At 64.9% G+C, this 461,373-nt stretch carries 399 protein-coding genes, 5 tRNA genes, 3 rRNA genes, 1 other RNA gene, 3 pseudogenes and 1 riboswitch (2 of these 412 running past the window's edge); of the genes and pseudogenes, 291 read left to right on the plus strand and 120 right to left on the minus strand.

Going from position 1 to position 461,373, the window contains the following annotated elements; all coding sequences use genetic code 11:
- From GcLGCM259_RS04165 to GcLGCM259_RS04185, 5 genes are all read left to right on the plus strand, one after another.
- Window positions 1-209 carry the 3' end of a hypothetical protein gene (locus GcLGCM259_RS04165; RefSeq protein ID WP_138925864.1) on the plus strand. It extends 532 nt beyond the left edge of the window, so the window shows 209 of its 741 coding nt (coding positions 533-741); its start codon lies beyond the left edge, outside the window; its stop codon occupies window positions 207-209.
- A gap of 119 nt (window positions 210-328) precedes the next feature.
- Window positions 329-1,087 (plus strand): hypothetical protein, encoded by a 759-nt coding sequence (locus GcLGCM259_RS04170; protein WP_138925865.1) that lies wholly within the window; start codon window positions 329-331, stop codon window positions 1,085-1,087.
- Window positions 1,088-1,095: 8 nt separating this feature from the next.
- Window positions 1,096-1,416 carry a hypothetical protein gene (locus tag GcLGCM259_RS04175; protein WP_138925866.1) on the plus strand — a complete coding sequence of 107 codons (321 nt, stop codon included), beginning with the start codon at window positions 1,096-1,098 and terminating at the stop codon, window positions 1,414-1,416.
- A gap of 233 nt (window positions 1,417-1,649) precedes the next feature.
- On the plus strand, window positions 1,650-3,437 hold the full coding sequence (locus GcLGCM259_RS04180) for a proline--tRNA ligase (RefSeq protein ID WP_054820847.1): 1,788 nt from the start codon (window positions 1,650-1,652) through the stop codon (window positions 3,435-3,437).
- A 90-nt stretch (window positions 3,438-3,527) separates the two neighbouring features.
- A complete protein-coding gene (locus GcLGCM259_RS04185) occupies window positions 3,528-4,316 on the plus strand; it encodes a TSUP family transporter (protein WP_138927167.1) in 789 nt (262 codons plus the stop codon).
- 424 nt (window positions 4,317-4,740) lie between these two features.
- On the opposite strand, the gene GcLGCM259_RS04190 is transcribed toward GcLGCM259_RS04185, so the two are convergent.
- The 3 genes from GcLGCM259_RS04190 to GcLGCM259_RS04200 are packed head-to-tail and all read right to left on the minus strand — an operon-like array spanning window position 4,741 to window position 7,054.
- A complete protein-coding gene (locus GcLGCM259_RS04190; protein ID WP_138925867.1) occupies window positions 4,741-5,415 on the minus strand; it encodes a response regulator in 675 nt (224 codons plus the stop codon).
- A 2-nt stretch (window positions 5,416-5,417) separates the two neighbouring features.
- Window positions 5,418-6,659, minus strand: coding sequence for a sensor histidine kinase (locus GcLGCM259_RS04195; RefSeq protein WP_138925868.1), 1,242 nt, complete (start codon window positions 6,657-6,659; stop codon window positions 5,418-5,420).
- Window positions 6,653-7,054 carry a hypothetical protein gene (locus tag GcLGCM259_RS04200; protein WP_138925869.1) on the minus strand — a complete coding sequence of 134 codons (402 nt, stop codon included), beginning with the start codon at window positions 7,052-7,054 and terminating at the stop codon, window positions 6,653-6,655. Before GcLGCM259_RS04200 ends, GcLGCM259_RS04195 begins: the two co-directional genes overlap by 7 nt.
- Before the next feature lie 414 nt (window positions 7,055-7,468).
- Between GcLGCM259_RS04200 and GcLGCM259_RS04205 the strand changes: the two genes are divergently transcribed.
- The 5 genes from GcLGCM259_RS04205 to GcLGCM259_RS04225 all read left to right on the plus strand — a co-directional run bounded on the left by GcLGCM259_RS04205 (window position 7,469) and on the right by GcLGCM259_RS04225 (window position 12,237).
- Window positions 7,469-8,608: a YihY/virulence factor BrkB family protein gene (locus tag GcLGCM259_RS04205; protein ID WP_138925870.1), complete on the plus strand. Its 1,140-nt coding sequence runs from the start codon at window positions 7,469-7,471 to the stop codon at window positions 8,606-8,608.
- 348 nt (window positions 8,609-8,956) lie between these two features.
- Complete coding sequence (locus GcLGCM259_RS04210) at window positions 8,957-10,090, plus strand: YihY/virulence factor BrkB family protein (protein ID WP_138925871.1); 1,134 nt, start codon at window positions 8,957-8,959, stop codon at window positions 10,088-10,090.
- Between the two features lie 159 nt (window positions 10,091-10,249).
- Window positions 10,250-11,185: an ATP synthase F0 subunit B gene (locus tag GcLGCM259_RS04215; RefSeq protein WP_138925872.1), complete on the plus strand. Its 936-nt coding sequence runs from the start codon at window positions 10,250-10,252 to the stop codon at window positions 11,183-11,185.
- Between the two features lie 9 nt (window positions 11,186-11,194).
- Window positions 11,195-11,656, plus strand: a complete 462-nt coding sequence (locus tag GcLGCM259_RS04220; protein WP_138173321.1) for a phage holin family protein — start codon at window positions 11,195-11,197, stop codon at window positions 11,654-11,656.
- Window positions 11,653-12,237 (plus strand): DUF3618 domain-containing protein, encoded by a 585-nt coding sequence (locus tag GcLGCM259_RS04225; RefSeq protein WP_138173319.1) that lies wholly within the window; start codon window positions 11,653-11,655, stop codon window positions 12,235-12,237. The genes GcLGCM259_RS04220 and GcLGCM259_RS04225 overlap by 4 nt, the downstream gene beginning before the upstream one ends.
- Window positions 12,238-12,561: 324 nt before the next feature.
- Here the strand turns inward: GcLGCM259_RS04225 and GcLGCM259_RS04230 are convergent, their stop codons facing one another.
- Window positions 12,562-12,888 (minus strand): hypothetical protein, encoded by a 327-nt coding sequence (locus tag GcLGCM259_RS04230; RefSeq protein WP_175419320.1) that lies wholly within the window; start codon window positions 12,886-12,888, stop codon window positions 12,562-12,564.
- Between the two features lie 27 nt (window positions 12,889-12,915).
- On the opposite strand from GcLGCM259_RS04230, the gene GcLGCM259_RS15230 reads away from it, so the two are divergent.
- Window positions 12,916-13,083, plus strand: coding sequence for a hypothetical protein (locus GcLGCM259_RS15230; RefSeq protein WP_175419321.1), 168 nt, complete (start codon window positions 12,916-12,918; stop codon window positions 13,081-13,083).
- A gap of 573 nt (window positions 13,084-13,656) precedes the next feature.
- Here the strand turns inward: GcLGCM259_RS15230 and GcLGCM259_RS04235 are convergent.
- A complete protein-coding gene (locus GcLGCM259_RS04235) occupies window positions 13,657-14,724 on the minus strand; it encodes a hypothetical protein (protein ID WP_138925873.1) in 1,068 nt (355 codons plus the stop codon).
- 164 nt (window positions 14,725-14,888) lie between these two features.
- Here GcLGCM259_RS04235 and rimP point away from each other — a divergent pair, with 164 nt between their 5' ends.
- From rimP to rbfA, 5 genes are all read left to right on the plus strand, one after another.
- A complete protein-coding gene (gene rimP / locus GcLGCM259_RS04240) occupies window positions 14,889-15,455 on the plus strand; it encodes a ribosome maturation factor RimP (protein ID WP_138173312.1) in 567 nt (188 codons plus the stop codon).
- 2 nt (window positions 15,456-15,457) lie between these two features.
- Window positions 15,458-16,441, plus strand: coding sequence for a transcription termination factor NusA (nusA, locus tag GcLGCM259_RS04245; RefSeq protein ID WP_138173310.1), 984 nt, complete (start codon window positions 15,458-15,460; stop codon window positions 16,439-16,441).
- 122 nt (window positions 16,442-16,563) lie between these two features.
- Complete coding sequence (locus GcLGCM259_RS04250) at window positions 16,564-16,884, plus strand: YlxR family protein (RefSeq protein WP_138173308.1); 321 nt, start codon at window positions 16,564-16,566, stop codon at window positions 16,882-16,884.
- A gap of 165 nt (window positions 16,885-17,049) precedes the next feature.
- Window positions 17,050-19,884, plus strand: a complete 2,835-nt coding sequence (gene infB / locus GcLGCM259_RS04255) for a translation initiation factor IF-2 (protein WP_138925874.1) — start codon at window positions 17,050-17,052, stop codon at window positions 19,882-19,884.
- A 236-nt stretch (window positions 19,885-20,120) separates the two neighbouring features.
- Window positions 20,121-20,555, plus strand: coding sequence for a 30S ribosome-binding factor RbfA (gene rbfA, locus GcLGCM259_RS04260; RefSeq protein WP_138173304.1), 435 nt, complete (start codon window positions 20,121-20,123; stop codon window positions 20,553-20,555).
- 138 nt (window positions 20,556-20,693) lie between these two features.
- Here rbfA and GcLGCM259_RS04265 read toward each other — a convergent pair whose 3' ends face one another.
- A complete protein-coding gene (locus GcLGCM259_RS04265) occupies window positions 20,694-21,737 on the minus strand; it encodes a ScyD/ScyE family protein (protein ID WP_138925875.1) in 1,044 nt (347 codons plus the stop codon).
- 441 nt (window positions 21,738-22,178) lie between these two features.
- On the opposite strand from GcLGCM259_RS04265, the gene GcLGCM259_RS04270 reads away from it, so the two are divergent.
- The 13 genes from GcLGCM259_RS04270 (at window position 22,179) to GcLGCM259_RS04330 (ending at window position 30,744) form a co-directional block, all read left to right on the plus strand.
- Complete coding sequence (locus GcLGCM259_RS04270) at window positions 22,179-22,709, plus strand: GNAT family N-acetyltransferase (RefSeq protein ID WP_138925876.1); 531 nt, start codon at window positions 22,179-22,181, stop codon at window positions 22,707-22,709.
- A gap of 22 nt (window positions 22,710-22,731) precedes the next feature.
- Window positions 22,732-23,655 (plus strand): tRNA pseudouridine(55) synthase TruB, encoded by a 924-nt coding sequence (truB, locus tag GcLGCM259_RS04275; RefSeq protein ID WP_138925877.1) that lies wholly within the window; start codon window positions 22,732-22,734, stop codon window positions 23,653-23,655.
- A 75-nt stretch (window positions 23,656-23,730) separates the two neighbouring features.
- Window positions 23,731-24,108, plus strand: coding sequence for a hypothetical protein (locus GcLGCM259_RS04280; RefSeq protein WP_246049763.1), 378 nt, complete (start codon window positions 23,731-23,733; stop codon window positions 24,106-24,108).
- The gene (locus GcLGCM259_RS04285; RefSeq protein WP_171021084.1) at window positions 24,105-24,578 is read left to right on the plus strand and encodes a hypothetical protein; all 474 of its coding nucleotides are present in this window, start codon (window positions 24,105-24,107) and stop codon (window positions 24,576-24,578) included. Before GcLGCM259_RS04280 ends, GcLGCM259_RS04285 begins: the two co-directional genes overlap by 4 nt.
- 59 nt (window positions 24,579-24,637) lie before the next feature.
- A complete protein-coding gene (locus GcLGCM259_RS04290; RefSeq protein ID WP_138925878.1) occupies window positions 24,638-25,588 on the plus strand; it encodes a bifunctional riboflavin kinase/FAD synthetase in 951 nt (316 codons plus the stop codon).
- Window positions 25,589-25,611: 23 nt separating this feature from the next.
- The gene (locus GcLGCM259_RS04295; RefSeq protein ID WP_138925879.1) at window positions 25,612-26,397 is read left to right on the plus strand and encodes a class I SAM-dependent methyltransferase; all 786 of its coding nucleotides are present in this window, start codon (window positions 25,612-25,614) and stop codon (window positions 26,395-26,397) included.
- Window positions 26,398-26,505: 108 nt separating this feature from the next.
- Window positions 26,506-26,775 carry a 30S ribosomal protein S15 gene (rpsO, locus tag GcLGCM259_RS04300; protein WP_054820746.1) on the plus strand — a complete coding sequence of 90 codons (270 nt, stop codon included), beginning with the start codon at window positions 26,506-26,508 and terminating at the stop codon, window positions 26,773-26,775.
- 226 nt (window positions 26,776-27,001) lie between these two features.
- Window positions 27,002-27,934 carry a restriction endonuclease gene (locus GcLGCM259_RS04305; RefSeq protein ID WP_138925880.1) on the plus strand — a complete coding sequence of 311 codons (933 nt, stop codon included), beginning with the start codon at window positions 27,002-27,004 and terminating at the stop codon, window positions 27,932-27,934.
- A 182-nt stretch (window positions 27,935-28,116) separates the two neighbouring features.
- Entirely contained in the window at window positions 28,117-28,479 is a 363-nt protein-coding gene (locus tag GcLGCM259_RS04310) for a hypothetical protein (RefSeq protein WP_246049765.1), read from the plus strand.
- Between the two features lie 220 nt (window positions 28,480-28,699).
- Entirely contained in the window at window positions 28,700-28,996 is a 297-nt protein-coding gene (locus GcLGCM259_RS04315; RefSeq protein WP_175419322.1) for a hypothetical protein, read from the plus strand.
- A gap of 51 nt (window positions 28,997-29,047) precedes the next feature.
- Window positions 29,048-29,482, plus strand: a complete 435-nt coding sequence (locus GcLGCM259_RS04320; protein ID WP_138925882.1) for a helix-turn-helix transcriptional regulator — start codon at window positions 29,048-29,050, stop codon at window positions 29,480-29,482.
- Window positions 29,483-29,500: 18 nt separating this feature from the next.
- On the plus strand, window positions 29,501-29,908 hold the full coding sequence (locus GcLGCM259_RS04325; RefSeq protein WP_138173286.1) for a VOC family protein: 408 nt from the start codon (window positions 29,501-29,503) through the stop codon (window positions 29,906-29,908).
- A 47-nt stretch (window positions 29,909-29,955) separates the two neighbouring features.
- Window positions 29,956-30,744 (plus strand): VOC family protein, encoded by a 789-nt coding sequence (locus GcLGCM259_RS04330; RefSeq protein WP_138925883.1) that lies wholly within the window; start codon window positions 29,956-29,958, stop codon window positions 30,742-30,744.
- An 81-nt stretch (window positions 30,745-30,825) separates the two neighbouring features.
- Here the strand turns inward: GcLGCM259_RS04330 and GcLGCM259_RS04335 are convergent, their stop codons facing one another.
- The 5 genes from GcLGCM259_RS04335 to GcLGCM259_RS04355 form a co-directional block, all read right to left on the minus strand.
- Window positions 30,826-31,737, minus strand: coding sequence for an ROK family protein (locus GcLGCM259_RS04335; protein WP_217496552.1), 912 nt, complete (start codon window positions 31,735-31,737; stop codon window positions 30,826-30,828).
- Window positions 31,738-33,498 (minus strand): dipeptide ABC transporter ATP-binding protein, encoded by a 1,761-nt coding sequence (locus GcLGCM259_RS04340; protein WP_175419323.1) that lies wholly within the window; start codon window positions 33,496-33,498, stop codon window positions 31,738-31,740. It lies immediately after the preceding gene.
- The gene (locus tag GcLGCM259_RS04345; protein WP_138925884.1) at window positions 33,495-34,403 is read right to left on the minus strand and encodes an ABC transporter permease; all 909 of its coding nucleotides are present in this window, start codon (window positions 34,401-34,403) and stop codon (window positions 33,495-33,497) included. The genes GcLGCM259_RS04340 and GcLGCM259_RS04345 overlap by 4 nt, the downstream gene beginning before the upstream one ends.
- Entirely contained in the window at window positions 34,400-35,395 is a 996-nt protein-coding gene (locus GcLGCM259_RS04350) for an ABC transporter permease (RefSeq protein ID WP_138173280.1), read from the minus strand. The genes GcLGCM259_RS04345 and GcLGCM259_RS04350 overlap by 4 nt, the downstream gene beginning before the upstream one ends.
- Before the next feature lie 84 nt (window positions 35,396-35,479).
- Window positions 35,480-37,333, minus strand: coding sequence for a peptide ABC transporter substrate-binding protein (locus GcLGCM259_RS04355; protein WP_138925885.1), 1,854 nt, complete (start codon window positions 37,331-37,333; stop codon window positions 35,480-35,482).
- Window positions 37,334-37,529: 196 nt separating this feature from the next.
- Between GcLGCM259_RS04355 and GcLGCM259_RS04360 the strand changes: the two genes are divergently transcribed.
- The 4 genes from GcLGCM259_RS04360 (at window position 37,530) to GcLGCM259_RS04375 (ending at window position 41,798) form a co-directional block, all read left to right on the plus strand.
- The gene (locus GcLGCM259_RS04360) at window positions 37,530-38,690 is read left to right on the plus strand and encodes an ROK family transcriptional regulator (protein ID WP_138925886.1); all 1,161 of its coding nucleotides are present in this window, start codon (window positions 37,530-37,532) and stop codon (window positions 38,688-38,690) included.
- Window positions 38,691-38,741: 51 nt separating this feature from the next.
- On the plus strand, window positions 38,742-40,283 hold the full coding sequence (locus GcLGCM259_RS04365; protein WP_281283956.1) for a M81 family metallopeptidase: 1,542 nt from the start codon (window positions 38,742-38,744) through the stop codon (window positions 40,281-40,283).
- Between the two features lie 2 nt (window positions 40,284-40,285).
- Complete coding sequence (locus GcLGCM259_RS04370; protein ID WP_138925888.1) at window positions 40,286-41,014, plus strand: copper homeostasis protein CutC; 729 nt, start codon at window positions 40,286-40,288, stop codon at window positions 41,012-41,014.
- A gap of 364 nt (window positions 41,015-41,378) precedes the next feature.
- A complete protein-coding gene (locus GcLGCM259_RS04375) occupies window positions 41,379-41,798 on the plus strand; it encodes a DUF4282 domain-containing protein (protein ID WP_138925889.1) in 420 nt (139 codons plus the stop codon).
- Between the two features lie 99 nt (window positions 41,799-41,897).
- On the opposite strand, the gene GcLGCM259_RS04380 is transcribed toward GcLGCM259_RS04375, so the two are convergent.
- From GcLGCM259_RS04380 to GcLGCM259_RS04395, 4 genes are read right to left on the minus strand one after another with little or no spacing between them, the layout of a single operon-like run.
- Window positions 41,898-42,299 carry a universal stress protein gene (locus GcLGCM259_RS04380; RefSeq protein WP_138925890.1) on the minus strand — a complete coding sequence of 134 codons (402 nt, stop codon included), beginning with the start codon at window positions 42,297-42,299 and terminating at the stop codon, window positions 41,898-41,900.
- Window positions 42,296-43,933, minus strand: coding sequence for a tripartite tricarboxylate transporter permease (locus GcLGCM259_RS04385; RefSeq protein WP_246049768.1), 1,638 nt, complete (start codon window positions 43,931-43,933; stop codon window positions 42,296-42,298). Before GcLGCM259_RS04385 ends, GcLGCM259_RS04380 begins: the two co-directional genes overlap by 4 nt.
- A complete protein-coding gene (locus GcLGCM259_RS04390; protein ID WP_138173266.1) occupies window positions 43,934-44,437 on the minus strand; it encodes a tripartite tricarboxylate transporter TctB family protein in 504 nt (167 codons plus the stop codon). It lies immediately after the preceding gene.
- Window positions 44,434-45,447 (minus strand): Bug family tripartite tricarboxylate transporter substrate binding protein, encoded by a 1,014-nt coding sequence (locus GcLGCM259_RS04395; RefSeq protein ID WP_138925891.1) that lies wholly within the window; start codon window positions 45,445-45,447, stop codon window positions 44,434-44,436. Before GcLGCM259_RS04395 ends, GcLGCM259_RS04390 begins: the two co-directional genes overlap by 4 nt.
- A 203-nt stretch (window positions 45,448-45,650) precedes the next feature.
- Here GcLGCM259_RS04395 and GcLGCM259_RS04400 point away from each other — a divergent pair, with 203 nt between their 5' ends.
- The 3 genes from GcLGCM259_RS04400 (at window position 45,651) to GcLGCM259_RS04410 (ending at window position 49,927) form a co-directional block, all read left to right on the plus strand.
- Complete coding sequence (locus tag GcLGCM259_RS04400) at window positions 45,651-47,258, plus strand: sensor histidine kinase (RefSeq protein WP_246049770.1); 1,608 nt, start codon at window positions 45,651-45,653, stop codon at window positions 47,256-47,258.
- Between the two features lie 15 nt (window positions 47,259-47,273).
- Window positions 47,274-47,945, plus strand: a complete 672-nt coding sequence (locus GcLGCM259_RS04405; RefSeq protein WP_138925892.1) for a response regulator — start codon at window positions 47,274-47,276, stop codon at window positions 47,943-47,945.
- 296 nt (window positions 47,946-48,241) lie between these two features.
- Window positions 48,242-49,927: a formate--tetrahydrofolate ligase gene (locus GcLGCM259_RS04410; RefSeq protein ID WP_138925893.1), complete on the plus strand. Its 1,686-nt coding sequence runs from the start codon at window positions 48,242-48,244 to the stop codon at window positions 49,925-49,927.
- Window positions 49,928-49,998: 71 nt separating this feature from the next.
- Here GcLGCM259_RS04410 and GcLGCM259_RS04415 read toward each other — a convergent pair whose 3' ends face one another.
- On the minus strand, window positions 49,999-51,240 hold the full coding sequence (locus GcLGCM259_RS04415) for an McrC family protein (protein WP_138925894.1): 1,242 nt from the start codon (window positions 51,238-51,240) through the stop codon (window positions 49,999-50,001).
- Entirely contained in the window at window positions 51,237-52,949 is a 1,713-nt protein-coding gene (locus tag GcLGCM259_RS15765; RefSeq protein WP_342773587.1) for an McrB family protein, read from the minus strand. The genes GcLGCM259_RS04415 and GcLGCM259_RS15765 overlap by 4 nt, the downstream gene beginning before the upstream one ends.
- Before the next feature lie 447 nt (window positions 52,950-53,396).
- Here GcLGCM259_RS15765 and GcLGCM259_RS04425 point away from each other — a divergent pair, with 447 nt between their 5' ends.
- On the plus strand, window positions 53,397-53,699 hold the full coding sequence (locus GcLGCM259_RS04425) for a hypothetical protein (RefSeq protein ID WP_138925895.1): 303 nt from the start codon (window positions 53,397-53,399) through the stop codon (window positions 53,697-53,699).
- Between the two features lie 224 nt (window positions 53,700-53,923).
- Here the strand turns inward: GcLGCM259_RS04425 and GcLGCM259_RS04430 are convergent, their stop codons facing one another.
- The 4 genes from GcLGCM259_RS04430 to GcLGCM259_RS04445 all read right to left on the minus strand — a co-directional run bounded on the left by GcLGCM259_RS04430 (window position 53,924) and on the right by GcLGCM259_RS04445 (window position 59,312).
- Complete coding sequence (locus GcLGCM259_RS04430) at window positions 53,924-54,580, minus strand: cyclodeaminase/cyclohydrolase family protein (RefSeq protein ID WP_138925896.1); 657 nt, start codon at window positions 54,578-54,580, stop codon at window positions 53,924-53,926.
- Window positions 54,581-54,691: 111 nt separating this feature from the next.
- The gene (locus tag GcLGCM259_RS04435; protein WP_138925897.1) at window positions 54,692-55,711 is read right to left on the minus strand and encodes an NAD-dependent epimerase/dehydratase family protein; all 1,020 of its coding nucleotides are present in this window, start codon (window positions 55,709-55,711) and stop codon (window positions 54,692-54,694) included.
- Window positions 55,708-58,293: an alpha/beta fold hydrolase gene (locus GcLGCM259_RS04440; protein WP_138925898.1), complete on the minus strand. Its 2,586-nt coding sequence runs from the start codon at window positions 58,291-58,293 to the stop codon at window positions 55,708-55,710. Before GcLGCM259_RS04440 ends, GcLGCM259_RS04435 begins: the two co-directional genes overlap by 4 nt.
- The gene (locus tag GcLGCM259_RS04445) at window positions 58,287-59,312 is read right to left on the minus strand and encodes a 3-oxoacyl-ACP synthase III (protein ID WP_175419324.1); all 1,026 of its coding nucleotides are present in this window, start codon (window positions 59,310-59,312) and stop codon (window positions 58,287-58,289) included. The genes GcLGCM259_RS04440 and GcLGCM259_RS04445 overlap by 7 nt, the downstream gene beginning before the upstream one ends.
- A gap of 391 nt (window positions 59,313-59,703) precedes the next feature.
- Here GcLGCM259_RS04445 and GcLGCM259_RS04450 point away from each other — a divergent pair, with 391 nt between their 5' ends.
- On the plus strand, window positions 59,704-60,957 hold the full coding sequence (locus GcLGCM259_RS04450; protein ID WP_217496553.1) for a serine hydrolase domain-containing protein: 1,254 nt from the start codon (window positions 59,704-59,706) through the stop codon (window positions 60,955-60,957).
- A 51-nt stretch (window positions 60,958-61,008) separates the two neighbouring features.
- On the opposite strand, the gene GcLGCM259_RS04455 is transcribed toward GcLGCM259_RS04450, so the two are convergent.
- The gene (locus GcLGCM259_RS04455; protein WP_138925900.1) at window positions 61,009-61,857 is read right to left on the minus strand and encodes a hypothetical protein; all 849 of its coding nucleotides are present in this window, start codon (window positions 61,855-61,857) and stop codon (window positions 61,009-61,011) included.
- Between the two features lie 184 nt (window positions 61,858-62,041).
- On the opposite strand from GcLGCM259_RS04455, the gene GcLGCM259_RS04460 reads away from it, so the two are divergent.
- The 6 genes from GcLGCM259_RS04460 to GcLGCM259_RS04485 all read left to right on the plus strand — a co-directional run bounded on the left by GcLGCM259_RS04460 (window position 62,042) and on the right by GcLGCM259_RS04485 (window position 70,015).
- On the plus strand, window positions 62,042-62,383 hold the full coding sequence (locus tag GcLGCM259_RS04460; RefSeq protein ID WP_138925901.1) for a hypothetical protein: 342 nt from the start codon (window positions 62,042-62,044) through the stop codon (window positions 62,381-62,383).
- Window positions 62,376-63,977, plus strand: coding sequence for a sensor histidine kinase (locus GcLGCM259_RS04465; RefSeq protein ID WP_175419325.1), 1,602 nt, complete (start codon window positions 62,376-62,378; stop codon window positions 63,975-63,977). Before GcLGCM259_RS04460 ends, GcLGCM259_RS04465 begins: the two co-directional genes overlap by 8 nt.
- Entirely contained in the window at window positions 63,974-65,530 is a 1,557-nt protein-coding gene (locus GcLGCM259_RS04470; RefSeq protein ID WP_138925903.1) for an SLC13 family permease, read from the plus strand. The genes GcLGCM259_RS04465 and GcLGCM259_RS04470 overlap by 4 nt, the downstream gene beginning before the upstream one ends.
- Before the next feature lie 87 nt (window positions 65,531-65,617).
- Window positions 65,618-66,844, plus strand: a complete 1,227-nt coding sequence (locus GcLGCM259_RS04475; RefSeq protein ID WP_138925904.1) for a glycerate kinase family protein — start codon at window positions 65,618-65,620, stop codon at window positions 66,842-66,844.
- 461 nt (window positions 66,845-67,305) lie between these two features.
- Window positions 67,306-69,531, plus strand: coding sequence for a polyribonucleotide nucleotidyltransferase (locus tag GcLGCM259_RS04480; protein WP_138925905.1), 2,226 nt, complete (start codon window positions 67,306-67,308; stop codon window positions 69,529-69,531).
- 94 nt (window positions 69,532-69,625) lie between these two features.
- The gene (locus GcLGCM259_RS04485) at window positions 69,626-70,015 is read left to right on the plus strand and encodes a hypothetical protein (RefSeq protein WP_138925906.1); all 390 of its coding nucleotides are present in this window, start codon (window positions 69,626-69,628) and stop codon (window positions 70,013-70,015) included.
- A 46-nt stretch (window positions 70,016-70,061) separates the two neighbouring features.
- Here GcLGCM259_RS04485 and GcLGCM259_RS04490 read toward each other — a convergent pair whose 3' ends face one another.
- Complete coding sequence (locus tag GcLGCM259_RS04490; protein WP_138925907.1) at window positions 70,062-70,232, minus strand: DUF4236 domain-containing protein; 171 nt, start codon at window positions 70,230-70,232, stop codon at window positions 70,062-70,064.
- A gap of 102 nt (window positions 70,233-70,334) precedes the next feature.
- Window positions 70,335-70,910 carry a phosphorylase family protein gene (locus tag GcLGCM259_RS04495; RefSeq protein ID WP_138927173.1) on the minus strand — a complete coding sequence of 192 codons (576 nt, stop codon included), beginning with the start codon at window positions 70,908-70,910 and terminating at the stop codon, window positions 70,335-70,337.
- Between the two features lie 184 nt (window positions 70,911-71,094).
- On the opposite strand from GcLGCM259_RS04495, the gene GcLGCM259_RS04500 reads away from it, so the two are divergent.
- The 3 genes from GcLGCM259_RS04500 to GcLGCM259_RS04510 all read left to right on the plus strand — a co-directional run bounded on the left by GcLGCM259_RS04500 (window position 71,095) and on the right by GcLGCM259_RS04510 (window position 76,578).
- The gene (locus tag GcLGCM259_RS04500; protein ID WP_138925908.1) at window positions 71,095-72,516 is read left to right on the plus strand and encodes a 3' terminal RNA ribose 2'-O-methyltransferase Hen1; all 1,422 of its coding nucleotides are present in this window, start codon (window positions 71,095-71,097) and stop codon (window positions 72,514-72,516) included.
- A complete protein-coding gene (locus tag GcLGCM259_RS04505; protein WP_138925909.1) occupies window positions 72,513-75,035 on the plus strand; it encodes a polynucleotide kinase-phosphatase in 2,523 nt (840 codons plus the stop codon). Before GcLGCM259_RS04500 ends, GcLGCM259_RS04505 begins: the two co-directional genes overlap by 4 nt.
- A gap of 172 nt (window positions 75,036-75,207) precedes the next feature.
- On the plus strand, window positions 75,208-76,578 hold the full coding sequence (locus GcLGCM259_RS04510; protein ID WP_396278146.1) for a M16 family metallopeptidase: 1,371 nt from the start codon (window positions 75,208-75,210) through the stop codon (window positions 76,576-76,578).
- Between the two features lie 48 nt (window positions 76,579-76,626).
- Here GcLGCM259_RS04510 and GcLGCM259_RS04515 read toward each other — a convergent pair whose 3' ends face one another.
- The gene (locus GcLGCM259_RS04515; protein WP_138925910.1) at window positions 76,627-77,046 is read right to left on the minus strand and encodes a hypothetical protein; all 420 of its coding nucleotides are present in this window, start codon (window positions 77,044-77,046) and stop codon (window positions 76,627-76,629) included.
- Between the two features lie 194 nt (window positions 77,047-77,240).
- Here GcLGCM259_RS04515 and dapB point away from each other — a divergent pair, with 194 nt between their 5' ends.
- Together dapB and GcLGCM259_RS04525 are read left to right on the plus strand one after the other, a co-directional pair.
- Window positions 77,241-77,999 (plus strand): 4-hydroxy-tetrahydrodipicolinate reductase, encoded by a 759-nt coding sequence (gene dapB / locus GcLGCM259_RS04520; RefSeq protein ID WP_138925911.1) that lies wholly within the window; start codon window positions 77,241-77,243, stop codon window positions 77,997-77,999.
- The gene (locus GcLGCM259_RS04525; RefSeq protein WP_138925912.1) at window positions 77,996-78,448 is read left to right on the plus strand and encodes a hypothetical protein; all 453 of its coding nucleotides are present in this window, start codon (window positions 77,996-77,998) and stop codon (window positions 78,446-78,448) included. Before dapB ends, GcLGCM259_RS04525 begins: the two co-directional genes overlap by 4 nt.
- A gap of 75 nt (window positions 78,449-78,523) precedes the next feature.
- Here GcLGCM259_RS04525 and GcLGCM259_RS04530 read toward each other — a convergent pair whose 3' ends face one another.
- Entirely contained in the window at window positions 78,524-79,675 is a 1,152-nt protein-coding gene (locus tag GcLGCM259_RS04530) for a heparan-alpha-glucosaminide N-acetyltransferase domain-containing protein (protein WP_175419326.1), read from the minus strand.
- 67 nt (window positions 79,676-79,742) lie between these two features.
- Here GcLGCM259_RS04530 and dapA point away from each other — a divergent pair, with 67 nt between their 5' ends.
- Both dapA and GcLGCM259_RS04540 read left to right on the plus strand, forming a co-directional pair.
- Window positions 79,743-80,654, plus strand: coding sequence for a 4-hydroxy-tetrahydrodipicolinate synthase (gene dapA / locus GcLGCM259_RS04535; RefSeq protein WP_054820581.1), 912 nt, complete (start codon window positions 79,743-79,745; stop codon window positions 80,652-80,654).
- Window positions 80,655-80,674: 20 nt separating this feature from the next.
- Window positions 80,675-82,381, plus strand: a complete 1,707-nt coding sequence (locus GcLGCM259_RS04540) for a ribonuclease J (RefSeq protein WP_054820580.1) — start codon at window positions 80,675-80,677, stop codon at window positions 82,379-82,381.
- A 70-nt stretch (window positions 82,382-82,451) separates the two neighbouring features.
- Here GcLGCM259_RS04540 and GcLGCM259_RS04545 read toward each other — a convergent pair whose 3' ends face one another.
- The gene (locus GcLGCM259_RS04545) at window positions 82,452-82,748 is read right to left on the minus strand and encodes a formylglycine-generating enzyme family protein (protein ID WP_138925914.1); all 297 of its coding nucleotides are present in this window, start codon (window positions 82,746-82,748) and stop codon (window positions 82,452-82,454) included.
- Between GcLGCM259_RS04545 and GcLGCM259_RS04550 the strand changes: the two genes are divergently transcribed.
- The 11 genes from GcLGCM259_RS04550 (at window position 82,747) to dapF (ending at window position 94,048) form a co-directional block, all read left to right on the plus strand.
- Entirely contained in the window at window positions 82,747-83,232 is a 486-nt protein-coding gene (locus GcLGCM259_RS04550) for a hypothetical protein (RefSeq protein ID WP_138925915.1), read from the plus strand. The genes GcLGCM259_RS04545 and GcLGCM259_RS04550 overlap by 2 nt on opposite strands.
- A 141-nt stretch (window positions 83,233-83,373) precedes the next feature.
- Window positions 83,374-86,259: an FtsK/SpoIIIE family DNA translocase gene (locus GcLGCM259_RS04555; RefSeq protein ID WP_138925916.1), complete on the plus strand. Its 2,886-nt coding sequence runs from the start codon at window positions 83,374-83,376 to the stop codon at window positions 86,257-86,259.
- 3 nt (window positions 86,260-86,262) lie between these two features.
- Window positions 86,263-86,859, plus strand: a complete 597-nt coding sequence (gene pgsA / locus GcLGCM259_RS04560) for a CDP-diacylglycerol--glycerol-3-phosphate 3-phosphatidyltransferase (RefSeq protein ID WP_138173218.1) — start codon at window positions 86,263-86,265, stop codon at window positions 86,857-86,859.
- 84 nt (window positions 86,860-86,943) lie between these two features.
- Window positions 86,944-87,441, plus strand: a complete 498-nt coding sequence (locus tag GcLGCM259_RS04565; protein WP_138173216.1) for a CinA family protein — start codon at window positions 86,944-86,946, stop codon at window positions 87,439-87,441.
- Window positions 87,442-87,634: 193 nt separating this feature from the next.
- A complete protein-coding gene (locus tag GcLGCM259_RS04570) occupies window positions 87,635-88,063 on the plus strand; it encodes a helix-turn-helix domain-containing protein (protein WP_054821044.1) in 429 nt (142 codons plus the stop codon).
- A 91-nt stretch (window positions 88,064-88,154) separates the two neighbouring features.
- Entirely contained in the window at window positions 88,155-88,376 is a 222-nt protein-coding gene (locus GcLGCM259_RS04575) for a DUF3046 domain-containing protein (RefSeq protein WP_138173214.1), read from the plus strand.
- A 215-nt stretch (window positions 88,377-88,591) separates the two neighbouring features.
- Window positions 88,592-89,644: a recombinase RecA gene (gene recA / locus GcLGCM259_RS04580; protein WP_138173212.1), complete on the plus strand. Its 1,053-nt coding sequence runs from the start codon at window positions 88,592-88,594 to the stop codon at window positions 89,642-89,644.
- Between the two features lie 6 nt (window positions 89,645-89,650).
- Complete coding sequence (locus GcLGCM259_RS04585; protein WP_246049776.1) at window positions 89,651-90,517, plus strand: regulatory protein RecX; 867 nt, start codon at window positions 89,651-89,653, stop codon at window positions 90,515-90,517.
- A gap of 195 nt (window positions 90,518-90,712) precedes the next feature.
- Entirely contained in the window at window positions 90,713-92,161 is a 1,449-nt protein-coding gene (gene miaB / locus GcLGCM259_RS04590; protein ID WP_246049860.1) for a tRNA (N6-isopentenyl adenosine(37)-C2)-methylthiotransferase MiaB, read from the plus strand.
- A 7-nt stretch (window positions 92,162-92,168) separates the two neighbouring features.
- Window positions 92,169-93,089, plus strand: coding sequence for a tRNA (adenosine(37)-N6)-dimethylallyltransferase MiaA (gene miaA, locus GcLGCM259_RS04595; RefSeq protein ID WP_138173208.1), 921 nt, complete (start codon window positions 92,169-92,171; stop codon window positions 93,087-93,089).
- A gap of 29 nt (window positions 93,090-93,118) precedes the next feature.
- Window positions 93,119-94,048, plus strand: coding sequence for a diaminopimelate epimerase (dapF, locus tag GcLGCM259_RS04600; protein WP_138173206.1), 930 nt, complete (start codon window positions 93,119-93,121; stop codon window positions 94,046-94,048).
- A gap of 64 nt (window positions 94,049-94,112) precedes the next feature.
- On the opposite strand, the gene GcLGCM259_RS04605 is transcribed toward dapF, so the two are convergent.
- On the minus strand, window positions 94,113-94,718 hold the full coding sequence (locus tag GcLGCM259_RS04605) for a class I SAM-dependent methyltransferase (RefSeq protein WP_138174301.1): 606 nt from the start codon (window positions 94,716-94,718) through the stop codon (window positions 94,113-94,115).
- Between the two features lie 430 nt (window positions 94,719-95,148).
- Here GcLGCM259_RS04605 and hflX point away from each other — a divergent pair, with 430 nt between their 5' ends.
- Window positions 95,149-96,717, plus strand: coding sequence for a GTPase HflX (gene hflX, locus GcLGCM259_RS04610; protein WP_138174303.1), 1,569 nt, complete (start codon window positions 95,149-95,151; stop codon window positions 96,715-96,717).
- Window positions 96,710-98,701 (plus strand): ATP-dependent DNA helicase, encoded by a 1,992-nt coding sequence (locus GcLGCM259_RS04615; RefSeq protein ID WP_138174305.1) that lies wholly within the window; start codon window positions 96,710-96,712, stop codon window positions 98,699-98,701. The genes hflX and GcLGCM259_RS04615 overlap by 8 nt, the downstream gene beginning before the upstream one ends.
- 25 nt (window positions 98,702-98,726) lie before the next feature.
- Here the strand turns inward: GcLGCM259_RS04615 and GcLGCM259_RS04620 are convergent, their stop codons facing one another.
- Window positions 98,727-99,710 carry an NADPH:quinone reductase gene (locus tag GcLGCM259_RS04620; protein WP_138925917.1) on the minus strand — a complete coding sequence of 328 codons (984 nt, stop codon included), beginning with the start codon at window positions 99,708-99,710 and terminating at the stop codon, window positions 98,727-98,729.
- A 141-nt stretch (window positions 99,711-99,851) separates the two neighbouring features.
- Between GcLGCM259_RS04620 and GcLGCM259_RS04625 the strand changes: the two genes are divergently transcribed.
- Window positions 99,852-100,925 (plus strand): glycoside hydrolase family 76 protein, encoded by a 1,074-nt coding sequence (locus tag GcLGCM259_RS04625; protein WP_138925918.1) that lies wholly within the window; start codon window positions 99,852-99,854, stop codon window positions 100,923-100,925.
- Complete coding sequence (locus GcLGCM259_RS04630; RefSeq protein ID WP_138925919.1) at window positions 100,922-101,395, plus strand: NUDIX domain-containing protein; 474 nt, start codon at window positions 100,922-100,924, stop codon at window positions 101,393-101,395. The genes GcLGCM259_RS04625 and GcLGCM259_RS04630 overlap by 4 nt, the downstream gene beginning before the upstream one ends.
- Before the next feature lie 126 nt (window positions 101,396-101,521).
- Here the strand turns inward: GcLGCM259_RS04630 and lexA are convergent, their stop codons facing one another.
- Entirely contained in the window at window positions 101,522-102,241 is a 720-nt protein-coding gene (gene lexA / locus GcLGCM259_RS04635; protein ID WP_138174313.1) for a transcriptional repressor LexA, read from the minus strand.
- A gap of 260 nt (window positions 102,242-102,501) precedes the next feature.
- Here lexA and GcLGCM259_RS04640 point away from each other — a divergent pair, with 260 nt between their 5' ends.
- The 11 genes from GcLGCM259_RS04640 to GcLGCM259_RS04685 all read left to right on the plus strand — a co-directional run bounded on the left by GcLGCM259_RS04640 (window position 102,502) and on the right by GcLGCM259_RS04685 (window position 111,181).
- On the plus strand, window positions 102,502-102,858 hold the full coding sequence (locus tag GcLGCM259_RS04640; protein WP_175419327.1) for a LysM peptidoglycan-binding domain-containing protein: 357 nt from the start codon (window positions 102,502-102,504) through the stop codon (window positions 102,856-102,858).
- A gap of 73 nt (window positions 102,859-102,931) precedes the next feature.
- Window positions 102,932-104,056, plus strand: a complete 1,125-nt coding sequence (locus GcLGCM259_RS04645; RefSeq protein ID WP_138174317.1) for a histidinol-phosphate transaminase — start codon at window positions 102,932-102,934, stop codon at window positions 104,054-104,056.
- Window positions 104,057-104,068: 12 nt separating this feature from the next.
- Window positions 104,069-104,689, plus strand: coding sequence for an imidazoleglycerol-phosphate dehydratase HisB (gene hisB / locus GcLGCM259_RS04650; protein ID WP_138174319.1), 621 nt, complete (start codon window positions 104,069-104,071; stop codon window positions 104,687-104,689).
- On the plus strand, window positions 104,690-105,325 hold the full coding sequence (gene hisH / locus GcLGCM259_RS04655; RefSeq protein ID WP_138174321.1) for an imidazole glycerol phosphate synthase subunit HisH: 636 nt from the start codon (window positions 104,690-104,692) through the stop codon (window positions 105,323-105,325).
- 2 nt (window positions 105,326-105,327) lie between these two features.
- The gene (locus tag GcLGCM259_RS15235; RefSeq protein WP_171021122.1) at window positions 105,328-105,477 is read left to right on the plus strand and encodes a CG2302 family histidine operon protein; all 150 of its coding nucleotides are present in this window, start codon (window positions 105,328-105,330) and stop codon (window positions 105,475-105,477) included.
- 33 nt (window positions 105,478-105,510) lie between these two features.
- On the plus strand, window positions 105,511-106,251 hold the full coding sequence (gene priA, locus GcLGCM259_RS04660; RefSeq protein ID WP_138174323.1) for a bifunctional 1-(5-phosphoribosyl)-5-((5-phosphoribosylamino)methylideneamino)imidazole-4-carboxamide isomerase/phosphoribosylanthranilate isomerase PriA: 741 nt from the start codon (window positions 105,511-105,513) through the stop codon (window positions 106,249-106,251).
- 475 nt (window positions 106,252-106,726) lie between these two features.
- Window positions 106,727-107,665: an excalibur calcium-binding domain-containing protein gene (locus GcLGCM259_RS15555; RefSeq protein ID WP_246049777.1), complete on the plus strand. Its 939-nt coding sequence runs from the start codon at window positions 106,727-106,729 to the stop codon at window positions 107,663-107,665.
- A 107-nt stretch (window positions 107,666-107,772) separates the two neighbouring features.
- Window positions 107,773-108,498 (plus strand): HNH endonuclease family protein, encoded by a 726-nt coding sequence (locus tag GcLGCM259_RS04670; protein ID WP_246049778.1) that lies wholly within the window; start codon window positions 107,773-107,775, stop codon window positions 108,496-108,498.
- A 77-nt stretch (window positions 108,499-108,575) separates the two neighbouring features.
- Window positions 108,576-108,746: a DUF4236 domain-containing protein gene (locus tag GcLGCM259_RS04675; protein WP_138174325.1), complete on the plus strand. Its 171-nt coding sequence runs from the start codon at window positions 108,576-108,578 to the stop codon at window positions 108,744-108,746.
- 169 nt (window positions 108,747-108,915) lie between these two features.
- A complete protein-coding gene (locus GcLGCM259_RS04680; RefSeq protein ID WP_138174327.1) occupies window positions 108,916-109,800 on the plus strand; it encodes an SseB family protein in 885 nt (294 codons plus the stop codon).
- A 37-nt stretch (window positions 109,801-109,837) separates the two neighbouring features.
- Window positions 109,838-111,181 (plus strand): MFS transporter, encoded by a 1,344-nt coding sequence (locus tag GcLGCM259_RS04685; RefSeq protein WP_425459792.1) that lies wholly within the window; start codon window positions 109,838-109,840, stop codon window positions 111,179-111,181.
- A gap of 108 nt (window positions 111,182-111,289) precedes the next feature.
- Here GcLGCM259_RS04685 and GcLGCM259_RS04690 read toward each other — a convergent pair whose 3' ends face one another.
- Window positions 111,290-111,655 carry a DUF1844 domain-containing protein gene (locus tag GcLGCM259_RS04690; RefSeq protein WP_138174329.1) on the minus strand — a complete coding sequence of 122 codons (366 nt, stop codon included), beginning with the start codon at window positions 111,653-111,655 and terminating at the stop codon, window positions 111,290-111,292.
- Window positions 111,656-111,946: 291 nt separating this feature from the next.
- Here GcLGCM259_RS04690 and infC point away from each other — a divergent pair, with 291 nt between their 5' ends.
- The 11 genes from infC to GcLGCM259_RS04745 all read left to right on the plus strand — a co-directional run bounded on the left by infC (window position 111,947) and on the right by GcLGCM259_RS04745 (window position 126,358).
- The gene (infC, locus tag GcLGCM259_RS04695) at window positions 111,947-112,627 is read left to right on the plus strand and encodes a translation initiation factor IF-3 (RefSeq protein ID WP_138174331.1); all 681 of its coding nucleotides are present in this window, start codon (window positions 111,947-111,949) and stop codon (window positions 112,625-112,627) included.
- A 179-nt stretch (window positions 112,628-112,806) separates the two neighbouring features.
- Window positions 112,807-113,001, plus strand: a complete 195-nt coding sequence (gene rpmI / locus GcLGCM259_RS04700; RefSeq protein WP_138174333.1) for a 50S ribosomal protein L35 — start codon at window positions 112,807-112,809, stop codon at window positions 112,999-113,001.
- A gap of 112 nt (window positions 113,002-113,113) precedes the next feature.
- Window positions 113,114-113,812: a 50S ribosomal protein L20, sunset domain variant gene (gene rplT / locus GcLGCM259_RS04705; protein ID WP_138174335.1), complete on the plus strand. Its 699-nt coding sequence runs from the start codon at window positions 113,114-113,116 to the stop codon at window positions 113,810-113,812.
- Window positions 113,813-113,955: 143 nt separating this feature from the next.
- The gene (locus tag GcLGCM259_RS04710) at window positions 113,956-114,837 is read left to right on the plus strand and encodes a TrmH family RNA methyltransferase (RefSeq protein ID WP_138174337.1); all 882 of its coding nucleotides are present in this window, start codon (window positions 113,956-113,958) and stop codon (window positions 114,835-114,837) included.
- Between the two features lie 91 nt (window positions 114,838-114,928).
- The gene (locus GcLGCM259_RS04715; protein WP_138174339.1) at window positions 114,929-115,921 is read left to right on the plus strand and encodes a cation diffusion facilitator family transporter; all 993 of its coding nucleotides are present in this window, start codon (window positions 114,929-114,931) and stop codon (window positions 115,919-115,921) included.
- A 25-nt stretch (window positions 115,922-115,946) separates the two neighbouring features.
- On the plus strand, window positions 115,947-116,381 hold the full coding sequence (locus GcLGCM259_RS04720) for a (deoxy)nucleoside triphosphate pyrophosphohydrolase (RefSeq protein WP_138174341.1): 435 nt from the start codon (window positions 115,947-115,949) through the stop codon (window positions 116,379-116,381).
- A gap of 181 nt (window positions 116,382-116,562) precedes the next feature.
- Window positions 116,563-117,213: an LppM family (lipo)protein gene (locus tag GcLGCM259_RS04725; protein ID WP_138174343.1), complete on the plus strand. Its 651-nt coding sequence runs from the start codon at window positions 116,563-116,565 to the stop codon at window positions 117,211-117,213.
- A gap of 110 nt (window positions 117,214-117,323) precedes the next feature.
- On the plus strand, window positions 117,324-118,403 hold the full coding sequence (pheS, locus tag GcLGCM259_RS04730) for a phenylalanine--tRNA ligase subunit alpha (protein ID WP_171021123.1): 1,080 nt from the start codon (window positions 117,324-117,326) through the stop codon (window positions 118,401-118,403).
- 4 nt (window positions 118,404-118,407) lie between these two features.
- Window positions 118,408-120,948 carry a phenylalanine--tRNA ligase subunit beta gene (gene pheT, locus GcLGCM259_RS04735; protein WP_138925921.1) on the plus strand — a complete coding sequence of 847 codons (2,541 nt, stop codon included), beginning with the start codon at window positions 118,408-118,410 and terminating at the stop codon, window positions 120,946-120,948.
- 757 nt (window positions 120,949-121,705) lie between these two features.
- Window positions 121,706-124,396, plus strand: coding sequence for a M14 family zinc carboxypeptidase (locus tag GcLGCM259_RS04740; protein ID WP_138174347.1), 2,691 nt, complete (start codon window positions 121,706-121,708; stop codon window positions 124,394-124,396).
- A 441-nt stretch (window positions 124,397-124,837) separates the two neighbouring features.
- On the plus strand, window positions 124,838-126,358 hold the full coding sequence (locus tag GcLGCM259_RS04745) for a DUF5129 domain-containing protein (RefSeq protein WP_138174349.1): 1,521 nt from the start codon (window positions 124,838-124,840) through the stop codon (window positions 126,356-126,358).
- A 31-nt stretch (window positions 126,359-126,389) separates the two neighbouring features.
- Here the strand turns inward: GcLGCM259_RS04745 and GcLGCM259_RS04750 are convergent, their stop codons facing one another.
- Entirely contained in the window at window positions 126,390-127,436 is a 1,047-nt protein-coding gene (locus tag GcLGCM259_RS04750; RefSeq protein WP_138174351.1) for an alcohol dehydrogenase catalytic domain-containing protein, read from the minus strand.
- Between the two features lie 69 nt (window positions 127,437-127,505).
- Window positions 127,506-128,738, minus strand: coding sequence for an MFS transporter (locus GcLGCM259_RS04755; protein ID WP_138174353.1), 1,233 nt, complete (start codon window positions 128,736-128,738; stop codon window positions 127,506-127,508).
- A gap of 134 nt (window positions 128,739-128,872) precedes the next feature.
- On the opposite strand from GcLGCM259_RS04755, the gene GcLGCM259_RS04760 reads away from it, so the two are divergent.
- On the plus strand, window positions 128,873-129,787 hold the full coding sequence (locus GcLGCM259_RS04760; RefSeq protein WP_138174355.1) for a helix-turn-helix transcriptional regulator: 915 nt from the start codon (window positions 128,873-128,875) through the stop codon (window positions 129,785-129,787).
- A gap of 119 nt (window positions 129,788-129,906) precedes the next feature.
- Here the strand turns inward: GcLGCM259_RS04760 and GcLGCM259_RS04765 are convergent, their stop codons facing one another.
- The 5 genes from GcLGCM259_RS04765 to GcLGCM259_RS04785 form a co-directional block, all read right to left on the minus strand.
- Window positions 129,907-130,422, minus strand: a complete 516-nt coding sequence (locus GcLGCM259_RS04765) for a phosphoribosyltransferase (RefSeq protein WP_138174357.1) — start codon at window positions 130,420-130,422, stop codon at window positions 129,907-129,909.
- A 166-nt stretch (window positions 130,423-130,588) separates the two neighbouring features.
- Window positions 130,589-130,963 (minus strand): PH domain-containing protein, encoded by a 375-nt coding sequence (locus GcLGCM259_RS04770; protein WP_054821355.1) that lies wholly within the window; start codon window positions 130,961-130,963, stop codon window positions 130,589-130,591.
- Between the two features lie 67 nt (window positions 130,964-131,030).
- Window positions 131,031-131,663, minus strand: a complete 633-nt coding sequence (locus GcLGCM259_RS04775) for a rhomboid family intramembrane serine protease (RefSeq protein ID WP_138174359.1) — start codon at window positions 131,661-131,663, stop codon at window positions 131,031-131,033.
- A gap of 94 nt (window positions 131,664-131,757) precedes the next feature.
- Window positions 131,758-132,276, minus strand: a complete 519-nt coding sequence (locus GcLGCM259_RS04780; protein ID WP_138174361.1) for a GNAT family N-acetyltransferase — start codon at window positions 132,274-132,276, stop codon at window positions 131,758-131,760.
- A 111-nt stretch (window positions 132,277-132,387) separates the two neighbouring features.
- A complete protein-coding gene (locus GcLGCM259_RS04785; protein ID WP_138174363.1) occupies window positions 132,388-133,359 on the minus strand; it encodes a quinone oxidoreductase family protein in 972 nt (323 codons plus the stop codon).
- Window positions 133,360-133,582: 223 nt separating this feature from the next.
- On the opposite strand from GcLGCM259_RS04785, the gene argC reads away from it, so the two are divergent.
- From argC to GcLGCM259_RS04815, 6 genes are all read left to right on the plus strand, one after another.
- Complete coding sequence (gene argC / locus GcLGCM259_RS04790; protein WP_138174365.1) at window positions 133,583-134,614, plus strand: N-acetyl-gamma-glutamyl-phosphate reductase; 1,032 nt, start codon at window positions 133,583-133,585, stop codon at window positions 134,612-134,614.
- Window positions 134,615-134,661: 47 nt separating this feature from the next.
- Entirely contained in the window at window positions 134,662-135,861 is a 1,200-nt protein-coding gene (gene argJ, locus GcLGCM259_RS04795) for a bifunctional glutamate N-acetyltransferase/amino-acid acetyltransferase ArgJ (RefSeq protein WP_138925922.1), read from the plus strand.
- A gap of 88 nt (window positions 135,862-135,949) precedes the next feature.
- Window positions 135,950-136,867 carry an acetylglutamate kinase gene (gene argB / locus GcLGCM259_RS04800; RefSeq protein WP_138174399.1) on the plus strand — a complete coding sequence of 306 codons (918 nt, stop codon included), beginning with the start codon at window positions 135,950-135,952 and terminating at the stop codon, window positions 136,865-136,867.
- Complete coding sequence (locus GcLGCM259_RS04805; protein WP_138174369.1) at window positions 136,864-138,117, plus strand: acetylornithine transaminase; 1,254 nt, start codon at window positions 136,864-136,866, stop codon at window positions 138,115-138,117. Before argB ends, GcLGCM259_RS04805 begins: the two co-directional genes overlap by 4 nt.
- Window positions 138,118-138,120: 3 nt before the next feature.
- Window positions 138,121-139,080, plus strand: a complete 960-nt coding sequence (argF, locus tag GcLGCM259_RS04810; protein ID WP_138174371.1) for an ornithine carbamoyltransferase — start codon at window positions 138,121-138,123, stop codon at window positions 139,078-139,080.
- Window position 139,081: 1 nt separating this feature from the next.
- Window positions 139,082-139,585 (plus strand): arginine repressor, encoded by a 504-nt coding sequence (locus tag GcLGCM259_RS04815; RefSeq protein WP_054821945.1) that lies wholly within the window; start codon window positions 139,082-139,084, stop codon window positions 139,583-139,585.
- 445 nt (window positions 139,586-140,030) lie between these two features.
- Here the strand turns inward: GcLGCM259_RS04815 and GcLGCM259_RS04820 are convergent, their stop codons facing one another.
- On the minus strand, window positions 140,031-140,582 hold the full coding sequence (locus tag GcLGCM259_RS04820; protein ID WP_138925923.1) for an O-acetyl-ADP-ribose deacetylase: 552 nt from the start codon (window positions 140,580-140,582) through the stop codon (window positions 140,031-140,033).
- A 173-nt stretch (window positions 140,583-140,755) separates the two neighbouring features.
- Window positions 140,756-141,166: an ankyrin repeat domain-containing protein gene (locus GcLGCM259_RS04825; RefSeq protein ID WP_138925924.1), complete on the minus strand. Its 411-nt coding sequence runs from the start codon at window positions 141,164-141,166 to the stop codon at window positions 140,756-140,758.
- Window positions 141,167-141,355: 189 nt separating this feature from the next.
- Between GcLGCM259_RS04825 and argH the strand changes: the two genes are divergently transcribed.
- The 8 genes from argH to rrf all read left to right on the plus strand — a co-directional run bounded on the left by argH (window position 141,356) and on the right by rrf (window position 153,675).
- Window positions 141,356-142,774 carry an argininosuccinate lyase gene (argH, locus tag GcLGCM259_RS04830; protein WP_138925925.1) on the plus strand — a complete coding sequence of 473 codons (1,419 nt, stop codon included), beginning with the start codon at window positions 141,356-141,358 and terminating at the stop codon, window positions 142,772-142,774.
- A 136-nt stretch (window positions 142,775-142,910) separates the two neighbouring features.
- Window positions 142,911-143,651, plus strand: a complete 741-nt coding sequence (locus GcLGCM259_RS04835; RefSeq protein WP_138925926.1) for a maleylpyruvate isomerase family mycothiol-dependent enzyme — start codon at window positions 142,911-142,913, stop codon at window positions 143,649-143,651.
- 151 nt (window positions 143,652-143,802) lie between these two features.
- Window positions 143,803-144,336 (plus strand): adenine phosphoribosyltransferase, encoded by a 534-nt coding sequence (locus GcLGCM259_RS04840; protein ID WP_246049779.1) that lies wholly within the window; start codon window positions 143,803-143,805, stop codon window positions 144,334-144,336.
- 106 nt (window positions 144,337-144,442) lie between these two features.
- Window positions 144,443-146,749: a HelD family protein gene (locus GcLGCM259_RS04845; RefSeq protein ID WP_246049780.1), complete on the plus strand. Its 2,307-nt coding sequence runs from the start codon at window positions 144,443-144,445 to the stop codon at window positions 146,747-146,749.
- A gap of 128 nt (window positions 146,750-146,877) precedes the next feature.
- Complete coding sequence (gene tyrS / locus GcLGCM259_RS04850) at window positions 146,878-148,188, plus strand: tyrosine--tRNA ligase (RefSeq protein ID WP_138925927.1); 1,311 nt, start codon at window positions 146,878-146,880, stop codon at window positions 148,186-148,188.
- A 426-nt stretch (window positions 148,189-148,614) separates the two neighbouring features.
- Window positions 148,615-150,151: ribosomal RNA gene (locus tag GcLGCM259_RS04855) — 16S ribosomal RNA — on the plus strand.
- Between the two features lie 260 nt (window positions 150,152-150,411).
- Window positions 150,412-153,549, plus strand: a 23S ribosomal RNA gene (locus GcLGCM259_RS04860).
- Window positions 153,550-153,557: 8 nt separating this feature from the next.
- Window positions 153,558-153,675, plus strand: a 5S ribosomal RNA gene (rrf, locus tag GcLGCM259_RS04865).
- Together the 16S, 23S and 5S rRNA genes form the textbook arrangement of a ribosomal RNA operon.
- Window positions 153,676-153,813: 138 nt before the next feature.
- Here the strand turns inward: rrf and GcLGCM259_RS15240 are convergent.
- Window positions 153,814-155,298, minus strand: a complete 1,485-nt coding sequence (locus GcLGCM259_RS15240; protein ID WP_175419328.1) for a hypothetical protein — start codon at window positions 155,296-155,298, stop codon at window positions 153,814-153,816.
- 90 nt (window positions 155,299-155,388) lie between these two features.
- Between GcLGCM259_RS15240 and GcLGCM259_RS15245 the strand changes: the two genes are divergently transcribed.
- From GcLGCM259_RS15245 to GcLGCM259_RS04915, 10 genes and pseudogenes are all read left to right on the plus strand, one after another.
- Complete coding sequence (locus tag GcLGCM259_RS15245) at window positions 155,389-156,291, plus strand: hypothetical protein (protein WP_175419329.1); 903 nt, start codon at window positions 155,389-155,391, stop codon at window positions 156,289-156,291.
- Window positions 156,292-156,322: 31 nt separating this feature from the next.
- Window positions 156,323-157,333, plus strand: coding sequence for an HAD-IIA family hydrolase (locus GcLGCM259_RS04875; RefSeq protein WP_138178437.1), 1,011 nt, complete (start codon window positions 156,323-156,325; stop codon window positions 157,331-157,333).
- Between the two features lie 3 nt (window positions 157,334-157,336).
- Window positions 157,337-157,525 carry a hypothetical protein gene (locus GcLGCM259_RS04880; RefSeq protein ID WP_138178438.1) on the plus strand — a complete coding sequence of 63 codons (189 nt, stop codon included), beginning with the start codon at window positions 157,337-157,339 and terminating at the stop codon, window positions 157,523-157,525.
- A complete protein-coding gene (locus tag GcLGCM259_RS04885; protein WP_138925928.1) occupies window positions 157,522-158,316 on the plus strand; it encodes a TlyA family RNA methyltransferase in 795 nt (264 codons plus the stop codon). Before GcLGCM259_RS04880 ends, GcLGCM259_RS04885 begins: the two co-directional genes overlap by 4 nt.
- A gap of 100 nt (window positions 158,317-158,416) precedes the next feature.
- A complete protein-coding gene (locus GcLGCM259_RS04890; RefSeq protein WP_138178460.1) occupies window positions 158,417-159,457 on the plus strand; it encodes an NAD kinase in 1,041 nt (346 codons plus the stop codon).
- Window positions 159,458-159,806: 349 nt separating this feature from the next.
- Window positions 159,807-161,567: a DNA repair protein RecN gene (gene recN, locus GcLGCM259_RS04895; protein ID WP_138925929.1), complete on the plus strand. Its 1,761-nt coding sequence runs from the start codon at window positions 159,807-159,809 to the stop codon at window positions 161,565-161,567.
- An 87-nt stretch (window positions 161,568-161,654) separates the two neighbouring features.
- Window positions 161,655-163,337 carry a CTP synthase gene (locus GcLGCM259_RS04900; RefSeq protein WP_138925930.1) on the plus strand — a complete coding sequence of 561 codons (1,683 nt, stop codon included), beginning with the start codon at window positions 161,655-161,657 and terminating at the stop codon, window positions 163,335-163,337.
- A 163-nt stretch (window positions 163,338-163,500) separates the two neighbouring features.
- The gene (locus GcLGCM259_RS04905; RefSeq protein WP_138925931.1) at window positions 163,501-164,148 is read left to right on the plus strand and encodes an NUDIX domain-containing protein; all 648 of its coding nucleotides are present in this window, start codon (window positions 163,501-163,503) and stop codon (window positions 164,146-164,148) included.
- A 3-nt stretch (window positions 164,149-164,151) separates the two neighbouring features.
- Window positions 164,152-165,219, plus strand: coding sequence for a site-specific tyrosine recombinase XerD (locus GcLGCM259_RS04910; protein WP_138925932.1), 1,068 nt, complete (start codon window positions 164,152-164,154; stop codon window positions 165,217-165,219).
- A 54-nt stretch (window positions 165,220-165,273) separates the two neighbouring features.
- Window positions 165,274-165,642 (plus strand): annotated as a pseudogene (locus GcLGCM259_RS04915) (8-oxo-dGTP diphosphatase); the annotation flags it as partial.
- A gap of 276 nt (window positions 165,643-165,918) precedes the next feature.
- On the opposite strand, the gene GcLGCM259_RS04920 reads toward GcLGCM259_RS04915, so the two are convergent.
- The 6 genes from GcLGCM259_RS04920 to GcLGCM259_RS04945 all read right to left on the minus strand — a co-directional run bounded on the left by GcLGCM259_RS04920 (window position 165,919) and on the right by GcLGCM259_RS04945 (window position 171,300).
- Window positions 165,919-166,185: a helix-turn-helix domain-containing protein gene (locus GcLGCM259_RS04920; protein ID WP_138178445.1), complete on the minus strand. Its 267-nt coding sequence runs from the start codon at window positions 166,183-166,185 to the stop codon at window positions 165,919-165,921.
- Complete coding sequence (locus GcLGCM259_RS04925) at window positions 166,186-166,683, minus strand: DUF2975 domain-containing protein (protein ID WP_138178446.1); 498 nt, start codon at window positions 166,681-166,683, stop codon at window positions 166,186-166,188.
- A gap of 316 nt (window positions 166,684-166,999) precedes the next feature.
- Window positions 167,000-168,139 carry a bifunctional 2-methylcitrate synthase/citrate synthase gene (locus tag GcLGCM259_RS04930; RefSeq protein ID WP_138178447.1) on the minus strand — a complete coding sequence of 380 codons (1,140 nt, stop codon included), beginning with the start codon at window positions 168,137-168,139 and terminating at the stop codon, window positions 167,000-167,002.
- A gap of 44 nt (window positions 168,140-168,183) precedes the next feature.
- Window positions 168,184-169,113 (minus strand): methylisocitrate lyase, encoded by a 930-nt coding sequence (prpB, locus tag GcLGCM259_RS04935; protein ID WP_054821374.1) that lies wholly within the window; start codon window positions 169,111-169,113, stop codon window positions 168,184-168,186.
- Window positions 169,113-170,630 (minus strand): MmgE/PrpD family protein, encoded by a 1,518-nt coding sequence (locus GcLGCM259_RS04940; RefSeq protein ID WP_138925934.1) that lies wholly within the window; start codon window positions 170,628-170,630, stop codon window positions 169,113-169,115. The genes prpB and GcLGCM259_RS04940 overlap by 1 nt, the downstream gene beginning before the upstream one ends.
- Window positions 170,623-171,300, minus strand: a complete 678-nt coding sequence (locus GcLGCM259_RS04945; protein WP_138925935.1) for a GntR family transcriptional regulator — start codon at window positions 171,298-171,300, stop codon at window positions 170,623-170,625. Before GcLGCM259_RS04945 ends, GcLGCM259_RS04940 begins: the two co-directional genes overlap by 8 nt.
- A 386-nt stretch (window positions 171,301-171,686) precedes the next feature.
- On the opposite strand from GcLGCM259_RS04945, the gene GcLGCM259_RS04955 reads away from it, so the two are divergent.
- Window positions 171,687-173,594 (plus strand): AMP-binding protein, encoded by a 1,908-nt coding sequence (locus GcLGCM259_RS04955; RefSeq protein WP_138178450.1) that lies wholly within the window; start codon window positions 171,687-171,689, stop codon window positions 173,592-173,594.
- Window positions 173,595-173,598: 4 nt separating this feature from the next.
- Here the strand turns inward: GcLGCM259_RS04955 and GcLGCM259_RS04960 are convergent, their stop codons facing one another.
- Both GcLGCM259_RS04960 and GcLGCM259_RS04965 read right to left on the minus strand, forming a co-directional pair.
- The gene (locus GcLGCM259_RS04960) at window positions 173,599-174,327 is read right to left on the minus strand and encodes a response regulator (protein WP_138178451.1); all 729 of its coding nucleotides are present in this window, start codon (window positions 174,325-174,327) and stop codon (window positions 173,599-173,601) included.
- Window positions 174,324-176,063 (minus strand): sensor histidine kinase, encoded by a 1,740-nt coding sequence (locus GcLGCM259_RS04965; protein ID WP_138178452.1) that lies wholly within the window; start codon window positions 176,061-176,063, stop codon window positions 174,324-174,326. The genes GcLGCM259_RS04960 and GcLGCM259_RS04965 overlap by 4 nt, the downstream gene beginning before the upstream one ends.
- A gap of 333 nt (window positions 176,064-176,396) precedes the next feature.
- Here GcLGCM259_RS04965 and GcLGCM259_RS04970 point away from each other — a divergent pair, with 333 nt between their 5' ends.
- The 9 genes from GcLGCM259_RS04970 to GcLGCM259_RS05010 all read left to right on the plus strand — a co-directional run bounded on the left by GcLGCM259_RS04970 (window position 176,397) and on the right by GcLGCM259_RS05010 (window position 185,476).
- Window positions 176,397-177,692, plus strand: a complete 1,296-nt coding sequence (locus GcLGCM259_RS04970; protein ID WP_171021281.1) for a cation:dicarboxylate symporter family transporter — start codon at window positions 176,397-176,399, stop codon at window positions 177,690-177,692.
- A 396-nt stretch (window positions 177,693-178,088) separates the two neighbouring features.
- Window positions 178,089-178,982 carry a ParA family protein gene (locus GcLGCM259_RS04975; RefSeq protein ID WP_138178453.1) on the plus strand — a complete coding sequence of 298 codons (894 nt, stop codon included), beginning with the start codon at window positions 178,089-178,091 and terminating at the stop codon, window positions 178,980-178,982.
- Window positions 178,982-179,983: a segregation and condensation protein A gene (locus tag GcLGCM259_RS04980; protein ID WP_138178454.1), complete on the plus strand. Its 1,002-nt coding sequence runs from the start codon at window positions 178,982-178,984 to the stop codon at window positions 179,981-179,983. The genes GcLGCM259_RS04975 and GcLGCM259_RS04980 overlap by 1 nt, the downstream gene beginning before the upstream one ends.
- The gene (scpB, locus tag GcLGCM259_RS04985; protein WP_138178455.1) at window positions 179,976-180,566 is read left to right on the plus strand and encodes an SMC-Scp complex subunit ScpB; all 591 of its coding nucleotides are present in this window, start codon (window positions 179,976-179,978) and stop codon (window positions 180,564-180,566) included. Before GcLGCM259_RS04980 ends, scpB begins: the two co-directional genes overlap by 8 nt.
- A gap of 95 nt (window positions 180,567-180,661) precedes the next feature.
- The gene (locus tag GcLGCM259_RS04990) at window positions 180,662-181,735 is read left to right on the plus strand and encodes a pseudouridine synthase (protein WP_138178456.1); all 1,074 of its coding nucleotides are present in this window, start codon (window positions 180,662-180,664) and stop codon (window positions 181,733-181,735) included.
- An 81-nt stretch (window positions 181,736-181,816) separates the two neighbouring features.
- A complete protein-coding gene (locus tag GcLGCM259_RS04995) occupies window positions 181,817-182,920 on the plus strand; it encodes a prephenate dehydrogenase (protein ID WP_138178457.1) in 1,104 nt (367 codons plus the stop codon).
- Window positions 182,902-183,591: a (d)CMP kinase gene (gene cmk, locus GcLGCM259_RS05000; RefSeq protein WP_138178458.1), complete on the plus strand. Its 690-nt coding sequence runs from the start codon at window positions 182,902-182,904 to the stop codon at window positions 183,589-183,591. Before GcLGCM259_RS04995 ends, cmk begins: the two co-directional genes overlap by 19 nt.
- A gap of 169 nt (window positions 183,592-183,760) precedes the next feature.
- On the plus strand, window positions 183,761-185,290 hold the full coding sequence (der, locus tag GcLGCM259_RS05005; RefSeq protein ID WP_138178459.1) for a ribosome biogenesis GTPase Der: 1,530 nt from the start codon (window positions 183,761-183,763) through the stop codon (window positions 185,288-185,290).
- Between the two features lie 109 nt (window positions 185,291-185,399).
- A tRNA-Pro gene (locus tag GcLGCM259_RS05010) sits at window positions 185,400-185,476 on the plus strand.
- 158 nt (window positions 185,477-185,634) lie between these two features.
- Here the strand turns inward: GcLGCM259_RS05010 and GcLGCM259_RS05015 are convergent.
- The 3 genes from GcLGCM259_RS05015 to GcLGCM259_RS05025 all read right to left on the minus strand — a co-directional run bounded on the left by GcLGCM259_RS05015 (window position 185,635) and on the right by GcLGCM259_RS05025 (window position 186,770).
- On the minus strand, window positions 185,635-185,796 hold the full coding sequence (locus GcLGCM259_RS05015; protein WP_175419272.1) for a hypothetical protein: 162 nt from the start codon (window positions 185,794-185,796) through the stop codon (window positions 185,635-185,637).
- Window positions 185,797-185,952: 156 nt separating this feature from the next.
- On the minus strand, window positions 185,953-186,561 hold the full coding sequence (locus GcLGCM259_RS05020; protein WP_171021068.1) for a DinB family protein: 609 nt from the start codon (window positions 186,559-186,561) through the stop codon (window positions 185,953-185,955).
- Window positions 186,546-186,770: a pentapeptide repeat-containing protein gene (locus tag GcLGCM259_RS05025; protein ID WP_217496554.1), complete on the minus strand. Its 225-nt coding sequence runs from the start codon at window positions 186,768-186,770 to the stop codon at window positions 186,546-186,548. The genes GcLGCM259_RS05020 and GcLGCM259_RS05025 overlap by 16 nt, the downstream gene beginning before the upstream one ends.
- Window positions 186,771-186,975: 205 nt before the next feature.
- Between GcLGCM259_RS05025 and GcLGCM259_RS05030 the strand changes: the two genes are divergently transcribed.
- The 3 genes from GcLGCM259_RS05030 (at window position 186,976) to GcLGCM259_RS15250 (ending at window position 190,579) form a co-directional block, all read left to right on the plus strand.
- The gene (locus tag GcLGCM259_RS05030; RefSeq protein ID WP_138925937.1) at window positions 186,976-187,632 is read left to right on the plus strand and encodes an alpha/beta fold hydrolase; all 657 of its coding nucleotides are present in this window, start codon (window positions 186,976-186,978) and stop codon (window positions 187,630-187,632) included.
- Between the two features lie 649 nt (window positions 187,633-188,281).
- Window positions 188,282-190,186: an FAD-binding monooxygenase gene (locus tag GcLGCM259_RS05035; RefSeq protein ID WP_138925938.1), complete on the plus strand. Its 1,905-nt coding sequence runs from the start codon at window positions 188,282-188,284 to the stop codon at window positions 190,184-190,186.
- A 249-nt stretch (window positions 190,187-190,435) separates the two neighbouring features.
- A complete protein-coding gene (locus GcLGCM259_RS15250; protein ID WP_175419330.1) occupies window positions 190,436-190,579 on the plus strand; it encodes a hypothetical protein in 144 nt (47 codons plus the stop codon).
- Here GcLGCM259_RS15250 and GcLGCM259_RS05040 read toward each other — a convergent pair.
- On the minus strand, window positions 190,576-190,932 hold the full coding sequence (locus GcLGCM259_RS05040) for a DUF488 domain-containing protein (protein WP_138172901.1): 357 nt from the start codon (window positions 190,930-190,932) through the stop codon (window positions 190,576-190,578). The genes GcLGCM259_RS15250 and GcLGCM259_RS05040 overlap by 4 nt on opposite strands.
- A gap of 26 nt (window positions 190,933-190,958) precedes the next feature.
- On the minus strand, window positions 190,959-191,624 hold the full coding sequence (locus GcLGCM259_RS05045) for a hypothetical protein (RefSeq protein WP_138925939.1): 666 nt from the start codon (window positions 191,622-191,624) through the stop codon (window positions 190,959-190,961).
- Between the two features lie 179 nt (window positions 191,625-191,803).
- Here GcLGCM259_RS05045 and GcLGCM259_RS05050 point away from each other — a divergent pair, with 179 nt between their 5' ends.
- The 4 genes from GcLGCM259_RS05050 (at window position 191,804) to GcLGCM259_RS05065 (ending at window position 194,402) form a co-directional block, all read left to right on the plus strand.
- Window positions 191,804-192,253, plus strand: coding sequence for an FHA domain-containing protein (locus tag GcLGCM259_RS05050; protein ID WP_054821366.1), 450 nt, complete (start codon window positions 191,804-191,806; stop codon window positions 192,251-192,253).
- Between the two features lie 80 nt (window positions 192,254-192,333).
- Entirely contained in the window at window positions 192,334-193,083 is a 750-nt protein-coding gene (gene ftsR, locus GcLGCM259_RS05055) for a transcriptional regulator FtsR (RefSeq protein WP_138925940.1), read from the plus strand.
- A 46-nt stretch (window positions 193,084-193,129) separates the two neighbouring features.
- Window positions 193,130-193,606 carry a bifunctional nuclease family protein gene (locus GcLGCM259_RS05060; RefSeq protein WP_054821365.1) on the plus strand — a complete coding sequence of 159 codons (477 nt, stop codon included), beginning with the start codon at window positions 193,130-193,132 and terminating at the stop codon, window positions 193,604-193,606.
- A gap of 202 nt (window positions 193,607-193,808) precedes the next feature.
- A complete protein-coding gene (locus GcLGCM259_RS05065; protein ID WP_138172909.1) occupies window positions 193,809-194,402 on the plus strand; it encodes a MerR family transcriptional regulator in 594 nt (197 codons plus the stop codon).
- Window positions 194,403-194,642: 240 nt separating this feature from the next.
- Here the strand turns inward: GcLGCM259_RS05065 and GcLGCM259_RS05070 are convergent, their stop codons facing one another.
- Window positions 194,643-195,461 (minus strand): ParA family protein, encoded by an 819-nt coding sequence (locus GcLGCM259_RS05070; RefSeq protein ID WP_138172911.1) that lies wholly within the window; start codon window positions 195,459-195,461, stop codon window positions 194,643-194,645.
- Window positions 195,462-195,809: 348 nt separating this feature from the next.
- Between GcLGCM259_RS05070 and GcLGCM259_RS05075 the strand changes: the two genes are divergently transcribed.
- Together GcLGCM259_RS05075 and GcLGCM259_RS05080 are read left to right on the plus strand one after the other, a co-directional pair.
- A complete protein-coding gene (locus GcLGCM259_RS05075) occupies window positions 195,810-199,262 on the plus strand; it encodes a pyruvate carboxylase (RefSeq protein WP_138925941.1) in 3,453 nt (1,150 codons plus the stop codon).
- Window positions 199,263-199,479: 217 nt separating this feature from the next.
- Window positions 199,480-200,076 carry a hypothetical protein gene (locus tag GcLGCM259_RS05080; RefSeq protein WP_138925942.1) on the plus strand — a complete coding sequence of 199 codons (597 nt, stop codon included), beginning with the start codon at window positions 199,480-199,482 and terminating at the stop codon, window positions 200,074-200,076.
- Here the strand turns inward: GcLGCM259_RS05080 and GcLGCM259_RS05085 are convergent.
- The 3 genes from GcLGCM259_RS05085 to GcLGCM259_RS05095 form a co-directional block, all read right to left on the minus strand.
- Entirely contained in the window at window positions 200,055-201,860 is a 1,806-nt protein-coding gene (locus GcLGCM259_RS05085) for an AMP-dependent synthetase/ligase (protein WP_138925943.1), read from the minus strand. The two genes, GcLGCM259_RS05080 and GcLGCM259_RS05085, sit on opposite strands and share 22 nt — an antisense overlap.
- A gap of 105 nt (window positions 201,861-201,965) precedes the next feature.
- Window positions 201,966-202,661: a hypothetical protein gene (locus GcLGCM259_RS05090; protein WP_138925944.1), complete on the minus strand. Its 696-nt coding sequence runs from the start codon at window positions 202,659-202,661 to the stop codon at window positions 201,966-201,968.
- A gap of 11 nt (window positions 202,662-202,672) precedes the next feature.
- Window positions 202,673-203,566: an alpha/beta fold hydrolase gene (locus GcLGCM259_RS05095; protein ID WP_138925945.1), complete on the minus strand. Its 894-nt coding sequence runs from the start codon at window positions 203,564-203,566 to the stop codon at window positions 202,673-202,675.
- Window positions 203,567-203,702: 136 nt separating this feature from the next.
- On the opposite strand from GcLGCM259_RS05095, the gene GcLGCM259_RS05100 reads away from it, so the two are divergent.
- Both GcLGCM259_RS05100 and GcLGCM259_RS05105 read left to right on the plus strand, forming a co-directional pair.
- Window positions 203,703-204,368 carry a lysophospholipid acyltransferase family protein gene (locus GcLGCM259_RS05100; RefSeq protein ID WP_138925946.1) on the plus strand — a complete coding sequence of 222 codons (666 nt, stop codon included), beginning with the start codon at window positions 203,703-203,705 and terminating at the stop codon, window positions 204,366-204,368.
- 148 nt (window positions 204,369-204,516) lie between these two features.
- A complete protein-coding gene (locus tag GcLGCM259_RS05105; RefSeq protein ID WP_138172924.1) occupies window positions 204,517-205,911 on the plus strand; it encodes a class II 3-deoxy-7-phosphoheptulonate synthase in 1,395 nt (464 codons plus the stop codon).
- A 190-nt stretch (window positions 205,912-206,101) separates the two neighbouring features.
- On the opposite strand, the gene GcLGCM259_RS05110 is transcribed toward GcLGCM259_RS05105, so the two are convergent.
- A complete protein-coding gene (locus GcLGCM259_RS05110; RefSeq protein WP_171021071.1) occupies window positions 206,102-208,438 on the minus strand; it encodes a Stk1 family PASTA domain-containing Ser/Thr kinase in 2,337 nt (778 codons plus the stop codon).
- Window positions 208,439-208,707: 269 nt separating this feature from the next.
- Window positions 208,708-208,956, minus strand: a complete 249-nt coding sequence (locus GcLGCM259_RS05115) for a WhiB family transcriptional regulator (protein ID WP_138172928.1) — start codon at window positions 208,954-208,956, stop codon at window positions 208,708-208,710.
- 371 nt (window positions 208,957-209,327) lie between these two features.
- On the opposite strand from GcLGCM259_RS05115, the gene GcLGCM259_RS05120 reads away from it, so the two are divergent.
- Window positions 209,328-209,732: a hypothetical protein gene (locus tag GcLGCM259_RS05120; protein WP_138172930.1), complete on the plus strand. Its 405-nt coding sequence runs from the start codon at window positions 209,328-209,330 to the stop codon at window positions 209,730-209,732.
- A gap of 75 nt (window positions 209,733-209,807) precedes the next feature.
- Here GcLGCM259_RS05120 and GcLGCM259_RS05125 read toward each other — a convergent pair whose 3' ends face one another.
- Window positions 209,808-213,602, minus strand: a complete 3,795-nt coding sequence (locus GcLGCM259_RS05125; RefSeq protein WP_175419331.1) for an FtsK/SpoIIIE domain-containing protein — start codon at window positions 213,600-213,602, stop codon at window positions 209,808-209,810.
- 334 nt (window positions 213,603-213,936) lie between these two features.
- Between GcLGCM259_RS05125 and GcLGCM259_RS05130 the strand changes: the two genes are divergently transcribed.
- The 19 genes from GcLGCM259_RS05130 to GcLGCM259_RS05215 all read left to right on the plus strand — a co-directional run bounded on the left by GcLGCM259_RS05130 (window position 213,937) and on the right by GcLGCM259_RS05215 (window position 230,217).
- Window positions 213,937-215,163, plus strand: a complete 1,227-nt coding sequence (locus GcLGCM259_RS05130; protein WP_138172934.1) for a TadA family conjugal transfer-associated ATPase — start codon at window positions 213,937-213,939, stop codon at window positions 215,161-215,163.
- Complete coding sequence (locus GcLGCM259_RS05135) at window positions 215,160-216,011, plus strand: type II secretion system F family protein (protein WP_138172936.1); 852 nt, start codon at window positions 215,160-215,162, stop codon at window positions 216,009-216,011. The genes GcLGCM259_RS05130 and GcLGCM259_RS05135 overlap by 4 nt, the downstream gene beginning before the upstream one ends.
- Entirely contained in the window at window positions 216,008-217,024 is a 1,017-nt protein-coding gene (locus GcLGCM259_RS05140; protein ID WP_246049782.1) for a type II secretion system F family protein, read from the plus strand. Before GcLGCM259_RS05135 ends, GcLGCM259_RS05140 begins: the two co-directional genes overlap by 4 nt.
- Before the next feature lie 162 nt (window positions 217,025-217,186).
- A complete protein-coding gene (locus GcLGCM259_RS05145; protein WP_138173078.1) occupies window positions 217,187-217,381 on the plus strand; it encodes a hypothetical protein in 195 nt (64 codons plus the stop codon).
- A 13-nt stretch (window positions 217,382-217,394) separates the two neighbouring features.
- Window positions 217,395-217,811 carry a TadE family protein gene (locus GcLGCM259_RS05150; RefSeq protein ID WP_138172938.1) on the plus strand — a complete coding sequence of 139 codons (417 nt, stop codon included), beginning with the start codon at window positions 217,395-217,397 and terminating at the stop codon, window positions 217,809-217,811.
- Window positions 217,804-218,316 carry a hypothetical protein gene (locus GcLGCM259_RS05155; RefSeq protein WP_138172940.1) on the plus strand — a complete coding sequence of 171 codons (513 nt, stop codon included), beginning with the start codon at window positions 217,804-217,806 and terminating at the stop codon, window positions 218,314-218,316. The genes GcLGCM259_RS05150 and GcLGCM259_RS05155 overlap by 8 nt, the downstream gene beginning before the upstream one ends.
- On the plus strand, window positions 218,300-218,812 hold the full coding sequence (locus GcLGCM259_RS05160; protein WP_171021073.1) for a hypothetical protein: 513 nt from the start codon (window positions 218,300-218,302) through the stop codon (window positions 218,810-218,812). The genes GcLGCM259_RS05155 and GcLGCM259_RS05160 overlap by 17 nt, the downstream gene beginning before the upstream one ends.
- 69 nt (window positions 218,813-218,881) lie before the next feature.
- Window positions 218,882-219,997 carry a peptide chain release factor 2 gene (prfB, locus tag GcLGCM259_RS05165; protein WP_138172944.1) on the plus strand — a complete coding sequence of 372 codons (1,116 nt, stop codon included), beginning with the start codon at window positions 218,882-218,884 and terminating at the stop codon, window positions 219,995-219,997.
- 1,027 nt (window positions 219,998-221,024) lie between these two features.
- A complete protein-coding gene (locus GcLGCM259_RS05170) occupies window positions 221,025-222,779 on the plus strand; it encodes a sodium:solute symporter family protein (RefSeq protein WP_138172946.1) in 1,755 nt (584 codons plus the stop codon).
- Complete coding sequence (locus tag GcLGCM259_RS15345; RefSeq protein WP_212743845.1) at window positions 222,780-222,911, plus strand: putative transporter small subunit; 132 nt, start codon at window positions 222,780-222,782, stop codon at window positions 222,909-222,911.
- 166 nt (window positions 222,912-223,077) lie between these two features.
- Window positions 223,078-223,845 carry a CoA transferase subunit A gene (locus tag GcLGCM259_RS05175; RefSeq protein WP_138172948.1) on the plus strand — a complete coding sequence of 256 codons (768 nt, stop codon included), beginning with the start codon at window positions 223,078-223,080 and terminating at the stop codon, window positions 223,843-223,845.
- A gap of 15 nt (window positions 223,846-223,860) precedes the next feature.
- Window positions 223,861-224,490 (plus strand): CoA transferase subunit B, encoded by a 630-nt coding sequence (locus GcLGCM259_RS05180; protein WP_138172950.1) that lies wholly within the window; start codon window positions 223,861-223,863, stop codon window positions 224,488-224,490.
- A 270-nt stretch (window positions 224,491-224,760) separates the two neighbouring features.
- The gene (gene ftsE, locus GcLGCM259_RS05185; RefSeq protein ID WP_138172952.1) at window positions 224,761-225,576 is read left to right on the plus strand and encodes a cell division ATP-binding protein FtsE; all 816 of its coding nucleotides are present in this window, start codon (window positions 224,761-224,763) and stop codon (window positions 225,574-225,576) included.
- On the plus strand, window positions 225,573-226,487 hold the full coding sequence (ftsX, locus tag GcLGCM259_RS05190; protein ID WP_054821112.1) for a permease-like cell division protein FtsX: 915 nt from the start codon (window positions 225,573-225,575) through the stop codon (window positions 226,485-226,487). Before ftsE ends, ftsX begins: the two co-directional genes overlap by 4 nt.
- A gap of 135 nt (window positions 226,488-226,622) precedes the next feature.
- Window positions 226,623-227,987 carry a M23 family metallopeptidase gene (locus tag GcLGCM259_RS05195; RefSeq protein WP_246049784.1) on the plus strand — a complete coding sequence of 455 codons (1,365 nt, stop codon included), beginning with the start codon at window positions 226,623-226,625 and terminating at the stop codon, window positions 227,985-227,987.
- 54 nt (window positions 227,988-228,041) lie between these two features.
- A complete protein-coding gene (smpB, locus tag GcLGCM259_RS05200) occupies window positions 228,042-228,521 on the plus strand; it encodes an SsrA-binding protein SmpB (protein WP_054821108.1) in 480 nt (159 codons plus the stop codon).
- Between the two features lie 118 nt (window positions 228,522-228,639).
- Window positions 228,640-229,009: a transfer-messenger RNA gene (gene ssrA / locus GcLGCM259_RS05205) on the plus strand.
- A gap of 100 nt (window positions 229,010-229,109) precedes the next feature.
- The gene (locus tag GcLGCM259_RS05210; RefSeq protein WP_138172956.1) at window positions 229,110-229,604 is read left to right on the plus strand and encodes a hypothetical protein; all 495 of its coding nucleotides are present in this window, start codon (window positions 229,110-229,112) and stop codon (window positions 229,602-229,604) included.
- Window positions 229,605-229,797: 193 nt separating this feature from the next.
- Window positions 229,798-230,217 carry a DUF2568 domain-containing protein gene (locus GcLGCM259_RS05215; protein ID WP_175419332.1) on the plus strand — a complete coding sequence of 140 codons (420 nt, stop codon included), beginning with the start codon at window positions 229,798-229,800 and terminating at the stop codon, window positions 230,215-230,217.
- 132 nt (window positions 230,218-230,349) lie between these two features.
- Here GcLGCM259_RS05215 and GcLGCM259_RS05220 read toward each other — a convergent pair whose 3' ends face one another.
- The 4 genes from GcLGCM259_RS05220 to aroA are packed head-to-tail and all read right to left on the minus strand — an operon-like array spanning window position 230,350 to window position 234,294.
- Window positions 230,350-230,991 (minus strand): metal-dependent transcriptional regulator, encoded by a 642-nt coding sequence (locus GcLGCM259_RS05220; RefSeq protein WP_138172960.1) that lies wholly within the window; start codon window positions 230,989-230,991, stop codon window positions 230,350-230,352.
- A gap of 1 nt (window position 230,992) precedes the next feature.
- Window positions 230,993-231,781, minus strand: a complete 789-nt coding sequence (locus GcLGCM259_RS05225; RefSeq protein ID WP_138925948.1) for an inositol monophosphatase family protein — start codon at window positions 231,779-231,781, stop codon at window positions 230,993-230,995.
- Between the two features lie 12 nt (window positions 231,782-231,793).
- The gene (gene rsgA / locus GcLGCM259_RS05230; RefSeq protein ID WP_138172964.1) at window positions 231,794-232,888 is read right to left on the minus strand and encodes a ribosome small subunit-dependent GTPase A; all 1,095 of its coding nucleotides are present in this window, start codon (window positions 232,886-232,888) and stop codon (window positions 231,794-231,796) included.
- On the minus strand, window positions 232,885-234,294 hold the full coding sequence (gene aroA, locus GcLGCM259_RS05235) for a 3-phosphoshikimate 1-carboxyvinyltransferase (protein ID WP_246049785.1): 1,410 nt from the start codon (window positions 234,292-234,294) through the stop codon (window positions 232,885-232,887). The genes rsgA and aroA overlap by 4 nt, the downstream gene beginning before the upstream one ends.
- A gap of 213 nt (window positions 234,295-234,507) precedes the next feature.
- Here aroA and GcLGCM259_RS05240 point away from each other — a divergent pair, with 213 nt between their 5' ends.
- Window positions 234,508-235,155, plus strand: a complete 648-nt coding sequence (locus tag GcLGCM259_RS05240) for a sigma-70 family RNA polymerase sigma factor (RefSeq protein WP_175419477.1) — start codon at window positions 234,508-234,510, stop codon at window positions 235,153-235,155.
- A gap of 2 nt (window positions 235,156-235,157) precedes the next feature.
- Window positions 235,158-235,418, plus strand: a complete 261-nt coding sequence (gene rsrA, locus GcLGCM259_RS05245; RefSeq protein WP_054821692.1) for a mycothiol system anti-sigma-R factor — start codon at window positions 235,158-235,160, stop codon at window positions 235,416-235,418.
- A 341-nt stretch (window positions 235,419-235,759) separates the two neighbouring features.
- On the opposite strand, the gene GcLGCM259_RS15825 is transcribed toward rsrA, so the two are convergent.
- From GcLGCM259_RS15825 to GcLGCM259_RS05255, 3 genes are all read right to left on the minus strand, one after another.
- Window positions 235,760-235,834 (minus strand): 50S ribosomal protein bL37, encoded by a 75-nt coding sequence (locus tag GcLGCM259_RS15825; protein WP_374700303.1) that lies wholly within the window; start codon window positions 235,832-235,834, stop codon window positions 235,760-235,762.
- A 217-nt stretch (window positions 235,835-236,051) separates the two neighbouring features.
- Complete coding sequence (locus GcLGCM259_RS05250) at window positions 236,052-236,657, minus strand: GDSL-type esterase/lipase family protein (RefSeq protein ID WP_138172968.1); 606 nt, start codon at window positions 236,655-236,657, stop codon at window positions 236,052-236,054.
- A gap of 176 nt (window positions 236,658-236,833) precedes the next feature.
- Window positions 236,834-240,592 (minus strand): multifunctional oxoglutarate decarboxylase/oxoglutarate dehydrogenase thiamine pyrophosphate-binding subunit/dihydrolipoyllysine-residue succinyltransferase subunit, encoded by a 3,759-nt coding sequence (locus GcLGCM259_RS05255; RefSeq protein WP_138172970.1) that lies wholly within the window; start codon window positions 240,590-240,592, stop codon window positions 236,834-236,836.
- A gap of 429 nt (window positions 240,593-241,021) precedes the next feature.
- Between GcLGCM259_RS05255 and GcLGCM259_RS05260 the strand changes: the two genes are divergently transcribed.
- The 4 genes from GcLGCM259_RS05260 to GcLGCM259_RS05275 all read left to right on the plus strand — a co-directional run bounded on the left by GcLGCM259_RS05260 (window position 241,022) and on the right by GcLGCM259_RS05275 (window position 245,330).
- Window positions 241,022-242,344, plus strand: coding sequence for a hemolysin family protein (locus GcLGCM259_RS05260; RefSeq protein ID WP_138172972.1), 1,323 nt, complete (start codon window positions 241,022-241,024; stop codon window positions 242,342-242,344).
- Entirely contained in the window at window positions 242,337-243,431 is a 1,095-nt protein-coding gene (locus GcLGCM259_RS05265) for a hemolysin family protein (protein ID WP_138925950.1), read from the plus strand. The genes GcLGCM259_RS05260 and GcLGCM259_RS05265 overlap by 8 nt, the downstream gene beginning before the upstream one ends.
- 148 nt (window positions 243,432-243,579) lie before the next feature.
- Window positions 243,580-244,470 (plus strand): metal ABC transporter ATP-binding protein, encoded by an 891-nt coding sequence (locus GcLGCM259_RS05270; protein WP_138925951.1) that lies wholly within the window; start codon window positions 243,580-243,582, stop codon window positions 244,468-244,470.
- 2 nt (window positions 244,471-244,472) lie between these two features.
- The gene (locus GcLGCM259_RS05275; RefSeq protein ID WP_138925952.1) at window positions 244,473-245,330 is read left to right on the plus strand and encodes a metal ABC transporter permease; all 858 of its coding nucleotides are present in this window, start codon (window positions 244,473-244,475) and stop codon (window positions 245,328-245,330) included.
- A gap of 64 nt (window positions 245,331-245,394) precedes the next feature.
- Here GcLGCM259_RS05275 and GcLGCM259_RS05280 read toward each other — a convergent pair whose 3' ends face one another.
- Window positions 245,395-245,844 carry a Fur family transcriptional regulator gene (locus GcLGCM259_RS05280; protein WP_138172978.1) on the minus strand — a complete coding sequence of 150 codons (450 nt, stop codon included), beginning with the start codon at window positions 245,842-245,844 and terminating at the stop codon, window positions 245,395-245,397.
- A 136-nt stretch (window positions 245,845-245,980) separates the two neighbouring features.
- On the opposite strand from GcLGCM259_RS05280, the gene GcLGCM259_RS05285 reads away from it, so the two are divergent.
- The 3 genes from GcLGCM259_RS05285 (at window position 245,981) to GcLGCM259_RS05295 (ending at window position 248,007) form a co-directional block, all read left to right on the plus strand.
- Window positions 245,981-246,670, plus strand: coding sequence for an MBL fold metallo-hydrolase (locus GcLGCM259_RS05285; RefSeq protein WP_138172980.1), 690 nt, complete (start codon window positions 245,981-245,983; stop codon window positions 246,668-246,670).
- On the plus strand, window positions 246,667-247,506 hold the full coding sequence (locus GcLGCM259_RS05290; RefSeq protein WP_138172982.1) for a sulfurtransferase: 840 nt from the start codon (window positions 246,667-246,669) through the stop codon (window positions 247,504-247,506). Before GcLGCM259_RS05285 ends, GcLGCM259_RS05290 begins: the two co-directional genes overlap by 4 nt.
- A gap of 75 nt (window positions 247,507-247,581) precedes the next feature.
- Window positions 247,582-248,007, plus strand: a complete 426-nt coding sequence (locus GcLGCM259_RS05295) for an HIT family protein (protein WP_138172984.1) — start codon at window positions 247,582-247,584, stop codon at window positions 248,005-248,007.
- Between the two features lie 193 nt (window positions 248,008-248,200).
- Here GcLGCM259_RS05295 and GcLGCM259_RS05300 read toward each other — a convergent pair whose 3' ends face one another.
- The 3 genes from GcLGCM259_RS05300 to hrpA form a co-directional block, all read right to left on the minus strand.
- The gene (locus GcLGCM259_RS05300; RefSeq protein ID WP_246049786.1) at window positions 248,201-248,854 is read right to left on the minus strand and encodes a class I SAM-dependent methyltransferase; all 654 of its coding nucleotides are present in this window, start codon (window positions 248,852-248,854) and stop codon (window positions 248,201-248,203) included.
- 15 nt (window positions 248,855-248,869) lie between these two features.
- A complete protein-coding gene (locus tag GcLGCM259_RS05305) occupies window positions 248,870-251,131 on the minus strand; it encodes an HNH endonuclease signature motif containing protein (RefSeq protein WP_138172986.1) in 2,262 nt (753 codons plus the stop codon).
- A gap of 225 nt (window positions 251,132-251,356) precedes the next feature.
- Complete coding sequence (hrpA, locus tag GcLGCM259_RS05310; protein ID WP_138925953.1) at window positions 251,357-255,316, minus strand: ATP-dependent RNA helicase HrpA; 3,960 nt, start codon at window positions 255,314-255,316, stop codon at window positions 251,357-251,359.
- A 421-nt stretch (window positions 255,317-255,737) separates the two neighbouring features.
- On the opposite strand from hrpA, the gene GcLGCM259_RS05315 reads away from it, so the two are divergent.
- The 3 genes from GcLGCM259_RS05315 to GcLGCM259_RS05325 all read left to right on the plus strand — a co-directional run bounded on the left by GcLGCM259_RS05315 (window position 255,738) and on the right by GcLGCM259_RS05325 (window position 258,543).
- Window positions 255,738-256,736 carry an ABC transporter substrate-binding protein gene (locus GcLGCM259_RS05315; RefSeq protein ID WP_138925954.1) on the plus strand — a complete coding sequence of 333 codons (999 nt, stop codon included), beginning with the start codon at window positions 255,738-255,740 and terminating at the stop codon, window positions 256,734-256,736.
- A 93-nt stretch (window positions 256,737-256,829) separates the two neighbouring features.
- Window positions 256,830-257,759 carry an ABC transporter permease gene (locus GcLGCM259_RS05320; protein WP_138172992.1) on the plus strand — a complete coding sequence of 310 codons (930 nt, stop codon included), beginning with the start codon at window positions 256,830-256,832 and terminating at the stop codon, window positions 257,757-257,759.
- Window positions 257,752-258,543 (plus strand): ABC transporter ATP-binding protein, encoded by a 792-nt coding sequence (locus tag GcLGCM259_RS05325; protein WP_138925955.1) that lies wholly within the window; start codon window positions 257,752-257,754, stop codon window positions 258,541-258,543. The genes GcLGCM259_RS05320 and GcLGCM259_RS05325 overlap by 8 nt, the downstream gene beginning before the upstream one ends.
- A 212-nt stretch (window positions 258,544-258,755) precedes the next feature.
- Here the strand turns inward: GcLGCM259_RS05325 and GcLGCM259_RS15770 are convergent.
- Together GcLGCM259_RS15770 and GcLGCM259_RS05335 are read right to left on the minus strand one after the other, a co-directional pair.
- Window positions 258,756-259,103, minus strand: a pseudogene (locus tag GcLGCM259_RS15770) (LbetaH domain-containing protein); the annotation flags it as partial.
- 131 nt (window positions 259,104-259,234) lie between these two features.
- Window positions 259,235-259,310, minus strand: a tRNA-Arg gene (locus GcLGCM259_RS05335).
- Window positions 259,311-259,469: 159 nt separating this feature from the next.
- Between GcLGCM259_RS05335 and argS the strand changes: the two genes are divergently transcribed.
- The 20 genes from argS to GcLGCM259_RS05435 all read left to right on the plus strand — a co-directional run bounded on the left by argS (window position 259,470) and on the right by GcLGCM259_RS05435 (window position 281,207).
- Window positions 259,470-261,116, plus strand: a complete 1,647-nt coding sequence (gene argS / locus GcLGCM259_RS05340) for an arginine--tRNA ligase (RefSeq protein WP_138172996.1) — start codon at window positions 259,470-259,472, stop codon at window positions 261,114-261,116.
- 2 nt (window positions 261,117-261,118) lie between these two features.
- On the plus strand, window positions 261,119-262,540 hold the full coding sequence (lysA, locus tag GcLGCM259_RS05345; RefSeq protein WP_138925956.1) for a diaminopimelate decarboxylase: 1,422 nt from the start codon (window positions 261,119-261,121) through the stop codon (window positions 262,538-262,540).
- A 72-nt stretch (window positions 262,541-262,612) separates the two neighbouring features.
- On the plus strand, window positions 262,613-263,881 hold the full coding sequence (locus GcLGCM259_RS05350) for a homoserine dehydrogenase (RefSeq protein WP_246049866.1): 1,269 nt from the start codon (window positions 262,613-262,615) through the stop codon (window positions 263,879-263,881).
- 1 nt (window position 263,882) lies between these two features.
- Window positions 263,883-264,983 (plus strand): threonine synthase, encoded by a 1,101-nt coding sequence (gene thrC / locus GcLGCM259_RS05355; RefSeq protein WP_138173002.1) that lies wholly within the window; start codon window positions 263,883-263,885, stop codon window positions 264,981-264,983.
- Window positions 264,984-265,114: 131 nt separating this feature from the next.
- Window positions 265,115-266,047 carry a homoserine kinase gene (thrB, locus tag GcLGCM259_RS05360; RefSeq protein WP_138173004.1) on the plus strand — a complete coding sequence of 311 codons (933 nt, stop codon included), beginning with the start codon at window positions 265,115-265,117 and terminating at the stop codon, window positions 266,045-266,047.
- A gap of 345 nt (window positions 266,048-266,392) precedes the next feature.
- Window positions 266,393-268,966, plus strand: a complete 2,574-nt coding sequence (gene rho / locus GcLGCM259_RS05365; protein ID WP_246049787.1) for a transcription termination factor Rho — start codon at window positions 266,393-266,395, stop codon at window positions 268,964-268,966.
- Between the two features lie 143 nt (window positions 268,967-269,109).
- Window positions 269,110-270,186: a peptide chain release factor 1 gene (gene prfA / locus GcLGCM259_RS05370; RefSeq protein ID WP_138173008.1), complete on the plus strand. Its 1,077-nt coding sequence runs from the start codon at window positions 269,110-269,112 to the stop codon at window positions 270,184-270,186.
- A 4-nt stretch (window positions 270,187-270,190) separates the two neighbouring features.
- Complete coding sequence (gene prmC, locus GcLGCM259_RS05375) at window positions 270,191-271,048, plus strand: peptide chain release factor N(5)-glutamine methyltransferase (RefSeq protein ID WP_138173010.1); 858 nt, start codon at window positions 270,191-270,193, stop codon at window positions 271,046-271,048.
- A 23-nt stretch (window positions 271,049-271,071) separates the two neighbouring features.
- Window positions 271,072-271,752 (plus strand): L-threonylcarbamoyladenylate synthase, encoded by a 681-nt coding sequence (locus tag GcLGCM259_RS05380; protein WP_138173012.1) that lies wholly within the window; start codon window positions 271,072-271,074, stop codon window positions 271,750-271,752.
- Window positions 271,749-272,870, plus strand: coding sequence for an MraY family glycosyltransferase (locus GcLGCM259_RS05385; protein ID WP_054821304.1), 1,122 nt, complete (start codon window positions 271,749-271,751; stop codon window positions 272,868-272,870). Before GcLGCM259_RS05380 ends, GcLGCM259_RS05385 begins: the two co-directional genes overlap by 4 nt.
- Before the next feature lie 155 nt (window positions 272,871-273,025).
- Window positions 273,026-273,466, plus strand: coding sequence for a hypothetical protein (locus GcLGCM259_RS05390; protein ID WP_138173014.1), 441 nt, complete (start codon window positions 273,026-273,028; stop codon window positions 273,464-273,466).
- A 268-nt stretch (window positions 273,467-273,734) separates the two neighbouring features.
- Window positions 273,735-274,547: a F0F1 ATP synthase subunit A gene (gene atpB / locus GcLGCM259_RS05395; protein ID WP_054821306.1), complete on the plus strand. Its 813-nt coding sequence runs from the start codon at window positions 273,735-273,737 to the stop codon at window positions 274,545-274,547.
- Window positions 274,548-274,647: 100 nt separating this feature from the next.
- Complete coding sequence (locus GcLGCM259_RS05400) at window positions 274,648-274,857, plus strand: ATP synthase subunit C-like protein (protein ID WP_054821307.1); 210 nt, start codon at window positions 274,648-274,650, stop codon at window positions 274,855-274,857.
- Between the two features lie 81 nt (window positions 274,858-274,938).
- The gene (locus GcLGCM259_RS05405) at window positions 274,939-275,493 is read left to right on the plus strand and encodes a F0F1 ATP synthase subunit B (protein WP_138173018.1); all 555 of its coding nucleotides are present in this window, start codon (window positions 274,939-274,941) and stop codon (window positions 275,491-275,493) included.
- Window positions 275,493-276,305, plus strand: a complete 813-nt coding sequence (locus tag GcLGCM259_RS05410; RefSeq protein ID WP_138925958.1) for a F0F1 ATP synthase subunit delta — start codon at window positions 275,493-275,495, stop codon at window positions 276,303-276,305. Before GcLGCM259_RS05405 ends, GcLGCM259_RS05410 begins: the two co-directional genes overlap by 1 nt.
- A 109-nt stretch (window positions 276,306-276,414) precedes the next feature.
- Complete coding sequence (atpA, locus tag GcLGCM259_RS05415) at window positions 276,415-278,052, plus strand: F0F1 ATP synthase subunit alpha (RefSeq protein ID WP_138925959.1); 1,638 nt, start codon at window positions 276,415-276,417, stop codon at window positions 278,050-278,052.
- 73 nt (window positions 278,053-278,125) lie between these two features.
- Window positions 278,126-279,019, plus strand: a complete 894-nt coding sequence (locus GcLGCM259_RS05420) for a F0F1 ATP synthase subunit gamma (RefSeq protein WP_054821356.1) — start codon at window positions 278,126-278,128, stop codon at window positions 279,017-279,019.
- Between the two features lie 36 nt (window positions 279,020-279,055).
- Window positions 279,056-280,504 carry a F0F1 ATP synthase subunit beta gene (atpD, locus tag GcLGCM259_RS05425; RefSeq protein ID WP_138925960.1) on the plus strand — a complete coding sequence of 483 codons (1,449 nt, stop codon included), beginning with the start codon at window positions 279,056-279,058 and terminating at the stop codon, window positions 280,502-280,504.
- 1 nt (window position 280,505) lies between these two features.
- Window positions 280,506-280,772 carry a F0F1 ATP synthase subunit epsilon gene (locus GcLGCM259_RS05430; protein ID WP_054821357.1) on the plus strand — a complete coding sequence of 89 codons (267 nt, stop codon included), beginning with the start codon at window positions 280,506-280,508 and terminating at the stop codon, window positions 280,770-280,772.
- A 6-nt stretch (window positions 280,773-280,778) separates the two neighbouring features.
- The gene (locus GcLGCM259_RS05435) at window positions 280,779-281,207 is read left to right on the plus strand and encodes a DUF2550 domain-containing protein (RefSeq protein ID WP_138925961.1); all 429 of its coding nucleotides are present in this window, start codon (window positions 280,779-280,781) and stop codon (window positions 281,205-281,207) included.
- Window positions 281,208-281,320: 113 nt separating this feature from the next.
- Here GcLGCM259_RS05435 and GcLGCM259_RS05440 read toward each other — a convergent pair whose 3' ends face one another.
- Window positions 281,321-282,541 (minus strand): N-acetylglucosamine-6-phosphate deacetylase, encoded by a 1,221-nt coding sequence (locus tag GcLGCM259_RS05440; RefSeq protein WP_138925962.1) that lies wholly within the window; start codon window positions 282,539-282,541, stop codon window positions 281,321-281,323.
- A gap of 269 nt (window positions 282,542-282,810) precedes the next feature.
- Between GcLGCM259_RS05440 and GcLGCM259_RS05445 the strand changes: the two genes are divergently transcribed.
- Window positions 282,811-283,143, plus strand: a complete 333-nt coding sequence (locus tag GcLGCM259_RS05445; protein ID WP_138925963.1) for a hypothetical protein — start codon at window positions 282,811-282,813, stop codon at window positions 283,141-283,143.
- A gap of 18 nt (window positions 283,144-283,161) precedes the next feature.
- Here GcLGCM259_RS05445 and nucS read toward each other — a convergent pair whose 3' ends face one another.
- Window positions 283,162-283,857, minus strand: a complete 696-nt coding sequence (nucS, locus tag GcLGCM259_RS05450; protein ID WP_138173032.1) for an endonuclease NucS — start codon at window positions 283,855-283,857, stop codon at window positions 283,162-283,164.
- A 126-nt stretch (window positions 283,858-283,983) separates the two neighbouring features.
- On the opposite strand from nucS, the gene GcLGCM259_RS05455 reads away from it, so the two are divergent.
- The 3 genes from GcLGCM259_RS05455 to crcB all read left to right on the plus strand — a co-directional run bounded on the left by GcLGCM259_RS05455 (window position 283,984) and on the right by crcB (window position 285,462).
- On the plus strand, window positions 283,984-284,325 hold the full coding sequence (locus GcLGCM259_RS05455; RefSeq protein ID WP_138925964.1) for an Rv1322 family protein: 342 nt from the start codon (window positions 283,984-283,986) through the stop codon (window positions 284,323-284,325).
- A 317-nt stretch (window positions 284,326-284,642) separates the two neighbouring features.
- Window positions 284,643-285,083, plus strand: coding sequence for a fluoride efflux transporter FluC (locus GcLGCM259_RS05460; protein ID WP_246049788.1), 441 nt, complete (start codon window positions 284,643-284,645; stop codon window positions 285,081-285,083).
- 1 nt (window position 285,084) lies between these two features.
- A complete protein-coding gene (gene crcB, locus GcLGCM259_RS05465; protein WP_138925966.1) occupies window positions 285,085-285,462 on the plus strand; it encodes a fluoride efflux transporter CrcB in 378 nt (125 codons plus the stop codon).
- A gap of 5 nt (window positions 285,463-285,467) precedes the next feature.
- On the opposite strand, the gene GcLGCM259_RS05470 is transcribed toward crcB, so the two are convergent.
- Entirely contained in the window at window positions 285,468-286,709 is a 1,242-nt protein-coding gene (locus GcLGCM259_RS05470) for an AI-2E family transporter (protein WP_138925967.1), read from the minus strand.
- A gap of 152 nt (window positions 286,710-286,861) precedes the next feature.
- Here GcLGCM259_RS05470 and GcLGCM259_RS05475 point away from each other — a divergent pair, with 152 nt between their 5' ends.
- The 6 genes from GcLGCM259_RS05475 (at window position 286,862) to GcLGCM259_RS05500 (ending at window position 294,283) form a co-directional block, all read left to right on the plus strand.
- A complete protein-coding gene (locus GcLGCM259_RS05475; RefSeq protein ID WP_217496555.1) occupies window positions 286,862-288,580 on the plus strand; it encodes a DUF8094 domain-containing protein in 1,719 nt (572 codons plus the stop codon).
- Window positions 288,580-289,488 (plus strand): tetratricopeptide repeat protein, encoded by a 909-nt coding sequence (locus GcLGCM259_RS05480; protein ID WP_138925969.1) that lies wholly within the window; start codon window positions 288,580-288,582, stop codon window positions 289,486-289,488. The genes GcLGCM259_RS05475 and GcLGCM259_RS05480 overlap by 1 nt, the downstream gene beginning before the upstream one ends.
- Before the next feature lie 135 nt (window positions 289,489-289,623).
- Window positions 289,624-290,388 (plus strand): ABC transporter ATP-binding protein, encoded by a 765-nt coding sequence (locus GcLGCM259_RS05485; RefSeq protein ID WP_138173052.1) that lies wholly within the window; start codon window positions 289,624-289,626, stop codon window positions 290,386-290,388.
- The gene (locus GcLGCM259_RS05490) at window positions 290,364-291,926 is read left to right on the plus strand and encodes a transporter (protein WP_138925970.1); all 1,563 of its coding nucleotides are present in this window, start codon (window positions 290,364-290,366) and stop codon (window positions 291,924-291,926) included. Before GcLGCM259_RS05485 ends, GcLGCM259_RS05490 begins: the two co-directional genes overlap by 25 nt.
- A 261-nt stretch (window positions 291,927-292,187) precedes the next feature.
- On the plus strand, window positions 292,188-292,442 hold the full coding sequence (locus GcLGCM259_RS05495) for a DUF3039 domain-containing protein (RefSeq protein ID WP_054821750.1): 255 nt from the start codon (window positions 292,188-292,190) through the stop codon (window positions 292,440-292,442).
- 74 nt (window positions 292,443-292,516) lie between these two features.
- Complete coding sequence (locus tag GcLGCM259_RS05500; protein ID WP_138925971.1) at window positions 292,517-294,283, plus strand: DEAD/DEAH box helicase; 1,767 nt, start codon at window positions 292,517-292,519, stop codon at window positions 294,281-294,283.
- Window positions 294,284-294,396: 113 nt separating this feature from the next.
- On the opposite strand, the gene GcLGCM259_RS05505 is transcribed toward GcLGCM259_RS05500, so the two are convergent.
- Window positions 294,397-294,990, minus strand: coding sequence for an isochorismatase family protein (locus tag GcLGCM259_RS05505; protein WP_138925972.1), 594 nt, complete (start codon window positions 294,988-294,990; stop codon window positions 294,397-294,399).
- Window positions 294,991-294,998: 8 nt separating this feature from the next.
- Complete coding sequence (locus GcLGCM259_RS05510) at window positions 294,999-296,297, minus strand: nicotinate phosphoribosyltransferase (RefSeq protein WP_138173088.1); 1,299 nt, start codon at window positions 296,295-296,297, stop codon at window positions 294,999-295,001.
- Between the two features lie 440 nt (window positions 296,298-296,737).
- Between GcLGCM259_RS05510 and GcLGCM259_RS05515 the strand changes: the two genes are divergently transcribed.
- The 10 genes from GcLGCM259_RS05515 to rdgB all read left to right on the plus strand — a co-directional run bounded on the left by GcLGCM259_RS05515 (window position 296,738) and on the right by rdgB (window position 303,703).
- Complete coding sequence (locus GcLGCM259_RS05515) at window positions 296,738-297,757, plus strand: sensor domain-containing diguanylate cyclase (RefSeq protein WP_175419333.1); 1,020 nt, start codon at window positions 296,738-296,740, stop codon at window positions 297,755-297,757.
- A 111-nt stretch (window positions 297,758-297,868) separates the two neighbouring features.
- On the plus strand, window positions 297,869-298,144 hold the full coding sequence (clpS, locus tag GcLGCM259_RS05520) for an ATP-dependent Clp protease adapter ClpS (RefSeq protein WP_425459798.1): 276 nt from the start codon (window positions 297,869-297,871) through the stop codon (window positions 298,142-298,144).
- 4 nt (window positions 298,145-298,148) lie between these two features.
- Window positions 298,149-298,733: a DUF2017 domain-containing protein gene (locus tag GcLGCM259_RS05525; RefSeq protein WP_138173062.1), complete on the plus strand. Its 585-nt coding sequence runs from the start codon at window positions 298,149-298,151 to the stop codon at window positions 298,731-298,733.
- Window positions 298,734-298,738: 5 nt separating this feature from the next.
- Window positions 298,739-299,656: a glutamate racemase gene (gene murI, locus GcLGCM259_RS05530; RefSeq protein WP_138925975.1), complete on the plus strand. Its 918-nt coding sequence runs from the start codon at window positions 298,739-298,741 to the stop codon at window positions 299,654-299,656.
- Between the two features lie 3 nt (window positions 299,657-299,659).
- Window positions 299,660-300,568 (plus strand): MBL fold metallo-hydrolase, encoded by a 909-nt coding sequence (locus GcLGCM259_RS05535; protein ID WP_138925976.1) that lies wholly within the window; start codon window positions 299,660-299,662, stop codon window positions 300,566-300,568.
- 46 nt (window positions 300,569-300,614) lie between these two features.
- Window positions 300,615-301,052 (plus strand): carboxymuconolactone decarboxylase family protein, encoded by a 438-nt coding sequence (locus GcLGCM259_RS05540; RefSeq protein ID WP_138925977.1) that lies wholly within the window; start codon window positions 300,615-300,617, stop codon window positions 301,050-301,052.
- Between the two features lie 140 nt (window positions 301,053-301,192).
- The gene (locus GcLGCM259_RS05545; protein WP_246049789.1) at window positions 301,193-301,828 is read left to right on the plus strand and encodes a hypothetical protein; all 636 of its coding nucleotides are present in this window, start codon (window positions 301,193-301,195) and stop codon (window positions 301,826-301,828) included.
- An 18-nt stretch (window positions 301,829-301,846) separates the two neighbouring features.
- Window positions 301,847-302,179 carry an MGMT family protein gene (locus GcLGCM259_RS05550; protein ID WP_138925978.1) on the plus strand — a complete coding sequence of 111 codons (333 nt, stop codon included), beginning with the start codon at window positions 301,847-301,849 and terminating at the stop codon, window positions 302,177-302,179.
- A 157-nt stretch (window positions 302,180-302,336) separates the two neighbouring features.
- Window positions 302,337-303,071, plus strand: a complete 735-nt coding sequence (gene rph, locus GcLGCM259_RS05555) for a ribonuclease PH (protein WP_138925979.1) — start codon at window positions 302,337-302,339, stop codon at window positions 303,069-303,071.
- Window positions 303,068-303,703: an RdgB/HAM1 family non-canonical purine NTP pyrophosphatase gene (gene rdgB / locus GcLGCM259_RS05560; RefSeq protein WP_138925980.1), complete on the plus strand. Its 636-nt coding sequence runs from the start codon at window positions 303,068-303,070 to the stop codon at window positions 303,701-303,703. The genes rph and rdgB overlap by 4 nt, the downstream gene beginning before the upstream one ends.
- 194 nt (window positions 303,704-303,897) lie before the next feature.
- Here rdgB and GcLGCM259_RS05565 read toward each other — a convergent pair whose 3' ends face one another.
- Window positions 303,898-304,176: a hypothetical protein gene (locus tag GcLGCM259_RS05565; protein WP_138925981.1), complete on the minus strand. Its 279-nt coding sequence runs from the start codon at window positions 304,174-304,176 to the stop codon at window positions 303,898-303,900.
- Between the two features lie 430 nt (window positions 304,177-304,606).
- On the opposite strand from GcLGCM259_RS05565, the gene GcLGCM259_RS05570 reads away from it, so the two are divergent.
- From GcLGCM259_RS05570 to GcLGCM259_RS05605, 8 genes are all read left to right on the plus strand, one after another.
- Window positions 304,607-304,984, plus strand: a complete 378-nt coding sequence (locus GcLGCM259_RS05570; RefSeq protein ID WP_138925982.1) for a GntR family transcriptional regulator — start codon at window positions 304,607-304,609, stop codon at window positions 304,982-304,984.
- Between the two features lie 3 nt (window positions 304,985-304,987).
- A complete protein-coding gene (locus tag GcLGCM259_RS05575; RefSeq protein ID WP_138925983.1) occupies window positions 304,988-305,905 on the plus strand; it encodes an ABC transporter ATP-binding protein in 918 nt (305 codons plus the stop codon).
- On the plus strand, window positions 305,902-306,600 hold the full coding sequence (locus tag GcLGCM259_RS05580; protein WP_138925984.1) for a hypothetical protein: 699 nt from the start codon (window positions 305,902-305,904) through the stop codon (window positions 306,598-306,600). Before GcLGCM259_RS05575 ends, GcLGCM259_RS05580 begins: the two co-directional genes overlap by 4 nt.
- Window positions 306,601-306,905: 305 nt before the next feature.
- Window positions 306,906-307,904: a 3'-5' exonuclease gene (locus tag GcLGCM259_RS05585; protein WP_138178198.1), complete on the plus strand. Its 999-nt coding sequence runs from the start codon at window positions 306,906-306,908 to the stop codon at window positions 307,902-307,904.
- Between the two features lie 74 nt (window positions 307,905-307,978).
- Window positions 307,979-309,352, plus strand: coding sequence for a plasmid pRiA4b ORF-3 family protein (locus tag GcLGCM259_RS05590; protein ID WP_138925985.1), 1,374 nt, complete (start codon window positions 307,979-307,981; stop codon window positions 309,350-309,352).
- A gap of 274 nt (window positions 309,353-309,626) precedes the next feature.
- Window positions 309,627-309,716: riboswitch (SAM riboswitch) on the plus strand.
- Between the two features lie 74 nt (window positions 309,717-309,790).
- Entirely contained in the window at window positions 309,791-310,600 is an 810-nt protein-coding gene (locus tag GcLGCM259_RS05595; RefSeq protein WP_138925986.1) for a methionine ABC transporter ATP-binding protein, read from the plus strand.
- An 8-nt stretch (window positions 310,601-310,608) separates the two neighbouring features.
- A complete protein-coding gene (locus GcLGCM259_RS05600) occupies window positions 310,609-311,328 on the plus strand; it encodes a methionine ABC transporter permease (RefSeq protein ID WP_246049790.1) in 720 nt (239 codons plus the stop codon).
- 42 nt (window positions 311,329-311,370) lie between these two features.
- Window positions 311,371-312,246, plus strand: coding sequence for a MetQ/NlpA family ABC transporter substrate-binding protein (locus GcLGCM259_RS05605; protein WP_138925987.1), 876 nt, complete (start codon window positions 311,371-311,373; stop codon window positions 312,244-312,246).
- 169 nt (window positions 312,247-312,415) lie between these two features.
- On the opposite strand, the gene GcLGCM259_RS05610 is transcribed toward GcLGCM259_RS05605, so the two are convergent.
- Window positions 312,416-313,324, minus strand: a complete 909-nt coding sequence (locus GcLGCM259_RS05610) for an ADP-ribosylglycohydrolase family protein (protein ID WP_138925988.1) — start codon at window positions 313,322-313,324, stop codon at window positions 312,416-312,418.
- Window positions 313,325-313,385: 61 nt separating this feature from the next.
- The gene (locus GcLGCM259_RS05615; protein WP_138925989.1) at window positions 313,386-314,309 is read right to left on the minus strand and encodes a LysR family transcriptional regulator; all 924 of its coding nucleotides are present in this window, start codon (window positions 314,307-314,309) and stop codon (window positions 313,386-313,388) included.
- Window positions 314,310-314,380: 71 nt separating this feature from the next.
- Here GcLGCM259_RS05615 and GcLGCM259_RS05620 point away from each other — a divergent pair, with 71 nt between their 5' ends.
- The 4 genes from GcLGCM259_RS05620 to GcLGCM259_RS05635 all read left to right on the plus strand — a co-directional run bounded on the left by GcLGCM259_RS05620 (window position 314,381) and on the right by GcLGCM259_RS05635 (window position 321,178).
- Window positions 314,381-315,430 carry a YeiH family protein gene (locus tag GcLGCM259_RS05620; RefSeq protein ID WP_138925990.1) on the plus strand — a complete coding sequence of 350 codons (1,050 nt, stop codon included), beginning with the start codon at window positions 314,381-314,383 and terminating at the stop codon, window positions 315,428-315,430.
- A gap of 165 nt (window positions 315,431-315,595) precedes the next feature.
- Complete coding sequence (locus GcLGCM259_RS05625) at window positions 315,596-316,762, plus strand: exonuclease SbcCD subunit D (protein WP_138925991.1); 1,167 nt, start codon at window positions 315,596-315,598, stop codon at window positions 316,760-316,762.
- Window positions 316,759-319,800: an AAA family ATPase gene (locus GcLGCM259_RS05630; protein ID WP_138925992.1), complete on the plus strand. Its 3,042-nt coding sequence runs from the start codon at window positions 316,759-316,761 to the stop codon at window positions 319,798-319,800. Before GcLGCM259_RS05625 ends, GcLGCM259_RS05630 begins: the two co-directional genes overlap by 4 nt.
- A gap of 256 nt (window positions 319,801-320,056) precedes the next feature.
- Window positions 320,057-321,178, plus strand: coding sequence for an MFS transporter (locus GcLGCM259_RS05635; RefSeq protein WP_246049792.1), 1,122 nt, complete (start codon window positions 320,057-320,059; stop codon window positions 321,176-321,178).
- Window positions 321,179-321,280: 102 nt separating this feature from the next.
- Here GcLGCM259_RS05635 and GcLGCM259_RS05640 read toward each other — a convergent pair whose 3' ends face one another.
- Window positions 321,281-321,994 carry a VIT1/CCC1 transporter family protein gene (locus GcLGCM259_RS05640; protein WP_054820730.1) on the minus strand — a complete coding sequence of 238 codons (714 nt, stop codon included), beginning with the start codon at window positions 321,992-321,994 and terminating at the stop codon, window positions 321,281-321,283.
- Window positions 321,995-322,207: 213 nt separating this feature from the next.
- Entirely contained in the window at window positions 322,208-322,900 is a 693-nt protein-coding gene (locus GcLGCM259_RS05645; protein ID WP_138925994.1) for an IclR family transcriptional regulator, read from the minus strand.
- A 215-nt stretch (window positions 322,901-323,115) separates the two neighbouring features.
- Here GcLGCM259_RS05645 and GcLGCM259_RS05650 point away from each other — a divergent pair, with 215 nt between their 5' ends.
- The 5 genes from GcLGCM259_RS05650 (at window position 323,116) to GcLGCM259_RS05670 (ending at window position 329,659) form a co-directional block, all read left to right on the plus strand.
- Complete coding sequence (locus GcLGCM259_RS05650) at window positions 323,116-323,718, plus strand: SRPBCC family protein (protein WP_217496556.1); 603 nt, start codon at window positions 323,116-323,118, stop codon at window positions 323,716-323,718.
- 155 nt (window positions 323,719-323,873) lie between these two features.
- Window positions 323,874-325,220 (plus strand): MFS transporter, encoded by a 1,347-nt coding sequence (locus GcLGCM259_RS05655; RefSeq protein ID WP_138925996.1) that lies wholly within the window; start codon window positions 323,874-323,876, stop codon window positions 325,218-325,220.
- A gap of 185 nt (window positions 325,221-325,405) precedes the next feature.
- A complete protein-coding gene (locus GcLGCM259_RS05660) occupies window positions 325,406-326,395 on the plus strand; it encodes an HAAS signaling domain-containing protein (RefSeq protein ID WP_138925997.1) in 990 nt (329 codons plus the stop codon).
- A gap of 313 nt (window positions 326,396-326,708) precedes the next feature.
- A complete protein-coding gene (locus GcLGCM259_RS05665) occupies window positions 326,709-327,842 on the plus strand; it encodes a ferrochelatase (RefSeq protein ID WP_138925998.1) in 1,134 nt (377 codons plus the stop codon).
- Window positions 327,843-328,156: 314 nt separating this feature from the next.
- Window positions 328,157-329,659, plus strand: coding sequence for an MFS transporter (locus tag GcLGCM259_RS05670; RefSeq protein WP_217496557.1), 1,503 nt, complete (start codon window positions 328,157-328,159; stop codon window positions 329,657-329,659).
- 54 nt (window positions 329,660-329,713) lie between these two features.
- Here the strand turns inward: GcLGCM259_RS05670 and GcLGCM259_RS05675 are convergent, their stop codons facing one another.
- Both GcLGCM259_RS05675 and GcLGCM259_RS05680 read right to left on the minus strand, forming a co-directional pair.
- On the minus strand, window positions 329,714-330,310 hold the full coding sequence (locus GcLGCM259_RS05675; protein ID WP_175419334.1) for a phosphoribosyltransferase: 597 nt from the start codon (window positions 330,308-330,310) through the stop codon (window positions 329,714-329,716).
- Between the two features lie 273 nt (window positions 330,311-330,583).
- Window positions 330,584-331,690: a fatty acid desaturase family protein gene (locus GcLGCM259_RS05680; RefSeq protein ID WP_246049793.1), complete on the minus strand. Its 1,107-nt coding sequence runs from the start codon at window positions 331,688-331,690 to the stop codon at window positions 330,584-330,586.
- Between the two features lie 342 nt (window positions 331,691-332,032).
- Between GcLGCM259_RS05680 and GcLGCM259_RS05685 the strand changes: the two genes are divergently transcribed.
- From GcLGCM259_RS05685 to GcLGCM259_RS15255, 5 genes are all read left to right on the plus strand, one after another.
- Window positions 332,033-332,266 (plus strand): hypothetical protein, encoded by a 234-nt coding sequence (locus GcLGCM259_RS05685; RefSeq protein WP_138178170.1) that lies wholly within the window; start codon window positions 332,033-332,035, stop codon window positions 332,264-332,266.
- A 428-nt stretch (window positions 332,267-332,694) separates the two neighbouring features.
- On the plus strand, window positions 332,695-332,898 hold the full coding sequence (locus tag GcLGCM259_RS05690) for a cold-shock protein (protein ID WP_138178168.1): 204 nt from the start codon (window positions 332,695-332,697) through the stop codon (window positions 332,896-332,898).
- 241 nt (window positions 332,899-333,139) lie between these two features.
- The gene (locus GcLGCM259_RS05695; protein ID WP_138926000.1) at window positions 333,140-334,588 is read left to right on the plus strand and encodes an IS1380 family transposase; all 1,449 of its coding nucleotides are present in this window, start codon (window positions 333,140-333,142) and stop codon (window positions 334,586-334,588) included.
- Between the two features lie 362 nt (window positions 334,589-334,950).
- Complete coding sequence (locus tag GcLGCM259_RS05700; RefSeq protein ID WP_138926001.1) at window positions 334,951-335,172, plus strand: META domain-containing protein; 222 nt, start codon at window positions 334,951-334,953, stop codon at window positions 335,170-335,172.
- Between the two features lie 33 nt (window positions 335,173-335,205).
- Entirely contained in the window at window positions 335,206-335,346 is a 141-nt protein-coding gene (locus tag GcLGCM259_RS15255) for a hypothetical protein (protein ID WP_175419335.1), read from the plus strand.
- A 1-nt stretch (window position 335,347) separates the two neighbouring features.
- On the opposite strand, the gene GcLGCM259_RS05705 is transcribed toward GcLGCM259_RS15255, so the two are convergent.
- On the minus strand, window positions 335,348-336,361 hold the full coding sequence (locus GcLGCM259_RS05705) for a LacI family DNA-binding transcriptional regulator (protein ID WP_138926002.1): 1,014 nt from the start codon (window positions 336,359-336,361) through the stop codon (window positions 335,348-335,350).
- Between the two features lie 112 nt (window positions 336,362-336,473).
- Complete coding sequence (locus GcLGCM259_RS05710; RefSeq protein ID WP_175419336.1) at window positions 336,474-338,153, minus strand: glycoside hydrolase family 13 protein; 1,680 nt, start codon at window positions 338,151-338,153, stop codon at window positions 336,474-336,476.
- A gap of 266 nt (window positions 338,154-338,419) precedes the next feature.
- On the opposite strand from GcLGCM259_RS05710, the gene GcLGCM259_RS05715 reads away from it, so the two are divergent.
- The 3 genes from GcLGCM259_RS05715 to GcLGCM259_RS05725 all read left to right on the plus strand — a co-directional run bounded on the left by GcLGCM259_RS05715 (window position 338,420) and on the right by GcLGCM259_RS05725 (window position 342,306).
- Complete coding sequence (locus GcLGCM259_RS05715) at window positions 338,420-339,682, plus strand: sugar ABC transporter substrate-binding protein (RefSeq protein WP_138926004.1); 1,263 nt, start codon at window positions 338,420-338,422, stop codon at window positions 339,680-339,682.
- A gap of 138 nt (window positions 339,683-339,820) precedes the next feature.
- Window positions 339,821-341,416: an ABC transporter permease subunit gene (locus GcLGCM259_RS05720; protein ID WP_138926005.1), complete on the plus strand. Its 1,596-nt coding sequence runs from the start codon at window positions 339,821-339,823 to the stop codon at window positions 341,414-341,416.
- Window positions 341,416-342,306, plus strand: a complete 891-nt coding sequence (locus GcLGCM259_RS05725; RefSeq protein ID WP_138178158.1) for a sugar ABC transporter permease — start codon at window positions 341,416-341,418, stop codon at window positions 342,304-342,306. Before GcLGCM259_RS05720 ends, GcLGCM259_RS05725 begins: the two co-directional genes overlap by 1 nt.
- A 192-nt stretch (window positions 342,307-342,498) precedes the next feature.
- Here GcLGCM259_RS05725 and hpaD read toward each other — a convergent pair whose 3' ends face one another.
- From hpaD to GcLGCM259_RS15830, 5 genes are all read right to left on the minus strand, one after another.
- The gene (gene hpaD, locus GcLGCM259_RS05730) at window positions 342,499-343,596 is read right to left on the minus strand and encodes a 3,4-dihydroxyphenylacetate 2,3-dioxygenase (protein ID WP_138926006.1); all 1,098 of its coding nucleotides are present in this window, start codon (window positions 343,594-343,596) and stop codon (window positions 342,499-342,501) included.
- A gap of 33 nt (window positions 343,597-343,629) precedes the next feature.
- Window positions 343,630-345,159 (minus strand): 5-carboxymethyl-2-hydroxymuconate semialdehyde dehydrogenase, encoded by a 1,530-nt coding sequence (hpaE, locus tag GcLGCM259_RS05735; protein WP_138926007.1) that lies wholly within the window; start codon window positions 345,157-345,159, stop codon window positions 343,630-343,632.
- Between the two features lie 77 nt (window positions 345,160-345,236).
- Window positions 345,237-345,896 carry a GntR family transcriptional regulator gene (locus GcLGCM259_RS05740; RefSeq protein WP_138926008.1) on the minus strand — a complete coding sequence of 220 codons (660 nt, stop codon included), beginning with the start codon at window positions 345,894-345,896 and terminating at the stop codon, window positions 345,237-345,239.
- A 2-nt stretch (window positions 345,897-345,898) separates the two neighbouring features.
- Window positions 345,899-347,401, minus strand: coding sequence for a fumarylacetoacetate hydrolase family protein (locus GcLGCM259_RS05745; RefSeq protein ID WP_138178150.1), 1,503 nt, complete (start codon window positions 347,399-347,401; stop codon window positions 345,899-345,901).
- A gap of 135 nt (window positions 347,402-347,536) precedes the next feature.
- Complete coding sequence (locus GcLGCM259_RS15830) at window positions 347,537-348,538, minus strand: Lrp/AsnC family transcriptional regulator (RefSeq protein ID WP_138178148.1); 1,002 nt, start codon at window positions 348,536-348,538, stop codon at window positions 347,537-347,539.
- 124 nt (window positions 348,539-348,662) lie between these two features.
- Between GcLGCM259_RS15830 and GcLGCM259_RS05755 the strand changes: the two genes are divergently transcribed.
- Both GcLGCM259_RS05755 and GcLGCM259_RS05760 read left to right on the plus strand, forming a co-directional pair.
- Window positions 348,663-349,997: an MFS transporter gene (locus GcLGCM259_RS05755; RefSeq protein WP_138926009.1), complete on the plus strand. Its 1,335-nt coding sequence runs from the start codon at window positions 348,663-348,665 to the stop codon at window positions 349,995-349,997.
- Window positions 349,994-351,502: a M81 family metallopeptidase gene (locus tag GcLGCM259_RS05760; RefSeq protein ID WP_138178144.1), complete on the plus strand. Its 1,509-nt coding sequence runs from the start codon at window positions 349,994-349,996 to the stop codon at window positions 351,500-351,502. Before GcLGCM259_RS05755 ends, GcLGCM259_RS05760 begins: the two co-directional genes overlap by 4 nt.
- Before the next feature lie 629 nt (window positions 351,503-352,131).
- Here GcLGCM259_RS05760 and GcLGCM259_RS05765 read toward each other — a convergent pair.
- Complete coding sequence (locus tag GcLGCM259_RS05765; protein WP_138178142.1) at window positions 352,132-352,878, minus strand: alpha/beta fold hydrolase; 747 nt, start codon at window positions 352,876-352,878, stop codon at window positions 352,132-352,134.
- A 140-nt stretch (window positions 352,879-353,018) separates the two neighbouring features.
- On the opposite strand from GcLGCM259_RS05765, the gene GcLGCM259_RS05770 reads away from it, so the two are divergent.
- The 5 genes from GcLGCM259_RS05770 to GcLGCM259_RS05790 are packed head-to-tail and all read left to right on the plus strand — an operon-like array spanning window position 353,019 to window position 358,590.
- Window positions 353,019-353,741, plus strand: a complete 723-nt coding sequence (locus GcLGCM259_RS05770) for an NUDIX hydrolase (protein ID WP_138926010.1) — start codon at window positions 353,019-353,021, stop codon at window positions 353,739-353,741.
- Window positions 353,734-354,996 (plus strand): quinolinate synthase NadA, encoded by a 1,263-nt coding sequence (gene nadA, locus GcLGCM259_RS05775; protein WP_138926011.1) that lies wholly within the window; start codon window positions 353,734-353,736, stop codon window positions 354,994-354,996. The genes GcLGCM259_RS05770 and nadA overlap by 8 nt, the downstream gene beginning before the upstream one ends.
- Window positions 354,993-356,582: an L-aspartate oxidase gene (locus tag GcLGCM259_RS05780; RefSeq protein ID WP_138926012.1), complete on the plus strand. Its 1,590-nt coding sequence runs from the start codon at window positions 354,993-354,995 to the stop codon at window positions 356,580-356,582. Before nadA ends, GcLGCM259_RS05780 begins: the two co-directional genes overlap by 4 nt.
- Window positions 356,582-357,445, plus strand: coding sequence for a carboxylating nicotinate-nucleotide diphosphorylase (gene nadC, locus GcLGCM259_RS05785; protein ID WP_138926013.1), 864 nt, complete (start codon window positions 356,582-356,584; stop codon window positions 357,443-357,445). Before GcLGCM259_RS05780 ends, nadC begins: the two co-directional genes overlap by 1 nt.
- Window positions 357,442-358,590 (plus strand): cysteine desulfurase family protein, encoded by a 1,149-nt coding sequence (locus tag GcLGCM259_RS05790; RefSeq protein ID WP_138926014.1) that lies wholly within the window; start codon window positions 357,442-357,444, stop codon window positions 358,588-358,590. Before nadC ends, GcLGCM259_RS05790 begins: the two co-directional genes overlap by 4 nt.
- Before the next feature lie 138 nt (window positions 358,591-358,728).
- Here GcLGCM259_RS05790 and GcLGCM259_RS05795 read toward each other — a convergent pair whose 3' ends face one another.
- A complete protein-coding gene (locus GcLGCM259_RS05795) occupies window positions 358,729-359,937 on the minus strand; it encodes a D-alanyl-D-alanine carboxypeptidase family protein (RefSeq protein ID WP_138926015.1) in 1,209 nt (402 codons plus the stop codon).
- A 280-nt stretch (window positions 359,938-360,217) separates the two neighbouring features.
- Here GcLGCM259_RS05795 and GcLGCM259_RS05800 point away from each other — a divergent pair, with 280 nt between their 5' ends.
- The 6 genes from GcLGCM259_RS05800 (at window position 360,218) to GcLGCM259_RS05825 (ending at window position 365,459) form a co-directional block, all read left to right on the plus strand.
- The gene (locus tag GcLGCM259_RS05800) at window positions 360,218-360,730 is read left to right on the plus strand and encodes a GNAT family N-acetyltransferase (RefSeq protein WP_138926016.1); all 513 of its coding nucleotides are present in this window, start codon (window positions 360,218-360,220) and stop codon (window positions 360,728-360,730) included.
- Window positions 360,731-360,806: 76 nt separating this feature from the next.
- Window positions 360,807-361,610: an alpha/beta fold hydrolase gene (locus GcLGCM259_RS05805; protein ID WP_138926017.1), complete on the plus strand. Its 804-nt coding sequence runs from the start codon at window positions 360,807-360,809 to the stop codon at window positions 361,608-361,610.
- Between the two features lie 116 nt (window positions 361,611-361,726).
- Window positions 361,727-362,203: an SRPBCC family protein gene (locus GcLGCM259_RS05810; protein WP_138926018.1), complete on the plus strand. Its 477-nt coding sequence runs from the start codon at window positions 361,727-361,729 to the stop codon at window positions 362,201-362,203.
- Window positions 362,204-362,314: 111 nt separating this feature from the next.
- Complete coding sequence (locus GcLGCM259_RS05815) at window positions 362,315-363,322, plus strand: SDR family NAD(P)-dependent oxidoreductase (protein ID WP_138926019.1); 1,008 nt, start codon at window positions 362,315-362,317, stop codon at window positions 363,320-363,322.
- A 343-nt stretch (window positions 363,323-363,665) separates the two neighbouring features.
- Window positions 363,666-364,607: a PRC and DUF2382 domain-containing protein gene (locus GcLGCM259_RS05820; protein WP_138926020.1), complete on the plus strand. Its 942-nt coding sequence runs from the start codon at window positions 363,666-363,668 to the stop codon at window positions 364,605-364,607.
- Between the two features lie 57 nt (window positions 364,608-364,664).
- Window positions 364,665-365,459, plus strand: a complete 795-nt coding sequence (locus GcLGCM259_RS05825) for a YrzE family protein (protein WP_246049794.1) — start codon at window positions 364,665-364,667, stop codon at window positions 365,457-365,459.
- A 125-nt stretch (window positions 365,460-365,584) separates the two neighbouring features.
- Here the strand turns inward: GcLGCM259_RS05825 and GcLGCM259_RS05830 are convergent, their stop codons facing one another.
- Window positions 365,585-366,067: a MarR family winged helix-turn-helix transcriptional regulator gene (locus tag GcLGCM259_RS05830; protein ID WP_246049796.1), complete on the minus strand. Its 483-nt coding sequence runs from the start codon at window positions 366,065-366,067 to the stop codon at window positions 365,585-365,587.
- Between the two features lie 59 nt (window positions 366,068-366,126).
- Window positions 366,127-367,248 (minus strand): LLM class flavin-dependent oxidoreductase, encoded by a 1,122-nt coding sequence (locus GcLGCM259_RS05835; RefSeq protein ID WP_138926021.1) that lies wholly within the window; start codon window positions 367,246-367,248, stop codon window positions 366,127-366,129.
- A gap of 188 nt (window positions 367,249-367,436) precedes the next feature.
- On the opposite strand from GcLGCM259_RS05835, the gene GcLGCM259_RS05840 reads away from it, so the two are divergent.
- The gene (locus GcLGCM259_RS05840) at window positions 367,437-368,180 is read left to right on the plus strand and encodes an ABC transporter permease (protein ID WP_138926022.1); all 744 of its coding nucleotides are present in this window, start codon (window positions 367,437-367,439) and stop codon (window positions 368,178-368,180) included.
- Between the two features lie 57 nt (window positions 368,181-368,237).
- Here the strand turns inward: GcLGCM259_RS05840 and GcLGCM259_RS05845 are convergent, their stop codons facing one another.
- Window positions 368,238-370,163: an ATP-dependent nuclease gene (locus GcLGCM259_RS05845; RefSeq protein WP_138926023.1), complete on the minus strand. Its 1,926-nt coding sequence runs from the start codon at window positions 370,161-370,163 to the stop codon at window positions 368,238-368,240.
- Window positions 370,164-370,654: 491 nt separating this feature from the next.
- Window positions 370,655-373,984, minus strand: a complete 3,330-nt coding sequence (locus tag GcLGCM259_RS05850; protein WP_138926024.1) for an efflux RND transporter permease subunit — start codon at window positions 373,982-373,984, stop codon at window positions 370,655-370,657.
- A gap of 382 nt (window positions 373,985-374,366) precedes the next feature.
- Between GcLGCM259_RS05850 and GcLGCM259_RS05855 the strand changes: the two genes are divergently transcribed.
- Window positions 374,367-375,164: a hypothetical protein gene (locus GcLGCM259_RS05855; protein ID WP_138926025.1), complete on the plus strand. Its 798-nt coding sequence runs from the start codon at window positions 374,367-374,369 to the stop codon at window positions 375,162-375,164.
- Window positions 375,165-375,386: 222 nt separating this feature from the next.
- On the opposite strand, the gene GcLGCM259_RS05860 is transcribed toward GcLGCM259_RS05855, so the two are convergent.
- The 3 genes from GcLGCM259_RS05860 to GcLGCM259_RS05870 form a co-directional block, all read right to left on the minus strand.
- The gene (locus GcLGCM259_RS05860; protein WP_425459793.1) at window positions 375,387-376,880 is read right to left on the minus strand and encodes a malate:quinone oxidoreductase; all 1,494 of its coding nucleotides are present in this window, start codon (window positions 376,878-376,880) and stop codon (window positions 375,387-375,389) included.
- 60 nt (window positions 376,881-376,940) lie between these two features.
- Window positions 376,941-378,761, minus strand: coding sequence for an ABC transporter substrate-binding protein (locus tag GcLGCM259_RS05865; protein ID WP_175419337.1), 1,821 nt, complete (start codon window positions 378,759-378,761; stop codon window positions 376,941-376,943).
- Between the two features lie 209 nt (window positions 378,762-378,970).
- Window positions 378,971-379,912 carry a 2-hydroxyacid dehydrogenase gene (locus GcLGCM259_RS05870; protein WP_138926028.1) on the minus strand — a complete coding sequence of 314 codons (942 nt, stop codon included), beginning with the start codon at window positions 379,910-379,912 and terminating at the stop codon, window positions 378,971-378,973.
- A gap of 170 nt (window positions 379,913-380,082) precedes the next feature.
- On the opposite strand from GcLGCM259_RS05870, the gene GcLGCM259_RS05875 reads away from it, so the two are divergent.
- A tRNA-Lys gene (locus GcLGCM259_RS05875) sits at window positions 380,083-380,157 on the plus strand.
- Between the two features lie 60 nt (window positions 380,158-380,217).
- Here the strand turns inward: GcLGCM259_RS05875 and GcLGCM259_RS05880 are convergent.
- Window positions 380,218-381,048 (minus strand): alpha/beta fold hydrolase, encoded by an 831-nt coding sequence (locus GcLGCM259_RS05880; protein WP_138926029.1) that lies wholly within the window; start codon window positions 381,046-381,048, stop codon window positions 380,218-380,220.
- Window positions 381,049-381,376: 328 nt separating this feature from the next.
- Here GcLGCM259_RS05880 and GcLGCM259_RS05885 point away from each other — a divergent pair.
- From GcLGCM259_RS05885 to GcLGCM259_RS05905, 5 genes are all read left to right on the plus strand, one after another.
- Window positions 381,377-381,448: transfer RNA gene (locus GcLGCM259_RS05885), tRNA-Lys, on the plus strand.
- Window positions 381,449-381,516: 68 nt separating this feature from the next.
- Window positions 381,517-382,008 (plus strand): thioredoxin-dependent thiol peroxidase, encoded by a 492-nt coding sequence (bcp, locus tag GcLGCM259_RS05890; RefSeq protein ID WP_054820703.1) that lies wholly within the window; start codon window positions 381,517-381,519, stop codon window positions 382,006-382,008.
- 87 nt (window positions 382,009-382,095) lie between these two features.
- Window positions 382,096-382,180 (plus strand) — tRNA-Leu (locus GcLGCM259_RS05895).
- Between the two features lie 133 nt (window positions 382,181-382,313).
- Window positions 382,314-382,886, plus strand: a complete 573-nt coding sequence (locus GcLGCM259_RS05900; protein WP_138178406.1) for a MarR family winged helix-turn-helix transcriptional regulator — start codon at window positions 382,314-382,316, stop codon at window positions 382,884-382,886.
- Window positions 382,887-382,934: 48 nt separating this feature from the next.
- Window positions 382,935-384,353, plus strand: a complete 1,419-nt coding sequence (locus GcLGCM259_RS05905) for a cryptochrome/photolyase family protein (protein ID WP_138926030.1) — start codon at window positions 382,935-382,937, stop codon at window positions 384,351-384,353.
- A 35-nt stretch (window positions 384,354-384,388) separates the two neighbouring features.
- Here the strand turns inward: GcLGCM259_RS05905 and GcLGCM259_RS05910 are convergent, their stop codons facing one another.
- Both GcLGCM259_RS05910 and GcLGCM259_RS05915 read right to left on the minus strand, forming a co-directional pair.
- The gene (locus tag GcLGCM259_RS05910; RefSeq protein WP_138926031.1) at window positions 384,389-385,900 is read right to left on the minus strand and encodes an SDR family oxidoreductase; all 1,512 of its coding nucleotides are present in this window, start codon (window positions 385,898-385,900) and stop codon (window positions 384,389-384,391) included.
- A complete protein-coding gene (locus GcLGCM259_RS05915; RefSeq protein ID WP_138926032.1) occupies window positions 385,897-386,727 on the minus strand; it encodes a TspO-related membrane protein in 831 nt (276 codons plus the stop codon). Before GcLGCM259_RS05915 ends, GcLGCM259_RS05910 begins: the two co-directional genes overlap by 4 nt.
- 115 nt (window positions 386,728-386,842) lie before the next feature.
- Between GcLGCM259_RS05915 and GcLGCM259_RS05920 the strand changes: the two genes are divergently transcribed.
- From GcLGCM259_RS05920 to GcLGCM259_RS05965, 10 genes and pseudogenes are all read left to right on the plus strand, one after another.
- The gene (locus GcLGCM259_RS05920; protein WP_138926033.1) at window positions 386,843-387,328 is read left to right on the plus strand and encodes a MarR family transcriptional regulator; all 486 of its coding nucleotides are present in this window, start codon (window positions 386,843-386,845) and stop codon (window positions 387,326-387,328) included.
- Entirely contained in the window at window positions 387,325-388,416 is a 1,092-nt protein-coding gene (locus tag GcLGCM259_RS05925) for a polyprenyl synthetase family protein (RefSeq protein WP_138926034.1), read from the plus strand. Before GcLGCM259_RS05920 ends, GcLGCM259_RS05925 begins: the two co-directional genes overlap by 4 nt.
- Entirely contained in the window at window positions 388,416-389,318 is a 903-nt protein-coding gene (locus GcLGCM259_RS05930) for a phytoene/squalene synthase family protein (RefSeq protein WP_138926035.1), read from the plus strand. Before GcLGCM259_RS05925 ends, GcLGCM259_RS05930 begins: the two co-directional genes overlap by 1 nt.
- Window positions 389,315-390,907, plus strand: a complete 1,593-nt coding sequence (gene crtI / locus GcLGCM259_RS05935; protein ID WP_138926036.1) for a phytoene desaturase family protein — start codon at window positions 389,315-389,317, stop codon at window positions 390,905-390,907. Before GcLGCM259_RS05930 ends, crtI begins: the two co-directional genes overlap by 4 nt.
- The gene (locus GcLGCM259_RS05940; protein WP_138926037.1) at window positions 390,907-391,260 is read left to right on the plus strand and encodes a lycopene cyclase domain-containing protein; all 354 of its coding nucleotides are present in this window, start codon (window positions 390,907-390,909) and stop codon (window positions 391,258-391,260) included. The genes crtI and GcLGCM259_RS05940 overlap by 1 nt, the downstream gene beginning before the upstream one ends.
- Window positions 391,257-391,607 carry a lycopene cyclase domain-containing protein gene (locus tag GcLGCM259_RS05945; protein WP_138926038.1) on the plus strand — a complete coding sequence of 117 codons (351 nt, stop codon included), beginning with the start codon at window positions 391,257-391,259 and terminating at the stop codon, window positions 391,605-391,607. The genes GcLGCM259_RS05940 and GcLGCM259_RS05945 overlap by 4 nt, the downstream gene beginning before the upstream one ends.
- Window positions 391,604-392,587 (plus strand): prenyltransferase, encoded by a 984-nt coding sequence (locus tag GcLGCM259_RS05950; RefSeq protein WP_138926039.1) that lies wholly within the window; start codon window positions 391,604-391,606, stop codon window positions 392,585-392,587. Before GcLGCM259_RS05945 ends, GcLGCM259_RS05950 begins: the two co-directional genes overlap by 4 nt.
- A 103-nt stretch (window positions 392,588-392,690) precedes the next feature.
- The gene (gene idi, locus GcLGCM259_RS05955; protein WP_246049800.1) at window positions 392,691-393,218 is read left to right on the plus strand and encodes an isopentenyl-diphosphate Delta-isomerase; all 528 of its coding nucleotides are present in this window, start codon (window positions 392,691-392,693) and stop codon (window positions 393,216-393,218) included.
- A gap of 688 nt (window positions 393,219-393,906) precedes the next feature.
- A complete protein-coding gene (gene pelF, locus GcLGCM259_RS05960) occupies window positions 393,907-395,442 on the plus strand; it encodes a GT4 family glycosyltransferase PelF (protein WP_175419338.1) in 1,536 nt (511 codons plus the stop codon).
- Window positions 395,443-395,610: 168 nt separating this feature from the next.
- A pseudogene (locus GcLGCM259_RS05965) lies at window positions 395,611-396,045 on the plus strand (integrase core domain-containing protein); the annotation flags it as partial.
- Between the two features lie 64 nt (window positions 396,046-396,109).
- Here the strand turns inward: GcLGCM259_RS05965 and GcLGCM259_RS05970 are convergent.
- Window positions 396,110-398,434, minus strand: coding sequence for a glycosyltransferase family 2 protein (locus GcLGCM259_RS05970; RefSeq protein WP_138926041.1), 2,325 nt, complete (start codon window positions 398,432-398,434; stop codon window positions 396,110-396,112).
- A 262-nt stretch (window positions 398,435-398,696) separates the two neighbouring features.
- Here GcLGCM259_RS05970 and GcLGCM259_RS05975 point away from each other — a divergent pair, with 262 nt between their 5' ends.
- Window positions 398,697-400,325: a chitinase gene (locus GcLGCM259_RS05975; protein ID WP_138926042.1), complete on the plus strand. Its 1,629-nt coding sequence runs from the start codon at window positions 398,697-398,699 to the stop codon at window positions 400,323-400,325.
- Between the two features lie 43 nt (window positions 400,326-400,368).
- Here GcLGCM259_RS05975 and GcLGCM259_RS05980 read toward each other — a convergent pair whose 3' ends face one another.
- From GcLGCM259_RS05980 to GcLGCM259_RS05990, 3 genes are all read right to left on the minus strand, one after another.
- The gene (locus GcLGCM259_RS05980; RefSeq protein ID WP_138178393.1) at window positions 400,369-400,752 is read right to left on the minus strand and encodes a hypothetical protein; all 384 of its coding nucleotides are present in this window, start codon (window positions 400,750-400,752) and stop codon (window positions 400,369-400,371) included.
- A 140-nt stretch (window positions 400,753-400,892) separates the two neighbouring features.
- Window positions 400,893-402,389, minus strand: a complete 1,497-nt coding sequence (locus GcLGCM259_RS05985; RefSeq protein ID WP_138926043.1) for a putative bifunctional diguanylate cyclase/phosphodiesterase — start codon at window positions 402,387-402,389, stop codon at window positions 400,893-400,895.
- Entirely contained in the window at window positions 402,386-403,363 is a 978-nt protein-coding gene (locus GcLGCM259_RS05990) for a hypothetical protein (protein ID WP_138926044.1), read from the minus strand. Before GcLGCM259_RS05990 ends, GcLGCM259_RS05985 begins: the two co-directional genes overlap by 4 nt.
- A gap of 140 nt (window positions 403,364-403,503) precedes the next feature.
- Here GcLGCM259_RS05990 and GcLGCM259_RS15260 point away from each other — a divergent pair, with 140 nt between their 5' ends.
- Entirely contained in the window at window positions 403,504-403,665 is a 162-nt protein-coding gene (locus GcLGCM259_RS15260) for a hypothetical protein (protein ID WP_171021268.1), read from the plus strand.
- 357 nt (window positions 403,666-404,022) lie between these two features.
- On the opposite strand, the gene GcLGCM259_RS05995 is transcribed toward GcLGCM259_RS15260, so the two are convergent.
- Window positions 404,023-404,484 carry a hypothetical protein gene (locus tag GcLGCM259_RS05995; protein WP_054821021.1) on the minus strand — a complete coding sequence of 154 codons (462 nt, stop codon included), beginning with the start codon at window positions 404,482-404,484 and terminating at the stop codon, window positions 404,023-404,025.
- A gap of 117 nt (window positions 404,485-404,601) precedes the next feature.
- On the opposite strand from GcLGCM259_RS05995, the gene ilvD reads away from it, so the two are divergent.
- The 4 genes from ilvD to ilvC all read left to right on the plus strand — a co-directional run bounded on the left by ilvD (window position 404,602) and on the right by ilvC (window position 410,145).
- Window positions 404,602-406,305, plus strand: coding sequence for a dihydroxy-acid dehydratase (gene ilvD / locus GcLGCM259_RS06000; RefSeq protein WP_138926045.1), 1,704 nt, complete (start codon window positions 404,602-404,604; stop codon window positions 406,303-406,305).
- Between the two features lie 290 nt (window positions 406,306-406,595).
- Window positions 406,596-408,476, plus strand: coding sequence for an acetolactate synthase large subunit (locus GcLGCM259_RS06005; protein WP_138926046.1), 1,881 nt, complete (start codon window positions 406,596-406,598; stop codon window positions 408,474-408,476).
- A 5-nt stretch (window positions 408,477-408,481) separates the two neighbouring features.
- Complete coding sequence (gene ilvN / locus GcLGCM259_RS06010) at window positions 408,482-409,000, plus strand: acetolactate synthase small subunit (RefSeq protein WP_138926047.1); 519 nt, start codon at window positions 408,482-408,484, stop codon at window positions 408,998-409,000.
- 119 nt (window positions 409,001-409,119) lie between these two features.
- Window positions 409,120-410,145 (plus strand): ketol-acid reductoisomerase, encoded by a 1,026-nt coding sequence (gene ilvC / locus GcLGCM259_RS06015; RefSeq protein ID WP_138926048.1) that lies wholly within the window; start codon window positions 409,120-409,122, stop codon window positions 410,143-410,145.
- 96 nt (window positions 410,146-410,241) lie between these two features.
- Here ilvC and GcLGCM259_RS06020 read toward each other — a convergent pair whose 3' ends face one another.
- Window positions 410,242-411,045, minus strand: coding sequence for a LysR family transcriptional regulator (locus GcLGCM259_RS06020; protein ID WP_246049803.1), 804 nt, complete (start codon window positions 411,043-411,045; stop codon window positions 410,242-410,244).
- A gap of 162 nt (window positions 411,046-411,207) precedes the next feature.
- Here GcLGCM259_RS06020 and GcLGCM259_RS06025 point away from each other — a divergent pair, with 162 nt between their 5' ends.
- Together GcLGCM259_RS06025 and GcLGCM259_RS06030 are read left to right on the plus strand one after the other, a co-directional pair.
- Complete coding sequence (locus GcLGCM259_RS06025) at window positions 411,208-412,239, plus strand: YeiH family protein (protein WP_138926049.1); 1,032 nt, start codon at window positions 411,208-411,210, stop codon at window positions 412,237-412,239.
- Between the two features lie 157 nt (window positions 412,240-412,396).
- Window positions 412,397-413,071: a DsbA family protein gene (locus GcLGCM259_RS06030; RefSeq protein WP_175419339.1), complete on the plus strand. Its 675-nt coding sequence runs from the start codon at window positions 412,397-412,399 to the stop codon at window positions 413,069-413,071.
- Between the two features lie 119 nt (window positions 413,072-413,190).
- Here GcLGCM259_RS06030 and GcLGCM259_RS06035 read toward each other — a convergent pair whose 3' ends face one another.
- Both GcLGCM259_RS06035 and GcLGCM259_RS06040 read right to left on the minus strand, forming a co-directional pair.
- Entirely contained in the window at window positions 413,191-413,877 is a 687-nt protein-coding gene (locus GcLGCM259_RS06035; protein WP_246049804.1) for a sunset domain-containing protein, read from the minus strand.
- A 34-nt stretch (window positions 413,878-413,911) separates the two neighbouring features.
- Complete coding sequence (locus tag GcLGCM259_RS06040) at window positions 413,912-415,051, minus strand: acyltransferase family protein (RefSeq protein ID WP_138926051.1); 1,140 nt, start codon at window positions 415,049-415,051, stop codon at window positions 413,912-413,914.
- A gap of 356 nt (window positions 415,052-415,407) precedes the next feature.
- Between GcLGCM259_RS06040 and GcLGCM259_RS06045 the strand changes: the two genes are divergently transcribed.
- The 3 genes from GcLGCM259_RS06045 to GcLGCM259_RS06055 all read left to right on the plus strand — a co-directional run bounded on the left by GcLGCM259_RS06045 (window position 415,408) and on the right by GcLGCM259_RS06055 (window position 422,431).
- Window positions 415,408-417,825 (plus strand): helix-turn-helix transcriptional regulator, encoded by a 2,418-nt coding sequence (locus GcLGCM259_RS06045; protein ID WP_175419340.1) that lies wholly within the window; start codon window positions 415,408-415,410, stop codon window positions 417,823-417,825.
- Window positions 417,826-417,827: 2 nt separating this feature from the next.
- Window positions 417,828-420,374, plus strand: coding sequence for a LuxR C-terminal-related transcriptional regulator (locus tag GcLGCM259_RS06050; RefSeq protein ID WP_138926053.1), 2,547 nt, complete (start codon window positions 417,828-417,830; stop codon window positions 420,372-420,374).
- A gap of 704 nt (window positions 420,375-421,078) precedes the next feature.
- Window positions 421,079-422,431, plus strand: a complete 1,353-nt coding sequence (locus GcLGCM259_RS06055; protein ID WP_246049805.1) for a sugar transferase — start codon at window positions 421,079-421,081, stop codon at window positions 422,429-422,431.
- A gap of 712 nt (window positions 422,432-423,143) precedes the next feature.
- On the opposite strand, the gene GcLGCM259_RS06060 is transcribed toward GcLGCM259_RS06055, so the two are convergent.
- Window positions 423,144-424,202, minus strand: coding sequence for a sulfotransferase (locus tag GcLGCM259_RS06060; protein WP_138926054.1), 1,059 nt, complete (start codon window positions 424,200-424,202; stop codon window positions 423,144-423,146).
- Between the two features lie 314 nt (window positions 424,203-424,516).
- On the opposite strand from GcLGCM259_RS06060, the gene GcLGCM259_RS06065 reads away from it, so the two are divergent.
- The 7 genes from GcLGCM259_RS06065 to GcLGCM259_RS06095 all read left to right on the plus strand — a co-directional run bounded on the left by GcLGCM259_RS06065 (window position 424,517) and on the right by GcLGCM259_RS06095 (window position 432,564).
- Entirely contained in the window at window positions 424,517-425,992 is a 1,476-nt protein-coding gene (locus GcLGCM259_RS06065) for a hypothetical protein (protein ID WP_217496559.1), read from the plus strand.
- Complete coding sequence (locus tag GcLGCM259_RS06070) at window positions 425,979-427,511, plus strand: oligosaccharide flippase family protein (protein ID WP_175419342.1); 1,533 nt, start codon at window positions 425,979-425,981, stop codon at window positions 427,509-427,511. The genes GcLGCM259_RS06065 and GcLGCM259_RS06070 overlap by 14 nt, the downstream gene beginning before the upstream one ends.
- Window positions 427,512-427,732: 221 nt before the next feature.
- The gene (locus tag GcLGCM259_RS06075) at window positions 427,733-429,304 is read left to right on the plus strand and encodes a CBM96 family carbohydrate-binding protein (protein WP_171021271.1); all 1,572 of its coding nucleotides are present in this window, start codon (window positions 427,733-427,735) and stop codon (window positions 429,302-429,304) included.
- Between the two features lie 233 nt (window positions 429,305-429,537).
- Window positions 429,538-430,188, plus strand: a complete 651-nt coding sequence (locus GcLGCM259_RS06080; protein WP_138926057.1) for a hypothetical protein — start codon at window positions 429,538-429,540, stop codon at window positions 430,186-430,188.
- Window positions 430,189-430,297: 109 nt separating this feature from the next.
- A complete protein-coding gene (pssD, locus tag GcLGCM259_RS06085; protein WP_138178249.1) occupies window positions 430,298-430,747 on the plus strand; it encodes a PssD/Cps14F family polysaccharide biosynthesis glycosyltransferase in 450 nt (149 codons plus the stop codon).
- Window positions 430,744-431,319, plus strand: coding sequence for a glycosyltransferase (locus GcLGCM259_RS06090; protein WP_138926058.1), 576 nt, complete (start codon window positions 430,744-430,746; stop codon window positions 431,317-431,319). The genes pssD and GcLGCM259_RS06090 overlap by 4 nt, the downstream gene beginning before the upstream one ends.
- 201 nt (window positions 431,320-431,520) lie before the next feature.
- Entirely contained in the window at window positions 431,521-432,564 is a 1,044-nt protein-coding gene (locus GcLGCM259_RS06095) for an acyltransferase family protein (RefSeq protein WP_175419343.1), read from the plus strand.
- 125 nt (window positions 432,565-432,689) lie between these two features.
- On the opposite strand, the gene GcLGCM259_RS06100 is transcribed toward GcLGCM259_RS06095, so the two are convergent.
- The 5 genes from GcLGCM259_RS06100 to GcLGCM259_RS06120 are packed head-to-tail and all read right to left on the minus strand — an operon-like array spanning window position 432,690 to window position 437,967.
- Window positions 432,690-433,628 (minus strand): glycosyltransferase family 2 protein, encoded by a 939-nt coding sequence (locus GcLGCM259_RS06100; protein WP_138926060.1) that lies wholly within the window; start codon window positions 433,626-433,628, stop codon window positions 432,690-432,692.
- Window positions 433,621-434,478, minus strand: coding sequence for a GumC domain-containing protein (locus GcLGCM259_RS06105; protein WP_138926061.1), 858 nt, complete (start codon window positions 434,476-434,478; stop codon window positions 433,621-433,623). Before GcLGCM259_RS06105 ends, GcLGCM259_RS06100 begins: the two co-directional genes overlap by 8 nt.
- The gene (locus tag GcLGCM259_RS06110; protein WP_138926062.1) at window positions 434,475-435,344 is read right to left on the minus strand and encodes a sulfotransferase family protein; all 870 of its coding nucleotides are present in this window, start codon (window positions 435,342-435,344) and stop codon (window positions 434,475-434,477) included. The genes GcLGCM259_RS06105 and GcLGCM259_RS06110 overlap by 4 nt, the downstream gene beginning before the upstream one ends.
- 3 nt (window positions 435,345-435,347) lie before the next feature.
- Complete coding sequence (locus tag GcLGCM259_RS06115; RefSeq protein WP_138926063.1) at window positions 435,348-436,568, minus strand: phosphotransferase; 1,221 nt, start codon at window positions 436,566-436,568, stop codon at window positions 435,348-435,350.
- Window positions 436,549-437,967: an O-antigen ligase family protein gene (locus GcLGCM259_RS06120; RefSeq protein ID WP_138926064.1), complete on the minus strand. Its 1,419-nt coding sequence runs from the start codon at window positions 437,965-437,967 to the stop codon at window positions 436,549-436,551. The genes GcLGCM259_RS06115 and GcLGCM259_RS06120 overlap by 20 nt, the downstream gene beginning before the upstream one ends.
- A 330-nt stretch (window positions 437,968-438,297) precedes the next feature.
- Here GcLGCM259_RS06120 and GcLGCM259_RS15565 point away from each other — a divergent pair, with 330 nt between their 5' ends.
- Both GcLGCM259_RS15565 and GcLGCM259_RS06130 read left to right on the plus strand, forming a co-directional pair.
- On the plus strand, window positions 438,298-443,367 hold the full coding sequence (locus tag GcLGCM259_RS15565; protein ID WP_138926065.1) for a PKD domain-containing protein: 5,070 nt from the start codon (window positions 438,298-438,300) through the stop codon (window positions 443,365-443,367).
- Window positions 443,368-443,683: 316 nt separating this feature from the next.
- Window positions 443,684-445,447, plus strand: coding sequence for an SLC13 family permease (locus GcLGCM259_RS06130; protein WP_138178270.1), 1,764 nt, complete (start codon window positions 443,684-443,686; stop codon window positions 445,445-445,447).
- 71 nt (window positions 445,448-445,518) lie between these two features.
- On the opposite strand, the gene cysC is transcribed toward GcLGCM259_RS06130, so the two are convergent.
- Window positions 445,519-446,721 carry an adenylyl-sulfate kinase gene (gene cysC, locus GcLGCM259_RS06135; protein ID WP_217496560.1) on the minus strand — a complete coding sequence of 401 codons (1,203 nt, stop codon included), beginning with the start codon at window positions 446,719-446,721 and terminating at the stop codon, window positions 445,519-445,521.
- 131 nt (window positions 446,722-446,852) lie between these two features.
- Between cysC and GcLGCM259_RS06140 the strand changes: the two genes are divergently transcribed.
- From GcLGCM259_RS06140 to GcLGCM259_RS06180, 9 genes are all read left to right on the plus strand, one after another.
- Complete coding sequence (locus GcLGCM259_RS06140) at window positions 446,853-447,647, plus strand: 3'(2'),5'-bisphosphate nucleotidase CysQ (RefSeq protein ID WP_281283959.1); 795 nt, start codon at window positions 446,853-446,855, stop codon at window positions 447,645-447,647.
- Window positions 447,648-447,692: 45 nt separating this feature from the next.
- Window positions 447,693-448,616: a sulfate adenylyltransferase subunit CysD gene (gene cysD / locus GcLGCM259_RS06145; RefSeq protein ID WP_138926067.1), complete on the plus strand. Its 924-nt coding sequence runs from the start codon at window positions 447,693-447,695 to the stop codon at window positions 448,614-448,616.
- A 2-nt stretch (window positions 448,617-448,618) separates the two neighbouring features.
- Window positions 448,619-449,869, plus strand: coding sequence for a sulfate adenylyltransferase subunit CysN (cysN, locus tag GcLGCM259_RS06150; RefSeq protein WP_138926068.1), 1,251 nt, complete (start codon window positions 448,619-448,621; stop codon window positions 449,867-449,869).
- Window positions 449,870-450,219: 350 nt separating this feature from the next.
- Window positions 450,220-451,815 (plus strand): phosphoglycerate dehydrogenase, encoded by a 1,596-nt coding sequence (gene serA, locus GcLGCM259_RS06155; protein WP_138926069.1) that lies wholly within the window; start codon window positions 450,220-450,222, stop codon window positions 451,813-451,815.
- Between the two features lie 474 nt (window positions 451,816-452,289).
- Window positions 452,290-454,362, plus strand: a complete 2,073-nt coding sequence (locus GcLGCM259_RS06160) for a CgeB family protein (protein ID WP_175419344.1) — start codon at window positions 452,290-452,292, stop codon at window positions 454,360-454,362.
- Between the two features lie 11 nt (window positions 454,363-454,373).
- On the plus strand, window positions 454,374-456,320 hold the full coding sequence (locus GcLGCM259_RS06165) for a glycosyltransferase (RefSeq protein WP_138926071.1): 1,947 nt from the start codon (window positions 454,374-454,376) through the stop codon (window positions 456,318-456,320).
- Window positions 456,321-456,356: 36 nt separating this feature from the next.
- Window positions 456,357-457,973 carry a heparinase II/III domain-containing protein gene (locus GcLGCM259_RS06170; RefSeq protein WP_138926072.1) on the plus strand — a complete coding sequence of 539 codons (1,617 nt, stop codon included), beginning with the start codon at window positions 456,357-456,359 and terminating at the stop codon, window positions 457,971-457,973.
- 615 nt (window positions 457,974-458,588) lie between these two features.
- Window positions 458,589-460,127, plus strand: a complete 1,539-nt coding sequence (locus tag GcLGCM259_RS06175; RefSeq protein ID WP_138926073.1) for a hypothetical protein — start codon at window positions 458,589-458,591, stop codon at window positions 460,125-460,127.
- A 232-nt stretch (window positions 460,128-460,359) separates the two neighbouring features.
- Window positions 460,360-461,373 carry the 5' portion of a glycosyltransferase family protein gene (locus tag GcLGCM259_RS06180; RefSeq protein ID WP_342773592.1) on the plus strand. 930 nt of this gene lie beyond the right edge of the window, so the window shows 1,014 of its 1,944 coding nt (coding positions 1-1,014); it begins with the start codon at window positions 460,360-460,362; the stop codon falls past the right edge of the window.

The following is a 461,373-nucleotide window of genomic DNA, read 5'->3' on the forward strand; positions in this document are numbered from 1 at the left end:
CGGACGCAGAGCTGACCGTGGTGACCAAGACCAATGTCGCCATGGACGGAGTGGACGTGCCGATGAACAGCATCAGCGTCCAGGCCCTGGATGGGCGCACCGCCATCTCGGCCAGCGCCTCGGGCGACGTGAAGGACAGCCAGGACCTGATCGACTCCCTGATCAAGGACGTCAACAAGGGATTGGCGGAGGCCAAGAACGTCAAGTAACCTAGTGCAGCCGGATTTCGAGTCGTTCAACGACAAGGAATCCGGCTGACCACCCGGCTTCACGCTGTTCGCGGCGTGCCCGGCCCGGGCAGGAAAATCAACCACCCAAGGAGTTCGCAGTGCAGAAGCGCTCAATGATGATCCTGCCCCTGGCCACAGCGTTCGTGCTGGCAGGCTGCAGCGGTACCGTGGAATACGGCAGCGGTGTCGCGCCCACGGCCAGCACAACCCAGTCCCCGGCGCCCGTCTCATCGGAAAATTCGATTCTGAGCGATGAGCAGGCCATGAAGGTCGTTGAACAGTTGCTCGGGGACGCCGAAGGCGCCCACATCCTGACCACCGAGGAACTTAGGGCCCAGTCCCAGGCCATGAAGCAGCAGTTCGACGGGGTGCAGATTGAGCCGGCCAAGTGCCGTCAGGTCCTGACCGGCTCCTCGCTTAGCGACCTGGGTGCCTCCACCCAAGTCGTTGGCACCTCCCAAACCGCTTCCTCCAGCCGCACCTATCAAGTGATCTCACTGGATGACACCAAGCTGGACACCGTGCGGCAGCTGCTGCAACCCGACAGCTTCGACGGGTGTGAACAGGTCACCGAACACGTCAAGGGGCAGGACATCGAACGGCAGATCAAAACGCTGCAGACCAACCTCGCTGCCGACCAGGCATCCGCCTTCCAGCTCACCACCACCGGTCCGCAGGGCAGCAACACCACCGCCGTTGCGGTATCCGTCCAGGGGCTGCACGGCAACGAGTACGTTTCGGTCACCGATGTCGTCATGAGCACCCATGGTGGTGAGGAAGTCGACGTTCAACAGGTGCTTTCCTCACTGACCAAGAACGCCAACAAGGCTTTCGCGGCGCTTGAGTCCATGCGCTAGGACCCGCGGTGGCTCCGGCGCACATCCAAGTCAAGACCCACTGGCTCAACGGGTGGTTCATCGGTCTCTTCGCCCGTCCGTTCGTGGTGGTTGACCATATGGAATACGAGACAGCCTGGGGCAGTTCGCTGCGCGTTACCATCCCGTCCGGTACGGTCTGCATCGGCGCCGGGATTCGGTACACCCGTCCGGGCCAACTGCTTGGCCGTGTGCCGCAACAACGGACCGTAACCCCCACGCACCAGGAATCGGCACAGCTGCAGATCATCTTTCGCAACGGATCCTGGAACCATTCCCCCTTCGCCGTTGCCCGGTGGCAGCAGCGCTAGGGAAAGAACCCCGGAAGCAATGCGCCAAGCCGTTTCGCAGCTCGGAACAGCGGCCGAAAGCGCGGTACCGGGCCCGTCATGCCCAACAAGGCAATGTGTTTGGGGCCGGTGTGACCGGCTAAGATTGTTGGTGGCCGTCAAATCGGCCAAACCCACAAGATTTGCATTGCTAAGTTCATGGCCCACCGGTCACTCCGGTCGAGGTGTGCAACTTACGGAAAAGGATACGACGCGTGGTTTTGAAGCTTTCCACCATGTTCCTGCGCACCCTGCGCGAAGATCCGGTTGACGCCGAGGTTGCCAGCCACAAGCTGCTGGTGCGTGCCGGTTACATCCGCCGTGCCGCCCCGGGAATCTACACCTGGCTGCCGCTGGGCCTGAAGGTGCTGGGCAAGGTCGAAAACATCATCCGCGAGGAAATGAACGCCATCGGTGGGCAGGAAGTGCACTTCCCGGCGCTGCTGCCGCGCGAACCCTACGAGCAGACCGGGCGCTGGACCGAATACGGGGAGGCGCTCTTCCGGCTCAAGGACCGCAAGGACGCGGACTACCTGCTGGCCCCGACCCACGAGGAAATGTTCACCCTGCTGGTCAAGGACCTGTACTCCTCGTACAAGGACCTGCCGGTGTACCTCTACCAGATCCAGCACAAGTACCGTGATGAGGCCCGCCCGCGGGCCGGCCTGCTGCGTGGGCGCGAGTTCATCATGAAGGACTCCTATTCCTTCAACATCGACGACGAGGGCCTGGACGAGGCGTACGCCGCACACCGCGCCGCCTACCTGAAGATCTTCGAGCGCCTGGGCCTGGAAGTCGTTCCGGTCTATGCCCAGGCCGGAGCCATGGGCGGGTCGAAGTCCGAGGAATTCCTGCACCCCACCGAGATCGGCGAGGACACCTTCGTGCGCTCCCCGGGTGGCTACGCCGCCAACGTGGAGGCCGTGACCACCGTGGTGCCCGAGTCCATCGACTACGCGAACGCCGAACCCTTCGAGGTGCTGGACACCCCGGACACCCCGACCATCGAAACCCTGGTTGCCGCAGCGAACCAGCTGCGTCCGCGTGCCGAACGCGAATGGGAAGCCAAGGACACCCTGAAAAACGTGGTGCTGGCGATCGTGGACCCCGAGGGCGAACGCCACCTGGTCGTCCTGGGCGTGCCCGGGGACCGGCAGGTCGATGAAAAGCGCGTGGAAGCCACCATCGGCGCGGCGCTGGGCATCAACGGAGAGGTGCAGGTCGAACAGGCCAGCGCCGAGGACCTGAAGAAGCACCCGGAAATCGTCACCGGCTACCTGGGCCCCGGCCTGGGCCGCGACCAGCAGCTGCTGGGCGCCGAAACCAGTGGGAAGATCACCTACCTGGTTGACCCGCGCGTGGTTCCCGGCAGCGCCTGGATCACCGGGGCCAACGAACACGGCAAGCACGTGTTCAACCTGGTTGCCGAGCGCGACTTCACCTGGGACGGCACCATCGAGGCCGTCAACGTGCTGGACGGGGACCCGGCTCCGGACGGCTCCGGGCCGCTGAGCACCGAACGCGGCATCGAAATGGGCCACATCTTCCAGCTGGGCCGCAAGTACGCCGAGTCCCTGGACTTGAAGGTGCTGGACTCCAATGGCAAGCTGCAGGTGGTCACCATGGGCTCCTATGGTGTGGGCGTCACCCGCGCGGTCGCCGCCCTGGCCGAGTCCTACCACGACGAGAACGGGCTGACCTGGCCCCGGCAGATCGCCCCGGCCGACATCCACTTGGTGGTCACCGGCAAGGGAGCCGAACTGATGCAGGCCGGCGCGAAGCTGGCCGAGGAATTTGAGGCGGCCGGGCTGGATGTTATCTTCGATGACCGTCCCAAGCTCTCGGCCGGCGTGAAGTTCTCCGACGCCGAGCTGATCGGCGTGCCGACCATCGTGGTGGTCGGTCGCGGCCTGGCCGACGGGCTGGTGGAGGTCAAGGACCGGGCCACCGGCGAACGGCGCGACGTGAAGCTTGATGAGGTCGTCGCCGAACTGAGCAAGTAGCGTTGCCACCCCGGCGGGAAGGCACCCGCCGGGGTTAATTCGATAGCAACTTCGGTAAGGAAGCAGCGCGTGCAAGAGCTCCTTGATTTCCTGTCGGTCAACTCCGAACCGGTCGCCGCCTGGCCGCTGGCCCTGCTGCTCCTGGCAGGGTTCGCCGCCGGGTGGGTCGACGCGGTGGTCGGCGGCGGGGGACTGATCCAGCTGCCCGCGCTGCTGCTGTTTCCGGGCATCACCCCCGTCCAGGCGCTGGCCACCAACAAGCTCGGCTCCATCTTCGGGACCACCACCAGCGCCATCACCTACTACCGGCGCACCAGCCCGGATCTGAAGACCGCCATCCCCATGGCCCTGTGCGCGCTGGTTGGCGCGTTCGGCGGGGCCGGGATCGCGGTGATCCTGCCCACCGAACTGATCGAACCGATCATCATCGCCGCGCTGGTGGCGGTGCTGATCTTCACCATCGCCAAGCCACGGGCTGGGGAGCTGTCCCAGCTGAAGTACACCGGAAGCGCCCACTACCTGCGGGCGGTGCTGATCGGGGTGGTGATCGGGGCCTATGACGGGATGATCGGCCCGGGTACCGGTTCGTTTTTGATCATCGCGATGGTCACCGTGCTCGGCTACAGTTTCCTGGAGGCCTCGGCGAAGGCCAAGATCGTGAACCTGGCCACCAACCTGGGGGCGCTGCTGCTGTTCCTGCCCGGCGGGCACGTACTGGTGGGCCTGGGCCTGGCCATGGGCGTGATGAACATGCTCGGCGGCTACTTGGGCGCGCGGATGGCCATCTCCAAGGGCAGCAAGTTCATCCGGGTGATCTTCGTGATCGTGGTGGCCGCGCTGATCATCAAGCTCGGTTCGGATCTCATCCTCGGAAAATAGGGCGCCGGGTCACCAGACCATGCGGCCGCGGGCAAACCCAGCATGGGGGCAGTAGCCGCTTAAAGAGGTGGACCCATTGTCCTCCCGCATGAAGCGGCGGGATGACAATGGGCCAAGGCTTCCTCCCCCAAAGAAGCCCGATCCGGTTCGTGGCGTACTGCTGCGATGCACCCGTGAAGGGCGCCCGTCTGAGCGGTGAAGACCTGCCAAGTGAACCCGATCCTCATTGGGCAACCAGGCGAAGGATCTGACCTGGCCGCCGAAATGGTGCCGGGAACGCCCCATACCGATCCCGGTGTTTGATCATTTCCCTTTCAGCTTGACTGATTCACAAGCATTTTTCGTCATACCAGGACGGTATCTTTCCCTTCCCGGGTTGCAGAGGCCACCGGGCAGGGGGACAGGCCAGGTCAACGGGCCACTGCTAGGCAGGCACCGGGTCGTCGGGGTGCACGAACCCCGAACGGTAGGCCAGTGCCACCACCGCGGCCCGGTCCCGGGCCCCGGTCTTGAACAGGATCCGGGCCACATGGGTTTTTACGGTGGCCTCGCTGAGCACCAGGGTGTCGCGGATTTCCTGGTTGGACAGCCCGGCCGCGACCAGGCGCAGTACTTCCTGTTCCCGTGGGGTGAGCACCTCGGTGATGTCGGTGGGCTCCGCCGAGGAGGCGCGCAGCCGCTGCACCAGCCGTGTGGCCGCGGTGGCATCCAGCCAGGTGTCCCCGGCGGCCACCCGGCGGATCGCATCGGCGATCTCGGTGGGGGAGGCGTGCTTGAGCAGGTAGCCGCTGGCCCCGGCCTGCAGCGCCTGGACCACCACGTCCTCATCGTCAAAGGTGGTCATGATCAGCACCCGAATTAGCCGGTCCGGGTTCCCCTTCGATTCGCGCACCAGTTCCCGGGTGGCGGCCACCCCGTCCATGCCCGGCATCCGCACGTCCATGAGCACTACATCCGGGCACGAGCTGCGCGCCAGCTGCAGGGCCTGCTGTCCGGAACCAGCCTCCCCGATGACCCGAATGTCATCCTCGGCCATCAACAGCATGCTGATTCCGGCGCGCACCAGCGGCTGGTCATCGACAATCAACACATCGATCATGCTCACTCCTCCTCGCTTCCCGGCACTCCGTCCGGCTGCAGCCCCGGCGCCCGTCCCTGCCCGTTAAGCCCCGTCTGCTGCGGCGCTCCGGAGCCGGACAGCTCGCCCTGCCCGGTGACCGGCAGGGTGGCCTTGAGCAGGTAGCCGTTGCTGGTCGCTCCGTGGTCCAGGGTGCCGCCCGAGACGCTGATGCGTTCGCGCAGTCCCAGCAGCCCGTACCCGCCGGAGACCCCGGGCTTCTTAATCAGTCCTGAGATCGAACGCACCGTGAGCACCAGCTCGCTGCTGCTCCAGTCGATGCCCAACTCCACCTTCGCCCCGGTGCCGGCGTGTTTCATCGCGTTGGACAGGCCCTCCTGCACCACCCGGTAGGCGGCGTGGCTGATGCTGGGGTCCAGTGGCCGTTCCCGGCCGGTGACGTGTTCCTCCACCTCCAGTCCGGAGGCGCGGGCCGAGGCGACCAGTTCGGCCACATCCGCGATGCTGTGCGGCCGGTCGGAGGAGCCGTTGTGCTCGGCGCTGCGCAGCATGCCCAGCAACCGGTGCAGTTCGCGCATGCTTTGCTCGGCGGTGGATTGCACGTCCTCCAGCACCTTGTCCACGTCCACCCCGTCCTTCCCGCTCTTGAGCACGGTGCGCACCCCGGCGACCTGCAGCACAATGGCGGTCATCGAGTGGGCGACCGAGTCATGCAGGTCCCGGCTGATGCGCAGCCGCTCGGTGGCGGTGGCCTCATCCAGCGCCTCTTCGGCCCAGCGGCGCTCGGTGACCAGCTGGTGGTCATTGTTCAGCAGGGCCCGCCCGGCACTCCAGGCGGCCAGGCTCAGCAGCGTCCATAGTCCCACCACGATGAACGTGGTCACCAGGGACACCGGGCCGTCATAGGTCAAGGCGTTAAAGGAAATGACGCCAATCGGGTAGACCGAGCCAGCCAGCGCATACACCGACCTGCGCCCAGGCACGTTGCGGGCCACCAGGAACAGCGCCATCAGGTAGCCGCCCATGTATTCGAAGGTCTCCACGCCCAGGGCCACGCTGGCCATCAGCATCATCGCGATGTAGCCGTACCAGGGGGAGCGGCCCAGCAGGAGCCAGGCGTAGGCGATCACGCAGAGGCTGAACAGCAGCCAATACGGCACCTGGAAGCTGCCGATCATTGGCGGCACCGTGCTCCAGATCGCCAGGTCGATGCCGAAGACCAGGAGCGTGGCGACGGTGCGCATCAGGCGGGGTCGTTTCAGCATCGCGGCAACCAGGGGAAGTAGTGGCACCAACCCGGCTGGCGCACCGGGTCACCCGGCGGGCGGGGCGGTTCCAGCCCGGGCGGGAAGGCATCCCCGCTCAGCTCCAGGGTGCCGGCGGGCAGCAGCAGGGCGCTGAGCGGCTCCCAGTTCCCCTTTCCGGTGGTGCTTTCATGGACCTTGAGCACCCCATGGTCCCGGCCGTTGACCGTGACGGTGGCCGATTCATCCAGCCCGGATGCGCGTACCAGCACGGCGTCATCCCGGATGGCCCAGCCGGTCAGCAGCAGCCGGCCCCAGTGCACCGGGATCGTTGCCGCGCGCGGCCATCCGGGCGTGCCGTGGGCAGCGCTGCTTGGCGGCCGGTCACCTGGTTCCGGACCGGACGGATGGGACATGGTGTTCTCCTCATGAAGGGTGCAAGTGATGCTGATCGGTGCGAGTGACAGTATCGTGACACATTTAGTGGCCCACGGGCATCATCCGTGAACGGTACATGCGTTGATCATCCCAGTTCAGCCCCGGGTGCCTGGTCGCCCCGGCACGGGTTGTGGAGCGGCTTCGGCCGGTGCGGGCAGCCGGGTGCGGCAAGGACGCCGGCCACCCCGATGTTACGGGACCGCTCAGGCCACCGCTGCTGCCGCCCGTGCAGGGCGGAAGCGGCGGGCCGGTGAGCGCGCCCGAAGTCTTGAACGTGGCGATTCGTCCGCCGTTGCGTTGAATGAACCTATTTCGCCTGATTGAATAACGGTACGTGGACAGCTGTCCCCAACGAGGAAAGTGTCCTCATCAAGACTGTGCAGGGGTGGAACATGGCCAAAGACCAGGAAGTGAACCATGAAGCCGGAAGCGTGGGTGACACGGTACAGAAGGCGGCTGAGGCGCCGCCGGCGGATCACGCCTCAAAGCCCAAGCTTCCCACGGAGCTGAAGCTGCGTTCCTGGCGCTACATCTTCAAACGCTCGATCAACGAATTCACGGGCAAGAAGTGCACGGACCTGGCCGCAGCCCTGACCTACTTCACGATGCTATCGATCTTCCCGGCGCTGCTGGCGATGGTTTCGTTGCTCGGTGTGGTGGGCCAGGCGGAGAAGACCACGCAGAATCTGCTGCAGCTGCTGGGTGAGGTGGCCAGCGACCAGGTGGTGCAAACCCTGAAGCAGCCGATCGAGCAGTTGACGAACGCGCCGTCCGCGGGATTCGCGTTGGTTGCCGGTCTGCTCGGTGCGCTGTGGAGCGCCTCGGGCTATGTGGGTGCCTTCGGTCGAGCGGTGAACAAGATTTATGACGTGCAAGAAGGCCGCCCGTTCTACAAGCTCAAGCCGATCCTGCTGCTGATTACCCTTGTGCTGCTGGTGGCAGCCTCGCTCATGGCAATCCTGCTGGTCGTCTCCGGACCCATCGCCCAGGGTATTGGCCAGGCACTGGGACTGGGGGAAAGCGGCATCCAGGTCTGGAACATCGCCAAGTGGCCGGTCATCGTGATCTTCGCGGTGATGCTTGTGGCCATCCTGTACTACGGGACCCCCAACGTGAAGCAGCCCAAGTTCCGCTGGATCAGCGTCGGCTCGGGCATCGCGCTGTTGGTGCTGGCCCTGGCCACCGTCGGCTTCTTCTTCTACGTATCGAACTTCGGCAACTACAACAAGACCTACGGCGCCATCGGTGGCGTGATCGTGCTGCTGCTGTGGATCTGGATCGCCAACAACGCCCTGCTCTTCGGTGCGGTCTTTGACGCGGAGATGGAACGCGGGCGCGAGCTGCAGGCCGGAATTGAGGCCGAGGAATCCATCCAGCTGCCGCCACGAGACACCTCGGCGGCGCAGAAGAAGGAGGAGAAGGAAGAAAAGGTGATCCGCCAGGGGGAGGAGCTGCGCTACTCCAGCGAGCTGGCAGCTGAGGAACAGCGTGAAGCCGCCGCACGGGAAGCAGAAAAGCCCCGCGACACCTAGACCCACTTCTCTGGCACCATGGGTGTCTACGACCCACAAGGACCGCGAGCTCCGGAGAGCTGTTGAGGAACACTGTCCGGTCTCGCGGTCTCTTTTATGGTCCCACGGGCTGCGCAGCCTTTTGGCGATACGCGTTCAGTTTGTCCCACGGGGAAGCCGGACCATCAGGCAATAAATGGCCTGACTATACCCGCCTCGGCTGGGGTTGCAAGCAAGGTTGGTGCACTGATGGGAGAAATCTGAGGGTTCCATCAACGTCGTTGCCCCACCCCGGTCCCGCTGTTTGAATATCGGCAAGTGGACCAGGGGTCCTACGCCGAACGCTTGCGGAGGTGGAACGTGGGCAGCATGCAGGAAAGCCATCGGGCAGGGAGAAGTGCGCAGACGGCCCATAAGGCCGAGCACGCCCCGGCCCCTGACGACAACAGGAAACCGGACCTGCCGACCGATCTGAAGTCGCGGTCCTGGAAGTATGTGTTCAAGCGCTCGATCGGCGAGTTCACACGCAAGAAGTGCACCGACCAGGCAGCGGCCCTGACCTACTTCACCATGCTGTCGCTGTTCCCGGCACTGTTGGCCATGGTTTCGCTGCTGGGCCTGGTAGGCCAGGCGGAGAAGACCACGCAGAACATGCTGCAGCTGCTGGGTGAGGTGGCCAGTGACCAGGTGGTGCAAACCCTGGAACAGCCGATTCAGCAGCTGACCAACGCGCCGTCGGCGGGATTCGCGTTCGCCGCCGGTTTGCTCGGTGCGCTGTGGAGTGCCTCCGGCTACGTGGGGGCGTTCGGTCGGGCCATCAACCACATCTATGACGTGCAAGAAGGCCGCCCGTTCTACAAGCTCAAGCCGATCCTGCTGCTGATTACCCTGGTGCTTTTGGTCGCCGCAGCAGTGATGGCGGTGCTGCTGGTGGTCTCCGGGCCACTGGTGCAGGGCATTGGACAGGCCCTGGGGCTGGGTGAAACCGGCATCATGGTCTGGAACATCGCCAAGTGGCCGGTCATCGTGATCTTCGCCGTGATCCTGGTGGCGATCCTGTACTACGGCACCCCCAACGTGAAGCAGCCCAAGTTCCACTGGATCAGCATGGGCTCGGCCATCGCGCTGATCGTGCTGGCCATCGCCACCGTCGGCTTCTTCTTCTACGTATCGAACTTCAGCAACTACAACAAGACCTACGGCGCCATCGGTGGCGTGATCGTGCTCTTGCTGTGGATCTGGATCGCCAACAACGCCCTGCTTTTCGGCGCAGTCTTTGACGCTGAGATGGAACGTGGACGGGAACTGCAGGCCGGAATTGAGGCCGAGGAATCCATCCAGCTGCCGCCGCGGGAAACCAAGGCCAGCGACAAGCTGGCGGCGAAGGCTGAAAAGGACATCCGCCAGGGTGAACAGCTGCGCAAGGACAGCGAACTGGCGGCGCAAGACCACACCGGGGATGACTCCCCGGCAGGTGAAACCAAGCGGAGGAGGGAGGACTGACTTCTGCGGGCACCTGAACCCGCTGCATCGATTCGCGCGGCCCCTGCCAGCCAAGCAGGGAGCTGACCGACACCAAGAAGGCGCTCGCCGGAGCCACCGGCAACGAAATACGTGCCCGAGAACAGAACTATCGAGCAATGGAGTAACAGGAGGGCAACAATGAGCAGCAACGATTACACCACTCCGGAACCCAACCGCAACATTCCACCGACGCAGGTGCCAGATCCGCTGGCCGGCGTGAACGACCCGATCGTTCCGCCGGGTGAAGGGGCCCCGCTCAGCGAGCCGGTTCCACCCGCCGAGCCGGTGGACACCGAACTGACCGGCTTGGGCACCGGAACCGGTGTGGGAACCGGCACCGACGACACCGACCAGTCCAAGGCGCAGGAGGCTGCCTCCGAGGCCAAGGACCTGGCGCAAGAGGGCAAGCAGTCCGCCGCCCATGTCATGGACAGTGCCAAGCAGGAGGCCTCGATGGTCGCCGAGCAGGCCCGCGACAAGGCCAGCAACCTGCTTGATGAGCTGGGTTCGGATGTTCGTGAGCAGGCCTCGGCGCAGCAGCAGAAGATCTCCGCGAACCTGCGAGACATCAGCGAGGAATTCCGCAACATGCTGGACAACTCGCAGGCCTCGGGCACCGCGTCCAGCCTCGTGGATCAGGCCGCCCACCACAGCGGCAAGGTCGCCGACTGGCTGGAGCAGCGTGAGCCGGGGGACCTGGTCGAGGAAATCAAGGGCTTTGCCCGCCGCCGCCCAGGCGCCTTCCTGGGGCTGGCACTGGGTGCCGGCCTACTGGCAGGCCGCCTGACCCGCAACGCCAGCGGTCCGGATAAGGACTCGGACCGGGACACGCGGCGCGACGCGCTGCCGCGGCACGCCACCCAGGGCTCCCAGGACCAGTACCGGGATGTGTCCACCGATGACGTGCCGCCGGGCATGACCCGCGGCCAGGTGCCGCCCGAGGTGACCTCGCAGCCCACCACCCAGCCGCGGACCGTGGGAATGCCGGAAACCGGAACCCCGGGAGTCCTTCCGGGGGAGCCGGAACCGGGAAGCACCTACCCGCCGACCCCACGGCGGACGGACTTCGAGTAGGAGGCTGCGATGAGCGAGCACACAAATGACTACGGAACGCCGGGGCCCGGCGCGGTCCCAGCCGGTGGCGGGTCACACGCGGCCGAGGAGGAGCAGACCACCCTGGGCGGACTGTTTAGCGACCTGACGCAGAACGTGTCGGTGCTGGTTCGCCAGGAAGTGGAACTGGCCAAGACCGAGCTGAAGGAGTCAGCAGCCTCGGCAGGCAAGGGCGCCGGCATGTACGCCGGTGCGGGCATCGCGGCACACTTCGTGCTGATGTTCCTGTCCCTGGCCGCAGTGTTCGGCCTGGCCACCCTCATCGGCTACGGCTGGTCGGCCCTGATTGTGGCCGGTGTCTGGGCCATCATCGCCGCCATTCTGGCCATGGTTGCCAAGAAGAAAATGGAGCAGGTCAAGGGGCTGCCCAAGACCTCCTCAACCGTGAAGAAGATTCCGTCGGCTTTCAAACCTCAGGAGGAAACGCGATGAGCAGGGATTCCGAAGAACTCAGGCAGGACATTGCCCAGACCCGACAGGAGCTGAGCGATGACGTGGACGCGATCGTGGACCGGGTTAGCCCGTCGCAGATCGCCCACCGGCAGAGCGAGAAGATCAAGGGAACGTTCCACCGAGCGAAGGATGCAGTGATGGGAAGCGGTGAATCAGCCAGCGACCAGGCCCACGATGCCATGGAAAGCGCCAAGGAGGGAATGAACCGGGCCCCACAGCGGGTCGTGGAGCAGACCCGCGGCAACCCGCTGGCCGCCGGGCTGATTGCGTTCGGCGCAGGCCTATTGGCCTCCTCGCTTCTGCCCGCCACCGACCGAGAAGGGGAAATGGCGCAGAAGCTCAAGGAGAAGGCCGAACCGCTGACTCATGAGCTGACCGAGAGCGCGAAGCAGGTGGCCGAGGACATGAAGGAACCGGTCAAGAATGCTGCTGAGGAGTTGAAGGACTCCGCGCAATCCTCAGTGGAAAGCGTCAAGGAAGAAGCCAGCGGTGAAGTCGATGACCTGCAATCGCAGGCCAAGGACAAGGCCCAAGGCCTTTCCGATAACGACAACCGCTAACGGTTGACGCTCACGCCTCACGGCTGGAAGGGCACGACAGGCACGGTGGCCGAAACCTGGTACGGAATCGGCCACCGTTGCCTTGCCCGGCAGCTACTGCTTCAGGCAGAGCGCAGAAGCGTTATGGTTCCGCGACGGATGTTCGTCCAGAAACCCGGACGGTGAAAACTGAATAGTGTCGAGGGTGCTGGGAGGATTCCCGGGCATGAGGGGAACACGCCGCACACAACAGTGGCTGCGCCGTTCTTGCGAACAGCACAGCCACTGGTATTACCGATGCCGCGGCGCGGGTTGATGCTGATTCCGCGGCATTACCGATTGTCGTTACTGCATCGGGGTTCCCAACCGACCGAATGAGCGGAAGCTCTTGTCCGGTGCGTGCATGGGCGGCAGCGCATGTGCCACTGCACTGCAGGAGAGCTGATTAATCCGGAACATCAGGAAGGAATCAGTCTCCAGTGCCTCGGAGTACAAATCGCTGATGGTGTCGGTTGAACCCCGCGGGTCCACGACTTCCAGCGCGTCGCCGCCCAGGGCGACGTAGGTGAAGCACAAACGGGACTCGTTATCCATGGTCGCAACCAAGACTGGTGGCTGGTGCACGGAGACCAGCGCCATGACTTCGGCGAGTTTCTCGTGCGGCTGAGCCATCACGATGGGCATTCCTTGTGCCCATCCATGCTGTTCGAGGAGTTCTCGTCCCTGACGGGAACCAATGACGTCAGCGACGAGCTCGGCGATCTTGGAGCGAACGAAGCGGCCTGGCATTTTTCTACCTCCATTTTCAAGCAACTTAGCGAGCGAGTGTTCCCCATAGTTCTGCATGGTGGTGTTTTCAATACCTGAATTAACCGGTATTGAAATTGTGTTCTGTCTGGAACTGCAATTCCACACTAACCCGCTTCTGAAGAAACCTCGAGCACCTTATGGGTGTGTGAAACAATCCGCCATACTTGCTTCTTGCGTCAAAAATTTGCTACTTGACTAGCTATTTTATGGAATGAACGGCTCTGGGGGAGTCCGTTCAAGCTGAGCTTGGAGTGTGATCTCTGAGATGTTTCTCAGGATCAATAGAGTCATCCTGAAATCTACCTGAAAGTATTTATGCCGACTCCACAGTCCGTGGGTTATCTGCTAGGGATAATGGTATCTGGCGCGCAAGTTTATTTGATTTTACTGCCGCATAAATGGGGCATAAATACGAAGTTAATGTATTTGAATGCATGTAATGGCGCGTTCCCGGTGCGAAGTGTAACTGCTCAGTGCGCGCGAGCGGGTTAACGCGGCATCCTCGTGGCGTTGCCCGCCGGTGGGGTGCGGCCGAGGATCCAGGGCAGCCGACATGCCTTGCGCACGAGCCGAAGCAAAGGGGCAAGAGCAAGACACGACCCGTTCCCGCCCGCGGGATGGATCGAAGGGCTATCGCTTGGCAGGTGCCAGGAGCTGAGCTGGCTTCCCAGCGTCCTGCTGCTCGGTGGTGACGTTCCAGACGAGGTCACCCAGAACCTGGCGTGTCTGGTCCTCTGCAGCGCCCACGGCTAGCAGCAGCTCGGTGGTGAATTCCTGTTGCAGCGAGCTGGCCAGGGAGGGCAATTTCTCCAGGCCGCCGTCCGGCAAATCGTAGGCCGTGAGGCGAAGGTCGGGACAGTCTGCGGGAACGGTTGCTCGCAGGTCCTGTAGGTGCTCGGCCAGTTGCTGGCGGTGCTGCTCGATGGTCGCGGCCTGCTTGGCACCACTACGGGCGGCCTGCACCTGCAGTACATAGTCCAGTGCGTAACCGCGATCCAATGCCCGGGCCGCATGCAGGGCGACCAGGTCGGTGTCCTCCGGGAGTGCGGTCTGCTGATCCAACAATTGCCGGTCGGTAAGGCATGCCACTGCGCCGGTCTCGGGCTGCGCCGGAGCGTCACCCGCACCCTCTGTGCTGCCCAGCGGTGCCGGGACTTGCCGTGCGTCATCTTCTTGCACGGCATGCAGCACGCTGCGCGCATCCAGGCTCACCTCGAAGGCAATGCGGGCCAGCAGCGCGCCGCCAGCCTCATCCTCGGCCTCATTCACCGGCACGCTCTGACCTGCCTGCAGCACTTCATTGGCCAGCCTCGTAGCCGCCTCGGCGGAATAACTGGTCGCCAGCTCGGTCGGCTGCTCGTCCTCGTAGTGCAGTTCGCCAAGCAGTGCACTGGCCTGAGACAGTGAGTCATGCAGGGCCTGCAGCGTTGGCGCCGTTTCCTGCTTTGCCTCCTTGGCCAGGGCGGCCAGGGTTTCGCTCCGCTGGCCCAGCTGCTTCAGCTGTGCGCCGTACTCCCATTCGCGCAGCTGTTCATTGCTCGATCCGCGAATTTCCTCGGGCAGCCCCCGGTCTTCCAGTGCCCCGCGGAACACGGTGACGCCCAGGGCCCACATTAGGGCCAGGACCAAAACCACGGCCAGCAGGGGTGCCAGCCAGCTGGGGGCTTTGCGGGAAGATGAGGAAGCAGCGTCTTTCATATCCCCTTGATCATCCCATGATCTCCTCCGGAGCCGGTTCCGGGGTGCCGGTCCGGCGGGATTCCGCGTGAGTTCCTTCACCTGCAGGGCTAAACTCGTATCCAGCCGTGCCCCCTTCGCGCTACGCTTGGATGTACAACATCGAATAACGTGGGAGGATATCCATGACCGGCAAGCCGGCCGATACCGAACAGGAAGCAAAGCGGTTGATGACCGTGCTGCAAAAGGAAGTTGAATCCCACGGGCTGGTTCTCGAAGACATCACCCTTCGGCCAGCGGGCAAGCAGCAGCTGATGCAGATTACCGTAGACCTTCCCGAGGGCACCGACTCGGTCAACCTCGATCAGCTGGGCGAAGTCACCGACACCATCTCCAAGGCACTGGACGCCGATTCCGTGTACGCCAATGCCGCTCCCTATGAGCTTGAGGTCAGCTCCCCGGGTCTGTCCCGTCCGTTGACCGTTCCCCGCCATTGGGCGCGCGCCGTGGGGCGAATGGTCAACATCACCCTGACTGACGGCAGCAAGCTGCACGGCCGGATCTGTGAGGTGGGCGAGGATGAGGTGCAGCTTGCCGTGCACCACGCCCCGGCCAAGAAGGGCATGAAGGAGAAGGTGGATGACCCGCGTCCCTTCGCCCTGGCTGAGATTCGCAAAGCCGTCGTTGATGTGGAATTCAACCGCACCGACGAGCACCTGGACATCATCGACGTAGAAGACCCGGAGGCCTGAGCATGGACATCGATATGGATGCACTGCGCACCTTGGAAAAGACCCGAGACATCCCCATGGATGTCTTGATCACCACCATCGAGTCGGCCCTGCTGCTGGCCTACAACAAGACCGAGGGCGCCATGCCCAACGCCCGCGCCGTCATCGAGCGCGGCAACGGGCACGTGGCGATCATGGTTGAGGACTATGACGAGCACGGTGTGCTGCTGGGCGAGTTCGACGACACCCCACTGGGCTTCGGCCGCATCGCCGCCTCCACCGCCCGCCAGGTGATCATGCAGCGTCTGCGAGAGGCGGAGGATGACCAGGTGGTCGGCGAATACCGCTCGCGCGTGGGCGGACTGATCTCCGGCACCATCCAGCAGGGCACCAGCGCCCACATGGTGCAGGTCAACGTCGGAGACGTCGAAGCGGTGCTGCCCCCGCCGGAGCAGGTTCCCGGTGAACGCTACAAGCACGGCGAGCGGCTGCGCGCCTTCGTGGTGTCCGTGGAGCGCGGCACCAAGGGACCGGCCATCACCCTGTCCCGCTCGCACCCGTCCCTGGTGCGCCAGCTCTTTGAAATGGAAGTCCCGGAAATCGCCGACGGCGTCGTGGTCATCGAGGCGCTGGCCCGCGAAGCCGGGCACCGCACCAAGATTGCGGTGCGCGCCACCGAGGCCGGCGTGAACGCCAAGGGCGCCTGCATCGGTGAAATGGGCACCCGCGTGCGTGCGGTGATGAACGAGCTGAACGACGAGAAGATCGACATCGTGGACTACAACGAGGACCCGGCCAAGTTCATTGCCGCGGCCCTGTCGCCCTCGAAGGTCAACTCCGTGGAAATCCTAGACGAGGCCGAACGCCGCGCCCGCGTCATCGTGCCGGACGGGCAGCTGTCCCTGGCGATCGGCAAGGAAGGGCAGAACGCCCGCCTGGCCGCCAAGCTCACCGGCTGGCGCATTGACATCCTGGCCGCTTCCGGCGGGAAGGAACCGCGCTACTAGCTGCGACGGGAAGCCCCGGTCGGGTACGTGATAGTTACCTCACACGCGCACCGGGGCATAAACGCGCTAGACTATTAGTTGGCTCATTTAAAGAATAAGTGGAAGTGGGAAGTCCCAAGGGCATGAAGCTGCATCAGCAACGCACCTGTCTGGGATGCCGCACCACCACGAACATGGATGAGCTCATCCGTTGGGTACTGCACCCTGGCACCCCGCAACCGCGGGCGCGGCTGGCCGTGCTGAGCCCGGCGCCCGGACGTGGCGCCTGGACGCACCCGACACCAAAGTGTGTGCAGCAAGCCGTACACCGCAAGGGATTTGCCCGTGCCTTTCGCGCGCAGGTGGATGCCGGGTCGGTGCTGGAGGATTTTGCTGCATACGAAGCTCGACTGGCACCCCGCCAGCGAACTGGCAGAGATAAGGAAAGCGGGTCAGAAATCTGATGGCTACCCGATGAGTCCGCAACGATGAGCGCCAAACGATGACAAATCAGTTTCGCGTATTCCACCGTGCGGCGGAAGACCAAGACGAACTAATCCACTGATCTGCCGAAACCCATTTCCCCTGTGGTGTGGAGTGACGGCCGATCACACTGATACAGGAGAGATGTGGCTAAACTCCGCGTTCACGAGCTCGCCAAAGAGCTCGGAATCACCTCTAAAGACGCATTGAATAAATTACAGGAAATGGGCGAATTCGTTCGCTCCGCTTCCTCCACCGTCGAGCCCCCGGTCGTGCGCAAGCTGCGCGCCGCCTTTGGTGGTTCGGCCCCCGCTGCCAACAAGCCCGCCGCTGCCCGTCCGGCAGCCCCGAAGGCCCCGGCAGCACCGAAGTCCAACGCACCCAAGCCTGGCGGCAGCGCCCCCAAGCCCGGTGCCGCACCGAAGCCGGCCCAGAAGCCGGCCCCGGAGGCCAGCAGCGAACCGGCCAAGCCGGCTGCTGCTGCCCCGACCCCCGGTGGCCCGAAGCCAGGACCCAAGCCGGCCCCGAAGCCGGCCGGTCCGCGCCCGGGCAACAACCCGTTCGCTTCCCAGCAGGGCATGCGCTCGACCGACGCCCCGGCACCGCGCCCCGGTGGCGGTCGTGGCCCGCGTCCGGGTGGTCCGCGCCCGGGCAACAACCCGTTTGCCTCCCAGCAGGGCATGCGCGGTGAGGGCGGCCCGCGTCCCGGTGGCGGCCGTGGTCCGCGCCCGGGTGGCGCCCCGCGTCCCGGTCAGGGCGGCCAGGGTGGTCCGCGTCCGCAGCGTCCGGCAGGTCAGGGCGGTCCCCGTCCGGCGGCCGGCCAGGGCGGACCGCGCCCGGCAGCTGGCCAGGGCGGCCCGCGTCCCTCGGCCCCGCGCACCCCAACCGGTGCCAAGGCCACCCCGGGCATCATGCCCAACCGCACTGAGCGTCCGGCTCCGGCCGGCGGCGGCCGCCCCGGTGGCGGCGGTCCGGGCCGTGGTCGTCCCGGTGGCGGCAGCGGTGGCGGCGGTTTCCGTCCCGGTGCCCCGCGTGGCCGCGGCGGCGTAGGCGGCGCGTTCGGCCGCGGTGGCGGCGGACGCGGCAAGCAGCGCAAGTCCAAGCGCGCCAAGCGCCAGGAATTGGAGCAGATGAGCGCACCGTCGCTGGGCGGCGTGAATGTGCCGCGCGGCAACGGTTCGACCGAGATCCGGCTGCGCCGCGGTGCGACCATCACCGATTTCGCCGACAAGATCGGCGCGAACCCGGCAGCCCTGGTCACCGTGCTGTTCCACCTGGGCGAAATGGCCACCGCGACCCAGTCGCTGGATGAGGCCACCTTCGAGGTGCTCGGCGAGGAGCTGGGCTACAAGGTGCTGGTGGTCTCCCCGGAGGACGAGGACCGCGAACTGCTCGAAGGCTTCGGGCTGGACCTGGATGCCGAGCTGGAAGCCGAAACCGAGGACATGCTCGAAGAGCGTGCCCCGGTGGTGACCATCATGGGCCACGTCGACCACGGTAAGACCCGTCTGCTCGATGCCATCCGCAAGTCCAACGTGATCGAGGGCGAGCACGGCGGCATCACCCAGCACATCGGTGCGTACCAGATCGTGCACGAGCACGAGGGCCGCGAACGTCCGATGACCTTCATCGACACCCCGGGCCACGAGGCGTTCACCGCCATGCGTGCCCGCGGTGCCAAGGTCACCGACCTGGCCGTGCTGGTGGTGGCCGCGGACGACGGCGTCATGCCGCAGACCGTGGAGGCGCTGAACCACGCCCAGTCGGCCGGGGTGCCGATCATCGTGGCGGTCAACAAGGTTGACAAGCCCGAGGCGAACCCGGACAAGGTCATGGGCCAGCTCACCGAGTACGGCCTGGTGCCCGAGGAATACGGCGGCGAGACCATGTTCGTGAAGGTCTCGGCGCTGCAGAAGCTGGGCATCGACGACCTGCTGGACGCCCTGCTGCTCACCGCCGACGCCAGCCTGGAACTGCAGGCGAACCCGGACAAGTCCGCCCGCGGTGTGGCCATCGAAGCGAACCTGGACAAGGGTCGCGGCGCCGTGGCCACCGTCCTGGTGCAGTCCGGCACCCTGTGCGTGGGCGACACCATCGTGGCCGGCACCGCGCACGGACGTGTGCGTGCCATGTTCAACGAGAACGGGGAGAACCTGGACGTGGCCCTGCCGTCGCGTCCGGTCCAGGTGTTGGGCCTGTCCAGCGTCCCGCGCGCCGGCGACAGCTTCCTGGTCACCGAGGATGAGCGCACCGCCCGCCAGATCGCGGACAAGCGTGAGGCTGCCGAGCGCAACGCCCAGCTGGCCAAGCGTCGCAAGCGCATCACCCTGGAGGACTTCGACCAGGCCGTGGCCGAGGGCAAGATCGACACCCTGAACCTGATCCTCAAGGGCGACGTCTCCGGTGCCGTGGAGGCCCTGGAAGACTCGCTGATGAAGATCGACGTGGGCGACGAGGTGCAGCTGCGCGTCATCCACCGTGGCGTGGGTGCCATCACCCAGAACGACGTGAACCTGGCGACCGTGGACAACGCGATCATCATCGGCTTCAACGTCCGCCCGGCCGAGCGCGTCACCGAGATGGCCGACAAGGAAGGCGTGGACATGCGCTTCTACTCGGTCATCTACGCCGCGATCGACGACATCGAGTCCGCCCTGAAGGGCATGCTCAAGCCGATCTACGAAGAGGTCGCACTGGGCACCGCGGAAGTCCGCCAGGTGTTCCGCTCCTCGAAGTTCGGCAACATCGCCGGTTCGATCATCCGTTCGGGAACCATCAAGCGCAACAGCAAGGCGCGCCTGGTGCGTGATGGCAACGTCATCGCCGAGAACCTGTCGATCGATTCGCTGCGTCGCGAGAAGGACGATGTCACCGAGGTCCGCGAGGGCTTCGAGTGCGGTATCGGCCTGGGCTCGTTCAACGACATCAAGGAAGGCGACCTCATCGAGACCTTCGAGATGCGAGAGAAGCCGCGCGACTAAGACCGCGTCAGGCAATCTGCGTGGGCGCGCACCGGAGCAGCGTTCCGGTGTGCGCCCACGCGCCTTTCAGGCTGGGAATCCGCAGCCAACTCGGGCCGTGGCGCTTGGCAAAACCAGGCCGCCCGGTCCTAAGCTGGGGGAACCACCGCTTGGGAAACTGAAGCTTGAAGCCGCAGCAGGGCTGCCAGGGCAACCTGGGACCGCTGCTGGGGCTTGAACCGTGAAGGAGTAAGAAGATGGCTGACTCAGCCCGTGCCGCCCGCCTGGCCCAGCGCGTGAAGGTGCTCATGGCGCAGTCGCTGCGCAATGTCATCAAGGACGAGCGGATCGACAACGTGACCGTCACCGACGCCCGGGTCACCAACGACCTGCAGCACGCCACCGTGTACTACACGGTGCTCGGGGAGGCCGAATTGAAGGCCGAGGTCGCGGAGCTGTTGGTGCAGAAGACCGGTGCGCTGCGCAAGGAATTGGGCCGGAACCTGACCATCCGGTTGACCCCGACCGTCGAGTTCGTGCCCGATGAGATCCCGGAAAGCGCCTCGCACCTGGAGGAGCTGCTGGCCAAGGCCCGCGAGAAGGACGCCGAACTGGCCGCGCTGCGTGAAGGCAAGACCTTCGCCGGCGGCGAGGACCCGTACAAGAAGGAGTCGGAGGAGGACGAGGAGTAGTCCTCGACCATCAAACCGCTCATCCGCCGCGGCGGATGCCACAAGGATCCCCAGGGTGGGGGCTCAATGCGAGCCTGCCGCCCTGGGGATCCCTTGTTGTGGCCGAACCGCTGTTCACGGTTGCGGCAGGGGCAGTGGTTACTGCACCCGGGCGCGCAGCACCTTCCCCTCCGTGCCCAGTGCATCGGTGCTGGCGATCAGCTGGTGCCCGGAGACCTCCACGTCCGCGGACATTGCCGCCGGCAGCACGGTCACCGCCTTGCCCCGCACCACCTTGGCCACCCCGCCGCCGAACAGTTCGGAGACGTACACCCCGCCGCGGTGATCCACGGCCACGCCGGTCGGTGCGTTCAGGCCGCTGGCCACCGTGTAGGTCTTCTTGGTGTGCAGGTTCATCTTGTAGACCTTGCCGGTGGCCAGGGACTCACCCGGGGCGCCGGGAAGCACCGTGTAGTACATCCAGTTGCCCTTCACCGTGATGTCGGTGGGTACCGGCTGGGCCCAGTAGGTCAGGCCCAGCATGCAGTCCGGGATCTGGATTCCGGACTCCGAGGCCAGCTGGCGCACGGCCTCGGTGATCTTGATGGGCTCGGCCGGCAGGGCCTTGACCAGCCGGGTCTTGCCGCGGCGGTCCACGTGCAGGATCGCGTTGGCCCCGGCGTCCCCAACGTACACGCCGCTGCGCACCGGCGCGCTGGAGTAGGGGTGGGAGTAGAGCTCGCCCTTGGAACGCAGTGCCGGTGCCTGGGCCAGGCAGGCCTTGGAGACCTTGCGTACCCCGTACACGGTCTTGCCGTCCGGGTCGTGCTTGCGCTCGAAGGCCGCCAGGTCCGCGATGGTGCGCACCTTGCCCCGGTGGTCAATGGACTTGAGCAACGCCGGGTCCTTGGGGCTTGGCGGTGCCTGGTCACTGCCGACCAGATTGTCGAAATAGTAGGCGGTGTGCCGGGCGTAGGAGACCCCGACGATTTCCCGGCCCGGAGCGTTGACCAGGGTCCGCTTCTTGCCGTGGGCGCTGATGGAGGTCAGCTGCCCGGACATGGACTCCGCAACAAGAATCGAGCCATGGTCTCCAAAAGCGATCCGCAGTGGGCCGACGAGATTGATGGCGACGGTCTTGACGTTGCTGATCCCGGTGGGCGGCCGGTGGTGGTCTTGCTGATGGGCCTGGGCGGGGGGCAAGGCTGAGCGTGACCGCCAATGCGGACGCGGCGGCCCCGGCCGCTATGTGTCGAAGCTTCATGATGATTCCTCGTCAAAGGGTGCCGCGCTCCAAAAAGGACCGCAGCAGCTGCAGTTGGTCCGCATGGTTCCCGGGGCATCGCTGGAAAAGGTGGCAGGCTGATCGTGGAGGAGAGGGAGCGTTTCGTAGCAAGAACTGAAGGCAGTGAGCGATGGGGAACGTTTGCGGGTGACACCGTGGAAACGGGATGCGCGCGGTGCCCCAGCTACACCGTGCTCAACGGTGGCGACATGTGCCGTCACGAGTAGCCACGACTTTATGAACTGCTGTGTGCGCCGGTCAATGGCAACCGTGAAAAGCACGTACTTCATGGGCCGAAAGCGGGTAGCGGATGGACTGCTGTCCGCACCGGCAGACGGTTGGAACCTAGGTTGGACACCATGAGCGAGCCATCTGCAGGGTACCGGATCCGCCGCGCGCGGCCCGAAGACGAGGCGGGGGTGGCGAGGTTGTGCCAACGCAGCGGACAGCTCGGCTGGGACCGCGAAGCACTGCGGAAGACCGCATCACGGGTCAGTCTCGTGGCCACCCAGGACGATACCGTCATTGGCGTTGCCAAGACCCATTGGCATGCTGAGCCGGACCGTGCCGCGCCGGCAGGGCATTACCTGGGCGGGATTGTCATCGACCCGCGGTGGCGCAGACACGGGGTGGGCCGGGCGCTGACAGCGGCACGCCTTGCCTGGATCGCCCCTCGCGCCGACGTCGTCTACTACTTCACGAACGAGAACAACACGGCCTCGATTAAGCTGCATGAGAGTTTCGGTTTTCAGCTGTTGTTTGCCGCCGGAAGCCTCCATTCAGTATCGGCAGATGACGGCAGGTCCAAGCTCCTGCTTTTTGCGCTGCACCGGTTGGCCAACTCTGTGTCACCGCTCACCCTTGATGATAAGGACAGGCTAAATAGTTGATACCACGCCTATACTGGAGGGCGTGAGTAAAGCCGGACAGCCCCAGGAAACGCAAGCATCAGGTCTGGTGCTGGTCGACAAGGACCAAGCAATGACCTCCCATGATGTCGTCGCCCGTGTGAGGCGGCTGGCCGGCACCCGAAAAGTAGGCCACGCCGGCACCCTGGATCCCATGGCCACCGGAGTCCTGGTGGTCGGCGTGAACAAGGCGACTCGTCTGCTGACCTACATCGTGGGCCATGACAAGACCTACACGGCGACAATTCGTCTGGGGCAGTCCACCGTCACCGATGACGCCGAAGGCGAGGTCCTCTCCGAGCGCATCGCCGCGGCGGTCACGGAGGAAGACATTGAACGCGAGGTGTCCAAGCTGCGTGGGGACATCGAACAGGTGCCCAGCCAGGTTTCCGCCATCAAAGTGGACGGCAAGCGTTCCTACGCTCGCGTGCGCGAAGGCCAGCAGGTGGAGCTGAAGGCCCGTCCCGTCACGATCAGCCGCTTCGACATCCTCGAGGTGCGCCGCGAACACGGCGGGAAGATCATCGATGTGGACGTGATCGTGTCCTGCTCCTCCGGCACCTACATCCGCGCCCTGGCCCGCGACGTGGGGGAGGCCCTGAACGTTGGGGGACACCTCACTGCCCTGCGCCGCACCGAGGTCGGCCCCTACAAGATTTCCCAGACCAAGCGGCTGGCCGAACTGGCAGAGGAATTCGAGATGCTGCCCCTGGACGAGGCGGCCGCAGCACTCTTCCCGAACCGGACCGTGAGCGTGGATGAGGCCGTGGAGCTGTCCTTCGGCCGCACGATCGCCGCCTCCAGCAGCGTCATGGACGTTACGAAGGACGAGATCGTGGCGGCCTTCGCCCCGAACGGCACCCTCGTGGCGTTGCTCAAGGACCAGGGAGCCAAGGCGCGCACCCAGCTGGTCTTCACCGCCAAATAGCGGTGTGCGGCCGGTGGGGGAACACCGGTGGAGAAAAGCACGACACCTGCACAAGTATCGAAAGGGCACAAGCCTGTGATCATCGTTGACGGCTTCTTTATTGCCGGCGCCATCATTTGTGGCCTGGCCGTGCTGCTGGGACTGGTCGCCACCATCATCCGCACCTACCCGGATGACTACGCGTTGATCGCCACGGCACTGACCGAAGTCTTCCTGGTTGTCTATGGCATCTCCGCCGCGATCCGCCAGCTGGGCGGACAGCCGATCACCGGGGAAGTCTGGGAATTCTGGGGCTATCTGATCACCGCCCTGCTGATTCCGCCGATTGCCTTCTTCTGGGCCGTCAGCGACAAGAGCCGCTGGGCCAACGCGGTACTGACCGCCAACGGGCTAATAGTTTTCGTCATGTTGTTCCGCATGGAACAGATTTGGGATGCAGGAGCATTGGTATGAGTGAAAAGGCGCGCAACTCGCGCATCGTCGACGCCGCAGCGGCACGCAAGGGCGAGCAGCGCGCGCCCAAGCCGGCACGATCCACGGGCCTGGGTCGAATCATCATCGCGGTGTACGGCGTGCTGGCACTCTCGGCAACGATCCGGGCGCTGTACCAAATGTTCTTCCGGGACTTCTCCGAGGCCCCGGTGGCCTACACCCTGTCACTGATTTCGGGGCTGGTGTACATCCTGGCCACCGTGACCCTGGCCTCCTCCAAGCCGAAGGCCTGGTTCACCGCCCTCTACGCGGTGTCCTTCGAACTGGTGGGCGTGCTGGTGGTGGGCATCCTGTCCTTCACCCACCCCGAGCTTTTCGGCCACGATTCGGTGTGGAGCTTCTTCGGCAAGGGATACGGCTACGTCCCGCTGGTTCTGCCGTTCGTGGGCCTGTGGTGGCTGTACCGCAACCGCGATGAGCGCCGCGCCTAACAGACATGTAAGAATTGCTTGGGCAGGTTTGCTGCCCTCCACCACACCTAAGGAGCAACGTGCACTATTGGAAGGGTCTTGAAGCGGTTCCGGCAGCTGTCGGTCCCACGGTGGTGACCATTGGCAACTTTGACGGGGTTCACCTCGGGCACTGCCAGGTGCTGGACCGCGTGGTCCAGCAGGCCAAGCAGCGGGACGCCAAGTCGGTCGCGATCACCTTCGACCCGCATCCGGCCCTGGTGCACCGTCCCGAATCGGCGCCCGAACTGATCATGGGCCTGGCCGACCGCATCGACACCCTGGATGCCGTGGGGTTGGATGCGGTCCTGATGATCCACTACACCCTGCAGTTCGCGCAGAACTCCGCCGAGGACTTTGTGCGTGAGGTGTTCGTGGACAAGCTCGGTGCCGTTGCCGTGGTGGTGGGCCACGACGTGCGCTTCGGCAAGGACAATGCCGGGGACTTCGCGTACATGTGCGAGCTGGGCGAAAAGTACGGTTTCGACGTCATCGGCGTGCAGGACGTGGGGGACAAGCGCCGCCTGTCATCCACCTGGGTGCGTGAGGAACTTTCCGCGGGCAACGTTGAGGGCGCCGCCGAGATCCTGGGCCGCCCCCACCGGATGCGCGGGGAGGTGGTTCACGGCGCCAAGCGCGGACGTGAACTGGGTTTCCCGACCGCCAATCTTTCCAGCGACGCCAGCGGCATCATCCCGGCCGACGGCGTCTATGCCGGATGGCTCGTGGATGAGGCCGACATGCGTTGGCCGGCCGCGATTTCCGTGGGCTCCAACCCGACCTTCGACGGCGTTTCGCGTGTGGTCGAGGCCCACGTCATTGACCGGCCTTCCGAGGACTTCGGGGACTTTGACCTCTACGGCCAACAAATCGTGGTGGAATTCGTCAGGCACCTGCGCCCGATGGTCGCCTACCGCGGCATCGAGGCCCTGATCGAGCAGATGAACGAAGACGTCGAGCAGGCCCGCTCGGTGCTCTCCCAGCAGGCGTAGCCGGGCACGGGCTTTGACGGATTATGGCTGAGATTCCCTCGCTGCCGCAGCGCGCCTTCATCCTGCCGGAGCAGAAGCGGGCCGCGATGGCCGCCGCCTACCAGCATGGCGCCAAGAGCTATGACCGGATCCGACCCCCGTACCCGCAGGCCGCACTGGACTTCACCCTGGAGGGGCCGGTCAAACAGGTGGCCGACATCGGGTGCGGCTCGGGGATCTTTACCGAACAGCTGGCCTCGCGGGGTGTCGAGGTGTGGGCCGTTGATCCTTCCCAGGACATGCTCGAAGTTCTCAATTCCCGTTTGCACTGTGCGCATACCGTCCTCGCGCCGGGGGAGCAGACCGGGCTTGCCGAGTCCAGCGTGGACGTGGTCAGCTACGCCCAAGCCTGGCACTGGGTTGATCCCGAGCAGGCCAGCGCCGAGGCAGCCCGGCTGCTGCGCGAAGAGGGCAGGCTGGTGTTGCTGTGGAACCAGCTGGATGTCTCGGTGCCCTGGGTGCACCGGCTGACCCGGATCATGCATGCCGGGGACGTTCACCGACCGGAACTCATTCCGCCCTTCGGGCCCCAGTTCGCGGCCCCTGAATCAGGGATCTGGCACTGGTCCATGGCACTAACGCTTCAGGAGGTCATTGAACTGACCCGTTCGCGCAGCTACTACCGCCGCGCGAACGAAGCAACCAGAAACAAGGTTGAGTCCAACCTGCGTTGGTACTGGTACGAGCACCTTGGCCATGACGCCGCCGAACGGGTTGACGTGCCATATCTCACCCATGCCTGGAGGGCGCGAAAACGCCGGGGTCGGTGATAGCATTAACGCTGGCCTACGCTGCAGTCCGCGGTTGCGTAGGCTTCGCACTGGGAGTCAAAACCCGGAGCACTACCTTGTAAGCGCGGTCCAACTCTAGGAGTTTGTATGGCACTGGATGCCGCAGTCAAGCAGGAAATCATCAAGGCTTACGCCACCCACGAAGGCGACACCGGTTCGCCTGAGGTGCAGATCGCTGTGATGTCGCGCCGGATCTCGGACCTGACCGAGCACCTGAAGCAGCACAAGCACGATCACCACACCCGCCGTGGTCTGATGGCTCTGGTCGGTCGTCGTCGTCGTATGCTCGGCTACCTGAAGAACACCAACATCGAGCGCTACCGCTCGCTGATCGAGCGTCTGGGTCTGCGTAAGTAGTACCCCCTCGCAAATTTGAAATCCCCGGCGCTGCCGTGGGCAAGTCGACGAAAGTCGGATGAGCTCATTGCGGTGTCGGGGATTTCTGTATCCTTGATGACTTGGCAAAGTACGGTAGAGGCAACTGTGTTGTGGAATGTATGTTGTTAGCTGCGCCTTCTTGTGATCCCACCTGTGACATGACCAGAATGTAGAACCTCACCCCTGCGGATCCCAAGGACAAGCAATGAGCGAACCAGTCCCAGAACAAGGACAATCCGAGGTGCCGGTCTGGCCGAAGTTCATTTTGCCTGTGCTGACGGTACTCGAAGATGGAAGTATCGTGCACCGCCGGGATCTGATTCACCGATCCATTGAAGCAGCTGGCCTCTCAAAATCTGCCCGAGAAGAGACCCTCAACTCCGGTGGTTTGCGTGCCGAACAGCGACTGGGCTGGGCCTTCAGCCACCTGACCAAGGCCGGATGGATAGAACGGCCAACGCGTGGCAACTACCGGATTACCGAAGCCGGCCGCAGATGGGCAGCAGAGCATCCCAATGGATTGGACTCACTCTCGGAAGCCAACAAGATCTTCGAACCATTTTGGCCCCAGGGAAAGAAAACGGCGCTGCCCAAGGATGAAGCCGTCTTGGTACAGGTAGTGGATGATCCCATCGAACAGATCGAATTCGGGATTAACAGAATCGCCAAAGATGTGGGGGAACACCTGCTGACGCGCTTACGCGACAGCCACCCCGATTTCTTTGAAGAGGCCGTCGTCAAGCTGTTGCTGGCCATGGGCTATGGAGGGGCCGAGCAGCGTGGGCGACGTATAGGCGGTACCGGTGACGGGGGAGTCGCTGGCGTCATTGACCAGGACGCCTTGGGCCTGGAACGAATCTACGTCCAGGCAAAGCGGTACAAGGAAGGCAACAGCGTCGGGCGCGAAACAATCCAGGCATTCATCGGTGCACTGCACGGATTTGGCGCGAGCCGCGGAGTCTTCATCACCACCAGCACATTTACCCAGCACGCTCGTGACTACGCATCCGGGATCCAGTCGCGGGTCATCCTGATAGACGGGAAGAGACTGGTTTCCTTGATGATTAAGTACCGGGTCGGTGTTCAAGTAAAGCAGACATACGACGTCGTTGAAGTGGACGAGGATTTCTTCGACTAGCAGGGCTGAGGCACAGAGCTAACTTCCACCCGGCCGCGGGGACAGCAGAGGAAAGCATCGGGCCGACGCTCAGCGTTCGCTAAAGCGAGCCAAGCTGGTTATCGTGGTTGGCACGTACCTCCACGGCTGGAGCGTGGTTTTCCTGCACGGCAGGCTCCAGCCAGTAACGAAGGGTTGAATCCATGCCGGAAACTGCAATGTTCGGAATGTCTTCTCGTCTCAAGGTCTTCGTTGCGGCCTGCTTGGCGACCGGTTCGATCTTTACCGGAGCGAACGGACTGACCATCGTCCCCCTGTTAGCAGCGGCGGCGATGCTGGCCGTGGGGATTGCGGCCACGTCGGAATCCGGGCGGGATGCTCAACTTGTCGTCCCTGTCCTAGGGATTATGGCCAGTACTTTCTCCGTCATGGGCACCGCGTTTGTTCTGACCTCGAACTCGATACTTCCCTTTGGCGCCACCGCTGTCATCGCTGCTGTTCCGGTTCTCGCATGGATTTCTCTTGGCCTGACAATGGGCAGGCCTGGGGCCACCGCCACCGCATAAACCTGGCAACCGTCAGCAGACGGCTCGAAGCGCGCAAACCGGCCGGCCCCTGCGCATAGGGCAATGCAGAACCGGAATGAGCCTTCGACTTTGAAATTCCTGCCCGGTTTCTTGGACTGCGGCGGGGTACTGTTTCCTACCTTATGTTGCGTACGGCAATCTGGCGCTGCTCCTGTGTGGGGTACGCTCAAAGTTGACGATGACTGTGGAGGTCAATGCGATGAGCGCAGTACAAACCACCGAATCCATCCGGTCGCAGCCGTTGAACAAGATTTCTGTTTTTGCATTCGTCATCGCACTTCTAAGCGTTTTCGCCCTTTGGTTCTTCGACCTGGCAACCGTGGCGATCTTCGCCGTCGGTGCAGGCCACGTGGCCCTGCACCAGCTGAAGACCACCCCGGGCAGGGGAGCGCTGCTGGCCCGCTCCGCACTTTTTATCGGGTACACGGTTGCGGCGATATCGCTGTTTTCCTTCCTGATGATGCTTCCGGTCATCATTCAGCGCCTCACGCTCTAGACGCTGCCTTGTCACCGAAACCCCTTCAACAGGACGTGAAAGAATAGCGGCATGGGCGCCTCGAAAGCCGAAGGGCACAAACTCCAAAGCATCGTGCTGATCCGCCGGGTACGCGACCGGATCGACCGGGAGTATGCCCAGCCACTGAACCTTGAGGCGTTGGCGCGCGACGCGCATATCTCCAGCGGCCACCTGAGCCGGGAGTTCCGGCGCATCTATGGGGACTCCCCATACTCGTATTTGATGACCCGGCGAATCGAACGTGCGATGACCCTGCTGCGCCGCGGAGATGTCAGCGTCACCGACGCCTGCTTCATGGTGGGCTTTTCCTCATTGGGGACATTTAGCACCCGCTTCACCGAGCTGGTAGGAGTCGCGCCCAGCGTGTACCGGCATGAGCATTCGCCCAGCAGCCCGGGGATCCCTCCCTGCCAGTCACGGCAGGTCACCAGACCGGTCAGGAATCAAGAAGCCGCCGCGAAATAGCGCTGGTAGCTTTTAGGCATGGACATCAAAATCAACTACGCATTTCTGCCGCACACCGACGGCGAAGCCGCCCTGGGGTTCTACCGCGATGCCCTGGGATTCGAGGTTCGCAAGGATGTCGGATACCAGGACATGCGCTGGATTACGGTTGGTCCGGTGGGCCAGCCGGAAACCTCCATCGTGCTGCATCCGCCGGCAGTGGACCCGGGTATCAACGAGGAAGAACGCGCCACCATCCTGCAGCTGATCGCCAAGGGCGCCTATACGGCGCTGACCCTTTCCAGCGATGACCTTGATGGGCTGTTTTCACGGCTCGAGGCCGCGGGCGCCGACGTGGTTCAGGAGCCCATGGATCAGGATTATGGGGTGCGGGACTGCGCCTTCCGTGATCCGGCAGGCAACCTCATCCGCATCAACCAGGCGTAGGCGCCCCAGCGTCACCGAAAGCCGCCGAACTTCGACAAGGAACCAAAATGCCGCTTCGCCTGGATATGGTTCGGCTCAGATCCTCCGACCCTGTCGCCAGCCACTCCTTTTACCGCCAAGCCTTCGCGCTCAATGACGCCAATGCCACTGATGCCGCCGATACACCGCTGAATATCCACGGTAAGGGTCAGCTGCACATTGTCCCGGGGGAGGGAACACCCCCGGCAAGCCCGGCCTTTGACGGGTATGTCCTCGGTGTCATTCTCCAGCAGCCCACTGATGTGGACCAGCTGCTGGGCGCGGCGAACCAGCAGGGGGCACGGATGATCAAACCGGCCAAGAAACAGTTCTTCGGGGACTACTCCGCCTCCTTCCACGCCCCGCAGGGAGCGATCTGGAAAGTCTCCGCGGCCACCAAGAAGAACTCCGCCACCGGGCAGGCCTCGCCCAAGCCGAATGAGCTGCTGGTCCTGTTGGGGGTTGAGCAGCCCCAGCAGACCGCCACCTTCTACCAGCAGCTGGGAATGCTTACCCGCCACGATTACGGGGACAAGTTCATTGACTTCCAGCTCACCGAGGGCGGTTTCCGGCTGGGGCTGCTGCCGCGCAAGGGGCTGGCCAAGGACGTCGGGGTCAACGACGAGGGCACGGGCCATGACGGTGCCCTGACCCTCTGCCATCATGCGGCGTCCCGCAACGCACTGCAGGCACTGCTGGATACGGCACGAGCCGCGGGAGCCGGGAACGTTCTGGAACCGCACCAGCAGGACGGCCAGTGGCATGCCGGCTTTACCGACCCGGCCGGGTACGGCTGGAAGCTCACCAGCCCGGTGTAGGCAAACCCGCCGGAACACGAAAGTGGCGGCGACTGCGTCCCGATGAGGGAGGAGTCGCCGCCACTGACATGCTGCCGCTTGCTAGGCGGCCACGCTCTCGGCCTGCGCCGGGAACAGGGCCGCGCCGATGGCGACCGCCTCACTGCCCAACTCGCTGGGCAGGATCTGCACCGGATGCCCGGAAATGGGCGGGATCTCCTCCAGCGTGGCGCCGATAACCGGTTCCAGCAGATCCCAGGAACGGGCCAGCCCGCCACCGATCACGAAGGCGGACAGATCCAGCAGCCCTGAAACCACCAGGGCCGCCTGGGCCAGCCCCTCGCCGGCCTCCTGGAAAATATGCTGCGCCGCGCCATCGCCCTGCCGGGCGGCCTGGGCCACCTGCTGGGCGGTCAGCGGAGAACCGGTCATCTCGTAGTAGCGTGCCGCCACCGAGCGGCCCGAGGCCAGGGTCTCCAAGTGGCCGAGCCGGCCACAGGTGCACAGGCGCTCGCCGAAGCCGGGAATGTGCCCGATTTCCGCGGCCGCGCCGTGCTCCCCGGTGAACAGCCGCCCGCCGAGCACCAGTCCGCCGCCGACCCCGGTGCCCAGCGTGATGCCGAAGAAGTTGGGGTGCCCGTACCCGGCCCCGTAGAACTGTTCGGCCAGCACGAATGCGGCCACGTCGTTGCCGATGCTCACCGGCATGGACAGCGCCCGCTGCAGGTTGGCCCCCAGGTGGTAGCCCTGCCAGCCGCTAAACGAGTCGCTGGCCACCCTGACCACGCCGTGCGCGTCAATCACCCCGGCGGCACCGACCCCGGCGCTGATCGGGGTGGCCCCGGACTGGGCGATTGCCTCGACACTGACCCGGCGCACGGCCTGCACCATGGCGTCCCCGCCCTCGGAGGCCGGGGAGGGGGTGGCACACTTGGCCAGCACCTGACCGGCCGGATCCAGCATCACCGCCGAGATCCCGGTGCCGCCGATGTCTATTCCTAGTCGTGCCTTCAACTATTTCCCTTCACTTCCAAGTGCGAGCAGTTCCCGGCGGGCCTGGCGGCGCAGCGCCTGGGCTTCTGGATCCGGGGAGGGGACCGAGGCCAGCAGCTGCCGGGTGTAGTCCTGCTGCGGGTCGGTGAGCACCCGGGCCGCCGGACCGGACTCCAGGACCTGGCCCTGGCGCATCACGCTGACCGAGTCGCACACCGAATGCACCACCGCCAGGTCGTGGCTGATGAACAGGCAGCCGAAGCCGTGCTCCTGCTGCAGCTCCAGCAGCAGGGTGAGCACCTCGTCCTGCACCGAGACGTCCAGGGCGCTGGTCGGCTCGTCGGCGATCAGCAGCTTCGGGGCCAGGGCCAGCGCCCGGGCCAGGCCGATGCGCTGGCGCTGCCCACCGGAGAGCTCATGCGGGTAGCGCAGCGCCGTGTCCTTGGGCAGGCGGACCGCGTCAATCAGTTCGGCGACCCGGCGCTCGCGGAAGCCGCGGCCGGGGTCGGCCAGCTCCTTGCGGTGCATGATCATCGGCTCGGCAATCGAATCGCCCAGGGTCATGCGCGGGTCCAGGGAGCCGCCCGGGTCCTGGAAGATGATGCCCAGCCGGGAGCGCAGCCGGCGCAGCGCCCGGCGGGACAGGCCGGAGATGTCCTTGCCGAACAGTTCCACCCTGCCGGAGCTCAACGGCACCAGCCCGAGCGGGACCCGGCCCAGGGTGGACTTGCCCGAACCGGACTCGCCCACCAGCCCGACGATCTGGTTCTGGTGGATCACCAGCTCGGCGTGGTCCACCGCCCGGATCTTGCGGGTGCCGGAGGTGAAGTCCACGCAGACCTCGCCCATCACCAGGATTTCCTCCCCGGCCGCACGGCGTGCTGCCTCCTGGGCGTCGGGTACGGTCTGGGCGTGGACTTCCCGCTGCTCAAGCTGCATCTGCGGCAGCTTGGGCACCGCGGCCAGCAGCGCCTGGGTGTAGGGATCGGTGGGGGTGCGCAATACCTCGAACGCCGGTCCGCTTTCCACCACGAGCCCGGACTTCATCACCACCACCCGGTCGGCCAGGTCGGCCACGACCCCCATGTTGTGGGTGATCAGCACCAGGGCGGTGTTGGTTTCGCGCACCAGCTGGCGCAGCAGCTCCAGGATCTCGGCCTGCACCGTCACATCCAGTGCCGTGGTCGGCTCGTCGGCGATGATCACCGCCGGGTTGCAGGCCAGGGCGATGGCGATGACCACGCGTTGGCGCTGGCCGCCAGAGAGCTGGTGTGGATAGTTGCGGGCCTTGCCGGCCGGGTCGGGGATGCCGACCTTCTCCAGCAGGCTCACCGCCCGCTCGTGGGCCTGGGCCTTGCTGGCCTCGGTGTGGTTCAGGATCGCCTCGGCGATCTGCGCACCGATTTTCATGGACGGGTTCAGGGCGGTCATCGGCTCCTGGAAGACCATGGAGACCACGTTGCCGCGCAACGTGTCCATCATCGAGTCCGGGCTGCCCAGCACCTGGTGCCCGGCGACCTGCAGGGAACCGCGGGTGCGGGCGGTGCTGGGCAGCAGGCCCAGCGCCGCCAGGGAGGTGATGGTCTTGCCGGAGCCGGATTCACCGACCACCGCCAGCACCTCGCCGCGGTTGACCTCGAAGCTGACCCCGCGCACCGCGTTGACGGTGCGGTTCTTGGTCACGAAGTCCACTTCCAGGTCCGACACCTGCAGCGCCACTTCGGCCGGCTCGGCCGCGCGGCGCGCCCGCCGGGTGGATTCGGGGGTAGGGTTCTGGTTCACTGCTGACCTCGCACATCAAACATGTCGCGCAACCCATCACCGATGAAGTTGAACGCACAAACTACAAGAACAATGGCGATGCCCGCCGGGAAGATCAGCCACCAGGCCCCGGAGTAGACCGAGGAGATGCCCTCGCTGAGCATCGCGCCCCAGTCGGTGGCCGGTGGCTGCAGGCCCATGCCCAGGAAGGAGATGTAGGCGATCAGCAGGATCGCGTCGGCCACCTGGAAGGTCGCGTTGACCACGACGGTGCCGATGGTGTTCGGGATGATGTGGCGCACCACGGCGCGGGTGTTGCTGCCGCCGGTGGCCTTCACGGCCAGCACATAGTCCCGGGTCTTCAGGCTCAGGGCCTCGGCACGGGTCAGGCGCGCGGGCACCAGCCAGGAGACCAGGCCGATGATCAGCACCATCATGGACTCACTGGGGCGCACGATCGCGGAGATCACCAGCAGCAGGAAGATGCCGGGCACCGCGATGCCCGCATCCACGATGCGCATCATCACCGCGTCCACCCAGCCCCCGGCGTAGCCGGCGATTGAACCCCACAGGGTGCCGATCACGGTGGCCAGCACGCCGGCGGCAAGGCCCACCAGGATGGAGGTCTGCCCGGCGACCATCAGCCGGCCGAGCACGTCATAGCCCAGCCCGTCGGTGCCCAGCACGTGCCCCTGCTCCCCGGGGGTGAGGTTGGAGGCCATCAGGTTCGTGGAGACCTGTTCGGTGGGGTACAACAGTGGTCCCAGGAAGCTGAAGAGCACCAGGGCCACCAGGATGGCGGTGCCCAGCACCGCGAGCTTGTTGGAGAAGAACTGGCGCACCGCGCGCCTGGTCGGGCTCATCGCCGCCTCGGCGCTGCGCGCCGGGGTGGCCGGGGCCGTCGGGTTCTTGGTTGTCTCACTCATTTGACGCCTCCACGGGAACGCGGATCGAGGATGAACTGGGTGATGTCGGCCAGCAGCGAGCCGATCACGGTGGCCAGGGAGATCACCAGGATGCAGCCCAGCAGCACCGGGAAGTCGGTGGTCTGTGCCGCATTCCAGAACAGCAGGCCCATGCCCGGGTAGTTGAACAGCTGCTCCACCACCAGCGCCCCGCCGAACATCACCGGCAGGTAGTAGCCGAGCATGGTCACCACCGGGGTCAGCGAGTTGCGCAGCACGTGGCGGGCCACGACCCGCTTCATCGCGGTGCCCTTGGCCCGGGCGGTGCGCACGTAGTCCTCGTGCAGGTTGTCAATGGTGGAGGAGCGCATGTAGCGGGAGAAGGTGGCCACCCCGGCCAGCCCGCTGGTGAGCACCGGCAGCACCATTTCCTTGGGCTGGGCCAGGATTTCGCCCACGGTGTTGCCCTGCGGGGCGCTGGCCGGAAGGATGCCCAGCAGCTGGGCGAAGAACATGATCAGCAGCAGGCCCAGAAAGAAGCTGGGGGTGGAGTAGACCACGAAGTTGATGCCGGTGATGATGTAGTCAAAGGGCTTGTTGCGGCGCAGCGCCTGGGCCATCCCCAGCGGGATGGAGACCAGCAGGGCCCCGCCCACGGCGGCGATCGCCAGGATCAGGGTCTTGGGCAGGCGCTGGGCGATCAGCGAGGAGACGTCCTCGTTCATCACGAACGAGCGGCCCAGGTCCCCGGTCAGCCACTGGCTGACGTAGTTGAAGTACTGCTGGATCAGCGGCAGGTCGAAGCCCATCTCATGGTTGAAGGCCTCGATCTGGGCGGGCGTGGCCGCCTGGCCCAGAATGCCGCGGGCCGGGCCCCCGGGCAGTGCCTGCAGCAGCAGGAAGACGATGACCGACACAATGGCGATCACCACCGCGGCCTGCACCAGGCGTTTGATCATGAACAGCCCGAAGAGGCGGATATTCGAATTATCCCGGACGGCGGTAGTCGTCATCGGTGATAGTCCTTTCAAAAGTTGTGTGCCTGCCCGTGGCCCGGCCCCGCGCAGCGGCGCCGGGCCACGGACACACCGCAGGTATTACTTGTTCCAGCCCCAGCGCTGCGGGAAGAAGTTCCCGGTCGGGTCCTGGGTGGTGCCGGTCATGCCGTCGCGGATCACCGAGACCTGGTAGACCGGGTTGGGCAGCCACATCACCGGCAGGTCCTCGGCCAGCAGCGCCGAGTAGTCCTGCATGATCTGCGGGTCGTTGCTCTCCAGCGCCTTGGTCATCAGCTCATCGGCCTTGGGGTTGGAGTAGTTGCCGAAGTTCACCGAGGCGCCGGTGGCGAAGATGCGCTCCCCGGTCGGGTAGGCCGGGAAGTACCAGGAGCCGGCGGCACCGAAGTAGGAGAACTGCCAGTTGCAGTCCGAGGAGTCGGCCTCACACGGCACGGTGCGGTTGAGCACCGAGTTCAGCGGCGCGCGATCGAAGCTCACCGCGACCCCGGCCTCACGGAAGGAGGACTGGATGGCGGCGAACTGCTTGTCCGCCTCCTCCGAACCGTTTTGCACCATCATGGTCAGCTCCATCTTGGTGCCTTCCTTGATGCCCTCGCCGCAGTCCGAGTCCCCGGCGCCGGCCGACTCGCAGACCAGGATGCCGTCGCTGCCGGCCTTCCAGCCGTGGTCGGCGAACAGCTGCTTGGCCTTTTCGATGTCGTACGGGTAGGGGTTGTTCTTCTGGGTGTCGGAAAGGTAGTGGGACTCGATGTCCTGCGGCACCGGGCCATAGACCGGGTTGGCCCCGCCCATCCAGACCTTTTCGGAGATGGTGCTCTGGTCCACCGAGGACTGCAGCGCCTGGCGCACGTAGAGCTGCTTGAAGACATCGCCCATCTTCGGGTTGTTGAAGTTGTAGGGCATGTAGGTGATGGCCCACCCTTCCCAGGGGTCCATGTTGTAGTTGTTCGCCTGGAACTGCTGCTGCTGGTTCAGCAGTGAGGTGGGAATGTAGCCGTAGTCAATGCCCTTGGAGCGCAGCAGGTTCACTTCGGCATCGGCGGAGGTGAACGGCAGCAGGTTCACGGTCTGGACCTGGGCGGCGTCCTTGCCGTCGTAGTTTTCGTTCTTCTCCAGCGTGACCTTGCCGGAGTTGTCAAAGCCGCCGAGGGTGAACGGGCCGGAGACCACCTTCCACAGCGGGTTGTCCACGTAGTCCGAGATGTTCTCCGATTCCTTCATCAGGAACTTGAAGATCTCCTTGGCGCCCTTCTCGGTGCGGTCCGCGTCCCCGACCTTGCCGTCCTGGCTGGTCTTGGCCCAGGCATGGTGCGGCAGCGGGCGCACGGAAGCCAGCTGGCCGGAGTTCAGCCAGTCCTGGTTGTAGACCTTGTCGAAGGTGACGGTGAAGGTCTTCTCGTCGGTGTACTCCACGTCGGTGATGTTGTCCGGCAGACGGCCTTCCTTGTACCCGCCCCACTGTTCCTTGTTCGCCTTGATCAGGTTGAACCAGAATTCCACGTCACGGGTGGTGATCGGTTCTCCGTCGGACCAGTGCATGTCACGCATGTGGAAGGTGACCTGCTTGCCGTCCTCGGAGTATTCCACCTTGTCGGCGATGCCGGTTTCGGTGTCCATGGCCATTTCGCCCTTGGAGCCGTCGAAGGTGAACATCGGGGACCACAGGGCCTGGTGGATGGAGGAGTTGTGGGTGGCCATCTTGCCGGCCACGCCGATCGGCAGGATCCAGTTTGGCGTGGCGTTCGGCGGCAGGGCGTAGTTCACGGTGTTGGTGTCCACGCCGGCCGGCACGGTCTTGGCCGCGGCATCGCTGTCGCCGTCGGTGGCGGAGTTGGTGTTGCTGTTTGCCCCGCCGCAACCGGTGAGCAGCAGCGCCAGCGCTGCCAGGCCGGCGGTGACGGACTTTTTCATGCGTCTCTGGTCGAAAGCCATGAGTTCCTCGCTAACGGTGTGAGTGGCTGACGATCCGCCGCCAACCTTTATTCAACATCGAACAAAGTATTGATACTTATGATCAAACTATGTGTAGTATAGGTCACGAGAGCTAAGACTTGCACCTGAATCGAAAAAAGTTTTGCGAATCTTGGTAATAGAAAGCGTCGTATGAGCCCAATGAGAGGATGTGTTCATGGCTTCTGGAAACCTGGCGGCGGACATCATCCATCGCATCGCTGTTGAACCAGTCACCCGCTCGGCCCTGGCCCGCGAGTTTGAACTGGCCCCCTCCACGATCTCGGCAAAAGTCAATGAACTGACCGAGGCCGGGCTCATCGTTGAAGGCGGTGCTGCGCTCTCCCGCGGCGGACGCCCCGGCAAGCTGCTGACCTTGCGTTACCAGTCCGGACGCCTTGGGGTGATCTCCATGGGTTCGCGCCACGCGCGGGTTGGGGTGGCGGACATGTCCCGCAAAATCCTGTCCATCCGCGAGGTGCGGATCGATGTCGGCCAGGGCGTGGATGCCACCTTGGAAACTCTCTGGGCTGCGCTGAGGCAGGTGGCGGCCGAGGATGGCGGACAGCTGCTGGCGGTGGGCCTGTGTCTGCCCGGACCGGTGGATGTGGAGCGAGGCGTCGTCGTCTCGCCCTCGCGCATGCCCGGCTGGCACAACCAGCCGGTGGCCGAGATGGCCCGGCAAAAAATGGGCATACCGGTGAACATGGACAACGATGCGAACCTCGCGGCGCTGGGGGAGTACCTGACCCGGGGTGATGACGCCGCCGCCAACTCGATCACGCTGATCGCCGGATCCGGCATCGGCTCGGGCATCATGGCCAACGGCGAACTCTTCCGCGGCTCCTCCTACGCCGCCGGGGACATCACGCACACCAAGGTCGAGGCCGCCGGGGACCGGTTGTGCTCCTGCGGCAACCGCGGCTGCCTGGAAACCATTGCCTCCGGCGCGGCCATCGTGCGCGACCTGGCCGCGGTGGGCACCCACGTCGATGACATCCACGACGTGATCCAGCTGGTGCGTGACGGGCACCCGGCCGCCAATGGAGTGGTGCGCGAGGCCGGCCGGCAACTCGGGCTCGCGCTGAGCACCGTAGTGAACTTCTTCAATCCCGGGGACGTCTACCTCACCGGCACCCTGTCCAGCGCCAGCGTCTACGTGGCTGCGGTGCGCTCCCAGCTTTATGAACGCTGCCTGCCCATGGCCACCTCCGGGCTGCGCGTGGAAGCGGCAATGGCCGGGGCACACGCCGGGCTGATTGGCGCCGCGGAGATCGCCTTGATCGAGTTGCTGAGCCAGCCCAGCCTCCCCGCAGAATTTTCAGACCCGCCGGCCTAGCCGGTGGGCGGCGCTCAGGCGCCACGACCCTCCATGAAAGGAAACCGTCTCGTGAACCCAACCCCTGCAGCACTGAAAATCGGCTTCGGCGGCATGTCGATTGAAGCCTCGAACTTCTCCCCGCACCGTTCGGGATTCGAGGCCTTCAACTTCACCCGCGATGACGCGCTGATGGGCCGGTACAGTTTCCTGCAGCCTGAGCACGAGAACTATGACGCCGCCCTGGACGCCGCGTTCACCGCCATCCCGCTGGTCCACGCCCGCTCCCTGCCCGGAGGCATGGTTGAGCCCGAAGTCTATGAGACGCTCAAGCGCGATCTGATCGCCATGATCCACGAGCACGGCCCGTTCGATGGTTTCTTCTTTGACATCCATGGCGCCATGACCGTGCTGGGGCGCCAGGACGCGGAGGCGGACCTGGCCCGCGCCGTGCGCAGCGCCCTGGATGAGGAAAGCCAGAAGGCCGGTGCACCGCGCTGCCTGGTTTCGGCCACCATGGACCTGCACGGCAACGTCACCGCCGATCTGGTTGAGCAGTGCGACCTGATCACCTGCTACCGCATGGCTCCGCACGAGGATGAGCAGGAAACGAAGCAGCGCGCCCTGCGCAACCTGGTGGATCGGCTGCAATCCGGTGCCGGGGCACCGCACAAGGCGTTCGTGCGGATCCCGGTGCTGCTGCCCGGGGAGAAGACCTCCACCCGGCTGGAACCGGCCAAGGGCATCTATGCCGCCATCCCGGGCATTGAAGCCCTGGACGGGGTCACCGACGCCTCGATTTGGGTGGGCTACGCCTGGGCCGATGAACCGCGCTGCTACGCCACCGTGGTGGTCACCGGTGATGACGCCGAACTGATCGGGCAGCAGGCCACCGAGCTGGGCAAGCGCTACTGGCAGGCCCGCGCGGACTTCAAGTTCGTGGCCCCGGCCGCCTCCCTGGAGGAATGCCTGGCCGCCGCGCTGGCCGAAGACGCGCCGCGCCCCTACGTGATCTCCGATTCCGGGGACAACCCGACCGCCGGCGGATCCGGGGACGTGACCTGGACGCTGCGCGAACTGCTGGCCGATGAACGGCTCATCGGGCAGGATTCCCCGCGCGTCGTGGTCGCCTCGGTCTTTGATGCCCCGGCCGTGGCCGCGTGCTTCGAGGCCGGACTGGGTGCCGAGATCAGCCTGGAGGCCGGGGCGCGGGTGGACCACGTGCATTCCGGTCCCGCAGAGCTCAGCGGCGTCGTGCACAGCCTCACCGACGGGGATGCCACCAGTGGGCGGGTCGCCGTGGTGCGGGTCGGTGGGGTGCACGCCATCATCACCGAACGGCGCAAGCCCTACCACACCCGTTCCGACTTCGCCGCCGCCGGGCTGCAGGCCACCGACTTTGACCTAGTCGTGGTCAAGATCGGCTACCTGGAACCGGAACTGTTCGACCTGGCTGAAGGATGGATGCTCGCGCTGACCCCCGGCGGCGTGGACCAGGACCTGCTGCGCCTGGGCCACCGAAAGATCGAGCGTCCCATGTTCCCGTTCGACCAGGACATGGAAGACCCGGACCTTGGCGCCCAGCTGTTCGCAGCCCGCCCGCACGGAGCCTAGCCATGCCCGTACTGGAAATCGCGGTCCAGGACGCTGCCGGTGCCCGCATTGCCCGCAGTGAGGGGGCCGAGCGGGTGGAGCTGTGCTCGGCACTGTCCACTGGAGGGCTGACCCCCTCGGTGGGGATCCTGCGCACCACCATCGAGGTGGGCCTGCCGGTTCACGTGCTGATCCGTCCCAGGCCCGGCGGATACGTCTACGATGTCACCGAGGTTGAGGCAATGGTCGCGGACATCGTCTGCAGCATGGAGCTTGGCGCGCAGGGCGTGGTGATCGGAGCACTGGACGGTGCAGAGAGCGCCTTGGACCTGCCGGTGCTCGGCCAGCTGGCCACCGCCGCACGCAGCGTGAACCCGGATGCCGAAATCACCGTGCACCGCTGTGTGGACGTCTTGCTGGAGCGCGGCATCGAACCGCAGCGGATCATCCGGGATCTCGTCGAGCTCGGCGCCACCCGGGTACTGACCTCCGGGGGAGCGACGCGTTCCATCGACGGCGTGGACACGTTGACCCAGCTTCACCAATTGGCAGAAGGGCGCGTGCAGATCCAGGCTGGCGGGGGAGTACGCATTGGCGACATTCCCAGATTGCGCCATTTGGATGGGGTCCACCTCTCCGCCCGGCACAGCGTCAACGGGGGAGCGGCCGGTCCCGGCGGCGGCAGCGGGCACATCGATGCCACCAGCGCTGAGCTGGTGCACCAGGTCCGGGTAGCCCTGGACGCGTCATAAAGTCCTGCCCCAATGTTCCGCACGCGGACCTAGCCTGGGCGCTTGGGCAGCGCTGCTGACCGAAGGAGCGCCAGAGCGCCAGCTCCGCTTCGCGCTGGCGTGCCGTGAACGTTTTCGGCCTGGTTCGTGGCTGTGCAGCCCGGTATTCACCGGTGGGATGGTCTTTCCCTGGTGAATACCGGGTTTTGCGCTTTTCCAAGGAGTCATCCTCGTGGGGGAGCCGTGACCGTGCAGGGGCGCCGCGGCAACGAGGTCTGTCTAACTTGTGTGTATCAAAAACACTCCACGTCATGCTGCTACCTTTTTGTCCACAAGATCGGGTAACGTCTCGTGTGTCACTAGCCCCCAAGAAAGTGAGAGAAACATGAAGGCGCTTTTCGATCTCGACTTCCGCCGCTTCGTCACCCCGACCATCATCAAGATCGTCTACATCCTGATCATGGTGATGCTGGGTATCGGTTACCTCGTGGCCGTGTTCACCAGCTTCCAGGCCAGCACCGGCTTCGGCATCTTCACGCTGTTGATCCTCGGACCGCTCTTCGTCCTGCTCTACCTGGTCCTGGCCCGCGCCAGCCTTGAATCGCTGCTGGCCGCGATTCGCACCGCGGAGAACACCGCGGAACTGGTGCGTCTGGCTGGCGGCCACGCCCCGGGCACTGATCCGCAGTTCCCGGCCGGGCCGCAGTCCCCGGCGGGCCCGTCGGCTCCGACCAACCCGCAGATGCCGAACACGCCCCAGCCCGGAAGCGGACCGGCAGCCCCGACCAACCCGTACCAGCAGTAGGTCCTGGACCTTCAGCCGGAACTGCAACTGCCCTGCGGCAACTGGAGAACCAGTTGCCGCAGGGCAGTTTTGTGTTGGGGCGGTGAATCGGTGCCTTGGCTACCAGGCGTACTCGGCCTTCAGGGAGAGCACCGGGCATTCGGCCTGCAACAGGATCCGCTGCGCGGTGCTTCCCATGATGTACTTGCCCACGGGCGAGCGCTTGCGCATGCCGATGACAATGAGTTCGGCCCGCTGGGCACGGGCCACGCCCAGGATCTTGTCCGCCGGGTCGGAGCCCACCGGCGAGCGCTCGATCCAGAAGTCCACTCCCGACGCGGCGAGGCGTTCTTCCAGCTCATGATGCTGCTTGGCATCAATCAGCCGGTTGTCGATGGGGGTATCACCCTTGGACGCGTTGACGACGGTGAGCCGGCTTTGGGAACGCTCGGCTTCGAGGATGGCCCGCTGCAGTGCCGCCTCTCCTTCCGGGGAAGGGATGTATCCGACCACGATGCTCATGAGTGATCCTTCCTGGTATCTTCCCCATGCGGCCGGCTCTGTTCGGCCACATGGCTTCCGCCCTTCAGGTGCTGGTGGTCCAGGGGCGAGAGCTCATCCTCGGTGAGGTTGCCGCCCCCGGCCAGCCCTTGGGCCAGTTCGGAGGAGCCGCCGCGGGAACGGCGGATTGCCATGAAGATGACCGGCAGGAGCAACAGGATGGCAATGATGATGTAGATCGCCACCGCCACCGGCTCGCTCCACAGCCCGGAAACTTCACCGGCACTGAGCTGGAAGGTTTTGCGCAGTTGTTCCTCGGCCATCGGCCCGATGATGACACCTAGGATCAGCGGCAACACCGGCAGTCCGAAGCGGCGCAGTGCGAAGCCGAGCAGCCCGATGACCAACAGCAGCCACAGGTCCGCGGTCTGCATGTTTACCGAGAACGCGCCCAGCGTGGCGAAGAACAGGATCCCGGCATACAGGTAGGGGCGGGGGATCTGCAGCAGCTTCGCCCAAACCGGGGCCAGCGGCAGGTTGATCAGCACCAACAGGGTGTTGCCGATGAACAGGCTCGCAATCAGCGCCCACACCAGTGCCGGCTCATTTTCAAACAGCAGCGGACCGGGCTGGATGCCCTTCATGACCAGGAAGGCGAGCATGACCGCGGCGGTGGCGTTGGTCGGCAGGCCCAGGGCGAGCATCGGGGTGAGGGTGCCGGCAGCCGAGGCATTGTTCGCCGCCTCCGGGCCCGCCACGCCCTCGATGGCGCCGTGGCCAAACTCCTCGGGGTGCTTGGACAGCTTTTTCTCGGTCACGTAGGACAGGAAGGTTGGCACCTCGGCGCCGCCGGCGGGCAGGGCGCCAAAGGGGAAGCCGTACGCGGTGCCGCGCAGCCACGGCTTCCAGGACCGCTTCCAGTCTTCCTTGCCCATCCACGGGGCGCCGACCGGAATGGTGCGGGTGGGGGTGCGGCGCAGGTGCGCGGCAATCCACAGGGCCTCGCCAATCGCGAAGATCGCGACGGCCACCACCACAATGTCCAACCCGTCCACCAGCGGCGCGAAGCCGAAGGTGAGCCTGCTCTGCCCGGAGACCGGGTCCATGCCCACCAAACCGATGGCCAGGCCGAGGCCCAGGGAGGCAAAACCTCGGATCTTGGAGGAACCCAGGACCGCGGTCACGGTAATCAGTGCCAGCACCATGATCGCGAAGTAGCTGGGGGCGCCCAGGCTCACCGCGAACTTCACCACGAAGGGGGCCACCGTCACCAGCAGGGCGGTGCCGATGGTTCCGGCCACGAAGGAGCCGATGGCTGCGGTGGCCAGCGCCTGGGCGGCACGGCCGGCCTTGGCCATCTTGTGCCCCTCGATGGCGGTGATCACCGTTGCGGATTCACCGGGGGTGTTGAGCAGGATGGAGGTGGTTGAACCGCCGTACATGCCGCCGTAGTAGATGCCGGCGAACATGATCAGCGCACTGGAGGTCTCCATCCCGTAGGTGACCGGCAGCAGCAGCGCCACCGCCATGGCCGGACCGATGCCCGGAAGTACACCGACCGCGGTGCCCAGGATGACCCCGGCGAACGCGAACAGCAGGTTGATGGGGGTCAGGGCGGCGGCGAAGCCGTCCATCAGGAGGCTGAGCGTATCCACCTACAACACCCCCGACAGGATCCCGGCCGGCAGCTTGATGCCCAGACCGAGGTAGAAACCATAGAAGGAACCCAGCGCCATGACCAGGGAGATGACCAGGGTCAGGACATAGCGTCGGGCACCCAGGCACAGAGCCGAACCGAAGAACAGCAGCGTGCCGGAGATGACCCAGCCGGCCCAGTTGATCAGCAGGATGTTCACCACGAACACTCCGATCAGCGGCAGCAGGGTTTTCCAGTCCGAGGGCTGGCTCAGGTCCACGTCTTCGCCTTCCTCGCCCTGGGCGAGGTTGCCGCGCCATACGGTGATGGCCAGCGCCACGGCGGAGAGGACCAGAATCACCGAGACCACGTAGGGCAGGGCCTTGGGCCCGACCACGTCGGCCTGGGAGTACGTCACATGAAGCTGCGACGCGTCAACGAACACCAGGATTCCCACCAAGAGAAGAAACGCGGCGAACAGCAGTTCGACGCGCTTCTTCCTGGTTGTGGCTACTTCGCTCACGCCAGCCCCAGGGCCTTGAGCACGTTGGCCACGCGCTCATCCTGTTCGCTCAGGAAGCTGGAGAAGTCCTCACCGGTCATGAACGCATCGCTCCAGCCGTTGGTCTCCAGTGCTTCCTTCCACTGCTCGGAGTCGTGCATCTTGGTGACGACGCCAATCCACTTCTGCTTGTCGGCGTCCGAGATCTCCGGCGGGGCGACAATGCCGCGCCAGTTGGAGAAGACCAGGTCGATGCCGGACTCCTTGAGTGTCGGGGCATCCACGCCCTCCAGGCGCTCTTCGCCGCTGGTGGCCAGGACGCGCACCGAGCCCTCTTCGATCTGCTGCATGTATTCACCGGCACCGGAGGCGGCGAACGCCAGCTTGTTGCCCAGGATGGCCGGCAGCAGATCCCCGCCGCCGTCGTAGGAAACGAAGTTCACCTTCTTCGGGTCAATGCCCACGGCCTGGGCCAGCTGCATCGGCAGCAGGTGGTCCGGGCCGCCCGGCGAGGAGCCGCCGCCGACCGAAAGCTTGCCCGGATCCTTCTTCCAGGCCTGAACCAAATCGTCGATGGTCTTGTACGGGGAGTCCTTGGAGACCATGATCGCTCCCGGCTCCTCGATGAGCTTGGCAATCGGGGTGGTTTCGGTCAGCTTCGCATCGGATTCGTTGGTGTAGCTGGCGCCCACCACGCCCAGACCCATCAGCATTGACAGGTCCCCGGTGCCCTTTTCATTGACCAGGCGGGCCAGCCCCACGGTGCCCCCGGCACCGGCCAGATTGAAGACCTCGGGGTTCGAAGCAATGTCCGCCTCATCCATGACCTTGGCGGCCACGCGGGCGGTGGTGTCATAACCGCCGCCGGCGGTGTTGGGAACCATGATGCGCAGTCCGGCCACCGGGCCACTGTCCGCCGACTGGCCTTCGGACGAGTTCTCGGAGGTGACACCGCAGCCGGTGGCGGTCAGTGCCAGTGCCGCGGCGGCGGCAACAGTGGCCACCTTGCGCAGGGATCTGAAAGTTCTCATCGGGATCGTGCCTCACTACCTTCATTGTTGGGCGAGTGCTTTAGACACTATGGCCCGCGGTGCCGCGCGTCACGTTTGCGTAAGCAGAGTAGATATTGTTCATTGTGTAACCAAAAAATGTGATCCCGCTCTCGCGTCGCTTCGGTACGCTAAAGGGTGGAGAACGCCGCAACATCAATGGCGGCAAGAGGAGAACGGGACACATGAAAACGGCCCATGCCGCGAGGGGACGAAAGCCCGGTCGGCAACTGACTTTGGCCGGGCAGTACCTGATCATGCAGCTGTTGATCATTGGGGTCGTTCTCACCGGGGTCATCGCCGTATCGGTGAATCAGGCGACCAACAATTTTGAGAAGTCCGAAACCCGCAGAAGCCTGTCCGCGGCTGAATCCCTGGCTTCCAATCCCCTGCTGCGCGCGCTCCTGCCCGATGCGGCCCCGGAGATGGGTTCGGCCCTGCCTGCCATGGCCGAGTCCGCGCGCAGCATTTCGGGCCTGGATTTCGTGGCCATCGCCGACGCTGCGGGCACGATCATCACCTCCAGCTACCCCGATGAAGTCAACTCCTCCATCCTCACCCCGGACAGCACCGTGACCCAGGGCCGCGCATGGCGCGGAGAACGCGTCCATGACGGGAAGCATGAACTGATCGCCCACATCCCGGTGCTGAACGAGGAGGGAAAGCTGATCGGGATCGTGGGGGCCGGGCAAAGCTACCCCAATACCGCCGAGCTGCTCCGGGAGATCGCGCCCAGCGTGCTGTTCACCCTGCTGGTGTGCATCCTGCTCGGAGCCGGAGGCTCAGTCCTGCTGGCCCGAAAGGTCAAGCACCAGACCAGGGGAATGGAACCGCGGGACATCACCAAGCTCTTTGAACATCGCGAGGCGCTGCTGCATGGGGTGAAGGAGGGCGTGATCTCGGTTTCCCCCAACCACCGGATCACCCTGGCCAACGATGTGGCCATTGAACTGCTGCGCCTGCCTGAAGACTGTGTGGGGCGCACATTGGAGGAGCTGAACGTCGCCCCGCAGGTGACCCGTGCCCTTCTCACCCAGCAGGAGGAAGCCGACCGCCAGTTCCTGATCGGGGAGCGGGTTCTGGTCTTCAACCGCATGCCCATCAGCCGCGGGGAACGGGATCTGGGGTCGGTGACCACGTTCCGCGACCGCACGGAGCTAAGCCGCCTGGAACAGGAACTGGGAAACACCAAGGCCACCAGCGACATGTTGCGCGCCCAAACCCATGAGTTCGCGAACCAGCTGCATGCGATTTCCGGACTCATCAAACTCGAAGAATATGGGGAAGTGGAGCGCTTCATTGAAGGGGTCAGCCTCAGCCGCAGCCAGTTGTTCGACAGCGTGTCGACCTCGATTGAGGATCCCACGGTGGCAGCTCTGCTGATCGCCAAGGCCAGCGTCGCCTCGGAACGCGGCATCCAGCTGGAACTGAACGAGGAATCCCGCCTCAGCCGGTGCGAAGAAGCACTGGCCCGCGACCTGACCACGGTGGTTGGCAACTTGACGGATAATGCAATAGAGGCCCTGACCCAGATTCGTGACGCGCACATCCAGATCACCATCAAAGACACGGATTCCCAAATAGCCATCACCGTCGCGGATAACGGCCCCGGAATTGACGACGGGGTCATTGAGGAAATCTTCGCCCAGGGGTTCTCGACCAAGGACCACCACGCAGCGGGAGGGCGCGGTTTTGGCTTGGCGCTGGCCCGCCTGGTCTGCCAGCGCCACGGCGGGCACGTGATGGCCAGGAACGACAACGGTGCGCTCTTCACCGCCACACTCGCAAAGTAAAGGACAGCACGCCAGATGATCAAGGTACTGGTGATCGACGACGATTTCATGGTCGCCAAGGTTCACTCCGGCTTCGTGAACAGCATCGACGGGTTCGCCGTGGTGGGGGTGGCGCATAACGGGGCCGAGGCCGTCAAGGCCGTCGAATCACTGAACCCGGCACTGGTGCTACTGGACATCCACCTGCCGGACATCAATGGGCTGGATCTGCTGCAGCAGCTGCGAACGATCAAACCCGACCTGGACGTACTGGTCATCAGCGCCGCCCGGGAAATGGACACGGTCCGCAGGGCGTTGCGCGGGGGAATCGTGCACTACTTGATGAAGCCATTCTCCCGGGACGATCTCAATGAACGACTTGAGCATTACCGAAGCTCCTACGCGCCCCTGCAAACCTCGGACCAGCAGCTGCAGCAGGAGGACGTCAATCGGCTCTTCGGATTGGGAAAGGGGCAGGAACACCGGCCACTGCCCAAGGGCTGCAGCATCGAAACGCTGGAGCTCGTGGAGAAGATCCTCAAGCAGGCGCCGCAGCCGATCTCAGCCACCGAAACAGCAGAACAACTCGGCATTTCCCGAGTCAGCGCTCGCCGGTACCTGGAGTATTTGGCGGAGGAAGGGCTGGTGCAGGTGAACCTGAAGTACGGGGGAGTGGGCCGCCCGGAACGACGATACGCGTCTGTCTGAAAAGCCGTTGTATCCGGGATGACGCTTCCACCGGTCGGGAGCAGTCGCTGGGGCGGGGATGGGCGCAGGCATGCGCCAAACCGGCTCAGAAGGCCCGGGGATTCAGCGCCAACCACACGCAATCCCCGGTTTGCCCAATCGCGGCCCATGACCCTGCGGTTCTCAGTAGATGAGAATTTGGCGGGGACATCCCACCGCCCGCGACCTCCTCAGTGGTAGCTTGAAGGTGAATCGAGGAAAACCAAGGACCCTGGGGTTCATTTCCCCCGACTAGGGAAGCCAGATAGGGGCACACGATGACTTCCACGCCAGAAACCGACATGAGTGATCTTGCCATTGCCTCGCGAGCGGTGCTCAAGCCAATTTCGCAGATCGCCCGGTCGGCCGGGATCCCGGAGACTGCGGTGGAGCCTTACGGCAGGTACAAGGCCAAGATCGACCCGGCCCTGCTGACTGCTCGCGGTTCCGGCCTGGGAAAGGTGGTCCTGGTCAGCGGCATGTCCCCGACACCCGCGGGGGAAGGGAAATCCACCATGGTGGTGGGCTTGGGCGATGCCTTGGCCGCCGCGGGAACGAAAACCATGATCGCCCTGCGTGAACCCTCCGTGGGCCCGAGTTTCGGCATGAAGGGTGGGGCCACCGGCGGCGGCAAGTCGCAGGTGCTTCCGATGGATGAGATCAACCTGCATTTCACCGGGGATTTCCATGCCATCACCAGCGCGAACAACCTGTTGATGGCACTGATCGACAACCACCTGCACCAGGGAAATTCCCTGGGCATTGATCCGCGTCGCATCACCTTCAAACGCGCCGTGGACATGAACGACCGGGCGCTGCGCAACGTGGTCATCGGCCTTGGCGGACCGGCCGACGGGATGCCGCGGGAAACCGGTTTCGAGATCACCGCTGCTTCCGAGGTCATGGCGGTATTCTGCCTGGCCACCGGGCTGGAGGACTTGCGCGCCCGGCTCGGCCGCATGACCATCGGCTATACCCGCGACAACGCTCCGGTCACCGTGGACGAGCTGGGGGCCGCCGGAGCCATGGCCTTGCTGCTCAAGGAGGCGATCAAACCCAACCTCGTCCAGACCATAGGCGGTACCCCCGCCCTCATCCACGGCGGGCCATTCGCCAACATTGCGCACGGCTGCAACTCGGGGGTCGCCACCAATACCGCGCGCACGCTGGCCGACATCGTGGTGACCGAGGCGGGCTTCGGCACCGACCTGGGCGCCGAGAAGTTCATGGACATCAAGGCCCGCTATGCCGGGTGCGACCCGGACACCGTCGTCATCGTGGCTACCATTCGTGCCCTGAAAATGCACGGGGGAGTGTCCCTGGAGCAGCTGCGTGAAGAAGACGTTGAGGCCGTGCGCGCGGGCCTGACGAACCTCGCCCGGCATGCCTTGAACATTTCGAAGTTCGGTATCCAGCCGGTCATCGGCATCAACCGGTTCACCACGGATACCGAAGCGGAATTGGCCGTAGTCACCGAATGGGCCGCGGCGAACAACATTGAATGCGCCGTAGCCGATGTCTGGGGCCACGGCGGGGCCGGGGCCGGGGAGCTGGCCGCCGCGGTCTTGCGGGCCATTGAACCACCGAACAATTTCTCCCCGTTGTACGAGCTGACGCAACCGGTTGAGGAGAAGATCCTAACCCTGGTGCGCGAGCTCTATGGCGGAGTGGGCATTGAATATTCTGCCAAGGCAAGACGGATGCTCGAGCAGATCCACGCCAACGGCTGGGACGACCTGCCGGTGTGCATGGCCAAGACCCAGTATTCGTTCTCCGATGACCCCACGCTGCTGGGAGCCCCTGAAGGATTCACGTTGCAGGTCCGCGAGATCGTTCCCAAGACGGGTGCCGGTTTCATTGTGGTCATCACCGGGGCGATCACAACCATGCCTGGCCTTCCCAAGGTGCCGGCCGCCATGCACATGGATGTCGATGACCAAGGGCGCGCAGTGGGTTTGTCGTAGCGGGGGACCGGTCCGTCAGCGCCACGGCAGGCAGGTGGCGGGAAGGCGCTTTTGCGGCCACCGGGTGAGGGCTAGGCGGTTGAAATGGCCGCAGCGTGCGGGGCATTTAACGTGCGCATGCAGGTTAGGGCCAGATCGTGAATGCGGGTCAGCACCTGTTGCGGCGCAGAAGACAGATCAAGCGGATACTCGTGAATGCAAACTCCAGAATTGATGATCCGGCGGCTTAAGGGCTCGCCCTTTCCTGCGTACACCAGCCAGATATGGCCCAGCCCCAGCGCCGTGGCGTAGGCCAGCATTTGGTAGTAATCGGCGTTGGCGTGTTGTCCGGAGCTGGACTCGGCTTTGTATTTCGCATCCAACGCCAGAACCGGTGCGCGATCGCGCATCAGAACGATGTCGGGACGGATATCGACGCGGGAGGCGCCGTCCATGCGCGGCGCATCCAGCTTGTATCCGACCTGCGTCTGGGGTGCAACGTCAAACTGCGTGAGCGCTTGGGCCAAGGCAATGGAGATGAAGTCTTCGAAGACCTTGGCCATGTTGACCACGAATGCGGCAACCCGCAATCTCCCGTGACGAGCCTCGGCGACCAGATTCTCCAACACTAGTTCTGCAATTCGCAGGGCGGGAATATAGCGACTGTTTCGTCGGGTAGGCTGCCAGGCGGGTCGGCCAACCCCGGCGGCCAACGGTGACACTTCAGCAAGTCGCGACGCAACGCGTTCCAACCTTTGCCGCACGTCTGCTCCTAAGCCGGGAAGCAGCAGCAGCCGGTAGGTGGCGGCTTTGAGGATGCGGTTTTCGGGAATATCCGTAGTGAACTCGTCGTACGTAACTTCCAGCGGGAACATCATTCCCGGATGCCGCGCCAGCTGATCGGACATCCGTATGCGCCCGCGGAGGGTGCGTTCTGAATCATCGACAGACCGGTACCCGTGCAGCACCCCCTGGGCGATGGCTTGTTCGCTCAATCGAGCGAACGTTTCACCCATGGCTGGCCACAGATCATTGGTCGAGGAAGCCTCGACGTTCTCCGGACGAAATCCGGGATCCTTGGCATAGCTGAGCAGGAAGAGCAGCTGGGAGACTCCGACTCGTTCCTTGGGACGCACTTCAACCAGCAGCTCACCGAACTGCACGGCGCCCACATAGCCGTTGGGCAGCATCATCCACCGGTTTGCCGGGGCGGGAACGACGGTGACGAGCTTCGTTTGCTGCAGGGCCTGCCGCGTGATGTCATCCAGGTTGAGGTGCTCGGAACTTGTAGCCAATTCATCCAGAACGACGTGTTTGAGTTGTGGCTCGTTCATCGCACCTCGTCCGATTCCTCTTCATAGTCGGAGCGGGTGGTGCCGGTCTCGAACAACCGCAAATCCAGGTTCGAAGAGATCGCGTCAAAGCCGAATCTGTTGTGCACCTCGGTCCGGTTCAGGAATCCATAGTGGTATTCCTCGAGCAGCGGCAGGAGCTCGTATTTCCAGATTCTTCGCAGCCCCTGGACCGTTGCTGCCTCATCGCGCATGAAGTAGGAGGGCCCGATGGCCAGGTCGCGTTGGTCGGAATCAAGTTCGTCGTTCAGGGCGGTCAGCATTTGGAACGCCAGGGTCGAGCGCTGTTTGGCGGTCAGGAAGCGGGGCAGCACGTTCCCGATCAGATGCCCCTGGGGATGAAGCTCGACGAAGGCGAAGCGCCGTCTAATGGCCGCATCGACCATGGCGATCGATCGGTCAGAAGAATTCATGGTTCCGATGATGAACAGGTTGGGCGGAAGCTGGAACTCTTCTTCCGGGCTGTACTGAAGCCGAATCTTGTCATCCCGATACTCCAGGAGAAAGTAAAGCTCGCCAAAGACCTTGGCCAAGTTGCCCCGGTTCATCTCGTCGATCAGCAGGAAGTAGGGCTTGTTGCGGTTCTCCTCCCGGCTTGCCAGCGCGGCCAGGCGTCGCAACGGTCCCTGATGGAGGGAAAACCCGACTTGTCCCTCTGTTGTTCCCGCCGGCCGGAAGCCTTCGAAGAAATCCTCATAGGAGTAGGAGGGGTGGAACTGGACGATTTGGACACTGTCCGGCTGTTGGGAATTAGACAGGAAGCGGGCCAGGTGTTTTCCGATATAGGTTTTGCCGGTACCTGGAGGCCCGTAGAACACGATCTGTCTGCGTGCCTGCAAGAGGTCAATAATCTCCTGGAGGTCTTCACGATCAAGATACAGTTCGTTGGCCAACTCCTCACTGGCGGGTTTCAACCTCAGGAGGGCCTCGGCGATGAGGGGTGCCGGTGTTTGGTTCAAGGAAGTTGCGGCTTCCTTGGATGCATCGAAATCGTGCATGGCAGGTGCCGGAGTGCTCGGTTCCGCGTCTCCGCGCCATTGCCTGAATTCTGTGGCTTCGTCGCTTGACCAGGATGAGTCAGGATCGGTGCTCAACAATGTCCACATGAGGCCTTGTGCGTCCAGCCGGTCGCGAATCGGCAGACCGGCACCCTGGGCCTGGGCACACAGGTCATCAAGCACTTTGAGGAACTGTGTATAGCGTTCACTGGCGGGTGCCTTCGCAGGCAAGGGCTTGAGCCCGAGCAGGCGCAGGAACTGTGCCGATTTTCGAGCCCTGAAGGGCGGGTACTTGGCTGGTGAGATGCTCATCAGGAGCAGTGAACCGAATGCTATTGCGCCTCCGGCCGACAACCGTTCCTTGTTCAGGGCGCGCAACGAATTCTCCAGCTCGTCGAGCTTGCTCACCGAGGCAGGTTCGGCCCAAAACCGCAGGACGGCCGAACGCACGGCATCGGACTGCTCTTGGTACTCCTTGATAAGTGCCATCATGAAGTACTGATTCAGCAGGTTGGTTCTGGCGACGGCCCTGCGCAAGTTATCGAACCATGCCTCATCCCCTGCCAACAGTTGGGTGCGGGCCTCCTGCGCGTTTTCGGCGAAAGCGACCTTGTAATCGCGTTCCTCTGCTGCCTGATCGATCTGGATGATCAGTTTCCCTGAAAAGCGGACAACCTTCTCCCATGGGGCCACGGAACATCTCCTTTGAGTCCAGTCAGGCGCGGGCATCTGCGTTTGGTCATCATCATAGTGATGATGTTCGGGGCAGTCGCGGTATCGCACGGGGCAGATTCGCACAGAGCTGCCGCCGGAGCATTCGTGTACAGGCCGCGTCTGATCCGCTGCTCCGAGCCATTTACCACGAGGACTGGCCGTTCCAAGGCTGCATATCGCAGAAGGAAGGAGCAACGCGTAGAGCCCGGCAGCGCCACGAGGGGCTGCGCCGCGCACCGCCGTATTTTCGTTTCGGGTACATCTAGACGATATGAGGTGTAGGGCTTGGTAGGTCTGGTATGGGCTGGAACCTCCGCTTCATAATGATTGAACGCTCTACGGCGTAGCGTGGATCACCAACATGATCACCACGAACCCGTGGATTTCCTCGGGTCTGTGGCGCCACTGTTGTGTTGGTGCCGACAGATGAACGAGGAGGTTCCAGCTACGTACCAGCGTACTTTCATCGGCATGGACGTGCGTGCCCGCAGCGTGAAAATCTGTGCCATCACCCCGGAGACCGGAGAAGTGCAACGCGCAGCCTTGGCCATGGACGCAGCCGCTGTCCGCCAATGGATCCTGACCCATGGTGGTGAGATCTCCACCCTCCGGGCTACCTACGAGGCCGGACCGACAGGGTATGGCCTGGCCCGCACCTTGATTGCGGCCGCAATCCAGTGCGTCGTCGCGGCCCCGTCCCGGTTGATCCGGCCTTCCGGGCACCGGTGATTTGCGACGTTCGTCGCTAGACCAGCGGCTCGGCTTCCCGCCGAAAAGTCGTCATGCGGTAACCAACCCGCGGATATCAGATTCGACCACGTCGTCGCTGAATAACAGCACGAATCATGAACCGGCCTGAAGGTCGGGGCTCCCGGGGAACGGCAAGGCGACCACGCGTCCATTTGGATGCGGGGTCGCCTTGTTCTGCCTATCTTGACAAAGTCAGCAACATATCAGGTGCTGGTTGGGGCCGCGCGCCGGTCAATCCCGGAGGCGATCGTATCCAGGCGTTCGATAGCCGCTTCAAATTCACGCAGTGCAGCGAAGAGGTCCTGGTGCTGCCGGCGCAGTTCGGCCATCGATGAATCGTCGGTTGTCGAGCTGGCCAGGTCGAAGCTGACATTAGTACGGGCGCCAGCAAGCGTGGCGCGCAATGAGCCCAAAGCGACCACCACATCGGAAATCAGCGCCTGGTTGCCGTTCAGGGCCAGCCATTCAAGGTCGTCAATGGCCATAACGGCGTGCTTGCCCAGCGTCGCCGAGGCCCGGGCAGCGTTGATGCTGGCTTTCTTGATCGCGGTCTCACGTTCCCTTCCAGGCTCCAGGTGGAACGCGGCGCCGAAGGCCTTGGACGCGGAGGCGTCTTCGTCCGCCAGGCGCAGCGCCGTCTGCCGCAACTCCAAGGCACGGCGTCGAAGGCTCTGCACGTGGGCGGCCTGCGGTTCCTGCGCATCCGTGTAACCGGCAACCATGGAGATCAGGGAGGCGGCAATGGCCAGCATCAATCCGGCACCGGCGCCGCCACCGGGCGAACCGGTGGACTGGGCCAGTGCCGCCGTCCACTGTTCGACGGTTGAGTCCTGGGTGGTGACTGCTTCGGGCTTGTCCATGGCATCAAGTCTCTACTACCTGGGGCCGCAGGCCGCACCGAATGTAAGGAAGCTGAGAATCAATTGCGGCCTGCCCCGGCTCCTGTGCTGTGGGGCTACAAGATCGCGTTGCTAGCCAACCGGCGAGCCACTGTAGTGGGCACGGAGGCGCTCAATTCCCTCATCGATGCTGACTTCCGGCTTCCAGTCCAGGATTTCGTGCGTTTGACGTTGATCGAACCAGTGGGCGGTGGACAGCTGCTCGGCCAGGAATCGGGTCATTGGAGGTTCGTCGGTCACCAGGTTGCGGCGGCCGGCGGCCAGCCACGCTTTTTCAATCACCGATCCCGCGCCGCGGGCCAACCAGCCGGGCACGTTCAGTTTGGGGGCCGGTGCGCCGCCGGCCTGGCAGATTCCCGCCATGAGTTCTCCAACCGGACGTGGTTCCCCGTTGGTTACCACCAGGGCACGGCCGTGGGCATGATCCATGCGTTCCAGCCCTCGCACGATCGCGGCGGCGGCGTTGTCGATGTAGGTGGTATCAATCAGTGCGGCACCCTGGTCCAGCAGGGGCAGCCGGCCCGCCTTGGCGCGCTGGATGACACGTTCGACCAACTGTGTGTCACCCGGGCCCCAGACAACGTGCGGCCGGATGGCCGTCACCCGGAATTCGGGCTGGTCCTCCGACAGGGCGATCAGTTCCGCGGCCGCCTTGGAGCGGGCGTAGAACCCGCGGGCGCGTTCCGGGTCGGCGGTGCCCGCCGACTCCCCGGCCAGGGCTGCGCCGAAGTGCGCTACCGAGGGGGAGGAGACGAAGACGAAATCCGAAACCCCGGATTCCTGGGCGGCCTGCAACAGGTTCCTGGTGCCGACGATGTTCGTGGAGACGAACTCGTCCCAGTCCCCGGTGAAGGAGACCTTTGCCGCCAGGTGAATGACCGCGTCCATGCCCTTGGCGGCACGATTGACCGCTCCCTGGTCCGTCAGCGATCCCAGGACTTCATCCGTGGCGCCGTTCGAGGCACGCCGCTGGAACGTGCGAACATGGTGCCCCTTGGTGCGCAACAATTCGGCGACGGCTCCGCCGAGCAGGCCGCTGGCGCCGGTGACCAGCACCCGGCGCGGTGTTGCTGGGGAATCAGGGGTGCTCATGGTTTGCGGATCCTTCCTCCGGCCAGGGTCTTTTCGGCCCAGGCTGCCAGGGCGGCACGATCAATCTTGGAGTTGTGCCGGATGTCGGTGGGAAGATCCGGGACCACGAGCACCGCCGCCACCTCGACACCGGCGGCGGACACCGCCTCCCGGACCTCGTTGGCCGGGGCCGTGGACGCCGGGCCGGGCCGTTTGGCCGGCGGATTGGTTTCCATGACGACCACGGCCACCTGGGTGCCGGCCGGTCCGACACCGACCAGAGCGGCGCGTCCGGCGCCGGGCACCGACTCCGCCGCCTGCTCCGCGGCGACCGGGGTCAACGGCCCGCGGGCGGTGCGCACGACGTGGCCCAGGCGGCCTTCGACCCACAGGCGTCCCTCGGCATCCAGGTGGCCAACGTCCCCGGTCCGGTGCCATCCGGGGATGGAGACGCTTTGCTGCTCAGTGATCCAAAGCCGGTCGTAGCGGTCCTTGACGTGGGGAGCCCGAACCAGGATCTCCCCGGTGAGCTCCGGGGTCGTGGTGGGCTCATCCGCCGCGTTCCCGGAGGCGTCCAGGGCGGCGATCGCGATCTGCGCCCCGGCGACGGGGGTGCCGACACAGACGCCATTGCCGTTGCCGGCCGCCCGGATCTCGTCCAGGTCAATGTCCGTCACCGGCAGGGCCTCGGTCATCCCATAGGGGGTGTGCACCCCGGCGTGGGGCACCAGCTGTTGGACCTTGGCCAGCAGGGGTTCGGGCACCGGGGCCCCGGCCGAGAGCATCAGGGTGACCTGCTCCAGGACCTGGCGTTGCCCGGCATCCAGGCGCCCGCTGGTGGCCACCACGTTGGCCAGGGCGGCCGGGGAAGCGAACACCGTGCTTGCGTTGATCGCCGCGGCGGCATCGGCCAGTGCGGCGGCGGTGAGCGTGCGCGGGGCGGTGACATCCATGTCCGGGGTGACCGAGGTGGCACCCAGCGCCGGGCCGAGCAGCGCGAAGGGCGCAAACCCGGCCACCAGCGCGGAGCCGGCCTTCAGGTCGTAGGTTTCGGCCAGGGTGTCGCGCATGGCGGCCAGCTGCCGGTGCGTGTAGACCACGCCCTTGGCCGGGCCGGTCGAGCCGGAGGTGAAGAGCACCGCGGCGTCCGCGTCCGGATCAGCGGCCGTGAAATCGTCGGCGGTGGGATTGGCGGCCGCGCCGGTGAGCAGCAGCTCTGGCACCGTGTGCGCCACGCCCAGCAGCTTGAGCTTTGCCGCCGGCAGGTCATCCACGGCCACCTTGGTCCCAGGCCAGCCCAGCACCCGGGCCCCGGTCAGGGCGCGTTCAATGCCGATCAGGTAGTCCGGCCCGGCGCCGCGGATGGCCCGGCCCAGCCCCTTGGTTCCCAAACCGGCATCGGCGACCACGATCACCGCGCCCAGCCGCAGGCAGGCGTAGATCAGGGAGGTCAGTTCGATGCCCGGGGGCACCAGCAGGTTGACCCGGCTGCCCGAGCGGACCCCGATGCTGGCCAGCCCGGCGGCCAGGGTATTCACCCGGTGGCCCAGGTCCGACCAGGACAGGGTGCGTGGTGGGCTGACGTCCACCACCGCCGCGGTGTTGTCCTGGGTGCGGGCATCCAGTTCGGCCAGCATGGGCCGGTAGCCGTTCAGCGGTTCGGCACGCCCCGCAGGCCCGTCCTGCTTGTCCAGCCAGTCGAAGATGGGGGTGGCGATGTCGCGGTCCTCGGGCAGCAGGTGTCCCGCGCCTTCGAAGCGGTGCACCTGCGTGTGGGGGAGCCGGGACAACAAGTCCCGCAGGTAGCGGTCGGAGAATACCGGGTCCTTGGGCCCCCACAGCAGCAGGGCCGGAACCGAGAGCGTGCGAAGGGATTCGGCAATGGACTCCAGGGTGGAGCGGCTGGGGTGGTCCGGGGCGAAGGGGATGTCGGCAACGAAGTTCGCCACCCCATCGCGCCGCTCGGCGCTGGTGTACGGTGCCATGAACGCCTCACGGGTACCGGGATCCAGTTTGGGGTGGGCCAGCGAATGGGTTACCCGCAGGAATGCGTCGGTGCTCTTGGTTCCCCAGCCGTGCACGGCCGGGTGGGAGGCAAGGCGCAGCGCGGCAGGCATCTGGAACCCCGCAGGGTGCACCGCGGTGTTGGTCAACACCACCCCGGCCAGCTGCTGCTGGTGGTCCAAGGCCCAGCCCAGGGAAATGATGCCGCCCCAGTCGTGCCCCACCGTGATGACCGGGCCGTCCAAGCCCAGGGCAGCGGTCAGATCCCCGAGGTCGTTGACCCGGTCGGCCAACCGACGCAGGACCCCGGTGCGCGGGGAGAAGCCCATGTCCAGCTGGTCCACTGCGACCACCCGCCAGGGCAGGGCATGGGCCGAGACGTGGTTCAGCAGCTCGCGCCACAGGTAGGACCAGGTGGGGTTGCCGTGCACGCACAGCAAGGTGCCCACGGGGCTGATTCCGCGTTCTTCCAGTTCGCCATGGTTGTCCAGCAGGTGCCACCGGTGGGTGGTGCCGGCCGGATCCACCGCGGAGGTGGAGGGCACTTCGAGATAGCCCGAGTACCGTGCAGCGACACCGGGAAAAATCTCAGTTACCAAGCCAGCTCCATCATGGTGGTGTTCAGTCCCGAGCCCACGCCCATGCACAGCACGCGGTCGCCGGGCTTGAGGGTTTCGGCTTCCTGCGACAGGGTCATCGGCAGCGAGGCCGGGCCGACATTGCCCCACTTGGGGAAGGTGACCGGCACCCGGTCACGGATCAGGCCCACCGCCTTGATGATGGCGTTGGTGTAGGACTTGGAGACCTGGTGGGTGACGTAACGGTCCATTGAACGCCAATCCCAGCCGGACTGATGCGCCTCTTGCCAGGCGTTGACCACCAGGTCCAGCCCGTTATCCAGCAGCCCCTTGGTGTCGGTGTACATGCCGGCCGGCCCGCCGACGCACAATTCGTGGTGCTGGGTGCCGGCCCGGGAGACCCCGCCCACGATTCGGTGGCCACCGGGGTGTTCGTCGGCGGGGCCCACCACTGCGGCGGCGGCCCCCGACCCCAGGGTGAGGGTGGCGAATTCGCGCAGGTAGTCTTCGCGGGTGGAGTTTTCCGCATTCAGCCGCTGGAACGTGGTTTCCTGGGTGGGCTGGGCGTCTTCCCCGGCCACGATCAGCGCGTACTTGATCTGTCCGGAGTCGATCATGTTCGCCGCCAGGGACATGCCGTTGACGAACCCGAGGCAGGCGTTGGCCACGTCGAAGTTCATCGCCGAGGAGGGCAGCCCCAGGTCGTGGTGGATCTTGGAGGCCACCGAGGGTTCCAGGTTGCGCCGGGTCACCGACGTGTTGATCAGCAGGCCGATTTGCCCCGGCTCGATGCCGGCTTCGGCCATGGCCTTGCCGCCGGCTTCCACCGCGGCGTCGTCAAAACCGGTGCCCTCGGACCACCAGCGGCGTTCCTTCACCCCGGAGGCGCGTTCGAGCAGTTTCTTGGACAGTCGCAAACGTTTCAGGCTGGGGGCCAGTCGCTCGTCGAATTCGGCGGAGCTGAGCACCACCGGTGCCTGCACCCTATTGACGGCCAAAAGGGCCACGTTGTGATGCCTAAACGTTGCGTTGCCGTTCAATATCAAGCCTTCGTGTCGTGCCGACGCGGACCCTTTGGGGCCCGCACCGAAAAATGGTCGCCGGTTCCGCAGGGTCGCCGACGGAGAATAGTCTGTTCTTACCGTATTCCTTCCTGTGGGCCAGCGCATAAGCGAAAGCGAAGTTTTCAGCGAATAGCAGGAAAAATCTGGATCATTCATAGGTTTCTGTGTGACTCACCCGCCTTTCGGCCAGTACTGCTACACGCCCATGCAGTGGGTGCATGGGCGTGGCCCCGCCACGGTTTTGGGCACCAGCCTGATGGGGGACTGGCAGAAGCGCCCGGCAATCACCTGGGCAGTGGTAGTCTCCGTCGTACTATCGGAGCAACACGGTATGGGTACAGCGACATTTTCTTGGGAAGGAACTGCCATGGACGCCATGGATCAACAGGGCAATGCCGTGATGGTGGACGTCACGAACTGGAAGCAGCCGCAGAACCTGCACTGGTCCTTCCAGCACATGGCCGACTTCCTGCCCACCGCGCCCATCGCACGGGGGTCCGGGCCGGTGGCCGAGCTGCCGGCCGCGCACCGTGACCTGGATTCGGTGCTGGTTCCGGGCACCGTGCCCGGGCAGGCACCGGTCAGCGTGGGAGCGGTCATGGCTTCGACCAACACCGACGGGTGGATGCTGCTGCACCGCGGCCAGGTGCTCACCGAACAGTATTTCGGGCAGATGAACGCAGACTCGGTCCACCTGCTGATGTCGGTGAGCAAGTCCCTGATCGGGGTGGTGGCCGGCGCGCTCTGCGACGCCGGGACGCTGGATGCCGATGCCCAGCTCACCGACTATCTTCCCGAACTGGAGGGCACCGGGTACGCCGGGGCGACGGTCCGCCACCTGCTGGACATGCGTTCGGGCATCAACTTCTCCGAGAACTACCTGGACCCGCTCTCGGGCATCCGGCTGTTGGAGCAGGCCATTGGCTGGGCCCCCACCCTCGCTCCGGGGCCCACGGGAATGTACCCCTTCCTGAAGACGCTGCAGCGCAAGACCGCGCACGGCGGGTTCTTTGAATACCGTTCCTGCGAAACCGACATGCTGGGCTGGGTGTGCGAGGCCGCCGCCAGGCAACCCATGGCGCAGCTGATGTCCGCGGTGCTCTGGGGGAAGATCGGCGCCGAGGCGGACGCCGTCCTTGACATTGACCAGTTCGGGACCGGCACCTTTGACGGGGGGATCAGCGCCAGCCTGCGGGACATGGCCCGCTTCGGGTCCATGCTGCTGAACGACGGTGTCTCCCTGAGCGGGCAGCGGGTGCTCTCCTCAACGTGGATGGCCGAAACCCTGGAGGGGGCACCGGATTCGCGGGACGCCTTTGCCACCAGCCCCGGCGACTACCGGATGCCCGGCGGCATGTACCGCAACCAGCTCTGGTTCCCCTACTCGGGCAATGACGTGTTCCTGTGCATGGGGATCCACGGCCAGCTGGTCTACATCAACCGTCCGGCCGAAGTCGTGGCCGTCAAGCTCTCCAGTTGGCCGCTGCCGCAGGAACCGGCCAAGCTCTTCGCCACGCTCGGTGCCTTTGACGCCATCGCCGCCGCGCTGCTCGTGGAAACCTCGACCGCCCCGGAACCCGGAGCCGCGGCCGCCGGTCCGGCAACCGCCGCTGGCCAGTAGGCCAAAGGCGCCCGGGTCCCACGATCGGGGACACCGCACGGGCCGGTGCCCTTAGCCGAGGATCGGCGCGGTGCGTTCCGGCTCGTGCCATAGGCGACGGGATTCCAGGTACCAGAAGTATGAGAACAGCCCGATCTCGAACCATTCGACAATGAACAGCGCCTGGGAGATCCCCAACGCCTCAAGGACGGGCCAGGCGATGAGCCCTGCGGCCATCAACCCCACCAGCACCGCGTAATGCCAGCTGCGCTCGCCGGCCCCGCCATCCGGGCACAGCCGGGCCGGGCCCACATGGCTGGCGATGGCGATGCCCATGCTGCCGATCATCAAGGCCGCGGCCGAGGCATGCACCCCGGCAAATTCCGCCCCCTCGATCGTTCTCCAGGTCAGCAGCACCAGAAATCCGGCCAGCAGCACCACCCCGATGTGGGTCAGCACGGTGGTGGGCAGGTTGTGCATGAACTCCCCGCGCGGCCACCGCTTGGTGCGCCAGCCGAGCCACGCGAAAACTGCGGTCACCACCAGGATGGCAATGATTGCCACGCGCACCGAGAGCACCAGCTTCACCCGTTCGCCCTGCGATAACTCCTGCAGCGTCTGCCCGAGCTTCGTGGGCACCAGTGCCACGAACATGGCGTAGAACCCGGCCAGGTTCAGCGACAGGTCTTCCAGGGGCGGGCCGCTATATACCACCAGCAGCACCCCGGTGGTGACCAGCATGGCCACGAACAGGTCGCGCGCGGGACCCAAATAGTAGGAGCTGATGGATGATTCAATCCGCTGGTTCACGACGCCGTAGACGATGATGGCCACCACCAGAAGCAGCGGAACGACCAGCAGCATCAGGCGCACATAGCGCAGAGTATCGCGGCCGTAGAACGATTGCACAGAGTTGCCCATACCTGATTGTGCAATGCCCGGGCCGCGCTGGCCAGCGTCCGGCAGGCATCCCTTGGCAAGGCTGAAGGACACCTTAAGCGGCTAGGTCAGCGCCGGTTTTTCTCATAAAGCTCTCATGCACCCGTCATCTGAGTCTCACGAACGTCTAATTACGGTCTCACAAGGGATTTCTAGTGTTGGGGACATGATCAGACGCATACTTATCATTCTCGTCGTGCTGGCCGTTCCGGCCGGTCTGGCGACGGCCAGCCAGCTGCTGGCCGACACCGCCAATCCACCAACCCCGCCCCAAGAGCCGGTGGTTGTCGAACTCTCCCCGGCCCCGGACACACCCAAGCCGGAAACCCCCAAACCCGGAACCTCCGCGCCGGGTACCGAAGCGCCGGGGGAGGCCGAGCCGGCGCCGCCGGCCCGGCAGGAGCCGGCTTCCACGGTGCCCTCAACCAACCCGGGGACCACTCCCACAACCGAATCCGATTCCGACGATGACGTTGCGGATGACCGGGGCGGTGAGGACGATGACTAAGACCATTGACACGCGAACCCCCGCCGGGCACCCGCTGCGCCCGGCCCCGGACGGCGGCACCGAGACCGCCGCGGCGAAGCAGCCGGTCCAGGGCCAGGGTTCGGCGGTCTCCGCCCGCTGGCGGATCGTTGGCTGGATCGTGGTCACCACCGCGCTGACCCTGCTGGCCGTCACCGTCACCATGCGCTCGGTGATGTCCGGACAGATCGCCGAGGCCGCGAACGCCGGCATCACCCAGGAGATCCAGGAGTTCCGCACCTTCGCCGCCGAGGGACTGGACCCGCAGACAGCCAAGCCGTTCACCTCCATGGATGAGCTGATGGAACGCTACGTCGCCCGCCAGCAGCCGGTCGCCGGTGAAGCGATCATCGGTGAGGCCGGGCAGCAGGTGTACACCGCCCAGGGCGCACTGGACCAGGCCGGGGACCGCCTGGCCACGGACCACGCCCTGCTGCAGCGCATCGTGCAGGACCCGCAGTCCTCCGGCGTGTACGACACCAGCCATGGGCCGGTGCGCTGGGCGAAGGCCGAAGCCACCGGTGAGGGGACCGCGGTCGCCGACCCGTCCACCGAGGCGCACCTGGTGGTTGCCCACTTCACCGGGGCCGCACAGGAGCAGGCCGACCGGCACACCGTGCTGCTGCTGGCCATCGCCGCCGGCGGCCTGGCGTTGACCGCCGGGATCGCCTGGCTGGTGGCCCGGCACATCATGCGCCCGATCCGCGCGGTGCGCGAAACCGCCGAGCAGATCACCGCCCAGGACCTCTCGGCCCGCATCCCGGTGCACGGCCGGGATGACCTGGCGCAGCTGGCCGAGACGGTCAACGCCATGCTGGACCGGGTGGAGGGATCCCACCTGGCCCAACGCCACTTCATCGCCGAGGCCCGGGCACACCTGTCCGAACCGCAGCACCGCCTGGCCGTTGCGGTGCGCGAACTGGCCCGCGGGGAGCTGTCCACCACCAAGCGCTCCCACATGGCCGCCCAGGCACAGGACCTGATTGGGCAGATGGGCCAGTGCCTGGCGGACCTGGAAATCCTGGCCCAGAGCACCAACCCCGGTTTCGTTGCCCCGCAGTGGGCGTCCGTCGGGGAGGTGACCGCCCAGATCGCCGCGCAGGCCTCGGGCAGCGACCTGCTGGCCGGACGCCACCTGGCGATCGAGGCCACCTCCGCCACCAAGGCCTGGCTGGATCCGGCGCGCATCACCGATGCGCTGCGCCAGCTGATCGGCAACGCCGTGCAGTTCACCGGCCCGGGGGACACCATCCACCTGGGTTCGGCGGTCACCGGCGGCACCGCCAGCTTCTGGGTCCAGGACCACGGGGCGGGGCTGGAGGCCGAGCAGGCCCGCAGCCTGCTAGAAAGCTACCGTACCCAGGGTGCGGACCGCGGCCAGCCGGGCATGGGCCTGGGCCTGGCGGTGGTCAAGGCGGTCGCCGAAGCCCACCGGGGCAGCGCCTGGGTGGAATCCGGCGCCGGGCAGGGCACCTGCTTCGGAATCAGCTTCGGCGCCGACGCCCTGGCCCCGGCCGCCGCCGGCAGTGAACGCTTCGCCGACTGCATGGCCAGCACCCTGGGAGCCGAGTCATGACCGGCACCAGGCAGCGCACCCGCAGCACCGAGCGCTTCCGCTACAGCACCGCCCCGGCCGGTGCCGGGCCGGTCCCCGAGGCGCGCACCGCCCGGGCGTGGAGCCGGCAGCGTTGGGCCGCGGTCATCGCCGCCGTGCTGCTGGCCGGGTTCATCACCTGGTGCATCCTCAGCGTGTTCGAGCAGCCGGCGGATCCGGATACGGCGCTGCCGGCCCAGGGTGCGCTGACCCTGGGCGTGTTCGCGGTGGCGATCTGGCTGTGGATCTTCTCCCCGGTCTCCGACACCTACGTGGCGCTGGGCGCCGCCCTGGTGCTGGTGCTGATGGGGGTGCTGCCCGAAGCCGAGCTGTTCGCCTCCCTGGGGGAGGACACCATCTGGCTGCTGCTGGCCGCGTTCGTCATCGCCGCCGGGATCACCGCCACCGGGCTGGCCACCCGGGCCGCGGCCTACATCGTGGCCGGGGCGCGCACCCCGCGCCAGCTGGTGCACCTGGTGGCCGGGGTGCTGGTGGCCACCGCCTTCGCGGTGCCCTCCACCTCCGGGCGGGCCGCCCTGGCCATCCCGGTGTTCGTGGCCCTGGCCAAGGCGCTGGGCGACCGGCCTCGGGTGGTGCTGGCCCTGTCCCTGGTCTTCCCCTCGGTGATCCTGCTTTCCGCGGTCGGCTCCTACCTGGGGGCCGGGGCGCACCTGATCACCAGCCAGATCCTGCAGGCCTCCGGGTTCAGCGGATTCTCCTTCGCCTCCTGGCTGCTCTACGGGCTGCCGCTGGCGTTCGTCTCATCCCACCTGGCGGCCGAACTGATCCTGTGGATGTTCACCGGCCACCAGGACCGCAAGGCCCGGCTGGCGGTGAGCCTGGAGCAGCTGCAGCAGAACTCGCCGGTGCCGTTGACCGGTCCGCTGAGCGTGGCCCAGTCCCGGGCGGCCCTGCTGGTGGCCGCGGTGGTGGTGCTGTGGTGCACCGAACCGCTGCACCAGCTGCACCCCGCGATCGTGGCACTGCTCGGCGCCCTGCTGGTGACCAGCCCGGGCTTCGGATCGGTGCCGCTGGCCAAGGCGCTGAAGGCGGTGCCGTGGGCGATGCTGATCTTCATGGCCGCCACCCTCACCCTGGGCACCGCGCTGGCCAACACCGGGGCCGCCGGCTGGCTGGCCAACAGCGCCCTGGCCCCGGTCAAGCACCTGGGCCAGGCCGCCGGATGGGTGTTCGCGGTGCTGGTCATCGTGATCTCCGCCGCCGCCCACCTGGTCATCCAGTCCCGTTCGGCCCGCTCGGCGGTGCTGATCCCGCTGGTGATCTCCCTGGCGCCCGGGCTCGGGGTCAACGCGGTGGCGATCGCCTTCGCCTCCACCGCGGCCGCCGGTTTCTGCCACACCCTGACCAGCAGCGCCAAACCGGTGAACCTGTTCTCCGACATCGAGGACGTGCCCATCTACACCCCGGCCCACCTTCTGCGGCTGAGCGCGGTGCTTGGCCCGCTGATGGTGCTGCTGGTCGTGGTCTTCGCCTTCTGGGTCTGGCCGGCCATGGGCCTGCCGCTGATGCTCTAGCTCCAGCGCCGACCAGCACCGGGTCCCAACATTTTCAACCATCCACCCACCACCGAACCTTCCCCAGCTCAACAAAGGAGTTCCCCCATGGCTCACGCACTGCCCCAACGTATTCTTGTCGCCCCGTCCGGATTCAAGGAGTCCCTGGACGCCGACGCCGTCGCCGCCGCCATCGGCGCCGGGGTGCGCCGCGCCCTGCCCGGCGCCATGGTCAAGGCCGTACCGATCGCCGACGGCGGCGAAGGCACCGCCAAGACCCTGGCCGCCGCCACCGGCGGACGGCTGATCCCGGTCACGGTCACCGGCCCGGTCGGCCAGCCGGTCGAAGCCCACTACGCGATGCTCGGAGGGGATGCGTCCGGGACCGCCGTGGTGGAAATGGCGGCAGCCGCAGGGCTGCGCCTGGTGCCCCACGACCAGCGCGATCCCGGGCTCACCACCAGCCGCGGGGTCGGGGAGCTGATCGCCGCGGCCATCGATGCCGGCGCGCAGCAGATCCTGGTCGGCTGCGGGGACTCGGGCACCTCCGACGGGGGCATGGGCGCCCTGCAGGCCCTGGGCGTGCGGATCCTGGACGCGGTGGGCAACGAGGTTCCCGCCGGAGGAAACCACCTCTGCCGCATCGACAGGCTGGACCTTTCCGGCCTGCATCCGGCGCTCGCCGACCGGAGCGTTCCGCTCACCCTGGCACTGAACCAGCACAATGTGCTGACCGGGGCACGCGGGGTGGCCCGCGTCTTCGGGCCGCAGAAGGGCGCCACCGCTCAGCAGGTGGAGGCCATGTCGGCCGGGTTCGAGCACTGGGCCGCGGTGCTGCGCCGCGACGCCCTGGATTCGGCGCGCACCACCGACTTCGCCACCGCCCCGGGCACTGGCGCCTCCGGGGGACTGGGGGCCGGCCTGGCCGCCGTTGGGGCCAGCCTGCTGCCGCGCTTTGAGGCCCTGCTGGACTCCGGGCTGGCGGGAATCGACCTGGACGGGCTGCTGCGCGGGGCGGACCTGGTGATCACCGCAGAAGGGGCGATTGACTTCCAGACCCCGCGCGGCAAGGTGCCGGCCGAGGTGGCCCGGCGCGCGGCCCTGCACGGCGTGCCGGTGGTGGCGCTGGCCGGCACCCTGGGCCGCGGCTGCCGCGACGTGCACGATATCGGCATCGACGCCATCGCATCGATCGTGCCGATTCCCATGACGCTGCGCGAAGCCGTTGACGACGGGGAGCGCCTGCTGGTTGAAGCGGCCGAACGCTTCATGCGCACCATCATCCTTGGCGCCTCCATGGCCGCAGCCCGGCTAAGTGCGCGCGACGCCTGGTAAACAAGCAGAAGCGGTCGCCGTCTTTCCTCGTCGGGAAGCCGGCGACCGCTGCCTGAACTGCGCCGGCCCACCTCCCGGCAAGACCGACCGCGGATTAACCTGAGCGTGTTTTCGCCATGCCCGCCCTCCTGGACAGCCGGTACTGTTCTCCTGGTTCGGCCGTTGCACGTAGCAGCGACGCCTAGGACTTGCCCGGGTGTGGCGTGAAAAACTGCGGCTGAGGGCAATAAACGGTACGCTTATATGTGGGTCTCCAGGTTGTACCGGAACCCACGATTAAAAATATCTCCCAAGACTGCGACACCGTAGGTCCCGACCGCTTCTAGATCGCGGTCCTCGGTAGTGGCTTTCGCTTTGGAACGCACCGAAGCGCGAGTCTCGATCGAAGACCAGATCTGGGTAGGGCTACACGGTTCGCTATGTCCCAAGCATTGGGAGCGACCGAAAGGAGCACCCCCTTAATGGAGGGTCCAGAAATCCAATTTGCCGAGGCAGTCATTGACAATGGCCGCTTCGGACAGCGCACCATCCGCTTCGAGACCGGCCGCCTTGCCAAGCAGGCCGCTGGTTCGGCAATGGTCTACATTGACGAAGAAACCGCACTGCTCTCGGCCACCACTGCCGGCAAGCACCCGCGTGAGGGCTTCGACTTCTTCCCGCTGACCGTGGACGTCGAGGAGCGCATGTACGCTGCCGGTCGCATCCCGGGCAGCTTCTTCCGTCGTGAAGGCCGTCCCTCGACCGAGGCCATCCTGGCCTGCCGTCTGATGGACCGCCCGCTGCGTCCGGCCTTCGTCAAGGGCCTGCGCAACGAGGTCCAGGTAGTCGTCACCGTCATGGCCATCCACCCGGATGAGCTCTACGACGTGGTCGCCATCAACGCCTCCTCCATGTCCACCCAGCTCTCCGGTCTGCCGTTCTCCGGCCCGATCGGTGGCGTACGCGTGGCCCTGGTTGACGACGGCAACGGCCCGCAGTGGGTTGCCTTCCCACGCCACTCCGAGCTGAAGAACGCCGTGTTCAACATGGTGGTTGCCGGGCGTATCGCCGGTGACGATGTCGCCATCATGATGGTCGAGGCCGAAGCCACCGACCACGCCTGGGAACTGATCAACGAGCGCGGTGCCCAGGCCCCGACCGAAGAGATCGTCGCCGAGGGCCTGGAGGCTGCCAAGCCGTTCATCAAGGTGCTGTGCGAGGCCCAGGCCGACCTGGCTTCCCGCGCCGCCAAGGAAACCGTTGAGTTCCCGATCTTCCGCGACTACGAGGAAGACGTGTTCGCAGCCGTCGAGGCCAAGGCCACTTCCAAGCTGACCGAGATCTACCAGATCGCCGGCAAGCAGGACCGCGACAACGCGGCATCGGCCTACAAGGAAGAAATCGTCGCCGAGCTGTCGGGCGAAGGCGCAGAATTCGCCGATCGTGCCGGGGAAATCTCCAAGGCCTTTGGCGCCGTCACCAAGCAGGTGGTGCGCCAGCGCATCCTGACCGACCAGGTACGCATGGACGGGCGCGGTCTGGCCGACATCCGTCAGCTCTCGGCCGAGGTCGAGGTGCTGCCGCGTGTTCACGGTTCGGCCATCTTCGAGCGTGGCGAAACCCAGATCATGGGCGTGACCACCTTGAACATGCTGAAGATGGAGCAGCAGATCGACTCGCTGAGCCCGGTCACCTCCAAGCGCTACATGCACAACTACAACTTCCCGCCGTACTCGACCGGTGAAACCGGCCGCGTGGGTTCGCCCAAGCGCCGCGAAATCGGCCACGGTGCCCTGGCCGAGCGTGCGCTCGTGCCGGTGCTGCCGTCGCGCGAGGAGTTCCCGTACGCGATCCGCCAGGTCTCCGAGGCGCTGGGCTCCAACGGCTCGACCTCGATGGGTTCGGTCTGCGCCTCGACCCTGTCGCTGCTGAACGCCGGTGTGCCGCTGAAGGCGCCGGTGGCCGGTATCGCCATGGGCCTGGTCTCGGACACCGTGGACGGGGAAACCCGCTACGCCGCCCTGACCGACATCCTGGGCGCCGAAGACGCCATGGGTGACATGGACTTCAAGGTGGCCGGTACTTCCGAGTTCATCACCGCGATCCAGCTGGACACCAAGCTGGACGGCCTGCCGGCCTCCGTGCTGGGTGCCGCACTGACCCAGGCCCGCGAAGCGCGCCTGCACATCCTGAACGTGCTCAACCAGGCCATCGACACCCCGGATGAGCTCAGCGTCAACGCGCCGCGCATCATCTCGGTGAAGATCCCGGTTGACAAGATCGGCGAGGTCATCGGCCCCAAGGGCAAGATGATCAACCAGATCCAGGAAGACACCGGCGCGGACATCTCCATCGAGGACGACGGCACCGTGCTGATCGGCGCCACCGACGGCACCGCCGCCGAGGCTGCCCGTTCGGCGATCAACGCGATCGCCAACCCGCAGGTTCCCGAGGTGGGCGAACGCTACCTGGGCACCGTCGTGAAGCTGACCACCTTCGGTGCGTTCGTTTCGCTGACCCCGGGCAAGGACGGTCTGCTGCACATCTCCGAGCTGCGCAAGATCAACGACGGCAAGCGCGTCGAAGATGTTGAGGACGTTGTCTCGGTGGGTCAGAAGATCCAGGTTGAGATCACCAAGATTGATGACCGCGGCAAGCTCTCGCTCGCCCCGGTCGTGGAGGAAGAGGCACTGGCTTCGGCCGAGTAAGCTTCCCACTTCATTACGCCAGGCCCTGGCCCGCTACTTGCGGGCCAGGGCCTGGCGTTTAATGGTGGCGCTGAGCCGAAGGATAACAAGAAGATTGAGCAGCAGTGCCCGCGTCGCCTTGGCAGGGGAGGAAAGCCAGGGAAGGGCGCGTAGCTCCGAGACGGGCTACGATCATCTGATGACAAACAAAAAAGTGCCATCGATTCCGTCCACGGAGTTCGTGCTCACCAGCGGAGATGGCCTAGAGCGTACAGGTCTGGTCGTCTCGGGTTTGGGCGCGGTGCTGGGCATCCTGTTGTTGGTAACCTCCGGCTCCCCGGTGCTGTTGGGGCTAATTCCCATTGGACTGCTGCTGATGATCACCGGTTATACCAAAAAGTCTTCAACCGCTAACGTAGCCGCGTTCATTTTGGAAATGGAACGGTTCGAAGCCAGCTATGCAACTGATGGACGCACGCACCAGCCCCCGGCAGCAGCCGAATAAACCTCGGGCCGCTCACCCACGCCTCGTCCCGTGCAGACAGAGGGTCCTAGAAGATCTTCTTGCGGAATCCCAAGCCCTTGCCGAGGCGAATACTGAGATTGCCGCGGGAAGACAGGGTAAACGGGCCGGCCTTCTTGGAAACAGATGGTCCGGACTTGTACACGTTCAACGTCAGACCCTTACCGAGCTTCTTACGTTTACGAAAGACAAAGCCCACAGCAATCCCCGCCTCAAATCGATGTATACCGACACCATCAGCGTACGTCGCTGGTGGCAAAGAGGCGAGGGCTGAAATGGAAATTCAACTTTGGGCGGGAAACTAACCGACTAAAGCGCCATCGTTCAGGTGCTGTTCCCAGAACGTACGCAGTTGTGCGCTCTTACGGGCCACCACAGACAACCAGTCTTCGATGGTGGTACTGCTGTCCGCGAAGTCTGAAGGCACCTTGAAGATCTGCAGCGGTACATTGAAGCGTTGGCAGATGCTGGCGTAGGCATAGCCTTCCATGTCCACCAGGGCGGCACCCGACCCGGCGATGCGAGAGCGCTGATGATCATCACTGACGAAGACATCGCCGGTGGCCATGGTCAGTTGGTGTTCGGGAACGATGAGTTCACCGCTGGGGGCAAGCGGCTCAGTTTCCAAGGGAAAGTCGTGCTGCAGCACCCTGGTCACCTGGTAGACAGTGTCCATGTCGGGGCGATCCGCACCGTCCGCGACAACCCCAGCAGTTCCGAGCACGACGACTCGTTGGATATCGCCCTGGGCGAGTGCCCCGGCCAGCGCTGTTGCCGCATTGATTTTCCCGATGCCAGTGACCAGATGCTCGACATCGCTGAATGCGGTAGCTTCTCCAGGATGGGCGAACACGTACAAGGACTTCTGGTCCGGCATGGATTTCCCTTCGTCTGTGGTCTCCGGGCGTGCGCCGCAGAGCATCCAATCCATTTTAGCGCCGACTAAAAACAGTCAGAACTGACGCAGTACGCCGATATCCACGAATCCTCGGTTCAACTGGGCGTTTATCGGCGTAGGCCAAGTAGCATAGGCTCAACTGCCGCAGGCGAGAGGACCACAGGTGCTGTTGACCATTACTTTGGAGTCGAACCCGGAAACCGAGATCGATGCGACGGCACTGTCCCACTTGCTACGCAAGCATCCGGCGAAGGTCCAGTCCTTCAACCTGCCCGTCGGGCAGGCCCACGTCTTTTACCCTGAGGTCTCAGCCCAGCTCACCACCGCGGCATTGCTGCTCGAAGTTGACCCCATCGGGCTGGTCCGCAACCGACGTTTCCGCGGCGATTCCGGCGTGCTGGACTACTACGTCAACGACCGGCCCTATGCCGCATCCAGTCTGATGTCTGTGGCGCTGGGAAAAGTACTTCGAAGTGCCATGACTGGCATGAGTGAAATGTACCCGGAATTGGTGCAGGCACCTTTGCCATTGAGGCTTGAATTGCCCGTGGTCTCGGCTCGCGGAAATCAGCAGGAGGATTTGATTCAGCGGCTTTTTGAGCCACTGGGATGGTCGGTGGAAACTGGAACCCTGCCCTTGGATCCCAACTACGAGAGTTGGGGCGCATCCAGGTATCACCACCTGAAGCTGGAGGGGCAGATCCGTCTTGATCACGCGCTGCGCCAACTCTATGTGCTGCTTCCGGTACTGGATGACTCGAAGCATTATTGGGTCAACGATGATGAAACCGAAAAGCTTGCCCGTCAGGGCGAAGGGTGGCTCGCTCAGCATCCGGAACGTGAATTGATCCTGCAGCGCTACCTCGCCCATCAAAAGGCTCTGGTCGGTCTGGCGCAGGAACAACTGACCGTCGCTTCTACGGAACTCGGTGGGGAATCGGCAGATGACCTTCGAAAGTCGCCGGCCACTGGTCAAACGCCGTTGCGCGTACACCGCGCCAACACCGTTCTCAGCGTCCTCAAGGAATGCGGCGCACAAAGCGTGGTGGATGTGGGATGCGGTGCTGGAGCCTTGCTGCGTCGTCTGCAGCAGGACCGGTTCTTCACCCGCATTGTCGGAACTGATGTCTCCGTCCGCTCCCTGCAACAGGCAGCACGCAACCTTCAACTGGAGGAGCGCTCTGACAGGGAGCGAAGCCGTATCGACCTGCTGCACAGTTCGGTTCTCTACACCGATGAACGTTTGCGGAATCATGACGCACTCGTGCTGATGGAGGTCATTGAGCACATCGACCTGTCGCGGCTTCCGGCATTGGAGAACTCTGTCTTTGCCGAGACATCTGCGGGAGTCGTGATCGTCACCACCCCAAATTCGGAATTCAATGAACTGTACCCACGGCTGGCGGCTGGCACGATGCGGCATGAGGATCACCGTTTTGAATGGACCCGGGAGCAGTTCGCGACGTGGTGCTCCGAGATCACTTCACGCTACGGCTACGCAGTGGAGATCCGGGGGATAGGCGATAACTCACCAAGAGCCGGAACACCCACCCAAATGGCGATCTTTCGAAAGGAGCAGGCATGAGTCGGTTATTGATCCCGGAGGTCGGCCTGGTTCTATTGATCGGTGCGTCAGGCTCTGGGAAGTCGCGCTTCGCTGCCGAACACTTTGGCAAGTTCGAGGTACTCTCCAGTGACTACTTTCGGGGACTGGTAGGTAATGACGAGACCGACCAATCGGTGACGGCCGCGGCCTTCGAAGCGCTGAACTTCGTGGCCGGCAAACGGCTGGAAGCGGATTTGCTCACGGTGGTTGATGCGACCAGCGTGCAGCACTCGGCGCGCCAACAGCTGATTGAGGTCGCTCGCGCCCATGACGTGCTCGTCTCAGCCATTGTGTTAGATATGCCTTTGCGGCTGTGTCTCGAACGCAATGAGGCGCGGGTCGCGTACCGGGTCCCGCCCGCGGCGATCGAGCGCCAACATCAACAGCTGCGCAAGTCCTTGAAGGGGCTGCGCAAGGAAGGCTACGCGCGCCTGCACATCTTGAACACTCCAGAGGAGGTCGCGCAGGCGACGGTCGTGCGGCACAAGCTGCTCAACGACTTCCGGGATCAGCATGGCCCCTTTGACGTCATTGGGGATGTGCACGGCTGTCTGGAGGAACTGGTTCTGCTGCTGCAGCGGCTGGGGTATCGGATCAGCCGCGACAAGCTGAACCGTCCGGTGGATGCGCTGCCGCCAGAGGGTCGCAGGGCGATCTTCGTCGGCGACTTGGTGGACCGCGGGCCGGATTCGGCCGGCGTGCTGCGGCTGGTGATGGGGATGTCCGCCTCCGGGCATGCCCTGGCGGTCCCGGGAAACCACGAAGACAAGCTGGTGCGGGCTCTGCGCGGGCGAAAGGTCAGCCTGGCTCATGGGCTGGAAGGAACCCTGCAGCAACTGGAAGCCGAGGGGCCCGACTTCAAGCGAGACGTGCTCGATTTTTGCTCCGGACTGGTTTCCCACATGGTGCTTGATGTCGGAAACCTGGTCATCGCCCACGCCGGCCTGATCCAGCAGTACCAGGGCAGGGCCTCTGGTAGGGTCCGTGCGTTCGCCCTGTACGGCCAGGTGACCGGGGAGAAAGATGAGTATGGCCTGCCGGTGCGTTATCCGTGGGCCAGGGACTACCGCGGGCCGGCCACGGTGCTTTACGGGCACACGCCGGTGACCGAGGTGGCGTGGATCAACAACACCGCCTGCCTGGATACTGGCTGCGTCTTTGGAGGACAGCTCAGTGCCATGCGCTACCCGGAACGAGAAGTCGTCGCCGTGGATGCCCTCAGAAAACACAGCGAACCGATACGTCCGCTGGAGTCCCCACATGGGCCACAACGTGAACCTGGCGTTTTGTCCATGGAGGATGTCACCGGCCCGCTGCACTTGAAAGCCAAGGGGCTGGGCACCATCCGGATTAGCCAAGAGCAGGCTGCCGGGGCGCTGGAGACCATGAGCCGATTTGCCATTGACCCGCGCTGGTTGCGCTACCTGCCACCGACCATGGCTCCGGCGGAATCCTCCAAGAGTCCCGGGTACCTGGAGCACCCGACCGAAGCGTTCACCTATTTCCGTAAGCAGGGAATCACCACGGTGGTGTGCGAAGAGAAGCACATGGGATCCCGGGCGGTGCTGTTGCTCAGCCGCAATCCCAAGCGCTTTAACGCACCGGCTGAGTGGCTGGGGGCCCTGCACACCCGAACCGGGCGATCGTTTCTGGAGGGCGCCGCCGAGCGCGAGCTACTGCAACGGGCGCACCAGATCTGTGACGAGTCGGGGTTATGGGCGGAACTGGACACGGACTGGGTGATGCTGGACGGTGAACTGCTTCCTTGGTCTCTCAAGGCAGAGTCCCTGATCAAGGACACCTACGCGTCGGTTGCCGCCGCCGGGACCGCGGCGATGGCCGCAGGTGTTTCAGTGCTGGAGAAGGCAGCCGCCACGGGCTTGGATGTCACGGACCTGCTGTCACGCACGCGGGAGCGTGGCGAGCACGTGGTGCAATTCCGCGAAGCCTACCGCCGATACATCGGTTCACCCGATGAGCTGCGATTCGCTGCGTTCCAGGTACTGGCCTCTGAGGGGCAGACTCATGAGGAACGGGACCACGGTTGGCATCTGGACATCGCCAGGCGTTTGGCCCGGACCGGTCCGGACGTGTTTTCCGCAACCCGCTGGCAGCAGGTGAACCTCGAGGATCCGCGTTCCGAACGGGAAGCGGTGCAGTGGTGGCAGGAACTCACCCAGAGCGGTGGTGAGGGCATGGTGGTCAAACCGTGGAGCAACCTGACTCGCGGAGCCAAAGGCTGGGTGCAGCCCGGCATCAAGGTGCGCGGCCGTGAGTACCTGCGGCTGATCTACGGTCCTGACTACCTGAAGCCGGAAAACCTGGAGCGCCTGCGACAACGGGCCACGGATCGCAAGCGATCCCGGGCCTTGCAGGAGTACATCCTTGGACTTCAGGCCCTGCGCTTGACCGCCCAGGACGAACCGCTGTGGAAGGTGCACCAAATGGTGTTCGGGGTGTTGGCCCTGGAATCCGAGCCGCTGGATCCACGGCTCTAGCGTTCGGTTCGGCGGCGGCTCGTGCGCCGGTGATGGTCATGGGAGCCGAGGTGAGAGCTTGCTCCCACGCAAAGCTGAAATACAGGACGCTATGCGAAAATAGTTCAAGCTATTTTGGGGTTGGCGAGACCCCAAGATTCCAAGTTTTCTTCCCAGAAAAGGACGTTCCTCAGTGGTCATGATTCCGTTGCCGTTGCATTCACTGTCAACCAGTGAGTTCTCTTCGGTGGATCCGGCCGACCCCACCTTGGTGCACCGTGGGGACGGCGGTTCCGAGGTTCGGCGCAGCATTCTGCCTGGCGGAGTGCGGGTCCTGACCGAGGCCATGCCCGGGCAGCGTTCAACCACGGTTGGATTCTGGGTGCCGGTCGGTTCCCGGGATGAAACCGAAGGGCATCACGGTTCCACCCACTTCCTGGAACACCTGCTGTTCAAGGGCACCAAGAAGCGTTCTGCCCTGGAAATTGCCCACGCCTTTGACGAGGTCGGTGGGGAAGCCAACGCGGCCACAGCGAAGGAATCGACCTGCTACTACGCCCGGGTGCTCGACTCGGATCTGCCCATGGCCATGGAGGTCATTGCCGACATGGTCACCTCCGCGGTTATCGACCCGCAGGAGCTGGAGCAGGAACGCGGGGTCATCATTGAAGAAATCGCCATGGACGCCGATGATGCCATGGATGTAGCCCATGAAAAGTTTGTCGCCGCCGTCCTCGGGGACCACCCGTTGGCCCGTCCCATTGGCGGAACGCCGGAGGAAATCCGCAGCACCACCCGTGAAGCGGTCATGGAGCACTATCACGCCCATTACCGTCCTAGCGAGCTGATTATCACCGCGGCAGGATCGTTGCAGCACGATGAGGTGTGCCGCCTGGTGCTTGAGGCCCTGCAGGATGCTGGCTGGCACCTGGACCCGATGGCCGAGCCAGAACCGCGCCGCGACGCCACCCCGGCAGACATCACCGGCCACGCCGGCGTTGAAGTCATCACGCGCCCGGGGGAGCAGGCAAACATCATCATCGGTTGCCCCAGCATCACCGGCCACGACGAGCGCCGCCATACCCTGGCCGTGCTGAACTCCGTGCTCGGCGGGGGCATGAGTTCGCGTCTGTTCCAGGAGATCCGTGAAAAGCGCGGCCTGGTGTACTCGACCTATTCTTTCTCCGCCGCCTACTCGGATGCCGGCTATTTCGGCATGTACGCCGGCTGCACCCCGGCCAAGGCCGGGGAAGTGATCGGGCTGCTGGAAGCCGAGCTGGAGAAGCTCGCAGCGCAGGGCATCTCCGAGGAAGAACTGCGCAAGGCCAAGGGGCAGCTTTCGGGCGGCACCGTGCTGGCGCTGGAGGACCCGGGCAGCCGGATGTCACGCCTGGGACGGGCCGAAATGATCACCGGTGAATTCCAGGACCTGGACGAAGCCCTGGCCCGGGTGGCCGCAGTGACCTGCGAGAGCGTTCAGGAACTGGCGCGGGAACTGGCGGCCAAGCCACGTACCATCACCGTGGTTGGGCCATTTGACTCCGAGGCCGAGCTGGGGCTGTAACCCCTCCCGGCCGTCCGAAACCCGGCAACCGGCGAAGAGGGGCAGCCACTACTCTTCGCCGGGCACCGACGAGCTGACCCCGCCATACTTCTCAATGGTGGACCACAGATCCTCGGGGAAGGTTTTCTTGACGTCTTCCTGGTACTGCTTGCCTTCACGGGGTACCGTCACGGTTTCACCCTGAACCTTGAACGGGTAATTCGCTGACTGCTCGATTTGCCCGGAATCAACGTTTGACGCGTTGGTGCATTCGGCCCAGCCAAACGTCGTGTCCCCGTCCTGGCGGAATACCTCGATGCTGCACGTCGGGTCTTCCACCCACGTACTGGCCTCAATCTGCGCTACCAGATCCTGTTTCTCATCATCGCTGATGGCCTGTGGTTCGACTGCGTCGCTGCAGCCGGAAATCATGGTTGCCAGGGTCAACATCAAAGCCCCAACGGCCAACCCTGCTTTCGTGCGTGCCACGGTATTCCATTCCTAGATCCAATCCTGCGAAAAGCATTTCACCACTGACAGGGCAAAGGCAAGATGAAGTGGACAGCACCGTGCGTACGGACAGAATCCGGGCAGGCCGCAACGCGCACCCTTGACGTCATGCCAGGTGCAGATCACTTAACCCAGCGACGAGTCAGCGCTGGGCAGGGGATAGGCTTAAACGCATGAGTGCACAAATCAAGGTGGCCGTGCTCGGTGCCGGCGGACGCATGGGTTCTGAAGCCATCACCGCCGTCAAAGCGGCCGAGGATATGGAACTGGTCGCGGCCCTGGGGCGCAATGATGAACTGAGAGCCGTACTGGATGCCGGGGCAACACACATCGTGGATCTGTCGGTGCCCGCCGCCACCGAGCAAAACGTGCGTTTCGCCGTCGAGAACGGCCTGCATGCAGTGGTTGGCACCACCGGTTGGGATGACCAGAAGCGCGAAAGCCTCTGCGAACTGCTGCAGTCCAAACCCGACGTGGGTGTGCTCATTGCCCCGAACTTTGCCCTTGGAGCCGTGCTCACCAGCGCCTTTGCGGCCACGGCCGCGAAGTACTTTGAGTCGGTGGAAATCATCGAACTGCACCACCCGAACAAGGTGGATGCCCCCAGCGGAACCGCAGTGCGAACCGCGGAGCTGATCGCCACCGCCCGGCAGGACGCCGGGGTCGCGCCAAGCCCGGATGCCACCGAAACCCAGCTGGATGGCGCCCGGGGCGCTGTTGTTGATGGAGTCCACGTCCACTCGGTGCGTCTGCGCGGCCTGGTGGCCCATCAGGAAGTCCTGCTCGGTGGACCGGGGGAGCAGCTGACCCTGCGTCATGACTCCTTTGACCGCGCCTCCTTCATGCCCGGCGTGCTGCTGGGGCTGCGGACCGTGGCTAGTCGACCGGGACTGACCTACGGGTTGGACGGATACCTGGAGTTGGGCGCATGAAAACCAAGATTTGGGTAGGCGGAATTCTGCTCCTGTTTGTCCTCTATCTGCTGATGGCCTTCAACCAGGCGGTTCGGTTCTTGTCCACGGACGAACCGGTGGCCAAGGTCATGGGTGTGGCGATCCTGGTGATTCCCGCCTTGGGCGTGTGGATCCTGATCCGCGAAATCCTCTTCGGGCTGCGCACCCAGAAGATGGGCCAGCAGCTGGCTGACACCGGCGGGCTGCCCGAGGAACTGCCGCGCATGCCCTCGGGGCGCTTCGTGCGCGAAGCCGCCGACGCCGACTTCGAGAACCACAAGCGCGATGTCGAAGAGCATCCGGAATCCTGGCAGTCCTGGTACCGCCTGGCGTTGGCCTATGATGCCAGCGGGGACCGCAAGCGGGCCCGCACCTCAATGCGCACGGCGATCAACTTCTGGCTCGGCAAGCAGAAAACCAACAGCTAACCGGCAACAAAGACCCGTGCCCCCGCTTCCCAGCGGGGGCACGAGTCTTTGCCATACCGGCGGTAATCCGCCGCGCTACCTTGAATCAACGCCGCTCAGGTACCTCACCCCAGCCTCCAGTGGCGCCGAGCGCCCCGTACGGGCCAGGGTGAGCGCCGTCAGCAGGACCACGGCACAAAGAATCCACCAGCAGGTTGTCGGCCGGAAGAACAGCTGCAGGATGGGCAGGAGAATCAGGTGCCCGGCATAGAGGGTCAGCGGCGCCCGGCCCGCGGCGGCGACCAGCTGACCCACGTATCCGAGCCGGTCGGTGAGCAGAAGGAAGATTCCCAGTACCGCCACGGCGCAGGCCGCCGCGTGCACCGAGGCCACCGGTGAAGTGCTGTGCGGCGTGGGAAGCCACAGATACCTCGGATCGCCGAGGAACGCGTCAAGGTTCCCGCCAGCGGAGCGTCCGGTGAGCAGCGCGGTGCTCGCATCTCTCCTGCTCATGCCGGACGTGGAGGCCAACTCCCCAAGGAAGCGCTGGGCAGCGAACCAACCGGCGGCAAACGTTGCCGCCGCGATGGCCGTTCCGCCAGCGAAGAACCACCACGCGGCGCGCGGCTGGCCCAGCGCGAACCGGGAGAGCCACAGACCCAGCAGGCCAAACCCGCACCACACCAGCAGCGGGTAGTAGCCGGTGACCACCAGGTCTTGGAGCAGCAGCACGGGGTGGGCCAGATCCACGAACGTGGGATTGTGCCCAAGCACCTTCGGCTCCAGCAATGCCGCCAACGGCCGCCAGGCCACCGGGGTCAGTGCCAGCCACAGCACCGCGGCCGGCCCCAGGATCCGGGCGGGCAGGAACACCGCGGCGGCAAGCACCGCAAACAGCAGCCCGTAATGCACCAGGATGTTCGCGATCCGCTCATTGACCGGTCCAAGCAGCATGCCCAGCGCCGCGATCACCAAGGCCCGGCGCAGGATCACGGTGGTGACCTGGCCGCGGGTCAGGCCGCGGCGCTGCAGGCTGCGGCAAAACAAGCCCAATGACACCCCGGCCAACACCATGAACAGGGCCGAGGCCCGCCCGGCCGCCAGCCACCCGGTCACCGTCGGCACAGAGCCGCCCACCAGCGGATCCTGGTGGTACAACGGAAAAACATGGGCGGCAAACATGCCCAGGATGGCCGCGGTGCGGGCCGCATCAAGACCCGACAGCCTGCCGGTTGTGCTCAGTCGCATAGCCCTTATGGCATCACAGATTAACAAGAAGATGCTATCGGCACGGTGCGACGTGTAGATTTGAATCATGGCTTCTAGTGCATCCGATTTCTCCACGTACCCGTTTGGCACCGTACTGACTGCGATGGTCACCCCCTTCACCACCGATGGTGAAGTTGACTATGACGCCGCAGCCAAGCTGGCCAACAAGCTCGTGGACGACGGATGCGACGGCCTGGTTGTCACCGGCACCACCGGCGAAACCTCCACGCTGACCGATGAGGAAAACATCGGCATGTTCCGCGCCGTCGTGGAAGCCGTGGGGGACCGGGCCAAGGTCCTGGCCGGTTCCACCACCAATGACACCCGGCACTCGATCAACCTCAGCCGCGAAGCCGCCAAGACCGGGGTGGACGGCATCCTGGTCACCGCACCGTACTACAACAAGCCGAGCCAGGCCGGCATCGTCGCGCACACCGAGGCCATCGCCAACGCGGTGGACCTGCCGATCATGATGTACGACATCCCGGGCCGCGCCGGGATCGCCATCGCCGCCGAAACCCTGATCCGCCTGGCCGACATCCCGCAGGTCATCGCACTGAAGGACGCCAAGGCCGACTACCAGTCCACGACTACCGTGCTGGCCAACACCGACCTGCACGTGTACTCCGGGGATGACGGGTTGACCCTGCCGCTGATGGCCGCCGGGGCCGTGGGCGTCGTCTCGGTCTCGGCCCACGTGGCCGCGGCCCAGTACCGCAAGCTGGTGGACGCCATGCTGGCCGGGGACCTGGCCACCGCGCGCGCCACCCACTTCGAGCTGGACCCGATCCAGCGCGCCGTCATGGGCCACATCCAGGGGGCCGTGGCGGCAAAGCACATTCTTCACTGGCAGGGTGTCCTGCCGACCAACACCGTCCGGCTGCCGCTGTTCGCGCCGTCGGACGCCGAACTCGATGCCATTCGTTCCGACCTTCGTGAGGGCGGCTGGGATCTGTAAAAGAAAGGGCGTTTTCGTTCATGACCGAATCCTCTGTCGGCAAGGCTGATACTGCACGGCTGCAGACACCTGCCAAACTCAAGAAGGGCACCCTGCGTGTGGTCCCGCTCGGCGGTCTGGGCGAGGTCGGCCGTAACATGGCGGTCTTCGAGATCGACTCGAAGCTGCTGATCGTTGACTGCGGCGTGCTCTTCCCCGAGGAGCACCAGCCCGGCGTGGACCTGATCCTGCCGGACTTCTCCTACATCAAGGACCGCCTGGACGACGTGGTGGGCATGGTGCTCACCCACGGCCACGAGGACCACATCGGCGCGGTGCCCTACCTGCTACGTCTGCGCGAGGACATCCCGATCTACGGCTCCAAGCTGACCCTGGCGTTTGTGGAGGCCAAGCTGGCCGAGCACCGCCTGAAGGCCAACTCCACCGTCGTGGTGGAGGGCGAGGTCACCCAGATCGGCCCGTTCGAATGCGAATACGTGGCCGTGAACCACTCCATCCCTGATGCGCTGGCGGTGTTCATCCGCACCAAGGCCGGAACCGTGCTGCACACCGGTGACTTCAAGATGGATCAGCTGCCGCTGGACGGGCGCATCACCGACCTGCGCCACTTCGCCCGTCTGGGCGAGGAGGGCGTGGACCTGTTCCTGCCGGACTCCACCAACGCCGAGGTGCCCGGCTTCACCGTGCACGAGAAGGACATTGGCCCGGTGCTCGAGGCACAGTTCGCCAAGGCCCGCCGCCGGATCATCGTCGCCTCCTTCTCCTCGCATGTGCACCGCGTGCAGCAGGTGCTGGATGCCGCGGCGATTCACGGCCGCAAGGTCGCCTTCATTGGACGTTCGATGGTGCGCAACATGGGCATCGCCGAGCGCCTGGGCTACCTGCATGTGCCGCAGAACGTGCTGGTTGACCTCAAGCAGGTCGAGCAGCTGCCGGACCACAAGATCGTGCTGATGTCCACCGGTTCGCAGGGCGAGCCGATGGCCGCCCTGTCGCGCATGGCCAACGGCACCCACAAGGTCGAGGTCGGCGCCGGGGATACCGTGATCCTGGCCTCCAGCCTCATCCCGGGCAACGAGAACGCGGTGTTCCGCGTCATCAACGGCCTGATGCGCCTGGGCGCCGAGGTGATCCACAAGGGCATGGCCAAGGTGCACGTCTCCGGGCACGCCTCGGCCGGCGAGCTGCTGTACTGCTACAACATCCTGCGCCCGAAGAACGTCATGCCGGTGCACGGTGAAACCCGCCACCTGATTGCCAACGGCCGGCTGGCCGCGCAGTCCGGGGTGCCGGAGGAGAACGTGATCCTCGCCGAGGACGGTTCGGTCATCGACCTGAAGGACGGGGTCGCCCAGCTGGTCGGCCAGGTCGACTGCGGCTACGTGTACGTGGACGGCTCCAAGGTCGGCACCATCACCGAGGATGACCTGAAGGACCGCGTGGTGCTCGGCGAGGAGGGGTTCATCTCGGTCATCACCGTGATCAACCGCCAGAACGGCACCGTGATCACCGGACCGGACATCCACGCCCGCGGCGTGGCCGAGGACGACAAGGTCTTTGACGAGATCAAGCCGAAGATCGAAGCGGCAATCGTGGAGGCGGTGGCGAACAACCCGTCGCACACCACCCATCAGCTGCAGCAGATCACCCGCCGCGTCATTGGTTCCTGGGTGTCGCGCAAGCTGCGCCGACGCCCGATGATCGTGCCGGTCGTGCTCGAAGCGTAAACGCTGCCCATAACGTCAGCCCCCGCTCTTTTTCTGAGTTGATTCGGAAAAATTGCGGGGGCTGATGTTGTTAAGCGACAGCGGCATGCCGGTCCAACAACCGGCCCAGCGGGCTGCGAGCCGGTAGGTGGCGGTACATCCAGTAGTCCGCGGTCCACTCCCAGACATTGCCGATCATGTCGAACAGCCCGAATCCGTGTGGCGGGAACAGCCCTACCGAGGTGGTGCCAACCCAGAGTGAATCATTCCTAGCAGTGTCTGTGCAGCACCTTGGGAAATGCTTCGGGCTGACTTCTTCGGACGACAACCCGGCGGCGAACAGGTCTCCGTGTGGAAAGCGATCCTGAAGTTCATAGGATGTGTCCATGAAACATCTTGCTGCCGAACCTGTCGGGCGGCTCTTTCGCTACCAGTTGGTGGTGGGTGTGCTGATCGGCGCGCTGCTGGGCGCCATTCTCGGCGCCTATTTGATGCTGCCCGCAATAGAGCAGGGGATGGCCGCCTCCGTAGCCTCGGTGGTGGTGGGCCTGGCGTATGGGGGAGTGTTCGGGGTCCTGCTTGCCGCGGCGCCGATTCTCGGTGCAGCCCTGCTGCTGAGCTTCGTCGAAAAACGCCGCCCCGGAAGCAGCGGGTGGCGCCAGGCCCGTCTTTCGGCCATGGGCGCGGGACTGGGGGCGGTCCTGCCGGGACTGTATTGGGGTGCAGGAGCCCTGACGGTGAACGACGGGGTTTGGCCGGTGCTGGTTGCCGCGATGTTTGTTGTCTTGAGCATGCTCGTAGCGTGGGTGGCCACCTGCGGAATCCTGAAATACCTGCCGCGACGTGACGCGGTACAGACCCATGGCCCGTGAGTGCTGTCATGGCCCTGGCCGTGGAAGAGCAGGTCTTGCAGGTGTGCGGTGGGGGCGCTGTGACGATCATCCAGCACAGGGTTACGGGCCTGTTCCGTGTAAATTCGGGTGGCGCACAAATTGGGGCGATACCCTAGTTATATGGCTCCACGTACCCAATCAAAGGGCGCGAAGACCTCCTCCACGCGCAAACCGCGGGGAGCGAGTGCCGCGTCCAAGAAGAAGACTCCCGAGAATCCAGAGAATGAGCTGGCGCTGCCGCTGCGCGCCATCCTCGGTTTCTGGATGGGCATTGCCCGGGTGGTTGGCGGCGCGTTCCGCAAGATCGGGCGCAACGTCCGCCCGGACTATGAGGTGCGCCGTGACGGTACGGGACTGTTCCTGACCCTGATCGCGATCCTGGTCGCCATCGTCGAATGGTGGGGACTGCGCGATGTGGGATGGTTTGGCCGCGGCGTGCACGCGGTCGCCGGTGGTTCGCTGGGCTTCATGGCCGTCATGCTGCCCCCGATCCTGCTGATCGGCGCCGCCCGGCTCTTCCGTTACCCGCAGAACGATGCGGCGAACAACCGCATCGGCATCGGCCTGCTGGTGATGACCCTATCCGGGGCCGCGGTGGCGAACCTGGCCGCCGGCGCCCCGGCGGTGTCCTCCGACTTTGAGACCCTGTGGACCAGCGGCGGGATGAGCGGAGCCATCCTCGGGCCTCCGCTGGCGTCCCTGATCACGGTCCCCGGAGCCATGGCCGTGTTCATCTTCCTGCTGTTCATGTCGCTGCTGATTGTCACCGCCACTCCCATCACCCAGATCCCCACGCGGATCCGTGGAGGCTACAACCGGCTGCTCGGCCAGGACCCGAACGCCCCGCGCACCGCGGTGGCCCCGAAGGTCAGCGACCTGGACCCGCACGCTGAGGAGCACGACCAGTCGTACCTGTATGGGGAACCCGAGCCCGCCCCGGCCCCCAAGAAGAAGAAGTCCTCGTTCTTCAAGCCCAAGGCCAAGAAGGCCACCGAAGTCTACGACGTGGACGGGGAAGTGGAGCACGAGCGCGTCGGGGACGTGGCCTACGACAAGGCGGTCATCGACGATGCCGCCACCGTCTCCCTGGACCAGATCCCCGAACTGCACGGCGAAGCCGGCCTGGACGCCGAACCGGCGACCGAGGCGATCAGCCACCCGGCCCCGGATACCCCGCCGCCGGGAGTCAAGCGACCCACCAAGGCCGAGGCCGAGATGGCGGCCATCATGAACCAGGTGGGCCTGGGCAAGGACGAACCGGAGGCGGCTACCGATGCGATGAGCACCGTGGCGCTGGACCGCACCAAGCCGGCCCCGCCGCTGAGCCCCATCCCGCAGCGCACCGAACAGCTGCAGCTCTCCGGCGACGTGACCTACACGCTGCCCTCCAACGACTACCTGCCTGCCGGCCCGCCGGCCAAGGAACACTCCGAGGCCAACGACGCGGTGGTCGCGGCGCTGACCAACACGCTCACCCAGTTCAAGGTGGACGCCCAGGTCACCGGGTTCTCCCGCGGCCCGACGGTCACCCGCTACGAGATCGAACTCTCCCCGGGCACCAAGGTGGAGAAGGTCACCGCCCTGTCCAAGAACATCTCCTACGCGGTCGCCTCCTCCGATGTGCGCATCCTGTCCCCAATCCCGGGCAAGAGCGCGATCGGCATCGAGATCCCGAACACCGACAAGGAAATCGTGGCGCTGGGCGACGTGCTGCGCAGCCACAACGCCAAGAAGTCCGCCCACCCGATGGTGATGGGCGTGGGCAAGGACGTCGAGGGCGGCTTCGTGGTCGCCAACCTGGCCAAGATGCCGCACCTGCTGGTCGCCGGTGCCACCGGTGCCGGTAAGTCCTCGTTCGTGAACTCCATGATCACCTCGATCCTGATGCGCGCCACCCCGGATGAGGTGCGCATGGTGATGGTTGACCCCAAGCGCGTGGAACTGACCGCCTATGAGGGCGTGCCGCACCTGATCACCCCGATCATCACCAACCCGAAGAAGGCCGCCGAGGCGCTGGCCTGGGTGGTGCGGGAAATGGACACCCGCTACGACGATCTGGCGAACTTCGGGTTCAAGCACATCGATGACTTCAACAAGGCGGTGCGCGCGGGCAAGGTGCAGGTCCCGGCCGGATCCGAGCGCGTGCTCAAGCCCTACCCGTACCTGCTGGTGATCGTCGACGAGCTCGCCGACCTGATGATGGTGGCCCCACGCGACGTCGAAGACGCGATCGTGCGCATCACCCAGCTGGCCCGTGCCGCCGGCATCCACCTGGTGCTGGCCACCCAGCGCCCCTCGGTGGACGTGGTCACCGGCCTGATCAAGGCGAACGTGCCCTCCCGCATGGCCTTTGCCACCTCTTCGGTCACCGACTCGCGCGTGGTGCTGGACCAGCCCGGCGCGGAGAAGCTGCTGGGCCAGGGTGACGCACTGTTCCTGCCCATGGGCTCCTCCAAGCCGATGCGCGTGCAGGGCGCCTGGGTCACCGAGTCGGAGATCCAGCGCGTGGTCAAGCACGTCAAGGAGCAGCTGCAGCCCGAATACCGCGACGACGTGGTGCCCACGGCCGAGAAGAAGAAGATCGACGAGGACATTGGAGACGACCTGGAGCTGCTGCTGCAGGCCACCGAATTGGTGGTCACCAGCCAGTTCGGCTCCACCTCGATGCTGCAGCGCAAGCTGCGCGTGGGCTTCGCCAAGGCCGGACGCCTGATGGACCTGATGGAATCGCGCGGCGTGGTCGGCCCCTCGGAGGGCTCCAAGGCCCGCGACGTGCTGGTCAAGCCGGACGACCTGCCGGCGGTGCTCGCCGCCATGCGCGGAGACGAGGCGGCCAGCCACCAGGCCACCGCCGCCGAGCAGGCGCTGGTGGACGAGGCCAACGTGAACCACGCTGGCCCGGTTGACGAGGTGGCCGCGGACCTGGACAGCCGGGAGGCCGCGGTGGACTACTACGACGGTGACGACCAATCGGGCGAGGACGCCTGGAACCTGACAGGACGGTAATTGATGACCAACCCCTCCAGCGGTGAAGCCCCGGTTCCCACGCTGAACATCGCCAATGTGCTCACCACGGTGCGCATCATCATGGTGCCCTTCTTCGTCTGGGCGCTGCTGGCCGACAACTCCACCCAGGGGGTGTGGCGCTGGGTGGCGGTGGCGATCTTCGCCGTGGCCATGTACACCGACAAGCTGGACGGGGACCTGGCCCGCAGCCGCGGGCTGATCACCAACTTCGGCAAGATCGCCGACCCGATCGCGGACAAGCTGCTCACCGGCTCCGCGCTGGTGGTCTTCTCCATCATCGGCGAACTGCCCTGGTGGGTGACGATCGTGATCCTGGTGCGTGAGTGGGGGATCACCCTGCTGCGCTTCGCCGTCATCCGTTACGGGGTGATCGCGGCGGACATGGGCGGGAAGGTCAAGACCGTGCTGCAGACCGTGGCCATCATCCTCTACCTGCTGCCGTTCACCCACACCATTGACTGGTTGGGCACCACCGCCTGGATCATCATGCTGCTCACCGTCGCGGTGACCGTGCTGACCGGACTGGACTACGTCGTGAAGGCGGCGAAGCTGCGCTCAAACGCGCGCCGGACCCAGTAGGCGGCCAAGGGATACGGCCAGGCCCACCGCCGCCGGCCGACCAAGGATTAGAACATGTAGGACACGTGGAGGGAAGGCAGGAGCATGCATACGGAACTAGCAACTCGGGTCGTTGAGCTGGCCAGGGCCACGGGGCGGCAGATCGCCACGGCCGAATCGCTGACCGCCGGCATGATCAGCGCCACCCTCGCCTCGGTGCCCGGCTCCTCGGCCGTGCTGCAGGGCGGGGTGGTCTCCTATTCCTCCAAGGTCAAGGCCTCACTGTTGGATGTGCCGGCCGAGCTGCTCTCCACCCACGGCTCGGTGGACCCGGAGGTCGCGCGGCTGATGGCCGTCGGCGCCCGGCAGGCGTGCGGCGCCGATGTGGCGGTGTCGGCCACGGGCGTTGCCGGGCCGGCCGCGCACGACGGCAAGGCCGTGGGCACCGTCTACATCGGCTGGGCCACCGCCACGCAGGCCGGGTCGGTGCTCCACCACTTCGTCGGCAGCCGGCAACGGATCCGGGAGCAGAGCACCACGGCCGCGCTGCAACAGCTAGTTGCCATGCTCGGCCAAGAAAATTCACAGGCTGGCTCGAAATAATTAGAAGCGGCAACACATATCGCAACAGTTCCCGTTAATTGGCTGGTGATGTGGCGTTCGTCGCAAAGTATTGATTAGGGTAAGGGTACCGGGAACAAAAGACCCGGTGGCACCGTTGAAACAGACAACGGCCGAGGGTATCTCGGCCGGGTCTCAGACCCGAATTTAGGACCCAGGAGCAAAGGCAACACACATGGTTAAGCAACCCGTCACAGTCAATGGAGTTGTCCGTTGGCGCGACATGGGCCAACCAGCTGAGGTCCAGCACGAGAAGGAGGAGCACAAAATGGTAGTACTCCGTCACGAAATCGGTGATGTCCTACGCGACGTCCGTCAGCGTCAGGGCCGCACTCTACGCGAGGTCTCCCATAGTGCCCGTGTGTCCCTCGGCTACCTTTCGGAAGTCGAACGCGGTCAGAAGGAGGCTTCCAGCGAACTGCTGTCCTCGATCTGCATCGCCCTGGAGGTGCCACTGTCACTGATGCTGCGTGAGGTTTCCGAACGCATCGCACTGGCTGAAGGCATCACCATCCCGGACACCATCCCCTCCGAGCTGTCCAGCGAATTCGCCACCGATCTTCCGGAGCGTTTCAACAAGCCGCTGGCTTCGGCATCCAACTAATCAACATCCCGGCATTTCAAACTTCTAAAACACCGGCAGGACCTTCGCCTTGGGCGGGGGTCCTGCCGGTATTTCGTGGGAGAATATCTACGTGCGATTAAGCGATTTTTGGCGAAACATGGAGCATGAGTTCGGTCCCCGGTACTCCCGGGTGCTGGCCGGCTCGTTGGCGCTCACCGAGCTGGGCAGTCTGAACGCCTCCCAGGCGCTGGAGCGCGGAATCGACCCGAAAACAGTGTGGGAAGCGGTCTGCCGCATACAGGAAGTGCCGACGGACCGTTGGCTGGGCCCGGACATCGAAATCAAGGAATAAACTTCCCGGCGTGTTCGAAGGCAGAAGCTTTGATTTCGAACACGTGTTCGGATACCGTTGTTTTCGTACACACGCGCAAGCGCAGAAAAACACAAAACTTCTCCACACTTGGCGTCATCGAGTCCAAAGTGTCGGAGCGCAGTCCTACTGTGGAGAGCAGTAAGACAAATATCGATAGGCATACCCAGGTAGCCACGACGACTTAAAGGTGAACCATGGCAGCAAAAAATGATCGGGAAAAGGCGCTCGAATCAGTCCTCGGCCAGATTGACAAGCAATTCGGCAAGGGCTCGGTCATGCGTTTGGGCGATGACACTCGCGCGCCCATCGAAGCCATTCCCACCGGTTCGGTCGCCTTGGACGTGGCCCTGGGCATTGGCGGACTGCCGCGCGGACGCGTGGTGGAGGTCTACGGCCCGGAATCCTCGGGTAAGACCACTGTGGCCCTGCACGCCGTAGCCAGCGCGCAGCGGGCCGGCGGCATCGCGGCGTTCATCGACGCCGAGCACGCCCTGGATCCCGAATACGCCAAGAAGCTGGGCGTGGACACCGACGCCCTGCTGGTCTCCCAGCCGGACACCGGTGAGCAGGCCCTGGAAATCATGGACATGCTGGTCGGCTCCGGCGCCCTGGACATCATCGTCATCGACTCGGTGGCCGCCCTGGTGCCGCGGGCTGAAATCGAAGGCGAAATGGGCGACAGCCACGTGGGTCTGCAGGCACGCCTGATGTCCCAAGCGCTGCGCAAGATCACCGGTCGCCTTTCCGCCTCGAAGACGACCGCCATCTTCATCAACCAGCTGCGTGAAAAGATCGGTGTGTTCTTCGGCAGCCCGGAAACCACCACCGGTGGTAAGGCGCTGAAGTTCTACGCCTCGGTGCGCATGGACATCCGCCGCATTGAGACGCTGAAGGAAGGCGCCAACCCGGTCGGCAACCGTACCCGCGTGAAGATCGTGAAGAACAAGATGGCCCCGCCGTTCAAGCAGGCCGAGTTCGACATCCTCTACGGTGTGGGTATTTCCCGTGAAGGCAGCCTCATCGACATGGGCGTGGAGCACGGGCTGGTCAAGAAGTCCGGTGCCTGGTTCACCTATGACGGCGACCAGCTGGGGCAGGGCAAGGAGAACGCCCGCCGCTTCCTGCGCGACAACCCGGACCTGGCCAACGAGCTGGAACTGCAGATCAAGCAGAAGCTGGGCATTGTGGAAATGCCAGAGGCCGAGGGCGAGGACACCGAAGGCCTGCGCGTCGTCGAAGGCGAGTAAGTAGCAGTGCCCCCACGCAAGAAACGCGGCGCCGTACCCGGAAACTCTTCCGGGTACGGCGCCGAGCGCGTATCCGATGAGTTCTTCGGTGACCCGCAGGAGATGCCCGACTGGGCCAGACCCGACCCCGACGAGCAGGACGTAGACGACGATTCTGTTGCGGCGGATGCCTCCGCAGGCACACCTTCCACCGCGACGTCCGGTCCACTCGCGTCCGCGCAAGTGGCTGGTGCGGAGGACGGGTCGCCAGCCACGGTGGAGGAGCTGCGTGCCTCCATGGAGCGGATCATGCAATCACCCGCTCCGCCGCGGAAGGCCGAAAAAAAGAAGCGCTCCGCCAAGCGCCTGTCCACGGCACAGCGGGAAACCGAAGAACCCGAAGAACTCAGCGATGACCAATGGCGGGAGAAGGCGCGCGCCATCCTGCTGCGCCAGCTGACCGCCAGCGACAAGTCCGCGAAGCAGCTGAAGGACAAGCTGCTGGACAAGGAGTGTCCCGAGGCCATCGCCGATGAGGTCATCGAACGCTTCATCGAGGTTGACCTGGTGGATGACCAAAAGTTCGCCGACGCCTGGGTCCGCGCCCGCACCCGAACCCGGGGGCTGGCTCGCCAGGCGCTGAAGCATGAACTGCGGTCCAAGGGAGTCGATGACGAAATCACCCAGATGGCCCTGGAACAAGTGGATGACGCGGACGAGGAAGAGCGGGCCCGCGAATTGGCCCGGACCAAACTCCGTCCGGCATCCATGGGGGTAGACCGCGCAAAGGCACTGCGCCGACTGGTTGGGATGCTAGGGCGCAAGGGCTACAACGGATCCATGGCCTTCCGCGTCGCGCGTGAGGAATGGGACGCCCGCTTCGGCGAACACTAGGGCCAACGCGCGGATACGCAGCCGCGGCCCCCGACGGCTACCGACGTCTTAGCCGGCGCTCAGAACAGCCAAGGCTAAGATGTCCAGACCGGTAAGATTCGGTAACCTTGAATGGTGACTGAGCAAGCAACCCTGACCCCGATTGACGACGAAAACCTGCCCCGCACCTATGAGGTGCGCACTTTCGGTTGTCAGATGAACGTGCACGATTCCGAGCGGCTCTCCGGCCTGCTCGAAGATGCCGGGTTGAGCCGCAAACCCGACGAGCAGGTCGATGACGTGGCCGACGTGATCGTCTTCAACACCTGTGCCGTGCGCGAAAACGCGGACAACAAGCTCTACGGCAACCTGGGACGCCTGGCCCCGCTGAAACGCGAACGCCCGAATATGCAGATCGCCGTCGGCGGCTGCCTGGCCCAGAAGGACCGGGACACCATCCTGAAGAAGGCGCCTTGGGTGGACGTGGTTTTCGGAACCCACAACATCGGCTCACTGCCGACCCTGCTGGCTCGCTCACGCCATAACAAGAAGGCCGAGCTGGAGATCCTGGAGACCCTGGACGTCTTCCCCTCCACATTGCCCACCCGCCGCGAATCCGTGTATGCCGGATGGGTGTCAATCTCCGTGGGATGCAACAACACCTGCACCTTCTGCATTGTTCCCTCCCTGCGCGGCAAGGAGCGCGACCGCCGTCCCGGGGAGATCCTGGCAGAAATCAAGGCCCTGGTCGCCGACGGCGCCATCGAGGTGACCCTGCTGGGCCAGAACGTGAACTCCTACGGTGTCGAGTTCGGGGACCGGCTGGCCTTCGGCAAGCTGCTGCGCGCCTGCGGTGAGATCGAGGGCCTGGAACGCGTGCGCTTCACCAGCCCGCACCCGGCCGCGTTCACCGATGACGTCATCGAGGCCATGGCCGAAACCCCGAACGTCATGCCCCAGCTGCACATGCCGCTGCAGTCGGGTTCGGACAAGGTGCTGAAGGACATGCGCCGCTCGTACCGCTCCAAGAAATTCCTGGGCATCCTGGACAAGGTGCGCGAGCGGATCCCGCACGCGGCGATCACCACCGACATCATCGTCGGTTTCCCCGGTGAAACCGAAGAGGATTTCCAGGCCACCCTGGACGTGGTCGAAGCCTCCCGGTTCTCCTCCGCGTTCACCTTCCAGTACTCGCCGCGCCCGGGCACCCCTGCGGCCACCATGGAGGAGCAGCTGCCCAAGGCCGTGGTCCAGGAACGCTTCGAACGTTTGACCGCGTTGCAGGACCGCATCGCCAAGGAAGAGAACGCCAAGCAACTGGGCCGCACCGTGGAGGTACTGGTCACCGAACAGTCTGGGCGCAAGTCCGAGGAAACTCACCGTCTGGCCGGGCGTTCCCAGGACCAGCGTCTGGTGCACTTCTCGGTGCCCGAAGGTGCCCAGAGCCCGCGCCCGGGCGACTTGGTGACCCTGCCGATCACCGAGGCCGCCGCATTCCACCTGATCTCCGACCCCAGCCTGGAACAGTACTCGCTGCGCCGTTCGCGGGCCGGGGACGCATGGGACCGCGCTCAGGCCGAAAGCTGCGGGGTGCCGGCCTCCGGCGGCAACAGCACCCCGGGCAAGACCAGCCTGGGCATGCCCACCCTGATGGTGCGCAAGTAGCCGGGACGTGGATGCAGCATACCTGCCGGTGATCGCGGTCGTCGGGCCCACCGGCACCGGAAAATCGGATCTGGCGATCGCCCTGGCCCAACAGCTGGGCGGGGAGATCGTCAACTCCGACGCCCTGCAGTTCTACCGTGGGATGGACATCGGCACCGCCAAGCTGCCACTGGGGGGGCGCGGCGGCATCGAACACCACCTGATGGACATCATGGACATCACCGAGGAGGCATCGGTGGCCCGTTTCCAGGAACAGGCGCGCATCTGCTTTGAGCAGATCCGTTCCCGCGGCCGGGTGCCGGTCATGGTCGGCGGCTCCGGGCTCTATGTGCGTGCGGCACTGGATGTCATCGACTTCCCGCCCACTGATCCGCAGGTGCGCCGGCGTCTGGAAGAGCAGGTGGATCACGAAGGTGAAGCGCCGCTGCGCGCGCACCTGGCCGCGGTGGACCCGGTTTCGGCGGCTCGGAACCTGGACCTGCGCCGCGCCATCCGCGCCGTGGAGGTCCATGAGATCTCCGGGCGTGCGTTCAGCTCCTATATGCCCCAACGCCAGTACTTCCAGCCGGCCATCCAAATCGGGTTGAACCTGGACCGGCCGGCACTGCATGAACGTCTGGCCGCCCGGGTGCATCACATGGATGCACAGGGCCTGGAAGATGAGGTGCGTGGCCTGCTTGATCGGGGGCTGCGTAAGGGGAAAACCGCGTCCCGGGCCATCGGCTACCAGCAGTACATTGACCTGATCGATGGGAAGCTCACCCGCGAGCAGGCCATCGACGCCACCATTGTGGCCACGCGCAAGTTCGCCCGTCGCCAGATTACCTGGTTTTCGGCAGATGACCGGGTTACTTGGCTGGACCCCACCGAGGATGGAACCATAGAGCGGGCGCTGGAACTTGTCTCCAGCGACGCCGCCGCGCACTAGCGAAACCACCGCCAGCAAAGGACACCCCCATGGCTCATGCACTTGATCAGCTCACCGGCCTGTCCTATGCCAAGGGCCACGCCACCGGCAACGACTTCGTGCTTATTTCCGATCCCCAGGACCAGCTGGTGCTGCAGGCCGAGCACGTGGCCGCGCTGGCCGACCGGCACTTCGGGCTCGGCGGTGACGGGGTCATACGTGCCGTGCCCACCGCAGCGGTGGAGGAGTACGCCTACCAGGTGGAGGCGCAGCCCGACGCATACTGGTTCATGGACTACCGCAACGCCGACGGGTCCATCGCGGAAATGTGCGGCAACGGGGTGCGCCTGTTCGTGCATTTCCTGATCCAGGAGCAGCTGGTGGACCTGCCGGTGGGCAGCACCCTACAGATTGGCAGCCGTGCCGGGGTGAAGCAGGTGACCCGGCTGGAGGACGGGTATGCGGTCAACCTGGGTCCCTGGGGGCTGATCCATTCCGAACAGGCCAACGACAACGCGCTGGACAGCCTGGTGCGAGCCCACGGCTGGGAGCAGGGGCGCCCGGCCTTGTCCATCACCATGGGCAATCCGCACGCCGTGGTGGCCCTGGCCGAGATGCAGGAGCTCTCGGCCCTGGATCTGAGCGTCGCGCCCGCGGTGGATCCGGTGCCCGAACACGGGACGAACGTGGAATTCGTGGTGCCGGCCGAGCCGTTGGTCTCCGAAGGGATTGGGGCCGTGACCATGCGGGTTCACGAGCGCGGGGTCGGGGAGACGCTCTCGTGCGGCACCGGAGCCTGTGCCGCAGCGGCGGCGGTCCGCTATTGGGCCGGTTCGACCACGGTAATCGATGACTGGGTGGTGAACATCCCCGGCGGACAAGTGGGGGTGGCTTTCCGCAAGAACGAGGATGGCACCGACGATGTCATCCTCAGCGGCCCAGCGGTCCTGGTCGGGCGCGGAGTATTGACCCGCGACTAGGCAGGCAGCGCTTCGTGCTGGCCAAGGCCAGCCACCTTCGAACGGCGCTTGGCCCGGGCACGGATTAGTTCGGCCGGGTGACCTTCAGGATGCGGAAGCCCTTGGAGCTGGTCTCGCGGGTGATGCTCCAGTCCGTTGGCAGCTGCCCCACCAGCCACTTCTGCAGTGAATCGCTGCCCAGGTTCTTTTGGACCACCATCCACGCTTCACCGCCCGGAGCCAGCCGGGGCAGCCACTTCAGCAGCAGCTCGTGCAGCGCGTCCTTGCCGATGCGGATCGGCGGGTTGGACCAGATGGTGTCGAATTGCAGGTCATCCTCGAGCCCGTCGGGGTCGCTGATGGTCAGGTTCTCCAGTCCAAGCGCCTGGGCGTTGAGCCGGGCCAAGTCGATGGAGCGCTCATTGACCTCAACCCCGTAAACCTTCGAATCCGGGTTCTGCAGTGCCGCGGTCATGGCGACCGGACCCCAGCCACAGCCGATGTCCAGGACGGTGCCGCGTGGGGCCGGCACGTGCTCCAAGAGCACCGCGGTGCCCTTGTCCAGCCCGGTGGGGGAGAAGGTCCCCGAAGCGGTTTGCACCTGGTACTTCTGGCCGTTGAGCTCGACCGTGATGGTGCGCCGTTCATCGGCGGACGCGGGTGTGGCGCTGAAGTAGTGATCCGAGCTCATACACCGAAGATTATCCCGGAGTGTTCACGGCCAACAAACGATGTGCGCTACGCAATATCGCCAGGACCGGGCAACTGGTAGAATTTCTGGCATGATCCTGATTTTCGTCTAACACCGTCAGCACGGTAACCCGCGAATCCCGCTAACAGCCCGGGCATATTTCTGATGCCCCCAGCGTTGAGATTCCATGGACGACATCAGGGTTTTTCTCTTTGGACTGCTTCCCTTCCTTGCCCAGCTCTCAAGGTGAAGTGTTTGCCAGGGATCTTAATTTCCCTTGTTCCAGCGTGTTGCCGATTCGAATCATTAATCAGCAGCGAACAGCGCAAGGAAGACAACCATGTCGAATCACATCGAACGTCCCCGTGGCCAATCGCCAACCGGGGGCAGCGAGCACTATTCTGGAATGTACAGCACTTCAAAGGGGAACATGACCAATACCGAGTCCAACGAGAACAACTCGCCGATGGATGACGAGCAGATCCAGGCCGCCATCGACCGGATCCTGGCTGCCGACAAGCAGCAGACGCCGACCACGCACCGGTTCGCCGCCGAGGACGAAGAGGACATCTTCGCCAACCGCGCCACCGCCCTGGACAGTTTCGTCCAGGAGCACACCGAATACGACGGCTTCCAGGAAGATCTGGCCGATCGTCGCGCGCTGCGCCGCGTAGCCGGGTTGTCCACCGAACTCGAAGACGTCACCGAAGTTGAAAATCGCCAGCTGCGCCTGGAACGCGTGGTGCTGGCCGGGGTCTGGTCCGAAGGGACCGCCCAGGAGGCCGAGAACTCGCTGCGCGAACTGGCCGCGCTGGCCGAAACCGCCGGTTCGGAAGTCCTGGACGGGGTCGTGCAGCGTCGCCTGAAGGTCGACCCGAATACCTACCTGGGATCGGGCAAGGCCGAGGAGCTGCGCGGCATCGTCGCCGACACCGGGGCGGATACCGTGATCGTGGACGCGGAGATCGCGCCCTCCCAGCGCCGTGCGCTGGAGGACATCGTTAAGGTCAAGGTCATTGACCGCACCGCACTGATCCTGGACATCTTCGCCCAACACGCCAAGTCCCGCGAGGGCAAGGCCCAGGTGGAACTGGCACAGCTGGAGTACCTGCTGCCGCGCCTGCGCGGTTGGGGCGAGTCGATGTCCCGCCAGGCCGGTGGCCGGGTTGGCGCCGCCGGCGGCGGCATCGGTTCGCGCGGTCCTGGTGAAACCAAGATCGAAATGGACCGCCGGCGCATTCGCGACCGGATGGCCAAGCTGCGCCGCGAGATCAAGGGCATGAAGCCGGCCCGCGAGGCCAAGCGCGCCAACCGCAGGCGCAACGAGGTCCCCTCCGTGGCGATCGCCGGGTACACCAACGCCGGCAAGTCCTCGCTGCTCAACCGGCTGACCAACGCCGGGGTGCTGGTGGAGAACGCATTGTTCGCCACCCTGGATCCCACCGTGCGCCAGGCGGCCACCGAGGACGGGTTGACCTACACACTGGCGGACACGGTTGGTTTTGTCTCCAACCTGCCCACCCAGCTGGTGGAGGCGTTCCGCTCCACGCTGGAGGAGATCGCCGACTCGGATCTGATCCTGCACGTGGTGGATGCCTCCCACCCGGATCCCGAAGGCCAGATCGCCGCGGTGCGCAAGGTGCTCACCGAGGTGGAGGCCATGCACATCCCGGAGATCATCGTGCTGAACAAGGCCGACGTGGCCGACCCGTACGTCATCGAACGGGTGCGCAACCGCGAATCAAACTCGGTGGTGGTCTCGGCCTACACCGGGCAGGGCATCGACGAGCTGCTTGCCAAGATCAGCTCCTCGATCCCGCGGCCGGACATCCAGCTTGAAGTGCTCATCCCGTATGAGCGCGGGGACCTGGTGGCCAAGCTGCACCAGGCCGAAGCCGAGATCCTGGACAGCGAGCACCAGGAATCGGGCACCCGCATGATCGTCAAGGTCCGCAAGTCGCTGGCTGCGGAGTTGGAGCAGTACAACATTCATGGATAAGCAGAAGCAGGCGTTGGACCTGTTGGAGACCGCCGTGTCCTCCATGGGCGGCCAAAGCCGCACCGGGCAGCAGGAAATGGTGCGCCAGGTGGTGCGCGCCCTGGAGGAGGACGAGCACCTGCTGGTGCAGGCCGGCACCGGTACGGGCAAGTCGATGGGGTACCTGATTCCGGCCCTGGCCTACGCCCAGACCTCGGCCAAGCCGGTGATCGTCTCCACCGCCACCCTGGCGCTGCAGTCCCAGATTGTGGGCCGCGATGTCCCACGCCTGCTTAACGCCCTGAAGGGCAAGCTTTCGCGTCCCATGGACGTCTCCCTGCTCAAGGGCCGGGCCAACTACCTGTGCCAGTACAAGCTCGGCGGCGGGTACCCGGATGACGAGGGCACGCTGTTCGCCATGGACGAGGCCCCGGCCGCCGGCCAGGTCTTCTCCCCGCTGGCAACCGAGGTCATGAAGCTGCGCGAGTGGGCCGAGGAAACCGAGACCGGGGACCGGGACGAACTGGTGCCCGGGGTCTCGGACAAGGCCTGGCGCCAGGTCTCGGTTTCCGCCATGGAATGCCTGGGCTCCCAAAAGTGCCCGATGGCCGATGAATGCTTCTCCGAGATGGCCCGGGCCCGGGCCGCCGAGGCCGACGTGGTGATCACCAACCACGCATTGCTGGCGGTGTCCGCGTTCGAGGGGCTCTCGGTGCTGCCGGACTTCGATGTGGCGATCATCGATGAGGCCCACGAACTGCAGGACCGGGTCACTTCCTCGGTGGCCAGCGCGTTGTCTCCGCGCACCGTGCTCACCGCCGCCGGGTCGATGAAGCGCCACTGCGCGGTCAACGTCGATGAAATGGTCAACGCCGCCAACCGGCTGGACAAGGCGCTGTCCGGGCAGGCCACTGGCCTGCTGGAACGCGGCCTGGACGAGGCCAGCGGGATTGCACTGAACGACATCGCCGAACAGGCCCGGGTCATCCTGTCCCTGACCAAGCCCGAAGCCGGGGATCCGGTGGACGGTGGCCGGCAGACGGCCCGCTCGCAGATGCAGGCGGTGCTCGATGACTCGCTGCGGATGCTGGAGCACGAGGAACGCCGCGAGGTGATTTGGACGTCACGGCCGCGTGAGTTCGTTGAGGGCCGTGGCTATGTGGAGGCCGATGAATCCACCCCCGCCACCCTGAACGTGGCGCCGCTGTCGGTGGCCGGCAAATTGCGCGAGGGCCTGTTTGACGGGCGCACGGTCGTGCTCACCAGCGCCACCCTGGCCATCGGCGCCCAGTTCGACTCCGTCGCCGGGGCGCTGGGCCTGATGGGGGAGGGCGCCCCCTCCTGGCAGGGCGTGGACGTGGGCAGTCCGTTCAACTACCCCAAGCAGGGGATCCTGTACGTGGCCAAGCACCTGCCCAAGCCCGGGCGGCAGCTCAGCGCCGAAACCCTGGATGAGATCGAGGATCTGATCGAGGCCTCCGGGGGAGGGGCGCTGGTGCTGTTCACCTCGAAGCGCTCGGCCGAGGAGGCGGCGGCGATCCTGCGCCCGAAGCTGGACGTGCCGATCCTGTGCCAGGGGGAGGCGAGCATGAAATCCCTGGTCGCCGACTTCAGCGCCGACCGGGATGCGTGCCTGTTCGGCACCATGACCCTGTGGCAGGGGGTGGACGTGCCGGGGGACGCCTGCCGGCTGGTGATCATCGACAAGATCCCGTTCCCGCGCCCCGATGACCCGATCTCCAAGGCCCGCACCCAGGACATCGCCCGCCACGGCGGCAACGGATTCATGCAGGTCTCCGCCGCCCACGCTGCGGTGCGCCTGGCCCAGGGGGCCGGACGCCTGATCCGGTCGATCAACGACAAGGGCGTGGTGGCGGTGCTGGATTCCCGGATGGCCACTGCACGCTACGGCGGCTACCTGAAGAGCTCGCTGCCGCCGATGTGGCCCACTCCGGACAAGAAGGTCATCCTCGGGGTGCTCAAACGGCTGAACCCGAACAAGTAGCCGGGGCCGGCCGCCCCCGCCCGGGTCAGCCGCGCAGGCGCACCAGAACCTTTCCATGAAGCCCACCGGCCTCCACCAGCCGGTGGGCTTCGCCAGCCTGCTCCAAGGGCAATTCGCGATCCACCCGGTACTTCAGCTCCCTCGTGGCCAGCAACTCATTCAGCGCGGCGGCCGCCGCAGAAAGTTCCTCGGCTCTCGCGTTCGAGACGGCGAAACCCTTCACGCTCACATCCCGGGTGTAGAGCGCACCGACCGGAATGCTGGCCTCGGCCTGCAGGCCCGCGGAAATCAACACGGTGCCCCGGTTGGCCAGCGCCGGGATAAGCTGGGCCAGCTGCTGGTGACCCGACGTGTCCCACCAGATCGCGGCACCTTCGGGCACATGGGAGGCCACCGCTTCGATGAGGTCGGGCCGGGCATAGTCCAGCACGGTGTCAGCCCCCAAATCCCTGACCCAGGAATGATCCGCCGGGGCGGCGCTGGCAATCACCCGGGCGCCCCGGGCGCAGGCAAACTGCACGGCTGCACTGCCCACGGCACCGGCCGCCCCACCAATGAACACCGACTGCCCGGCGGCCAGCGGTGCGCTGCGCCCCAGCCCCAGCCACGCGGTGGTCATGGCATGGGACAGCGCCACCACGCCGCGCAAATCCGCCACGTTCTGCGGGAGCGTGAAAAGCCGTGCGGCCGGCACCACGCAGAATTCGGCAAAGGACCCCTGCCGCCTGTCATACCCCAACGAGTTTGACCAGACCCGGTCCCCGACGCTGAACCCGGTGACCGACTCGCCCACGGCCTCGACCGTGCCGGCCACATCCCGACCGAGGATGAACGGGGAGGGAAGCTCGGTGGCGTACGCGCCGGAACGCACAAAGGTGTCCACATGGTTCACGCAGGAGAACTCGGCGCGCACCAACACCTCGTCCGGTTTGGGTGTGGGAATCGGAACCTCACGCACCGCAATGGCTTCAGCCGGACCGGGAACATCGATAACCGCCGCATGCATCATGTCTCCAGCATGCTCCCGCGGCCGGCGCCAAGCCAAGTACGGCGGCCAATGCGCGCGCTGGGCGGGAAACGTAGACTCGTCACAGAACACCGCCGCACCCGGTGGTTGCCCGCCGACCCCTGTCAGGTAGAGGAGCAGTGCATGACCCACAGCTGGACCGCGCTGGCCGACAACGCTGCCCGTGATGTCAACGACCGTTTCGGGCACCGGCTCATGGGGCTGCCCGGCACCTGGATCGGAGCGTTGCGGGCACCGGTTCCCACCCCTAAGGCGCCGGCAGCCCGTGGGCGCCGGATCCGAGGGGACGCCCCATGGTCTGAATGGCACTACTGGTGGCAGGCCCACTACCTGGACGCGATCGTGGACATGGGGTGTCACTATGCGCGGGCCGGCGCACCCGAGGCAGCCAAGGCCGAGGTGCGCCGCGGGCTGCGGCTGCTGCGCGGGATCAAGATCCGCAACTTCGGGGTGTTCCCGAACTATTTCTTTGATGACATGGCCTGGCTGGCGCTCTCCAGCCACCGGCTGAACGCGCTGTGCCTGGAACTGCACCAGCAACCGGCAAAACTTGCCCAGTCGGCGGTGGACTCGCTGACCCGCCAACTGCGCAGCGGTCAGGATTCGGTGCTTGGCGGCGGCCTGTACTGGTCACGCAAACGCGCGTTCAAGAACGTGCCGGTCAACGGCCCCGCGGCCCTACACTTCGCCCGCATCGGGGACCGGAAAACCGCTGGCGCGCTGGTCGACTGGATGCGAGAGAAGCTCTTCGACCCCACCCTGGGCCTCTACCTGGATGGGATCTATCTGGTTAACGCCGGGCATCGGCTCGAAGGACAGATCTACACCTACAACCAGGGCCCAATCCTTGGGGCCTGGCTGGAGCTCGGGGACGAACGGTACCTGCGCCAGGCCGCCGACCTCATCGACGCGGTGGACCGTGGGCTCACCGTTCCACAGCAGGGGCTGCGCCTGGAACAGGGCGGGGATGGGAGCCTATTCACCGGAATCCTCTGCCGCTACCTGGCGCTGGCCGCTACGGATCACCGACTGCCGCAGCAGGCGCGGCAAACCGCCGCGCGGCTCGTTTCCGATACCGCCGCCACCGTCCTGGACAAGCAGACGGCTCAGCTCTCGGAAGCCGTGCAGCGCTGGAGCATCCTCTCGGCCGCAGCGGTCGTCACGCAGAGCACCGACCTGAAACGAAGGACCTCATGAGCCTTCCACCGCAGGACTTGCCTCCGGCACGCAGCGGACTCATCGCAGTGAGTTACGTGATCTTTCGCCAAGCCGACGCCGTGCTGCTGCAACAGCGGCGAGGCACTGGTTTCCTGGACGGGTACTGGGGCGCTGCCGCCGCCGGGCATCTGGAGAATGGGGAAAACGCAGTAGCGGCAGCCATTCGAGAAGCTGGCGAGGAGCTGGGTGTACTGGTCTGCCAAGAACATCTTCACCCCCTGACGGTGCTGCAGCGCCCGGCTGCGGTCAAGGATCAGCCCGGCCGCGTCGACTTCTTTTTCGAATGCCGCACCTGGCAGGGCACACCCGAGATCCAGGAGCCGGACAAGGCCGTGGATCTTCGCTGGTTCGGGCTCGATGACCTGCCAATCCCCGTGGTGCCCCACGAAAAGGTGGTCCTTGAACAACTGCGCCTGCCACTGCCGGCCTTCACCTGCCTCGTCCCCTAGCGGACGTTTTCCGGATGAATTGATTCCCGGCTTGGGTGGGAGCGTCGAGCAGAGCCAAAACAAAATCCCGGTGTGCCGCGTTTGGTAACGCGAAACACCGGGACTGTGCCGAAGGTGGCAGGAAGGCTAGAGCGAACGCATCACCGAAACAACGCGGCCCATGATGGTGGCGCTGTCGCCCAGGATCGGTTCGTAGCGCGAGTTCTGCGGAAGCAGCCAGGTGTGGCCATCACGCTGGCGGAAGGTCTTGACGGTGGCTTCCTCATCCAGCAGGGCGGCAACAATGTCGCCGTTGTCGGCGGTCTGCTGACGGCGCACCACCACCCAGTCGCCGTCGCAAATGGCGGCATCCACCATGGAGTCGCCCGAAACCCGCAACATGAACAGCTCACCGTGGCCCACGAGCTGACGCGGCAGGGAGAAGACATCCTCGACGCTCTGCTCAGCTAGGATCGGACCACCGGCGGCAATACGTCCAACCAGTGGCACCATCGTGGTGTCCGCCGAGGTGCTCAGCTCAATGACCTTGGTCTCATCGGCCGGCTCCGGCTGGGCGGCCGGTTCCTTGGAAGCGGATTCAGACTCGTCGTTCAGCTGCAGCGGAAGCAGAATTTCCATGGCGCGGGGGCGGCGCGGGTCCCGCCGGATATAGCCGAGCTTCTCCAGCTGACCCAACTGGTGGGTTACCGAGGAGAGGCTGGCCAACCCGACCGAGTCGCCAATCTCACGCATCGAGGGCGGGTAGCCGTTGTTCCCGATGGCCCGCTGGATGGTTTCCAGGATCTTCTTCTGGCGGATGGTCAGCGACCGAGCATTGGCACGCGGAGTGCGTTGTGATGCTGACATGTAATTTCTGCCTTCCCTAACGATTGCGAGTCATGGCCGAGCGGTCAAACTGTCGGTGCTGACTGTTGTGATGTCCTCATGCTCGATTTACTTCGAAATCCTAGTGGATTTCGAAGCCTCTTTCAAAGATTTGTTCGAACTATCTAGACAAGTGTCGCCGAGCTCTGTTAGAAAAGATGTACTAGATCCGAACATATCTTCGAATGAGATGTTCGAACATTAGAAACTCGCATCACGCTCGTCCTGAGAGGAGATCGGCCATGGCCACTACGGCACTGGATAAAGATCAAAGCACCACACGCATGCGAATCCGCCTGACCCGACGCGGCTGGGTTGTGTTGATCGGGGTTCCGGTCTTCCTGCTGGCCCTGGCGGCAACTTTCCTGCTGACCACGTTCTCCAACTCCGTAATGGCCTCCGACCAGGAGCCAGCAGGCGTTGAAACGGTGGAGGTGACCGTCATTCCCGGGGACACCCTGTGGGACTTGGCCAGCGAATACGCGCAAGGCTACAACCAGGAAGATGCCATTCGCTACATCGGCGAAATGAACTCGCTGCATGGCGGCGTGCTGCAGGCCGGACAAACCCTGCAGATTCCGGTCCTGGACCAGCAGTAGCCCGCGGTTCATTGTTACCGCCTGGAGCGTCACTGATTCACTGCCAGCGGCCGCCCCAGCTTAGAATTACCGTGTGAAAGACCGCAGTGAACTGTTAAGTCAACTGCCCTTGCGTGAGAATCTCCGCGGGCTCTCTCCCTACGGCGCGCCGCAAATCGACGTGCCCATCCAGTTGAACGTCAACGAAAACACCCATCCACTGCCGCCGGCCGTGGTCGAGGCAATTGCACAAGAAGTGGCCAAGGCCGCCACCACCCTCAACCGCTACCCGGACCGCGAATTCACCGAACTGCGTGAACTGCTCGCCGACTACCTGGGGCATGAACTGCGTGCCGAGAACATCTGGGCGGCGAACGGCTCGAACGAAATCCTGCAGCAAATCCTCCAGGCCTTCGGTGGACCGGGACGCAGCGTCATGAGCTTCGTACCCACGTACTCCATGTACCCGCTGCTGGCCAGCGGCACCGACACCGCCTTCATCGCCGGAACCCGTGCCGCGGACTTCACGCTCAGCGCCGAATCGGCGGCCAGCCAGGTGCGCGAACACCGCCCGAACATCGTGATCCTCTGCTCACCCAACAACCCCACGGGTACCGCCCTGGGGCTGGATGTCATCCAAGCCGTCTACGAGGCGGCCAGCGAGAACAACGCGATCGTGATCGTCGATGAGGCCTACGCCGAGTTCGCGTTGGCCGGAACCAAGTCCGCGCTGGGCCTGCTGCCCGGCCGCCAGCGCCTGATCGTCACCCGGACCATGTCCAAGGCGTTTGCGCTGGCCGGGGCACGCCTTGGCTATCTGGCCGCGGCCCCTGAAGTCAGTGACGCCATCCGGTTGGTGCGTCTGCCCTACCACCTCTCGGCGGTCACCCAGGCCACCGCGATCGCGGCACTGAAAAACGTGGACGCGCTGCTGGCCGAGGTCGAACAGATCAAGACCCAGCGTGACCGGATCGTCACCCGGTTGACCGAACTGGGCCTGCAGCCCTCGGTCAGCGATTCGAACTTCGTGTTCTTCGGCGGGCTGCAGGATCCGGAAGCGATTTGGCAGGGCCTGCTCGAGGCAGGGATCATTGTGCGTAACAACGGGATCCCTGGCACCCTGCGCGTCACCGCCGGCACCGAGGCGGAAACCACCGCCTTCCTCGACCGGCTCAGCGAGCTGCTCGAACCGGCGCACCAGCAAACTGCCAGAAGCTAGCGAAGGAAGAAGATGTCTGCCGAATCCCTGGGCGGCCGCAAAGCCCGCATGGAACGCGTGACCAGCGAATCGTCCGTGTTCGTCGAACTTGACCTGGACGGCACCGGCAAGTCCGAGATCAGCACCTCCGTGCCGTTCTTCGACCACATGCTCACCGCACTGTCCAAGCACTCGCTGATCGACCTGACCGTGCGCGCCACCGGCGACACCCACATCGACGTGCACCACACCGTGGAGGACACCGCCATCACCATTGGCGAGGTGCTGCGCACCGCCCTGGGCAACAAGGCCGGCATCCGCCGGTTCGGCACCGCCTACGCGCCGTTGGACGAGGCCCTGGCCCGCGCCGTCGTGGACATCTCCGGGCGGCCCTACCTGGTGCACGGCGGGGAGCCGGCCGGCCAGGAATACCACCTGATCGGAGGGCACTTCACCGGGTCGATGACGCGCCACGTCTTCGAGTCGCTGACCTTCCACGCCCAGATCTGCGCCCACATCGAGGTACTCTCCGGGCGCGACCCACACCACATCGTTGAAGCGCAGTTCAAGGCCCTGGCACGGGCGCTGCGCGAAGCGGTGGAAACCGACCCCCGCATGGGGGACCAAATCCCGTCCACGAAGGGTGCGCTGTAGGTGGGAAGTAAAAACGTAGTCGTCCTGGACTACGGGTCCGGCAATGTCCGCTCTGCGGTACGCGCCCTGGAGGCGGCCGGAGCCAACGTGGAGTTGACCGCCAACTCCACCGCGATCCTGGAAGCCGATGGCCTGGTGGTCCCCGGGGTGGGGGCCTACGCCTCGGTGATGCAACAGCTCAAGGCCATTGACGCGCCGCGCTGGATCGGACGCCGGGTTGCCGGCGGCCGACCGGTGCTGGGCATCTGCGTTGGCCACCAGGTCTTCTTCGATGAGGGCGTGGAACACGGGGTGCGCAGCCAGGGACTGGGCGAATGGCCCGGCGTCGTGGAGCGCCTGGAAGCCGAAGTGATCCCACACATGGGCTGGAACACCGTCCAGGTTTCCGAGGGCAGCCGATTGTTCGAGGGGATCGAACAGGAGCGGTTCTACTTCGTGCACTCCTACGGCGTGCGCCACTGGGAGTTTGACATCACCCAGCCGGCGATGAGCGCCCCCAAGGTCACCTGGAGCACCCACGGCACCCCGTTCGTCGCCGCCGTGGAAAACGGACCGCTCTCCGCGGTCCAGTTCCACCCCGAGAAATCCGGCACGGCGGGCAACCGCCTGCTGCGCAACTGGTTGGAGACCCTCTAAACATGTGGACCGTTGTCTTGTTGGGAGTCGGAGCCTTCCTGGCCGGGGGAGCGATCTCCCTGAAAAGCCAGAAAGCCCACATCTCCTGGATCATCGCCTGCTGGGCGCTGGCCGCCATGGCAGTCATTGCCGGGTGGGTCCTGACCCTGTAGCGCCCTACGCCACCGCAGAACACAAAGGAAACAATGAGCGAGCAAACACACCTGGAACTGCTTCCCGCCGTCGACATCGCCAACGGGCAGGCCGTACGCCTGGTCCAGGGCGAAGCCGGCTCCGAGACCGGCTACGGCGATCCGCTGGAAGCCGCATTGGCCTGGCAGAACGACGGCGCCGAATGGCTGCATCTGGTGGACCTGGACGCCGCCTTTGACCGCGGACACAACACCGACATTGTCCAGCGCATCGCCCAGGAACTGCAGATCAAGGTGGAGCTCTCCGGCGGCATCCGCGATGACGCCTCACTGGAGCGGGCCCTGGAATTCGGCGCCACCCGAGTGAACCTGGGCACCGCCGCCCTGGAGAACCCCGAATGGACCGCCAAGGCCATTGAGCGCTTTGGCGACAAGATCGCCGTCGGCCTGGACGTGCGCGGCACCACCCTGGCCGGTCGCGGCTGGACCAAGGAAGGCGGGGACCTGTGGGAGGTGCTCGCCCGGCTGGAGGACGCCGGCTGCCCGCGCTACGTGGTCACCGACGTCACCAAGGACGGCACCCTGCGCGGCCCGAACGTGAAACTGCTGCTGGAAATGTGCGCCAAGACCGACAAGCCGATCGTGGCCTCCGGCGGCATCTCCTCCCTGGATGACCTGCGCGCGCTGCGCGAACTGGTTCCCGAGGGCGTCGAAGGCGCCATCATGGGCAAGGCGCTGTACGCCGGTCGCTTCACCCTGCAGGACGCCCTGGAAGTCGCGGCCGGACGGGCTTAGCTAAGTCGGGTGCAACTGATTAGTTGAATTATGGGTCTCGTGAACACGGAAAGTGTTCGCGGGACCCATACGCCGTTGAAAGACGACTGTCGAGCGACTCCATCCAGCCGTGGTCGGGGTGATCACTGCTGCGCTGACAGGTTCGCGTGCGGGATCAGAGATTCAATTTGACGGACCGTGTCCGGGAGCCCCCCCGCGGGTCTAACGCGTCAATCCAAACATAATCTCCGGGCCTTTCTCACGGCTGTCTGGAGCCTTTGCTCACTCACTAACAACGCCGCCCGTCGTACTGGTTTACTTCTCACGATGACGTGGCATTAGGTGAGCCGACGGCTGAGGTGGAACCTTGAACTGCTGAAGACCCCCGGCTTCTTTTGTTATCAAAATGTCACAATTTTTTAGCTAAACAAATTTGCTTTAAACGCGAACTCATCCAAGACTATTGTTGTATCTTTCACTGTCTGGGGGGGACATCATGAGCACCAATTTTCCGGGGACTCCACCGAGCCCAAAAATGACGAAAACTAATCGAAAACTTTTGCTAGCGCTGGTCCTTTTAGGGTTGCTGCTACTTCTGATATTCCTGCCGGAAGTGGTCCTGCTCCTTGCCTTGTTAGGAGTGGTGCTCGGCGCGATTGCGATCTTTGTCGGCCGCATTCCCTGGGTTGCTCGGTCGAATCGCAAAATGGCTGCCAAGGGCACCGGTATTCTCGCCGGGTTGGTTATCGTCGCCGCGGGCATTATCGGTATTCAGAATCCGGTGCCAGCACCCGAACCCAATGCAGCGCCCGCCGTTCAGCAGAATGATTCTGCAAGCCCGGAACCTGCAGTTGCAACCGAGTCCTCCACTCCGACACCGGCCCCAGTGCTGGATGACTATGTAGGGGACCTTTGCGACGGCGACGACTTAGTGATGGAACAAGGCCACGAGCAACTGTACTGTGACAAGGACGCGAACGGAGCGCTTGTCTGGGTAACCGCTAATGAGCACGAGAAGTTGCTTCTTGCTGAAAAGAAGGCGGCAGACGAGGCTAAGGTCAAGAAGGCAGCAGAGGCTGAGGCCAAGAAGGCGGCCGAGGCGAAGAAAGCCGCCGAAGAGAAGGCTGAACAGGAAAAAGCTGCACTAGAAAAGGCCAAGAAAGAAAAAGCTGCCGCCGCGAAGGCGGCCCAGGAAAAGGCCGCTGCTGAAAAAGCTGCAGCCCAGAAGAAGGCGAAGCAAGAAGCCGAGAAGAAAAAGGTGCGAAAGCCCGCAAGTACACCGAAACCTGCGGCACCGAAACCAGCTCCTAATACTAGCCGTTACTTCAAAAACTGCACTGAAGCACGTAATGCTGGCGCAGCGCCCGTTTATAGGGGCGAACCGGGCTATGGCAAACATCTGGATCGTGACGGTGACGGAGTCGGGTGCGAGTAGAGATAAGACTACTCGGGCTCGGCCTCTGCATCGGACTGCTCGGGGGCTGTGCCGCCCCATCGAGCATTCCGGCGGGAAAAGTGTCGTCAGCCGAGAATCCTTCGAAATTGTCCGAGCCTCCGGCGGAGATTACCATCCGCAAGGAAGCGTTGCCGATTACGATCGTCACAGAGGAACCGGCTCCAACAGCTCAATCTTTGACCGAAGATGAGGTTGTTGAGCAGAGCGAAGAAACTGCCCCGAGCAATCAATCCCAGCAGACGACTTCCAAAACTTCGGATGCAACCGCGATGCTGGGACAGATCGCAATCAAGGGGCGGGCACCCAAAACCGGATATGACCGGAGTTTGTTCGGAAACGGTTGGGGCGATCCGGATCATAACGGTTGCGATGCGAGGAATGACATGCTCGCCCGCGATCTTACGGTGCACACCTACAAAACGGGCACAGCTAACTGCGTGGTTTTGACTGCGACGCTTGAAGATCCGTATACCGGTGCGCTAATCGAGTTCCAACGGGGACAGGGAACGAGTAACGCAGTGCAGATCGACCATGTGGTCGCGCTTTCGGATGCTTGGCAAAAGGGGGCGCAGAAGCTGTCGTCGCAGTCTCGTTATGAATTCGCCAATGATCCGCTAAACCTGCTTGCGGTCGACGGGCCGACCAACGCGTCTAAGGGTGACAGGGATGCCGCCTCGTGGTTGCCACCGAATAGGGGCTTCTGGTGCGAGTACGTGACGCGGCAGGTCGAGGTCAAATATAAATACGACCTCTGGATGACAAAAGCCGAGCACAACGCTAGTGCCCGTGTCCTGCAGAGTCACTGTAACTGAAGGTCCCGGCACATCAGCAGGTGTACATGCCTGCTGTATTCGTTCTGACTAGCTGTATTAACTAAAGGAGTGCCACGGTGGGGTTTACCTTTCGCAAGCGCAAGAAACTAGGCAAGTCGACGACCTTAAACATCTCGAAATCCGGGGCATCAGTTTCTAAGAAGGCTGGCCCGGTCTCGATCTCTTCTCGGGGAACAGTAAACATTCGGTTGGGGAAGGGCCTTTCGTTCCGTAAGAAGTTGTTCTAAGCGCGGGTTGCTTTAGAGCAGCAACCCGGAATAGGAGATGAGAGCAGCAGCTAAAGTACGTGTGTTGAGTGGGCTGGGCCCGGTGGAAGACACCGCGCCCGGCCCACATCACGTTTAACCGAGGTCACAAGCGGTCCGGCGCACTTGCGCGAGCTTATAGCATGGGTACATGAGCTCCACTTCCTCCTCCCTGCCCGAGCCCAAACGCCACCTGCCCGGCCACATCGCCGCGGCCCTGGCGCAGGCCGGCAGCAAGTCCGATTCGGCCGGCCAAAGCTGGGAAGGACGCGACCTGAGCGGGGACGGCAACCCGCTGCACAACTTCGACAAGGACGACGGCCTAGCCAACGCACAGGTCGTCGAGGCCCTGGACCAGCTGCGCGCCGGCACCGGCGATGAGGCCGCGGTGCACCGGGCACTGGCCGACGCCCGGGTGTTTGTCGCCATCGTGGCCCAGCTGGGGGAAGAGGCGATGACCGAGCATGGGTTCGCCTCCGACAAGGAAGCGGACATGGCGCTGGTGAAGATCAAGGCGCCAGATGGCCGGATGGCCCTTCCGGTGTTCACCACCGTGGAACGCCTGCAGGCCTGGCATCCCGAAGCCCGCCCGGTAGCGGTCTACGCCCCGCGCGCGGCTCTGTCCGCGGTCAGCGAGGAAGCGGACCTGCTAGTGCTGGATCCGGGCAGCGACTACACCTTTGTGCTGCGCCGCCCCGGGGTGTGGACCCTGGCCAAGCAGGTGCAGTGGACCCCCAGCTACCTTGACGAACAGCTGGGCGCACTCATCGGCCAGGCGACCGAGGGCCATGACGAACTGCGGCAGGTGCGCGTCGGGCCCGGACACGGCGTCGGATCGCGGGACAAGGGCGGCAAGCCGGTGGCCGGCGGCGGCTCCGGGCCGGAGCTGCTGCTGCAGTTTGTCTTTGCCCCGGGCACAAGTGAACAGCGTGCCCGCGAGGTCACCAATCGGGTCCACGGGACGCTGGCGAACAACCCGCAGTTCGCCGAAGCGGTGGACTCCCTGGAAATCAGCCTGCTGAGCGCACCAAGTTAAGAACCGAGCAAATATGAACCTTTAGGAGGGCAACAGCTTGAGCATGAAACGTTACTGGCAGATCCTTCGCCAACCGGCGATCGGCGGCCTGCTGGTGATCGGAATGATCGCACGACTTCCACACTCGGCGCTGAGCATGCTGCTGTTGCTGCACCTGGTTCTGAACCTGGGCCAGGACTGGGCCTCGGCCGGAATCGTGGTGGCCCTGATGACCGTGGGCATCGCCGTGGGTGCCCCGTGGCGCGGGCACCAGGTAGACCAGTGGGGCCTGCGCCGGGCGCTGATTCCCTCGATCATCATCGAAGTGGCGGTGTGGAGCACGGTGCCGCATGTGCCGCTGGTGTGGATCTATCCGCTGGCGTTCCTGGGCGGGCTGTTCGCCCTGCCGGTCTTCTCCGTGGTGCGCACCGCGCTGGGCGTAATGACCACCGGCGAGCAACGACGCTCCTCCTTCGCCCTGGATGCGATGGCCACCGAGCTGGTGTTCATCGTCGGCCCGGCCTCCGCCGGCATCATCGCCACGCAGCTGGACACCACGCTCGGGCTGACCGCGGTGGGCATCCTCGGTTCGCTGGGCGGGGTGGGGCTGTTCCTGCTGAACCCTCCCACCCGCAGCGAGGATCCCAAGGCGAAGGCCAAGAAGGCCAACGTGCACGAGGAGCGGCTGGGGGCCGAAGCCAGCTTCGTGGCCGCCGCCCCCGCCGGTGTGCACGAGGTGGAAGGCGAGCTGATCGCCGCCGGACGCAAGTCCGCCCGGGCCCGGCTGCGCGAGCGCGGGCGCAAGGTCAAGACCAGCTTCACCTGGATGAGCGCCTCGGTGCTGGCCGTGTTCATCGCCTCGGGCGGTGCCGGCGCACTGCTGACCGGCACCGAGGTGAGCATCGTGGCCGAGCTGGAGCAGCAGGGCAACCCGGGGGACCTGGGCATCGTGTTCCTCTTCTGGTGCGGCGCCTCCCTGATCGGCGGGCTGGTCTACGGCATGATCGAACGCCGGATCTCCCCGCTCGTGCTGCTGCTGGGCATGGCGGTGCTCACCATCCCGATGTACTTTGCCACCGACACCTGGTCCCTTGCGCTGCTCTCCGCGCTGCCCGGCCTGCTGGTTGCCCCGACCTTGTCCGCGGCCTCGGAATGGCTCACCGATCTGGTGGCCGAGCACCGTCGTGGGGAAGCGATGGGCTGGTACGGTTCGGCGATGACCGCCGGTACCGCGCTGGGATCCCCCGTCACCGGCGCCGTGGTGGACCTGGCCGGTCCGGCCGCCGCGTTCGCCGCCGTCGGGGTGATCGCCATGGTGGTGGTGCTCGCCGCACTGATCGCCCAGCAGATCCGCCGCCGCATCCGCCGCAAGGCCCGGCGCAAGCTGGTCCAGGTGCGGTAGTGCACGGCCGAAGAGAAACCGGGGGCGCGGCAGGAAAATCCTGCCGCGCCCCCGGTTGCATCATGTAATTTTAATCGCAGCCTCGGCTGCCGGTGCCCCGCTCAGGGACTAGCTGACCGGGCCGGTGAACTTCTCGCCCGGGCCCTTGCCCGGCGCATCCGGGATGATCGAAGCTTCCCGGAAGGCCAGCTGCAGGCTGCGCAGACCATCGCGCAGGGGAGCGGCGTGCTGCGAGCCGATCTCCGGCGCCCCGGCGGTGACTAGGCCTGCCAGTGCGGTGATCAGCTTGCGGGCCTCGTCCAGGTCCTTCAGCTCGGCGGCGTCCTTGCCTTCGGCCAGGCCGCACTTCACGGCGGCGGCGCTCATCAGGTGCACCGCGGCGGTGGTGATGATTTCAACGGCAGGAACCTCGGCGATATCGCGGACCTGCTGATCGACGGCCTGCTGCATTGAATTGGAATCTTCGGTACTCATACTGCTAAGCTTGTCACAGACCGACTCGATTGGGTTACTTGGTTCTGGCCTGAAACAGGTTATGTGACCAAGGGATCATGATCGAGACATGCAAGTGGAGGCCATCTCCCACCCGCTGTCGCCGTGCAGGCGTCCGGGTACTTCGGCGGGAATCCCTCACGGGGATTCCAAGGCAGCAGGGTTCAGCAGAACCCTTGGTGCTGTAGTCGACTTTGTGGCCTTCGCCTGCATCAGCAGCGGAGGCCTTTTTCGTTGCTGGGCAGCACTACTTACGACTAACAGGAGTTACACATCAGCGATCCACGCATTAACGAGCGCATTCGCGTACCTGAGGTACGCCTCGTTGGCCCAAATGGTGAACAGGTGGGAATTGTCCGCATCGAGGACGCCCTGCGCCTGGCTCACGAATCCGATCTCGACCTGGTCGAGGTGGCCCCCAACGCCAAGCCTCCAGTGTGCAAGTTGATGGACTTCGGCAAGTACAAGTACGAAGCCGCCGTCAAGGCACGCGAGGCCCGCAAGAACCAGACCAACACGGTCCTGAAGGAAGTCCGCTTCCGCCTGAAGATCGACAAGCACGACTACGAAACCAAGGTCGGCCACGCCCTGCGCTTCCTGGGCGCCGGTGACAAGGTCAAGGCCATGATCCAGTTCCGTGGACGTGAGCAGCAGCGCCCGGAGATGGGCATCCGCCTGCTGGAGAAGTTTGCAGAGGACGTTGCGGAAGTTGGAGCCGTTGAGTCCAACCCGCGCATCGATGGCCGCAACATGGTCATGGTGGTCGGTCCGCTGAAGAACAAGGCCGAGGCCCGTCGCGAACAGCAGCAGAAGTCCGGCGGTCGTGGTTCCAAGCGCCGCGTCGCCACCGACGCTCCGCAGGAAACCTCGGGGCAGAACGTGGCCTCCTCCATGGACGACGAGGCTCGCGCCAAGCTGGAGCAGGCACGGGCCCAGGCCGAGGGCGAGGCGTAAGCCGAGCCCTCCGGGTTCCCCCGGAACCCGCCGCCTTCAGGGCGAACGGTCCTTCCTCCGCGGAAGGGCCGCACTAGAAAAGAACAACAGCGGTCGTCTCGCTTTGAGGGGCCCGCTTCGGATGATCCCCGACGGGTCCGGCACGGATCCGATCGGAGCACGTAAGGAGAACGGCAGCTATGCCGAAGTTCAAGACTCATAGTGGCGCCAAGAAGCGCTTCAAGGTGACCGGCAGCGGAAAGCTGGCGCGTCAGCAGGCCAACCGCCGCCACTACCTGGAGCACAAGTCTTCCCGCATCACCCGTCGCCTGGCCTCTGACCAGCTCGTTGCCAAGGCCGATGTGAAGACCATCAAGCGGATGCTGGGCCTCTAGGCCTTCCCCTTCGCAAGCATTACTCGGGGAAGCCTTACCCCAACCAACCACTAGTTTTCACCGCCGGAGAAGGACCTTCGCCAGCGGGAACAAGATTTGAAGGAGTACACACGTGGCACGTGTGAAGCGGGCAGTCAACGCCCATAAGAAGCGTCGCGTCGTAATGGAACGCGCCAAGGGTTACCGCGGTCAGCGTTCGCGCCTTTACCGCAAGGCCAAGGAGCAGCTGCTCCACTCGTTCGTATACAGCTACAACGACCGCCGCAAGCGCAAGGGCGACTTCCGCCGCTTGTGGATCCAGCGCATCAACGCCGCTGCCCGCGCCAACGGCATGACCTACAACCGCCTGATCCAGGGCCTGAAGGCCGCCGAGGTCGAGGTTGACCGCCGCATGCTGGCCGAGCTGGCCGTCTCCGACGCCAACGCCTTCGCCGCGCTGGTCCAGGTAGCAAAGGGTGCCCTGCCGGCTGACGTCAACGCCCCAAAAGCGCCTGAGGCAGTAGCCGCCAAGGCCCCGCAGGCCGCCGCCGCCAAGGCTGCCGCCCCGAAGGCTGAGAAGGCTCCTGCCGCTGCTTCCGCCCACACCTCGGCCTCCAAGGCCGAAGCCGCCGGTGGCATCAAGGCCATCGAGGGTCAGGACGCTCCGGAAGGCTTCGTCATCAAGGGCAACTCCGGCTCGAACAAGTACCACGTGCCGGGTTCGACCTGGTACGAGCAGACCACTGCCGAGTACTGGTTCAACTCGATCGAGTCCGCCAAGGCCGCAGGCTACGAGCCCGCCGGTGGCGAAGCTCGTCAGCAGATGAAGTAAAGCCTTACTCATCCTTCACCACCCGTCACCGGTGCCAGGCGCCGGATGCGGGTGAGGAAACACACCAGCGGGTGCAGACCATAACCATGGTCTGCACCCGCTGGTGTTCTGCCCGGCACCGTATTTGCCGGTATTCTCGAATCATGACCAGCTATGAAGAACCGGTGATGTCCAACCTGCGGGCCGACAAGGTCAAAGCCGTCGCCCGGCTGGCCACCCGCGCCGGACGCAAAGCCAGCGGACACTACCTGGTCGAAGGCCCGCAGGCCGTGCGCGAGGCGCTGAAGGCGCACGCCGCCACCGGTCAGGTGCTGGTCTCGGTGTACGCCACCGAACACTTCCTGGGCTCCTCCTCCGAATTCAGCGAACTGCTGCAGGACGCCCAGATCCCGGCCCGCACCGTCACCGAACAGGTGCTCGCGGCCATGGCCGACACCATCACCCCGCAGGGCATCATCGCCGTCGCCCGGCGCAACGAACCGGACCTGCGGGAACTGTTTGACTCCGCACCGCGGCTGATCGCGGTGCTCTGCCGGGTGCAGGACCCGGGCAACGCCGGCACCATCCTGCGCGCGGCCGACGCGGCCGGGGCGGACGCGGTGCTGTTCACCAAGGGCAGCGTGGACATCTACAACCCCAAGACGGTGCGCTCCACCGTCGGCTCGCTCTTCCACCTGCCGGTGATCGGCAACGTGGACTTCGCGGAACTGACCTCCACCGCCACCCTGCACGGCATCCAGCTGCTGGCCGCCGACGGCTACGCCGAACACGACCTGGACACCCTGCAGGACCAGGCGGTGCTGCGCCGCGCCGGGCAGGGCGGGGAACCGGCGGCCGGGCAGCCGGCCCTGGACGTGCCCACCGCCTGGCTGTTCGGCAACGAAGGCCAGGGGCTGGACGAGACCGAAAAGCAGGCCGCCCACCACAGGATCGCCGTGCCGCTGTACGGGGTGGCCGAATCCCTGAACGTGGGCACCGCCGCCACCGTCTGCCTGTACGCTTCGGCAAGGGCGTTGCGCCCCTGACCCGGTTGCTGACATAGTCCGAGGCAGGGCACCAGCTTTTGCTCACCGCACCGGTGCCCGCACAAGGTGTACACGGCCGAAAGGGACGCCAATGGCGAGTGAAGAAAGCACGAAGTCGATCATCGCGGCGCTCAGCGCCAACCTGGCGATCGCCATCGCCAAGTTCGTGGCCTGGCTGCTCAGCTCATCCTCCTCGATGCTGGCCGAGGCCATCCACTCGGTGGCCGACACCGGCAACCAGCTGGTGCTGCTCATCGGGCGGCGCCGCTCCAAGCGCAAGGCCGACACCGAGCACCCCTTCGGGTACGGGGGAGAGCGCTTTGTGTCCGCGTTCCTGGTCGCCATCATCCTGTTCAGCGCCGGCGGGCTGTTCGCCCTCTACGAGGCGTATGAGAAGTTCCACGACCCGCACGGCATCACCGGGCCGTGGTGGTGGGTGCCGCTGGCCGTGATCGTGTTCGCGATCATCGCCGAGGGGCTCTCGCTGCGCACCGCGATCAAGCAAAGCGCCCGGGCCCGCGGGCGGCGCGGGCTGCTCAGCTTCGTGCGCAGCACCAAGAACCCCGAACTGCCGGTGGTGCTGCTGGAGGACACCGCGGCACTGCTGGGCCTGACCTTCGCCCTGCTCGGGGTGGGGCTGACCATCCTGACCGGGGACGGGCGCTTTGACGCCGCGGGCACCGCCGCCATTGGCGTGCTGCTGGTGGTGATCGCGGTGATCCTGGCCGTGGAGACTCGCTCGCTGCTGCTGGGCGAGTCGGCCAGCAAGGCGCACGTGCAGGCCATCCGCGGTGCCGTGGCCAACGCGGACACCGAACTGGTGCACCTGCGCACCATGCACGTGGGCCCCGAGGAGCTGCTGATCGCACTGAAGATCGTGGTGGCCCCGGACGCCACCGGCGCGCAGATCGCCGATCACATCGATAGGCTGGAAAAGGACATCCGCGCCGCGGTGCCGCTGCGCAGCCTGATCTACATCGAACCGGACATCAAGCGGCGCGCGCTGCCGGCGGACCCGGAAAGCGCCGGGCTGCAGAGCCCGGAGCAGCCCGGGCCCACCCCCGGCCAGCCCGGCACCGCCTGAGTGAAGCACACGAGAAGAGAGCCTGATGAGCCTGAAGCAGATCGTCGCGATCGCCCTGGTCGACTCGCTGCAGCACCCCACCCGGCTGCTGGCCGCCCGGCGCAACCGTCCGGCCGCGCTGGCCGGGCTGTGGGAGTTCCCCGGCGGCAAGGTCGAATCGGGGGAGGACCCGGTGGAAGCGGTGCGCCGGGAGATCCGCGAGGAGCTGGGCATCGAGATCACCCTGGGCGATGAGATCTACGGTCCGCTTGAGCAGGGCTGGGCGCTGAACGAGCGGGCGGCGATGCGCGTGTGGTTCGCCACCATCGCCTCCGGCACCCCGCGCCCGCTGGACGGACACGACCAGCTGCGCTGGCTGGAGCTGGGCGCCGAGCCGTGGCAGGCGGTGCCCTGGATCCCGGCCGATGAACCGATCGTGCAGGCCTGCGTCGCCGACGCGAAGGCCCCGGTCGGGCCCTAGGCGCTTGCGCCCGGCACTGCGCCACGGGCCCGGCGAACTGGGCGCGACCGGGCCCACCCGCGTAAGCTGGGAGGAGCAAAAACGCTCGGCCCGCGCGGCGGGGCGGATCAATAGAGCGAAGAAGACCACCGAACGCTAGTGAACGAGCCCGCTGGATGGGGCTGTGCTGAGGAGAGAGCGCGTGAAGAAACTTGTAGGTGTACTGGCGATGATGTTCACCGCCATGTTGGCCCTGGCCGGCTGCGTGAACACGGACGCCCACGTCACCATCGAGGGCCAGGACAAGGCCAGCGGCACCGTGGAGGTGACCACCGACCGCGCCCTGCTGCAGGGTGCTTCACTGGATGACGTGCTGGCCACCAAGATCGACACCCGCCAACTGGACCAGATGGCCGGGGAGAACTGGACCTACGAGAAGATCGAGACCCAGGACCGGGTGGGCCTGCGCTTCAACACGGTCAGCTCGATGAACTTCGTGCAGCTGCAGGACGCCTTCCAGGGCTTTGAGCTGCCGGTTCAGCTGGGCACCACCGAGGACGGCTTCAAGTTCGCCATGCGCGGCAACGCCCCGGGCTCCACCGACCCCAACGCCGCCAAGGCCACCATGTCGGTGACCTTCCCCGGCTCGGTGACCTCCACCACCGGCCCGGCCACCATCGAGGGTCACACCGTGACCTTTGACATGGTGCAGGGAGCCACCGAATACGAGGCCACCGGCAAGGCCAACTACGCCCTGTTCTACTCCGTGGTCTTTGGCGGCGCCCTGCTGGTGCTGACCCTGATCATCGTGTTGGCCATGGCCCCCAAGGCCAAGGACACCGCGGCCCACTAAAACCGCCCACTCACGCATCAGGCCCGTCATCGAATCAGTCGTTGGCGGGCCTTGCCAATAGAATGGGAAACAAGTCAATTACCAGCGAAGAGAAGGATCACCAGATCCCCATGTCTGACCAGACAATCCAAGAAACGCCGGTGGACGGCGCCGCGCCACCGCACCCCACCGATGAGCAGGGCGTGAACGCCGCCGTCGAGGCCGCCCTGTCGGCCATCGCCGCGGCCGCCGACCTGAATGAGCTCAAGGCCGCCCGCCTGGCGCACACCGGGGAGAAGTCCGCGCTGTCCCTGGCCAACCGGCAGATCGGCAAGCTCGACAAGACCGAGAAGGCCGCCGCCGGCAAGCTGGTGGGCGCCGCCCGCGGCAAGGTGAACAAGGCCCTGGCCGCGCGCACCGAGGTGCTGCAGGCCGAGGAGGCCGAACGCATCCTGGTCGAGGAGACCGTGGACGTCACCGCCGCCCCGGTGCGCCGCCCGCTGGGCGCCCGCCACCCGCTGTCGGTGCTGCAGGACCGTGTCGCGGACATTTTCGTGGGCATGGGCTGGGAAATCGCCGAGGGCCCGGAAGTGGAATCCGAGTGGTTCAACTTCGATGCGCTGAACTTCAAGCCGGACCACCCGGCCCGCGAAATGCAGGACACCTTCTTCATCGAACCGGCCGACGCGCACCTGGTGCTGCGCACCCACACCTCCCCGGTGCAGGTGCGCTCCATGCTCGAACGCGAGGTGCCGCTGTACGTGCTCTGCCCCGGGCGCACCTTCCGCACCGATGAGCTGGACGCCACCCACACCCCGGTCTTCCACCAGTTCGAGGGCCTGGCCGTGGACAAGGGCCTGACCATGGCCGACCTGCGCGGCACCCTGGAGCACTTCGCCCGGCAGATGTTCGGCGCCGAAGCCGAGATCCGCCTGCGCCCTGCCTACTTCCCGTTCACCGAGCCCAGCGCCGAGCTGGACATCTGGCACCCCGGCGCCAAGGGCGGGCCGCGCTGGATCGAGTGGGGCGGCTGCGGCATGGTCAACCCCAACGTGCTGCGCGCCGCGGGCATCGACCCGGAGGTGTACTCCGGGTTCGCGTTCGGCATGGGCGTGGAGCGCACGCTCATGTTCCGCAACGATGTGCCCGACATGCACGACATGATCGAGGGCGACGTCCGTTTCAGCCAGCACTTCGGGATGGAGATCTAACCCAATGCGAGTACCACTGTCATGGCTGCGCGACTACGCGCAGGTACCTGCCAACGCCTCGGCTGAGGACGTGATGGCCGACCTGGTCAAGGTCGGGCTGGAAGAGGAGGACGTGCACCGTCCCTCCGACGAACTGCACGGCCCGATCGTGGTCGGCCAGGTGCTGAGCCTGGAAAAGGAGCCGCAGAAGAACGGCAAGACCATCAACTGGTGCCAGGTGCGCGTGGTGCCCGAGGGCACCGGGCAGACCCTGACCGGGGACGGGATCGATCCCTCGGGCGTGCAGGGCATCGTGTGCGGCGCACACAACTTCGAAGTCGGGGACAAGGTCGTGGTGACCCTGCCCGGCGCCGTGCTGCCCGGGGACTTCCGCATCTCCCCGCGCAAGACCTACGGCCACGTCTCGACCGGGATGATCGCCTCCTCGCGCGAACTGGGCATCGGGGAGGACCACGACGGGATCATCGTGCTCTCCCGCCTGGGGCTGGACCCGGAACTGGGCACCGATGTGCTGGAGCTGTTCGGCCTGAAGGACCAGGCCGCGGAAATCAACGTCACCCCGGACCGCGGCTACTGCTTCTCCATCCGCGGGGTGGCCCGCGAATACGCGCTGGCCACCGGCACCGAGTTCACCGACCCGGCCGCCACGATCAAGCTGACCCAGGCCGCCGCTGAAGGCCACCCGGTGCGCGTTGCGGACGACGCCCCGATCTACGGGGTGCCCGGCTGCACCCGCTTCGTCACCCGCGAGGTCACCGGCATCGACCCGGCCCGCCCCACCCCGCGCTGGATGGCGGCCCGGCTCTCGCTGGCCGGGGTGCGGTCGATCTCCCTGCCCGTGGACATCTCCAACTACGTGATGCTCGAACTGGGCCAGCCGCTGCACTTCTACGACGCGGACAAGCTCGCCGGGCCGATCGTGGTGCGCCGCGCCACCGCCGGGGAGAAGCTGACCACCCTGGATGAGAAGGAACGCACCCTCAACACCGAGGACCTGCTGATCACCGACGACTCCGGGCCGATCGGCATCGCCGGGGTCATGGGCGGGGCCTCCACCGAGGTAGGCGCGGCCACCACCCGGGTGGTCATCGAGGCCGCGAACTTCGAACCGGTCTCCATCGCCCGCTCCCGCCGCCGGCACAAGCTGCCCTCCGAGGCGTCCAAGCGCTTCGAGCGCGGGGTGGATGTGAATGTGGCCGACGTGGCCGCCCAGCGTGCCGTGGACCTGCTGGTCGAGCTGGCCGGGGGCACCGAAACCGCGAACATCACCGACTACGGCAACCCCGCCGAACCGGTGAGCATCCTGCTTCCGGCCGGGTACGCCAGCTCCCTGGTGGGCATCGACTACACCGAGGAGCAGATCATCTCCGCGCTGGAGGGGATCGGCGGCACCGTGACCGCCACCGGCGAGGGCTTTGAGGTCATCGCCCCGACCTGGCGCCCGGACCTGGCGATCAAGCAGGACCTGGTGGAGGAAGTGGCCCGCGTCATCGGCTACGACCAGATCCCGGCCACCCTGCCGGTCGCCCCGCCCGGGCGCGGGCTGACCCGCACCCAGGCCCAGCGCCGCCGCCTGCTGCAGGGCCTGGCCGACGCCGGACTGACCGAGGTGCTGGCCTACCCGTTCGTCTCGGCCGCGCAGAACAACACGTTCGGCACCCCCGAGGCGGGCACCGAGGTGCCCAGCGTGAAGCTGGCCAACCCGATCTCCTCCGAATACGGGCTGCTGCGCACCTCGCTGCTGCCCGGGCTGCTGGAGATCGCCCGGCGCAACCACGGCCGCGGCTTCCGCGACCTGGCGCTGTACGAGGGCGGGCTGGTGTTCCTGCCCGGAGCGCAGACCGGTTCCAAGGTGCTGCCGCCGCTGGGCGCCAAGCCGAGCGATGAGGTGCTGGCCGAACTGCGCGCCGGCATCCCGAACCAGCCCTGGCACCTGGCCGCCGTGCTCACCGGTCACGAGGCCGCCGCCGGGGTGGGCTTCACCCCGCGCGCCTGGGACTGGGCCGACGCACTGGATGTTGCGCGCACCGCCGCCGGGATCCTGGGCTCCGAACTGGAAATCGCCCAGGGCAAGCACCAGGCGTTCCATCCGGGCCGCACCGCAGCGCTGAGCGTGAACGGCGAACTGATCGGCTACGCCGGCGAACTGCACCCGCAGCTGCTCAAGGACCTGGACCTGCCCGCGCGCACGGTGGCCATGGAACTGGACGGCGAGGCCCTGATGGCCGCCGCCCCGGCCGTGGTTGTCGCCGAGCAGATGACCACCCAGCCGCTGGCCACCCAGGACGTGGCACTGGTGGTGGATGAGCAGGTCGTCGCCGGCGACGTGCTGAGCGCCCTGCGCGAGGGCGCCGGTGAACTGCTGGAGGACATCGCACTGTTCGACGTGTACTCCGGCCAGGGCATCGAGGACGGCAAGAAGTCACTGGCCTTCGGGCTGCGCTTCCGCGCCACGGACCGCACCCTGACCGCGGACGAGGCCTCCGAGGCCCGTGCCGCGGCCGTGGCGGTCGCCGCCGATCGCTTCGGCGCCGTGCAGCGCTAGCAATCCGCGATAGCGCCCTGTACCGTTCCTCACATTGGGGGCGGTGCAGGGCGCTTTTTGCGTGACGCTCCAAAAGTGCCGTGCCAGAGAAGACTTAACCAAACAGCAACAAGTACGGTGCTACAGCAGGTATGGAGCGAGCTCAGAAGTATCGCCTAGCAAGGTTTGCGTCGTCCCAGACTCGTTTTCAATGGATGAGCCGTCCTGCAAAAGGTGAATTTGTGGAGTCCCCATTTGGAAGGTGTTTAGCGGGACAGGAGAATTTGCGTCACGATTAAGCATGCGAAATGGTTAGCGCTGAGCAAATTTAGGGGCTGAGACGTTCTGTGCTTCAAAACGTCTATGAAGGCGTTTTTCAGATTAAACGCCACTTCATTCCCGTCTTGCGGGGGTACTTACCCCAAGCGTATAGATTTTTGCGATGTAGTTGATTTGCGAGTTTCGGCGGTGTACCGCTAATAGTTGTTCGATCTCGACGCCAGTTGGATGATGATCCCCTAATGACTTGGCGCTGCGCAGTCTCCGAATGCCTCACATTGCTTCAGAGATACCGAAACTGCTCGAAGACAAAACCTCACAGAAACCAAGAACCCGCAGACGTTTTTCAATTGTGGTGCTCACAGGGCTCACATAGATTGTTCACAGTCCCACAAGGACTCGATCACGTGATTTTTGGCCATACGGCTACCAGACCTTTCTGCAGATCCAAATACAACCTGCCTCCTTGTGCAGGTGCTGACTCAAGGGCGAGAAAGTAATGAAAGCTCGAAAGCGCGTGTTAGGCGGTATAGCGTTTGCCGCCATGGTGGGCCTTGTGGCTTCACCGGCTGCCGGAGGACATGTTCCAGGGGCACAACTCTCGGTTTCACCGAGCATGGAGAACAAAATCTCCGGGATTCCCACACCGGCTGATTACTTCGGATTTGAAATTGGAGATGAGGGCAAGCTCGCTGATTTCGAAACGATTAAGAAGTACTTCCAGCTCATTGCGGAGAAGTCCGCGGAGGCTGATTACGAAGTCGTTGATCAGACCACAGACGGAGATGACTATCCCCTTCTCCGAATGAGTTCCGAAGAGAACTTGAACCGCTTGGACGACATCCTAGCGATCAACAACCGCCTTGCGGATCCCAAAGCCCTGGCAGCCGAAGCGAAAAAGCAAGGAGTTTCAACTGATGACTACGCCAGAGAGTTGGCCAAGACTACAGTTCCTGTCTATTACGTAGAGGCCTCCATCCATTCCACCGAAGTAGGAACGACTCAGGGGCTAATCAACGTGGTCCATAAACTGGCCACCGAAGACTCGGACGAGACGAAGAAGATTTTGTCCAACATGGTCGTCGTGGTCGTTCCATCCGCCAACCCTGACGGTCAAAAAATGGTCGTCGAGTACTTCAACAAAACGGCGGGGACTAAGTACAACCGGACGTACCCGGACCTTTATCACCGGTATGTTGGTCACGACAATAACCGAGACTGGTTCATGTACACACAGAAGGAATCGCGCACACGGCTAGGAATCGAGCAGAAGTATCGCCCGGTGGTCCAGCACTACATGCATCAAGCGGGAACACTGAGTCCTCGTGCTTGGGTTCCACCATGGGATGAACCACTCTCGACTGCGATAGACCCGAAAACTGTGACCGGCAGTAATTCCGTAGGAATGGAAGCACAAAAGGACCTGATAGCCGAGGGCTTGTCAGGAGTCCAACATGATGATGCGTATGGCATCATGTGGAACGCGGACGTCGCGGGTTATGGTTCTTTTCAGGGCACATCTGTATGGCTCAGTGAAATCGCTTCGAATAGGGATCTTGCTTATACCTTCGAGGACGAGAAGCTCGATGACCAACCTGCGACAATGCGGAACCCTAATCCCTACAGGGCGACATCTTGGACCTTCAAGCAGAACGTTGACTACCAGGTGAAAGCCGCGCTGAGCGGAATGAACACGGTAGCGGAGGACGCGCAAGACTTCCTCTACAACAACCTCTACCAATTCACGCGAGATACTCTCGATTGGGAAGCCAGTGCATACGCGTATGTCGTACCGGCCGAGCAACGCGACCCGTACGCAGTTTACGAGATGCTGAACATTCTCAATCTGGGCAAGGTCGAAATTGAGCGTGCAACGAGGAGCTTCCACGCCGACGGGCAGAAATACGACAGGGGAGCCTACATTATCCGGACTCAGCAACCACTGGGCCGCTGGGTCGATCAGCTGTTGAGAATTGACGAATATCCGGATAGCGCGCGCAAGTGTACGAATGGTTGCCCGTTGATCATGCCGTACAGTGAAACAACTGACAATCTCGCCCTGTTCTTCGGGGTTGATGTGAAAGCCATCGATTCAAAATTCAAAGCAAAAACGGAATCGGTGCGCGAAGTCGTACAGGAATCGGTGCGGCTGCCCAGGGACCCCGGCCGTAAGGGGGCTTACGTCCTATCGCCGAGTTCCTACGGGCTAGGCAAGATAATTGATGCTCTTCAGGACGAAGGCGTTGTCACATACCGAGCCAGCTCCAAAGTGAAGGTTTCAGGGGAAACCTTGCCCGAGGGCGCCTTGCTAATACCATCAGGCAAGAAAGCGCGACAGACTCTTGAACAGGCAGTGAAGGATACGGCCCTTCCAGTGCATGCGATTTCTAAGATGCCGAAAACCTCAGCCATCAAGCTGAAGCAGAACACCCGCGTGGGCTTGGTCAGAGGTGCCAACAACATGCCCGGTGGTTGGATGATGTGGATGATGGATCAATTTGGAATGAATTACGAGGTGGTTGAGGCGGAGGACTACAACAATCTCAGTAAGAAGTTTGACACCATCGTCCTTGCTCCCGGTATTACAACGGAGCGGCTAACAAAGGGACTCGATACCAGTAAGTATCCGGAGGAGTTCGCGTGGGCGGCGGGCGTTCCAGATGGAGCGAAGAAGTTGAAAAACTTCGTGAAAAAGGGTGGCAACCTTGTCGCTTTGGGCTCCGGATCGGAGACCGCAATTAGCGCTTTGGATCTACCGGCCAAGAATATCCGACCGGAGGATAGGGAGACGTTTAATGCCCCAGGTGCACTGCTTGCCCAGACCTATGATGTTTCGAAGCCGGCAGCGTGGGGGATGCCAAAGAATTGGCCAACTTGGTACAACAATGACGCTGTTTTCACTGTAAAGGAGAAGAAGGCCCGAGTTTCCACCTACCCGACCAAGGGCGATTTGCTAGTCAGTGGCTACGCCAAGGGTACTGACGCAATTGCTGGTGGAACTAATATTGCGCAGTTCACCTACGGTAAGGGCAATGTGACAATTGCCGGCGGACATATCACCTTCCGCACTTGGCCACGAGCAAGTTGGACAGTCGTTACAAATGCGATTTACAACGGTGCCGGTGAACGAGTAACTCGTGCAGACTTGTCAGAGGAAACGAAGGGCAGTGGCAACAATGGATCAAAGTAGTGATCTAGGTAAATAATTAGACCGATCAATAGGGGCTCACGGCGTTTGCTTTGAGCCCCTATTGCTTGCCAGCCGCCCGGACGTCCTGCTGCTGTCGGCTGCGGTGATGACTCTCGAATTGTTCCTGTTGTGCCTGCCTACCCGGATTGTCGCCGCTACCGCAAAGCGTCTAGTTAATGTCTAGAGGAAAGGCCAGCCACTGTCTGACTCGAGCGCTAGGCAAAACGGGTGGTGCGGCCTATTGGCAGTCGATCTGCCGCGTTACTACCCTGAATGCCGGGTGGCGCTCCTGCCGATTACCACGGGGCAGGCGATCAGCGTGCCCTAAGCTGGCATGCCGTTCTCGCGGGTCGAGAGCAGTGACAAATATGCGTCTATGGATAGGATGAAGATAGACCAACCTCCGCACGAACTAGTCAGCAGCCTGGGAAGGGAACCCCAATGTCTCAAGTCAGCCTCCCGATTCGAACCGCCGCCGCCTCAGCGGTGGCGGCCCTGGGATTGCTGGGGATCCTTCCTGCAGCCCACGCCGCCCCGGCCGTAACCGTTCCCGCCGGACAAAATCTGGAATCTGTGACGGTGAACGACACCGCCGGGGTGATCAACGAGGACCGGGTACGGGAGGCGCTGGAAGAGGTCGACTTCTACGAGCCGACCAAGGTTGTTGTCTACACCCGCGAGGGAAACTACGCGGACAACATCAACACCAAGACACTGCTCTATGCCCGTACCGCGCACCCCGAGTGGATCTCACAGAAGCCAGAGGACCACGGCGATTACTGGGCGGACGGATATTTCATCATCACCCTTTCCCTTGAGGGCCCGGACTCCGGGCAGGTCGGAACCTATTTCGGCGAAGACCGGAAGGTCAGCGACGAGCTGATGGAAAAGATCCACGAAGCGGGTTATGAGGACTTCAAACAAGCCCGCTGGAGCGACGGGATCATTGCGGTGGCGACCGAAGGAGCCGCGTTCATGAACCGGCCCTGGTATAAAAACCCCGTGGTGTGGGTGGTAACCGCTGCGGGTGGGGGCGTGGGTGGCATCGTTTGGGGCAGTGTCGCCAAGGTGCGTTCGAACCGGCGCAAGAAATTTGCTGACCAGTTGAAGACGGGGACGACGCACCTGACGAACGTGACCATGGACCTGGACACCACTGAGTTGGCGGCCCGGACCTTGCCCACGGGCTCCCACCATGCCGCGGACCTGGAACGCCGGTTCGCCGACTTCGTCGCCAGCTACCGCTCCTCCTTCACCGAACAGCAGGAATTGGAAGCTGCCACCAAGAAGGAACGCTCCTCTGCCCAGGGGGTGGTACGTACCGAGAACTTCCTGTCCGCCGCCCAAGAGCTGGATTCCACCGATGATGCGATCATCGCCGCCTCGGCCCTCTACACGCGGTCCGCCACCTGGGAAACGGCCTGGCGGGCCCAGACCGCGCCGCTGCTGGAGGACCTGGAGCAGATTCCGCAGCTGGTCAAGGACGCCGAAGCAGGAACCGAGGCGGCAGGGGCCGCACTGGAATCCTTCCGCCACACCGCCGTGGACGAGGCACAGTTCATCGGCACTGAGCTGAAGGCGGAGGTGATCGACGCCGATACCGCCCTGGACCGGTTGGCGCAGCTGCGCGAGCAGCTGACTGAGAAACTGGAGGACTTTGCCACGGCCCAGATCGATGCCTACGCCCAGAACGATGACGAGAAGGAGGACATGCGCCGCAAGATGCGCGAGTCACGCTCCTCCTACTCCCAGCAGCGGCGCGGCGGCGGTTCAATCCTGGACGTGACCAGCCCGGCCGGCATGTTCTGGCGCGTACAGGCCTACAACACGGGCTACAGCTCCGGGGTGAGTTCGGTGACCTCATCCCGTGAGGCCGCCAGTTCCCCCTCTTCCGGGATCTCCCACGGGTATTCCGGAGGCGGCGGCAGCTTCTCCGGGGCCGGCGGCTCCTCCCGGTTCTAACTTCACCGCCGGGCCCGGGTAGGTGCCGATGCTAGGGCCGGATCAGCACCTTCAGATTCCTGCGCTCAGCCATGTCCCGGTACCCTTGCGGCACCCCATCCAGATCGGTGGCCACGTCAAAGACCTTTCCCGGCTCAATCCGGCCGTCCAGGATAAGCGGCAATAACCGCTCGATGTACGCCCGGACCGGGGCGGGCCCGCCAGCTAGGCGGATATTGTGACGGAACAGGCTGCCAAAGCCGATCGGAGCCTGTTCATACTGGGGGACGCCCACCCGGCTGATGACCCCGCCGGGGCGAACCACGCCGTACGCCTGCTCGTAGGCGGGGTAGTGGCCCACCGCTTCAAGTACCACCTCGGTGCCGTGACCCCCGCTGAGCTGGCGAACCCTCGCGATGCCTTCCGCCCCGCGTTCGGCGACCACCTCGGTCGCCCCGAACTCCCGGCCCAGGGCGGTGCGCTTCTCGTGGCGGCCCATGAGGATGATTTGCTCGGCTCCCAGCAGCCGGGCCGAAAGCACCCCCAGCAGTCCCACCGCGCCGTCACCGATCACTGTCACCCGGCTGCCCGCCGCCACCCCGCCCATGACCGCCGCATGATAGCCGGTGCCGAGCACATCGGCCAGGGTCAGCAGGGAGGGCATGAGCTCCGAGTCCGCGGCGACCGGCAACTTGACCAGGGTGCCCTCGGCCAGGGGCACGCGCACCGCTTCGGACTGACCGCCCTCGTTGGGAACCCCGCCATCCCAGAAGCCAGCTTGGCTGTGGCTGCAGGAGGTGTGGAGGTTCTGCCTGCAGAACTGGCAGCTGTTGTCCGAGATCGCGAACGGGCAGACCACCAAGTCGCCGGGCCGCAGCGTCGTCACCGCGGTGCCGACCTGCTCGATAATCCCGATGAACTCGTGCCCCATTCGGACCGGGACCGGTTGTGGTTCCATCGAGTGGTAGGGGTGCAGATCGCTGCCGCAGATGCAGGAGGCAGTGACCCGCACCAGGGCGTCGGTAGGCTGTTCGAGGCGGGAGTCGGGAACGTTTTCAATCCGAACGTCGCCGGCCTGGTACATCAGTGTTGCGCGCATGTTGGGTCTCTTTTCGTGTTGACTATTTCGGTACTGGGTAAGAGCGGGAACATGAAAGCCGGGTTGAGCTCAGCTCCTGGCCGCGGAGGAGGGTGCGCCGCTGCGGCGCCGCTGCGTTATCGCGAGCGCGATCACGGGAACCAGGGCGAGCGCCGCGATGAGCGCACCGACCATCAGTGGGCCGTTGGTCCCGGCGCTGGTCTCCAGGGCCCGTCCGCCGGCCCAGGAAGCCAGGGCCGTTCCGGCGTTGAACGCGGCGACGCTCAGCGCCGAGCCCAGGGTTGGGGCCCGGTCGACGTAGCGCACCGCCAATGAAATTAACACCGGGTTGGCCCCGAGGCCGAACAAGCCCAGCAGGGTGCTCAGCAGGGTGGCGACCACCGGGGCGTCGCTGCACAGCATGAGCGCCACCAGCAGCAGCACGGTCATCGCCGGGGCAATGATCGTGGTGGTGTGCGGGCGTGCATCACCCAGCCGGCCGCCGAACAGCGAGCCGAGCAGTGAGCCGACGCCGAACGCGGCCAGCACCAGCGGCACCAGGGACGCGGGCATCGCGAAGTTCTCGGTGAGCAGCGGTGAAATATAGGAGTAGGCGGCCAGCACGCCACCGGTGGCGCCGGCGCATCCGGCCAAGGCCAGCCACAGCCGCCCCGAACGCAGGGCTCCCAGTTCGCTGCGGATCGGCCCCGGACGGCGCGGCGGCCGCTGGTGCGGGACCTGCCGGGCAATCAGCGCCACCGCGGCTGCGGCTAGAACGGCCAGGCCAACAAAGGCGCCCCGCCAGCTGAACAACTGCCCAGCGAGCGCACCCAACGGCACCCCCAGTACGGTGGCCAGCATACCGCCGGCGTTGACAACCCCCACCGCCCGAGAGGACGTTCCGGGGGCGGCCAGGCTCGTGGCCACCACCGCCGCGACCGCCCAGAACGCGCCGGTGGCCAGCGCCGTGATGAAGCGGGCGGCCCCCAGCACCGCGAAGCTCGGGGCGAACGCCGCGACCAGGTGGCCGGCGGCGAACACTACCAGTGCACCGATCAGCGTCCAGCGCCGGGCGATGCGCCGGGTTGCCACCGCCATCATGGGTGCGCCCACAATCATGCCCACGGCAAAGATGGTGATCAGCTGCCCGGCCTGGGCGAGGGACACCTCCAGGTCCGTCGCCATCGCCGGCAACAGGCCCGCAACCAGGAACTCGGTGGTGCCCATGAGAAACACTCCCAGGGCCAGGGCATAGATTGCCGGGGACAGGCGGTGGCCGCTGGGGGCGGCCGGGTCGTATTCCAGCGCGGTGCGTTCAGACATCGGGCTCCTTGGGACTGCTCGGGGATACTCTCACCCTCCATTTCACCGCCGCGGCCAGAAATGGGGGAGATCGGGTTTATGGGGGTAGAAACACCACCCCCTTGACGTGCCCGGCCCGGCGTACCGTTATAGGCATGGACAATCGCGCAGACATCAGGGACTTCCTGGCCAGCCGCCGGGCCCGACTCACCCCGGACGTGGTCGGGCTGCCCACCAGCGCTCGCCGTCGGGTGCCGGGCTTGCGCCGTGAGGAGGTTGCGGTGCTCGCCGGAGTAAGCACCGAGTGGTACACGCGCCTGGAAAAGGGACACATCGCCGGGGTGTCGGAAGACGTGTTGGATGCAGTGGCCGATGCGCTGCGGCTGAATGAGGAGGAACGCGGTTACCTGTTCGACCTGGCCCGCGCCGCCAAACCGGCGCACCGCAAGGCCACCCGGCGACGGGAGGTGCCCTTGGCCCCGCCGGTGCAGTGGATGCTGGACTCCGTGACCCTCTCGGCCGCGTTCGTGCGCAATGGGCGCCTGGACGTCATCGGCTCCAACGCGCTGGCCCGGGCACTGCACGCGCCGATGTTCGACAGCTCCACCACCACCGCCCACGGCGCCGCGAACTTCGCCCGCTACCACTTCCTGGATCCCGGATCCCGCGACTTCTTCCTGGAATGGGAGTCTGGTGCGGCCGCGACCGTGGCGCTGCTGCGCGCAGAGTCCGGACGCGAACCCCACGACAGGGTGCTGCGCGAATTGATTGGGGAACTGTCAACGCTCAGCGACGACTTCCGCCGGCTCTGGGCCTCCCACGAGATCCGCCAACGGCATGAAGGCACCAAGGCCCTGCAGCACCCACAGGTCGGTGAGATCGAGCTCACCTATCAGTCGGTGAACCTTCCCACCGCACGCCGCGCCTGGCACGACCTGTCGTTCTATACCGCCGAGCCGGGTACCAAGAACGAGGAAAAGCTGAAGCTGCTGGCAAGCCTGAACGCTGCACCGGCACTGGGCGGCAGCGGTGTGGGCAACGATCGCGGCGCAACGAACACCCCGGGCTGACGCTGTATCACCCGGACAGCGCGGCCGGTGCGCCTGGGCTGGAGCCGGCGCACGGTGCCTGTTTAAACGCCAGGAGCCGGAAACGTCAGCAGACGCTTCCGGCTCCCAAGCTGATGGGGCTACTTGCCGGCGGTCACCGGCGGCAGGGCCGACCAGGGGAAGGTGATCCACTTGTCGGTGCGGCGCCACTCGAAATCCGGTTCCTTGATGGTGCGCGGCTTGGTGTAGAGGCACACGGTCTTGACCTCGGAACCCCACTCGCCGACCAGGTCAACGACCTTGGCCAGGGTGCGCCCCGAGTCCGAGACGTCGTCCACCACCAGCACCTTCTTGTCGCGCAGGTGTCCCTCGTCCAGCAGCGGCGGCAGCACGACCGGCTCGGGCAGCACCGTGCCAATCCCGGTGTAGAACTCGACGTTCAGCGCGCCGCACGCCTTCACGCCCAGCGCGTAGGAAATCGAACCGGCCAGCAGCAGGCCGCCGCGGGCGATCGCCAGCACCACGTCCGGCACGAAACCGGTATTCACGATGGTCTGGGCTAGCTCACGTGAGGCCTGGCCAAACTGGTCCCAGGTCAACACTTCGCGTTCTGGCTCGGGCAGGACATCTGCTCCGGAATCATCAAGGGCTGTCATTCTTCCAATGCTAGCGGCCCGAGGAGGCTTTAGGCGGTGGATCCCGAAGTACTTTTCTGCACCTTCGCCCGTGACGTTCCCGACGCCCGTGACGTTCCCTACGGCCGCTTCGCCTCCGCCGTACCGAAGCGGAACACCGGCAGGCTGCTGAACAGGGGACAGGGCGCTACAGGACGTAGGAGGCGATCAGCTTGGACAGGGCCCGCACGTCGACCTTGCCCTTGAACTCCAGGCGGACCTTGCCCAGTCCGCTAAACCACAAATCCAGCTCGGCATCCAGGTCAAGGGTCCCGGCCGTCTCGACGGAGAACGCCTGAACCTTCGAATAGGGCAGTGAGGTGTAGTCCCGCTTCTTGCCGGTAATGCCCTGGACGTTAAGCGCGATCAGGCGCTTGTTCGTGAAGGCCACCGAATCGCGCACGCCCTTGAAGGTCGCGAGCAGTTCCTCACCCGGCACCAGCAGCGGCGTGAGTTCCGGGGCCAGATCGGCCATGTTGCTGGGGCTGAGCTTGAACACCGAGGAGTTGTTGAAATCGATCATGGCTTGACTCTAGCCGGAGCGCGGGACATTCAGCTCCCGGGCTGCAGGCAGCAAACGCTTCGCGGCCTCAGCGCTCCGGGAGGCTTCTTCGCCGCCGCTGTCCGTCGAAGGCCAGCGCCGTGAACGCGCCCAACGCGGCCGCGCCGCCGTGGATATCCCCGCTCACGAGCAACCCCATCACACACAGCAGCCCCAGCGAGCCCGAGGCGCGGGCCACCGGAATGCCGCTGCACGCGCCGCGCACCAGCAGGGAACCGGCCAGCCCGAACACGAGCACCGAAGAGCCCGCGCCCACCGGCTGCACCAGCCACCCCCACACCTGGGCGCCGATACCCGACACGAGGGCTATGAGAATCCAGCGGCGCCATCCCCATACCGCTTCGGCCAGCAGCCCGATCCAGAGCAGCGCCGCCAGGTTCCAGATCGCGCCGCTCAGCCAACCGTCCTGGACCAGCAGCGCGGTCACCAACCGGTAGGGCTGGTGCAGCCATGCGGAAAACCCGTTGCGTTGCCATTCCCCGAGCAGGAACGGTGCCACCGCGAGCTGCAGCGTGCAGGAGACGCCGATGAGCACGACGGCGCTGAGCGTGGCCACCGGGCGAGAGCGGGGCCGCTGCCTGCTCGTCCGGCTAAACTGCCAGCAGGCCGACGCGGCGCAAAGCACCACCAGGTAGGGGATCGTCGTGGTGACCCAGGACATGGATTCCTCCTTTCACCCCTGATCGGCGTGGGGATAACCGGGGTCCGGCTGCGCCGTGCTGCGGCCCGCAGGGCCGGCGCAACGGGCCGGGTGATCAGTCGGCCAGCTGCGAGGACGCCCGCCAACGGTATACCAGCAGGCCCTCCTGCGCCGGGCCGGCCACAAAACCGCGGCGGGTCAGCGCCCGAACCGATGCAACATTGGTGGTGTGCACCCGGGCGGTGAGCACTGGCGCCCCGAACACCCGCGGGATCAGTTCCTGGGCGGCGTGCACCATTGCCCCGCCGATTCCCTGCCCCCAAAACGCCGGAGCCACCCAATAGCCGATTTCCACCTCGTGCCCGCCCCGGGTGGCGACCAGCAGCCCCGCATCCTGCGGCGGCGAGGCGTGGTTCTGCTTCTGGGCAATGAACCAGCGGCTGGCCCCGGCCTCCTCGACGGCGGTGCCGGCCAAGGCCCGCCGCGCCCGCTCGGCAACGCGGGCTTCCTCCCAGGGCTGCCCGTCACCCACGAACCGGGTGACCTGCCGGTCGCGGGCCAGGGCGGAAAAGAAGGGCAGATCCGCAGCGGCAAAAGGGCGCAGGTTCAGCGGCGGGTTTTCGGGCATCGGCATGTCGCACTTCCTGTTGTCCGGTGTTGGTTGGTTGGTTCGGGGTGAAAACCCGATGGCCGCCGCCTTCCGGGCAGGAAAGCGGCGGCCATCGGCGGCGGGGTATCTGCCTGCCTACGGAATCAGCAGCACCTTGCCGGTGGTTTTGCGTCCCTCCAGGGCCCGGTGTGCCTCGGCCGCCTCGGCCAGTGGATATTCCTGCCCCACCCGCACATCGATCTTGCCCTCGGCGACCCAGCCGAACACGTCCCCGAAACGCCAGCCGCGTTCCTGCGGGGTGGTCAGGAAGTCCCCGAGCTTCGGGCGGGTGACGCTGAGCGACCCGCCGGCGTTCAGCCGCTGCAGGTCCAGCGGCGGCACCTGGCCGCTGGCCCCGCCGAACAGCACCAGGGTGCCGCGCCGGCGCAGCGCCGCCAGGGACATCTCGAAGGTGTCCTTGCCGATCCCGTCGTACACCGCGTGCACGCCCTGGCCCTCGGTAACCTCCTTGACGGTCTGCGGCACCTGGTCGTAGTCGACCACGTAGTCCGCCCCGGCGGCCTTGGCCAGGTCCTTCTTCTCCTGGGTGGAGGCGGTGGTGATCACGGTGGCGCCCTTGAGCTTGAGCATCTGGGTCAGCAGCAGCCCCACCCCGCCGGCCCCGGCGTAGGAAAGGATCACATCCCCCTCACGCACCATGTAGCTCGAATGCATCAGGTAGTGGGCGGTGCAGCCCTGCAGCGGCAGGGCGGCGGCCAGGCGCAGGTCCACCTTCTCGGGCACCTTGCCCAGCACCTGGGCATCGACCACCGCGTACTGCGCGTACCCGCCGGTGGCCTCGGAGGTCGCGACCCGGTCCCCGACCTTTAGGTTGCGCACCTCGGAGCCAACCTGTTCGATGGTCCCGGAAATCTCCGAGCCCAGCGCGAACGGGTACTGGACCTGGTAGACGCCCGAGCGCTGATAGGTTTCGATGAAGTTCACCCCGACCGCGGCGACCTTCACCAGCACTTGGCCCGGCCCGGGGGAGGGGATCGGTTCCTCCACCAGCTCCAGCACCTCGGGGCCCCCGGCCTTGGCGGCCACGATCTTCTGCTGCTTGCTCATGCGTGCATCATCCCCTTGGTCATTCGGTGCAATCCTGATTGTTCAACTTCGGCCCACCGCGCTCGCCGGGTCCGCGCCGGAGCGGGGCAGCGGGTGCGGGGCCGCTACTGCCAGTCTAGGACCGCCGCGGCCCGGGGGCGCGAAGAGATGACGACAAAGTTCAGCCCGCGCAATCTATGAATAAATATTAGGTTTCATGCATATCCAGCGGTAGAGTTGCCACATGACGTTTTCAGTAGCTGTCTCGGGCGCCAGCGGCTATGCCGGTGGCGAAGTACTTCGCCTGCTGGCCAACCACCCGCAGGTCACTATCGGAGCGGTCACCGCCCACTCCCAGGCCGGAAGCCGGCTGGGCTCCATCGCCCCGCACCTGCATGCGCTGGCGGAGAAGGTGCTGGTCCAGACCACCGTTGAGAACCTAGCCGGGCACGACGTGGTGTTCCTGGCCCTGCCGCACGGGGCCAGCGCCGAGATCGCCGCCCAGCTGCCCCAGGACACGCTGGTGATCGACGCCGGCGCCGACCACCGGCTGGCCTCCGCCGAGGCCTGGGCCAAGTTCTACGGGGAAGGCTATGCCGGACACTGGCCCTACGGGCTGCCCGAGCTGCCCGGACACCGCGAGGCGCTGCGCTCCGCCAAGCGCATCGCCGTGCCCGGCTGCTATCCCACCGGCGCCCAGCTGGCCCTGGCCCCGGGCTACTCGGCCGGGCTGCTCGAACCGCAGGACGTGGTGATCGTCTCGGCCTCCGGGGTCTCGGGGGCCGGCAAATCCGTCAAGCCGCACCTGCTGGGCAGCGAAACCATGGGCTCGATGAGCCCCTACGGCGTGGGCGGCGGGCACCGCCACACCCCGGAGATCGAACAGGGCCTGTCCCGGGTGGCCGGCGAGCCGGTCAGCGTCTCCTTCACCCCCACCCTGGCCCCGATGCCGCGCGGCATCCTGACCACCGCCACCGCCCGGGTCAAGCCCGGCACCAGCCAGGACCAGCTGCGCGCCGCCTGGCAGCGCGCCTACGCCGCCGAACCCTTCGTCACCCTGCTGCCCGAGGGCCAGTGGCCGGCCACCGGCAACGTGACCGGCAGCAACCAGGTGCACCTGCAGCTGGCGTTCGACGAGCACGCCGGGCGGGTGATCGTCTGCGCGGCGATCGACAACCTGACCAAGGGCACCGCCGGCGGCGCCGTGCAGTCGATGAACATCGCCCTGGGGCTGGCGGAAACCACCGGGCTGACCGGGCAGGGGATCGCCCCGTGAACCCGCAGCACGATCCAGCGAACCACCCACAGAGGAACGGTGCCACAATGAGCCAGACCCAGAACCCGGATAACCAGGACCCCGGACCCACCGGGATCACCGCCCCCCGGGGCTTTGCCGCCGCCGGGGTGCCGGCCGGGCTGAAGTCCACCGGCGCCAACGACGTGGTGGTGGTGCGCAACCTCGGCCCGAGCCGCGCCGCGGCCGCGGTGTTCACCTCCAACCGGGTGGCCGCCGCCCCGGTGCTCTACTCGCGCCAGGTGATCGGCGACGGGCGGGCCGACGCGGTCGTGCTGAACTCCGGCGGGGCCAACGCCTGCACCGGCGCCGAGGGCTTTGCCAACACCCACCGCACGGCCGAATACGCGGCCGGGCTGCTGGGGATCTCCGCGGCCGACGTGCTGGTGGCCTCCACCGGGCTGATCGGCATGCAGCTGCCGATGGACAAGCTGCTGCCCGGCGTGCAGCGCGCCGTCGACGCCCTGGACACCACCGCCGAGGCCGGGCTGGCCGCCGCCACCGGCATCATGACCACCGACACCGTGCCCAAGCAGGCGGTGCGCCGCGGCGCCGGGTACACGATCGGCGGGATCGCCAAGGGCGCGGGCATGCTCGCCCCGGGCCTGGCCACCATGCTGGTGGTGCTCACCACCGACGCCCAGCTGCCGGCCGCGCAGCTGGACGCGGCGCTGCGCGCGGCCACCGCCGCCAGCTTCGACCGGGCGGACTCCGATGGGTGCATGTCCACCAACGACACCGTCGCCCTGCTGGCCTCCGGCGCCTCGGGCGAAACCCCGGACACCGGCGAATTCACCGCGCTGCTCACCGAACTGTGCCAGGAGCTGGCCCGGGCGCTGATCGACGACGCGGAGGGCGCCGAGCACACCATCGAGGTGCGCACCGTCAACGCCGCCAGCGAGGCCGACGCGCTGGAGGTCTCCCGCGCCGTGTCCCGCTCAAACCTGGTCAAGACCGCGATCTTCGGCCGCGACCCGAACTGGGGCCGGGTGCTCTCCGAGGTCGGCACCACCGCCGCCGCCTTCGAACCCGATCAGCTGAACGTGTCGATCAACGGGGTCATGGTGTGCCGGGCCGGGTCGGTGGGCGAGGACCGCGACCTGGTGGACCTTGAGCAGCGCCAGGTGCTGATCGAGATCGACCTGAACGCCGGCACCGAGCAGGCCGCGATCCTGACCAACGACCTCACCCACGCCTACGTGCACGAGAACTCCGCCTACTCCAGCTAGGAACCGCCCACCCATGTCAAGCACCCAGCAACCCAGCCCCAGCAAAACCGGCGAGCAGCCGGGCACCGGCCGGCCGGCGTCCCCGCCCATGCCGGAGCCGACCGGCATGGACCTGGCCCAGCGCAAGGCCGAGGCGCTGATCGAGGCGCTGCCCTGGATCCAGCGCTTCGCCGGGACCACCATGGTCATCAAGTACGGCGGCAACGCCATGGTCAACGATGGCCTGCGCCGCGCGTTCGCCGAGGACATCGTGTTCCTGCGCCACGCCGGGATCAACCCGGTGGTGGTGCACGGCGGCGGCCCGCAGATCAACGCGATGCTGGACAAGCTGGGCATCGAATCCGAATTCCGCGGCGGACTGCGGGTGACCACCCCCCAGGCCATGGACGTGGTGCGCATGGTGCTCACCGGCCAGGTGCAGCGCGACCTGATCGGGCTGATCAACTCCCACGGGCCCTACGCGGTGGGCCTGTCCGGGGAGGACGGGGCCACCCTGCAGGCGGTGCGCGCCGGCACCACCGTGGACGGCATCGAGGTGGACCTGGGCCTGGTCGGTGAGGTCACCGCGGTGCGCACCGACCAGATCGACAACCTGCTGGCCGCGCAGATGATCCCGGTGCTCTCCACCGTCGCCCCGGAAGTGGGGGCCGACGGGGAGCCGACCGGGGCGGTGCTGAACGTGAACGCGGACACCGCCGCCGCGGCGCTGGCCGCCGCCCTGGGGGCCAGCAAGCTGGTGATCCTCACCGACGTTGAGGGCCTGTACGCGGCCTGGCCGGACAAGTCCTCGCTGATCTCCTCGCTGACCAACGATGAGCTGCGCCGGATGCTGCCGTCCCTGGTCTCCGGGATGATCCCGAAGATGCGCGCCTGCCTGGCCGCGGTGGACGCCGGGGTCTCCCGCGCCCACATCGTCGACGGGCGCCAACCCCATTCGATGTTGCTTGAAGTGTTCACCACCGCCGGGGTCGGAACCCAGGTGGTGCCCGGAAAGGACGAGAAATGACCTCCCACCCCCATCAACCCGACGCGCTGGCCGCCCTGGGCGCACTGACCTCCACCGCGCTGACCGAACGCTACTCCTCGGCCCTGCTGGGGGTGTTCGGCACCCCGCAGCGGGTGCTGGTGCGCGGCGCCGGCTGCCACGTCTGGGACGCCGACGGCCGCCAGTACCTGGACCTGCTGGGCGGGATCGCGGTCAACACGCTGGGCCACGCCCACCCGCTGCTGAACTCGGTGATCTCCTCCCAGCTGGCCACCCTGGGGCACATCTCCAACTTCTTCACCTCCCCGGCCCAGGTCGCGCTGGCCGAAAAGCTGCTGGAAATCTCCGGCGCCCCGGGCGGTTCGAAGGTGTTCTTCGCCAACTCCGGCACCGAGGCGAACGAGGCGGCCCTGAAACTGGCCCGGCGCAACGCCGGCACCGCCCAGGCGCCGCGCACCAAGGTGATCGCCCTGGAAAACGCGTTCCACGGCCGCAGCCTCGGCGCGCTGTCGCTGACCTGGAAGCAGGCGTACCGCGAACCGTTCGAACCGCTGCCGGGCAACGTGCAGTGGGTGCCGGCCGGGGACATCGAGGCGCTGCGCGCGGCGGTGGACGAAACCGTGCAGGCCGTGTTCATCGAGCCGATCCAGGGCGAGGCCGGGGTGCGCGAACTGGACCACGAGTACCTGCGCGCCGCCCGGGCCATCACCCACCAGGCCGGGGCGCTGCTGGTGTTCGACGAGGTGCAGTCCGGCATGGGCCGCACCGGCCAGTACTTCGCCTCCGCCCCGGTGCTGCCCGATGCGATGACCCTGGCCAAGGGGCTGGGCGGCGGGCTGCCGATCGGGGCGATGATCGCGTTCGGGCACAAGGCCGCGGACCTGCTGCGCCCGGGGGACCACGGCACCACGTTCGGCGGCAACCCGGTGGCCACCGCCGCCGCCCTGGCCACCATCCACGTGATCGACAAGGACGAGCTGCTGGGCCACGTGGCCGAAACCGGGGAATGGCTGCGCGCACAGCTGCAGGGCATCGGCGGGATCAGCGCCGTGCGCGGGCGCGGGCTGCTGCTGGCGTTCGACCTGGACAAGCCCATCGCCGCCGCGCTGGTGCCCGCCGCCCTGGACGCCGGGTTCATCATCAACACCACCGGGCCGGCCACCATCCGCCTGGCCCCGCCGCTGGTCATCACCCGCGACCAGCTGTCCACCTTCATCGCCAAGCTGCCGGCCCTGATCGGCCAGGCACTGCTGACCCACAAGGAGAACTAGCCCATGGCAACAACCCGCCACTTCCTGACCGACCTGGACCTCTCACCGGCCGAACAGCGCGAGGTGCTGGATTTGGCGCAGGCGATGAAGGCCGACCCCTACGGCTACACCCCGTACGCCGGCCCGCAAACCGTGGCGGTGTTCTTCGACAAGACCTCCACCCGCACCCGGGTCTCCTTCCACGCCGGCATCGCCGAACTGGGCGGCTCCCCGCTGATCATCAACTCCGCCGAATCCCAGCTGGGGCACAAGGAGTCCATCGCCGACTCGGCCAAGGTCCTGGAGCGCATGGTCTCCACCATCGTCTGGCGCACCTACGCCCAGGCCGGGCTTGAGCAGATGGCGCAGAACTGCGCGGTGCCGGTCATCAACGCCCTGTCCGACGACTACCACCCCTGCCAGCTGCTGGCAGACCTGCTCACCGTGCGCGAGCACAAGGGCGAGCTGGCCGGGTTGAGCCTGGCCTACCTGGGCGACGCGGCGAACAACATGGCCAACTCCTACCTGCTGGCCGGGGTCAACGCCGGCATGCACGTGCGCATCGCCGGGCCCGAGGGCTACCTGCCGGCCGAGCCGATCGTCGCCGCCGCCCGCCAGCGCGCGGAGGCCACCGGCGGCTCGGTCACCATCACCACCGACGCCGCGGCCGCCCTGGCCGGCGCCGACGTGGTCGCCACCGACACCTGGATCTCCATGGGCCAGGAGGATGAGAAGGAGGCGCGCCTGGGCCTGTTCCGCGACTATGCGCTGAGCACCGAGGCGATGGCCCACGCCAAGGACGACGCGATCGTGCTGCACTGCCTGCCGGCCTACCGCGGCTACGAGATCGCCGCGGAGGTCATCGACGGGCCGCAGTCCGTGGTGTTCGACGAGGCCGAGAACCGGGTCCACGCCCAAAAGGCCATCATGGCCTGGCTGCTGCACGCCTCCGGGCTGGCCGCCAGCGTGCGGGAAGCGAAGTAGCATGGCTGCCCAACCCAGCACCAAGACCGCCCGCCAGGCGCGCATCCGCACCTTCCTGGGCAACCACTCGGTCAAGTCCCAGGCCGAACTGCTCGCCCTGCTCAAGGACGACGGGCTGGAAGTCACCCAGGCCACCCTCTCCCGGGACCTGGTGGAAATCGGCGCCGTGCGCATCCGGGACACCTCCGGGCAGCTGATCTACGCGGTGCGCCAGGAAGGCGGGGACCGCTCCCCGCAATCCGCGCTCACCCAGGAGGTGCTCGACGCCCGGCTGTCCAAGATCTGCCAGGAGCAGCTGGTCACCGCGGAAGCCAGCGGCAACATCGTCGTGCTGCGCACCCCGCCGGGGGCTGCGAACCTGCTGGCACTGGCCATCGACCACTCGCAGATCCCCGCGATCCTGGGCTGCATCGCCGGTGATGACACCATCATGGTGATCACCCGTTCGCCCGATGGCGGCGCCGAGGTCGCCAGCCGCTTCCTGCAGCTGGCCGACACCAACTAGCACCGTTCTGCCCGCACTCGATCCGGGTTTGGCCCGCAGGGCGGGTCCCGGGGTGGGGTGTGGTGGGCCAGCCACCGGTGGTGGCTGGCCCACTGGTGTTTCCGGCCGGTGTTTCCCGGTGGCTGTTTCCCGCCGGTGGTCCCCGAAAGAATTTTGGGGTTCGTGGGTTATCCCCATCCAAAAACCGGCCCCGGGCCAGACGAACCCGCCAAAGCCAGACGGCCCGCCACCGGATGCCACCAAACGCAACAGCAGTCGTCGTCGGCGGTCGAGGACCGGGCCGGGTCCTGGGCAGGACCCGCCAGCGGCCACCCCACCTAAAGCAGCCGACAGCTAACTTTTGCTGCAGTGCTTCGCAAGGTTGATTCCCGGAGCAAACACGACGGCGGTGTGCTGCAGTCGATGCAGTACACCGCCGTCGCCTTGCCCAACGACAAGCTGCAGGCTAGGCAGCCAGCTCTTCGATGCTTTCCATTCCAAAGGCATCTTCAAAGGCCTTCTGCACTTGATCGGTGTGGGAGACCAGAATGATCCGGTGAATGGAAGTGACGTGCTTGTTGGTCTCAACCCAGTCGCCGATGGCCTTGGCAGCAATTTCGGCCACTTGCTGTGCGGGCCAGCCGAAGGCCCCAGCACCAATGGCGGGGAATGCGACGGAATGAGCATCATGGCGAGTAGCCACGTATAGCGAGTTGGTGAAGCAATCAGAGAGGATCTTCGGGTTCGCCTTGCCCAGATTCAGGTTGGGTGCCGCGGTGTGAATGACCCACCGCGCATCCAGTTTTCCGGCCTTGGTCGCGACCGCAATACCTGAGGGAATGCCATCGGGGTACTGGTTCTTGCGCACTGCACGGCACGCCGCCAGGAGCTCAGGGCCGGCGGCCTCGTGGATGGCGCCATCAACACCACCGCCGCCGAGCAGTGACGGGTTGGCAGCATTCACCAAAGCCTCAGCCCCGACTCGCGTGATATCCCCGCGTACGAGTTGGATTTCCATGGGTCGTACCTCCAAGAATCTCCGTGTTCCTCTATGTGTAAGATCACCTTACGCGGCGGCTATGGGCAGTGGAAGGGTTTTGCGGGTAACTACAGGCAAAAGTATGCCCCCACCACAGTCAATCTGTGCTGGGGGCGAACTTTCTGGGAAGCTCAGCGAGGCGCTAGGACGGCCTATAGGTACTCTTCGATGATGGCGCGGAACTGGGGAAGATCGAACATCTCGGTCACGGCCAACGCATTTTGCGGCCCGAGCTTCGGGTCGGCGCCCGCCTCCAGCAGCATGCGGGTGGACTCCTCGTCCTGCTTGAACACCGCGCAGGTAAGCGCGCTTTGTCCGCGTGCGTTGAGCTGGTCCAGCTCTGCTCCGCGCTCAATCAACGCCTTCACGACTTCGGGCTGTGAATTGTAGGCAGCCAGGATCAGCAGGGAGTCGCCCTTGCCGTCGGTCAGGTTTACCGGAATCCCCTGATCAATCACCGAGCTGAGCATCTGAACCTTGCCCTGCCGGGCCATGTCCAGCACCTGGTTCAGGAATTCTATTTGCTCATTGGAAAGTTCCGGCTGTCGTGGGGTATCAGTCATGGTTTTAGTCTAACGAGCCTTGGGACTTGGGACGAGGATGTGTCGCTCGCTCGTCGACACTGCCTCTGCGGGATAGAGCAGTCCAGATTGAATATTTATGAGCTTCTATGCATAAACTTTGTTAGAGTGTTCAACAGTGAATATAAAGCTTGCGGTCCACCACGTGGTGTCTGCTGAAAGGAACTAGGCATGAGCTCTTCAACCAACGAAGGTTCGCTATGGGGCGGCCGCTTCTCCGGCGGCCCAGCAGAAGCCATGGCGGCGCTGAGCAAGTCCACGCACTTCGACTGGCGTCTGGCCAGCTACGATATCGCCGGTTCACGCGCCCACGCCAAGGTCCTGCATCGTTCGAACCTGCTCACCGACGACGAACTTTCCGGGATGCTGGCCGCGCTGGACCAGCTGGAGGAGGACGTCAAGACCGAGCGCTACGTGGCCGCCGAGTCGGATGAAGACGTCCACGGTTCGCTGGAGCGCGGCCTGCTCGAGCGGGCGGGCGCCGGGCTGGGCGGGAAGCTGCGCGCCGGCCGTTCCCGCAACGACCAGATCGCCACCCTGGGTCGGATGTTCCTGCGCGATCATGCGCGCATCATCGCCAAGGGCCTGATCGAGACGATGGACGCGCTCGTCGCCCAAGCCAAGGCCCACCCCTACGCGCCCATGCCGGGGCGCACCCACCTGCAGCACGCCCAGCCGATCCTGCTCTCGCATCTGCTGCTTGCCTACGCCTGGCCGATGCTGCGCGACGTGCAGCGGTTTGTGGACTGGGACAAGCGCGCCGCGGTCTCACCGTATGGATCCGGTGCCCTGGCCGGCCAGACCCTGGGGTTGGATCCGAACTTCGTCGCCGCCGAACTCGGCTTTGATTCGGCCGTGCACAACTCGATCGACGGAACCGCGGCACGTGACGTCTTCGCCGAGTTCGCCTGGATTACGGCCATGATCGGCGTGGATCTTTCGCGCATCAGCGAGGAAGTGATCCTGTGGGCCACCAAGGAGTTCTCGTTCGTGACCCTGCACGATGCGTTCTCCACCGGCTCCTCGATCATGCCGCAGAAGAAGAACCCGGACATCGCCGAGCTGGCCCGCGGCAAGGCCGGGCGCCTGATCGGGGACCTGACCGGGCTGCTGGCCACCCTGAAGGCCCTGCCGCTGGCGTACAACCGTGACCTGCAGGAGGACAAGGAGCCGGTGTTCGACGCCGCCGACACCCTGGAGCTGCTGCTGCCGGCGGTGGCCGGGATGATCGCCACCTTGAGCTTCAACACCGAGCGGATGGCCGAGCTGGCCCCGCAGGGGTTCGCGCTGGCCACCGACATCGCCGAATGGCTGGTGCGCCAGGGCGTGCCGTTCCGCGACGCCCACGAACTGTCCGGGGCGGCGGTGAAGCTGGCCGAGTCGCGCGGCGTGGAGCTGTGGGACCTGAGCGATGAGGACTACGCCTCGATCTCCGAGCACCTGACTCCGGCGGTGCGTGAGGTGCTGTCCACTGCGGGTTCGCTGAACGCGCGCAACGGACAGGGCGGGACCGCTCCGAGCGCCGTGCAGGCCCAGCTGGAGGAGTTCGAACGCCAGTTGCAGGACGTGCGCACCTGGGCCGGGAGCTGATCGCGCACCTGCCGCCTCCCGCCGCGCTTTGACCGCAGCCCGCCGCCCCCTCCACGGGTGCCGGCGGGCTGTGGTGTTTGTGGGCATCGCAGGTGGTGCTGGTGGTTTTCCCGGTGCAGCCGATACAGTGTGGAGCATGACACAGCATTTGTCGCCCGAGGAACTGATCACTGAGGTCACCCGGGCATTGGATGAGCTCCAGGCCCAGTTGCGCGCACTTCCCGACGAGGATTTCGCCAAGCCCAGTTCGCTGCCGGACTGGACGGTGTCCCAGCTGGTCGCGCACCTGCATTCCTTCGCCCGCGCCGCGATCCGCCAGTTCGCCAACGCCGGCAGCGCCAACCCGCCGGAGATGTACGACGGGGGCATGGCCGGGCGCGTGGAGGCGATCAACATGGCCGCGCTGATGCGCCCGGACTCGCTGCGCCCGCTGGCCCTGGATTCGCTCGACGAGCTGCGCGCCGTGCTGCCCGGCACCGTGCAGAAGTGGGAGGAAAACGTCGGGTACCGCCCCGGGGCGACCGTGGCCGACATGATGCACGCCACCTGGCGGGAAATGCTGATCCACGCAACCGACCTGGACGAATTCAAGCGTCCGGCCGCCAGTTGGCCGCGCAGCTTCAGTGAGCACCTGATCCGTGCGCTGCAGCCGCGCGTGGCCGAGACCGACCGGATCGTGTTGCAGCCCCACGGCAAGGAGCCGATCGTGCTGGGGGAGGGGGCGCACTCCTACGTGCTGACCGGAACCGACTTCGACCTGGCCGCCTGGCTGGCCGGACGACCGCCGCAGGGCGTGGTGCAGGCCTCCTCCGACGCCGAGCTCTCGGACTTCCCGACGCTGCTGCCCTGGCCCTCGGGGCAGCTGCTGCCTCGCTGAGACCGGCTGATTCACGGCCCCGCTGAACCACCTCCCGCCCCGTGTTTTCCGCCCTGCAGGGGCCGGAAACGCGGGGCGTTGTGCTGCACCGGTACCCGCCCCGGCTGGGCGGGGTGCCGCGGGAGCTGCCGGGACGGCCTAAAATTGACGGGTGACGAATAACGAAAGCATCAGTGACCTGTTGGACCGCCTCTGCGCGATAGTGCCCGATTACCCGCAACCGGGGGTGTCCTTCAAGGACCTGACCCCGGTGTTCGCCGACCCGCATGGGCTGCGCCGGATCGTCGACGAGTTGACCTCCCGCTTCGCCGGGCAGTTCGACATCGTTGCCGGGCTGGAGGCCCGCGGGTTCGTGCTGGCCGCGGCCGCCGCCTACGCCACCGGCACCGGCATGCTCACCATCCGCAAGGCCGGCAAGCTGCCCCGGCCCACCTACCGCGACGACTACACCCTGGAGTACGGGTCGGGGTCCCTGGAGATCCACCGCGACGAAGTCCGCCCCGGCACCCGCGTGCTGATCCTGGACGACGTGCTGGCCACCGGCGGCACCGTGGGCTCCGCGGCCCGGCTGATCGAACGCACCGGTGCGACGGTGGCCGGGATCGGCGTGGTGCTGGAACTGGATGAGCTGAAGGGCCGCCAGCAGCTGAGCGGATACAACGTGCACAGCCTGCAGCTGGTCTGATCCGCGCGCCCGAATCCGCCGCCGGTGAACGTGTCGCCGGTTGCGTCACATCATTGCCCGTTGCCGGGGTGCGGCGGCGTAGAATGGTCTGTCTTGATTTTGCAGTGTGAGGGGAGCACCAGTGGCCGGGACGATCGACAAGGATCTGATCGACGAATCGCAGTACGTGGCACGGCTGTATGCGCGGCTCGATGAGCTGCGGGCGGAGAAGATCGAACAGCTGGAGCGCACCCGGGCCACCGGGGCGGTGGGCAGCTTCCAGAACCAGTCCGAACGCGACTCCTTCGCCACCCTCTACGAGGACCGGATCGCCCAGCTGGAGGCCGTGGAGGACCGGCTGGTCTTTGGCCGGCTGGACATGGACGGGCGGATCGCCGCGGACCCCGAATCGGCCGGCAGCCCGCGCTACATCGGACGCATCGGCATCACCGACGAGGACCTGAACCGGCTGATGGTGGACTGGCGGGCCGCGGAGGCCGCCCCGTTCTACCAGGCCACCGCGCTGCAGCCGCTGGGGGTGCGCCGCCGCCGCCACCTGATCCTCAAGGGCCGCACCGTGGCCGGGGTGGAGGATGACGTGCTGGACCCGTCCTGGCTGGACGAGGGGCATTCGCACCGCGGCGAGGGGGCGCTGATGGCGGCGCTGCGCGAGAAGCGCACCGGGCGGATGGGTGACATCGTGGGCACCATCCAGGCCGAGCAGGACGCGATCATCCGCTCCGAGCTGGCCGGGGCGATCGTGGTGCAGGGCGGGCCGGGCACCGGCAAGACCGCTGTGGCGCTGCACCGCGCCGCCTACCTGCTCTACGAGTACCGGGAGCGGCTGAAGAACGCCGGGGTGCTGATCGTGGGCCCCTCCACCTCCTTCATGCGCTACATCGAACGCGTGCTGCCCTCCCTGGGGGAGACCGGCGTGGTGATGGCCAGCGTCGGGGAACTGTACGCCGGGGTGCCCACGGTGCCGGAGCTGAACCGCACCACCGCCCGGGTCAAGGGCGAGCTGTCGATGGCCAGGGTGATCGCCCAGGCGGTGCGCAACCGCCAGCGGCTGCTGCCCGAGGACCGCACCGTGGTGGTCGAGGGCACCCGGCTGACCCTGACCCGCAAGATGGTGCGCAACGCCCGGGACCGGGCCCGGCATTCGCGCCGGCCGCACAACCAGGCCCGCGAGACCTTTGTGAAGGTCCTCGTCGAGGAGCTGGCCGAACAGATGAAGCGGGTGCTGGAGGAGTCGGCCGGGCAGATCAGCGCGGCGGACCGCAGCTACCTGCCGCAGGAGGTGCGCGACTCGCACGACGTGCGCGTGGCGCTGAACCTGTGCTGGATGCCGATGACCCCGCAGCGCCTGCTCTCCGAGTTGTTCGCCAAGCCCTACCTGCTGGAGGCCGCCGCCCCGCACCTGGACGCCGCCGAGCGCGCCGCGCTCTACCGTCCGGCCGGTTCGCCGTTCACCGAGGCCGACGTGCCGCTGCTGGATGAGGCCGCGGAACTGCTCGGGGAGTTCACCGACCCGCGCGACACCCCCGACGCCGCCCAGTTCGACCGGGACGTGGAGAACGCGAAGGCCGCCTTGGCGAACATGGACGTGATGCTCAAGAACGCGGGGATCGACGGGATTGTCACCGCCGAACAGGTTGCCGGGCTGAACCAGGAGACCGGGGCGCGGATGACCGCCGCCGAACGCGCGGTCGCGGACCGCACCTGGGCGTACGGGCACATCGTGGTCGACGAGGCCCAGGAGCTCTCCCCGATGCAGTGGCGCCTGCTGATGCGCCGCTGCCCGATGAAGTCCTTCACGATCGTGGGGGACATCGCCCAGACCTCGGCGGCCTCCGGGGCGCTGAGCTGGGGGGAGGCGCTGGAGCCGTTCTTGGGGCAGCGCTTCCGGCTGGAGGAGCTGACGGTGAACTACCGCACCCCGGCGCAGATCGCGGACGCGGCCACCGCCGTCGCCCAGGCTGCCGGGCTGCGCATCACCACCCCGCAGGCGGTGCGCGAGGGGGACTGGCCACCGCTGTTCACCCACACCGATGCCGAAAACCTGCTGCCGCAGCTGCTGCGCATCCTGCCAGGGGAGCTGGAGTACTCCCAGGGCGGGCTGCAGGCGGTCATCGTCCCGCAGGAGAAGGTCGCCCAGTACCGTGCGGCGCTGGCCGAGGTGTACGGCCAGCGGGTCGGCTCCGGTTCCGGGGGCATGGTGCAGAACATCGTGGTGATTTCCGCCCGTGAATCCAAGGGCCTGGAGTTCGACGGGGTGCTGATCGTGGAACCGGCCGCGCTGATCAGCGAGGTCGACGGCGGGGTGGGGGACCTGTATGTGGCCATGACCCGCACCACCCAGCGCCTGCACGTGCTCTACAGCCAGGAGTTGCCCGCCGGGCTGGACACCGCCGCCGCCGCGGCCGTGAACTGACCCGCGCTTCGGCATGGGGATGCGCAGCGGGAGCACGTTGCGCATCCCACGTCCGGGTTCCGGCGCAATCTGGGCGGATCAACTGAGCACCACGCCCGGATTTTGCTAACGTTGGGGTTGTGTCTGAAATGAAGCAGAATCCCGCCCTCGCGGGACAACGTATTGATCCGTCGTTCGATAACATCTGGCAGGAACTGAAGTGGCGCGGGCTGGTCCACGTCTCCACCGATGACGCCGCGCTGGAAGAAGCGCTTGCCAACGAGACGGTCACATACTATTGCGGCTTCGACCCGACCGCGGCGTCCCTGCACCTGGGCCACCTGGTGCAGCTGCTGAACATGCGCCGCCTGCAGTTGGCCGGCCACAAGCCGCTGGCGCTGGTGGGCGGTTCCACCGGGTTGATCGGCGATCCCCGCCAGAGCGCCGAACGCGTACTGAACACCCGGGAGACCGTGGCCGAATGGGTTGCCAGCCTGCAGTCCCAGGTCTCGCGCTACCTCTCCTTTGAGGGGGAGAACGCGGTGCGACTGGTCAACAACCTGGACTGGACGCAGAACGTCAGCGCCCTGGACTTCCTGCGCGACATCGGCAAGTACTTCCGGGTGGGCACCATGATCAAGAAGGAAATCGTCGCCGCCCGCCTGAACTCCGATGAGGGCATCAGCTACACCGAGTTCAGCTACCAGGTCCTGCAGGGCTTCGACTTCCTGGAGCTGCACCGCCAGTACGGCTGCACCCTGCAGACCGGCGGCTCGGACCAGTGGGGCAACCTGACCAGTGGCACCGAGCTGATCCGCAAGGTCGAGGGCAAGCACGTCCACGCCTTCGGCACCCCGCTGATCACCAACTCCGACGGCACGAAGTTCGGCAAGTCCGAGGGCAATGCCATCTGGTTGGATCCGGAAATGTGCAGCCCGTACACCTTCTACCAGTTCTGGCTGAACACCGCGGACGCCGATGTGATCGACCGGCTGAAGGTCTTCACCTTCCTCACGCGTGCCGAGATTGAGGAAATGGCGACCGAGGTGGCCGAGCGCCCGCACCAGCGCAAGGCACAGCGCACCCTGGCCTGGCTGGTCACCAGCCTGGTCCACGGCGAGGACGCGACCGAGAAGGTCATCGCCGCCTCGGCCGCGGTCTTCGGCAACGGCGAATTGGGCGAGATCGATCTGCCGACGCTGCAGGCGGTCATCGCCGAGCTGCCCTCGGCCAAGATCAAGGCCGATGAGCTGGGCATCCTCAACGTGCTGCAGACCAGCGGGCTGAGCAAGAGCCAGTCCGAGGCCCGCCGCACCGTTGGGGAAGGCGGCGCCTACGTGAACAACCACAAGGTCCAGGGGATCGACTCGGAACTTAGCGTTGATGACTTCCTGCACCAGCGCTACGCGATCATCCGCCGAGGCAAGAAGAACATGGCAGTCCTGGAGCTGGAGGGCTAACCACCCGCCCCGCAGGAGCATTTCAGGGAAACCGTCGAGAAAGTCTGTGAAGCACAGCACTTTCTCGGCGGTTTTCTGCGTCTACGCCCCCAGAGCGCCTGATTTTCCCCGGCATTCCGGGGTTTTTGTTGCACAAGCCCTCGATTTGCGTGTGTGGTGGAACCTGCGTATAGTTTTTATCTGTTGCCAGCGGGAAACACACACCGGAAACGGGATGTTTACCCTGGAGCTGTTGTTGTTTGAGAACTCAATAGTGTGCCAAGTTTGTTGATACCAAATTATTTTTGTTTGGTGAATACGAAACATTTATTTGCTTGATTGCCCGCACCCCCGTGTGTGGTGGTTGAGTGTTTTTTATTCGCCGGGATTGCATCACTTGGCCACCGTGTGGTCCGTGTGGTGGTTGGTGGTGTGCTTTTCTTGTTTTTTATGGAGAGTTTGATCCTGGCTCAGGATGAACGCTGGCGGCGTGCTTAACACATGCAAGTCGAACGATGATGCTGGTGCTTGCACTGGTGGATTAGTGGCGAACGGGTGAGTAACACGTGAGTAACCTGCCCCTGACTTCGGGATAAGCCCGGGAAACTGGGTCTAATACCGGATATGACTTCCTGCTGCATGGCAGGGGGTGGAAAGATTTATCGGTTGGGGATGGACTCGCGGCCTATCAGCTTGTTGGTGAGGTAATGGCTCACCAAGGCGACGACGGGTAGCCGGCCTGAGAGGGTGACCGGCCACACTGGGACTGAGACACGGCCCAGACTCCTACGGGAGGCAGCAGTGGGGAATATTGCACAATGGGCGAAAGCCTGATGCAGCGACGCCGCGTGAGGGATGACGGCCTTCGGGTTGTAAACCTCTTTCAGTAGGGAAGAAGCCCCTTTTGGGGGTGACGGTACTTGCAGAAGAAGCGCCGGCTAACTACGTGCCAGCAGCCGCGGTAATACGTAGGGCGCAAGCGTTATCCGGAATTATTGGGCGTAAAGAGCTCGTAGGCGGTTTGTCGCGTCTGCCGTGAAAGTCCGAGGCTCAACCTCGGATCTGCGGTGGGTACGGGCAGACTAGAGTGATGTAGGGGAGACTGGAATTCCTGGTGTAGCGGTGAAATGCGCAGATATCAGGAGGAACACCGATGGCGAAGGCAGGTCTCTGGGCATTTACTGACGCTGAGGAGCGAAAGCATGGGGAGCGAACAGGATTAGATACCCTGGTAGTCCATGCCGTAAACGTTGGGCACTAGGTGTGGGGGACATTCCACGTTTTCCGCGCCGTAGCTAACGCATTAAGTGCCCCGCCTGGGGAGTACGGCCGCAAGGCTAAAACTCAAAGGAATTGACGGGGGCCCGCACAAGCGGCGGAGCATGCGGATTAATTCGATGCAACGCGAAGAACCTTACCAAGGCTTGACATGTTCCAGACCGGGCCAGAGATGGTCTTTCCCCTTTTGGGGCTGGTTCACAGGTGGTGCATGGTTGTCGTCAGCTCGTGTCGTGAGATGTTGGGTTAAGTCCCGCAACGAGCGCAACCCTCGTTCCATGTTGCCAGCGGGTTATGCCGGGGACTCATGGGAGACTGCCGGGGTCAACTCGGAGGAAGGTGGGGATGACGTCAAATCATCATGCCCCTTATGTCTTGGGCTTCACGCATGCTACAATGGCCGGTACAATGGGTTGCGATACTGTGAGGTGGAGCTAATCCCTAAAAGCCGGTCTCAGTTCGGATTGGGGTCTGCAACTCGACCCCATGAAGTCGGAGTCGCTAGTAATCGCAGATCAGCAACGCTGCGGTGAATACGTTCCCGGGCCTTGTACACACCGCCCGTCAAGTCACGAAAGTTGGTAACACCCGAAGCCGATGGCCTAACCACCTTGTGTGGGGGGAGTCGTCGAAGGTGGGACTGGCGATTGGGACTAAGTCGTAACAAGGTAGCCGTACCGGAAGGTGCGGCTGGATCACCTCCTTTCTAAGGAGCTAACCATTATTGGTTGCCCGTTGCCGCCACGAGTGTTGGTGGGCGGGTTGCTCATGGGTGGAATATCAATGAACTCTGGCGGCTGGTGTGTGGGTGTGTGGTGTGGGGGTGTGGGGTTGTTGTTTGGGAACTGTATAGTGAACGCGAGCATCTTGAAATGACAGGTGCCTGCCGCATTTTGTGTGTGTGGGTGTTTGTTGTTTTGTGATTTTGTTGATTGTTTTGTTGCTCATGTATTTGAGTTGTTTGTGTTGAAAGTTTTTAAGGGCGCACGGTGGATGCCTTGGCATCAGGAGCCGATGAAGGACGTGGGAATCTGCGATAAGCCTGGTGGAGTCGATAACCGGACGTTGAGGCCAGGATTTCCGAATGGGGAAACCCGGCACCATGTTATGTGGTGTGACCCGTGGCTGAATGTATAGGCCATGTGGGGGGAACGCGGGGAAGTGAAACATCTCAGTACCCGCAGGAAAAGAAAACAATAGTGATTCCGTTAGTAGTGGCGAGCGAACGCGGATGGGGCTAAACCGGTAGGTGTGTGATAGCGGATAGGCGTTGCATCTTCGGGGTTGTGGGGTCCATATGTGCCAGTTCTATTCGGCTGGCGGGATGAGGTGCAGGCGTATAGGTGAATCGGTTGGAATGCCGGACCAGAGAGGGTGATAGTCCCGTAGTTATCATGCGTGCTGCCGTCCTAGTGTGGGTGCCCGAGTAGCACGGGGCTCGAGGAATCCCGTGTGAATCTGCCAGGACCACCTGGTAAGCCTGAATACTACCTGATGACCGATAGTGAATCAGTACCGTGAGGGAATGGTGAAAAGTACCCCGGGAGGGGAGTGAAATAGTACCTGAAACCGTGTGCTTACAAACCGTTAGAGCAGGGCTTTGTGTTCTGTGATGGCGTGCCTTTTGAAGAATGAGCCTGCGAGTTAGTGCTGTGTCGCGAGGTTAACCCGTGTGGGGTAGTCGTAGCGAAAGCGAGTCTGAATAGGGCGTTTGAGTGGCACGGTCTAGACCCGAAGCGAAGTGATCTACCCATGGCCAGGTTGAAGCGCGTGTAAGAGCGTGTGGAGGACCGAACCCACTTCAGTTGAAAATGGAGGGGATGAGCTGTGGGTAGGGGTGAAAGGCCAATCAAACTTCGTGATAGCTGGTTCTCCCCGAAATGCATTTAGGTGCAGCGTTGCGTGTTTCTTACTGGAGGTAGAGCTACTGGATAGGCGATGGGCCCTACAAGGTTACTGACCTTAGCCAAACTCCGAATGCCGGTAAGTTAGAGCGCAGCAGTGAGACTGTGGGGGATAAGCTTCATAGTCGAGAGGGAAACAGCCCAGAACGCCAACTAAGGCCCCTAAGCGTGTGCTAAGTGGAAAAGGATGTGGAGTTGCTGTGACAACCAGGAGGTTGGCTTAGAAGCAGCCACCCTTGAAAGAGTGCGTAATAGCTCACTGGTCAAGTGATTCCGCGCCGATAATGTAGCGGGGCTCAAGCACACCGCCGAAGTTGCGTCATTCAAACATGTCATTGGCTTTTGTGGTCCAGTGGTTTGGATGGGTAGGGGAGCGTCGTGTGGCCGGTGAAGTCGCGGTGGAAACCAGCGGTGGAGGCTACGCGAGTGAGAATGCAGGCATGAGTAGCGAATGACGGGTGAGAAACCCGTCCGCCGAATGATCAAGGGTTCCAGGGTCAAGTTAATCTGCCCTGGGTTAGTCGGGACCTAAGGCGAGGCCGACAGGCGTAGTCGATGGACAACGGGTTGATATTCCCGTACCGGCGAAGGACCGCCCATACTGAGCATCTGATGCTAACCACCTGCCGCCATGACGTGCTGCCTCCTTTGGGGGGTGGTTGTGGTTGGTGGCTGGGAACCGAGGGTGTGAGGTCAGCGTGTTAACAGGTGTGACGCAGGAAGGTAGCCGAGCCAGGCAATGGAATTGACCTGGTCCAAGGGTGTAGGGTGTTTCGTTGGCAAATCCGCGGAACGTGTGCCTGAGACCTGATAGGCGCCCACTTTGGTGGGTGATTCGGTGATCCTATGCTGCCTAGAAAAGCATCGGCGTGAGGTCCCAGTCCGCCCGTACCCTAAACCGACACAGGTGATCTGGTAGAGAATACCGAGGCGATCGAGAGAATCATGGTTAAGGAACTCGGCAAAATGCCCCCGTAACTTCGGAAGAAGGGGGGCCTGCCTCGTGAGGGAAACTTGCTTTCCTGAGCGGGTGTGGGCCGCAGAGACCAGGGGGAAGCGACTGTTTACTAAAAACACAGGTCCGTGCGAAGTCGCAAGACGATGTATACGGACTGACTCCTGCCCGGTGCTGGAAGGTTAAGAGGACCTGTTAGACCCCTTTGGGGTCGAAGCGGAGAATTTAAGCCCCAGTAAACGGCGGTGGTAACTATAACCATCCTAAGGTAGCGAAATTCCTTGTCGGGTAAGTTCCGACCTGCACGAATGGAGTAACGACTTCCCCGCTGTCTCAACCATGAACTCGGCGAAATTGCAGTACGAGTAAAGATGCTCGTTACGCGCAGCAGGACGGAAAGACCCCGAGACCTTTACTATAGTTTGGTATTGGTGTTCGGTGCAGCTTGTGTAGGATAGGTGGGAGACTGTGAAGCCTGGACGCTAGTTCGGGTGGAGTCATCGTTGAAATACCACTCTGGCTGTACCGGTCACCTAACTTCGGACCATGATCTGGTTCAGGGACAGTGCCTGATGGGTAGTTTAACTGGGGCGGTTGCCTCCTAAAGAGTAACGGAGGCGCCCAAAGGTTCCCTCAGCCTGGTTGGCAATCAGGTGTTGAGTGTAAGTGCACAAGGGAGCTTGACTGTGAGAGTGACAGCTCGAGCAGGGACGAAAGTCGGGACTAGTGATCCGGCGGCACCGTGTGGAAGGGCCGTCGCTCAACGGATAAAAGGTACCTCGGGGATAACAGGCTGATCTTGCCCAAGAGTCCATATCGACGGCATGGTTTGGCACCTCGATGTCGGCTCGTCGCATCCTGGGGCTGGAGTAGGTCCCAAGGGTTGGGCTGTTCGCCCATTAAAGCGGTACGCGAGCTGGGTTTAGAACGTCGTGAGACAGTTCGGTCCCTATCCGCTGCGCGCGTTGGAAATTTGAGAAGGGCTGTCCTTAGTACGAGAGGACCGGGACGGACGAACCTCTGGTGTGTCAGTTGTACTGCCAAGTGCATCGCTGATTAGCTACGTTTGGAAGGGATAACCGCTGAAAGCATCTAAGCGGGAAGCCTGCTTCGAGATGAGATTTCCATGCACTTTTTGTGTGAGAGGCCCCCAGCTAGACCACTGGGTTGATAGGCAGGATGTGGAAGCAAGGACTAAAGACTTGTGTAGCTGACCTGTACTAATAGGCCGATGACTTATCAACACACTATGTTACGGCGGTCATAGCGTGGGGGAAACGCCCGGTCCCATACCGAACCCCGGAAGCTAAGGCCCACTGCGCCGATGGTACTGCACTCGTGAGGGTGTGGGAGAGTAGGACACCGCCGGACTTAATTTGATGAAGGGTTTGAGGCTCTAACCAGTGATGGTTGGAGCCTCACCTGTTTAAGCCGTGGGGCTTTAGCCGTCCTCCACACCTACGACTGCACGATACGCATCCTGAGTGTCTGGCCACATTTCCCCCGCTTTCAAGCCACGGGCTTTTCACGTCGCCTAGACTTGAATGAGCGCGACGCCTGCAGCGTCGCAAAGATACTAAATAGTGAAGTGACTCGACGTGCGAGCACGAAGGTTGCGGTGTTGGAATAGGGCCGCTGAGAGGAAAACTTTTCATGTCTAACGAATCCCATCGCAACTCGGGCAACGACCGAGGAAATTTCCGAAACAATCATTCGGGACGAAACCAAGAGCATCGCGGCGGCTTCCGCCGTGATGGCGACCAGCGCAAGGACAACCGTCGAGGCGAAGACCGCCGTGACGGTTTCCGGCGAGACGATAGTGATCGCGGTGGCTACCGCGGACAGCGAGACTCTAATCGCGGAGACTTCCGCCGTAACGATGACAACCGCGGTGGTTACCGCGGCGATCGTGACCGCAACCGCGGGGATTTCCGCCGCAATGATGACAACCGTGGTGGCTTCCGCGGGGATCGTGACCGTTCTGATTTTCGTCGCGATAGCGACAAGCGCGACAATTTCCGCCGCAATGATGACAACCGTGGTGGCTTCCGCGGGGATCGTGACCGTTCTGATTTCCGCCGCAACGACGACAACCGCGGCGGTTACCGCGGGGACCGTGACCGCAGCCGCGGGGACTTCCGCCGTACCGACGAGAACCGTGGCGGTTTCGGCGGGGACCGCGATCGCAATCGTGGAGGGTTCCGGCGTAATGATGATAACCGCGGTGGTTATCGCGGGGACCGTGACCGTACTGACTTCCGCCGCAATGACGACAACCGTGGTGGCTTCCGTGGGGACCGTGAGCGTTCTGATTTCCGTCGTGATGGCGACAAGCGCGACAATTTTCGCCGCAATGATGACAACCGTGGTGGCTTCCGCGGGGATCGTGACCGTTCTGATTTCCGTCGCGATGGCGACAAGCGCGATAATTTCCGCCGCAATGACGACAAGCGCGGTGGCTTCCGCGGGGACCGTGAGCGTTCTGATTTCCGTCGCGATGACGACAAGCGCGGTGGCTTCCGCGGGGACCGTGAGCGTTCTGATTTCCGTCGCGATGACGACAAGCGCGGTGGCTTCCGCGGGGACCGTGAGCGTTCTGATTTCCGTCGCGATGACGACAAGCGCGGTGGCTTCCGCGGGGACCGTGAGCGTTCTGATTTCCGACGCGATGACGACAAGCGCGGTGGCTTCCGCGGGGACCGTGAGCGTTCTGATTTCCGTCGCGATGACGACAAGCGCGGTGGCTTCCGCGGGGACCGTGAGCGTTCTGATTTCCGTCGCGATGGCGATAAGCGCGATAATTTCCGCCGCATTGACGACAACCGTGGCGGCTTCCGCGGGGACCGTGAGCGTTCTGATTTCCGCCGCAACGACGAGAACCGTGGCCAGTTCCGCAAGGGTGACGAGCGCGGGCGGGAGACCTCCCGTGGCCGCTCCGAGGGTGGGGCGCCCAAGGGCAAATTCCAGGATGACGAGCGCGGCGTTCGCAAGCACAACCCCGGCGATCTGCGCATCTCCAACCGTCCGGACCGCACTGCCTCTCCGGACATCGACGAGGACGTGACGGGCAAGGAGCTGGATCGCGTGGCTCGCGCCCAGCTGCGCTACCTGGAGGAACGCAGCCAGAGCTGGGTTGCCAAGCACCTGGTCATGGCCGGACGTCTGCTTGAGGTCGATCCTGAGCTGGCCTATGAGCACACCCTGGCGGCTTCCCGCCGTGGCGGTCGCGTGGCCGTGGTGCGCGAGGCGGTGGGGATCGCCGCCTACCATGCTGGCAAGTATGCCGATGCCCTGCGCGAACTGCGCACCCACCGCCGGATCAGCGGCTCGGACTACAACCTGCCGCTGATTGCCGACTCGCTACGCGGTCTGGGCCGGGCGGAGAAGGCCATTGAAATGGCGCACGACGAGGAGTTCGCCGAGCTGGACACCGCGGTCAAGGTGGAGTTGCACATTGTGGCCGCCGGCGCCTACGCCGACCTGGGGAAGATGGACGCCGCGCTGGCCGAGCTGGAGGCGCTGCCGCAGCTGGACTTCAACCGTGCCTTCAAGTTCACCCCGCGCCTTTTCAGCGCCTACGCCGACCTGCTGCAGGAAGCCGGCCGGGCCGAAGAGGCCAAGCGCTGGCGCGCGCAGATCGCCGTGGCGGAGCGGGCGCTGGGCGTTGAGGAGGACAGCGACGATTCGTTCATCTACGACCTGGCCCCGGAAATGGATGAGGAAGAGGCCCATCCGCGGGCCAAGGACCTGATCGAGCCGGGCGCTGACGCAGAAGCCGAGGAAGCCGACTCCGATTCGGACGTCGTTGCCCAGATGGACGCTTCCAACGAGGATGACGAAACCGTGCAGGAGCACGCCGCGACCGGCATCGACGAGGAGGATGACCTGTCCGAGGTGTCCTTCGATGACGCGCAGGCCGAGGACGATGACGCGCAGGAACGCACCATCCACGCCGATGGGGACGAGAGTCCAGCGCAGGACAAGTAGCGCTTCAGCGCACTAGGAGGGAACTGGCCAGATGCTGATTTCGGGTTTTGACTCGGTCCTGTCCGACCTGGATGGGGTGGTGTACGCTGGGGCTGAGGCCGTGACCGGCGCCGTGGAGTCGCTGAACGCGTTGGCGGAGGTGGAGGTCCCGCTGGCCTTCATCACCAACAACGCGGGGCGCTCCCCAATGGCCGTGGCGGCACACCTGCGCCAGCTGGGCGTGAAGACGTCGGCGGAGCACGTATTCGGTTCGGCCGATGCCGGCGCGGAGTTGCTGGCCCAGAAACTGAACCCGGGCAGCAAGGTGCTGGTGGTCGGTTCCCCCTACCTGCGTGAGTGCGTGGCCGTGCGCGGCATGGAAGTGGTGGAGTCCCATCAGGACGAGCCGGCCGGAGTGATCCAGGGGTTCTACCCCGAGGTTTCGTGGACCGACCTGGCCGAGGCCAGCTATGCGATCGCCCGCGGGGCGACGTGGGTGGCCACCAACACGGATCTGACGATCCCGCGGTCCGAGGGCCTGGCCCCGGGCAACGGCTCGCTGGTCAACGCCGTGCAGGCGGCGGTGGACGCCGAGCCGGAGATCGCCGGCAAACCGCAGTCCTACCTGTTCACCCGTGCCGCGGAACGGCTGGATTCAACCAAGCCGCTGGTGGTCGGGGACCGGCTGGACACCGATATCCTGGGCGCCAACCGCGCCGGGTTCAGCAGCGCCCTGGTGCTCACCGGGGTCGATAGCCCGCGCAGCGCCCTGGCCGCCCCGGCCGATCAGCGCCCCACCTACCTGATCCGGTCGCTGGATGACTTTTACCGGCCCTACCCGACCACCCAGGTGCTGGGCTTCGGGGTACAGGTCGGGGAGGCGGTGGCCAGCGTGCGCGAGGACAAGATCGAGGTGACCGGCACCGAATCGGACCTGGATGGCTGGCGTGCGGCGTGCCACGCCTGGTGGCTGGCCCATCCGCGGCAGACTGGGTGTGTAGAACCGCAGATCCAATTCACCGCACGCGGGCTGGATGAACTGCACCGCGCCGCGCGGAGGTAAGAGATGAACCATCCGATGCCGACCCCCGGGCCCCTGGCCCGACCCGCCGCCGCCCAGGTGACTGAGCAGGTCGTGGAGGAACGCCTGGCCTCGCTGGCCTCCCTGGACATCGCCGAGCATGCGCGGGTCTATGAGCAGCTGCTGCATGATCTGCAGCAGGACCTGAACCGCACCGGGGGCGGGACGCAGTGAGCCGCCTGGACCAGGAGCTGGTCGCCCGTTCCCTGGCTCGATCCCGCACCGACGCCGCCCGGCTGATCGCCGAGGGGCGGGTGCTGCTGGACGGGCAGCCGGCCACGAAGGCCTCCAAGAAGGTCGATCCTTCCGCGACGCTGCAGCTGCTGCCCGGCCAGGGGGAGGAGTACGTCAGCCGGGCCGGGCACAAGCTGGCCGGGGCGCTGGAACACTACCCGGACATCGACCCGCGGGGCCTGCGCTGCCTGGACGCCGGGGCCTCCACCGGCGGGTTCACCGATGTGCTGCTGCGCCGCGGGGCCCGGCACGTGGTGGCCGTCGACGTCGGCCACGGTCAGCTGGTGGACCAGATCCGCTTTGACCAGCGGGTCAGCGTGCACGAGGGGCTGAACGTGCGTTACCTGGAGCCGGCGCAGATCGGGGGAGTTGTCGACCTGGTGGTGGCTGACTTGTCTTTTATTTCGCTGCGCCTGGTGATCCCGGCGCTGGCGCAGGCAACACGCCCGGGCGGGACCCTGTTGTTGATGGCCAAACCCCAGTTCGAGGTGGGCCGGGAGCACCTGGGCAAGTCCGGGGTGGTCACCTCCGCACGCCTGCGGCGCACCGCGGTGGAAAACGTGGTGGCCAGCGCGCGGGAAGCCGGACTTGAGCTGCAGGGGCTGGCGCGCAGCCCGCTGCCCGGGCAGGATGGGAACGTGGAGTTCTTCCTGCGCCTGGGCCGGCCCGACACCGGGCAGCCACAATCCCCGCCCGATGCGCGGATGTGGGAGCTGGTTGACTATTCTTGAACACAACGCGTCGAAGCGACGGGCTGGATCGGTGCGCACCTAGCCGCCGGTGCATCCTGCGCGCTTCCACCCCGAGAATTCGAGCCTGAGGGGGCATCCGATATTGCGCCGCATCCTAGTTTTCACCCACACGGGCCGTAAGGACGCGATCGCCGCGGCCATCGAAACCTCCCACCAGCTGGCCAATTCCGGCATCGTGCCGGTAATGCGCCGCCAGGACCAGCACGCGGTCATCGGCGCCAACGGGGACAACCAGGGCGAGGATGCGCTGCACGTGGAGATCCTGGGCGAGGACTGCCAGATGCAGGACATCGATCTGGGGGTGGTGCTTGGCGGCGACGGCTCGGTGCTGCACGCCGCGGAGCAGGTGCGGGAGGCCGACCTGCCGCTGGTGGGCGTGAACCTGGGCCACGTCGGCTTCCTGGCCGAAAGTGAACGCACCGAGCTGGCCAATTCGGTGGCCCAGCTTGCCGCCGGGCGCTACACCGTGGAGCAGCGCATGGCCATCGAGGTCAAGGTGTGGCTGGACAACGTGTGCCTGGCCGAGACCTGGGCGCTGAACGAGGCGGCGGTGGAGAAGGCCAACCGTGAGCGGATGGTCGAGGTCGTCATCGAGGTCGACGGCCGGCCGATCTCCACCTTCGGTTGTGACGGGGTGGTGATGGCCACCCCCACCGGCTCCACCGCCTACGCCTTTTCCGCCGGCGGTCCGGTGGTTTGGCCGGAGGTCGCGGCATTGATCATGGTGCCGATCAGCGCCCACGCCCTGTTCGCCAAGCCGCTGGTGATCTCCCCGGACTCGGTGATGGCGGTGGAGATGCTCACCCGCACCGACGCCGAGGCCGTGCTGTGGTGCGATGGCCGGCGCACCATTGACCTGCCGCCCGGGGCCCGGGTGGAAGTGACCCGCAGCGCCCAGCCGGTGAAGCTGGCCCGGCTGAACACCACCCCGTTCTCCGAACGCCTGGTCAACAAGTTCGAGCTGCCGATCCAGGGCTGGCGCGGACCGGCCCGCCCGTCGGAACGCCGCACCGCCACCACCGCGCTGCCGGTGGTCAAGCCCGAACTGCGCACCGTCGAGCCGCACAACAAGGACGAGCCGGGCATCCCGATGGTGGCCCGCGACGATCCGCGCCCCTGACATCCGGCCGTGCCCGCACGATGGCGGCGGGCGCCCCCCCAGATCGCCGTAATCCCCGTCCGGTATCCAGTGGGCTTGGGTCCACGCCGCGGCGGGGGATAGTGGGAGCCAGTTGCAGGAGCGGCCACCTCCCACCGGTGAACGCCGACAGCGGGCCGGGGGCCGGGGGCTGCGCGGCCACCAAGCTGACCCCAGCCCCGCGGGTCATCACCCCGCGGGCCACCAACGGGGTCTGCGCGCCGGGTTCGAACACGATGTTCGAACAAGAGGATTCGAATATGTGTACGATGGTGACGGTAATCTAACGCAAGAACATGAACGCATCAGCTCAATCGATCGGGAGTGCGCGATGATTCAGGAAATTTCGATCTCCAACCTCGGTGTCATCACCCAGGCCACCCTGCCGCTGGGTCCGGGCCTGACCGTGGTCACCGGCGAGACCGGTGCGGGCAAGACCATGGTGATTACCGCGCTCTCCCTGTTGCTGGGCCGCCGTGCCGACGCCGGGGCCGTGCGCACCGGGGCAAAGCACGCACTGGCCGAGGCCGTGGTGCACCTGGAGCCCGATCACCATGTGCTCGATGCTGCCGCCCAGGCCGGCGCATTCATTGAACCGGCCGGGGAGGGCGGGCAGCGCAGCGAGCTGCTGTTGAGCCGTTCCCTCTCCGCCCAGGGCCGTTCGCGCGCCACCGTGGGCGGGCGCAGCGCGCCGGTGGGCCTGCTGGCCGAGCTGGGCTCGGAGCTGGTGGCGGTGCACGGCCAGTCCGACCAGATCCGGTTGAAGGAGGCCGGCGCGCAGCGCGACGCCCTGGACCGCTTCGCCGGTGATGACTTTTCCCGCACCCTGGCCCGCTACCAGCGCAGCTACCGCCAGTGGCGCGAGGTCAGCCGTGAGCTGGCCAGCCTGAAGCAGGATTCGCGGGACCGGGTGCGGGAGGCGGAAAACCTGCGCCTGGCGCTGGAGGAGATCGACGGGATCGACCCGCAGTCGGGGGAGGATGAGCAGCTGCGCGAGGCCGCCACGAAGCTGGGCAACGTCGAATCGCTGCGCAACGCCGCCGTCCAGGCCCACGGCATCCTCGACAGCGAGGATTTTGAGACCCCGGGCATCAACTCGCTGGTGGAAAGCGCGCGCGGGGTGCTGGCCGCCGCCGGGGGAGACGACCCGGCCCTGCAGGGGTTTGCGGACCGCGCCGCGGAACTGGGCATCTTGGCCTCGGAGCTCTCCAGCGACATCTCGGCCTACCTGGCGGACCTGGACGAGGAGGGCCCCGAACGCCTGGCTCAGGTGGAGGCGCGGCGCGCGGAGCTGGGCAAGCTGCTGCGCAAATACGCCCCGAGCCTCGATGAGGTGCTGCAGTGGGCCGACGCCTCCCGGACCCGGCTGGAGGAGCTGGGCGGGGATGACACCCGCATCACGGAACTGCAGGAGCGCAGCACCAAGCTGGGCAATGAGGTTTCCTCGCTGGCCGCGGAGCTGACCCGGGCCCGCACCAAGGCCGCCAAGCTGCTGTCCAAGCGGGTCAGCCAGGAACTGACCGCGTTGGCAATGCCCGACGCGAAACTGGTCGTGCAGCTGGAGGCGCTGGAGGAGCCCGGGGCGTACGGGCAGGACTCCATCGCGATGCTGCTGGCCCCGCACGCCGGGGCCGCACCCCGCCCGCTGGGCAAGGGCGCCTCCGGCGGTGAGCTCTCCCGGGTGATGCTGGCGATCGAGGTGGTGCTCGCGGCCGTGGACCCGGTGCCGACCTTCGTGTTCGACGAGGTCGACCAGGGCGTGGGCGGCAAGGCCGCGGTGGCCATCGGCGAACGCCTGGCCATGCTGGCCCGCCACGTACAGGTCATCGTCGTCACCCACCTGCCCCAGGTGGCCGCCTATGCCGATCGCCACATCCGTGTGATCAAGAACTCCGATGCGACGGCGAACACCGGCAAGGGCTTCACCGCCTCGGACGTCGTGGCCCTGGATGAGGCCCAAAGGGTGCGGGAACTGGCGCGAATGCTGGCCGGGCAGGAGGAGTCGGACACCGCCCAGGCGCACGCGGAGGAGCTGTTGGGTGAGGCCCGGCAGCTGGTAGATTCGCTGTCGAAGGCGGCGGCCAAAGCCTAACCGCCGCCGCTGCGCCCCCGCCATCCGGGTGTGGCGATGGTGACAAGTGGATGGTCAGGTGCAGGATTGGTGATAGGATGAAATCCCGTGGTGCAGCGTAATACAACTCGTGATTCTCGGTCGTCTGAAACGACAAAGCATATCTTCGTCACCGGCGGTGTGGCCTCGTCCCTGGGTAAGGGACTGACGGCATCCAGCCTTGGACATCTCCTTCGGGCTCGTGGTCTTTCCGTGACCATGCAGAAGCTCGATCCGTACCTGAACGTCGATCCAGGTACCATGAACCCCTTCCAGCACGGCGAGGTCTTCGTGACCGACGACGGCGCCGAAACCGACCTGGACATCGGCCACTACGAGCGCTTCCTGGATGAGAACCTGCCCGGCAGCGCCAACGTGACCACCGGCCAGGTGTACTCCACCGTCCTGGAGCGTGAACGCCGCGGCGAATACCTGGGCGACACCGTACAGGTCATCCCGCACATCACCGATGAGATCAAGCGCCGCATGCGCCTTCCGGCCACCGAGCCGGGCGAGGGCAAGAGCGCGCCGGATGTGATCATCACCGAAATCGGCGGCACCGTGGGGGACATCGAATCCCAGCCGTTCCTGGAATCGGCCCGCCAGGTGCGCCAGGACATCGGACGCAAGAACGCGTTCTTCGTGCACGTTTCCCTGGTTCCGTACATCGGCCCCAGCCAGGAACTGAAGACCAAGCCGACCCAGCATTCGGTGGCGGCCCTGCGCTCCATCGGCATCCAGCCCGAGGCGCTGGTGATCCGCTCGGATCGCCAGATCCCGCAGGAGATGCGCGCCAAGCTGGGACGCACCTGCGACGTGGACACCGAGGCGGTCATCAACTGCCCTGACGCCCCGAGCATCTACGACATCCCCAAGGTCATCCACGCCCAGGGGCTGGACGCCTACATCGTGCAGACCCTGGACCTGAAGTTCCGTGACGTGGACTGGGATGACTGGGACCGCCTGCTGGATGTGGTGCACAACCCGGCCCACCACCTGGAGGTGGCGCTGGTGGGCAAGTACGTGGACCTGCCCGACGCCTACCTGTCGGTCACCGAGGCCCTGAAGGCCGGCGGCTTCGACAACAACGCCAAGGTCAACCTGCGTTGGGTCCCGGCCGATGACTGCGCCACCGAGGAAGGCGCCGCCAAGGCGCTGTCCGACGTCGACGCGATCTGCGTGCCCGGCGGCTTCGGCATCCGCGGCCTGGAAGGCAAGCTGGGCGCGCTGAAGTTCGCCCGCGAGAACCGCATCCCCACCCTGGGGCTGTGCCTGGGCCTGCAGTCGATGGTGATCGAGTACGCCCGCAACGTGGCCGGACTGGAGGACGCCTCCTCCACCGAGTTCGACCCGCAGACCACCATGCCGGTGATCGCCACCATGGCCGAGCAGAAGGACATCGTCGATGGCCGCGGCGACCTGGGCGGCACCATGCGCCTGGGCCTGTACCCGGCCAAGCTGGCCGAGGGCTCGGTGGTGGCCGCCACCTACGGCAAGAACGAGGTCTCCGAACGCCACCGCCACCGCTACGAGGTCAACAACGCCTACCGTGAGCAGCTGGAGGAAGCCGGCCTGGTCTTCTCCGGCACCTCCCCGGACGGCAAGCTGGTCGAGTATGTCGAGCTGCCGGCCGAGGTGCACCCGTACTACGTCTCCACTCAGGCGCACCCGGAGCTCTCCAGCCGCCCGACCCGCCCGCACGCACTGTTCAGCGGGCTGATCGCCGCCGCGCTGGCCCAGCGCGGGAACTAGCACCAACCCCGGCACCCCCGGGCAGAGCCAACCAAGGGCCGGTACCGCTGCATGAACTTGCCGCGGTACCGGCCCTTGGGCTTACACTGCGAACAACACCGCGGCCGCCGGCATCAGCAGCCCTGCCGGCCGGCATTGTCATCCAGATGGAAGGACCCTCTTCGTGCCCCACAACCAGCACCCCAGCGACGAATTCTCCCCGCGCACCGTGGTCTCCTCGCAGACCGTCTATGACGGGCTGATCTGGGATGTGCTGCACGATGAGGTGGATCTGGCCCCCGGCGGGCCGCGCATCACCCGCGACTACGTCTCCCACCCCGGGGCGGTGGCCGTGGTGGTCCTCGATGAGCAGGACCGGGTGCTGCTGATCAACCAGTACCGCCACCCGGTGGGCATGACCCTGTGGGAGCTTCCGGCCGGACTGCTGGACGTGGAGGGCGAAGCCCCGCTGCGCGCCGCCCAGCGTGAGCTGTGGGAGGAGGCCGATCGCACCGCCGCGCAATGGGCGGTGCTCACCGACGTGTTCCTCTCCCCGGGCTCCTCCTCCGAGGCGATGCGCATCTTCCTGGCCCGCCAGGCCAGCGAGGTGGCCACCGCGGAGCGTTTCGAGCGCACCGATGAGGAAGCGGAGATGCGTTCGGACTGGGTGCCGCTGGATGAGGCGCTGCAGGCGGTGCTGGGCGGGCGGATTCACAACCCCTCCGCGGTGGTCGGGATCCTGGCCGCCCACGCGGCCCGCGCCCAGGGCTACCGCCACCTTCGCCCGGCCGACGCCCCCTTTACGGCGCACCCGGGCCTGCGGGACAGCTAGCCGATGTCCCGCCCCCCGCTCAGCCCGGCCCCGGACGGTGCCGCTCCCGTAACCGGGCAGGACGTCCCCGCCCCACTGCAGCGCGCCCTGACCCGCTATCTGCAGCACCTGTCCCTGGAGCGCGGCCTGGCCGAGAACACGCTGGCGGCCTACCGCCGCGACCTGACCCGCTACGCCCAGGCGCTGAGCCGCCAGCGGATCGGCGATCCGGCGGGCATCACCCCGGAAGCGGTCAGCGGCTACCTGCAGCAGCTGGCCCAGGGCACCGGGGGCACGCCGGGGCTCAGCGCCCGCACGGTCGCCCGGCACACGGTGGCGATCCGCCAGCTGCACAAGTTCTGGGAACTGGAGGGGCTGTGCGTGCCCAACCCGGCCCGCGACATCCAGCCGCCCAGCTTCGGTTCCTCCCTGCCCAAGGCCATCTCCATTGCCGAGGTCAGCACGATCCTGGAATCGGTGGCGACCGACACCCCGGCGGGGCTGCGCGACCGGGCACTGCTGGAGTTCCTGTACTCCACCGGCGCGCGCATCTCCGAAGTGGTCGCATTGGACGTGGACGACGTGCACTTCGCCGCCGGCCTGCAGCCCGATGCCGACCTGCAACCCTCCACTGAGCTGCAGGCAGCCCCGAATCCCGGCAGCGCACCGGACTCCGCCGGGCAGAGCGTGGTGCGCCTGTTCGGCAAGGGCTCCAAGGAACGGGTGGTGCCGATCGGATCCTACGCGCGCAAGGCGCTCAGCGACTACCTGGTGCGTGCCCGCCCGGGGCTGGCGGCCAAGGGCAGGGGTAATCCGGCACTGTTCCTGAACCAGCGTGGTGGGCGGCTCTCCCGGCAGTCCGCGTGGATGATCCTGTCCAAGGCGGCCGAGCGGGCCGGGGTGCCCACCGAGGTTTCCCCGCATACGTTGCGCCACTCCTTCGCCACCCATCTGCTGGAGGGCGGGGCCGACGTGCGCGTGGTGCAGGAGCTGCTCGGCCACGCCTCGGTAACCACCACCCAGATCTACACCAAGGTCACCGTCGATGCGCTGCGCGAGGCGTACCTCTTCGCCCACCCCCGGGCGCGCTGAAGCCGTCCCGCCACCGCCCATCCAGAAACCCAGCCGTCCTCCAGGAGCCAGCCCATGACCAGCAGCGCCGACGCCAGCGTCAACCGGACCCAGCCGCAACCGGTGGTGCTGGTCCTGCTGCTGCGTGAGGGCCCCACCGGCCGCGAAGTGCTGCTGGGACGCAAGCTCACCGGGTTCGGGGCCGGCAACGTCGTCGCCCCGGGCGGGAAGATCGAGCCGGGGGAGAGCCCGGTGCAGGCGGCGGTGCGGGAACTGGCCGAGGAGACCGGCATGCGCGTGGCGGCGGGCGACCTGGCCCACCGGGCGAACATCGCCTTCCGCTTTCCCGCCAGTCCGCGCTCGGACATGGACTGCAGGGTGTTCGTGGCCACCGTGTTCGGCGGGCAGCCCGCGGCCAGCGGGGAGCTGGACGCCCGCTGGTACCCGGCCCAGGCGTTGCCGGTCCGGGACATGTGGCAGGACGCCGAGCGCTGGCTCCCGCTGCTGCTGGACGGGCAGCGGTTCACCGCCACCGTGCAGATGGCCCCGGACAACCTGGGCGTGGCCAACCTGCGGGTGCAGCAGTGGAACGGCGACGCCCCGGCCTGAACCGCGGCCGGACCCCGAAAGCCAGCGCCCAGAAGTCAGCGTCCGAAAGACCAGCGCGCCCACGGCCGGTTCGCGTGGCCGGTCCGCGCTGCGCTCCTGATCGGGTGTGGCCTACCGCCCGGGCGTGTTCCCTGCGCGCGCCGGCGCAAGGGACCGATCCGCGTCGCCCGGAGCATCCGGCTCCCACACCAGCAGGTCCCCGGGCTGGCAGTCCAGCTCCCGGCACAACGCCTCCAGCGTGCTAAAGCGCACCGCCTTGGCCCGTTCGTTCTTCAGCACGGCCAGGTTGGCCGGGGTGATGCCGATGCGTTCGGCCAGCTCACCGACCGCCATCTTGCGCCGGGCCAGCATCACGTCGATCTGCACGCGGATCGCCAATCAGATCACCCCGCCCAGCTCGGTGCGCAGCCGTTGCGCCTCCAGGTCGGTGCTGGTCGCCTGCGCGAGCAGCTGGCGCAGCACCAGCACGATCAGCGCGATCCCGGCCACCAGCACACCCAGCCCGCCGGTCAGCAGCACCAGTCCCGGGGCAACCGCCTCCCCGGGGGCCATCACCGCAGCCAGCGCGAAGGTGCCCAGCGCACCCACGCCGATGGTAGCGATGATCACGTCCACGTATTTGAAGGCCGCCGGGTTGAACACGGTACCGCGCCGCACCCGGGTCGCCAGCTTCCACACGCACACGATGCACAGCTCCACGACCAGCCCGACCAGCACCAGGTAGCCCAGGAACGCCGGGCGCAGATAGCCGAATTCACCGCTCGGCCCGCCCTCATCCCAGGCCGCCACCGGGACGATGAACCCCTGCAGGAACAGGGCCAGGCCCATCGCGCCGACCAGCACTATCCGCAGCGCGGCGATACTCATTCTGCCCATCGCGGGCTCCTTTCACCATCATTCACCGAGGTGCCGAACTCTGTCCGAAGCGGCGGCCCGGGAAGCGCGGTCCGCGCGACCGCCTCAGGCAACCATCCAGGCATCTATTGAGGTTCGGCTACTTCCTATCGAAAAACAATAGATCGTGGGCGGGCTTCGCGCAACCCGGTTCCGCCCGCACCCCTAAGAACCGGCGCAAAAAAGCCCGTGGGGTTGCACCTGGGTATCAGGTGCAACCCCACGGGCTGTGCTCGCGGCATTCCGGCGTTCCGGCATTTCGGCCGCCGCAGGCCGGAGGGCCAACTAGGGCACGGTGCTAGAGTTCGCGCTGTTCCGGCCCGTTGTAGGCCGACAGCGGGCGGATCAGCGAGTTCGCGGCGCGCTGCTCCATGATGTGGCTGGTCCAGCCCACAATGCGTGAGGCGATGAACAGCGGGGTGAACATCTCGGTGTCGAAGCCCATCAGGTGGTAGGTGGGTCCGGCCGGGTAGTCCAGGTTCGGCTTGATGCCCTTGGCCTCGTCCATCGCCGCTTCCAGCCCGTCGTACAGCCCGAGCATCTCCGCCCGGCCGTAGTGCTCGATCATCCGGTCCAGGGCCGCCTTCATGGTCGGCACCCGGCTGTCCCCGTTCTTGTAGACCCGGTGGCCGAAGCCCATGACCTTCTTCTTCTCGGCCAGCGCCTGCTCCATCCAGGCCTTGGCGCGCGCGGCGGCGGCCTCGCGCGACTCGTCCTTGTCGATGCCGATCTCGTCGAAGGTGTGCATGACCGCCTCATTGGCCCCGCCGTGAAGCGGGCCCTTCAGCGCGCCGATCGCCCCGGTGACCGCCGAGTGCAGGTCCGAGAGCGTGGAGGTGATCACCCGGGCGGTGAAGGTCGAGGCGTTGAAGGAGTGCTCGGCGTAGAGCACCATGGAGACCCGGAACGCGTCAACGACCTCGGGGGCCGCCTCCTCGCCGAAGGTCATCCACAAGAAGTTCTGCGAGTAGTCCAGGTCTTCGCGCGGCTCGATGGGCTCCAGCCCGCGGCGGCGGCGCTGGTCGTAGGCGACCACGGCGGGGAAGGCGGCGAACAGCTCCTTGGCCTTGCGCAGCTCCGCCTCGGGGGAGGAGTCCTCGGCCAGCGGGTTGTTCGCCCCCAGCACGGAAACCGCGGTGCGCCCCACGTCCATCGGGTGGCAGTCGGTGGGCAGCAGGTCGATCGCCGCCTTCACCCGCGGATCCAGCGAGCGGTTGGCCCGCTCGTAGGCGCAGAACTCGGTCAGCTCACTCTCGCTGGGCAGTTCCCCGCTCCACAGCAGCAGGGCGACCTCCTCGAAGGACTTGGTGGCCGCCAGATCCTGGACCGGGTAGCCGCGGTAGAGCAGCGAGTTGGTGTCCGGGTTGACCTTGGAAATCGCGGTGTAGTCCACCACGACCCCGGCCAGGCCCTTCTTAATTTCCTCGGTAGTGGTCATATTCAAACTCCTGTCGTTTTCGGTGCAGGTGCGCGGCGGCGGTGCTACAGGTCCGCGTTGTTCGATTCGATGTCCAGCCCCGGGACCTGGAAGTTGAAGATCCCGGTGTCGAATCGGTTGTACGCCTCGTAGTCGACCAGCTCGTACAGACGTGACCTGGTTAACATCCTATCCACTTCGCGCTGCTGGGTGCCCTCCTCGGCGATTGCGTTAAGCACCCGCTCGGCCGCACCCATCGCGCTGCGCAGCAAGGTGACCGGGTAGATCACCATGGCCACCCCGGCGTCGGCCAGCTGCTGGCGGGTGAACAGCTCGGACTTGCCGAACTCGGTCATGTTCGCCAGCACCGGCACCTGCACCGCGTTGCACACCGCCTCGAATTCGCCCAGGTCCTTCATCGCCTCGGGGAAGATGGCATCCGCCCCCGCGTCGACCATCGCCTTGGCCCGGTCGATCGCCGCATCCAGGCCCTCCACGGCGCGGATGTCGGTGCGCGCCATGATCAAGAAGTTCTCATCGATGCGCGCGTCGGCGGCCGCGGCGATGCGCTTGAGCATGGTGCCGGTGTCCACCACGTTCTTCCCGTCCAGGTGCCCGCAGCGCTTGGGGTTGAACTGGTCCTCGATGTGGCACCCGGCCAGCCCCGCGTACTCCAGCTCCTGGATGGTGCGGGCCACGTTCATCGGCTCCCCGAACCCGGTGTCCGCATCCACTATCGCCGGCAGGTCGCTCATTCGCGCGATCTGCCCGGCCCGGGTGGCCACCTCGCTCAGGCTGGTCAGCCCGATGTCCGGCAGGCCCAGCTCGTTGGCCAGCACCGCCCCGGAGATGTAGATCCCGTCGAACCCCTTCTCCGCGATCAGCCGCGCCGAGAGCGGGTTGAACGCGCCGGGGAACTGGCGGGCGGCCCCGGCGGTGAGCATTTCACGCAGCGCGATCCGCTTCTGGGCGGGGGTGCGGGTGGAGTACAGCATTAGAACAGGCCCTTCGGTGCGTTGGCGGCGTCGATGACCCCGGGGGCGGCCAGGATGTTCAGCTGGTCCAGCTCCCCGGTGCCCAGTTCGTCCAGGCGCTGCACGGCGGCCAGGAAGCGTTCGATCTCCGCCTCCTGGACCAGCCCCTGGGCCAGGGTGCGGAACTTGTGGATGTACTGTTCGCGGGCGAACGGGCGGGCGCCCAGCGGGTGGGCGTCGGCCACGGCGATCTCATCGGTGATCACGGTGCCGTCGGCCAGGGTGATCTCAACGGACCCGCCGAACGCCTTCTCGGCGATGTCCAGCGAGTGGTAGCGCCGGGTCCATTCGGGGTCCTCCTCGGTGGTGACCTTCTGCCACAGCTCCACCGTGTCCGGGCGCGCCGCGCGCTGCGGGGCGTAGGAGTCCACGTGGTGCCAGGCCCCGTCCTGCAGGGCAACGGCGAAGATGTACGGGATCGAGTGGTCCAGGGTTTCGCGCGAGGCGCTCGGGTCGTACTTCTGCGGGTCGTTCGCGCCCGAGCCGATCACGTAGTGGGTGTGGTGGCTGGTCTTGATCAGGATCGATGCCACGTTCTTCGGGTCGGTGGCCTCCGGGTGCTCGCGGTGCAGCTTGCGGGCCAGGTCGATCCACGCCTGGGCCTGGTACTCGGCCGAGTGCTCCTTGGTGTAGGTGTCCAGGATCGCGCGCTTGGCTTCGCCGGGCTGCGGGAGCGGCACCTCATAGGCGGCGTCGGGCCCGTCCAGCAGCCAGGCGATGACCCCGTCCTCGCCCTCGTAGATCGGCACCGGGGAGGTCTGTCCGCGCATGGCGCGGTCCGCGGCCTCCACCGCCATCTTCCCGGCGAAGGCCGGGGCGTGCGCCTTCCAGGTGGAGATTTCGCCCTTGCGGGACTGGCGGGTGGCGGTGGTGGTGTGCAGGCCCTGGCCCACGGCCTGGAAGATCGTCTCCACATTCAGGCCCAGCAGGGTGCCGATGCCGGCGGCGGCCGACGGGCCCAGGTGGGCGACGTGGTCGATCTTGTGCTTGTGCAGGCAGATCGCCTTGACCAGGTCCACCTGGATTTCATAGCCGGTGGCGATCGCGCGGATCAGGTCGTGCCCGGAGGCGCCGGTGTGCTGGGCTACGGCCAGGATCGGGGGGATGTTGTCACCCGGGTGCGAGTAGTCAGCGGCCAGGAAGGTGTCGTGGTAGTCCAGTTCACGCACCGCCACCCCGTTGGCCCAGGCGGCCCATTCGGGGGAGACCTTCTGCTCGATGCCGAACACGGTCGCCCCGGCCCCGCCGTTGGAGGGGGCGTGGGTCAGCGCCTGGGCGCGGGCGGCGATGATCGGGCCGCGGTTCAGCGAGGCGACGGCGACCGAGGCGTTGTCGATGATCCGGTTGATGATCATCTCCTTGACCTCGTCGGTGACCTCCACCGGGTCGGCGGCAACCACCGCGATCTTGTGGGCCAGCTGGTCCTCGCGGGCCAGGTTTTCCTCGGAACGGTACACACGCACGGGATGATTAATCATGGTTGCCTTTCAGCTCGGTTGCATGCTTGATGATGTGGTCAAAACTTTGGTGCAGATGCACGGTGGTGGCCGCCGCGGCCAGCTCCGCATTGCGGGCCGCGATCGCCCGGGCGATCTGGGCGTGCTCCGCGGCCGAGGCGCGCAGCCGGGCCGGGTGGTCCTTGGCCAGGCGCCGCACCCGCTGCAGGTGCACCCGCAGGTTGCGCAGCGCCGCGCCCAGGTAGCCGTTGTCCGCGGCCTCATCGCCCAGCTCATCCAGGCGCGCCACCAGCCGGTAGTACTCATCGGCGCCGATCCGCTCACCGTCGGGTGGTGGTCCGGAGGGGTCAAACCCGGCGGCGGCCCGCTCAAACTGGTCGGCCAGTTCGGCAAAGGCCGGGGCCAGCTCGCTGCGGCAGGCCAGGCGCGCGGCCTCGCACTCCAGCACCCGGCGCAGCGTGAACAGGTCATCGAGGTGCTCGACGGAGACCTCGGAAACCACGGTGCCGCGCCCGCGCTGCTGCACGGCCAGCCCGTCGGCGACCAGCCGGGCCAGGGCTTCGCGCACCGGGGTGCGCGAGACGCCCAGCCGGGCGGACTGCTCGACTTCGGCCAGCACAGTGCCCGGACTCATGCGCCATTCAACAATGTCCCGGCGCAGGATCTCGTAGGCTTTTTCGCTGGCTCGCATGCCCCCAGTGTATACACAGATCGGGAACAAGCGGCGAAAGTTCCGGCAATCTTCCGTAAATTTCGGACTTTATGTATACACGACCCTTGAATGTGGGTGAGCTGGATCATAGGCTGTAGCCCAAGCGGGGCAGGCGGATGCGGGATCGTCCACCGGGCCCTGCGCTTCAGCGCGGCGGGGAGGTCATCGCCCGGCCGCGCTGAACCAAAACCACTGGAAGCACGGGAACCACGGGAACCACCGGGCCCACCGGGCCCACCGGAACCGCCGGGCCCACCGGGCCCACCGGAACCGCCGGGCCCACCGGGCCCATTGGAAGGCAGCCCCCGGCACCGCCCCGCCCCGGCGGGAACCGGCGCCGGGAACACAACACACAAGGAGCACGCATGGCACAGGCATACCGGCAGGCATACGCCGCAGCGGTCCAGGACCCCGGGGCGTTCTGGCTCCAGCAGGCCGCGGCCATCGACTGGCGGCACGCCCCGCGCACGGCACTGGATGACTCCCGCGCCCCGCTGTACTCCTGGTTCCCGGACGGGATGCTGAACCTGACCGTCTCCGCGCTGGACCGGCACGTGGCGGCCGGGCGCGGGGAGGCCGCGGCACTGATCTACGACTCGGCGATGCTGGGCACCACCCGGACCTACAGCTACGCGCGGCTGCTGGAGGAGGTCGCCGGCTTCGCCGGGGTGCTCGCCGCCCGCGGGATCGGCGTGGGGGACCGGGTGCTGATCTACCTGCCGATGATCCCGCAGGCGGTGATCGCGATGCTGGCCTGCGCCCGGATCGGGGCGATCCACTCGGTGGTCTTTGGCGGGTTCGCGCCGCGGGAGCTGGCCTCGCGGATCCAGGACGCCACCCCGGTCGCGGTGATCACCGCCAGCGGAGGGATCGAACCCAGCCGCAAGGTGGAGTACCTGCCGGCGGTGGCCGAGGCGCTGGACCTGGCCCCGGGCAGCGTGCGCGATGTCATCGTCGCCCAGCGTGAGGGCTTCACCCACCAGCTGGCCGAGTACACCTGGCGCGGGGAAAACTGGCTGGACTGGGACACCCTGGCCGCCGACGCGTCGCCGGCCGAGGCGGTGCCGGTGCCCAGCACCCACCCGCTGTACGTGCTGTACACCTCGGGCACCACCGGGGCGCCGAAGGGCGTGGTGCGGGACACCGGCGGGTACGCGACCGCGCTGGCGTATTCGATGGGTGCGATCTTCGACGTGAAGCCCGGGGACGTGATGTTCACCGCCTCCGACGTGGGCTGGGTGGTCGGGCACTCCTACATCGTCTACGCCCCGCTGCTGGCCGGGGCGACCACGGTGCTCTACGAGGGCAAGCCGGTGGGCACCCCCGACGCGGGGGTGTTTGGCCGGATCATCGCCCAGCACCGGGTCACCACCATGTTCACCGCCCCCACCGCGCTGCGCGCGATCCGCCGGGCGGATCCGGAGGGCGGGCTGCTGACCAGGCACGACCTGTCCAGCCTGCGCGCCCTGTTCGTCGCCGGGGAGCGGCTGGACCCGGACACCTACCACTATGCGCAGCGGCTGCTGGGCATCCCGGTGGTGGACAACTGGTGGCAGACCGAATCGGGCTGGCCGATCGCCGCGAACCCGCTGGGGCTGGCGGCCATGGAACGCAAGCCCGGTTCGCCCTCCACCCCGGTGCCCGGGTTCAACGTGCAGATCCGCGACGGGCTGGGCGCGGCGCTGCAGGCCGGGCAGGAGGGCAACATCCTGATCAAGCTGCCGCTGCCGCCCGGGGCGCTGAGCACCCTGTGGGGCAACGACCAGCGCTTCATCGACACCTACCTGGCCCAGCAGCCCGGCTACTACCTGACCGGGGACTCGGGGTACATCGATCAGGACGGGTACCTGTTCGTGATGGGGCGCACCGATGACGTGATCAACGTGTCCGGGCACCGGCTGTCCACCGGGGCGATGGAGCAGGTGCTGGCCAGCCACCCGGCCGTGGCCGAATGCGCGGTCATCGGAGTCAACGACCCGCTCAAGGGCCAGCGCCCGGTCGGGTACGTGGTGCTCAAGTCCGGGGCGGGGATCGGCGCCGAGCAGCTGCGCGGGGAAGTGGTGGACATGGTGCGCCGGCAGATCGGGCCGGTCGCGGACTTCCGGGAGGTCAAGATCGTCGCGGCGCTGCCCAAGACCCGCTCGGGCAAGATCCTGCGCAAGACCATGCGCCAGATCGCCGACGGGCAGGACTACCAGGTGCCCTCCACGATCGAGGACCCGCAGGTCATCCAGGAGCTGATCCCGCTGCTGCGCCCCCAGGGCCCCGCCTGAGCGGCTAGGCCGAACGGTACTCGTATTCGGGCCGGCCGCGGCTGCCGTGGCGCGGCTGCTTGAGCAGCTGGCCGGTGTCGGCCAGGTGCTCCAGGTAGCGCCGGGCGGTCACCCGGGAAATGCCCAGCGCCGCGGCCAGCTCGGTGGCCGAATAGGCCCGGCCCCGCTGCCCGGCGAGGAACCCGCTGATCTGCTCCAGGGTCTGGCGGATCAGCCCCTTGGGCAGCTGCTGGGCGCGCTCGCTGGTGCGCAGCGCGGAGAACGCGTGGTCGATGTTCGCCTGGGTCGCCTCCGCCCCGGAGGAGTGCATGCTGGCCACGAACTGGCGGTGGTTGGCCAGCTTCTCCGCGAACGCCGCGAAGGAAAACGGCTTGATCAGGTACTGGGTGATCCCGCTGGCCACCGCCGAACGCACCACCTGCAGGTCGCGCACCGCGGTGATCGCGATGATCCCCACGGTCAGCCCCTGCCCGCGGATCCGGCGGGCGACGTCGATCCCGTGCAGATCCGGCAGCGTCATGTCCAGCAGCACCAGGTCGTAGGGTTCTGCCGCGTCCCGGGCCTGGGCCAGCAGCGCCAGGGCCTGCTGCCCGTTGCCGGCCACCGCCCCGGTCCAGTACCCGTCCACCCGGGCGATGAAGTCGCGGTGGGCTGCGGCGGTTTCCGGTTCATCGTCCACCACCAGGACCTTCAGGCCCCGTTCGGCCTGCGGTGCGCCAGGCGCGCGGTTCATTGCTCGTCCTTAGTACTCGGTTCGGTGCTCGTTTCGGTGCCCGCGGTGCCCGTGGCGCCGTGGGCGGCGGGCAGCGGCAGGGTGACGGTGAAGATCGCCCCGGCATCATTATCCACCGTGATGCTCCCGCCCAGGCGCAGCACCGCCTGCTGCACCAGCGCCAGCCCCAGACCGCGCGGCACCTGCCCGCCCTTGGTGCTGACCCCGAAGCGCATCAGGTCCTTGAGGAATTCCGGTTCGATGCCCGGCCCGGAGTCCGCGACCGAGATCAGCAGCTCATCGGGCAGCCCGACCACCTCCACCCAGACCGTGGCGGCGTCGCTGCCCACCGAGACATCCAGCGCGTTATCCAGCAGGTTGCCCACGATCGTGATCAGGTCGGTCGCCTTGAAGCAGTCCGGCGGCACGGTGCCGGAGGCGGAGATCTCCAAACGCACCCCGCGCTCGTGCGCCTGCGCGGCCTTGGCCACCAGCAGGCTGGAGAGGTAGGCGTCGTCGATGCTGCCCACCACCAGGTCGGTCAACGCCTGGGAGCCCTGCCGGTCGGCCAGCGCGAAGTCCAGCGCCCGCTGCTCCCGGCCGTTCTCGATCAGGGTGGCGATCGTGTGCAGCCGGTTGGCGTGTTCGTGGGTCTGGGCGCGCAGCGCGGTGGCGAAGGTCTTCAGCGACTGGATCTCCCCGGTCATCTCCTGCACCTCGGTCAGGTCCCGCAGCGTGACCACCACGCCGGTGAACGGGGTCGTGGCCAGCCAGCGCAGCGGCAGCATCCGGCGCCGGCGCAACAGCTCCGGCTGGGTGGCCCGGGCCGAAACCTTGGAGACCGCGACTACGCTGCTGGCGGTCACGTGGATCTCATCGCGCGCCGAGCGGGCGCTGGAGAGCAGCTCGCGCAGGCTTTCGGGCACCCCCAGCTGCTCGATCCCAAACCCGTCGGGCGGGGGAGTGGCGGGCAGGCCCAGCAGCCGGGCCGCCTCATCGTTGTACAGCACCACCCGTTGGGTGCGGTCCATCAGCAGCAGCCCCTCGCGCACCGAATGCAGCGCGGAGAAGTAGAACGCGTAGAGCCGGCGCATCCCGTGCGGGCCAAAGCCCAGGGTGGCGCGCTGGATGTACTTGGAGAACCACCAGGAGCTGGCCGCCCCCAGCGCCAGCACCACCGCGCTGGGCCCCAGCAGCTTGGGCAGCTGGCTGCGGTAGGTGTTCTCCAGGTTCGCCACCGTCACCCCGACCGCCACCCAGCCCAGGGTGCGGCCCTGCTCATCGTTCACCGGGGCGATCGCGCGCACCGAGGGGCCCAGCGTCCCGGTGAACTGTTCGACGTGGGAGCGCGCCTCGGTGGGGATGGTGCCCAGGTAGGTGCCGCCCAGCTGCCGGGGATCGGGGTGCGTCAGGCGCACCCCCTCGGGGGTCATGATCGTGATGAAGTCGATGGTGCTGGTCTCCTCCAGCACGCTGGTGGTGAACGGCTGCAGCCGCGTTGCCGGATCCTTTCCGGCCAGCTCGCTGCGCACGAACGGGTCCCCGGCCAGGGAGAGGGAGACCGTGGTGACCAGGTCACGGCGGTCCTGCAGGATCACCGTGCGCTGGTGGGCGATGCCGAACCAGGCCAGGGCCAGCACCGCGATGAGCACCAGCAGCATCTGCACCGCGAAGATGCGGGCGGCGAACGTCCACGCGTCGCGGTTGAGCCGGCGCAGGTCGCCGGCGGCGCGCGGCAGGCCAGGGACAGCGGGCATGGGCACCTCTTCGTGGGAAAACCGGTCTGTGAACAGATTGCGCCGTCCGACGGGGCGGATGCAAGACGCCGTGCGCACCGCCACCGCCTCAAGGCCCGCACCCGGGACCCGGTCCCCCGGGGCCGCAGGGTGGGCGGAAAACGCCGTGCCGCGCGCGCCGCGCGGACCCTGGCCGCCAGCGCCGCGCGGGTTCGCCGGCAAACGTGATGTGAACAATATGAACACAAGGGAGACGGACGTCACTGTACCGCGCACCATGGATGTGACGAACTTCCCTCCGCCGGCCACAGTGCCGTGGCGGTGGAGCAAACCCTTGCAGATCCTGGAGTGAACATGGCTGTCATCGACGAAACCCCGCAGGCGCACTCCGCGCCCCCGAAGAAGAAGGACCGCACCCACTGGCTGTACATCATGGTGATCGCCGCCGTGGTGCTGGGTGCCGCCGTCGGGCTCATCGCCCCGGAGCTGGGCAAGGCGCTCAAGCCGCTGGGCACCGGATTCGTGGCGCTGATCAAGATGATCATCGCCCCGGTGATCTTCTGCACCATCGTGCTGGGCATCGGTTCGATCGCCAAGGCCGCGACCGTGGGCAAGGTCGGCGGGCTGGCGATGATCTACTTCCTGGTGATGTCCACGTTCGCGCTGGCGATCGGGCTGGTGGTGGGCAACATCATCCACCCCGGTGAGGGCCTGGAGCTCAAGCCCTACGACCCGAGCACCGCGGCCGGGGAGAACCCGACCGTCGCCTTCCTGCTGGGCATGATCCCCGGGGACATCCCGGTGCTGCCCACCCTGGTGCTGGCCATCTTCGTGGGCTTCGCACTGCAGTCCATGGGCAAGAGCGGTGAGCCGGTGCTCACCGCGATCAAGAACATCCAGCTGGTGGTCTTCCGCATCATGATGATGATCATGTGGGCTGCCCCGATCGGCGCCTTTGGTGCGATCGCCGCGGTGGTCGGTGCCACCGGGTGGGCCGCGATCGGTTCGATGGCCATCCTGATGGGCGCGTTCTACCTGACCTGCGCGCTGTTCATCGTGGTGATCCTGGGCAGCATGCTGCGCCTGGTGACCGGGCTGAACATCTTCGCGCTGCTGAAGTACCTGGCCCGCGAGTACCTGCTGATCTTCTCCACCTCCTCCTCCGAATCGGCCCTGCCGCGGCTGATCGCCAAGATGGAGCATGCCGGGGTGTCCAAGCCGGTGGTGGGCATCACCGTGCCGACCGGATACTCCTTCAACCTGGACGGCACCGCCATCTACCTGACCATGTCGGCGTTGTTCATCTCCACCGCGATGGATATGCCGATGAGCCTGGGCCAGCAGATCGGCCTGCTGGTGTTCATGATCATCGCCTCCAAGGGCGCCGCCGGGGTCACCGGTGCCGGGCTGGCCACGCTGGCCGCCGGGCTGCAGGCGCACAAGCCCGAACTGCTGGGCGGCATGGGCGTGATCGTGGGCATCGACAAGTTCATGTCCGAGGCCCGCGCGCTGACCAACTTCACCGGCAACGCCGTGGCCACCTTGCTGATCGGCAAGTGGACCGGCGAGTTGGACGCGCAGCAGGCCCGCGCAGTGCTCTCGGGCCAGCGTCCGTTCGATGAGCTGAGCCTGAACCCCGACGCCCACTAGGGGCAGCGCTGGATGAAGCCTCCGGCGCCATGGGGACCGGCGCCATGCCGGTGCTCGACGTCACCCGGACAACGCCCCGCCACCCGGCGGGGCGTTGTTCCGTTTAACCGGTCCGGCCACCTGGGCCGGGGCGTTGTTCCGTTTAACCGGTCCGGCCACCTGGGCCGGGTCGTGCAGGGACCGGGGAGGCCGGGCGCGGGTTTGCGGCCGGACTCCCGCCGCGGCGCCGGGCAGCGCCGCTCTTTGGGATCTTCAGCGTATATACAGCATTTGAGTTAAGGTTCAAGGTCAAGGCTCGCCGTGCAAGAGGGGAAATTCCCCTAAATGCACCACGTCGGGCGATAACCTGTAGACAAGCAAATGACCGATCCGAATGGGAAGTGTGGTTCGCCAATCGTGAGCGAGGAACAGGGCAAGATCCGCGGGGCAGGAATGCTCAAGGAACCAAAGCCGGTGGGACCCACCGGCAAGCCGCTGACCGATTTTCCCGAACCCGAGCCGCTGCCGTCGCACGGTCCGGCCCGGGTCATCGCGATGGTCAACCAGAAGGGCGGGGTGGGCAAGACCACCTCGACCATTAACCTGGCCGCGGCGCTGGCCGAATACGGCCGCAAGGTGCTGCTGGTGGACTTCGACCCCCAGGGTGCGCTGTCGGCCGGCTTCGGGATGAACCCGCACGAGCTGGACGTGACCGTCTACAACGTGCTGATGGAGCGCAACACCGGGATCCGCGACGCGATCCGCACCACCGAGGTGGCGAACATCGACCTGCTGCCGGCGAACATCGACCTGTCCGCCGCCGAGGTGCAGCTGGTTAACGAGGTCGCCCGCGAGCAGGCCCTGGAACGGGCGCTGCGCGAGGTGATCGACGACTACGACGTGGTGCTCATCGACTGCCAGCCCTCCCTGGGGCTGCTGACCATCAACGCGCTGACCGCCGCGCACGGGGTGATCATCCCGCTGACCGCCGAGTTCTTTGCGCTGCGTGCGGTGGCGCTGCTGATGGAGACCATCGACAAGGTCAAGGACCGGCTGAACCAGATGCTGGAGGTCGACGGGGTGCTGGCCACCATGTACGACGCCCGCACGCTGCACAGCCGCGAGGTCATCGGCCGGCTGGACGAGGCGTTCGGGGAGAAGCTGTTTGAAACCGTGATCAAGCGCACCATCAAGTTCGCCGATGCGAACGTGGCCGCCGAACCGATCACCTCCTACGCCTCGAACCACCCCGGCGCCGAGTCCTACCGCAACCTGGCCAAGGAACTGATCTACCGCGGCGGCGCCCCGTAATGACCGCCACGCTCACGCATGCGCCAGCCGGCGACGAGCGGAGTCAGGAGCCCGCCGCCGGCGGCAGCGGGTTCCACCTGGAGCTGGCCAACTTCAACGGGCCGTTCGACGTGCTGCTGCACCTGATCACCAAGCGCGAGCTGGACATCACCGAGGTGGCGCTCGCCGAGGTCACCGACGAATTCATCGCCTACCTGCGCGCCCTGCAGGCCCAGCCCGGCGACGGGCTGAAGATGCTGGATGAGACCACCGAATTTCTGGTGGTCGCCTCCACGCTGCTGGACCTGAAGGCCGCCCGGCTGCTGCCGCGCGGGGAAATGGCCGACGACGAGGACTTCGAACTGCTTGAGGCCCGGGACCTGCTCTTCGCCCGGCTGCTGCAGTACAAGGCGTTCAAGGAGGCGGCCGCGGTGCTGGGCGACCACTACGACGCCGAATCCGCGCACATTCCGCGCGAGGTGCCCCTGGAGCCGCAATTCGCGGCGCTGCTGCCCGAGCTGATCTTCAACATCACCCCGCAGCAGTTCGCCCAGATCGCCCGCCAGGGCCTGGCCCCGAAACCCGAGCCGGAGACCGAAGTGGGGATCTCCCACCTGCACGGGGCGAATGTCACGATCGGCCAGGAAGCCGAGACCATGCACCGGATGCTCACCGAGCGCGGCTGCCTGGACTTCACCCAGCTGGTGGCCGACGCCGAAAGCCAGCTGGTGGTCGTGGTGCGCTTTCTGGCGCTGCTGGAAATGTTCCGGCAGAAGGCGATCAGCTTCCGGCAGCCGGCTCCGCTGGCGCCCCTGGTGGTGCAGCTGACCCAGGACGGTGAGCTGGACGCGGCGGCCATGGAGGATGACTACACCGGCACCGCAGCCGGGGACAACGCCAAACCCGGTGCCGCCAAGCCCGGAATCACCAAGCCGGCCCAGGGCGCGATGCCCGATGACGCCGCGTCCGCCGGTGGTGCCGGGCGCGCGCCGCAGGAGTCGCTGGAGCCGGTCCATGGATGAGCCGGCCGCGATCGACCAGCTGCCCGGGGGGCTGCCCGCGGGCCTGGAGGCGGTGCTGATGGTCGCCGATCAGCCCGTGTCAGAACAGCGTTTGGCGCAGATCTTCGAGGTTTCGGAGATCCGTATCACTCAGGCCCTTCGGGCGCTGGCAAGCGAGTATGATAGTAGGGATCGTCCGCGCGGATTCGAACTTCGACGCGTCGCCTCCGGGTGGCGCATCTATTCGCGTCGCGATTATGCCGATTTCGTCTCCAGCTATGTTCTCGATGGGCAAACAGCGCGCCTGAGTCAGGCGGCCCTGGAAACCCTGGCTGTCATCGCCTACCGACAGCCGGTCTCACGTGGACGGATATCGGCGATTCGAGGGGTCAACGTCGACTCGGTGGTGCGCACACTGCTGAACCGGGGGTTGATCGCGCACTATCCGGAAGTGGGCGACGGCGGAGCAGCGCTCTACCAGACCACGGAGTACTTCCTGGAGCGGCTGGGCCTGTCCAGCCTGGATGAGCTGCCGCCCCTGTCCCCGCACCTGCCCGGTGTCGCGGACCTCGAATCGCTGGATTCGGCAACCTTCGACGACTAGGTCAACGCCCCGGTGCCGTTGCCCCTGGTCGCGATGCGCCGCCACCTGGGCGGGGCAGCAGCACGTGCAACGCAAGAGCAAAGGGAAGATTCGACATGAACAAGGGTTCATCCACCCCCCGCAACCCGCGTGGGGGCCGGAACCGGTCCCAGTCCGGCGGCAAGCCGACCGGCGGCAACCAGTTTGGCGCCCGTTCCGGGGGCAAGTTCTCCGGCAAGCCCGGCGCCTCCGGCAAGCCCGGCGGCAAGCCGGCAGCCCGGCAGGGGGCCGGACGCAGCAAGAACGAGTCGGCCGCCCCGCGCAAGAACGCCGAACGCGCCTACGGCAAGGACCCGTACAACCGCACCATCAAGGGCGACTACGCCCGTCCCACCCAGCGTGCCCGGGCCGCCGCCCGCGCCGAGGCGCAGAACCGCCGCGCCGCCCAGGGTGAATCCACCGAGGGCGTGCGCCTGCAGAAGGTGATGGCCAACGCCGGGGTCGCCTCCCGCCGCGCCTGCGAGGAAATGATCACCGAGGGCCGCGTTGAGGTCAACGGGGAACTGGTGGTCGAACTCGGTGCCCGGGTGAACCCGGAACGCGACGTGATCCACGTCGACGGGATGCGCGTGCAGGTGAACACCGCCCACAAGTACTACGTCTTCAACAAGCCCAAGCACGTGGTCTCCACCATGGAGGACCCGGAGGGCCGCCGCACCATCAGCGACTACTTCAAGAACGAGCACACCAACCAGCGGCTCTACCATGTGGGCCGGCTGGACTACAAGACCGAGGGCCTGCTGATCCTGACCAACGACGGGGAGCTGGCCAACCGGCTGCAGCACCCGAAGTACGAGGTCCCCAAGACCTACCTGGTGCAGGTCGACGGCCCGCTGGCCAAGGGCGTGAGCAACAAGCTGCGCGAGGGCGTGAAGCTGGAGGACGGCTGGGCCTCGGTGGACGAGTTCCGCATCATCGACATGACCCCCACCCGGGTCATGGTCGAGGTCACCCTGCACTCCGGGCGCAACCGGATCGTGCGCCGGATGTTCGACGCGGTCGGCCACCCGGTGCAGCGCCTGGTGCGCGTGTCCATCGGCCCGATCCAGCTCGGGGACCAGAAGCAGGGCACCATCCGGCCGCTGGGCAAGCAGGAAGTTGGCCACCTGATGGCCATGGTCGGGCTCTAGGACGATTCGAGGCGTCCCACCGGCCGGCAGCGCCCGCCCGGCGGGATGCACAGGCAGGATTGGACAAGCGGAACTAGGAACATGAACACTTCGCATCTCGCCGGCCCGGTGCTGGTGATCGGAACCGGGCTGCTGGGCACCAGCGTCGGGTTGGGGCTGCGCGCCAAGGGCGTGGGCGTCTACCTGCGCGACATTTCCCCCTCGGCCGCCGGGGTCGCCCAGGACATCGGCGCGGGCACCATCCTGCAGGCCGGGCAGCGCATCGCCCCGGAACTGGTGGTTATCGGCGCGCCGCCGGATGTCACGGCGGACCTGGTGGCCCAGGCGCTGCTGGAGTTCCCGACGGCGGTCGTGGTGGACATCGCCAGCGTGAAGGGTTCGATCCTGCGCGCGCTGCAGGCCGATGCGCGCCTGGATGCGGCCGCCCGCTCCCGCTATGTGGGCACCCACCCGATGGCCGGGCGGGAAAAGTCCGGTCCGGCCGCCGCCCGCGGCGCGCTGTTCACCTCCATGCCGTGGGTGATCTGCGCGCACCCGGGCAGCTCGGCGCGCGCGGTGAAGACCGCCGAATCGCTGGCCATCGACCTGGGCGCGGTGATGCACCGCATGGGCACCACCGAGCACGACGAGTCGGTCGCGCTGATCAGCCACTTCCCGCAGGCCGCCAGCTCGATGATCGCCTCCCGGCTGCTCAACGCCCCGGCCCACCAGCTGGGGCTGGCCGGCAACGGGCTGCGCGACACCACCCGCATCGCCGCCAGCGACGAGAAGCTGTGGATCCAGATCTTCTCGCACAACGCCCAGGCGCTGATCCCGATCCTGGGGGCCATGAAGGATGACCTGGACCGGCTGATCACCACCCTGGAAAACCCGCAGGGCCCCGGCGCGCTGCTGGACCTGTCCCAGCTGATGACCGAGGGCAACGCCGGGCATGCGCGCATCCCCGGCAAGCACGGCGCCCCGCCGCAGGCCTTCGCGCTGGTCACCGTCGTGGTCGATGACCGGCCCGGGCAGATCGCCCAGCTGCTGAACGAGATCGGGGCGGCCGGGATCAACCTGGAGGACCTGCGCATGGAGCACTCCGCCGGACACCAGGTGGGCCTGGTGGACGTTTCGGTGCTGCCGGGACGGCGCGATGAACTGATCAACGTATTGACGCACAACGGATGGAAGGTAGTGCAGTGAGCAGCAACGAACACCTGGTGATCGCGATCGACGGGCCCAGCGGATCGGGCAAGTCCTCGGTCTCCAAGGCCGTGGCCCGCACCCTGAAGGCCGCCTACCTGGACACCGGGGCCATGTACCGGGCGGTGACCTACGCGGTGCTGGCCTCCGGGGCGGACCTTTCCGACGACGCCGCCGTCGCCCAGGCGGTGCGCGAGGCGGACCTGCAGATCTCCACCGACCCGGACGCCGAACTGGTGGTGATCGCCGGGCAGGATGTGACCACCGCGATCCGCGAACCGCGCATCACCGAAAACGTTTCGGCCGTGGCAACCAACCTGGACGCGCGCGCCGAACTGGTCCGCCGCCAGCGCGAGATCATCGCCGCCCACCCGCGCATCGTCGCCGAGGGCCGGGACATCACCACCGTGGTCGCCCCGCAGGCCCCGGCCAGGATCCTGCTCACCGCCTCCGAGGAGGCCCGGATGCGCCGGCGTGGGCTGGAGCTGGGCGGCACCCAGAGCCAGGAGCAGCTGGCCACCCAGGTGCTGGCCCGGGACAAGAAGGACTCCACCGTGGTGAACTTCACCCAGGCCGCCGACGGGGTGATCACCGTGGACTCCTCGGACCTGGATTTCGAGCAGACCGTCGCCGCGGTGCTTGACGCGGCCGGCTTCGGACGCGAAGACTAGCCACAACGGCGCCGCCGGCCCCACCGGCCGCACCCCCGCTGCGGGGCCCGGCATCCGGTGGCGGCGGGGCCGCCGCAGCAGACCGGCGCCCCGACACAGACTTAACCGACCTTCCGGCCGCTGTCGTGAGACAACCGGCTGGCCGTTCATTGCCTTGAAAGGGAAGATCATGAGCGAGAAACACCTGTCCGACGAAGACTACATCCCGGTCGGCGACGACGACATCGTCCAGCGGCTGGACGCGCTCAGCGACGAGGAAGCCGAACAGCGGGCCGAAGCGCTGCGCGCCGGGCTGGCCGAATACGACCTGGACGATGAGGACGCGGCCCTGCTGGCCGGGCTGGGCACGGAGGAAGACGAGGACGCCGAGATCGGCATCCCTCCGGTGCTGGCCGTCATCGGGCGCCCGAACGTGGGCAAATCGACCCTGGTCAACCGCATCCTGGGGCGCCGCGAGGCGGTCGTGGAGGACGTGCCGGGGGTGACCCGGGACCGGGTGGCCTACGACGCCGAATGGGAGGGGCGCGCCTTCTCCCTGGTGGACACCGGCGGCTGGGAGCACGACGCGAAGGGGATCCACGCCTCGGTCGCCGAGCAGGCCGAGATCGCCGCGGACGTCGCGGACGTGATCCTGTTCGTGGTCGACACCCATGTGGGGGCGACCGCCACCGACGAGGCCGTGGTCAAGATGCTGCGCCGCAAGGGCAAGCCGGTGTTCCTGGTGGCCAACAAGGTCGATGACTTCAACCAGGAGGCCGAGGCCGCGATGCTGTGGGGCCTGGGCTTCGGCCAGCCCTGGCCGGTCTCCGCCCTGCACGGACGCGGCACCGCGGACCTGCTGGACGCGGTGATGGAGAAGATGCCGCAGTACTCCGCCTTTGGCGGGGTGATCCCGCGCGGCGGACCGCGGCGCATCGCGCTGATCGGCCGGCCGAACGTAGGCAAGAGCTCGCTGCTGAACAAGCTCGCCGGCGCCGAGCGCGTCGTGGTGGACAACTACGCCGGCACCACCCGTGACCCGGTGGACGAACTGGTCGAGCTGGGCGGGGATGTGTGGCGGTTCGTGGACACCGCCGGCATTCGCCGCCGCCAGCACATGGCCGTCGGGTCGGACTACTACGCCTCACTGCGCACCCAGGCCGCCCTGGAAAAGGCGGAGGTCGCGGTGATCCTGCTGGCCGCCGACGAAGTGGTCTCCGAACAGGACGTGCGCATCATCCAGATGGCGATCGAGGCCGGGCGGGCCATGGTGGTGGTGTTCAACAAGTGGGACAACCTCGATGAGGACCGCCGTCACTACCTGGAGCAGGAAATCGAGCGTGACCTTGCGCATATCGACTGGGCACCGCGGGTGAACATTTCCGCGCTGACCGGCTGGCACAAGGACAAGCTGGTCCCGGCGCTGAACACCGCGCTGGAGTCCTGGGACAAGCGCATCCCCACCGGCAAGCTCAACGCCTTCCTGGGCGAGCTGGTGGCCGCCCACCCGCACCCGGTGCGCGGGGGCAAGCAGCCGCGCATCCTGTTCGGCACCCAGGCCTCCTCGCGTCCGCCGCGCTTCGTGCTGTTCACCACCGGTTTCCTGGATCCGGGCTACCGCCGGTTCATCGCCCGCCGGCTGCGGGAAACCTTCGGGTTCGAAGGTTCGCCGATCGAGGTCTCGATGCGCATCCGCGAACGCCGGGGGCGCAGGTCCTAGAGTCCTCGATTCGATCCCGCACCCGAATGTGGTGTAGGGTTATCTAGGAGCTTTTCGCAGGTGGCACCGCCGCTTTTCGAAGTGGGGGAGAACGGCTGCGAAAGCATTTCGGGCTATGGCGCAGCTTGGTAGCGCGCCTGACTGGGGGTCAGGAGGCCGTGGGTTCGAATCCCGCTAGCCCGACCAACGCTCGAGGGCGGAAACCATCTGGTTTCCGCCCTTGACTGGTTTTTGGGCCCCTTCCCGCGCGATTTTTTTCACCCCCCGCCAGGGGTAGGGCTATAGGCAATAAAGTGTGTCTGGCCCGGGCGTGTTCCAAGGCCAGACACCTTCAAGACCAGTGACTAGTAGCTGTTTCGAATCCAGCCTCTTCTGATGAACTGTCCATCTTCGGTACTAGCGCCGGTGCCATAAAGCTCCGGGCCGATTGGCTCGTCATCTGACACTTGCTCAGCTGCCTGGATGTCGTGCCGTTCTTTTTCATGGGTGAATGGCAGATAATACAAGTATGGGATTGTCCAGTAAGCTTCACACTTATGGATTGAATACCCATGTGAACCTTGATCCTGTCCCGGCTTTCCGGGGCAGGACCAGGTTTTCAGACACACTTTATTGCCTATAGGCCCCCCCGCGGCGAGGCCACCGGCGTGTGGTGCGCCACATTATTCCGGGCCGGGGTTTTCGTCGGCGGGTTGGCCCTGCCGGCGTTGCCCCTCACCGCGGACCGCCAGGGACTTCAGGTCCCGCACCGCGTAGCGCAGGTGTTCGTATTCCTCATCCAGGAGCACCCGCAGTGCCGCCCCAACGCTGAGCATGACGCTGTGCTCTGCGTCCCAGGGGTGGCGGCGTGCTGCCTGCAGCGACTGCGCGTCCTGGACCAGCAGGAAATCGCGCACCTGCTGCTGGCGTTCGGCGCGCACCTGCAGCACCCGCGAGAAGTCCGGATTCGATTCGCTGAACACCGACTCGTCGTAGCCATCCAGCGCGTACTCGTGGTTCGGCACCCCGATCGGATGGTAGGGATGCTCCTCACCGAAGATGCGGCCGCGCAACCAGGTGTTGGTGGCCATCACCAGGTGGCGCAGCGTCTGGGCGAAGGACCATTCCCCGTCCACGCTCAGATCCTGCGTCCCGGCGGGCAGCTCATCCAGGGTACGGCAGGCGGCCGCCCAATGGGCGCTGACCGCATCCCAGGACTGGAGCAGTTCTGCGCCGTGGTGCGAGCCGCGCAGCTCTCGCCCCGGGAACCGGCGGTTCAGTTGCTGCTCCACGAACCCGGTGACCCCACGTCGTTGAGGAACACGCCCTGACTCCCGGCACGGAACCAGGTGCCGTCGATGCGTGCGCCGCCCAGTTCAACGGCGCGCATCCGCACCTCGCCCAGGTCGCAGCGGGTGAACCTGGCCCGACGCAGGTCGGCATCGGTGAAGTGCGCCTGCGGCAGCTGCCCAAAGGGGCCCAAGCTCCTCGCGTCGTCCATTTCGCACCCCCACCGTCTGCTCTGCGCCGGTGGGGACATTCTGCCACCACGGTTTGACCGGCACCAGGAAAAACCGCGGACGGGCCGGTCGGCCAGCTACGTGCGCGCCGGGAATTTCTGCCGATCCGCCACGTGGCGGGGTGATTTGTTCTAGGCTGGGGCCAACGGCACGATGCGCCGCCGGGCAGTGAAGGAGTGATGCGCAATGACCACGTTGTTTCTCACTGGAGGCGGGCTGCCGGGATGGATTTGGGACCAGGTGCGCGCCTATGTGCGCGAAGGCACCGAGGTGGTGCAGTTTCCCGACGGCACCGGGACCCTAAAGGAGCATGCCCAGCTGGTCATCGAGGCCATGCCTCCGGGGGAGGAGCAGGTGACGTTGGTGGCCCACTCGGTGTCGGCGACCGTGGCCGCCCAGGTCGCGTCCATGGTGCCGCGGCGCCTGGACGGGGTGCTGCTGATTTCCTCGCTGCTGCCCCCGCGCGGAAAGTCCCTGGTCGATGTGCTGCCGCTGGTCGGACCCAAGCTCGTTGCGCCACAGCTGGTGAAGAGCGGGCTGAAACTCAGTGAGCGCAGAATTCGGGCGATGCTGCCCGGCGTGGCCGAGGTCGTGATCGACAAGCTGCTGCGTGAGATGGGCGCGTTCTCCGGGCAGGTGCTGGCCGACGCGACCGGCGAACCGCAGTGGCCCGCCCGCCGCGGCTACGTGCTCACCACCCAGGACACCGCGGTGCCGGCGGGAATGCAGTCGCGGGTGGCCAAGCGTTTTGATGCGACCATTTACCAGCTGGAGACCGGCCACCTGCCGATGCTCACCAAGGCCCGCGAGCTGGCGCGCATCATCGAGCGGTTCAACTCCTAGGCGGCGGGGTCGACAGCCGCTAGCGTCCGGCAGCCTCCAGCGGATTCCCCGGTAACGCGGCCCGGCTTTGGCGCGGCGCGTCCCGGCTGCGGCCGCGGGGCGCAAGGGGAGTGCCGGCACCGCCCTCAGTGGCCGTCCCGGTGGCTGCGCCTCCGGTTGCTATAGCGGCCATGACGGTACTGCGTCCCTTGTCTCCCTTCGGCAACCGTCCTTGACGGAGGGTGGCCAGAACCTACGGCGGAACCGGAGGGGGCTCCTGGCTTGGTCGAATGACCTGTTGCTGCGCGACGCATTGACCAACCATGTCTCACCGCGGCCCTGCCCAGTTCGCGCAGGCGCTCGCCGAGCACCGGGATGGTGATTGCCCCGCACCGCGAGGACTGTTCCACCGAATGCCGCGCGAACCTATCCGCAGCCCCGGAGGGCACGTTGGTGGCCTCCGGCGCGGTAGGGCTGGCAAGGCGAGAGTTTCGAAGAGGGTAACGAAACCTGTGGCGCACAGCAAAGCTTAAGGTGTTGTCTGCGCCTCCTGGGCTTGTGTCAGCACTCACAGGCACTTATAGTGGTTGTGCGATATGCGAATATGACGTTCGATAATCGAACAACTCTGATCTTAGGTTTTGCTTTCACAAAGCAGTGAGGAAGAACTGTGCAGTTTCACCACAACGGATACGTATCGACCGATCCGCGCGTCCAGCCGGCCGCCGGGCTGGGCCTGAACCGGCCCGAGGAGCTGCCGGACCAGATGGACGTGCTGATCGTCGGTTCCGGTCCCGCCGGCATGATCACCGCCGCGCAGCTGGCCCAGTTCCCGAACGTCAGCACCCGCATCATCGACCGCCGTCCCGGACGCCTGGCCATTGGGCAGGCCGACGGCATCCAGGCCCGCAGCGTGGAGACCTTCCAGGCCTTCGGCTTCGCGGAGCGGATCACCGCCGAGGCCTACTGGATTACGGAGATGAACTTCTGGTCCCCGGACCCGCAGAACCCGAAGAACATCGTGCGCACCGACCGCACCATGGATGACCCGCACGGCATCAGCGAGTTCAAGCACCTGATCGTGAACCAGGCGCGCGTGCTGGACTACTTCGCCGAGTACGCGAAGAACTCCCCGGGGCGCATCACCCCGGACTACGGCTACGACTTCAAGTCGCTGACCGTCGAGGAGGGCCAGGAGTACCCGGTGCGCGCCGTGCTGGAGTACACCGATGGGCCGAAGCAGGGCACCGAACGCGTGGTGCGCGCCAAGTACGTTGTCGGCTCCGACGGCGCCCGCTCGAAGGTGCGCCGCTCCATCGGCGCCAGCCTCTCCGGGGACCAGGCCTTCCACGCCTGGGGCGTGATGGACACCCTGGCCGTGACGGACTTCCCGGACATCCGCATCAAGTGCGCCATCCAGTCCAAGGCCGGCTCGATCCTGCTGATCCCGCGTGAGGGCGGAAACCTCTTCCGGCTCTACGTGGACCTGGGTGAGGTGCCGCACGATGACAACGGCAAGATCCGCCAGACCAGCCTTGAGGAGATCATCGACCACGCACAGCAGATCCTGCACCCCTACACCCTGGACGTGAAGGACGTGGCCTGGCACAGCGTGTACGAGGTTGGCCACCGGCTCACCGACCGCTTCGACGACGTGCTGGTCGATGAGATCGGCACCCGGGAGCCACGCGTGTTCATTACCGGCGATGCCTGCCACACCCACTCGGCCAAGGCCGGGCAGGGCATGAACGTGTCGATGCAGGACGGCTTCAACCTGGCCTGGAAGCTGGGGCACGTGCTCTCGGGGCTCGCCCCGGAGCAGCTGCTGCGCACCTACTCCGCCGAGCGCCAGGTGATCGCGAAGAACCTCATCGACTTCGACAAGGAATGGTCGACCCTGATGGCCAAGAAGCCCGAGGAGTTCGAGGACCCGAAGTTCCTCTCCGACTTCTACGTGCGCACCGCCGAGTTCCCGGCCGGCTTCATGACCGAATACCAGCCCTCAATCCTTACCGGAGAGGCCGACCACCAGCAGCTGGCCGCCGGCTACCCGATCGGCAAGCGCTTCAAGTCCGCGATGGTCATGCGCTGCGGGGACACCAACCCGGTGCACCTGGGACACCACCATCGGGCCGACGGGCGCTGGCGCATCTACGTGTTCGCCGACGCCGCCGCCCCGGGCGCCGACTCGCCGACCACCTCGCTGGCGCAGTGGCTGCGCGAGTCGCCCGACTCCCCGGTGGTGAAGTACACCCCGGCCGGCGCGGACATCGACTCGCTGTTCGACATCAAGGTCGTCTACCAGCAGTCCTACCGTGACTTCGAAATCACCGACGCCCCGAAGATCTTCCTGCCGAACAACGGCAAGTTCGGTTTGACCGACTACGAGAAGGTCTACGCCGCGAAGGCCGATGACGACATCTTCGAGACCCGGCAGATCAGCCGCGATGGCGCCATCGTGGTAGTCCGCCCGGACCAGTACGTCTCGCACGTGCTGCCGCTGACGGCCACCGATGAACTGGCCGCCTACTTTGAGCCGCTGCTGAAGGCGACCGACGCGGTCGCCACGGCGTAGCGCTCACCCGCGCACGGTCTCGGTGCGCTGCCCACGGGGCCGGAACCTGCCAGTTAGCGGCAAGGTCCGGCCCCGTTGGCCTTCCCCGACCATCCCCGGCTGTTGGGGCCCGGTCCGCGGGAATTCCGGGACGGGCCCGGGGGTTATGCCTAGGACGCAGGCAGTCTTTCGCGCCAGCGGCGCCCGGTGCCCATGGTGGGCGAAGGGACCTGGCGGAAGCTGGCCGGATAGAAGTACGAGGAGATGCGCGTGGAGAAGTTCGAATTCAATCTGCAGCAGGTCAGCCAGGGCGATGAGGTGTGCGTGGACGGGGTCTGTTTCGTGCAGCCGGCCCAACCCGCCGGTCAGGACGGCGACGGGCAAAAGCCGCAGTCCGGGAGCAGCGACTCCTAGTCCAGCTGGGAGGAGAGATAATCGCGCAGCACCAGCGCGTGGTTGGCCTCTTCATTCTTCGCCGCATACAGCAGCGTGACCTTCTCCTGGGCAGCGAAGGTCTCCAAGAACTCGTCAACCCGGGGGTTTTGATCCAATTCCTGCCGGTAGTGCTCGGCGAACTCGGCAAAATGCTGCGGGTCGTGGTTCCAGCCCTTGCGCAGGTCACTGGAGGGGGCCAGGGACTTCGCCCACTGGTCGATGTGCGCGTCGACCTTTGTCATCCCGCGCGGCCAGAGCCGGTCCACCAGCACCCGGTAGCCGTCGGAATCGGCCGGTGCCTCGTAAATCCTCTTAACCTGCAGTTCGCTCATGCCTGTGCTCCTTTCGTGCTGCGTGCCTATGGCCGCCCGTCGGCGGGATCCTCCGGCTCGGCAGTGCGTTCGCGGACACCGGTGGAATCAGAGTCCCCGGGCACCGGGTCCGGATCAATGCTCGTCGCACCGGACGGGTTCGCCGCGAGCTGGCCCTTGAGCTGCTTCAGCCGGCGGCCGCGGCCGCGGTACAGCGTCCAGCCGATCACCCCGGCCACAAAAATCACCGCCGCGGCGATCGCCCCGGTCAGCGACGCTCCGCCAAACCAGGTCGCCCCGGTATCCAGGATCCGGCGGGCCTTGAGCGCCGCGTCGGAGGAATTCAAAAAGATCCCCAGCGTCAGCCAGTTCGGGGCGGCCAGCAGGATCGCGACCACCAGGATCGCCAGGCGCCCCCTCCAATGCAGTTTGCGGATCCGCATCTGCCAGGCGACCACCAGCGGCACCAAGGTGAAGATGAAGCCCAGTGAAAGCCCGGCGATCCATCCGCCACTGGCGGTCCCGTCGTTTTGCGAAACGATGCGCGTCGCCCACCACACCGGCAGGAACAGGGTCGCGAACAGGTAGAGCAGGAACGCCACCGCGACCCCGACAGCAATCAGGATGGCGCGCCGCTTCCAGCCGTTGCCGCCGGCGCTGTCCGGGCCGGGGTGACGTTCAGGATTTGGTGCCGGTTCGGTGAGATCTGACATATTCGAATCATCGCACGGATCGGTGCCTCAGCGTAGGACAAATATCGCCTTGTTTGTTATCGATTGCATGTTGAGTAGGCTAATCTGTAAGGAGTTGGGGGAGTTGCCACCAGCTGACGTTGAACCACCTTGTCTTCGGCGTCCCAGCCGCAGGCGCACAGTATTCGGGAGGACATCTCATGTCTGACAAAGGGCCGACCCACTCGCACTCCGAGTCTGCCTCGGAGACCACGAGCATTGCGCTGCCCACCCAGAGCCGGCCTTCCGAACCCTCGGTGATCTACACGCTCAGCGAAGATGAACGTCGCGCCGTGGCGGCCCTGCCCGAGGGGTCGGCGCTGCTGATCGCCCACACCGGCCCGAACCAGGGGGCCCGCTTCCTGCTGGACAAGGACAAGAACGTGGCCGGGCGGCACCCGAACGCGGACATCTTCCTGGACGACGTCACCGTCTCCCGCCGCCACGCGGCCTTCGAGCGCGAGGGCACCGGCTACCGGCTGAACGACATCGGCTCGCTGAACGGCACCTACATCAACGGGGACCGGGTGGACAGCGTCCTGCTGGCCAATGGTGTGCAGGTGCAGATCGGAAAGTTCCGGCTGAACTTCTACCAGAGCGTTCCGGCGTAAAATCGAAACAGCAGTAAGACTTCACGGATCCGGCCGCGGCCGGAATCCAGCGACGTAACCGAGGTGTGGACCCTTTGCCGATGTTTGATGCAGCACGAAGCCAGCGGATCGAGGCGGTACGCCCCGAGTCACCCCGGGCTGCGGCGTTAAACATCGGCGAGGTGCTCGCCGAGCTGAAGCGGGAATTCCCGCAGGTCACCGCGTCCAAGATCCGCTTCCTGGAGGACAAGGGACTGATCATCCCGCAGCGCACCGCGGCCGGGTACCGCAAGTACACCGCGGCTGACGTGAACCGGCTGCGTTTCATCCTCTCCGTCCAGCGCGACCAGTACCTGCCGCTGAAGGTGATCAAGGACCACCTGGATGCGATGGACCGCGGGGAAACCCCGGACACCCTGCCCGGCGGCGCCCCGAACGCGCCGCAGCTGGTGAGCAACCAGATGGGCGAGCAGGTCGAGAACCGCACGCGCCCGGTGTCGATGGCCGAACTGCAGGGCATGACCGGGGCCAGCGCGGACCTGGTCAAGCAGCTGATCAGTTTTGGGCTGATCGAGGCCGAGGGCGGGCTGTTCGACGCGCACAGCGTGCAGGTCACCCAGTCCGCGGTCAACCTGGCCAGCCATGGGGTCGAGCCGCGCCACCTGCGCCAGTTCCGGCTCGCAGCCGAACGCGAATACTCGCTGATCGACACGATCGTGGGGGCCGACGCCAAGCGCCAGGAAGTCTCCGCCCGGGCCCGCGCCGCCGAGGAGGCGCGCAACATTGCCGAGCAGTGCCTGAAACTGCATGATGCCTTGGTGCAGCGTGCTATTTCCCATTTGGATCGCTAGTCTGGTCACAAGCGTTTCGCACCCAACATGCAAAGGGGGAACGTGAATGTTGGAACTAGAATTCGCCGGGATCCGGATCCAGTTGCCCTCCAACCAGCCCCTGCTGCTGTTGAAGCATCCCGAACGCAACCTCTATCTTCCGCTGTGGATCGGCGCACCCGAGGCCTCGGCCATCGCCATGTCCGAACAGGGGCTCACCCCGCCGCGGCCCATGACCCACGACCTGATGATCAACGTCTTCGAGGCGCTGAAGGTGCAGCTGGACCGGGTGGAAATCGTCTCGGTCGACAACGCCATCTTCACCGCGGATCTGGTGCTCTCCAACGGAGTGCGGGTCGACTCGCGTTCCTCCGATGCGGTGGCGCTGGCGGTGCGCGCCCAATGCCCGATCATGTGCACCGAGGAAGTGCTGCAGACCGCCGGCGTCGTGATCGAAACCTCCACCGAGGAGGAGCCCCCGGAGGAGCAGATGCGCGAGTTCCGGGAGTTCTTGGACAACATCGATCCCGAAGACTTCAGCTAGGGGCCGCCGGTGGGCAAATGTGCAGGGCGACACGCCCTCAAGTAATAGTTGAAGGTCTTTGACCTAACCCCGATATCGCCGTACCGTCAAATCATAGGGATTTGCCATTCGATTCTGGAAACGGGCTATCATCACTCGCGCGTTGCAACCAGCGATACCGTCCCTGCCGAATGTGAATGCGCTAGATGCAAGGAGTAATTGGATGGACTCTCGGGATACCGGCCCACAACAACGGGCTCCTGGTGAAGTGCAACGCTCCACGACCCAGGGATTGCTGTTCACCGACGACCTGCCGCAGCTGGATGAACACGCCGGCTACCGCGGCCCGATCGTCTGCAAGGCTGCGGGGATCACCTACCGCCAGCTCGACTACTGGGCCCGCACGGGCCTGGTTGAACCCGGCGTGCGCGGGGCCAAGGGCTCGGGCTCACAGCGGCTGTACTCCTTCCGCGACATCCTGGTGCTCAAGGTCGTCAAGCGCCTGCTGGACACCGGTGTATCGCTGCAGCAGATCCGCACCGCCGTCTCCCACCTGCGTGAACGCGGGGTGGAGGACCTGGCGCAGATCACCCTGATGAGTGATGGAGCCTCGGTGTACGAATGCACCAGCGCCGATGAGGTCATCGACCTGGTCCAGGCCGGGCAGGGAGTCTTCGGGATTGCCGTGGGCCGGGTGTGGCGCGAGGTCGAGGGATCGCTCGCCCAGCTGCCCAGCGAAAACTCCGCCGAAGCGCACCCGCACGATGAACTCGCCGCGCGGCGCGCAGCCAAGGCCGCCAAGCTCAACGCCGGCTAAACGGCCCAGGCGGCTCGGCCGGTTCCGGGCGTGCCGGGGCCCTGGGAAGCCGTCGCATCGTGCGCTGTGGGACTGGCGCTAAAAACCCCGCTGGATCGGGGCGAACAAAACTTCAGATACTGAAAAAGGACCACCCTTCGGTGGTCCTTTTTCAGTCTGCGCTGCCGGTGGCCTTCGGTGGCATGGCTGCCTGGGGCGTGGCTGCCTGTGGGTTGTTCCCTGGGCGTGCGCGTGGTGAGTCTAGGCGGGCTGGGCTGCCTTGTCGGTGGCCATGATTTCCTTCAGCAGCCCATCGAACTGGGACACGATCGGCCCGGTGGACTTGCTCGGCCACTGGTGCACCGAATAGGCCGCGCCCTGGATCTGCTGCCATTCGGGGTGCTCGGGAATCTCCGGGGTGAGCATTGAGTCGCCGAACATTTGGCGCATCTCGTTCAGCCGGAAGGTGTGCTCGGCCGAATCCTTGCGCACGCGGTTGGCCACGACCTTGATCGGTCCCAGGGTGGGGGCGAATTCCTTGCGGAACAGCTCCAGGGCACGCTGGGTGCGTTCGGTGCCGGCCACGGAGAACAGGCTGGGCTCGGCCACCAGCAGCAGCTGGTCCGAGGCGCTCCAGGCCATGCGGGTCAGTCCGTTGAGCGAGGGCGGGCAGTCGATGAGCACCAACTGGTAGCCCGAAGTGCGGCTGAGCAGCTGGGTCAGGCGGCGCAGGTCGCGGGTGCGCAGGTCTGGACGGTCGTAGATGCCGGTGTAGGCATCGCCCACGGCCACATCGAGTACGGGGATGCGGGTGCGTGACTTCTTTTCGGCGGCCTTGGACTGCCAGGAGCTGGCGGCGACATTGTCCTGCAGGCGGGCGCGGCGCACGTTCTTCAGCATCTGCCCGATGGTCTGCTTGTCCTCGGCCCGAACGCCCAAACCGGTGCTGGCATCAGCATGCGGGTCTAGGTCGATGACGAGGGTGGGGATGCCGGCGGCGAGTGCGGCCGAGGCAAGACCGAGGGTCACCGAGGTCTTTCCTACGCCACCCTTGAGGCTGCTGATGCTCACTACGTGCACGGAACAGACCACGCCTTTCACTGTTCGCCGATTGAAGGTACCGCGGGACTTAATCTCTAATTATCATAGTCGGCTCGAGTCGAAATCCCCGAGTTCGCAACGTCGGTTTTTGCTCTTTATCACGATACCCCGCTTTATAACCACTGATCGGAACATGACGCTGTGGTCAGACCACAGGACGAAATTTTTGGTCAACGTGCCTGCCGTCACTGTAGGGTGTGGAATTAGGTGCTCGACAACGAGCCACTTCCGACGCCCTGCGCCGACGACGATGCCGGGTAGGTCTTGCTGTACCCAGCTGCCTGCTCCCGTACCGTCTGCGACGCGACGAATCGATGTAGGAACACCATGTTTGAAAAAATCTTGGTTGCCAACCGCGGCGAGATCGCCATCCGCGCGTTCCGCGCCGCCAATGAACTCGAGGCAAAAACCGTTGCCGTCTACCCCTACGAGGACCGCAACTCGATCCACCGGCAGAAGGCCGATGAGTCCTACCGGATTGGCGAAGAAGGCCACCCGGTCCGTGCCTACCTGGATGTAGACGAGGTGATCCGCGTCGCCAAGGAAGCCGGTGCGGACGCGATCTACCCGGGTTACGGGTTCATGAGTGAAAATCCCGAGCTCTCCCGGGCTGCGAAGGAAAATGGCATCAAGTTCATCGGCCCCTCCGCCGACGTGCTGGAGCTGGCCGGCAACAAGGTCGCCGCGCTGAAGGCCGCCCGCGAGGCCGGCATCCCGGTGCTGGCCTCCACCGAGCCGAGCGACGACGTGGACTGGCTGACCGGTCAGGCGGAGAAGATCGGCTTCCCGCTGTTCGTCAAGGCCGTGGCCGGCGGCGGCGGACGCGGCATGCGCCGGGTAGACCAGCGCGAGGACCTGAACGACGCACTGAACGCCGCCATGCGCGAGGCCGGCACCGCATTCGGGGACCCGACCGTGTTCCTGGAACAGGCCGTGCTGCGCCCGCGGCACATCGAGGTGCAGATCCTGGCCGATGAGCACGGCAACGTCGTGCACCTGCACGAGCGGGACTGCTCGCTGCAGCGCCGCCACCAGAAGGTCGTGGAGATCGCCCCGGCCCCGAACCTGGACGATTCGATCCGCCAGGCGCTGTACCGCGACGCCGTCAAGTTCGCCACCGCCCTGGGCTACCAGAACGCCGGCACCGTCGAATTCCTGGTCGACACCGTGGGCGAGCGCGCCGGGCAGCACGTGTTCATCGAGATGAACCCGCGCATCCAGGTCGAGCACACGGTCACCGAGGAGGTCACCGACATCGACCTGGTGCAGGCGCAGATGCGCATCGCCGCCGGGGCCACCCTGGAGGAGCTGGGCATCCGTCAGGAGGAGATCAAGGTCCGCGGCTGGGCGCTGCAGTCGCGCATCACCACCGAGGACCCGGCCAACGGTTTCCGTCCGGATGTGGGCACCATCACCGTGTACCGTTCGGCCGGCGGCTCCGGGGTGCGCCTGGATGGCGGCACCGTCTACACCGGCGCGGAAATTTCCCCGCACTTCGACTCGATGCTGGTCAAGTTGACCTGCCGCGGCCGGGACTTCGCCACCGCGGTGGCCCGCGCCCGCCGCGCCCTGGCCGAGTTCCGCATCCGCGGGGTGGCCACCAACATCTCCTTCATCCAGAACGTGCTGGCCGATCCGCAGTTCCTGGCTGGCAACGTGGCCACCGACTTCATTGACAAGCGTCCCGAGCTGCTCACCGCGAACCAGTCGCAGGACCGCGGCACCAAGGCGCTGAACTACCTGGCCGCGGTGACCGTGAACCAGCCCAACGGCCCGCGCATCGAGGGCATCGACCCGCGCAAGAAGCTTCCGGCGTTCCCGGGGGACAAGGCCAGCGAGCCGGAGCGTTCACCCTTTGACGGGCCCTCGCAGACCGTGCAGCCGCCGGCCGGCTGGCGCCAGGTGCTGCTGGAGAAGGGCCCGCAGGGCTTTGCCAAGGCGCTGCGCGAGTCCACCGCGGTGGGGGTCACCGACACCACCTTCCGCGACGCGCACCAGTCGCTGCTGGCCACCCGGGTGCGCACCCGCGACCTGCTGCACGCCGCCCCGGCCTACGCCCACGTGGTCCCGCAGCTGTTCTCCATGGAGGTCTGGGGCGGGGCGACCTACGACGTCTCGCTGCGCTTCCTGGGCGAGGACCCGTGGAAGCGCCTGGAGCTGCTGCGCGCCGAGCTGCCCAACATCCCGCTGCAGATGCTGCTGCGTGGACGCAACACCGTGGGCTACACCCCGTACCCCACCCAGGTGACCGACGCATTCGTCGCCGAGGCCGCCAAGAGCGGGATCGACATCTTCCGCATCTTCGACGCGCTGAACGACATCGACCAGATGGCCCCGGCCATCAAGGCCGTGCGCGCCACCGGGACCGCGGTGGCCGAGGTGGCCCTGTGCTACACCGGCAACCTGCTGGACGCCAACGAGAAGCTCTACACGCTGGAGTACTACCTGGAGCTGGCGCAGAAGATCGTCGACGCCGGGGCCCACATCCTGGCGATCAAGGACATGGCCGGGCTGCTGCGCCCGGCCGCGGCGAAGCTGCTGGTCTCCGCGCTGCGTGAGCGCTTCGACCTGCCGGTGCACCTGCACACCCACGACACCTCCGGCGGGCAGCTGGCGACCTTGATGGCCGCGGTGGACGCCGGGGTGGACGCGGTCGACGTGGCCAGCGCCGCGATGGCCGGCACCACCTCCCAGCCCTCGGCCTCCGCCCTGGTCGCCGCGCTGGAGAACACCGAACGCGACACCGGCCTCTCGCTGGACGCGGTCGCCTCCCTGGAACCGTACTGGGAAGCGGTGCGCGCGATGTACAAGCCGTTCGAGTCCGGGCTGCCGGCGCCGACCGGGCGCGTCTACCAGCACGAGATCCCCGGCGGGCAGCTGTCCAACCTGCGCCAGCAGGCGATCGCCCTGGGCCTGGGGGAGCGCTTCGAGGCGATCGAGTCGATGTACGCCTCGGTCAACGCGATGCTCGGCAACCTGGTGAAGGTCACCCCCTCCTCCAAGGTGGTCGGCGACCTGGCCCTGCAGCTGGTTGGCTCCGGGGTGGCGGCCGACGAGTTCGAGGCCAACCCGCAGAACTACGACATCCCCGACTCGGTGATCCAGTTCCTCTCCGGGGAGCTGGGGGACCCTCCGGGCGGCTGGCCCGAACCGTTCCGCACCAAGGCCCTGCAGGGGCGCACCGTGCGCCCGCGCGTGGAGGACCTGGAACCGCAGGACGCCAAGGCGCTGCAGGGCGACTCGGACACCGTGCGCTCGACCCTGAACCGGCTGCTGTTCGCCGGGCCGACCCGCGACTTCGAGGCCAGCGTCGAGAACTACGGCGACCTGTCGGTGCTGCACACCCGCGACTACCTCTACGGGCTGAGCTCCGACGGGGAGCACGTGGTCTCGCTGGGCAAGGGGGTGCGCCTGCTGGTCAAGCTGGTCTCCGTCTCCGAGCCCGATGAGAAGGGCATGCGCACCGTGGTGGTCACCCTCAACGGCCAGCAGCGCCAGCTGCAGGCCCGCGACGAGTCCGTGGAATCCACGGTCAAGACCGCGCCGAAGGCCGACCCGAACAATCGCGCCCACGTCGCCGCCCCGTTCGCCGGCGCGGTCACCGTCGGGGTGCAGGAGGGCGACTGGGTGGAGGCCGGGCAGGCCGTGGCCACCATCGAGGCGATGAAGATGGAGGCGGGGATTACCGCCAACGTCTCGGGCACCGTCAACGAGATCACACTCAACGGCACGAGCCAGGTGCAGGGCGGGGACCTGCTGCTGGTGATCAAGCCGGAGTAGCACCCGCCGCGGGCCGGGACGTACCCCCTTCCCGCCGCGCACCGGGCCGGTCGGCGTTTCGCGCTGGCCGGCCCGCGCCATGTCACCGGCGCCCACCGCGCACAGCGGCTAGAGTGGATGGGGCCGCAGCGGCCCGCCGCCGTGCCCGGGCATTTTGGTTGCCGGAGCCGCGGTGCGCGTGCAGAGTTATCAGTGTGACGATCAGGAAGGCCCGTACATGCGCTGGATTCCCGGTTCTCGTTCCAACCCCGACCCCGCAGCCGGCACCGCGCCCGTCAAGGGCCCGGCCTCCGGTGCCGCGGCGGCCGAGGGCGTGCGGCCCCTGGCGCAGGTGGGTGCGCAGGTCGCGGCGAAGCACCCGAAGCTGCCGGTGGCGCTGTTCCGGCTTGAGCCCGAGGTTGCGCTGCAGCCGCTGCGGCTGAAGCTGGCCTCCGCCCTGGCCGAGGCCTCGGTGAGCACCAGCTTCACCCTGGGCGGCCCGGGCCGGGTGCAGGCGGTGCTCGATGGCCAGCTGCCGGCCCAGGCCGTGCTGGTCGTGGTGACCACCAGTGATGACGGGGCACAGGACCGGCTGATGGACCTGGTCGAATGGCTGCTGGCCAACGGGCGCCAGCAGCTGGCTGAGCACCTGATCTTCGCCCCGGTGGGCCAGCGCCGCCAGCTGGCCGGATCCTTCGCGTTCGCGCATGTGCCGCTGGGCGCCCAGGTGCTGGAACACGCCAGCGGCGGCACGCCGTTGCGAAGGCGTGCCGCCGCTGCGGGGATCGACCAGCTGCGTGATGCGGTGCTGGATCAGGCCTTGGGCTTGGAGTAGATCGCCTCCACCACGTCCTGGTAGTCGGTGAGCACCTTGGCGCGCTTGATCTTCAGCGACGGGGTCAGGTGCCCGGATTCCTCGGTGAAGTCCTCGGCCACCACGCGGAACTCCTTGATCTGCTCGGCGCGGGAGACCGACTCGTTGGCCTTGTCGATCACCTTCTGCAGGGCGGTGCGCACCTGCGGCTGCTGGACGACTTCGGCCATCGGCAGGTCGCGGGAGAGCTGGTGGCGTTCCAGCCAGCCGGGCAGCGCCTCCGGGTCCAGGGTGACCAGTGCGGCGATGAACGGGCGGTTGTCGCCCACCACCAGGCACTGGGAGACCAGCGCGTCGGCGCGGATCTGGTCCTCCAGCAGCGCCGGGACCACGTTCTTGCCGCTGGCGGTGACGATGATTTCCTTCTTGCGCCCGGTGATCTTCAAGAACCCGTCCTCATCCAGCTCCCCGATGTCCCCGGTGTGGAACCAGCCATCGGTGAAGGCCTCGCGCTGCAGGTCGGGGCGGTTGTAGTAGCGCGGCATCACGCAGATGCCGCGGGCCAAAATTTCCCCGTCCGCGGCGATCTTCACCGCGTTGCCCGGCAGCGGGCGGCCCACGGTGCCGATCTTGATTTGCTTGAGCGTGTTCACGGTGATCGGGGCGGTGGTCTCGGTCAGGCCGTAGCCCTCCAGCACGGTGACCCCCACGCCGTTGAAGAAGTGGCCCAGGCGCTCGCCCAGCGGGCCGCCGCCGGAGACGGCGTGGCGCACGTTCCCGCCCATGGCCTCGCGCAGCTTGGAGTAGACCAGCACGTCGAACAGCTTGTGCTTCAGCTTCAGGCCCAGCGGGATCTTGCCCTCCTGCTGGGCGCGGGAATAGGCCACCGCGGCGCGGGCGGCGGTGTGGAAGATCTTGCCCTTCCCGCCGTCCTCGGCCTTGAGCATCGCCGAGTTGTACACCTTTTCGAACACCCGCGGCACGGCCAGGATGAAGTTGGGCTTGAAGGACTGCAGGTCCTCCAGCAGGTGCTTGACGTCCGGGGTGTGCCCGACGCGGCAGCCGGCGGCGACCGCGACGATGGAGATGAAGCGGGCGAAGACGTGGGCCAGCGGCAGGAACATGATGGTGGCCGCGCCCGGGTAGACCGCCTCGGGTAGCTCGGCGACCGCGTTGTCGGCCAGCTCCACGAAGTTGCCGTGGGTTAGTTCGCAGCCCTTGGGCCGCCCGGTGGTGCCCGAGGTGTAGATCAGTGTGGCGGTGTCGCGCAGCCCCGGTGCGCTGCGGCGGGCCTCCAGCTCCTCGTCGGACACCTGTTGCCCGGCCTGGCGCAGCTCATCGAGCCCGCCCTCGTACTGCCAGACGTGTTCCAGCGCCTCCAGCTGCTCCTGGTGGGCGGCCTGGCGCACCACGTTCTCGTGGTTCGGGGTCTCCACCACGATCGCCACCGACCCGGAGTCGCCCAGGATCCAGGCGACCTGGGAGGGGGAGGAGGTTTCGTACACGGGCACGGTGATGCACCCGGCGAACCAGATGGCGAAGTCCACCAGAGTCCACTCGTACTTGGTGCGCGACATCAGCCCGATGCGGCTGCCCGGTTCGATGCCCTGGGCGATGAAGCCCTTGGCGATCGCGGCCGCGTCGGCGGCGAACTGCGAGGCGGTGATGTCCTGCCAGCTGCCGTCGGGGCGGGGTTTGGAGAACAGCGCCGGATTCGCCGCGGAATTCGCGTGCCGCAACAGCAGATCGGTGATGTTGGACTGTTCGGGGCTCTTGATGCGAATCGGGGTGCTGAACTCGATCATCGGTGTCTCACTCCTGACGTATGTGACCGGGGTAATCGCAGCGAGTAAGCTACGTCACAGGATATTACTTGATAGTAACCTAGCTGCGACCTGTGGCCAAGTTCGCTATACCCTAGCCCCATCATCTCCCGGATCGCGGTCGTTGGGTAGTCGGTAGAGCAGCAGGCCCACCCCGGCCAGGGTGATCAGCCCCAGCGCGATGAACAGGGCCGTGGGCGCGCCGCGGAAGAAGATCACGCCCAGCAGCAGCGCCAGCGGGCCGCCGGCCGCGGCCAGCCAGGCCAGGGTCAGCACCGGGTCGCCGGACCCGATCGCCACCGGGTCCTCCGGCACGAACTCCCCGTCCGGTTCCTCCTGAAGCGCGTAATCGCGCGGGCCGCTGGCCCCGGGGCCGGTGGTGAACAGCCGGCGCAGGCGCTCATCGTGGGATTCGGGCCCCGTGTTGCCCGCCTTGCCGGCAGGGCCCGGGGTGACGGAGTTGCCGGAGGTGCCGGGGGTGCCGGGATCGGGCTGGCCGCCGGACCCGGTGTCGGTGTCTGCGGGGTCGTGCTTCCCGGCCGTGTGTCGGTCCGCTTCCCGGGTGGGATCGTCGTTCGAACGCTTCGTCTCCGCCGCGCCGGGATCTGGGTTCCCGCTCGGCGCCGGGTCCCCGGGTTGATCCCCGGGTTGATCCGCGGGTTGGTCCCCGTCGGACCCGGTCCGGGGTCGACGCGGCAGCGGGCCGGCCGCCTGCAGCCGGGCGACCAGCTCATCCCACTGCGGGTCCGGGGTGCTGGAGGGTCGTTGGTCCTTTGGGTCCACCGCGCCGCTGCCTAGGTCCGGGCCGGGGTGTGGGCGGCGATGAACTGGGCGGAGCGCTCGAAGATCAACGGCGCGTCGTAGTCCAGGGTGGCCACGTGCAGGCTGTGCGGCAGGTCCACCCGTTGGATCTTCGAGTTCGGCGCCAGCCCGTCGAACAGGGCGCGCACCGAGGCATCGGAGACCACGTTGTCGCTGGCCGAGCGGAACAGGATGATCGGGCAAGTGATCAGCGGCAGGCGCCGGCGGGTCTGCTCGAACAACCGGTGCAGCTGGGCGACGGCGGCGACCGGGGTGCGCGGGTAGGCCTGCTCATTGGCCCCGGGCAGGGCGATGTCGTTGCTGATCGGGGAGGTGGATCGCACCACCCAGCGCAGGTACTTCGTGTACGGCGCCAGCGGGGAGTCCACGACCAGCCCCGGGTTGGTCAGCAGCAGCCCGGCCACCTCGCGTCGGGTTGCCAGGTGCAGCGCCAGCGCGCCGCCCATCGACAGCCCGGCGACGAACACCGTGCGGTACCTGGCCGCCAGTTCGTCAAACGCCTGCTCGGTGGCGTGGATCCAGTGCGCGTAGGGCACTTTGACCATGTCCTGCCAACGGGTCTCATGCCCGGGCAGCAGCACCATCTGGGTGTGGTAGCCGGCCTGCTCAAGGGCCTGGGCCCAGGGGCGCATGGCGGTGCGCGCGCCGGTGAACCCGTGGATCAGTAGCACCGCGACCTCGTCCTTGCGCGGAGCGGGTGCCTGCTGGGCGCCGTCGCGCTCATCGGGCCGGTCGGCCTGCGCGCCGCCGGAAGCCTGCGCGCCCGCGATGGCCTGGGCATCCGCGGACAGTTGCGCTTCCGCTGGGACGTGCCCTTCCGGGGTGGTGGCCGCGTCGCTGTTGTTGGGGCCTGGTTGGGGGTGCATCAGCCTGCCTTTCTGCCGCCTCACACCTCGAGACTAGTGCACAATTGGTTACAGGGAGCCACGCGGTCGGCGAACACCGCCCCGGCCCTGCGGTAACCTGCGATTCATCACCGACACCCGAAGGAACCCAAGAAACGTGCTGTATGACTTCCTCAAGCGGTTCGCGGTCCGCCCCCTGCTGAAGATCTTCTTCCGCATCGACCTGACCGGCACCGAGCACGTGCCGCCCACCGGCGCGGCGATCCTGGCCTCCAACCACCTGTCGGTCTCCGACTCGGTGTTCCTGCCCGCCAGCCTGGAACGGCCCGTGGTGTTCCTGGCCAAGGACGAGTACTTCAACGGCACCGGGTTGAAGGGGCGCTTCACCGCCTGGTTCTTCCGTTCGATCAACCAGCTGCCGATGGACCGCTCCGGGGGAGCGAAGTCGGCCCAGTCACTGGCCAGCGCCGCCGGGGCGTTGGCCGAGGGCAAGCTGCTGGGCATCTACCCGGAGGGCACCCGCTCCCCGGACGGCCGGCTGTACCGGGCCAAGCTCGGGGTGGCGAAGCTGGCCCTGGAAAGCGGGGCGCCGGTGATCCCGGTGGCGATGATCGACACCCACAAGGTCCAGCCCATCGGGCGGCGCATCCCGCGCCCGGGGCGGATCGGCATCCGCATCGGCCAGCCCCTGGACTTCTCCGACCGGCGCGGGCAGGCGCAGGATTCGCAGGTCTTGCGCCAGGTGGCCGACGAGATCCGCGAAGCGATCGGGCAGCTCTCCGGGCAGCAGTACGTCGACGTCTACGCCCCGCGCAAACGCTGAGCCGCCAGACCGCGGCCGGGTGCGCGGTCTGTCGGCTGCGTCCAGCGGCGGCGCGGCGGCGTGCGGCGGGCCCGGGGATGGCCAGTGTTACGGGCCGATGTTACATTCGCCGCAGTGCTTTTGGTGCCCGGCCCGTAGACTTGGAAGGGTGACTGAAGTATTCCGAACCCCACTGCCAGGCTCCTCCGTAGCCGGCCCCGCAACCGACCCAGACCTGGACCTTTGGCGCAACCTGCCGATCGCCCAGCAGCCGACCTGGAGCGAGCACGCGGACTATAGCGCCTCGATTGCCGAGCTGGGTTCGCGACCACCATTGGTCTTCGCCGGCGAGGTCGACATCCTGCGTGCCCGCCTGGCCGCCGCCGCCCAGGGCAAGGCGTTCCTGCTCCAGGGCGGGGACTGCGCCGAAACCTTCGACGGGGCCACGGCCGATAAGATCTCGGCCCGGGTGCGCACCATCTTGCAGATGGCCGTCGTGCTCACCTACGGCTCGTCGATGCCGGTCATCAAGATGGGCCGCATGGCCGGGCAGTTCGCCAAGCCGCGCTCCTCGAACGATGAAACCCGCGACGGGGTGACGCTGCCGGCTTTCCGCGGGGAGATCGTCAACGGGTTTGACTTCACCCCCGAATCCCGCGCCCACGACCCCAAGCGCATGGTCACCGCGTACAACACCTCCGCGGCGACGCTGAACCTGATCCGCGCGTTCACCCAGGGCGGGTTCGCGGACCTGCGCAGCGTGCACTCCTGGAACCAGGGGTTCATGGCCAACCCGGCGCACTCCGCCTACGAGCAGCTGGCCGGGGAGATCGATTCGGCGATCCGCTTCATGGACGCCTGCGGTGCGGACTTCGAGGCGCTCAAGCGCACCGAGTTCTTCGCCTCCCACGAGGCCCTGCTGCTGGACTACGAGCGGGCGCTGACCCGCACCGACTCGCGTACTGGCCTGCCGTACGACACCAGCGGGCACTTCCTGTGGATCGGGGAGCGCACCCGCCAGCTGGACCACGCCCACGTGGACTTCCTCTCCCGGGTGCGCAACCCGATCGGCGTGAAGCTGGGGCCGAACACCTCGGTGGAGGACACCCTGGCGCTGATCGAGAAGCTGGACCCGACCCGCGAGCCGGGCCGGTTGACGTTCATCACCCGGATGGGGGCGAAGAACATCCGCGAGAAGCTGCCGAACCTGGTGGAGAAGGTCACCGACTCCGGCGCCCAGGTGCTGTGGGTGACCGACCCGATGCACGGGAACACCGTGACCAGCCAGAACGGGTACAAGACCCGCAACTTCGACGACGTGATGGACGAGGTGCGCGGCTTCTTCGAGGTGCACGACGAACTGGGCACCTTCCCCGGCGGCCTGCACGTGGAGATGACCGGCGACGACGTCGCCGAATGCCTCGGCGGCGCGGACCCGATCCGCGAGGAGGACTTCGACAACCTCTACGAGTCGGTCTGCGACCCGCGGCTGAACCACCGCCAGTCCCTGGAGATGGCGTTCCTGGTCTCCGCGGCGCTGAAGAAGCGCGGACGCCGCCGCTAGGCGATCACCCCGTGTGCCCTCCCGGCCCACCGGGTTAAGCCAGAACATCCCCGAGCACCGCTCGGGGATGTTCTGCGTTAAGCCGGATCCACCGAAACAAGGAGAACGGATCGTCCGGAACCGGTTCGGGCCGGACGGAACCGAACCGGGCCAGGTGGAAGCGATCCGAACCGGACGGGAAGCCGGCCGGTTAGAACACGTACAGCGTGATCGTTGCGCCGCGCTCGGCCTGTTGGTTCAGCGGCGTCTGCAGGCGCACCGTGCTGGAGTGCCCGCCGAGCATGTCACGGGTCTCGACCTGGAACCCGGCCTGCTCCAGGGCGGACACCGCCTGCTCCACCTCCTGGCCGATCACCGAGGGGATCTGCACGTACTCCGGGCCCTGGGAAAGCTGTACGCTGATGCTGCCCCCGGCCGGAACCGTGCCCTCGGCCGGGTCCTGGACGGCCACCTGGCCGCGCGGGACGTCGCTGGAATACACCGGCTCGCCGACCTGCAGGCTCAGGCCCAGTTCCTCAACGGCCCCCCGGGCGGCCTGCTCATCCAGCCCCACCAGGGAGGGCACGTTCACCGGTGCCGGGCCGGCGGAAACCACCAGGGAGGTCGCGGTCTTGCGGGTCAGCTGCTCCCCGGCGGCCGGCTTGCTGGAGATCACCTGCCCCTCGTCCACGCTCTGTGAGTACTCCTGGCCCACGCTCGGGGCCGACAGCTGCATCTGCTGCAGCCGCTGGCGGGCGGCGGAGGTGTCCATCCCGGTCACATCGGGCATCTGGAACAGTTCCGGGCCCCGGGAGATCACCAGCTCCACCCCCTGGAAGCGCATGATGTTCTCACCCTCGGCGGGGTTCGAGTCGATCACCCGCCCGGGGGCGACCTCGTCGTCATAGGCGTTGTTCACCCGCACCGGCACCCCGGCGGATTCCAGGCGCTGCACCGCCTGGGCCTGCACCAGGCCGCTGAGCGAGGGGATGTTCACCACGCTGCCCGGCCCGCGCCCGAAGAACCACGCCCCGGCCGCGACCAGGGCCACCACGGCCAGCAGCAGCACCGAGACCAGCACCTTCTGCGCCGGGCTCCTGGGCTTGCCCAGCCGGTGGGTGGGCACCTGCGCCTGCCTGCGCCACTGGCGCTGCGCCCGCTTCAGCTCCCGCTTTGAGGGCGGCTCGTCGGCGGACTCCTCCGCCATGGCGGTGGCCCCGGAACGTTCCTCGCGGGGCATGGCCATGGTGGCCGGGGCGTGGTGCTGCCCGGAACGCTCGTGGGCGACGGTCGCCGGCTCGCTGGCCTGCCGGTAGGCGGTGGTGTGCGCTTCGCGCGGATCCCCGCCCGCGTCCGCAGCGGCATCCTCGGTACCGGTCCGCTGCTCCCGGTCCCCGGCCGCCTGCGGCTCGCTCCCGTGGGCCTCGGTGGCCGGCGTGTCGGCGCCCAGCGCCTGGGTCGGCTGGCCCGCGGCATCGAGCACCGTGGTCGGATCCTGCGCGGCCTGCGGCTCATCGTGCCCGTCCTGCCCGGCGCCGGCTGCGGCTGCGGCGGCGTTGGGCCGCACCCACCACGGGTCGCGCTGCGCCTCGCGTTCGCGCTGCCAATGATCCAGGCGCTGCTGCACGGTGGTGGGGTGCTGCACCGCCTCCGGGATGAGATCACCGATCCCGCCGTAGGTGTCCGCTCCCAGATCCAGCTGCTCGTCGCTGAGCGTGGTGCCGATCTGGATCACCTCGTCAAGCAGGAACCCGGCGTCCTGTGGCCGGTTCTCCGGGTCCTTCTCGGTGCAGAAGCGCACCAGCTCGTCCAGGTCCTGGGCCAGGCCCGGCACACGGGTGGAGGGCAGCGGGGTTTCGGATTCCAGGTGGTGGCGCATCAGCGCCGGCACGGTCGCATCCGGGTAGGGCAGCTGGCCGGTGAGCATCTGGAAGATCATCACGCCCACCGCATAGATGTCACTGCGCGAATCCGCCGGCTGGCCGGAGACCAGCTCCGGTGAGGCGTACTGCAGGGTTGCCAGCAGCGTGCTGGACTGGGTGTGCGCGGTGGCGACCCGGGCCAGGCCGAAGTCGGTGATCTTCACTTCGCCGTTGTCGGCCATCAGCACGTTGCCCGGCTTCATGTCCCGGTGCACGATGCCTTCGCGGTGCGCGGCGGCCAGCCCGCGGCAGATGCTCTCCAGCACGTTCAGCGTCTGGCGCGGGGTCAACCGCCCGCGCCGGCTGATCAGCTCGTGCAGGTTCTGGCCGCGCACGAACTCCATCACCAGGTAGACCAGGCTGCCCGAGGCGTTGTGGTCGCGGGTGGAGACCACGTTCGGGTGGTTGATGTTCGCCGCGATCACCGCCTCGGAGGCAAAACGCTCCCGCACCTGGGGATCACGCGCGTAGTTGTCGTTCAGGATCTTCACGGCCACCGGACGGTGCAGCCGCCCGTCAACGGCGCGGTAGATCCGCGACATGCCGCCGTACCCGATCAGCTCATCGAGCCGGTAGCGGTCATCGAGCAGCTGGCCGGTCAAATGGTCGTGCAATGGCGCGCTCATGGTCTGCCCGCACGCGCGATCATCGGGCGGGTACCGGTGCTGTGCGTCACGGGCGGCTCCTTTCATACGTTGGCACTAGGTTCAATCTACCTAGCGCAGCTGGGAATTTAGCTAGTTAACCACCCGGTGACGGCATCGATATGGCAACAATTGCCCGCTGCGCGCAACTGCCGGTTAACGAGCCGATCCGCCAGAACCGGTGCGGTTCTGGCGGATCGGGTGAAGGCTTGCGCGGGCGATGACCCAGGCACCGCCCCAGCGGCAGGTGCCTAGGAGGCGCGGCGGGCCCGGGCGGCGCGGCGCTTGAGGGCCCGACGCTCGTCCTCACTCATGCCGCCCCACACGCCGGCATCCTGGCCGGACTCGATGGCCCACTGCAGGCAGGTTTCCACGACTTCGCAACGGCGGCAGACGCTCTTGGCCTCTTCGATCTGCAACAAAGCCGGTCCTGTGTTCCCCACGGGGAAGAACAGCTCCGGGTCCTTGTCCAGACACGCCGCGCGGCTACGCCAATCCATGCTTATTGATGCTCCTTGAAATTGCCGGGAGGTCCATCCGGGTTCCACGTCCGCAGGGATCGGCTGGCAATGCTGCAACGGCCGGGGGAGTGGAACTCGTGTCGCTGTGTGCGAGACGAACCGAAATCTTCATAGTGTCCGGCAAGCACTGACTTCCGGAACCAACTTCATAAGGTTTTCATGTTACAGGTAAGTAAACAAGGGTCGTTTTAGGGAAATCAGCGGTAAACCCTGAGTGCTTAGTCACAAACCGCACTACGAATCATTGCGTACCGCAGCGGCCCGAATTTGACAATGGGTTCCTGAATCACATTTCGGTCCAAGCAGCGCTGTTTGGCCAGATCCCGCGCGGAAACGATAGATTTAAACCCGTGAGCAACAACGAACTTTCCGGTGCCCGTCCCGCCAGCGTGAAGACCGTGGCGGCACTGGTGCTGCTCGAAGCGGTGGCCGTGCTGGCCTATGGCATCAACTACCTGATGCACATCAACGACCCGGGCGTGCTGAACATGTCCGGGCGAATCTTCATGGTGGTCCTCTGCCTGGCCGCCGGCGTCTGGCAGGGTTGGGTGGCTTTCAGCTTCTTCAAGGGCCGGGCCTGGACCCGGGCCGCGATCGTGGCCTGGCAGCTGTTCCAGGTGATCCTGGCGACCACCTATTTCCAGACCGAGCTGATTGGCGCGGCCGTGGCCGCGTTCTTCGTGGCCGCCATCGCCCTGGTGCTGCTCTTCGCCCCGCAGACCACCGCGTTCCTCGGCGACCGCAAGACCCACTAGCCGCCCACCCCGCCACCGTCACCTCAAGATGATTGCGGCCGGTGTGGCGGCGTCGCGCCTCGACGAGTGGGCGTTTCAGGGGTGGGGGATCAGCACCTGCCGCGGCTGGCCGGCAATGCTGCATACCGCCCGCCACGATCCATCGGTTCGCTCCGCTTCCGCGGCCGCCAGCGGGCCCCAGGCCAGCGGCTGCAGGTCCAGGGGATGGCGCGGCTCAATCACCACCACCTCGCGTTCATCGATCTGCAGTCCGGGCAGCCCGAATTCGTAGGCCAGCCGCATCGAGGGGGCGCAGAACACCACCGGCGCGCAGCCCTGCTGTGCCAGCTCGTTGATCAGACCCAGCTGCCCGGGCCCGACCGCAGTTTCCAGCAGGAAGCCGGCCCGGCGGGGGCCCGGGTCTGCGGCGGGTGGCGGCGGGTGCTCCCCGTCCGCTGCGGTTTTCCGGTGCAGCGTCATTGCCCAGCGCGAGCACAGGACTTCGGCGACAGTGCGGCGCAACCCGGGGTCCGCAACCAGCACGAAGCCGATCCGCTGCGGGAAGAAGGTGACCGGCTCACCCAGCAGCCCGCCGACCCCCAGCGGATACCCCCGCGGATATTCCCGCGGATAGTCGCGCGCCGGCGCGGCGTTGACCGCACCAGATGATTGCAGCGTGGTGAAGCGCGGCCGGTTAGGCGGCGGTGCGGCGATCTGCGTCAGCTGGATGGTGCGGGTGCCGCCAGCGGCGTCCACCGCCACCCCGCGCCCCTCCAGCGCGGAGACGACCGGCAGCTTCGGCCACATCATCTGCAGCGACTGCGGGGCGCCCAGCGGGAAATACCACCGGGCGGCGCACAGCTGCGCGCACTTGAGCGCCGAGGTGTCCCGATCGCCGATGAGCACCACGTTCGCCCCGCTGCCCGCGGCCTGGCGAATCACCGTGCCCAACACGTCGTCAAGGCGGGCGAAGAGGGCCGGGGGCAGGGCGGCGGCCAGCGCGCCCATGTTGCGCACCACCACCAGCACGTCATCCAGTGCGCGGCCCGCGGCCAAAAAATCCAGGGCGTCGGCCACGCGATAGGCGTCCTGGCCGGTGAACAGCAGCAGGTGCGGTGCGTGCCCGGGCGGGGACGGGGCGGCCGCGGCCCGGATTTCGGGCAGCGGGGCAGCATCAAAGTACAGGATCCGCCGCGGAATCCGGGCCAGCTGCCCGGCCAGGTAGGCGGTGCCGGATTCGGGCAGCCCGTGCACCAGCAGGGCACCTGCCGCGGCCGTGGCGGGTAGCAGCGGACCCCACGTCCCCGCGGCGAGCTCATCCACCCAGCCGCACGCGCTCTGCCCGGGTTCCAGGGCGGCCGGTGCCATCCCAGGCGGCAGCGCTGGCGCACCGAGCCCGGTCGGCAGCGACGGGGCAAAGGGGCTGGGCACCGGGGCGCTGTCCGCCCAGCGTGTGGCCAGCGCGGTGACGTGGGCATCCAGCAATCCCATCGCCTCCGCCGCCGTGGGCGCCCGCCCGAAGGGCTTGGGGGAGGTGACGCCAAAACCCCGGCGGTGCCGTTCGACGAGCATCCCGTACGGCGCGGTCGGGGCGGCCAGCGCAAAGCGCAGCACCCGGCGCCCGATGGTGGGCGAGGTGAGCACCGCCTGGCCCGGCAGCGTGAAGTGGGCGGCCTGCGGGGTGCCGACCAGGTCGCTGGATTCGGCCGGATCCCTGACCCGCAGGGCGATCACCGTGTTGATGTTTGCCCGGGTCTGCCCGCTGAGGGTGCCGCCGGGTTTTTGCGTGGACAGCAGCAGGTGGATGCCCAGCGCCCGGCCCACCGTGGCGATCCGGTCGATGCGCTGCGCGGCGCCGGGCGCATCGTCCAGGAACACCCGGAACTCGTCGACGATGACCAGCAGCCGCGGCAGCGGCGGATCCTGGTGGCCGCGGTGTTGGCGGTAATGGGCGATGTCGCTGCATCCGTGCGCGTGCAGCAGCCGCTCGCGCCGCCCGATCTCCAGCTCCAGCTGCTGCAGCATCCGCAAGGCACCGGCCGTGTCCAGGTCGCTGGCGAACAGCTGGGTGTGGGCCAGCGCGGCGAAGACGGACAGGCTGGCCCCGCCCTTGAAATCCACCAGCGCCAGCGCCAGGTCCCCCGGAGCGTACCGGGCGCTCAGCTCGGTGATCATCCGGCGCAGCGCCTCGGACTTGCCCGACCCGGTGGTCCCGGCCAGCAGCAGGTGCGGCCCGTCGCGCAGCACGTCCAGCTGCACGGCGGCGCCCTGGTCATCCACGCCCAGCGTGCAGGTCAGGGTCTCCGCCGCGCCAGTGGTCTCCGCCGGGCCAGCGGCGTGCGCCGGGGCCCGATGAGGCCCGGGCAGCAGGGGTTGGGTTGCCCGGTGCTGCAGCAGCAGCGATTCGACCAGCCGGGCGAAATGTTCGGGCGCCAGCCGGTGCAGACTGTCCAAGCGTGCCTGTGGATCATCCAGCTGGCACGCCAGGGTGTGCACGTCGATCCACTGCACGTTCTCGCTCACCGGCCCCGGCCCCAGACCCAGCACCAGGGCGCCGGGCACCGCAGCGGCGGCTCCGGCGAGCACGTAGACCGGCGGATTCCGGCCCACCTCACCGCCTCGGGTAATCCCGGCACCGGTATTGGCCGGGGGCAACGGCCCGGCCAACGGCAGCGCTTGCGCCCCATGGCCCGGCGGCACCCCGAGGCGCACGCCGGGCAACAGCAGCAGCGTGCTGGGCAAATCCGGCAGGTGCGGATCGAGCACCAGCTGCCGGGTCCCGCACACCACCGAGGGCAGCAGCTGGGCGAGCAGCGCCAGCAATACCGGCACCGCCTGCGCGGGGCGGCTCGCCCGCAGCTGCCAGGCCCCGGTGGGACGCAGCGCGAACACCGGGCTGGCGGAGGCCAGGCTGCCGCGCCGGCCGGGCTCAAGGAACCGGTGCTCACCCGTGCTCCCGGCACCCGGATCCCACACCCCGTCGCCGAAGAGCAGCGGTGGTGGGCTGGTGGCGCCCAGCCACCGGTATTCGGGGCCGGCCCCGGCCGCAATCACGGCCCCCAGGGGCGGAGCCAGCTGGCGGCGCAGCCGCAGCAGGTCGGAGGTGTGCTGCCGGGCCTGGCCGATCCACCGCCGACGCTGGCGCAGCAGCCCCAGGGCGGGAATCAGTCCGAACCCGGCCGACACCCCGGAGATGAGCAGGAAGATTTTCGAGCCGGTCGCCGCCAGCAGCACCAGCCCGATCGCCAGCGGCACCAGTGCGGCGCCCAGCAGCGTCAGCAGCCGGCCCAGCTCCGGCCGGCCCGGCAGCACCGGCACCGTCCGCGGCCAGTCCAGCCCCGCGGCGGGCAGCTGCGCCAGCGGGTCATCAACCCGCAGCTCGGTGCCGCCCAGGCGCAGCCGCATCCCGCGGCGCAGCTGGATCCGGCGCACGGGGTGAAACGCGCCGTGCTCGAACACCTCCAGCCGCGCCCCGTTCTCAGCGTGCAGCATGATGCGCTGGGCATCGACCTGCACGCTGGCGTGGCGGCGTGAGACGGCCGGGTCATCGAGCCACAGCGGGGCGCAGCGCCCCACCTGATGCCGCCCGGGGCGCAGCAGCAGCCGGGCCCCGGCGTTCGGCCCCTGCGGCACGTAGAGCTGCAGCCCGCCGCCGGCCCGGCGCCCGGGATCCGCCAACGCACCATCGCCGGGCAGGTCGCTGAGCAGCAGCCGGGCATCGCGCGGCAGCGGCCCGAGCTCCTCCAGCGCCCGCGCCCCGCAGTACCAGCGCGGCACATCGAACTGGGTGTCCAGCACCTCCTGCACCCCCGCCCCGTCCAGGGCGCCCTCCGCCTGCAGCATGAACTGCCGCGGCCTGGCGAACGCCGCGGCGCACAACAACAGCTCCACCGGCCCACCGCCTTCCCCTACTTCCCCTGATCTTTCACCGCCGGGCGTGCCGCCGGCACGCCCATCAACCCACGCGCTGAGCTGTGCGCTTGGCGCGGTGCGCGCGAATGTGGACAGCGCGGGGCACCACGGGTTTGTCCACACTCTTTGGCGCACCCCTTGAAAGCCGTGCGCGGCGCCGATAGCATGCGTGATCAATGGATCACAGGTGGGGCTGTGCTGGGGCTGGCCGACACCTTGCTGCGTTGGCTGCAGCCCGGCATCGGTGCCAGGCGGCCGACGGTACCCCGGCCACGGGAGGCGCAAGAGTACCGTTGGGCGAAAGGACCCGGCCGTGGAAGCCCTGTCAGTCGTTGAGGACGAGGTCCGTGAGCTGGTGCGCCGCCAGGGCCTGGACCCGGCCACCGAGCCGCACCGCATCCGCGCCCTGATCGATGAGGTGGTGCGGGATTACGATGAGCGGGCCCTGCTCGGGGCGGTGCCGCAGCTGGGGGAGCTGGAGGCGGCCAAGCGCAGCGTTTTTGACAATGTGGCCGGGTTCGGCCCGCTGCAGCCGCTGCTGGATGACCCCGGCATCGAGGAAATCTGGGTCAACGCCCCGCACCAGGTGTTCTGCGCCCGCGGCGGGCGCAGCGAGCTGACCGGAATCCGGCTGGACGCCGGGCAGATCGCCGCACTGGTCGAACGGATGCTCAAGGCATCCGGGCGGCGCCTGGACCTGTCGCAGCCGTTCGTCGACTGCCAGCTGCCGGATGGGTCGCGGCTGCACGTGGTGATCCCGGACATCACCCGAGAGCACTGGGCGGTGAACATCCGCAAGTTCATCGCCCGCGCCGCGCGGCTCGATGACCTGGTCGAACTGGGTTCACTGAGTGAAGACGCGGCGTTCTACCTTTCCTGCGCGATCGGGGCGGGCATGAACGTGATCGTCACCGGCCCCACCCAGGCCGGGAAGACCACCATGCTCAACTGCCTCTCCTCGGCGATCGGCCCGCGCGAACGGGTCATCACCATTGAGGAGATCTTCGAACTGAACTTCGCGCTGCGTGACCAGGTGGCGATGCAGACCCGCCTGCCGAACCTGGAGGGCACCGGGGAGATCACCATGCGCCGACTGGTCAAGGAGGCGCTGCGCATGCGCCCCGAGCGCATCATCGTCGGGGAGGTGCGCGAGGCCGAGGCGCTGGATCTGCTGATCGCGTTGAACTCGGGCATCGCGGGCCTGTGCACCCTGCATGCCAACTCGGCGCGCGACGCGATCATCAAAATGTGCACGCTGCCGCTGCTGGCCGGGCCGAACATCACCAGCGACTTCGTGGTGAAAACCGTGGCGACCTGCGTGGACGTGGTGGTGCACTGCACCCGCGACGGGCAGGGCCAGCGCTTCGTGGAGGAGATCCTGGCGGTGCCCGGGCGGGTGGAGGACGGGCAGATCGAAACCTCCACGCTCTTTGAGCGCACCTCGGGCCAGCTGCGCGCGGCCGCCGGGGCGGACTGGGCGCACCAGAAGTTCCAGATCGCCGGGGTCAACATGGCCGAACTGATGGGGGAGCGGCTATGAGCCTGCTTCTGGGGGCGCTGCTGGGCGTGGGCGCGGCGCTGATTCTCGACTGGCTGCTCTACGAGCCGTGGGTGCGCCGGCGCAAACCGCGTGCCCGCATCCAGGGCGCGCTGCTGCAGGCCGGGATCGCGACCGTGCGCCCCTCCCGGTTCGTGCTCGTGTGCCTGTGCACCGGGTTCTGTGCCGGGCTGCTGATTCTGGCGTTGACCGGCTCCTTCCTGTTCGGCGCGCTCTTTGGCGGGTTCGGGCTGCTGGCCCCGTGGGTGTACCTGCGCTACCAGGCGGCCAAACGGCGTGCGGCGCTGCGGGAGCAGTGGCCGGAGGTCGTCGATCACCTGCGCTCGGCGGTGCGCGCCGGGCTTTCGCTGCCCGAGTCGCTCAGCCAGCTGGCCGAGGTCGGCCCCGAGACGCTGCGCCCGGCCTTCCGCGACTTCGCCCTGGACTACCGGGCCACCGCCAGGTTCTCCACCGCGCTGGAGCACCTGGGCGAACGCCTGGCCGACCCGGTGGCGGACAAGATCCTGACCACCCTGAGCATCACCCGGGAGGTCGGCGGCACCGAACTGGGCCAGACCCTGGGCACGCTGGCCGCGTTCCTGCGCGACGATGTCAAGACCCGCGGCGAGCTGGCGGCCCGCCAGTCCTGGATCATCTCTGCGGCCCGGCTGGCGGCCGCCGCCCCCTGGGTGGTGCTGCTGGTGCTGGGCACCCAGCCGGCGGCGATCGCCGCGTACTCCACCCCGGCCGGGGTGGCGGTGCTCGGCTGCGGCCTGGCCGTCTCCTTCATCTGCTACCGCATCATGCTGCGTTTGGGCACGCTGCCGGTGGAGGAACGGGTGCTGATATGAGTATCTCGGTGGCGAACCTGGCCGTGCCGGGCCCCTGGGGGAGCAGCGGCGCGGGGCTGAGCATCGCGGCGGTGAACTCGCCGCTGCCCTGGGCGATCCTGCTTGGCGCGCTGCTGGGCGCCGGGCTGTGGGTGTTCGTCTGCGCGCTGCCCCACTTCCGCGCCCCCACCCTGGCCGAACGCATCGCACCCCACCTGCGGGTGGGCATGCGCTCCTCGCGCATGCTGCAGGACGCCTGGCGTTCCGAGGGCCAACGCAGCACCCTGGGCCAACTGGCCGCACCGCTGATGAACCAGATCCGCCGCCTGGCGATGCTGCACAGCCCCGGCTCGGACACGGTGCGCCGGCGGCTGGCCGCCGCGGGGCTGACGATGAGCGTTTTGGACTACCGCACCCAGGAGCTGAGCTGCGCCATCCTGGGGCTGCTCACCGGCACCACGCTGGCCGCCCTGCTCGCCTTCGGGCGGGGCACCGGCCCGGCCCTGGCGCTGATCGTGGTGCTGGGCGGCGGGCTGCTGGGCTTCATGGCGCGCGGCTGGTGGTTGGGCGAACAGGTGCAGCAGCGCTCGCGCAAGATCCTGACCCAATTCCCCACGGTCGCCGACATCCTGGCGCTGACGGTCGGCGCCGGGGAATCGACCACCGGGGCGTTGGAGCGGATCTCGCGGATCTGCCGCGGCGCCATCGGTGAGGAATTCACCACCACCATCCACGACATCCGCTCCGGCACGCCGATGACTCAGGCCATGGAGAACATGTCCGACCGCATCCAGATCGGGGCGATGACCCGGTTCGTCGACGCCATCGTGGTGGCCACCGAACGCGGCACGCCCCTGGCCCAGGTGCTGCGCGACCAGGCCCAGGACGTGCGCGACGCCTCGAAGCGGGAACTGATGGAACTGGCCGGAAAGCGGGAGGTGGCCATGCTGGCGCCGATCGTCTTCGGCGTGCTGCCGCTGACCGTGATCTTCGCGGTCTTCCCCGGACTATCGCTATTGGAGATGAGCTATTGAACCGACGCTGCCACCTCCGCCCACGTCATCGACCCGCCGGGCCCACCCGCCCGCCGCGCTGCCGACGACCCGCCGCACCACCTGCCAACCCACAGACCCGCTCCGACGGTAAGGAACACGAAAATGAAAACCCTCGAACACCACCTGAACACCCTGGTGCTGATGACACTTGACCTGCTGCGCCGGCTGGGCGAACGCCTCGGCCCGAAGCTGCGTGAGGAACGCGGCGACGTGCCCGGTTGGGTGATGATCACCCTCATGTCCGCGTTGCTGGTCGCGGCCCTGCTCGCCGTGGCCGGGCCGCGGCTGCAGGAACTGTTCAACCAGGCCATCGACCGGGTCTCCGGGATGGGGTAGGCGCGGCAGCCTCATGTCCACCTACCACAATCCGGCCAGGGCCCGCCCAGCGAGTTCGGCCACCGCCCAGCGTGGCTCGGCGGTGGCCGAATTCGTCATGGTCGCGACCCTGCTGATCGTGGTGGGGCTGAGCATCGTGCAACTGGCCCTGGCGCTGCACGTGCGCAACACCCTGATCGACGCGGCCACCAACGGGGCCCGCTACGGGGCGCTGGCCAACCGCAGCGTCGAGGACGGGCGCCAGCGCACGGCGATGCTCATCAGCCAGAGCCTGAACCCCGGTTTCGCCCAGGACATCAGCGCCTCCACCAGCATGGTCGGGGACCACGAGCTGGTGGAGATCACGGTGCGCACCCGGGTGCCGCTGATCGGGCTGCTGCCCAACGGCTGGCAACTGGAAGTCAGCGGCCAGGCGGTGCGCTATGGCTAGGGCGCTCGCCGAGCCGGCCTGCCGCCGCCCGTATAGCCGCCGCGGCCGCCGCGCAGCCCGACCGGTTGCGCGGCGGCGGATAGCGCTTCCAGCCCCGCTGGCCGATGACCGGGGCAGTTCCATCGTCGAATTCATCTTCACCAGCACGCTGGTGCTGATCCCGATGATCTACCTGGTGCTGGCCGCCGGGCAGATTCAGGCGGCCAGCTACGCCGCGGTGGGCTCCGCCGACCACGCGGCCAAGGTCTTCGCCGCCAGTACCGAGGCCTCCGCGGCCGAGGCGTACGCCCACGACGTGGTGGGCCGCACGCTGCGCGACTTCGGGATCCCGGCGCAACAGGCCCAGACGACGATCAGCTGCAGCCCGGCCTGCCTGGAACCTGGCAGCACGGTCAGCGTCAGCGTCACGGTGCGTGTTCCGCTGCCGCTGCTGCCCGAGGGCTTCACCGCCTCGGTGCTGACGGTCGACTCGGCCGCGACCCAGCGAGTTGACCGCTTTGGGTAGCCGCGGCCCCTCCCTATCGGCAACCCCCGCCCGACGGCCCGGGACGGTGCGGGCACTGGCCCGTCGCCTGGGCGCCGAGGATTCGGGCCAAAGCCTGGTGCTGGTCATCGGGCTGGTGGCGATCACGCTGTTGACCATCAGCATCGTGCTGGCGGCCAGCGCCGTGAACCTCAAGGCCCGCCAGCTGCTGGCCGCCGCGGACGGGGCGGTCATTGCCGCGGTCGACGAATTCGAGCTCGTCGGCGAGGGCCCCAAACCCGAGATCCGGCTCAACGAGCAGCAGGTGTCCCAGGCGGTGCGCCGCTACCTGGCCGATACCCAGGCCCACGGCCGCTTCGACGACCTGGGGGTGGGCGAGGTCGGCATCCTGCCCGACGGGCAGGGGGCCACCGTGCAGCTGACCGCCCGGGTGACCCCGCCGATCGTCGGCTGGCTGGTGCCGGCCGGGATCCCCATCCACGTGGACGCCACCGCCCGCACCGTGCTCAGCCGCTGAAAACCGGTGCGTTGGCGCAGGCGCCGAGCGACTCCGGCGCCGGGCGTGATGACGTAGGCTAGTTAAATCATGGCTAAAACAGACTTTTCTGCTGAACTGCGCGCGCTTCGTTCCACTTTCCGGTCCATCGAGGCGGTCAGCGACGTCGAGCAAATCAAGGCGGACATCGCCCAGCTGTCTGAGGAAGCCGGCGCCCCGGACCTGTGGGACGACCCGGCCGTGGCGCAGAAGGTCACCTCCCGGCTCTCGCACCGCCAGTCCGAGCTGGAGCGGCTGCAGAAACTGCACACCCGGATCGATGACCTGGAGGTGCTGGTGGAGTTGGCCGAAATGGAGGACGACGCGGACACCCTGCAGGAGGCGGACCGGGAGCTGGAGGCGATCCGCGCCTCCCTGGCCGAACTGGAAGTGGTCACGCTGCTCAACGGCGAATTCGACTCCCGCGGCGCGGTCATCACCATCCGCGCCGGTGCCGGCGGCGTGGACGCGGCGGATTTCGCCGAGATGCTGCTGCGCATGTACACCCGCTGGGCGGAGAAGCGCGGCTACAGTGCGCGCATCATGGACACCTCCTACGCCGAAGAGGCCGGGCTGAAGTCCGCGACCTTTGAAATCGACGAGCCCTACGCCTTTGGCACCCTCTCGGTCGAGGCCGGCACCCACCGCCTGGTGCGCATTTCCCCGTTCGACAACCAGGGCCGGCGCCAGACCTCCTTCGCCGCGGTGGAAGTGGTGCCGCTGATCGAGTCCACCGACAGCATCGAGATCCCCGAATCCGAGATCAAGGTCGATGTCTTCCGTTCCTCGGGTCCGGGCGGGCAGAGCGTGAACACCACCGACTCCGCGGTGCGCATGACCCACCTGCCCACCGGCATCGTCGTGTCGATGCAGAACGAGAAGTCGCAGATCCAAAACCGTGCCGCCGCATTGCGCGTGCTGCAGTCCCGGCTGCTGCTGCTGAAGAAGGAGCAGGAGGACGCGAAGAAGAAGGAACTGGCGGGCGATGTGAAGGCGTCCTGGGGCGATCAGATGCGCTCCTACGTGCTCAACCCCTATCAGATGGTCAAGGACCTGCGCACCGAGCACGAGGTGGGCAACACCCAGGCCGTGCTCGACGGCGAAATCGACGACTTCATCGACGCAGGTATCCGCTGGCGCGCCGGTCAGCGCCACTCGGCGAACTAGCGGCGGGTACCCGCCACACCAACCCGGCACGTTCCCGCCGCATGCGGCAGCGGCGGGCCCGACCCCCGCAGGCAGCGCCTGCGGGGGTATATTTATGCGTTCGCCCGTTCCCCGTGGACGGCGGCACGTTGAGATTCGGGGTCCGATCCACTGTGCCAGAACAACGCCTGGACCCGATCCGCACCACGGATGGAAAGACGCGAACCACGGCGGCCCGGGTTGGTGGGATGGCCAGGAACCCAGTGTTGGATGGCGCGCCGGGGAAGGGCCGGACCTCGATTTTTTCCCGAAAATTCGGGCGTTTGTCACTCGCTCCACGGCTGCCGCCCCACCCATCGCCCGTGGCTGCGGCAGGCGGCGAACTCCTGCCCACCGGTTCCAGACCCCGCCGGTCACCCCGTCGGTGATCGTGCGGTCTGCGGCCCGTCGACGCCCTGGCCGGCACGTGCGCGGGGTAGGCCCAGGAGACGCACACCACGATCCCAAGTCGCATATATTCGCGATCATGCTAAGATCTATCAGCAGAGATGGACGTCACCATCGGATTACGGGGAAGTAACAACGATCGGGAATCAGGATCGTTCCCCATGCCGCAGTGCCCTGGCCACCAGGTCCGCACCCGGCACAGCACTGCACACCGCTGCCGCCTTGCACATCGACAAGGTCTTGCCGCATGGCAAACGGCACCGGAAGACGACCAGGGCCCGGAGCACACCGGGACCGCGAGCCGGCAGAAGCCCGGCGGCGCGAGTCGTATCGCCACCTAAGCGCGACTGAACCAGCCGAGGGGCACCCCTGTCACGGGTACCCCTGGCCTTCCCATACCCGGGATGAACGCAACGAATGAGCACCGAACGAAAACTGGCAGAGGGGAAGTGGTTGATGGGCCCAGGGCTTGTGCGCGTCAGCTAGGACTATTTCCCGCGGCAAACGCCCCGCGGGACCAGACGTGCAGGACCATGTGCCGGCATTGTGAGGTCTTACGGCCGGCACCGTTTCTCATCATCGTCTATTGAGGAGGTGGCGCATGGATCATCCCGAAATGGTGCAGTTCAGCGCCGTTGTTGTTGTATTGCTCCTGCTGTTCTTCTACGGCGGGACGTTCTTGATTTCCACCCGAATCGGGAAAAAAGAAGAAAACGCCGACGGCTACATGACCGCCGGCAACAAGATCGGATTCGGAATTTCCGCGGCCAGCATGACCGCGACCTGGATTTGGGCGTCGTCGATGTATGCCTCGGCGACCTCGGGCTACACCTACGGAATCTCCGGCCCCATCCACTACGGCTTGTGGGGTGCGTTGATGATTCTGTTCATCTACCCCTTCGGCAAGCGGATTCGCAAGGTCGCGCCGCGGGCCCACACCCTGGCCGAGGTCATGTATGCCCGCCACGGCCGATCCAGCCAGCTGATGCTGGCCGGTTCCAACGTCATCGGCTCGCTGATCAGCCTGATGTCGAACTTCATCGCCGGCGGCGTGCTGATTTCGATGCTCTCACCGTTCAACTTCATCCAGGGCGTGCTGTGCGTGGCCGCCGGGGTGTTGCTGTACACGCTGTGGTCCGGTTTCCGGGCCTCGGTGCTCACCGACTTCGTGCAGGTCATGGCGATGCTCGGGGCGGTGGCGGTGCTGGTGCCGTTCATCTTCTTCGCCGCGGACTTCCCGGCGGCCTTTGAAACCGGTGCGGCGAACCTGAGCGCCGAGCAGTCCAACTTCTTCTCCTCCGAGGCGTTCCTGAACCAGGGCGCGCCGTACATTGCCGCGGTGCTGGCCTACGCGATCGGCAACCAGACCATCGCCCAGCGACTCTTCGCGGTGCGTGAGGACCTGATCAAGCCCACTTTCATCACCGCCACCGTCGGCTACGGTGCGATGGTCATCGGCGTGGGCATGCTCGGTGTGCTGGCCCTGTACCTGGGCTTCGAACCCACCGGCGGGGACATGAACAACCTGATCCCGGAAATGGCGGCGAGCTACCTGCCCGGCGTGCTGCTGGCGGTGTTCTTCATCATGATCATCGGCGCGCTCTCCTCAACCGCCGACTCGGATCTGGCCGCACTGTCCTCGATCATGATGGCCGACGTGTACGGCCAGAACGTGGCCGGCAAGGCGAAGGCCAACCCGAAGACCATGCTGCTGGTGGGGCGGATCACGATGGTTGCCGCCACCGCGCTGGCGGTCATCTTCGCCAGCCTGCAGCTGAACATCCTGGACCTGCTGGTCTTCGTTGGCGCGCTGTGGGGCGCCCTGGTGTTCCCGGTGCTGGCCAGCTTCTACTGGGGCAAGGTCACCAACAAGGCGTTCACCACCGCGGTGCTGGTCGCCCTGGCCGTGTTCATCCCGGTGCGCTTCGAACTCATCCCGATCAACGGGTTCACCGGGCTGCTGGTGGAACTGCTTGCGGTGCTGGGCATCGGGGTGGTGCTGGGGCTGATGTGCTTCGGCTTCTTCGGGATCCGGGCCGCAAAGATCGTCGGCATCGCCTCCGCGGTGGTGGCCGCGCCGTTCTGCTTCGGCTTCCTGCGCGACTACACCACCCTCAGCGCCTCGCTGGTGGCCTACTCGGTGAGCACCATCGTGTGCTACCTGATGTCCTTCCGCTCCAAGATGGACTTCGACTTCTCGCTCATCGCCGAACGCACCGGCGACTTCGATGCGGAGGCGGAGATGGCGGCCGAGGCCAAGAAGGCGCGCCTGGCGCACAGCGCCAAGGGGGCCGCCCCGGCGGCCTCCCCATCCGCCGCGGGTGAGACCGCAACCACGAACACGAAGGAGAACTAGATGGGTACCCTCGCACTATCCCTGTACGTGCTGGTCTGGCCGGTGATCGTGGGCGCGGTGATGTTCTTCATCGCCCGCGGGTTTATCGCCGAATGGCTGGAGGCGCGCCGCAACGGCGAAGACCTGATTTAACCGTCCGCCGCGGCCCGGCGCAGCACAGCCGACCCCCGGTTTCGCCTCTAGGGCGAGGCCGGGGGTTTCTTTCTGCCCGGGGCAGTCATACGATGAGCCTAAGCAGTTAGCCCAAGTGATCCGGGCCATAGCGTGTCCGGGCCGCCAGCCGAGGAGCTCTGAGACCATGCTCGACAAGAGCCTTGCCAATCCGGAAGTCGCCGTGGCCGATGTGCGCAACGGCGCCTCCATTGCCGTGGGCGGCTTCGGGCTGTCCGGCAACCCCACCGAACTGATCAACGCGGTGCTGGATTCGGGGGTCGAGGACCTGCACGTGGTCTCCAACAACTGCGGCGTGGACGGGCAGGGGCTGGGCGTGCTGCTCGCGGCCCACCGCATCCGCAAGATCACCGCCAGCTATGTGGGGGAGAACAAGGAGTTTGAACGCCAGTTCCTCAGCGGGGAGCTGGAGGTGGAACTCACCCCGCAGGGCACACTGGCCGAGAAGCTGCGGGCCGGAGGCGCGGGCATCCCGGCGTTCTTCACCCGCACCGGGGTCGGAACCCTGGTGGCCGACGGCGGGCTGCCCCAGCGCTACGACGCGCACGGCGCGGTGCTCAAGGCCAGCCAGCCGAAGGAAGTGCGCACCATCGACTTTGCCGGACGCGAGGAGCAATACGTGCTGGAACCCTCCATCGTCACCGACTTTGCCCTGGTGCACGCCGCGCTGGGGGACACCCACGGCAACCTGATCTTCAACAAGGCCGCCCAGCAGTTCTCCGTGCCGGCGGCGATGGCCGGGCGGATCTGCGTGGCCCAGGTCGAACGGCTCGTGCAGCCCGGTGAACTGGACCCGGCCCAGGTGCACCTGCCCGGCGTGTTCGTCCACCGGATCGTGAAGGTCGGCGAGCAGCACCTGAAGCCCATCGAGCGGCGCACCACCCGCGCCAAGTGAAAGGTCGTGGTGAACATGGCATGGACTCGTGAGCAGATGGCGGCCCGCGCCGCCCGGGAGTTGCCCGACGGGGCGTACGTGAACCTGGGCATCGGGATGCCAACGCTGGTGCCCAACTACCTGCCCGACGACGTGGACGTGGTGCTGCAGTCGGAGAACGGAATCCTGGGGGTGGGGCCGTATCCCACCGAGGAGGAAGTGGACCCGGACCTGATCAACGCCGGCAAGGAGACCGTCACCGTGCTGCCCGGGGCCAGCTTCTTCCATTCGGCGATGAGCTTCGCAATGATCCGCGGCGGGAAGATCGACGTGGCGATCCTCGGGGCCATGCAGGTTTCGGGGGCCGGGGACCTGGCGAACTGGATGATTCCGGGCAAGATGGTCAAGGGCATGGGCGGGGCGATGGACCTGGTGCACGGCGCCCAACGCGTCATCGTGCTGATGGAGCACAACGCCCGCGACGGCAGCGCCAAGCTGGTCAACCAGTGCAGCCTGCCGATCACCGGGCTCGGGGTGGTGCAGCGGGTCATCACCGATCTGGGGGTTTTCGACATCACCCCAAACGGTCTTGCGGTGCTCGAACTGGCCGAGGGCGTCAGCCGCGACGAAGTGCGCGAACGCACCGAGGCGCCGCTGGTCGCCTAGCGCCCAGCCCGGGGTTCGGACCCTGGCGACGGCTTAGCCACACCGGGTCGGCCCGGCCCCGCACCGCGCCGGTTCACGGCGCGGGGAACCGCATTAACGCCGCTCATGTCGTAGGCTGTGTAACGGCCAAGAAACCGGCAACACGCGCCCAAATTCGGGGAGAGGGCCGCGTACGCCGATAGGGTTTCAATTAAATGACGCATTCTGTGCCGTCGGTGGGTGGGGACCCGGGGCCTGCGTCGCGCCCGACGTTAGCAAGCGATTGAAGACATGATTAAATTCGAAAATGTCTCGATGATCTATGAACCGAAGCAGCAAAATGCGGCTTTGCGCGATGTGAACATCGAGATTAACCGAGGCGAGTTCGCGTTCCTTGTCGGTGAGTCCGGTTCCGGCAAGTCCACATTTCTGAGCCTGATCCTGCGCGAAAAGCGTTCAACCGAGGGCGCGGTCTACGTCGCCGGACAGAACCTGAACCGGATCCCCAGCTGGCGTGTGCCCAAGCTCCGGCGCGATATCGGATTCGTGTTCCAGGACTTCCGGCTGCTGCGCGAACGCAGTGTTTTTGACAATGTGGCCTTCGCGCTGGAGGTCATTGGCGCGCCGCGCGCCCAGATCCGTGAACGGGTGCCCGAGGCGCTGAAGCTGGTGGGCCTGGAGGACAAGGCCCGTCGCAAGCCCACCGAGCTGTCCGGCGGCGAGCAGCAGCGCGTGGGTATCGCCCGCGCCATCGTGAACAAGCCCTCGATCCTGCTGGCCGACGAACCGACCGGCAACCTGGACCGGAAGAACAGCCTCGATGTGATGAACGTGCTGGACCGGATCAACCAGAACGGCACCACGGTGCTGATGGCCACCCACGCCCACGAGCTGGTCAGCGACTACAAGCGCCGCGTGATCGAGCTGAGCAAGGGCAAGATCATCCGCGATGAAACCAGCGGCAGCTACATGCCGATGACCACCGTGATCAAGCAGGACGGCTCGCGCGAGCTGCACTTTGGCACCTCCGAGGACGTTGCCGCGAAGGAAACGGGCCAGGATGCGCCGGCACAGGATTCGAGCGAAACGAAAGATGGAGAGCAGTGAGGCCAGGATTCATCCTCCGCGAGGCGGGAAAGAGCCTCAAGCAGAACATCGTCATGGTCGTCTCGGTGGTGCTGGTGACCTTCGTGTCGCTGACCTTCGTGGGCGCCTCGGTGCTGCTGCAGCTGCAGATCAACCAGATGAAGGGCTACTGGTATGACCGCATGGAGGTTGCGGTCTTCCTGTGCGACGACAACTCCCAGGAGCTGAACTGCGCCGGTGAGCAGGTCACCGACGAGCAGCGCTCGCATATCGAAGAGCTGCTCAAGAGCGACGAGCTGTCCCCGTACATCAAGGAGTTCGCCTACGAGTCGAAGTCCGAGGCCTACAAGCACTTCCAGGAGCAGTTCGAGAATTCGCCGCTGCTGAACCAGGTCCAGGAAGGCCAGCTGCCCGAGTCCTTCCGCATCGCACTGAATGACCCGGAGAAGTACCCGGTCATCAATGAGACGTTCTCCACCATCCCCGGCGTTGAATCGGTGATCGACCAACGAGAGCTGCTGGAGAAGGTCTTCCAGTTGGTGCGCGTGGCCTCGGCGTCCGCCGCCGTGGTGGCCGGGGTGATGATCGTCTGTGCGGTGCTGCTGACCGGCACCACGATCCAGCTCTCGGCCATGCACCGGCGGCTGGAAACCACGATCATGCGTCTGGTTGGCGCCTCCAAGACCTCGATTCAGCTTCCGTTCATCATCGAGGGGGTGATCGCGGCGGTCATTGGCAGCCTGCTGGCATCGGGCACGCTCTGGCTGCTGGTGAAGTTCCTCGTGGAGGAGAAACTGGCCAATGACAACCTCGGGGTCGCGTTCATCTCGACGAACGAAGTTCTGCTGATTGCGCCCGGACTCTTGCTAATCGGTATCATTTTGGCAACAATTTCTTCAGTGGTAACGTTGAAGCGCTACCTGAAGGTTTAGCCAATTCTTTGCCGATCTTCACCGGAACTAGAAATCTCATTAAGGAGCACTATGCTGTCTCACGCGGTGCGAAGTAAGTTTCTCCGCGCGACTGTCGGTGGCGCTCTGGCGCTGACGATGCTGGTTCCGGCCACATTGGCAGGGGCAGACGAACTGGATGACCGCAAGAAGCAGGTCGAGCAGAACATTGACTCCATTCAGGAGGACATGGAAGTTCTGGATGCCGACATTGTGGAGACCGATCGCAAACTGCGTGAACAGCAGGGTCAGTTGCCCGGCGCCGAGCAGGCCCTGGCCGACGCCCGCAGCCGCGTCGCCAACGCCCAGGCCGCGGTGGCGGACCTGAATGACCGGTTGATTGCCGCACAGCAGACCCGCGATGAACTGGCCGCGGAGATCGAGAAGAATTCGGCCAAGCTGAAGGAAACCGAGTCCACGATCTCGCAGATCGCCTCGGAGGCCTACAAGCGTGGCGGCATGTCCGATGGCCTGGACATGATCCTGAACATCGAGTCCGCGACCGAGATCGCCGACGGCATCACCCTGGCCAGCAAGGCGCTGGAGTCGCAGAACAGCGTCTACAACGACCTGGCGCAGCAGCAGGCCACCGACGAGAACAACAAGGTGCGCCTGGCTGCGGTCGAACAGCAGATCCAGGGCCTGAAGGCTGAGGCCGAAAGTGCCCTGGCCCAGGAGGAATCCGCGCGCGATGAGGCCGAACAGCGCAAGAGCGAACTGGACCAGCTGATCGCCAGCACCGAGGCGCTAAGCAGCAAGCTGGAGGCCGAAAAGCCGCGGATTCAGGCCAAACTGCAGAAGCAGGAGCAGGAATACGCGGCCGTGAACGCGCAGATCAAGGAACGCCAGGAGCGTCTGATCCGTGAAGCGGCCGAACGCAAGAAGCGTCAGGAAGAAGCCGAGCGCAAGCGCCAGGCCGAAGCCAAGGCGAAGTGGGAGGCCGAGCAGCGCGCCAAGGAAGAGGCGGCCAAGCGCCAGGCCAAGGCCGAGGGCCGCAAGGCCAGCTACAAGAAGCCCAAGTACGTGGCTCCGGCCCCCAAGACCGTGTCGGAGCCCAGCAGCTGGGGTCTGGTAAAGCCGGTCTCCAGTGGCCGGATCACCTCCAGCTTCGGCTGGCGGCCTACCCCCGCGGGCACCATCGACTACGGCGGACGCGGCGGCTACGTACACGCGGGCGTGGACTGGGGCTTCGGCGGACAGTGCGGAGCACCGGTGCATGCCGCAGCCGACGGCGAAGTGTGGATGGCCGGCTGGGGCGGCAGCTCCGGCAACAAGGTGACCATTTCCCACGGCGTGGTCAAGGGCAAGGCGTTGGCCACGAACTATCACCACATGTCGCAGGTGGTGGCCCGTGCCGGGCAACACGTCAAGCAGGGCCAGCTGATCGGCTACGTGGGGACCACCGGCAACTCCACCGGGTGCCACATGCACTTCGAAACCGTGATCAACGGGCAGGCCGTGAACCCATTGGGACTTCTCTAACGCTAGACTTGGTCCCTGTGTGCGATTCTTCGTACGTGCAAGACAAGGAGTGCCATGGCTAAGAAGAACCAGGAAAGCAAGGTCATCGCCAGCAACCGCAAGGCGCGGCATGACTATGAAATCCTCGATACCTATGAGGCCGGCATGGTGCTGACCGGAACCGAGGTCAAATCCCTGCGGGAAGGCAAGGCCTCGCTGGTTGACGGGTTTGGCCAGTTCTACCGGGGGGAGCTGTTCATTGAGAACATCTACATCCCCGAGTACCTCAACGGGTCGTGGACGAACCATGCGGCCCGTCGCCGGCGCAAGCTGCTGCTGCACCGGCAGGAGCTGAGCAAGATCGAACGCAGGATCGCCGAAACGGGGCTGACCGTGGTCCCGCTGAGCCTGTACTTCAAGGAGGGCCGGGCAAAGCTCGAAATCGGTGTGGCCCGCGGTAAGCGCGAGTACGACAAGCGCCAGACGTTGCGCGAAAAGCAGGATAACCGCGACGCGTTGCGGGCGATGCGTGAGCGCAACCGGCGCTCGGCGTGATTCGGCTCTCAGCCCCTTGGGCTTTGGCCGGGGCTGCGCTAGTATGGATTAGCACCGAAAAGGTGGGCATCGGAAGATGTCGTTGGCTTTGAGAGATCAAAGGTTGACAACAAAATACGGGGATGATCGGTTTCGACGGTGTGAGTCGCGACAGATGAAGCGGGCCGAGGACGCAAAGTTATCTCGTTAACGCTCTTTGCAACCAAATAAGTGCCGAATCTAAGCGCACTGACTTCGCTCTCGCTGCCTAAGCAGCCAGACAGTCCGTTAGCCAGGGGATGCTATCGCCCCTGTTACTAACGTCATTTAGATAGCCACTGCGATCAATGAACGTTGCCGGCGTTGATCGCATAATTTAGGCAACTGTGCCCGGACCAGCCACTTGTTTGCGTGATGGCTGGGGCAGAGAAAATCCACAGCAAACTGCGCCCGGAGAAGACCTGGCAACACCACAGCGGACGGGAGTTCAATTCTCCCCATCTCCACATGCAAGCCCCGGATCCACCAGGATCCGGGGCTTTGTCATGCCCTCCAGCCGAAAAGCCGGGGACGGTCTATGATGATTGGGGGGTTCATAAGGAGGGGCACATGAAAAAGGCTGGCGGTTCGGTACTGCTGATGCTGCTGTTCTTGGGGATTGCGATCATTGGCGCCGGTGCGCTGGCCATCGGCGGGGTGGAAGTGATCCAGCGTGCGGCCGGTGCCCACAGCACCGAGGCCCCCTCCGATCCGGTGCCGGCCACCGGCCCGGCTGAAGGTGCCCTCGTGGAGAGCACCGCGCCGGCCATGACCAGCGCGCAGCGCGGACGCTGGGCTGAGGAGAAGATCCGGCAGTGGCTGGGCAATTATGGTGTCACCGAAGTCTCCCAGCTCAACGCACCCTACCGTCAGGTGCAGGCCTGGTTCGCCCCCGAGGAAGGCCACCTGGAGTTGCTGGTCAGCAGCCAGGAGGCCGAGGACCGCGAGCAGCTGAAGAAAATCGCCACCGAGGTTCTGCAAAGCGTCCGTCAGGTCGACGCAAGCCTGCACCAGGTCACGGTTTCCACCAGTGACGGGAGCCAAAGCTACACGGCCGAGCGCTAGCGGAGGCACGGCGTTCCGCCGGCTCTGGCGGGCATGAGGCGAGGCGTCCAAGTCGCGGCACCCGGCGCGAAGGACATAGACTGTTGGACGAGCGAAGAAACGTAATAAGTGCCGAAGTGGAGTGGGATTAAGAGCGATGGGTATTGGCAAGACCTCGCGGGTGTCACCTGGTATTTCAGCGGCGTATGCGACGGTGTCCTTTATCCTCGAAGTCGGACTGCTGGTTGCCGCCGGCTTTACCGCCATGACTTTCCTGCCCTGGCCGCCGGTGCTTGCCATCCTCGTGGTGGTGATTCCGCTGCTGGCCGTCTGGGCGCTGGCGCTCTCGCCGAAGGCCAAGGTCCGCTGGCGGCTGCGCACCCGGGTCATGCTCATCCACCTGGCCTACCTCATCGGCAGCTACGCCCTGTGGCTGAGCATCGCCCATACCGGCGCCACCCAGTACCTGTTCTGGCCGGCGATCATGCTCGGGTTGAGCGCGGTGAGCATCGTACTGGTGCTGAGCACGCGCGGGCGCGTCGTGCCGCACCCGCGGCCGTTGCCCGGGGGTCCCGCCCCGGTGCAGGCCGAGGAACTGCGCGAGCGGCCGCGCGGGCGACGCGCCGCCCGGTAAACGCCCCGCCCGTGCTGTCGCACTGGCGCCGCTGACGCTACACCATAAATTTTTTGGCCATCGCCCGTGCCGGGGGTTTGCCGCCGGCAGGTGCGCGACCGCCGGGGGCCGGTGTTTGCCTGACGCGGCGGCTCACGCCTGCTCGGATCGGGGCGCGCGCACCCACACCATGGAGGCTTCGATCGGATCCAGCCGATGCGGCAGGCCGATGCGCGCCCCGGGCACCAGGCCCTGCTGCTGGCAGCGGCGCAGGAAGTGCGGGTCCTCGTCGCTGATGCGCACGATCAGCGCTTCGGTGCCGCTGAAGTGGTCCAGGCGCGTCGCCTGGCTGGGCCTGTGCTCGCCGTGGGCGTCGGGGATCGCGTCCCCGTGGGGATCGCTGCGCGGAAAGCCCAGCCGCTCGTCCAGGGCGTTGATGAAGCGTTCGGAGACCGTGTGCTCCAGGCGTTCGGCCTCATCGTGCACCTCATCCCATCCGTAGCCCAGTTCGCGGCTCAGGAAGGTCTCCAGCAGCCGGTGGCGGCGCACCACGTTCAGCGCGGCCGCCCGCCCGGACTGGCTGAGACTGATCGCCCCGCGCGGGACAAAATCCACCAGGTGCTTCGCCGCGAGCTTGCGCACCATGGCGGTCACCGAGGCGGGGGACAGGCCCAGCTGGTCGGCCAGCTCACCGGTGCCGATCGGGTGCGAATCCCATTCGGACAGCGCGTAGAGCGCCTTGAGGTAGTCCTCCTCGCTGGTGGTCAGCCGGCCCGGATTGGAAGAATGGGGCACGTCAGCCGCGCAGGTAGGGCAGGATCTGATCGTGCAGCAGGCCGTTGGTGGCCAGCGCGTTGCCGCCGCCGCAGCCCTCCACCCCGGTGATCGAGGTGAAGCGTCCGCCGGCTTCACGCACCACCGGGACCAGGGCGGCCATGTCGTACAGCTCCAGTTCCGGCTCGAACGCGGCGTCCACCCCGCCCTCGGCCAGCAGCATGTAGCTGTAGAAGTCCCCGTAGGCGCGGGTGCGCCAGGCGGCGTCGAATAGTTCCATCAGCTTTTCGCGGCGGCCCAGTTCACGCCAGCCATCCAGCGAGGCGTAGGACACCGAGGCGTCGGCGAGGCTGGAGACCCGGGAGACGGCCAGGCGGCGCGGCTCGGGCAGGCCCGGCTCGCTTACCCAGGCGCCCAGCCCGTGCGCGGCGTGCCAGCGCCGGCCCAGCGCCGGGGCCGAAACCACCCCGAGCACCGGCTCATCGTCGATCAGCAGGGCGATCAGCGTGGCCCACACCGGGACCTTGCGCACAAAGTTCTTCGTCCCGTCGATCGGGTCGATCACCCAACGCCGGGCCGAGGAGCCGTGCACGCCAAATTCCTCCCCGTGCACCGCATCCCCGGGACGCTGGGCGGTCAGCTCGGCCAGGATCAGCCGTTCGGCGCCGCGGTCGGCGTCGGAGACCGGGGTCATGTCCGGCTTCGTCTCCACCTTCAGGTCGTTGGAGTGGTAGCGCGCCAGGGTCAGCGCGTCGACCTTGTCGGCCAGCGCGAGGGCGAAGGACAGGTCCTCATCCAGGGTGTAGTTCATGGCGTGGTGGTGCTACTGGGCACCGAGCTCCTTTTCGTGGGTGGTTTCCCCGGTGGTGACCAGCCGGCGGTAGGATTCGAGCCGGGCGGCGGCCGAGGCCGGGGCGTCGGGGGAGTACGCCCAGGCCTGCAGGGCGCAGCCGGGGGTCTGGGCCATGTGGTCGCAGCCGCGCGGGCACCGGGTGGCGATCTGGCTCAGCTCCTCGAAGGCGGCCAGCACGTGCTCCGGGTCGACCAGGCCCAGGCCGAACGAGCGGATGCCGGGGGTGTCGATCAGCCAGCTGCCCGGCGCGTCAGGCAGGCGCAGCGCCAGCGCGTTGGAGGAGGTGTGCCGGCCCCGCCCTGTCACCGCGTTCACGTGCCCGGTGGCGCGCTGGGCGCCGGTCAGCGCGTTGACCAGGGTGGACTTGCCGACCCCGGAGTGCCCCAGCACAACCGAGACCTTCCCGGCGAGCATGGTGCGCAGCGTGGCCAGCGCCTCGGGGTCCAGCCGGGCGCTGGAGCCGTCGGCGGCCTGCGAATCGATCCCGTCGGCCTCGGCGGTGGTCCGGGAAATCACCACCGGCAAATCCAGTCCGTCGTAGTAGGCCAGGAACCCGGCCGGGTCGGCCACATCGGCCTTGGTCACGCACAGGATCGGGGTGATGCCCGCATCATAGGCGGCCACCAGGGCCCGGTCCACGAACCCGGTGCGCGGTTCGGGGTTCGCCGCGGCCACCACGATCACCAGCTGGTCGACGTTGGCGACCACCACCCGCTCGGTGGCGTCGGTGTCATCCGCGCTGCGGCGCAGCAGGGTGCTGCGCTCCTCGATGCGCACCAGCCGGGCCAGGGTGTCCGGCTTGCCGCTGGTGTCCCCGACCAGCGCCACCATGTCCCCGGGCACGATCGCCTGGCGGCGCAGCTCGCGGGCGCGGGCGGCGACCACGACCCGTTCCCCGGCGGTGTCCTCCTCCAGGATGACGGTGTAGCGCCCGCGGTCCACGGTGATGACCCGCCCGATCTTCGCCCGTTCGTGCGCCGGACGGTCCTTGGTCCGTGGCCGGGAGCCGCGCTTGTTCGGGCGCACCCGCACATCGGATTCGTCCCAGTCCTGATAGCGGCTCATGCGCGGCCTCCTGCCGCGGCGTCCGCCGACCCGCCCGCAGCGGTGTGACTGGACGGCGCCCCAGCGGCCGGTGTGTCAGCGGTACCGGCGGTCGCGGCCATCGCCTCCCACATCCGTGCGAAGTCCGGCATGGTCTTGGCGGTGGTCGCGATGTTCTCCACCCTCGTGCCGGGGGTCACCAGCCCGATCAGGGCGGCGGCGGTCGCCATCCGGTGATCCTCGTAGCTGAGCATGTCGGCGGCGCGGCGCGTGGCGGGCGGGATGATGCGCAACGTGTCCTCGGTGGCCTGCACGGTGGCGCCCACCCGGGTGAGTTCGCGTTCCAGGGCGGCGAGCCGGTCGGTTTCATGCCCCCGCAGGTGCCCGATCCCGGTCAGCCGGCTGGGGGAGTCGGCCAGCGTGCACAGCGCGGCCAGCGTGGGGGTCAGCTCGGCGGCGTCGGCGTAGTCGATCCCACCGATGGTGCCGGTGCCGCGCACCGTGAGCACCGCATCCGCGCCCAACTCCACCCGGGCGCCCATGGCCGGCAGGATCTGCCGCCAGCGTCCGCCGATCTGGGTGGTGTGCCGCGGCCAGTGCGGGATGCGCACGGTGCCGGCGGTGGCCAGTGCGGCGGCCAGGAACGGGCCGGCGTTGGACAGGTCCGGTTCGACGCTGACGCTGAAGGCCGGCAGCCTGCCTTCGGCCACCTGCCAGCCGCGAGCGTCGGGGTCGGTGCTGACCGTTGCGCCCAGCTCGTTCATGCTCTGCACGGTCATCTGGATGTGCTCGGGGCTGGCGACGGCCCCGTCGGCGGCCCGCAGACGCAGCCCGCCGGGCAGTGCCGGGCCGGCCAGCAGCATCGCGGAGATGAACTGGCTGGACCCCGACGCGTCGATGCGCACCTCGGGGCGTTGCCCCAGCTGCTGCGGGTGCACGGTGAACGGCAGGAAGCCGGGCTGTCCCGCGTACTCGATGCGCGCGCCGAGCTCGGCCAGGGCATCGAGCACCGGTCGCATGGGACGCACCCGGGCCCCGGCATCCCCGTCGAAGTGGGCACTGACACCCAGCGCGGCGGCCAACGCCGGCACGAAGCGCATCACGGTGCCGGCCAGCCCGCAGTCAATGTGCACGATCCCCTGGCGCGGGCCGGCGGCGGCGGGCGGGGTCAGGCGCACCGTGGTGGACCGGTCATCCTGCACCGTGCGCTCAACACCCACCCCCAGGGCGGCCAGCGCGTCCAGCATCAGCTCGCTGTCGCGGCTGATCAGCGTGTTGTGGATCGTGCACGGTCCGTCGGCCAGGGCGGCGAGCACCAGATAGCGGTTGGTCAGGGACTTGGAGGCGGGCACCAGCACGGTCGCGTTGATCGGTTCGGTTACGGACGGGGCATCCCACATCGGGTGGTCGCTGACATGAGCCGGCACGTGTTCTTCGCACTTCCTTCGCTTGGTTTCCAGGCCCGGTCCCCAGGAGACAGGCCCTAGCAGAATCCTACCGTGGGCACCGGGAATTATCCGGTCTGGGCGGGTGTTGGAATGAGTGTGACGAGACTGGAAGGAACCATGGGAACAACTGCAAGTGCCCCCTCGGCCGTCGCGGTCCTGCCCCGACCGGCCGGTGAGCGCGTAGACTGGGCGATGATGACGGAAAATACTTTGGGTTCCGGCGTGCCCGATCCCGCTCAGGAAACCGACGAGCAGCGCCGCGAGCGTTTTGAGCGCGACGCGATGCAATACGTCGACCAGTTGTATTCGGCGGCCCTGCGCATGGCGCGCAACCCGGCGGACGCCGAGGACCTGGTGCAGGAGGCCTACACGAAGGCGTTCTCCGCGTTCCACCAGTACAAACCGGGAACCAACCTCAAGGCGTGGCTCTACCGGATTCTGACCAACACGTACATCAACCTGTACCGCAAGCGCCAGCGCGAACCCCAGCGCACCAGCACGGACACCGTCGAGGACTGGCAGATGGCCCAGGCCGCGGACCACACGCCCACGGGGCTGCGTTCGGCGGAGGTCGAGGCGCTGGACCGGCTGCCGGATTCCGATGTGAAGGCCGCGCTGCAGGCGATCGGCGAGGATTTCCGCCTGGCCGTCTACTTTGTGGACGTGGAGGGCTTCAGCTACAAGGAAGCCGCCGAGATCCTCGGGGTGCCCATCGGCACGGTGATGTCACGATTGCATCGGGGACGGAAGAACTTGCGCGAGTTGTTGGCTGACTACGCCAAGGATCGGGGAGTGCCCGCGGCGGTATCCCACTCCAAGGCCAAGGGAGCGGAGAAGTAGAAATGGATTGCTATTCACTGGGCGACTGTGCCGATTCCCGGCTGGTGCGCATCTACAACTATCTCGATGGCGCGCTGACCCTGGAGGACATCAAAGAGGTCAAGCGGCACCTGGAGCACTGCCCGGAATGCACCGAGCAGTACGACCTGGAGTGCATCATCCGATCGGTGGTGCGCCGCAGCTGCCAGGAGCATGCCCCGAGCCAGCTGAAGGAAAAGATCATGGTGCGCATCTCGCAGATCCGGGTCGAATCCGGGCACTAGCCGTGGCCTTGCGCCCCCACGGGAACACCACAACTGCATACGGTTCGGTACCCACCGGTTTGCCCGGTGCCTACCACCACGACGCACCCAGCCGTCGACACCAGCACTCCGGCCGATCGGCCGGCACACCGGTGTCGGCGGCTGGTGCTATGCGGGGCGGAGATGACGCGCATCGCCCGGGCGGAGTTTGACCTGCCGGGGTTTGCCGCCTCGTGCCAGGCGGAGAACGCCGTCGGGCGAAGAGCGGGCGGGACGGCGGATGCAGGGGCAGGTCGAGGATAAAGAAATCCCCGCAGGGCACCGGAAGAATCTGGTGCGCTGCGGGGATCATCCATATCAGCTTATGCGTTGGGGCGCTTGCCGTGGTTTGCTGAACGCTTACGGCGGTCCTTACGCTTACGTGCGCGCTTCGACATAGTGCCTCCTTAGATAGGGATTGCGATACCGCCGCCAGTAGGCGGTGGTCCGGCCACCATTGTTTCACATGCGGGAGGGCTTTGTCGTTTGTGGCGTGCCACACGCGCGTCGTGGCAGCGGGGCACAGCGCCGTGCTGCGCGGCGCGGGGATGTGGCCAAGCATGGGGTGTGACCAAGCGCGCCAAGAGATGCACGGCCGGATCCCGGGCGGGCGGCTTAGCCTTCGCTTGGCTCGGGAAGCTCCATCCAGTTGTACCAGCCGCGGTGCAGCACCAGCCACGCCATCAGCCCGTAGCCGGCCTGTCCGGGCACCCCGCCGTTGGCGGTGAGGTCCGCGCGCCACTGGGTGTGGGCGCGCAGCGGGGTGAACGTGTCGATGTAGTGGTGGTTGCGCCGCAGGGCCACATCCGAGTAGACGCGGTTCAGTTCGGCGACCCGTTCGTTGCGGGCGTCGTCCAGCCCGGGGGCGGGACCCACCAGCAGCGCCTTGATCGACATCTGGCTGGCGGAGTCCAGGATGTTGGCCAGGTTCAGCCGGCTGCGGGCGGTGGAGACCTCAAGGTCAACGTCCCGGTCGGACAGGGCGATCACCAGCCGGTTCTCGACCCGGTCGCCAAAGCGCCGGGTCGCCTCGCCCAGCCAGCGTTCGGCCAGCGCCTCGGACCCTTCGGCCGGGGCAGCCAGCACAAAGGACTGCAGGCGCAGCGCGGGATCCTGGGTGCGCGCCAGGACCCGGCCAAACCACCCCAGGGCCCGGGGGTCACCATGTCCGGCCAGCAGTTCGTCTCCGATTGCGGTGATGCGGATGGTGCGTAACTCCAACGGGGGACCTTTCGTGTGCCGATACCTAGTTCCCCACCTTAGCAGTGAACGCGGCGTGAACCCGGGCAATTGGGGAGGTGTTTAACGTGATGGTGCCGGCACCTGCCGGGCACCGCGACCCATTGCGGGGGAGCGGTGCCCGAAGGTGCCGGCACTATGCGCCGGTCAGGGCCGGTTTAGCGGGCGAACGCCTGCTGCAGCAGCACGGCCTGCTCGGCCTCGTGCCGCTTGGAGGTGCCGGCGCTGGTGGCGGCCGACGCCGGGCGGGAGACCAGGGTGACCTTCTGCTCCAGGCTCGGGGCCACGTACAGGCCGAAGAACGGCCACGGGCCCTGGTTGGCCGGCTCGTCCTGCACCCAGCTGACCTTCGCGTTCGGGTACTTGGCCAGTTCCGCGGCGATCTGCTCGGTCGGGGCCGGGTAGAGCTGCTCCACGCGGATGATCGCGGTCTTCTCGTCCTTGGCCTTGGTGCGGGTGGCCAGCAGGTCGTAGTACAGCCGGCCGGAGACCAGCAGCACCTTGTCCACCGCGTTGTTATCGGAGATCGAGCTGTCCCCGATGACCTCGCGGAAGCCGCCGGTGGTGAAGTCCTCCACCGAGGTGGCCGCCGCCTTCAGGCGCAGCAGCTGCTTCGGGGTGAACACGATCAGCGGCTTGCGCGGACGGGCGTAGGCCTGGCGGCGCAGCAGGTGGAAGTGGTTGGCGCCGGTGGAGGGCTGGGCTACGACCATGTTGTTCTCCGCGCACAGCTGCAGGAAGCGCTCGATGCGGGCGGAGGAGTGGTCCGGGCCCTGGCCTTCGTAGCCGTGCGGCAGCAGCATCACCAGGGAGGAGGACTGCGACCACTTCTGCTCGGCCGAGGAGATGAACTCGTCGATCACCGTCTGGGCGCCGTTGACGAAGTCGCCGAACTGCGCCTCCCACATCACCAGCGCGTCCGGGCGCTCCACCGAGTAGCCGTACTCGAAGCCCAGGGCCGCGTATTCGCTGAGCAGCGAATCGTAGATCCAGATCGGGGCCTGGTCCTCGCTGAGGTGGTTCAGCGGGTACCATTCCTCGTCGTTGATCCGGTCGTGGAACATCGAGTGGCGCTGCACGAAGGTGCCGCGGCGCGAGTCCTGGCCGGCCAGGCGCACCGGCACACCCTCCATGGAGAGCGAGCCCAGGGCCAGCAGCTCGGCGAAGCCCCAGTCGATGCCGCCCTCGCGGCTCATCTTCTCGCGGCGCTCCAGCAGGGAACGCAGCTTGTTGTGCACGTTGAAGCCCTCGGGGATCGCCAGGTGCGCCTTGCCGATGGCGGCCACGGTCTGCGCGGAGATCGCGCTGGGGCGGGCCCCGTCGCGGGTCAGCTCATCCTCGGCCTGGGCGAACGGCTTCTCCAGGTCGTTGATGGTCGAACCCGGGGTGACGATCGGGATCGGGGAGGTCTGCGCGGCGTGGGTCTCGGAGAAGATCCGCTCCAGCGACTCGCGGTACTCGGCCAACGCGTTGTCGGCCTCCTCCTGGGTGATGTCGCCGCGGCCGACGAGCGCCTCGGTGTACAGCTTGCGGGTCGAGCGCTTGGCCTCGATCAGGTTGTACATCATCGGCTGGGTCATCGACGGGTCATCGCCCTCGTTGTGCCCGCGGCGGCGGTAGCACACCAGGTCGATCACGACGTCCTTGTTGAACTTCTGGCGGTACTCGAAGGCCAGCTGGCCCACGCGCACCACGTCCTCCGGGTCATCCCCGTTGACGTGGAAGACCGGGGCCTGCACGGCGCGGGCCACGTCGGTGGAGTACTCCGAGGAGCGCGAGGAGCTCGGGGCGGTGGTGAAGCCGATCTGGTTGTTCACGATCACGTGGATCGTGCCGCCGGTGCGGTAGCCCGGCAGCTGGCTCATGGCCAGGACCTCGGAGACCACACCCTGCCCGGCGAACGCGGCGTCGCCGTGCACCAGGATCGGCAGCACTTCGCTGCGCGAGCCCAGGCGGTCCAGCTTGGCGCGCACGATGCCCTCCAGCACCGGGTCCACGGCCTCCAGGTGCGAGGGGTTCGCCGCCAGGTAGACCTTGGTCTCGTTGCCGGCATCCGAGGTGTAGGAGCCCTCGGTGCCCAGGTGGTACTTCACGTCGCCCGAACCCTGCACGGACCCCGGGGTGGCGGTGCCCTCGAACTCGCGGAAGACCTGTGCGTAGGTCTTGCCGGCGATGTTGGTCAGCACGTTCAGCCGGCCGCGGTGGGCCATGCCGATGCCCACCTCGCTCAGGTGCTCGTCGGCGGCGTCGGAGATGATCGCATCCAGCAGCGGAATCAGCGACTCGCCGCCTTCCAGGCTGAAGCGCTTCTGCCCGACGAACTTGGTCTGCAGGAAGGTCTCAAACGCCTCGGCGGCGTTGAGCTTGGACAGGATCCGCTTCTGCTCCTCGGCGCTGGGCTTGCGGTACGGGCGCTCCAGCTTGGACTGGAACCAGTCGCGCTCCACCGGCTCCTGCAGGTGCATGTACTCGATGCCGGTGGTGCGGCAGTAGGCGTCGCGCAGCACCCCGAGGATGTCGCGCAGCAGCATCCGGTCCTTGCCGCCCAGCCCGCCGGTGACCCATTCGCGGTCCAGGTCCCACAGGGTCAGCCCGTAGGTCTTGATGTCCAGGTCCGGGTGCTTGCGCTGCACGTACTCCAGCGGGTTGATGTCCGCCATCAGGTGCCCGCGCACGCGGTAGGAGTGGATCAGCTGCTGGATCCGGGCGACCTTGTTGACCTGCAGGTCGATGTCGACCTGGTTGTCCACGGCCCAGCGCACCGGCTCGTACGGGATGCGCAGCTGCTCGAAGATCTCGTCGTAGAAGTCCTGCTCACCCAGCAGCAGCGACTCGACCAGCTTCAGGAATTCGCCAGAACCGGCGCCCTGGATGACGCGGTGGTCGTAGGTCGAGGTCAGGGTGATGTGCTTGCCGATGCCCAGGGCGGCGACGGTCTTCTCCGCCGCGCCGCGGTACTCGGCCGGGTACTCCAGGGCGCCGACGCCGATGATCGCGGCCTGGCCCTTGGACAGGCGCGGCACCGAGTGCACGGTGCCGATGCCGCCGGGGTTGGTCAGCGACACGGTGGTGCCGGCGTAGTCGTCCGCGGTGAGCTTGTTGCCCCGCGCGCGCTTGATCAGGTCCTCATAGGTGGCCCAGAACTCGTTGAAGCTCAGGGTCTCGGCGGCCTTGATGTTCGGCACGGCCAACATGCGGGTGCCGTCGGGCTTGGGCATGTCAATGGCGATGCCGAAGTTCACGTGGGCCGGCTGCACGGCGGTGGGCTTCTTGTCCACCACGTCGTAGGTCACGTTCATCGACGGGAACTGCTTCAGCGCCCGCACCACGGCGAAGCCGATCAGGTGGGTGAAGGAGATCTTCCCGCCGCGGGTGCGCTTGAGATGGTTGTTGATGACCACGCGGTTGTCGATCATCAGCTTCGCCGGCACGGCGCGCACGGTGGTGGCGGTCGGCACGGTGAGGCTGGCGTCCATGTTGTTGGCGATGGCCTTCATCGGCCCGCGCAGCACGGTGCGCTTTTCCTCGCCATAGGACTGGTTCGAAGTCTGGGGTTTGGGGGCCTGCGCCGGGATCGGGGCGGTTTTCGGCGCGGCGTTCTGCTTGCTCGGCTCCGGCTTGGCGGCCTGCGGCTTCTCCGCAGCCGGCTCGCTGGAGCGGGCGGCAGCGGCCGCGCGCGGGGCACCCTGGGTCTTGGCCGGGGCGCTCTGCGGCTTCGCGGCGGGCTGGGCCGGCTTGGCTTCCGCAGCCGGCTTCTTCGCCGGTTCTTCCTCGTCTGCGGTGAGGGACTCGAAGATGTCCCACCATTTCTTATCGACCGAGTTCTTGTCGACGAGGTACTGCTGGTACAGCTCGTCTACTAGCCACTCGTTTCCACCGAACTCTTCCGTTAGCCGATGGTGTGCTTGCTCTGGCACGTGCAACGCCTCTCCCTGATTTTCTACGCTGTTCTAGCTTGGGCGGGCGGTGGCCCGAGGACGCTATGAGTGGCCACCGTGCACACAAGATTTCTAGACCTCCCAACAGTCTAGTGACATTTTGCGCCAGTTGGCTAAGACGCGGCACGGATCACAGGATCGGATGCTCACATATCTCCCGCTCACCGGGGGATTTGTGCCGTTCATCTTTTTCATCTGTCGGTGATGCGAAGTTAAGCTTCGTTCGTTAGACTGATGCGCACTATGGACAGTCATTCTCCGTGCCGGCCGGTCGCCCAAGGGCGCAGCGCCGGCAGCCCCAGACATGAACAGGTGGGCTCCGCCTCCCGATTGGAGCCTTCTAGTTGCCGCTGGGCGGCAATTGGAATTACTTTCACCACACCGGCCCTAGGGGGAAGCTAGCCCCCAATGGAATGGTTATACATCCTGCTCGGCCTGCTGCTGATCCTGGGAACAGGGTTCTTCGTGGCCGTCGAGTTCGCGCTGGTGGCGCTGGACAAGTCCACCGTCGCCCAGGCCGTTGAGGCCGGCGAACGCGGTGCCAAGCCGCTCTACCAGTGCCTGACCTCGCTTTCCACCCAACTTTCCTCCTGCCAGCTGGGCATCACGCTGACCACGCTGCTGACCGGTTATGTGCTGGAGCCGGCGATGAGCCAGCTGCTCAGCCCGTTGCTGGTCCAGCTGGGGGTCACCGGCGCCAGCGCCACCGCAATCTCAGTGGTGATCTCGATGACCCTGGCCACCCTGCTCTCGATGCTGATCGGCGAGCTGATCCCCAAGAACCTGTCGATCGCCCGGGCCATGACCGTGGGCAAGGCGCTGGCCCGCCCGCAACTGGTGTTCACCGCAATCTTCAAGCCCGCCATCCTGGCGCTGAACGGGTTCTCCAACCAGGTGCTCAAGCGGTTCTTCGGCATCGAGGCCAAGGAGGAGATCTCCGCGGCCCGCAGCGCCCAGGAGCTGGCCTCGCTGGTGCGCCGTTCGGCCGAGCTGGGCACCTTGGACAACCAGACCGCCAAGTTCGTTGAATCCACCATTGAATTCTCCGAACGCACCGCGGCCGACGTGATGACCCCGCGCACCACCATGGCGACGATCGACTCCGAAGCCCCGCTATCGGAGCTGATCAGCCTCAGCGCCGAGACCGGGTTCTCCCGGTTCCCGGTGATCGAGGGCTCCAGCGACCGGATCCAGGGCGTGTGCCACATCAAGCGCGTGGTCTCGGTGCCGCGTGAACGCCGCGGCGCCCTGCAGGTCGGGGAGTTCGCGATGGACGCGCTGTACGTGCCCGAAACCATCCACCTGGACATCCTGCTTGAGCAGCTGCGTGCCGCCGAGTATCAGGTGGCGATCGTGATGGACGAATACGGTGGCACCGCCGGGTTCGTGACCCTGGAGGACCTGATCGAGGAGATCGTCGGGGAGGTCTCCGACGAGCACGACGAGGACGAGGAGGAAGTGATCGCCCAACCGGACGGCGCCTGGCTGTTCCCGGGCATGTTCCGCCCCGACCAGATCAACGACCACTTCGACGCGGACATCATCCCGGATGACGCCTCCTACGAAACCATCGGCGGCTTCATGCTCTCCGAGCTTGGCCGCCTGGCCCAGCTGGCCGACGTGGTCACCACCGAGGCCGGCAGCTTCACCGTGACCGAACTGGACGGCAAGCGCATCGCCCAGGTGCGCTTCGTGCCGGCCGCACCGATCCAGGAGGCCGAGAATGAGTGACTTCATGGGCCTGGTCTGGCTGGTGGTGCTGCTGCTGGCCAACGCGTTCTTCGTGGGCGGCGAGTTCGCGGTGATGAGCGCGCGCCGCTCGCAGATCGAACCGCTGGCCGACGACGGGCACAAGCGCGCCAAGGTGGCGCTGTGGGCGATGGAGCACGTCTCGGTGATGCTGGCGGTCTGCCAGCTGGGCATCACCGTGTGCTCGCTGCTGATCCTGAACATCTCCGAACCGGCGATCCACCACCTGCTGGTGGTGCCGCTGCAGGCCATGGGCGTGCCGGTGGCCGTGGCGGACACCAGCGCGTTCCTGATCGCCCTGGTGGCGGTGACCTTCCTGCACGTGACCTTCGGTGAGATGGTGCCCAAGAACATCTCGGTGTCCGTCGCCGACAAGGCGGTGCTGCTGTTGGCCCCGCCGCTGGTGTGGCTCTCCAAGCCGCTGCACCCGGTGATCTCGCTGCTGAACGGCTCGGCGAACCTGGTGCTGAAGATGTTCGGCGTCGAACCGCAAAACGAGGTCAGCAGCGCCTACACGGCCGCGGAGGTGCGCTCGATCATCCAGTCCTCCTCCGAGGAGGGCACCTTGGAGAACGAGGACGCGCTCCGGCTGAGCAAGGCGTTGGAGTTCACCTCGGTGACCGCCAGCCAGTGCATGGTGCCGCTGGAGGACCTGTTCACCCTGGAATGGGGGCAGACCACCGCGCGGGAGTTCGAGTCCAAGGTCGCCAAGACCGGGTTCTCGCGCATGATGATCACCCGCGAGGGGATCCCGGTGGGCTACTGGCACGTGAAGGACGTGATGCTCATCGACGACGAGCATTCGACCCAGCCGCTGCTGAACCTGCCGCTGCACCCGCTGGGCCAGGTGGCGCACACCGATGAGATCGAGGTGGCGCTGGAGGCCATGCGCCAGCAGGGCAACCACCTGTCCACCGTCATCGACGCGGACGGGAAGGTGACCGGGGTGGTGTTCCTGGAGGACATCATCGAGGTGCTGGTCGGTGAGATTAGCGACACCACCCGGAAACGCCACGTTCCGCCGCGTGCGCCGCGCAACGGCCACGCCCCGGGAACGGCAACCACATAATCCGCCGCGCACGGTGCGAAACCGCGCCGGGCACAAATAGGAATCAGTCGCAATTAGGATAGAATGGCCGTGGTGCCGCGCAGGACGCGGGGCCACGGCCATTTGCCGTCCGCGCGCCGGCCCCCACCAACCACACGAAAGCCGCAGAATGCCAGCAGAACCGATTGTCTCCTTCCAGCACGCCCGCCTGGCCTTCGGCCCGCGCGTGCTGTGGCAGGACCTGGACCTGGACGTGCGCCCCGGTGAATTCCTGGCGGTGCTCGGCCCCAACGGCTCGGGCAAGACCAGCTTCATCAACACCATGCTGGGCACCACGGTGCTCGAATCCGGCACCGTGCGCATCGAGGGCAAGCCGGTGCGCCGCGGCTCGGAACTGGTCGGGCTGATCCCGCAGCAGCGGCCCATCGCCGATCACGTGCCGCTGCGCGCCCGGGACCTGGTGGCCCTGGGCGTGGACGGGCACCGCCCCGGGGTCCGCCTGGCCCGGCGCAAGGTGGCCGAGCGCGTCGATGAGCTGCTGGAGCTGGTCGGCGCCAGCGGCTACGGGCAGCGCCCGGTCGCCGAACTCTCCGGAGGGGAGCAGCAGCGGCTGCGGGCCGCGCAGGCGTTGGCCTCCAACCCGCGGGTGCTGCTGTGCGACGAGCCGCTGCTGAGCCTGGACCTGCACCACCAGCAGGCGATCAGCGAGGTGATCCACCGCCAGGCCGTGCAGGCCGGCAGCGCGGTCATCTTCGTCACCCACGAGATCAACCCGATCCTGCCCTACGTGGACCGGGTGCTGTACCTGGCCGGCGGGCGGTTCCACATCGGGACCGTGGATGAGGTCATGCAAAGCGAGGTGCTCAGCGAGCTGTACGGATCGCGCGTTGAGGTGCTGCGGGTCAACGGGAGGATTGTGGTGGTCACCGGGGACGGGGAACGCCAGGTGCCCGATCCGGTGACACCGGAAGAGGGCGGGCCGGATGGCCAGGCGGCGCCAAAGGGTGAACCGGAAACGGGCGAACCGGAAACCCGTGAACCGGGTACGGCGGGACGATAGGCATGGGGTTGGATAATTTTCTTGAGCGCGTGATCAATTTCGAGGATTACGCCCAGCTGTTGCCGCTGGTGAGCAACTCCCTGATCGCCGGGGCCGTGCTCGGGGTGGTTGGCGGGCTGATCGGCATCTTCATCATGATGCGCGACATGGCCTTCGCGGTGCACGGCATCGCCGAACTGTCCTTCGCGGGGGCCTCCTTCGCGCTGCTGATCGGCGCGGACGTGGTCACCGGCTCGGTGTTCGGCTCGCTGATCGCCGCGCTGGTGCTGGGCGTGCTGGGCACCCGGGCGAAGGACCGCAATTCCATTACCGGGGTGCTGATGCCCTTCGGGCTGGGCCTGGGGATCTTGTTCCTCTCCCTCTACGAGGGGCGCAGCGCGAACAAGTTCGGGCTGCTGACCGGGCAGATCGTCGCCGTGGACGAGGCGCAGCTGGGCGGCACGCTGGTGATCAGCGCCGTGGTGATCCTCGCCCTGATCATCATGTGGCGCCCGTTGACCTATGCCAGCGTCGACCCGGTGCTGGCCCGCGCCCGCGGGGTGCGCACCTCCGGGCTGTCGATCGTGTTCATGGTGGTGCTGGCCCTGGCGGTGGCCATGTCGATCCAGGTGGTCGGCGCACTGCTGGTGCTGGCCCTGCTGATCACCCCCAGCGCCGCCGCCCTGCGGGTGAGCAGCAACCCGGCAATCACCGTGCTGCTCTCGGTGCTGTTCGCGCTGACCAGCGTGGTGGGCGGGATTCTGCTGGCGCTGGGCGGGGCGCTGCCGATCAGCCCGTACGTGACCACGATTTCGTTCGTGATCTACCTGGCGTGCCGGCTCATCGAGGCCGTGCGTTCACCCAGCCGCCACCAGGTCTAGCGGAACCGGGCACTCCGGTCGCCGGATCCGCCGCCCCGGCGGCCCGGCGCGGCGGGCGTGGCGGTTACTTGGCGTCGATGCGGGGCTGGTCGGCGCGGTTCTGCCGTCGGCATTCGGCGCACAGCCCATAGATCTCCACGGTGTGCTCCGGCTCGCTGAAGCCGTGCTCCTCGGCCACCCGGGCCGCCCAGCGCTCCACCGACGGGGCCAGCACCTCAACGGTCTTGGCGCACACCCGGCACACCAGGTGATGGTGGTGCACCTCGGTCACGCACTGGCGGTAGCGGGCCTCACCGTCGCCCGAATGCAGCACATCGACCAGCCCGTCGTCCGCCATCGACTGCAGCAGCCGGTACACGGTGGCCAGCGAGACCTTGTGGTTCTGCTCCTGCAGCCAGCGGTGCAGCTGCTGGGCGGTGGCGAAATCGTTGACCTGGACTAACGCCTCGTTCAATGCCACACGCTGCTTGGTAACCCGGGTTTCCCCGGCACGCGTGGTTGACGGCTGCGTCATATGCGGACACCACTCCTATTAGTTGCCACGGGCGCGCGAAACGGCGACGCCGGTACACCCACAATTTTAGCCAACTTCGCCCGGCAATGCGCCCGATGACTGGCCTCGGGTGTGGCTGGACGCCTAGTGTGGGGGTATGCGCATCGTATCCCGTGGTCATTCATGTGTTGAGGTATCCACCATCGACGGGTCGATCCTGGTCGATCCGGGCGGCTTTTCGGACCTGGAGGGGGCGTTCGAGCAGCAGCAGGCCGTGCTGATCACCCACGAGCACCCCGACCATGTGCTGCCCGAGGTCGTCGCCGAGGCAGTCACCGCGAACCCCACCCTGCAGGTGTACGCCCCGCAGACGGTGGTCCAAACCCTGCACGAGCTGCTGCCGGCCGTCGCCCGCTCGCGGGTCGACCCGATCCAGCCCGGCGCCCAGGTCACCGTCGGCGGCATCCAGGTGCGCGCCTTTGGCGGCACCCACGCCACCATCCACCACTCCATCCCGGTGGTCGCGAACATCGGCTACCTGCTGGGGGAGCGGATCTTCCACCCCGGCGACAGCCTGCAGGTGCCGGTGGGGCTGCACCCCGACGTGCTGCTGGTGCCGGCCATGGCGCCCTGGTCGCGGGTGGGGCAGACCATCGACTTCGCCACCGAGGTCGACGCGCCGCTGTGGCTGCCGATCCACGACGGGCTGCTGAACGAAAACGGCCTGGGGCTGTTCGACCGGCTGCTGGGCAACGCCGCCACGGCCCAGGGGCGCAATTACCAGCGCTGGGAGCAGGGCACCAGCTACGACATCAACGACCTGATCTCCCGGGAGCCAAACGCATGAGCGCCTTAATCCGGGCCAGCGACCTGGCCGCGAAACTGCAAGACCCCAACCTGGTGCTGCTCGACGTGCGCTGGAAGCTGGGCGCCACCAACAACCGCGAGCAGTACCAGGCCGGGCACATCCCGGCCGCCCGTTTCGTGGATCTGGAAACCGAGCTGTCCGGCCCGGTCGGGGAGCACACCGGGCGCCACCCGCTGCCCACCGCCGACGCGTTCCAGCAGGCCGCCCGCGGCTGGGGCATCAACGACGAGAGCTGCGTGGTGGTGTACGACGACGCCGGGGCGATGGCCGCCGCCCGCGCCTGGTGGCTGCTGCGCCACGCCGGCTTCACGAAGGTCGCGGTGCTCGACGGGGGACTGCAGGCCTGGCGGGACGCGAAGTGCATCCTCTCCTCCGAGGTGCCCAAGGTGGAGCCGGGCACCGTGAGCCTGTCCTGGAATCAGATGCCGGTGCTGGAAATGCAGGAGCTGGCCGGGTTCGACGGCGTGCTGATCGATTCGCGCGCCACCGCCCGCTACCTGGGGGTGGAAGAACCCCTGGACCCGGTGGCCGGGCACATCCCCGGGGCGCTGAACCGTCCCACCACCGAGAACCTGGACGATGCCGCCCGCTTCCGCCAGCCCGAGCAGCTGCGCGCGGGCTTTGCCAAGCTCGGGCTGGAACCCTCCGGCCGGGCAGCGGCCGCCTACTGCGGTTCCGGGATCACCGCCGCGCACCAGATCCTGGCCCTGCACGAAGCCGGGATCGACGCGGCGCTCTACCCGGGGTCCTGGTCGCAGTACAGCTCCTACCCGCAAAACGACGTGGCCACCAGCGACGAAACCCACCGCCACTAGCGCGGCACGGCGCGCAGCTGACCCCGCCACACCGCACAACCCCGGCCGCTGCCGGTCGAACACTGAAAGGCGCACATGAGCACCCTGTTTACCAAGATCATCGAAGGCGAGATCCCCGGCCGCTTCATCTGGAAGGACGAGCAGTGCGTCGCCTTCCTGACCATTGGGCCGATCACCGACGGCCACACCCTGGTGGTTCCGCGCGAGGAGATCGACGAGTTCACCGACGCCTCCGACGAGCTGATGGCGCACCTGATGAAGGTCGCCGGGAACATCGGCCGGGCCCAGAAACGCGTCTTCAATTCCGCCCGCGCCGGGATCATGATCGCGGGGTTCGAGGTGCCGCACCTGCACGTTCACGTGTGGCCGACGAACTCGTTGGCTGACTTCGACCTGGGCCGGGTGAATGAGAACCCGGATCCGGCCAAGATGGACGCGAATGCGCAGAAGCTGCGCGCGGCACTGAAGGAAGACGGACACACCCACATTCCCGACGCCTGATTATTCGATCGCAGCGACCACGGCGCGCACCTGATTTCCGCGGCCCCGCCCGAGCCGGACGGAACCGGGTGCGCGCCGTTGCGCATTCGGTGCTGCGCCACTCTCTCCAGCACAGCAGGAGGTCGTGAGCGACGGTGAGTGATGCCGGCATCGCGTATTCGCCCTGGTCTTTCCAATCCGGGGGAGGGAAGACCTAGCGCCGAACGAGCTTTGCGGTGATGGCGGCATGCGGACGCACCCCGGGGTCGGTGCGCGTGCTCAGGTCTATTACCGAGAAACCGGCATCGGCCAGCACGTCGATCATGCAGTCCGCGGGCCAGCGGTAGGCCCGGATGACCTGATGGGGGAAGGCCTCAATGCGATCGCCGTCGAAGAACCCCAGCATGAGCGTTCCCTGCGGCCGCAGGACGCGCGCGAATTCCCGCAGTATCGCCGGTACAGTGTCAGGGGCGCAGTGGATCGTGGAATACCACGAGAGCAGCCCTGCCATCGAGCCATCCATGAAACCCAACGAGGCCAGATCCGCGTTCATGAAGCGTTGCTGAGGAAAACGCGATCGGGCGATGTCCAGGAACTCGTCGACGAAATCCACACCGATCACGTCGGCACCCCGATCCGACAGAAACTGCGTCCAATGACCCGGGCCGCAACCAACATCGGCGATCGGCCCCACAATGCTCCGTGCCCAGCCGGCGATGTCTTCCTGATCCTGCGGCGCCATCTGACTCATTGAGCCGAGCACCTCGGAGTATTCGGCTGCCCGTGCCGCATAGGCCCGCCGGACATCATTGATTTGCATGGCTTTCAAAATATCATCGCCGTGCACGGTGAGCGCGTCGTTTTGCAAGCGTTGCCGAATACTCTAGCTGTCGGCTGCTTTAGGTGGGGTGGCCGCTGGCGGGTCCTGCCCAGGGCCCGGCCCGGTCCTCGACCGCCGACGTCGACTGCGGCGTTTGGTGGCATCCGGTGGCGGGCCGTCTGGCTTTGGCGGGTTCGTCTGGCCCGGGGCCGGTTTTTGTTCCGGTGGCTTTTGCCGGGCTGCTTGCTGCCCTGGTTTGGAAGGGTCTTCCCAGCTGGCGAACCAGTACCGGTTACGCCGCGGGGTCTGGGAAGGATCCAGATGCTTGGGCAACACCACATGCGGCAACCCGTTCACATCAACGATCTTGAATTTCCCGGCATGATAGTCATCATGCTCCCTGGGACATAAGAGGCCACCTTCACCCACACTGGTGCCACATCCTCCGGCCCAGCCCCCGTTCTTCCAATGGTGGGCCTCGCACATTTCTGGAGGGTAGGTGCACCCGGGCATGATGCACCCCCGGTCCCTGGCCTGCAACCCGGTACACATCGGCACGTTGAAGTCCCGGCGGGCCCGGCCCACATCCAAGACCTGGCTATCCCCGCCCAGCACGACCGGGATGATCCGTGCCCGGCTCAACGCCTGACGCAGCTGGCCGGCGTCGAGCTCCACCCCGTGGGCGGTGACCCCGCGGCTGGTGATGCCATGACCTTCGGCCAGGTCCATCAGGTCCTGCAACTGCATGTACACCACGACCTGCGGGGTGATGGTCTTCAACGCCCCGGCCCCGGTGACCCGGGCCCGCATCAAATCCAGTAGGGCCTGCAGCCTGCGCCGCGGCACCGCAGCCTCCACCCCCTCAACACGATCCGGGCCAGGACCCTCAGCGCTGTCTTGCTGAGCCGCGCCTGTCCCGGTCGGGTCTGGGTCGGCTTCGTCCTGCTCGGCCAGGGGCTGGGTGAATCCCTGCGGGGCCGGGGTGCTGGCAGGACACGCCGTCCCACGACCAGCACCGGCACCCGGCCGATCGGCTGCGGCCCCTGCTCGCTCCGGCCCTGTCATAGGTGGCTGATCGGCAGCTGTGCCGGGGGCCAACCCACTGTCGTGCGGTGACACAGTCCCGGAACCGGCAGCCCCTGACCCGACGTCTGAATCGACAGCCGGGACGGCTTCAGCAGCATTCCCTGATTCCGTGTCGGCAACCCCTGGTTCCGTGTCGGGGTCGATCGCCCAGGGTGGTGGCGGCTGATCCGTGACCAGCCATGCCGGAACCTGCCCACTCTCTTCACCAGCACAGCCCTGGTCCCCACCACGGCCAGGACCGGTTGTTTCCCCAGAGAGGGTGCTGTCCTGGGGGCTGGCCTGGGTGTTGTCCTGGGGGCTGGCCTGGGTGTTGTCCTGGGGGCCGGGCCTGCCGGACCGGGACAGGCTCCGGGCCGCGGCCCCGGCCTGGGTACGTGGATTATCGGCCTGCGCGATCGCTGAACGCAGCAACTCCGCATCCACCCCCTCCACCCGGATCAAATACTGATCCACCCCCAACACGGTCGCCCGACGGAAAATCCCGACCTCCGGTTTAGCCACCGACTCGTTCGCCTTCCGATACCCGGTACACAACCCCGTCAACCGCTTCGCCGCGGTCACCGGGTCATGCTCCACCAGGATCTCGGTGGCGTGCTCCTCCAACAACCGCCCATCCCCGGCCCTGGCTGCGACTCCTGGCAGCACCCCGGATAGTTCCTGCCCCACCGTGGATGGTTCCAACGCCTCCAACCGGCGGGCCGCATCCCGCACCGGGCGCGGGTCCCGACCCGGATCCTTGAACAAACCAGCCAGCCGCTCAAACCGTGGGCCAGCGCCTTGCCCGGCACTGTTGCGTCGGGCCTGGACCCGGTGGGTGTCCTCCACCCGGGTGCGGGCCTCGAAATAGTTGATCCCGACCCAGGACTCCAGCAACGCGGTGGTGTCCTTGTACACCGGCCGCCCGGTCGCGTACAACACCGGGCCCTGGGTGCCGGCCGGGTCCTGCCGCAACCGGTCATACTCGCCCACTTCCAACCGGTGGGCCCCGGTGGCTTCCAACGCGGCGATCGCGGCCAGTTGAGCGCGGATCACCGCCCGGTAGTGCTCTTCCACCCAGCTGGCCCCACCCAACGCGACAGGTGCCCGGTGGGTGGCCCCCACCAGCCCGGCCAGGTCGGTGAACAGGCCGGTACACAGTTCCTGGATTTCACGCAGCACCGTGCCCTCTAGTGCCGCACCGTTGTGCCGCACCCGGTGGCGTACCACCTCAAGGGCCGTGGCCAGGGAAACCTGATTCATGCCACCTACCATCACCCACCAAACTTGGGCACCCCACCCAGGCCCGGCGGGATGGGGATAACCCACGAACCCCAAAATTCTTTCGGGGACCACCGGCGGGAAACACCCACCGGGAAACACCGGCCGGAAACACCAGTGGGCCAGCCACCACCGGTGGCTGGCCCACCACACCCCACCCCGGGACCCGCCCTGCGGGCCAAACCCGGATCGAGTGCGGGAATGCGGTTAGAGCGCGGCAAGTCCTTCGGCGATGGCCTTGCGGATGCGCTTTTCGCTGACCGAGTAGGCGGTGCCCAGTTCCTGGGCGAACAGCGAAATGCGCATTTCCTCCAGCATCCACTTCACCTGGCGCAGGGTGTGGGGGACCGCAGCACCGGCGGGGACCTTTTCCAGGGCCGCGTCGTACTCGTCCTCCAGTTTCTGGATCACCGTGATCGCCTGGGCGTCGCGCTGCACGGCGCCGGAGGTGAGCTTCTCCAGCCGGCGTTCGATGCCCTGCAGGTAGCGCGGCAGGCGCAGCAGGTTCATCGCCCCGGTCACCGCGATGAAGCCGGGGTAGATCAGCTGCTCCAGCTGGGAGCGGATGTCGCTGACGGCCTGGTAGAGCGCCAGTGAGTTGCTGGATTTGAGCTGCTTGGTGATCCGGGTGTAGCTGGTGAAGACCTTGGCGATGACCGCGGTGATCGAAAAGACGGTGTCGATCTGTTCGGCGCGCACACTGTGGAAGAGCGCTTCGAAGGCAGCGGCGTCCATCGGCAGCTGTTCGGGGACGAGCTTGTCCACGGCGGCCATGGTGCAGTCGGCGATCAGTTCCTCGATGGAGCCGTGCGGGCTTTGGGTGAACACCAGTTTCTCGGTGTTGTTCAGGTGCCCGAGCACGAATTTGGTGGCCGGGGGCAGGCGCAGCATCAGCAGCCGGATGACTCCGCCGCGGTGGGCGGCGTCGCGTTCGGCGGCGGTGCGGAACACGCCCAGGCGCACGGAGCTGCCCTCGTCGGCCAGTCCCGGGTAGGCGGTGATCTGCTGCCCCATCACGGTGGTGCTTACCTGCTGCGGCAGCGCGGTGTGCTCGCCGGGCAGGTTCGGCCAGGTCTTCAGCCCGGCCTGCTCCCAGCCGCCGCCCGCGGCGGACTGCTGGTCGGCCTTGGCCGGGCCCTTGCCCTTCTTCGCGCCGGAGCGCGGGCCGGCGGCCGGGGTGCCGGGCTTGCCCGGGGTCGGGGCCGGGGTGGGGGAGTTGACCTGGGCGGCCAGGGCCTGGCGGTTGGCGGCGGCCAGCCGGTGCTGCAGGGCGGGCAGGTCATCGCCCTGGCCCAGGACCTTGCCGTTGGCGTCCAGCACCTCAAAGCCGAAGCGCAGGTGCTCGGGCAGCGCGGCGAAGTCGAACACGGCCGGGTCCACCACGACCCCGCGCAGCCGGCGCAGCACCAGGGCCAGGGAGGTGGCCAGGTCATCGTGCGCCGGATCGAACTCGGCATCCAGCCTTTCCAGCGCCTGGCCGGCGACGTCGGGGGCGGGCACGAAGTTCTTGCGCACGTTCTTGGGCATGGAGCGGATCAGCGCGGTGATCAGCTCGTGGCGCAGCCCCGGGATCAGCCACTGGAAGCGGGCCGGGTCCAGCTGGTTCAGGAACACCACCGGCACCTGCAGGCTCACCCCGTCGCCCTCCCCGGCCCGGGCGGCCGGGTTGTACTCGTACTTCAGCGGCAGCTCGATGGACCCGTGGCGCCAGGTGGTGGGGAAGGCGGCGTCATCCAGCTGCTCGGCGTCGGCCTCGAGCAGCGCCTCGGGATCGAAGTCCAGCAGCGTCGGGTCGGTGGCGCGGGCCTTCTTCCACCAGCGGTCGAAGTGGCGCTCGGAGAGGACCGAGGCGGGGATGCGCGCGTCGTAGAAGTCGAACAGGTCCTCGTCCGAGACCCGCAGGTCGCGCCGGCGCAGTCGGGTTTCCAGTTCGTCGATCTCCTGGAGCACCTGGCGGTTGCGGGCGAAGAACTTGTGGTGGGTGCGCCAGTCGCCCTCCACCAGGGCGTGGCGGATGAACAGGTCCCGGGCCAGTTCGGCGTCCACCCGCCAGTATTGGATGCGGCGCTGGGCGATGACCGGCAGCCCGAACAGGGTGACCTTCTCATAGCCGAGCACCGCGCCGTTGCGCTTGGACCAGTGCGGTTCGGAGTAGCTGTGCTTGAGCAGGTGCGGGGCGACCTGCTCCACCCATTCGGGGTTGATCGCAGCGTTGACCCGGGCCCAGAGCCGGGAGGTTTCCACCAGCTCGGCGGCCATCACCCAGCTGGGGGACTTCTTGAACAGCCCGGAGCCGGGGAAGATCGCAAAACGGGTGCCGCGCGCCCCGGTGTAGTCGCGCTTGCGTTCGTCGTACATCCCGATGTGGGAGAGCAGCCCGGCCAGCAGGCTCATGTGCACGGTGTCCTCGTTGGCGGCCGGGTTGATCGGTTCGGCGGCCACGCTGATCCCCAGCGGCTTGGCCAGCTGGCGCAGCTGGGTGAACAGGTCCTGCCATTCGCGCACCCGCAGGTAGTTGATGTGCTCGGCCTTGCACAGCCGGCGGAACGCGGAGGAGGAGAGCTCCTTCTGCTTTTCCTGCAGGTAGGCCCACAGGTTCAGCAGGGCGATGAAGTCGGACTTCTCGTCGGTGAAGCGCCGGTGCAGTTCCGCGGCGCGTTCGCGCTGCCCGGTTTCCTGGCTGGGCCGTTCGCGCGGGTCCTGGATGCTCAGCGCCGCGGTGAGCACCATCAGCTCCTTGGCGACCCCGCGCCGGGCCCCCTCCACGATCATCCGCCCCAGGCGCACATCCAGCGGCAGCTGGGCCAGCTGGCGCCCGACGTCGGTGACCTGGGCGGCCTTGTCGCTGGACAGGGCGCCCAGTTCGCGCAGCAGGTTCACCCCGTCGGTGATGGCGCGCATCTCCGGGGGCTGGACGAACGGGAAGCTGGCCACCTGGCCGGCGGAGCCCACCACGCCCAGGGAGATCATCTGCAGGATCACGCTGGCCAGGTTGGTGCGCCGGATCTCCGGGTCGGTGAATTCGGGGCGTGCCTCGTAGTCCTGCTGGGAGTAGAGCCGGATGGCGATGCCCTCCGAGACGCGCCCGCAGCGCCCCGAGCGCTGGTTCGCGCTGGCCTGGGAGACCCGTTCGATGGGCAGGCGCTGGACCTTGGTGCGGTGCGAGTAGCGGGAGATGCGCGCGGTGCCGGTGTCGATCACGTACTTGATGCCCGGCACGGTCAGCGAGGTTTCGGCCACGTTCGTGGCCAGGATGAGGCGCGGGGTGGGGCCGGGGTGGAAGACCTTGTGCTGCTCGGCCAGGGACAGGCGGGCGAACAGCGGCAGGATCTCATAGCGCGGCAGGCGCCGGTTGCCGGCCACCAGGGTGCGCAGCGCGTCGGCGGCGTCGCGGATTTCGCGTTCGCCGGAGAAGAAGATCAGGATGTCCCCGGGTTCCTCCCGGGACAGTTCGCGCACCGCCTCGGTGACCGCGTCCAGAGGGTCGCGGTCATCTTCCAGCGAGTCGCCGTTGGCGTCCTCCTCCGCCTCGTCCCCGAGCGGCTCGTCCAGCGGCCGGTAGCGGATCTCCACGGGGTAGGTGCGTCCGGAGACCTCCAGGATCGGGGCCGGTTCGGTCTGCCCGTCGGGCAGGGTGCGCCCAAAGTGGGCGGCGAAGCGTTCGGGGTCGATGGTCGCCGAGGTGATGATGATCTTCAGATCCGGGCGCCGGGGCATGATCTGCTTCAGGTACCCTAGCAGGAAGTCGATGTTCAGGCTGCGTTCGTGCGCCTCGTCGATGATGATCGCCGAGTATTTCTTCAGCAGCTTGTCGCGCTGGATCTCGGCCAGCAGGATGCCGTCGGTCATCACCTTCAGCTGGGTGCGCCGGGACACCTCGCCGGTGAAGCGCACGTGGAAGCCGACCTCGTCGCCGATCTTGGTGCCCAGCTCCTCGGCGATGCGTTCGGCCACGGTGCGTGCTGCCAGGCGGCGGGGCTGGGTGTGCCCGATCATCCCGCGTTCGGCCAGGCCCAGCTCCAGCAGCATCTTGGGCAGCTGGGTGGTTTTTCCCGAACCGGTTTCGCCGGCGATGATCACGACCTGGTTGTTGCGCACCGCGTCGAGGATGTCCTCGCGGCGGGCCGAGACGGGCAGTGCGTCGGGATATGAGATCTGTAGCGCCATGGTACTGCCAATTCTAGGGCGGCGGCCCGGCAAACCGCGAAGCCGCCGGTTTTGCGGGCGGCGCCTGCGGGATCGGTGCCGGAACCGGACCTGCGGGGCGTTGCGCCAAATCACAGCGCGGCAAAGTCAAATATGCATTTCGTCCACGGGTGCCCCGCCCGCGCCTGGGTCGGGTGTACGCAACAGCCAGCGTGAGCGGGAATGGGCGGAAAAGTTCGACGAAATCCGGTGCATCGAATAAAAAGTGTCTACGACAGGCGCAAAGCCGTGGGCAAAGTGAGTTCTTTCACATGTAAGATCATGGGTAATCGTCATCACGTGGCAAGGACGCCGGCGGTAGCGGTCCCGGACCCCCGGCGCCACCCGTGCCAGCTCGTGGTGGGGAGCACTCACTCGCATAGGGGACTTCGAAAGGAAGACGATGAAACGCTTCACGGCCATGAAATTCGCCGCGCTGGCGGCAACCGGTGCGCTCGCGCTGACCGCCTGCGGCAGCAATGGGGGAGGCAGCGGCGACGCGCCCGCCGAGGGCGAAACCGTCAAGATCGGCATCTCGCAGATTACCTCGCACCCGTCCCTGGACGCGGTGGTCAGCGGCTTCAAGAAGGGCATGGCCGACGCCGGCTACGAGGGCGATAAGGTCCAGTACGACGACAACAACGCGCAGGGCGACCAGGCCACCAACACCTCGATCGTGGGCAAGTTCGCCTCGGATTCGGACATGGACCTGGTGCTGGCCGTGGCCACCCCGACCGCGCAGGCCGCCGCCCAGGCGGTCACCAACATCCCGGTGGTCTTCTCCGCGGTCACCGACCCGGTGGATGCCAAGCTGGTGCAGTCCAATGAGGAACCGGGCGCGAACGTGACCGGCACCTCGGACAAGAACCCGGTCGACGAGCAGCTGGCGCTGCTGAAGGAGCTGGACCCGGACGCCAAGACCGTGGGCATCGTCTACTCCTCGGGTGAGGCGAACTCCGTGGTCCAGGTGAAGTGGGCGAAGGAAGCGGCGCAGAAGCTGGGCCTGGAGATCAAGGAGTCGGCGATCTCCGCCTCCAGCGAGGTGCAGCAGTCGGCGAACTCGCTGGACGTTGACGCCTTCTACGTGCCGACCGACAACGCGGTGGTTTCCGCGCTGGAGGGCCTGCTGCAGACCGCGAACAACAAGAAGGTCCCGGTCATCGCCGCTGACGGCGAATCGGTCAAGCGCGGCGCGACCGCCACCTACGGCATCAACTACGAGAAGCTGGGCGAGCAGACCGCGGCCATGGCCGTGAAGCTGCTCAAGGGTGAGGCCGAGGCCAAGACCTTGCCGGTGGAAACCCTGCAGGACGTGGACCTCTACCTGAACGAAGAGGCGGCGAAGAAGATCGACATGCAGTTCCCGCAGGAACTGGTCGACAAGGCCGCTGAAGTCTACTAAACCGGCAACCAACCAGGGCGAAGGCGAGGCGAGGGCAGGTGTTGCCTCGCCTTCGTCATGGGCACCAACTTCTCACAACTCAAGGATCCAAAAATGATCACAGCGGTTGAACTTGGCCTGATATATGCCGTGATGGCACTAGGGGTCTACCTCACCTTCCGCATCCTGGATTTCCCGGACCTGACGGTCGACGGGTCATTCACCACCGGGGCCGCGACGGCCTCGATCGGCATCGTCAACGGGATGAACCCGCTGCTGGCCACCGCGCTGGCGTTCCTGGCCGGGGCCGTGGCCGGGGTCATCACCGGCCTGCTGCACACCAAGGGCAAGATCGACGGGCTGCTGGCCGGTATCCTTACGATGATCGCCCTGTACTCGATCAACCTGCGCATCATGGGCAAGGCGAATGTGCCGCTGCTGGGGCAGGACACCTTGATCAGCCCGCTGCGCCAGGCCGGGATCCTGGGCACCTGGACCTCGGTGGCGCTGATGTTCGCCGGCTGCCTGGTCGCGGTCGCGATCGTGGTGTGGTTCCTGCACACCCAGATGGGCATGGCGATGCGCGCCACGGGTGACAACGAGGAAATGATCCGCTCCTTCGGGGTGAGCACCGACAACCAGAAGATCCTGGGCCTGGCGCTCTCCAACGGCATGGTCGGGCTCTCCGGCGCACTGATCGCCCAGTTCCAGGGCTTCGCCGACATCGGCATGGGCATCGGGTTGATCCTGATCGGCCTGGCCTCGGTGATCGTGGGCCAGGCGATCTTCTCCCAGCGCTGGATCTGGCTGGCGGCGCTGGCCGTCGTCTTCGGCGCGGTGATCTACCGCCTGGTGATCCAGCTGGCGCTCAGCGCCGGCATGGAGGTCAACGACATGAAGCTGATCTCCGCGGTGCTGGTGGTGGCCGCGCTGCTGCTGCCCAAGTGGAAGGGCTTCCAGAAGCTGGTCAAGGCCGTCAAGCGCCCCGAACGCGACCAGATGGTCGAATCCTCCAAGGAAGAAGAGGTCAGCGCCAATGCTTGAGATCACCAACCTGTCGCGCACGTTCTTCCCGGGTACCGTGAATGAACGCAAGGCGCTGCGCAACATCAACCTGAGCCTGGACGCCGGGGAGTTCGTGACCGTGATCGGCTCGAACGGCGCCGGCAAGTCCACGGTGCTGAACATGGTCGCCGGCAAGCTGCAGCCCGATGTGGGCACGGTGAGCATCGACGGGAAGAACGTCACCCGGATGGCGGACTTCGCCCGCGCCCGGTACATCGGGCGGGTCTTCCAGGACCCGATGGCCGGCACCGCCCCGACCATGACGATCGAGGAGAACATGTCCCTGGCCTGGGCGCGCGGGAAGTTCCGCGGGCTGGGCCTGGGGGTGACCCCGAAGAAGCGCGAACTGTTCGCCCGTGAGCTGGCGAGCCTGGAACTGGGGCTGGAGCACCGGCTGAAGACGAAGGTGGGCCTGCTTTCCGGCGGGCAGCGCCAGGCGTTGAGCCTGCTGATGGCCACGTTCTCCGAACCGAAGATCCTGCTGCTCGACGAGCACACCGCGGCGCTGGACCCGCAGCGCGCGGCGCTGGTCTCCCGGCTGACCAACGACATCGTCCAGCGCCACCGGCTGACCACGCTGATGGTTACCCACAACATGGAGCAGGCGCTGCAGCTGGGCACCCGGTTGATCATGATGCACGACGGGCAGATCATCCTGGATTTGAACCAGCAGGAAAAGTCGGCGATGACCGTCAAGGACCTGCTCGGGGAGTTCGAGAAGATCAAGGGCGCGCAGCTCGATGACCGAACCATGCTGCAGTAGCCGCCGCTTACTGCCCTAGCCGCACCAACGCCGCGGGCCGCGGCCCCACCCTTTTTGGGAGCGGGGCCGCGGCCTGCGGCGGTTAAGCCGTGGGGCTGGGCATGCTCGTGCAGGTGGCGCACCACCCGGGCGGGAACCCCGACCGCCACCGTGTTTTCCGGCACGTCGGCGGTGAGCACGGCCCCGGCGGCGATGACCGCGTTCTGCCCGATGCTCACCCTGGGCAGCACGCTCACGTTCGCACCCAGCCACACGTTGTTTCCGATCAGGCAGTCGTCCCCGATGCTGATCCCGCCCTGGTCCTGGAAGCGGCAGCCGGCGTTGATGAAGATCCGCCGGCCCAGGGCGATGTTCTTGCCGAAGTCGGTGTAGAAGGGCGGGAAGAGGGGGAGCATCTCATCGATCCGGCTGCCGGTCAGTTCACCCAGCAGCTGCCGGACCTGTTCGGGCGTGTAGTAGGCGGAGTTCAGCTGCGCGGTGAGCCGCAGCGCCTGCTGGCTGGTGCGGTGCCGGCTGGTATCCGCCCGGGGCCGTGCCGCCTCCGAATCTAGGGGCAGCATCGATTCGAAGGGCAGCGTCGATTCTTTGGTTAGCCTGCCGCCACTGGGTGCTTCAGTCCGCGGCTGGGCGGGCAACCGGGGGTGGGAAGAAAAAACAAGACCCGCACCTGAACTGGTGCGGGTCTTGCCGTTGGTGCCCTCGAAAGGAATCGAACCTTCGGCCTTCTGTTCCGGAGACAGACGCTCTATCCACTGAGCTACGAGGGCGAATCGCGTTGGCGACAGGGTTGAGCTTATCAGGTTGGGGCACCGGTTGCGCAAATCGACTCCCGCGGTGATCAACCGAACAGCCCCGGCACCGGTCTTCCGGTGTCCGGGCATGTCACGAGCGGGCGCCAAGCGTGGCCGAACCGTTATTGTTTAAGGGTGACTCCAGAAGAACTCTCCGCTGCCATATCCGCATGCCTGACCCAGGCCGTCGCCGATGGGGACATTTCGGTCGATATCCCCGACACCGTGCGTGTTGACCGACCCAAGAGCCGCGAGCACGGCGACTGGGCGACGAACATTGCCCTGCAGCTGGGCAAGAAGGCCGGCATGGCCCCGCGTGACTTCGCCACCATCCTGGCCGAGCGGCTGCGCCAGGTTCCCGGCATCGGGGCGGTGGACATCGCCGGCCCCGGCTTCTTGAACATCACCCTGGATGCGGCCGCCGCCGGCGAGCTGGCCCGCTCCATCGTGCAGGCGGGCGAAGCCTACGGGCAGAACCAGGCGCTGACCGGGCACGTGGTCAACATGGAGTTCGTCTCGGCGAACCCCACCGGCCCGCTGCACATCGGGCACACCCGCTGGGCGGCGCTGGGCGATGCGATCGCCCGCGTGCTGCGCGCCTCGGGGGCGCAGGTGACCAGCGAGTACTACATCAACGACGCCGGCAACCAGATGAACGTGTTCGCCACCAGCGTCTACAACCGGATGCACGGCCTGCCGGTGCCCGAGGGCGGCTACCCGGGGCAATACATCAAGGAGCTGGCCGACGTCGTGCTCGCCCAGGCCCCGGAACTGGCCGAGGCCGAACTGGGTGCGGCGCTGCCGCAGATCCGCGAACTGGCCTACGCCGCGCAGATGGCCGACATCAAGTCCACCCTGCAGGACTTCGGGGTCAGCTTCGACGTGTTCTTCTCCGAGGCGAAGCTGCATGAGGCCGGGGCGGTGGCCGACGCGGTGGCCCGGCTGCGCGAACAGGGGCACATCTTCGACCAGGACGGTGCGGTGTGGCTGCGCACCACCGACTTCGGGGACGACAAGGACCGCGTGCTGATCCGCGCGAACGGGGAGCCGACCTACTTCGCGGCCGACGCCGCCTACTACCTGTCCAAGAAGGACCGCGGGTTCATCGAGAAGATCTACCTGCTGGGCGCCGACCACCACGGGTACGTGAACCGCCTGAAGGCCATCGCCGCCTGCGCGGGGGATGACAAGGAGAAGAACATTGAGGTGTTGATCGGGCAGCTGATCAGCGTCAACGGGGCGAAGCTGTCCAAGCGCGCCGGGAACATCATTGAGCTGCGCGACCTGATCAACTGGCTGGGCGCCGACGCGCTGCGCTACTCGCTGGCCCGCTACCCGGCCGATTCGCCGATCGCGCTGGACCCGGAGCAGCTGAAGAAGAACACGAACGACAACCCGGTGTTCTACGTGCAGTACGCCCACGCCCGCTCCCGCGCCGCGGCGCGCACCGCCGCGGAAAAGGGCGTAGAGCGCACCGCGCAGGGCTTTGACGCCTCCCTGCTGACCCACCGAAGCGAAAACGAGCTGCTGGCGCTGCTGGGGCAGTTCCCCTCCGTGGTGGCCTCCGCCGCGCAGCTGCGCGAACCGCACCGCATCGCCCGCTACCTGGAGCAGGTGGCCGGGGCCTACCACTCCTGGTACGGCGCCTGCCGCGTCACCCCGATCGGCGACGGCGCGATCGAGCCGGTGCACACCACCCGCGTGTGGCTGAACGATGCGACCACAACGGTGCTGGCCAACGGCCTGCGCCTGCTGGGCGTGACCGCCCCCGAAAGGATGTAGCAATGAGCCAATCCCCACTGGCCCCCGAATGGCTGGGCTACCCCCAGGACGTCAACCAGCTGCGTGAGCGCGAATGGCCGCACGGGGTGGGCCGCGACTCGGACGGCGAGCTGACCGTGCAGGGGGTGAAGGTCACCGACCTGGCCCGCGAGTTCGGCACCCCGCTGTTCGTGCTGGACGAGGAGGACTTCCGCGCCCGTGCGGCCGAGTTCAAGCGCGCCTTTGACAACGCGTTTGACCGGCTGTGCGGCGGGGTGGACGTCTACTACGCCGGCAAGGCGTTCCTGTGCACCGAGGTGGCCCGCTGGGTGACCGAGGAGGGCCTGCGCCTGGACACCTGCTCCGGCGGGGAACTGCTGGTCGCCCAGCACGCCGGGGTGCCGGCGCAGAACCTGTCGCTGCACGGGAACAACAAGTCGGTGGGGGAGATCGCCCGGGCCATCGAACTGGGCGTGGGGCGCATCGTGGTGGATTCGCTCGACGAGCTGGAGCGGGTGGCCGCGCTGGCGCTGAACTCGGGCACCAGGGCCAACGTGATGCTGCGCCTGACCCCCGGGGTGCACGCCTCCACCCACGAATACATTGCCACCGCCCACGAGGACCAGAAGTTCGGCCTGTCGATCCAGCCCGGCGCCTCGGGCACCTCCGCGGCGCTGACCGCGATCGGGTACGCGGCCAAGCACGAGTGGATCAACCTGCTGGGCCTGCACGCCCACATCGGGTCGCAGATCTTCGAGGCCGAGGGCTTCGCGGTGGCCGCGCGCACGATGCTGGCGGTGATCGCAGAGGCGAAGGCGCGCTACGACGTGGTGCTGCCGGAACTGGACCTGGGCGGCGGCTACGGGATCGCCTACACCCAGGCCGATGACCCCTCCACCCCGCAGCAGATCGCCGATGAGCTGGCCGTGGTGGTCGGCCAGGCGGCGGAGGAACTGGGGCTCCAGGTGCCGCGGATCTCCATCGAGCCGGGCCGGGCGATCGCCGGGCCCTCGACCTTCACGCTGTACGAGACCGGGGTGCGCAAGGACGTGAGCGTGGACCTGCCCGAGGGCGGCACCGCCACCCGGCGCTACATCTCGGTCAACGGGGGGATGAGCGACAACGCCCGCCCGGTGCTCTACGACGCGGACTACACCGCGGCGCTGGCCAACCGTGTGACGCAAAGCGACGCAATTATTTCCCGCGTAGTTGGGAAACACTGCGAGTCAGGTGACATAGTCGTACGAGACGTCTACCTGCCCGAGGATGTGTCCTACGGTGATCTGCTGGCCGTGCCGGCCACCGGGGCGTACTGCTGGGCGCTGTCGAGCAACTACAACTACCTCACCCGCCCGGCCGTGGTGGCGATCAAGGACGGCACGCCGCGCCTGATCATCCGCAGGGAGACCGAATCCGATTTGTTGGCCCGTGACATGGGAGTGTAATTGAGCGCTAAGGACAGCCCGAGCGACAAGCCCAGCCCGAACGCTGCACGCAGCGGCGCCGGCCCCCGGCGCCTGAAGGTCGCCCTGCTGGGGTGCGGCACCGTCGGCGCCCAGGTGGCGCGGATCCTGCTTCAGGACGCGGCCGAACTGGCCGCACGCAGCGGTGCGCAGCTGGAACTGATCGGCATCGCGGTGCGCAACACCGCGACCCGGCGCGACGTGCAGCTGCCGGCCGAGCTGTTCACCACCGACGCGGCTTCGCTGATCGACCAGGCCGATGTGGTCATCGAGCTGCTGGGCGGGCTGGACCCGGCCGGGACCTACATCCAGCGGGCGCTGCGCCGCGGGGCGTCGGTGATCACCGGGAACAAGGCGCTGATCGCCGCCGAGGGGGCCGGGCTGGGCGCGCTGGCCGCCGAGAACGGCGCGCAGCTGCGCTACGAGGCCGCGGTGGCCGGGGCGATCCCGATCCTGCGCCCGATCGCCGACTCGCTGGCCGGGGACCACATCACCAAGGTGCTGGGCATCGTGAACGGCACCACGAACTTCATCCTGGACGCCATGGATTCCACCGGCGCCGCGTTTGGCGACGTGCTCGCCGAGGCGCAGCAGCTGGGCTACGCGGAGGCGGACCCGACCGCGGACGTGGAGGGGCACGATGCGGCGGCCAAGGCCGCGATCCTGGCCTCCCTGGCCTTCCACACCGAGGTGGCCATGGACCAGGTGCACTGCCAGGGCATCACCCAGATCACCGCGCAGGACGTGGCCGACGCGAAGGCCTCGGGCTACGTGATCAAGTTGCTGGCGATTGCCGAACGCACCGCAGCGGGCATCTCCGCCCGCGTGCATCCGGCCCTGCTGGAGCGCAGCCACCCGCTGGCCAGCGTGCGCGGGGCGTTCAACGCGGTGTTCGTCGAGGCCGAGAACGCCGGGGACCTGATGTTCTACGGCGCCGGGGCCGGGGGAGCGCCCACCGCCAGCGCCGTCATGGGCGACGTGGTCTCCGTGGCCCGGCGCCTGGCCGCCGGCGGGCCGCTGCCGCTGAGCTCGCACACCAGCCCCGCCACGCTGGTGGACTTCGCGCACATCGACACCCGCTACTGGATTGGCCTGTCGGTCAGCGACCAGCCCGGGATGCTGGCCAGGATCGCCACCGTGTTCGCCGAGCACGGGGTCTCGATCGAGGCGATGAACCAGTCCGCCGCCGACGACGGCAGCGCGCACCTGCGCATCCTCACCCACCGGGGCGCCGAGGCGGCGCTGAGCTCCACCGTCCAGGCCCTGGGGGCGCTGGACACCGTGGCATCCGTAACATCCGTTTTGAGAGTTGAAGGAAACTAACGTGGCCCATCAGTGGCGCGGAGTGATCCGCGAATACGCCGACCGCCTGCCGGTGACCGAAGCGACCCGGGTGATCACCCTGGGCGAGGGCGGCACCCCGCTGGTGCACGCCCCGGCCCTGAGCGAGCACACCGGCAACCAGGTGTACCTGAAGGTGGAGGGGATGAACCCCACCGGCTCCTTCAAGGACCGCGGGATGACCATGGCGATCACCGCCGCCGTTGCCGCCGGGGCGAAGGCCGTGGTGTGCGCCTCCACCGGCAACACCTCGGCCTCCGCCGCCGCCTACGCCACCCAGGCCGGGCTGAAGTGCGCGGTGCTGGTGCCCGACGGGAAGATCGCCATGGGCAAGCTCTCCCAGGCCGTCGCCCACGGGGCGCAGATCCTGCAGGTGAACGGCAACTTCGACAACTGCCTGGACGTGGCCCGCAAGCTGAGCGAAAACTACCCGGTGTTCCTGGTCAATTCGGTGAACCCGGCGCGCATCGAGGGGCAGAAGACCGGCGCCTTTGAGGTCGTGGACTTCCTGGGCGACGCCCCGGACTACCACCTGCTGCCGGTGGGCAACGCCGGAAACATCACCGCGTACTGGAAGGGCTACACCGAATACGCGGCCGAGTACACCAACCCGGCCGGTCAGGTGCTGCCGGCGGTGGCCACCAAGCGCCCAATCATGTGGGGCTTCCAGGCCGAGGGCGCGGCACCGATCGTCAAGGGCCACCCGGTGACCGAACCGGACACCATCGCCACCGCGATCCGCATCGGCAACCCCGCCTCCTGGCAGCAGGCCGAGGCGGCCCGCGACGAATCCGGCGGGCTGATCGACTCGGTGAGCGATGAACAGATCCTGGCCGCGCACCGCTGGCTCTCCTCCCGGGAGGGCGTGTTCGTCGAACCGGCCTCCGCCGCCGGGGTGGCCGGGCTGCTCAAGCACCACGCGGCCGGCAACGCCCCGACCGGCAAGAGCATCGTGATCACGGTGACCGGGCACGGGCTGAAGGACCCGGACTGGGCACTGAAGAACCAGGACGGCTCCGGCGTGGCCCCCACCAAGGTCGGCTACGACGTGGTCGAGGTCGCCGCGACCCTGGGCCTGGCCTAGCCCGGCACGCCGCCCGCGGGCACCGCGCCCCGCGCCAACCCCTGCGGGCACCACCCGCACCCACCCATCTACAGTCCCGCAGGCCGTCGGCCCCCCGGCGGCCTGTGGTGCTCATTGACCTGGCAGGACACATGACAGCACCGATCGCCCTGGGCCAGCACCTGCGCGTGGCCCCACCGGCCACCTCCGCGAACCTCGGCCCCGGCTTCGACTCCTTTGGCCTGGCCCTGGAGTTCCGTGACGAACTGCGGGTGCGCACCGCCAAGCACACCCGGGTCACCCTGGCCGGGGAGGGCGCCGGGCAGCTGCCGCGCGACGAATCCCACCTGATCGTGCGCAAGATCCGCGAATATTGGGAGGCGCGCGGCGCGCAACCGGTGGGAATCGAACTGGAGGCGGTCAACCGGATCCCGCACGCCCGCGGGATGGGGTCCTCCGCCGCGGCGATCGTCGCCGCCTACGCCGCCGCCGACGCCCTGCTGCCGGTCGAGCTGCGCGGGGGCACCGAGGCGGTGTTCCAGGCCGCGGCCGCGTGGGAGGGGCACCCGGACAACGTGGCCCCGGCCGTCTACGGCGGGCTGTCGATCTCGCTGACCAACCCCGAGGGCAGCTTCACCGCGCACCGGGTGCCGGTGCACTGCTCGGTGCGCGCGGTCCTGGCGGTGCCCGACGCCGGGCTGTCCACCGAGGTGGCCCGCGGGGTGCTGCCCCAGGCCGTCCCGCACGCGGTGGCCGCCGCGAACTCGGCGCGCGCCGCCCTGCTGGTGCACGCCCTGGCCACCGACCCGGCCCAGCTGCTGGCCGGCACCGAGGACTTCCTGCACCAGCACTACCGGGCCGAGGCGATGCCCGAAAGCAGCGCGCTGCTGGCCCGGCTGCGCGGGGAGGGGCTCGCCGCGGTGATCTCCGGGGCCGGTCCGACCGTGCTGGTGCTGGTGGCCGACAACACCCAGCTGGGGCAGGCCGCACAGCTGATCGAGGCGTTTAATGCCACATCCACCGGCTCCTGGCGTTGCGAAATTCCCGCCATTGCGTCAACGGGTGTTACAGTAGAGGTGCTGTAGCACTCATAGCAGGCCGGGAGTTTAGACACCTTCACCAAGGGAAGACCCTGTGGCCACCGTGTTGCGGAGGACGCCAGAAGCACGATCTGGCGGTTTTCGCGCAAACATTCCGGTTTCTTTACTGCTGTCTTACGGCAACCGAGTTTGATATCCCCCAGCGCGCCCGCATTTGGTGCCGAGGTGATATCTCTCTTTCCATATCAATCGCGCCCCACCTTAAAAGTTTCATCGCCAAGGTGACGCGACTGACAGGTGCAGCAGATGGCCCCGTCTGGGGCGCTGCACCGGATTTAGGCACAGTGGGTCGGTGAGACCGACCCGCCCTACCAGTCAGAAGGAACATTCGTGACCGAAACCACGAGCCTCACCGAAGGCGTGGACAACCAGACTTCCACCAAGAGCGCCGGACTGGCATCCCTGAAGATGGTTCAGCTGCAGCAGCTGGCCTCCCAGTTGGGCATTACCGGCGGTTCGCGCATGCGCAAGGCCGAACTTGTTGCCGCGATCAGCTCGCACCAGCGCGGCGGCGCGGTCGCCGACCGCGAAGCCAAGGAGTCGGCGAAGTCGGCCCCCGAGACCGGGACCGATGAGGCCGCGCAGCAGCTGGCAAAGGCCACCCGCGCCCGCCGCAGCACCAAGCCCGCCGCCGATGCCGAGGCCGCCGCCGAGAGCGCCGAGGCCCCGGCCGAGAAGAAGCCGGCCACCCGCCGCGGCTCCCGCCGGGTCACCGACTCGGGCAAGGTCTCCGAGACCGCCGACGCCCCGGCACAGGACACCGCGGCCCAGCCCGAGCCGCAGGGCGAGGCCAAGGCCGAGGAAGGCGAGCCGCGCAAGAAGAACACCCGCCGCGCCTCATCCAAGGCCCAGGCTCCGGCCGAGACCTCCGAAACCCCGGCCAAGGCCGAGGGCGGGGAGAAGGGCGAAACCCAGGACGCCGAGAAGGACTCGACCCAGCGCGAGGAGCGCGGCCGCGGACGCAACACCCGTTCGCGCAACCGCCGCGATGCCAGCCAGGACGCCGAGCAGGGCAGCGAGGCCAGCGACGAGGGCCAGGAGCGCGGTGAGCGCCAGGACCGTTCCGAGCGCGCGGACCGCAATGACCGCAACGACCGCAATGGCCGGGGCCGAAACCGCCGCGACCAGCAGGACTCCTCCCAGGACGATAGCTCCGAGGGCGAGGAAGGCCAGGAGCGCGGTGAGCGCCAGGACCGTTCGGAGCGCAATGAACGTAATGACCGCAATGGCCGGGGCCGCAACCGCCGCGACCAGCAGGACTCCTCCCAGGACGATAGCTCCGAGGGCGAGGAAGGCCAGGAGCGCGGTGAGCGCCAGGACCGTTCGGAGCGCAATGAACGTAATGACCGCAATGGCCGGGGCCGCAACCGCCGCGACCAGCAGGACTCCTCCCAGGACGATAGCTCCGAGGGCGAGGAAGGCCAGGAGCGCGGTGAGCGCCAGGACCGTTCGGAGCGCAATGAACGTAATGACCGCAACGGGCGGGGCCGCAACCGCCGCGACCAGCAGGACTCCTCCCAGGACGATAGCTCCGAGGGCGAGGAAGGCCAGGAGCGCGGTGAGCGCCACGAGCGTTCGGACCGAAACGATCGCAACGACCGCGGGGACCGCAACGACCGCAATGATCGCAACGAGCGGGGCCGCAACCGCCGCGAACGCAACCGCGACCGCAATGAGCGCAACCGGGACCGCAATGAGCGCAACCAGGACCGCAACCGCCGCAACCGCCGCGGGGACAACGACGAGCCGCAGCTGAGCGAGGACGACGTCCTGCTGCCGATCGCCGGCATCCTGGACGTGCTGGAGAACTACGCGTTCGTGCGCACCTCGGGCTACCTGCCCGGCCCGAACGACGTGTACGTCACCCTGGGCCAGGTCAAGAAGTACAACCTGCGCAAGGGCGACGCGATTGTTGGCGCGATCCGCCAGCCGCGCGAGGGCGAGACCCCCAACCCGCGCCAGAAGTTCAACGCCCTGGTGCAGCTGACGTCCGTGAACGGCAAGAAGCCGGAAGACAACAAGGAGCGCGTCGAGTTCAACAAGCTCGTGCCGCTGTACCCGACCGAGCGCCTGCGCCTGGAAACCGGGGCCAAGCAGATCGGTCCGCGCGTGATCGACCTGGTCGCCCCGATCGGCAAGGGCCAGCGTGGCCTGATCGTCTCCCCGCCCAAGGCCGGCAAGACCCTGATCCTGCAGTCCATCGCGCAGGCGATCACCACCAACAACCCGGAAGTGCACCTGATGATGGTGCTCGTGGACGAACGTCCCGAGGAAGTCACCGACATGCAGCGCACGGTGAAGGGCGAGGTCATCGCCTCGACCTTCGATCGCCCGGCCGATGACCACACCACCGTGGCCGAACTGGCCATCGAGCGCGCCAAGCGCCTGGTGGAGATGGGCATGGACGTGGTCGTGCTGCTGGACTCGATGACCCGCCTGGGCCGCGCCTACAACCTGGCCGCCCCGGCCTCGGGCCGCATCCTCTCCGGTGGTGTGGACTCCGCCGCCCTCTACCCGCCCAAGCGCTTCTTCGGCGCCGCGCGCAACATCGAAAACGGCGGCTCGCTGACCATCCTGGCCACTGCCCTGGTGGAAACCGGGTCGAAGATGGATGAAGTGATCTTCGAGGAGTTCAAGGGCACCGGCAACATGGAGCTGCGCCTTTCACGCCAGCTGGCCGAGAAGCGCATCTTCCCGGCGGTGGACGTCAACGCGTCCTCCACCCGCCGCGAGGAGTCGCTGCTCTCCGGCGACGAGGTGCGCATCATGTGGCGCCTGCGCCGCATGCTGGCCGGGCTGGACACCCAGCAGGCGCTGGAGCTGCTGACCAAGAAGATCCGGGACACCGAATCCAACGCGGAGTTCCTGATGCTGGTCAACAAGACCACGCCGCAGCACAACTAGCGCGCTTTTCCCCGGTGGCGTCCAGGGCGCACGGTCAACCCGTCGCCCGGACGCCACCGGTGCTTTGCCCCTACAATCTCTTGTGAAGGCCCGCTGCCCGCCAGCGCGCCACCGATCCACGCATCGAAAGAAGTTCTGCCACCATGTTCGAATCCGTCAAGACCCTGCTGGAGGAGCACGCCGAGATCCAGGCGCAGCTGTCCGATCCCGCCGTGTACGCCGACCAGGCCCGGGCCCGCAAGCTCGGGCGCCGTTCCGCACAGCTCAATGGCATCGTGGAGGCCTACAACCGCTGGAAGCAGGCGAGCGAGGACCTGGAGGCAGCCAAGGAAATGGCCGATGAGGACCCGGACTTCGCCGCCGAGGTCGAGGAGCTGACCGCCGCGCTGCCCGAACTGGAGGAGAAGCTGCGCCGGCTGCTGATCCCGCGCGACGAAAACGACTCGCGCAACGTGATCCTTGAGGTCAAGGGCGGGGAAGGCGGGGACGAGGCGGCCCTGTTCGCCGCCGACCTGCTGCGCATGTACACCCGCTTTGCCGAGCACAAGGGCTGGAAGGTCGAAATGATCTCCTACAACGAGTCCGACCTGGGCGGCTACAAGGACGCCCAGGTGGCGATCAAGGGCAGCTCGAACGACCCGGCCGAGGGCGTGTACGCGCACCTGAAGTTCGAGGGCGGGGTGCACCGCGTGCAGCGCGTGCCGGTCACCGAATCCCAGGGCCGCATCCACACCTCCGCCGCCGGCGTGCTGGTGTTCCCGGAAGTCGATGAGCCCGAGGAAATCGACATCCACCAGAACGACCTGAAGATCGACGTGTACCGTTCCTCCGGCCCCGGCGGGCAGAGCGTGAACACCACCGACTCGGCCGTGCGCATCACCCACCTGCCCACCGGCATCGTGGTGGCCATGCAGAACGAGAAGTCCCAGATCCAGAACCGTGAGGCGGCCATGCGCGTGCTGCGCTCGCGCCTGCTGGCCCACCAGCAGGAGCAGCTGGACGCGGAGAACTCCGCCCAGCGCGCCTCCCAGGTGCGCACCATGGACCGCTCCGAGCGCATCCGCACCTACAACTTCCCGGAAAACCGGATCGCCGACCACCGCACCGGCTACAAGGCCTACAACCTGGACGCGGTCATGGACGGGGACCTGGGGCCGGTGATCGATTCGTGCATCACCATGGACGAGGAAGAGCGCCTGGCCCACCTGGGCGAGCAGTAGCCGGATGCTGTTCAGCGCCGCCCGCAACCAGGCCGAGGCGGACCTGGCGGCCGCCGCGGTGCCCAGCCCCAAGGTGGACGCCGAGCTGCTGCTGGCCCACGTGATCGGGGCCAGCCGCTCGGACGTGCAGCTGGGGGTGCTGCTGGGCCGTGAACTGCAGCCCGCGCAGCACCAGGCCTACCAGGAGCTGGTCGCCCGGCGCGCCCGGCGCATCCCGCTGCAGCACCTGACCGGCACCGCCTACTTCCGCCACCTGCAGCTGAAGGTCGGGCCCGGGGTGTTCATCCCGCGCCCGGAAACCGAGTCCGTGGTGCAGCTGGCCCTGGACTTCATCGGCGAGCAACAAGGCGCCCGCCTTGTGGATCTGTGTTCCGGTTCCGGGGCGATCGCCGCGGCGCTGGCCACCGAACTGTCCGCACCCCGGGTCTGGGCCGTGGAGCTCTCCGACCAGGCGATCGGCTACACCCGGCAGAACTGCGAACCGCTGGGCATCAGCGTGCTGCACGCGGATGCCGGAAACCTGCCGGCCGGGCTGCTCCCGGAAGGTGGCATCGACGCCGTGGTCAGCAACCCGCCCTACATCCCACCCAGCGCCGTGCCGCGCGAGCAGGAAGTGCGCGAACACGACCCGCAGATGGCCCTGTACGGGCTGGGGGAGGACGGGTTGCAGGTGCCGCGGGCGGTCAGCGCCCAGGCGCTGACGCTGCTGCGCCCGGGCGGATTGTTCGTGATGGAACACGCCGAGGTGCAGGCCGCCACCGCCGCCAGCATGCTGCGCGCCACCGGGTTCACCGAGGTCACCGGGCACCGTGACCTGAACGGACGGCCGCGCGCCACCAGTGGCGTGGCACCGGAAAAATAACCAACCATGAAAGAATGGGCACCGTGAGTTCACGATTCGACATCAGCGAGGACACGCAGCGCGAGGAGGGCCTGGCCGCCGCCCGCCAGGCCCTGCAGGCCCAGCGCTGCATCGTACTGCCCACCGACACCGTCTACGGGATCGGCGCGGACGCGTTCAGCGCCCAGGGCGTGGCGATGCTGCTGGCCGCCAAGGGGCGGGCCCGCACCATGCCGCCTCCGGTGCTGATCTCCCAGATCGGAACCATGGACGGGCTGGCCATCGACGTGCCGCCCGCCGCCCGGGCGTTGGCCGAGGCATTCTGGCCCGGCGCCCTCACCCTGATCCTCCAAGCCCAGCCGTCACTGACCTGGGACCTGGGGGAGACCAAGGGCACCGTGGGGCTGCGGGTGCCCGACGACGCGGACGCCCTGGAACTGCTGGGGCACACCGGGCCGCTGGCGGTCTCCTCCGCCAACCGCACCGGACAGCCGGCCGCCACCACCTGTGATGAGGCCGAAGCGCAGCTGGGCGCCAGCGTGGACGTGTACCTCGACGGCGGCCAGCGCGGCCTGCTCGGCGAGGCACAACCCTCCACCATTGTGGATGCCACCGGGGAGCACCTCTTCGTGGTGCGCCAGGGCGCGATTTCCCTGCAGGCGCTGCGCGAGGTGGTCCCGGAGGTCCTCGGCCTGGGTGAGAGCGCACCGAGCCAGGACGCATGAGACAGTACGTCCTGCTGATCGCCTTCAGCTTCGTCACCTCCTACCTGCTCACCCCCGTGGTGCGCAGCTTCGGGGCACGCTTCGTCTCCTCCCAGAAGCTGCGCGACCGCGACCAGCACAGCAACCCGATCGTAAAGTTCGGGGGACTGGCGATGATCGGGGCGCTGCTGGCCGGGCTCTGGGTGGCCAGCCGGCTGGAGTTCTTCGACGCAATCTTCCGCAACGATTCACCGATCATGGGCATCGTCTTCGCCCTGGTGGTGATCGTGGTGCTGGGGATCGCCGATGACCTCTACGACCTGAAGTGGTACGTGAAGTTCATCGGGCAGCTGGGGATCGGGGCGATCATCGCCCAAAGCGGGATCGTGATCAAGGCGCTGCCGGTGGGCACCTGGTCCATTGATTCCCCGGTCATGCAGTACCTGGTGACCATCGGGCTGATCGTGTTGACGATGAACGCCATCAACTTCTCCGACGGGCTGGACGGGCTCGCCGCGGGGCTGACCGCGATCGGCGCGGCGACCTTCTTCCTCTACTCCTACGTGCTGGCCACCCACGTGAGCGCCGCGGACTACGCGAACCTGGCGGCGCTGCTGTGCGCCATCCTGCTCGGGGCGTGCCTGGGCTTTTTGCCGCACAACTTCAACCCGGCGAACATCTTCATGGGGGAGACCGGGGTGCTGGCGCTGGGGCTGATCCTGTCGGTGTCCACCGTGGTGGTCACCGGCGACGTGCAGGGCCTTGAGGCCTACCGCTTCCGCAACGTGCCGGCCTACATGCCCATGGCACTGCCGCTGGTGATCATCTTCTTCCCGGCCCTGGACCTGCTGCTCTCGGTGATCCGGCGCCTGTCCAAGCGGCGCTCTCCCTTCGCCCCGGACTCGATGCACATCCACCACCGGATGCTGGCCCAGGGCCACTCGGTGCGCAAGAGCGTGCTGCTGCTCTACCTGTGGGCGCTGCTGGTGGCCGCCGGTGTGGTGCTGATCGCCTTCATCCCGCTGCAGGTGATGATCCCGCTGTTCGCCCTGCTGCTGATCGGCGCCGGGTTGCTGACCTGGTGGCCGCTGGTCTCCAAGCGTTACGCTTCGCTAACTGAAAGACTTCGTCATCGGTGACGGAGAAGCATTCTATCTCGTGTAGAATTTACTCTGGATCGTTCGCGGTCGGCCTTCGGGTCAGCGGCGAATAGACAGTTTTGCACGGCACGTTCTTCGGCGGAAGCAATCCCGCGGAAGTCCACGCTCAAGACTTTGCAAGCTAAGGACTTTGAATGCCCCAGACTCCAGGCTCCGGCCGCGTCCCGGCATCCAAGGCCCCCGACTCCATCTGGATGCCGGTGTTGGTCAGTTCCCTGGTGTATGCGCTGATCGGCACCGCGGCCTTTTTCCTGATTTCATGGCTCGTGGCCGACTGGTGGTATGCGCTCTCGGGGATGCTGGCTGCCGCGCTGGTGATCGGTTTCTTCGCCACGGGTCTGCTCGTGGCCGAGCTGGCCGGGCGGATCCGCAGGAACTGGGCCATGCCCGCATTCCTGGCGGTCTTCGCGATCAAGGTCTTCGGGTTGGCGTTCGTGCTGTTGAACCTGGGGTTGCCCGGCTGGGCCAACCGACAGGGATTCGTGCTTGCCGCGGCCATCGTTTTGGTGGCCTGGCAGGTCGGGGAAATCCGGGCCTTCTCCAAGGCCCGGATGCCGATTTACAACGAGTCCTAACGCAGTGATCAGTGGCCGCAAATGTCATTGAAAAGCTGTGAGTTTGATAGGCTGTCTTCGGGTCATTTTCGAGGTGGCCGCAGCAACTGCGGTAGCCGACAAAATTTTGCGCTTCCGGGTGACCGGGAGGCATGATCGCGTCAGCGTCGATGCGCGAGTGTTTTCGATGCCGACCTGCGTACCCGATCGATCTTTTTCTACACGGTGAGAGGCAGTTACGCCAGTCACCGCCTTTGCCCGTGACCGCTACTGCAGAGAGGACAGCGCGTTGATCGCGTTTGCGCTCCCAATGGCCTCAAATGAGGGCGGATTCGTCCCGCCAACCGTGTCCGATACCCACCTGCCAGATATTTTCCCCTGGTTTGCTGAGTACGGCACCGGTGTCGGCAAGCAGATGATCATGATCGTGCTGTCGATCATCCTCATCACCTGGTTCTTCACCGCAGCCATCAGGAATCCGAAGCTGGTTCCCGGCAAGATGCAGTACCTGGCCGAGAGCGGCTACGCTTTCGTGCGCAACGGCATCAGCCGCGACATCATCGGCGAGAAGAACTTCCGTCCCTGGACCCCGTTGCTCTTTGCAACGTTCTTCTTCATCTTGCTGAACAACCTCTTCGGCGCGATCCCGTTCCTGCAGCTCCCGTCGTTCTCACACGCCGGTTCTGCATACGCGATGGCCATCATCATCTACGGCACCTGGATCGGGGTGGGCCTGAAGAACCACGGCCTGCGCTACTTCAAGCTGGCCGTAACCCCGGCGGGGGTCCCCGGTTGGATCCTGCCGCTGATGATTCCGCTGGAGATCATTTCGAACTTCATCGTCCGTCCGCTGACGCACTCGCTGCGTCTGATGGCGACGATGTTGGCAGGACACATCATTGTGATGCTGGCTGCTTCCGGTGCCCGTTACCTGATCACCGTCCAGGAAGGCCTGGCCTACAGCGGCCTGGGCGTTGCGGTGATCCTGGGTTCGGTTGCGATGTACTTCCTTGAACTGCTGATCATGGCCCTGCAGGCATTCGTGTTCGCCCTGCTGACCGCGATCTACGTCCAGGGCGCCATCGAAGCTGACGCGCACTAGGTCATTACTTCTAGAATCAAAAACAGATTTTCCCTCGCTCCCAAGGGAATACCTCACAACCTACCGATGACCAACTCGGTATCTTGAAAGGAATAAACAAATGCACGGCTCCTTGAATATGATCGGCTACGGCCTGGCTGCTATCGGTTCGGCAATCGGCGTGGGTCTGATCTTCGCCGCCTACATCAACGGTGTGGCCCGCCAGCCGGAAGCCCAGCGCATCCTGCAGCCGATCGCCCTGCTCGGCTTCGCGCTGACTGAAGCACTGGCCATCCTGGGCCTGGTTTTCGCTTTCGTAATCGGCGCCTAGTCTTTCCGCGATTTGTAGTGGCCCTGCCACTATCGCGGGGCCCATACACAAGCGGAAACTAGTAGATAAGGAAAAGTGAGAATGAACAGCACAGACTTCATCCTCGCTGCGGGCGAAGGTGCAAACCCGCTGCTGCCCAACCCGTGGGAGATTCTCGTCACGGGTGTCGGCTTCGCGGTTCTGCTCTTCATCGTCATCAAGGTCATTGCCCCGAAGTTTGAGCAGGCCTATGAAGACCGCGTGACCGCGATCGAAGGCGGACTGGAAAAGGCCGAGGCGGCCCAGAAGGAAGCAGAGGAGACCCTGGCCCAGTACCAGGCCCAGCTTCTGGAGGCTCGCACCGAAGCCAACCGCATTCGTGAGGAAGCACGTAGCGAAGGTGCCCAGATCCTTGCCGATCTGAAGGCCAAGGCCACCGATGAGGCCACCCGCATCACCGAGCAGGCTCAGCGTCAGATCGAGGCGGAGCGCAACTCCGCCCTGACCTCGCTGCGCAGCGACGTGGGAACGCTGGCCACCGAGCTGGCAAGCAAGATTGTTGACGAAGCGCTGCAGGACGATGCCCGTTCCCAGCGCGTGGTTGACCAGTTCCTGGCCGACTTGGAAAATCAGCAGAACGCAGGTGCATCGAACTAATGGCAAGTGTATCGAGCGAGTCATTGGCAAAGGCCTTGGAGGCCTTGGAGCCCAAGCTGGCCCTGGCGACCGTTGAGCTTCCCAAGGAACTGTTTGCGGTTCTTCAGGTGCTGGATACGAATTCCGGCCTTCGCCGCGCATTGACTGATCCGGCCCGTGAAGCCGCCGACAAGGCGGGGCTGCTGGCCTCGCTGCTGCGCGGGAAGGTCTCGGCCGACGCCGAGGACACCGTCAAGCAGCTGGCTTCCACCCGCTGGAGCTCGGAACGCGACATTAGCGATGCGTTGGAAACCCTGGCGGTCACCGCGGTGGCTGCCGTGGCAGAACAGCAGGCGAACGCTGCGGGATTGGACAAGCTGCAAAAGGACCTGTTCGACTTCACCGAAGTCGTGTCGGGCAACCACCAGCTGCAGGCCGCGCTGGACGACGCCCAGGCTCCGGCCGAGGCGAAGGCCAATCTGGCCCTGAAGCTGGTTCCGGGTGCCTGCTCGGCCGCGCAGCTGCTGCTGCGCCAGGCCGTGACCGCCCCGCGCGGGATGAAGCCGGTCCGCCTGGTGGAGCGTTTCATGGAGCTGGTGGCCAAGCGCCAGCAGCGCTGGATCGCCCACATCGTCAGCTCGCGGGCCCTGACCGACGTGCAGGTCCAGCGACTGGAAGCCAGCCTGAACAAGCTGTACGGCCGTGAGCTGAAGATCAACGTCTCGGTCGATCCGACTTTGGTCGGCGGCCTGGTGATCAAGGTGGGCGACGACATCGTCGACGCCTCCGTGGCATCGCGCGTGGCCGAACTGCGCCGCGCCCTGGCAGGGTAGGACTTCACCACCAGGTGGAGTCCTGCCGGCCAGGACCACTTCAGACTTCAAACACATTCGATCCGTTGCCCAGCCTTCGGATCACAAATTAGGAGAGCAGGGACTGCAGATGGCCGATTTGACCATCAACGCTGATGACGTCCGCAATGCCCTAAACGAGTTCGCAGCGTCCTACGAACCGGGCAAGGCAGAGCGTACCGAAGTCGGACGCGTCATTACAGCAAGCGACGGCATTGCCAAGGTGGAGGGTCTTCCCTCCGTCATGGCCAACGAGCTGCTTCGTTTCGAAGACGGCACCCTGGGCCTGGCCCAGAACCTCGACACCCGTGAAATCGGCGTGGTCGTGCTCGGTGACTTCACCGGGATCGAAGAAGGCCAGAAGGTCGAGCGCACCGGGGAGATCCTCTCGGTTCCGGTGGGCGACGCCTTCCTGGGCCGCGTGGTGGACCCGCTGGGCGAGCCGCTGGACAACCTGGGCCTGATCGCGGCCGAGGGCCGCCGCGCCCTGGAGCTGCAGGCCCCGGGCGTGACCCAGCGCAAGAGCGTTGACGAGCCGCTGCAGACCGGCATGAAGGCCATCGACGCGATGATCCCGATCGGCCGCGGACAGCGCCAGCTGATCATTGGTGACCGCCAGACCGGCAAGACCGCCATCGCCGTGGACACCATCCTGAACCAGAAGGCCAACTGGGCCAGTGGCGATGCGACCAAGCAGGTGCGCTGCATCTACGTGGCCGTGGGCCAGAAGGCCTCGACCATCGCAGCCGTGCGCCAGACCCTGGAAGAGCAGGGCGCTCTGGAGTACACCACCATCGTGGCCTCCCCGGCCTCGGACCCGGCTGGCTTCAAGTACCTGGCACCCTACGCCGGCTCGGCCATCGGCCAGCACTGGATGTACGGTGGCAAGCACGTTCTGATCATCTTCGATGACCTGTCCAAGCAGGCCGAAGCCTACCGCGCCGTGTCGCTGCTGCTGCGCCGCCCGCCGGGACGCGAAGCCTACCCGGGCGACGTGTTCTACCTGCACTCCCGCCTGCTGGAGCGTTGCGCGAAGCTCTCCGACGAGCTCGGCGGCGGTTCGATGACCGGTCTGCCGATCATCGAGACCAAGGCCAACGACGTTTCGGCGTACATCCCGACCAACGTCATCTCGATCACCGACGGCCAGATCTTCCTGCAGTCGGACCTGTTCAACGCCAACCAGCGTCCGGCCGTCGACGTGGGCATCTCGGTGTCCCGCGTGGGTGGTGCCGCGCAGGTCAAGGCCATGAAGAAGGTCTCCGGTACCCTGAAGCTGGAACTGGCCCAGTACCGCGACATGCAGGCCTTCGCCATGTTCGCCTCGGACCTGGATGCCGCCTCCAAGCAGCAGCTGACCCGTGGTGCGCGCCTGATGGAACTGCTCAAGCAGGGCCAGTACACCCCGTACCCGGTCGCCGACCAGGTCGTGTCCATCTGGGCCGGCACCAACGGCCACCTGGACGATGTGCCGGTCGCCGATGTGCGCCGCTTCGAGCAGGAGTTCATCGACTACCTGCGTCACCGCACCGAGGTGCTGAACGTGATCGCCCAGACCGGCAAGCTGGAGGACGAGACCGTCGAGGCCATGAAGGCCGCCGTGGCGGACTTCAAGGCCGGCTTCTTCGGGGATGGCGCGGACCGCCTGGTCAACGCCGGCCACGAAGAGCACGACGCCCTGGATTCCGAGGCCGTCGACCAGGAACAGATCGTCAAGCAGAAGCGCTGACAATCTCCTTGGGTAGGTGGGGCGCCGCGCAGGCGGCGCCCCACCCCACCCAGGGGATAAGGAAAGGACACACATGGGAGCCCAGATTCGGGTCTACCGCCAGAAGATCGCATCGACCTCGTCGATGGCCAAGATCTTCAAGGCGATGGAACTGATCGCTACATCCCGCATCGGCAAGGCACGCAGCCGTGTCGCGGCCTCGCTGCCGTACGCCAATGCGATCACCCGTGCAGTTACCGCCGTCGCGTCGCAGTCCGACATCGATCACCCGCTGACCACCGAGCCGACGCAGGTGCGCCGGGCCGCGGTGCTGGTGATGACCTCGGACCGTGGACTCGCCGGGTCCTACTCCGCCAGCGTTCTGAAGCAGGCTGAGCATCTGATGGAACTCCTGCGGGAGGAAGGCAAGGAAGTCAAGACCTACCTGGTCGGGCGCAAGGCCCAGGCTTACTTCGACTTCCGCTCGCGCGAGTACGCCAAGGTATGGACCGGGGGAACTGACGCCCCGCTGTTTGACACCGCACGTGAGCTGCGCGAAGTCCTGCTTGAGGATTTCGCCAATGACTTCGAACAGGACGGCGTGGATGAGATCCACGTGGTCTACACCCAGTTCAAGTCGATGGTCACGCAGGAACCGACGGTTATCCGTCTGCTGCCGTTGGAGGTTGTCGAGGGTGACTCCGAGACTCCCGCCGACGAGTTGCTGCCGCTGTACGAATTCGAGCCGACCGCTGAGGAAGTGCTCGATGCACTGCTGCCGCGGTACATCGAATCGCGCATCTTCAACTGCCAGTTGCAAGCCGCCGCTTCCGAGCTCGCTGCCCGCCAGCGCGCCATGAAGTCCGCCGGCGACAACGCCCAGGAGCTGATCAAGAAGTACACGCGACTGCGTAACAACGCCCGTCAGGCTGAAATCACCCAGGAACTCACGGAAATTATCGGCGGCGCAGACGCGCTGAGCAGCTAAGTCCGCAAAGTTCCTACCAGACAAGAAGTGAGAAAGATGACTGCCCAACTCAACGAGCAGGTTACCGCAGGGGCCACCGGTCGCATTGCCCGCGTGACTGGCCCGGTCGTGGACGTCGAGTTCCCAGCCGATGCACTGCCTGCAATCTACAACGCACTGACCGCTGATCTGACGATCAACGGCGAAACCAAGAAGATCACCTTCGAAACCAGCCAGCACCTGGGCGACAACATGGTTCGCGCCATCTCGCTGCAGGCCACCGACGGCCTGGTGCGCGGCGCGCGGGTCACCGACACCGGGGCACCGATTTCCGTGCCCGTCGGCGACGGCGTGAAGGGCCACATCTTCAACGTGCTGGGCGACGCCCTGGACGTTGACAACTCGGAGATCCAGGTCACCGAGCGCTGGCCGATCCACCGCAAGGCCCCGAAGTTCTCGGACCTCGAAGGCTCCACCGAGATGCTGGAAACCGGCATCAAGTCGATCGACCTGCTCACCCCGTACATCCAGGGCGGCAAGATCGGCCTGTTCGGCGGTGCCGGCGTGGGCAAGACCGTGCTGATCCAGGAAATGATCACCCGTGTGGCCCGCAACTTCGGCGGTACCTCGGTGTTTGCCGGCGTGGGTGAGCGCACCCGCGAAGGCAACGACCTGTGGGTCGAAATGGAAGAAGCCAACGTGCTGAAGGACACCGCCCTGGTGTTCGGCCAGATGGACGAGCCGCCAGGCACCCGTCTGCGCGTGGCCCTCTCGGCCCTGACCATGGCGGAGTACTTCCGCGATGTGCAGAACCAGGACGTGCTGCTGTTCATCGACAACATCTTCCGTTTCACCCAGGCCGGTTCCGAGGTGTCGACCCTGCTGGGCCGCATGCCTTCGGCCGTGGGCTACCAGCCGAACCTGGCTGACGAAATGGGTCTGCTGCAGGAACGCATCACCTCCACCAAGGGCCACTCGATCACCTCGATGCAGGCGATCTACGTGCCGGCCGATGACTACACCGACCCGGCCCCGGCGACCACCTTCGCCCACCTGGATGCGACCACCGAACTGTCCCGTGAGATTGCCTCGCGCGGCCTGTACCCGGCGATCGACCCGCTGACCTCGACCTCGCGCATCCTGGACCCGCAGTACGTGGGCCAGAAGCACTACGATGTGGCGATCCGCGTGAAGTCGATCCTGCAGAAGAACAAGGAACTGCAGGACATCATCGCGATCCTGGGTGTGGACGAACTGTCCGAAGAGGACAAGATCGTCGTGGCCCGTGCCCGCCGTATCCAGCAGTTCCTGTCGCAGAACACCTACACCGCGAAGCAGTTCACCGGTGTCGAGGGTTCGACCGTGGCGCTGAAGGACACCATCGAGGGCTTCGAGGCCATCTGCAACGGCGACCTGGACCACATCGCAGAACAGGCGTTCTTCAACGTCGGTGGTCTGGACGACGTCGAGCGCCAGTGGGCCGAGATCCAGAAGGCCAGCAAGTAGCATGGCCGAGCTTCAGGTCGAAATCGTGGCGGCCGACCACTTCGTGTGGGCCGGCCCCGCGAAGCTGGTCAAGGCGCGTTCGGTGGACGGTGAGATCGGAGTTCTGCCCGGTCACGTGCCGACCCTGACCGTGCTTGCCGCAGGGGATCTGGAAATCGACCCGGTTTCCGAGGCCCGCTTCTCGGTGCGCATCGATGGGGGATTCTTCTCCGTCGACCACGACCGGGTGGTTATCGTCGCCGACAACGCAGTGGTTAACGCAGCGTAGGCGCCATTGATCGAGATTAGCGCACCAGTTCTGATCGCCTTGCTGGTCTTGGCCGGCATCGTGGCGTTCTTTGGTGCCATGGGCGTGCGCCGCTTCCAGTTGCGGCGCACGCTCGGAACCTTCGATGCCTCCTACCACACGCCCGCGGGCAAGTGGGTGATGTGCATTGGACGCTACGGCACGGCCCATGTGGACCTGCTGCGGTTCTTCTCGGTCTCGCCGATCCCGGCGTTCGTGCTGGAACGCCGGGGCCTGGACATTTCCGGGTGGCGGCGGCCCAAGGACGATGAACGGGGCAAGATCCCGCCGGGGTTCATCATCGTTAGCCTCAAGCGCGGCGATGAACTGATCGAGCTGGCGATGGACTACCGGGACTACACCGGGTTCTCCGCCTGGCTCGAGGCCGGCCCGATCGCCGGCTCCTGGCAAATCTAGTCGACACCGTCTCCTGGCTGAGACAACAGCTGACCCCCAACCCTTCACGGGTTGGGGGTCAGCTGTTTAACGTCACGACGGGATGGCGGGCGGACCGAACCCGGTAAGCGGGTTCAGTCCAGCAGCTGCCCGTTGCGGAACACCTGGCGCAGCTCCAGGTTCGGGCCAAGCACCAGCACGTCGGCCACGAAGCCCTGGTGCAGCCGCCCGGCCTCATCGGCCAACCCGATCAGGTAGGCCGGCACCTTGGTGGCGGAGATGATCGCGCGCACCAGCGGCACCCCGGCGGCCACGGTGCGGCGCACCACCTCCAGCAGGGTGCAGGTGCCCCCGGCCAGCCGCTGCCGGTCGCCCTCGGCCAGGTGCGCCTCACCGTCCTCGACCCGCACCTTGGCCGGGCCCACCGTGTATTCGCCGTCGGCCAGGCCGGTGGCGGCCATCGAATCGGTGACCAGTGCGATGGACTTGGCGCCCACCAGCGCGAAGACCATGCGCACGGTGTCGGGGGACAGGTGCACACCGTCGGCGATCAGCTCCAGCACCGCATGGCCCTTGGCCGCCATTTCCAGCGCGGCGGCGGCCGGGCCGGGATCGCGGTGGTGGATCGGCGGCATCGCATTGAACAGGTGGGTGACCAGCGGGCGCTCGGTGAAGCCGTCCACCCCGGCGCTTTCCAGCTGCTCGGTGATCTCCTGCAGGGCCTTGCGGGTCACCGACGCGCTGGCCGCGGTGTGCCCGATGGCCGGGACGATGCCCTGGGAGACCAGCGCCTCGATCAAATCCTCGGTGCCCTCTAGTTCCGGGGCGAAGGTCATGGTGCGCAGCTGCCCGTGGCTGGCCATCACCAGATCCCCGACGAAGTCCGGGTCCGGGTCGGTGAGGAATCCCGGGTACTGGGCGCCGCAGCGTTCGGCGGCGAGGAACGGGCCCTCGGCGTGGATCCCGGCAATCAGCCCGGCCTCGGCGAACTCGGCCAGCAGTTCGGTGGCGTTGAGCATCTGTTCGTGGTCGGAGGAGACCAGGGAGGCGATCACCGTGGTGGTGCCCGAGCGGTGCAAAAAGTCGATGGCGTCTTTGACCCCGGCGTGCTGGGGATCGGAGAAGTCGGCGCCGTTCGCCCCGTGGCAGTGGATGTCGATCAACCCGGGAACCAGGGTGGCGTCCTCGGCCAGGGGATGCTCCGTGAAGCTGTCTGCGTCCTCGGTGGCCAGGAAGTCATCGCGGTTGCCCGCGAAGACGATCCGGTCGCCCTCGATGGCAAGCGCTCCATCGGTAACCTGCAGGCCGTCGGAGACCAGCCGGGCGAACATTACGGTGCGCTGTTCGGTGCTCATGACCCCAGCTTAGGCACATTCGTTCGAGCTTGTCTCAAATTCGCGAATAATTCCAGCCCTGGTACCCCAGCGATGAGCCCGAGATTGCTGGGTACGCTGGCTGCCGTGCGCCAGTTTCGCGGCCTGGACCGCAGCGGTTTATCGCTGCGGTCCATCGCGGGATAGCTGGAGCGTTCTTTCACCAAGGATTGGAGCGGGTAGTGACCGTAAGCCACCGGCAGTGGGTATACGCCAGACTGATGCAATACGAACGCCGGAAGAAGATCTGCATGAGCCTGATCAGTCTTTCTGGTGGCTTGTTGGTGGTTCTGGGGTTGGGCGGGACACGCTTGTCGCACGCTGCGTGGCAGGTGACATGGCTGTCCATTACGTCTGTCGTCCTTGCCGTGCTGGGCCTTGGATGTGCCTATCTCACGGACCAGGAAGCCGATGAGGATCTTCGAATGACCATGCGAAGGGTCGAGCAAACCGAGGCAAGCTTTCAAATAATTGATCCGCGCCGTGGCCGCAAATCGCTGGCGATGCTCTTCGCTGCCGGGCTGGCATGTCTGGGAATTGCCGTTGTGGCAATGGTTGCCGGGCTTTGGTGGCCCGGCGGGTAGCCTGCACTGGCCTTGAGCCTAGAACAGCCGCCCGGCCGAATCGTCCACGCCGCGCATCGCGTCGTAGTCGAGCACCAGGCAGCGGATGCCGCGGTCCTCGGCCAACGTGCGGGCCTGCGGCTTGATCTGCTGGGCGGCGAAAATGCCGGTGACCGGCTTGAGCAGCGGGTCGCGGTTGAGCAGTTCCAGGTAGCGGGTGAGCTGTTCGACCCCGTCGATGTCCCCGCGGCGCTTGAGCTCCACGGCCACCGTGGCCCCGGCGCCGTCGCGCGCCAGAATGTCCACCGGGCCGATCGCGGTCATGTACTCGCGGCGGATCAGGGTGTGCCCGTCGCCGAGCAGGTCGATCTGTTCGGCCAGCAGGCGCTGCAGGTCGGCTTCCACCCCGTCCTTGATCAGGCCCGGGTCGGTGCCCAGCTCGTGGGCCGAGTCGTGCTCGATCTGGTGGAAGTGGATGGTCAGCGTGTCATCGCTCTTCGCCGCGGCAAGGCGCCACACCTCGGTGACGCCTTCCTCGGCCAGTTCGGGGGCCGGTTCCTGCACGTGCATGGTCAGCGGCGGGTTCATCCAGTTCAGCGGCTTGTAGCTGCCGCCGTCCGAGTGGATCAGCACCGATCCGTCGGCCTTGACCATGATCAGGCGCTTGGCCAGGGGCAGGTGGGCACGCAGACGCCCGGCATAATCCACGGAACACTTTGCAACAACTAAACGCACCCACACAACACTACCTGCTGGCCGCGCCGGATGCAGGCAGCGTGTGACGCAGGTATCCGGCGGTGCCCGCCGGTGGTGTGAGCGCTCAGCTGGAACCGGCTTGCTGCGATGCGGCATGATGGAGCCATGCCCCGTTCTAACCGTCCCCGCCGCAATGGAAGGTCGCGCAACGCCACGTCGCGCCAGCCTTCCGGACCGCCGCAGTATGAGGAGGACTGGGTCGAACGGGCCCGTTACGGGGTGGTGCGCCTCCAGGATGCCCCTGATGGGCAGTGGCATGTGCGCAAGATCAGTCCGCTGTCCGCGTCGAAGACCTACACCTGCCCGGGCTGCCATCGGGTGATCGGCGTGGGGGTCTCGCACCTGGTGGCCTGGCGGGCCGATCACTGGTCCGGCGATGACGCCTCGGCGGCGGCGCGGCGGCACTGGCATGAACGGTGCTGGGAGATCCGCTCCTACCGTTACTGATGGTGTTTGTGGAGTTCCTGCGCACCATGGCCTTGTGCCAGAATGAAAGCGATGCCCGACATCACGGCGGTGGGGCCCGCCGTACCCAACCTCGCACCCGTTGCGACAACGGTCCCTACCTCAGCAGCACCACTGTGCCCGAAAGGTAGGAGATCCACGATGAGCTTGACACTTTGCAGCCCCGAATATTCCTCGGCTACCAGGCGGCGGATATCCGCGCGCCATGCACCGTTCGCCCATCCAGTGGGGGAGAAGGCATGAATTCCACGATGCCGAAGCCTGCACGCACACCACACTTAGCCCGCCTGGTTCCTTTGATGTTGGTTTTTCTTGGCGGGGCGCTCGGCACAGCCAGCCGGCAGGGCCTTGCCCTGCTCTTCCCGCCGGTGGAATCGGTGCCGTACACCATCCTTGCCGTCAACGTGCTCGGCGCCTTCCTGCTGGGACTGCTGCTTGAGTCCCTCGCCCGGCACAGCACCGAACAACGCCGGCACCGGGTCTGGCGGCTGCTGGTGGGGACCGGCTTCATGGGCGGGTTCACCACCTACAGTGCCCTGGCCGTGGACACGGCCCTGCTGTTGGGCGGGAACCGCCCGCTGGCGGGTGTGGCCTATGCACTGGGCACCATGGTGCTCGGTTTCCTGGCGGCGGCCGCCGGAATGATCCTTGCCGCCACGATCCGGCGCTCCAACACCCGGCATGGACGGCCAGCCAGCGTGGAGTCAAATAGGTCCACCGAGTCGGAACGGGGGCAGTGAGATGGATGTGATCCAGTTTGTGCTCTTGGCCCTGGCCGGGGGACTGGGGGCCGTCAGCCGCTTTGTGCTGGTGGAGTGGATCGCCGTGCGCTGGCGCGGCACGCTGCCGTGGGGCACGATCCTGATTAATCTGAGCGGATCCCTGGTGCTGGGCCTAATCACCGGGCTGGCAATGGGCCACCTGCTGCCCGAGACCTGGCGGCTGATCCTGGGCACCGGGTTCCTTGGCGGTTACACCACCTTCTCCACCGCCAGCGTGGAAACCGTGCGCCTGCTGCGCCAGGGCCGGGTGCTGGCCACGCTTGGCAACGCGCTGGGCACGCTGCTGGCCACGGTGCTCGCGGCCGGCCTGGGATTGTGGCTGGGCCTGGCGTTCTAGGGCTTCTAGAGCCGGTCCTGGCGCGCGATGAACACCTCGCGCAGCAGGATCATGGCCGCCGCGGCGGTGGGAATGGCCATCAGCGCGCCGGTGATCCCGGCCAGGGACCCGCCGGCGATCACCGAGATCACCGCCACCGCCCCGGGCACCGCCACCGCCTTGTGCATGATGCGCGGGGAGACGATGTACGCCTCGATCTGCAGGTAGCCGAAGTAGCAGATGCCGTAGATCAGCGCGCTCTGCCAGCCCAGGGTGAGGGTCAGCGTGGTGACCAGCACCCCGGCGATGACCGCCCCGACCAGCGGGATGAACGCCAGCATCGCCACCATCAGGGTCAGCAGTGCGGCGAAGGGCACGCCCAGGATGGTCATCAGGGTCAGCGCCACCAGCGAGTTCAGGATCGCCACCGAGGCCTGGCCGATGACGTAGTTGCCGACGCTGCGGGTGATCCGGTTCATCAGCTCGCCCACCCGTTCGCGCTTGGAGCGCGGGGCCAGACGCAGGGAGAAGGCCATGATCCCGGGCATGGAGGCCAGGAAGTAGACGGCCAGCACCAGCACGATCAGGATCCCGAACATGGATTGGGCCACGGTCTGTGAGACGCCCAGCACCCCGCCGAAGACGTTGGCCACCGCCCCGGAGTCCCCGAAGAACTTGTCCACCTCATCGTTGATCCGCTCGGTGACCTGGTATTGCCGGTCCAGTTGGGAGACCAGCTCACTGTTCAGGAAGTCATCGATCATCTGCGGGGCGCTTTCGATGAACTGGGTGATCTGGGTGACCAGGGTCGGGATGATCAGCGCCATGAACCCGCCAAAGATCGCGAAGAGTCCCACCATGGTGGTCAGCACCGCCAGCGGGCGGGTGAAGCCGTGGCGGACCAGGAAGCGAACGATCGGGTCCAGGCCCAGGGCGATGAACATGGCGATCACGATCCAGGTGATCAGCGAGCCCACGTTGGTCAGCAGGTAGTAGCCCAGCAGCGCCAGCCCCACGCCCAGGGTGGCCAAAAACCCCAGGGCCACCGGGTGAATCAGCTCCAGCGGCTCGGCCTGCGCCTCTCCGTCCACGTTCGGTTCCTCGCCCAGGGCCGGGGGCCGGGCCGGGGCGTTCAGCAGCCTGGAAAGCCGGCGGCCAAAGTGCCGCATCCGGCTGCCGGCGGCAACGACCTCACGGGCGGGCACCTCGGTGGCCGGGTGCGGTGCCGGTTCGTCCTGGTGCGGCTCGGAATCAGGCTGCGGGTTCATGGTTTTGAGCTTACCCCCAGCCGGGGCGGTCAGGATGGATGTTGCGGGCCCGAGCCCGCACGCGGGTTGAGCATCCTCACAATCCGCGTCAGGAACCAAGTCCACGATCCACTCGTTAGACTTGAGTCGAAGACCTTGTGACCGTGATGCGAATGGGTGAAGCCGTGCGAAAAATACTACCGGTGATCGCGATGCTGATCGGGGCCGTGGCCCTGTTCATCGGCATCGGACAGAAGACGTTTTGGGCGCCGCCCGAAACGGTGACTGCCACCATGCCCGAATTCGACGGCAGCGCGCCGTTGACGGTGATCGAGCCGTCGATCAACGACGCGGACATCGCCCCGGTGGAGCTGCAGATCGAATCCGAGGGGGAGTTCACTGCCTCGCTGGGCCGCAGCTATGACGTGGAGGCCTGGGTGGGCGATGCCAAGCACGTCTCACTGACCGGCATCGACCGGGAGAACCACCGCCTGCAGGCCGAGCTGGTCGACGGCAAGGCCGAGGTGCCCAACCCGGCCGGCGGGGACATCTTCTTTGACTCCCAGCAGGCCGACGGGAAGATGACCTACCGCTGGACCGCGCCCGATAGCGGCTCCTGGTCGCTGCTGTTGGCCGCCGACGGCAAGCAGGCCGCCCCGGCGAAGATCTCGGTCACCTACGCGAACACCGCCACCATGCCCTGGGCGCTGCCGCTGATCATCATCGGTTCGCTGCTGATCGTGGTGGGCCTGGCCTTCCTGCTGGTGCGCCCCGCCGCCAAGCGCCCGGCGCGCCGGGTGAACACCCACAACTCCCTGGCCCTGGTCGCCGCCCTGTCCCTGGGCCTGTCCGGGGTGCTGATCCCGGCCGCCCCGAGCGATGAGTCCGCCAGCCCCCAGGACGCCGAAAGCGCAACCCCCAGCGAACAGGCCAGCGACGCGGCCGCCGAGCAGTCCGCCTCGGCCACCCCCGAGGAGCAGACCGCCACCACTTTCCCCGTGGTCACCGAGGAACAGCTGAACCGCATCCTGGAGGATGTGAAGAAGCAGGTCGGCAAGGCCGATGACTCGCACAACGCCAAGGACCTGGACGCCCGCACCGCCGGGGCCTTCAAGTCCATCCGCTCCAGCCGCTACGAGATCCTGAAGAAGGACGTGAAGGTCGCCGAGCCGACGAAGCTGGCCACCGACGTCATCCGCTCCGCCGCGGTGCCCAACACCTCCGAGGCGAAGTTCCCGCGCGTGATCAACGTGGTCACCGCCAAGGACCAGGACCCGAACACGCTGCCGATCGCCATCACCCTGCGCCAGGAGAACGCGCGGGATAACTACAAGGTCGTCTTCGCCTCGCAGATGCTGCCCGGCGCCTCCTTCCCGGGCATCGCGGTGGGCGACCCGTCGGTGAAGCAGCTGGGCGCGGACGCCGAGGGGCTGAACACCAAGCCGCAGGACGCCATGAACCAGCTGGCCGACGTGCTGACCAACCCGAAGTCCAAGCAGGCCGGGAAGTTCGCCGAATCCGAGTTCATCAAGGCGGTGCACGCCGGACAGAAGTCTGAGAAGGACAAGGCCAACGAGGCCGACGTGAAGTACGAGCGCAAGCCCAGCGCCAAGGACACCACGGTGCTCTCCACCCCGGACGGCGGGGCGATCGTGACCGGGTTGATCAACTCGACCACCACGTTCAAGCGCACCGAGGACAGCGACCCGCTCAAGGGCGCCGATGAGCTGACCCGCAAGCTGCTGGGCAGCAGCTCCAGCACCGGGGACGTGCAGATCCGCTACGCTGAACCCGTGATGTTCTACATTCCCGCCGGGGACTCGAAGGACAAGATCTCCCTGATCGCCGGCGAAGTCGTACTGCTGGATGTCAAGCAGGTGAAGGAGAACTAATGAGCGAACAGAATATCCCCTCGGCCCGCGGGGCCGTGGATTTGACCGACCTGGCCGCCGCGGCCCAGCAGGCCGAGCAGATCCCGGCCGACGCCGCCGGTAGCTGGACCACCCAGCTCGATGAGGCCGGGTTCCAGCAGTTCGTGGGCCTGTCCCAGCAGGTCCCGGCGCTGGTGTCGCTGGGCGCCGCGCGCCTGGCCGCCTCGGTGGAGCTGGACAAGATCCTGGGCACCCTGGTGGACCGCCAGGGTGGGAAGATGGTGCTGGGCGTGGTGGATGCCGAGGCGCACCCGCAGATCGCCCAGGCCTTCCAGGTCCAGCAGATCCCGATGGTGGTCGCGCTGGTCAAGGGCCAGCCGGTTCCGCTGTTCCAGGGCACCGCCCCGGCCGAGCAGATCGAGCAGGTCCTGGCCCAGCTGCTGGAGCTGGCCGCACAGCAGGGGATGGGCGGAACCGTGCCGCCGTTCGGCGCCGCGGGCACCGAGGAGCGGGCGCTGCCGCCGCTGCACCAGAAGGCCATGGACGCGATCGACGCGGGGGACTTCGCCGCCGCGGAGGCCGCCTACACCGAGGCGCTGAACGAGAAGCCCAACGACCACGAGGCGCAGGTGGGCCTGTACCAGGTGCGCCTGCTCTCGCGCACCCAGGGCAAGGACCTGAACCAGGTGCGCCAGGCCGCGGCCCAGTCCCCGGATGACATCAACGCCCAGCTGGAGGTGGCGGACATGGATGTGGCCGGCGGGCACGTGGAGGACGCCTTCTCCCGGCTGGTGAACCTGATTTCCCGGCTGCACGACGAGGACCGCGAACGGGTCCGGCGCCGGCTGATCGAGCTGTACGCCGTGGTGGGCAACAGCGACCCGCGGGTCGCCGCCTCCCGCCAGAAGCTGGCCCGCGTGCTCTTCTAGACCACCGCTTCACGCCGCGGCGACGCCAGCGGGCAGGAAACCTCATCCCATCGGAGGGGTTTTTGCCCGCTGGCGTCGTGGTTTAACTCCAAAGGATGATCCGCCCGAGGTGGGGCCATTGATAATCTCGGGTACATGAGTATCCCCGCACTGAGCATCAGATCGCTGGCCAAGCAGTTTGGCCCCAAGGTGGCGGTCAACGACGTCAGCCTGGACGTCCCGGCCGGTTCCTTCTTTGGACTGGTCGGCCCGAACGGCGCCGGCAAGACCACCATGCTGTCCATGGCCACCGGGCTGCTGCGCCCGGATGCCGGCAGCGCTGCGGTGCACGGGGTGGACGTGTGGGCCCAGCCGCGCGAGGCGAAGTCGATGATGGGGGTGCTGGCCGACGGGGTGCGCCAGTTCGACCGGCTCACCGGACGCCAGCTGGTCACCTATTCGGGGCTGCTGCGCGGGATGGAGCGCGAGGAGGTCACCACCCGCACCGAGGACCTGCTGCGGGTCATGGACCTGGTCAACGACGGGGACAAGCTGGTGGTGGACTACTCCGCGGGGATGACCAAGAAGATCTCGCTGGCCACCGCGATGATCCACTCGCCGAAGCTGCTGGTGCTCGATGAGCCCTTCGAGGCGGTGGACCCGGTCTCGGCGGCGAACATCCGCGACATCCTGAACGAATACGTGAAGTTCGGCGGCACCGTGATCGTCTCCTCCCACGTGATGGACCTGGTGCAGCGCATGTGCTCGCACGTGGCCGTGATCGCCGACGGGGTGCTGCGCGCCTCGGGCACCGTGGATGAGGTGCGCGGCGGGATGAGCCTGGAGGAGCGCTTCGTGGACCTGGTCGGCGGACGGGCACAGGGCGGAGGGCTGTCGTGGTTGCGCACATCCTCAAACTGAAGCTGACCCTGCTGCGCAACGGTTTCCGGCGCAGCACCTGGCAGCTGGTCGGAGTGATCATCGGTACGCTCTACGCCCTGGGCGTGGTGGCGATGCTGATCCTGGCCGCCTGGTTCTCCGCGGACCTGCAGTGGCTGAGCTACATTTCCATCCTGGCCAGCTCGCTGGTGGTGATCGGCTGGGCGATTGTCCCGCCGCTGCTGACCGGCGTGGACCTGACCCTGGAGCCGCAGCGCTTCGTGCACTTTGGCATTGAGCCCAAGACGCTGGGCCGGGCGCTGGTGCTGGCCGGGTTCGTCTCCATCCCGGCGCTGATCACGGTGCTGGCGATGGCCGGGTTCAGCGTGCTGTGGCGCCTGGATCCGGGTGTGCTGCTGCTGGCGCTGGTGGCGAACCTGGGCACCGCGGTGCTGGCGGTGTTCGGCTGCCAGTACCTGACCATCCAGGCCACCGCGCTGCGCTCCAAGCGCCGCTTCCGCGAGGCCACGTTCCTGATCTTCTTCCTGCTGCTGGTGAGCCTGGGGCCGATCATCGGGATGCTCACCGAGGCGGCGACCAGCGCCCTTGACTGGATCGACCCGGTCGCCACGGTGTTGGCCTACACCCCGTTCGGCACCCTGGGCGCGGTCGCCCCGGCCGCCGCCGAGGGCGCGTGGCTGGCCGCGATCGGCCACCTGCTCTACGGCCTGGTGTGCCTGGCGGTGCTCTACTGGCTGCTGCTGCGGGCCACCGCGAACGCCGTGGTCACCGCGCCGGCCCCGCAACGCGCCGCCTCGGCCAAGGGGCTGGGCCCCTTCAAGTGGATGCCGCCCACCCCGTGGGGTGCGGTCGCCGCCCGGGCGCTGGTGTATTGGCTGAAGGACCCGCGCTACGCGATCGGCGTGCTGATGGTCCCGGTGCTGCCGGTGATCTTCTACTTCGCCGGCTCCCAGTCCGGCAGCTACGCGATGATGTTCCTGCTCGGCCCGATCTTCGGGATCCTGATGGGCTTTTCCATCTCCGCCGACGTCTCCTACGACAACACCGCGTTCTCCCTGCACGTGCTCACCGGGGTGCGGGGCCGCGATGACCGGATCGGGCGCATGCTCGCCTGCCTGCTGGTGGGCCTGGTGCCGGTGCTGCTCGGGGCGATCCTGCCCGGGGCGCTGACCAACCAGTACTGGCGCATCCCGGCCGATGTGGGCCTCTCGCTCGGTGCGCTGCTGGTGGCCCTGGCGATCTCCTCGGTGGTCTCGGCCCGCTACACCTACGCGGTCCCGTTGCCGGGGGAGAACCCGATGAAGACCCCGCCGGGCAACGGGGTGCGCGTGGCGCTGACCCAGCTGCTGACCTTTGGCGGGATGGGGCTGCTCTTGCTGCCGCTGGTGATCCCGTACCTGTTTGCGATCTTCGGCCGTATCCAGCCGCTGGGCTGGGTGACCCTGGCCGGCGCATTCGTCTACGGCGGGATCCTGCTGTTGATCGGTGTGCGGGTGGGCGGCAAGTGGATGGATGCCCGCCTGCCGGAGCTGATGCAGGCGGTGCTGCTGAACAAGTAGCGGCCTTGACGGCCATGGCGCCTCACCCAAGCCCCGGGCCGCCGGTGCTGGATCATCTCCAGCACCCGGCTACCGGGGCTTTGCCATGTCCGCAACCCCCTGCCGGTGCCCGGAACTTCACACGGTGTTCAAAGCCATCCGCGGTGCCCTGAAAGTCGGCAGGTCAGCCCGCTAATCGAGCGGATTCCCGGGGCTGCGGCGGACCGCTTGGGCGTGCTGTGGGGGCTTGGGTGGAGCGCGAAAAGTACTAGACTGGATGCCATGGTTGAAGAGTCACAAGAAACCCGCGGCGGAACAGCAACAATCGAGCGGACCGAGACGCAGCAGAACGTTGAGGCCGGCGATCACGAGCGCTTCGCACACTATGTGCGCAAGGAAAAGATCATGGAATCGGCCCTGTCCGGGGAACCGGTGATCGCCCTGTGCGGCAAGGTCTGGACTCCCGGCCGCGACCCCAAGAAGTTCCCGGTCTGCCCGGAGTGCAAGGAAATCTACGAATCCATGCAGGGCGACTAACCGACCCTGCCTTCACGCCCGGCAGCCGCACGGCTGCTGGGCATAGATTCGTGGTCCGCGCCGGGAGAGGATAGATGACCGACACACTTTTCGACATTGGTGACAAGCTTCCGCTGGAAGACAAGCTGCCGGTGGCATATCCGGAACGCGCGGCCTGGGGCACCGGGCCGAAGCTGCGCGCCTGGCAGGCCGAGGCGCTCGCCCTCTACTTCGACACCGAACCCAAGGACTTCCTGGCGGTGGCGACCCCCGGCGCCGGTAAGACCACGTTCGCGCTGCGCCTGGCCAAGGTGCTGGTGGACTCCAAGAAGATCAACCGGATGATCGTGGTCGCGCCCACCGACCACCTGAAGAAGCAGTGGGCCGACGCGGCCGGCCGTGTCGGGCTGGCGCTGGACCCGAACTACAAGAACTCCGATGGCCGCCATGGCGATCACTACCTCGGGGTCGTGGTCACCTACGCGCAGGTCGCCCAGAAGCCGGCCGTGCACCGGGCCAAGACCGAGGACGCGCGCACCTTGGTGATCATGGACGAGGTCCACCACGCCGGTGACGCCCTGTCCTGGGGCGATGGCATCCGCGAGGCCTTCGAGCCGGCCACCCGCCGCCTGGCGCTGACCGGTACCCCGTTCCGTTCGGACACCGCCCCGATCCCGTTCGTGCAGTACACCGACGAGGGGGACGGGATCCGCCGCTCCAAGGCCGACTACACCTACGGCTACGGCAACGCCCTGACCGACCACGTGGTGCGCCCGGTGCTGTTCATGGCCTACTCGGGCAACATGCGCTGGCGCACCGCCGCCGGCGAGGAAATGGAGGCCCAGCTCGGTGCCGGGGCCACCAAGGACATCACCGCCCACGCCTGGCGCACGGCGCTGGACCCGGCGGGGGACTGGATCCCCTCGGTGCTGCGCGCCGCTGACCGCCGCCTGTCCGAGGTGCGGCGCACCGTGAAGGACGCCGGCGGGCTGGTGATCGCCACCGACATCGATGACGCCAAGGCCTACGCCCAGCAGCTGGAGGCAATCTGCGGGCAGAAGGTCACCACGATCCTCTCCGATGACCCCACCGCCTCGCAGAAGATCGATGAGTTCTCCGAAGGAGACTCACGCTGGATGGTGGCGGTGCGCATGGTGTCCGAGGGCGTGGACGTGCCCCGGCTGTGCGTGGGCGTGTACGCCACCTCAACCTCGACCCCGCTGTTCTTCGCCCAGGCCGTCGGCCGCTTCATGCGAAGCCGCAAGCGCGGTGAAGTGGCCAGCGTGTTCCTGCCCTCCGTGCCGATCCTGATGGCCCTGGCCAATGAGATGGAGGTCGAACGCGACCACGCGCTGGACCGCGAAGGCTCCAAGGTGGAGGACGGGCTGGATGACGCGGCCCTGGAGGAAGCCAACCGTGAGGAGAAGGCCAGCGACGAGCTGGTGCGCAACAAGTTTGAGGCGCTGAACTCCCAGGCCTCGTTCGACCGTGTCCTCTTTGACGGCGGCGAGTTCGGCACCGGCGCGGACATCGGCAGCGATGAGGAGCTCGGCTTCCTGGGGATCCCCGGGCTGCTGGAGCCCGAACAGGTCTCGGCGCTGCTGCGCGAACAGCAGAGCAAGCAGATCAAGGGCGGGGCCTCCAAACCCGCCCCGGTTTCCGACCACCGCCAGCTGATGGACCTGCGCAGCCAGCTGTCCAAGAACGTTTCGGCGTGGGCGGCGCGCACCGGCACCCCGCACGCGCAGATCCACACGAAGCTGCGCAGCGTGTGCGGTGGCCCGGCCGTGCCGCAGGCCAACGCGGACCAGCTGCGCGCCCGCATTGAGAAGCTGCAGGACTGGTTCGTCGGGCGCAAGTAGCCAGCGGTGACCGCAGTCCCGGTAGGAGCGGAACGCCGCAACCAAACCAAAGAGGAAGAGGCCGCCACGGCAGCCTCTTCCTCTTTGACAATGCCCGTGTTCGGACCCGGTTTCTAGCCCAGGGTCAGGACGGTGACCCCGGATTCACGCAGTTCACTGTAAAGGCTCGGCAGGTTCTCGGGGGAGACCGCCGCGGTCAGCGGGGTGATCACGGTGGTGGCAAAGCCGGCCTTGGCCGCATCCAGCGCGGTGGCGCGCACGCAGTGGTCGGTGGCGATGCCCACCACGTCCACCGCGGTCACCTGCCGCTGCTTTAGCCAGTCCTCCAGCAGCGGACCGGATTCGTCCTCCAGATCCGCGGCCGGATTCAGCAGCCGGGCCTCGAAGCCCGAATAGCCATCCGAATACCGGCCCTTGGCGAAGTGGCCGTCCACCCCCAGGTCGGCGATCTGTGGATGCAGGGCGGCCCCGGGAGTCCCGGCCACGCAGTGCACCGGCCAGGTGTCCACGTAGTTCGGGTTCTTAGAGAAATGCCGGCCCGGATCGATGTGCCAGTCCTGGGTGGTGGCGATCGCGGTGTAGGAGTCGCGGCGTTCGGCCACATCCGCGGCAATGGCCGAGGCAACGGCATTGCCGCCCTTCACGCCCAGCGGGCCGCCTTCGCAGAAGTCCGGTTGTACGTCAATGATCAGCAGTGCGCGGGACATAGTGCTTCCTATTCATTCACGAGGATCGTGGGGATCACCGGTTCACCGCGCTGCAGTTTGCGGGCGATGCCTGGCATCTCCTGGATCGAGGCGTGGTGCCGCTGGCGGGCCAGCTGCACGCCGGAGGCTGAGACATACTTTTCGTCAATCTCACCATGCGTGACCAGCGGGACGGTTAGCAAGCGTTCCGGGCCTTCGGTGGTGTGTTCACCCAGTACAACGATCTCGTTGACCGCACGGTTCCGCTCATTGAGCTGACGCACGCCGCTCTTGCGTCCGCCGGTGCTGGCCTTGTTGGTGGCGGCCTTGGCCACCGGGATCCATTCGCCGGAGGTGTCCTGACGGGCCACCAGCTTGTAGACCATGGAGGCGGTGGGGTGCCCGGAACCGGTGACCAGTGCGGTGCCCACCCCGTAGGAGTCCACCGGGGCGCTGGCCAGGGCGGCGATCGCGTACTCGTCCAGGTCGCTGGTCACGGTGATCTTGGTGTTCCAGTTGCCCAGGTCATCGAGCAGCTCGCGCACCCAGGTGGCCTGTTGGACCAGGTCCCCGGAGTCCAGCCGGACCGCACCCAGTTCGGCGCCGGCGACCTCCACCGCGGTGCGCACGCCCTGCTCGACGTCGTAGGTGTCCACCAGCAGCGTGGTGTCCACGCCCAGGGCATCGACCTGTGCCTGGAACGCCTCGCGTTCGCTTTCATGCAGCAGGGTGAAGGAGTGGGCGCTGGTGCCCACGGTCGGGATGTCGTAGCGGGCCCCGGCCTCCAGGTTGGAGGTGGAGTCAAACCCGGCGATGGCGGCGGCGCGCGCCGCGGCCACGGCGGCCTCCTCGTGGGTGCGCCGCGAGCCCATCTCGATGCAGGGGCGCTCGCCGGCGGCGGCGATCATGCGAGAGGCGGCGGAGGCGATGGCCGAATCGTGGTTCAGCGTGGAGAGCACGAAGGTCTCGATGACGCAGGCCTCGGCGAACGTGGACTCCACGGTCAGCAGCGGCGAGTTGGGGAAATAGAGCTCACCTTCGGCGTAGCCGGTGATGTTGCCGGTGAACTTGAAGTTCTCCAGGTAGTCCAGGGTCTCCTTGTTCACGACCTTGTTGTCGGACAGGAACTTCAGCTGTTCGTCCTCGAAGCGGAAGTTCGCCAGCCCCTCCAGCAGCCGGCCGGTGCCGGCGACCACTCCGTAGCGACGTCCATCCGGCAGGCGGCGGGCGAAGGCCTCGAACACGCTGGGACGGTGCGCGGCCCCGGACGCCAGTGAGGCCTGCAGCATGGTCAGCTCATAGTGGTCGGTAAAGAGGCTGGTGAGCATGCGGTGCTCCTGTGTAGTCGGGGACAAACCAAGACTTACTGTATCCCGCTTCAAACCGTGGTGAGACATCACCCCGGTGCCAGGTGCGGGCGAGTCCCGGACACGCCGGCGCATTGCCCTGCACTGGATTCGCCTGAGTCGGTTCCGTTGCCGGGTTCCAGCAAGAGAGGCACGGAAATGGGAGTCGAGTGGGCCAGCACCAGCGTCTATGGGGCTGGGGCCGGCCCGGGGACGGCGGAGCCGTAGAGCCTGCTGTTCGGGCTTGAAGTCGCCATGTCGCGCTGGTATTTTCAGCAAAAAGCGGGGTTCGGATGATGCGGACCGGTGAAGCGGCCGGGAGCTGTACGCGGTGCGCGTCTGCGGCGCGGGCACCAACCGTGCGGATCCGGCATCTCAGGGGCACCCCTGAGACGATCGACAACGAGAAACGAGTGGCAAGCGTGTACGAATCTGGCACCGGTGAAGGCTCCCTGTCACAGGACGCACTCCTTGGAAATGCGAAGGGTGCACCGCGGCTGGCCGCGCAGCGCAGGGAGGTCAACGGTGCCCACAGTTTCTCCCAGGCCGCGCAGCGCGTGGTGGACTACCTGAACCACCACACCCCTTTAACTGATTGGTCGGTCTCGCGGATCACCGACGGGTACCAGGTGCACCTGCACGTTCACCATGATCACCTGATCAACGTGGGGGACCGGATGGACTGGGGCGAAACCTTTTGTCGGCGCATGGCGGCGGGCGCCGCACACGTGGTCCCCGACGCCAAGACCCACCCGCAGTATGCGGATTTGCAGGTTGCCCGCAAGATCGGGGCGTATGCCGGCTATACGATCGGTGATGACAATGGACAGCCCTTCGGCGTGCTGTGCGGGGTGCGCAGCCAACCGCTGGAGGCTGACGAGTCCGTGGACGAGGAACTGCTCAAGGTCTTCAGTGACCTGCTTTCCTCCCAGCTGGAACTCTCCCGCGGCTTTGACCGGGACCGGCGGGCCCTGGAAATCGCGAAGGCACAGGCACACCGCGATGCCCTGACCGACTTGCTGAACCGTCGCGGCTGGGACGCGATTCTTGCCGACGCCCAGGCACGGGTCAACGCCTTTGGGGATCTGGTCGCCGTGGCCGTGCTCGACATTGACGGATTGAAGGCCCTGAACGATTCGCAGGGTCACACGGCGGGGGATCAGTTGATCCAACGCGCGGCCCGGGCCCTGCGCGACGCCTCCTCGCGCTCCCACCGGATTGCGCGCTACGGGGGAGATGAGTTCGTCATCCTGGCCAACGGGATCCCTTCCGCGCGGCTGGAGCAGCATTTCGCCGTGTTCCGCCAGGCTTTGGAAACGGCCGGGGTTGCGGCGTCGCTTGGCTACGCCGCCTCGGTGCCCGGGGATTGCTCGGTGCAGCAGGCATTCATGGAAGCCGACCGGCAAATGTACCTGGACAAGCAGCGCCGCCGGGCCCGATAACCCCCGCACCCATCCCGCCCGATGCGTTCGCACCAGCGCACTGGATCAATGTTGTTATCACCGCGAGCCCGGGAAGCGCGATAAGGGCGTAAAATGGTGGGCATGACCGTCATGCCCGATATCTTCGAAGAGATTAGTGAGCAGGTTCTCCACGATAAGAAGTGGCGCCTGATCGTGTGGAACGATCCGGTGAACCTGATGAGCTATGTCAGCTATGTCTTCCGCAGCCATTTTGGCTTTACCGCAGAGAAGGCCGAGAAGCTGATGATGCAGGTGCACTACGATGGCTTTTCGGTGATCCTGAACGGGTCGCGCGAGAAGATCGAGGGGCACGTGCAGGCGATGCACGGTTATGGCCTGAACGCCACCATGTCCCAGGAGGCCTAACTTCGTGGCCAAGGCCTTCAAGCGCACCGCCCGCGGCATTGCCGGTGCCCTGCACGAACCGGAACGCAAGCTGCTGCGCGAACTGTTCGACGACGTGATCTCCCTGCTGGAGGAACGCGACGAGATCCACCAGGTCGACCCGAGCGAGGAACTGGATCCGCTTTACGCGCTGACCGGGATGAGCCCGGACCGCGGACCGCTGCCCGAACCCTCCGACCCGGCGGTGGCCCGTCTGCTGCCGGTGGCCAGCGATGACCCCGAGGTGGCAAACGACTTCCGCCGCTTTGGCGAACACGACCTGATCCTGTCCAAAATCGGGCGGCTGCGCGAGGCGAAGTTCCTGATGGAAAACACCCGGATCGTGCTCGATGACGCCGCCGCCTCCCGCTTCGCCCAGGCCCTGAACGACGTGCGCCTGGTGCTCTCCGAACGGCTGGGGATCCGCGATGAAGAGGACTCGGCGCGGATCGCGAGGATCGATGATGCGCGCAAGGTCAAGAACCCGGACGACTACATGGCGCTGATGTACAACCTGATTTCCTGGATCCAGGACACGGTGATGCGCGCGCTGCTGGATGCGGAGTACTAACTTTCATGCCCTCCTTCTTCACCACCGGCCCGCAGAGCTCCCCGGATGCCAACACCCCAATCGGGATCTTCGACTCCGGGGTGGGCGGGCTGACTGTGGCCCGCGCGGTGATTGACCAGTTGCCCGGTGAATCCCTGATCTACGTGGGGGACACCAAGAATTCCCCCTACGGCCCGCTGCCCATCGCCCAGGTGCGCGCCAATGCGCTGGGCGTCATGGACGAATTGGTTGAGTCCGGCGTGAAGCTGCTGGTGATCGCCTGCAACTCGGCCTCCTCCGCGGTGCTGCGCGACGCCCGCGAACGCTACACCGCCCAGTACGGCATCCCGGTGGTGGAAGTCATCCAGCCGGCGGTGCGCCGCGCTGTGGCCGCCACCAAGAACGGGAAGATCGGGCTGATCGGCACCCAGGCGACCGTTGGTTCACGGGCCTACGAGGACGCGTTCGCCGCCGCCCCGAACCTGGAGATCACCTCCGTGGCCTGCCCGCGGTTCGTGGAGTTCGTGGAATCCGGCATCACCGCCGGGCCCGAGCTGCTGGAAATTGCCGAGCAGTACCTGGCCCCGCTGCAGGCCGCCGGGGTGGACACCCTGATCCTGGGATGCACCCACTACCCGCTGCTGACCGGCGTGATCTCCTATGTCATGGGCGATTCGGTCTCCCTGGTCTCCAGTGCGGAGGAAACCGCGAAGGACACCTTCCGGGCACTGACCAGCCACGGACTGCTGCGCAACGACGCTGATCAAGCGCGTCACGAATTCCTTGCCACCGGCAACGCTGATAGTTTTGGTGTACTGGCGCGACGTTTCCTGGGTCCGGAAGTGCTCACGGTACGTCATGTCGAAAACGTAGCAGCCCACTATCCGACCGGTTCGATTGCCCGCATTACCCCGCAGATGATCGCAGCGTCGAAAAGCGAGTGAGACATGAAGCTGACCATCATCGGGTGCACCGGCTCCTTTCCCGGTCCCGGATCTCCGGCCTCCTGTTACCTGGTCACCGCCTTTGACGGCACCCGGGACTGGAAGATCCTGCTCGATCTTGGGTCCGGCGCCCTGGGGGTGCTGCAGCGCTACACCGACATCAAGGACATTGACGGGATCGCGATCTCGCACCTGCACCCGGACCACTGTATGGATCTATGCGGACTGCATGTGGCCATCCGCTGGGACCCCAATGGCTGGAACCGCGAGAAGATGCTGGTCTGGGGACCGGAAGCCACCGCGGAGCGGATCGAAACCGCCTACGGGCTGCCCGAGGGCGACACCATGCACCAGGACTATGACTTCAACATCTGGCAGGAACTGCAGCCGGTGAACATCGGTCCGTTCACCATCACCCCCTACCCGGTGCGCCACCCGATCGAGGAAGCCTACGCGCTGCGCGTGGAGGCGCACGAGCCGGGCCCGGACGGGGAGATCCTGACCAGCGTGCTGACCTACTCGGGGGACACCGACACCTGCGACGGGCTGGTTGAGGCCGCCCGCGGGGCGGACATGTTCCTGTGCGAGGCCGCCTTCGAGGAGGGCCGGGATGACGCGATCGACGGGGTGCACCTGACCGGCAAGCGGGCCGGGCAGATGGCCACCGACGCCGCGGTCGAGCGGCTGCTGCTGACCCACATCCCGGTGTGGACCTCCATCAACAAAGTCGTGGACGAAGCGAAGGAAACCTACAACGGCGGGATTGCCGTGGCCGTCTCCGGGGTGACCTACGGGGTCTACTCCGGCAGTCAGCTGGGCACCCCGAAGTCGTTGCCCACCGCACCGGTTTCCATCATCCGCCCCTCCAAGGTGCGCGCCTGGAAGGGGACGCGGGCCATCCGCAAAAAATAGCGGCCCCGGCGGTGAACCGGGACCTTGAAGGGAAGGGACGAGCCTCATGAGCACCGTCAATCTCGGAAAACAACACCCGGACCTGTACAAGAGCATGCTCGCGTTCAGCCAGCAGGCCGACGCCGCGGTCGCCGCCAGCGGCCTGGATCCCAAACTGGGGGAACTGGTCAAAATCCGGGTCTCACAGATCAACGGCTGCGCCTTCTGCCTGCGCATGCACACCCGTGATGCCATCAAGCTGGGGGAGAGCAGCGACCGGCTGGCCGTGGTGGCCGCCTGGTGGGAATCCCAGTACTTCAGCGACATTGAATCCGCCGCCCTGGCCCTAGCCGAGGAAGTCACCGAACTGCCGGTGCCCGCCCGCGGCAGCTGGGACACGGGAGTGCTCAGCGAGGAGCAGGTCTCGGCAATCAGCTGGCTGGCCGTGGTGATGAACGGCTGGAACCGCATCGCCATCCGCAGCCACTACCCGGTCGCGCCATAGCTTTTGTAGATTGAACGCTGCTCGTAAGTTCACTGATAGGGCATCCGCGATGAAGTCGGACAGTCGAGGCAGGCGATTCTTAGCATGAACCCGTCTCGAGCTGTCGGCAGGAGTGATCCTAAGCATGCAACCATAGCTCTATGAGCATGCAAACTAATGAAGTGACGCCGATTGAAACCGAACGTTGGCACGGGTTGCGCGATGCCCGTATCGAGTACACAGAAACAGTTTCTGAAGTCTATGACGAAGTCCTGCAAACTGTATCAGCGCGGTTCGTTCATGAAGGTTCTATAGGGAAAGCGGAAATCGGTGGTTTGTTGCTGTGGAAGCGTCTTCGAGCAGATACCAAATGGTCTAGAAAACTTATGGATGTTCCAGACGCTGTAGTCAGGCACCATACGTCTACTGCCTATGTGGCCGCCAATGATGAGTCGCTACCTACAGACGAAGCCGCGGCAGCTGCTAGAAGCGCGCTCGGCGCCTTGCCCGGTTTCAAGACCGGTGATGCACTAGCTTCAGCTGTACTTGTAGCTGCTGCCCCTGAACGTCTGGCTGTCTATGACCGGCGTGCTCATAGGGGACTGGGCCTACTCGGTTTTGATCTTAAATCCAGCCGAGGGCGGTATGGGCGTTACATGCGGCTGATCGAGGACTTGCGTTCTTTGGCGAGTGTCCACGGCGAGTCGTGGAAAGCGAGAGACGTCGATCTGGCCCTCTACTGGCTCGGAGGAAAACCGAGCGAATCCCAAGCTTTACCGGACAAAGAGACCCAATAATTTGCGAGTTGTGAAAGCATGAATGACGCGGAAGAACGCGTACGCGAAATCGCCAACCAGGTCCCTGCCGGGGAAGTCATCAGCTATGGACAGATCGGCAGGATCGCCGGGCTGAACCCGCGGATGGTGGGCCGGATCGTTGCGCGGATCTCCGAGTCCATTCCGTGGTGGCGGGTGGTGCGTGCCGACGGCACCCCGCCCGCCTGCCACGGCGGCACCGCGGGGGCATTGCTGGAAGAAGAGCACATTCCCTTCAGGAACGGGAAGATCGACTGGTCGCGGCTGGAGAGACGTGAAACCGGTAGACCGGAAGCGACCCTGCCACCGGGCAACAAGGATGCAGCGCAGTAGGCTTCGCTCCACGGGGCCGGCTGCATGGTCCCCGGGGTCGTTTTGCCCAGATGACGGGCTGCCCCGGTAATCCGTCATACCAGTGCCACTTGGGTGTTTCGCGCCCGCCCACAGCGTTCTGTCAGTGGGCGGGGTGTGGTTTCGTTAGGATGGAACCATGACTTTACGTGCTGACGGCCGCAGTGCCGCGCAACTTCGAGACATCACCATCACCCGCGGCTGGTCCGCACAGGCCGAAGGCTCTGCGCTGATCGAGTTCGGCGAAACCCGTGTTCTGTGCACCGCCTCCTTCACCGAAGGCGTGCCGCGCTGGCTCAAGGGCCAGGGCACCGGCTGGGTGACCGCCGAATACGCGATGCTGCCTCGTGCCACCAATACCCGTAACTCCCGTGAATCGGTCCGGGGCAAGCTTTCGGGCCGCACCCACGAAATCTCCCGCCTGATCGGCCGCTCCCTGCGTGCCATCATCGACACCAGCGCCCTGGGCGAAAACACCATCGTGCTGGACTGCGACGTGCTGCAGGCCGACGGCGGCACCCGCACCGCCGCCATCACCGGCGCCTACGTCGCCCTGGCCGAGGCCATCGAATGGGCCCGGCGTGAAGGCATCATCGCCAAGAACACCAAGGTGCTCACCGACTCGGTCGCCGCGATCTCCGTGGGCATCATCGACGGCACCCCGATGCTGGACCTGCCGTACGAGGAAGACGTGCGCGCCGAAACCGACATGAACGTCGTGGTCACCGGTTCCGGCGACTTCGTCGAGGTGCAGGGCACCGCCGAAGGCGTGCCGTTCAAGCGCGCCGAACTGGACGCCCTGCTGGACCTGGCGCTGATCGGCACCACCGAGCTGGCCCAGATCCAGGCCGACACCCTGAAGGTGAACGCGTGAGCGCCCCGGTGCTGGTGCTGGCCAGCTCCAACCAGGGCAAGCTGCGCGAACTGCGGGAGCTGCTGCGTGGCAAGATCGAGGGCCTGGATGTGGATACCCAGGTCATTGACGCCGCGACCGCCGGCGCCGGTGACGTGGTCGAGGATGCGGTGACCTTCCAGGGCAACGCCCTGAAGAAGGCCCGCGAGATCTCCGCGGCCACCGGGCTGGTGGCGCTGGCCGATGACTCGGGCATCTCCGTGGACGTGCTGGGCGGGGCGCCGGGGATCTTCTCGGCCCGCTGGTCCGGACGCCACGGCGATGACGAGGCGAACATCGACCTGCTGCTGGCCCAGCTGGGCGACATTGCCGATGAGCATCGTTCGGCCGCGTTCGTCTGCGCCGCCGCCGTAGCCACCCCGGACGGCACCGCGCACGTGGAGCTGGGAACCATGCCGGGCAAGCTGCGCACCGAACGCAGCGGAAGCAACGGCTTTGGCTACGACCCGATCTTCGAGCCCTCCGGCTCGGGCCGCTCACTGGCGGAGTTCTCCGCGGAGGAGAAGAACGCGGTCTCGCACCGCGCCAAGGCGTTCGAGGCCCTGCTGCCGCAGGTCATCGAGAAGGTCAACGCGGTACTGTCCCAGCGCTGACGCCCCACGGCGCGGTCGCTGCTGACCCTAAGCCCGGTGCCAGTCGGGGAACCCGAATCGTTGTTCCCCTGGCGGTGCCGGGCTTTTTCCTGCCCGGAATCGGTCAAACAGAGGAGAGGAAAAAGGTCGGGGTCACCAGCACGTGCTGGTGACCCCGACCTTTACTGCTTCTTTGCTCCAACTCCGATCGGCGGCTAGGCCGAGGCGTTGTCCTCGTCCTCCGATTCATCCTGGCTGCGGGTTAGCTGCTTGGGGGTGGTGTGGCCAAGGACCTGGCCGCTGGCCGGGGTCTGGGCGGCGCTTTGCACCGTGCCCTGCGCGTTGGGCGCCACCGCGCCGGCGGAATTCACTGCGCTCAGGCTCAAGCCCAGGGTCAGCATGGACACCGAGGCGAGCATGGTGGTGAAGCGGCTGCGGTTATTGGCCCGCTGTTGGGCTTCGGAGGGGCCATCGAAATTCGGGGAGTACATCACTGTCGGAAGGTTCCTGATTCTGTCGTCGGGGATCCGTTTGGACCCGGTCGGCATGGTTCAACACGCGTTGCTCAGGGCCGGCGTGATGCGCAAGCAGGCGAAGGTAGTGCCTTGGTCATCAGTGTCCTCCTCATCTGTGGTGGATTGATTCCATCCTTTCTGTTCAAACTTTGTGTTAGCTGAGTTACTGACCCAGAACAGCTGAAATCCCATCGAAATCCGCATCTTTACAGGTCAGCACGTTCACGAACCGCGAACAGTTAAGAAACCTTAACTTTGGATCCCTCCTGCACCGACGCGGGTTCAACTTTTCCGGCTGCTGGGCCTTGTCGGATCTCGAGGCTGGTTATATGGTTAGTTACATGAGTAATGAACCGAGTAACAGGACGAGGGGAACCGCTGTTGTTCGGAGACATAGAGGAGGCGTTCAGTGATCGATGACTCGAAGCCGATCTTCCTGCAGATAGCCGAGCTGATCGAAAATGACATCGTCTCCGGGGTGCTGGCCGAGGAGGCCCAGGTGCCCTCCACCAACGAATTCGCCGCGTTCTACCGGATCAACCCGGCCACCGCGGCCAAGGGCGTCAACCGGCTCGTGGAAAACGGGCTGCTGTACAAGAAACGGGGAATCGGCATGTTTGTTGCCCACGGAGCCCGCGACCGGCTGATCGAAGCCCGGCGCCAGCACTTCAGCAAGCAATACATCCAACCCCTGGCCGCCGAAGCCCAGAAGCTGGGCATTGGTACCCAGGAACTGATCGAAATGATCCAGGCCGCTCACGGCCAACTATCGGGCAAGGGAGTGTAAGCCATGACCAACGCACCGGCAATCCAAGCCACCCACCTGACCAAGAAGTTCAAGGACGTGCGGGCCTTGGATGATGTGAACCTCTCGCTGGAGGCGGGACGGATCTACGGCCTGCTCGGCCGCAACGGGGCCGGCAAGACGACACTGATGTCCATCCTCACCGGCCAGGGCTTCGCCACCGAAGGCTCGGTGAAGATCTTCGGGCATGACCCGTTCGAGCACGATCCGACGTTGGCGCGCATGTGCTTCATCCGGGAATCTCAGAAGTACCCGGATGACTTCAAGCCCTGGCAGGCCTTCAAGGCCGCGTCCCTGTTCTACGAAAACTGGGACGAGGACCTGGCCCAGGATCTGGTCGCGGCGTTCAAGCTGCCGCTCAAGCGCCGCATCAAGAAGCTCTCGCGCGGGCAGCTCTCCGCGGTGGGCGTGATCATCGGCCTGGCCTCCCGGGCGGAGATCACCTTCTTCGACGAACCCTACCTGGGCCTGGATGCGGTGGCCCGGCAGATCTTCTATGACCGGCTGGTCGAGGACTTCGCCGAGTTCCCGCGCACCATCGTGCTCTCCAGCCACCTGATCGATGAGGTCGCGAACCTGCTGGAGCACGTGGTGGTCATCGACGGCGGAAAGATCATCGTGGATGAGGAGGCCGACGCGCTGCGCGGGGCGGCGGTGACCGTGACCGGCAACGCCGAGGCGGTCACCCAGTTCATCGGTGGTTACCCGGTGATCCACCGGGACGCGCTGGGATCCCTGGCCAGCATCAGCATCCGGGCAACCCTCTCCGAGGCCGAACGCCAGCAGGCCCGGCAGCTGGGACTGGAGCTGACCCCGGTCTCCCTGCAGCAGCTGGTGGTCCGCAGCGCCATGGGCGCCATGGGCGAGGGTACGAGCAAGCAGAATGTTGAGGCAATGAAATGAACCGGATCATCCAAGTTGCACGCATGCAGCTGATCAACAAGTGGACGTTTATCGGCATCCCGCTGCTGATTTTGGGCGCATCGTTCATGTTCACCATGGCGATCTTCTGGCTGGTGCGCCAGGCCGGAGGGCAGAGCGAAGTGACCTACAGTGGTGGTGCCCAGGCCCCGATGTGGTACTTCCTGGCCCTGGGCATCCAGTCGCTGACGATGACCTTCCCGTTCTCCCAGGCGATGAGCGTCTCGCGGCGCAGCTTCTACCTGGGCACCCTGGCCCTGTTCGGGCTGTGCGCGCTGGTGCTCTCCAGCTTCTACTACCTGATGGGCCTGGTGGAGCAGGCCACGAACGGGTGGTGGCTGAACGGGCGGTTCTTCGCCCTGGAGTGGGTGGCGGAGAACAACTGGTTCATCCAGATCATGTTCTACTTCGCGCTGATGGTGCTGCTGTTCATGATCGGCTTCTGGGTCTCCACCATCTACCTGCGCTGGCGCACCACGGGGCTGCTGCTGTTCTTCATCGGCCTGGGCGTGCTGGTGCTGGGCACGGTGTTCTACATGACGCTGGGTGAGCGGTGGGGGCAGTTCTGGAGCTGGGCCGTCACCTGGACCGCCGGGGGAGTGGTGCTTGGCGCCGGCGCGGTCGCCGTGCTGATGGCCGTGGCTTCCTACCTCACCCTGCGCAGGGCCAGTGCCTAAAACCACCGGCCCCACCCGGGCCCCGCACCCCGCGAAGGAGTGCGGGGCCCGACGCTGTCCGGGTGCAGGAATGCCCCGGAGGTTGCCGGCGGCGCGCAAACTGTGAGATCGTGCCGGGGCGCCGGCTGCGGCCCACAGCGGGCACGGGTCATGCTCCCAAGTGCGCGGCCCCAATCAATCCGCAAGTCACTGCGGAGGATTTGCCCTGAGCACGTACCTGGAAATGGCGATCCCGGTCCACTTCCGTGGACCCGTGGGGGCCCGGCCTGAACCGTTCGGTCGGGAAAGCGGAGTACAGTGAATATGTGGCTTTGGACTTCACCGCAGTTGATTTTGAGACGGCAAATGGATTCATCGGGTCGGCCTGTTCGGTCGGGCTGATCAAGGTGCGTGGCGGGCGCATCGTGGAAACCGAGCAGTGGCTGCTCAAGCCGCCGGCCGGTTTCGACCACTTCGACCCGCGCAACGTCTCGATCCACCACATCACCGAGGACATGGTGGCCACCGCCCCGCGCATTGGCGAGAAGCTGACCGACCTGCTGCAGTTCGTCGGGGATGACGTGCTGGTCGCGCACAACTCGGCGTTCGACTCCGGGGTGATCCGGGCCGCGGCCGAGGCCAGCGAACTGTCGGTCCCGCAGATCCAGCACTTGTGCACCGTGAAGCTCTCCCGCAAGGCCTATGACCTTCCCAGCTATTCGCTGCCGTTCGTGGCCGAGGAAGCCGGGCACCCGATCGAAAACCACCACGAGGCGCTCGCCGACGCCGAAGCCTGCGCCTGGGCCATGATCGATATCGCCGAACGCGGCCAAACCCCCACCGTTCACAACACCGCCGAACACTACTCGGTGCCGCTGGGCCTGACCCGTCCCTGGCAGCCGGGGGATGAGATTTCCCGGGCCATGCGCGACGCGCAGGGTTGGCTGGCCCGAGGCAACGCCATGCCCCCGCGCGACGCGTTCGCGTTCTGGCCGCAGGAGGGGGACAACCCGGCGCCGAACCTGGAGGCCGATGCCAGCCACCCGTTGTTCGGCCAAACCGTGGTGTTCACCGGGAACCTGGGCGTGCCGCGGCCCCAGGCCAAGGAATGGGCCGCCGCCCGCGGCGCACAGACCGCCTCGCGGGTCACCCGCGCCACGACCGCGCTGGTGGTCGGGGACGGCTTTGTCCCCGAGGACCTGGCCAACGGCCGGCTGACCAACAAGGCCAAGCACGTGCTGCGCCTGCGCGCCGCCGGGCAGAAGGTGGAGATCATTTCCGAGGGCGAATTCATGCAGCTGGTCGAAGGCTTCGCCCTGCAGTAATCTGCCGCGGGACGCGGCGCGACTTATCCTCCCGCAGTCTTCGCTCCAACCCGCTGATCTGCAACGATGGGTCTATGACTTCTCGCGACCTGCTGACGCTGCGCATTGAACTGATGGAATCCCAGCCGCTGATCTGGCGGCGCATCCAGATTCCGGCCGACCTGGACCTGGCCGCTGCCGGTGACATCATCCAGATCGCCATGGGCTGGGACAACAGCCACCTGCAGTCCTTCCACAGCGCGGACCCCACCCAGGGATGGGGCAAGCCACAGACCGGGACCAGCTGGTATGACCAGCTCGCCCTGGACGAGGAGCTGGAGGGCCAGCCGCAGGAGGGCACCACACTCGGCCAGGCCCTGGCGGTCAACCCGGGAACCCTGTTCTACGTGTACGACTTCGGGGACAACTGGATGCACCGTCTGACCCTCGAATCCGCAACCCCTTGCCCGGGCGGGCAGTGCGCCGCTCGGGTGCTCGAGGGGGAATTGCGGGCGCCGGTGGAAGACAGCGGCGGATTATCGGGCTGGTACGACAAGTTGGAAGAGTTCAACGCCGAACAGCCCTCCGAGGAGCAGCAGGAAACCATCGACTGGCTGCGCTGGCGCTCCGGGGATGAGCTCGACTTCGATCCGATGACCTACAACCAGCAGGCGGCGAACCGCGAGTTGGAACTGTACTTCAGCCTCGTCGCGGGAGACTCGGTCTTCGGCCAGTGGCTGCGCGCCAAGCCCTCGGGGGTACGCCGCTACGCGCTGATCCTGGCCAGCGAGGCCGGAATCACCGACGATACGCCGGGGGCGCGGATCCCCGAATGGTTCTTCACGGAGATGGTTCGGCCGTTCCAGGTCCTCATTGAGCTGGCCCAGGGCGAAGGCATCAAGCTCACCCCCGCCAGCTGGATGAACCCGAAGGCCGTGGCGGAACTGGTGGACCGACTGCAGTGGGAGGGCATCGACTACGAATCCTCCTCCCGCAAGCGTGAACACACGATGCACACGGTGGCCCAATTGCGTGAAGTGGCGCGCATGGCCGGACTGGTGCGGGTCTACCGCGGGCGTGTGCTCGCCACGAAAAAGGGCAGTGAACTGGCCGGGGATGAACAGCGCCTCGCCCGCCATCTGCTCAACGCCATCAACACGGCGGAAAAGGATGAGGGCCTGCGTGATGGCACCATCGCCTACTGGTTGTGCCGGGCCGCCGGGATCGAGGCGCTGAGCGACGCGGCGTCCGACTACATCACCGAGGTCATGAACTCCCTGGGTTACCGGATGGGGCCGCTGGGTCAGCCGCTGGGGCGCCATGCGGTCGTGCACCGCAGCACGGTTGCCCTACTGTTTGAGGAGCTCGCCCGGTGGCACCGACGCGACTCCGGGGGCTACTTCTCAAAGCCTGCCCAGGAACACGTGGACGAATTCGCGCGGATGGTGCTGCAGGCTCCCGTGTCCTGAGGCGCGCCGCAACGGGGCGAGAGACGAACCGGTCCACCGCCTGACTGCGCTGTTGGCCTGCGGCCCCTGATGGGCCGTGCATTATGGCTTTGGTGTGCCTAGAATCTGGAATCCGCCTCATCCGTTGATTCACATGTCGTCACAACAGCGGAAGATGACGGGATGTGACGCCCGAAATGTCGCCATAAGACTGATCATTGCAGCTTGTGACCTGCCCTTTGAGTCGTTCTCCATCCCTGCGCCAGACTGGTGGACAACGAAGGCGATGACCTTCAAACCATCCAGAGCGGCCGAGAGATCTGGCTCTACGACGTCGCGGCAACCACCCATTGGGGCACGGTGCTACTGCCAGAAACGATGGAGAATTTCCTGGCTGACCCCTCCTCAGTGAGGCCGCGCGGCCGGAACGCTTCGTCGCGGTAAAGACGAGGAGTACACATGATCAGCCTGCGCAACGTATCGACAAGCTTCGGCACCGGCAGCGACGCTTTTACGGCCGTGGACAACGTGTCCCTGGACATTCCCCGGGGCTCGATCCAAGGAATTATCGGTTTCTCGGGAGCGGGAAAATCGACCCTGATCCGCAACATCAACCTCCTGCAGCGCCCGGACAGTGGTTCGGTCAAGGTTGGCGGCGTGGAATTGACCGAACTTTCAGAGGAAGAGCTGCGGCGCGAACGCCATCAAATCGGCATGATCTTCCAGCACTTCAACCTGCTCAATAACCGCACCGCCGCCCAAAATGTGGAGCTCTCGCTCAAGTTTGCCGGGGTTCCCGCCCGCCAACGGAGAGCGAAGGCCCAGGAGGCGTTGGCCATTGTGGACCTGGCCGACAAGATCCATTCCTATCCGGCCCAACTCTCCGGCGGCCAAAAGCAGCGCGTTGCCATCGCCCGTGCCCTGGCCACGGAGCCCAAGGTGCTCTTGTGCGACGAACCCACAAGCGCCGTTGACCCGCGCACCACCGCCTCGGTGCTCCAATACCTGCTGGACATCAACGCCAACCTGGGAATCACCACCGTGATCGTCACCCACGAAATGAACGTGGTCAAGGCCATCGCCGACAACGTGGCGGTGATGGAAGACGGGCGGCTGGTTGAACAGTTTGACCTGGCCGAGTTGAGGCAACCGGGTTTCAGCCCGCATACCGCGATCGGACGTTACCTGATCAGTGACGAGATCGTCCTGCAGCGCCCCACCGGTCATGAAGAACACCGCACCCCGCAGCTGTCGGCTGCCGCATCCTAGGAGACGTCTTGAGCACAATCTATCTTCCGCTTGCGGCCGCTGCGAGCAGCAACGGCGCAGTGGCCACCATTGACCGCCTGCTGGAACTGGGACCCGAGATCGGCGTCGCGATCGGCCAGACCCTGGCGATGCTGCTGGTCTCCATTCCCCTGGCGATCCTAATCGGTACCCCCTTGGGAATCTGGCTCTATTCGATGTCACCGCAGGGCCTGCGGCCCCGACCACAGCTGCATCGCATCGTCGACGGTGCAGTGAACACCATCCGCTCCTTCCCGTTCCTGATCCTGCTGATCGCGATCATCCCGGTCACCCGGTTCATCGTCGGAACAACGGTGGGTACCGCCGCGGTGATTGTCCCGCTGACCATCAACGCGATTCCCTATTTCGCCCGCTTCGTGGAACAGAACATCACCCAACTCGGTTCGGGCGTCGTTGAAGCCGCCAATGCCATGGGCGCCACCCGCGGGCAGATCATCCGCGATGTCCTGCTGGTGGAGGCCCGGCCGGCGCTGTTTGGCTCGATCACCATCATGACCGTCTCCTTCATCTCCTACTCGGCCATGGCAGGGCTGGTGGGCGGCGGAGGGATCGGCGACTTCGCCATCCGCTACGGCTACTACCGCTACGAGACCGGTGTCATGCTCCTGGCCATCGTGCTGATGATCGCGCTGGTGCACCTGGTGCAGGTCTCCGGTACGGCGCTGGCCCGGCGCTACGACAAACGATAGCCAGCACCCGTTACTTCACCTTCACTACTTCAAAGGAACACCATGTCACTGACTCGTCGCAGGATCATCACCTCAGCAGCCGCCTTGGCCGTCACCGGCCTGCTGGCTTCATGCGGTTTGACCGGCAATGTCAATGCCGGGAACGACAAGACCATCAAGCTGATCGTCACCGAATCGGCGCCCACCCAGGAGCCCACGAAGATCGCCGAGCGAATCCTGGAGGAGCAGGGATGGGATGTGCAGGCGACCTACGTCACCGACATTGTCCAGCCCAACCACGTGGTGGCGAACGGTGAATATGACGCGAATTTCTTCCAGCACGCAGCCTACCTGGAGCAGTTCACGGCGGATCAGAACATCGAGGTGGACCCGGCCTTTTACATGTACGGTTCACCGGCCGGGCTGTACTCGACCAAGCACAAGTCGGCGAAGGAACTGCCCGATGGGGCCAAGATCGCCATCCCGGTGGATCCCTCGAACAACGGCCGGGCCCTGGCCCTGCTGGCCAAGGAGGGGCTGTTGAAGATCACCGAGGGTAAGAGCGTCATCCACCTTTCGCAGAACGACATCCTGGAGAACCCCAAGAACTTCTCCTTCGTTGAGGTGGACCAGCAGTCGCTGTCCAAGACCCTGCCCGACGTGGATGCCGGCTTCCTGTTTGTGAGGCTCGGCGGGGAGATCGGGCTGACCCCGCAGGATGCGCTGCTGTTTGAGGAAGAGGAGGACGCCCTTCCCTACAACAACCTGGTGGCGGCAAAACCCGGTTTCATGGAGACCGAGAAGGGCAAGGCCCTGGAAGCCGCCTACCATTCCGATGAGGTGCGCGAATGGTACGAAGACTACCTCGACGGCGCACTGCCCACCCCCTGGGATCGCGACCCGGCAGCGGACCTCGCCACCTGGAACACCCAGAACTAACGAACACATCTAAAACGCCTGCGAGGGACAAGCCACCGGCTTGTCCCTCGCAGGCTCTATGCATTGCCGGGGTCAGGGCCATCGCTCGTGCCCAATAACCCGTTCTCGTGAACGGTGGGCGGGAGCGCGTCACCCCGACGGGCCAGCGGCCCGGGGACCAACCGCTCGATCAGCCGACCAGGCCCATCCAGCGCTCATGCAGTTCGGAAATGATGTCATCGAGCACCGAGGCGGGGCGTTCGGCGATCAGGTCGGTGCCGTACACCGCGGCCAGCAGGGCGACGGCGTACGCGTCGGCTTCTGGATCCCGGGGCTGCTCGGCCTGCGGATCCTCGTCTTCGTTCTCATCGGCCCCGCCAAAGTAGGAGGCATAGGCTTCGGCGGCGGGACGGTCCAGCGAAGCGGCAACGGTGTCCACGATCCCGCGCAGGGCCTCGGCGGCGCTGCCTTCCAGTCCCTTCAGGTGCCCCTGCCAGTCCCCGGCTGCGGCGGTGGACTTCTCCAGGGCCGAACGCAGGATCAGTGCGGCGGCGGCGGCAGTATTCGCCGCCGGTTCCCCGTGGCTGAGGAACGCGGCCGACTTGGCCAGCGCCTTCGTGTTGGCCTGCGGTACCCGGGCGATGAGTGCGGTGACCGCGGCGCGCGGCAGCACCCCGGTGCTGTCGTTCTGGGCGCCCGTGGGACGTGCCGCATAGCCCATGTCCGCGCTGTCCAGCCCGCTCAGGTTCGCCGGGTCCCCGGCCGCGATGCCCTCGGGGCGCTCCACGGCGGCGAATTCGGTGTCGATCCAGCGCTCCAGCGGCTCCGGCGCGGATTCCGGGAAGGAGCCGGTCAGCTGCTTGTAGGCGCGCAGGGAGGCCAGCCACATGCAGGCGGCCTCATCGCTGGCGACCCCGCTGTTGGCCCACTCCAGGGCTTCGAGCAGACCGTCGGCCACGTACAGGGCCAGCAGTTCGGTGGCCCCGGGTTCGTGTCCCTCCCGGGCGTGGGTCGCGCCGTCGGCCAGGCCAAGCAGGACCGCGAAAACCTTGTCGGAGTAGTCGTCGGGCAAAACTTCAAAATCACCGGTTTGAGTCACGCCTCCCATTCTAGCCACGCCCCGGCCGCGCGCAGGTGCCCGGCCCCGGCCGGGTGCGGACCTAGGGTTCGGGGGAGGTGCAGATCTCCATGAAGCGGGCCACGGCCGCGGACATCGGGCGGCTGGCCTCCCAGATCGCCCGCAGCGGCCGGTTCAGGGCGGTGCCGGCAATGGGCAGCTGCACGAACCCGGGGTGGGCGGCGCTGCCTTCGATGGCCAGCCGGGAAATCACCGCCGGTCCCAGCCCGGCGGCCACCGCATGGGTGATGGCCGAGTTGGAGTTGAACTCCACGATCGGGGTGACCCGTTCGGTGCCCACATAGCTGTCCAGGAAGGCGCGGGTGCCCGAACCGGCCTCGCGCTCCACCAGCGCGGTGGCGGCCAGTTCGGTCAGGGTGACCGGGGTGCCGCGCTCCACCCACGGGTGGTGTTCGGGGGTGATGAGCACCAGCTGGTCGGTGTAGACGGTCAGGGCCACCAGCCCCTCGGGCACCTGTGGGGTTTCCACGAATCCCAGCGCGGTGTCGCGCTGCTGCACGGCGCTGATCACCTGGTCAGAGTTCATCACCCGCATCCTGGTGCGCACCGCCTGATCGGCCTGGCGCAGCCTGCGGATCCAGGTGGGGGCCAGGTGCTCGGCAATGGTCATGGAGGCGGCGAAGCTGAACTCCTCGTCCGCCGAGGTGGCCAGCGCCTGCGCCCCGGTCCACAGGTTCTCCATGCTGCCCAGTACCTCGCGCGCCCACTGCACGGTGAGCTTGCCCTCGCTGGTCAGCTTCGAGCCGGTGCTGGCCCGCGCCACCAGCTGGTAGCCCAGGCGCCGCTCCAGGGTGCGCAGCGCCCGGCTGGCGTTGGGCTGCGCCATACCCACCGCCCGCGCCCCGGCGCTGAGGCTGCCCCGGTCCTCGATGGCCACCAGCAGGGCCAGGGCCGCGGGCTGCAGCCACTGTTCTATCCTTGGAGACTGGTTCGGCGATTCGTCCATATCAAAATCATATGACAGTGATAGCCAGCGCGTGGCTACCGACCCCACGCCAGGCATGAAAAGTTCGAGGTATGCAGAAAAATCAGCTCACCGCCCCCGCTAAGTCCACGTCAAGCCCCGCTGCCGCCAGACGCTCGGGGACCTGGCGGGTGCTGGGGCCGGGGCTCGCGGCCTGCCTGGTCGGCGGGGCGATCTCCCTGCTGGCCGCCCAGGTGCTGCCGGTCAGCGCCCTGCTGATCGCGATCCTGCTCGGCGCACTGTGGCGCAACCTGTTCCCGGTGCCCGACGCGCTGGCCCCCGGGGTGGCCGTGGCTTCCAAGCGGCTGCTGCGCATTGGCATTGTGCTGCTGGGCCTGCAGCTGTCGCTGTCCACGATCCTCGGCCTGGGCGCCGGGGTGCTGGCCGTGGTGGTGGCCAGCGTGGGCATCACCTTCTTCGCGAGCCTGCTGATTGGCAAGTGGCTGGGCCTGGAGCTGCCGCAGCGGCTGCTGATCGCCGCCGGCTTCTCCATCTGCGGGGCCGCGGCCGTGGCCGCCACCGAGGGCACCGTGAAGGCCAAGCAGGAGCAGGTGGCCACCGCGATCGGCCTGGTGGTGCTCTTTGGCACGCTGATGATCCCGCTGGCACCGGCGCTGGGCGCCCTGGTGGGCTTTGACGAGGAAGCCACCGGGATGTTCATTGGCGCCTCCACCCATGAGGTGGCCCAGGTGGTGGCCGCTGGCGGTGCGGTGGGCACCTCGGCGCTGGCCGTGGCGGTGACCGTGAAGCTGGCCCGCGTGCTGATGCTGGCCCCGGTGATGGCCGGGGTGGGGCTGTACATGCGCCGCAAGCACTCGGTGACCGCCGATACCAAGCCGCCGGTGGTGCCGCTGTTCGTGGCCGGGTTCATCGTGGCCATGCTGGTGCGCACCGTGGGGATCCTGCCCGAGCCGGTGCTTGATGTTGCCGCGCTGATCCAGACTTTCCTGTTGGCCACCGCCATGTTCGGTCTGGGCCTGGGCGTGCACCTGCGCACCATCTTCAAGACCGGCGGCCGCTCGCTGGTGCTGGCCGCCGCCGCAACCGTGGTGATCATCCTGGTCGCCCTGGCCGGAACCTTCATCTTCCCGCCCGCCGGCTAGGCATACACGGCGAAACCTGACGACAAGGCCTCCCCGTCACCTGCATACTCCAGGTGATGGGGAGGCCGTGTCGTGCACGGCACCAGTCAGCGAACCGCGCGCTGTTCACGCACAGCGCGCTCGCCGGTGAATCAAAGCGTCGCGGGGATTGCATAAGGTGAAGGTATGCGTTTGCTTCATACCTCGGACTGGCATCTGGGCCGGTCCTTCCATGGTGCTTCCCTGCTTGAGAACCAGCGGGCGGTGCTCGAAGAGCTGGTCCGCCTGGTAAAAGAGCGCCACATCGACGTGGTGCTGATCTCCGGGGACATCTACGACCGCGCCCTGCCGCAGGTGGATGCGGTGAAACTGTGCAACTCCATCCTCGGGCAGCTGCGCGCCGCCGGGGCGAAAGTCATCATCACCAGCGGCAACCACGACTCGGCCGCCCGGCTGGGCTTTGCCGCCGAACTGATCGACGCTGCCGGGGTGCATATCATTGCCGATACCACCCGGATGAGCACCCCGGTGATGGTGCAGGGTGAAGACCACCAGATCGCGGTGTACGGCATCCCGTACCTGGAGCCGCGCATGGTGATGGCCGAGCTGGAGGCTGAGAAGCTATCCCATGAATCGGTCGTCGCCGCCGCGGTCACCCGCATCCAGCAGGACCTGGCGGCCCGCCGGGCCGCGGCCGACACCCCGGTGCTCGCCTTCTCCATGGCGCATCTGTTCGCCGCCGGTGGCGTGGGCAGCGACTCCGAACGGGAACTGAGCGTGGGCAACCTCGACGTGGTGCCGGTTGAGCTCTTCGGTCTCTTCGACTACTCGGCGCTGGGGCATCTGCACGGTCGGCAGCGGCTGAGCGATACCGTGCGCTATTCCGGCTCGCCCCTGGCCTACTCGTTCTCCGAGGCGAACCAGCGCAAGGCCGTGTGGATCATTGACACCGACGCCAGTGGCGTGAAGGAAGTCGAAGCAGTGGAGCTGCCGGTCCCCAAGAAGCTGGCCATCCTGCGCGGCAAGCTGCAGGAGCTGCTGGAGGACCCGGAGCTGGCCTGGGCCGAGGAAGCCTGGTGCCAGGTGACACTGACCGACACCGACCGCCCGGCTGAGGCGATGACCCGGGTCCGCACCCGCTTCCCCGACACCGTGGTGCTGCTCTTCGCCCCGGAAGCCTCCACCCGCAACACCCGGGAAAGCTACGCCCAGCGCCTGGCCCGGGCGAAGTCCACCAAGGAAGTGTGCACCGACTTCATTGACCATGTGCGTCACCGCCCGGCCGATGAACATGAGCAGGAACTGGTGGCTTCGGTCATCCGCAGTGTGCGTGAAGCAGGAAGTGAAAAATGAGGATCCACCAGCTGACCATCCAGGCCTTCGGGCCGTTCGCCGGCACCGAGCACATTGACTTTGACGAACTGGGCGCCGCCGGGCTGTTCCTGCTGGACGGGCCGACCGGCGCCGGAAAATCCAGCATCCTGGACGCCATCTGCTACGCCATCTATGGTGCGCTGCCCGGCAACAGGCAGGGCAGCCGGCAGATTCGTTCGGACCACGCCGCCGAAGGCCTCGCCCCGGAAGTGGCCTGCGAACTGTCGGTGGGAACCCGGCGCTTTGAGGTGACCCGCTCCCCGGCATGGATGCGTCCCTCCAAACGGGCCAAGAGCGGCTTCACCGAGGAGAAGGCCAAGAGCGCGCTGCGTGAATACGTTGACGGGGAATGGCAGGCGCTGTCCACCCGCAACGACGAAGTCGGTCAAACCCTGGGCGCGGTGCTGGGCCTGGACAGGGAACAGTTCACCAAGGTGGTGATGCTGCCGCAGGGCGGATTCGCCGACTTCCTGCGCGCCAAGGACACCGAACGCGAAAAGCTGTTGGCCCGGCTCTTCGACACCAGTGACTACGCCAAGATCGAGGAGGAGTTCGCCGCCCGCCTGCACCAGGAACGCAAGCGCACCGAGACGATTGAAGCCGAACTGGCCGCCATGGAAAACCAGGTGCGTTCGGACGCAACCGGGGCACTACAGGCCGCCGCGGTCGAGCTGCCCGGCGCCGACGAACCGGACCTGGACTTTGACGGGCTTCAAGAGCGTCTGGAAACCCTGCGCCAGCAGCGGGCCGAAACGGCAAAGGCCCGCCGCGCCGATCAGGCCACGGCCTCACGGCGCCACCAGCAGCTACAGGAACGGCAACGGATCTTCGGACGGCTGGCCGAACTGCGGCAGCTGGAAACCGCGCACGCCGCCAACGCCGAACCCGCGACGGCCGCCGAGGAACGCCTGCACTTGGACGCGAAGGCCATCCAGATCAGCGCCTACCAGCGGCAACAACGCGATGCACAGCAGAACGCATCTGCGGCCCGGCAGCAGCTTGAATCCCGTGCCGCTAACTTCACAGAGCGATTCCCGGAACGCGAGATCCAGTACACGCAGCAGACCCTGCAGTCCTTGGCGACCGAAGCCAATGAACTTGGCGAGCAGCTTGGCAGCATCCGTTCGGCCCTGCCCGCCGAGGAGCAGCGCGAACAGTTGGCCCGTGAGCTGCTTCGCCAGCAGGAGCTGACCGGCAAGGAACAGGAAAAGTCCGAACGGGCCGAGGCAATGATTGCCACGTTGGCCAAGGAACGAGACGAACTGCAGGCCAAGGACCTGGATGAGGTGGCCGCAGCCGCCAGCGTGCAGCAGGCCGAGCAGGCCCTGCAAAAGGCCACCGAGCAGGTGGCCGCGGTGAAGCGGCGCGAGGAGCTGCGGTACGTCAAAAACAAAGTCCAGGTTTTGTACGATGGGGAAGCCAGCAGGCTCCGGGACCGGCAGAGCAGCCTCCTGGAAGCGCAGCAGACCCTGCTGAATCAAAGTGCCGCGCGCTTGGCCGCGGGCTTGGTCGAGGGCGAGCCATGCCTGGTCTGTGGGGCCACCGAACACCCTGGGCCTGCCGTGGCCGAAGCCGGCGAGGAACTGGTCGATGAGGATGCAGTGGAGCATCTGCGCGAGCAGGTCGAAGCCCAGCGTGAAAAGACCAGGCAGGTGGAAGCAAAGCTGCATGCGGCCACCACCCGCTATGAGGAAGCCGCCGCGGTGACTGGGCAGACCACTCGTGATGAGGCCCAGCAGCAGGTCGCGCAACACCAGGAAGCGCTGAAAGAGGCCCAGAACGTTCGGGCCGGTGTCGCCAAGCTGGTGGCCCAGCTGGCGAAGGTTCAGCATGAGAGCGAGAAGCAAGCACAGACCGCCGCAGCCGCGAAACTTGCCCACGGTGTTGCGGTGGAAAAGACAGAGGCGCTGGGCCGGGAACTCAATCAGCTTGATGCCCGGCTATCCGAACTGCGCGGCGGTTACGGGTCATTGGGGGAGAAGCTGGCAGATCTGAGCGCCGACCACTCGGTGCTCAGTGCGCTGCACCAGGCGCTCTCCAAGTCCCTGGACGCCACCGCGCACCTGGAGGATTGCTCCCGGCGCTGGGAAGAAGAACGGACCGCGGTCGGTTTCGCCGATGACGCGGCCCAGGCCCAGGCGCTGCTGGAACCCGGTGTCCGCCAAGAACTGGAGCAGCTGCGCACCACCCACCAAAAACGTGCTGCGGCTATCGAGACCCTGTCCGCTTCAGAAGATGTCATTCAAGCCCGGCAACTGGAAGCCGAGGGGGAAACGGCGCCTGACACCGGTCAGCTGGAACGGGACGCTGCAGCGCTGCAGGAAGCCGAGGAAACCTACGAGCAGGCCCGCCAGGCCGAAGTCGTTGCCGCTGCTTCCCTGCAACGCCTGCAGGAAGGACGGGACAGGCTCGCCCGACGCATCAGCGATACCGGCCCGGTCATTGAGTCCTACCGGCGGCTCAAGGCGCTGGCTGAGGTGGTCCGCGGCGGCGGGGAGAACCGGCTGAAGATGACCCTGGGCACCTATGTGCTGGCCGCCCGGCTCGAAGAAGTCACCGCCGCCGCTACCGAACGGTTGCAGGTGATGAGTTCGCAGCGCTATTCACTGGAACATGACGACACGGCCCGGGGCAACGCCAAGTCGGGACTCGGCATCCGGGTGCATGACTCGTGGACCGGGAAGTACCGCGAAACCCAGACCCTCTCCGGGGGAGAGACCTTCATGGCCTCCCTGTCCCTGGCCCTCGGGCTGGCGGATGTCATCTCCCACCATTCCGGGGCCGTGGACATGCAGACGCTCTTCGTCGATGAGGGCTTTGGCTCCCTGGACACCGAGACCCTGGAACAGGTCATGGAGGCGCTGGAGTCACTGCGGTCCGGCGGACGCGTCATCGGGGTGGTCTCCCACGTCAGCGAGATGAAACAGCGCATCACCAACCGGTTGACCGTTACCAAGGCCAGGGAGGGATCCACCATCAGCACCAATGCGGAGCGGAGCTTGCTCACATTGAGCTAGACACCGGGGAAACTGGCACGTATCTTGAAAAGAGCGCCCAATGGCGTGTTTGGGTTTTCTGTGCGTTGAGGGGCGAGGGACAACGCACGCTTTAGTTATTGGAGAAAAGTTGACCCAAAAGTCTTTGTCCCAGGCCTCGGCCGCGGACAATTCGAGTTCTTCTGGATACTCTTCTTTGGTCCCGCTCGTGGGACGCGGCTACCTACCGTTGGCGTTCTTTGCACGCCTTCCGTTGGCCATGCTGACCATCGGGTCGATGACCCTGTTCACCGCGAGCACCGGCTCCTATGCCCTGGGTGGGCTTTCGGCCGCCATGGTGGGGCTCGGCTCCGCCGTGGGCGGACCAACGATCGGCTACGTGGCCGACCGGATTGGGCAGCGCAAGGTGCTGCTGACCGCGGCCCTGCTGCACACCCTGATGCTGGCGGTTCTGACCTGGTATGGCAGCCGCGGTGACGCCGTCACGGTGGCAGCGCTGGTGGCCGTTAGCCTGCTCACCGGGGCGACCGGCCCCCAAGTGGGTCCCATGTCCCGTGTCCGCTGGATCTCCATGACCCGGGCGCGCGGACTGCGGCCCAAGGTGCTCGGCGCGGCGCTGGGTCTTGAATCAATGCTTGACGAGCTGGGCTTCGTGCTGGGGCCGGTGGCCGTGGGCTTCCTGGCCTCGGCGCTGAACCCGGCGTTGCCGCTGATCATTGCCGCGGTGCTCACCATCATCCTGGTCCCGATCTTTGGCCTGCATTCCACCGAGCGTTCGGTGATTCCCAGCCCGAAGGATTCGCGGCACGCCAAGGCCACAAAGGTTCAGGTGGCCGCCATCAGCGCCATGGTGCTGGGCATGATCGGCCTGGGCACCGTGTTCGGTTCCTCCGCCGCCGGCACCCTGGCCTTCGCCGGCGCCATGGGTGACTCCAACCGCGGCGGCATGCTCTATGGTGCCGTGGGCCTGTCCAGTGCCATCGCCGCGATCTCCGTGGCCATGTGGCCCGCCGCGTTCCGGCATACCTCCCGCTGGATCGCCTCCGCCTCCTTCCTGGCGTTGACCAGCCTGCTGCTGCAGCTGCCCCAGTCCACCGGATTCATGCTCGCCATGCTGTTCCTGGTCGGCTTCGGCGTGGGACCGATCATCGTGGTGGTGATGACCCTGGGCGGCGAGGTGGCGCCGGCCGGACGGCTGTCCACGGTGATGACCATGCTCTCGGCCGGCATCGTCGTTGGAACCGCCATCGGCAACGGTCTGGCCGGCCTGCTTGCCGAATCCATGGGTTACTCCGGGGCCTTCTGGGTGTGCACCGGTGCCGCCGTTGTGATCGCCCTGGCCGCCATGTTCATGAAGATGCTGGTGGCCCGCTCCGAACAGCTGGCCAACGTTCGCTAGCACCGGCCCTGGATGGGAAGCAACAGCGGCCCAGGACGTATCGTGTCCTGGGCCGCTGTTGCCGTTGAAACCCGGTTTGCGGGCTGGAAGCGGTGTTCGTGCTTAGTTGATCGCCACGCCGAAGAGCAGACCGATGATGTAGGTCGCCGCCATGGTGGCGCTGCCCATCACGACGTTGCGCAGGATGGCCCGCAAGCGCGGGGCGCCACCCAAGGCGGCGCTGATCCAGCCGGTCAGCAGCAGACCGATGACGACGGCCACCGCGGCGACGATGATCCGCGCCGATTCCGGCGGCAGCAGGATCATGATCAGTGGAATCAGGGAACCGATGGTGAAGGCGATAAAGGAGGAGAATGCGGCAGCCCAGGGGCTGGTGTACTCCTCGGGATCAATGCCCAATTCCACTTCGGCATGGGCAGCGAGCGCGTCATGGGCGGTCAGCTCCGCTGCCACCTGATGCGCCAGCTTCGGGCTCAGGCCCCGGGCCTCGTACATTCCGGCCAGTTCCTGCAGTTCTTCCTCCGGCATCTCGGCCAGCTCACGCTTCTCCTTGGCAATCAGCGCCTGCTCGGTGTCGCGCTGAGTGCTGACCGAGACATACTCGCCGCCGGCCATGGAGAACGCGCCGGCGACCAGAGCCGCGATGCCAGCCGTGGCAATCGCTCCCAGATTTCCAGGGGTGGCGGCTGCAACGCCGACGACCACACCCGCGGTGGAAACGATCCCGTCATTGGCTCCAAGAACCCCGGCCCGCAGCCAGTTCAGCTTCTGGCCGATACGGTTGTCGTGAGGTTCGTTGGGGTGGGTGTGTGGCATTGACCCATCCGGGGTGTGGCTCTCGGACGTGGACACGATGACCTCCAGATTCTGATCTGGCCGCGCGAAGCAGCCAGTACCGTGATTCAACCGGCCGCCATCCGGCGGCCAGCCGATGCTCCTTGTTGTCACTCACCGATATTGCCTGAAGACCTCATTGTCCGTTGATGAGTGGGTCTTGTGGGTGGATCTGCTTTCGGTGTTCCAGTCTTCCTAGGAAAGATCCTCGCTGATAACCAGCGCTGATTCCTTTAACGCCCGGACGATCTTCTCGTGTTCCTGCACGGTGCTGGTTGCGAAGACGACGGCCAGCGCGGCTGGCAGCGTGTTGGAGGTGTGCAGGGGCACGGCCAGGGACGTCACGCCGCGGATGACCTCATCCACGCTGCTGGCATACCCATTGATCTTCGCGTCGCGCACCTGCTCGCGGTAGTCCACCCCGGTGTTCATGGCATCCCATTGGCTGCGGGTGTAGTTGGATTGAATCGCGATGGGCGGGGCGCCCACGTCCATGCCGTGCCGGGTTCCGGGACGGTGCACAATGGCCCGGTGGGAGTGGGCCGGCTCCACCGACACCAAGGTGGTGCACAGGTCATGCTCCCACACCGCAACGAACGCAGTCATGGACAAAGTGTTCGCCAGCTTTGTCAGTTCCGGCAGCGCCGTGTTCTGCAGATCCCGCTGCACCGAGCGGGCCAGGGTGGCCAGGCCCGAGGCGGGTCGGATCCGCCCGGCCTCGTCGCGGGCCAGCAGGCGGTGATCCTCCAGGGTGCGCAGAATCCGGTAGGCGATGGAGCGGTGGACTTCCATCTTCTCGGCGATCTCGGCGATGCTCAGGTTCGTGGGGGAGTCCGCCACGATTTCGAGCATCCGTACACCGCGGGAGAGAGTCTGGGAAGCTGACATGATCCTTGTCCTGCCGAGGGGCGGTGGCCCGCCCAAAAGAATGGGTGCAGGGCCTGGCGCCCAAGGCGTGGCCCTACCTGCATCCTAATCATTCTGTAATCGAACAGCCAGTTCGATTTTTGAACTGCTGACTGCTTTCGTTCACATATTCTCAGCCGGGTTCACGTTCCCGCGCCGGTCGCCGGGAATGGCAACAGAGGCCTCTGCTCGCCCCTATGGAAACGAACGGTGTTTTGTTAGCCTACAAGCCACGATCGCGAGCATCATCCGCCGGCGGGTCGACATCGGCCGGTCAGGAAGAACAGGGGAGTGGGATCATGACGGCGACGCCGACTGGAAGCAAAACCGAGGATGGGGCACTGCGCCTGCTGCGGGTCTTCCCCATTGACCAACAGGAGCTCTGGAAATTACTGACCGAACCTGCCGAAACCGACCGGTGGATCGGACCGTGGTCCGGGGATCCGGCCAGCGGGAGCGTAGAGCTGACGCTGAATGCCGAGGAGGGAAGGCCCGCAATGGAAATGCGCCTCATTGACTGTGATGCCTCCACCCATCGTCTCGTGGTTGAATCCTCCCCGCAGGACGGGGAGGTGTGGAGACTGCAGCTCCAGGTACTGAGCGACCCGGAGGGAAGCCTGCTGGAGTTCGTGATGCCGAACCTGGAGCCCACCCAGGCTGGCTCCATTGGCCCGGGGTGGGAGTTGTATCTGGACCGCCTGCTGGCCGCGGCCGCAGGCCAGGATCCAGAGGCGATTCGCTTTGATCCCGATTACTACCCGGCGCTCCGCGATTATTACGAACTGCTGTTCAAGCCCTGATCCGTGCGGCAAAACCACTCGTCAAGAGTCCGTTCTCGGAGTGTAGAAAAATCTTGTTGTGAGCAGGCTCACCCGTGGCCTATGATTGTGATCTGAGTTACCGTCTGAACGGTCGGTAATCAGATTTTCGGAATCTCGCAAACTCAAGGGCACTCATGACTACCTCGCTTGTTACCCGCAGACAGGAAGAACGGCGCGTTCTAGCCGGCACCCTGGTGGGCACCACCATCGAGTGGTACGACTTCTTCATCTTCGCGCAGCTGACCGCGACCCTGCTCACCCCGCTGTTCCTCGCCCCGTTGGGTGAGTCGAACCCGGGCATCGCGCAGATCCTCTCGTTCGCGATGATCGGCATTTCCTTCTTCTTCCGTCCGCTGGGCGCCGTGATCGCCGGGCACCTCGGTGACCGGTTCGGACGCAAGCGGATCCTGGTGATGACCCTGATCCTGATGGGCATCGCCACCTCCCTGATCGGCCTGCTGCCCACCTACGCGCAGATCGGTGTTGCCGCACCGATCCTGCTGGTGCTGCTGCGTGTGCTGCAGGGCTTCTCCGCCGGCGGCGAATGGGGCGGCGCGGCGTTGATGAGTGTGGAGCACGCACCGAAGGGCCGCCGCGGCTACTTCGGCGCCTTCCCGCAGATCGGTGTTCCGATCGGCATGATCCTGGCCACCGGCATTCTGTACGTGCTGCGCGTGTCGATGACCCCCGAACAGTTCATGGCCTGGGGCTGGCGTATTCCGTTCCTGCTCTCGGTGGTGCTGATCCTGGTCGGTCACCTGATCCGCCGCGCACTGGAGGAATCCCCGGTCTTCAAGGAGATGGCCGAGCGTAAGAGCGAGGAGCACACCCCGCTGAAGGACTTGATGAAGACCAACTCCAAGCAGGTCATCCAGGCCGCGCTGATCTTCATCTCGAACAACGCCGCCGGCTATCTGGTCATCGCGTTCTTCATCGCCTACACCACCAAGGTGCTGGGCCTGGAGATGGCCCCGGTGCTGCTGGCCACCACCATCGGCTCCTTCGGCTGGCTAATCTTCACCCTGGTCGGCGGCTGGCTCTCGGATAAGATCGGGCGCCGCAACACCTTCGTCATCGGCTACGCCATCGTCTTCGTGTGGATGATCCCGATGTTCATGCTGATCGACACCGGCTCGATCGTGCTGTACACCGTGGCGATCTTCGTGCTGACCATCGGCCTGGGCCTGTCCTACGGACCGCAGTCGGCCATGTACGCCGAGATGTTCCCGGCGCACATCCGCTACTCGGGCATCTCGATCGGCTACGCCATCGGCGCGATCCTCGGCGGCGCCTTCGCGGCCACCGTGGCCCAGGTGCTGCTGGAGACCACCGGCTGGTCCGGCTCGATCGCCATCTACATCATGGTGCTGACCGTCATCTCCACCGCGGCCGTGCTGTGGGTGGGCGAGACCCGTCACCGCTCGCTGGGTGTGGAGGGCTTCCACGCGGACGGCACCGCCAAGATCCCGAGCGTGCACTAGGCAAGGACTACCGGCGGCGCGCTGGCGCCGCCGCCGGCACCGGGCCGGGTGGGACGGGGAGCAGATCCCCGAACCCACCCGGCCCGGTGCCTTAGTGTCCGGGAATCAAGGCGGCAAACCGCTGGATTGCGTCGGCGATATGACACGATAAGAAAAACCCGCCTTCCACCACCGCAGGAGCATTAATGGCCGCCCGCTTGCCCAAAGCCGCCCGGCAGTACCTCGACGAATTGCGCCAGGCCCTTTCCGGACTGAGCGCCGCCGAACGCGAGGACGTGCTGGCCCACACCCGGGCCCAGCTGGTTAGGCTGCCGCGCCGGGGGCGGCACAAGCAGGACATCCTGGACAGCCTCGGCCCGGTGCAGCGGATCGCCGCGGGCTTCGAGCGGGTCGAACCGCAGGAGCTGAAGGTCTCCAGCGGGTTTGAGTTCCTCACCCGGATCCTGGCGTGGCCCACGTTCGCGTTCTCGCTTCTGACCGCCGCGGTGCTGCTCTTCGCCCCGCAGGCGCCGATGAGTGTGGACGTGGCCGGCGCCCTCGGCCTGGGCTTCGAGGGGGAAGTCAGCTTTGGGTACATTGAGGCACGGCAGGCCGGAACCTGGTTCAACGCCGAGCTGTTGCCGGCCGCGCTGGTTGCCCTGGTCCCCGCCTTGTTCAGCCTCACCCCGCTGATCCTGCGCGACAAGGCTGCGATCTGGCTGCAGCTGCTCGGGGCCGTGGTGATGAGCGTCGTCTCCATCTTGGCCGGGCTGGGTATTGGCATGTTTTATTGGCCGGTGACGGTCCTGCTCTACTCCCAGGCGATCGTCCCGTGGGTGCTGCTGCGCTCGGCGATGGGCCGGGCGGGGTGGATCTGGCGAACCATTGGCGCGGTGCTGCTCTTGGCGACCCTGCTGCTGCATGGCCAGGCGGTCTTCACGCTGTATCACCAGCTGTGGCTGCTGGTGTTCCCGGCGATCCTGCTCCTGCCGGTCTTCGGTCATTTCCTGCGCTGGTGGTGGGCCGATATCGCGCTGATCGCCGTGGGGCTCGGGGTGATTATCTACGCCTCGCTGGCCTGGCCGGTCATGATTTACGGCTTCATCGCCGGCGGCCTGTTCTTCATTGTGGGGCACCTGGGCCTGGCGGGGAACATGTGGCATCGCCGTTCACGGGATCTGCTGGCTCTGCTCTAGGGGCCATCATTGGCCCCAGGCAACGGTGAGGGTACGGGCCAACCTGCTTCGAGTCGGCGGCCTGGTGATGTTTTTCGTTTCCCGGATTTGCGCTTCCGTTCCTTCTCGCCAAGAATATAGCTAGCTAAGCTAGTGAATATCGAGGTTCTCCTTCGCCAGACCCTATGGCAGGGGCACCTCAACTTTCTGCTGGATCTATCGCGCACCCGAAGACTGGACCATTGGCGACACCCGATGATCGTTATCGCTTTCCATTTCTGAAGAAAGGACGGGCCGACTGCCCGCTGTGCACGGGCCAGGCCAACAAACCAACATGAGCAATGTCAGCCTTGAACCCTTTGATGCATTGATTCTGGTGTCCTTCGGCGGGCCGGAAAAGCCGGAGGATGTCTTGCCCTTCCTGCAAAATGTCACCCGGGGCCGCGGCATTCCCGACGAGCGGCTCGTGGAAGTGGGCGAGCACTACTACAACTTCGGCGGCCGCTCACCCATCAACGAGCAAAACCGGAATCTGCTCGATGCCCTCAACCAGGAGCTGCAGCGGCGCGATGTCCGGATCCCGCTGCTGTGGGGGAACCGGAACTGGGATCCCTACCTCACCGATGAAGTGCGAAAGCACGCCGAGCAAACCGGAGCCACCCGATTCCTGGCCATCACTACCTCTGCCTATTCAAGCTACTCCTCCTGCCGCCAGTACCGTGAAGATTTCGGCGGAACGGTTCGGGCACTGGCCGATGATGGCATTGAGGTGTCCTTCGACAAGGTCCGCCAGTACTACAACCACCCCGGCTTCGCTGACGCAGAACTGCAGTGCGTCCGCCGTGCCTTGAGCGAATTCCAGCAGAACGTGGGGGAGCTGGACCCCGGCACGCACCGGGTCCTGTATGTCACCCACTCCATTCCCACGACCATGCAAGACGCCTCGCAGCGGTACACCGCCGGCTACCAGGCCGAGCACGAACAGCTCATCCAGTGGATTGAGGGCCAGCTGCCCGAAGAGCAGAGGCTGCCTTCGGAATTGGTTTACTGCTCACGCTCGGGGTCCCCGCATACCCCGTGGCTCGAACCGGATGTCAATGACCGCATGCGCGAATTGGCTGCGGAGGGCATCGATGGCGTCGTCGTGGTTCCGCTGGGATTCGTCTCCGATCACATGGAGGTTAAATACGATCTGGATACGGAAGCCGCCGCCACGGCCGAGGAACTGCAGCTGCGGTTCGTGCGGGCGGACACCGTGGGTACCTCCGCATCCTTCGTGAGCGGGCTGGTGGACCTCGCCCTGGAGCGGGCGGCGCAGGTTCGCGGGGAATCGCCGGAGCTGCCAGCCGTGACGTCCGGGGGGCCGCTCGCTGCGGGCAGTGGGGCGTGCTCGCTGAACTGCTGCCTCGGGGCCACGCTGAAGCCGACCGCACCACAGTGGCCGGCCGAGGCGAGCGCGACCGTTTAGACAGTTCGGCAGGGCGGGGAGGCCAGCTACCCGCCCTGCCGGTCTCATTTCCCGCGGCGGTTCATGACTGGTTGGCAGGTCAGGGAATATTTTGCTGGCGCAACGGAGTTGAGCAGTACGAGGCTAGGCCCCAACGCGACCACCAGGTTCATTTTCGTCCCGACGCCCGTTTCCCACATTGAGGAACGTGGCATCGTCTGGGCTCAATGTGTCGGCTAGTTCGACCCCGTTCGTGGCGGCACGGAGCATTTCAGATAGCCTTCCTATGGAAGTAATCCCGGCGTTGAGCCGGCAGGTTTTCGTGAAGGGATGGAATGGCTGAGAATCGTGCTGCCGGTGAGGCACCCATGGATGAGGCAACCCGCTGGCGGGTGCTGATGGTCCTCCTGGCCACCATGTTCATGTCCCTGGTCGGAGTGAGCATTGTCAATGTCGTCCTGCCCGCCATCCAGAACACCCTGGGCGCCAGCGAATCGGATATCCAGTGGGTGCTCTCCGGCTACGCCCTGACCTTCGGTGTGGTGCTGGTGGCCGCTGGCCGCGCCGGGGACGTCTTTGGGCGAGGCGCCATCTTCCTCAGCGGTCTGGTGATCTTCACGCTCTCCTCGATCCTGGCCGGATTTGCCCCCGATGCCACCAGCCTGAACATTGCCCGCTTCATCCAGGGCCTGGGCTCGGGCCTGCTGAACCCGCAGGTGCTGGGCATGATTCAGCAATACTTCCACGGGCCAGAACGAGGCCGTGCCTACGGCGCTTTGGGCACCGTGGTCGGTTTCTCGGTTGCCATTGGCCCGGTACTCGGCGGCTTCCTGGTGCAGGGACTGGGGGAGGACCTGGGGTGGCGCTCCACCTTCCTGGTCAACGTGCCGATTGGCCTGCTGGCCATAGTCTTGGCGCTGCGCTGGCTGCCGCGGCCGCTATTTCGCAAGCTTCAGGTTCCTGCCAGTGACCCCTCGGACGCCGTAGCTGCGGCCGTGGTGAAGCGCAGGCGAGGGGTGGACCTCGACCCGGTGGGCAGCATCATGCTTGGCCTGTCGATCCTGGCCCTGATGCTTCCCTTCGTTCAGGGCCGGGAGACCCCGTGGACCTGGTGGCTGCTGCCCGCCGCCTTTGCACTGCTGGGCGGTTGGATTCTCTGGGAGAAGAACTACAAGCGGCGTGGCCGCGAACCCATGGTGGACCTGCAGCTGTTCAAGATCCGCTCCTTCACCCTGGGTAACATCATTGCCGGGCTCTATTTCATGGGCGTGACCAGCGTCTGGGTTTTGGTGGCGGTGTACGTCCAGCAGGGCCAGGGATTGACCGCGCTGCAGGCGGGCATGGTCGGTCTTCCGGCCGCGTTGGCCTCCGCGGCCAGCTCCCATATTGCCGGTAAGTACGTGGTCCAGTTCGGGCGGCGACTGGTGATCTGGGGCATTCTCAGTGCACTGGTCGGCTTGGTGTCCACCATTGCGGTTGTGGAGCTCAACGCCCAGGACCAGGTGAGGATCTGGTGGCTGCTGCTGACGCTGAGCTTCATCGGTGTGGCGCAGGGTTCGATCATTTCCCCGAACCAGGCGCTGACCCTCATGGATGTTCCGGTGGCGAACTCGGGCAGTGCGGGCGGTCTGATGCAGACGTCCCAGCGCATCGGTACCGCGGTCGGGATCGCGGTGATCACCGCTATCTTCTACGGCACCCAGCACCTGACCGGCGAATGGAACACCGCCATGACCGTGGGCTTCATCGCCATCACGGTAATGGTCGTGCTGACCCTGGTGGTCGCCATCATTGACCAGCGCAAGGGGCACGGGATCGCCACCGTGGTGGGGCACTAGGACCCGCCTGCTGGTATAGCGTCTTAGAACTATCCAGGACCTATGACCGGTGGCTCACGCCTTGCTGTGCAGCAGAGCGAGCACCTGGTCCCGCTCCACCGGCTGGAACTGCTCATAGTAGGCTCCCACTGCGGTGAAACCGCCGGGCTTCAGCAAGGCGACGGCTTCGTCGGCGACCTGCGACAGCTCGTTGAGCACCTCCGGGGGCGCCACCGGTGCGGCAATGATGATCCGCTCGGGTTCCAGCTGCTGGACCAGTTCGACCGCCGCCTTAACGGTGGCGCCGGTGGCCAGTCCGTCATCGCAGATCACCATGATCCGCCCGGCCAGGTCCGGTGAATACTCCTGGAACATCTCGGCCAGCTCGGCCAGCGCCTGTTCGGTTTCGGCCTCCACCCGGTCCAGCTGGGCGCTGCCGAAGCCTTCCTTGGCACGACGGTGGATTCCCTCATTGAGGTAGCGTCCGGAGAAACCGCGGTAGGAGGCCATGGCACCGTAGGCCAGCTCCGGGTTGCTGGGCACCCCGAGCTTGCGTACGGCCAGCGCGCCAAGTTCCGCGCCCAGCGCCCGGGCCACTTCCGCGGCGATGGGCACGCCCCCGCGCAGCAGCCCCAGCACGACGTACTCGCCGGCCTCCAGCCGAGTTGCCAACGCCAGTCCCAGAGAAGTGCCGGCCTGTTCCCGATTCTCGAATCTTTGGTTCGCCCGTTGTGTCATGGTTCCAGTCTTGCCCAGATCAGTCGATTGCAACAGACCTCACAGAAAATATCCTGACTAGTCACTATGGGCTCGACGGTCGGTCAAAGAGGCCGAACTCGCCCAGCAATATGCGCCGGGTGTTTCAGACATACCGCTGCTCTCGAACGCAACTGTGCACACTGCCGGCAACAAGCCGCCCGAAGCTTTCCCGCCCGGGGGTTCGGACTAGAACTGCCGGTAGGCGGACACCATGGGGCAGTCGAAGGGATCGCGGGCCGAGAGTCCAACCTTGTTCAGGTATCGGATGACCTGCGCGTAAGACTGGCGCACCGAGGCCACCGTGTAGGTGATCTGGTGTTCGGCACAGTAGGCGCGCACAATCCGGGAGACCTCGGCCAGGTTGGCTCGCGGCATCGAGGGGAACAGATGGTGTTCGACCTGGTAGTTCAGCCCGCCGTAAATGATGGAGAGCAGTTCGTTGCCCCACCGGCTCTTGGCCATGACGTTGCGGCTGGTGAGTACCTGCCGGGAGAAGAAGTCAATGCGCATGTTGTTCGGGACCATGGGCATGCCCTTGTGGTTGGGGGCAAAGGAGCCGCCCATGTAGATGCCGAAAACCGCGAGTTGCACGCCGATGAAGGCGAACGCCATGCCGATCGGAAGGAAGGCGAAGATCAAGGCCAGATAGATGGCCACGCGCAAGACAATCACGGTGATTTCGCGGCTGCGGTTTTTCACTCGCTTGGCCACGAACAGGTACTTGATGGACTGAAAATGCAGGTTCAGCCCTTCCAGGGTCAGCAGCGGAAAGAACAAATACCCCTGGCGTTCGGTGATCCACTTCAGCAGACCCTTTTGCCGCTGTGCGTCGGCCGGCTGGAAGGAGATGGTGTCCCATTCAATGTCCGGGTCCTTGCCCACTGTATTTGGCGTGGCGTGGTGCTTGTTGTGCTTGTTCATCCACCACTGGTAGCTGATGCCGACCACGCCGTTGGCCAGCAGGCGTCCGAGTTTGTCATTGGTCTTGGCGGAGGAGAGGATCTGGCGGTGTGCGGCCTCGTGGGCCAGGAACGCGAACTGGGTAAGCAGGATTCCCAGCGCCCCGGCCATCAGCAGCTGCAACCAGCTGTCACCGAGCAGGATGAACCCGGTGATGGTCCCACCGAGCAGACCCAGCAGGACCAGGCCCATGCCTAGGTAGTGGCCGCGGCGCCGTCCATTGAGTCCCGCGTCGCTGACCAGGGCCTTGACGTGGAAGAAGCTTTTGGGATCCCCGGGCCGCACTGAAGTGGCCGGTGGAGGGGTGGGCAGGGTGGAAGTGATGCTACTCAAGTGCAGAGTCCTTGGGTGGTAGCGGCGACTTTTCAGTCGAAAGAACTGAAAGTCTCAACTCCTATTGCTTCAGTCTATCTACGCTGGATGTGAGTTGCCAGAGTAATGTGCTGGCATCCCCTGTGACCACAATCGAGAGAGTCGGCGTGGGGCGTCGAAGTACCCAAACAACGGAAAATGACGTGCAGGTGATGGAACCACTGATTGAGGTCTACATCTGCCTCCAATTACTTCCGCTCGATAGTATCGGGCAAGCAAACTGATATGCTCAAAACGCTGCTAACTTTACGCCGCGAGTACCGAAGTATCATCCAAATTCATCGTCAACGACGGGAACACTTCATGAGTAACAGCCCCGAAGCAGCACTAGGAATCGCTTTACTCACCTCCCTAGTTCGCCAGGACAGAGAAGCTTTTCTCCTCATCGCATCTGAGCTCGAGGGCGGTAATGCGCAAGCTGTGGCGATCCTGGCTCGACTAGGGGAAACAATGGTCAGTATGATCGCAAGCCTCTTGCAACTCAGTAGCGAGGAAGCGTTAACGCGCGTGGCGGCTGCGATTGCGCTCAGCGAATAACCGACCGGTTCGACTGTAAAGCGGAAAAAGAACGACGCGGAGTCCGCTTCGTGTGATACCGTAGTAGTAGTAATTAGTCTCCTCGAGATGAAATATCATCCATCTCGTTTCAGATCTTTCTTGAATTTTTCATAAACGTCTTTGCGCTGGTATTCCCGGCAAAAAGGGAATAGCGTTACCTGAAATAATTGTCCCTATATCTTAAGTAGGGCAGTCGGTAGAGGGCTTTCGGTCTCAGAACTCTAGCTCGGTCGACAATCTATCTCTCGGATAAAATTTTTGAGCCCGTGAACTCAGTATTCGATGTTCACCCGGCCTCTGGGCCTGCTCAAGCTTTGCATTATCACGGGATTCATCAGAACTCTTGCTGTGTAGCCGATGTGGCGTACACGCGTACTGCCGTTATCTACGGCTCGATAGGAATTTACATGACCACCGGCATCGTAAAATGGTTTAACTCCGAAAAGGGCTTCGGATTCATTGCTCCGTCCGACGGATCCGCTGACGTCTTTGCTCACTACAGCGCGATCCAAAGCTTTGGATTCAAAAACCTTGAAGAGGGCCAGACTGTGGAGTACAAGCTTGAAGCTGGGCCTAAGGGTCCTCAAGCAACTGAGATCCAGGTGCGCTAGCTACTTTTCATAATTAACAAAGGGCGGGACAAGAAAAATCTTGTCCCGCCCTTTGCCGGTTCTTAGAAGTTCAGCGTGGTGCTGACAGTGGGCACCAAGCTACACTTCTAGGCGGCATTGACCGGGGTGCCTAGCCCGGTGGTTTCATCACTTACGGGGTCATGAGCTGTCATTAACGAGGAAAAGGTGATCTGAACTGGGAAAATAGAGGTGTCTAAGCTTCATCTACCCAGTTCGAAGGATCACCTTTTCAAGGCACCACTCTACCCCGATTTTCCCGCATGTCCCGGCCCAACTCACCAACCAAGCGCTGGTGTCCCAGGCAGGGCTCGGGGTACTGACCAGCTTCCTGAACGCCCTAAGCTTCCGCAGGCTATGCGAGGACAGGTTCTCCCAATTCGTGCCGGCCACTGCGGTGCACCGGCCGGGCAAGATGATGGCTGACTTGGCGATCATGCTGTCCGCCGGAGGCGAGCAAGTTACTGATATTGACCAGCTCAGCTCCTCACAAGGATTGTTCGGCACGGTCGCCTCCGAGGCCACGATCAGCCGGTTCATGGGCCGGATCAAGGATCAGCCCGCGGCGTTCTTCTACGCCTTTGCCACCATGCACCGCACTTTGCGCTCCCGGGTCTGGGCCGCGGCCGGGGCCCGCAATCCGGCTTTGCGAGCTACCAGATGGGATCCGCTGATCATCGATATTGATGGCTCGCTGGTGCATGTGCACTCTGACAAGGAGCACGCCGCAGGCACCTATAAGGGTGGGTACGGGTTCTCTCCCATGATCGCCAGCGTGGATTACGGGAAAGGCAATGGCACCGGGGAAATCTTGGCCGTGATGCTGCGGCCCGGGAACAAGGGCGCGAACTCAGCGGCGGACCACATCACGATCCTGGACCAGGCTCTGGCCCAGCTACCTGATGAGTTCTATGACCAGGACGGGATACTGATCGGTAAGAAGGTCCTGGTGCGTACCGACAGCGCTGGCGCTTCGCGCGAGTTCCTGCACCACCTGGATTCGTTGGGGCTCCAGTTCTCCACCTCCTACGCGCTGCCGGTGGTCAATGAGCGGTTCATCGGATGGATCAACGAGAAGAAGTACTGGGAACCAGCCACCGACCAACACGGCAATCCGCGCCGGAACGCGTGGGTGATCGACGCGAGCGGGGTCATCGGGTTGAACAACTACCCGCCGGGCACCCGCATCTATTTGCGGGCCGAGCCGCTGCATCCCGGAGCGAAGGCCTCGCTGTTCGACACAGACGGGAATCGCATCACCGCATTCCTCACGAACGCGCCACGCTACAACGTCGCCTTCCTCGACGCCCGCCACCGCGCCAAGGGCCGGTGTGAGAACAGGATCAAGACCTTGAAGTCCACGGGCTTGGGCAAGCTGCCCTACTGGTCTTTTGCCGCGAACCAGGCGTGGATCAACGTGGCGGTGCTGGCCATGAATCTGACCTCGTGGATCCAACTGACCCTGCTGCCGGTGAACCATCCTGCCGCGTGCTGGGACGTGAAGCGGTGGCGTTACCGGCTGTATTCCATCGCTGGGAAGCTGATCACCAGCAGTCGGAAAACCAGGTTATTAATCCCCGGAACTGCGCCGGAAGCCACCCTGCTCACCGACCTGCTAGAACGAGCCCAGGCCGGGTATCAGCAATGGCGTCACGGCCACCTTACTGCCTGAACCGGCAATCAATTCTGCCCACGAACGAGACGAAAGAGCCACGACCGGAACTGTGGAGCCCGGCACCCGCACCAGTGACCCTGGTGTCATCGGCGACCCCGAAACAGGAGAGAGCCGCCGATTCTCAGAAAAACTGGAAATCAGCGGCCCTCAACGTCACGATGAAACCGTTGGGCTAGTAGCCAGTCCCGCGTGAAAGACGCCGGGTGGCCCGTGATTTCTCTCCGCGGGGTGGGAAAGGCCCGGTAGACTTGATCACCAAAAAGTGATCCTCGAACCGGTGAATGTGGAGCTTAGATGCCATTATTTTCGCACTCTAAGATCAGCTTTTCGTCTTGGCTACCCTAAACGACGATCCCGCCATGAAAATCGTCGAGCTGGTGTGGGGTATGAGACGCATTCCATTTTTTCGTTCGTGGGCCATATTCATGATGCTGGCCAGTTCCTGCGCCATATCCGGCGGGAAGTCGCAGGACCCCACGGGATTGTGGGGACAACAGGAGCAGGGCCAGCCCTGGCTGGAACTATCCAAGGAGGGCAAGGTGGCCGGAAGCGATGGCTGCAACAACCTGATGTCCACTTGAAGCCAGGAGGCCGAGAAGATCAGCTTCAGCGCGATGGCCAGCACGATGATGTACTGCCACGGCGTGGACACCTGGCTGAGCACCGCCGACCACGCAACCATCCAGGACGGCTCGCTGCTGGTCTTCGACGCGAATGACCAGCAGATCGGCACCCTTCCGCGCGGGGAACGTTAGCTTAGGCGTCGGTGGCCGGGCGGCTGGTTGAGCTGCGCACGATGAGCTGGTGCTCAAGGTGGTGGGCCCGTGCCGGCGCCTCGCCGCGGATGGCCTTCAGCAGCATGGCCACGGCAAGTTCGCCCTGCTGGTGCGGTTGCTGGCGGATGGTCGTCAGCCCGAAGAGCTCGGCCAGTTCATGGTCATCCACGCCGACCACCGACAGGTCCTGCGGCAGCTGCAGGCCCAGGTCGCGGGCTGCGAGGATCGCCCCGATGGCCATTTCATCGCTGGCGGCGAAGATGGCGGTGGGCCTGGTCGCCGGGTTGCCCAGCAGCTGCTTGGCCACCGTGTAGCCCTGGCCCATCGTGAAGTCCGCGCTGACGCACAGCTGCTCATCGACGTCGATCCCGGCCTCGGCCAGGGCACGCTCGTAGCCGATGCGCCGATGGGAGGGCACGCGGAAGTCGAGGTCGGTTTCCGAGGATCCACCGATGTAGCCGACCCGGACATGACCCAGGGACAGCAGGTGGTTGGTGCCCAGGGCGGAGACCGCCTCATCATCCACGTGCAGGGTGGGTACGCCGGGCAGGGGCCCGCCCACCCCGACCAGGGGCTTGTTCAGTGCGTGCAGTGCCACTAGCTCCTGCTCGCTGAGCTCTACGTTCACGGCGATCACCGCATCCACCCGTTGGCGCTGCAGGAAATCGGAAAAGATCTGGTGGCGCTGGCCCGAATCCTTGGTGAGTTGGTAGAGCGTGGTGTCATAGCCCTCGCGCATCAGGGCCGTGCAGATCCCCTCCAGCACGCTGGCGTAGAACCAGTGGTTGATCACCGGAACCAGGACGCCGATATTCCGGGTGCGCCCCGAAGCCAGCCCCGAGGCACTGGAGGAGACGACGTAGCCCAAATCGCTCGCGGCGCGCTGCACCGCGGCCTGTGCCGCGGCCGAGACATTGCCCCGACCGGAGAGCGCGCGCGAGACGGTCGCCACCGAGACGCCCGCAGCCCGAGCTACGTCCTTGATGCTGGCCACGTGGTTCCTTCCGACGCAGTTGTGGGGGCAAGTGAGGGCAATGGGGTGGCTAGGCGCGACGGGACGGCTGGGGCCCGCGGCGGCCACGGCACCAGATTACCCGGGAGCCTGATCAGGCGCGGAACCATATGGTCGATTCCGCGGCGATGCGCCGTCCCGCGGGCTGCTGCGCGCTGGTGGCGGCAACGGCCAGCCCGGTGGTCTGTGGGGGCAATTCCAGATCGGTGCCCGCGAAGTTGGACACCACCAGCACATCGCGGTTGGCAAAGGCCAGCAGATCCGGGTTGCCGGTCTCCAGCCAGCTGAGCGAGCCGGTGCCCAGTTCATGCTCCCGGCGCACGCGCAGCAGCGTGTAATACAGGTTCAGGGTCGAGTCCGGATCCGCGCGCTGCACGTCGCGCGCGTAGTCCTGCCAGCCCTCGGGCTGCGGCAGCCAGCTGCTGCCGCTGGGGGAGAACCCGGCGGCGGGGGAGCCGGCTTCCCACGGCAGCGGGACCCGGCAGCCGTCGCGGCCGTAGCGTTCGCCGTTGGTGCGGAACCAGGTGGGGTCCTGCCGCGCCTCATCGGGCAGGTCCACCGCCTCGGGCAGCCCCAGCTCCTCGCCCTGGTACAGGTAGGCGCCGCCGGGCAGCGCAAGCATCAGGGCACTGGCCGCACGCGCCCGACGCAGGCCCACGGCCGGATCCGGCAGGTTCGGGGTCAGCGGGCCGATGCCCTCACCCTGCGGGTTCTCCTCGGTCAGCGCCAGCCGGGTGGCGTGGCGCACCACATCGTGGTTCGACAGCACCCAGGTGCTTGGCGCGCCGACCGCCGCGAACTCCCGCAGCGACTCGTCGATCGTGGCGCGGATCTGCCCGGCGTTGAAATGGCAGGACAGGTACGGGAAATTGAACGCCTGGTGCATCTCATCCGGACGCACCCATTTGGCCATCAGGGACAGCGGGCTGACCCAGGCCTCGGCGCACAGCACGCGCTCGCCGCCGTACTCGTCCAACACGGTGCGCCAGTCGCGGTAGATCTCGTGCACGGCCTCCTGACCCCACCAGGGGGCGAGCTCCTCGGTGCCGCCCATGGACGCGGCGGCGGGGTCCACAACGTAATCCGGCAGCCCGTCGGCCTTGATCAGGCCATGGGCGACATCCACCCGGAAACCGTCGGTTCCCCGATCCAGCCAGAAGCGCAGCACATTGCGGAACATTTCCCGAACCTCGGGGTTGTGCCAATTGAAATCCGGTTGCGAGGAATCAAAGACGTGCAGGTAGTACTGTCCCGGTGTGCCGTCCGGGTTGGTGGTCTGCGTCCACATGGGACCGCCGAAGACCGATTCCCAGTTATTGGGAAGACCGCCGGGCACCGCGTCGCGGAAGATGAACCGATCCCGCTCCGGGGAGCCTGGCGCGGCGGCCAGGGCCTGCTGGAACCAAGGGTGCTGATCCGAGCAGTGGTTCGGCACCAGGTCAACGATGACCCGCAGGTCCAGCTCGTGGGCGCGGGCGACCATGGCGTCGTAGTCGGCGAGCGTACCGAAGCGCGGATCCACATCGCAGTAATCGCTCACATCGTAGCCGGCGTCCTTCTGCGGGGAGGTGAAGAAGGGGGAGAGCCAGATGGCGTCGACCCCGAGGTCTGCCAGGGACTGCAGCCGCGCAGTGATGCCGGGCAAATCCCCCATGCCGTCGCCGTTCGCATCGGAGAAGGAACGAGGATAAATCTGGTAGATCACCGAGGAGCGCCACCATTGGGCGCCGGCCTCGGTCCTCCGGGAATCAGCGAGGGATCGGATTTGAGTCATGACGGTAACCATAAACGAATTCCCAGGTGTTGTAAACGCTTTCAGTTTTGATGCCGCCAGCCACCCTGGAATGCGGCTCCCTTATCGCCAGTACGACGGATTGAAGTGATTTTCACGATATTCTTGTCATCGTTCATGATCTATGCCACTCTGGAAACGCTTACAATCGTGGTGGCACATGCACCTCGAACGAACCGACCGGCCACACCGCGCAGCATCGCAGTCAAACCGGTTCTTTGGACAAAGTTGTCACGAAAGGACACCCCATGATGGTGAACAAGCGCTCCCTGCTGCTGGGCGGGGCGATGACCGCGATTGCCGCGCTGTCCCTGACGGCCTGTAGTGGTTCGAACCCCTCGTCCACGCAGCCTTCCGAAACCGCCGCGCAGTCCTCCTCGGCCCCGGCCGAGGCTGGCTCGCTGAGCGTGTGGGTCGACGCGAACCGCGAGCCGGTCCTGAAGGAGGCGGCCGCCGACTTCCAGGCGAAGTCCGGGGTGAAGGTCGACCTGGTGATCAAGGACTTCTCCAAGATCCAGGAGGACTTCCTCAAGCAGGTTCCCACCGGCAAGGGGCCGGACATCACCATCGGCGCCCACGACTGGCTGGGCAACCTGGTCACCAACGGTGTGGTCCAGCCGGTCGAGCTGGGCGAGAAGAGCTCCGAGTTCCAGGACGTGGCCATCGACGCGATGCGCTACGAGGGCAACACCTATGGCGTTCCATACGCCACGGAGAACCTCGCGCTGCTGCGCAACAAGGACCTGGTCGACAAGGCCCCGGCGACCTTCGATGAGATGATCGCCGAAGGCAAGAAGGCCGGCACCGACTTCCCGTTCCTGGTCCAGGTCACCGAGGTGGGCGACCCGTTCCACGCCTACCCGTTCCAGACCTCCTTTGACGCGCCGGTGTTCGGCACCGACGACACCGGGGCCTACAACGCCAATGACCTGCAGATCGGCAACGCGGGCGGGCTGGAGTTCGCCCAGTGGCTGGCTGAGCAGGGCGAGGCCGGCACGCTGAAGACCTCCGTGGACGCGGACATCGCCAAGGAGAAGTTCATCTCCGGCGACTCCCCGTTCCTGTTGACCGGCCCGTGGAACGTGGACGCCGTCCAGGAGGCCAAGATCGATCTGGCGATCGACCCGATCCCGAGCGCCGGCGGTGAAGAGGCCCAGCCGTTCGTGGCCGTCCAGGGCTTCTTTGTCTCCTCGAAGACCGAGAACCTGCTGGCCGCCACCGAGTTCCTGACCAACTACATCGGCACCGAAGAAATCCAGACCAAGCTCTACGAGGTTGGCAAGCGTCCGCCGGCGAACAAGGAGGCGTTCGAGGCGGCCAAGTCCGATGAGACCATCGCGTCCTTCGGCGCGGTGGGCGAGAACGGCGTGCCGATGCCCAGCATCCCGGAGATGGCTGCCGTCTGGGAGTACTGGGGTGTGGCCGAAGCCGAGATCATCTCCGGCAAGGCCGATCCGGCCAAGCGCTGGAAGCAGATGACCGCGGACATCGAAAAGGCCATCGCCAAGTAGCGCCGCAGGCCGCCACCGGGCCTGGCCGGCGCAGCGGGCGCCGGGGCAGCAGGACGCTGCCTCGGCACCGCGCGCCGGCCGCCAGGCCTGCTTCTTGAACCAGCACCCGCCGCCATTCGACCCAGAAACCAGCCAAAGATGTCATTGACCCATCACAAGCCGCCGCCCGCCGGCGACGCCGCCCAGCAGGCCAAGCTCTCGCCGGCCGCATCCCGCTTTGCCGCCGCGTCCTCCACCTCCACCGGGGCGATGCTGGCCAAGATCGCCATGATCGCCATCGTGGACGCCACCGCCGTGTTCGCGCTGTTCACCGCGATCGGCCGTGAAGCCTGGGCCATCGCCGCGGTGCTCGCGGTGATCACCCTGGCCATCAACGTGGTGTACTTCAAGCGGGGCTGGCTGCCGGCCAAGTACCTGCTGCCGGGCACCATCTTCCTGCTGATCTTCCAGGTCTTCGTGATCGGCTACACCGGCTACATCGCCTTCACGAACTACGGCTCGGGCCACAATTCGGACAAGGACGACGCCGTCATGGCGCTGCTGCAGTCCAACCAGAGCCGTGTGCCGGACTCCCCGGCGTTCCCGGTGACGGTGCTTGATGACGGCCAGGAGCTGTCGCTGCTGGTCCAGCGCGACGGCGTGCAGCAGGTGGGGTCCGCCGATCAGCCGCTCGAGCCCACCAGCCCGGAGCAGCTGGAGGGCTACACACAGCTGGGCTTCGCCGATCTGCTCGGACGCCAGTCGGAAGTGACCTCGCTGGCCGTGCCGATCAGCCAGGACCCGGCCGAGGGCTCGCTGCGCACCTCGGACGGGCGCACCGCCTACCAGTACACCTCCAACCTGGTGTACGACCAGGCCGCGGGCACCATGACGGACTCCACCACCTCGGTGGTCTACCGGGATACCGGGGTGGGCGCCTTCACCGCCGAGGACGGCACCCAGCTGATGCCCGGCTGGTCGATCAACGTCGGGTTCGAGAACTTCACCCGCGCGTTCAGCGACCCCTCCATCCGCACCGCGCTGTCCTCGGTGACGCTGTGGACCTTCGCCTTTGCCCTGCTCTCGGTGGCCACCACGTTCTTCATGGGCCTGTTCCTGGCGCTGGTCTTCAACGACCTGCGGATGAAGGGGCGCAAGATCTACCGGGTGATCTCCATCCTTCCCTACGCGTTCCCGGCATTCCTCGGTGGCCTGGTCTGGGCCGGCATGCTCAACAAGGACTTCGGGTTCGTGAACCAGGTGCTCTTCGGCGGGGCGCAGATCCCGTGGTTGACCGACCCGTGGCTTGCGAAGTTCTCCGTGCTCTGGGTCAACCTGTGGCTCGGCTTCCCGTACATGTTCCTGGTGTGCACCGGCGCGCTGCAGTCCATCCCCGACGAGCTGGCCGAGGCGGCCAAGATTGACGGGGCCAAACCGTTCCAGGTGTTCCGCCTGATCAAGCTGCCGCTGCTGCTGGTCTCGGTGGCCCCGCTGTTGATCAGTTCGTTCGCCTTCAACTTCAACAACTTCAATGTCATCTACATGCTCACCGAGGGCGGCCCACGCCTGGAGGGAGCGGGGCTGAACGTGGGTGCCACCGACATCCTGATCTCGATGGTCTACAAGGTCGCCTTCGTCGGTTCGCAACGCGACTACGGTTTGGCCAGTGCGTTCTCCATCATCATCTTCGTGCTGGTCTCCATCATCGCGGTGATCAGCTTCAAGCAGACCAAGGCCCTGGAGGAGCTGAACTAATGTCGACGCCAACTCCCGTGCGCCCCGCCGCCCGCCGCGGCTTTGGAAAGTGGTTCGCCGCCACCGGCTGGCGCCACCTGATCGGCGTGGCCCTGTGCATCTATGCGGCGTTCCCGCTGCTTTATGTGCTGTCGGCCTCACTGAACCCCAACGGAACGCTGCTCTCATCCAACGGACTGTTCACCGAAGTGGGGCTGCGCAGCTACATCGACCTGTTCCGCAATGAGCAGCGGCCCTTCGCCGCCTGGTTCGGCAACACCCTGGTGATCGGGTTGACCACGGCCGCGGCCTCGGTCTTCCTCGGGGCGCTGGCCGCCTACAGCTTCTCGCGCATGCGCTTCACCGGACGGCGCTTCGGCCTGATGAGCCTGCTGGTGGTCCAGATCTTCCCGCAGCTGCTGGCCGTCGTGGCCATTTTCATCCTGCTGACCTCGCTGGGCGAGGTCTACCCCATGCTGGGCATCGACAACCAGGTCGCGCTGATCATGGTGTACCTGGGCGGCGCGCTGGGCGTAAATACCTACCTGATGTACGGGTTCTTCAACACCGTCCCGGTGGAGATCGACGAGGCAGCCAAGATCGACGGGGCCGGGCATGCACGGATCTTCTTCACCATGATCCTGCGTCTGGTGGCACCGATCCTGGCGGTGGTGGGACTGCTGTCCTTCATCGCGAGCACCTCGGACTTCGTGATCGCCTCGGTGGTGCTGGTCTCGCCGGAGAACCAGACGCTGGCCGTGGGGCTGTATTCCTACGTTTCGGAGGAATTCAGCTCCAACTGGTCCGTCTTTGCCGCCGGTGCGGTGCTGGCCGCGCTGCCGGTGATGGCGCTGTTCCTCTTCCTGCAGAAATACATCGTCGGCGGCCTGACCGCCGGTGCGGGGAAGTAGCAGGCCCCGGCAAAGCGGCCGGCGGAGCGCATCCCGGACCGCAGCGCTGTGTGGCGGATGAAAAGCTATCGGGATGCACCTGCAAAAGCAGGGCGCGGCCCCGGAAAGCGCAAAAAAAGGACCTGCGGAACGCACTGTGTGCGTTCCGCAGGTCCTGCTGGCAGTCCAGGAGTTGCCCCGGCGTGGGGGTGCCTAGAGCTGGTTGCCCAGCTTGAAGCCCTTGGAGGCTTCGCCCACGTAGGTGCCCTCGTCATCCCCGGCACGGGTGTAGGAGAACCCGTCGGCGCCGATGGTGACCTCCAGTTCGGAGTCATCGGTGCGCTCAACGATTTCCTGCACGTTGCCGTCCAGGTCCAGGACCTTGGAGGCCTCGGTGTACCAGGATGGGACGACCGGGTTGCCCCACCAGTCACGGCGCTGGTTGTCGTGCACGTTCCAGGTGATGGTCGGGTTGTCCGGGTCCCCGGTGTAGTAGTCCTGGGTGTAGATCTCGATGCGGTGGTCATCCGGGTCCAGGATGTACAGGTAGAACGCGTTGGACACGCCGTGGCGGCCCGGGCCGCGTTCGATGCGGTCCGAGATGCGCAGGGCACCCATCTTGTCGCAGATCTGGATGATGTTGTGCTTCTCGTGGGTGGAGAAGGCCACGTGGTGCAGGCGCGGGCCGTTGCCGCCGGTCAGGGCGGTGTCGTGCACGGTGCCCTTGCGGTGCATCCAGGCGGCGTAGGTGGTGCCCTCGTCATCCTGGATGTCCTCGGTGACGTGGAAGCCCAGGTCCTCCAGGTACTTGCGTCCGCGCGGCACGTCCGGGGTCACCTGGTTGAAGTGGTCCAGGCGCACCAGCTCGCCGGCCGAGTACAGGTCGTAGCGCATGTGCAGGCGCTCGACGTGGGTGGTCTCGAAGAAGAACTCGTACGGGAAGCCCAGCGGGTCCTCCACGCGCACCGCGTCCCCGATGCCCTTGACGAAGCCGTCCTTGCGGCGCTCGATACGGCAGCCCAGCTCCTTGTAGTAGGCCTCGGCCGCATCCACGTCCTCGTTCGAGCGCACGCGGAAGGCCATGGCCTTCAGTGCGGCGACCGGGCCCTGGGTGAGCACCAGGTTGTGGTGGATGAACTCCTCGAAGGACCGAAGGTAGACCTGGTTCTCGTCCTCGTAGCTCACGTGCAGGCCCAGCACGTCCACGTAGAACTCGCGGGACTTGGCCAGGTCGGTGACGACCAGTTCGGCGTACGCGCAGCGCAGGATGTCCGGGGCCGGGACCGAGGGCTTGGGGATCTCGTTGCTCATGTTCTTGCTCCTTTGCAAATAATTCTTGGGGTACTAGCCGTCGATCTTGGCTGCGTCGGCGGCACCGAACTTCGGGGTGTGCACCTCGCCCAGGGTGATGTGCACGGCCTGCTGGTCGGTGTAGAAGTCGATCGAGCGGTAGCCGCCCTCGTGGCCCAGGCCCGAGGCCTTCACGCCGCCGAACGGCGAACGCAGGTCGCGCACGTTGTGGGAGTTCAGCCACACCATGCCGGCCTCGATGTTCTGGGCGAAGTTGTGGGCCCGCTGCAGGTCGTTGGTCCACAGGTAGGCGGCCAGGCCGTACTTGGTGTTGTTGGCCAGCTGCAGGGCCTCTTCCTCGGTGTCGAACGGGGTGATCGCCACGACCGGGCCGAAGATTTCCTCCTGGAAGATCCGGGCATCGGGCTTCACGTCCACGAACACGGTCGGTGCCACGTAGGAGCCGTTCTCCTGGCCCTCGGGCAGGTTCTCCGGGCGTCCTCCGCCGGCGACCAGGCGGCCCTCGGACTTGCCGATTTCCACGTAGCTCATGACCTTGTCGTAGTGCTCGGGGTGCACCAGCGCGCCGACCTGGGTGTCCGGGTCGTGCGGGTCGCCGACCTTGATGTTCTTGGCGCGCTCGGCGTAGGCCTGGATGAACTTCTCGTAGATGCCGCGCTGGACCAGGATGCGCGACCCGGCGGTGCAGCGCTCACCATTCAGTGAGAACACGCCGAACAGGGTGGAGTCGATGGCCGCATCGAAGTCGGCGTCCTCGAACACGATGGCCGGGGACTTGCCGCCCAGCTCCATGCTCATGCCCTTCAGGTTCTCCGCGCAGTTGCGGAAGATCAGCTGGCCGGTGGAGGATTCGCCGGTGAAGGAGATCAGCGGCACGTCCGGGTGCTTGACCAGCGCGTCGCCGGCTTCCTCACCGATGCCGTTGACCAGGTTGAACACGCCCTTGGGCAGCCCGGCGTCCTCAAAGATCTTGGCCCACAGGGAGGCCGAGAGCGGAGTGAACTCCGCCGGCTTGAGCACCACGGTGCAGCCCGAGGCGATCGAGGGGGCCAGCTTCCAGGATTCGAGCATGAACGGGGTGTTCCACGGGGTGATCAGCCCGGCCACACCGATCGGCTTGCGGTTCACGTAGTTCAGCTGGGAGCCCGGGACCTTCAGCGCGGTGTCGTGCTGGGCCACGATCAGGTCGGCGAAGAAGCGGAAGTTCTCCGCTGCGCGGCGGGCCTGGCCGCGGGCCTGGGTGATCGGCAGGCCGGTGTCGAAGGTCTCCATCTCGGCCAGGCGGTCCTCCTGGGCCACCACGGCGTCGGCGATCTTGTACAGCACGTTGGCGCGCTCGCGCGGCTTCATGCGCGGCCACGGGCCGTTCTTGAAGGCCTCGGTGGCGGCGGCGACGGCGGCGTCGATGTCCTCCTTCTGCCCTGCGGCGGCGTTCACGTACGGCTTGTTGGTCACCGGGTCCAGCACCTCGAAGGTCTTGCCGCCGATGGAATCGACGAACTCACCGTTGATGTAGTGCTGGATCTTGCTGGGCAGGTTCTCCGGAACGAAGTGCTTGCTCATGGCTGTGTCCTTTCGCGTTGCGTTGCAAAGACGGTCAAAAAACTTGTGGTCGAAAATCTTAGGTGCTGCTGGTTTGCCTAGATGGGGGAGGGCTCCATGCCCGCCGCCCTGAGGTAGGCGTTCAGCGTGTTGGTGCGGTGCCGCCGGGCCGCCTGCTCGATCTGCTCGGCGGACGCCCCGTCCTCCAGCAGGTCCAGCAGGTGCTCGTGCTCCTGGACCGACTGCAGTGCCCGGTGCGGGATGTGCGAGAAGGAGGAGGAGCGCATCGCCGCCAGGCGCCGCCACCCGCGCTGGACCAGGTCCAGGATGTGCGGGTTCGGGCACTGGCAGTACAGCAGCTTGTGGAATTCGGTATTCAGTTGGGTGAAGGCCACCGGGTCGAAGCTGTCCAGGCACTCGCGCATCTTCTGGTTCACCTCACGCGCCGCCTGGCGCAGGGACTGATCCATCAGCGGTGCGGCCAGCGCGGTGGCGGCCGGCTCGATCACCGACAGGGTCTGCATGGTGTGCAGGTAGAGGGTGGAATCGATTTGCGCCACCGTGGCCCCCACGTTGCGCGTGAAGTTCACCAGCCCCTCGGCCTCCAGCCGCCGGATCGCCTCGCGCACCGGAACCACCGAGCAGCCCAGCTCCTCGGCGATGGTTCCCAGCACCAGGCGGTATCCGGGGGAGTAGGCCCCGTTGTTGATCCGCTCGGAGATGGTGGCGTAGGCCGCTTCGGACTTCGAGGGGGTCATGGCTAGAGTTCCCAGCTGTCCAGGTCCGGGCTGCCAGCCTGCTGCCAGGCCTGGTACTTGGCCTTCCAGTCCGCGTTCATCGGGAACAACCCGTCGATGACGTGCCCGCGCTGGACCATGGCGAAGATGAACTCATCGGACTTCTCGGTGGCCAGCGCCGCATCGGCGACCTCGGCGACCAGGTGCGGCGGGATGACCACGATGCCATCCGAATCGGCCACGATCACATCCCCGGGCTGCACGGTAACCCCACCGCAGGCCACGGTGATGTCCTTGTCCCAGGCCACGTGGCGCCGGCCCAGCACGGCCGGGTGGGCGCCGTTGTAGAACACCGGAATATCCAGTCCGGTGACCGCGTCCAGGTCGCGCACGCCGCCGTCGGTGATGATGCCGGCCGCGCCCAGGGTCTGGCTGCGCAGGGCCAGGATGTCGCCCAGGGTGGCGGCCCCGGTTTCCCCACGCGCCTCCATGATCAGCACCTCGCCGTCGCCCAGCGAATCGATGGACTGCTTCTGGGTGTTGTAGCCGGCCCCGTGCTTCTTGAACAGATCCTCGCGGTTGGGCACGTAGCGCAGCGTGCGGGCGGTGCCGATGACCCGCTGCATGCCCTTGGTGGCGCCGGGCACCTGGATGTTCACGTTGTTCAGCCCCAGCTTGCGCAGGGTGGCGGACAGGGTGGCGGTGGCCACGGCCTCCAGCTTGGCGCGCACCTCATCGGTGAGCACGTCCTTGCCGGTGATGATCGGCTCCAGTCCGGCGGCGGCGCGGTCACCGTAGGCGTCTTCCTTGTCCTTCTCGGTGACCTTGGGCTGGTTGCCAAAGGCGGCGAAGGCATCGGTGCCCTCCACGGCGGTGGTCTTCAGCTTGCCGGTGCTGGCCCCGGAGACCAGGTCGGTGACCTCAACCTCGACGACATCGCCGGGGAAGAAGACGGTGGAGCCGGCAGGGGTGCCGGTGAGGATGACGTCCCCAGGCAGCAGGGTCATCTGCTGGGAGAGGTCGGCAATGATCTGGGCGAAGGAGAAGAGCAGCTCGGAGGTGTCGGCATCCTGGGCGAGTTCACCGTTGACCCAGGTCTGCACGCGCAGCTTGGCCGGATCAATGCTTGCCGCCTCTAAAGCGTTCGGGCCCATCGGGGTGTAGCCGTCCCCGGACTTGGAGCGGATGTTCGAGCCCTTGTCGGCGTACTTCATGTCATGCACGCCCAGGTCGTTGGCGGCGGTGACCTGGCCAACGTGGCCCCAGGCGTCCTCGACGGAAACGCGGCGGGCGGCCTTGCCGATGATCAGGGCGATCTCACCCTCGAAGGCCAGCAGCTCGGTGCCGGCCGGGCGCTCGACGGTCGAGCCGGAAACTGCCAACGAGGAGGAGGCCTTCATGAAGTAGCTGGGGTACTTCGGGGTGCGTCCGCGCTGGGCGGCCCGCGAAGCGTAGGACAGGTGCACGGCCAGCACCTTCCCTGCCTGCGCGAAGGTCGACTCGTTGACCGAAACCGAGGTGCTCATTGATTCTCCCACTTCTTCGTACATCAAATCGTATACGATCAGTGTGCGCTGAATCTCTTAGGGTGTCAAGCGGGAAAAATTCGACGGTCGGTACGCGACGAAAATCGGCGGGTACAGGGGAATGGCCTTGCGCGGCTAGTCTTCCCATGGGTCAAATGGAACGCATCCTCGTGACTTTCCAGTTGTATCGAGCAAGCGCCCGTATATTTTCGTCATTCGAGTGATAACTCGCTGATCGGCCACCTCAATCTCGGGAAAGGTAGTTGTTAGACGATCAATCATTGTCCCGACGTCTGGGAGATCGTGAAGACCTGCGATCCAGACTATGTTTGTACTACTTACTACTGCTGCGCAAAAACGAGTTTCCTTCCAAGCGCCTAAGTCGCGTGCTATACGCTCGCTATCTAGAGAAGGCGTCCTAACCAAGACGAATAAGCCGAGTGGCAGATCAAACGACGGCCTCGCTACATCGCATCTATAAGTGATCTCGTTGGAAGCCTGCAGTTGAAAGAGGCGCCGACGTACAATTTCTGTCGATAAGGACAGCTCCGCAGCTAAATCGGCCAACGGTTTTCGGGCGTCTCTTGCGAGAGCGAGGAACAACCGTCTGTCTTTTTTGCTAAGAGGTGGAAACCTGCGCGTCGTATGCCCCTCTGAATGGACTCTAAGGTGCGATTCATCGCCAGCGGGCAAGATTCCTTGCCGCCAGTCCACCCCACCTGTGATTTGCCAAAAGATGCTGAATTTCACTTGGGATGTCTTCGTCAGGTCTGGAAGTCGCTCATGAATAGTGTGTATGACACCGTTGACATTTGTGGACCCAATTATGCAGAACAGATTGTATTCGCCTGTAGTTTGACCCACTGTAAAGATCTGTGGGTGCTGGTTCAGCTGATTAAGCAGGTGCTCTAAACGATCTAGCTCGCATCGAATCTCAACTACGACCCCATAACTTTGCGAGGGATGAAGCGCAATGCTCGTCCAAGCTAACCCAAGCGTATGTAGCCTGTTCCATCTTCGCGCAACGGTGACTTCTGAGAGACCAAGAGCTTTTCCGACTGACGCCCATGTAGCTCTCGGAGATGCTTGAAGCGCATCCACGATCTCCAAATCCGTTGCATGAACCTTATAGCTCATCCTTTAAGTCTCCAGACAGAGAGTGTCGAATCCGTCTTTATCATCCACTTCTGAACGATTTTCCTTCAATTTTTAAAATGGTGTGATTCACATCCTAGTGTGGCTGTAGTCAGAGAGGACATTCATGAAACGACTATCGTCACCCCGTTCCGCGGTAGCTTCGAGCCGATCGTCGGCAGAAGAAAGCGTCTATCGAAAAATCAATAGAAGGCTACTCCCGTTCCTGCTGCTCTGTTATACATTCGCGTACCTCGATCGCGTGAACATCGGTTTCGCAAAATTGCACATGCAAGAGGACATCCCGGCTATCACTGAAGCGGTCTTCGGTATCGGTGCCGGACTGTTTTTCTTGGCCTACGCGATCCTAGAAATCCCCAGCAACATGGTCATGCACAGAATTGGAGCTCGCAAGACCATTACACGCATCATGGTTCTGTGGGGAATTGTCTCCGCCTCGATGCTCTTCGTTCGCGACGAATTTAGTTTTTACGCTTTGCGGATCTTACTGGGAATATTTGAGGCCGGATTTGCTCCAGGTATCATCCTGTATCTCACGTATTGGTTCCCTGCTAAAAGAATGGCAGCAGCGATGGGAATCTACATGCTGGCTGGTCCAATTGGTTCTATTCTCGGGTCGGGAGTATCAGCCGCGATTATTTCTGCCATGGATGATCTACTTGGCATGGCCGGTTGGCAGTGGATGTTCCTTGTCCAGGGTATCCCGTGTCTCTTGCTTGGGTACCTATTTTGGAAACTCATGTACGATCGACCAGATGACGCGCCTTGGCTCACTGCTGCCGAAAAGGCCATAGTCCGTCGTGTCATAACCGAAACGGATGCTGCCCGCATTGACCATCGTTTCGTAGATGTTCTCAAAAACCCAGCAGTCTATGTGATGGCGGTTGCGTATTTCGGTATCATGTGCGGAATCTATGCCGTCAGTTTTTGGCTACCGACAATTCTTAGTGACAACGGAATTAGAAATAATTTAACTGTTGGTTTATTGGCGGCAATACCTTACGTACTTACTATCCCTACGATGATTTTTTTGAGTAAGAGTTCGGACAGGACGCAAGATAGGCACTGGCACACCATCTTCCCAACCATCCTCGCCGCAGTCGGCTTGACATTAGCTGCATTCACCAGTTCAAACTTCTTATTTTCGTTCACGGCACTTTGCGTCGCCATCTGTAGCGCGTGGGGTGCTTACACAGTCTTTTGGGCGGTTCCGAGTCAGCACTTTGGTGGAACTGCAGCTGCTGGGGGAATTGCTCTGATTAACACCGTAGGAATCTTGGGCGGCTTTGTCGCACCTACGCTCTTGGGCTTTGTCAAACAGGCGACTGGCTCTACCCAGGGCGGGTTGCTCGCCATGGTTGGACTCTTGGGCCTTTCCGCCCTTGCGTTGTTCCTTCTCCCCAAATCGTTGAAGCTCAAAAGAAATGAGGTTTTAAATTGAAACGTATTATAATTGCCGGGTTCCTTCACGAGACTAATACCTTTGCGCGATCCGTAGCGGATTGGGCAAACTTTGAGAATGGCGAGGGATTTCCTCGAATGCATAGAGGAGGGGAAGTTCTTGAACTTAGAAAAGTAAATGTCCCTATAGGTGGTTTCATATCAGCAGCAAACGACGATTGGAGTCTCCTTCCTGTCATTTGGTGTGCTGCTTCACCTTCGGGGCCAGTGACTAATACCGCTTATGAACGGATCGTACGTTTAATAACTGACGCCTGCGAAGAATCTCGTCCTGATGGTGTATATCTTGATTTGCATGGTGCCATGGTGACTGAGAAATACAATGACGGTGACGGAGAGCTTATTCGGCGGGTAAGAGCGGTCGTTGGTCCAAATATCCCCATAGTTGTTAGCTTGGATCTTCACGCGAATATAAGTGACGGAATGCTCAACCACGCTGACGCCATGGTGGCCTACAGAACGTACCCCCACATCGACATGGCAGAAACAGGAATTGCAGCCGCGCGCTTGCTTGGCCGTTGCCTGGCGGGCGAACGATTGGTGATGGCGCGAGAGCGCATCGACTTCCTTATACCTACTATTTCCGGCAGTACCATGTCTACTCCAGCGAGGGACATCTTCTCGGCTCTGTGTGCTTCGGAAGGGGAAAGCGTTTTATCAGTAGCGATGGCCTTTCCGGCCACAGATGTTCCAGATTGCCAGCCTTGCGTTTTTGGATACGGCTCGGACGAAACCCTGCTAAAGGCAAGAATCCACGAACTGGCAGAGACAATCCGAAACCTAGAAGCGGATTTTGCCTTGCGCGCCCTACCGACGGCAGAAGCCCTGGATGCGGCCGAGGCTGCCGTCGCGGCAGGTCGTGCCCCTGTCGTTATTGCGGATACTCAAGATAATCCGGGCGCTGGAGGCGATGGAAACACGAACGGTCTACTAGCGGAACTACTTCTCAGAGACGTTCCGAAAAGCGCTGTTTGTTCCATTTTTGATCCTCACGTCGTTGCTACGGCTATTGAAGCGGGCGAAAACGAGACTGTGACAATTAAGCTGAAAGGATCCCAGATTGAAGGAGACCCCGAAATAGAGGGGATTTTCACGGTGGAGAGGATCACTGCCGGGTTCGTGCGTTTTGAAGGACCAATGATGAATGGCAACGAACTGTCCGTCGGGCCCTCGGTGCTACTTCGCAAGGGGAATATACGAATCATTGTTAACAGCCACAAGGCGCAAACTATGGACAGGAACCAATTCCGCGCACCAGGGGTAGAGCCCGAGACTCAAAACATTCTAGTAGTTAAGAGCTCAGTTCACTTCAGGGGCGATTTTGAGGATATCGCTGGGCAGGTGATTGTCGCCCTCTCGCCTGGCCCGTTCCCCGCCGATCCAGCCAAGTTGCCATGGAAGAACCTGAAAAATGGGGTCCGTCTCGGACCGAAGGGGCCCGCTTTTGCGTCCAGTACGGGTGCGGGGCGAAACCAAAAGCCATAAGAGTTGCCCGGGAATTGCGGTCCTTCAGCAGCTGAGACATTCCACATTGAGAGATTGTTACATGCACGCGCATGGATTGTGACAGGATCTACCAGCAACGATTCTGGGAATCTTCTACTAAGAAATTGAGTCAAAGGTACTTCTTCTCTCGTAGTCTTTTTCACCGGGGGAGATAAGTCAGCCAAATGTGTGTAACCGGTATCCGTGCATTGACTACCAGTACATGACGGATAAGCGTACGGCAAAACAGTTATTGGGGTGCAGGCGTGTTCAAGCCGTTGGATTGAGTAGGGTTGCTGCCTTAAGAAAGCACGCGGTGAAACAGCGTTTTTCCTGAGACTTCGGATTTTGGAAACTTGGGGGTTCCCCTATCATTATGAGTATTGGTCGGGCGAAGTTCACCGCAACCGGATATGCCTACTAGGCCCATGGGGATGGGGTACCGAGTTGGCAGACGCATTGGGGAATGCCTTCCGGGCGCGTTATGCGAGACTTCGCCCGACCCAAGCTCTTAAGCCGTCGCTCGCTCATAGGGCGCAGGCACAAAACAGGCTGGCTGTAGTTTTCAGGGACTACAGCCAGCCTGTTTTTCGTCCGACCGAACTCATTGGAATTCGGAAGCTGGAGGACTATGCGTCGAGGAACTTCAGTGCCGCGGTCTTGAACTCGCGACTGGTTACTGCGCTGGCGTGATTCCGCCCGGCCAGCCATACGACTTCGGTGTCCGCTCCGGCTTCACGAAGCAGGCGCCGCAGGTACGGCATGGTGGTGGCCAAGTCGTCCTGGTCCCCGGCGACGAGCAGGGTCGGCGTGGTCGGCACCGCTTCGGCCGGATCGTAGGGTTCGGTCTTGATGCCGTCGATCAGCTTGAACAGCGCATTGAAATCGTTGGCTTTCTCGTTGATCGCAATCGACATCACCTTTGCCGTGTATTCATCAGCGATTGACTCACCGGTGGCCACGAAATTGCGCGCCTCATTCAAGGCGAAGGCGGCCAGCGGGTCCAGGCTGCCGGGGCCTCCGATGATCAGGCGGCGGACGAGCTCGGGATGCTTGGCGGCCAGCTCCCAGCCCAGGCGCGCGCCCAGGGAGTAGCCCAATACGTCAACCGGGCCACCCAGGGATTCGACCACCTTGGCCAGGGCAAGGTGGATGCGGCTCGGGGCCCAGCTGCCGTCGTTGCGGTTCGGGTCCTCTCCGTGGCCGGGCAGATCCACCAGCGCCACATTGCGCCCATTTTCGGTGAAGTGCCGAACCCATCCGGAGCGTTCCCAGTTTAGGTCTGCGGAGGAGGCGAAGCCGTGGATCAGCAGCACGGTTGGTGCACTGGCCTCGGTGTTCGCGGGGATAACTCGAAGATTAAGATCCAAGGTCATGCTCAAAACTATATGTCACTGCGGTCACAAATCGTTCTTCGGGTGGAAGCCTCGGAGAGTTAATGTCAGAATGACTCTAACCAAATTCCAATCGGCCGGTCATCACCCTAAACAAGCAGCCGGCAAATCAGGAGGCCTTGATGAGCATCCCGCTGGGATCAGCCAACGTGGCAGAACGGCGCAACATGCCACCGGCGTTGGCCGTTTCCACGGTGATCTTCGGTATCCGGCCCATCGACGGCGGCCGAGCACAATTGTGGCTACCGCTGGTGCGCCGCGTTCGCCAACCCCACGCCGGACAGTGGGCCCTGCCCGGTGGCCCCGTGGGACCCCGCGAGTCCCTTGGCACCGCCGCCAGCCGCACCCTGGCTAGCACCACCGGGCTGCGGCCGAGCTACCTGGAACAGCTCTACACCTTCGGTGACCCGGACCGTTCACCCAGCCAGCGATTGGTGACCATCGCGTATTTCGCGCTGGTCACCGAGGCCCAGGTGGGCGCCACTGTGGAGGACGAGAACGTGGCCTGGTTCGCGCTGGATGATCCCGTCCTGGAGAACCTGGCATTCGACCACCGGCAGATCATCGACTACGCGCTGTGGCGGCTGCGCAACAAGGTCGAGTACGGGCAAATCGCCCACCGGCTGCTCGGCGAGCGCTTCACCCTGGCCCAGCTGCGGGCGGTGTACGAGGCCATGCTGGGCAAGGAACTTGACCCAGCCAACTTCCGCCGCCAACTCAAAGCCACCCAGAGCATTGTGGCCACCGACGAATACCTCGCCGGCGGCCAGCACCGACCACCCCGGCTCTACCGCTACGCGGGCAGCGGCCATGACCCACTGGAAGTAGATACCAACCATGAGTAGCCCTACCTTTTCCTCGACCATCACCCGGCTGACCCTCAACGCACCGGGCTCCACCTGCTCATCCGAACTCTCGGCCAACCCCTGGGACACCCCATCCGGTTACGGCCCCGGAGCTTCCCAGGGGGATCAGGCCCCGGCGAACTTCCCGCGGCAGCAGAAGTTGCCCCAGCAGTACCTCAGCGCCAGCGAGGAGGAACTTGATGCCCGCATCCGTGCGGCGAAGGAGACCCTGGGCGATGACGTGGTGCTGCTGGGCCACTTCTACCAGCGTGACGAGGTGGTCAAGTACGCCGACTTCGTGGGGGATTCCTTCCAGCTGGCCAATGCGGCACTGACCCGTGATGAGGCCAAGTACATTGTTTTTTGTGGTGTGCACTTCATGGCCGAAACCGCCGATGTGCTCTCCCGGGATGACCAGGCGGTGATCCTGCCGAACCTTTCGGCCGGATGCTCCATGGCGGACATGGCCGATGCCCCCAGCGTCCAGCAGTGCTGGGATGAGCTGATGGAGTTGTACCGGGACGAGGAGGATGACGGGCGCGCCGCGGTGATCCCGGTGACCTACATGAATTCCTCCGCGGCGTTGAAGGCGTTCGTGGGCCGCAACGGGGGATTGGTGTGCACCTCCTCGAACGCGAAGACCGTGCTGGAGTGGGCGTTCGAACGCGGCCGGCGGGTGCTGTTCTTCCCGGACCAGCACCTGGGCCGCAATACGGCCAAGGCGATGGGGATCCCCCTGGAACAGATGCCGCTGTGGACCCCACGCCGGGAACTGGGCGGCAACGATGCCGACACCCTGAACGCCGCCAAGGTGATCTTGTGGCACGGCTTCTGCTCCGTGCACAAGCGCTTCACCACCGCGCAGATTGACAAGGCGCGGGCCGAGCACGAGAACCTGCGGGTCATCGTGCACCCCGAATGCCCCATGGAGGTGGTGGACGCGGCGGACGAATCGGGTTCCACCGATTACATCTTCAAGGCCATCGCCGGGGCCACCGAACCGACCACCTTCGCCATTGGCACGGAGATCAACATGGTCAACCGGCTGGCCGAGCAGTACCCGCAGCACACGATCTTTTGCCTGGATCCGGTGATCTGCCCCTGCTCCACCATGTACCGGATCCACCCCGGCTACCTGGCCTGGGTGTTGGAGGAACTGGTGGCCGGGCGCATTGTGAACCGCATTGAGGTGCCGCAGGCCGAGCAGGCCGACGCCAAGACCGCCCTGGAGCGGATGCTGGCTGCCCGGCCATGACCCGGACCATCATTGTCGGCTCCGGGGCCGCCGGGCTGCTGTCCGCCTTGAGCGCGGTAGGCCGCGGCGTGCACCCGGTGCTGCTGACCAAGGACGGGCTGGGCACCGGCAACACCGAATGGGCCCAGGGCGGCATCAGCGCCCTGACCTCCCAGGGGCAAGCGGCCGGGGACACCGTGGCCAGCCACGTCGCCGATACCCTGGCCGCAGGGAACGGGCACGGCTCGGTCCAGGCCGTACAGACCCTGTGCGCCGCGGCGCCGGAAATCATTGACCAGCTCGAACAGCACGGGGTGGCCTTTGACCGCAGTGGGGACGGTGCCTACCAGCTGGGGCTGGAGGCCGCGCACAGCGCCCACCGGATCCTGCACATCAACGGGGACGCCACCGGCCAGGGGCTGAGCCGCGCTCTGGTCGCCGCCTGCCGGAGAGCAGAGCAGGCCGGAAACCTCAGCGTAATCGAGCACGCGCTGGTCACCGCCCTTGAACGCCGGCAGGATTCCGGGCACGCCGTGCGCTATCTGCGACACGGCAGCGAGCACACGCTGGCCGGGGACCGGGTGCTGCTGACCACCGGCGGCATTGGCGGGCTCTACCGGCACACCACCAACCCGGTGGGCGCGACCGGGGACGGCATCGCGCTCGCCGCCCGGGCCGGGGCAATAATCAGCGACATGGAATTCGTGCAGTTCCACCCCACCATGGTGGACACCGAAGCCCACCCGGGCGCGGGGATGATCAGCGAGGCGGTCCGCGGGGAAGGCGCCGTGCTGGTCACCGGCACCGGCGAGCGCTTCATGCCCGGGATTGATCCACGGGCCGAACTGGCGCCACGCGATGTGATTGCCCGGGCTATCCACGCGCAGAACATGGCCGGGCACCCGGTCTACCTGGATGCCCGGGCAGTGGAGCAGAACCAGGGCCGAGGTTTCCTTTCCCGTCGGTTCCCCTCCATTACCCGACGCCTACAGGCCTGTGGGCTGAACCTGGCACACGACCTGATCCCGGTGCGTCCGGCCCAGCACTATCTCATGGGAGGGATCTTCACCGACCTGGACGGACGCACCACCGTGCCCGGGCTCTATGCGGCCGGCGAGTGCGCGAACACCGCTGTGCATGGGGCCAATCGGCTGGCGAGCAACTCCCTGCTCGAAGCCCTGGTTTTCGCCCGCCGTGCCGTGAACGCCATGCTCACTGACCCGCCGCTGGCCCGGGCGGAGACGGCGGCGCTCGCCGTCCATCCACTGCCCGAAACCGAACCAGGCCAGGGGATGAGCCTTGGGCAGCTGCAGCAGCTGGCCACCGACCAGCTGGCAGTGCACCGCGACGGTCCCGGCCTGCGGGAAGCCATCACCCGGCTGCGGCAGGCCCAACCGGTGGCCGCAAGCCCCCGCGCCCGTCACGAGCTGGAGAACCTGCTGCTCATTGCCCGCCTGAGCGCCCACGCCGCCCAGGAACGCACCCACAGCCTGGGGGCGCATTATCGGACCGATCACCCCGAGCCGCACCCGGCAGCACGCACCTGCTGGCAGCTTCCGCTCAGCGAACAGACCACCACCAACACCTTCGAGGAAATCTACGCCTGATGAGTTCCATCCACCCTGTCCCGCGCTCCGTCATTGATGCCATTGTTTCGCTCGCCCTGCTGGAGGATTGCCCCCGCGGGGACATCACCGCCACCACCGTATTGGACGCGGCGGTCACCGCCCGCGCCGCCGTGGTGGCGCGCCAACCTGGCGTGCTTTCCGGCAGCGGCGTGTTCGAACGGGTCATGCAGCAGGTGGATCAGGACATCCAGGTCACGGCCCACCTCGCTGACGGGCAGCGCTTCGAGGTGGGGGACGAGCTGATCACCGTGAGCGGTCCGGCCGCCAGCATCCTCACCGCCGAACGGGTGGGGCTGAACCTGCTGCAGCGGATGAGTGCCATTGCCACCGCCACCGCCGGACTGGTGGGGAAGGTGGCGCACACCAAGGCGCGCATCGCCGACACCCGCAAGACCACTCCCGGCCTGCGGGCCCTGGAACGCTATGCGGTGCGCTGCGGCGGGGGAGTGAACCACAGGGACAACCTCTCCGAGGCGTTCATGGCCAAGGACAATCACCTGGCCCTGCTGGGGGACGGCAAGCAGCTGACCAGTGCGCTGCGCCAGGTGCGTTCCCGGCTCGGGCACACCACCGCCATGGAGGTGGAAGTCGATGACATCAGCCAGATCCCCGCGGTGTTGGCCGCCGGGGTGGATATGATCATGCTGGACAACTTTGCCCCGGCGGACATTCCGGCCGCCCTGGAACTCATTGACGGCCAGGCCATCGTTGAGGCCAGCGGAAACGTCAACGCCGCCACGGTCGCCGAGATCGCCGAAACCGGGGTGGACATCATTTCCTCCGGCGCCATCACCCATTCGGTGGTGGCCATCGATCTGGGATTGGATATGGTGATCGGATGATCTACATGGATGCCGCGGCGACCGCGCCCGCCCACCAGCAGGTGCTGGACACCATCAGTCCCTTGCTGACCCATGACTTTGGCAACCCGTCCTCCCGCCATGAGCTGGGGCGCAACGCCGAACGGGCGGTCAGCTGGGCCCGCAACACCGTGGCGAATGAGCTGGGGGTGGGGGAGCATGAAATCTACTTCACCTCCGGCGGCACCGAGGCCGACAACCTCGCCGTCATCGGTGCGGCCCTGGCGGCCCCACGGGGACGGAAGATCATCACCAGCGCCATCGAGCATCCCGCCGTGCAGGACGCGGCCGCGTTCCTGGCCGAACACCACGGTTTCACCCATGAGCTGATCCCCGTGGACCACGAGGGCGTAGTGGACCTGGCGGCCGCCGAGCGGCTGATCGATGCGAAGACCGCCGTGGTCTCGGTCATGGCCGTGAACAACGAGGTCGGCACCATGCAGCCCATTGCGCAGCTCGGACGCCTGGCCCGCGCGGCCGGCGCGTTCATGCACACCGACGCGGTGCAGGCCGCCGGATGGCTGGATTTGAGTGACTTGACCCCGCACGTCGATGCGCTGAGCATCTCCGGTCACAAGATTGGGGCGCTGAAGGGCACCGGGGTGCTCTACTACGCTGCCAACCACCCGATCGTGCCGCTGCTGCACGGCGGCGGCCAGCAGCGAGGGGTGCGTTCGGGGACCGAAAACCCGGCCGGTGCCGCCGGGATCGCCCGGGCCCTGCAAATCGTGCGCGAACAACGCGAGGCCGGGGCCGGGGAGGGCTACGGCCCCTACCTGATTGAGCGGATCACCGGCCAACTCAACGAGCAGTTCCCGGGATCGGTGGCGCTCACCGGGCACCCGACCCAGCGCATCGGCGGGATCGTGTCCCTGGTCTTCCCGCGCACCGCCGGGGAGACCGTGCTGATTGAGCTGGAACGTCACGGGGTGCTGTGCTCCTCCGGCTCGGCCTGCGCCGCCGGCTCCACCGATCCCTCCCCGGTGCTCAGTGCCATGGGGTACGAGCCGGAACTGGCGCATACCGCCATCCGGCTCTCCTTTACGCGTGGAATGAAGGAAAACGAGATCAGCCAGGTGGCTTCGGCGGTGATCAGCGTGATGCGCGGGCTGCTCGGCAAACGCTAGGCATCATCCGCAAAGCTGGCCGATCGGCCGAGGAGTTAACCATGCAAGGGGTGGGACGAATCGACTTCGTCCCACCCCTTGCCTGCTGTTTTGCTTGAGGTACCCCGGTTGCCGCCCTCGCCGGAGCGGCAGCTCCGGTCAGCGCAGGTACTTGCCCGAAACCCAACCGGTCTTGGAGGAGTACTTCACCTGGTACCAGCCCTTGGAGGTCTTGCCGGTCAGGCTGACCTTCTTGCCCTTCGGGATGGTCAGCAGGACCTTGTGGCCCGTGCCCGCCTTGGTGCGCAGGTTCAGGTTCGCGGTGGTCTTCTTGGTCTTCACCGAGCTCTTCGGTTTTGACGGGGAAGTCTGGGTCTTGGGCTTGCTGCCGGAGAAGCTGCCCAGGTAGGTGCCCGAAACCCAGCCGGTCTTGGAGGAGTACTTCACCTGGTACCAGCCCTTGGAGGTCTTGCCGGTCAGGCTGACCTTCTTGCCCTTCGGGATGGTAAGCAGGACCTTGTGCTTGGTGCTTACCCCGCTGCGCAGGTTCAGGTTCGCCTTCGTCTTGGCGCTCGAGGCGCCCTTGGGGGCCTGGGTCTTGGGCTTCTCCGCCTTCGGCTTGGCCTTGGCCACCCCGTAGTAGTGCTCCAGGGTCTTGGCCCCGGACTGGGTGTAGCTCTTGGCCAGGGACGTGCCCACATAGCGGAAGTGCCATGGTTCATAGGCGTATCCGGTCACCGACTCGTAGCCCTTGGGGTAGCGCAGAATGAAGCCGTACTTGTGGGCGTTCTTCGCCATCCAGCGCCCCACCTTGGTGGATTCGAAGCAGGCCTGCAGGCCGCACTGGTGGTTGGTGTTGCCCACGTCCACGGCCAGGCCGGTCTGGTGTTCACTGGTGCCGGGCTTCGCGGAGATCCGCTGGGCATACTTTGACCCGTACTGCTGGGTGTACTGCCGGAACAGCTGGGCCTGCCGGTCATAGGAGCGGTAGCCGCTGACCAGGGCAATGTTCACGCCCGACTTCTTCGCCGCCGTCTTCATCTTCAGGTAGGCGTCAGCCGCTTCGGGCCGAAGCCGGATGGAGGTGCCCCTTACCGTCTTGGTCTTGGGGACGTAGCGGGCCGGTGAGAGCGGATAGCTTTTGCTGACAAAGACATCAATGCGGCTGGCACCGCGCTGCAGCTTCCGGGCCGTCGGGACGAACGACGCCACGTCGGTGCTCGGGGCGGCCGCGGTGGTGATGCCCTGGGACTGCACCTGGGCCGGGGCGGCCGGTTCGAAGGCGGTGGCCGGAGCCAGCGAGGTCGCCACCAACGAAGCGGTAAACACGGTCGCCAGTGCCAGGCGGGTCGTGCCTTTCTTGGTCATGGGTTTTTCCTCACGAGTGATGAATGAGCTTCCCTTATTCCAGCATCAAGAACCCGACCGGACAAGGTTCTTCTAGAAAATGGCGCAAAGTTTCGCAGATAAGTCTGCCCCGGCAAATGGGGATAAGCCCCTTGTTCCCCTCACGTTCAACACTGCGAAACATTCGCTCTGGGCATGAGTTTCAAGCATCAGGAGGTGACCAGTAGTTTTGCGTTTCGCCCCGGGTCTGCAGGGCTTCATCCCGGTGGAGCGTCCAGCTGAGTTTGGTAGGTTAGCGACCATGCAAGTTCGGCAGGAAACCTTCGACGACAGGGCAGGGGTCTACGCAGTGGCCCATGCGGCATTCGCCAACTTCGACCCCTCGATTGAGCCGGCGGAGGTCGGCCTGCTGCAAGAGCTCTTCGACTGCCCCGCCTACGATCCAGTCTTCTCGATCGTGGCCTTGGATGAGACCGCCGTCATTGGACACGTGATCGCCAGCTGGGGGAGCGTGGACGGGCAATACCCGCTGCTGGGGCTCGGGCCGCTGGCGGTCGCCCCCGAATACCAGCACCGCGGGGTGGGCTCGATCCTGATGCAGGACATCCACGACCGTGCGCAGCAGCGCAACCTGCCAGGAATCGTGCTGCTCGGCCACGTGGACTACTACCGGCGTTTCGGCTACGAACCGGCTTCCGATCACGGAATCATCCCCTCCGACGCCGCCTGGGGCGAGAACTTCATGGTCAAGGTGCTCGACCCCCACCGTCTGCCCGCAGGCAACTACCGCTACGCCGCCCCCTTCGGCTGTTAGGACAGTTGCCCACCTCACTGCTCTACGGGGGTTCCGTCGCCTGTCAAGGGCGTAAATTTGCTAATCTATTGGGATCATGTCGAACCACTTGTTGCCCGTGAAGATTGACCGGGGCCAGGGCATGCCCGTGGTCCTGCTGCACGGCTTGGGGAACAACCACCACAGTTGGCATTTCGTCCTCGACGACCTGGATTACTCCCGGGTGCGGATCATTGCCGTGGACCTGCTTGGATTTGGGGATGCGCCGAAACCGGATGTTGAATACACCCTGCGGGACCACTCCTCGGCGGTCGCCGCGACCCTGAAGGACCTGGGGATTCAAAAGGCGGTCATTGCCGGCCACTCCATGGGCTGCAACATTGCCCTGGACCTGGCAGAGAAGGAACCGGACATGGTTGAGCGCCTGGTGCTCTTCGGTGCACCGCTCTACCGGCGCAAGCCACGCGGCGGCAAGCTGCGCAAGCTCTTGCGCGCCGAGGGCCTGTACTTCTCGCTGTTCGAACTGGTCTCCCGTTCCCCGGACGCGGTCCAAACCGGCGGAGGGCTGGCCGAGGAATACGTCCCGTTCATCAAGGGCATGGAAATCACCGAGGAAACCTGGCCGGCCTACCGCAAGAGCCTGCAAAACTCGATCATGCAATACGAGTCCTACCGGCAGGCCACCCGGCTGAAGCTGCCCATGCTGTTCGTCAACGGGGTGCTGGACTTCTTCATCATCCGCGGCAACACCACCCGGGCGTTCATGGCCAACCGCCGATTTGTGCGCATCCGCCGCAGCCGCGGACCGCATGAACTGACCCCGACCCAGGGAAAGCTCGCCGCGCGGATCATCAACCGGATGGCCAACCAGGCCAAGACCGGGCAGCGGGCCATCGACTAACAGCACAGTTCTCCCCGCCTGGCACCCGCTGTCCTGCTCCTCCCGATGTGCCGGTGCGCCGGTTCCTCGGCGTGCAAACCCTTGTGCCGGTGCCACGGGTACGGTAGACATCTACCATGGACGCACACCAGCTCCCGCGCGAGCTCTCCTTCACCGTTGCCGGGCACGTTGCCAAGCCGGTCGAGCAGGTCTACGAGGCGGTCGCGGATCCCGAGCAGCTTTCGCGCTACTTCACCACCGGCGGGGCCCGCGGCCGGCTGGAGGCCGGTAACTCGGTCACCTGGGATTTCCACGACTTCCCCGGCGCCTTCCCAGTGCAGGTGCTGCAAGCCGAGGCCCCGCGGCACATTGTGCTGCGGTGGGCAGGTGAGCACCTGGTGGCCGAGGACGGCATGAGCCGGGTGCAGTTCGACTTCGAGCCGGTCGATGAGGGCGCCCGCACCAAGGTGCAGATCAGCGAATCCGGCTGGCAGCCCAGCGAGGCGGGGATCCAGCGAGCCTTTGACAACTGCGAAGGCTGGACCTCGATGCTGGCGGCCTTAAAGGTCTGGCTGGAGCACGGCATCAATTTGCGCGAAGGATTCTACAAGTAACCTGAACGCCACCTGCGCCAACACCGCTCCGGTTCAGTATTGGCTGGGAGCTGGCCGGGTAATTGCCATGGCCTGTGTCACAGCGGCCCTTCACCTGCCTAGGGTGAGGCCATGCCAACACCTCAGGAAGCAACGAACGGGCAAGTCGCACTGGTCGCCGGTGCCTCACGGGGTCTGGGCCTGCTTGTGGCCCGGGAACTGGGACGGCGCGGCTACCGGCTAGTGATCTGCGCCCGCGAGGCGGAGGAACTGGACGCGGCCCGGGCAAAGCTGCATGCCGAAGGCCTCATGGTCGAATCCATGGTGTGCGATGTGGCGGACAACGGTGAGGTCACCAGCATGGTCTCGCGCATCGGGGCAACCCTGGGGCCCATCGAGGTGCTGGTCACCGTGGCCGGTGTCATCCAGGTCGGGCCGCTGCAGTCCCTGGAGCGTGAACACTTCGAACAGGCCGTGAACATCATGCTGTGGGGCCCGGTCAACCTGGCTTTGGCCGTGGTGGATTCCATGCGTGAACGCGGACGCGGGCACATTGCCACCGTCTCCTCCATAGGCGGGATGATCAGCGTGCCGCACCTGCTGCCCTACGGCACCGCCAAGTTCGGCGCGGTCGGCTTCTCCCAGGGGCTGCGCGCGGAGATGTCCGGCACCGGGGTCAAGGTCACCACCGTGGTGCCCGGGCTGATGCGCACCGGCTCCCACCTGCGCGCCGAGTTCACCGGCAACCAGCCGGGCGAGTACGGCTGGTTCTCGGTCGGTGCCTCCTTCCCGCTGGTGTCCATTGACGCCGAGCGGGCCGCCCGCCAGATCGTGCGCCGGGTATTGGAGGGCAGGGCGCTGGTGGTGCTCACCCCGCTGGCCAAGCTGGCCATCCGGGTCCACGGCCTGGCCCCGGCCACCACCGCGAACCTGCTGGGAGTTCTCGGGCGGATGCTGCCCGGGGCGCCGGGCAGTGAACAGGGCACCGTGACCGGGCACGAGGCCCGCGACCGGCTGCCGGGCCCCGCCCAGAAGGTGCTCGATGCGATTACGGTGCTTGGCCGCCGGGCCGCCGGGCGCTTCAACGAGGTGGGCGAAAAGGACGGGGCCGCACCCATGCCGGGGGACGGGGGCGCTTAATATGGCACCTCTACAGCGCCAATGGCAGAACATTTCAGGTTTCCCAGTCAGCCCCAAGGCTGCGTCCATGCAGGCACTAGGCACTGGACACGGCGGCGGGAGCAGATGGGATATTCAAAGTACCGGGGGACACCAACAGAGAGGAAACCCAATCTGCAAACAGCATCACGAATGCCTTCAGCATTGAGCTTCCAAGTTTCGGCAGACCGGCCCACACCCGCCGGCACTGACTCGAACGGCTCGTAGGACGTCACGCCCACCAGGGGCGCAGCACCCTTCGGACACCACACTTGGTTTCCGGACGGTTTCACAACACTGAACACCGACGCAAAGGAAAGAAACCATGATCAACAAGAACCAGATTGATGAACTGCTGAACACCGGCGGCACCGTGGTCGGCAGCGACGGCGAGAAGATCGGCAAGTTCGGACAGGTCTTCCTTGATGACCAGACCGGCGAACCGCAGTGGGTCACCGTGCGCACCGGATTGTTTGGAATGTCCGAAAGCTTCGTTCCGCTGGATGAAGCCAGCGTGCACGGGGACACCGTCACCGTGCCGTTCGACAAGCAGATCGTCAAGGATGCCCCGCGCATCGACGACGAGGACGGGCACCTGAGCCCGGCCGATGAGCAGGAGCTCTACCGCTACTACAACCGTTCCTACGACCGGCAGCAGAGCGTGGACCAGCGCACCGGCCGCGAGTCGGCGGGCCAGCTGCCCGCGGACCCGAACGACACCGCCCTGGCCGGGGGCGTGGGCAACGACCGGCTGGAGGATGACCGCCTGGCCGGCGACCGCCTGGGCACCGACCGCACGGCCGACGCCGGGGTCGGGTTCGATGACCGAGACACCGTGGGCCGGGATCGGGACGCCGGTGAGGGCATGACCCGCTCCGAGGAGCAGCTGCGCGTGGGCACCGAGAACGTGGAAACCGGTCGGGCCCGGCTGCGCAAGTACGTGGTGACCGAGAACGTGACCACCACCGTGCCGGTCAGCCATGAAGAGGTGCGCGTGGAACGCGAACCGATCACCGACGCCGATGCCGCCGGCACCGTGCGCGGCGGCGAGCTGGGCGAGGAGGAGCAGGAAGTGACCCTGCACGCCGAACGCCCGGTTGTTGACAAGGAAGCGGTCCCGGTGGAGAAGGTCCGCCTGGACACCGAGACCGTCACCGACGAGGAAAAGGTCACCGAGCAGGTCCGCAAGGAGCGGATCGAGGCCGAGGGCGATGGGGACATCATCGACCCGGAAACCGGTGAACGCACCCGTCGCACGGACCGCTAGGCAGTGCCGCCCGCGCCGCGGGCGGCACCATGGTCCGAATCCGAGAAGGAGGGGAACATGAGTACCAGTGCAGATAAGTCACCGCACGACGACCGTGACTCGGGGTTGACCCGCGGCGAGCGGCTGAACAACGAACGCGACCTGAACCGGGAGGCCGAGCTGGACCGCGAAGGCGAGCTGCGCCGGGACCGGAACCAGGGCCGGGACGCCGTCCCGGACGGGGAGGCCAGCGCCGAGCGCGCCCAACACCGGGCGGACACGCCGTCCGACCGGGTGGCCGAACGGGACCGGGAAAGCGTCGTGGCACGGGAGAAGCACATCTACGGCGGGATGAAGATCGGCTCAGCCTTCTTCGGCTGGCTGACCGCCACCGGCATGGGCGTGGTGCTCACCGCCCTGGTGGCCGCCGCCGGCACCGCCGTGGGGCTGAGCACCGGGGTCAACCCGGATGAGGTCGCCCAGAGCCTGAACCAGGACCCGCAGACGGTGGGCATGGTCGGGATCATCGTGCTGGGCGTCATCGTGCTCATCGCCTACTACTGCGGCGGCTACGTCGCCGGGCGCATGGCCCGGTTCGACGGCATGAAGCAGGGCCTGGCCGTGTGGCTGTGGGCCCTGGTGATCGCCATCGTGGTGGCGCTGCTGGGCTGGATTGGCGGCAGCCAGTTCAACGTCCTGGCCCAGGTCAACAGCTTCCCGCGGATCCCCGTGAACGAAGGGGACCTGACCACCGCCGGCATCATCGCCGCGGTCGTGGTCGCGGTGGTGGCCCTGGTTGGGGCGCTGCTGGGCGGCCTGGCCGGGATGCGCTTCCACCGCAAGGTCGACAAGGCCGGGCTGGATGTGGTCTAACGGGCCAACTAGGTGCCGCCAGCCGGTGAGAAGGACTTCTTACTTGGGCTAGCGGTCAGGGAAAAGCCGAGGCAGGTGCGTCGTGATGACGTACCTGCCTCGGCTTTCCTATGCCGTCGTGTGTCCTAGTCGATCCCGGCGCGCAGCTTCATGCTCAGGTGCTTGAGCTGGTCAAACTCCTCTTCGCTCAGCGCATGCCCCATCAGCTCGTGCAGGTGCTTGACGTGCTCGCGCCCAATGTCGCGCTGCACCTCCAGGCCCTTCTCGGTCAGGGACAGGATCATCGCCCGCTGATCGGTGGGATCCGGGCTGCGGGAGATCAGGCCGCGTTCCTCAAGCCGGACGATCATCCGGCTCAGCGACGGCTGGGAGATCAGCAGGAACTTGTTCAGGTCCACCAGCCGCGCCTTGCCTTCGGGACAATTGCGCAGATTGAACAACACGTCGTATTCACGCACCGAGAACCGATTGAATTCGGGCATCGAGATCAGGTGGCGCATCACCGCCACCTGCGTGCGGAAGAGTGCCTCCCAGGCCTCGACCGTGTTCTTTAGCGGGGCCGGGGCGGTGGTGGCCTCACCGGCCACCATTTGCTCACTGTGTGTCACTGCACTCCTATGCTTGCAGCCCTGTGGCTGGCATCCTTACCCCTTGATCTTATCCCCGGTTAAGCGTCCTGTCCCTTGTCGGGGTGAGAATTCTTGGCTTCTTCCCTGGCCTTCTTGGCGGCCACCAGTCCGGCGTGGGTGGGAGCCGGGGTCAGGTCGGCCGGGGCGCGGGATTCCATTTCCTTGCGCAGCTCGGGCAGCACGTGCTCGCCGAACATGTCCAGCTGGTTCAGCACGGTCTTCAGCGGCAGCCCGGCGTGGTCCACCAGGAACAGCTGGCGCTGGTAGTTGCCGAAGTACTCCTGGAAGGTCAAGGTCTTCTCCAGCACCTCCTGCGGGGAACCAACGGTCAGCGGGGTCTGGGAGGTGAAGTCCTCCAGGGACGGGCCGTGGCCGTAGACCGGGGCGTTGTCGAAGTAGGGGCGGAATTCCTTGACCGCCTGCTGGCTGGTCTTGCCCATGTAGAACTGGCCGCCCAGGCCCACGATCGCCTGATCCGCCCGGCCGTGACCGTAGTGCTCGTAGCGCTCCCGGTACAGGCCGATCAGCTGCTGGTAGTGCTCCTTGGGCCAGAAGATGTTGTTGGCGAAGAAGCCATCGCCGTAGTAGGCGGCGATTTCGGCGATCTGCGGGGTGCGGATCGAGCCGTGCCACACGAACGGGGGCACATCATCCAGCGGACGTGGGGTGGAGGTGTAGTTCTGCAGCGGGGTGCGGTAGCGCCCCTCCCAGTTCACCACGTCCTCGTCCCACAGCCGGCGCAGCAGGTTGTAGTTCTCGATGGTCAGGTTCACCGAGTCCTGGATGTTCTTGCCGAACCACGGATAGACCGGGGCGGTGTTGCCGCGCCCGAGCACCAGGTCGGTGCGCCCGTTGGACAGGTGCTGGAGCATGGCGAAGTCCTCGGCGATCTTCACCGGATCATTGGTGGTGATCAGCGTGGTGCCGGTGGACAGGATGATCCGCTCGGTCTGCGCGGCAATGTAGGCCAGCGTGGTGGTGGGGGAGGAGGAGAAGAACGGACGGTTGTGGTGCTCACCGATGGAGAAGACGTCCATCCCGATCTCTTCGACCTTCTTGGCGATGGCCACGATCGCGTCGATGCGTTCCTTCTCGGTGGGAATGGTGCCGTTGGTGGGGTCGCGGGTGATGTCACTGACGGTAAAGACACCGAACTGCATGGCGGGACTCCTTGTCCTGTTCGTGGTTCCGCTGGGCTTCAGCGACCAATCTATATGCGCATGAATGTAATACCAAGTTGATCCGTCAATTATTCCCGTGTTGCAGATGACCCGCAAGAGACCTCCAGCCTAAGCCCGACCCCGCCAGCGCAGTTGCCGTCCATGGGGGTTCCTGCTGGCAAGGTACGGTGCCGGCCCCGGCGATAGCGGCCGAACGGATCAAGTTCTTCTCGCTGCGACCCCTCACCTGGATGTTGTGGCTGGGCACTATTTGCATGGTCGGCACCGCCTGGCTGCTTGGCGCCAGCGCCAAGGCCAGCGGCGACAACGGCTTTGACACCTATACCCCGGCACCCGAACTGGTGTTCTCGACCCTCCGGCTGGCCCAGCTGTTCTTCGCCACTGCGGCGGCCCTGTGCCTCACCACCGAGTACTCCTCAGGCACCATCACCTCCAGCCTGCAGGCAGTTCCGCGCCGCGGCGTGCTCTACGCTGCCAAGGCGGTGTTCCTGTTCGTCACCGGAACGGTAATGGGAATCGCTGGGGTGGGACTTGGCACCGTTCCGGCGGCCCTCTCCGCCGGAGAGTACGGAGTCTTTGACACCGTGGACCTGATCCGCGCGCTCGCCGGAGCCAGAGTGTACCTGGGGCTGATGATGCTCATGGTGCTGGGGATCGCGGCGCTGTGCCGCAACTCGGCGGGCACCATTGTTGCTGCCCTGGTCCTGCTGGTCGGCATGCCCCAGCTGCTGGGACTGGTGAATGTGCGGTGGATTTCCTCGGCCGTGGGCTATCTGCCCACTGCGGCCACGGTGCTGGTAACCGGCGCCGCTGAACCCTACAGCAGCGCGATGGCCCTGGGGGTCCTGCTGCTTTGGGCGGCCGGGCTGCTAACCGTTGGGCGCATGTCACTACTAATACGTGACACATAAAGTTGTTCCGATTGGCAGCGCCCGCCACGCCGGGGAGGTACGTTAAAACGCGTCAACTTAATTGGAATGTTGAGTTGTAAAGTCAACTATCGTGGCGATACATTCGATCAGTGTTTCCGGGATGTCCTCGCGACTAGCATTTAAAGCTGCCGCACGATATACCGAAGCGTGTTTGGTTCGGAGAACCCCACCCTCGGCACTTAATGCATGCGTAAATGACGGCCACTTATCTAGCTCTCGCTCAATATCCGTATGAAAAGCTGTAAAAATTCCGAACGAAGTTGTTTCGTCACCAAACTTGTATGGAATAGGGGTCGTGGAGTTAACTGAAACCCAGTCTACGATTTTATTCGTCGCGTCTTTATTGCTGCTATGTGCCTGTTTCTGTTTTTCTGGATTGTCATGGTTTTTAAGGAGACAAGTATCTGCATCACCATCGAAAATGATATAGGTAGGCACATGTACGCTTTGGAGGATTTCGTATCCTAGGTGTAAGTTGTTTTTCCCCTGCATATTCAGTATCGAGATGCCGTGGAAGTGGAGATCCTTCCCAATTCTCGATCCAATAGCCTCAAGGATTACTTGGTCCGTGTCCCCTTCCACTAAAACTGCAGCATCGGCGAAAAAACCTTCCGAGAACTGTGTAGGGAACCATTGCTGGACTTGTTTTAATACACTTCGAGCATCTTTTCCGGTCTTTTTTGCGATCTCACCGATATTCGATTGCTTAACAGTCGAACGCCCGTTGATAAGGTTCATACGTTTGAGATTTTCGAATTGGTCAGGTCGGATGAAGTAGGGGGAGTGCGTCCCTATTAGCACTTGAGTGCCCGGTGCCTCTGACAATTCAGACAGTACTTGCGCAAACGCTCGTGCCCGTGCGGGATGCTGAAAGATTTCGGGTTCTTCGACACAGATTACGAGCGCAGTTGAGGGACCCGTAGCTTCAGATTCAAGAACTTCATCGTTCTGAGCAGTAGCCATAGCTTGCATGACTGACATCATTACGGCTCTCTGAACGCCATGGCCTTGACGGGTAACATCATTGATGTTTCCCGCAATTTCGACTCTCGTTGTTACACTCGGATCGATCTTCGGATTAATCGATATTTCGTTGGGCTGAAATTCGAGGCGAGCACTTGGGACAAGACGTTCCAAAGTCGAGTTCACGCGAGTTGTTGCGGCAGCGGTGGTTGCCCGAATCTCTTCGTGGACTGCCGTATTTAGATCTTGAAGCACATCAGCGTGTTTAGTGGACCACTCTTCTTTCGCTTTGCTGCCCGCGTTAGAAGTTAACGCGCCAATCAGGAGAGACAATGAGGAGCCTTTCCCGGTGCTCCCCACCTCGGCAGCAAGATCTGTGCCAGCTGGAATAAATATAACCTGGATAAGCTCTCGGATAATGTTCTGTCCGTTAATGCCGAACATATGATTAGCGTCCGAACTCTGAACAGCTTCTAGCTTGCCGCGGTTTTGAGGTGCATCCTCCCAGGAGGCGAGTGCGCTCCATACTGCGTCTTTGGACGGCGACGACCCAAGATCGGGAAGATCGCTATGTTCTTGCCGCAGATTGACGTATTCGGGCCGGAATTCTCCTACTTTGGTCATCTGCCGAATTTTTGCAAAGTTAGGACCTTGGAGCGCGCGTCCTACGACCTTCACTTTGTTATCTTTTGTCCATGTCTTGCGAAAAGTTGCAGTACTCCCGCGTCCATACTCTTTTAGTAATTCACGGTCCAATGTGTTCAAATCAGTAAAAGTAACTTCTACCTCGATTTGGTCAGAGCTACTGGAATCACTTCCTGGAGCTTTGAAGAGATCGTCCTCGTGGAGTTCGCGGCCATTTACGAACCAATCCAAGGCGTGTAGCACAGTAGATTTCCCACATCCGTTTGGTCCGACGAGGACAGCATAATCTTCGATGTCTACGTCAAGCTTCTCTAGCGAACGAAATCCTCGAACTGATATTTTGCAAATTTTCATGGCAGGCCCCTTATGTTCTTTTGTCAGATCAAATCACGAAGGTGGACCAAGTCCAAATGTGAACTAGACTGTGCCGATCCTGCCGCCCAAGAAAGACAATCATCTCGGTACTGCATCGATCACTTCGTTGATGCCTCGTCTAAGCTTCAGCTGCTAGAAGATGGATGGAATGTCTGCCGAGGTCACCATTTTTCTCCGCTAAACGGATAGGTGGGGAGAGGTTGGGAGGCAACAAGAGTTAGAGGGAGCTACGGCATACATCTCAGTTTTGGGGCAGGAGTCATCTAATTAGACTCATCAAGACCAAAATCTGTTCCATAGTGACCCCCGATCCGTGCAATTCGTCGATTGCATCCGGTCAGTATCCTTGCTTGTCAGCCTACGTGTATTCCTCCCCATTTACTATCTCGAAGCTGAGGCACATGTGCGTCTCTCGCGGCTTGCAAAAACGCGACGATCGGGCCCAAAAGCTTGCCAGACTAGAGGCGAGTTTACTCCTGGTCCTTGTGGCCCTTCTCCTTCTTCAGCATTTCCTCGACCTCGCGGCGTTCCTTTCGGGTCACCGGGATCTGCCCGGTCTTCGGGTTGATCAGATCGGCATCCGAGGACTGGACCCGCTGGGCGGTTTTGCGGGCCTTGGACAACAGGGTGTCGGACTCCGCATCCACCGCAGCAGGCTCACCGTCGGCCGGAACCGGGGCGTGGGCGCCCACCGCGGCCGCGGTGCCGTACTTGGCATCACGCTTGGCCTGGCGGCGGGCCGCGCTCCGCTCCTTGCGCCCCTCCACCAGACGGTAGAGCACCGGCACCAGGATCAGGGTCAGCAGGGTGGAGGTGACCAGGCCGCCAATGACCACCACGGCCAGCGGCTGGGAGATGAACCCGGAGTGACCGGTCAACCCCAAGGCCATGGGCAGCAGCGCGAAGATCGTGGCGGCACTGGTCATCAGGATGGGGCGCAGACGCTGGCGGGCACCATGGGTGATGGCATCATCCAGGCTCATGGCCGCGCGCTCCGGGGTGTCCAGCCGGTATTGGTTGATCAAGTCGATCAGCACGATCGCGTTGGTCACCACGATGCCCACCAGCATCAGCATGCCGATCAGGGAGGGCAGGCCCAGCGGGGTGCCGGTCAACAGCAGCAGGCCAATCGAACCGGTGGCCGCGAACGGGATGGAGACCAGCAGGATCAGCGGCTGGATCAGCGACTTGAACGTGGCCACCATGATCACGTACACGATCGCCACGGCGGCAATCAGCGCCAGGTACAGCTGCTGGAAGGACTCGGCCTGCTCGGTGGCGGCGCCGCCGAGCTTCACGCTGGCACCCTCGGGCAGATCCATGGAATCCAGCTTGTTGGTGACCTCCGTGGAGACAGCACCCAGGGCGTTCTCTTCCGGGGTGAGGCTGACCGTGGCGATGCGCTCGTTGTTCGAGGTGGTCACCACCTGCTCAACCTTCTCGATCTTCACCTCGGCCAGGTCGGAGAGCTGCTTGACGCCGGTGGCGGTGGGGATCTTCAGTTCCTCCAGCTGCTTCTGGCTGGTCAGCTCATCGGGTTCACCGATGTGGATCTGCAGGTCGGTGAAGTCGATGCGCAGCGTTCCGGCCGGGATGGGGGAGAGCTGGGAGGCGACAATCCCGGCCAGCTGGGATTCGGTCATCCCGGCCTCGGCGGCCTTTCTCGCGTCGATGTCCACGGTCACCTGTTCGCGCTTCTCCGAGAGGTTGTCGGTGATGCCCGTGACCTGGCCGATGCCGGAGAGCTGCTCGCGCACGGAGGTGGTGGCCTCGGAGAGAATCCCCTCATCCGGGGCGCTGACCTCCACGGTCACATCCGAGCTCATCATGCTGCCCGAACCGGCGGCCACGGTGATCTCCTGGTCCTTGGGCAGGTTCAGGTCCTGGATGTCGCTGCGCACCCGGTCGGCCAGTTCCTCCTGGTCCAGGTCCGCATCGGTGATGACGGTGAAGCTGGCGGTATCCGAGCCGGCGGCCCCCATCATGGCGCTGAGCATGTCGCCTGAGCTGCCCACGGTCAGCTGCACGTCCTCGATGCCCTCGGTGTCCTGCAGCAGGTTTTCGACCTTTTCGGCCTGTTCCAAGGTGGTGTCCAGTGCGGTGCCGGTCGGCATCTTCTGGGTGATCTGCAGGGAGTTCTCCCCGGTGCCGCCGAGCAGGTTGGTGTTCAGCAGCGGGGTCATGGCCACGGTGCCGCCCAGGATCAGCACCGAGACCAGCAGGGTGATCACCGGGTGCTTCTGGGTGCCGCGCAGCACCGGTGCGTAGCTGCGCTGCATCGCGCCCTTGTTCTCGGCCGTGTGGGCGGTCTTCGCCTGGCCGGTGCCCGGGCGGTGCGGCAGGAACCAATAGGCCAGCACCGGAACAATGGTCAGCGACACCAGCAGCGAAGCCAGCAGGGCAATGGTCATGGTCAGCGCGAACGGACGGAACAGCTCCCCGGCCATGCCGGCCACCAGCGCCACCGGCAGAAACACTGCCACAGTGGTCAGCGTCGCCGAGGTGATCGCCCCGGCGACCTCGCGCACCGCCAGCAGGATCGCCTGGCGCTTTTCCTGGCCGTAGGACAGGTGGCGCTTGATGTTCTCAATGACCACAATCGAGTCATCCACCACGCGGCCAATGGAGATGGTCAGCGCGCCCAGGGTGAGCATGTTCAGGGTGTAGCCGAACACGTTCATCCCAATGAAGGTGACCATCAGCGACAGCGGGATGGAGATCGCAGTGACCAGAGTGGAGCGGATGGAGAACAGGAAGATCAGGATCACCAGCACCGCGAAGACCAGGCCGAGCAGGCCCTCGGTCGCCAGCGAATTGATGGACTGTTCAATGAAGGGGGCCTGGTCGAAGACCGTGGTGATCGTTGCCCCGTTGCCCAGTTCGGATTCCAGCTGGCCAATGATGTCCTGCACCGCGTGGGAGATTCCCACGGTATCACCGTCCGGGGTCTTGGTGATGGAGACCGACAGGGTTTCGGCGCCGTTGGTGCGGGTGATGCTAGTGGCGTCATCGGCCTCGATAGAGACCTTGGAGACGTCCTTGAGCAGCACCGGGCCGCTGTCGGAGGTGATGGGGATTTCGCGGATCTTTTCCAGCGTATCGGGGGCCGAACCGGCGATCACCGGCAGCTCCAGGCCCTCGGTGTCCAGCGAGCCCACCGGCATCGGGGAGCCGGCGTTTTCGATCGCGTCCTTGATGTCCGAGGTGTTCAGGCCCTTGGCGGCCAGCTTCTGCTCATCGGGCAGCACCAGGATGTGCTGGGCGGCGCCACCGGAAACCGACGCCTCGCGTACCCCGTCGATCTTGCGCAGCTTGGGCAGCGCGATGCGCTCCACATCATCATGCAGCTTTTCCAGGGACTCATCCGAAGCCACGGCCAGGTAGGCGACCGGCAGGTCGGAGACCGAGCCGGCGAAGGAGGAAGGTTCCACGTCCTCCGGCAACTGGTTCTTCGCGTTGGAGATCGCGCGCTCCACCTGCGAGCGGGCCCGGTCCATGTCGGTGCCGTACTCGAACATCAGGGAGATCGAGGCGAAGCCGGTGCGTGAGGTGGCCGAGGATGACTCCAGGCCCTCCACCGCCTGCATCGAGGTTTCCAGCGGGCGGGCCACCTGCTCGTCCACCACTTCGGGGCTGGCCCCAGGCTGGGAGGCCATGACGGCGATCTGTGGGAACTCCAGGGAAGGAATCAATTCCTGCTTCAGGGAGCCCATCGAGATCAAACCGAAGATGGCCGAGAATACCGTGATCAGTGCGATCAAGGCACGGTTCTTCAAAGACAGATTGGCCAAGCGCTGCATGCGGATGCGGTCCTATGCGTTGAAAGATGAAAAGAGCTTGGTTTAACTTTAGTTCGTTGGCAGACGACAACAGAATCTGGAGCGGGATTCCGAGAAAATCATCCCTAAGGATGAAGGCTGAAGGAAACGTCCTCGGTCACGTTCCGGTGCGGGGTACGTGCTCCTTCGAGTACGTGCTAACCGGATTTTGCGCGAAGTCGGGTATCCAGGCAAAAGCTCCGTTCTTGCGCGTCTTCTTCGGCCCATGCACGCAGAATGCGAGCACGTGTTCGGTCCCGTGCGCGACCGACTGCAGGTCTTTCTGCCAAGCGCGTTAACGGCGGAGCAATCGTTGCGATCACTTACTGGGAGGGAAAGCGGCCGGCCTTGTTAAGCTATGCCCATGAAAGCCAGGCAGTGGTTAGTCAGCTCCGCCGGAACCGCAGTTCCGCGACTGATTTCGATGGTCTTTGCGGGCATGGCCGCAGCGCTTTTCTTCGCCTCCGCAGTCTTCCAGCAGCGCGCCTCGCACGCAAGATGGGTCACCGCTTTGGAGACGCAAGGACCGGACAGCTTGTCTATCGAAAGCCACGAGTACGATTACTATCTGCCAATCGCCGGTTACATTCCAATCCCGGACACCGGCGTGCCGTTGGGGATCGGGTTGATGCTGCAGAGCGCGGGGGTATTCATGCTGTTGCTCTGCCTGCTCAGCGCGGCCCGCCCCAGCGACAAGATAATGCTGAGCCTGCAACTTTTGTTGGGATTGCTGGTGATTCCGGGCTATGCCATTATCGGGGATAACGCGATACGTTCCGAGCTCGCCGGCGTTCCTGCCGACCTGAACTGGTCGTCCCCGGTCTTGTTGACCACCGAATTCGCGTTCGTCCCGTTGATTGCCCTGTGCATTTTGTGCTGGCGTTGGTTTCCGGCCCTGGCGATCGCCTGCTTCTTCCTGCTCGGCACGACGATCCTCGGCAATATCATCATTTATCTATTGGTGGCCCCGTTGGTCGCCGGATACACGTCACATGACACAACCCCGGGTACCGAAACGATCATGGCGCTGAGCACTGCGGCGGCAGGAGTAGCCATGCTCGTGGTGATCTTCGCGCTTATCAGCCGGCGGCGCGGCCTACGCGCGAATGCCCTGACCGCTGGAATCGCAGCGGGTGCCACGAACAACCCCCAAGCGGGTTGAGGGCTAACAGCTCAAGGGATGACGGGACCATCGATTTGCTGGCCCAATTCGGTGCGAAGAGGCTACGGACGAGTCCACTGACCCGCGCCTGCTTCTTCATGCTTCGGAGTCCTGGTCGCGCTAAAGGCTCCCTTGATTTGTTGAGGTACGCGCGTCTTAAAAACAGAAGACCCTGGCCACGAGCATTTTCGAGCTACTCGTGGCCAGGGTTCTGCAGGACGCCTACTTCAGCTTCAGCACCTTGTTGGTTTCGGCAGTCACTTCATCAAGCAGCTGCGGGTTCTCATTCAGCTTCACACCGTAGGACGGGATGATGTCCTTCAGCTTCGCTTCCCAGCCGGCGAACTGCTTCGGGAAGCAACGTGAAAGCAGGCCGATCATGATCGGGGTTGCGGTCGAGGCGCCCGGGGAGGCACCCAGCAGGCCGGAGATGGAGCCGTCCGAGGAGGTGATGACCTCGGTGCCGAACTGCAGCACGCCGCCCTTCTTCTTGTCCTTCTTGATGACCTGAACGCGCTGGCCAGCGTGGATCAGTTCCCACTTCGAGCCATCGGCCTCCGGGTAGTACTCGTTGAGCGACGCGTCCTTCTTGGAGCGCGACTTCAGTACTTCCTTGATCAGGTAGGTGGTCAGGGACATGTTGTCCTTCGCCACCGCCAGCATCGGGATGATGTTGTGCGGGCGGATGGACAGCGGCAGGTCCAGCTGACCGGTGGACTTCAGGAAGTTCATCGAGAAGCCGGCGTACGGGCCGAACATCAGCGAACGCTTGCCGCCCACGAAACGGGTGTCCAGGTGCGGCACGCTCATTGGAGGGGCGCCGACCGAGGCCTGGCCGTAGACCTTCGCGTTGTGCTGTTCGCTGATCGAGTCATCGGTGCAGCGCAGGAACTGGCCGGAGACCGGGAAGCCGCCGTAGCCCTTGATTTCGTCAATGCCCGACTTCTGCAGCAGCGGCAGCGCGCCGCCGCCGGCGCCGACGAACACGAACTTGGCGTTGACCTTGAAGCTGGCGCCGCTGGCGTTGTTCTTCACGGTCAGCTGCCAGCCGGCTCCCTCACGCCTCAGGCCGGTGACCTTGTGGCCGTAGCTGACCTCGGCGCCGGAAGTGGCCAGCGAATCGGTCAGGTCCTTGGTCAGGCGGCCGAAGTCCACGTCGGTGCCGCCAACCACGCGGGAGGCGGCGACCTTCTGGGAGGCGTCACGGCCGCGGGCGACCAGCGGGGTCCACTCGTTGATGGTGTCCAGGTCCTCGGTGAACTCCATCTCGGAGAACAGCGGCTGGGCGCGCATGGCCTCGTAGCGGGTCTTGAGGTACTTGGAGTGGTCCTGGCCAATCACGAAGGACATGTGCGGCAGGGCGTGGATGAAGTTCTCCGGTGCGCTGGCGTGCTGGTTGCGCACGGCCCAGGAGAAGAACTGGCGGGAAATCTGGTACTGCTCGTTGATGCCAATGGCCTTGGTCGGATCCACCGATCCGTCCGGCTGGGCGGGGGAGTAGTTCAGCTCGCACAGGGCCGAGTGGCCGGTGCCGGCGTTGTTCCATGGAGAGGAGGACTCTTCGCCTGCCTGGTCCAGGTTCTCGAACAGGGCGATCGACCAGTTCGGTTCCAGCTGGTTGATGAGGGTACCCAGGGTGGCGCTCATAATGCCGGCACCAATGAGTACGACGTCAAAATTCTTGGTTGACGTTTCAGAAGGCACGAGGATCTCCATCGACAGTGATACTTTGCTCTTAGGTCAGACTAGACCCATTACGTGAGGGGCAAGAAATTCTCAACCCGTCAACTTGCCGTTCGGCGAGAGTTTGACGTCCACGTACACCTCGTCCAGCACCGGCGAGGACGGGTAGTAGTTGACCACCGAATCCAGGGCGAGCGCAGAGATCGGGAACACCAGCGGCACAATGGGCAGGTCATGGCTCAAAGTGGTCAGGATGTTGCGGTAGGCGGCGGTGCGCAGCTCGCCCACGGCGATGGATCGGGCGGCCAGCACCTGGGCATCCAGCAACGGCGAGGTGTAACTAAACTCATATTGCTTTGCGGCAAGGATTCCGGAAATGAAGTCATCCTCGTTGCGGTACGCCCCGGAGAAGCCCAGCAGGTGCAGGCCCTTGAACCCGTCGTGGCGGACCCTTTGCACGTACTTGCCGTGGGACCAGTCCACCGGCACCGGCTTGACCTTGATGCCCACCTTGGCCAGGTCCTCGGCGATCAGCGCGAAGCAGCGCTCGGGCAGGGTCAGGTAGTTGCGGGCCACGTTGCGCGGGTAGGCGAACGGAATCGAGGAACCGTCGTAGTCGATTTCCTCCAACAGCTTCTTGGCGTCATCGGGGGAGTAGAACAACACGTTCTCCGGGTTCTCCACCCCGAACGTGGGCGGCAGCAGCGTGGAGGCCGCCTTCGAGCCGCTGATGAACAGCTCGCGCACCAGCCGGCCCTTGTCGATGGCCATGGCCAGCGCGCGGCGGAAGGCCGGCTTCTCCAGCCATGGGGCGTCATGGTGCAGCCCCAGGTAGAGCACGGAGAACGGGTCCCGGTTCACCACCATGCGCGCGTTGCGTACCAGGGTGCGCAGCACCTCCACCGAAACCATGTCAAAGGCATCAATGTCCCCGGCCAGCAGTTCGGTCTGGCGGTTGTGGGCCGAAGCGATCGCGGAGATCTCCACCCGCTGCGGGTGCTGAGGGTTGGAGTTCAGCCGCTGCTGGTTCCAGTACTCCTTGTTCACCTCCAGCAGCACATGTTCTTCGGTGCGCTTGGCAAAACGGTAGGGGCCGGTGCCGACGGGGTGCTCGGTGAGCTTCTCGGCCGGGTTGTCCTTCGGTCCGCCCTTCAGTGCCGAGGGGGCCGCGATGGCCAGGCCCGGCAGCGTGAACGCCTCAATGACCCCGGTCAGCCGGCGGCGCAGCTTCAGTTCCAGCGTATACTCATCCAGGGCGCTGACCGAGGCGAAGTAGCTGGCCGAGCCGCCCTCGGACTTGCCGCTGAACAAGTCCTCCTCCAGCAGGGTGCGCATGGCCTCCAGCTGGGCCTTCTGCTGGGCCATCACCGGGGCCAGGTCCTGCTTGTCCCCGGCCTTGGTGTCATTCGGCGCCTGGGCCTGCTCATCATCCTTGGGCAGCTTCGGAATCTGCGAAGTGTGGTGGAAGACTTGGGTGAAGCCCTGCAGGGAGCGTGAGCGCAGCTCGCTGTTCATGCCCAGCCAGCGCTTGAAGTTCGCCAGCACCGCCTCGGCGTTGAACGCTGTGCCGTCATGGAACTTCACGCCCTGACGCAGCGTGAAGGTGTAACGCAGCCCGTCTTCGCTTTCGGTCCAGGACTCGGCCAGCCCCGCGACCGGCCCACCGGTCTGCGGGTCAATGGATATCAGGGTTTCATAGATCTGCCGGGTGACGCGGAAGGAGTCATTGTCCCCGGCCACCGCCGGATCCAGGGAGAGCGGTGGGGCCGCCGCGGCAATCCTGAAGGTGCGCGGGGTGGCGTTGCCGGCCGCGGCGCCGGTGCTGGCAGCGGGTTGCGGTTCCGTGTCGGTGCAGGCGGTCAGGCCCAGCAGGACGGCCGCCAGCGACCCGGACAGTACGGCTCGACGCGTCACGGGCTGGCGCTCAATCGGTGGCACGGTGGCGGCTCGGCTTCCTGGTTCAGGGATCTGTGGAGTTATCGCATCCAACCCGGCGCCGGGCCGCGGTAGACCGCTGCCAGGACGCCGGAGGATAGTTTCCAAGATAGCGCACCGATCCGTGAGGATTCGGTGCATTCACCGCTGCCACGCCCGGATAAGCCCAAAATGTGGCCGAAAGGTTATCAGACCTGACGCTGGTGCACGATGTTTTCCCCGTCCTCACCGCGTGACCAGGCCTGCACCTGGCGTTTGAGCAACGCCACCATGCGGGGGAAGAACGCCTCGGTGTTCCCGCCGTTGTGCGGCAGGATCAGCGCGTTGGGCTGGCGCCACAGTTCGTGGTCCTGCGGCAGGGGTTCGGGATCAAAGACATCCGAGGCCACGAACAACCTGCCGGAGGCCACTTCCCGGGTCAACGCCTCGGTGTCCACCACCGGGCCGCGGGCCACGTTGATGATGCGCGCCCCATCAGGCAGGGCGGCCAGGAGCTCGGTGTCCACCAGGTGGTGGGTGGCGTCATTGAGCGGCACGATCAGGATTAGCACCTCGATCTGCCCGGCCAGGGAGGCCAGCTCGTCAATGCCGTGCACCGTCCCGTGCTCGTCGGTGCGGGCGCTGGAGGCAAAACGCAGCAGGTTCACCTCAAACGGCTCCAGGCGTCGGCGGATCTCGTCACCGATTCCGCCCACTCCCACCAGGCCCACGGTGCGGTCGGCCAGTCCCGGCCACCGCTGCGGGGCCCAGTTGCCCGCTTCCTGGTTGCGCACCGCATCGGGGAAACCACGCAGGGAGGCGATGGCCAGCCCCAATGCCATTTCCGCGGTGGCCGCGGCGTGCACGCCACCCGCGGTGGCGACGCTGACCTTGCTGCCGACCAGATCGATGATCCCGTCATAACCGGTGGTCTGGGTTTGGACCAGGGAAACGTTCGTGGCCTGCTTGATGCTCTGCAGCCGGGAGAACTCGGCCATATACGGGAACACCGCAATATCGATCTCATTCGGCTCGACACCTTCGGGGGCGCTGTCCAGGTCCCACAGCACCGGTTTCAGGTTGGCGGGAAGCTCACCGACCGCCTGGAGCAGCTCGGCCGAGGGGAAGGAGACGATACGTTGTTGGCTCATAACCCCACACTAATCAGTGGAGCCCAAAAGCGAACAGAATCCCATGTCATGACGTGTAATCCAATTCACGTATCGAGCAGTGGCATCGAATTTGCGCGAGGGACGAAAGCTGGTAGAGTTACATCTCGTTGCGAAAGCGCGAAACGAAAGTTTCTAGACCATCGCAACGGGCACCTCTAGCTCAATGGTAGAGCATCTGACTCTTAATCAGCAGGTTCCGGGTTCGAGTCCCGGGGGGTGCACCAGCAAGCAAAGGCTCCGTTTCCAACTGGTTGGAAACGGAGCCTTTCACGTTCCCGGGAAGACTAATCACAGCTGGCTGGTCGTGGCTCCGGGCTGTGGGTCGGTGCAGTCGCGAGCGCGCAGCGTTCGAGCCAATCGCCGAGCAGGCCCCGGATCAGCGCGGGCTGCTCATGAATCAGCGCGTGCCCCGCATTCTCGATCACGCACATGGTGGCGTGCGGGTAGTGCTTCGGCAATTTCAGGGCATCCACGTACCCCACGACCGAATCGTGCAGGGCGGCCACCACCAGGCTCGGCCCGTCGTAGGTTCCGCTTCCCACATCCACGCTCCAGCGGGAGAAGATCCGTCCCAGCGCCTCCTCGTCCACCGATAGCGTCCCGGGCCGAATGTCTTCACGGTACCGTCGGGCGGAATCCCGGGTCTGCACCACAAAATAACCGGCGAACCCCTGGCGCTCGTCGGCCGACAATTCCTCTTCGGTTCCCGGCTCCCGGAACAGGACCTGCTGGGGCGGAGCCTGGCTGGTGCTCTCGCCAATCGGGGCGAACAGCGCCATGCCGCCAATCAGTTCGGGATACCTGCCGGCCAGGCCCCGGGCGAGGTACGTCCCATAGGAGTGCCCGAGCAAAAGGGTGGGAGCGCCCGCCACCTGGCGGATGAAGTTGGCCAGCAGGTCAACCACCTCGTCATTGCCGGCCAGCGTGCCGCTGCCGGAGCGGCCCATCCCCGGCAGGTCCGGGATGATGAGCCGATAGTGATCCTCCGGAACAAGATCCCCCAGCGCGCTGTACAGCTCATGGTGGTCCACTCCGGCCCCATGCAGGGCAATCAGGGTCGGTCCGTTGCCCGTATCGGAGTAGTGCAGCGTGATGCCATCAATTTCGCAGTCCATGACCGTCCCCTGTGACAGGCGCTAAAACCGGTATTGTTGCCCCAGCGCGGAATAACCCGAAGGTGTGCCTAGAGAATACTCCTGCCGGGCAGGAGACAACAGGGCGCAGTGCGAAGCTGCGCAACCGATGGCGGCGAGGTTGATGTGATCTATTGCATTGACGGAAATTCGTCCGCTACTCAACTCGTCTGTTCGAGAAAAACAATTTGACTAGGGTTTTTGAAGGAGCCGGGACGCTTTTTGCGGATTTTTGTTTTCCCTGTGTTTCTGCGTATGATTGTATGCGTCGCAAGGACGAGTGCGGAAACGAACTAGTCAGCGGCGGTAAGCACCTCTAGCTCAATGGTAGAGCATCTGACTCTTAATCAGCAGGTTCCGGGTTCGAGTCCCGGGGGGTGCACAGTGATCCGATCTGATTTCTCAGGTCGGATTTTTTGTATACCGCAAGCACGATGAGGGGAACTACGCATGAGCACCGATACCGCAGCGAAACGACTTTCCGTAGGGGACACCGCCCCGGCCTTTACCCTGAACGACGCCAAGGGCAACGCCGTTTCCCTCCAGGACTTCAGCGGCAAGAAGACCATCGTCTACTTCTACCCGGCCGCCTCCACCCCGGGCTGCACCAAGCAGGCCTGCGACTTCCGCGATTCACTGGAATCCCTGAAGTCCCTGGGCTATGCGGTCATCGGCATTTCCCCGGACGCCCCGGCCAAGCTGGAGAAGTTCACCTCCAAGGAAGAGCTGAACTTCCCGCTGCTTTCCGACGAGGACCACCAGGTGGCCGAGGCCTACGGCGCATGGGGTGAAAAGAAGAACTACGGCAAGGTGTACGAGGGTTTGATCCGCTCCACCATCGTCGTGGACGAAGACGGAAAGGTGCAGCTGGCACAGTACAACGTGCGGGCCACCGGGCACGTGGCGAAGCTGCGCCGCGACCTGGGAATCGACCCCAAATAAGGCCCCGGAGTCGATTTCGAATCGGTATTCCGATCCGCTACACTGAGTGAGGTCACTTTGGCCTGTTCAGTTCAAGGTGTAGCGCGAGCGAGTGTGGCGGAATTGGTAGACGCGCTGGATTTAGGTTCCAGTGTCTTCGGACGTGAGAGTTCAAGTCTCTCCACTCGCACCAGCCGAAACCTCCCCGACGCGGGAGGTTTTTTGCTTTTCTCGAACCCTCAGGCGGCACCCAGTACGCCAGTGGAGCCGGGGATTTATGATGAAGGCGCGGCAGAGAAACTGCACGCAGGTGGAACGGACGGAACATGGACCGAGAGAAGCTTCCAACGATCTTCAGCCTCGCTGCCAGCGACCCCCAGAGCCAGCTGATCCAGCGCGGTGACCTCCAAGAGCAGGACCTGGCCCAGATTGACGCCATCATGGCGCAGATGGGCCGGCTGCGCGCGGTGGAGCGCAAGATTTCCCGGGCCTCCCAGCAGTACATGAAGCTCAACGAGACCGATATGCGGGCCATCCGAATGCTGATTGCCGCCAGGCATCGCGAGGAAGTGGTCACCCCCGGGCAGCTGGCCAAGCATCTGGGCATCAGCACCGCCTCGGTCACCAAGATGCTGGACCGCCTGGAGGCCGGCGGGCACATTACCCGCCAGGCCCATCCCACCGACCGCCGCTCCCAGGCCGTGGAGGTCACCCCGGAAACCCATGTGGCCGCCCGCGAGCAGGTGGGCCGCCATCACGCCGCCCGTTTCGAAGCCGCCCGGCGCCTGACGCCCGAGGAGCGCGAAGTCGTCATCCGCTTCCTTGGCGGCACCGCCGATGACCTTGAGTCCAGCATTACCCCGCCGGACTCCGACGTCGCAGCCAACGGGCAGCCCTAACCCGGCCCGCCGCTCGCTCGAAGCCATCACCACCGAAAGGGTGCGTCCATGAACGATCGGCAGGAACCAAACACCCCGCGGGATTTGGCCGCGGTTCAGGCCGTGAACCTGGTGTGGTTCCGCGATGATCTGCGCACCGAAGACCATCCGGCGCTCAGCGCCGCCATGGGCCAGGGCCCCACCGTGGGCGTCTACATCCTGGATGAACAAACCTCGGGGATCCGCCCCCTGGGCGGGGCCGCCAAATGGTGGCTGCACCACGCGCTGCTGGATCTGCACGCATCCCTCGAAGCGCTGGGTGTGCCGCTGCTGGTGTTCCGGGGCGAGCCCTCGCGCGTCTTCGAGCGCCTGGCCTCCCAGTTGGCGGTGAACCAGGTGCACTGGAACCGCCGCTATGCCCTGGCCGAAAGGGAGCTGGATACCCGCATCAAGTCATGGCTGGGTGAGCAGGGAATCGAAGCCACCAGCCACGCCGCCTGGCTGCTGGCCGAACCCTGGCACATCCTGAACAACCAGGGCGGCGCCTACCAGATCTTTGCCGCCTTCTACCGGCGCATTCAGGAAGCGCAGCTGCGTGTTCCGTTACCGGCCCCCGGCGCCCAGGCACCGTTCACCCCGCCCTCCGGGCTGGAAGATTGCCCGGTTGCCGAACTGGACTTGTTGCCCACCCACCCCGATTGGGGCGGGAAGCTGGCCGCGGCATGGCAGCCGGGGGAGCGCCCGGCCCAGGAACGCCTGGACTACGTCATCAGCGAGGTTGTCGCGGACTACGAGGATGGCCATGATCGGCCGGATGTGGACGGCACCTCAAAGCTCTCGCCCTTCCTGCGCTGGGGCCACCTTAGTGCCCAACAACTGTTCTCCGCGCTGCAGCCGCTGCTGGAGGACGCCGGGGCGCACGCCGGAGCCGCGGCCATGCTGCGCCAGTTGGCATGGCGCGACTTCTGCTGGCACCTGCTCTACCACTATCCGCACCTGTCAACGGAAAACTTCCGGCGCGAATACGACGCCATGGGGTGGGCGTGGCCCAACGAGCAGGAACAGACCGTGGCCGAGTGGCGGGCCTGGACCCGCGGCGAAACCGGCTACCGCCTGGTGGATGCCGGCATGCAACAGTTGTGGCAGACCGGGTGGATGCACAACAGGGTGCGCATGGTGGTGGCCAGCTTCCTGGTCAAGAACCTGCAGATCCATTGGCGGGCGGGCGAGGAATGGTTCTGGGACACCCTGGTGGATGCGGACCCGGCCAGCAACGCGGTCAACTGGCAGTGGGTGGCCGGCAGCGGCACCGACGCGTCCCCCTTCTTCCGGGTCTTCAACCCCGAGCTGCAGGCCAAGAAATTTGACCCGCAGGGCAGCTACGCCGCTCAGTTCGCGTCGCTCGCGCACGAGCCGTTGGTGGACCTGAAGGAAACCCGTGCCCGGGCGCTGCAGGCCTACGCGGACATGAGACAGGCCCGGGAGTAGCCGCGTACTCCCGGGCCTGTCCGGTCGCCTTGCGGTTAGCTGCGCGGCGGATCGGTGGGTGCGGCCGCTGCGGGCGACGCGCTCTGCTCGATGGGAAGGCGTTCGGCGTCACGGGTGATGCTGCGGGCCATGGAGGTGAAGATGATGCCGTGGAAGGGCACCAGTGACCACCAGTACAGGCGCCCGGCCAGGGAGCGGGGGAAGAAGATCGCACGCTGCACGTAGAGCAGGTGATCCCCGCGCGGTTCGAAGCTGAACTCCAGCCAGGCCCGCCCCGGAACCTTCATCTCGGCGCGCAGGCGCAGCATCCGCTGCTCATCCAGCGCCTCCACCCGCCACCAGTCCACCACGTCTCCCAGGGCCAGGCGGCTGCGGCTGCGCCGGCCGCGGTTCAGGCCCACCCCGCCAACCAGCTTGTCCATGACCCCGCGCAGCTTCCACGCCAACGGCAACGAGTAGTAGCCGTTCTCCCCGCCGAGGCTGGAGATCACCGTGAACAGCTGGCGTGGGGTGGCGGTGGTTTCCCGTTCCCGCCGGTCCACGTACACCCGCCGTCCGGCCCACTGCGGGTCCGAGGGCAGGGATTCACCCGGGGCGGAGACCGGGTGGGCGCCGGCCCAACTGGTTTCCACCGCGTCCGCCTTGATCTTGTCCAGCGCCAGGTGCACGGCCTGCGGGTAGCTGGTCAGCCCCTCGGACGGGGGAGGGATCAATTCATCAATTGCCCGGGAGCGCACCACGCAGTCGTGCTGCAGGGATTCGACCAGCGGTATGGCCAGGCTGCGCGGGATCGGGGTCACCAGGTTCACCCACTGGGCGGCCAGCCAGGGGGTGAGCACCGGCAGGGCAATGATCTTCGGGCGGCGGATCCCGGCTGCCTGGGCATAGAGCTGCATCAGCTCGGCGTAGCTGTGCGCCTGCGGCCCGCCAATGTCATAGCGTCCGCCCGCCGGTTCGGACAGCTCCGCGGCCCGCGAGAGGTAGTGCAGCGCATCGCGCACCGCGATCGGCTGCACCATGTTGCGCACCCAGCGCGGGGCCGGCATCACCGGCAGCACATCGGTCAGGTGCCGCACCATTTCAAAGCTGGCCGAACCCGAACCGATCACCAGCCCGGCCTGCAGGGTCAGCGTGGGCACGCCACTGGATTCCAGGATGCGCCCCACGTTGACGCGGGAAGATAAATGCCGACTCAGCTCCCCGTCCGGGTGCAGCCCCGACAGGTAGACCAGCTGGCCCACGCCAGCGTCCCGGGCCGCCCGGGCCATCACCTGGGCGCAGCGCTGCTCCACCTCGGCGAAGTTGGAGGTGGCGGCCATGGAATGCACCAGGTAGTAGCAGGTGTCGGTTCCGGCGCACAGTTCGGCGGCGGCCTGCGGGTCGGTCAGATCCCCCTGCACCACCTGCACCTGCGAACGCCAGGGCACATCCCGCAATGATTCGGGATGCCGGGTGAGCACCTTTACCTGATGCCCGCGCTCCAGCAGCAGCGGCACCAGCCGCCCGCCCAGGTAGCCGCTGGCCCCGGTCACCGCGATGCGGCTCATGACTCGGCCCCCTGCGCACGGGCTGGGATCGGCTGGCGGTCGCGGTGGCGGCGCAGCACCCAGGCCAGCACCACAGAACCAATCACAATGATTCCGCAGGCGGTGTAGGCGGCGATGGCCACCGGCTGGCTGTAGTTGCCCGGCTCCAGCCGGCTGACCCCGATCCAGCCCACGCCCCAGGCCATGGCCAAAGGCATTCCCAGGTGACCGCCGCTATACCAGGTGGTGCCCAGGGCAATGACCGCCGCGACCGCCAGCAGGGCGATAGCCACCGGCACCGGCCAGTCGGCCCCTTCACCCACGCCCCAGGAGCCGAGCAGGGCCGCGGTGTTCGCGATGGTGGCCACGCTGACCCAGCCCAGGTAGACGCCGAAGAGAACCCAGAGGATCCAGCGTTCGGCGGTGCTCTCGGGCGGGGTGGTGATCAGCAGCAAAAGGGTCCGGATCAGCACCAGCAGCAACACCACGATCACCACCAGGCTCACCGGCAGCCAGCCGAACTGCACCACGCCGATCCACAACGCGTTCAGCAGGGCCGAGGCGCTGATCCAGGCCCGGGCCCGGTACTGCAGCCGGGACGCGCGGGCGGCCGGGAAGAATTGCCAAATGGCATAGACCACCAGGCCCACGTAGACAAGGCTCCAGATCCCGAAGGCAGGCCCCGCCGGGGCCAGCAGGGTGGAATCGGTGTCCAGCCAGCCGTCGGAGGCGTGTTGGATGGGCGTGCCGCCCAGGGCGCCGCTGCCGGCGAACGCCCCGAAAATCGCGACCGCCATCGCAAAGGCGGTGGCGATGGGAACCGCAATTCCCACTGAGTGTTTCCGCATGATTCTGCCTCCTTGTTGATTCCCGGCAATTTGGGATGTGGACTGGACAACCGAACCCATCTCCTCCATGATGTAGCTAACTTAGCTAACAATCAAGATAGTGAGAGACTCACTCATGGAACTTTCAGGTAATGCGGCCACGGACGCGCTGCGCATCTTCCACGAGCTGGTGGAGCACTGCGACGCGGCCGACGCCCTGGCCCGGGAACGTCTGGGGCTGAACTTCACCGACTTCCGCGGCCTGAAGATCCTCAGCGAGCACCCCGGATCCGGTCCCGGCGACCTGGCCCGCAGGCTGGGCATCAGCAGCGCCGCAGCCACCGCGGTGCAGGACCGGCTGGCCGCGCACGGCTACATCACCCTCACCGTCCATCCACGCGACCGCCGCCGCAACGCCATCCACGTCAACGACGCGGTCATCGACCAGGCGTTCTACCTGACCCGCCAACTGATGGGCGAAGCCCGCACCGTCATTGAACAGCTGCCCCCACCAGTGAGCGACGAACTGGTGCAGGGTCTGCTGCAGGTCAGCAAACGCATGCGCGCGGCACTGAACTCCCTACCCACACCCACCTACCAGCAGCAAAGAGATGAGCCATGACCACCACGCATCCCCACCGCGCCGGTACCCGCAGTGCACCGACCGGCCCGGCCGACAGCGCACTGGACACCCACATCAGTGCGGAGCTGGACCGGGTGGTGGCCCGCCAGCGGCACCGCGCCGCCAGCTACTCCAGCGCCGGCGCCCAACTGTGGGACCACATTGCCCGCAGCCTGCACGGCGGCAAGCGCACCCGCCCCAAGCTGGTGGACCTGGGCTACCGGGCGTTCGGGGGAACCGACCGGCAGCGCAGCGTGAGCCTGGGGTGCGCCTTCGAACTGCTGCACACCGCGCTGCTGATCCACGATGACGTGATTGACCGGGACTTCATCCGCCGCGGCCAACCCACCCTCAGCGCCCACTACCGCGACCAGGCCGCCGCCCGTGGGCTGCCGGACCCGCAGGCACAGCATGTGGGAGGCTCGGCGGCCATCATTGCCGGGGACCTGCTGCTGACCGCCGCGATCCGCCAAACCACCCACGCGACCGCCGGACTGCCGGCGGCCGCGGCGGTGGAGGAGGCCTTCGAACTGGGCATCGCCCAGGCCGGGGCCGGGGAACTGGAGGACCTGCTCTACTCGATGCACATGATCCCGGCCGACACCGTCCAGGTGCTGCGCATGGAGGAACTGAAAACCGCCGGATACTCCTTCCAGCTGCCCCTGCAGTGCGGGGCGCTGCTGGCCGGGGCCAGCCAGCAGGAGGCCGCCGGGCTCGGGGAAATCGGTTGCCGCTTCGGGGTGGCCTACCAGGTCATTGACGACATCCTCGGCTGCTTCGGGGACCCGCGGGCCACCGGCAAATCCGTGGAATCCGACCTGCGCGAGGGCAAGAGCACCGTGTTGACCGCCCTGGCCAGCGAAGACGCCGGCTTTGGCCGCGCCCTGGCCGAATACCGGCAGGGGAACAGCGGCATTGAAGAGGTCCGCCGCGCGCTGCGGGCAAGCGGGGCCGAACAGGTGGCCCGCCGCCTGGCCGCGGACCTGTGCTCCGGTGCCCTGGCCTCCACCCACTTCGCCGCGCTGCCCGAAACCATCCAGGACGAGCTGCGCGCCTACCCGTCCCTGATCCTGGAACGGAGTCTGTAATGCCCCTCCAACCCAGCGCACTGCAGCTGTACACCCGCACCGCCTCACGCAGCGCCCAAACCGTGATTGGTCAGTACTCCACCTCCTTCTCCCTGGCCTGCCGGCTGCTGGACCGGCAGAGCCGGGAACACATTGCCAACATCTATGCGCTGGTTCGACTCGCCGATGAGGTGGTGGACGGGGTCGCCGTGGAAGCCGGGCTACCAGCCAGCGAGGTGGCCCGGACGCTGGATGAGCTGGAGAAGGACACCGAGGCGGCGTTGGCCTGCGGCTACAGCACGAACCTGGTGGTTCACGCCTTCGCCTGCAGCGCCCGGCGCCACGGCATCGGGGTGGAGCTGACCCGCCCGTTCTTTGCCTCCATGCGCCAGGACCTGGTGCGCCCCACCCACGATGAACTCTCCCTGCAGGACTACATCTACGGTTCAGCCGAGGTGGTGGGCCTGATGTGCCTGAAGGTCTTCCAGGCCATGCCCGGCAGCAAACCGGACCCGGACGGACGGGCGCTGAACGCGGCCCGGCGGCTGGGCGCGGCCTTCCAGAAGGTCAACTTCCTGCGGGACCTGGCCGCCGACAGCCAGGAGCTGGGACGCCAGTACCTGCCCGGAACCCGGCACAGCGAACTCGATGAACCCCGCAAGCAGGCGCTGGTCCAGGACATCGCCGCGGACTTGGCCGCGGCCAGCGAAGGCCTTGACTACCTGGCGCCCCGGGCCGCCCAGGCGGTGCGCATGGCCCACGGGCTGTTCAGCGAACTGAACGCCCGCATTGCCCGCACCCCGGCCAATGAACTGCTGGAGCGCCGGATCTCGGTGCCCGCCGGGCGCAAGGCGCTGATTGCCGCGCGCACCTTCCTGCCCGCACGCCCCCTCATCCCTACCCGCATCAGGAGCATCGCATGAATCTGCAGCCAATGGACGTGACAGTGATCGGCGGGGGCTTTGCCGGGCTGGCCAGCGCCGGGCTGCTGGCCCGCACCGGGCACCGGGTCACCCTGCTGGAACAGGGGCAGCAGCTGGGCGGCCGGGCCGGGCGGCTGCAGCGCGAGGGCTTCAGCTTTGACACCGGACCCTCCTGGTACCTGATGCCCGAGGTCTTCGAGCACTGGTTCGAGCTCATGGGCAGCAGCACCTCCCAGGCCCTGGATCTGCGCAGCCTGAAAACCTCCTACCGGGTGTTCTTCGAGGACCACGAACCAGAGGACCTGGCCCCGGACACGGCCGGCGACGTGTTCGAACGCCTTGAACCGGGGGCCGGGGAACGCCTGGCCTCCTACCTGCGCCAGGCCTGCGAAAGCTACGACCTGGCCCTGGAGCACTTCCTCTATGATGACTTCGCCCGGGCCAGCAGCCTGCTGGCCACCCCGATCCTCCGTCGCGGCGGCACCCTGCTGCCGCTGCTGGCCCGATCCCTGAAAACCCACACCGCCAAGGCGTTCACCGACCACCGGCTGCGCCAGATCCTGGGCTACCCCGCGGTGTTCCTGGGCAGCAGCCCGCAACGCACCCCAGCGCTCTATCACCTGATGAGCCACCTGGACCTTACCCAGGGGGTGCAGTACCCCATGGGCGGGTTCAGCGCGCTGGTGGACGCCATGGAGCAGCTGGTGCGCACGGCCGGGGTCACCATCATCACCGGCGCCCGCGCCACCGGCATCCACACCGAGGAAGCCGGTGGGGCGGTCAGCGCGGTGCAGTGGGTGGACGGTGCCGGCGCTATCCACCAAAGCCGGGCGCAGGCCGTGGTGGGAGCCGCGGATTTACACCACCTGGAAAGCGAGCTGCTGCCACCGAGCCTGCGCAGCCGCACCCAGCGGCACTGGCGCAAGGCCGACCCGGGGCCCGGGGCGGTGCTCGCCTGCCTGGGAGTGCGCGGCAAACTGCCGCAGCTGGAGCACCACAACCTGCTGTTCACCCGCGACTGGGATGAGAACTTCGCCCGCATCCACACCGGGGAACAACTGCAAACCGAAACCAGCATCTACGCCTGCATGCCCAGCGCCACGGATCCCGGGGTGGCGCCGGAAGGGGATGAGAACCTGTTCCTGCTCATTCCGGCCCCGGCCCGCGTGGACTGGGGCCGCGGGGGAGCTGACGGCGAAGGCTCGGTGATGGTGGAGCGGATCACGGACGCGGCCATTGACCAGCTGGCCAGCTGGTCTGGGATCCAGGGGCTGCGCGAACGCATCGTGGTGCGCCAAACCTATGGGCCTGCCGATTTCGAGGCCACCGTGGGCGCCTGGCGCGGTGGGGCGTTGGGCTTGGCCCACACCCTGGGCCAAAGCGCCTTCCTGCGCCCGGCCAACCGCAACCCCAAGGTGCCAGGGCTCTACTACGCCGGCAGTTCGGTGCGCCCCGGCATTGGCATCCCCATGTGCCTGATCAGCGGTGAGCTGGCGGCCAAGGCGGTCAACCGGGTCAACGCCCCGGGCCCCTTGGGCATGGGGCACCTGCAGGGCACGGGGGCACTGGGCGACAAGGTGGGTGGCTGATGGTTTACCTGCTGATTCTGTTGGCCCTCATTGGCTGCATGGCGCTGATCGATGCGCGCTTTAAGCTGTTTGTCTGCTGCCGTCCGGGTCCCGCCCTGGTCTCCCTGTTGGTGGGCACCGCGATCTTCCTGCTCTGGGATGTGCTGGCCATTGACCAGGGGATCTTCCTGCACTTGGAATCGAAGTGGATGAGCGGGGTGATGGTGGGCGAACAGCTGCCGCTGGAGGAAGTCTTCTTCCTGTTCTTCCTGTGCTACCAGGTGATGATCCTGGTCAACGGCTGGCTGCGGTGGCGGGGCCATGCACGCAAGAAACAACCAGAACCGGTGACGACGGGGGATTATCCATCATGACTTTTCTGCAAATGGGTCTGTGCTTCGTGGCCGGTTCGCTGGTGTTGTTGATCGGCTCCATGCTGCTGCGCCGCATCCCGGTGCGGCGGATCGCTCCGGCGCTGCTGGTGGCGCTGGCGGCGCTGTTCGTGCTCACCGCGATCTTTGACAATGTCATGATCGCCGTCGGCCTCTTCGACTATGGGCAGCACTCCCTGGTCGGGGTGCGCATCGGTCGAGCCCCGATAGAAGACTTCCTGTACCCGCTCAGCGCGGTGTTCTTCATGCCGGCGCTGTGGTGGCTCACCGGCGGCACGGCGCCCACCGCCAAACAGGTCCACACGCCACGACGGGGGATTGAACAATGACATCCAAACCACGGACCACCGGAGCGTCAGGGATACCAGCCCGGCCTGGAACAACTCCCGGATCACTGACGGCGAGGGAACCGGCAAGTACTAGACCAAGAACCCGAAACCTCGCCCACACCCTGAAGGGGCTTGTTGCCACTTCCCGGCCCCTGTCCTGGATCAACACGGCCTACCCGTTCGCCATCGCCTACCTGCTGGCCGGAGGCGGCTTCGACTGGCGCTGGTGGGTGGGCACCGTATTCTTCCTGATTCCCTACAACCTGGTGATGTACGGGATCAATGACGTCTTTGACTATGAATCCGACATTCGCAACCCGCGCAAGGGAGGCGTGGAAGGTGCCGTGCTGGACCGCTCCCTGCACGCCACCGTGTTGTGGGCGTGTGCGCTGACGGCCTTGCCCTTCCTGGTGGCCCTGGTGCTTGGCGGCGGTGCCCGGGCCAATCTGGTGCTGGGCATATCCATGGTAGCGCTGCTGGCCTACAGTGCCCCGTACCTGCGCTTCAAGGAACGCCCCTTTCTGGATTCACTGACCAGCGCCGTCCACTTCGTCTCCCCGGGCGTTTACGGCTGGGCGCTGGCCGAGGCCTCCATGGACCTCCAACCCCTGGCGGCCTTCGGCGCATTCCTGCTGTGGGGGATGGCCTCCCATGCGCTGGGCGCCATCCAGGACATTGAGCCGGACCGGCAGGCCGGGCTCTCATCGATTGCCACGGTGCTCGGGGCGCGCTGGACCGCCCGGCTGGTGCTGGGGTGGTACGTGCTGGCCGGCCTGTTGCTGCTGGTGCTGCCCGGCCCGGCGAAGCTCGCCGGCCTGTTTGCGGTGCCCTATGCGTTGAATGCGCTGCCCTACCTGAACCTGGCGGATCAGGACTCAGCGATCGCCCGCTCCGCCTGGCGAAGGTTCCTGTGGCTGAATTACCTGTGCGGGTTCCTGCTGAGCATGCTGCTGATTTACCTCGTTTGGTTCTGGCAGTAAGGCGCTCGCCGGACGTGCCATGGGGAAGAGGACGTGGTGCGATTCGGCCGCTGTGCCCCGCTGTGACAAGACGGATATGGTGGTGTTTCCAATGATGAAGAGAATGGTGGAAAAGTTCATGGACGTAGTCCTGCTCTCCGAGAGCGGTCAGAGCATTGGCACGGCAGACAAGGCATCGGTGCACACCACCGAGACGCCCCTGCATCTGGCTTTTTCCTGCCACCTGTTCAACTCTGAAGGCCAGGTCCTGGTCACCCGGCGTGCCCTGTCGAAACTGACCTGGCCCGGTGTGTGGACCAATTCCTTCTGCGGTCACCCGCAACCTGCAGAGGCCCCATTCGATGCCATTCGCCGGCATGCTCGCCACGAGCTGGGCTGCGAGATTGCGGAGCTGACGGTGACGCTGCCCGATTTCCGCTACCGGGCCACCGACGCCTCGGGTGTCGTGGAAAACGAAATCTGCCCCGTGCATACTGCACGCATCGACAGCGAACTGTCTCCGAATCCGGAAGAGGTCATGGACTGGCAGTGGGTGGACCCTGCCCAATTGGCTGTGGCGGTGCGTGCAACCCCCTGGGCTTTCAGCCCGTGGCTCGTGATGCAGCTGCCGCAACTGCCGGCCTACTCCTAGGCGGCAGACCGAGAGCGGGCGCCGACTTCCGAACCAAAAATAAACTCCAAAGTTCCTGCACGTCATAAGCCTTTTTGAGGGCAGACGGGGTGCTCGAACATGGGGTTCGTGGTCGGCGCGAGAAGTAATGAACCTTTACCGGCGCGCCCGTGGAGCCTAGAGATTACGCAAGATTTGACAATATTTCGTCCATGCACACGACTAACAATTCACCGGTGGAACTGTGTCAACGTGCGTGTTATCTCAGCTTTGAGCTCTGTTGCATCGAAAAGTTAAGCTGAATCTGCGCAATTGGAGATCTCAACGGCACAGCCATTGCCTAATATTCATTGTGGGGGCTGTCCGTAGTGGACAGATCATTTCCGCACGACGGAGTTCGCTCCGGGAGGCGGAAAGCTAAACGCACGTGGAAACCACCCTGATCGCTTTGACGTTCATCGTGGTTTCCTCCTACAAATAAATTCTTGGGGAATTTCATGGGGATACATCCTGTACTTTTGAGCGCCCTAAATCGGGGCGCCCAATACCGCGCGGTGCTGAACGGCGAGCACCAGCCCGAGCGGAATCTGCGTCCGGCGATGACGGGGTCACTGACCGGACCAGTGCTGTGGGTCGCGCCATGACCACTGCGCAGACCAATCAGAAGGAAAACTCCGCTGCTGCGCCAAAGGCCGGCGCAAGGATCCGTGTGGCATTAATCGGGGAAGACACCTGCCCGGTCGCAATGGGCGCGTCGAACACCTGGAATGAGCAGCTGGTCAATGGGCTGCCGGATTACCACTTTGAGATCGTGAAGCTGGTCGGGGATCAATCCATCCCGGTGAACCTCTCCAAGAGCCCGGCGCGCGTGAGCACGATCCCGGTAGGGGATCCACCATCCCGCGCCCGACTGACCGGACGCAAGGTTGAAGAGCAGCGGGTCAAGACCGCCTTGAACGAATTGTGGAACGCCGCCCTGCCGAAACAGGATCCGGAACAGTCCCACATCATGCAGGCCACCAGCGCGCTGAAGGAATTGGCCCGAGGCACCCGCCACCAGCTTGCGGGGACCCTGCACCGGATCAATAGCGCCGCACTGGTTGCCGAAGCGTGGAGCCGCCACCGCAGTGCCCGCCCGGAACTGCCGCACCTGACCACGGCACAGGCCGAACAGGTGGCGCATTACGCAAACCAGTTCCTGGCGGTGCTGGATGTCCCCTGGCCGCAGGTGGATATCTGCCACGTGACCTCGAACGGTCCGGCAGTCTTGGTTGGCCTGGCCCGCTACTGGCGCGACGGCAGTCCGTTGCTGCTGACCGAACACGGAGTATGCCTGCGCGAACGCTACCAGGGCCTGGAAGATCTTGGCCTAGCGCACCCGGTGCGTACCGCACTGCTGGGGCTGTCCCGGGTGGTCTGCCAGGTGGCTTACGCCGAGGCCGCCAAGCTGCTTCCGGTCAATGAATTCTTGGCCAAGTGGGCCCGGCAGCTCGGGGCGGACAAGCAGCGCATGCACACCGTGCATTACGGGGTGGATGCCGAGGCCTTCCCGGAGATCACCACCGAGCCGGAAGTGCCCACCGTTTCCTTCGTTGGGCCAATTGACCCCTCCATGGACCTGGCCACCATGATCCGCGCCTTTGCCACCGTCACGCAGCGGATCCCGGAGGCCAAGCTGCGGATCTTTGGAAAGATTCCCAATCAGAAGCGGGAGTACTACCAGCAGCTGACCGCACTGGTGGAGGAACTGAAGCTGGGCAACGCAGTGAGCTTCGAGGACAAGGAGCCGAACACCCGCGAAGCCGCTGAGGCGGGGCACCTGGTGGCGCTGTCCTCGGTGTCGGAACGAGTTCCGTTCAGCGTGCTGGAGGCGATGGCCTGTGCCCGCGCCACGATCTCGACCGATGTGGGCGGAACCAGGGAAATCACCGGCCATGACGGACTCTCCGGTGCGCTGGTGCCGCGGCGCAGTCCGGAAGCACTGGCCAAGGAAATCATCCGGTTGCTGCTCGATGGGCCGGCCCGGCGCCGCATGGGCTTTCGCGCCCGCGAACGGGCCATGGAGAAGTTCCCGCTGGAGTTGTTCCTCAGTCGCATGCGTGATGAGTACCGTCAGGTACTTGCCCCGGCACCGGTGTCGGCCGCTGCGGTGGTGCAGGGCGGGACGCCGCAAGCCACGAAGGAGCGCCCGTCGATGACCCAGCACGTGCTGCCGGCCTTGAAGACCGCCGCCCGGCAAGCATAGGGCTCGCCGACGCAGCGACCCGCGCTTCCGGACAGCTGCCGGAGGCGCGGGTCCTCCCATCAGTGGCCTAGTTGTTCTTCCCACGGAGGTTGTGAGCAACGGCGCGTTGTGTGAGAAGAGGTGAGGACCTCCGGTATCGATATGGGTAACCACACTCATCTCGATCTCTACTTGCATTCCGCGATCGATGACCACTCCCGGTTGGCGTATTCGGAGATCCTTGAGAACGAGAAGAAGGAGACCGCGGCCGGGTTCTGGGAACGCGCGAACGCGTTCTTCGCCAACCACGGCATTACCGTTTCACGCGTGCTGACCGATAACGGCTCATGCTACCGCTCACGCCTGTTCAACGACACACTCGGCGAGCACGTCGCGCACAAGTTCACCCGGCCGTATCGGCCTCAGACCAATGGGAAGATCGAGCGCTTCCACCGCACTCTGGCGTTCGAATGGGCCTACGCCCGGCACTACGGCTCAGAAGCCGAGCGCGCCGCCGCATACCCGGCCTGGCTCCATGAGTACAATCATCACAGACCCCATACCGGCATCGGCGGCAAATCACCCATCGACCGCGTACACAACGTCCATGGGAAGAACACCTAGTGGCGCTGCGCTAAGTGCAGCTTCTTCAGCAGGTTCAGGGCAGGTAGGCGACTCATAGGATCACTTAGCGAATGCCTATGCGTTTGCGGCGGTCTTCCGAGCCCCGCAGGTCCCGGTTCAGGCGGCGGTCGCCCTGATACAGGATGGTGGCCCAGTCCGTGGTCTCCGGTGTTGCCTGGGGATGAACCGGCGCGGGCTGCGCCTTGGGCTTCGGCGCGACAAAAAGCCAGGAGATGAGTCCCAGGCTCATGTCCGCCACCGAGTTCTTGATTCCGACATAGGCGCGGATGGCGTAGGCGGCCAGGGTGGCGTTGATCGCCGCGAACAGCACGTTGCCCCAGTTCTGGTGCTGCAGATCCCGCCACAGGGTGAACAGTGAGAAGATCACGATCAGGTAGGGGACCAGCACGTGCAGGGCCGGTGCCGCGGTTCGGTCACGGACCTTGGGGGTGCGGGCGAACGGGATCTTTTCGCCGGTGAATGCCTGCTGGATGGATTTCAGGACTCCGGCGAGGTTCACCGGCAGCAGCACCAGGTTGAAGCCATAGATGCGGAAAATATCGCCGAAGCGGTGACCGCAGTCGCGCAGGTCGCTGCCCATGCACAAGAAGTAGGGGATCGCGGCGGCGAAGATCAGGGGGCTGAGCAGGCGGCTGTCATAGGGGTAGGCCAGGAGGAAGACCAGGCCGAAGCTGGCCCACGCGATGGAGGACATGTAGTTCACCCGCAACAGCACCTCCCGCAATCCCATGGGACGCCGTTCACGGCGTCGCTCCCGGGCCTGGGTCCAGAGCTTGGGCATGATCAGCAATCCACCATTGGCCCAGCGGCGGCGCTGCACCACGAGGGAACCAAAGTCAGGGGGAGTGGCGCTGTAGCTCAGGCGTTCCGGGTAGTTCGACAAGCCCCACCCGTGGGTTCCCAGGTCGATGCTGGACTCGGTGTCCTCAATGACGGTGCGGTCCTGGATGTACGTATAGATCTCATAGCCGCCCACGGTGTTGACCTGGGCAATATCCTGCAGGGCGCGCTTGCGGATGACCGCGTTGGCTCCCACCCAGAAGGTGGCGTTGTACTGGGTCATGCCCTGATGCAGGATGTGCTGGATATCGGTGGTCGCCCCGGCGATGCGTTCGATCCGGGTCGGGGCACCGCGGAAGGAAGAGTACGGAGTCTGGGTGACGGCGATGCGCGAGTTCTCCTCGGATTCCAGGAAGTACACCAGGCGCAGGCAGTAATCACGAAGCAGCAGGGAATCGGCGTCCAACGTGAGCAGGTAGGTGCTGTCCGGGACGTGCAGCAGGTTATCGGAAGAGTGCTCCGTTGCCTCGGCTTGCGGTGTCGCCTGCTCCACCAGCACCAGCGCGTCCCCACGCTGTTCTTGACGCCAGGTCTTGCCCATGAGGCTGATGTACGAGTTCAGGTTCATGGCCTTGTTGGCCTCCTGGGAGAGACTGGCGTAACGCTTGCGCTCGAAGTTGTCCATCTGTGCGGAGAAGATCCGCACCAGGCGCAAGTGCAGCTCTTCCATGCGTTCAAGGTCCGGTGCCGAGTGTTGTGCCGCGGCGGCCTCCAGGGCGAGCAAGGTCAAGCGCAGTTCACGGGACAGGCCCATGAGCACCGAATCAACGAAGAACTCCTCGACATGGTCGGTGACGGCCTCATTGGCGGCCATGGAGTCCAGCCACTCGGCGGACCAACGGTAGGTGGCAATCAGCGCCGGCAACAGTGCTTCGGGGCTGGCATCCTGGGCACGGGCGGAACGAAACGCCTGTAATTCCCTGCGGGTGTGGGCGGCCGGCTCGGCCAACGCGGTGGCGATTTGCCCGCTCAGCGCCCGCGTGGCGTCCAGGCGTTCTCTTACCGCGGGATCGGTGGGGTGCGGATTGTCGTCAATCAGCAGCACAACCCGCAGCTGCGGGAATTCCTGCAGGGCCGCGGACCAGAGCGTGGCACGTACGACCGCCGGTTCCTCGGCATAGCTGGGTACCAGGACCGTAATCCCCTCGGTGTGTTCCCGAAAGTGCCGGTCCAGCTCTCCGCGCGGAACCCGCTGGTGGGTGGCGAACCGGTTCAGGGCTCCCTGGCGTGCCGTGAGGTACATCAGGGCAGAGAAGGTCAGGAACGTCACCACAATCAGATACAGCACCGCTTCGAACTGGAATCGGAAGCCGGCCCCGGGATTGTTCGCCAGCTGGCGCAGGATGGTGGTGATGACATAGGCAACCCAGGACAGCACGGTCACCACAATGGCCACGCGTCCCCATGCCAGCTTGGCCTTGGAAGGGGTCGGGTGGACGATGGACAAGGGTTCGGAGCGTTTCTCAGATCCCCATTGCCGTCGCCGGCTTTCGGTCGCTTGAGCCGTGGTGTGCTTGCCTGCGCCCATGCAGGTTTCCTCCCAGAAGATGCGGTATGACCGGACGCTGCCGCGCCGCCGCGCGGGCGGAAAAATCTGCGGGAAAAGCCGGTCCTAGAAGCGGGATGCCCCGGGGCATCCAATTAGCATAATTCTAAACTACAGCCTTAAGATGTCCTTAAGGCCGTGTACTGTCAGTGGTCGTCCAGGAAGCTGGTCTGGCCAGTAGCGTCGCGGTTTTGCGCCTCATCTTCATCTCTCTTCACCTCCTGTGATTCCTAAAGGGGAACCCATGGCAATTCAGTTCCAGGGCCGCCGGCTTTCCGTGTTTCGCCTGCTGATCGTGCTGCTCGTGATTGCCGGGCTCGTGGCCGGTTCCCTGGCGCTGTGGTTCCGGGCAAAGGACCGTGCCGCGGCGGCGGGCAGCGACCAGTGGTTCGGAGCGTACGTGGACTCCACGTCCACCCCGTTCTATGACATTGGGGGAGCCGTGGCTCAGGGCGAACGCGTCGTGCTGGGATTCATCGTCGCCGATCCGGATGAAGCGTGCGCCCCTTCCTGGGGCGGCTTCTACTCGATGGACGAGGCCGCGGACACTTTTGACCTGGACCGCAAGGTGGCGCGGGTGAAGGACTCCGGCGGAGAAGTGGTAATTTCCACCGGCGGTTTGCTCAACGACGAACTTGCCAGCGCATGTCAGGACGAGGGGAAGATTACTTCCGCCTACAAGTCGCTGTTGGAACGCTACGAATCCACCACCCTGGATTTGGACATCGAAGCCGATGACCTGACCAATGTTGCGGGCGGGAAGCGACGGGCAGCGGCGGTGGCGCAGCTGCAGCAGCAAATTCAGGTCGAGGTGTGGTTGACCCTTCCCGCCGCCACGTTCGGCCTTGCCCCCGAGGGCCTGGCCGAGGTGAACCGGATGCTGGACGCCGGAGTCGATCTTGCTGGCGTCAATCTGATGACCATGAACTTCGGGCAGACCCGCCAGGAGGGGGACTCCATGGCGCAGGCCTCGATCCAGGCGGCCGAAAGCGCGCGCGGCCAGCTGTCTGCCGCCTACCGTGAGCATGGCCAGCAGCTGGGGGAGCAGAGCCTGTGGCGCAAAATCGGGGTTACCCCGATGATTGGCCAGAATGATCTGCTCGGGGAGGTCTTCGACCTGCAGGATGCCAAGGACCTGAACGATTTCGTCAAGGAAAAAGGCCTGGGGCGTGTCTCCTTCTGGTCCGCGAACCGCGATTACTCCTGCGGGGACAACTTCCCGGACCCGACCCGGGTATCAAACAACTGCAGCGGCGTAACGCAGGAGGACCGGCAGTTCGCCAAGCTCCTCTCCGACGGGCTGGGACACGGGGCGGATTCGGCACCGGCCCCGGAGGCTGCACCAAGCCCGGAACCGGCCCCGGTCGAAACCGCGATCACCGATGATCCGGCCACCAGCCCGTACCCGATTTGGAATGAGAGCGCCGCGTACGTCGAGGGCGATCGCACCGTGTGGCGCAAGAACGTGTACGAGGCCAAGTGGTGGACGCAGGGCACGGCGCCGGACGCCCCCGCAGCCGAGGGGCAGCCGTCGCCGTGGCAATTGGTCGGTCCGGTCCTGCCCGGTGACAAGCCGGCACCGGTGGTCACTGCCCCCAAGGGCCTCTATCCAGGGTGGGCTGCCGACGCGGTCTACACCAAGGGTGACCGCGTGCTGTTCGAAGGGCGCGTCATGCAGGCCAAGTGGTGGAATTCGGCCCAATCGCCGCAGGCTGCGCTGGAAGGCGCCGCGGAGTCGCCATGGGACGTGCTGGACAACGCGACGGTGCAGAAACTCATCCAGGAGCAAGGCACCAAGGAACAGGAGCCCAAGAAGCAGGAAAAGGGTCAGGAATCCGCGACGCCGTCGGCCAGCGCTTCTGCCTCGAAGTAGGGCAGCTTACCGGCGGCTGTGTTCCGCCTCCAGCGCTTGGCGCTCAGTACCCAAGATGGGCGAGCGCCTCGTCCATGGTGGTGACGTACTTGCCAATCGGCGAATCGCGTAAATCGGAGAGCATAAATCCCGAGAGCACCTGATCCACATGGTTTTGCCCCAGCAACGCCACACGGCTCGTGGGACGGGATTTGGCCACCTCGGTGGAAACATCGGGACACACATCGGACAGTCCACCGATCACCGCGATCACCTTGATCTCATCGGCCGTGTGCAGCTTGCGGAGCTCTGCGGAGATTTCCGCCAGCATGGGAACCGTGAGGACCGAGCCCTCCTTGAAGGTCAGGACGTGATATCCCCGTTCCTCCCAGTTTAAATCCCAGTGTTCATGGCTGGATTCAGGTAGGACTGCAGTCTCAGTGATCATAGTTCCCCCGACATTCTGATCAGTAATCCCTGCGGCCACCTCGATGCGAGTGGGGTGAGCGGAGGGCAACAAAAGCTGTTCTTAACGCGAGTCTACCTAAAGATAACGTAAATGCTAGCTTGCGAGGCTAGGGATTTAGTTTAAATCGAAGGGTACGGTCCCGGACGGCCAAACAGGAATCCCTGAAGGCAGTGGGCTCCCAGGGTGCGCAGCACGGCGGCTTCGGCCTCTGTTTCCACACCCTCCACGATGCACTCCAAGCCACACGCCACCGCCAGGTCCAACACGGCCTGCATGACGGCCCGCTGCTTGGGGTCGCTGTCCACTCCAATGGTGATGGAACGGTCGACTTTCACTCCGGCCACCGGCAATTTGCTGAGATAGCCGAAGGACGAATAGCCCGCACCGAAGTCATCAATGAAGACCCGAACCCCCAACTCTCGAAGGGCCCGCAGTGAATACAGCTCCGGGCGATCCCCGGAGATGTAACGTTCCTCGGTCACCTCGATGACCAGGCACTCGGGCGGGATCTCGTGTTCACGCAACTTTTGGGTGACCTTGTCGGAGAAGGCCAGATCCATCAGCTCCGACGGGGTCACGTTGACTTGGACGCGGAAGTCCTCGGAGACCCGCTGCCCTCGCCGCCACTGTCCCAGGTCGGCCAGGGCGCAATCCAGCAGCCGGGTGGTGAGCTGGCTGAGCAAGCCTGATTCGGCCGCCAGCGGCAGGAAGTCCGCCGGGGAGAGCTCGCCCAATTCGGGGTGTTCCCACCGGGCCAGGGCCTCGACCCCGACTTCGGCGCCGTCCTCCACCGAGATCACCGTTTGGTAGGCCGGGTGGATTTGCCCGCTGGCCAGGGCCGTGCGCAGCTCCGTGCTCAGCAAGGCCTTGCGGTGCCGTTCGTAGAGCATGAAGTCCTCGAACTGCTGGACCTTTTCCTTCGGGTCCCGTTTGGCGACGTACATGGCGGTGTCAGCGCACTCCAGCCATTGTTCCGCGGTGAGTGATTCGTGGCCCACGCAGAACCCGATGCTGCCGCCCGGAGTGATGTTTGCCGGGCCGACTTCCACCGGTTCACGCAGTACCTGAAGCAGGCGCTGACCCATCGTCTTGGCTGCCGAGGCATCCACGCGGGCCAGGATGGCGAATTCGTCTCCACCCAGCCGGGTCGCCAAATCTCCCGGACGCACGCTCTGACGCAGCCGGGTTGCCACTTCCTGCAGCACCCGGTCTCCGGCGTTGTGTCCGTGGATGTCGTTGATGGGCTTGAAGTCATCCAGGTCAATCAGGAACAACGTGCTGACCGGTTCGGCGCGATGTGCCGCATCCAGCTGTGAGGCGAGTTCGCGCATCAGGGCGGCCCGGTTGGCCAGGGACGTGAGCGGATCGGTGTAGGCCAGCACCTCCATTTTGTCCCTCGCGGACTCCAGCAGGTGGGTCCGCTGGCGCACCCGCTGCTCCAGCTCCTCATAGGTGCCCGAGAGGCGATTGGCCATGGCCTTGATCCCCACCATGATCGCGTCGATGTCATCACGCTGTTGGCTGGGCCGCAGGGAGACAGCGAAGTCTCCACCGGCAATTTTCAGGATCGAGTCAACGATGTCCTGGATCCGCGGATCCATTTCGGCGTGCGTCACGAACCGTCCTTTCCAGCCTGCTGCGCCTGGTGGCGTTTGTGCTGCGCTGCCTTCGGCTCCCCGGCCTGCTCCAGCAGCTGCGCCCACCAGGAGAAAAGGGGAACCAAATGCTCAGGTGCACCACTATAACGGGATGTGAAATCCTCCAGAATGGCCATGGCGCGGGCAGGGTCGCTCTGGACCGCGGCGGCGCGAGAACGTGTCAGACACAGGCCGGCGTGGTCCAGGTCGCCGGCCTCGATGAGTCCAAAGGCCAGCTCGGCCCGCTGCAGGCAATCCTGGACTTGTTCGTTTAGGATCCCGGCCTGAAGTCGTAGTTCGGCGGTGGCCCGGTTGAAGCGCGCCCAGAGGACCATGTCCTGGGCCGGGACCAATAGTTCCGCGGCGCGCTGGTGGTAGTGCACTCCCAAATCCGGTTCGCAGACCATGAAGGCCAGGTTGCCCAGCGTCCAATACGCCTTGCCCTGCTCCTGTCCGTCGGCAACAAGATGCAGCGAGCCTGCCAGGTGCTGGTGCAGTTGCCATGCTTCATCTGGGTGCCCGGCTTCTACCAGTGCGGCCAACAGCACCTGGTAGAGCTGGACCCGTACCGGAGACTGATCGTCCAGTTCACGCACCAGGCATTGGGCCTGGCGAGCAAGGGACAGTGCGTTGGCGTCATCACCCACGCAGCGCCGTGCGGTTGATTGGGCCAGCAGCGCCTTGATGGTCAGGTCGGTGCGGTTCAGCTGCCCGGCGGTTTGTTTCATCTGATCCGCTACCCGGCACATCAGTTCGTAGTCATCCACGGCGTGGGCGGCCGAACACAGGGCCTCCTGCACCAGCCAATAACTTGACGCTTCGGTCTTCGGATCTAATTGGGCCAGTACCTGGGGGCCTTGGAGGGTGACCTTCTCATGTTCGCCATCGCGTGCGGCACGCAGTACCTCGGCGACCTTTAGTTGGGCGGCTGAGCCGTGACGAAAATGATCCACTGCATCAGTATCGCATCAGATGCGTTTAATTGTGCAGATTCCTTGTTCTCATTCTCAGGCTTCACTAGGCTTTACCTTGGCTCGTTGCGCTTCGGCAGGAGCCGCGGCACGAGCCGCGCATTTCGAGAAGGGTACTGCCCGTGAAGAACGTCAAGAAACTCATCGCACTGGCCGCCGCGGCCATGGCCCTGGTGGTCGGTGTCAGCGTCAGTTCCGCCTCCCAGGGGGATACCACCGCCGGTGGTCTGTGGCCGTACAGCCACGGGATCAGCACCCCGGCAGGCGGCCTCTGGCCCTACTAATAACGACGACGGTAGATACTGCGGAATACGCCATATTCCGATGGATCGCCGACCAACTGTCGACCGGCCGCTGAGTTCCAACCCCGGAACTTGGCGGCCGGTGCCGGTTTGGAGCCAAATACCATCGCACGCCTAACGAGTCAGCAGGTGTTGCATAAGACTTGCCGGGGGTTAGTCGGCGAGAGAAAGTAAAAAAGTGGGCTGGGACCCGAGGTTGTGTATGAGCGGATACGCAAAACTCCCTGCTCCTCGGGATCACCGGCGGGTCAGGGAGTTTTGCAGGAAAGTAGGGGAGCCGATGGCAGGTGTTGATTCACCGCCGCCGACTTTTCTTTGGCTGAGTGATGAGCCGGTGGGTTACACGAAGTTCTCGGTGCCCTCGATGGTGTTCATGAAATGGTGCATGAACTCGGCGAAGTCCGCCGCGTCCGATTCCTGATCCAACTCCACGCTCTGCACCACGGCATCATCCAGATGCAGGTCCACGTTCGGGTGTGCATCCACATTGAAGCGGAACACCCGGCCGGTGGAGGTGGCGATCTCATAGCCTCCGTCATTGACCAGCGCGAGCTGGTTGACGTTCGTGTTGTTGATCGTGATCGCGTCCTCGGCGGCCCTCAGGTCTGCCGGATCGATGGGGGCGAGCACCAATTCTGCCGGTTGGCGCCGATACCCGATGACCTTCAATCCGCCGCTGCCGGCCAGTCCCACCGCCGCGACCAGGTTGTAGCTGGCGAAGTTGGGGATCTGTGCATCAAACGCCTCATGCAGCAGGCGCTTGACGGTGTCGGTCGGATTCTCGTCTGGGCGTGTGTCCATGACTCACACTCTACTAAGAATGCTGAACAAAATGATCAATGAGCGCTTTTGGCGAAATGTGTCATTGTCGCGTCACGGGTTGTCCAATTGGTCATATTGACTTCTAGAATCTTTTTCATGAGCCAGGAAACGACCCCAGATATCAAACCACGCTCCCGCGCGGTGACCGATGGTATCCATGCCGCTCCCGCCCGGGGCATGCTCCGCGCCGTGGGCATGGGTGATGAGGACTTTGCCAAGCCCCAGATCGGTATCGCCAGCTCGTGGAACGAAATTACCCCGTGCAACCTTTCGCTGAACCGTTTGGCCCAGGGTGCCAAGGAAGGCGTTCACGCCGGTGGCGGCTTCCCGATGCAGTTCGGCACCATCTCCGTCTCGGACGGCATCTCCATGGGACACGAGGGAATGCACTTCTCGCTGGTCTCTCGCGAAGTGATCGCCGACTCGGTGGAAACCGTGATGATGGCCGAGCGCCTCGACGGCTCGGTCCTGCTGGCCGGTTGTGACAAGTCGCTGCCCGGCATGCTGATGGCCGCGGCCCGCCTGAACCTGGCTTCCGTATTCCTTTACGCCGGCTCCATCATGCCCGGTTGGGTGAAGCTGGAAGACGGCACGGAGAAGGACGTTACCCTGATTGACGCGTTCGAGGCCGTTGGCGCCTGCGCGGCAGGGAAGATGAGCGAAAAGGACCTGGACGCCATCGAACGGGCCATCTGCCCGGGCGAAGGCGCGTGCGGCGGCATGTACACCGCCAACACCATGGCCTCCATCGGTGAGGCCCTGGGCATGTCCCTGCCCGGTTCCGCCGCCCCGCCGTCGGCGGACCGCCGCCGCGATATGTTCGCCCACCGCTCCGGTGAGGCCGTCGTGGAGATGCTGCGCAAGGGCATCCGCGCCCGCGACATCCTGACCAAGGAGGCCTTCGAGAACGCGATCGCCGTGACCATGGCGTTCGGCGGCTCCACCAACGCGGTGCTGCACCTGCTGGCCATCGCCCGCGAGGCCGAAGTGGATCTGACCCTGGATGACTTCAACCGGATCGGTGACAAGGTTCCGCACCTGGCCGACCTGAAGCCCTTCGGCCGCTACGTGATGAACGACCTGGACCGCATCGGTGGTGTCCCGGTGGTCATGAAGGCGCTGTTGGATGCCGGGCTGCTGCACGGGGACTGCCTGACCGTCACCGGCAAGACCGTGGCCGAGAACCTGGCTCACATCGCCCCGCCGGATCCGGACGGCAAGATCCTGCGCGCCATGGACAACCCGATCCACAAGACCGGTGGGGTGACCATCCTGCACGGTTCGCTGGCTCCCGAGGGTGCGGTGGTGAAGTCCGCCGGTTTCGACGCCGACGTCTTCGAGGGCACCGCCCGCGTCTTCGAACGCGAACAGGGCGCCCTGGACGCCCTGGACAAGGGTGAGCTGAAGGCCGGGGATGTGGTGGTCATCCGCTATGAGGGCCCCAAGGGCGGACCAGGCATGCGCGAGATGCTGGCCATCACCGGCGCCATCAAGGGCGCCGGGCTGGGCAAGGACGTGCTGCTGTTGACCGATGGGCGCTTCTCCGGGGGCACCACCGGGCTGTGCATCGGCCACGTGGCCCCCGAGGCCGTGGACGGCGGACCGATTGCGTTCGTCGAGGACGGGGACAAGATCCGCGTGGACATCGAGGCCCGCAGCTTCGACCTGCTGGTGGATCCGCAGGAGCTTGAGGCCCGCAAGGTCGGCTGGGAGCCGCTGCCGGCCAAGTTCACCACCGGTGTGCTGGCCAAGTACGCCAAGCTGGTCAACTCGGCCTCCACCGGCGCATTCTGCGGCTGAAACACTTCGGTGTGAAGCGGTGGGTGGACACCCGCAGTGTCCACCCACCGAACATCCGTCTCATATCTTGAGATCAACGGAGAGCCGTGTTGATCTTTCAGATGAGTTGGACAAAACTGGGTATATGCAAACAACCACCAGTGTTCTACTAGTTATCAGGCGCGGAGCCTGAAACTTGATCTGTCCTAGACAGATCACCTGGTGACGCGCACAGCCCCCTTTCGTCAGTTGCTGACGGCCGCGGGGCGTTTTTTATGCGCAGATGAAGAGATAGATCAGGAAGGATCCCGATGAGCAACGGAAAACCTGCCAATCCGGCTACGGTTGCCAAGTCATTGAACCGCAGCAAGGATGCCACCGCTGTCTCTTCCGTCGTGGAGGCTTCGAACCCGGTCCAGGGTCCGAACAACATTGTCGCTCCCACGCAGATGACGGGCTCACAAGCCATCGTCCGTTCATTGGAAGAACTGGGCGTCAAGGACGTCTTCGGATTACCCGGTGGGGCCATCCTTCCCACCTATGATCCGCTCATGGACTCAACCAAGCTCAACCACATCTTGGTCCGCCATGAACAGGGTGCCGGCCATGCCGCACAGGGTTACGCCATGGTCACCGGGGAAGTGGGCGTATGCATCGCCACCTCCGGCCCGGGCGCAACCAACCTCGTCACCGCACTGGCCGATGCCAACATGGACTCGGTCCCGATGGTGGCAATCACCGGACAGGTGAACAGCGCCTTCATTGGCTCTGACGCGTTCCAGGAAGCCGACATTGTCGGCATCACGATGCCCATCACCAAGCACGCCTTCTTGGTGACCAAGGCCGAGGACATCCCGCAGGTGCTGGCCAGCGCCTTCTACCTGGCCCAGAGCGGACGCCCGGGCCCGGTGCTGGTGGACATCACCAAGGACGCGCAGACCGCGCAGACCGAGTTCTCCTGGCCGCCCAAGATCGACCTGCCCGGCTACCGGGTGGTCACCAAGGGCCACAACAAGCAGCTGCGCGAGGCCGCCAAGCTGATCGCCGCGGCCACCCGTCCGGTGCTCTACGTGGGCGGCGGGGTCATCAAGGCCGACGCCCACCAGGAACTGAAGGAATTCGCCGAGTACATCGGTGCCCCGGTGGTCACCACCCTGACCGCCCGCGGCGCCTTCCCGGACTCGCATGAACAGCATGTGGGCATGCCCGGCATGCACGGGGCCGTTTCGGCGGTCACCGCGCTGCAGCAGTCCGACCTGCTGATCACCCTGGGTGCGCGCTTCGATGACCGGGTCACCGGGGTGCTGCACACCTTCGCCCCGTACGCGAAGGTGATCCACGCCGACATCGATCCGGCCGAGATCTCCAAGAACCGCACCGCGGACGTGCCGATTGTCGGTTCGCTGGATGAGATCATCCCGCAGCTGCATGCCGCTTGCCGCACCCGGTTTGAGACCGACCCGCAGCAGGACTTGAAGCCCTGGTGGGATCTGCTCAACCGCCTGCGCGACACCTACCCGATCGGCTGGACCGAAACCCATGACGGGCTCACCGCCCCGCAAAAGGTCATCGAACGCATCGGGGCCCTGACCGGCCCGGAGGGCGTGTTCGTGGCCGGGGTGGGTCAGCACCAGATGTGGGCCGCCCAGTTCGTGAAGTACGAGCGCCCGCGCTCCTGGCTGAACTCGGCCGGCCTGGGCACCATGGGCTACTCGGTGCCCGCCGCCATGGGCGCCAAGGTGGCCCAGCCCGAGCGCGTGGTCTGGGCGATTGACGGGGACGGCTGCTTCCAGATGACCAACCAGGAGCTGGCCACCTGCATGATCAACCAGATCCCGATCAAGGTCGCGGTGATCAACAACTCCTCGCTGGGCATGGTCCGCCAGTGGCAGACCCTGTTCTACGATGCGCGGTACTCGAACACCGACTTGAACACCGGCCACGGCACCGCCCGGATCCCGGACTTCGTGAAGCTGGCGGACGCCTACGGCTGCGTGGGGCTGCGCTGCGAACGCGATGAGGACATTGACGCGACCATCCAGAAGGCGTTGGAAATCAATGACCGCCCGGTGGTCATCGACTTTGTGGTCTCCGCCGACTCCATGGTCTGGCCGATGGTGCCGTCCGGGGTCAGCAACGACCAGATCCAGATTGCCCGGGGCATGACCCCGGAATGGGAAGAGGAGGACTAGGAAAGATGGCAAAGCATACGCTGTCGGTGCTGGTCGAGGACGTCCCCGGTGTGCTGACCAGGGTCGCCGGACTCTTCGCCCGCCGTGCCTTCAACATCCACTCGCTGGCCGTGGGACCCACGGAAATCGAGGGAATCAGCCGCATCACCGTGGTGGTCGACGCCGAGGGGGACTCCCTGGAGCAGGTGACCAAGCAGCTGAACAAGCTGATCAACGTCATCAAGATCGTTGAGCTGCTGCCCGAGGCCTCGGTGCAGCGCGACCACATCATGGTCAAGGTGCGCGCCGACGCCGCAACCCGGCTGCAGGTCACCCAGGCCGCGGAACTCTTCCGCGCCTCGGTCATCGATGTGGGACCCGAGTCCCTGGTCATCGAGGCCACCGGCAACGCCTCGAAGATCGAGGCCCTGCTGGCGGTGCTCGAACCATTCGGGATCCGCGAAATCGTGCAGGCCGGCACGCTGGCCGTGGGCCGCGGCGCCAAGTCGATGAGCGACCGGGCCCTGAAGTCCCTGAGCGCCTAGCGACGGCACCGCACACCACAGAACAACAACATTGAACACCCCTCGGTGGGGCAGCCCTAGGTAGGCCGAACACCGTGGAACCAAGCTTCTGAAACGAAGAACACCTAAGGAGAAATACAGTGGCTGATTTGTACTACGAGGACGACGCGGATCTGTCGATCATCCAGGGCCGCAAGGTAGCGATCATCGGTTACGGTTCGCAGGGCCACGCCCACGCACTGAACCTGCGTGACTCCGGCGTTGAGGTCATGGTCGGCCTGTCCGAGGGCTCCAAGTCCCGTGCCAAGGCCGAGGCCGAGGGCCTGAAGGTCGCCACAGTTGCCGAGGCCGCCGCCTGGGGCGACGTGATCATGATCCTGACCCCGGACCAGGTCCAGGCCAAGGTCTACAGCGAGTCCATCGAGAAGAACCTGAACGAGGGCGACGCCCTGTTCTTCGGCCACGGCTTCAACATCCGCTTCGGCTTCATCCAGCCGCCGGCCAACGTGGACGTGGCCCTGGTGGCCCCGAAGGCCCCGGGACACACCGTGCGCCGCGAATTCGAGGCCGGACGCGGCATCCCGGATCTGATCGCCGTGGAGCAGGACCACACCGGCAAGGCCAAGGACCTGGCCCTGTCCTACGCAGCAGGCATCGGCGGCACCCGCGCCGGTGTCATTGAGACCACCTTCACCGAGGAAACCGAAACCGACCTGTTCGGTGAGCAGGCCGTGCTGTGCGGCGGTACCTCCCAGCTGGTCCAGTACGGCTTCGAGGTGCTGACCGAGGCCGGCTACAAGCCGGAGATCGCCTACTTCGAGGTGCTGCACGAGCTGAAGCTGATCGTGGACCTGATGTGGGAAGGCGGCATCGCCAAGCAGCGCTGGAGCATCTCGGACACCGCCGAGTACGGCGACTACGTCTCCGGCCCGCGCGTGATCACCCCGGAGGTGAAGGAAAACATGAAGGCAGTGCTGGCCGACATCCAGGACGGCTCCTTCGCCAAGCGCTTCATGGATGACCAGGCCAACGGTGCCAAGGAATTCAAGGAACTGCGCAAGAAGGGCGAGGACCACCCGATCGAGTCCACCGGCCGCGAACTGCGCCAGCTCTTCAGCTGGGTCGCCGCCGATGACGACTACACCGAGGGTTCGGTAGCCCGCTAAGCGCGGCACCGCCGCCTAGGCAGCAGCGCCTGTGGCGCAGTGAGGGGAGCTCATCCCCAAGACTGCGCCGCAGGCGCTTTGTCGTGTTCGGGGTTTTCAGGACTGCGCGCGGGCAATGTCCCCCAGCTGCGCGGCCAGGCCGTTCAACCGGCGCGGCCCACCCCATACGGCGCTCAGCGGCCGGGCCACCCCCTGGCCCTGGAACGGGACGCTGAGCAGCTCCCCGCTGGCCAACTGGGCGTGTACCGCCAACTCGCTAGACGCCGCGGGTCCGGCCCCCGAGGCCGCGGCCACCCGCACGGCCGAATTGCTGGAGAGCACCTGGGCCGGTTCCGCCAGCGGCCAACCGGCCAAGAGTTCGGTCAGGGCCTCGCGGGTCCCGGAACCGGATTCACGCAGCACCAGCGGTGTCGCGGCCAGCTCCGCCAGGCTCACCGGCGTGCTGCGCTCGGCCCACGGGTGGTGGGGGCCGACCACGATCCGCAAGGCGTCCTGCTGCACGAGCAGCGTGTTCAGCTGCTGGGGCAGGTGCGGTGTCTCCACGAAACCCAACTGCAGCGCACCTTGCTGGACCTGTTGCAGGATTTCCTCCGAGTTGCCCACCTTCACGTCCACGCGTACCCGCGGAACGAGCGTGCGCAATCGTGAGAGCCAGGCGGGCAGCAGGGTTTCGGCGATGGTCATGCTCGCTCCCACCCGCAGTTCCTCCACCTGGCGACCAACGCCGCTCTGCTCCCAGGCGCTGAAGCGTTGGGCGGCATCCAGCAGGATGCGTGCCTGTTCGGCCAGCTGGACCCCGACTTCGGTGGGCGCCGAACCGCGTCGGGTGCGGTGCAGCAGGGACGTCTTGAGCCTTGATTCCAAAAGGGCCACGGCCCGGCTGGCATTGGGTTGGGCCATCCCACCTTCCGGGCCCCGGCGCCGAGGCTGCCGGAATCCACCACGGCCACGAAGAGTTCCAGGACATCCAAATCGGGCCAAGAATGACTCATATCAGGAGTATATGTCCTGATGTTAAAGTGCCGTCAGCTGGGTTCGTCCCCGTGTTGAAACCATGGAAACATGGCAATTCAAACAGATCAGGTCAAACAGCCTGCGACCCACAAGGCCACAGGAGTCATTCACCCATACCTGCCGGGACTGCTGCTGTGCGCGGTCGCCGTAGTCATCTCCATGGGCATCAACAAGCTGCTGCCCGGCGTCAGTGCGCTAATCGTGGCGATCGTGTTGGGCATTACGCTCACCAACGTCATCCGGCTTCCCGAAAGCACCATGCCCGGCATCACCTTCGCCTCCAAGAAGCTGCTGCGCCTGGGCATTGTCTTCCTGGGATTGCAGCTGGTGCTCTCGGACATCATCTCACTGGGGGCACCGATGCTGCTGGTGATTGTGTGCATCGTCGGCGGCGGGATCTTCTCCACCCTGCTGATTGGCCGGCTGATGAAGATGCGCGCCGCCCAGGTGCTGCTGATCGCCTGCGGCTTCTCCATCTGCGGGGCCGCGGCGGTGGCCGGGGTGGAAGGTGTCACCGACTCGGATGAGGAAGATGTGGTCACCGCGGTGGCCCTGGTGGTCATCTTCGGCACCCTGATGATCCCGGCGGTGCCCTTCCTGGGCCAGCTGCTGGGGATGAGCCCGGAACTGAACGGCATGTGGGCCGGAGCCTCGATTCACGAAATCGCTCAGGTGGTCGCCGCCGGCGGCATCATCGGCGGGGGAGCGCTGGCCGCAGCGGTCATCGCCAAGCTGGCCCGCATCCTGATGCTCGCCCCCGTGGTGGCGGTGCTCAGCGTACGCCAGCGGCGCCGCGGCAACCTGAACCCGGAAGCCAAGCGCCCACCGATCGTGCCACTGTTCATCATCGGCTTCCTGGCCATGATCCTCATCCGCTCCTTCTGCAACCTTCCGCAGGGAGTCATCGACGCCGGTTCCATGATCCAAACCGCGCTGCTCTCGGCGGCCATGTTTGGCCTGGGCTGCGGGGTGAAGATCCGCAATCTGATGAACGTGGACGTTCGTCCCTTTATCCTGGCCGCCATCTCCACACTCATCGTGGCCGGCATCGCCTACACCGGAATCATCCTGGTTCACTAACCACGGAATCAAACAATCATTCCCACGAAAGCGGAGCACATTCGTTGCTGCGCTTGAAGTGCATCCGACCCGCGCCGAGTCGCACCTCCATCACCTCCACATCAGACCCTGCACCGGAAAGAACATGAACCGAGATCCCCGTACCCCACTGATTGCCATGGCCCTGCTCAGCACCCTCCTGCTCGGAGCCTGCTCCAGTGGAGCCGCCCCGGCCAACCACACGACGCCCAGCCCTGAAGCCAGCGCAGAAAGCAGCGAAGCCGTGCGCACACCGGCGGCTCCCTCGGCTGAGGTCGCCCGGCTGCTCGCACCGCAGGATGCCCGCACCATCAGCGCGCCGAAAGCAGCATCCGGCACGCTGGTGCTCTTCACCGATTACCAGTGCCCGTTTTGTGCTGGGATGGAGTCTGTAGTGCGCCGAGCCAAGGACGACTACGGAGATGAGCTGCGCATCATCATCCGCAACTTCCCGCTGCCCATCCATGAGAACGCACCAGCGGCGGCCCGCGCGGTGGAAGCGGCCGCGGAACAAGGCGCACTGGAGAAGATGTCGGAAACCGTCTTTGAGCATCAAGATCAATGGAGCCAGAGCACTTCGGTGGACGAACAGTTCCTGGCCTATGCAAGGGACTTGGGCCTGGACACCGAGAAGTTCCTGAGCGACTACGAATCCGAAGCGATAGCGGAACGGGTGGAGCGCGATTCCCAGGACGCCATGGAGTTAGGTCTACAGGGAACTCCCACCCTGATTTTGCAAGACACCGTGCTGGCCGTGGATGTATCCAACTACGAGACACTCTCCGCACCGCTTGATGACTTCCTGAACTGCTAGCATCGGTGACGGCTCTGCATGCACCACCGCAGACGAGACAGGGGCTGCCGTCCACCAGCACATCCGGTGAATGACAACCCCTGTCAGTTGCATGATGATGCCCCGGCTAGGGCGACCGCTTATACCTTGGAGGCGCGGTAACCGGCCTTCCGGGCATCAGCAGCGGTCTTGAAGCACTCTTCTGGCTTGGTGCTCTTGTAGAAACGCTGACCCGGAACGTGGTACTTCCATTCCTTGTTGCTGCCGGTGCGATTGCCCTTGACCGGGAACCCTGCCGGGCAGTTGATGGTCTTGCCGTTCATCTTCACGACGGTCTTCTTCACGGCGGCCTTCTTCACCACCAGCTGCTGCTTCTTGCTCACTGTGGAAGTCTTGCCCTTGTACTGGTACTTCACGGCGGTGGTGACCTCGTAGGTGCCCGCTGCCAGTGCGACCGACTTCTTGTTCTTGGCGATCGTCTTCTTGCCCTTTTTGACCGTCAAGACTGCCGACTTGATCTTGACGTTTTTCGCCTTCTTATAACTTGGCTTCACGGTGGCTTTGGCATTGCCCTTCACCGTCTTGGTGCCGATCTTGTTGATCGTCACTGCCGGGGTCCTCTTGGCAGCGACGACCGAGACCGTAGTGTGCGCCGTTGTTGGCTGCAGGGCGGTAGCTGCGGTGGTGCCTGAAAGCATCAGTGCCAGAGCTGCCCCGGCGGCTGTGACCCCACGGATGATTTTGTTCATTCTTGTACCCTGAAAAGTAGTGATGACAGCGAATTCCCCGATCCGCTTGAGGAGTAGTTTATCCTCAATCTGAGACAAATATTCGCCCCAATAAGCTCAAATTCTCCTCAGGCTAAGTTCGCATCCGACGGCGGCGGCCCTTAACCGCAATAGTTGCGGTTTTGGCGGCCGGTACGGGCGCAGGATCGGGGTTGTGTCTGAATCGATTGGTATGACGCAAAATGGGGGATTCGAAGAATCGAAAGCTCACGTAGGCGGCCAGCGTGACCAATAGCGTGGCGCCGATGAAGATGTCGATTCCCACTTCGTGCCCGAGCACCCGTCGCACCACATTGGCGGCCAACATGTGCATCAAATACATGCCATAACTAATGGCTCCGATAAAGGTGAGCAGACGCAGCTGTAATAGGGGATGCAGAATCGTTTCTTCCCTGATGCACAATGTAACGGCCAGCAGGACCATCAGGGTGTGAATCAGGAGACTGGGTGCGTCGGCCGCGATCACCGCAAGGAGAAGGATGGCCAGGGGCAACGCTGTCCATCGTCCGCCGAGCAGACGGTAGGTGATACGAAACGCAGCCGGTTGATGCACGATGATTGCCGCAGCCGAAGCCATCATGATCGCCGGGGATAGGTTAATCAAAATCGTCAGCAACAGATTCTGCTCACCGACGAAGGAAGCTGCGACCTGCAGGAGCGTCAGCGCAATGGCCGCGTAGATCCCTGGAGTGACGCGCAGGAACAGTGTGATGAGCAGGATCAGCAAGGGCGGCCACAGTAAGTAGAACTGTTCCTCGGTAGCCAACGACCAGGCAAAGTAGAAAGTGGCTCCTTCCTCACCTTTGGTCAGGTCCACGAACCAGTTAGAGGTATAGGTAAGAAACGCCGGCAGGTTGTCCCAGAAGGCCTGTCCCTTGGTTGTGCCGCTTAGGGTGAGGGCAACGAGCAGACAATACATTGCCAGTACCGAGTAATAGAGTGGAAAAATTCGCAGTGAGCGGCGAATGTAGAAATTCTTGAGCGAGATTTTCCCCGTGCGGCTTCTTTCCCGTATCAACAAGGAGGTAATGAGGAAACCACTGATGGCAAGAAACAGGTCGACACCGCGGAACCCCTGATTCAGTTGTGGAATGTAGTTCACTCCCGAAACGTGGTGCCAGATGACCGCTACGACGCTAAAGGCACGCAGACCATCTAGGGCTCCGAAACGCTTCTTCCGGATGAAATCCTCGTAGAAATTCTCCTGCTGCATAACGTACCCCCAAGATCGACGCCGAGCAGATGTCCCTATTATGGCATCAAGGTCAAGCCCTCAGCCCGACGTTGATGTTCGCTTTACTAGGCCTTAATAAGCAGACTTATTGGATCCGCGCTGACGGGATGCGCCGGGGAAGCGACACGTCACGCAGTGTCGTAACCCTCGTTTTCGCATTTGCTAACGAGTAACATGTCCTCCAAGACCTACCGGGCCCTTTTGGGGAGGGCCTGGATTTTATCCAGATCTTTGGGGGGATAGGGTAAATGGGTGTCATTGTCGCATCTTCGCAGTGGTTAAATCACTGGGATGGCATTCCGACACAGTGCTGGCACGCCACAGGTGAGCGAAGCGTGGAACGACAACGCGTTCTTATGTTGCTTGCCGGATTGGGCGAAGAGACGGACCGCGGGGGCTATGTCCTGCGCGGTGCTATTGGAACCGGTAAGCGCGAGCTGCTAAGGACTGCCTTCAATCAACGCAGCAGCGGCACCGGACCGTTGTGGGTGTCCGGGAGCCGCTATGGAAGTGAAATTCCCTACGGGGCAATCCACTTCCTTCTTACACGCCTGGAGCACGACCAGCTGCAGTCGCCTCTGGCCGTTTACGGACACCTTCGACAGCACTTTACTGGCTTGGGAACACGGCCGGTCATCGTCCTTGAGCATGTTGACCTCATCGACACTCTTACCAGCGCCGTGCTGGCGCAACTTGTCAGCACGGGTGTCATCAAGCTGGTGATCATCGATGACATCCTGACGGAACTGTCCCAGGACATTTCGGCCCTGATCCGTAACGGCGTGCTGGAGGTGTTGAACCTGGGCGCGCTGAGGCTGCGCGAGGCCCGGCTACAGGTCGCGGAATCTGTAGAGGGCGACGTCTCTTTCTTGACGGCTGCCCACCTCTGGATGCATACCTCCGGCTGCTCGGAGGCGCTGGATGCCGTGCTGCTTGACTGCCGACAGGCGAACAGTTTTGAGTTTAGTGCAGATGTCGTGGCACTTCGGAAGGGAGCGATTCCCCACCTGACCAACGTTGAGCAGCACATGGTGGCGCGACTGGGACGCTTGAACCGACGCGAACGACAGTTTCTGGATTTCGTCGCCCAGCGTGGGGCGATACCGTTCGGGCACGACCTCTGGGTGCACGACGTAGATGTGGACCATCTAGTGGCCTCCGGGCTGCTTACTGAGCAGGAGGGCAGTTTTGCGATCGCCAGCCCTGCCATTGCGCGAAGTCTTTCCGGTTCGGTGCCGGGATATTCGCCGCTTCAGCCAGCAGGTTCCTCTGGCGCGGAAGCACGCCCGGATCACTTGGTGCAAACCCATACATCCGAATTGCACCAAGCATGGCGCGCGTCGAAGTCCGAAGCGCAGCGATTCAGTGCCGAGGCAAAATGGTCACGCGCCATCGACAGCGTCAAGAGCTTCCGCCAGGGCCACCAGGACAGGACGATGACGGAGGGCCAGCGGGAGCAGGCAGACCTGAATGAGTCGATGCTGATGTTGCTGCGCCTGCTGTTGGCGGCCAGCCGCCTGGAGGAAGCAGCGGCGCTCATCGATGAACTACAGCCCGAGGCGCCACATGGAGTATGGATCGCACTGGATCCGTGCCAGAAACACGAGGCACTCGCGCTGGTCGCCGAATACCGTTCCAGGATCAATGACTTCGAGATCGCCAATGAGCTGATCGACAGCTTGTGGCGACACCTTGATGTCCAGCACGCAGGAAACGCCACCGGCTACAGGCTCGCCCCGTGCATGGCCGAAACCATCCGGGCAATGCTGAACTGCAGTCTGGCTTTGGGACGTTGGGAACAATCTCGCCACCTCATCGAGCTGATTCTTGACGGGGCACTACCGGACCTTGAGCTCATCGCCTATGCGGAAGCCATGCAGGCCATCATCTTTGCCCTGGCAGGAAACCTGACCCAGGCGCAAAAAGCGATAGTTCCGCTGCAACAGCAGCTGCGCCAAAGCGGGACCGAACTTGAACGACTGTATGTCGACGCGGTTTCCCAATACATCAGCGGGCGCAGCGGCCGCGAAACCCTGGGGGCCGGCGCTCAGTGGAAGACCATTAATATGGATCTCGGTGCAGCCAGCGCCTTCGACTGCCTCTGGCAGTGCCTGCATGCGGTTCAGGCCGTACAACCGGGGCAGGCATCCCATGGAATTGAGGCCGTCCAAACCTGGGCCCGGCGGGCGGAAGCCCAAGGGGAAATACTGCTGGCCTCCCACCTGTTGGGGCTACTGATTCGCAACGGTCAATTTGAGGTTGCCGACCGCCTGCTTGATCTTCAACACGGGCAACGGCACCAGCTGGCCGAGTCGTTCAGGCTGCTTGCGCAGGGGGCACAGAACCGTGACGCTCAGCTGCTGGCCGCTGCCGTCGGTGCATTGGCGGCCTTGGGGTTCGTCTCCTACGCGACCGATGACGGTGCCGAAATTTTCCGGCACATGAATGCCTCCCAACGCCGGCAGGCTGCCCGAAAAGCCCACAAGTTCATGCTCTCGCTGCAGGCCGAGCGCATCAGCCCCAAGGCGTTTGCGAACCTGGGCAGCCTGACCGTGCTCACCGAGCGGGAAAAGTTTGTGGCCTCCGCGGCGGCCAGCGGGCTGTCGAATCTGGAAATCGCCGAACAGGCCAGCGTCTCCGTGCGCACCGTGGAGGGCCATCTGTACCAGGTGTACTCGAAACTGGGAATCCGCAAACGCACCGATCTCCACGCACTGACCGAGCTGAAACACGACCTCAATGCTGCCGGGTAGCGATGAATAATCGCCAAGAATGGAATCGCAGGGAATATGCCCTGGTGGTGCGTGCGCTGAAATCGCCCGGGAATGCCGGAGTGCTGCTCAGCGGCGAGTTCGGCACTGGCAAATCCCAACTCGTGCGCCGGCTGGTCACCTCCAAGGAGCTGCACTTGCCGATGATCCGGCTGATCTGCAGTGCCGCGTTGACCGACTCCTCCTACGGGGCGCTGGCGCCTCTGTTGTCCGGTGCCCAACAGCCAATCAATGACGTATCGGCCATTCGTGCTGCCCTCGCGGCAGTGGAAGAACTGCTGCAGTTGGAGCACGGCGCAGAGCACGTCCTGATCACGATCGAGGAAGCCCAGAGCATCGATTCGGCCAGTGCCTTCGTTTTGGGGCAAATGGTCCGCTCGGGGAAGGTCAAGCTCCTGGTGGTAAGCAACGAACAACACGAGGACCCGCTGTCGCTGGATGCACTGATGTCGGTGGCGCGGTTGACGCGCGTCGTTGTCGAACCACTGACACCGGATGAGATCGTAGACTTCTCTGGCACGGTGCTTGGTTATCCGGTCAGCCGTGGGTCGGCGAAAATCATCCACCAACTGACTTCGGGTTTCCAGAGCTTGGTCCAGGACTACCTGGAACTGGCGGTGCGCTTGGGCATCCTGCTTGAAGTCGAGCAACTCGGCGCATTGCGCGAATCCAGCCTGGCCATTGACCATGGCACCGCGGGACGCATTGCAGCCCTGGCTCACCGTCACCCGCCACAGGTGCAGCAGCTGTTTGAAATTCTGTGTATAACCGGCCCACTGTCCATCGAACAAGTTGATCGGCTCGGTCTGCGTGAGGCCCTGCAGCAGCATCCCACCGCCTTGATCGAGCTGCGCGACGGTTGGACGTATCTGAGTAGCGAATTCTTCGAGGAAGGCCTTCGCGCCAGTATGTCCGCCGGGCGCAGTGCCGGGGTGTACCGGGAAGTGCTCGCGCACCTGGGGGAGGATCTACCGGTAGGTCCCGACTTCGTGGGATTCCGGCTGATCTTCGGGGACACCGTGAGCCGTGAAGAGCTGCTCGCTGCCGCCCGACGGGCGCAACGCAGTCATCGCTACCAGCAGGCGTTGGAGCTATTGGAAAAAGTGGAGGAACCCGACCGCGAAGCGGAGGCCATTCGTCTGTTGGCCCGTCTGGGGGCAGGGCAATTCCAGGCCGCCCGGACGTTGCTTTCCACCTCGGCGGGCAAGCTCGGTGACGAGGAAGGCTCACTGGCACAAGATGTCGGCTGTGCCCTGAATTGGCTGCACCCCGCCGTGACGGGGCCCGGCGGGGACCTGACCCAGCGCTTCTGGGGAACCTCGGCTTCCGACGGCGGCCATTCGGACGGGTACAGGGGTGGGGATTGTGCGTTAGTTGAAGGCATTGAACGCGTCAGGTCCCTGTATTGGCTTGGTCAGCCTTCCACTGCGCTCCACCTTTCCGAACAGAGCACGGTAGGCGGTACCGCGGTGCCATCCTGCCGTTACCGCCTGGCCCTGCTCGTGGTGGCAGTACGCTCGGCGGTGGCCACCGGAAGCTATGAACAGGCCAGCAGGTTGGTTGACGGATTCGTGATGGGCAGTTCTTATGAGCTGCTGATGGAACACGGAACGGTGCAGGCGCTTCGAGCACTGATCGATGCACGCCGCGGACAAGTCAGCAATGCGCAGCTGTACCTCCGTCAAGCCCGGGCGGAATTGGCGCTAAATGACCCAGAAGGATTATTGGCCCTATGTTCCTCGCTTGACCTACTCATAGAGCAGTCCTCGAATGGGGAAGCACTAAGCGAGGACGGGGCGCAGAGAAACGACAAGGCAGAACAATTCGGGCAGTGTAATGCCGGCCGGCGGGAACCGGGCGCGCTCGCCGCAAACGCCTGGTGGGCAGCGGATCAATTGGAATGTGATCTGCTGGCCGAGCTGCAGCGGACGAAGCCCTCTGCAGGAGTCATTGACAGAATTCTGCGCTCCGCCCAGCAGAACGGTGTATTTCTCTATGGAATCTTGACTTACCAGGTCTGGAACTTGTCGCGCAATGAACAATTGGCCTCAAGAGCTGCCGAGATATTGGGCGGGTTGGAAGTACCGGAGGAATGTGCCGCATTGCAACGACGACAACGCGCCGTCCAAGTGGTCCAGGACTCCGACGTGAAAGCAATGCAAGGCTTCGCGCAGGAACTGCATGACGAGGGCGACCGTGTCCTGGCCTTGGAAATGATCACCAGGGTCGTGGATTACTGGTCTGCTCAAGACAACCCCCGCAATCGCGGGTTCGCCATCCGTCAGATTCATGAATGGCTGCACCAGATGGGACAAAAACCTTGGGGACGCATGGCTCGGAGTTTGGAGGAAAGTGGGCTGACCGCGCGCGAGAATGAAATTGTCGAGTTGGTCCGGCAGGGGCTGAGTAACCGCGAAATCGCCCGCCTTTTGACCGTCTCACAGCGCACCGTGGAAGGGCACTTGTACCGCATCTTCGCCAAGCTGGGCATTACCCAGCGCTCCGACCTGAACTTCGGTGGGCGTCACTAGCGCCCGGAATTACCTACACCCGCTTCAAAGCTCAGCGGTTGGCGCACTCGCGGGGTAGCTCAATGCACTGGGTGGCCTCTCAATGGACCGCGCGCACTGCTGCTCAGCGGGTAACTGGTCCGTGCCCGCAACCAGTTGCGTAGCGGCATCTGCAAGTGACCAAGTCGCCGGGTGTATTTAGCTTCCAGAGGTTGGCTCATCTCTTGCCTATGTCGATTCGCTGTGCCCGAAAACCCTGGGCTGAGTGTGGACTACTTGGACTATCTGCGCAGAACGAGTGGTCAATGCCAAGAAATGGCAAACAAGCGCTTCAACTCGGGTGTGAGCTTACGCGTGAGTACTTCTTAGTTGGTTCATAGAATTTCCACTGTGCAGTGAGCCATGATCCCTAAGGGACGGTGCCGCTGCCTGAATTACAGATGAACACTTGGGGAAAATCTAGGCAAAATGGGGAGCCGAAGATTCTCGTGAAGCCCGTGCCTGAGCAGCACGTTAAGCCTCGCACAGCACTTCTTCACGGTATCGGCATCGCCAACAAGGGGGACGGCGTGTCGCAAGCTTATGAATCCTTAGGGAATCGTGGCCTTGTCGGAAATTGGGGAAACGGTTTAACCGAACTTTCAGGTCACACACTTAAGGATCAGCAACTCCTGCCTGCCAGCGGCTTCTCGGCCAGCAGGTGGAGACAAAAATACACTCGCATTTTGCTGCTATCCGATATGGCCACCTTGGTGCTGCTCAGCGGCATCGTGGTGCACCTGTACTCGCTGGCCGCAGGACCAAACTACTGGTTCGCCGGTGCATCGGTGGGCGTCTGGGCGGTATACCTATGGCTTTCGCGCACCAGGGCCGCGCAGGTAATCGGCGTCGGCGTTCGGGAGTACAAAAGAGTCGTCGACTCCAGCGCACTAGCCGCGGGGACCATGGCGCTAGCCGTCTTGGTCTTTGACCTTGAGGGAGTGCGCGAACAACTCATTGTCACCTTCCCGGCCGGGATGGCGCTGCTCTTGGCCAGCCGCTGGCTGTGGCGGCGCTGGTTGCTGGCGAAATCGGAAGCCGGGTACGCGCTGTCCCAGGTCGTTGTGCTCGGCCAGGGTTCCGACGTGGACTACGTCGTCAGGCAGCTGCAGAAGAACGCAGGACCGGCCTACAAGATCTGCGGGTTGCTGATTGACGGGGCGGGGGAGGAGCATCGCTATGAGGATTCCGTGCCGACGTTCCAGGGCCTGGAAAACCTTGAAGAAGCGGTGCAGCTCGTCGGAGCGGACTCAGTCATCGTTGCCGGCTCGCTGCGCGGCGGGAGCGATGCGCTCAAGGACGTAAGCTGGCGCCTGGAAAAGACGCGCACCAATGTCATCGTCGTGTCTTCACTGACCAATGTCGCCGGTCCACGCATCAGCATGCGTCCGGTGGAGGGTTTGCCGCTCATGCATGTGGACGTACCCAGTTTTGCGGGCGGTCACCATGTGGTGAAGCGGGGGATCGACATTGTCCTTTCCGGCCTGGCCCTGGTGCTCTTGGCTCCGCTCTTCTTGCTCATCGGTCTTTTGGTGCGCAAGGACAGCTCGGGTCCCGCGTTCTTCAGCCAGGAGCGGGTGGGACGCAATGGCCGGACCTTCCGGATGTACAAGTTCCGCTCGATGGTGGTCAACGCCGAAGCTGAGCTGGAGAAGCTCAAGGAACACAATGAGGGCAGCGGTCCGCTGTTCAAGCTGAAGCAGGATCCCCGGGTGACCAAGGTGGGCAGCTGGCTGCGCAAGTACTCGCTGGATGAGTTGCCGCAGATTTACAACGTGTTGCGGGGGGACATGTCCCTGGTTGGGCCCCGACCGCCGCTGCCCGCCGAAGTAGCCAGTTACGAGGGACATACCGGACGGCGGTTGTTCATCAAGCCCGGCCTAACCGGTCTATGGCAGGTCAATGGGCGCTCCGACCTGGACTGGGAGGAGAGCGTCAGACTGGATCTCTACTACGTGGAGAACTGGTCGTTGACCGGTGACCTGATGATCATGTGGCGCACCTTCAAGGTCATGGTGCAGCCGGAGGGCGCCTACTAAACACGGTTGTCCGTGATTACGGCAAAGGCAGGGCAGCGGAGGCTGCCCTGCCTTTGCCGTGTTTTAAAGTAACCACAAATGACAGTAGTCGCAGGAACGGTGAGTTGTCATCGGGCCTCGCCTTGGCAATGACAACGCCGCGGAAGCCTTCGGAGCGCTGGACCCGGCGGGCCGGCGGCAAGCACCAGGGCGGCCACCGGTGATCTACGGGCAGCGGTAGAGCGTGCATGTGGTACGAGCGAGAGTGAACCACTTGTTGCAAAGGTCGGGATTAGGTATTGACTACGCGTGTGAGGGCGGTCACCGGTTTGTAGCTTGGATGTAGGCGGAGGGATGGATCTTCCTGCCTGAGCGATCGTGCATGACGTCATGGCCGGGCTCGGGTGGGAAGTTCAATAATCAGCAGCGTTCCCCAGACGCGATTCATTTCTGCGCCTCATGGACGGGACCGGCGACGAAGACTCCCGGCAATTCGGGAGCTCATCCCCCCAGCCGTCGTCGGTCCCTTTCCATCGTTGTGTTCTTCGGCGTATTCCGCCAATCCCGGGCGGGACAGGGGCACGCGACTAAGGCCCACCGCAGGTGCACCGCGTTCCTTCGGGGCGGCCGCGGCAAGCGGGCCGGGAGGAGCGCGGATGCACCGGCACGCCCAGGAGCAGGTCCGGGGGCTCCCGGACCTGTCGAAGGCCTGATGGTGTGCTAGATAAGATCCCTAGCGCTGGTTGAACCGGTAGAACAAGCGCAGGGGTGCGCTCAGCGTGGTGGCCAGGCGGCGGTCCAAGTCCTTCATCTGGGTGGTCCATGCATTATCGAACTTCAACTTGATCTGCCCCACCTTGAAACGCATCGGATTCCCGGCCACGGTATGGTGCGCATCGAGCGTGATGTGCCCGTCGGCAAACTCCGGTACGCGGGCCTGGGTTGGCTCCAAGCCGGCGAAGCGGATGACCTCCTCGAGTGTGCGCGTCGGGTCAGTCATGAATTCCTCGTAGTGGACGGTCAGCACCGGAATGCGCAACAGTGTCAGGGCGTGAAACAGCAGGCTGTACGTCGTCCAGTTGAAAATTGAGGCCGGCACGGAATAGCGAGGCATGTCTTCGGCGCGACTGCCGGTTTCCGGCCTGGTGACCACCTTTGACCACGAGTAGGCAACGCCGCGTGGATCACGGACAACCAGCACACAGCGCAGGTCAATGGGCAGCGAGCGCAGGAAGTACGCGTAGGCCGGGTGTTTGCTGGAATCCACCAGTACCTTGCCGTCGGCCACGGTGTCGGCGGCACGGTACAGCTTGGACAGGTTTGACAGCAGTCGCTGCCGTGCTTGGCGCCGTTGCCCGAACCCACGCTGCAGGATCAGTTCTGGCAGGAACCGGTTGCGGATCACCGTCCGCCGGTCGGCTATGGCTTGATCGGTGTCAATCCGCCCCCAGCGGCCATAGGCCTGGACCCCGATCTGCTGCCAGACCGGGCATTCATGGAAAGGTAGGCCACAACCGCACAGTTCGTTGTCACGCAGGCCGCGTTCCCACAGGTGCAGCAGCTCACCCAGCCCCATGAAGTCTTCACATTGGGCCAGACACCGCTCCAGCAGGGTGGAACCGCTGCGCCCAAAGCCACCGAGCATGACAACGCGTGGTCGGCGTGGTGGCCCGTCGGCCGATTCACGCCGCGCGGGCTGTGGGTCCGGATCCAGCCCCGCGCCTGTTGCTGGCGCTTCCCCCGATGCGTCCTGCGCTGTTTTAACTTCTTTGATATCCCCCAAGGAATCCACGTGCCCTCCGTTGAGCGTTCTGCGTCATAGTCCCCAGACGACGCAAAAGGTGAATAGTTTCAGCTTTGAGTCTGCCATTGCGACGCAACATTTTGTAGAGGAACCGCCTAAATTGCGTCGAAGCGAGGAAATGTTGGCATGCCCCCTGCCCATGTTCGGTGTCTTATGCCACAATTACTCAAATGGGGAAGAATTATCTTGGGGACCCCAAGCTGGGGGAAATTATGTCTTTTGACAATTCACAGGGGAATGAGTTTTTTAAGCGTGCAGTCACCCGCCGTTGGCGGTGGATTGCCTGGTTCAGCATTGTGGGGGTGCTGCTGGCCGGAGTCACCTTCATGCTCTCGCCGCGGGAGTACACCTCGACCGCTAACGTGTTCTTGAATCCATTGGTCGGCAGTCCTTTCTCGCCGACCACGCCTACCTCGCGCACAGAGCAGCTGGCGGCCATGAATACCGAGGCCGGCGTGGTGCTCACCGACGAGGTGCTGGATCAGGCGCTGCAGAAGGCGGAGATTGCCGGGGCTTCGCGACAGTCCCTGCGTGAACAAACCGTGGCCTCGGTTCCATCGAACTCGCAGGTCATGAACATCAGGTTCACCAGTGCCGACCCGCAGGAGGCCCAACGCGGGGCCCAGGCCGTCACCGACGCGTTCATGAACTTCCGTTCGGAGCGGGCGCAGAGCGTCATCGATGCGCAGAGCAAACTGCTGCAAAGCCGTGAGGAGTCCCTCGCAGGGCTGCTGAAGAGCGCGAACCAGGCCTATGACGCGGCCAAGAAGGCCGGCAGCGACAGTGCCGGGGTCATCGAGCTCGAACAGCAGGTGCGGCTCTACGCCCAGGAACTGGCCAACGTGAAGGTGGACCGCACCACCACCGAAACCTCATCCATTGACCCGGGCACCGTGGTGGGCCCGGCGAACCTGCCGCAGGCGCCGGAGGGGATCAACCCGCTGCTGCTGGCAGCGGCGGTCCTGCTGGGGTTCGTGGCCCTGGGCTTCGTGGCCACGCTGATCGTGGAACACGGGGATAAGCGCGTGTGGGACGAGGGCGACTTGGAGCGCCGCCAGGCACCCTCGGTGCTGGCCGTGCTGGGAGATGCACGCGAGAAGAAGGACAATGCCGCTGAGGGTGTGATTGAAAAGTATCTGCGGGTCACCCCGGTGATCAGCGGGCACGTCAACACTCCTGGGACACTGGCGCTGATTGGCAACCAGTCCAGGGAGGAAGTGCACACCATCGCCGCGGGGCTGGCGGCCGCGTTCGCCATGACCGGACGTCGGGTGTGCGTGATTAGCACGACCCGGTTGCCGGGGGACTCCGAGACGCAGCTGGGCTTCAGCGACGTGTTGGAAGACGGGGTGGCGCTGCGTGAGGCAATCCATGTGAAGAAGTTCGGTGAGGGGCGTCTGGCGGTCATGTCCGCTGGCACCCAGTCGGAGAAGCTGCCCGGCCTGGTGCAGGCTGATTCGCTGAAGAATCTGATCAACCTGCTGGGAGCGGGCCATGACCTGCTGATCTTCGTGGTTCACCAGGGGGCGTCGGCAGTGGCCAGTGCCATTAGCGGGGTCTGTGACCACAGCGTGCTCACGGTCTCCGGGGGCAAGGACACGGTCACCTCCGTGTTCTCCACCGCCAACTACCTGCAAATGCGCGGTGCCACGATTTCCGGGACGCTGCTCTACTCCTCGGCCTGGGTGCAGGCCAGCGAGAAGGAGCTGGCCCAGGAGCTGCAGGGCGCGTTCGAACAGCTGCACCACGGCCTGGATCCGCGACGTGTCAGCTCATGATCCGAAGGCGTCGAAGCACACCGCGGTGGAGGGGGAGGACCGCGCCCTAAAGCGGATCGCCCGCAGTGGAGCGGCAAACGTGGGTGCGGCAGCGGTCGGCTCGGCATCGAATTTTCTGCTGATTGTGCTGATCACCCGCTTCTGGGCATCCGAGGATGCCGGCCTGCTCTTCGCGGCCACCTCTTTCTTCATCATTGCCGTGGCCCTGGCCCACCTCGGGGCGGACCAGGGCCTGGTGCGCTTCATTGCCTGGAACGTGGGACGCGGCGCCGGGCACAGCAACCGGGCCACCGTGCTGGCCGGCGTGCTGCCATCGTTGAGCATGACCCTGGTGGTGGCCGTCCTCGGCTACGCGGCTGCGCCCTGGCTGGCCGGGCTGCTCGGCGCGCAGTCCGGTGCCGAAGGCGCCCTGATCATCCGGGTGCTGGCGGTGACCCTGCCGTTCGCTGTGCTCTATGAGCAGCTCCTGGCGGTCTGCCGCGGGTATGCGGTCATGAAACCGACCATCGTGTTGGAGCGGGCCCTGCGCCCAACGTTGCAGATGCTCCTGATTCTCGCGGCCGGTCTGGCCCAGAGCGGGGTGGTCGTCCTGACCCTGGCTTGGACACTGCCCTACGCGCTGTGCTTCCTGCTGGCTGGCGTGGCCGCCGTGCGCACGCTGCGCCGGCATCGGGATGACTGGCACGGTGCCGGGCCGATCGGGGAGGACCTGCGCTCGGAGTTCTGGCGCTTCACCGCGCCGCGCGGCCTGGCCCGGATGGCGCAGGTGATGATCCAGCGGGCGGATATCGTGATTGTCACGGTGATGCTCGGACCGGCTCCGGCTGCCATTTATACCGCCGCCACACGTTTCCTGGTGCTGGGCCAGGTAGCCACCAGTGCCCTGCAGCAGGTGAGCGAACCGCAACTGGCGCGATTGCTGGCCCGCAAACGCAAGGACACGGTATCCCTGGTAATCAGGCAAATGACCCTGTGGTCAGTGGCGCTGGTGTGGCCGGTCTACCTGGTCTTCGCGGTGCATGCCTCCGCCCTGATGGCCCTGGTGTTTGGACCCGGCTATGAGGCCGGTGGGATTGTGCTGCAGCTGTTGGCCACCGCCATGCTGGTGGCTACCGCGGTCGGTCCGCTGGATGTGCTGCTGCTGATGGCAGGCAGGAGCTCGCTGTCGCTGCTGAACATTTCGGTGGCCCTGGTCGTGGATCTGGCCTTGTGCGTGCTGCTGATCCCGCAGCTGGGGATCCTTGGGGCGGGAATCGCCTGGGCAGCCGCGATCATCGCCAAGAACCTGCTGTGCCTGTGGCAGGTGCGAAAGCACCTGGGGATCAGCGTTTTCAGCCGGGAACTGGTAATGTGGCTAATCTCACTATTGGGTCTCTTTGGACTACTGGGACTCCTTGGTAGCCTCCCGCCCGCGCAACCCTGGGTGGGGTTGGGCATTTCAGCTTTGACTGGCATTTTCTACCTCGGGTATCTGTGGTCCAAGCGAACCCTCTTGATGCCTAAAAAGGTGGTGGCGTAGGGGGCGAAATCAGCGGGAATCCGGGCTTTTAGCGGCATTTGGACTTTTTATTCAAGAACCTTCAGATTACAGTTTGGTAACGATCAAGCGGATCCCCGCTGTTGAATCTGCAGGCTGGGTGCAGAGTCACATCCCAACTCTTGGAGACTGAACATATGGCTGACGCCAAACTATTTTCATTCCCCCGCCGCAAGGGGGCCAACGTGGCAGCCTGCGCCGTAATGACCGGTGCACTGCTGGCCACGAGCCTTGCTGGCGCCGGTTCGCTAGCTGCACCCGCACAAGCCGCTCCGACCGACGGAGCGATTACCGCCGACACCTACAGCGTTTCCACCCGCGCTAATCACAGCAACGGCGATAGCTCGAAGATCGCCGTGGGCGAGAACACCGGCGCCAACCGCGAAGCCTTCCTGCGCTTCCATACCGAAACCAAGGTAACCAAGGACTCGCAGGTCGAACTGAAGCTGCACATCAACGGCGGCACTCCTGGCCAGCTGCGGATTCTGCAGGGCCCTTCGGACTGGTCAGAAGACTCACTGACCGCCTCCAACGCACCGCAGGCCGGTGCTTTGCTCAAGACCGTTTCGGTCAGCGGCACGGACCAGACCCTGAGCATTGCGCTGACCGGTTTGGTCTCGGCCGACAACGGCCTGAACATCGTCCTGCAGCGCACCGATGGCGGCATCACCCGCATCGATTCGCGTGAGAAGAGTGACGGGCAGGCCCCGGCGGTTGCCATCAGCGGGGAAAACACCCCGGGCACCGGAGGCCCGGAGGAAGTCGAAAAGCCGGGGGACAACCAGGGCAATGGCCACGACTCGGTGGAGAACTGCACCGTCTCCGAGATCCTGGTGCCCAGCTGCGGCATCTGGTTCGGGGCAGCGGCCAACCCGCTGAAGGGCGAATCGTGGGATCAGGCGCTGCTGAACTTTGAGAAGACCTCCGAGCGCAAGATGGACATCGCCCACTACTACAAGCGTGGCCAGTCCGCGATGTTCCCCAACACGGCCGAACTGAAGCGGCAGGACGAGTCCGGAGCGAACCGGATCCTGTTCTACAACTGGAAGCCCACCGGCATGACCTGGAAGCAGGTTGCCGAGGGCAAGGCCGACAGCTACCTGAAGTCGCTGGCCCAGCACATGAAGAAGAACGCATCGAAGAAGTTCTTCCTCTCGCTGAACGCGGAGATGGAAGACGAGGTCAACGAGAACGCTGGCTCGGGGCAGACCGCCAAGGACTACGCGAACTTCTACCGCCATGTGGTGCAGGTGCTGCGCGCGAACGGGGCCGACAACATGGTCACCGTCATGAATTACACCGGCATCCAGAAGTGGGGCGAGAAGTCCTGGTTCGATCAGCTCTACCCGGGCAACGACGTGGTGGACTGGATTGCCCAGGACCCCTACGCCTTCGGCAAGCCGCCGGTGTGGCTGACCGACATGGAGGGTATGGTCAACCGCACCACCAACTCCAAGACCTGGCCCGGCTTCTACAACTGGGCAGCCTCCAAGTACCCGAGCAAGCCGCAGATGCTGGCCGAGTGGGGCGTGGACGAAGATGGTTCCTACCCGAAGTACAAGAGCGACTTCTGGAAAACCGCCAACGAGCAGCTCCAGGACCTGCCCAAGCTTAAGGCCCTGGTCTACTGGGACAGCATGGGGTATACCCCCAGTGGTTCCAAGCTCAGCGTGGGCATCACCCGCGTTGACTCCAAGCAGGACTCGTTGACCGCCTACCGCAACTTCCTGGACGAGGAGTTCATGAACGCGGCGCGCGAGTCCTACCTGGACTAAATTGCCACACCGCCACCAAGCTGCGGCCGCAAGGACCGCACAGTGGCGGACATGAAGGAGTGCCTGGCATGGGGATGAACCTGTGCCGGGCACTCCTTTTTCCTTGCGCCTGCCTTCCTGCGCAACCTCACCGGTTTTCTGTCCGTAACACTGTTCAGTAGCCAGCACACGGGCTAAGCTCGAGACACCGAGTATTTGGGGATCTCGGTCCATCAGTCTTTGGGGAGGCTCACTTGAAGAAGACCGTCTATGCGCTGGCGGCATTGGCCCTGGCAATCACGGCATCCGGTTGTACATCCGCCGCGGATGAGGAAGCTGCGCCATCCGCAGCTGAGGCCACGCAGAACGAGGGCACGTCAATAGACCCACTCGGTGGCACGCCTTCGGCGGCACCGACCGAAAAAGACGTGGACTTCCTTGAGGACCTCGGCGTGAACGACCGCGGCAATGTGACGGTGGAAGAGAACGAACAGGCGGTCTTCAAGGATCCCAAGGGGGATGCCGAGTTCGCCGAATTCACGGCCACCAACGTCACCACGAATTTCAAATGCACCGCCAAGGACGCCCAGCCGAGCATCAACGGCCAATACGTGGCGCTGGACTTTGACGTTAATGCCAACGAGGACCTGGCCGAGTCCGGGTTCCCGTACTTCTACCTGAGTGTGCACGAGTTCCGTGCCTGGGATGCCAAGGGTGAACCAATTCCGGATCCGGTGGGCAACGCCGAATCGTGCATTACCGACAAGGAGCGGGTGCCCTCACCCATTGACCCGGGCGACAGTGAGAAGGGCCTGGTCGTCCTGGACCTGCCCAAGGGGGCCGGCACCGCAAGCTTCACGCTCGGTGGGTTCCAAGGCTCATACGGCTGGGAATGGAGCTGGTGAGCGTCCGGGACAGCACTTGAGGAGTAAAGCCACAGCAAGTTGAACGGGCAATGCCGGTGTGTCCGTGAGTAAACACGTCAACCGGGATGACCTTTTGGGGGAGGACATCATGAAGGTACTTTTTGTTACATCGCCGGGGGGACACCTGGCCCAGCTGCTGCCGCTGCGGGAGTGGTGGGAACAGCACCAACGCAGCTGGGTGACGTTCCGGCGTCCGGAAGTGGAGCAGGCGCTGGAGGGGGAAAACGTCACGTGGTGCTATTGGCCCACCACCCGCAACATTCCCAACGCCATCCGCAACTTCTTCCTGGCCATTCGCACGCTGCGCCGGGAGCGGCCCGATGTGGTCATGTCGGTGGGGGCCGGGGCCAGCGTTCCCTTTTTCCTGATTGCCTACGTCATGGGCATCAAGACCGTGTACCTGGAATGCTTTGACCGCATCACCATGCCGACGCTGAGCGGACGCATCTGCTACCCGCTGACCGACCTGTTCTGCGTGCAGTGGGATGAACAGAAGAAATACTATCCGGAGGCCGTGAACATTGGGGCCGTGCTGTGAGCGGGGCAGAGCAGCATTACGATTTGGTGGTCTCCGTCGGCACCGACCACCACCTCTTTGATCGGCTGATTGACTGGGTGGATGACTGGATGGACCGGCAGGAAAAGGCACCAAGCCTGTTTGTGCAGCACGGTGCGAGCCGGCGACCGCGGCATGGAACGGGCGTGGAGCGCCTGCCCCGCGGGGAACTGTTGAAAATCTACGAACGCGCCCAGGTGGTGGTGGTGCAGGGCGGGCCCGGCTCGATCCTGGACGTGCGCGAAATCGGGGTGATTCCCCTGGCCGTGCCACGGGTTCCTGAGCTGAAGGAAGTCGTGGACGGGCACCAGATCGAATTCACCCGGGTCATGGCCGAACACGGTGACGCCATTTACGTGGACCAGCGCCAGGAGCTGCACCGCCAACTGGACAAGGCGTTTGCCAACCCGCTGGCCTTGCGCACCGAGCCACGGCGGGCTGATCCGGGGGCTGCGGGGCAACGTCTTGCCGCGCAGCTGGGGCAGCCTTTGTTCGGTTCGCGGCGTTCGGTGGGAAGGATGCTGCGCCGTGTCGGTCAGCTGGTGCGGCGCTGAGACATTGGTGAACGCAATCCCATTCCGCGTTGGCGCCGGCCATCGGGTGGAGCGGTAAAGACGACTGGGAGCAGCACCGTTCTGAAAGGTGTGCGCGGATGCAGAAGAACATATACGAGTAACAAGCCGCCAAACGGACCGGCCGGCAGCCAGGCGGGCAACACAGCTTTCCGCGGCCGGTCCTTTGGCATGGGGGAGTACATGGTCACCACGACGAACTCACGCGTTGGGCAACGCAAGAATCAGAACATCGAGACCCTGCGGGGCATTGCGATCATCGCCTTGGTCGCCTTCCACGTCATCGGGGTCAGCGGCTCCGCCGGATTAAATGTTCCGCCCGACAGCGTGTGGCGCTGGTTTGCCGATTCCCTGGGCTTCATCCGCATGCCGTTGTTTACGTTCCTTTCCGGGGTCGTCTACGCCGCCTACGCACCCATGCGCAGCGGGATGGGCAGGTTCGTGCGTTCCAAGGCCCGTCGCCTGTTGCTTCCCATGGTTTGCGTCGGGGCGATCTTCCTGACCGTGCAGTCATTGGCCCCGGGCACGAACCGCGACCTGCTCGGTGAAGAGCCCTGGTTCATGTGGCTGATCCTGCCCGTGGCGCACTTTTGGTTCCTGCCGGCCCTCTTCTGGATCTTTGTGCTGTTCGCGTTGCTCGATGTCCGCCACCTGATGGACTCGGCCCGTAACCTGTGGACCCTGCTGGGCTTCACGGTAGCGGCCTCGGTGCTGATCGGGCCGCTCTTTGACCGGAACTGGCTGGGATTTGAGGGCAGCCTCTACCTGCTGCCGTTCTTCACCTTTGGCGTCATCTGCGCCCGCCTGGGCTGGCAACGGCAGGCGCTGAAGTGGCGGTTGCTGTCCGTGGCCGCCCTGGCGGTGGCCTTCACCTGGATCCAACTGGGCCTGCTGGGCGTGGTTCCGGCCATCGCTGAACGTCACGAGTTGGGCGGGATTCTGGCCAGTTTCGCAGCCCTTCTGGCGGTCTTTGGCTTTCCCTTCCAGGTGCGGGCGCTGGCCTGGCTTGGCCAGTTCGCCTACCCGATCTTCCTCTTCCACGTCTTCGGTTCGGCCGGGGCCCGGATCGTGCTGCTGCGCCTGGGCGTTGAGATAACCTGGATTCACTTCCTGACCGGCGTCCTGCTGGCCCTGGCCTTGGGAATCGTGGCGGACAAGATGTTCTGCCGGTTCAACGCCACCAACGTGGTGCTGTTGGGGAACAAGCTCCGTCCACGCCATCGGTAGCCCGCCTTCCGGCCAAGTAGCCGCCGGGGAGCGCCTACCGCCACGCCAGCAGTATTTTATGGCCGTAGACACTGTTGGCCCCCGGCAATAGCCGGGGGCCAAGGCGTTGGGAGGGCCGGGACTGGTCAGATGCCGCGGCCCTTCTCGTTCAGGCGGTCCACCACCCAGCCGGGGCTCAACGCCCCGCTGGCCACCGCCAGGGCCAGGTAGCCGCGCGGCTGGCGAGGGTTGAGCCGAATTGACTGCGCGGCAACCTGCACCCCCTCACGGCGGCGCTCCTTGAGCGAGGCCAGGGCGAAGGCCCGCTGCCCATGCAGCCAGGAGGCCGTGCGCTTCGAAGCGGTCAGTTCCGGGTGCTTGCCGATCAGGAAACTGATTCCGGCTTCCATGGCCTCCCACCGGCGGGAGAACTTCGAACCGCCCTTGTGCCACAGCACGTCAACGGCCGCCTGCGGCAGGACGCTGATTCTTCCCGCGGCCGCGGCCCGGATCAGCAGGTCGTAGTCTTCCCCATAGCCGTAGGGAATGGTTTCATCGACCAACCCCACCTCCTCGATGAGGAACACCCGGTCAAAGAGGTAACTGGAGGGGTGGGCGCCGGTGAGCCGGTCCTGGGTGATGGCACTGGTGTCAACGGTGGCAAGCTGCGGAATCCTGACCATCCGCTTCTGGCCGTAACTGATCTCAATGCCGGTGACGCACCCCGAGGCGTTCTCCTGGCGCATCAGGGCGACCTGCCGGGTCAGCTTGCTGGGCTTCCAGGCATCATCATCATCGCAGAACGCCACCAACTCGGTGTCGGCGTGCAGGATGCCCGAGTTGCGGGCTCCGGCCAACCCGGGTGTCCGGGTGTTGGTGATGACCTTCACCTGGCGGTTGCCCTCGCGGCGGGCAAGCTCTGGATGCGGTGCGTGGTTGTCGTAGACGACCGTGATGGTGATGGACCCCTGGTAGTCCTGGTTCCAGGCGGCCTCGATGGCCTGCTGCAGCAGGTGCATGCGGTCCTGTGTGGCGATCACCACCGTTACCGATGGTGCCGGCGATGGACTGTGGATCTCAGACATTGATACCCCCAAGTAGCTGTGGTCGAGATGCTCTGGCGGCAAACCGGGCGTCGGACAGGGCCGAACGACGGTTGGGCGCCACAATAAAGGACAGGACGATGGCCAGGGCCAGTGAAGAGGTGAAGTAGACGGTCACCGGTGGGCGTGCGGCCGTATCCGGTACGGCGGCCTGCCGGGAAATAAAGCCCGGGTCCGGTGGGATGGTGTCGATGGCCGAGAGCGCAAACTCCAGTTCACTGATTTGCTCCGAGGATTCGGCCAGCGCCTCACGGCGTTCGCTGATCGGGATGTCCTCGATCTGCTGCTCCTGGGCTTCGGTGCGCAGCACCTTGATGTGCGCCTGCAGTTCCTCGCGCCGGCTTTCCTCCAGGCTCTCCAAGCGGGTGAGGCGCTCCTGAAGGAAGTTGGCCGATAGCAGCTTCACCGCCCGGTAGGCCAGCTGCGGATCCGTGTTGGACACGTAGAGGCGCAGGATGCGGGAGTTGATGATTGGTGAAATGGTCAGCTCCCGCAGCAGGCCGGAGGAGCGCCCCGGATACTCCAGCTCGCGGGCGGTCTTTCCCACTACCGCGTCCGAATACAGGATCTGCACCGCGGAGTCGATGGACACGTCCCGGTCGGCGGCAACCTGCGACGAACTGGTCACCGCAACGACCACCACGTCCACCTGGGCCGAATACTTTGCCGGCTGCATCAGGTAGAACGCGCTGCCCAGGCAGAAGACGATGATGAAGCACAGCAGGGTGCGTCCCGGGTTGCGCAACGGCATCGAAAAGACCTCGGCCAGCGTTTCCGCGTCGCTGCGTCGCTCGGCGTGGCGGCTCTTGAGGCTGGCAACCTTGGCGATCATTGCAGCCAGCTTGGCGTGTAGCCCAGGAACCGGATGAGTTCATCGTTCTCGCCGGCGAACTCCCGGTCCAGCAGCTGGCGCAGCTGCGGGGCCATCTCGGCGCTGGGCCGGGAATTGGAATGGATGATCTCCTCCGGACGCCAGGGGTCCAGCCCGATGCTGTTCAGCAGCTGATCCCAGCCCTCCAGGCCGGGTCGGAAGAACGCATCGGCGTCCAGGATCGTCAGCTTCCCCGGGGCCAGTGCGTTCTTGGCCCGGCGCAGCTGAGCCGTGTAGCGGCCGCGGGCCACATAGCCGTAATGCTGGTGGGCGAAGGACTGGTAGTTCGGGTCGGCGATGATCTTTTCTTCCTCCCCGGCCAGGCGCTCGGGTTCGCGATCCAGGGCCTCTTCAAAGGACAGGGTTTCAAATCCCCGCCCCTTCTCCTGCTTGTAGGCCGAAAAGGCGCGCTGGGCAGGGTCGCGCAGCAACACGATGACCTGGGCCTGTGGTGCCACCTCGGCGATGCGCTGCATGGCCAGGGGATGGAAGAGGTAGTACGGGCTGGCCTCCCCGCTGATCCGGTCCGACCCCCAGGGGCGGCGCAACGGGAAATGACCGGCATAGAAGTTCGGGCCCCGGCTGAAGCGCTCGGCCGTGTCAAAGAAATGGATGCCCTTGTTCAGCATCGGCGGGCGCACCTGCGGATGGCGCGCGAGCATCCGGAAAAGACTGGTGGTGGCGCAGCGCTGCGCGCCGGCGATAATGAAGCCCGGCTGCATGCGCAGGCTCGCGGTCATTTGCCCGAAACCCACCAGCGTGGTCCGTGCGAACTGGCGTGCCGAATGCTGGATGGTGTCTTCCACGACGAATTCTTGTTTAGTCATCACTTACCCCCATTGAGTGTCTTTGATCAGTTCCTGCATCACGTCGGTGTACCAGCGCCCCAGCGCAAAGGTCGCCTCGACCTGGTGCCGGTGCCCGTCCCCAAGGAACCTGGCCGCCAGGGTGGCCAGGTAGAGCAGCCGGAGCATCGCCTGTATGGCGTGGCGGGGTGCCCGGGTCCCACATTGCACCTGCAGTCCCGCGACGTTCGCATTCAGTTCCGGATCGCGCAGCGCCCTAAGCGCCGCACCCATGTTCCCCATCTCGCGCAACCTCTCGTGGGCCGCGAAGTGGAATAGGTCATTGCCCACCGGCTGACCGGTGTCGTAGCGTTCCCAGTCCCAGACCATTGGCGCGGATTTGGTCCGCGCCATGTTCCACGGGCCAAAATCCCCGTGCCACGCCCCGAACGCCAGGCTCTCTTCGGGCAGCAAGCGCGGCAGCTGGCGAACCATGTCGGCCAGTCGTCCGGCTGCGGGAACCGCTGCCAGAGCCTCCAAGTCACGCAGCAGGCCCCGGAACCAGGTGGAATCGGCCAGCAGGCGTTGCTCCACCGGCGCGCTGGCCAACAGCCCGATGACCGCGCCGACCGGCAACGGCAGGGGACGCTGGAGCGCATTGGGGCGCAGTGCGCTCATCACGAGCACGGGTTTGCTGTCAAAGAAGTCATAGGAAATCACCTGCGGTACCTGCAGCGCCGAGGCTGAGCTTGACTGCAGGGCCAGCAGCGCCCGGTGTTCATTGGCCACCAACTCGTGGGCCAGCTCGGACAGCCCGATCTTCGCAAACCCCAGTTCACGCCCGCGCCGGTCAAAGATCCCCAGTACCGGTTTGCGGTTGGCGCGCGCCGACCCGGTCATCAGCCCGAAGCAGACCGGCTGGTTGAAAATGTTCTCCAGATGGGTGGTGATGGAGCCGGAGTCATCACCGACGGTGATCCCGGCGGGCATCAACCGTGCGCCTGCCGGTGAACGCAGCGCCGCGGCCAGGGCGTAGCGGCGGGCCTTGTGCTTGAGACCGTCGCTGGCGCAGGGGCGGATCGCACTGCGCATCGCGGCGGGGGGAACGTTGGCCGGGACCGCCAGGCGCGGGTTGGTGCGCGAGGGCACTAGCCGCCAGCCATCCTGCCCGGGGCCAAGGTCCCTCACCTCGACGGTACCGTGCGGGAAGAGCTCACCGAGCGTTTCACACAGTGAGCCGAGTCGTTCACCGGTAGCGCTGTTCATCAATGACCAGTCCTTCCGCTAATGGGTCTAGTTCCTGTTTTTCCCTGAACCATCGCCAGGAAAGACCGGTGGCGATCATCAGGATGAACAGGGAAGTGGTGATGGTGTCATAGGTCGGCAGCACGCAGGCGAAGAACAGTGCCGGGTAGACCATGGCCCACTGGCGTGAGTCCTTGCTCTTGAGTATCGGGAAATAGCGGCGCACGAAGAACGCCAGGAACAGGAGCGTGCCGATGATGCCGGTGCAGAAGATCAGGTACCACAGCGTACCCTGGGTCCCCAGCTGCGGGGGCGAGCACTGGTGGCAGTCCGCGGTGGCGCCGGCGGCAATGGAGAAGAAGTTCCCCTGCCGGGTGCGGGTGGAGCCGAAACCGATGAACGGGGAATGCTCCACCGTGGTCTTGAGCGTGTAGCTGGCCAGGTTGGCGCGTCCGGTGTTGCTGTGTGGGTTATCCAGGCGCGACTGGATGACGTCCCACAGGGGGGTGCTGATCAGCAGCACCGCCGCCACCAGGAACGCGGTGCAGAAGCCAGCCAATGCCATGAAGTGCCCGTTCAGCGTCAACCGGACCAGGAGCAGCAGCCCGAGCACCACCAGCCCAACCCACATGGCGCGATTCAGCGAGAGGATGGCCGGCGGGATCGCTGCCAGCAACCCGACCCATAGCAGCACCCGCACCCACTTGCGGGCAACATACTTGATGACCAGCAGGTAGAACGGCAGCAACAGGCCGTAGTTGGCGCCCCAGGAGTTGGCGTACTGGTAGGGCGCCTTGGGGCGCGCACTGGAATACCCCAGGATGTCCTGCACCTGGGTCAGCCCGGGATGGATCTGTGAATTCACAAATGTGTTGGAGGTGATGGCGTGCGGTAGCACGGCCTCCAACACCGACGGGAAGTCAAGGAAGCTCAGGTACACCCCGGCATAGCCGCCCAGTACCGTGACCCCGAAAAGCATGGCCAGCAGGGTGATAATGGTGCGGTCTGCAAGCGTCTTTTGCGAGCTGTTGCCGATAAAGAGCATCACCGCGGTGCTGGCCAATATCCACCCGAAGCGGTAGGCCCAGCTCAAAACGCGGGACGCACCGCTTTCGGGCATCAGGCCGGGCACCGGGACCCAGAGCACGAACACGCCCAGGGCCACGATGATCAAGAACAGTCCCCATAGCCAGAATCCCGGCGGCACCTGGATTCGCGGCTGCTTCAGCAGCTGGTAGCCCAGCAGGGCGCCGACAATCAGGAAGCCCAGATTGCCCAGTCCCAGTAGCCACCACAGCGGAAAGAATCCGAGAAAGGCGACCAGCGGCCACGCAGGATTGCGCTCGAACCAAGTGTTCGAGCGCAGGCGCCATTCATGGCGCGGTGCAGTATTAAATCCCCCAAGTACAGGTGGCTTCATCGGTTTACATCCCCAGTTAGAAACCGAACCCGGCCGCCACGTGGTGACGCCGAGTTTGAAACTGACGCCAGCCTACCGACAAAGCGTTGACGAAGGGAAGGGGATGACGCGCCAGGAGCGCCGTGCCGCGGCGGATTGCAGTAGCCCATCACGAATCGAGTATCAGGCGAGTAGTGAATCCAAGTAGTTCGGAGTAGTTAACGAGTATGGGGTCGCGGTTACCACTATTCCTGTGTCCCGGATTGCTACCCATAATTAGGTCAGTTGTCGTCCTTTCGGCGGCGCTATGTCACTGGCATTGCCAACTTGGGGTTGGTTTGGGGGAACATCATGAGAGTCAAGAGATTCTTTGCGGCCGTGGCTGGCCTGGCAATGATCTTGGGGTTAACAGGGATTAATGCGATACCGGCCTCCGCGTCGGATCAGGAATACAACTCCGTGGTTTCTGCCACGCCACGGAACAACACACCCCACGTACTGGATGGAATTGTCTTTTCCATCGCCGAAGTGGGGAACATGATCGTGCTGGGCGGATCCTTCACCCAGGTCCAAGCCGCCAATGGCGGCCCGGTCCTGACAAGGAACCGCCTGGTTGCGTTTAACAAGGACACCGGGGCGATCAGCACCAGCTTCGCCCCGAACCTGAACAGCACCGTGCGTTCGGTCATCGCCGCACCGGATGGCAATTCGGTGTACGTCGGTGGACAGTTCGGTACGCTCAACGGCCAGTCGGCTCCCAAGGTGCTGCGGCTGAATGTGGGCAACGGGCAACGGATCACCCAATTCAACCCGGGCCAGATCAACGCTGTGGTGCATGACATGAACCTGGTGGGGGACCGGCTCTTCTTCGGCGGCGAATTCACCGCCGTGCGCGGGCAGGAACGCCTGGGCCTGGCCGAGGTGAACGCCACCAGCGGGGCGCTGTCCGAGCGCACCAAGGTCGCCTTCACCGATACCCACCGTGGAGGGATCACCTTCGTGCACAAGTTCGATGTGGATGCCGCCGGCAAGAAGATGGTGGCTACCGGCAACTTCCGCTACATCGATGGGCAGGACCGAGTGCAGGTGGGCGTGCTGGATATTTCCGGTGCCCAGACCAACGTGGCCGACTGGCAGACCGAGCGCTGGAAGCCGAACTGCTACCCGTCCTTCGCCTACTACCTCAACGATTTGGACTTCGCCCCCGACGGCAGCTACTTCGTGCTCTCATCCATGGGCGGCTACGGCAGTGGTCCGCCCACCCTGTGTGACACCATCTCCCGCTGGCAGAGTGATGACAGCGGTGCCGGCATCAACCCGGTGTGGGTGGACTACACAGGTGGTGACAGTGTCTACGCGCTGGAAGCCACACAGAACACCATTTACTTCGGTGGGCACATGCGTTGGGTCAACAACCCGTTCCGCGCCGACGCCGCCGGGCAGGGCGCCGTGGGACGCGAAGGCATTGGTGCGCTGAACGCTTCCAACGGCATGCCCATCGAATGGAACCCGGGACGCGACCGGGGCCGCGGCGTCTTTGACCTGTTGGCGACCAAGGACGGGCTCTGGGTGGGTTCGGATACAGACCGTATCGCCCGCTACGTGTACAAGGGGCGCATCGCACTGTTCCCGCTGGCCGGAGGCACTGAAATCCCGTCAGCCGAACCACCTGCACTGCCGGTGGACGTCGTGCAGGCCGGGGCGCTGTCCTCCAACCAGGATCCGCGCTACCTTTACCGCATCAACTCCGGGGGCGACACCATCCCGGCAGTGGATGGCGGGATGGACTGGCTGGGCGATAACAACGCCCCGGGCAGCAACTACCGCAGCAGCGGGAACAACAGCGCCGGCTATGACGCCGTCGGTTCGCTGAGCGACAAGGTGCCCGAATCAACGCCGCGCGGGATCTACTCCAGCGAGCGCTGGGACCCAGCCGGCGGGGAGAAGCTGCAGTACAACTTCCCGGTGGACTCCGGGAAGAACGTTGAGGTGCGGGTGTACCTGGCCGACCGGTGCAACTGCACCACCGCCCCGGGCTCGCGTGTCTACAACCTGGATGTCGAGGGCAGCCGCGCCTACAGCAACATCGACCTGAACGCTGACCCGGGCCACAATATCGGCACCATGCTCAGCAAGCGGGTGGTCAGCGATGGCAGCATCAACATCACCTTCGACCATGTCACTGAGAACCCGGCCGTAAACGGCGTGGAGATCGTGGACCTGGATGCCCAGGCCCCGGACCCAGGGGCCAGCGCACAAGTAAACGAAACCTACTTTGACGGCACCAGCGCCGCGTCCAAGGGCGCCACCAAGCTCACCGGGAACGTGAACTGGGATGCGGTGCGTGGCGGTTTTGTGGCCGATGGCCGGATGTACTTCGCGATGGCCGACGGCACTTTCGTCAGTCGAACGCTGAACGGCAATACGCTGGGCAACGCGGCCACCCATGATCTGTATGGGCTGACCAACTTCTCCAGCGAGGCGCAGCAGATGACGGGGCTGTTCTTCAAGAACGACCGGATCTACTTCACCCTGAGCGGGCAGAACGCCCTGTTCATGCGCTACCTGGATTTGGACAGCGGGATTATCGGGGCCGAACGCTTCACGGTGGCCACCGCGTCTGCGCAGGTGCCCTGGAGTGCGGTGCGCGGTATGTTCCAGGCCGGTGACAAACTCTACCTGGCCACCCCAGATGGCGACCTGATGGCCGCCAACTGGCGGCAGGGTGTCACCGACGGCACGGCCGAGGGACCCACCCAGGTGGTTTCCGGGCCGGACAAGGACGGGGCGAACTGGGCCAGTCGGGCGCTGATCTCGATGACCAGCGATGGGGCGCCGCCGCTGCCGAACAAACCGCCGACCGCGGACTTCGGCTCGGAATGCACCGATTTGGGATGTGCCTTTGACGCCTCGGGATCCGCGGATTCCGATGGGGAGATCAAGGACTACGCCTGGAACTTCGGGGACGGCAAGACCGGTACCGGCAAACAGGTCGAGCACCAGTACGCCGAGGCCGGGGACTATGAGGTCACCCTCACGGTCACCGACGATGACGGGGCGACGGCGACCAAGACCGTCACGGTCACGGTCACCGCGCCTGAGAACCAGGCACCGACCGCCCAGATCACCCAAACCTGTGATCAGCTGGCGTGCGAGTTCTCCGGTGCGGACTCCAGCGACCCGGACGGTGAAATCGCCTCCTACGCCTGGAGCACCTCCGATGGCGGCAGCGGTGAAGGAGCCACCTTCAGCCACGAATTCGCCGAAGCCGGAACGTACACGGTGAGCCTGACCGTCACCGACGACCGGGGCGCCACCAACACGAAACAGGTCGAGCTGGAGGTGAGCACCACCCCGAACTCGGAGCCGGAGGCCAAGATTCTGACCACCTGCAACCAGCTGGAGTGCACCTTCAACGGCGGCGGGTCCACGGATCAGGAGGGCGAGATTGCCTCGTACAAGTGGAGCACGTCCGATGGCGGCAGCGGGGATGCGGTGGAGTTCGTGCACAAATTCCCGGCCGGCGGCAAGTACACGGTGAGCCTGACGGTGACCGACGAGTCCGGGGCCACCAACACCGTGCAGGAGGAGGTGCAGGTCAGCGCGGCAGCCAACCAGGTGCCGAAGGCTTCCTTCACCCAGGACTGCGTGTTCCTTTCCTGCACGTTTGACGGCACCCTCTCCGCCGACCCGGACGGGGAGATCACCGGCTACGTGTGGAGCGTGAACGGCACCGAGGTCGCCGAGGGCATGGTCGCAACCCACGCCTTCGAACAGCCTGGCACCTACCAGGTCACCTTGACGGTTACCGACGACGCCAACGAGACCGGCTCGGTGACCCAGCCGGTGAGCGTGGTGCAGGACCCGGGCCCACAGCCCGGAAACAACGTCTCGTTCGTCGCCTCGGCGGCCAACGACGGCGCCACCACCAGCACCAGCCATACGGTGAGCGTGCCCTCGGCGGTGAAGGAAGGCGACCTGATGGTGGCGGTCCTGTCCACCAACTCGGGCAGCACCACGCTCAGCGCACCGGCCGGCTGGGAAACGCGGGCCGATGCCTCCACCACCAGCATGAGCGGGGCGATCTACTCCAAGATCGCTTCGGCCTCGGATGCCGGCAGCAGGGTGAGCGTGGGCAGCAGCGGGTATGTCAGGGGATCACTGGTGCTCTCGGCCTACCGGGACGCCACAGTTGACGGGGCCTCGTTCGCGATGCGTCCGGAGACCACCTCCGGCGCGGTGCACACCACCCCGGTGCTCAACGCCCAATCGAACAGCTGGCTGCTGTCCTACTGGGCTGACAAGACCGCATCGACCACCACCTGGCAGCTGCCCGGCGGCACCGTGGCCCGGGAAACCGGATCCGGCAGCGGGGCGGGACACCTATCCTGGATGCTGGCCGACTCCAACGGGGCAGTCTCCGCCGGGGACGCCGGGGGGCTGAAGGCCACCGCCAACTCCACGACCGCCAACGCGGTCATGGCCTCGGTGGTCCTGGCCGGGGCACCGGGGCAGGGCCGCAACGCCAAGCCGGTGGCCGACTTCGAGTGGGACTGTGACTTCCTGGCCTGCATCTTCGACGGCACCGGGTCCTCGGACCCCGAAGGTGCGCTGCTGGACTACACTTGGTCCGTCAACGGCGAAGAAAAGGCCAATGGGGAAAGCTTCAGTCACGCCTTTAGCGAAGCCGGCACCTATCAGGTCAGCCTGAAGGTCACCGATCCGCAGGGAGCCAGCGGCACCAAGACGGCCTCGGTGAGTGTTGAAGCGGACACCGCGCCGGAGCCTGAATCCGAGGTGGAGTTCGTGGCCTCGGCCGCCAACTCCGGGACCGCAAATGCCACGACTCACTCGGTGAAGCTGCCCTCGGGCATCCAGGCCGGAGACGTGCTGGTCGGGGTGTTTGTCACCAACCAGTACACCTCGGCCCCCAGCATCCCGGCCTCCTGGGAGCAACGGGCCCAGGTCGCCACCGCCTCGATGCAGGGAGCGATGTTTTCCAAGGTGGCCACGGCCTCCGATGCCGGGGCCACGGTGAGTGTCTCGGTCGGCGGATATGCGCGCGGCTCACTGTCGGTGGCGGTCTACCGCAACGCCACGGTGAACTCGGCCTCCTTCGTGATGGAACCCGAGGTGGGTGCGAAGGCCGAACACCAGACACCTGAGGCCACCGCGGCCAACGGGGACTGGGTGTTGTCCTACTGGGCGGACAAGACCGCCTCCACCACCAAGTGGTCCATCCCCTCGGCGCTGTCGACCCGACAGACCGGGGCGGGCACCGGGGCCGGGCACCTGTCCTGGATGCTGGCTGACTCCGACGGACCGGTCAGCGCCGGCGCCGTGGGCGGACTGACCGGCACCGCGGACAGCAGCACCTCCAACGCCGTCATGGGAACGGTGGTGCTCGGCGCCGAGGACTAGCCGCCCGGTGCGCCACAACGACGGTGGCCTGCAATCCAGCACTGGATTGCAGGCCACCGTCGTCTTGTGCACAGATCCACACGGCACGCCGCGGCAGGAATTGTTGCCCGGCCGGTTGCGCCGCAACGCGCATCATGCCGGGATCGGTGCGGTGGCGGCATGGACTGATGGGCCGGGCTCTGCAAAGATGAGTTCTGTAAACGCTGCATCACATCATGAACCTGGGCGCCAGATGAAATGGTCTGCGCCAGGGTGAGGTCACTGAGCGGCGCTGACCCATATGGGGTGGGTTTCATGGCAATACAGGGGGAGTATTGTGGGCATTGATGCCATATTGACGCTGGTCGTTGTGCTGTGCGTCCTGGGGCTGCTGGCCGCCACACGGCTGGCCGCGGACCTGATTCTGATGGGAGCGGCACTGTGCCTGATGCTCCTGGGCATCCTGACGCCCCAGGAGGCGCTCGCGGGGTTCTCCAACACCGGGGTCATCACGGTCGCCGTGCTCTATGTGGTGGCCGCCGGACTGAGCGAGACCGGGGCCGTGCAGTGGATCACCCAGAACCTTCTGGGCCGGCCCTCCAGCGTGCGCGGCGCCTACGCGCGCATGCTGCTGCCGGTTGGGGGACTGAGCGCCTTTTTGAACAACACCACCGTGGTGGCGATGCTGCTGCCCGGCATCCAGGAATGGGCGGCCCGGCTGCGCATTCCGGCCTCGAAACTTCTGATCCCGCTCAGCTACATGGCGATCATCGGCGGGACCATGACGTTGATTGGCACCAGCACCAACCTGGTGGTCAACGGGCTGCTGCAGTCCGAGCTGGGAATCTCGCTGCGAATGTTCGACATCGCGGCCGTCGGACTGCCGCTGACCGTGTGCGGGGCCCTGTTCCTGACCCTGTTTGGCAACCGCCTGCTGCCCAACCGGCAGGACGCGGTCGAGCAGATGCAGTCGGCTCGCGAGTACGCGGTGGAGTTCCGGGTCCAGCCCAATGGCCCGATTGCCGGCAAGTCCGTCGCCGCCGCCGGGCTGCGCAGCCTGACCCATGGGTTCTTGACCAGGGTGGAACGTGATGAGCACCTGGTGGTGGAGGTCACCCCGGAACTTATCCTGGACCCGGAGGACATCCTGATCTTTGTCGGGGCACCGGAGTGTGCCAGCGAACTGCGCCACATCCGCGGACTGGAACCCAGCGCCGGAGATGTCTCCAAGCTGGGGATCCGCCACTCCCAGCGCCGGCTGGTGGAGGCGGTCGTGGGACCGGATTTCACCGGGATTGGCCAAAGCGTCAAGGAAAGCCGCTTCCGCTCCCACTATCAGGCGGTGATCCTGTCCATCTCCCGGTCCGGGGAAATGCTGCGCGGAAAAATCGGGGACGTGAAACTGCGGGTCGGGGACACCTTGCTGCTGGAGACCGGAACCGACTTCGTGCGCCACTACCGTTTCCGTCGGGATTTCATGCTGGTCAGCAACATCAGCGACATCGCCCCGGCTAACTTCCGCAAGGCCCCGTGGGCGATTGCCATCCTGATCGGAATGGTCGCCCTGAACGCCCTGGGGGTCCTGGAAGTCATCCAGGCGGCCCTGCTGGCCGCGCTGGCCATGCTGGTGACCGGGTGCCTGTCCATGGGCAACGTGCGCCGGCATATCGACCTGCAGGTCATCATTGTCATTGCCGCCTCGTTCGCGCTCGGGGCGGCGATGGTGAAAACCGGGGCGGCCGCCACCATCGCCAACACGCTGCTGCTGGCCGGCACCGGGCCCTGGGGAGCCTTGGCGCTGGTGTTCCTGCTGACGCTGTGCTTTACCGAGCTGCTGACCAACAACGCCGCGGCAATCCTGGTCTTTCCCATTGCCATGGCCGTGGCCGAACGGGTGGAGGCAAACTTCATGCCCTTCGCCATCACGGTCATGATCGCCGCCTCGGCCAGCTTCATCATCCCCATCGGCTACCAGACAAATCTGATGGTGATGGGTCCTGGTGGGTACCGGGTCATCGACTTTGTCAGGATCGGGATCCCAATGAGTTTGGTGACGGCCGCCGTCACGCTGAGCGTGGTTCCCCTCGTCTGGCCGCTCTAGCCCGCACCGCCCGCCACAACGAAGGCGGGCGGCCGTGCGCCGTGTGCGCCCTTCAGCGGCCCCGCCGAAACCTAGTGGACGTGTACGGCTTCCGGCGTGTGGGCCGCCAGCAGCGCAAAGACCCGGTCGGTGGCGGTATTCAAATCCACGACCGATAGATCCAGGGTGAGCTCGGCATCCTCGGGAACCTCGTAGGGGGAATCAATTCCCGTGAAGTCCTTGACCTCTCCCGCCCGGGCCTTGGCATACAGTCCCTTCCGGTCCCGCTGCTCACATACCTCCAGCGGGGTGCTCACGTGCACCAGCAGGAACCGTCCATGCGGCGCGACCAGCTCACGCACCGCCTGACGGGTTTGGGCAAACGGCGCGATGGGGGCGCACAAGGCCAGACCACCGACCTCGGCAATGCGGGCGGCAATCCACCCGATGCGTTCCACATTGGTTTCGCGGTCTTCACGTGAGAAACCCAGTCCCTTGGAGATGAAGCGGCGGATGTCATCCCCATCCAGCAGCACGGCCGGGCGTCCCAGTTGCTCATGGATGCGCTGCTGTACCGCGCGGGCCAACGTGGATTTGCCGGACCCCGATAAACCACTGAACATCACCACCGTGCCCGGGGCAGCCTCGGGCTGCTGGTGCCGCGCGGAGCGGAAATCGGCGAGCACATTCCCGGAAAGACGCTGGATCAGTGCCGCTGCGTCCACCGAAGGCGGAACTACCAGATGCCCCGCGGTGCTGCCGGAGAAAAGGCCGGACGCCGCCCGCAATTGCTTGATGGCCCCGGCATGCCCGGGACCCGAAGACCGGTCGCTGGGGCTGAGCAGCACAAAACAGGTGCCGTTGGGCAACGGCTGCAGCTGCTGCAGCCGTTGCAGGTCCACAGCCGACGGTGCCTGGTCAAAAAGCACCACGGCTCGTGGACCGAGCGGCGAAGTCAGGCGCAGTTCACGAAACGGCCCGTGTTCGGCATCGGCCAGCTTCTGTACTTTTCCCACCGTCACGGCAGTCTGCCCCGGGTCCGACTGCCGGGTGTAGGAGACGCGCACCAGCGGTGTGCCATCGGGATCGGCCAGCTGAATGTGTCCCCTCTGCCCGGGATTGGCCAAGGCAGCGTCCGGGAGTTGCGACCATTGCGGAAGGTTTTCCAGATCCAACCCCTGGTGATCGAGCAGACCTCCCACGATGAGTTCCACGATGTCGAGCTGGGCAATATCCAGCTGCACGATCGGATCCTGATGCGGGATCGACCCCATGTTTTCCATACTTTCCCCCAAGAAGTATTCCCTGGAATCCACCCTAGAGAGCGAAAGCCATTTCGGCTAGAGCCAGGCAACGGACACGAGCAGCGTGTAACCCCTTTCATCTGAACCCCAAACATGGATAGGATGGCGAATAACTGAGTGTCTTGGGGAAGACCTTGGATTTGTTTTGGGAGCAAAAGGGGGATGCTTCATTGGGGGATTTACAATGCGCTATCGACCTGGCCGAAGGTGCCGGGAAGAAGCTTCTTCAACTTCGTGACCGGGCCGGCGAACTAGGCCTGGAGGGCAGGGAACTCAAGGACGCTGGGGACAGAACAGCCCAGGAATTTCTCGCGCAATCCTTGCACCAGCTCCATCCGCAGGACGCCGTCCTCTCCGAGGAGGCCGTGGATGACAAGTGCCGCCTCGATAGCCGACGGGTCTGGATCATTGATCCGTTGGATGGCACACGGGAGTATTCAGAATTCCGGGATGACTGGGCCGTGCACGTTGCCCTGTGGGAAGACGGAGAGTTGTCGGCAGGTGCCGTTGCGTTGCCGGGGCTTGGCCTTGTCCTGGACAGCGCCGAACAGGACATGCCGATGACCGTTGGCCCGGCCCGCCCGTGGCGCATCGCCGTCTCGCGCAGTCGCCCTCCGCAGATCGTGCACCAGCTGGCACAGAACGCGGAGGTTGAACTGGTGCCCATGGGCTCGGCCGGCTACAAAGTCTGCGCGGTGGTCAGGGGAGAGGTGGACGCCTACGTTCACGCCGGAGGCCAATACGAATGGGACTCGGCAGCTCCGGTGGCGGTCGCCCAGGGCAAGGGCTTGCACACCAGCCGGGTCGACGGAAGCCCGCTGGAGTACAACCGTGCCGATCCCTACCTACCGGACCTGGTGGTCTGCCATCCGGCGCTGAAGCGTGAACTGTTTGAAGCCGTACACGCCTTCGCCTAGACACCTACAACAAACGTTCATTCACTGAATTTGGGGGTTCACTCGATGAAACTAAAAACTGCCACGAGTATGCGGTATCAGCTGGATCAGCTGACCGCGCTGGAGGCTGAATCAATATTTATCATCCGTGAGGTCGTCGCGGAACTGGAGCGCCCGGGATTGCTGTTCTCCGGAGGCAAGGACTCGGCGGTGCTGCTGCACCTGGCGGCCAAGGCCTTCGCCCCGGCAGCCATCCCGTTCCCGGTGGTGCATATCGACACCGGTCACAATTTCCAGGAGGTGTTGGACTTCCGGGACGCCGAGGTGGCTCGGCGCGGAGTCCGCCTCATCGTCGGGTCCGTGCAGGAAGCCATCGACGCCGGCGAGGTGGTCGAGGAACGCAACGGCTCACGCAACCGGATCCAAACCCCGGTGCTGCTGGACACCATTGAAAAGCACCAGCTGAATGCGCTGATGGGCGGAGCCCGCCGGGATGAGGAGAAGGCCCGCGCCAAGGAACGGGTCTTTTCCTTCCGTGACGAATTCGGGCAATGGGATCCGAAGAACCAGCGTCCCGAGCTGTGGAGCCTGTACAACACCCGGATCAATCTGGGGGAGAGCATCCGGGTGTTCCCGTTGTCCAACTGGACCGAACTGGATATCTGGAACTACATCGAACGTGAAAACGTTCAGTTGCCCTCCATCTACTTCGCCCACCAGCGCCAGGTGTTCGACCGCAACGGGATGCTCTTTGCCGTGCACCCGTTCTGTCAGCCGCGGGAAGATGAGCCGGTGCGCAACCAGATGGTTCGCTATCGGACCGTGGGGGACGCCAGCCTCACCGCGGCCGTGGCATCCACCGCGATGACGGCGGCGGAAATTGTGGAGGAGGTGGCCACCACCACGATCACCGAACGCGGGGCCACCCGCGGAGATGACCAAGTGAGCGAAGCGGCGATGGAAGACCGCAAGAAGGAAGGGTACTTCTAGACATGGACCTGCTACGCATAGCCACCGCCGGCTCCGTTGACGACGGCAAGAGCACGCTCATTGGCCGTCTGCTCTTTGACTCCAAGGCGATCTTCGCCGACCAGCTGGATTCGGTCGAAAAAACCAGCCAGGAACGCGGCTCCGAATACACGGACCTGGCGCTGCTCACCGACGGATTGCGCGCCGAGCGCGAACAGGGCATCACCATCGATGTGGCCTACCGGTATTTCGCCACCCCGAACCGCAAGTTCATCGTGGCCGACACCCCAGGGCACATCCAATACACGCGCAACATGGTCACCGGCGCCTCCACCTCCGATCTGTCCATTGTGCTGGTTGACGCCCGCAAGGGGATGGTGGAGCAGTCCCGGCGTCATGCCTTCCTCGTTTCCCTGCTGCAGGTACCGCACCTGGTGGTGGCGGTGAACAAGATGGATCTGGTCGACTGGTCCCAGGAGGTCTTTGAAGACATCCGCCGGGAATTCGTGGACTACGCGGCTCGCCTGAACATTGCCGACATCCAGGTGATACCGGTTTCGGCGCTCACCGGCGACAACGTGGTCACCCGTAGTCAGAACATGCCCTGGTACGAGGGTGCTTCGCTCATGCACCATCTGGAGAACGTGCAAACCGCGAGCGACTCGAACATGGTGGATGTGCGCTTCCCCGTTCAGTATGTGATTCGTCCGCACAACAACGACTACCACGACTTCCGGGGGTACGCCGGCCAGGTAGCCAGTGGAGTGATGAAGGCGGGGGACAAGGTCGTGGTACTGCCCAGCGGGCTGCCATCGACGATCAAGGAAATCAGCACCGCCGATGGGCCGGTGGAACTGGCCTACCCACCAATGTCGGTCACGGTGCGGCTCGAAGATGAAGTTGATATCTCCCGCGGTGACATGATCGTGCGCCCCAACAATCAGCCAAAGGTGGCCCAGAATTTCGAGGCCATGATCTGCTGGATGAGTGACAAGCCCATGAAAGTGGGGCAGAAGCTGGCGATCAAACAGACCACCAAGACCGCTAGGGCCCTGGTCCAGGAACTGCGTTACGGCCTGAACATTAACACGCTCCATCGGGACGAAGAAGCTACCGGACTCGCGCTGAACGAGATTGGCAGGATTTCCATGCGGACCACCCAGCCGTTGTTGGCTGATGAATACCATAAGAACCGCACGACCGGGGGCTTTATCCTGATTGATGAAATCACCAATAATACTGTTGCCGCTGGAATGATCATTGAAGCGGAGTAGCTGAAAAATCTGAAGGAACCACGGTAGTAACTAGTTCGAAGTTCACCCTGTGCGTCGACCGCAAAGGGCGCTGGCAGGGTGTTTCTTCCTTTAATCGCGCATGCGATTCGCCCGGCTCTGACCGCTGATGGGAAAAGATAAAGCGGCACTTACTGGAAGAGGCACTGCGTGGCTCTGAATATTGTTATGAACAAGTGAAAGTTTTCACAAAGTTCGTTCCTGGCCGCGTAATATCGCGCAAATCCACGGAGTCGGAGGCGCCAGAGCGCTAGCCTGAGTTTTGGAGACGATCAGTGTTGACCGTTTTCGTGCAAGCATCAGCCCAATGAAATCGCAAAGGTGCCCCACTCGTGTCTGATAACAAGCCAATCGTACTTCTGGCCGAACAGCTTTCCCCAGCAACCGTCGCTGCCCTCGGTCCCGACTTTGAAATTCGTCAGACGGACGGCGCCGACCGCTCCCAATTACTCGACGCCATCGCCGATGTTGACGCCATCCTCGTCCGTTCCGCCACGCAGGTGGATGCGGAAGCGATCGCCGCGGCAAAGAATCTCAAGGTGATTGCCCGCGCAGGTGTTGGTCTCGACAATGTGGACATCAAAGCCGCCACCCAGGCTGGCGTCATGGTCGTGAACGCTCCGACCTCGAACATCATCTCGGCTGCGGAACTGACCGTGGGCCACATCGTCTCCCTGGCCCGCCGAATCCCGGCAGCCAACGCCTCGCTCAAGGGAGGGGCTTGGAAGCGCAGCTCGTACACCGGTGTGGAACTGTTCGAGAAGAAGGCTGGCATCATCGGTTTGGGACGTATCGGTGCACTGGTAGCCCAGCGTCTACAGGGCTTCGGCATGGACATCGTTGCCTACGACCCATATATCACCCCGACCCGCGCCCAGCAGTTGGGCGTCACCCTGCTGAGCTTGGATGAGTTGCTTGAACAGGCCGACTTCATCACGATCCACATGCCGAAGACTCCAGAGACCGTGGGGATGCTCGGCAAGGAGGCCTTCCGCAAGATGAAGAACAGCGCGTACGTGGTTAATGTAGCCCGGGGCGGCTTGGTGGACGAGGAAGCACTCTACGAAGCGCTGAAGAACGATGAGATCGCTGGCGCTGGTATTGACGTATTCGTCAAGGAGCCAAGCACCGACCTGCCGTTCTTCGAGTTTGACAACGTCACTGTCACGCCACACCTCGGTGCTTCCACTGATGAAGCCCAGGAGAAAGCTGGTGTATCGGTTGCCAAATCGGTTCGACTTGCGCTGGCTGGCGAATTGGTGCCGGACGCAGTTAACGTGGCCGGCGGTGTTATCGACGAAAACGTTCGCCCAGGCATCCCGCTCATCGAGAAATTGGGACGTATCTTCAACGCGTTGGCTACTGGCTCATTGACCAGCATCGATGTTGAGGTTGCCGGAGAAATCGCTTCCTTGGACGTTAAGGCCCTCGAACTCTCGGCGCTCAAAGGCGTGTTCATGGACGTAGTTTCTGAGCAGGTTTCTTATGTAAACGCTCCGGTACTGGCCGAACAAAGGGGTGTCGCTACTCGCTTGATCACCACACCGGATTCTCCTGAGTACCGCAACCAGTTGATGATTAAGGGGGCTTCCAACGACGGAGCACAGCTGTCGGTCGCAGGCACCCTCACCGGTCCGAAGCAGATCGAGAAACTGGTTGGGATCAACGGCTATGAAATCGAAATCCCGATCACGGATCACATGATTGTGGTTCGTTATAACGACCGTCCAGGTATCGTCGGGAGCCTTGGCAACGTATTAGGCGAGCAAAATGTGAACATTGCAGGAATGCAAGTGTCTCGTGACGAAAAACTGGGTGAAGCGGTGGCAGTTATCAATATTGACTCGGCACTGCCGGGTGGAGTGCTGGATGTCGTCGGGGCCGCCATAGGCGCAAGTATCGCCCGGGAAGTGAACTTATCAGAATAGTTCCTTCGTTACTCACGACGTTCTGATTACCTGAAAGCCGCTGAGCACCATATTAGCGTGCGCTCAGCGGCTTTCGGACTTAAATTACTTAGTCTCTCATCCTATTGACTGGTACAAGTTGCGGCGCGATCTGTTCTCGTTCTTATCCAGATCTCGCTCGAACACACTACTTGTGTGGGCTTGGTATGAGGGTTACTCGCGCGTCGTGCATTTCCCAGAATTGCCAGTGCTTAAGGACACTTTGAGACCCCCGAGGAGTCAGCATGAGCGGGACTATTCAGTGTTAGTCCACGGAGATCGTACATCAACCAACAAGAGCTGTTACGCATGCGACATTACACTCCACGGAGGGCATCCTGACTGTATCCGTCCACTAGGATGAAGGTTGGAGTATCAACTGTCCCCTGTCTAGAAATATGCAGAAAGAAGGCTTCTGTTTTGCCAAAACGAGTCGACAAATCCAAACTTCTACTTATGGCGAGAACGCTGATCGATTTGGGACTATCAATTGTGGTCGGTCTCATCGGGGCACTATCAAGTCAAAGCGCGCTGGGGGGCATCGCGCTCGGATCGCTACTTTTTGTATTCCTCGTTGGACGGACCGTTCTTGCCAATCGCGAGGGTGGCACGAACGCAAAGTTTCGCGCAGATTCACGGGAGCAGATGAAGAGGATTCGGACCGACGTTTCAAAGGTTAAGTCAGTCGCTGGGGATGCTTCGAGCACTGCGTTGCACGAGCAGATTAAAGTCCTAGATAAGAAGATTGACTCGTCCCAAAAAGCTATTGCGAATGGGATCAACGACCTAGCTGCAGGCATCAAGTCGGATCACTCCAAAAAATCAACTTCACCGGCCACACCTGTCGTACTTCCGAAAGTAAAGACCTCAGTTGAAGCAGTGCTGGCCGTAAACATACAGAAGCGTGCTAAACGACCGGCACCAATTCGTAATGACAGACTGGCTTATGATCCTATTAGTGGGGATGAAAGAGTGAAGTGGGCCTTGTCGAAAGAGGGCCGCGAGACTTGGGTAGCGGATGACTTCGTTAATGCTTATCGTGGTTCGAACCTGCCTTATAGTCATCAAATTCCTGTTGCAATGATTGCCGATGACTTCACCTATGGCAGCTTCCAACCGGAGTTCAACACGATCCGCTTAAAGCCCCAGACATGGCGTCAGCAGATGGAATCCCACAAACCACAACTATTCATCTGTGAATCGGCGTGGCAGGGTGGAGCGCCTAGCGAGCACCCCTGGCAGGGTAAGATATACACTTCAGTTCGGTTTAAGGAAGAGAACCGCACAGAACTGATTGAAATATTAAACTATTGTCATGAGAAGGGAATTCCTACTGTCTTCTGGAATAAGGAAGACCCTGTTCATTTCTCAGACAGAATCAATGATTTTATCCGAACATCTGCTTTATTCGATTACGTCTTCACAACTGCAGCTGAATGTGTTGATCTTTACATCAGAGACGTAGGTGTACCGTACGCTGATGTTCTCCCATTCGCTGTGCAACCTAAGCTCTTTAACCCAGTTGGGGCGTATGGCGCATCCAAGAGCGTCAACTTCGCTGGCACTTGGTATGCGCGCTATCCGAAGCGTGCGAAAGCAGCCTCAAAGATCATCGATAACGTTCTAGAATCGGACAACGAGATGGTTATCTATGATCGTATGTACTCTTCCCCAAGCCCGGCCTACGCTTACCCCGAACGCTATGTGAAGTACACAAGACCTGCGATCTCCTATCAGGAAACCGCGGACGCCTATCGCCAATCAAAGTACGGAATTACGTTGAATACCGTGACTGATTCAGACACGATGTTTGCGCGCAGGGTTTTTGAATTGACTGCTTGCGGGGCTGTTGTGCTTTCTAACACCGCTAAGGGCGTGCAACACTTTTTCGGAGATAGCGTATTGTATGCAGACCGAGCCGATTTCGATATCAGAAAGATTACGGATTCTGATTACCTGCGACGCCAGAGGGCAGGCATGCATATTGCCTTCCAGAATACTTATCGTCATCGCGCGGAAAAGATCTTGAGTGCGGTGGGTATTGATTTCGCTACCTACTTCGGTAAGACGCAGCTGGTAGCGCGTGTTAACGACGAAGCTGCGGTGGAACGCGCAATCACATATTATGAGGAGAATCGTGAACGCTTTAGCGGACTTTTGATAGTTTTGAGTAGTACCGCTGACCAAACTTTAGCAATGGAACTGACCCGAAAGCTCCCTAGCAGCATCCGCGTGATCCGCCAGGTTGAAATCGATTCTCGGACATTGCGTCCACGAAATGTGTTGAAGTCGCGTAAGGTGCTGATCATTGAAATGGCTAAAGGATCTTTGCTGGGTAGTGATGATCTCGACTATCTGTTGGATGTCGGTAATTCAATGTCGGAACCTTTGACAGTTACTTCCAGGCCCGAGAAGGAACGTTTCCGCTTCTCGCGTCAGCCGCAACCGCACAACGTCATGCTCGAGGCAGCCGAAGTTTTCCCGATACTTGCTGGTCGCAGCAATGAACAATCCGTGTTCTTGATCTGAGAGGCAGTTACATGATTAGCATTGTTATTCCGACGTACAATTCCATTGGCAAAATGGACGAAACGTTAGATTCCTTGCGAGCCGTTCCGGAAAAAATTCCCCATGAAGTCATTTTTGTGGACGATCAGTCAAAGGACAACACCTTTGACGAACTCCGTCGTTTATGTAACGAAATAGAAAACTGGACCGTGTACCGTCTTCCAGAAAATTCTGGATCTGCCGCGAGACCTCGAAATTACGGGATGGAGAGAGCCTCGGGAGAGTACTTATTCTTTCTGGACTCCGATGATATTCTAATACCCTCCGGACTCGTAAACGCTTACGAGCACGCTCTAAGATTCGACAGCGATGCAGTCCGCAACAGTCTTGAAGTTACGGCCCCAGACGGAAGCAGCAGGATGTCTGATCGTGTCCCGGGCTGGGACAAAATTAAAGACCCGACTTCTCGACTACGTGCTATTGCTAAGTACCAAAGCCTAACCTGTTCGTTCCTCATGCGACGTGATGTTGTCATCGACAACGGTATTCGTTTCATGGAAACGCGGCGTATCGGCGAAGACATTACGTTTACATCAGAAGTGCTTACTCGATGCAGCCGCATTGCGTACCGGGATGTGGCAATACGCAAATATGTCAAGAACGATGATGACGAAGCATCGGTCACCCAGAAAATCAATTCTCGGGACTTTAGGGATTTCATTGAAGCGTGGGATGATGTTGAAAACATCTTGGGGCGAAGTGGCGTATCGTTTGTAAAAGAACATGGCCACGCGGCGATGGATTACGCTCTACGTCAGTTCATTTGGTTCAAAACAGAGGACTTGAGCGAGGAAGTATTCACTTTCTTCAGCGAATTTTGCAACACCTATTGGAATTATATTTCTACATTCCGCTTCAGTCGTCGTCTGAATGAGCTCGTACTGGCAGCGCGTGACGGGAGCTATGAGCAGTTCACGGACGCAAGCAGGCTCCGGCTCGTCCTGGCAGGCCACGACCTCAAGTTCATGGATGACATTTTGCCCGCTCTCAAGGAGCGTTACAACGTTCGTATCGACAAATGGGCTGGGCACGTCGCTCATGATGAAGAATTAAGCCGCGTGCTCTTGGATTGGACTGACTACGTCTGGGTGGAATGGCTTCTGGGTGCAGCCGTGTGGTACTCTGAGAACGTTACCTCACGCCACCGATTGATAGTCCGTGCTCATCGTAGCGAAATGTCGGTGGATTACGGTCTTGAATTGAAACTCGAAAGCGTCTCAAGAATTATTGCTATTGCACCCCACTCGTTAAACGATTTTAGCGACCGTTTCGATATACCATATGAAAAATTTGCGCTGATCCCTAATGCATTTGATGTGGAGTCGTACCGACGTGACGCTGACGATCCCGAGAACCGTCAATTTTGTCTTGCGATGATAGGAAGCGTTCCGGCATTAAAAGGCCTTCACAGAGCCATAGAGCTTCTCGCCAAGCTCCGGACAGTTGATACGCGCTATGAGTTAAATATCTTCGGTAAAAAATACGATGAGTACGCATGGGTAATGAAGTCAGAGTCCGCGCGCAAGTACTACAGCACCTGCGAATCTCGTATCGACGAGCTCCAGTTGGCCAACGCGGTTCATTACCGCGGTTGGGTTGATACCAAACAGGAGTTGCGCAACGTCGGATTTGCTCTTTCGCTCAGTGACTTCGAGGGCATGCAGGTCGCACCTGGGGAAGCATTCTGCGCTGGGGGTCAGGGATTGTTCCTGCCGTGGAGGGGTGTAGACGCCTGTTATCCGGATGAGTTTATTTTCGATTCGGTAGATTCAATGGCAGAGTATATTTTGGGACTACGCAACGACTCGACATCATACACTCGAGGAGCCAAATACGGCCGTCAGTTTATTTCGGAGCGATATGATGTTCGGGAAGTCATGTCAAGTATAGTAGATTTGATGGATCGTGTGCGAGCGTAGTCGCGTTCTGCTAGGCCAAAAGGGAGAACAAACATTGTGAGGATTGATCCTTCGGCGTCACTTTGCAACCTGCTGCAAAGCTATGCCGGTACATTTTCCGACGGTGCCCCCCCTAACTGGAAGTTCAAACGGCAGGGCAATAATTGGGAAATTTCTTTCCCAAATTCTGCGGTCGTAAGGACAGAGGACCTTCTTGACCCAAAGACCTGGTCAGTTCACCCGGAGAAGGACGCAAATACAACAATCCTGTGGCGCAATTCGCTCGCGTACTTGCCTAGACTCATCGAGAGTGCAGAGTCAGATGAGGAGACTATTGAACTTGTAGCCCAGATAGTTGAGTCGTTTATAGCCTGGCAAGATATGTCAATTTCGTTGGACATCGATTCGCTCCGTTCCGGGAGTCTCGATCACCAAAGTGCTTTACGTATCAGATCTCTTTTGTGGATCATTTCTTATCTTGAACGAAACTTGATGCAAGAGGTCGAAAAGTTCCGAGAACTGTACGGAAGAATGTTTGCCGCAGAGAACCGATTGTTATCAGAGTTCAGTCTGTTTCAACCTAACAATCATGGAATCATGCTTGGAATTGCGCATCTTCATGCGGAAACTCTTATGCCGAGTCCTGAATCTGACATGAACGCGTTGAAATGGATTGAAGCTTTGTACTCGACCTTCAATGAGATTATCGATAGCGACGGCATCGCATCGGAGAACACTCCTAGCTATCAGATATTCTATGTGATGCTCTTGGAGGACTTAGTTTTATTCATTGCTTGGTCTCGAATGTTGGGAACTAGAGCAAGATTGTTTCAACTCCTATTACGCTCTGCGGAGTTAGGAGTCCGTAGGCAGCTGCTGCCCTCGGGGGCTGTTCCTCCTTTGGGGGACAGCCCCGGCGGAATGCAATATCGTTTTAAGCCAGTGTTAGGATTACTCTACTCGCCTGAGAATGGACTAGCGGTTAGAACCTCGAGTAACGAGTATATAGCATATATTGCTGGCTTCAGAAGTGTGATACACAAACAGATTGACGATCTAAGTTTCTCTTGGTGGCGGAATGGAAGATTCATTCTGCGTGATGCGGGGCTATTGAACTACGATACAAAGGACCAGGTTGCCGTTGACATGCGCGGCTCAAAAGGACATTCCTTACCTACCTATCGCAATTTAGATTCTTGGACAACGAAAAACACAATATCTTACGGACGAAACTCGAGCAGGTTGCGCGCTGAATTCACAGGTGTAGAGAATTCAAGCAGTAATCTCGCGATATCGGCGAAATTACATCTTGATGACAGTGTGATCATTACCCGTTCTTTAGAGCATCGTGCTGAACTCGGAGTAAAAATTGTCGACTCATTTTTAGCCTCAAACCGCGGTGAGCCGCTTGTTCGTTTCCTCCTTGATCCAGAAACGATAATTACTTACAGGCAAGATGGTGATATAGGTATTCGTTCGGGTGAAGAGGATTTGCGGGTATGCTTTAAAGCCTCCTCAGGTATCCTTAATTTCGATATCAACCCTTCATTTGTTGCCTTAGAACATAATCGTAAGGCTAAAACAAACGAGATTGTTCTGACGGTAACTTCCGCTGAATATCCCGTTCGTGTCGAGACCTCGATCGTAATAACAAACCACGGGAAATGCCTATGATTGGTGTAGCTGGAATTCTTCGTAGCTTGGCCCAGGATTTTCGCTCGCGCATTCGGAATTCGTCAAATTTTCGTTTGGAACGAGATTCCATGTAAACATGGCTAGTAGGCTCTCTGGAAAGCCCGTTTTGTGGTTAACCCATGATTCTCGGACATCAGAACTCACAGGTTCGCTAAATCTACGAGCCATGAATATTAATTTTACTGCAGAATTATCCATATCTGAGTTGATTGATGCGATGGACTATGAGCTTTTTTGCCAGCCTGGACGAGCTCTTCGGGAATTTTAATGAATTTCTGCGGTCAGCGGGGCTTCCTCGTCTAGAAGTTCCTCGCAAAGATCGCTAACGATAAAAATTAATGAATTGTTGGTAATTAAATGAGTGTACCTGTTTTTTCTTTTGGGACGGATCGTGGATATGCGCATGTCCAAGCGCGAGGTTCGGACAGGCTGCCCACTGGCGGTAGGTACACTGTACAGGGGTGCCATGGTGCTGGAACAGTACTGGGCAGTTCCTTTGTCTCTACGTCATCCGACTTGGCGCGTGCATTGTCACTCTATGAGGGATCCGCAGACGACCTTGGCTCGTCGATTAGGGGTTCACTAACTATTTACTTGGAAGATAACCGTAGCGGTGAACTTCTAATTTTAAGCGACCCTTTTGGTAGTTCAACGGTTTTCTTGTACAAGACGGAACTCACCACTCTTATTTCGTCCTCTCTGGTTTCGTTAACTTCGCTGGCGAAAAGCGATGGTAAGCCCTTAAAGAAATCGTTGAAGTACGCTGCGATGCTTGCATCATCCAATAATGGGGGCTTGGTCGATTCCCCGTATGAAGGTGTTAGAGTTCTCGGTCAATTCAAATATATTTCGATATCGACTGCGGGAGTTTCCGAAAAGGAATATTCTATTCAGGATGATATATTTAGTATTGATCTTTTTCGGCCTCAAAGCGCCGAACTTTTGCGCGAAAGGGTCAAGCAAGATATTGTCGCTAATATTTCTGCTGCATCTCGTTATCCCTCGTCCAGATATATATGTCATTTAACCGGTGGAATGGATTCTCGAACAGTTCTGGCAGGCTTGATCTCTTCTGGGTATGAGAATAAATATGTTCTGCACTGTGGTGGCGATCCTTTGGCAGATGACATGCAGATATCGCGGAGATTGGCTAGTGCATTCGACCTTCAGATTAGTTACGATTCGGGACTCGAAGTTGGAGTGCTGTCAGGGTCGCCAGTTGTAGATAGTAAATGGAGCATGCACGAGACAGCCGGTCTCTTGCGAGGCCCTGCTAACCCTGGCTTGCGTCAGTCAGACGCGGTTGTATTGTCGGGTGGCTTCGGTGGACTTTTAAGGAATTCATTTGGTCTGCCGTTGGCCACAGTGCCTTCGGACGGTTTTGACGCTCGTTGCTTGATGAAACCGATGTTGGGCGCTCTAGGGGAACAGGACGGACATGGAAACAGTGTTCTGAACGGTGAACTGCGTATACATGCACTCGAGAGATTGTCCCAAGTGCAGGAGCGAGCGAAGACGCTGGGAGTCCCAAATGAGGCTCTCCCAGAATTTGTGTGGTTTTCGTTTAGAAGCAGGTACTATGTAGGTGAAATATCCCGATCCTTGTCGAAGTATGTTAATCGCTTTGATCCCCTGTACAGCCCTTGGATGCTGGCGCTGGCTTGGAGCTATTCCCGCCAAGAAAGGGCGCTGAATTTCGCGCATCTTGATTTGATTGTAGATATCCATGAAGAACTCGCGATGATGCCTTATGACAAGGAACGGATTACGTCTGCCTATTTGGATGCCAGACCGAATTTGACGATGGGTGCGCTGCCGCAGTCGCAGGCGCCGATGAAACGCAATTCTTTAGCAGCTGCGCCGTTCAATCTAGGACTTGGTAACACAGCTATTTCGTCTGAACAGTTCGAAAGTGCGCGTAAGATTGGACTGCCGCCAGCTACCGTCGCTTACTCTGAACTGTACCGAAGTCGCTGTCTGGAATTTATCGAGGAATTAGGTAAGGAAGAACTCAGTCAGTATTTCAACTTCGAACACCTCTACAAGTTGGTTGCGAACCCCCCCAAATGGCGTCCTCAGTATCGTTCCATCCGGGATTTGCACGACGTGCTTTCGTGGTACCTCGATGAGTAACAGACTTAAACTTACTTCTTCTTCTTAACCGGCCCAACAACAGCGCGTGGTGCGCGTTTCCGTTTCGTTGCTTCTTGTCGAGCAAGCAGCAAAGAGAGCTCATCCCTTCCGAAGCTGCGTGCGGAAATGTACTTCGCGGCGCCGACGATTCTAAGACTGTGTCCTAGATATCGTAGTTGGGTATTACGATGGTCATTTCAACCGATTAATTTGCGGATACAATTTTTTGATTGTGTCAGGTGAGATTCAGACGAGTGAGTTAATGAAACATTCGATAGCAGAGGTTCGAAAAGCGTTGTGGCACCTACGCAGCGGAGGACCCAGACAGTTGCGCGAATGGGCGAAACGGCGATCCTTTGAACATGCCAACAGCGGCTTACGCCCTGGATTGCGTTCCGAGATCGAGAAAGCCATCGGCATTCGTTTGCCAGACGTGACAGTGTCCAGCGGATACACGCAAGAAAAAGCTCTTACCGTGGCTGTGATTCTTGATGATTTTAGTGCAAAGGCCTGGTCGCCCGAGTGGAATTGCGTCTTCATCACACCAGACACATGGGAAGGGGAACTGGTTGAACGAAACTTCGATTTCCTTTTCGTGGAATCCGCGTGGGCAGGCAACAGGAAAGCTTGGCAGTATCACTTAACGGGACCTACAGCTCCGCGCCCCGCGTTCGTCGACATGGTCGCGGCCTTCAGGTCGAAGAACATTCCAACTGTTTTCTGGAACAAGGAGGACCCTCCGCACTTCGAAGACTTCCTGGATACGGCTAAACTATTCGACTTCGTATTTACGTCGGATGTTCGCATGATCCCGCGCTATCAACAGGAGCTTGGGCACGAAAGGGTCGAGTCTCTCAGCTTCGCAGCGCAACCGGCTTTCCATAACCCTGTGCTACCCTTGTCTCAACCGCGGCGGGATGTAGCCTTTGCTGGGATGTACTTTGCCCACAAGTTCCCGGAACGTCGTGAGCAGATGGACATTGTTCTGGGTGGGGCAGAGATGGTTGCCCCGCGCTTGGAGTCAGGCTTCGATATTTTCTCGCGACAATTGGGTGGCGACGAAAAGTATCAGTTCCCGGAACCGTTCAACGGCCATGTCGTGGGGTCGCTTCCCTATGAGAAGATGCTGACTGCCCATAAGTACTACAGCGTATTCCTCAATGTGAATTCAGTGGTGGATTCACCAAGCATGTGCGCCAGGCGCATCTTTGAGATCACTGCAGCTGGTGCTGCGGTGGTCTCGGCA

It is taken from the genome of Glutamicibacter creatinolyticus, assembly GCF_006094275.1.
Lineage (GTDB): Bacteria > Actinomycetota > Actinomycetes > Actinomycetales > Micrococcaceae > Glutamicibacter > Glutamicibacter creatinolyticus.

Excerpts from the sequence above, each read along its gene's own strand:
- GcLGCM259_RS04680 (WP_138174327.1), top strand. The coding sequence starts at position 108,916 with ATGAGCTCCACTTCCTCCTCCCTGCCCGAGCCCAAACGCCACCTGCCC.
- GcLGCM259_RS05950 (WP_138926039.1), top strand. The coding sequence starts at position 391,604 with ATGACATCCAAACCACGGACCACCGGAGCGTCAGGGATACCAGCCCGG.
- GcLGCM259_RS04230 (WP_175419320.1), bottom strand. The coding sequence starts at position 12,888 with ATGGCTCAGCCGCACGAGAAACTCGCCGAAGTCATGGCGCTGGTCTCC.
- GcLGCM259_RS05550 (WP_138925978.1), top strand. The coding sequence starts at position 301,847 with ATGAATGACGCGGAAGAACGCGTACGCGAAATCGCCAACCAGGTCCCT.
- GcLGCM259_RS04930 (WP_138178447.1), bottom strand. The coding sequence starts at position 168,139 with ATGACCACTACCGAGGAAATTAAGAAGGGCCTGGCCGGGGTCGTGGTG.
- GcLGCM259_RS04190 (WP_138925867.1), bottom strand. The coding sequence starts at position 5,415 with ATGATCGATGTGTTGATTGTCGATGACCAGCCGCTGGTGCGCGCCGGA.
- GcLGCM259_RS04530 (WP_175419326.1), bottom strand. The coding sequence starts at position 79,675 with ATGCGACTGAGCACAACCGGCAGGCTGTCGGGTCTTGATGCGGCCCGC.
- GcLGCM259_RS05545 (WP_246049789.1), top strand. The coding sequence starts at position 301,193 with ATGAGCATGCAAACTAATGAAGTGACGCCGATTGAAACCGAACGTTGG.
- GcLGCM259_RS04815 (WP_054821945.1), top strand. The coding sequence starts at position 139,082 with ATGGCTGCCCAACCCAGCACCAAGACCGCCCGCCAGGCGCGCATCCGC.
- GcLGCM259_RS05975 (WP_138926042.1), top strand. The coding sequence starts at position 398,697 with ATGGCAATTCAGTTCCAGGGCCGCCGGCTTTCCGTGTTTCGCCTGCTG.
- tyrS (WP_138925927.1), top strand. The coding sequence starts at position 146,878 with ATGAAGCAGAATCCCGCCCTCGCGGGACAACGTATTGATCCGTCGTTC.
- GcLGCM259_RS05915 (WP_138926032.1), bottom strand. The coding sequence starts at position 386,727 with ATGCGGAAACACTCAGTGGGAATTGCGGTTCCCATCGCCACCGCCTTT.
- GcLGCM259_RS05390 (WP_138173014.1), top strand. The coding sequence starts at position 273,026 with ATGCCCCAGACTCCAGGCTCCGGCCGCGTCCCGGCATCCAAGGCCCCC.
- GcLGCM259_RS06120 (WP_138926064.1), bottom strand. The coding sequence starts at position 437,967 with ATGAAGCCACCTGTACTTGGGGGATTTAATACTGCACCGCGCCATGAA.
- GcLGCM259_RS04550 (WP_138925915.1), top strand. The coding sequence starts at position 82,747 with ATGAAACATCTTGCTGCCGAACCTGTCGGGCGGCTCTTTCGCTACCAG.
- GcLGCM259_RS05880 (WP_138926029.1), bottom strand. The coding sequence starts at position 381,048 with ATGGACTGCGAAATTGATGGCATCACGCTGCACTACTCCGATACGGGC.
- lexA (WP_138174313.1), bottom strand. The coding sequence starts at position 102,241 with ATGTCAGCATCACAACGCACTCCGCGTGCCAATGCTCGGTCGCTGACC.
- GcLGCM259_RS04310 (WP_246049765.1), top strand. The coding sequence starts at position 28,117 with ATGCCGGAAACTGCAATGTTCGGAATGTCTTCTCGTCTCAAGGTCTTC.
- GcLGCM259_RS05325 (WP_138925955.1), top strand. The coding sequence starts at position 257,752 with ATGCTTGAGATCACCAACCTGTCGCGCACGTTCTTCCCGGGTACCGTG.
- GcLGCM259_RS04780 (WP_138174361.1), bottom strand. The coding sequence starts at position 132,276 with ATGCCGATGCCCGAAAACCCGCCGCTGAACCTGCGCCCTTTTGCCGCT.
- GcLGCM259_RS05755 (WP_138926009.1), top strand. The coding sequence starts at position 348,663 with ATGAAACGACTATCGTCACCCCGTTCCGCGGTAGCTTCGAGCCGATCG.
- GcLGCM259_RS05095 (WP_138925945.1), bottom strand. The coding sequence starts at position 203,566 with ATGCACCCCCAACCAGGCCCCAACAACAGCGACGCGGCCACCACCCCG.
- thrB (WP_138173004.1), top strand. The coding sequence starts at position 265,115 with ATGACAGCACCGATCGCCCTGGGCCAGCACCTGCGCGTGGCCCCACCG.
- GcLGCM259_RS05475 (WP_217496555.1), top strand. The coding sequence starts at position 286,862 with ATGGGTGAAGCCGTGCGAAAAATACTACCGGTGATCGCGATGCTGATC.
- GcLGCM259_RS04220 (WP_138173321.1), top strand. The coding sequence starts at position 11,195 with ATGAGCGAGCACACAAATGACTACGGAACGCCGGGGCCCGGCGCGGTC.
- GcLGCM259_RS04250 (WP_138173308.1), top strand. The coding sequence starts at position 16,564 with ATGAAGCTGCATCAGCAACGCACCTGTCTGGGATGCCGCACCACCACG.
- GcLGCM259_RS05420 (WP_054821356.1), top strand. The coding sequence starts at position 278,126 with ATGGGAGCCCAGATTCGGGTCTACCGCCAGAAGATCGCATCGACCTCG.
- GcLGCM259_RS05660 (WP_138925997.1), top strand. The coding sequence starts at position 325,406 with ATGGCCGCCCGCTTGCCCAAAGCCGCCCGGCAGTACCTCGACGAATTG.
- GcLGCM259_RS05135 (WP_138172936.1), top strand. The coding sequence starts at position 215,160 with ATGAGCCTGCTTCTGGGGGCGCTGCTGGGCGTGGGCGCGGCGCTGATT.
- GcLGCM259_RS05710 (WP_175419336.1), bottom strand. The coding sequence starts at position 338,153 with ATGACTCAAATCCGATCCCTCGCTGATTCCCGGAGGACCGAGGCCGGC.
- GcLGCM259_RS05595 (WP_138925986.1), top strand. The coding sequence starts at position 309,791 with ATGATCAGCCTGCGCAACGTATCGACAAGCTTCGGCACCGGCAGCGAC.
- GcLGCM259_RS04345 (WP_138925884.1), bottom strand. The coding sequence starts at position 34,403 with ATGAGTGAGACAACCAAGAACCCGACGGCCCCGGCCACCCCGGCGCGC.
- GcLGCM259_RS04215 (WP_138925872.1), top strand. The coding sequence starts at position 10,250 with ATGAGCAGCAACGATTACACCACTCCGGAACCCAACCGCAACATTCCA.
- GcLGCM259_RS05800 (WP_138926016.1), top strand. The coding sequence starts at position 360,218 with ATGCAAGTTCGGCAGGAAACCTTCGACGACAGGGCAGGGGTCTACGCA.
- GcLGCM259_RS04455 (WP_138925900.1), bottom strand. The coding sequence starts at position 61,857 with ATGGGCAACTCTGTGCAATCGTTCTACGGCCGCGATACTCTGCGCTAT.
- GcLGCM259_RS05065 (WP_138172909.1), top strand. The coding sequence starts at position 193,809 with ATGGACTCTCGGGATACCGGCCCACAACAACGGGCTCCTGGTGAAGTG.
- rph (WP_138925979.1), top strand. The coding sequence starts at position 302,337 with ATGACTTTACGTGCTGACGGCCGCAGTGCCGCGCAACTTCGAGACATC.
- GcLGCM259_RS04965 (WP_138178452.1), bottom strand. The coding sequence starts at position 176,063 with ATGCCCGCTGTCCCTGGCCTGCCGCGCGCCGCCGGCGACCTGCGCCGG.
- ftsE (WP_138172952.1), top strand. The coding sequence starts at position 224,761 with ATGATTAAATTCGAAAATGTCTCGATGATCTATGAACCGAAGCAGCAA.
- GcLGCM259_RS05265 (WP_138925950.1), top strand. The coding sequence starts at position 242,337 with ATGAGTGACTTCATGGGCCTGGTCTGGCTGGTGGTGCTGCTGCTGGCC.
- GcLGCM259_RS04480 (WP_138925905.1), top strand. The coding sequence starts at position 67,306 with ATGGAGGGTCCAGAAATCCAATTTGCCGAGGCAGTCATTGACAATGGC.
- GcLGCM259_RS04690 (WP_138174329.1), bottom strand. The coding sequence starts at position 111,655 with ATGAGTACCGAAGATTCCAATTCAATGCAGCAGGCCGTCGATCAGCAG.
- GcLGCM259_RS05050 (WP_054821366.1), top strand. The coding sequence starts at position 191,804 with ATGTCTGACAAAGGGCCGACCCACTCGCACTCCGAGTCTGCCTCGGAG.
- argJ (WP_138925922.1), top strand. The coding sequence starts at position 134,662 with ATGAGCCAGACCCAGAACCCGGATAACCAGGACCCCGGACCCACCGGG.
- GcLGCM259_RS05665 (WP_138925998.1), top strand. The coding sequence starts at position 326,709 with ATGAGCAATGTCAGCCTTGAACCCTTTGATGCATTGATTCTGGTGTCC.
- GcLGCM259_RS05615 (WP_138925989.1), bottom strand. The coding sequence starts at position 314,309 with ATGGACGAATCGCCGAACCAGTCTCCAAGGATAGAACAGTGGCTGCAG.
- GcLGCM259_RS06110 (WP_138926062.1), bottom strand. The coding sequence starts at position 435,344 with ATGACTAAACAAGAATTCGTCGTGGAAGACACCATCCAGCATTCGGCA.
- GcLGCM259_RS04505 (WP_138925909.1), top strand. The coding sequence starts at position 72,513 with ATGAGTCGGTTATTGATCCCGGAGGTCGGCCTGGTTCTATTGATCGGT.
- prfB (WP_138172944.1), top strand. The coding sequence starts at position 218,882 with ATGGCTAAAACAGACTTTTCTGCTGAACTGCGCGCGCTTCGTTCCACT.
- GcLGCM259_RS04410 (WP_138925893.1), top strand. The coding sequence starts at position 48,242 with ATGACTTCCACGCCAGAAACCGACATGAGTGATCTTGCCATTGCCTCG.
- rpmI (WP_138174333.1), top strand. The coding sequence starts at position 112,807 with ATGCCGAAGTTCAAGACTCATAGTGGCGCCAAGAAGCGCTTCAAGGTG.
- GcLGCM259_RS06160 (WP_175419344.1), top strand. The coding sequence starts at position 452,290 with ATGGCGAGAACGCTGATCGATTTGGGACTATCAATTGTGGTCGGTCTC.
- GcLGCM259_RS05980 (WP_138178393.1), bottom strand. The coding sequence starts at position 400,752 with ATGATCACTGAGACTGCAGTCCTACCTGAATCCAGCCATGAACACTGG.
- GcLGCM259_RS04205 (WP_138925870.1), top strand. The coding sequence starts at position 7,469 with ATGGCCAAAGACCAGGAAGTGAACCATGAAGCCGGAAGCGTGGGTGAC.
- GcLGCM259_RS04750 (WP_138174351.1), bottom strand. The coding sequence starts at position 127,436 with ATGCGCGCAACACTGATGTACCAGGCCGGCGACGTTCGGATTGAAAAC.
- GcLGCM259_RS15255 (WP_175419335.1), top strand. The coding sequence starts at position 335,206 with ATGGCCAGCACGATGATGTACTGCCACGGCGTGGACACCTGGCTGAGC.
- GcLGCM259_RS04880 (WP_138178438.1), top strand. The coding sequence starts at position 157,337 with ATGAACCATCCGATGCCGACCCCCGGGCCCCTGGCCCGACCCGCCGCC.
- GcLGCM259_RS05225 (WP_138925948.1), bottom strand. The coding sequence starts at position 231,781 with ATGAACTACACCCTGGATGAGGACCTGTCCTTCGCCCTCGCGCTGGCC.
- GcLGCM259_RS15345 (WP_212743845.1), top strand. The coding sequence starts at position 222,780 with ATGGGTACCCTCGCACTATCCCTGTACGTGCTGGTCTGGCCGGTGATC.
- GcLGCM259_RS05385 (WP_054821304.1), top strand. The coding sequence starts at position 271,749 with ATGAGACAGTACGTCCTGCTGATCGCCTTCAGCTTCGTCACCTCCTAC.
- der (WP_138178459.1), top strand. The coding sequence starts at position 183,761 with ATGAGCGAGAAACACCTGTCCGACGAAGACTACATCCCGGTCGGCGAC.
- murI (WP_138925975.1), top strand. The coding sequence starts at position 298,739 with ATGCCCTCCTTCTTCACCACCGGCCCGCAGAGCTCCCCGGATGCCAAC.
- GcLGCM259_RS06095 (WP_175419343.1), top strand. The coding sequence starts at position 431,521 with ATGGTCACCACGACGAACTCACGCGTTGGGCAACGCAAGAATCAGAAC.
- argH (WP_138925925.1), top strand. The coding sequence starts at position 141,356 with ATGAGCTCTTCAACCAACGAAGGTTCGCTATGGGGCGGCCGCTTCTCC.
- GcLGCM259_RS04315 (WP_175419322.1), top strand. The coding sequence starts at position 28,700 with ATGAGCGCAGTACAAACCACCGAATCCATCCGGTCGCAGCCGTTGAAC.
- GcLGCM259_RS05495 (WP_054821750.1), top strand. The coding sequence starts at position 292,188 with ATGGTTGAAGAGTCACAAGAAACCCGCGGCGGAACAGCAACAATCGAG.
- GcLGCM259_RS06050 (WP_138926053.1), top strand. The coding sequence starts at position 417,828 with ATGAATAATCGCCAAGAATGGAATCGCAGGGAATATGCCCTGGTGGTG.
- GcLGCM259_RS05725 (WP_138178158.1), top strand. The coding sequence starts at position 341,416 with ATGTCGACGCCAACTCCCGTGCGCCCCGCCGCCCGCCGCGGCTTTGGA.
- GcLGCM259_RS05485 (WP_138173052.1), top strand. The coding sequence starts at position 289,624 with ATGAGTATCCCCGCACTGAGCATCAGATCGCTGGCCAAGCAGTTTGGC.
- GcLGCM259_RS05430 (WP_054821357.1), top strand. The coding sequence starts at position 280,506 with ATGGCCGAGCTTCAGGTCGAAATCGTGGCGGCCGACCACTTCGTGTGG.
- GcLGCM259_RS05540 (WP_138925977.1), top strand. The coding sequence starts at position 300,615 with ATGAGCACCGTCAATCTCGGAAAACAACACCCGGACCTGTACAAGAGC.
- GcLGCM259_RS05445 (WP_138925963.1), top strand. The coding sequence starts at position 282,811 with ATGAGCCTGATCAGTCTTTCTGGTGGCTTGTTGGTGGTTCTGGGGTTG.
- GcLGCM259_RS05685 (WP_138178170.1), top strand. The coding sequence starts at position 332,033 with ATGAGTAACAGCCCCGAAGCAGCACTAGGAATCGCTTTACTCACCTCC.
- GcLGCM259_RS04565 (WP_138173216.1), top strand. The coding sequence starts at position 86,944 with ATGCATACGGAACTAGCAACTCGGGTCGTTGAGCTGGCCAGGGCCACG.
- priA (WP_138174323.1), top strand. The coding sequence starts at position 105,511 with ATGAGCGAGCAAACACACCTGGAACTGCTTCCCGCCGTCGACATCGCC.
- GcLGCM259_RS05400 (WP_054821307.1), top strand. The coding sequence starts at position 274,648 with ATGCACGGCTCCTTGAATATGATCGGCTACGGCCTGGCTGCTATCGGT.
- GcLGCM259_RS06100 (WP_138926060.1), bottom strand. The coding sequence starts at position 433,628 with ATGTCTGAGATCCACAGTCCATCGCCGGCACCATCGGTAACGGTGGTG.
- GcLGCM259_RS05700 (WP_138926001.1), top strand. The coding sequence starts at position 334,951 with ATGAAAATCGTCGAGCTGGTGTGGGGTATGAGACGCATTCCATTTTTT.
- cmk (WP_138178458.1), top strand. The coding sequence starts at position 182,902 with ATGGAAGGTAGTGCAGTGAGCAGCAACGAACACCTGGTGATCGCGATC.
- GcLGCM259_RS15230 (WP_175419321.1), top strand. The coding sequence starts at position 12,916 with ATGCTGTTCGAGGAGTTCTCGTCCCTGACGGGAACCAATGACGTCAGC.
- GcLGCM259_RS05650 (WP_217496556.1), top strand. The coding sequence starts at position 323,116 with ATGGAAACGAACGGTGTTTTGTTAGCCTACAAGCCACGATCGCGAGCA.
- GcLGCM259_RS04875 (WP_138178437.1), top strand. The coding sequence starts at position 156,323 with ATGCTGATTTCGGGTTTTGACTCGGTCCTGTCCGACCTGGATGGGGTG.
- GcLGCM259_RS05740 (WP_138926008.1), bottom strand. The coding sequence starts at position 345,896 with ATGACCCCCTCGAAGTCCGAAGCGGCCTACGCCACCATCTCCGAGCGG.
- GcLGCM259_RS04970 (WP_171021281.1), top strand. The coding sequence starts at position 176,397 with ATGGCTGTCATCGACGAAACCCCGCAGGCGCACTCCGCGCCCCCGAAG.
- crtI (WP_138926036.1), top strand. The coding sequence starts at position 389,315 with ATGAATCTGCAGCCAATGGACGTGACAGTGATCGGCGGGGGCTTTGCC.
- GcLGCM259_RS04775 (WP_138174359.1), bottom strand. The coding sequence starts at position 131,663 with ATGTCCTGGGTCACCACGACGATCCCCTACCTGGTGGTGCTTTGCGCC.
- GcLGCM259_RS04745 (WP_138174349.1), top strand. The coding sequence starts at position 124,838 with ATGTCTCAAGTCAGCCTCCCGATTCGAACCGCCGCCGCCTCAGCGGTG.
- GcLGCM259_RS05440 (WP_138925962.1), bottom strand. The coding sequence starts at position 282,541 with ATGAGCACCGAACAGCGCACCGTAATGTTCGCCCGGCTGGTCTCCGAC.
- GcLGCM259_RS05920 (WP_138926033.1), top strand. The coding sequence starts at position 386,843 with ATGGAACTTTCAGGTAATGCGGCCACGGACGCGCTGCGCATCTTCCAC.
- GcLGCM259_RS05280 (WP_138172978.1), bottom strand. The coding sequence starts at position 245,844 with ATGACGCAGCCGTCAACCACGCGTGCCGGGGAAACCCGGGTTACCAAG.
- rpsO (WP_054820746.1), top strand. The coding sequence starts at position 26,506 with ATGGCACTGGATGCCGCAGTCAAGCAGGAAATCATCAAGGCTTACGCC.
- GcLGCM259_RS05630 (WP_138925992.1), top strand. The coding sequence starts at position 316,759 with ATGAGGATCCACCAGCTGACCATCCAGGCCTTCGGGCCGTTCGCCGGC.
- GcLGCM259_RS04960 (WP_138178451.1), bottom strand. The coding sequence starts at position 174,327 with ATGAACCGCGCGCCTGGCGCACCGCAGGCCGAACGGGGCCTGAAGGTC.
- GcLGCM259_RS04200 (WP_138925869.1), bottom strand. The coding sequence starts at position 7,054 with ATGTCCCATCCGTCCGGTCCGGAACCAGGTGACCGGCCGCCAAGCAGC.
- GcLGCM259_RS04990 (WP_138178456.1), top strand. The coding sequence starts at position 180,662 with ATGAACAAGGGTTCATCCACCCCCCGCAACCCGCGTGGGGGCCGGAAC.
- GcLGCM259_RS15235 (WP_171021122.1), top strand. The coding sequence starts at position 105,328 with ATGTGGACCGTTGTCTTGTTGGGAGTCGGAGCCTTCCTGGCCGGGGGA.
- argF (WP_138174371.1), top strand. The coding sequence starts at position 138,121 with ATGGCAACAACCCGCCACTTCCTGACCGACCTGGACCTCTCACCGGCC.
- GcLGCM259_RS04940 (WP_138925934.1), bottom strand. The coding sequence starts at position 170,630 with ATGATTAATCATCCCGTGCGTGTGTACCGTTCCGAGGAAAACCTGGCC.
- GcLGCM259_RS05870 (WP_138926028.1), bottom strand. The coding sequence starts at position 379,912 with ATGAGCCAACAACGTATCGTCTCCTTCCCCTCGGCCGAGCTGCTCCAG.
- GcLGCM259_RS15565 (WP_138926065.1), top strand. The coding sequence starts at position 438,298 with ATGAGAGTCAAGAGATTCTTTGCGGCCGTGGCTGGCCTGGCAATGATC.
- GcLGCM259_RS04325 (WP_138173286.1), top strand. The coding sequence starts at position 29,501 with ATGGACATCAAAATCAACTACGCATTTCTGCCGCACACCGACGGCGAA.
- GcLGCM259_RS05995 (WP_054821021.1), bottom strand. The coding sequence starts at position 404,484 with ATGGACACACGCCCAGACGAGAATCCGACCGACACCGTCAAGCGCCTG.
- GcLGCM259_RS04540 (WP_054820580.1), top strand. The coding sequence starts at position 80,675 with ATGACCGAATCCTCTGTCGGCAAGGCTGATACTGCACGGCTGCAGACA.
- GcLGCM259_RS05080 (WP_138925942.1), top strand. The coding sequence starts at position 199,480 with ATGCGCTGGATTCCCGGTTCTCGTTCCAACCCCGACCCCGCAGCCGGC.
- prpB (WP_054821374.1), bottom strand. The coding sequence starts at position 169,113 with ATGCTGTACTCCACCCGCACCCCCGCCCAGAAGCGGATCGCGCTGCGT.
- hpaD (WP_138926006.1), bottom strand. The coding sequence starts at position 343,596 with ATGAGCAACGAGATCCCCAAGCCCTCGGTCCCGGCCCCGGACATCCTG.
- GcLGCM259_RS05155 (WP_138172940.1), top strand. The coding sequence starts at position 217,804 with ATGGCTAGGGCGCTCGCCGAGCCGGCCTGCCGCCGCCCGTATAGCCGC.
- GcLGCM259_RS05640 (WP_054820730.1), bottom strand. The coding sequence starts at position 321,994 with ATGCCACACACCCACCCCAACGAACCTCACGACAACCGTATCGGCCAG.
- atpA (WP_138925959.1), top strand. The coding sequence starts at position 276,415 with ATGGCCGATTTGACCATCAACGCTGATGACGTCCGCAATGCCCTAAAC.
- GcLGCM259_RS05140 (WP_246049782.1), top strand. The coding sequence starts at position 216,008 with ATGAGTATCTCGGTGGCGAACCTGGCCGTGCCGGGCCCCTGGGGGAGC.
- nusA (WP_138173310.1), top strand. The coding sequence starts at position 15,458 with ATGGACATCGATATGGATGCACTGCGCACCTTGGAAAAGACCCGAGAC.
- prmC (WP_138173010.1), top strand. The coding sequence starts at position 270,191 with ATGCTGTTCAGCGCCGCCCGCAACCAGGCCGAGGCGGACCTGGCGGCC.
- GcLGCM259_RS04380 (WP_138925890.1), bottom strand. The coding sequence starts at position 42,299 with ATGAGCATCGTGGTCGGATACATCCCTTCCCCGGAAGGAGAGGCGGCA.
- GcLGCM259_RS04475 (WP_138925904.1), top strand. The coding sequence starts at position 65,618 with ATGGCTCACGCACTGCCCCAACGTATTCTTGTCGCCCCGTCCGGATTC.
- GcLGCM259_RS05040 (WP_138172901.1), bottom strand. The coding sequence starts at position 190,932 with ATGAGCGAACTGCAGGTTAAGAGGATTTACGAGGCACCGGCCGATTCC.
- GcLGCM259_RS05315 (WP_138925954.1), top strand. The coding sequence starts at position 255,738 with ATGAAACGCTTCACGGCCATGAAATTCGCCGCGCTGGCGGCAACCGGT.
- ilvN (WP_138926047.1), top strand. The coding sequence starts at position 408,482 with ATGGCAAAGCATACGCTGTCGGTGCTGGTCGAGGACGTCCCCGGTGTG.
- GcLGCM259_RS05460 (WP_246049788.1), top strand. The coding sequence starts at position 284,643 with ATGTTGGTTTTTCTTGGCGGGGCGCTCGGCACAGCCAGCCGGCAGGGC.
- rsgA (WP_138172964.1), bottom strand. The coding sequence starts at position 232,888 with ATGAGCCGCTATCAGGACTGGGACGAATCCGATGTGCGGGTGCGCCCG.
- GcLGCM259_RS05025 (WP_217496554.1), bottom strand. The coding sequence starts at position 186,770 with ATGGACGACGCGAGGAGCTTGGGCCCCTTTGGGCAGCTGCCGCAGGCG.
- GcLGCM259_RS05500 (WP_138925971.1), top strand. The coding sequence starts at position 292,517 with ATGACCGACACACTTTTCGACATTGGTGACAAGCTTCCGCTGGAAGAC.
- GcLGCM259_RS05145 (WP_138173078.1), top strand. The coding sequence starts at position 217,187 with ATGACACTTGACCTGCTGCGCCGGCTGGGCGAACGCCTCGGCCCGAAG.
- GcLGCM259_RS04555 (WP_138925916.1), top strand. The coding sequence starts at position 83,374 with ATGGCTCCACGTACCCAATCAAAGGGCGCGAAGACCTCCTCCACGCGC.
- GcLGCM259_RS05275 (WP_138925952.1), top strand. The coding sequence starts at position 244,473 with ATGGGGTTGGATAATTTTCTTGAGCGCGTGATCAATTTCGAGGATTAC.
- GcLGCM259_RS04320 (WP_138925882.1), top strand. The coding sequence starts at position 29,048 with ATGGGCGCCTCGAAAGCCGAAGGGCACAAACTCCAAAGCATCGTGCTG.
- dapB (WP_138925911.1), top strand. The coding sequence starts at position 77,241 with ATGAGTGCACAAATCAAGGTGGCCGTGCTCGGTGCCGGCGGACGCATG.
- GcLGCM259_RS05575 (WP_138925983.1), top strand. The coding sequence starts at position 304,988 with ATGACCAACGCACCGGCAATCCAAGCCACCCACCTGACCAAGAAGTTC.
- GcLGCM259_RS04470 (WP_138925903.1), top strand. The coding sequence starts at position 63,974 with ATGACCGGCACCAGGCAGCGCACCCGCAGCACCGAGCGCTTCCGCTAC.
- GcLGCM259_RS06040 (WP_138926051.1), bottom strand. The coding sequence starts at position 415,051 with ATGCAGCAGGAGAATTTCTACGAGGATTTCATCCGGAAGAAGCGTTTC.
- cysD (WP_138926067.1), top strand. The coding sequence starts at position 447,693 with ATGAAACTAAAAACTGCCACGAGTATGCGGTATCAGCTGGATCAGCTG.
- GcLGCM259_RS05170 (WP_138172946.1), top strand. The coding sequence starts at position 221,025 with ATGGATCATCCCGAAATGGTGCAGTTCAGCGCCGTTGTTGTTGTATTG.
- GcLGCM259_RS04760 (WP_138174355.1), top strand. The coding sequence starts at position 128,873 with ATGGACAATCGCGCAGACATCAGGGACTTCCTGGCCAGCCGCCGGGCC.
- GcLGCM259_RS05455 (WP_138925964.1), top strand. The coding sequence starts at position 283,984 with ATGCCCCGTTCTAACCGTCCCCGCCGCAATGGAAGGTCGCGCAACGCC.
- smpB (WP_054821108.1), top strand. The coding sequence starts at position 228,042 with ATGGCTAAGAAGAACCAGGAAAGCAAGGTCATCGCCAGCAACCGCAAG.
- GcLGCM259_RS05110 (WP_171021071.1), bottom strand. The coding sequence starts at position 208,438 with ATGAGCGCGCCATTGCACGACCATTTGACCGGCCAGCTGCTCGATGAC.
- GcLGCM259_RS04980 (WP_138178454.1), top strand. The coding sequence starts at position 178,982 with ATGACCGCCACGCTCACGCATGCGCCAGCCGGCGACGAGCGGAGTCAG.
- GcLGCM259_RS04640 (WP_175419327.1), top strand. The coding sequence starts at position 102,502 with ATGGCCACTACGGCACTGGATAAAGATCAAAGCACCACACGCATGCGA.
- GcLGCM259_RS05290 (WP_138172982.1), top strand. The coding sequence starts at position 246,667 with ATGAGCGCCTTAATCCGGGCCAGCGACCTGGCCGCGAAACTGCAAGAC.
- hflX (WP_138174303.1), top strand. The coding sequence starts at position 95,149 with ATGACCAATACCGAGTCCAACGAGAACAACTCGCCGATGGATGACGAG.
- GcLGCM259_RS05085 (WP_138925943.1), bottom strand. The coding sequence starts at position 201,860 with ATGATCGAGTTCAGCACCCCGATTCGCATCAAGAGCCCCGAACAGTCC.
- rsrA (WP_054821692.1), top strand. The coding sequence starts at position 235,158 with ATGGATTGCTATTCACTGGGCGACTGTGCCGATTCCCGGCTGGTGCGC.
- GcLGCM259_RS05510 (WP_138173088.1), bottom strand. The coding sequence starts at position 296,297 with ATGCTCACCAGCCTCTTTACCGACCACTATGAGCTGACCATGCTGCAG.
- GcLGCM259_RS06165 (WP_138926071.1), top strand. The coding sequence starts at position 454,374 with ATGATTAGCATTGTTATTCCGACGTACAATTCCATTGGCAAAATGGAC.
- GcLGCM259_RS05150 (WP_138172938.1), top strand. The coding sequence starts at position 217,395 with ATGTCCACCTACCACAATCCGGCCAGGGCCCGCCCAGCGAGTTCGGCC.
- GcLGCM259_RS05770 (WP_138926010.1), top strand. The coding sequence starts at position 353,019 with ATGAGCATCCCGCTGGGATCAGCCAACGTGGCAGAACGGCGCAACATG.
- GcLGCM259_RS05285 (WP_138172980.1), top strand. The coding sequence starts at position 245,981 with ATGCGCATCGTATCCCGTGGTCATTCATGTGTTGAGGTATCCACCATC.
- GcLGCM259_RS04405 (WP_138925892.1), top strand. The coding sequence starts at position 47,274 with ATGATCAAGGTACTGGTGATCGACGACGATTTCATGGTCGCCAAGGTT.
- bcp (WP_054820703.1), top strand. The coding sequence starts at position 381,517 with ATGAGCACCGATACCGCAGCGAAACGACTTTCCGTAGGGGACACCGCC.
- GcLGCM259_RS05060 (WP_054821365.1), top strand. The coding sequence starts at position 193,130 with ATGTTGGAACTAGAATTCGCCGGGATCCGGATCCAGTTGCCCTCCAAC.
- nadA (WP_138926011.1), top strand. The coding sequence starts at position 353,734 with ATGAGTAGCCCTACCTTTTCCTCGACCATCACCCGGCTGACCCTCAAC.
- GcLGCM259_RS05860 (WP_425459793.1), bottom strand. The coding sequence starts at position 376,880 with ATGGAGATCCTCGTGCCTTCTGAAACGTCAACCAAGAATTTTGACGTC.
- GcLGCM259_RS05115 (WP_138172928.1), bottom strand. The coding sequence starts at position 208,956 with ATGGATTGGCGTAGCCGCGCGGCGTGTCTGGACAAGGACCCGGAGCTG.
- GcLGCM259_RS05925 (WP_138926034.1), top strand. The coding sequence starts at position 387,325 with ATGACCACCACGCATCCCCACCGCGCCGGTACCCGCAGTGCACCGACC.
- dapF (WP_138173206.1), top strand. The coding sequence starts at position 93,119 with ATGGCTCATGCACTTGATCAGCTCACCGGCCTGTCCTATGCCAAGGGC.
- GcLGCM259_RS05690 (WP_138178168.1), top strand. The coding sequence starts at position 332,695 with ATGACCACCGGCATCGTAAAATGGTTTAACTCCGAAAAGGGCTTCGGA.
- GcLGCM259_RS04740 (WP_138174347.1), top strand. The coding sequence starts at position 121,706 with ATGAAAGCTCGAAAGCGCGTGTTAGGCGGTATAGCGTTTGCCGCCATG.
- GcLGCM259_RS04305 (WP_138925880.1), top strand. The coding sequence starts at position 27,002 with ATGAGCGAACCAGTCCCAGAACAAGGACAATCCGAGGTGCCGGTCTGG.
- GcLGCM259_RS05850 (WP_138926024.1), bottom strand. The coding sequence starts at position 373,984 with ATGCAGCGCTTGGCCAATCTGTCTTTGAAGAACCGTGCCTTGATCGCA.
- GcLGCM259_RS04370 (WP_138925888.1), top strand. The coding sequence starts at position 40,286 with ATGCCCGTACTGGAAATCGCGGTCCAGGACGCTGCCGGTGCCCGCATT.
- GcLGCM259_RS05655 (WP_138925996.1), top strand. The coding sequence starts at position 323,874 with ATGACTACCTCGCTTGTTACCCGCAGACAGGAAGAACGGCGCGTTCTA.
- GcLGCM259_RS04430 (WP_138925896.1), bottom strand. The coding sequence starts at position 54,580 with ATGGACAAGCCCGAAGCAGTCACCACCCAGGACTCAACCGTCGAACAG.
- GcLGCM259_RS05745 (WP_138178150.1), bottom strand. The coding sequence starts at position 347,401 with ATGAGCACCTCGGTTTCGGTCAACGAGTCGACCTTCGCGCAGGCAGGG.
- GcLGCM259_RS05825 (WP_246049794.1), top strand. The coding sequence starts at position 364,665 with ATGAGTACCAGTGCAGATAAGTCACCGCACGACGACCGTGACTCGGGG.
- hisB (WP_138174319.1), top strand. The coding sequence starts at position 104,069 with ATGTCTGCCGAATCCCTGGGCGGCCGCAAAGCCCGCATGGAACGCGTG.
- GcLGCM259_RS04375 (WP_138925889.1), top strand. The coding sequence starts at position 41,379 with ATGAAGGCGCTTTTCGATCTCGACTTCCGCCGCTTCGTCACCCCGACC.
- hrpA (WP_138925953.1), bottom strand. The coding sequence starts at position 255,316 with ATGGCGCTACAGATCTCATATCCCGACGCACTGCCCGTCTCGGCCCGC.
- GcLGCM259_RS04820 (WP_138925923.1), bottom strand. The coding sequence starts at position 140,582 with ATGGAAATCCAACTCGTACGCGGGGATATCACGCGAGTCGGGGCTGAG.
- GcLGCM259_RS06020 (WP_246049803.1), bottom strand. The coding sequence starts at position 411,045 with ATGGCCCAACCCAATGCCAGCCGGGCCGTGGCCCTTTTGGAATCAAGG.
- GcLGCM259_RS04225 (WP_138173319.1), top strand. The coding sequence starts at position 11,653 with ATGAGCAGGGATTCCGAAGAACTCAGGCAGGACATTGCCCAGACCCGA.
- GcLGCM259_RS05970 (WP_138926041.1), bottom strand. The coding sequence starts at position 398,434 with ATGGGCGCAGGCAAGCACACCACGGCTCAAGCGACCGAAAGCCGGCGA.
- GcLGCM259_RS15555 (WP_246049777.1), top strand. The coding sequence starts at position 106,727 with ATGAGCACCAATTTTCCGGGGACTCCACCGAGCCCAAAAATGACGAAA.
- atpD (WP_138925960.1), top strand. The coding sequence starts at position 279,056 with ATGACTGCCCAACTCAACGAGCAGGTTACCGCAGGGGCCACCGGTCGC.
- pgsA (WP_138173218.1), top strand. The coding sequence starts at position 86,263 with ATGACCAACCCCTCCAGCGGTGAAGCCCCGGTTCCCACGCTGAACATC.
- GcLGCM259_RS04605 (WP_138174301.1), bottom strand. The coding sequence starts at position 94,718 with ATGAGCTCGGATCACTACTTCAGCGCCACACCCGCGTCCGCCGATGAA.
- GcLGCM259_RS05795 (WP_138926015.1), bottom strand. The coding sequence starts at position 359,937 with ATGACCAAGAAAGGCACGACCCGCCTGGCACTGGCGACCGTGTTTACC.
- GcLGCM259_RS05765 (WP_138178142.1), bottom strand. The coding sequence starts at position 352,878 with ATGACCTTGGATCTTAATCTTCGAGTTATCCCCGCGAACACCGAGGCC.
- GcLGCM259_RS04615 (WP_138174305.1), top strand. The coding sequence starts at position 96,710 with ATGGATAAGCAGAAGCAGGCGTTGGACCTGTTGGAGACCGCCGTGTCC.
- GcLGCM259_RS05905 (WP_138926030.1), top strand. The coding sequence starts at position 382,935 with ATGAACGATCGGCAGGAACCAAACACCCCGCGGGATTTGGCCGCGGTT.
- pssD (WP_138178249.1), top strand. The coding sequence starts at position 430,298 with ATGAAGGTACTTTTTGTTACATCGCCGGGGGGACACCTGGCCCAGCTG.
- GcLGCM259_RS04495 (WP_138927173.1), bottom strand. The coding sequence starts at position 70,910 with ATGCCGGACCAGAAGTCCTTGTACGTGTTCGCCCATCCTGGAGAAGCT.
- GcLGCM259_RS05075 (WP_138925941.1), top strand. The coding sequence starts at position 195,810 with ATGTTTGAAAAAATCTTGGTTGCCAACCGCGGCGAGATCGCCATCCGC.
- GcLGCM259_RS04295 (WP_138925879.1), top strand. The coding sequence starts at position 25,612 with ATGGCTGAGATTCCCTCGCTGCCGCAGCGCGCCTTCATCCTGCCGGAG.
- GcLGCM259_RS05910 (WP_138926031.1), bottom strand. The coding sequence starts at position 385,900 with ATGAGCCGCATCGCGGTGACCGGGGCCAGCGGCTACCTGGGCGGGCGG.
- GcLGCM259_RS04270 (WP_138925876.1), top strand. The coding sequence starts at position 22,179 with ATGAGCGAGCCATCTGCAGGGTACCGGATCCGCCGCGCGCGGCCCGAA.
- rimP (WP_138173312.1), top strand. The coding sequence starts at position 14,889 with ATGACCGGCAAGCCGGCCGATACCGAACAGGAAGCAAAGCGGTTGATG.
- GcLGCM259_RS05260 (WP_138172972.1), top strand. The coding sequence starts at position 241,022 with ATGGAATGGTTATACATCCTGCTCGGCCTGCTGCTGATCCTGGGAACA.
- GcLGCM259_RS04710 (WP_138174337.1), top strand. The coding sequence starts at position 113,956 with ATGACCAGCTATGAAGAACCGGTGATGTCCAACCTGCGGGCCGACAAG.
- GcLGCM259_RS05480 (WP_138925969.1), top strand. The coding sequence starts at position 288,580 with ATGAGCGAACAGAATATCCCCTCGGCCCGCGGGGCCGTGGATTTGACC.
- GcLGCM259_RS04620 (WP_138925917.1), bottom strand. The coding sequence starts at position 99,710 with ATGATGCATGCGGCGGTTATCGATGTTCCCGGTCCGGCTGAAGCCATT.
- GcLGCM259_RS05270 (WP_138925951.1), top strand. The coding sequence starts at position 243,580 with ATGCCAGCAGAACCGATTGTCTCCTTCCAGCACGCCCGCCTGGCCTTC.
- GcLGCM259_RS04330 (WP_138925883.1), top strand. The coding sequence starts at position 29,956 with ATGCCGCTTCGCCTGGATATGGTTCGGCTCAGATCCTCCGACCCTGTC.
- nadC (WP_138926013.1), top strand. The coding sequence starts at position 356,582 with ATGAGTTCCATCCACCCTGTCCCGCGCTCCGTCATTGATGCCATTGTT.
- GcLGCM259_RS05720 (WP_138926005.1), top strand. The coding sequence starts at position 339,821 with ATGTCATTGACCCATCACAAGCCGCCGCCCGCCGGCGACGCCGCCCAG.
- idi (WP_246049800.1), top strand. The coding sequence starts at position 392,691 with ATGGTGGAAAAGTTCATGGACGTAGTCCTGCTCTCCGAGAGCGGTCAG.
- GcLGCM259_RS04210 (WP_138925871.1), top strand. The coding sequence starts at position 8,957 with ATGCAGGAAAGCCATCGGGCAGGGAGAAGTGCGCAGACGGCCCATAAG.
- GcLGCM259_RS05900 (WP_138178406.1), top strand. The coding sequence starts at position 382,314 with ATGGACCGAGAGAAGCTTCCAACGATCTTCAGCCTCGCTGCCAGCGAC.
- GcLGCM259_RS04460 (WP_138925901.1), top strand. The coding sequence starts at position 62,042 with ATGATCAGACGCATACTTATCATTCTCGTCGTGCTGGCCGTTCCGGCC.
- dapA (WP_054820581.1), top strand. The coding sequence starts at position 79,743 with ATGGCTTCTAGTGCATCCGATTTCTCCACGTACCCGTTTGGCACCGTA.
- GcLGCM259_RS05590 (WP_138925985.1), top strand. The coding sequence starts at position 307,979 with ATGACTTCTCGCGACCTGCTGACGCTGCGCATTGAACTGATGGAATCC.
- GcLGCM259_RS04945 (WP_138925935.1), bottom strand. The coding sequence starts at position 171,300 with ATGCGAGCCAGCGAAAAAGCCTACGAGATCCTGCGCCGGGACATTGTT.
- pheS (WP_171021123.1), top strand. The coding sequence starts at position 117,324 with ATGTCTGACCAGACAATCCAAGAAACGCCGGTGGACGGCGCCGCGCCA.
- crcB (WP_138925966.1), top strand. The coding sequence starts at position 285,085 with ATGGATGTGATCCAGTTTGTGCTCTTGGCCCTGGCCGGGGGACTGGGG.
- GcLGCM259_RS05930 (WP_138926035.1), top strand. The coding sequence starts at position 388,416 with ATGCCCCTCCAACCCAGCGCACTGCAGCTGTACACCCGCACCGCCTCA.
- GcLGCM259_RS04450 (WP_217496553.1), top strand. The coding sequence starts at position 59,704 with ATGGACGCCATGGATCAACAGGGCAATGCCGTGATGGTGGACGTCACG.
- GcLGCM259_RS05805 (WP_138926017.1), top strand. The coding sequence starts at position 360,807 with ATGTCGAACCACTTGTTGCCCGTGAAGATTGACCGGGGCCAGGGCATG.
- GcLGCM259_RS04925 (WP_138178446.1), bottom strand. The coding sequence starts at position 166,683 with ATGGGCAGAATGAGTATCGCCGCGCTGCGGATAGTGCTGGTCGGCGCG.
- GcLGCM259_RS05295 (WP_138172984.1), top strand. The coding sequence starts at position 247,582 with ATGAGCACCCTGTTTACCAAGATCATCGAAGGCGAGATCCCCGGCCGC.
- cysN (WP_138926068.1), top strand. The coding sequence starts at position 448,619 with ATGGACCTGCTACGCATAGCCACCGCCGGCTCCGTTGACGACGGCAAG.
- GcLGCM259_RS05945 (WP_138926038.1), top strand. The coding sequence starts at position 391,257 with ATGACTTTTCTGCAAATGGGTCTGTGCTTCGTGGCCGGTTCGCTGGTG.
- GcLGCM259_RS04435 (WP_138925897.1), bottom strand. The coding sequence starts at position 55,711 with ATGAGCACCCCTGATTCCCCAGCAACACCGCGCCGGGTGCTGGTCACC.
- GcLGCM259_RS05715 (WP_138926004.1), top strand. The coding sequence starts at position 338,420 with ATGATGGTGAACAAGCGCTCCCTGCTGCTGGGCGGGGCGATGACCGCG.
- GcLGCM259_RS05605 (WP_138925987.1), top strand. The coding sequence starts at position 311,371 with ATGTCACTGACTCGTCGCAGGATCATCACCTCAGCAGCCGCCTTGGCC.
- GcLGCM259_RS06115 (WP_138926063.1), bottom strand. The coding sequence starts at position 436,568 with ATGAACAGCGCTACCGGTGAACGACTCGGCTCACTGTGTGAAACGCTC.
- GcLGCM259_RS04805 (WP_138174369.1), top strand. The coding sequence starts at position 136,864 with ATGACCTCCCACCCCCATCAACCCGACGCGCTGGCCGCCCTGGGCGCA.
- GcLGCM259_RS04955 (WP_138178450.1), top strand. The coding sequence starts at position 171,687 with ATGGCACAGGCATACCGGCAGGCATACGCCGCAGCGGTCCAGGACCCC.
- GcLGCM259_RS04395 (WP_138925891.1), bottom strand. The coding sequence starts at position 45,447 with ATGAGAACTTTCAGATCCCTGCGCAAGGTGGCCACTGTTGCCGCCGCC.
- GcLGCM259_RS06025 (WP_138926049.1), top strand. The coding sequence starts at position 411,208 with ATGGCAATTCAAACAGATCAGGTCAAACAGCCTGCGACCCACAAGGCC.
- clpS (WP_425459798.1), top strand. The coding sequence starts at position 297,869 with ATGCCCGATATCTTCGAAGAGATTAGTGAGCAGGTTCTCCACGATAAG.
- GcLGCM259_RS05815 (WP_138926019.1), top strand. The coding sequence starts at position 362,315 with ATGCCAACACCTCAGGAAGCAACGAACGGGCAAGTCGCACTGGTCGCC.
- GcLGCM259_RS04720 (WP_138174341.1), top strand. The coding sequence starts at position 115,947 with ATGAGCCTGAAGCAGATCGTCGCGATCGCCCTGGTCGACTCGCTGCAG.
- GcLGCM259_RS05410 (WP_138925958.1), top strand. The coding sequence starts at position 275,493 with ATGGCAAGTGTATCGAGCGAGTCATTGGCAAAGGCCTTGGAGGCCTTG.
- GcLGCM259_RS04630 (WP_138925919.1), top strand. The coding sequence starts at position 100,922 with ATGAGCCTTCCACCGCAGGACTTGCCTCCGGCACGCAGCGGACTCATC.
- GcLGCM259_RS06105 (WP_138926061.1), bottom strand. The coding sequence starts at position 434,478 with ATGATCGCCAAGGTTGCCAGCCTCAAGAGCCGCCACGCCGAGCGACGC.
- GcLGCM259_RS05580 (WP_138925984.1), top strand. The coding sequence starts at position 305,902 with ATGAACCGGATCATCCAAGTTGCACGCATGCAGCTGATCAACAAGTGG.
- ftsR (WP_138925940.1), top strand. The coding sequence starts at position 192,334 with ATGTTTGATGCAGCACGAAGCCAGCGGATCGAGGCGGTACGCCCCGAG.
- GcLGCM259_RS04465 (WP_175419325.1), top strand. The coding sequence starts at position 62,376 with ATGACTAAGACCATTGACACGCGAACCCCCGCCGGGCACCCGCTGCGC.
- lysA (WP_138925956.1), top strand. The coding sequence starts at position 261,119 with ATGAGCCAATCCCCACTGGCCCCCGAATGGCTGGGCTACCCCCAGGAC.
- GcLGCM259_RS06030 (WP_175419339.1), top strand. The coding sequence starts at position 412,397 with ATGGCCCTGCTCAGCACCCTCCTGCTCGGAGCCTGCTCCAGTGGAGCC.
- GcLGCM259_RS05210 (WP_138172956.1), top strand. The coding sequence starts at position 229,110 with ATGAAAAAGGCTGGCGGTTCGGTACTGCTGATGCTGCTGTTCTTGGGG.
- GcLGCM259_RS04835 (WP_138925926.1), top strand. The coding sequence starts at position 142,911 with ATGACACAGCATTTGTCGCCCGAGGAACTGATCACTGAGGTCACCCGG.
- recA (WP_138173212.1), top strand. The coding sequence starts at position 88,592 with ATGGCAGCAAAAAATGATCGGGAAAAGGCGCTCGAATCAGTCCTCGGC.
- GcLGCM259_RS05180 (WP_138172950.1), top strand. The coding sequence starts at position 223,861 with ATGGCATGGACTCGTGAGCAGATGGCGGCCCGCGCCGCCCGGGAGTTG.
- scpB (WP_138178455.1), top strand. The coding sequence starts at position 179,976 with ATGGATGAGCCGGCCGCGATCGACCAGCTGCCCGGGGGGCTGCCCGCG.
- recN (WP_138925929.1), top strand. The coding sequence starts at position 159,807 with ATGATTCAGGAAATTTCGATCTCCAACCTCGGTGTCATCACCCAGGCC.
- GcLGCM259_RS05670 (WP_217496557.1), top strand. The coding sequence starts at position 328,157 with ATGGCTGAGAATCGTGCTGCCGGTGAGGCACCCATGGATGAGGCAACC.
- GcLGCM259_RS15830 (WP_138178148.1), bottom strand. The coding sequence starts at position 348,538 with ATGAGCTATAAGGTTCATGCAACGGATTTGGAGATCGTGGATGCGCTT.
- argB (WP_138174399.1), top strand. The coding sequence starts at position 135,950 with ATGCCGGAGCCGACCGGCATGGACCTGGCCCAGCGCAAGGCCGAGGCG.
- GcLGCM259_RS04825 (WP_138925924.1), bottom strand. The coding sequence starts at position 141,166 with ATGACTGATACCCCACGACAGCCGGAACTTTCCAATGAGCAAATAGAA.
- GcLGCM259_RS05405 (WP_138173018.1), top strand. The coding sequence starts at position 274,939 with ATGAACAGCACAGACTTCATCCTCGCTGCGGGCGAAGGTGCAAACCCG.
- GcLGCM259_RS05470 (WP_138925967.1), bottom strand. The coding sequence starts at position 286,709 with ATGAACCCGCAGCCTGATTCCGAGCCGCACCAGGACGAACCGGCACCG.
- GcLGCM259_RS05625 (WP_138925991.1), top strand. The coding sequence starts at position 315,596 with ATGCGTTTGCTTCATACCTCGGACTGGCATCTGGGCCGGTCCTTCCAT.
- GcLGCM259_RS06075 (WP_171021271.1), top strand. The coding sequence starts at position 427,733 with ATGACCGGTGCACTGCTGGCCACGAGCCTTGCTGGCGCCGGTTCGCTA.
- GcLGCM259_RS04195 (WP_138925868.1), bottom strand. The coding sequence starts at position 6,659 with ATGCTGAAACGACCCCGCCTGATGCGCACCGTCGCCACGCTCCTGGTC.
- GcLGCM259_RS04235 (WP_138925873.1), bottom strand. The coding sequence starts at position 14,724 with ATGAAAGACGCTGCTTCCTCATCTTCCCGCAAAGCCCCCAGCTGGCTG.
- GcLGCM259_RS04765 (WP_138174357.1), bottom strand. The coding sequence starts at position 130,422 with ATGACAGCCCTTGATGATTCCGGAGCAGATGTCCTGCCCGAGCCAGAA.
- GcLGCM259_RS04350 (WP_138173280.1), bottom strand. The coding sequence starts at position 35,395 with ATGACGACTACCGCCGTCCGGGATAATTCGAATATCCGCCTCTTCGGG.
- GcLGCM259_RS04360 (WP_138925886.1), top strand. The coding sequence starts at position 37,530 with ATGGCTTCTGGAAACCTGGCGGCGGACATCATCCATCGCATCGCTGTT.
- prfA (WP_138173008.1), top strand. The coding sequence starts at position 269,110 with ATGTTCGAATCCGTCAAGACCCTGCTGGAGGAGCACGCCGAGATCCAG.
- GcLGCM259_RS05505 (WP_138925972.1), bottom strand. The coding sequence starts at position 294,990 with ATGTCCCGCGCACTGCTGATCATTGACGTACAACCGGACTTCTGCGAA.
- GcLGCM259_RS04570 (WP_054821044.1), top strand. The coding sequence starts at position 87,635 with ATGGTTAAGCAACCCGTCACAGTCAATGGAGTTGTCCGTTGGCGCGAC.
- argC (WP_138174365.1), top strand. The coding sequence starts at position 133,583 with ATGACGTTTTCAGTAGCTGTCTCGGGCGCCAGCGGCTATGCCGGTGGC.
- GcLGCM259_RS04525 (WP_138925912.1), top strand. The coding sequence starts at position 77,996 with ATGAAAACCAAGATTTGGGTAGGCGGAATTCTGCTCCTGTTTGTCCTC.
- GcLGCM259_RS04400 (WP_246049770.1), top strand. The coding sequence starts at position 45,651 with ATGAAAACGGCCCATGCCGCGAGGGGACGAAAGCCCGGTCGGCAACTG.
- GcLGCM259_RS06005 (WP_138926046.1), top strand. The coding sequence starts at position 406,596 with ATGAGCAACGGAAAACCTGCCAATCCGGCTACGGTTGCCAAGTCATTG.
- GcLGCM259_RS04715 (WP_138174339.1), top strand. The coding sequence starts at position 114,929 with ATGGCGAGTGAAGAAAGCACGAAGTCGATCATCGCGGCGCTCAGCGCC.
- GcLGCM259_RS05045 (WP_138925939.1), bottom strand. The coding sequence starts at position 191,624 with ATGTCAGATCTCACCGAACCGGCACCAAATCCTGAACGTCACCCCGGC.
- GcLGCM259_RS04770 (WP_054821355.1), bottom strand. The coding sequence starts at position 130,963 with ATGATCGATTTCAACAACTCCTCGGTGTTCAAGCTCAGCCCCAGCAAC.
- GcLGCM259_RS05635 (WP_246049792.1), top strand. The coding sequence starts at position 320,057 with ATGACCCTGTTCACCGCGAGCACCGGCTCCTATGCCCTGGGTGGGCTT.
- GcLGCM259_RS04415 (WP_138925894.1), bottom strand. The coding sequence starts at position 51,240 with ATGAACGAGCCACAACTCAAACACGTCGTTCTGGATGAATTGGCTACA.
- ilvD (WP_138926045.1), top strand. The coding sequence starts at position 404,602 with ATGAGCCAGGAAACGACCCCAGATATCAAACCACGCTCCCGCGCGGTG.
- GcLGCM259_RS04545 (WP_138925914.1), bottom strand. The coding sequence starts at position 82,748 with ATGGACACATCCTATGAACTTCAGGATCGCTTTCCACACGGAGACCTG.
- GcLGCM259_RS04425 (WP_138925895.1), top strand. The coding sequence starts at position 53,397 with ATGAACGAGGAGGTTCCAGCTACGTACCAGCGTACTTTCATCGGCATG.
- GcLGCM259_RS04785 (WP_138174363.1), bottom strand. The coding sequence starts at position 133,359 with ATGAGCAAGCAGCAGAAGATCGTGGCCGCCAAGGCCGGGGGCCCCGAG.
- GcLGCM259_RS05790 (WP_138926014.1), top strand. The coding sequence starts at position 357,442 with ATGATCTACATGGATGCCGCGGCGACCGCGCCCGCCCACCAGCAGGTG.
- GcLGCM259_RS04910 (WP_138925932.1), top strand. The coding sequence starts at position 164,152 with ATGTCCCGCCCCCCGCTCAGCCCGGCCCCGGACGGTGCCGCTCCCGTA.
- GcLGCM259_RS05320 (WP_138172992.1), top strand. The coding sequence starts at position 256,830 with ATGATCACAGCGGTTGAACTTGGCCTGATATATGCCGTGATGGCACTA.
- miaB (WP_246049860.1), top strand. The coding sequence starts at position 90,713 with ATGAACGTGCACGATTCCGAGCGGCTCTCCGGCCTGCTCGAAGATGCC.
- GcLGCM259_RS05810 (WP_138926018.1), top strand. The coding sequence starts at position 361,727 with ATGGACGCACACCAGCTCCCGCGCGAGCTCTCCTTCACCGTTGCCGGG.
- pheT (WP_138925921.1), top strand. The coding sequence starts at position 118,408 with ATGCGAGTACCACTGTCATGGCTGCGCGACTACGCGCAGGTACCTGCC.
- GcLGCM259_RS05645 (WP_138925994.1), bottom strand. The coding sequence starts at position 322,900 with ATGTCAGCTTCCCAGACTCTCTCCCGCGGTGTACGGATGCTCGAAATC.
- GcLGCM259_RS05175 (WP_138172948.1), top strand. The coding sequence starts at position 223,078 with ATGCTCGACAAGAGCCTTGCCAATCCGGAAGTCGCCGTGGCCGATGTG.
- rbfA (WP_138173304.1), top strand. The coding sequence starts at position 20,121 with ATGGCTGACTCAGCCCGTGCCGCCCGCCTGGCCCAGCGCGTGAAGGTG.
- GcLGCM259_RS05940 (WP_138926037.1), top strand. The coding sequence starts at position 390,907 with ATGGTTTACCTGCTGATTCTGTTGGCCCTCATTGGCTGCATGGCGCTG.
- hpaE (WP_138926007.1), bottom strand. The coding sequence starts at position 345,159 with ATGAGCAAGCACTTCGTTCCGGAGAACCTGCCCAGCAAGATCCAGCAC.
- GcLGCM259_RS05305 (WP_138172986.1), bottom strand. The coding sequence starts at position 251,131 with ATGAATCAGGTTTCCCTGGCCACGGCCCTTGAGGTGGTACGCCACCGG.
- GcLGCM259_RS04355 (WP_138925885.1), bottom strand. The coding sequence starts at position 37,333 with ATGGCTTTCGACCAGAGACGCATGAAAAAGTCCGTCACCGCCGGCCTG.
- GcLGCM259_RS04285 (WP_171021084.1), top strand. The coding sequence starts at position 24,105 with ATGAGTGAAAAGGCGCGCAACTCGCGCATCGTCGACGCCGCAGCGGCA.
- GcLGCM259_RS04995 (WP_138178457.1), top strand. The coding sequence starts at position 181,817 with ATGAACACTTCGCATCTCGCCGGCCCGGTGCTGGTGATCGGAACCGGG.
- GcLGCM259_RS05620 (WP_138925990.1), top strand. The coding sequence starts at position 314,381 with ATGCAGAAAAATCAGCTCACCGCCCCCGCTAAGTCCACGTCAAGCCCC.
- GcLGCM259_RS05845 (WP_138926023.1), bottom strand. The coding sequence starts at position 370,163 with ATGAAAATTTGCAAAATATCAGTTCGAGGATTTCGTTCGCTAGAGAAG.
- GcLGCM259_RS05780 (WP_138926012.1), top strand. The coding sequence starts at position 354,993 with ATGACCCGGACCATCATTGTCGGCTCCGGGGCCGCCGGGCTGCTGTCC.
- GcLGCM259_RS05030 (WP_138925937.1), top strand. The coding sequence starts at position 186,976 with ATGACCACGTTGTTTCTCACTGGAGGCGGGCTGCCGGGATGGATTTGG.
- GcLGCM259_RS04755 (WP_138174353.1), bottom strand. The coding sequence starts at position 128,738 with ATGTCTGAACGCACCGCGCTGGAATACGACCCGGCCGCCCCCAGCGGC.
- GcLGCM259_RS05535 (WP_138925976.1), top strand. The coding sequence starts at position 299,660 with ATGAAGCTGACCATCATCGGGTGCACCGGCTCCTTTCCCGGTCCCGGA.
- GcLGCM259_RS04625 (WP_138925918.1), top strand. The coding sequence starts at position 99,852 with ATGACCCACAGCTGGACCGCGCTGGCCGACAACGCTGCCCGTGATGTC.
- GcLGCM259_RS05240 (WP_175419477.1), top strand. The coding sequence starts at position 234,508 with ATGATGACGGAAAATACTTTGGGTTCCGGCGTGCCCGATCCCGCTCAG.
- GcLGCM259_RS05835 (WP_138926021.1), bottom strand. The coding sequence starts at position 367,248 with ATGCAGTTCGGTGTCTTTACCGTCAGTGACATCACCCGCGACCCCACC.
- GcLGCM259_RS05820 (WP_138926020.1), top strand. The coding sequence starts at position 363,666 with ATGATCAACAAGAACCAGATTGATGAACTGCTGAACACCGGCGGCACC.
- GcLGCM259_RS05855 (WP_138926025.1), top strand. The coding sequence starts at position 374,367 with ATGAAAGCCAGGCAGTGGTTAGTCAGCTCCGCCGGAACCGCAGTTCCG.